Source organism: Bacteroides zhangwenhongii, from assembly GCF_009193325.2.
In the GTDB taxonomy this organism is placed as follows: domain Bacteria; phylum Bacteroidota; class Bacteroidia; order Bacteroidales; family Bacteroidaceae; genus Bacteroides; species Bacteroides zhangwenhongii.
In genome coordinates this window covers 2,823,971-3,285,343 of record NZ_CP059856.1, presented here as the reverse complement: position 1 = coordinate 3,285,343, position 461,373 = coordinate 2,823,971, and the positions used below count along the sequence as shown (strand labels likewise).

355 protein-coding genes, 9 tRNA genes, 6 rRNA genes, 10 pseudogenes and 1 riboswitch (1 of these 381 running past the window's edge) are annotated in these 461,373 nt (G+C 42.8%); of the genes and pseudogenes, 222 read left to right on the top strand and 158 right to left on the bottom strand.

Annotated features, from left to right (window positions below; genetic code table 11):
• From GD630_RS13255 to GD630_RS13205, 11 genes are all read left to right on the top strand, one after another.
• Positions 1-306 carry the 3' portion of a Cof-type HAD-IIB family hydrolase gene (locus GD630_RS13255; protein ID WP_143869199.1) on the top strand. The gene continues 69 nt to the left of window position 1, outside the view, so only the last 306 of its 375 coding nucleotides appear in the window; the start codon falls outside the window, past its left edge; it ends in the stop codon at positions 304-306.
• 4 nt (positions 307-310) lie between these two features.
• Positions 311-544 (top strand): hypothetical protein, encoded by a 234-nt coding sequence (locus tag GD630_RS13250; RefSeq protein ID WP_143869197.1) that lies wholly within the window; start codon positions 311-313, stop codon positions 542-544.
• Complete coding sequence (locus GD630_RS13245) at positions 541-1,071, top strand: hypothetical protein (RefSeq protein WP_143869195.1); 531 nt, start codon at positions 541-543, stop codon at positions 1,069-1,071. Before GD630_RS13250 ends, GD630_RS13245 begins: the two co-directional genes overlap by 4 nt.
• On the top strand, positions 1,049-1,435 hold the full coding sequence (locus GD630_RS13240; RefSeq protein WP_143869193.1) for a hypothetical protein: 387 nt from the start codon (positions 1,049-1,051) through the stop codon (positions 1,433-1,435). Before GD630_RS13245 ends, GD630_RS13240 begins: the two co-directional genes overlap by 23 nt.
• Positions 1,436-1,454: 19 nt before the next feature.
• The gene (locus GD630_RS13235; protein WP_143869191.1) at positions 1,455-1,661 is read left to right on the top strand and encodes a hypothetical protein; all 207 of its coding nucleotides are present in this window, start codon (positions 1,455-1,457) and stop codon (positions 1,659-1,661) included.
• A gap of 17 nt (positions 1,662-1,678) precedes the next feature.
• Positions 1,679-1,879: a hypothetical protein gene (locus GD630_RS13230; RefSeq protein WP_143869189.1), complete on the top strand. Its 201-nt coding sequence runs from the start codon at positions 1,679-1,681 to the stop codon at positions 1,877-1,879.
• A 20-nt stretch (positions 1,880-1,899) separates the two neighbouring features.
• Complete coding sequence (locus GD630_RS13225) at positions 1,900-2,703, top strand: DNA adenine methylase (protein WP_143869187.1); 804 nt, start codon at positions 1,900-1,902, stop codon at positions 2,701-2,703.
• 49 nt (positions 2,704-2,752) lie between these two features.
• Positions 2,753-3,031: a hypothetical protein gene (locus tag GD630_RS13220; RefSeq protein WP_143869185.1), complete on the top strand. Its 279-nt coding sequence runs from the start codon at positions 2,753-2,755 to the stop codon at positions 3,029-3,031.
• A 23-nt stretch (positions 3,032-3,054) separates the two neighbouring features.
• Positions 3,055-3,198 carry a hypothetical protein gene (locus tag GD630_RS13215; RefSeq protein ID WP_153260239.1) on the top strand — a complete coding sequence of 48 codons (144 nt, stop codon included), beginning with the start codon at positions 3,055-3,057 and terminating at the stop codon, positions 3,196-3,198.
• 395 nt (positions 3,199-3,593) lie between these two features.
• Complete coding sequence (locus GD630_RS13210) at positions 3,594-4,001, top strand: hypothetical protein (protein WP_143869183.1); 408 nt, start codon at positions 3,594-3,596, stop codon at positions 3,999-4,001.
• Between the two features lie 3 nt (positions 4,002-4,004).
• The gene (locus GD630_RS13205; RefSeq protein ID WP_143869181.1) at positions 4,005-5,087 is read left to right on the top strand and encodes an ImmA/IrrE family metallo-endopeptidase; all 1,083 of its coding nucleotides are present in this window, start codon (positions 4,005-4,007) and stop codon (positions 5,085-5,087) included.
• A gap of 256 nt (positions 5,088-5,343) precedes the next feature.
• On the opposite strand, the gene GD630_RS13195 is transcribed toward GD630_RS13205, so the two are convergent.
• Entirely contained in the window at positions 5,344-5,553 is a 210-nt protein-coding gene (locus GD630_RS13195) for a DUF4248 domain-containing protein (protein ID WP_143869179.1), read from the bottom strand.
• Between the two features lie 119 nt (positions 5,554-5,672).
• Positions 5,673-6,161 (bottom strand): HU family DNA-binding protein, encoded by a 489-nt coding sequence (locus GD630_RS13190; protein WP_143869177.1) that lies wholly within the window; start codon positions 6,159-6,161, stop codon positions 5,673-5,675.
• A gap of 191 nt (positions 6,162-6,352) precedes the next feature.
• Between GD630_RS13190 and GD630_RS13185 the strand changes: the two genes are divergently transcribed.
• A complete protein-coding gene (locus GD630_RS13185) occupies positions 6,353-6,625 on the top strand; it encodes a transposase (protein WP_143869174.1) in 273 nt (90 codons plus the stop codon).
• Between the two features lie 7 nt (positions 6,626-6,632).
• Here GD630_RS13185 and GD630_RS13180 read toward each other — a convergent pair whose 3' ends face one another.
• The gene (locus GD630_RS13180) at positions 6,633-7,058 is read right to left on the bottom strand and encodes a hypothetical protein (RefSeq protein WP_143869172.1); all 426 of its coding nucleotides are present in this window, start codon (positions 7,056-7,058) and stop codon (positions 6,633-6,635) included.
• A 5-nt stretch (positions 7,059-7,063) separates the two neighbouring features.
• The gene (locus GD630_RS13175; RefSeq protein ID WP_143869170.1) at positions 7,064-7,690 is read right to left on the bottom strand and encodes a phage virion morphogenesis protein; all 627 of its coding nucleotides are present in this window, start codon (positions 7,688-7,690) and stop codon (positions 7,064-7,066) included.
• 49 nt (positions 7,691-7,739) lie between these two features.
• Between GD630_RS13175 and GD630_RS13170 the strand changes: the two genes are divergently transcribed.
• Entirely contained in the window at positions 7,740-7,988 is a 249-nt protein-coding gene (locus GD630_RS13170; RefSeq protein ID WP_143869168.1) for a hypothetical protein, read from the top strand.
• On the opposite strand, the gene GD630_RS13165 is transcribed toward GD630_RS13170, so the two are convergent.
• From GD630_RS13165 to GD630_RS13145, 5 genes are all read right to left on the bottom strand, one after another.
• Positions 7,980-9,386 (bottom strand): toxin glutamine deamidase domain-containing protein, encoded by a 1,407-nt coding sequence (locus tag GD630_RS13165; RefSeq protein ID WP_143869228.1) that lies wholly within the window; start codon positions 9,384-9,386, stop codon positions 7,980-7,982. The two genes, GD630_RS13170 and GD630_RS13165, sit on opposite strands and share 9 nt — an antisense overlap.
• Positions 9,387-9,454: 68 nt before the next feature.
• The gene (locus GD630_RS13160) at positions 9,455-10,765 is read right to left on the bottom strand and encodes a phage portal protein family protein (protein WP_143869166.1); all 1,311 of its coding nucleotides are present in this window, start codon (positions 10,763-10,765) and stop codon (positions 9,455-9,457) included.
• Position 10,766: 1 nt separating this feature from the next.
• The gene (locus GD630_RS13155; protein ID WP_143869164.1) at positions 10,767-11,183 is read right to left on the bottom strand and encodes a phage protein Gp36 family protein; all 417 of its coding nucleotides are present in this window, start codon (positions 11,181-11,183) and stop codon (positions 10,767-10,769) included.
• Positions 11,184-11,200: 17 nt separating this feature from the next.
• Positions 11,201-12,730 carry a hypothetical protein gene (locus GD630_RS13150; protein ID WP_143869162.1) on the bottom strand — a complete coding sequence of 510 codons (1,530 nt, stop codon included), beginning with the start codon at positions 12,728-12,730 and terminating at the stop codon, positions 11,201-11,203.
• A complete protein-coding gene (locus GD630_RS13145) occupies positions 12,727-13,173 on the bottom strand; it encodes a helix-turn-helix domain-containing protein (RefSeq protein WP_143869160.1) in 447 nt (148 codons plus the stop codon). Before GD630_RS13145 ends, GD630_RS13150 begins: the two co-directional genes overlap by 4 nt.
• Positions 13,174-13,345: 172 nt before the next feature.
• Between GD630_RS13145 and GD630_RS13140 the strand changes: the two genes are divergently transcribed.
• From GD630_RS13140 to GD630_RS13045, 20 genes and pseudogenes are all read left to right on the top strand, one after another.
• Positions 13,346-14,362 carry a head maturation protease, ClpP-related gene (locus GD630_RS13140; RefSeq protein WP_143869158.1) on the top strand — a complete coding sequence of 339 codons (1,017 nt, stop codon included), beginning with the start codon at positions 13,346-13,348 and terminating at the stop codon, positions 14,360-14,362.
• Positions 14,363-14,402: 40 nt separating this feature from the next.
• Positions 14,403-15,371: pseudogene (locus tag GD630_RS13135) on the top strand (hypothetical protein); the annotation flags it as partial.
• Positions 15,372-15,409: 38 nt separating this feature from the next.
• The gene (locus tag GD630_RS13130; protein ID WP_143869154.1) at positions 15,410-15,874 is read left to right on the top strand and encodes an N-acetylmuramoyl-L-alanine amidase; all 465 of its coding nucleotides are present in this window, start codon (positions 15,410-15,412) and stop codon (positions 15,872-15,874) included.
• 12 nt (positions 15,875-15,886) lie between these two features.
• A complete protein-coding gene (locus tag GD630_RS13125) occupies positions 15,887-16,249 on the top strand; it encodes a hypothetical protein (protein WP_238482912.1) in 363 nt (120 codons plus the stop codon).
• Positions 16,203-16,616, top strand: a complete 414-nt coding sequence (locus GD630_RS13120; protein ID WP_182505614.1) for a hypothetical protein — start codon at positions 16,203-16,205, stop codon at positions 16,614-16,616. Before GD630_RS13125 ends, GD630_RS13120 begins: the two co-directional genes overlap by 47 nt.
• An 18-nt stretch (positions 16,617-16,634) precedes the next feature.
• A complete protein-coding gene (locus tag GD630_RS13115) occupies positions 16,635-16,838 on the top strand; it encodes a hypothetical protein (protein WP_143869150.1) in 204 nt (67 codons plus the stop codon).
• A 10-nt stretch (positions 16,839-16,848) separates the two neighbouring features.
• Positions 16,849-18,036, top strand: coding sequence for a DUF2586 family protein (locus GD630_RS13110; RefSeq protein ID WP_143869148.1), 1,188 nt, complete (start codon positions 16,849-16,851; stop codon positions 18,034-18,036).
• Positions 18,037-18,038: 2 nt separating this feature from the next.
• Positions 18,039-18,479 carry a hypothetical protein gene (locus GD630_RS13105; protein ID WP_143869146.1) on the top strand — a complete coding sequence of 147 codons (441 nt, stop codon included), beginning with the start codon at positions 18,039-18,041 and terminating at the stop codon, positions 18,477-18,479.
• A gap of 21 nt (positions 18,480-18,500) precedes the next feature.
• On the top strand, positions 18,501-18,806 hold the full coding sequence (locus tag GD630_RS13100; RefSeq protein ID WP_143869144.1) for a hypothetical protein: 306 nt from the start codon (positions 18,501-18,503) through the stop codon (positions 18,804-18,806).
• Between the two features lie 436 nt (positions 18,807-19,242).
• Entirely contained in the window at positions 19,243-21,750 is a 2,508-nt protein-coding gene (locus tag GD630_RS13095) for a phage tail tape measure protein (protein WP_143869141.1), read from the top strand.
• A complete protein-coding gene (locus GD630_RS13090) occupies positions 21,747-22,352 on the top strand; it encodes a DUF6046 domain-containing protein (protein WP_238482911.1) in 606 nt (201 codons plus the stop codon). Before GD630_RS13095 ends, GD630_RS13090 begins: the two co-directional genes overlap by 4 nt.
• 4 nt (positions 22,353-22,356) lie before the next feature.
• Positions 22,357-23,319 carry a hypothetical protein gene (locus GD630_RS13085; RefSeq protein WP_143869139.1) on the top strand — a complete coding sequence of 321 codons (963 nt, stop codon included), beginning with the start codon at positions 22,357-22,359 and terminating at the stop codon, positions 23,317-23,319.
• Positions 23,320-23,322: 3 nt separating this feature from the next.
• Positions 23,323-23,922 carry a hypothetical protein gene (locus tag GD630_RS13080; protein WP_143869137.1) on the top strand — a complete coding sequence of 200 codons (600 nt, stop codon included), beginning with the start codon at positions 23,323-23,325 and terminating at the stop codon, positions 23,920-23,922.
• A gap of 20 nt (positions 23,923-23,942) precedes the next feature.
• A complete protein-coding gene (locus GD630_RS13075) occupies positions 23,943-24,173 on the top strand; it encodes a hypothetical protein (protein WP_238482910.1) in 231 nt (76 codons plus the stop codon).
• Positions 24,170-24,454, top strand: coding sequence for a hypothetical protein (locus GD630_RS13070; protein WP_143869135.1), 285 nt, complete (start codon positions 24,170-24,172; stop codon positions 24,452-24,454). Before GD630_RS13075 ends, GD630_RS13070 begins: the two co-directional genes overlap by 4 nt.
• Positions 24,435-24,719 carry a hypothetical protein gene (locus tag GD630_RS13065; RefSeq protein ID WP_143869133.1) on the top strand — a complete coding sequence of 95 codons (285 nt, stop codon included), beginning with the start codon at positions 24,435-24,437 and terminating at the stop codon, positions 24,717-24,719. The genes GD630_RS13070 and GD630_RS13065 overlap by 20 nt, the downstream gene beginning before the upstream one ends.
• 4 nt (positions 24,720-24,723) lie before the next feature.
• The gene (locus tag GD630_RS13060; RefSeq protein WP_143869131.1) at positions 24,724-25,533 is read left to right on the top strand and encodes a hypothetical protein; all 810 of its coding nucleotides are present in this window, start codon (positions 24,724-24,726) and stop codon (positions 25,531-25,533) included.
• Complete coding sequence (locus GD630_RS13055) at positions 25,530-26,009, top strand: hypothetical protein (RefSeq protein ID WP_143869130.1); 480 nt, start codon at positions 25,530-25,532, stop codon at positions 26,007-26,009. The genes GD630_RS13060 and GD630_RS13055 overlap by 4 nt, the downstream gene beginning before the upstream one ends.
• Positions 26,006-26,938, top strand: a complete 933-nt coding sequence (locus GD630_RS13050) for a gp53-like domain-containing protein (RefSeq protein WP_182505785.1) — start codon at positions 26,006-26,008, stop codon at positions 26,936-26,938. Before GD630_RS13055 ends, GD630_RS13050 begins: the two co-directional genes overlap by 4 nt.
• A 14-nt stretch (positions 26,939-26,952) precedes the next feature.
• Complete coding sequence (locus tag GD630_RS13045; protein ID WP_143869124.1) at positions 26,953-27,492, top strand: DUF4376 domain-containing protein; 540 nt, start codon at positions 26,953-26,955, stop codon at positions 27,490-27,492.
• Here GD630_RS13045 and GD630_RS13040 read toward each other — a convergent pair.
• Positions 27,462-27,992: a DUF4376 domain-containing protein gene (locus tag GD630_RS13040; RefSeq protein ID WP_143869126.1), complete on the bottom strand. Its 531-nt coding sequence runs from the start codon at positions 27,990-27,992 to the stop codon at positions 27,462-27,464. The genes GD630_RS13045 and GD630_RS13040 overlap by 31 nt on opposite strands.
• A gap of 17 nt (positions 27,993-28,009) precedes the next feature.
• Positions 28,010-28,393, bottom strand: a complete 384-nt coding sequence (locus GD630_RS13035; protein WP_182505613.1) for a gp53-like domain-containing protein — start codon at positions 28,391-28,393, stop codon at positions 28,010-28,012.
• A 737-nt stretch (positions 28,394-29,130) separates the two neighbouring features.
• On the opposite strand from GD630_RS13035, the gene GD630_RS13030 reads away from it, so the two are divergent.
• From GD630_RS13030 to rrf (GD630_RS13010), 5 genes are all read left to right on the top strand, one after another.
• Positions 29,131-30,657 (top strand): 16S ribosomal RNA (locus GD630_RS13030).
• Positions 30,658-30,891: 234 nt separating this feature from the next.
• Positions 30,892-30,968, top strand: a tRNA-Ile gene (locus GD630_RS13025).
• A 35-nt stretch (positions 30,969-31,003) separates the two neighbouring features.
• Positions 31,004-31,077 (top strand) — tRNA-Ala (locus GD630_RS13020).
• A gap of 140 nt (positions 31,078-31,217) precedes the next feature.
• Positions 31,218-34,096 (top strand): 23S ribosomal RNA (locus GD630_RS13015).
• Positions 34,097-34,191: 95 nt separating this feature from the next.
• A 5S ribosomal RNA gene (gene rrf / locus GD630_RS13010) occupies positions 34,192-34,302 on the top strand.
• The 16S, 23S and 5S rRNA genes sit together here with 2 tRNA genes alongside, the layout of an rRNA operon.
• Positions 34,303-34,374: 72 nt before the next feature.
• Here rrf (GD630_RS13010) and GD630_RS13005 read toward each other — a convergent pair.
• Both GD630_RS13005 and GD630_RS13000 read right to left on the bottom strand, forming a co-directional pair.
• Positions 34,375-36,165 carry a glycoside hydrolase family 15 protein gene (locus GD630_RS13005; protein WP_117938094.1) on the bottom strand — a complete coding sequence of 597 codons (1,791 nt, stop codon included), beginning with the start codon at positions 36,163-36,165 and terminating at the stop codon, positions 34,375-34,377.
• Between the two features lie 12 nt (positions 36,166-36,177).
• Positions 36,178-38,451, bottom strand: coding sequence for a bifunctional alpha,alpha-trehalose-phosphate synthase (UDP-forming)/trehalose-phosphatase (locus GD630_RS13000; RefSeq protein WP_182505612.1), 2,274 nt, complete (start codon positions 38,449-38,451; stop codon positions 36,178-36,180).
• Between the two features lie 447 nt (positions 38,452-38,898).
• Here GD630_RS13000 and kdpF point away from each other — a divergent pair, with 447 nt between their 5' ends.
• The 8 genes from kdpF (at position 38,899) to guaA (ending at position 48,346) form a co-directional block, all read left to right on the top strand.
• Positions 38,899-38,979, top strand: coding sequence for a K(+)-transporting ATPase subunit F (gene kdpF / locus GD630_RS12995; protein ID WP_032849815.1), 81 nt, complete (start codon positions 38,899-38,901; stop codon positions 38,977-38,979).
• A 31-nt stretch (positions 38,980-39,010) separates the two neighbouring features.
• Positions 39,011-40,717 (top strand): potassium-transporting ATPase subunit KdpA, encoded by a 1,707-nt coding sequence (gene kdpA / locus GD630_RS12990; RefSeq protein ID WP_008777345.1) that lies wholly within the window; start codon positions 39,011-39,013, stop codon positions 40,715-40,717.
• Positions 40,718-40,735: 18 nt separating this feature from the next.
• Complete coding sequence (gene kdpB / locus GD630_RS12985) at positions 40,736-42,769, top strand: potassium-transporting ATPase subunit KdpB (RefSeq protein ID WP_074638340.1); 2,034 nt, start codon at positions 40,736-40,738, stop codon at positions 42,767-42,769.
• A gap of 16 nt (positions 42,770-42,785) precedes the next feature.
• A complete protein-coding gene (locus GD630_RS12980) occupies positions 42,786-43,358 on the top strand; it encodes a K(+)-transporting ATPase subunit C (protein WP_143869067.1) in 573 nt (190 codons plus the stop codon).
• A gap of 118 nt (positions 43,359-43,476) precedes the next feature.
• The gene (locus GD630_RS12975) at positions 43,477-44,241 is read left to right on the top strand and encodes a TorF family putative porin (RefSeq protein WP_007767477.1); all 765 of its coding nucleotides are present in this window, start codon (positions 43,477-43,479) and stop codon (positions 44,239-44,241) included.
• Between the two features lie 84 nt (positions 44,242-44,325).
• Complete coding sequence (locus GD630_RS12970) at positions 44,326-45,456, top strand: sensor protein KdpD (protein ID WP_143869065.1); 1,131 nt, start codon at positions 44,326-44,328, stop codon at positions 45,454-45,456.
• A 19-nt stretch (positions 45,457-45,475) separates the two neighbouring features.
• Positions 45,476-46,915, top strand: coding sequence for a sensor histidine kinase (locus GD630_RS12965; protein ID WP_182505611.1), 1,440 nt, complete (start codon positions 45,476-45,478; stop codon positions 46,913-46,915).
• Between the two features lie 123 nt (positions 46,916-47,038).
• Positions 47,039-48,346, top strand: a complete 1,308-nt coding sequence (gene guaA / locus GD630_RS12960; protein WP_143869061.1) for a glutamine-hydrolyzing GMP synthase — start codon at positions 47,039-47,041, stop codon at positions 48,344-48,346.
• A 22-nt stretch (positions 48,347-48,368) separates the two neighbouring features.
• On the opposite strand, the gene GD630_RS12955 is transcribed toward guaA, so the two are convergent.
• The 11 genes from GD630_RS12955 to GD630_RS12905 all read right to left on the bottom strand — a co-directional run bounded on the left by GD630_RS12955 (position 48,369) and on the right by GD630_RS12905 (position 69,000).
• Positions 48,369-51,074 carry an outer membrane beta-barrel protein gene (locus GD630_RS12955; protein WP_182505610.1) on the bottom strand — a complete coding sequence of 902 codons (2,706 nt, stop codon included), beginning with the start codon at positions 51,072-51,074 and terminating at the stop codon, positions 48,369-48,371.
• A gap of 126 nt (positions 51,075-51,200) precedes the next feature.
• Positions 51,201-53,984: an outer membrane beta-barrel protein gene (locus GD630_RS12950; RefSeq protein ID WP_143869057.1), complete on the bottom strand. Its 2,784-nt coding sequence runs from the start codon at positions 53,982-53,984 to the stop codon at positions 51,201-51,203.
• 37 nt (positions 53,985-54,021) lie between these two features.
• Positions 54,022-54,399, bottom strand: a complete 378-nt coding sequence (locus tag GD630_RS12945) for a carboxypeptidase-like regulatory domain-containing protein (protein ID WP_143869055.1) — start codon at positions 54,397-54,399, stop codon at positions 54,022-54,024.
• A gap of 125 nt (positions 54,400-54,524) precedes the next feature.
• Positions 54,525-57,068 (bottom strand): zinc-dependent metalloprotease, encoded by a 2,544-nt coding sequence (locus GD630_RS12940; protein ID WP_143869053.1) that lies wholly within the window; start codon positions 57,066-57,068, stop codon positions 54,525-54,527.
• A 14-nt stretch (positions 57,069-57,082) separates the two neighbouring features.
• Positions 57,083-59,668, bottom strand: a complete 2,586-nt coding sequence (locus GD630_RS12935; RefSeq protein ID WP_143869051.1) for a zinc-dependent metalloprotease — start codon at positions 59,666-59,668, stop codon at positions 57,083-57,085.
• Between the two features lie 40 nt (positions 59,669-59,708).
• Positions 59,709-61,388: a PKD-like family lipoprotein gene (locus GD630_RS12930; RefSeq protein WP_143869049.1), complete on the bottom strand. Its 1,680-nt coding sequence runs from the start codon at positions 61,386-61,388 to the stop codon at positions 59,709-59,711.
• A gap of 21 nt (positions 61,389-61,409) precedes the next feature.
• On the bottom strand, positions 61,410-62,270 hold the full coding sequence (locus tag GD630_RS12925) for a DUF4843 domain-containing protein (RefSeq protein WP_143869047.1): 861 nt from the start codon (positions 62,268-62,270) through the stop codon (positions 61,410-61,412).
• Positions 62,271-62,281: 11 nt separating this feature from the next.
• Positions 62,282-63,784, bottom strand: coding sequence for a RagB/SusD family nutrient uptake outer membrane protein (locus GD630_RS12920; RefSeq protein WP_143869045.1), 1,503 nt, complete (start codon positions 63,782-63,784; stop codon positions 62,282-62,284).
• Between the two features lie 11 nt (positions 63,785-63,795).
• On the bottom strand, positions 63,796-67,125 hold the full coding sequence (locus GD630_RS12915; RefSeq protein WP_143869042.1) for a SusC/RagA family TonB-linked outer membrane protein: 3,330 nt from the start codon (positions 67,123-67,125) through the stop codon (positions 63,796-63,798).
• A 24-nt stretch (positions 67,126-67,149) separates the two neighbouring features.
• Positions 67,150-68,334 (bottom strand): FecR family protein, encoded by a 1,185-nt coding sequence (locus tag GD630_RS12910; RefSeq protein ID WP_143869040.1) that lies wholly within the window; start codon positions 68,332-68,334, stop codon positions 67,150-67,152.
• An 84-nt stretch (positions 68,335-68,418) separates the two neighbouring features.
• Positions 68,419-69,000 (bottom strand): RNA polymerase sigma-70 factor, encoded by a 582-nt coding sequence (locus GD630_RS12905; RefSeq protein ID WP_143869038.1) that lies wholly within the window; start codon positions 68,998-69,000, stop codon positions 68,419-68,421.
• Between the two features lie 320 nt (positions 69,001-69,320).
• Here GD630_RS12905 and GD630_RS12900 point away from each other — a divergent pair, with 320 nt between their 5' ends.
• On the top strand, positions 69,321-70,550 hold the full coding sequence (locus GD630_RS12900; RefSeq protein ID WP_143869036.1) for a site-specific integrase: 1,230 nt from the start codon (positions 69,321-69,323) through the stop codon (positions 70,548-70,550).
• 31 nt (positions 70,551-70,581) lie between these two features.
• Here the strand turns inward: GD630_RS12900 and GD630_RS12895 are convergent, their stop codons facing one another.
• Complete coding sequence (locus tag GD630_RS12895; RefSeq protein ID WP_143869034.1) at positions 70,582-71,229, bottom strand: MAE_28990/MAE_18760 family HEPN-like nuclease; 648 nt, start codon at positions 71,227-71,229, stop codon at positions 70,582-70,584.
• Entirely contained in the window at positions 71,226-72,320 is a 1,095-nt protein-coding gene (locus tag GD630_RS12890) for a DUF262 domain-containing protein (RefSeq protein WP_143869032.1), read from the bottom strand. The genes GD630_RS12895 and GD630_RS12890 overlap by 4 nt, the downstream gene beginning before the upstream one ends.
• A 154-nt stretch (positions 72,321-72,474) precedes the next feature.
• Between GD630_RS12890 and GD630_RS12885 the strand changes: the two genes are divergently transcribed.
• The 4 genes from GD630_RS12885 to GD630_RS12870 all read left to right on the top strand — a co-directional run bounded on the left by GD630_RS12885 (position 72,475) and on the right by GD630_RS12870 (position 76,911).
• On the top strand, positions 72,475-73,455 hold the full coding sequence (locus GD630_RS12885; protein ID WP_143869030.1) for a hypothetical protein: 981 nt from the start codon (positions 72,475-72,477) through the stop codon (positions 73,453-73,455).
• Positions 73,456-73,614: 159 nt separating this feature from the next.
• Positions 73,615-74,823, top strand: a complete 1,209-nt coding sequence (locus tag GD630_RS12880) for a hypothetical protein (RefSeq protein ID WP_143869028.1) — start codon at positions 73,615-73,617, stop codon at positions 74,821-74,823.
• Positions 74,824-74,901: 78 nt separating this feature from the next.
• A complete protein-coding gene (locus GD630_RS12875) occupies positions 74,902-75,522 on the top strand; it encodes a hypothetical protein (protein ID WP_143869026.1) in 621 nt (206 codons plus the stop codon).
• Positions 75,523-75,852: 330 nt separating this feature from the next.
• Positions 75,853-76,911, top strand: a complete 1,059-nt coding sequence (locus tag GD630_RS12870; RefSeq protein ID WP_143869024.1) for a phospholipase D family protein — start codon at positions 75,853-75,855, stop codon at positions 76,909-76,911.
• Positions 76,912-77,398: 487 nt separating this feature from the next.
• Here GD630_RS12870 and GD630_RS12865 read toward each other — a convergent pair whose 3' ends face one another.
• Positions 77,399-78,025 (bottom strand): uracil-DNA glycosylase family protein, encoded by a 627-nt coding sequence (locus GD630_RS12865; protein ID WP_143869022.1) that lies wholly within the window; start codon positions 78,023-78,025, stop codon positions 77,399-77,401.
• 295 nt (positions 78,026-78,320) lie between these two features.
• Between GD630_RS12865 and GD630_RS12860 the strand changes: the two genes are divergently transcribed.
• From GD630_RS12860 to mobV, 12 genes are all read left to right on the top strand, one after another.
• Positions 78,321-79,346: a DUF3871 family protein gene (locus GD630_RS12860; protein WP_143869020.1), complete on the top strand. Its 1,026-nt coding sequence runs from the start codon at positions 78,321-78,323 to the stop codon at positions 79,344-79,346.
• Between the two features lie 283 nt (positions 79,347-79,629).
• Complete coding sequence (locus GD630_RS12855) at positions 79,630-80,265, top strand: recombinase family protein (protein ID WP_117515556.1); 636 nt, start codon at positions 79,630-79,632, stop codon at positions 80,263-80,265.
• Between the two features lie 577 nt (positions 80,266-80,842).
• Positions 80,843-81,247 (top strand): lipocalin family protein, encoded by a 405-nt coding sequence (locus GD630_RS12850; protein WP_143869017.1) that lies wholly within the window; start codon positions 80,843-80,845, stop codon positions 81,245-81,247.
• A 172-nt stretch (positions 81,248-81,419) separates the two neighbouring features.
• Positions 81,420-82,661 carry an IS110 family RNA-guided transposase gene (locus GD630_RS12845; protein WP_238482909.1) on the top strand — a complete coding sequence of 414 codons (1,242 nt, stop codon included), beginning with the start codon at positions 81,420-81,422 and terminating at the stop codon, positions 82,659-82,661.
• Between the two features lie 303 nt (positions 82,662-82,964).
• Positions 82,965-84,686: a BACON domain-containing protein gene (locus tag GD630_RS12840; RefSeq protein ID WP_143869291.1), complete on the top strand. Its 1,722-nt coding sequence runs from the start codon at positions 82,965-82,967 to the stop codon at positions 84,684-84,686.
• A gap of 348 nt (positions 84,687-85,034) precedes the next feature.
• On the top strand, positions 85,035-85,985 hold the full coding sequence (locus GD630_RS12835) for a helix-turn-helix domain-containing protein (RefSeq protein WP_143869293.1): 951 nt from the start codon (positions 85,035-85,037) through the stop codon (positions 85,983-85,985).
• Between the two features lie 128 nt (positions 85,986-86,113).
• On the top strand, positions 86,114-87,235 hold the full coding sequence (locus tag GD630_RS12830) for a site-specific integrase (RefSeq protein WP_143869295.1): 1,122 nt from the start codon (positions 86,114-86,116) through the stop codon (positions 87,233-87,235).
• 366 nt (positions 87,236-87,601) lie between these two features.
• Positions 87,602-88,369: a hypothetical protein gene (locus tag GD630_RS12825; protein ID WP_143869297.1), complete on the top strand. Its 768-nt coding sequence runs from the start codon at positions 87,602-87,604 to the stop codon at positions 88,367-88,369.
• A 109-nt stretch (positions 88,370-88,478) separates the two neighbouring features.
• Complete coding sequence (locus GD630_RS12820; RefSeq protein ID WP_143869299.1) at positions 88,479-88,850, top strand: helix-turn-helix domain-containing protein; 372 nt, start codon at positions 88,479-88,481, stop codon at positions 88,848-88,850.
• Positions 88,851-88,854: 4 nt separating this feature from the next.
• Positions 88,855-90,228 (top strand): DUF3987 domain-containing protein, encoded by a 1,374-nt coding sequence (locus GD630_RS12815; RefSeq protein ID WP_182505609.1) that lies wholly within the window; start codon positions 88,855-88,857, stop codon positions 90,226-90,228.
• 129 nt (positions 90,229-90,357) lie between these two features.
• A complete protein-coding gene (locus tag GD630_RS12810) occupies positions 90,358-91,383 on the top strand; it encodes a DUF6371 domain-containing protein (protein WP_143869301.1) in 1,026 nt (341 codons plus the stop codon).
• A gap of 189 nt (positions 91,384-91,572) precedes the next feature.
• On the top strand, positions 91,573-93,606 hold the full coding sequence (mobV, locus tag GD630_RS12805) for a MobV family relaxase (RefSeq protein WP_143869303.1): 2,034 nt from the start codon (positions 91,573-91,575) through the stop codon (positions 93,604-93,606).
• A 96-nt stretch (positions 93,607-93,702) separates the two neighbouring features.
• Here mobV and GD630_RS12800 read toward each other — a convergent pair whose 3' ends face one another.
• The 6 genes and pseudogenes from GD630_RS12800 to GD630_RS12775 all read right to left on the bottom strand — a co-directional run bounded on the left by GD630_RS12800 (position 93,703) and on the right by GD630_RS12775 (position 100,460).
• Complete coding sequence (locus GD630_RS12800) at positions 93,703-94,920, bottom strand: IS256 family transposase (protein ID WP_431834204.1); 1,218 nt, start codon at positions 94,918-94,920, stop codon at positions 93,703-93,705.
• A 125-nt stretch (positions 94,921-95,045) separates the two neighbouring features.
• Entirely contained in the window at positions 95,046-95,636 is a 591-nt protein-coding gene (locus GD630_RS12795; protein ID WP_143869305.1) for a hypothetical protein, read from the bottom strand.
• 17 nt (positions 95,637-95,653) lie between these two features.
• A pseudogene (locus GD630_RS12790) lies at positions 95,654-96,325 on the bottom strand (hybrid sensor histidine kinase/response regulator); the annotation flags it as partial.
• The gene (gene tet(Q) / locus GD630_RS12785) at positions 96,325-98,250 is read right to left on the bottom strand and encodes a tetracycline resistance ribosomal protection protein Tet(Q) (protein WP_004291466.1); all 1,926 of its coding nucleotides are present in this window, start codon (positions 98,248-98,250) and stop codon (positions 96,325-96,327) included. The gene tet(Q) and the pseudogene GD630_RS12790, both read right to left, overlap by 1 nt.
• A gap of 319 nt (positions 98,251-98,569) precedes the next feature.
• Entirely contained in the window at positions 98,570-99,178 is a 609-nt protein-coding gene (locus GD630_RS12780; protein ID WP_143869115.1) for an RloB family protein, read from the bottom strand.
• 1 nt (position 99,179) lies between these two features.
• A complete protein-coding gene (locus GD630_RS12775; RefSeq protein ID WP_143869113.1) occupies positions 99,180-100,460 on the bottom strand; it encodes an AAA family ATPase in 1,281 nt (426 codons plus the stop codon).
• Between the two features lie 552 nt (positions 100,461-101,012).
• On the opposite strand from GD630_RS12775, the gene GD630_RS12770 reads away from it, so the two are divergent.
• Both GD630_RS12770 and GD630_RS12765 read left to right on the top strand, forming a co-directional pair.
• Positions 101,013-101,420, top strand: a complete 408-nt coding sequence (locus GD630_RS12770; RefSeq protein ID WP_182505608.1) for a leucine-rich repeat protein — start codon at positions 101,013-101,015, stop codon at positions 101,418-101,420.
• Between the two features lie 187 nt (positions 101,421-101,607).
• On the top strand, positions 101,608-102,306 hold the full coding sequence (locus tag GD630_RS12765) for a DUF4468 domain-containing protein (protein ID WP_182505607.1): 699 nt from the start codon (positions 101,608-101,610) through the stop codon (positions 102,304-102,306).
• 306 nt (positions 102,307-102,612) lie between these two features.
• On the opposite strand, the gene GD630_RS12760 is transcribed toward GD630_RS12765, so the two are convergent.
• Positions 102,613-102,686, bottom strand: a tRNA-Met gene (locus GD630_RS12760).
• A 224-nt stretch (positions 102,687-102,910) separates the two neighbouring features.
• Between GD630_RS12760 and GD630_RS12755 the strand changes: the two genes are divergently transcribed.
• The 4 genes from GD630_RS12755 to GD630_RS12740 all read left to right on the top strand — a co-directional run bounded on the left by GD630_RS12755 (position 102,911) and on the right by GD630_RS12740 (position 107,768).
• Positions 102,911-103,297: an START-like domain-containing protein gene (locus tag GD630_RS12755; RefSeq protein WP_143869108.1), complete on the top strand. Its 387-nt coding sequence runs from the start codon at positions 102,911-102,913 to the stop codon at positions 103,295-103,297.
• A 76-nt stretch (positions 103,298-103,373) separates the two neighbouring features.
• Positions 103,374-105,272, top strand: coding sequence for an LptF/LptG family permease (locus tag GD630_RS12750; RefSeq protein ID WP_007756989.1), 1,899 nt, complete (start codon positions 103,374-103,376; stop codon positions 105,270-105,272).
• A 5-nt stretch (positions 105,273-105,277) separates the two neighbouring features.
• On the top strand, positions 105,278-106,492 hold the full coding sequence (locus tag GD630_RS12745; protein ID WP_007756988.1) for a bifunctional 3,4-dihydroxy-2-butanone-4-phosphate synthase/GTP cyclohydrolase II: 1,215 nt from the start codon (positions 105,278-105,280) through the stop codon (positions 106,490-106,492).
• An 82-nt stretch (positions 106,493-106,574) separates the two neighbouring features.
• Positions 106,575-107,768 (top strand): pyridoxal phosphate-dependent aminotransferase, encoded by a 1,194-nt coding sequence (locus GD630_RS12740; RefSeq protein WP_007767423.1) that lies wholly within the window; start codon positions 106,575-106,577, stop codon positions 107,766-107,768.
• A gap of 243 nt (positions 107,769-108,011) precedes the next feature.
• On the opposite strand, the gene GD630_RS12735 is transcribed toward GD630_RS12740, so the two are convergent.
• Positions 108,012-108,182 (bottom strand): DUF362 domain-containing protein, encoded by a 171-nt coding sequence (locus GD630_RS12735; RefSeq protein ID WP_002559159.1) that lies wholly within the window; start codon positions 108,180-108,182, stop codon positions 108,012-108,014.
• A 181-nt stretch (positions 108,183-108,363) separates the two neighbouring features.
• On the opposite strand from GD630_RS12735, the gene metA reads away from it, so the two are divergent.
• Genes metA through GD630_RS12720 form a run of 3 tightly spaced genes read left to right on the top strand, consistent with a single transcriptional unit; the run spans position 108,364 to position 112,219 of the window.
• Complete coding sequence (gene metA / locus GD630_RS12730; protein ID WP_143869106.1) at positions 108,364-109,281, top strand: homoserine O-acetyltransferase MetA; 918 nt, start codon at positions 108,364-108,366, stop codon at positions 109,279-109,281.
• Entirely contained in the window at positions 109,278-111,107 is a 1,830-nt protein-coding gene (locus tag GD630_RS12725) for a peptidase U32 family protein (protein ID WP_143869104.1), read from the top strand. Before metA ends, GD630_RS12725 begins: the two co-directional genes overlap by 4 nt.
• A complete protein-coding gene (locus tag GD630_RS12720) occupies positions 111,104-112,219 on the top strand; it encodes a zinc ribbon domain-containing protein (protein ID WP_143869102.1) in 1,116 nt (371 codons plus the stop codon). Before GD630_RS12725 ends, GD630_RS12720 begins: the two co-directional genes overlap by 4 nt.
• 480 nt (positions 112,220-112,699) lie before the next feature.
• On the opposite strand, the gene GD630_RS12715 is transcribed toward GD630_RS12720, so the two are convergent.
• The 6 genes from GD630_RS12715 to GD630_RS12690 form a co-directional block, all read right to left on the bottom strand.
• Complete coding sequence (locus tag GD630_RS12715) at positions 112,700-115,135, bottom strand: TonB-dependent receptor (protein WP_182505606.1); 2,436 nt, start codon at positions 115,133-115,135, stop codon at positions 112,700-112,702.
• Positions 115,136-115,297: 162 nt separating this feature from the next.
• The gene (locus GD630_RS12710) at positions 115,298-115,900 is read right to left on the bottom strand and encodes a helix-turn-helix transcriptional regulator (RefSeq protein ID WP_143869100.1); all 603 of its coding nucleotides are present in this window, start codon (positions 115,898-115,900) and stop codon (positions 115,298-115,300) included.
• 18 nt (positions 115,901-115,918) lie between these two features.
• Positions 115,919-117,568 (bottom strand): NAD(P)/FAD-dependent oxidoreductase, encoded by a 1,650-nt coding sequence (locus tag GD630_RS12705; protein ID WP_143869099.1) that lies wholly within the window; start codon positions 117,566-117,568, stop codon positions 115,919-115,921.
• Positions 117,569-117,612: 44 nt separating this feature from the next.
• Positions 117,613-117,987: a GxxExxY protein gene (locus tag GD630_RS12700; protein WP_143869118.1), complete on the bottom strand. Its 375-nt coding sequence runs from the start codon at positions 117,985-117,987 to the stop codon at positions 117,613-117,615.
• A 59-nt stretch (positions 117,988-118,046) separates the two neighbouring features.
• Positions 118,047-119,414 (bottom strand): DNA repair protein RadA, encoded by a 1,368-nt coding sequence (gene radA, locus GD630_RS12695; RefSeq protein WP_007756975.1) that lies wholly within the window; start codon positions 119,412-119,414, stop codon positions 118,047-118,049.
• Between the two features lie 88 nt (positions 119,415-119,502).
• Positions 119,503-120,540 carry an asparaginase gene (locus GD630_RS12690; protein WP_143869097.1) on the bottom strand — a complete coding sequence of 346 codons (1,038 nt, stop codon included), beginning with the start codon at positions 120,538-120,540 and terminating at the stop codon, positions 119,503-119,505.
• A 403-nt stretch (positions 120,541-120,943) separates the two neighbouring features.
• Between GD630_RS12690 and thrA the strand changes: the two genes are divergently transcribed.
• The 3 genes from thrA to thrC all read left to right on the top strand — a co-directional run bounded on the left by thrA (position 120,944) and on the right by thrC (position 126,080).
• On the top strand, positions 120,944-123,379 hold the full coding sequence (thrA, locus tag GD630_RS12685) for a bifunctional aspartate kinase/homoserine dehydrogenase I (protein WP_007756967.1): 2,436 nt from the start codon (positions 120,944-120,946) through the stop codon (positions 123,377-123,379).
• Positions 123,380-123,470: 91 nt separating this feature from the next.
• Positions 123,471-124,706 (top strand): cofactor-independent phosphoglycerate mutase, encoded by a 1,236-nt coding sequence (locus tag GD630_RS12680; RefSeq protein ID WP_143869095.1) that lies wholly within the window; start codon positions 123,471-123,473, stop codon positions 124,704-124,706.
• 72 nt (positions 124,707-124,778) lie between these two features.
• Positions 124,779-126,080: a threonine synthase gene (gene thrC / locus GD630_RS12675; RefSeq protein WP_143869093.1), complete on the top strand. Its 1,302-nt coding sequence runs from the start codon at positions 124,779-124,781 to the stop codon at positions 126,078-126,080.
• Positions 126,081-126,295: 215 nt separating this feature from the next.
• On the opposite strand, the gene GD630_RS12670 is transcribed toward thrC, so the two are convergent.
• The 3 genes from GD630_RS12670 to GD630_RS12660 are packed head-to-tail and all read right to left on the bottom strand — an operon-like array spanning position 126,296 to position 129,833.
• Positions 126,296-126,919 (bottom strand): thiamine diphosphokinase, encoded by a 624-nt coding sequence (locus GD630_RS12670; RefSeq protein ID WP_007767353.1) that lies wholly within the window; start codon positions 126,917-126,919, stop codon positions 126,296-126,298.
• On the bottom strand, positions 126,916-127,524 hold the full coding sequence (gene pnuC / locus GD630_RS12665) for a nicotinamide riboside transporter PnuC (protein ID WP_143869117.1): 609 nt from the start codon (positions 127,522-127,524) through the stop codon (positions 126,916-126,918). The genes GD630_RS12670 and pnuC overlap by 4 nt, the downstream gene beginning before the upstream one ends.
• 20 nt (positions 127,525-127,544) lie before the next feature.
• Complete coding sequence (locus GD630_RS12660) at positions 127,545-129,833, bottom strand: TonB-dependent receptor (protein WP_143869091.1); 2,289 nt, start codon at positions 129,831-129,833, stop codon at positions 127,545-127,547.
• A riboswitch (TPP riboswitch) is annotated at positions 129,834-129,930 on the bottom strand.
• A 127-nt stretch (positions 129,931-130,057) separates the two neighbouring features.
• Here GD630_RS12660 and GD630_RS12655 point away from each other — a divergent pair.
• Positions 130,058-130,960 carry a mechanosensitive ion channel family protein gene (locus GD630_RS12655; protein WP_143869089.1) on the top strand — a complete coding sequence of 301 codons (903 nt, stop codon included), beginning with the start codon at positions 130,058-130,060 and terminating at the stop codon, positions 130,958-130,960.
• Between the two features lie 101 nt (positions 130,961-131,061).
• Here GD630_RS12655 and GD630_RS12650 read toward each other — a convergent pair whose 3' ends face one another.
• Together GD630_RS12650 and GD630_RS12645 are read right to left on the bottom strand one after the other, a co-directional pair.
• Positions 131,062-131,301, bottom strand: a complete 240-nt coding sequence (locus GD630_RS12650; protein ID WP_032839875.1) for a hypothetical protein — start codon at positions 131,299-131,301, stop codon at positions 131,062-131,064.
• 67 nt (positions 131,302-131,368) lie between these two features.
• Entirely contained in the window at positions 131,369-132,655 is a 1,287-nt protein-coding gene (locus tag GD630_RS12645; RefSeq protein WP_143869087.1) for an O-acetylhomoserine aminocarboxypropyltransferase/cysteine synthase family protein, read from the bottom strand.
• A 178-nt stretch (positions 132,656-132,833) separates the two neighbouring features.
• On the opposite strand from GD630_RS12645, the gene GD630_RS12640 reads away from it, so the two are divergent.
• The 3 genes from GD630_RS12640 to GD630_RS12630 all read left to right on the top strand — a co-directional run bounded on the left by GD630_RS12640 (position 132,834) and on the right by GD630_RS12630 (position 135,773).
• Complete coding sequence (locus tag GD630_RS12640; RefSeq protein WP_004299136.1) at positions 132,834-133,304, top strand: Lrp/AsnC family transcriptional regulator; 471 nt, start codon at positions 132,834-132,836, stop codon at positions 133,302-133,304.
• Positions 133,305-133,520: 216 nt separating this feature from the next.
• On the top strand, positions 133,521-134,147 hold the full coding sequence (locus GD630_RS12635) for a CatB-related O-acetyltransferase (RefSeq protein ID WP_143869085.1): 627 nt from the start codon (positions 133,521-133,523) through the stop codon (positions 134,145-134,147).
• A 252-nt stretch (positions 134,148-134,399) separates the two neighbouring features.
• Complete coding sequence (locus tag GD630_RS12630; protein ID WP_143869083.1) at positions 134,400-135,773, top strand: MATE family efflux transporter; 1,374 nt, start codon at positions 134,400-134,402, stop codon at positions 135,771-135,773.
• Positions 135,774-135,934: 161 nt separating this feature from the next.
• Here the strand turns inward: GD630_RS12630 and GD630_RS12625 are convergent, their stop codons facing one another.
• On the bottom strand, positions 135,935-138,067 hold the full coding sequence (locus GD630_RS12625; protein ID WP_143869081.1) for a cation:proton antiporter: 2,133 nt from the start codon (positions 138,065-138,067) through the stop codon (positions 135,935-135,937).
• Between the two features lie 141 nt (positions 138,068-138,208).
• Here GD630_RS12625 and GD630_RS12620 point away from each other — a divergent pair, with 141 nt between their 5' ends.
• Positions 138,209-138,832, top strand: coding sequence for a hypothetical protein (locus GD630_RS12620; RefSeq protein WP_143869079.1), 624 nt, complete (start codon positions 138,209-138,211; stop codon positions 138,830-138,832).
• A 183-nt stretch (positions 138,833-139,015) separates the two neighbouring features.
• Here the strand turns inward: GD630_RS12620 and GD630_RS12615 are convergent, their stop codons facing one another.
• Entirely contained in the window at positions 139,016-139,639 is a 624-nt protein-coding gene (locus GD630_RS12615) for an HU family DNA-binding protein (protein WP_143869077.1), read from the bottom strand.
• 152 nt (positions 139,640-139,791) lie between these two features.
• Between GD630_RS12615 and GD630_RS12610 the strand changes: the two genes are divergently transcribed.
• Genes GD630_RS12610 through GD630_RS12600 form a run of 3 tightly spaced genes read left to right on the top strand, consistent with a single transcriptional unit; the run spans position 139,792 to position 141,175 of the window.
• Positions 139,792-140,187, top strand: coding sequence for a gp53-like domain-containing protein (locus GD630_RS12610; protein WP_182505604.1), 396 nt, complete (start codon positions 139,792-139,794; stop codon positions 140,185-140,187).
• A gap of 26 nt (positions 140,188-140,213) precedes the next feature.
• Positions 140,214-140,621: a gp53-like domain-containing protein gene (locus GD630_RS12605; RefSeq protein ID WP_238482908.1), complete on the top strand. Its 408-nt coding sequence runs from the start codon at positions 140,214-140,216 to the stop codon at positions 140,619-140,621.
• Between the two features lie 14 nt (positions 140,622-140,635).
• Positions 140,636-141,175 carry a DUF4376 domain-containing protein gene (locus tag GD630_RS12600; protein ID WP_143869073.1) on the top strand — a complete coding sequence of 180 codons (540 nt, stop codon included), beginning with the start codon at positions 140,636-140,638 and terminating at the stop codon, positions 141,173-141,175.
• Here GD630_RS12600 and GD630_RS12595 read toward each other — a convergent pair.
• The 3 genes from GD630_RS12595 to GD630_RS12585 all read right to left on the bottom strand — a co-directional run bounded on the left by GD630_RS12595 (position 141,145) and on the right by GD630_RS12585 (position 142,363).
• Complete coding sequence (locus tag GD630_RS12595) at positions 141,145-141,684, bottom strand: DUF4376 domain-containing protein (protein ID WP_143869075.1); 540 nt, start codon at positions 141,682-141,684, stop codon at positions 141,145-141,147. The two genes, GD630_RS12600 and GD630_RS12595, sit on opposite strands and share 31 nt — an antisense overlap.
• 12 nt (positions 141,685-141,696) lie before the next feature.
• Entirely contained in the window at positions 141,697-142,008 is a 312-nt protein-coding gene (locus GD630_RS21660; RefSeq protein WP_455550317.1) for a gp53-like domain-containing protein, read from the bottom strand.
• 202 nt (positions 142,009-142,210) lie between these two features.
• Positions 142,211-142,363 (bottom strand): hypothetical protein, encoded by a 153-nt coding sequence (locus tag GD630_RS12585; RefSeq protein WP_182505603.1) that lies wholly within the window; start codon positions 142,361-142,363, stop codon positions 142,211-142,213.
• A gap of 580 nt (positions 142,364-142,943) precedes the next feature.
• Here GD630_RS12585 and GD630_RS12580 point away from each other — a divergent pair.
• The 10 genes from GD630_RS12580 to der all read left to right on the top strand — a co-directional run bounded on the left by GD630_RS12580 (position 142,944) and on the right by der (position 152,491).
• Positions 142,944-144,469: ribosomal RNA gene (locus GD630_RS12580) — 16S ribosomal RNA — on the top strand.
• A 235-nt stretch (positions 144,470-144,704) separates the two neighbouring features.
• Positions 144,705-144,781 (top strand) — tRNA-Ile (locus tag GD630_RS12575).
• A gap of 35 nt (positions 144,782-144,816) precedes the next feature.
• Positions 144,817-144,890: transfer RNA gene (locus GD630_RS12570), tRNA-Ala, on the top strand.
• A 140-nt stretch (positions 144,891-145,030) separates the two neighbouring features.
• Positions 145,031-147,910: ribosomal RNA gene (locus GD630_RS12565) — 23S ribosomal RNA — on the top strand.
• Between the two features lie 96 nt (positions 147,911-148,006).
• Positions 148,007-148,117, top strand: a 5S ribosomal RNA gene (gene rrf, locus GD630_RS12560).
• Positions 148,118-148,281: 164 nt separating this feature from the next.
• A complete protein-coding gene (locus GD630_RS12555; RefSeq protein ID WP_182505602.1) occupies positions 148,282-148,869 on the top strand; it encodes a YceD family protein in 588 nt (195 codons plus the stop codon).
• Positions 148,870-148,881: 12 nt separating this feature from the next.
• Complete coding sequence (gene rpmF, locus GD630_RS12550) at positions 148,882-149,067, top strand: 50S ribosomal protein L32 (RefSeq protein WP_004296852.1); 186 nt, start codon at positions 148,882-148,884, stop codon at positions 149,065-149,067.
• 86 nt (positions 149,068-149,153) lie between these two features.
• Entirely contained in the window at positions 149,154-150,158 is a 1,005-nt protein-coding gene (locus GD630_RS12545; protein ID WP_007757562.1) for a beta-ketoacyl-ACP synthase III, read from the top strand.
• Positions 150,159-150,248: 90 nt separating this feature from the next.
• The gene (gene era, locus GD630_RS12540) at positions 150,249-151,130 is read left to right on the top strand and encodes a GTPase Era (RefSeq protein ID WP_007757561.1); all 882 of its coding nucleotides are present in this window, start codon (positions 150,249-150,251) and stop codon (positions 151,128-151,130) included.
• Positions 151,131-151,177: 47 nt separating this feature from the next.
• Complete coding sequence (gene der / locus GD630_RS12535; RefSeq protein ID WP_007764253.1) at positions 151,178-152,491, top strand: ribosome biogenesis GTPase Der; 1,314 nt, start codon at positions 151,178-151,180, stop codon at positions 152,489-152,491.
• 169 nt (positions 152,492-152,660) lie between these two features.
• On the opposite strand, the gene lptB is transcribed toward der, so the two are convergent.
• Positions 152,661-153,422, bottom strand: coding sequence for an LPS export ABC transporter ATP-binding protein (gene lptB / locus GD630_RS12530; protein WP_004308626.1), 762 nt, complete (start codon positions 153,420-153,422; stop codon positions 152,661-152,663).
• 75 nt (positions 153,423-153,497) lie between these two features.
• Between lptB and GD630_RS12525 the strand changes: the two genes are divergently transcribed.
• Both GD630_RS12525 and GD630_RS12520 read left to right on the top strand, forming a co-directional pair.
• On the top strand, positions 153,498-154,241 hold the full coding sequence (locus GD630_RS12525; protein WP_007757558.1) for an MlaE family ABC transporter permease: 744 nt from the start codon (positions 153,498-153,500) through the stop codon (positions 154,239-154,241).
• Positions 154,238-155,008, top strand: a complete 771-nt coding sequence (locus GD630_RS12520; protein WP_007757557.1) for an ABC transporter ATP-binding protein — start codon at positions 154,238-154,240, stop codon at positions 155,006-155,008. Before GD630_RS12525 ends, GD630_RS12520 begins: the two co-directional genes overlap by 4 nt.
• A gap of 77 nt (positions 155,009-155,085) precedes the next feature.
• Here GD630_RS12520 and GD630_RS12515 read toward each other — a convergent pair whose 3' ends face one another.
• A complete protein-coding gene (locus GD630_RS12515) occupies positions 155,086-155,331 on the bottom strand; it encodes an RNA recognition motif domain-containing protein (protein ID WP_007757556.1) in 246 nt (81 codons plus the stop codon).
• Positions 155,332-155,728: 397 nt separating this feature from the next.
• Between GD630_RS12515 and tig the strand changes: the two genes are divergently transcribed.
• From tig to GD630_RS12455, 12 genes are all read left to right on the top strand, one after another.
• Entirely contained in the window at positions 155,729-157,084 is a 1,356-nt protein-coding gene (gene tig / locus GD630_RS12510) for a trigger factor (protein ID WP_143868423.1), read from the top strand.
• A gap of 142 nt (positions 157,085-157,226) precedes the next feature.
• The gene (clpP, locus tag GD630_RS12505; protein ID WP_004297164.1) at positions 157,227-157,889 is read left to right on the top strand and encodes an ATP-dependent Clp endopeptidase proteolytic subunit ClpP; all 663 of its coding nucleotides are present in this window, start codon (positions 157,227-157,229) and stop codon (positions 157,887-157,889) included.
• A gap of 2 nt (positions 157,890-157,891) precedes the next feature.
• Positions 157,892-159,136, top strand: a complete 1,245-nt coding sequence (gene clpX / locus GD630_RS12500; RefSeq protein ID WP_007749572.1) for an ATP-dependent Clp protease ATP-binding subunit ClpX — start codon at positions 157,892-157,894, stop codon at positions 159,134-159,136.
• Positions 159,137-159,305: 169 nt separating this feature from the next.
• On the top strand, positions 159,306-161,486 hold the full coding sequence (recQ, locus tag GD630_RS12495) for a DNA helicase RecQ (protein WP_143868421.1): 2,181 nt from the start codon (positions 159,306-159,308) through the stop codon (positions 161,484-161,486).
• An 86-nt stretch (positions 161,487-161,572) separates the two neighbouring features.
• Entirely contained in the window at positions 161,573-163,051 is a 1,479-nt protein-coding gene (gene guaB / locus GD630_RS12490; protein WP_143868419.1) for an IMP dehydrogenase, read from the top strand.
• A 100-nt stretch (positions 163,052-163,151) separates the two neighbouring features.
• Positions 163,152-164,699, top strand: a complete 1,548-nt coding sequence (locus GD630_RS12485; RefSeq protein ID WP_143868417.1) for a peptidylprolyl isomerase — start codon at positions 163,152-163,154, stop codon at positions 164,697-164,699.
• 54 nt (positions 164,700-164,753) lie between these two features.
• On the top strand, positions 164,754-165,596 hold the full coding sequence (locus GD630_RS12480; protein WP_007764261.1) for a hypothetical protein: 843 nt from the start codon (positions 164,754-164,756) through the stop codon (positions 165,594-165,596).
• Between the two features lie 9 nt (positions 165,597-165,605).
• Positions 165,606-166,988: a peptidylprolyl isomerase gene (locus GD630_RS12475; protein WP_007749541.1), complete on the top strand. Its 1,383-nt coding sequence runs from the start codon at positions 165,606-165,608 to the stop codon at positions 166,986-166,988.
• A 21-nt stretch (positions 166,989-167,009) separates the two neighbouring features.
• Entirely contained in the window at positions 167,010-168,713 is a 1,704-nt protein-coding gene (locus GD630_RS12470) for an OstA-like protein (RefSeq protein WP_143868415.1), read from the top strand.
• 4 nt (positions 168,714-168,717) lie between these two features.
• The gene (locus GD630_RS12465; protein WP_007764266.1) at positions 168,718-169,017 is read left to right on the top strand and encodes a hypothetical protein; all 300 of its coding nucleotides are present in this window, start codon (positions 168,718-168,720) and stop codon (positions 169,015-169,017) included.
• Positions 169,018-169,034: 17 nt separating this feature from the next.
• The gene (gene mutL, locus GD630_RS12460) at positions 169,035-170,936 is read left to right on the top strand and encodes a DNA mismatch repair endonuclease MutL (protein ID WP_143868413.1); all 1,902 of its coding nucleotides are present in this window, start codon (positions 169,035-169,037) and stop codon (positions 170,934-170,936) included.
• A gap of 103 nt (positions 170,937-171,039) precedes the next feature.
• Positions 171,040-172,227 carry an OmpA family protein gene (locus GD630_RS12455; protein WP_007764270.1) on the top strand — a complete coding sequence of 396 codons (1,188 nt, stop codon included), beginning with the start codon at positions 171,040-171,042 and terminating at the stop codon, positions 172,225-172,227.
• A gap of 159 nt (positions 172,228-172,386) precedes the next feature.
• On the opposite strand, the gene GD630_RS12450 is transcribed toward GD630_RS12455, so the two are convergent.
• The 3 genes from GD630_RS12450 to trpS form a co-directional block, all read right to left on the bottom strand.
• The gene (locus tag GD630_RS12450) at positions 172,387-173,088 is read right to left on the bottom strand and encodes a hypothetical protein (RefSeq protein ID WP_143868411.1); all 702 of its coding nucleotides are present in this window, start codon (positions 173,086-173,088) and stop codon (positions 172,387-172,389) included.
• Between the two features lie 118 nt (positions 173,089-173,206).
• Positions 173,207-173,815, bottom strand: coding sequence for a TetR/AcrR family transcriptional regulator (locus tag GD630_RS12445; protein ID WP_143868410.1), 609 nt, complete (start codon positions 173,813-173,815; stop codon positions 173,207-173,209).
• Between the two features lie 198 nt (positions 173,816-174,013).
• Positions 174,014-175,108 (bottom strand): tryptophan--tRNA ligase, encoded by a 1,095-nt coding sequence (gene trpS, locus GD630_RS12440; RefSeq protein ID WP_143868408.1) that lies wholly within the window; start codon positions 175,106-175,108, stop codon positions 174,014-174,016.
• Positions 175,109-175,455: 347 nt separating this feature from the next.
• On the opposite strand from trpS, the gene carB reads away from it, so the two are divergent.
• From carB to GD630_RS12380, 12 genes and pseudogenes are all read left to right on the top strand, one after another.
• Complete coding sequence (gene carB / locus GD630_RS12435; RefSeq protein WP_007749503.1) at positions 175,456-178,677, top strand: carbamoyl-phosphate synthase (glutamine-hydrolyzing) large subunit; 3,222 nt, start codon at positions 175,456-175,458, stop codon at positions 178,675-178,677.
• Between the two features lie 91 nt (positions 178,678-178,768).
• The gene (yaaA, locus tag GD630_RS12430; RefSeq protein WP_143868406.1) at positions 178,769-179,542 is read left to right on the top strand and encodes a peroxide stress protein YaaA; all 774 of its coding nucleotides are present in this window, start codon (positions 178,769-178,771) and stop codon (positions 179,540-179,542) included.
• A gap of 3 nt (positions 179,543-179,545) precedes the next feature.
• The gene (locus GD630_RS12425) at positions 179,546-180,097 is read left to right on the top strand and encodes a sugar O-acetyltransferase (RefSeq protein ID WP_143868404.1); all 552 of its coding nucleotides are present in this window, start codon (positions 179,546-179,548) and stop codon (positions 180,095-180,097) included.
• A gap of 160 nt (positions 180,098-180,257) precedes the next feature.
• A tRNA-Val gene (locus GD630_RS12420) sits at positions 180,258-180,332 on the top strand.
• 35 nt (positions 180,333-180,367) lie between these two features.
• A tRNA-Val gene (locus GD630_RS12415) sits at positions 180,368-180,442 on the top strand.
• 141 nt (positions 180,443-180,583) lie between these two features.
• Positions 180,584-181,930 (top strand): adenylosuccinate lyase, encoded by a 1,347-nt coding sequence (purB, locus tag GD630_RS12410; RefSeq protein WP_007749493.1) that lies wholly within the window; start codon positions 180,584-180,586, stop codon positions 181,928-181,930.
• A gap of 73 nt (positions 181,931-182,003) precedes the next feature.
• Positions 182,004-183,467 carry a pseudouridine synthase gene (locus GD630_RS12405; protein ID WP_143868402.1) on the top strand — a complete coding sequence of 488 codons (1,464 nt, stop codon included), beginning with the start codon at positions 182,004-182,006 and terminating at the stop codon, positions 183,465-183,467.
• 25 nt (positions 183,468-183,492) lie between these two features.
• Positions 183,493-184,896 (top strand): asparagine--tRNA ligase, encoded by a 1,404-nt coding sequence (gene asnS, locus GD630_RS12400; RefSeq protein ID WP_007764306.1) that lies wholly within the window; start codon positions 183,493-183,495, stop codon positions 184,894-184,896.
• A 139-nt stretch (positions 184,897-185,035) separates the two neighbouring features.
• Positions 185,036-185,527, top strand: coding sequence for a DUF4488 domain-containing protein (locus tag GD630_RS12395; RefSeq protein WP_143868400.1), 492 nt, complete (start codon positions 185,036-185,038; stop codon positions 185,525-185,527).
• Between the two features lie 78 nt (positions 185,528-185,605).
• Positions 185,606-185,989, top strand: a complete 384-nt coding sequence (locus tag GD630_RS12390; protein WP_007764308.1) for an L-rhamnose mutarotase — start codon at positions 185,606-185,608, stop codon at positions 185,987-185,989.
• 304 nt (positions 185,990-186,293) lie between these two features.
• Positions 186,294-186,467, top strand: a pseudogene (locus GD630_RS12385) (DUF4962 domain-containing protein); the annotation flags it as partial.
• A 164-nt stretch (positions 186,468-186,631) separates the two neighbouring features.
• On the top strand, positions 186,632-187,828 hold the full coding sequence (locus tag GD630_RS12380; RefSeq protein WP_143868427.1) for a glycoside hydrolase family 88 protein: 1,197 nt from the start codon (positions 186,632-186,634) through the stop codon (positions 187,826-187,828).
• Between the two features lie 238 nt (positions 187,829-188,066).
• Here the strand turns inward: GD630_RS12380 and GD630_RS12375 are convergent, their stop codons facing one another.
• The 4 genes from GD630_RS12375 to GD630_RS12360 form a co-directional block, all read right to left on the bottom strand.
• Entirely contained in the window at positions 188,067-192,182 is a 4,116-nt protein-coding gene (locus GD630_RS12375; RefSeq protein ID WP_143868397.1) for a hybrid sensor histidine kinase/response regulator transcription factor, read from the bottom strand.
• A 136-nt stretch (positions 192,183-192,318) separates the two neighbouring features.
• Positions 192,319-193,563, bottom strand: coding sequence for a glycoside hydrolase family 88 protein (locus GD630_RS12370; protein ID WP_143868395.1), 1,245 nt, complete (start codon positions 193,561-193,563; stop codon positions 192,319-192,321).
• Between the two features lie 25 nt (positions 193,564-193,588).
• Positions 193,589-195,004, bottom strand: coding sequence for a sulfatase family protein (locus GD630_RS12365; RefSeq protein WP_143868393.1), 1,416 nt, complete (start codon positions 195,002-195,004; stop codon positions 193,589-193,591).
• Positions 195,005-195,045: 41 nt separating this feature from the next.
• On the bottom strand, positions 195,046-198,045 hold the full coding sequence (locus GD630_RS12360; protein WP_143868391.1) for a polysaccharide lyase family 8 super-sandwich domain-containing protein: 3,000 nt from the start codon (positions 198,043-198,045) through the stop codon (positions 195,046-195,048).
• A gap of 230 nt (positions 198,046-198,275) precedes the next feature.
• Between GD630_RS12360 and GD630_RS21355 the strand changes: the two genes are divergently transcribed.
• A complete protein-coding gene (locus tag GD630_RS21355; protein ID WP_143868389.1) occupies positions 198,276-198,623 on the top strand; it encodes a heparinase II/III family protein in 348 nt (115 codons plus the stop codon).
• Positions 198,620-199,072, top strand: a complete 453-nt coding sequence (locus tag GD630_RS21350; RefSeq protein WP_238482907.1) for a heparinase II/III domain-containing protein — start codon at positions 198,620-198,622, stop codon at positions 199,070-199,072. The genes GD630_RS21355 and GD630_RS21350 overlap by 4 nt, the downstream gene beginning before the upstream one ends.
• A 507-nt stretch (positions 199,073-199,579) precedes the next feature.
• Here the strand turns inward: GD630_RS21350 and GD630_RS12350 are convergent.
• From GD630_RS12350 to GD630_RS12320, 7 genes are all read right to left on the bottom strand, one after another.
• Positions 199,580-202,141: a DUF4962 domain-containing protein gene (locus GD630_RS12350; RefSeq protein WP_143868385.1), complete on the bottom strand. Its 2,562-nt coding sequence runs from the start codon at positions 202,139-202,141 to the stop codon at positions 199,580-199,582.
• Between the two features lie 95 nt (positions 202,142-202,236).
• Positions 202,237-203,892 carry a DUF6562 domain-containing protein gene (locus tag GD630_RS12345; RefSeq protein WP_143868383.1) on the bottom strand — a complete coding sequence of 552 codons (1,656 nt, stop codon included), beginning with the start codon at positions 203,890-203,892 and terminating at the stop codon, positions 202,237-202,239.
• A 39-nt stretch (positions 203,893-203,931) separates the two neighbouring features.
• Positions 203,932-204,948, bottom strand: a complete 1,017-nt coding sequence (locus tag GD630_RS12340) for a DUF6562 domain-containing protein (protein ID WP_143868382.1) — start codon at positions 204,946-204,948, stop codon at positions 203,932-203,934.
• A 12-nt stretch (positions 204,949-204,960) separates the two neighbouring features.
• On the bottom strand, positions 204,961-205,683 hold the full coding sequence (locus GD630_RS12335; RefSeq protein WP_238482994.1) for a DUF3575 domain-containing protein: 723 nt from the start codon (positions 205,681-205,683) through the stop codon (positions 204,961-204,963).
• Positions 205,684-205,774: 91 nt separating this feature from the next.
• The gene (locus tag GD630_RS12330) at positions 205,775-208,372 is read right to left on the bottom strand and encodes a DUF4962 domain-containing protein (RefSeq protein ID WP_143868378.1); all 2,598 of its coding nucleotides are present in this window, start codon (positions 208,370-208,372) and stop codon (positions 205,775-205,777) included.
• A 29-nt stretch (positions 208,373-208,401) separates the two neighbouring features.
• Positions 208,402-210,084 carry a RagB/SusD family nutrient uptake outer membrane protein gene (locus tag GD630_RS12325; RefSeq protein ID WP_143868376.1) on the bottom strand — a complete coding sequence of 561 codons (1,683 nt, stop codon included), beginning with the start codon at positions 210,082-210,084 and terminating at the stop codon, positions 208,402-208,404.
• 25 nt (positions 210,085-210,109) lie between these two features.
• On the bottom strand, positions 210,110-213,286 hold the full coding sequence (locus GD630_RS12320) for a SusC/RagA family TonB-linked outer membrane protein (RefSeq protein ID WP_143868375.1): 3,177 nt from the start codon (positions 213,284-213,286) through the stop codon (positions 210,110-210,112).
• A gap of 498 nt (positions 213,287-213,784) precedes the next feature.
• On the opposite strand from GD630_RS12320, the gene rplM reads away from it, so the two are divergent.
• The 4 genes from rplM (at position 213,785) to tsf (ending at position 216,710) form a co-directional block, all read left to right on the top strand.
• Positions 213,785-214,246 carry a 50S ribosomal protein L13 gene (gene rplM, locus GD630_RS12315; protein ID WP_143868373.1) on the top strand — a complete coding sequence of 154 codons (462 nt, stop codon included), beginning with the start codon at positions 213,785-213,787 and terminating at the stop codon, positions 214,244-214,246.
• 6 nt (positions 214,247-214,252) lie between these two features.
• The gene (rpsI, locus tag GD630_RS12310) at positions 214,253-214,639 is read left to right on the top strand and encodes a 30S ribosomal protein S9 (protein ID WP_005679151.1); all 387 of its coding nucleotides are present in this window, start codon (positions 214,253-214,255) and stop codon (positions 214,637-214,639) included.
• Positions 214,640-214,759: 120 nt separating this feature from the next.
• On the top strand, positions 214,760-215,596 hold the full coding sequence (gene rpsB, locus GD630_RS12305; protein WP_007749457.1) for a 30S ribosomal protein S2: 837 nt from the start codon (positions 214,760-214,762) through the stop codon (positions 215,594-215,596).
• Positions 215,597-215,717: 121 nt separating this feature from the next.
• Positions 215,718-216,710 (top strand): translation elongation factor Ts, encoded by a 993-nt coding sequence (gene tsf / locus GD630_RS12300; protein ID WP_007764310.1) that lies wholly within the window; start codon positions 215,718-215,720, stop codon positions 216,708-216,710.
• A 64-nt stretch (positions 216,711-216,774) separates the two neighbouring features.
• Here tsf and GD630_RS12295 read toward each other — a convergent pair whose 3' ends face one another.
• Complete coding sequence (locus GD630_RS12295) at positions 216,775-217,125, bottom strand: translation initiation factor (protein ID WP_143868371.1); 351 nt, start codon at positions 217,123-217,125, stop codon at positions 216,775-216,777.
• A gap of 165 nt (positions 217,126-217,290) precedes the next feature.
• On the opposite strand from GD630_RS12295, the gene GD630_RS12290 reads away from it, so the two are divergent.
• The 3 genes from GD630_RS12290 to ispF are packed head-to-tail and all read left to right on the top strand — an operon-like array spanning position 217,291 to position 219,051.
• On the top strand, positions 217,291-217,941 hold the full coding sequence (locus GD630_RS12290; protein ID WP_143868369.1) for a redox-sensing transcriptional repressor Rex: 651 nt from the start codon (positions 217,291-217,293) through the stop codon (positions 217,939-217,941).
• Positions 217,941-218,555 (top strand): fumarylacetoacetate hydrolase family protein, encoded by a 615-nt coding sequence (locus GD630_RS12285; protein WP_143868367.1) that lies wholly within the window; start codon positions 217,941-217,943, stop codon positions 218,553-218,555. The genes GD630_RS12290 and GD630_RS12285 overlap by 1 nt, the downstream gene beginning before the upstream one ends.
• Before the next feature lie 16 nt (positions 218,556-218,571).
• A complete protein-coding gene (ispF, locus tag GD630_RS12280; RefSeq protein WP_007764319.1) occupies positions 218,572-219,051 on the top strand; it encodes a 2-C-methyl-D-erythritol 2,4-cyclodiphosphate synthase in 480 nt (159 codons plus the stop codon).
• Here the strand turns inward: ispF and GD630_RS12275 are convergent.
• Positions 219,048-219,914, bottom strand: coding sequence for an exodeoxyribonuclease X C-terminal domain-containing protein (locus GD630_RS12275; RefSeq protein ID WP_143868365.1), 867 nt, complete (start codon positions 219,912-219,914; stop codon positions 219,048-219,050). The genes ispF and GD630_RS12275 overlap by 4 nt on opposite strands.
• A gap of 109 nt (positions 219,915-220,023) precedes the next feature.
• Here GD630_RS12275 and mnmA point away from each other — a divergent pair, with 109 nt between their 5' ends.
• The 7 genes from mnmA (at position 220,024) to GD630_RS12240 (ending at position 227,257) form a co-directional block, all read left to right on the top strand.
• Positions 220,024-221,109 carry a tRNA 2-thiouridine(34) synthase MnmA gene (gene mnmA, locus GD630_RS12270; RefSeq protein WP_143868363.1) on the top strand — a complete coding sequence of 362 codons (1,086 nt, stop codon included), beginning with the start codon at positions 220,024-220,026 and terminating at the stop codon, positions 221,107-221,109.
• A 21-nt stretch (positions 221,110-221,130) separates the two neighbouring features.
• On the top strand, positions 221,131-222,498 hold the full coding sequence (locus tag GD630_RS12265; RefSeq protein ID WP_143868362.1) for a S8 family peptidase: 1,368 nt from the start codon (positions 221,131-221,133) through the stop codon (positions 222,496-222,498).
• Positions 222,499-222,510: 12 nt separating this feature from the next.
• Positions 222,511-223,839, top strand: coding sequence for an exodeoxyribonuclease VII large subunit (gene xseA / locus GD630_RS12260; RefSeq protein ID WP_394368233.1), 1,329 nt, complete (start codon positions 222,511-222,513; stop codon positions 223,837-223,839).
• A gap of 21 nt (positions 223,840-223,860) precedes the next feature.
• Positions 223,861-224,070, top strand: coding sequence for an exodeoxyribonuclease VII small subunit (xseB, locus tag GD630_RS12255; RefSeq protein WP_007749434.1), 210 nt, complete (start codon positions 223,861-223,863; stop codon positions 224,068-224,070).
• Positions 224,071-224,089: 19 nt separating this feature from the next.
• On the top strand, positions 224,090-225,142 hold the full coding sequence (locus GD630_RS12250) for a branched-chain amino acid aminotransferase (protein ID WP_262890835.1): 1,053 nt from the start codon (positions 224,090-224,092) through the stop codon (positions 225,140-225,142).
• Positions 225,143-225,298: 156 nt separating this feature from the next.
• Entirely contained in the window at positions 225,299-226,057 is a 759-nt protein-coding gene (gene trmB / locus GD630_RS12245) for a tRNA (guanosine(46)-N7)-methyltransferase TrmB (protein WP_143868358.1), read from the top strand.
• 99 nt (positions 226,058-226,156) lie between these two features.
• A complete protein-coding gene (locus GD630_RS12240; protein ID WP_022275737.1) occupies positions 226,157-227,257 on the top strand; it encodes an Mrp/NBP35 family ATP-binding protein in 1,101 nt (366 codons plus the stop codon).
• 197 nt (positions 227,258-227,454) lie between these two features.
• Here the strand turns inward: GD630_RS12240 and GD630_RS12235 are convergent, their stop codons facing one another.
• Complete coding sequence (locus tag GD630_RS12235) at positions 227,455-229,368, bottom strand: TlpA family protein disulfide reductase (RefSeq protein ID WP_143868356.1); 1,914 nt, start codon at positions 229,366-229,368, stop codon at positions 227,455-227,457.
• A 388-nt stretch (positions 229,369-229,756) separates the two neighbouring features.
• Between GD630_RS12235 and GD630_RS12230 the strand changes: the two genes are divergently transcribed.
• Entirely contained in the window at positions 229,757-230,362 is a 606-nt protein-coding gene (locus GD630_RS12230) for a porin family protein (protein WP_143868354.1), read from the top strand.
• A gap of 233 nt (positions 230,363-230,595) precedes the next feature.
• Here the strand turns inward: GD630_RS12230 and GD630_RS12225 are convergent, their stop codons facing one another.
• The 5 genes from GD630_RS12225 to mdh all read right to left on the bottom strand — a co-directional run bounded on the left by GD630_RS12225 (position 230,596) and on the right by mdh (position 236,773).
• Positions 230,596-231,837 (bottom strand): ABC transporter permease, encoded by a 1,242-nt coding sequence (locus GD630_RS12225; protein WP_143868352.1) that lies wholly within the window; start codon positions 231,835-231,837, stop codon positions 230,596-230,598.
• Positions 231,838-233,019, bottom strand: coding sequence for an ABC transporter permease (locus tag GD630_RS12220; RefSeq protein WP_143864784.1), 1,182 nt, complete (start codon positions 233,017-233,019; stop codon positions 231,838-231,840).
• Between the two features lie 6 nt (positions 233,020-233,025).
• Positions 233,026-234,018: an HlyD family secretion protein gene (locus GD630_RS12215; RefSeq protein ID WP_143864785.1), complete on the bottom strand. Its 993-nt coding sequence runs from the start codon at positions 234,016-234,018 to the stop codon at positions 233,026-233,028.
• 90 nt (positions 234,019-234,108) lie between these two features.
• A complete protein-coding gene (locus GD630_RS12210) occupies positions 234,109-235,563 on the bottom strand; it encodes a TolC family protein (protein ID WP_143864786.1) in 1,455 nt (484 codons plus the stop codon).
• Positions 235,564-235,831: 268 nt separating this feature from the next.
• Positions 235,832-236,773, bottom strand: a complete 942-nt coding sequence (mdh, locus tag GD630_RS12205) for a malate dehydrogenase (protein ID WP_007749415.1) — start codon at positions 236,771-236,773, stop codon at positions 235,832-235,834.
• Positions 236,774-237,312: 539 nt separating this feature from the next.
• Here mdh and GD630_RS12200 point away from each other — a divergent pair.
• The 9 genes from GD630_RS12200 to GD630_RS12160 all read left to right on the top strand — a co-directional run bounded on the left by GD630_RS12200 (position 237,313) and on the right by GD630_RS12160 (position 253,042).
• Positions 237,313-237,903 (top strand): RNA polymerase sigma factor, encoded by a 591-nt coding sequence (locus GD630_RS12200; RefSeq protein ID WP_004297236.1) that lies wholly within the window; start codon positions 237,313-237,315, stop codon positions 237,901-237,903.
• Positions 237,904-238,046: 143 nt separating this feature from the next.
• Positions 238,047-239,189, top strand: coding sequence for a FecR family protein (locus GD630_RS12195; RefSeq protein ID WP_143864787.1), 1,143 nt, complete (start codon positions 238,047-238,049; stop codon positions 239,187-239,189).
• A gap of 287 nt (positions 239,190-239,476) precedes the next feature.
• Positions 239,477-242,746 (top strand): TonB-dependent receptor, encoded by a 3,270-nt coding sequence (locus GD630_RS12190; RefSeq protein WP_238482906.1) that lies wholly within the window; start codon positions 239,477-239,479, stop codon positions 242,744-242,746.
• A gap of 6 nt (positions 242,747-242,752) precedes the next feature.
• Positions 242,753-244,603: a RagB/SusD family nutrient uptake outer membrane protein gene (locus GD630_RS12185; RefSeq protein ID WP_143864789.1), complete on the top strand. Its 1,851-nt coding sequence runs from the start codon at positions 242,753-242,755 to the stop codon at positions 244,601-244,603.
• 20 nt (positions 244,604-244,623) lie between these two features.
• On the top strand, positions 244,624-246,084 hold the full coding sequence (locus tag GD630_RS12180) for a DUF3823 domain-containing protein (RefSeq protein WP_143864790.1): 1,461 nt from the start codon (positions 244,624-244,626) through the stop codon (positions 246,082-246,084).
• Between the two features lie 103 nt (positions 246,085-246,187).
• A complete protein-coding gene (locus GD630_RS12175; protein ID WP_238482905.1) occupies positions 246,188-248,401 on the top strand; it encodes an alpha-N-acetylglucosaminidase in 2,214 nt (737 codons plus the stop codon).
• Positions 248,388-250,256, top strand: coding sequence for a hypothetical protein (locus GD630_RS12170; protein ID WP_143864791.1), 1,869 nt, complete (start codon positions 248,388-248,390; stop codon positions 250,254-250,256). The genes GD630_RS12175 and GD630_RS12170 overlap by 14 nt, the downstream gene beginning before the upstream one ends.
• Positions 250,257-250,289: 33 nt before the next feature.
• Complete coding sequence (locus GD630_RS12165) at positions 250,290-251,975, top strand: hypothetical protein (protein WP_143864792.1); 1,686 nt, start codon at positions 250,290-250,292, stop codon at positions 251,973-251,975.
• Between the two features lie 194 nt (positions 251,976-252,169).
• Positions 252,170-253,042: a GumC domain-containing protein gene (locus tag GD630_RS12160; protein ID WP_055278679.1), complete on the top strand. Its 873-nt coding sequence runs from the start codon at positions 252,170-252,172 to the stop codon at positions 253,040-253,042.
• 20 nt (positions 253,043-253,062) lie between these two features.
• Here GD630_RS12160 and GD630_RS12155 read toward each other — a convergent pair whose 3' ends face one another.
• Entirely contained in the window at positions 253,063-253,935 is an 873-nt protein-coding gene (locus GD630_RS12155; RefSeq protein ID WP_017143139.1) for an NAD kinase, read from the bottom strand.
• 148 nt (positions 253,936-254,083) lie between these two features.
• Between GD630_RS12155 and GD630_RS12150 the strand changes: the two genes are divergently transcribed.
• From GD630_RS12150 to folE, 13 genes are all read left to right on the top strand, one after another.
• On the top strand, positions 254,084-254,797 hold the full coding sequence (locus tag GD630_RS12150) for a pyridoxine 5'-phosphate synthase (protein ID WP_007764373.1): 714 nt from the start codon (positions 254,084-254,086) through the stop codon (positions 254,795-254,797).
• The gene (locus GD630_RS12145; RefSeq protein ID WP_007749402.1) at positions 254,797-255,516 is read left to right on the top strand and encodes a MotA/TolQ/ExbB proton channel family protein; all 720 of its coding nucleotides are present in this window, start codon (positions 254,797-254,799) and stop codon (positions 255,514-255,516) included. Before GD630_RS12150 ends, GD630_RS12145 begins: the two co-directional genes overlap by 1 nt.
• Before the next feature lie 44 nt (positions 255,517-255,560).
• Positions 255,561-255,977 carry an ExbD/TolR family protein gene (locus tag GD630_RS12140; RefSeq protein WP_029425952.1) on the top strand — a complete coding sequence of 139 codons (417 nt, stop codon included), beginning with the start codon at positions 255,561-255,563 and terminating at the stop codon, positions 255,975-255,977.
• A gap of 5 nt (positions 255,978-255,982) precedes the next feature.
• Complete coding sequence (locus GD630_RS12135) at positions 255,983-256,861, top strand: TonB family protein (protein ID WP_182505769.1); 879 nt, start codon at positions 255,983-255,985, stop codon at positions 256,859-256,861.
• A gap of 70 nt (positions 256,862-256,931) precedes the next feature.
• The gene (locus tag GD630_RS12130) at positions 256,932-257,483 is read left to right on the top strand and encodes a DJ-1 family glyoxalase III (protein WP_007749390.1); all 552 of its coding nucleotides are present in this window, start codon (positions 256,932-256,934) and stop codon (positions 257,481-257,483) included.
• Positions 257,484-257,490: 7 nt separating this feature from the next.
• Entirely contained in the window at positions 257,491-258,150 is a 660-nt protein-coding gene (locus GD630_RS12125; RefSeq protein ID WP_143864794.1) for a 2-C-methyl-D-erythritol 4-phosphate cytidylyltransferase, read from the top strand.
• On the top strand, positions 258,151-260,247 hold the full coding sequence (gene recG, locus GD630_RS12120) for an ATP-dependent DNA helicase RecG (protein ID WP_143864795.1): 2,097 nt from the start codon (positions 258,151-258,153) through the stop codon (positions 260,245-260,247). It abuts the gene before it with no gap.
• Between the two features lie 224 nt (positions 260,248-260,471).
• Positions 260,472-260,936 (top strand): nucleoside-diphosphate kinase, encoded by a 465-nt coding sequence (gene ndk, locus GD630_RS12115; protein ID WP_022275728.1) that lies wholly within the window; start codon positions 260,472-260,474, stop codon positions 260,934-260,936.
• Positions 260,937-260,954: 18 nt separating this feature from the next.
• Positions 260,955-261,827 carry a peptidoglycan DD-metalloendopeptidase family protein gene (locus GD630_RS12110; protein WP_007764387.1) on the top strand — a complete coding sequence of 291 codons (873 nt, stop codon included), beginning with the start codon at positions 260,955-260,957 and terminating at the stop codon, positions 261,825-261,827.
• A gap of 121 nt (positions 261,828-261,948) precedes the next feature.
• On the top strand, positions 261,949-262,491 hold the full coding sequence (locus GD630_RS12105) for a DUF1599 domain-containing protein (protein WP_143864796.1): 543 nt from the start codon (positions 261,949-261,951) through the stop codon (positions 262,489-262,491).
• Positions 262,481-264,550, top strand: coding sequence for a BT_3928 family protein (locus GD630_RS12100; RefSeq protein WP_143864797.1), 2,070 nt, complete (start codon positions 262,481-262,483; stop codon positions 264,548-264,550). Before GD630_RS12105 ends, GD630_RS12100 begins: the two co-directional genes overlap by 11 nt.
• 101 nt (positions 264,551-264,651) lie before the next feature.
• Complete coding sequence (locus GD630_RS12095) at positions 264,652-265,101, top strand: SPOR domain-containing protein (protein ID WP_143864798.1); 450 nt, start codon at positions 264,652-264,654, stop codon at positions 265,099-265,101.
• 7 nt (positions 265,102-265,108) lie between these two features.
• On the top strand, positions 265,109-265,696 hold the full coding sequence (gene folE / locus GD630_RS12090; RefSeq protein ID WP_007749368.1) for a GTP cyclohydrolase I FolE: 588 nt from the start codon (positions 265,109-265,111) through the stop codon (positions 265,694-265,696).
• Here the strand turns inward: folE and dnaG are convergent.
• From dnaG to recJ, 8 genes are all read right to left on the bottom strand, one after another.
• On the bottom strand, positions 265,693-267,774 hold the full coding sequence (gene dnaG, locus GD630_RS12085) for a DNA primase (protein ID WP_143864799.1): 2,082 nt from the start codon (positions 267,772-267,774) through the stop codon (positions 265,693-265,695). The genes folE and dnaG overlap by 4 nt on opposite strands.
• 125 nt (positions 267,775-267,899) lie before the next feature.
• Complete coding sequence (locus GD630_RS12080) at positions 267,900-268,673, bottom strand: prephenate dehydrogenase (protein WP_007749366.1); 774 nt, start codon at positions 268,671-268,673, stop codon at positions 267,900-267,902.
• A 9-nt stretch (positions 268,674-268,682) separates the two neighbouring features.
• On the bottom strand, positions 268,683-269,744 hold the full coding sequence (locus GD630_RS12075) for a bifunctional 3-deoxy-7-phosphoheptulonate synthase/chorismate mutase type II (RefSeq protein WP_143864800.1): 1,062 nt from the start codon (positions 269,742-269,744) through the stop codon (positions 268,683-268,685).
• Between the two features lie 74 nt (positions 269,745-269,818).
• Positions 269,819-271,030 carry a pyridoxal phosphate-dependent aminotransferase gene (locus tag GD630_RS12070; protein ID WP_143864801.1) on the bottom strand — a complete coding sequence of 404 codons (1,212 nt, stop codon included), beginning with the start codon at positions 271,028-271,030 and terminating at the stop codon, positions 269,819-269,821.
• A complete protein-coding gene (locus GD630_RS12065) occupies positions 271,005-271,853 on the bottom strand; it encodes a prephenate dehydratase (protein WP_007749359.1) in 849 nt (282 codons plus the stop codon). Before GD630_RS12065 ends, GD630_RS12070 begins: the two co-directional genes overlap by 26 nt.
• 299 nt (positions 271,854-272,152) lie before the next feature.
• Positions 272,153-273,115 carry a tetratricopeptide repeat protein gene (locus GD630_RS12060; protein ID WP_007764416.1) on the bottom strand — a complete coding sequence of 321 codons (963 nt, stop codon included), beginning with the start codon at positions 273,113-273,115 and terminating at the stop codon, positions 272,153-272,155.
• Positions 273,116-273,154: 39 nt separating this feature from the next.
• Positions 273,155-275,059: a RecQ family ATP-dependent DNA helicase gene (locus GD630_RS12055; protein WP_143864802.1), complete on the bottom strand. Its 1,905-nt coding sequence runs from the start codon at positions 275,057-275,059 to the stop codon at positions 273,155-273,157.
• Positions 275,052-276,770: a single-stranded-DNA-specific exonuclease RecJ gene (gene recJ / locus GD630_RS12050; protein ID WP_143864803.1), complete on the bottom strand. Its 1,719-nt coding sequence runs from the start codon at positions 276,768-276,770 to the stop codon at positions 275,052-275,054. Before recJ ends, GD630_RS12055 begins: the two co-directional genes overlap by 8 nt.
• A 513-nt stretch (positions 276,771-277,283) precedes the next feature.
• Here recJ and GD630_RS12045 point away from each other — a divergent pair.
• The 8 genes from GD630_RS12045 (at position 277,284) to GD630_RS12010 (ending at position 288,493) form a co-directional block, all read left to right on the top strand.
• Positions 277,284-277,847 (top strand): RNA polymerase sigma-70 factor, encoded by a 564-nt coding sequence (locus GD630_RS12045; RefSeq protein WP_143864804.1) that lies wholly within the window; start codon positions 277,284-277,286, stop codon positions 277,845-277,847.
• 90 nt (positions 277,848-277,937) lie between these two features.
• The gene (locus tag GD630_RS12040) at positions 277,938-278,873 is read left to right on the top strand and encodes a FecR domain-containing protein (protein ID WP_152276041.1); all 936 of its coding nucleotides are present in this window, start codon (positions 277,938-277,940) and stop codon (positions 278,871-278,873) included.
• Between the two features lie 325 nt (positions 278,874-279,198).
• On the top strand, positions 279,199-282,411 hold the full coding sequence (locus tag GD630_RS12035) for a TonB-dependent receptor (RefSeq protein ID WP_143864806.1): 3,213 nt from the start codon (positions 279,199-279,201) through the stop codon (positions 282,409-282,411).
• Between the two features lie 15 nt (positions 282,412-282,426).
• Complete coding sequence (locus tag GD630_RS12030; RefSeq protein ID WP_143864807.1) at positions 282,427-283,695, top strand: RagB/SusD family nutrient uptake outer membrane protein; 1,269 nt, start codon at positions 282,427-282,429, stop codon at positions 283,693-283,695.
• Between the two features lie 37 nt (positions 283,696-283,732).
• The gene (locus tag GD630_RS12025) at positions 283,733-284,665 is read left to right on the top strand and encodes a phosphodiester glycosidase family protein (protein WP_229092479.1); all 933 of its coding nucleotides are present in this window, start codon (positions 283,733-283,735) and stop codon (positions 284,663-284,665) included.
• Positions 284,666-284,692: 27 nt separating this feature from the next.
• Complete coding sequence (locus GD630_RS12020; RefSeq protein WP_143864809.1) at positions 284,693-286,120, top strand: BACON domain-containing protein; 1,428 nt, start codon at positions 284,693-284,695, stop codon at positions 286,118-286,120.
• 50 nt (positions 286,121-286,170) lie between these two features.
• On the top strand, positions 286,171-287,028 hold the full coding sequence (locus GD630_RS12015) for a phosphodiester glycosidase family protein (RefSeq protein WP_182505767.1): 858 nt from the start codon (positions 286,171-286,173) through the stop codon (positions 287,026-287,028).
• Positions 287,029-287,077: 49 nt separating this feature from the next.
• Positions 287,078-288,493: an alkaline phosphatase gene (locus tag GD630_RS12010; RefSeq protein WP_143864811.1), complete on the top strand. Its 1,416-nt coding sequence runs from the start codon at positions 287,078-287,080 to the stop codon at positions 288,491-288,493.
• Between the two features lie 249 nt (positions 288,494-288,742).
• On the opposite strand, the gene GD630_RS12005 is transcribed toward GD630_RS12010, so the two are convergent.
• Positions 288,743-289,171 (bottom strand): acyl-CoA thioesterase, encoded by a 429-nt coding sequence (locus GD630_RS12005; RefSeq protein WP_007749297.1) that lies wholly within the window; start codon positions 289,169-289,171, stop codon positions 288,743-288,745.
• Between the two features lie 78 nt (positions 289,172-289,249).
• Between GD630_RS12005 and GD630_RS12000 the strand changes: the two genes are divergently transcribed.
• The 8 genes from GD630_RS12000 (at position 289,250) to glmM (ending at position 298,692) form a co-directional block, all read left to right on the top strand.
• On the top strand, positions 289,250-289,813 hold the full coding sequence (locus tag GD630_RS12000) for an L-threonylcarbamoyladenylate synthase (protein ID WP_143864812.1): 564 nt from the start codon (positions 289,250-289,252) through the stop codon (positions 289,811-289,813).
• Entirely contained in the window at positions 289,814-291,607 is a 1,794-nt protein-coding gene (locus GD630_RS11995; protein ID WP_143864813.1) for a chloride channel protein, read from the top strand.
• A 36-nt stretch (positions 291,608-291,643) separates the two neighbouring features.
• Positions 291,644-292,612 (top strand): methionyl-tRNA formyltransferase, encoded by a 969-nt coding sequence (gene fmt / locus GD630_RS11990; protein WP_143864814.1) that lies wholly within the window; start codon positions 291,644-291,646, stop codon positions 292,610-292,612.
• A gap of 23 nt (positions 292,613-292,635) precedes the next feature.
• A complete protein-coding gene (gene rpe, locus GD630_RS11985) occupies positions 292,636-293,286 on the top strand; it encodes a ribulose-phosphate 3-epimerase (protein WP_143864815.1) in 651 nt (216 codons plus the stop codon).
• A 25-nt stretch (positions 293,287-293,311) separates the two neighbouring features.
• Complete coding sequence (locus GD630_RS11980; RefSeq protein ID WP_143864927.1) at positions 293,312-295,396, top strand: ComEC/Rec2 family competence protein; 2,085 nt, start codon at positions 293,312-293,314, stop codon at positions 295,394-295,396.
• A gap of 46 nt (positions 295,397-295,442) precedes the next feature.
• Positions 295,443-296,480 carry a DHH family phosphoesterase gene (locus tag GD630_RS11975; protein WP_143864816.1) on the top strand — a complete coding sequence of 346 codons (1,038 nt, stop codon included), beginning with the start codon at positions 295,443-295,445 and terminating at the stop codon, positions 296,478-296,480.
• A 118-nt stretch (positions 296,481-296,598) separates the two neighbouring features.
• Positions 296,599-297,261, top strand: a complete 663-nt coding sequence (locus GD630_RS11970) for a DUF4827 domain-containing protein (RefSeq protein ID WP_143864817.1) — start codon at positions 296,599-296,601, stop codon at positions 297,259-297,261.
• Between the two features lie 39 nt (positions 297,262-297,300).
• Positions 297,301-298,692, top strand: a complete 1,392-nt coding sequence (glmM, locus tag GD630_RS11965) for a phosphoglucosamine mutase (RefSeq protein WP_143864818.1) — start codon at positions 297,301-297,303, stop codon at positions 298,690-298,692.
• A gap of 221 nt (positions 298,693-298,913) precedes the next feature.
• Here the strand turns inward: glmM and GD630_RS11960 are convergent, their stop codons facing one another.
• The 3 genes from GD630_RS11960 to GD630_RS11950 all read right to left on the bottom strand — a co-directional run bounded on the left by GD630_RS11960 (position 298,914) and on the right by GD630_RS11950 (position 300,855).
• The gene (locus GD630_RS11960; protein ID WP_143864819.1) at positions 298,914-299,435 is read right to left on the bottom strand and encodes an NUDIX hydrolase; all 522 of its coding nucleotides are present in this window, start codon (positions 299,433-299,435) and stop codon (positions 298,914-298,916) included.
• A 20-nt stretch (positions 299,436-299,455) separates the two neighbouring features.
• Positions 299,456-300,676: an S-adenosylmethionine:tRNA ribosyltransferase-isomerase gene (locus GD630_RS11955; protein ID WP_143864820.1), complete on the bottom strand. Its 1,221-nt coding sequence runs from the start codon at positions 300,674-300,676 to the stop codon at positions 299,456-299,458.
• A 104-nt stretch (positions 300,677-300,780) separates the two neighbouring features.
• Positions 300,781-300,855 (bottom strand) — tRNA-Pro (locus GD630_RS11950).
• 310 nt (positions 300,856-301,165) lie between these two features.
• On the opposite strand from GD630_RS11950, the gene GD630_RS11945 reads away from it, so the two are divergent.
• Positions 301,166-302,032, top strand: a complete 867-nt coding sequence (locus tag GD630_RS11945) for a helix-turn-helix domain-containing protein (protein WP_182505601.1) — start codon at positions 301,166-301,168, stop codon at positions 302,030-302,032.
• Between the two features lie 5 nt (positions 302,033-302,037).
• Here the strand turns inward: GD630_RS11945 and aroB are convergent, their stop codons facing one another.
• On the bottom strand, positions 302,038-303,099 hold the full coding sequence (gene aroB, locus GD630_RS11940; RefSeq protein WP_143864821.1) for a 3-dehydroquinate synthase: 1,062 nt from the start codon (positions 303,097-303,099) through the stop codon (positions 302,038-302,040).
• A gap of 87 nt (positions 303,100-303,186) precedes the next feature.
• On the opposite strand from aroB, the gene GD630_RS11935 reads away from it, so the two are divergent.
• From GD630_RS11935 to cls, 3 genes are all read left to right on the top strand, one after another.
• Positions 303,187-303,591: a hypothetical protein gene (locus GD630_RS11935; protein ID WP_007764558.1), complete on the top strand. Its 405-nt coding sequence runs from the start codon at positions 303,187-303,189 to the stop codon at positions 303,589-303,591.
• A gap of 83 nt (positions 303,592-303,674) precedes the next feature.
• Positions 303,675-306,608 carry a TonB-dependent receptor gene (locus GD630_RS11930; protein ID WP_143864822.1) on the top strand — a complete coding sequence of 978 codons (2,934 nt, stop codon included), beginning with the start codon at positions 303,675-303,677 and terminating at the stop codon, positions 306,606-306,608.
• A gap of 128 nt (positions 306,609-306,736) precedes the next feature.
• A complete protein-coding gene (gene cls, locus GD630_RS11925; RefSeq protein WP_143864823.1) occupies positions 306,737-308,176 on the top strand; it encodes a cardiolipin synthase in 1,440 nt (479 codons plus the stop codon).
• Here cls and GD630_RS11920 read toward each other — a convergent pair.
• Positions 308,145-308,708 carry an RsmD family RNA methyltransferase gene (locus GD630_RS11920; RefSeq protein ID WP_143864824.1) on the bottom strand — a complete coding sequence of 188 codons (564 nt, stop codon included), beginning with the start codon at positions 308,706-308,708 and terminating at the stop codon, positions 308,145-308,147. The genes cls and GD630_RS11920 overlap by 32 nt on opposite strands.
• A gap of 300 nt (positions 308,709-309,008) precedes the next feature.
• Here GD630_RS11920 and GD630_RS11915 point away from each other — a divergent pair, with 300 nt between their 5' ends.
• Positions 309,009-309,488 (top strand): ORF6N domain-containing protein, encoded by a 480-nt coding sequence (locus GD630_RS11915; RefSeq protein WP_143864825.1) that lies wholly within the window; start codon positions 309,009-309,011, stop codon positions 309,486-309,488.
• 363 nt (positions 309,489-309,851) lie between these two features.
• Here the strand turns inward: GD630_RS11915 and GD630_RS11910 are convergent.
• The 8 genes and pseudogenes from GD630_RS11910 to GD630_RS21345 form a co-directional block, all read right to left on the bottom strand.
• Positions 309,852-311,210, bottom strand: a pseudogene (locus GD630_RS11910) (transposase).
• 144 nt (positions 311,211-311,354) lie between these two features.
• Positions 311,355-312,338 carry an IS30 family transposase gene (locus tag GD630_RS11905; RefSeq protein ID WP_143864826.1) on the bottom strand — a complete coding sequence of 328 codons (984 nt, stop codon included), beginning with the start codon at positions 312,336-312,338 and terminating at the stop codon, positions 311,355-311,357.
• Between the two features lie 147 nt (positions 312,339-312,485).
• Positions 312,486-313,199: an abortive infection system antitoxin AbiGi family protein gene (locus GD630_RS11900; protein ID WP_182505600.1), complete on the bottom strand. Its 714-nt coding sequence runs from the start codon at positions 313,197-313,199 to the stop codon at positions 312,486-312,488.
• On the bottom strand, positions 313,192-316,941 hold the full coding sequence (locus GD630_RS11895) for an HD domain-containing protein (protein WP_143864828.1): 3,750 nt from the start codon (positions 316,939-316,941) through the stop codon (positions 313,192-313,194). Before GD630_RS11895 ends, GD630_RS11900 begins: the two co-directional genes overlap by 8 nt.
• Before the next feature lie 11 nt (positions 316,942-316,952).
• On the bottom strand, positions 316,953-317,783 hold the full coding sequence (locus tag GD630_RS11890; protein WP_143864829.1) for a hypothetical protein: 831 nt from the start codon (positions 317,781-317,783) through the stop codon (positions 316,953-316,955).
• A 2-nt stretch (positions 317,784-317,785) separates the two neighbouring features.
• Positions 317,786-318,823: a CHC2 zinc finger domain-containing protein gene (locus GD630_RS11885; protein ID WP_182505599.1), complete on the bottom strand. Its 1,038-nt coding sequence runs from the start codon at positions 318,821-318,823 to the stop codon at positions 317,786-317,788.
• Positions 318,824-319,085: 262 nt separating this feature from the next.
• Entirely contained in the window at positions 319,086-319,820 is a 735-nt protein-coding gene (locus tag GD630_RS11880) for a phage integrase SAM-like domain-containing protein (protein WP_238482904.1), read from the bottom strand.
• Positions 319,730-320,386, bottom strand: coding sequence for a hypothetical protein (locus GD630_RS21345; RefSeq protein WP_238482903.1), 657 nt, complete (start codon positions 320,384-320,386; stop codon positions 319,730-319,732). Before GD630_RS21345 ends, GD630_RS11880 begins: the two co-directional genes overlap by 91 nt.
• 528 nt (positions 320,387-320,914) lie before the next feature.
• Between GD630_RS21345 and GD630_RS11875 the strand changes: the two are divergent.
• Positions 320,915-321,653 (top strand): annotated as a pseudogene (locus GD630_RS11875) (phage integrase SAM-like domain and Arm DNA-binding domain-containing protein); the annotation flags it as partial.
• 182 nt (positions 321,654-321,835) lie between these two features.
• On the opposite strand, the gene GD630_RS11870 reads toward GD630_RS11875, so the two are convergent.
• From GD630_RS11870 to GD630_RS11835, 8 genes are all read right to left on the bottom strand, one after another.
• Positions 321,836-323,158 carry a sigma-54-dependent transcriptional regulator gene (locus GD630_RS11870; RefSeq protein ID WP_143864833.1) on the bottom strand — a complete coding sequence of 441 codons (1,323 nt, stop codon included), beginning with the start codon at positions 323,156-323,158 and terminating at the stop codon, positions 321,836-321,838.
• Entirely contained in the window at positions 323,151-325,463 is a 2,313-nt protein-coding gene (locus tag GD630_RS11865) for a hybrid sensor histidine kinase/response regulator (protein WP_143864834.1), read from the bottom strand. Before GD630_RS11865 ends, GD630_RS11870 begins: the two co-directional genes overlap by 8 nt.
• 5 nt (positions 325,464-325,468) lie before the next feature.
• Positions 325,469-326,086 carry a CatB-related O-acetyltransferase gene (locus tag GD630_RS11860; protein WP_143864835.1) on the bottom strand — a complete coding sequence of 206 codons (618 nt, stop codon included), beginning with the start codon at positions 326,084-326,086 and terminating at the stop codon, positions 325,469-325,471.
• A 12-nt stretch (positions 326,087-326,098) separates the two neighbouring features.
• Positions 326,099-327,388, bottom strand: coding sequence for an MATE family efflux transporter (locus GD630_RS11855; RefSeq protein ID WP_182505598.1), 1,290 nt, complete (start codon positions 327,386-327,388; stop codon positions 326,099-326,101).
• A gap of 249 nt (positions 327,389-327,637) precedes the next feature.
• Positions 327,638-328,258, bottom strand: a complete 621-nt coding sequence (locus GD630_RS11850; protein WP_143864837.1) for a CatA-like O-acetyltransferase, family 2 — start codon at positions 328,256-328,258, stop codon at positions 327,638-327,640.
• Between the two features lie 80 nt (positions 328,259-328,338).
• Entirely contained in the window at positions 328,339-329,160 is an 822-nt protein-coding gene (locus tag GD630_RS11845; protein WP_143864838.1) for a DUF6597 domain-containing transcriptional factor, read from the bottom strand.
• Between the two features lie 252 nt (positions 329,161-329,412).
• The gene (gene mobA / locus GD630_RS11840) at positions 329,413-329,835 is read right to left on the bottom strand and encodes a conjugal transfer protein MobA (RefSeq protein WP_143864839.1); all 423 of its coding nucleotides are present in this window, start codon (positions 329,833-329,835) and stop codon (positions 329,413-329,415) included.
• Between the two features lie 280 nt (positions 329,836-330,115).
• Entirely contained in the window at positions 330,116-330,661 is a 546-nt protein-coding gene (locus tag GD630_RS11835; RefSeq protein WP_143864840.1) for a DUF3408 domain-containing protein, read from the bottom strand.
• Between the two features lie 415 nt (positions 330,662-331,076).
• On the opposite strand from GD630_RS11835, the gene GD630_RS11830 reads away from it, so the two are divergent.
• On the top strand, positions 331,077-331,388 hold the full coding sequence (locus GD630_RS11830) for a helix-turn-helix domain-containing protein (RefSeq protein WP_143864841.1): 312 nt from the start codon (positions 331,077-331,079) through the stop codon (positions 331,386-331,388).
• 46 nt (positions 331,389-331,434) lie between these two features.
• On the top strand, positions 331,435-331,740 hold the full coding sequence (locus GD630_RS11825; RefSeq protein ID WP_143864842.1) for a helix-turn-helix domain-containing protein: 306 nt from the start codon (positions 331,435-331,437) through the stop codon (positions 331,738-331,740).
• Positions 331,741-331,821: 81 nt separating this feature from the next.
• Here GD630_RS11825 and GD630_RS11820 read toward each other — a convergent pair whose 3' ends face one another.
• Both GD630_RS11820 and GD630_RS21340 read right to left on the bottom strand, forming a co-directional pair.
• Positions 331,822-332,088 carry a hypothetical protein gene (locus tag GD630_RS11820; RefSeq protein ID WP_143864843.1) on the bottom strand — a complete coding sequence of 89 codons (267 nt, stop codon included), beginning with the start codon at positions 332,086-332,088 and terminating at the stop codon, positions 331,822-331,824.
• Positions 332,088-332,440, bottom strand: a pseudogene (locus tag GD630_RS21340) (hypothetical protein). Before GD630_RS21340 ends, GD630_RS11820 begins: the two are co-directional and overlap by 1 nt.
• Before the next feature lie 323 nt (positions 332,441-332,763).
• On the opposite strand from GD630_RS21340, the gene GD630_RS11815 reads away from it, so the two are divergent.
• The 3 genes and pseudogenes from GD630_RS11815 to GD630_RS11805 form a co-directional block, all read left to right on the top strand.
• Positions 332,764-332,913 (top strand): hypothetical protein, encoded by a 150-nt coding sequence (locus GD630_RS11815; protein ID WP_153260232.1) that lies wholly within the window; start codon positions 332,764-332,766, stop codon positions 332,911-332,913.
• Positions 332,914-332,982: 69 nt separating this feature from the next.
• On the top strand, positions 332,983-334,668 hold the full coding sequence (locus GD630_RS11810; RefSeq protein WP_143864844.1) for an ATP-dependent nuclease: 1,686 nt from the start codon (positions 332,983-332,985) through the stop codon (positions 334,666-334,668).
• A gap of 182 nt (positions 334,669-334,850) precedes the next feature.
• Positions 334,851-335,036: pseudogene (locus tag GD630_RS11805) on the top strand (helix-turn-helix domain-containing protein); the annotation flags it as partial.
• A 137-nt stretch (positions 335,037-335,173) separates the two neighbouring features.
• Here the strand turns inward: GD630_RS11805 and GD630_RS11800 are convergent.
• The 3 genes from GD630_RS11800 to GD630_RS11790 are packed head-to-tail and all read right to left on the bottom strand — an operon-like array spanning position 335,174 to position 338,029.
• Positions 335,174-335,548 carry a hypothetical protein gene (locus tag GD630_RS11800; RefSeq protein WP_143864846.1) on the bottom strand — a complete coding sequence of 125 codons (375 nt, stop codon included), beginning with the start codon at positions 335,546-335,548 and terminating at the stop codon, positions 335,174-335,176.
• 21 nt (positions 335,549-335,569) lie between these two features.
• Complete coding sequence (locus tag GD630_RS11795; RefSeq protein ID WP_143864847.1) at positions 335,570-336,778, bottom strand: site-specific integrase; 1,209 nt, start codon at positions 336,776-336,778, stop codon at positions 335,570-335,572.
• Positions 336,779-336,799: 21 nt separating this feature from the next.
• The gene (locus GD630_RS11790) at positions 336,800-338,029 is read right to left on the bottom strand and encodes a site-specific integrase (protein WP_143864848.1); all 1,230 of its coding nucleotides are present in this window, start codon (positions 338,027-338,029) and stop codon (positions 336,800-336,802) included.
• Between the two features lie 289 nt (positions 338,030-338,318).
• Here GD630_RS11790 and GD630_RS11785 point away from each other — a divergent pair.
• Positions 338,319-338,444: pseudogene (locus tag GD630_RS11785) on the top strand (ORF6N domain-containing protein); the annotation flags it as partial.
• 40 nt (positions 338,445-338,484) lie between these two features.
• Here GD630_RS11785 and GD630_RS11780 read toward each other — a convergent pair.
• Together GD630_RS11780 and GD630_RS11775 are read right to left on the bottom strand one after the other, a co-directional pair.
• Positions 338,485-339,255, bottom strand: coding sequence for a DUF3822 family protein (locus GD630_RS11780; RefSeq protein WP_143864849.1), 771 nt, complete (start codon positions 339,253-339,255; stop codon positions 338,485-338,487).
• Entirely contained in the window at positions 339,255-339,941 is a 687-nt protein-coding gene (locus tag GD630_RS11775) for a hypothetical protein (RefSeq protein ID WP_143864850.1), read from the bottom strand. Before GD630_RS11775 ends, GD630_RS11780 begins: the two co-directional genes overlap by 1 nt.
• A gap of 95 nt (positions 339,942-340,036) precedes the next feature.
• Between GD630_RS11775 and GD630_RS11770 the strand changes: the two genes are divergently transcribed.
• Together GD630_RS11770 and GD630_RS11765 are read left to right on the top strand one after the other, a co-directional pair.
• Positions 340,037-341,455 carry an ATP-dependent DNA helicase gene (locus tag GD630_RS11770; RefSeq protein WP_143864851.1) on the top strand — a complete coding sequence of 473 codons (1,419 nt, stop codon included), beginning with the start codon at positions 340,037-340,039 and terminating at the stop codon, positions 341,453-341,455.
• A 191-nt stretch (positions 341,456-341,646) separates the two neighbouring features.
• Positions 341,647-342,783 carry an AAA family ATPase gene (locus GD630_RS11765; RefSeq protein WP_143864852.1) on the top strand — a complete coding sequence of 379 codons (1,137 nt, stop codon included), beginning with the start codon at positions 341,647-341,649 and terminating at the stop codon, positions 342,781-342,783.
• 75 nt (positions 342,784-342,858) lie between these two features.
• On the opposite strand, the gene GD630_RS11760 is transcribed toward GD630_RS11765, so the two are convergent.
• From GD630_RS11760 to GD630_RS11750, 3 genes are read right to left on the bottom strand one after another with little or no spacing between them, the layout of a single operon-like run.
• A complete protein-coding gene (locus GD630_RS11760; RefSeq protein WP_143864853.1) occupies positions 342,859-344,799 on the bottom strand; it encodes a BT_3987 domain-containing protein in 1,941 nt (646 codons plus the stop codon).
• A 29-nt stretch (positions 344,800-344,828) separates the two neighbouring features.
• Positions 344,829-345,998 (bottom strand): DUF1735 and LamG domain-containing protein, encoded by a 1,170-nt coding sequence (locus GD630_RS11755; protein WP_143864854.1) that lies wholly within the window; start codon positions 345,996-345,998, stop codon positions 344,829-344,831.
• A gap of 10 nt (positions 345,999-346,008) precedes the next feature.
• Positions 346,009-346,893 (bottom strand): glycoside hydrolase family 18, encoded by an 885-nt coding sequence (locus GD630_RS11750; protein WP_143864855.1) that lies wholly within the window; start codon positions 346,891-346,893, stop codon positions 346,009-346,011.
• Positions 346,894-347,074: 181 nt separating this feature from the next.
• Here GD630_RS11750 and GD630_RS11745 point away from each other — a divergent pair, with 181 nt between their 5' ends.
• Genes GD630_RS11745 through GD630_RS11720 form a run of 6 tightly spaced genes read left to right on the top strand, consistent with a single transcriptional unit; the run spans position 347,075 to position 357,262 of the window.
• Positions 347,075-350,425, top strand: coding sequence for a SusC/RagA family TonB-linked outer membrane protein (locus GD630_RS11745; protein ID WP_143864856.1), 3,351 nt, complete (start codon positions 347,075-347,077; stop codon positions 350,423-350,425).
• A 19-nt stretch (positions 350,426-350,444) separates the two neighbouring features.
• Positions 350,445-352,007: a RagB/SusD family nutrient uptake outer membrane protein gene (locus GD630_RS11740; protein ID WP_143864857.1), complete on the top strand. Its 1,563-nt coding sequence runs from the start codon at positions 350,445-350,447 to the stop codon at positions 352,005-352,007.
• A 12-nt stretch (positions 352,008-352,019) separates the two neighbouring features.
• Positions 352,020-353,105: a glycoside hydrolase family 18 gene (locus tag GD630_RS11735; RefSeq protein WP_143864858.1), complete on the top strand. Its 1,086-nt coding sequence runs from the start codon at positions 352,020-352,022 to the stop codon at positions 353,103-353,105.
• 11 nt (positions 353,106-353,116) lie between these two features.
• Positions 353,117-354,271, top strand: coding sequence for a DUF1735 and LamG domain-containing protein (locus GD630_RS11730; protein WP_143864859.1), 1,155 nt, complete (start codon positions 353,117-353,119; stop codon positions 354,269-354,271).
• A 25-nt stretch (positions 354,272-354,296) separates the two neighbouring features.
• Positions 354,297-355,718 carry a BT_3987 domain-containing protein gene (locus GD630_RS11725; RefSeq protein WP_143864860.1) on the top strand — a complete coding sequence of 474 codons (1,422 nt, stop codon included), beginning with the start codon at positions 354,297-354,299 and terminating at the stop codon, positions 355,716-355,718.
• Positions 355,719-355,756: 38 nt separating this feature from the next.
• Positions 355,757-357,262, top strand: a complete 1,506-nt coding sequence (locus GD630_RS11720) for a BACON domain-containing protein (RefSeq protein ID WP_143864861.1) — start codon at positions 355,757-355,759, stop codon at positions 357,260-357,262.
• A gap of 260 nt (positions 357,263-357,522) precedes the next feature.
• Here the strand turns inward: GD630_RS11720 and GD630_RS11715 are convergent, their stop codons facing one another.
• The 7 genes from GD630_RS11715 to alaS all read right to left on the bottom strand — a co-directional run bounded on the left by GD630_RS11715 (position 357,523) and on the right by alaS (position 369,580).
• Positions 357,523-357,957, bottom strand: coding sequence for a DUF6078 family protein (locus GD630_RS11715; RefSeq protein WP_182505597.1), 435 nt, complete (start codon positions 357,955-357,957; stop codon positions 357,523-357,525).
• Between the two features lie 373 nt (positions 357,958-358,330).
• Positions 358,331-360,598 (bottom strand): GH92 family glycosyl hydrolase, encoded by a 2,268-nt coding sequence (locus tag GD630_RS11710; RefSeq protein WP_143864864.1) that lies wholly within the window; start codon positions 360,596-360,598, stop codon positions 358,331-358,333.
• Positions 360,595-362,874: a GH92 family glycosyl hydrolase gene (locus tag GD630_RS11705; RefSeq protein WP_143864865.1), complete on the bottom strand. Its 2,280-nt coding sequence runs from the start codon at positions 362,872-362,874 to the stop codon at positions 360,595-360,597. The genes GD630_RS11710 and GD630_RS11705 overlap by 4 nt, the downstream gene beginning before the upstream one ends.
• Positions 362,875-362,911: 37 nt before the next feature.
• Positions 362,912-363,919 carry a FecR family protein gene (locus GD630_RS11700; RefSeq protein ID WP_182505596.1) on the bottom strand — a complete coding sequence of 336 codons (1,008 nt, stop codon included), beginning with the start codon at positions 363,917-363,919 and terminating at the stop codon, positions 362,912-362,914.
• Positions 363,920-363,950: 31 nt separating this feature from the next.
• Positions 363,951-364,511 carry an RNA polymerase sigma-70 factor gene (locus tag GD630_RS11695; protein WP_143864866.1) on the bottom strand — a complete coding sequence of 187 codons (561 nt, stop codon included), beginning with the start codon at positions 364,509-364,511 and terminating at the stop codon, positions 363,951-363,953.
• Positions 364,512-364,540: 29 nt separating this feature from the next.
• Positions 364,541-366,778: a GH92 family glycosyl hydrolase gene (locus tag GD630_RS11690; RefSeq protein WP_143864867.1), complete on the bottom strand. Its 2,238-nt coding sequence runs from the start codon at positions 366,776-366,778 to the stop codon at positions 364,541-364,543.
• A gap of 183 nt (positions 366,779-366,961) precedes the next feature.
• Positions 366,962-369,580, bottom strand: a complete 2,619-nt coding sequence (gene alaS / locus GD630_RS11685) for an alanine--tRNA ligase (protein WP_143864868.1) — start codon at positions 369,578-369,580, stop codon at positions 366,962-366,964.
• A 172-nt stretch (positions 369,581-369,752) separates the two neighbouring features.
• On the opposite strand from alaS, the gene GD630_RS11680 reads away from it, so the two are divergent.
• Positions 369,753-370,721, top strand: a complete 969-nt coding sequence (locus GD630_RS11680) for a M23 family metallopeptidase (protein WP_143864869.1) — start codon at positions 369,753-369,755, stop codon at positions 370,719-370,721.
• Positions 370,722-370,744: 23 nt separating this feature from the next.
• Entirely contained in the window at positions 370,745-371,089 is a 345-nt protein-coding gene (locus tag GD630_RS11675) for a MerR family transcriptional regulator (RefSeq protein WP_007749190.1), read from the top strand.
• A 108-nt stretch (positions 371,090-371,197) separates the two neighbouring features.
• Here GD630_RS11675 and GD630_RS11670 read toward each other — a convergent pair whose 3' ends face one another.
• The 6 genes from GD630_RS11670 to GD630_RS11645 form a co-directional block, all read right to left on the bottom strand.
• Positions 371,198-373,444, bottom strand: coding sequence for a RelA/SpoT family protein (locus GD630_RS11670; RefSeq protein ID WP_143864870.1), 2,247 nt, complete (start codon positions 373,442-373,444; stop codon positions 371,198-371,200).
• A 72-nt stretch (positions 373,445-373,516) separates the two neighbouring features.
• Positions 373,517-374,812, bottom strand: coding sequence for a lytic transglycosylase domain-containing protein (locus GD630_RS11665; RefSeq protein WP_143864871.1), 1,296 nt, complete (start codon positions 374,810-374,812; stop codon positions 373,517-373,519).
• A gap of 34 nt (positions 374,813-374,846) precedes the next feature.
• Positions 374,847-375,731 (bottom strand): DUF5683 domain-containing protein, encoded by an 885-nt coding sequence (locus GD630_RS11660; protein WP_143864872.1) that lies wholly within the window; start codon positions 375,729-375,731, stop codon positions 374,847-374,849.
• Positions 375,732-376,622: a ParB/RepB/Spo0J family partition protein gene (locus GD630_RS11655; RefSeq protein ID WP_007749168.1), complete on the bottom strand. Its 891-nt coding sequence runs from the start codon at positions 376,620-376,622 to the stop codon at positions 375,732-375,734.
• Positions 376,623-376,633: 11 nt separating this feature from the next.
• Positions 376,634-377,398 (bottom strand): ParA family protein, encoded by a 765-nt coding sequence (locus GD630_RS11650; RefSeq protein ID WP_007749166.1) that lies wholly within the window; start codon positions 377,396-377,398, stop codon positions 376,634-376,636.
• Between the two features lie 824 nt (positions 377,399-378,222).
• Positions 378,223-378,366 (bottom strand): hypothetical protein, encoded by a 144-nt coding sequence (locus tag GD630_RS11645; RefSeq protein WP_153260231.1) that lies wholly within the window; start codon positions 378,364-378,366, stop codon positions 378,223-378,225.
• 58 nt (positions 378,367-378,424) lie between these two features.
• Between GD630_RS11645 and surE the strand changes: the two genes are divergently transcribed.
• The 3 genes from surE (at position 378,425) to GD630_RS11630 (ending at position 381,319) form a co-directional block, all read left to right on the top strand.
• Positions 378,425-379,192, top strand: coding sequence for a 5'/3'-nucleotidase SurE (gene surE, locus GD630_RS11640; protein ID WP_143864873.1), 768 nt, complete (start codon positions 378,425-378,427; stop codon positions 379,190-379,192).
• Between the two features lie 92 nt (positions 379,193-379,284).
• Positions 379,285-380,421: a lipid-A-disaccharide synthase gene (gene lpxB, locus GD630_RS11635; protein ID WP_143864874.1), complete on the top strand. Its 1,137-nt coding sequence runs from the start codon at positions 379,285-379,287 to the stop codon at positions 380,419-380,421.
• A gap of 91 nt (positions 380,422-380,512) precedes the next feature.
• Positions 380,513-381,319 (top strand): NigD1/NigD2 family lipoprotein, encoded by an 807-nt coding sequence (locus GD630_RS11630; RefSeq protein WP_143864875.1) that lies wholly within the window; start codon positions 380,513-380,515, stop codon positions 381,317-381,319.
• A 113-nt stretch (positions 381,320-381,432) separates the two neighbouring features.
• Here the strand turns inward: GD630_RS11630 and GD630_RS11625 are convergent, their stop codons facing one another.
• From GD630_RS11625 to rsfS, 3 genes are read right to left on the bottom strand one after another with little or no spacing between them, the layout of a single operon-like run.
• The gene (locus tag GD630_RS11625; RefSeq protein WP_143864876.1) at positions 381,433-382,275 is read right to left on the bottom strand and encodes a phosphatidate cytidylyltransferase; all 843 of its coding nucleotides are present in this window, start codon (positions 382,273-382,275) and stop codon (positions 381,433-381,435) included.
• A 31-nt stretch (positions 382,276-382,306) separates the two neighbouring features.
• Entirely contained in the window at positions 382,307-384,439 is a 2,133-nt protein-coding gene (ftsH, locus tag GD630_RS11620) for an ATP-dependent zinc metalloprotease FtsH (RefSeq protein WP_007764645.1), read from the bottom strand.
• A gap of 9 nt (positions 384,440-384,448) precedes the next feature.
• Positions 384,449-384,808 carry a ribosome silencing factor gene (rsfS, locus tag GD630_RS11615; RefSeq protein WP_007764646.1) on the bottom strand — a complete coding sequence of 120 codons (360 nt, stop codon included), beginning with the start codon at positions 384,806-384,808 and terminating at the stop codon, positions 384,449-384,451.
• A gap of 264 nt (positions 384,809-385,072) precedes the next feature.
• Between rsfS and GD630_RS11610 the strand changes: the two genes are divergently transcribed.
• A tRNA-Gln gene (locus GD630_RS11610) sits at positions 385,073-385,143 on the top strand.
• A gap of 323 nt (positions 385,144-385,466) precedes the next feature.
• Here GD630_RS11610 and GD630_RS11605 read toward each other — a convergent pair.
• The 3 genes from GD630_RS11605 to rsmA all read right to left on the bottom strand — a co-directional run bounded on the left by GD630_RS11605 (position 385,467) and on the right by rsmA (position 389,531).
• Entirely contained in the window at positions 385,467-387,320 is a 1,854-nt protein-coding gene (locus GD630_RS11605; protein WP_143864877.1) for a DUF349 domain-containing protein, read from the bottom strand.
• 85 nt (positions 387,321-387,405) lie between these two features.
• A complete protein-coding gene (mgtE, locus tag GD630_RS11600; RefSeq protein ID WP_007764675.1) occupies positions 387,406-388,746 on the bottom strand; it encodes a magnesium transporter in 1,341 nt (446 codons plus the stop codon).
• Positions 388,743-389,531 carry a 16S rRNA (adenine(1518)-N(6)/adenine(1519)-N(6))-dimethyltransferase RsmA gene (gene rsmA, locus GD630_RS11595; RefSeq protein WP_143864878.1) on the bottom strand — a complete coding sequence of 263 codons (789 nt, stop codon included), beginning with the start codon at positions 389,529-389,531 and terminating at the stop codon, positions 388,743-388,745. The genes mgtE and rsmA overlap by 4 nt, the downstream gene beginning before the upstream one ends.
• A gap of 112 nt (positions 389,532-389,643) precedes the next feature.
• Between rsmA and GD630_RS11590 the strand changes: the two genes are divergently transcribed.
• The 5 genes from GD630_RS11590 (at position 389,644) to meaB (ending at position 400,864) form a co-directional block, all read left to right on the top strand.
• Positions 389,644-390,630, top strand: a complete 987-nt coding sequence (locus GD630_RS11590) for a lysylphosphatidylglycerol synthase transmembrane domain-containing protein (RefSeq protein ID WP_007764677.1) — start codon at positions 389,644-389,646, stop codon at positions 390,628-390,630.
• Positions 390,631-390,654: 24 nt separating this feature from the next.
• The gene (locus GD630_RS11585; protein WP_143864879.1) at positions 390,655-392,112 is read left to right on the top strand and encodes an aminoacyl-histidine dipeptidase; all 1,458 of its coding nucleotides are present in this window, start codon (positions 390,655-390,657) and stop codon (positions 392,110-392,112) included.
• Between the two features lie 704 nt (positions 392,113-392,816).
• Positions 392,817-398,540, top strand: a complete 5,724-nt coding sequence (locus tag GD630_RS11580) for an alpha-2-macroglobulin family protein (protein ID WP_182505595.1) — start codon at positions 392,817-392,819, stop codon at positions 398,538-398,540.
• A gap of 150 nt (positions 398,541-398,690) precedes the next feature.
• Positions 398,691-399,758: a DUF1573 domain-containing protein gene (locus GD630_RS11575; protein WP_143864880.1), complete on the top strand. Its 1,068-nt coding sequence runs from the start codon at positions 398,691-398,693 to the stop codon at positions 399,756-399,758.
• Positions 399,759-399,769: 11 nt separating this feature from the next.
• Positions 399,770-400,864 carry a methylmalonyl Co-A mutase-associated GTPase MeaB gene (gene meaB / locus GD630_RS11570; protein WP_143864881.1) on the top strand — a complete coding sequence of 365 codons (1,095 nt, stop codon included), beginning with the start codon at positions 399,770-399,772 and terminating at the stop codon, positions 400,862-400,864.
• A gap of 11 nt (positions 400,865-400,875) precedes the next feature.
• Here meaB and GD630_RS11565 read toward each other — a convergent pair whose 3' ends face one another.
• Entirely contained in the window at positions 400,876-401,793 is a 918-nt protein-coding gene (locus GD630_RS11565; RefSeq protein ID WP_143864882.1) for a DMT family transporter, read from the bottom strand.
• Positions 401,794-401,900: 107 nt separating this feature from the next.
• Between GD630_RS11565 and GD630_RS11560 the strand changes: the two genes are divergently transcribed.
• The 6 genes and pseudogenes from GD630_RS11560 (at position 401,901) to GD630_RS11535 (ending at position 410,897) form a co-directional block, all read left to right on the top strand.
• Positions 401,901-402,749: an AAA family ATPase gene (locus GD630_RS11560; protein WP_007764689.1), complete on the top strand. Its 849-nt coding sequence runs from the start codon at positions 401,901-401,903 to the stop codon at positions 402,747-402,749.
• Positions 402,727-403,728 carry a DUF4435 domain-containing protein gene (locus GD630_RS11555; RefSeq protein WP_143864883.1) on the top strand — a complete coding sequence of 334 codons (1,002 nt, stop codon included), beginning with the start codon at positions 402,727-402,729 and terminating at the stop codon, positions 403,726-403,728. The genes GD630_RS11560 and GD630_RS11555 overlap by 23 nt, the downstream gene beginning before the upstream one ends.
• Positions 403,729-403,761: 33 nt before the next feature.
• Positions 403,762-405,102, top strand: a complete 1,341-nt coding sequence (locus GD630_RS11550) for a mechanosensitive ion channel family protein (protein WP_143864884.1) — start codon at positions 403,762-403,764, stop codon at positions 405,100-405,102.
• A gap of 39 nt (positions 405,103-405,141) precedes the next feature.
• Positions 405,142-406,041, top strand: coding sequence for an AraC family transcriptional regulator (locus GD630_RS11545; RefSeq protein WP_143864885.1), 900 nt, complete (start codon positions 405,142-405,144; stop codon positions 406,039-406,041).
• Positions 406,042-406,212: 171 nt separating this feature from the next.
• Positions 406,213-407,907: pseudogene (locus GD630_RS11540) on the top strand (carboxypeptidase-like regulatory domain-containing protein); the annotation flags it as partial.
• 185 nt (positions 407,908-408,092) lie between these two features.
• Positions 408,093-410,897 (top strand): sensor histidine kinase, encoded by a 2,805-nt coding sequence (locus tag GD630_RS11535; RefSeq protein ID WP_143864886.1) that lies wholly within the window; start codon positions 408,093-408,095, stop codon positions 410,895-410,897.
• 60 nt (positions 410,898-410,957) lie between these two features.
• On the opposite strand, the gene GD630_RS11530 is transcribed toward GD630_RS11535, so the two are convergent.
• The 14 genes from GD630_RS11530 to dxs all read right to left on the bottom strand — a co-directional run bounded on the left by GD630_RS11530 (position 410,958) and on the right by dxs (position 426,232).
• Positions 410,958-412,397, bottom strand: coding sequence for an NADH-quinone oxidoreductase subunit N (locus GD630_RS11530; RefSeq protein WP_007764706.1), 1,440 nt, complete (start codon positions 412,395-412,397; stop codon positions 410,958-410,960).
• Positions 412,398-412,433: 36 nt separating this feature from the next.
• Positions 412,434-413,918: a complex I subunit 4 family protein gene (locus GD630_RS11525; protein WP_143864887.1), complete on the bottom strand. Its 1,485-nt coding sequence runs from the start codon at positions 413,916-413,918 to the stop codon at positions 412,434-412,436.
• Between the two features lie 38 nt (positions 413,919-413,956).
• A complete protein-coding gene (gene nuoL, locus GD630_RS11520; protein ID WP_143864888.1) occupies positions 413,957-415,846 on the bottom strand; it encodes an NADH-quinone oxidoreductase subunit L in 1,890 nt (629 codons plus the stop codon).
• Positions 415,847-415,885: 39 nt separating this feature from the next.
• The gene (gene nuoK, locus GD630_RS11515; protein ID WP_007764713.1) at positions 415,886-416,194 is read right to left on the bottom strand and encodes an NADH-quinone oxidoreductase subunit NuoK; all 309 of its coding nucleotides are present in this window, start codon (positions 416,192-416,194) and stop codon (positions 415,886-415,888) included.
• Between the two features lie 30 nt (positions 416,195-416,224).
• Positions 416,225-416,737: an NADH-quinone oxidoreductase subunit J family protein gene (locus tag GD630_RS11510; protein ID WP_007751193.1), complete on the bottom strand. Its 513-nt coding sequence runs from the start codon at positions 416,735-416,737 to the stop codon at positions 416,225-416,227.
• Between the two features lie 2 nt (positions 416,738-416,739).
• Positions 416,740-417,228 carry a 4Fe-4S binding protein gene (locus tag GD630_RS11505; protein ID WP_007751191.1) on the bottom strand — a complete coding sequence of 163 codons (489 nt, stop codon included), beginning with the start codon at positions 417,226-417,228 and terminating at the stop codon, positions 416,740-416,742.
• A gap of 7 nt (positions 417,229-417,235) precedes the next feature.
• On the bottom strand, positions 417,236-418,312 hold the full coding sequence (nuoH, locus tag GD630_RS11500; RefSeq protein ID WP_007751189.1) for an NADH-quinone oxidoreductase subunit NuoH: 1,077 nt from the start codon (positions 418,310-418,312) through the stop codon (positions 417,236-417,238).
• A gap of 25 nt (positions 418,313-418,337) precedes the next feature.
• The gene (locus GD630_RS11495) at positions 418,338-419,930 is read right to left on the bottom strand and encodes an NADH-quinone oxidoreductase subunit D (protein WP_143864889.1); all 1,593 of its coding nucleotides are present in this window, start codon (positions 419,928-419,930) and stop codon (positions 418,338-418,340) included.
• Positions 419,931-419,947: 17 nt separating this feature from the next.
• Positions 419,948-420,550: an NADH-quinone oxidoreductase subunit B gene (locus GD630_RS11490; RefSeq protein WP_007764716.1), complete on the bottom strand. Its 603-nt coding sequence runs from the start codon at positions 420,548-420,550 to the stop codon at positions 419,948-419,950.
• Positions 420,541-420,891, bottom strand: a complete 351-nt coding sequence (locus GD630_RS11485) for an NADH-quinone oxidoreductase subunit A (RefSeq protein ID WP_007751185.1) — start codon at positions 420,889-420,891, stop codon at positions 420,541-420,543. The genes GD630_RS11490 and GD630_RS11485 overlap by 10 nt, the downstream gene beginning before the upstream one ends.
• A gap of 118 nt (positions 420,892-421,009) precedes the next feature.
• Positions 421,010-421,387, bottom strand: a complete 378-nt coding sequence (locus tag GD630_RS11480) for a hypothetical protein (protein ID WP_143864890.1) — start codon at positions 421,385-421,387, stop codon at positions 421,010-421,012.
• A 110-nt stretch (positions 421,388-421,497) separates the two neighbouring features.
• Positions 421,498-422,949, bottom strand: a complete 1,452-nt coding sequence (locus tag GD630_RS11475) for a TrkH family potassium uptake protein (protein WP_143864891.1) — start codon at positions 422,947-422,949, stop codon at positions 421,498-421,500.
• A gap of 36 nt (positions 422,950-422,985) precedes the next feature.
• Entirely contained in the window at positions 422,986-424,326 is a 1,341-nt protein-coding gene (gene trkA, locus GD630_RS11470; protein ID WP_007764769.1) for a Trk system potassium transporter TrkA, read from the bottom strand.
• A gap of 1 nt (position 424,327) precedes the next feature.
• Entirely contained in the window at positions 424,328-426,232 is a 1,905-nt protein-coding gene (dxs, locus tag GD630_RS11465; protein ID WP_143864892.1) for a 1-deoxy-D-xylulose-5-phosphate synthase, read from the bottom strand.
• An 82-nt stretch (positions 426,233-426,314) separates the two neighbouring features.
• Between dxs and GD630_RS11460 the strand changes: the two genes are divergently transcribed.
• From GD630_RS11460 to GD630_RS11440, 5 genes are all read left to right on the top strand, one after another.
• Complete coding sequence (locus GD630_RS11460) at positions 426,315-427,304, top strand: GSCFA domain-containing protein (protein ID WP_143864931.1); 990 nt, start codon at positions 426,315-426,317, stop codon at positions 427,302-427,304.
• On the top strand, positions 427,280-429,838 hold the full coding sequence (locus tag GD630_RS11455; RefSeq protein WP_143864893.1) for a bifunctional UDP-N-acetylmuramoyl-tripeptide:D-alanyl-D-alanine ligase/alanine racemase: 2,559 nt from the start codon (positions 427,280-427,282) through the stop codon (positions 429,836-429,838). The genes GD630_RS11460 and GD630_RS11455 overlap by 25 nt, the downstream gene beginning before the upstream one ends.
• Positions 429,839-430,044: 206 nt before the next feature.
• Complete coding sequence (locus tag GD630_RS11450) at positions 430,045-430,263, top strand: Sec-independent protein translocase subunit TatA/TatB (RefSeq protein ID WP_007764784.1); 219 nt, start codon at positions 430,045-430,047, stop codon at positions 430,261-430,263.
• Positions 430,264-430,274: 11 nt separating this feature from the next.
• On the top strand, positions 430,275-431,099 hold the full coding sequence (gene tatC / locus GD630_RS11445) for a twin-arginine translocase subunit TatC (RefSeq protein ID WP_182505594.1): 825 nt from the start codon (positions 430,275-430,277) through the stop codon (positions 431,097-431,099).
• A complete protein-coding gene (locus GD630_RS11440; RefSeq protein ID WP_143864894.1) occupies positions 431,074-434,481 on the top strand; it encodes an AAA domain-containing protein in 3,408 nt (1,135 codons plus the stop codon). The genes tatC and GD630_RS11440 overlap by 26 nt, the downstream gene beginning before the upstream one ends.
• 397 nt (positions 434,482-434,878) lie before the next feature.
• On the opposite strand, the gene GD630_RS11435 is transcribed toward GD630_RS11440, so the two are convergent.
• The 3 genes from GD630_RS11435 to GD630_RS11425 all read right to left on the bottom strand — a co-directional run bounded on the left by GD630_RS11435 (position 434,879) and on the right by GD630_RS11425 (position 438,978).
• Positions 434,879-436,327: an MFS transporter gene (locus GD630_RS11435; protein WP_007764791.1), complete on the bottom strand. Its 1,449-nt coding sequence runs from the start codon at positions 436,325-436,327 to the stop codon at positions 434,879-434,881.
• A gap of 292 nt (positions 436,328-436,619) precedes the next feature.
• Positions 436,620-437,540, bottom strand: coding sequence for a 5-dehydro-4-deoxy-D-glucuronate isomerase (kduI, locus tag GD630_RS11430; protein ID WP_007764793.1), 921 nt, complete (start codon positions 437,538-437,540; stop codon positions 436,620-436,622).
• A 37-nt stretch (positions 437,541-437,577) separates the two neighbouring features.
• Entirely contained in the window at positions 437,578-438,978 is a 1,401-nt protein-coding gene (locus GD630_RS11425) for a PTS galactitol transporter subunit IIC (protein WP_007751151.1), read from the bottom strand.
• 299 nt (positions 438,979-439,277) lie between these two features.
• On the opposite strand from GD630_RS11425, the pseudogene GD630_RS21335 reads away from it, so the two are divergent.
• The 4 genes and pseudogenes from GD630_RS21335 to GD630_RS11410 all read left to right on the top strand — a co-directional run.
• A pseudogene (locus GD630_RS21335) lies at positions 439,278-440,471 on the top strand (glycoside hydrolase family 88/105 protein); the annotation flags it as partial.
• Positions 440,445-441,380 (top strand): pectinesterase family protein, encoded by a 936-nt coding sequence (locus GD630_RS21330; protein WP_055278523.1) that lies wholly within the window; start codon positions 440,445-440,447, stop codon positions 441,378-441,380. The pseudogene GD630_RS21335 and the gene GD630_RS21330, both read left to right, overlap by 27 nt.
• Positions 441,381-441,781: 401 nt before the next feature.
• On the top strand, positions 441,782-443,524 hold the full coding sequence (locus GD630_RS11415; protein WP_182505593.1) for a pectinesterase family protein: 1,743 nt from the start codon (positions 441,782-441,784) through the stop codon (positions 443,522-443,524).
• A 90-nt stretch (positions 443,525-443,614) separates the two neighbouring features.
• Positions 443,615-448,186, top strand: a complete 4,572-nt coding sequence (locus GD630_RS11410) for a hybrid sensor histidine kinase/response regulator transcription factor (protein ID WP_143864896.1) — start codon at positions 443,615-443,617, stop codon at positions 448,184-448,186.
• Positions 448,187-448,226: 40 nt separating this feature from the next.
• Here the strand turns inward: GD630_RS11410 and GD630_RS11405 are convergent, their stop codons facing one another.
• The 5 genes from GD630_RS11405 to GD630_RS11385 all read right to left on the bottom strand — a co-directional run bounded on the left by GD630_RS11405 (position 448,227) and on the right by GD630_RS11385 (position 458,613).
• A complete protein-coding gene (locus GD630_RS11405; protein WP_394368258.1) occupies positions 448,227-449,672 on the bottom strand; it encodes a pectate lyase in 1,446 nt (481 codons plus the stop codon).
• 196 nt (positions 449,673-449,868) lie between these two features.
• Positions 449,869-451,485 (bottom strand): pectate lyase, encoded by a 1,617-nt coding sequence (locus GD630_RS11400; RefSeq protein WP_143864897.1) that lies wholly within the window; start codon positions 451,483-451,485, stop codon positions 449,869-449,871.
• A gap of 25 nt (positions 451,486-451,510) precedes the next feature.
• Complete coding sequence (locus GD630_RS11395) at positions 451,511-453,370, bottom strand: DUF5123 domain-containing protein (protein ID WP_143864898.1); 1,860 nt, start codon at positions 453,368-453,370, stop codon at positions 451,511-451,513.
• Positions 453,371-453,391: 21 nt separating this feature from the next.
• Positions 453,392-455,338: a RagB/SusD family nutrient uptake outer membrane protein gene (locus tag GD630_RS11390; RefSeq protein ID WP_143864899.1), complete on the bottom strand. Its 1,947-nt coding sequence runs from the start codon at positions 455,336-455,338 to the stop codon at positions 453,392-453,394.
• Between the two features lie 17 nt (positions 455,339-455,355).
• Positions 455,356-458,613: a SusC/RagA family TonB-linked outer membrane protein gene (locus tag GD630_RS11385; protein WP_143864900.1), complete on the bottom strand. Its 3,258-nt coding sequence runs from the start codon at positions 458,611-458,613 to the stop codon at positions 455,356-455,358.
• A 542-nt stretch (positions 458,614-459,155) separates the two neighbouring features.
• On the opposite strand from GD630_RS11385, the gene GD630_RS11380 reads away from it, so the two are divergent.
• Together GD630_RS11380 and GD630_RS11375 are read left to right on the top strand one after the other, a co-directional pair.
• On the top strand, positions 459,156-460,127 hold the full coding sequence (locus GD630_RS11380) for a TIGR01212 family radical SAM protein (RefSeq protein WP_143864901.1): 972 nt from the start codon (positions 459,156-459,158) through the stop codon (positions 460,125-460,127).
• Between the two features lie 10 nt (positions 460,128-460,137).
• Positions 460,138-461,334 (top strand): FprA family A-type flavoprotein, encoded by a 1,197-nt coding sequence (locus tag GD630_RS11375; RefSeq protein ID WP_143864902.1) that lies wholly within the window; start codon positions 460,138-460,140, stop codon positions 461,332-461,334.
• Positions 461,335-461,373: the final 39 nt, after the last annotated feature.

The following is a 461,373-nucleotide window of genomic DNA, read 5'->3' as shown; positions in this document are numbered from 1 at the left end:
CCTTATGCGGGAGAAGTTCTAAGAAAGCTGCATGAACAGGGACACAAGATTATCATCTGGACGTGCCGCACGGGTGATCGGCTGCTGGAGGCCATCAACTGGCTGTTGGAACACCGTATCCCCTTTTCCCGCATCAACGACCATGATCCTGAGAATGTCGCCAAATATGGCGGCGAAGGGGGAAAGAAGATATACGCTCACTGTTACATCGACGACAAGAATATCGGTGGCTTCCCCGGATGGTTGCGGTGCCTGGAAGAAATCGAGCGCATGGAGGCTGAATACCAATCCTCACAAGTGAAATAATGAAATGAAACGTCCTCCCATCAAATTCATCATCCGGATAGATGAAGACCGCCTTTCGGAATTGATTTATTACTGGAACTGGTACGACAAGCCTTGTGACCTGCTGTTTCGCAAACCGAAAACAGAAGGACTGGCGGCGGTGGTTCTGACGGTAGACAGCGATGAAGCGGCGGACTTCCTTCTGAGGGTGAAGGAGAAGACGGGGGCACGGTTGTATCAAATGGATAAAAAGCTATGAAGACAAGTGCAAAACTCGCGTTGTTCGACTATTGGTTTCGGGACCAATATCAACTTTTGAAACAAAAGGCTTTCATCAGGACGCCGCTGGAGGAAGATTCTTTCCATGACGCCTACCTGAAGCTGCGTCGGTATATCATGTTCAGCGACGAGGATATAGTAGATTATACACCTTACTTCGTCCTGATATACAGGAGCATGTGTAAGCATACTGAATTTCGTGAAAAGCGTTATGTGCATCCTGATGACTTTTTCTTCCGTTCAATGGCAATCATGGATGAATCCGAAAGAATCATTTACCTGAAGGAAATGCAGGAAGAGGTGTATGTGAGAATCCTGCGTTTTGTCAAAGAGATGTTCCCGACGGATTATCGCCTGTTTTGCCTGAAAGTGATAGAGCCTTGTTGCTCGTATCGCGAGTTACAGCTGTATGCCGGGATATCGGCCGGTGTGATCAGAAAAAAGATAGAAACAATCAAAGAAACCATTAAAAAAGAATTTAAGTATGAAACTAGTGATTTACAATAGTGAAAATTGTGTCGTAGTGAAAAACAGGAGTAGTATTTTCAGAGTATCCAAACGGGGCTTTTGTGTGATTACCGAACCCGGTCGGAGGCTCTTGAGAGATCATATTGTGGTCGCCAATGAGGAAGGCACCAAGAACTGGTTTGTCCGGAAGGTTGATACGGAGGACGGATTCCTGATAAAAGTGGTTGCCAATTCCGTAGGATTCAGGAATCGCACGTTTAATGAAGCAATTGTCAGAAATTTGAAGCTGGAAGGTACCGTGGGATTTCTCATAAGTAAAAATCCCGTTACGATTGATAATGAAAAGTATTTTCAGTTGATTACGAGTAGGCCGATCGTGGCGGAACCGAAGAGGAGGAAGTAGATTTAAAATAAAAATAGATATGAAGCAGATGTATAAAGTTATTTTCTCTTATAGACAAGATAGTCCTTCAGGAGGGAATTCGGTATTAACTGGATGGGCTAAAGAAATAAAGCTGTATGACGCCGAAAATGCTGAAGAGCTACAAAAGCAGATAGACATTTTTTTATCTGATAATAAATGTGGATATAGGAGACATATTTCAATTGTCGATATCGTTAAGCTATAATTCTAATCAGAATAATAATGAGCAAAGAAGAAGCTATACAAGCAATGGAAGAGGGTAAGAAGATTACGCACCGTTTCTTTTCCTCTGACGAATGGATGACTATCGAAAACGGATTTCTTCTTTTAGAGGATGGTGTCCATATCTCTTTGGAAGATTTCTTTAATTTTCGCAGTGATAGTCTTTGGGATAATGGATATGAATTGTATAACCCGTCATAATAAATCAAAACTTTAGGCAAATGAGAACCCCAATCACATATTACGGTGGCAAGCAGCAGCTGGCCGATAAAATTATTTCCATGATGCCGGCACACAAAATTTATTGTGAACCGTTTTTCGGTGGCGGTGCTGTTTTTTTTGCTAAACCTAAGAGTTATCTTGAGGTTATAAATGACAAGAACGACCGCCTTATCACTTTTTACCGACAGGTAGCCGAAAACTTTGATGAGTTGCGCTGCCTGGTAGAGAATACCCTTCATTCAGAAACAGAGTATCTGAAAGCAAAAGATTTCTATAACGGTCGAGTTCCGGCCGGAGATTTAGAATTAGCTTGGTCGGTGTGGATGATAACCAACGGTTCCTTTTCTGGAAGTATGCACGGTGGATGGAAATGGTGTAATGGTTCGGCAGGAAGCCATACAGGTATATTTATGAGGAACAAACGCACAGAGTTTAACGATATCCTTCGTTCACGCCTGGCCGAAGTACAGATTTCCTGTCGGGATGCATTGGAGGTCATAAAGCAAAGAGATACACCGGAAACATTCTTCTACCTAGACCCACCATACCCTGGGTGTACTCAAGGTCATTACCGTGGATATACTCACGAAGAATTGTACCAACTGCTCACCGTCCTACAGGGAATAAAAGGAAAGTTCATCTTATCTAACTTCTGGTGCCAAACACTTCGATACTTCGTAGCTGTCAATAAGTGGCATGTAGAAAAGATAGATATGCCCCTCAAAGTCGCCAATCTAACCAAGACGAAACGTAAAACAGAAATTTTAATAAGTAATTACGAGCTAAACCCAACGCTGTTTTAGCGTAAAACAATAATGAAGCCGTGCGGAACAAATAGAATATTGAATAAATATGATTTTAAAACCAGAAACTATAATAGAATGCAACGCTTGCCATATATGTGATGGAGAGTTATATGAAGGATGGAGAGTTGGATGTGCTGATCTCGTTTTTAGGAACGGTGCAGAAGAAGCTTTGAAAGTTAAAGAGGAAGAAGTGAGAAAAAAAGCACTTCAATCTTACTGTCTTGATTCCTGTTTGGTGCATGACGTAAACGATAGAGAGAAAATACTATCATGCTGCAACGAAGAATGTCCTCTTGTAGCTAAATTTATTAAAAATTTGGAGTAAAAAATTCAGAGAGGAATTTTATAATGATAGTACAAGAACTAATAAATAAGTTGATGCAAATTGAAGACAAATCAAAAGAAGTTCGACTATTAAGTGCCGATCACTCAAACGATGCAATAGGTGAAATATCCGTTGATGAGAATATTGTTTATTTGTTAGGAGAATAAAAATAAGTTCGCATGACTTAGTTTTCGATGCGAATAAATTCAAAATAAGAATAAATTTGAGTGAAGATGGGAAAGCAACAGAATCAGTCGATTATATATCTTATTTACTTATGCTTCGTGATGCATTTCTGAAAGTGAAGCCGAAAAGATAAAGTTTGACATCGTTGTATAAGGAGAGTGCCACTACAACCTGATAATTTATCCTGTTTGTAGCGGCACTCTCTTATTTATTCTCTGTTTTCCACAAATACCTCACAATCGCTTATTACCGTAGCGTCGTTAATGCTTTTACCCTAGTTTGAAGTGCCATTTCTCGGATTTTTTATTAAAAATGATGATAAAAATTGTGATTCTCAATTGTTTTCATGAACTTTGCAGTGGAAAACACGAATGTTATGAATATATTATTTAAAAACACCAAAGAAAATAAATGTTATGAAGAGTTTGTAGAAGACCCGTCCGACCGGAAAAAACTAAGGGCGTTCAATAAAATCTATGGACCCTCAATTGCTGGTGAATCCGTTAAATTACATAAAAGACTAAAACAATATGATACTGCGGCTAATTATAATAAAGTCTATGGATTAACAGCTAACAGAATAGAGATAAAAAATGGTGGAAAAGATAAAGACCCCTTTATATTAAAAGTGCGAGTAACAGGGGCTTTTAGAAAATTCTTTTATCATATTGTAACTACTGAAAGTTTGGAATTTTTAAAAAAGAAAGATTGGAAAGGTGCCTTTGAAGAGGTTTCATATATTTATGTAATTGAAATTAATAATCACGATTATAATATCAAATAAACTATGGCAACAAAGAATCAAATATGCAAAGTAGGTGTACAAAACTCTTTGTCTATGTTTAACACCGTTGGCCAAGAGTTACAAAGTATTTTCTTAGCTAATGAAATTAACGATGCTGAGAAGCAAATGGGGATTAAGAATCTTTCCCAAAAGGAGCGGCTGACTGATCGCCAGATAGACAAGGCATGTAGAATAACTGGTATGGGGAATGAACTTAAATCATTTTTGATAAATTTCCAAGAAGAATACCAAAAGGATAAATCTCAATGCATGCTCCGTTATAAAGCAGCTTGTAAAAATTTCACTCAATTGAAGAAAATTCTTCCATTGTTAAGGAATGAATTTAATAATGGGATTGATTTACTTGATGACATTCTTGACTATTTCAATGTTGATTCGGAAGAAGAAATATTTGCCGACTCAGAAAAGGTTGCTGTTTTTTTTAGAGAACAGAATAATACGGAAGTAGATCCTATAAATTTGAAGGCATGGCTAAGGCGTGGAGAATTAGACTTTCAACAAATGGATCTTCCCCGTTATGATGAAGATGCATTTTTTAAATGGATCGAATCTTATGAGTGGAAACAAGAAATCGAAAATGTGAACTATTTTATGGAATTGCCACAAAAATTAGCTCGCTATGGCGTGGCACTTATTTATGTGCCGTTTCTTCCTAAAACAGTCTATGGTTCAGTAAGATGGATAAATGGGCATCCGCTTATAGAAATATCTGATAGAAATAGAGATTTGGCAACATGTTGGTTTACTTTATTTCATGAATTTGGGCACGTTATAAAGCACAAAAATATAGAAGTATTGGAAGGCGAAATAAACGAGTCTAAATCTAAAAAAAATAAAAGAGAAACAGAAGCAAACAAGTTTGCTAATCACTATCTTTTTAATGGAGATGGTCTACGAAAAGAAGTGTTTCTGAATAAAAGAATGGGGAATTGTATGAATGCAAAGTATCTTTCTGATAAATATAATGTTAATAGCATATTGGTGTCTTATTGGTTATTGAAGGCACAATATCAACCTGAATTTCAGAGGAAGATACATATTGATTTTATTTCTGCCTATCAATAGTTATCATTGAATATGCAATAATCCTCGATAGACGAATTGTTTCGGGGATTATTATTCTCTAGCCTGTGTAAATTTTATTCCCCCGGTTCTCCCAAAAACACAACAATTGTCTTATGCTGCAACGGCGTCAACGCCCATTGCCTAGATACGGAATGCAGTTCTTTCAGTTTGGCGGTCAATTCAGGATTCAGTACAGACTAAAAATGAGTCGCTGCAAATCATGCAGCGACTCATTTTTTACATATATGAAGAATCATCAATCCCCCGGTTCTCCCAAAAACATCACTATTGCCTCATGCTGCAACGGTGTCAATGCCCTTTGCCTGGATACGAAGTGCAATTCCTCCAGTTTTGCGGTAAGTTCGGGATTCAGTACTATCCATCGGTGCAACTGTGACGTTGCGCTCCGTGGAGTGGAATTGGGGAAATATTGTTGAGCCAGGTCGCTCATATAAATGGCATTCATTTTCTATTCAATCGTTGTTTGAGATTTATAAAAAAACTACCTGTTAGTAAACGTTGGGCTACTAACAGGTAGTCGTTGTATTACTACGTAGTAACCGCATGGCTACTACGTAGTGGTTTTTACTCAGCCGGATCCGGAGCCTCTCCGTTTCCGCCATCATCCGGATTGACCGGTTCAGACGGTTCGGTAGGGTCATCCGCTACCACTTCTTTTTTACCGGTCACTTTCATGAAGCTCAGCGCTTCACTGCGTGTGGCTACTTTCACCATCTTGCCCGGCCGGAACTGGATATGCGCAGCCGTGATATTATTGGCTGTGAACTCCTTCTTGGTCTCCGTGCCTGTGCTGCACACCTGAATCTGGAAGGTTCCAAAGTTTTCCATCTTCACGATTTTACCGGCTGCCAGCTGCACCTTCATCTGGCGGATCAAGGCACGGAGTACGTTCAACACATCACCGTCGGTCAGGGAGGTGGCATAGGATATTTCTTCCGCCATCTCGTCCATGGTCACTTCCCCGTCGGCCTGCGCCTTGGCATAATACATTTTCTTAGCCGTGTCATCTCCCGGCTTTGTGCTCATCAGAGCAAGCGAATACTTTACACTCATCTTTTTTAATGAAGAATTAAGAATGAATACTGAAGAATCGGCCGCGGCGCCAATTCTTTGTTAACTCTGCCTTTCGCGAAAAGACGGTGCAAAAGTGGCTCAATCAAGCAATATCCTGTCGTTTCCCACGTATTTATAGTGCATTAATGGGGAAAACCGTGTATTTTTGTGTTATTCAAATACCCATTATTATGTCACGCGGAAGAAACAAGGAATTATTGTCACGCAGGGATGAAAAATTGCTCCGGCGTTATTACGAACTGACAGAGGTACAGAACCTCCGTTTCGATCGTGCCCTGACTTTGCTTTCTAAAGACGAGTTTTTCATCAGTGAGGCCCGTATCATGGCTATTATCCGTAAAAATTGTGACCGTTTGGGAGATGTTGTGATAAAACCGGTTCCCAAAGTACGGACGCCAAGACTTACAGCCCGTCAACTGGCATTGTTCAATACCGATGAATAAGGTATGACTATTCCGCCACCGACACTTCATATCTCATCTCATACACTTTGATTCCACCCGGAAGGCTGTAGTTCCTGCTTCTTTTCCGGATAAGAGGTCCGGCCGCCCCTTCAAGTCTTTTACAATGTAACAACTTGTTGAGTTCCGAAGCCATGTGTTGACGCCCAACGGCTTTCTCCTCCGTTCCGCTACCATATTGGGTGTCATCGTAACAGTCGATTCCCAAGCTGATAACGACCGTACATTTGCCACGCTGCATTCCGCCCGATAAACTTTCCCAGTCGGTCTGTTCGGCATTGATCAGTACACAGGGGAAAATAACCGGATAGGTATCTTCATCCGTTTGGAGTTGGCCATAGTCTTCGTCTATAGTGGACAATGCGGGCATATGAGCGGCAATGTACTGCTGGATGCTGTAAAATAGCTGTTCCATGATTCTTATTTATTTAGAATGTTAGTAATATTGGTTTCTATTAATTTTTCTATTTTCTGATTCAGTTCACGGCTTTCACCGATAAACTGGCGTTGGGGAATGGTAGCTTTTACATCGAGTTTTTCTTTTGTTGTCAGTGCAAGCCTTTTCCACTTCAATGCTTCTTCCGGAAGATTCTCTTCCATGGCTTTGCGTTTCTTTCCGCCGGCTTTCATCCTTTTGCTGATTCCGGCAGCCCGGTAGTATTGCGCCCATGCGAACCTCCTCATTTTCGGGGTCACTTGCGGATGCGTGGTTATTTGTCCTCCATTGTTGTGCAAAGCCGCGTATTCCACGTCGTTTGTCACGGTGACGCGGGAGTCTCCCGGAATGTACCTTATGGAGCTAAACAGATGGTTGCGTCCGGAAAGTAACGTACCGTATTTGGCAGAAGCTCTTTTTCCGCCTTTCTTCCGCCTCCAGGCTTCCTGCCAGGGATGGAGACCGCCGTCGACAAAACCACCCTGACGGAAATTTTCTTGAAAATGGTCTTTTGCCGTACAACCTACCAGGACGGGGAGCTTCCGGTGGCGAAAATCATTCAGTTCGGCAGCTTTTTGTTGAAGTCTCCTGCTAAATTCTTGAATATTCATGGTTTATTGAAGTTATAATTGTATTTTTGTATTCAAACATTTAATGATTATGGAAGCAAACAAAGCCGGAAGAATTGCTAGAATGCAACAGGCTGCCAATGATTATGCAAAGAGCAAACAGTATGAGCAAGCACTGTATGAAACAGATTGGAATGGATATTCCGTATATATTGCCGTCCTTCAAATTTCCACTTCGAATATGTGTGGCGGTTACCCCATGTATATTCTGGTTTCCGAGACTTCTGCCGCACGTTGGAGTACGCTCAAAGAGACAAATGAAATCCTTTCATCATTGTGACGATTCCCTGACGATTCCATTAATGATATCCTCATTTATAAGCATATTATCCACCCTATAGAGACGGATGCCATATTCAGTGCGAATCTTCGTCTTTAGAATTTTCCAATCTAGGATTTCTCCAGTTTGTGGATCATATATTCTCAAACCACCATTCTCAAACCGTTCGGCTGTAATGATGTGCCCTTCTATGCTTCTTCCTTTCCAGTTGAATGAAAGGTGATATCGTCCCGTTTCTTTAGTCAATTCGTCGAATTCTTTTTTCATTTCGGTAATGCTTTTTACTTTTTCTCTATGCAGGGTGGAATCCCAGTATTGACCGCCGGCTGTAAGTTTTTTAGGTCTTTCACCGGTTTTAGGGTCAATCCATGCCCACTCCGTCTTTGAAGACAACTGTTGTGGTATATTTCCCGAATCAGCTTTTATTCTTATTTGGGCTTCAACATTATACCCACGCCTGCGTAATTCGTTAGCAACAACACATGACTGGCAATTCTCCCGGTATCCTTCATCTTCTTTATAATGTGGATTGCCTTTCATTCCGTTTGCTTCTTCAAATGTCATCGGCTGGCCTTGTTCGAGTTTTAACTTCTCTTCCGTCCTATGTACATTTTCTATCCACTTCTGTTGTTCATGAACATCCAGTCCTGACGGTACATTACTTCCGATTGATTCATTCAATAATTTTTCTACCGCTTCTTTCGCTCCATCATACGCATGTCTGATATACGGATGCGACTTGTCAAAAAGCTCTCCAGTCTGTCCCGGATTTCCTTTCAGCCCGTCAGCTGGTTTCTCATCATCGGCACCTTCGGGAATACCATCCGTCGGTGTACAAGATTCATCCGTAGACGTCAATACACATTTGCAGTTCCATCTGTCACCCGGACGGTGTGATTTCCAAAACGGATGGTCAACGGGCAATATCGTTTCCCAAAATGTTTTGTGGTCCGCCCCCGGATGAATGCTGGTGGACGGCAGCCATTTCAGATTCGGAAGAATATCCTTTTCCCGTTCGAACCGTCTCCAGTCCGCTGCCTGATGGGCGCGGATGACAGCGGTGTCATATTCGGTTCTCAACCAATGTTCCATCTGGTGCGTGGCGATTGGTTGAACTTCTTCCGACCACTGTTCAAACGACTTTAGCTTGCCTTTGGAATCCAGCAGTTGCGCCGCCATGTCATTCTGTGCACGATGCACTTTGAAGGCGGAAAATACCGCGTTGTTATGTCTCAACTCCTGGTAGAAGTCATAGTCCGGGTCGGCAGGTTTACGTACTCCGAATCCTCTGTCAGTGGCTTCGTTGAGCGCTTTCCATGTTTCATTGAATAGATTTTCCTCAATGTCCGTCATTGGATGGAAGCTTTTGCTGTAGATGTTCTTCAGCGCCAGTTTCATTACTTCGTCATCAAATGAGAAACCGGATGACGCCTCATGCCCCGCCGCGTCCCGGTAAAGCTTGTTTATCACCACTCTAAAGGAGCCCCGTGGTTCTTTTCCTCCGGGGCTTTTACGAAAAAACCGTTCCACCAGTTTTTAAATCCGCCTTTCTTTTTAGCGGGTGATTGCTCGCCGGAAGGTTCATCCATTTGTGGGTAAAAGGGAGATGTCTGCAGGTGCTTTATGGCGTCTTTCTCATTCTCCGGACATTCCAATCCCAGCTCGTCGTACATCTGCTTCTTGCTGATTTCCAGTCCGAGGGCGTTGACCTGGGTGAAAAGATTCATCTTGGTGGTCGGGTCAATCATTTTAGGCTCCGAATAACAGAATTCACCGCCGGATGTGTCAATACCCAAATGCAGGAATATATCCGTCATTTCGTAATTGAGCAGATTCAGGATAAACTTCCGGTCACTTTGTGAAATACGTTCCTCTACTTTGCCATGTACCGTTCCAAGTGCCTGGGAACCTTTTGTCCCGGCCTCGGTGGTCAGTGTATTTCCCAAAAACAGTTTGCTTATTTCACTGTTGCAAGTGTCCACCAGAGTTTTATACAGGTCGGAGCTGCCTGTTTTGTTACCGCTTTCCACCAGCTCCATATTGCAGCCGTCGGGCAAGAACCATGACGATGCGGAACCCTGTGTAGCATCGTTTTCTTTCAACTGCTCCAAAGCGGATTCGTCTTCGGGATCATACGTGTATTTGCGCATCGGCATTCCGAATATTTCAGCGAATTGAGCCCAATCGGCTGTACTGTTACGTTTGTAAATGACCCATGGAGCGGCTTTAGCCAGTTCACCCAGTGAACGGGGTTCACCGATAAACAGCAGGTCATCAAATTCATCCCATGGAATGCCGGTTGTATCATGCTGTCGTTTAAGGATAAGTTTGCGTACCGGATCATAATGTTTGCGCGGAATAAAGATATAGTTCAGCCATCCGGTCCTTTTGTCCCGGTAGAATTGCACAAGCGTGTTGCCTTGCGGTATCGCGTCGAACGCGTCTTCCAGGAAATGCAGGAACCATGGCGAACGCAACTGCTCGTTTATTTTTTCGTCCGGTTTCCCGTTCCTCCGGAACTCGATGACGGAACAGAGTATGGCGCTTTTCCGCTTGTTGATGACACTGGAAAGATGCGGGTCCATCAGAATATCCTCATACAGGTCATATAACTTGGCCCGTTGTGGAAAATCAATGCTTTCAGCCGCCGTCAGCGCGTTTATGTAACTTCCTATATCAATGCCGAAACGTCTTGTCTGAGTCAGGATGATGGTTGAGGGACGCTGTTGTCCCGGCAGGGGAATATTTCCTCCGGCAGTTATGGTATTTCTTTTCATATCAATAGTGGTTTATGCGTTTTTGATTGCTGCGTAACTCATAAGATGATTTGCGTTCCACTTTTTCCAATTCCGGCACTCCGTCAACGGACATACCTTTTTTGACGGCTTTCAGCCATTCCACCGCCCGCTCATACCTGTCTTTGCGCAATTGTGTCAGCTTCTGTGGATTGTGGATGGAGAATATATGGTAGATGGCAATATCCAATGCCATCATCAATACCAGTTGGTTCCGTTCGCCACCGGTTGCGGCGAACAGCTTGTCACAGTCGTAGTGTCCGGAAAGATAGCCGCGCATTTCGGCAATGGCACGGTCCTCACAGATTTCAACGATGGCGTTGTCGTTACGGGTCAGCGCGTCCAGTATGTCACGATGAATACTGGCGTCATAGTCGGATAGTTCTATAAATTTGCTCATAATCTCTATAAATTTGCTTATAATCTGTATTTATTACTGCTTCGCCTGGTTGAGCGTGGTGTGGAATGTCCGGGTCTCAGAACACGCATTTTGCGGTCTATAATCCGGTTTGCCCCTTCTATGCAGTCCGGACCGTCGGCAGGGAACTTCAGGCGGAGAGTGAAGAGTTTGAACTGGTCGGTCAAACGCTGCATATGCGGGTTCTGCTGCTCGTCCTCGTTGAAAATGAGATTACCTTCCCGGTTCAGCGGTTCGAGGTTCGCCTCGATACGGGTTGCCTTATCCGTTTTCTTCTCCGTGTCCGGATTGATATTCAGTTCTACGTGCTTTTCCTTTTTCGCCTTTCGCACGAGCGGTTTGAAGACCTGCTGGAAAAAAGGGTCCTGCAGCTTGTTGTTCTCCATGAAGTTATAGAGAGTGGTCCGCCCGTCCACGTATTCATTGAGTGATATGTACCAGTCAATAAACTCCGCGTTCAGTCCCCGCTCAAGGAATCCCTTGATTACGTAGAGCTTCCCCTCTAGTTTGCCGCATAGCCAGCACGCTTTGGTTGAACTGTTTTTTGTCTTGTTCTCGCCCGGCGCAGGGTCACCGTAGACTACCAAAAATTTGAATTTCCTCAAAGAGGGGATTTTACCGTAGGTGATTTCCCTGAACACTTCCCCTTCGGAAATAGGGTTGTTGAAATATTCCTTCTGCACGGCAACGGTGCTGACTTTGGAAATAACCTGGTCTATCATTTCCTCCGTATTCTTTTGCGGCCATGTGCTTTTCCCGTTCTTATCACGGATGTTCACGATATCCCAATAGTCCGCAAGTTTTCCGGCACGGGTGATGCAGCAGTCCTTGGCAATGATGTTTCCGCAAAATATGATGGTGGTGGGAACGGCGGGGTCGCGTGTGAAGTAGAGCGCGTCTTCCCACCAGCGCCAGTTCTTGTCTACCGTATCCGGATTCCGGCACGCTTCGTCCGTATCGAAGTCATCCACCAGCAGGCAGTCCGGACGTACGGCTTCGTTACGACTACCGCGCGGGGCGTTTCCGGCACCCACCCCGATGAATGAAGCCCCATTCTTCAGAATGAAATTCGACTCCTTCCAATTGCCCGGATTCACCTGATTCCCGTAATAAGCCTTCAGGCGTCCGTTCTTCTCGAAAATCATTTTGTAAGGTTTGAGCAGACGTATGGCGGCTTCCTCCGTAGCGCTGGCCATGATAACGTTTTTCCTGCGTCCCGTCAGAACAAGGAACATTACGATAAACATGGTGACGGTACTCTTCGAAAGGCTTCGCGCCCATGAGAGCACTTCGTACCATTCGTCATTCGCCAGGCATCTCTTAATCGCTTTTTTCTGAAAGTCGGCAAACTCGGATTTTGCGTATGTGGGAAAGAAGAATTTTATCCATTCTATCGGATGCGCCTCCAGCCAGGTGCGGTGCTTCTCCATCTCCGCCCGGTTCAGGTTCTCCTCTACGGGGACATCCTTATAAATGTCCTCCTTGAAGTCTTCCCATTTTTGTAGCAGGTCTCTGTCTATCTGTTTCATAGGGAATCTTTTATAAACAGGTCCCACAATGTTGTAAACTCTTTGGCCTTGTTTATATCAACCGGGCGCAGCCAGTTGATAAAACGCATTCCCACGCTGATAGTATCGCCGATACCTACGTCTGTTTCCATTTTCTTGATGGCGGCCGCCAGTTTGCCTAGCGTGTCGGCTTCGGCGGTGGTGGCAAAGCGTTTGCCAGGTTCCCGCTCCATGATGACCTTATTGATTTCCGCTACCTGGCGGTGAAGGTTTGATATTTGTTCTTCACGTGTCAAGGTGACGCCCACCTTCCGTTCTTCCCACTTTTCCGCTTTAATCCATTTGGACAGTGTCTGGCGGCTGACGCCTACTTTTTCCGCAATCTCCTGCTGTGTCAGGTTGTCTTTCAGATAAAGGACTCCGGCATATTCCTTCTTCTGCGCAATGGTTAGTTCTGTAGCCATAAATCTTCCTTTTTATTGCAAAGTTCGTCAGATAAACACCTCTTTGCAAGGGGGGTAAAATACGAGGATATTATAAACTCATTTCATTGATTTATAAAGTTGTATCATGTTTTTGCCATATTGACACACCCCGTTTCTTCATTTACCTTTGCCAGAAAAAGAACGGAACCTGATGAGACGATTTTTTAATGTAATACCCGGAAAGGATGCCGCCTGCATCCTGCTTTATGGAGAAATAGGTGAATATGACCGTGTACGCAGCGGAGATATCGCCCGTGAGCTGATTGAAGCTGAATCCGTATCCAAGCGGATAGACGTACGTATCAACAGCATAGGCGGTGAGATATTTACCGGTATGGCCATCTTCAACGCTTTCCGTCAGAGTGCGGCGGATATCACCATTTATATTGACGGTGTGGCCGCTTCTATGGGAAGTGTGGTTGCCGCTTGCGGGAAACCCGTGAAAATGAGTCGTTATGCACGCCTGATGGTGCATAGCCCTTCGGGGGGCGCTTACGGAAATGCGGACGAGATGGAGAAAACTGCCGGGATGCTGAAAAGTCTCGAGGATACTCTTTGCGAAATCTATGCCTCCAGATGCAAAAAAACGAAAGATGAGATCCGTTCGGAATGGTTTGACGGAAAGGATCATTGGTTCACCGCGCGACAAGCGGTGGAACTCGGGCTGGTGGATGAGATATATGACGCCGATCCGGTACCGGAAGACAGTACTCCGGAGCAGATATATAAAATATTCAATAACCGGCTGGAGAACCAGTCACAATACAGCAATAAGATGAATTTGGAAGAATTTAAAAAACGTCCGTTGTTCAAAGACTGCGTGACGGAAGAAGATGTGCTCCGTAATGTTGCGCATCTGGAACAGGAAGCGGCCAAGGTTCCGGAACTCCAGGGCAAGGTGACCGCATTTGAGGAGAAAGAACGTACGGCCATTGAGGCGGAAGACAAGGCTCTTCTGGATGCTGCCGTAAAAGATGAACGGATTACTGAGGCGCAACGCCCCAAATATGCGGCTATCCTGAAAGCGGACCGTATCAATGGAATGGCTGTTCTGAAAGACTTGAAACCCAAACGCCTGGTAACCGATGTGCTTGAAGAACCTGACAAGGTGGGGGACGGCCCATGGAGCAATCGTATGCAGGAAATACGGGACTGCGCAAAACGCTAATGAGAATCTGATTACAAACTAATTACTAATACAATTAATTATGGCAATTACAGGATTAAACACCACCAATTATAGTGGTGAAGTGCTTGAAACGGCGTTGACGCTTGCCGCTACCAAAAATGAACTGGTAGGCCGTGGTTTGATTATGGTCATTCCGGGTGTCAGCAAGGCGATGTCAATTCCCCGTTTCAGAGGTAAGAAGATGCTCCAGAAACGAAAGGAAGACCCCCAGAAGTCGGACAGTAAGGGAGATATTGAATATAGTGAGAAAAAGCTGGCTCCAAAGGATATGATGGCGTTCGCCACGTTCAATCCACGTGCATTTGAATATATCTGGAAGCAGTACCAGCCTAAAGGTGACCTTGTATTCACCCAACTTCCACCGAACGTGCAACAGATTTTGCTGGGCGAGATTCTGAAACAGGTAGAACAGGAGTTAGGGTATCAGTATATCTGTGGAACCTATGAAGAGGGTAATGATGACGAAATGCTGATGGACGGTATCCTGACGCAGGCCGCGAAAGATGGTGATGTGGTAAAGGTGGCAACCAAGGGAACTACCATGTTGCAACGTCTGAAAGAATTACGTACCGCTATTCCGAGCACTTTGCGTAACAATACGAACCTGCGTATCCTGATGAGTGTGGAAGACTTTGACGAATACGATGATGAATTGACCAATCTTCCGAATAAAGGCAAAGATGCTACAGAGGTCAACGCACACCGCTACAAAGGTATTCCTATCGAAGATTTAGCACAATGGCCGCAAGGTCTGATAGTCGCTACTCTTTGTTCTTCGGGTACTGATGGTAATCTGTTCGCGGCTGTCAATCTTCAGGATGACGAAAATGTGATACAGATTGACAAGTGGGCGAATGCGAGCGAACTGTATTTCATCAAGATGTTGATGAAAGCCGATACGAATATCGGTTTCGGTGAGGAATTCATAGCGTTGGACTGGAGAGCGGACGGTGCTTTCAAACCAGCGGTTCAACAAGCTAGTGTGGAGCACATTGACGAAACGGACGGCAATTAACGACAACCAATATGGCAAAACTGAAACAACTGGTCATCCACTGCACCGCCACGCCCGAAGGTCGTGAGGTCACAGCCGCCGATATCAGGGCGTGGCACACGAACCCGACCTCCAAGGGTGGGCGCGGTTGGAAGCAGGTGGGATATACGGACCTTTTCCATCTGGACGGAACGGTAGAACGGCTGGTGGATAACAATGAGGACGGGAATGTCGATCCGTGGGAGATCACCAACGGGGCGTCCGGATACAATTCGGTCAGCCGCCACATCGTATATGCCGGAGGGGTGGCATCCGACGGAAGGACCGCCAAGGACACCCGTACTTTTGCGCAATTGAAAGCGATGGAGGCGTATGTGAAGGACTTTCACACCCGTTTTCCGGGAGTGAGGATCATCGGACATAATGAACTGGCCGCCAAAGCCTGTCCGTCGTTCGATGTGCGGGAATGGTTGAAACGGGTAGGTATTAATCAATAAGAATCCTAAAGGATGGTAACAACAGAAATCGTATTAGCTATTATAGCTTTGGTCTCCGCTCCCGTGAGCGGATGGCTTACGGCTAGACTTCTACGAAAAAAGTATGACGCCGAAGTTGAAAAGCTCCGCACCGAAGTGGAATCCGCCAGGACAAACACCCGGAGTAACGAGCTTGAAAACGTGAAAAAGGCAATGTCCATCCTGATGGAGGAAGTGGTGGAACCCCTTAAAAAAGAAATCAATGCGATCCGAAGAGAAATGGCGCGTTTGCGCAAGGCTGTCGAGAAAGTCAGCGTTTGTCCCCATTCTGCTGATTGTCCTGTGCGGCGTGAGCTGCAGGGCTCCGAAGAACGGGACCGGGCTTCTCCTTCCTAAACCGGTAGAGATACCCAAACTGGTGCCGGTGGCTGTTCCGCCTGATTCCGCATGGCTGCGTGCCTACTTGGCTTGCGACAGCAACAACCGGGTAATCATGCGCGCCTTTGAGGAGCGGAAAGGGAAAGGAATAAGCAGTACCTTGAGGATGGATGGCGGGATATTGGACTTTCATGTCGTTTTTCTGCATGATACCCTCTATATTCCCGGCAAAGATTCGTTGGTTTATGTGCCGGTCGATGTTCCCGGTCCACTAACCAACGGGCTTACGTGGTGGCAGGAGTTGTGGATAAGGCTGGGGAAACTGCTCGCTGCCGGAATAGGAACATTCGCAATTGCCCGGCTGGTTTTAAAACGGCTCAAATAACAATTAATCTCCACTCAAATGAAAGAAAAACAAGAGGAACAACCGGCGGTTGAGGAAGCGATCCTGCCGGATCCCGGCTTTCTGAAGCAATACCGGGAATGCTACCCCGGCATAAAACACTTCCATGTGACAGGTGACAACCTGGTATTTTTTGAAAGAGACTATGAACAGGCCGTATCCCATCAGCGATCGATCGGGAAAGGCGAATTAAAAACTTACTAATAAAAAGACTATGAGTTTACCGAATGTAAATATCGTGCTTGGCAACGGCAATATGGGCGCCGTTACCTTGTCGGATGACGGGATTTCCGGATTGATTCTGACAGGTACGGCCGTCGCGGGGAAACTGGAGTTGAACAGGGCGTATGTGCTGGGCTCCACGCTTGACCTGGTGAAGCTGGGCATTGACGAAAAAAACAACCCGTTCCTGTATAAGGAACTGATGGCCTACTATGCCGCCGCCGGAGAAGGTGCCGAACTCCATCTGCTGGTAGTAAGCGAGTCTACCACGCTGACGCAAATCTGCGCGAACGATGCGGCTTCTCCTCTGAAGAAGCTGGTGAATTCGGCGGCCGGGCGTATCCGCCTGGTGGGGATCAACCGCAATACCCCCGCCGAATATACCCCGACCAAAGAAAAAGGGCTGGACAAGGATGTCATTACCGCCATTGCCGCGGCGAACGTTGTAGCGGAGGGCTTTCTTGCCGCTATCGCCCCTTTCCGTATTCTTCTTCCCGCTATCGGGTGGGACGGTTCGACCGACGCTCTTTATCAGCCCCGTGAGGGCAGTTACAACCGTGTGGGCGTCGTGCTGGCTTCTGACGGGAAGTTCGGCGCCAGCAAGCTGTACAGCGCCGCTGTCGGTCAGGTGCTCGGACGTGCCGCGAGGATTTCCGTACACCAGAACATCGGACGTGTCCGGGACGGGGCTATCGCCACGGAGGGGTATCTGACAGATGGAAAGACTCCGGAAGAACACTTCAGCGAATGGAACCTGCTGAATGATGCCGGTTATATCTTCTACCGCACGTTTGTAAGCAAGAACGGGTATTATTTGAACGGTGATCCGGTGGCGGCTCCCACTACGGACGATTATTGTTACCTGTCTTCCGGGCGGGTTGTCGACAAGGCGATGGTAATTGCCTACAAGACCTATATTGATGAGATTCTGGACAATATCGTCATGGATCCGGACAAGGGGACGATTCCGTCCCATATCTGCAAGAGCTATGAAGCGAGTATTGAGCGTGCGGTAGGTATGAACATGTCGGGAGAAATCAGTTCGTTCACGGCGTATATCGATCCGGCTCAAAATATCCTGGGCTCCGGTAACCTGACAGTCAGTTGCGAGGTTGTTCCGATGGGGACATTGAGAAAAATAACGGTTAATTTATCACTTACTAATCCGGCTAATCAATAATTATGGGAACAGTTCTAGGATCGGTGTTCAACTCGAACGAGTACGCGTGGGTTGATATCAATGTTGTATTGCTCGGTCGTGAGGTCGTAGGGCTTCGCGGTATGGAATACAAGGTGAAACGGCAGAAAGAGGCGTTGTACGCGACAGGCAAGAAGGCCCGCGGTATCCAGAAAGGCAAGAAGGAATATGAGGGTACCATCACCCTGCTGCAGAGTGAGCTCATTGCCCTTGACCGTGCGGCGCAGGAAAAGGGATACGAGGACATTACGGACATAGACTTTGACGTAATCGTGTCCTATCTGCCTGAAAACGGGGTAATCACTACCGACAAGGTGGTGAACGTGTCCATCACGGAAATTCCGCGTGGAATGAAGGAAGGTGACTTGCAGATGGAAATCGCGTTGCCGTTCATCGCGTTGGATGTGGTGTCGAATATATTGTAAACTATTCATTCAGAAACAACAATGGAAACAAAAGAAGAAATGACAATCGAACAGAAAATTGCGAAATGGAAAGAGCAGTACGGTGACGTATATGAGGTTTCGGTGGACGGACGTACAGCCTATTTGAAGAAACCGACACGTAAGGCGTTGGGGGCTGCCGCCGTAATCGGCAAGGCTGATCCGATGAGGTATAACGAAATCCTGCTGGCTAACTGCTGGATAGAAGGTGACGAGGAAATCAAGAAGGATGACGCACTGTTTCTGGGCGTATCCGCGCAATTGGCTGAAATCATAGAGGTCAAGGAGGCGGAGATAAAAAAGCTTTAGCGGGCACACGGTTTGCGGATGAAAAGGGGCTGATGTGGCTGTTCAAGCCTGATGCCCTTATCCGGGCCGTGCTACATCTCAATCCGGAAGAATTGTCCGATGAAGAGTGGACGCATCAGGCGAGGATGGCGGAATGGACGATGGCGGTGTTGCGGGAAGGAAGGCTATGACGGCAGTCTACACGGGTGGATCCAGGATCCAAAGTCCTATGAAAACAGTATATACAAATATTGAAAGTACCGCCAAAATCCATCCCGTTCTTCTGTTTCCCCTCTTAAACTGACCGTAAGTATTTAGAATAGGAAAGAAAGGCAGTAACGCTATCAGGAAAAATCCCTGAAAGATAAATCCAAGTATCGCGGGAGTTGTCTTAATGAACTTCATCAACCAATACAGGCAACCTGCAATAGCGTAAAAAGTAAGAATCGATGTAATCATGGCCAATACGATTGAATATATATTTAGTCTTCAGGATAAGATGTCTGCTAAGATAGGCAATATTACCGTAACTTCCGACAGAATGCTGGGAAAATTTGCCGATCTGGAAAAGAAAACCATGTCCGTGAATAAGACTTTCAATGAAACCGGGCGTACATTGGGTTCGTTGCGTGAAAGAATCGCGCTGTTGCAAGCCGAGCGGGAGTGGATACCGGCAGAGAATATCGAAGGTATCCGGGCATACAACCGGGAGATGAAGAAGCTGAACAAAGAGATTACCAAATTGGAATCTCTGAACGGTGGCAGGTTCAAGAAGTGGGGCAAGGAGGCTTTCGCGGCCATGCCGGGCAGTAATCTCATCTCCAATCCTCTGGTTGCGGGTGGTGCCGCCATCGGTTTTGCCGGGAAGTCGGCCATGAACTTCGACGAGGGCATGGCGAAAGTGAATATTACCGCCCAACTGGATGAAAAGGGACTTTCCGACCTGAGCAACCGGTTGAAAAAGCTGGCAAAGGATAACCATACGGAAATCGAGGTCGCTCCGGCAGGACTGGAGAAAATTATTTCACAGGTAGGTGACGCCGACTTGTCCATGCAGATTCTGGATGCTTCATTGAAAGGCAGCAAGGCGGGATTTACCGACCTTGACACCGTGTCCGAAGCGTTGGCGCAATCACTTTCCGTGATTGGCAAGGAAAATACGGACGCCAAAGAAGTACTGGATATGTTCTTTGCCGCCAAGCGTGTGGGAGCCGGTGAGTTTGCCGACTTCGCCAGGTATATGCCGGGATTGATTGCCGGTGCGAGTAACATGGGTATCAATTTCAAGGAGGTGGCCGGGACATTCGCCTACATGACCGGAAAAGGGCAGAGTGCGGAACATGCCGCCGTGCTGATGGAAAACGCCTTCTCCGTATTGGGAAAGGCTGATATCCGCGGCAAGATGGAAAAGGCGGGCATCAAAGTCTTTGATGAGCAAGGCAAGATGCGTGGCATGGTGGATATATTCACCGACCTGAAGGGAGTGCTTGACGGCATGACCGATGAGCAGAAATCTTCTGTTCTGGAAAAATTCGGTTTGGTGGACAAGGAGGCGAAGAACGCTTTCGCTTTGATGACTTCCGATCTGGGTAAGCTTCAGGAAGCGATGGACGCTACCGCGAATTCAACGGGGGAGACGGACAAGGCTTTGGATTTCTCGCGGAACTCTGTCCAGAAAGCTACCCAGTTATGGAATGATTTTAAGAATATGGGTGTAATGGTGGGTACGGTTATTCTTCCGGTAATCAATGCGGGGCTGGATGTCCTTTCGTTAGTGTTGGACGGGGTAAGTTTCATTCTGGATTCGGTAAACGGCCTGTTCTCCTGGTGGACTGTGCAGCTCCAGACGGGAAATCCGCTCATCTGGGGGCTGACTGCCGCTATCACGGCGCTTTCCGCCATTCTGATGGTCAATTATGTACGTACAAAAGCGGCTCTGATGGTGACAAAGGCCAAGATTATCTGGGATGGCATACAAACCGGGGTTACCTGGGCGCTTACAGCTTCGCAATGGGCACTCAATGCCGCTTTTAAAGCCAGCCCGATCGGGTGGATTTGTACCATTATTGGTGTATTGGTGGGAGCTGTCACGTTATGCTGGAACAAGTTTGAAGGTTTCCGAAAGTTCATATTCAGTATGTGGGAAACGATTAAAACTTTCGGGGGGATTCTGCTGGATTCTGTTGTCGAACCCTTCAAACAGATTATAAAAGGTCTTGGCGCTGTCGGATCGGCTTTGCTCCATCTGGTAAAGGGTAACTTCAAAGAGGCCGCGACTGCCGCTAAGGAGGGGTTTAAGGATATTGCCTTCGGTTCGATGAAAGCCACCCCCTTTGGAGTCGGTTTTACCGCCGCTCAAAAAACAACCTCCGCTTTTCAAGACGGCACGTTTTCTCAAGCCTGGGAAAAGGGACAGCAACGGGGAGCGGAGAGCTGGGCGGACTCACAGGCTGAAAAGAACCGGTTTGATCCGGCAAACTTCCGGGTACCCGAAGTACCGGCTGCCGCATCCGGTTCCGGAAAAAGTTATGAAGAGATAGATAAGCTGCTGGGTGGAAATAAAAAAAGCAAGGGTGGAACAGGATCTTCCAAAATTTTAAACCTGAATGATGACTCTACTGTTCGAGACTTGAAATCATCTTCGGATTATACGGCTGCCATCCGGAGGCTTACGCCGACACGGGTCACCTTTTCCGGCGCGAGAAAATTGGCCGCGGCTGTTACCGTTCCTTTGGCTATAGCGGCCTCGGTTCCGTCTACGGGCATGGAGGCGGAACAGAAGGCGGGGATGATGGAGCGGAATTCCCTCTCCGCTTCTTCATCCGCGAAGGGGGAGAGCCGGATTGTACGTATTGACCGTATGTGTGACCGGATAGTCATCAATATTCAGAATACGGACGGCAAGGGACAGGAAACGATTCGTCGGGAGATTATCAAAGTGCTGGGTGAAATCTATGAAGTATGATAGTTATGGCGGGATTCAATATAAAAGATACATTAGTTTCCATACTCGGATATAAAGGACTTCCTTATCCGGGTGTCTGGCTTCCGGAGGTAAACCGCTCCGGTAAACCGGACGGCTATAAGTTTGACGGGGAATACCAGGAAGAGAAGTTGTATACCGATGTGGGCACCATGCTTCGTAAGGTGGATGCGCAGGGAAGGTATTATTTTATGCCGGTTTTCTTCCTTTATAAGGATAAGTCGTACGAGATACCAAATGCCGTAATCTCTTTTACGGGAAAGAAAACCATTGTGGAGACTCCGATGGTGGGAAGGAAGGGAAGCGTCAAGGAACTTATCAATATTGATGATTATGAGATCAGTATCCAGGCAATCGCACAGGCGGAAGACTTCCCGGAAGCCGCGCTCACGGAGTTGAACGAAATCTATAATATTAATGAATCCATAACCTTGAAGTGCGCGTTGACCGATTTGTTCCTGGACCAGGATGACCGGGTCGTGATCAAGAGTATTGACCTGTCCGACATGAAAGGAACGGAGAATTTTACGGTTTTTAAGATGGAGCTGATAACGGACCGCAGTTTTGAACTGATAATAGAATAGGCTTATGTTTGTACTCTGTTCGGAAATAAGGATAGGTAGTGTTACTTTCAGGACTGTACATGATGTACAGATAAAGAGGAGTATCTATAATCTTGGGGCTACCGCCGTAATCAAAGTTCCCGTGACCGCTGTCCTGAAACACGCCGGTGAACCTCCGACGTATATCGAGACGGCTGAAGCCGTGAAAGTGGGTGATCCGGTGGAAATACGTCTGGGATATGACAATCAGTTGAATACGGAGTTCGTCGGATATGTGAAACGCCTTAATTATAAAATTCCCCTTGAAATAGAGTGTGAGGATGAATACTACAAAACCCGTTTTGTCAACTGTGTATTCAGCGGGAAGGAAACAACGCTCAAACAGTGTTTGTCCACTGTTTTACCGGGAGTTAAAATAGCCTCTTGCACAGACCTGACATTGAGGAATCTCGTGATAAAGGCCAAGCCGGGCAACTGGGTGCTGGGCTATTTGAAGAAAGAATACGGACTGACGGTCTTTTTTGATATAAACGGAAACCTGTATGTAGGCAAGGCGCATGACGTACAGGGAGAAACGGTAAAATACCGGCTCCGTTATAATGTCATCAAGGATGATGATTTGAAATTCCAGTTGGCATCGGATACGAAGTTGAAGGTAAAAGCCGTTTGCTATTATAAGGACGGCACGAAGATAGAAGGCGAGCTTGGTGAAGAAGGGGGCGAGAGCAAAACGTTGTATTACTACGACGTGAAGGACGCGAAGGAACTGAAAGTGTTGGCGCAGGAGGAACTCAAACGGTACTCCTTTGACGGATATAGGGGAAAGATCGAGACTTTCCTTTTTCCGTATGCGCTACCCGGAATGGTGGCACAGTTGGAGGATGAGGTATACCGGGAACGGAGCGGAAACTATTATATTGAAAGCGTCGACGTGTCTTTTGGGATGAATGGCGCACGGCGCGGCATAGAAATAGGTATCAAAGTATGAATTATGAATAAGGATATAGATGACCTCAGGCGGAAAGTCTTTTCCAAAGGCGGAGGGGACAGCGGGCAGGTCTTTCACGGGGTAGTCATTGCCGTGGATGAAAAGGAGTTCACTTGCACTGTAAAGTGTGATGGTCTGGTCGATTATTACGACGTCCGCTTGCGTGGGCTTGTCAAACCGGAATTGAAGGGATTCGCGTTCATTCCCGCCGTTGGAAGTACTGTCCTGGTATGCCGGATTGGAGGAAGCAATGAGCTGTTTGTCTGCCAGTACACGGAAGTGGATAAGTTTTTTTTGACCAGTGGGGATATTTCACTGACTTTTGATCAGGAGAAGATTGAGGTTCTCAAAGGGGATAAAGTGTCTGTCCTTATCGATACGGATAGTATGGTTGTCAACGCGGATCAGGCGACAATCAAAGCGGGTTCCGGAGGACTTACGCTGACGAAGGGAAGTTCCGGACTGAAAAAAACATTGGATGACCTGCTGACCGCCATTCAGAAATTGACGGTTACGACCGGGACGGGACCTAGCGGGCCGCCTATCAATATGGCTGACTTTACGAAGATACAACAGGATTTGAGTAATTATCTGGAAGGTTGAACTAACAAAAGTATGGAGGAATGATTATGGTATTGGTAAAATCTACTATTAAATCAGGCATTAAATCGGCGTTTACCGAAGTGATGGACCAGGAAGAGGGACGGGAAGCCGCTTTGGATAAACTGGCGGATAAAATCGCCGATACTGTCATGGAGGCTGTTAAGAGTGCGAAGATTACATATTCTGCCGGGCTGACCGCTCCAACAGGAGGCGGTCCGGTCACAGGAACATTTAACTGTACGATATCATGATGGACATAAGCCATACGGAAAGCGGAGATATTGATTTCTCTAAGGGTGATCTGACCTATTCGGAGAGTACGGGGCAGCATCAGAAAGACATATTGGTAGCCGCCAAAGGGCATTACAAGGGAACTCCGGAACTGGGTGTGGACGTGCTGGGTTATGTCAATGACACCGAGCCGGAAAATTTATATCGTGCCATCCGCAAGGAGTTCACCCGTGATGGCATGAAAGTGACCAAAGTGAGTATGGATAATACAATAGCACAGTATGAAGAAAGTAACGGTTGAACGTAATCAGACAATCTATGACATTGCCGTGACGGAATACGGCACTTGTGAGGCGTTGCCGGAAATAATAGCGGACAATCCCGGTCTGGAAAATGAGGAACAGGCGAAAATCAGTCTGGGGATCGATGCGGCAAAGGATAAGGACTTCTATTTCGACCTGCCTTTAAAACGGGGAAGTGTTGTCTTGATTGATACTGACAGCCGGTCGCTGAAGAAGAATATCATACGGGAGATAGACAAGGAAGTGACAACTTTTGACTTATAGGATTATGGCACGGACGATTAATGAGATACAAAATGAGATGATAACCAGCCTGCAGGCAAAGTCGGGTTTGACCTTGTCAACCTCTAAAGTCGCGGAATGGAAACTGTGGACGTATGTTGTAGCTGCCGCTATTCATACGTTTGAGATTGCTTTGGACGTATTCAAGTCCGAAACGGATTCATTGACCAATAAGATCACTCCGGGAACGGTACGGTGGTATGCCGAAATGTGTTATCGTTATCAGGAAGGACATGAACTGCTTTTTGATGAGAATACCGCCATGCTTTACTATGAACAAAATGATACGGATGCGCAAATCATCAAAGCTGTGGCTATACGGGAAAATGATAATAAGCTGACTGTTAAGGTGGCGACCCGGAATGAGGATAATAAGATTATTCCGCTGAATCAGGAACAACTGTATAATTTTACGGCATACATTGATTCAATCAAATTTGCCGGAATGGGAGTGAATGTCATATCGACCAGTGAAGATCATTTGCGCTACCACCTGGAGGTCTATTTTGAATCATCGGTACCTGCGGCGATTGTTCGTGCCAATATCACGGAAGCGTTGGAACTGTTCAAAGTCTCATTGGGTTTTGATTCCATGATTTATAAACAACGTTTTATAGATGCGGTAATGGGGGCGTCCGGTGTTGTTACCTGTGAATTGAAGGCGTTGGATCGTAAAGGCGCTACTGCTGGGGAATACATCCCGGTCGGCATCTATTCGGAGCTGGAAGCCGGGTATTTTGAATATGACAAAGAGTGTGTGCTGACTTTAAAATCGATAAAGGAAATAGGTGTATGAATCCGAAAATGAATTATAAGAACCTGACTCGGCAATTGCTTCCGCCACATAAACGGCAGCCCAATCGGATGGCTTTTCTACGGGGGCTTATTGCTCCTTTGCAGAGCCTGTTTGACAGTTTCAATGCCTATCGGAATGACTCACGCATGATGTTCAATGTGAACTCACAGGTGAAAGTGCTTGAAGGGTATCTTCGCAAAAAGTATAACGAACCTCTCGGGATAAAGATTGCGACTTTCGATGCCGGATTGTTGAATGTCGGGCTGGAAATCGAGGGGGGGACAATGATGGTGTGGTTCGGGCTCTCAGAAGAGGGAACGTTAAAAGACGTTCCGCTGAAAGATGAGTTGCGCGATAAGTTTGCGGATACGGACTTTGTAGTTTATATTCCGTCAGGGGTAGATAAATTACAGGTGGAGGCCGATATAGAGAAATATAAATTAGCATTAGTAACATACAAAATCATACAACAATGAAAAGACATGTACAAATACCCGGTGTCCGTCAATGGGCAGGTGAGGATTTGGTGGAACTGCAATCGGAACCTTTGAAAGCCATAGATTTATTCTTCTCTCAATATGAGCCTTGTATAATTCAGGGATGCCAGACTACGGATAATGGCAATAACACGTATACCATTGCGCCGGGATTGCTATCATTGGTTGGAGTTGATATCAATGGAAGCAGGACTTTTAAGGTGGTCCCTTTCGCAGGTATTGCGGAAGTTTCTCTTCCTGTATATTTCTCTTTGGGCTATTCTGTCATAGAACGCTCTTATCTGGATGGTCATGTGAAACCGGTTGCCTATAATTATCGTGCGGAAATTTCAACAGTAGAACCGGAAGGCGAGTTTCTTGAGTTATCAGAAAGCAGTAATATTCGTTTTGTGGATGTGATACAATGTGATTCTGTTCATCGTTTTTTCACCGATACTGAACGCCGAAAATTAGAAGGTATCGCGACAGGGGCCAATAATTATACGCATCCGAGTTCGCATCCGGCTTCCATGATATTGGAGGGGACTGACAAACTGTTTATGACGGCAAAAGAGCGGAATGTACTAAGTACTCTCGGGACTACGTATGCTAAAGCCGATTTATCGAATGTTATCACAAAGTCACTAGGCTTAAATGGATATTATAAATTTCCTGATGGATTATTGATGCAGTGGGGATATTCCAATTCTTCAGGTGTAAGTACACGCATCAATTTTCCTATATCATTCTACAATGACAATTATAGTATAACTATGGGAGTTAATGGCGGTATAGGTACTATAACGTCATTATCTATCATAATAACAGAGCGTGCTAGTACGTATATTAAAGTGAAAGGAACAATGGGAGATTCCTCGTCAACACATGATAATTCCTTTTATTGGATAGCAATAGGTAGATGGAAATAATAAAGTAGATAGTTATGAAGCAAAAAATGTATTGGAAAAATGGATTCTATGACACACCGGTAGACGGTGCGGTAGAAATAAGCGTTGAATATTGGAAGAAATTACTCGATGGTCAATCATCCGGTAAACTCATTGTTACCAATGATGAAGGGTATCCTGTATTGGTAGAAAACGAGTACTCCCTTGAAGATATGCAAAAAATAAAAGTATCTGAGATTCAATCGTTTGATAAATCTAAAGAGGTCAATTCTTTTGAATTACGGGCTAAAAGTATGTGGTTGGATAAGTCTACACGTGTTGGATTATTTAACTCAATCAATATCGAAAAAGAGGCGGGTAAAGCGGAGACTGTACTTTGGTATGATGCAGTAAAATATATCATTCCAATATCAGACGCTTTGGCTATGTTAAATGCTCTGGAAATGTATGCACTTGAGTGCTACAATGTGACACAATCACACATTGCAGCAGTCAAGGTATTGGATACAATCGAAGAGATTGAAAGCTACGATTATACTGTTGGTTATCCAAAGAAGCTTAGCTTTCCGGGATAGCCGGTTTTAAAGTTGTAGGCTTCGATTTCTTCTTTCGTTTCCAGCTGATTAATGGCATTAATATGCCCTTGTGTTGTATTGTAGCACGCAAGGGCATATAACTCTATCTGTTGTAGCATATCAATAGCTTTCTCGATTGATAAGACCAACTTTGTATTACCTAGCCAGATAGTCGTTTCAGATCGTCCGGATTCCCTTTCAATACTAATTGAATTCATGAGACCTACACGGGTACTCTTATTAAGCCAGCCGGATACATTACCAATACTAAAGCTATTCACCGATTCGGATGCGTCATACGCCTGTAATTCCGCTATTTTTCGGGCTTTCAACTCTAATAAGGTCGGTTCATATCCCTTCAATATGGGATATCCTTTCTCGTTCTCTACGATTATGAGTCCGGCAGATTGACCGTCTAATAATTCTTTCCAATACTTTTCCGTAATCTCTATTGCACCTTTTTGGTAGGCGGCATAGAATCCTTGTTTCCAATACTTCATAACAATTTGTTTTAGTTTCATTTCCAACGTCCAATAGCTATCCAATTAAACTTAGCACTCGAAACTCCAATGTCAGTAGAAGAGAAATTCCTATCCAACTTAAACGAATTCTTTGTAGGATTGGCAATCGGCAAAGCTGAATATACATTATTATCAGAAGCATCCTTAATGATACTTCCCTGAATGATATAATCTGCATCTAAAAAGGATTCTGTTAAGTAAATCGTTACACTTGGAGAAGTAGAACCGGAATGTTTTCCCCATTGGATTAGCAATCCATTACTACATTTCAGATACCCGTTTTGTCCTAAACTTTGACTTTCTACCAAAATAGACTTAGTTCCGAGAGTACTTAGTAAGATGGCATTTAAATACTCTTTATATAGGTATTCAAATGCCATTTTATAACGTATTATTTTATAGTAAAAGTCACATTTTGTTTTGTGTTAATATAGCTTTAGTTATTACATTTCGTTTTTTACATTATCACATTTTGTTTTGGCGATTGTACGTTGAAAGTCTGAAGGTCTCCTGCCTTTAGCCCTCCTCAGAAAGAGAGTGTCCGATGTTTATTCGTTGGTGCTCTCTTTCTTCTTACTTCTCTTTCTCTCTTTTCTCTTTGCGCGCACACATACGCACGCATGAATATAATAATGTATCCTTTCCCTCGCTTCCTTTGTCCTTTTCTCCTGCTGTTGAAAAAATATGTTCTACAACATCGTTGTGATTCAGCGAGTTAGCGTTTTTCTTTCAAAAAACTTCAAAAAAATAGTGGAATATATTTGGATGTTATGTATAAAGTGTCTACTTTTGCACCCGCTTTGCTAGAGAGACAGAGCCTAATGATTGACATTCTGCTAAAGAGTAAGGGTTCAGAAAATAAAAACAAAAAACTTTCGAAAAAGTTTGGAGGTTATCTGAAAAAGTCCTTATCTTTGCATCCGCTTTCGCAAAGAAAGCAGGCGCGGCGGAAGCCACGTTAGTTCTTTGAAATATTGATAAACAATACAAGTAGTACAAGTTAAAATAGAACCGTCAATGCTTATATAAATATAGGTATAGGAATAGAGTCAATAAATTGTACGGCATCCTGAACAGAGCAAAACGCTATCCTTAGGGATAGATGAACAATACTTTTACAATGAAGAGTTTGATCCTGGCTCAGGATGAACGCTAGCTACAGGCTTAACACATGCAAGTCGAGGGGCAGCATTTCAGTTTGCTTGCAAACTGAAGATGGCGACCGGCGCACGGGTGAGTAACACGTATCCAACCTGCCGATAACTCGGGGATAGCCTTTCGAAAGAAAGATTAATACCGGATGGCATATGATTATCGCATGATAATCCTATTAAAGAATTTCGGTTATCGATGGGGATGCGTTCCATTAGTTTGTTGGCGGGGTAACGGCCCACCAAGACCGCGATGGATAGGGGTTCTGAGAGGAAGGTCCCCCACATTGGAACTGAGACACGGTCCAAACTCCTACGGGAGGCAGCAGTGAGGAATATTGGTCAATGGACGGAGTCTGAACCAGCCAAGTAGCGTGAAGGATGACTGCCCTATGGGTTGTAAACTTCTTTTATACGGGAATAAAGTGGTCCACGTGTGGATTTTTGTATGTACCGTATGAATAAGGATCGGCTAACTCCGTGCCAGCAGCCGCGGTAATACGGAGGATCCGAGCGTTATCCGGATTTATTGGGTTTAAAGGGAGCGTAGGTGGACAGTTAAGTCAGTTGTGAAAGTTTGCGGCTCAACCGTAAAATTGCAGTTGATACTGGCTGTCTTGAGTACAGTAGAGGTGGGCGGAATTCGTGGTGTAGCGGTGAAATGCTTAGATATCACGAAGAACTCCGATTGCGAAGGCAGCTCACTGGACTGCAACTGACACTGATGCTCGAAAGTGTGGGTATCAAACAGGATTAGATACCCTGGTAGTCCACACAGTAAACGATGAATACTCGCTGTTTGCGATATACAGTAAGCGGCCAAGCGAAAGCGTTAAGTATTCCACCTGGGGAGTACGCCGGCAACGGTGAAACTCAAAGGAATTGACGGGGGCCCGCACAAGCGGAGGAACATGTGGTTTAATTCGATGATACGCGAGGAACCTTACCCGGGCTTAAATTGCATTTGAATATCAAGAAATTGGTTAGTCGTAAGACAAATGTGAAGGTGCTGCATGGTTGTCGTCAGCTCGTGCCGTGAGGTGTCGGCTTAAGTGCCATAACGAGCGCAACCCTTATCTTCAGTTACTAACAGGTCATGCTGAGGACTCTGGAGAGACTGCCGTCGTAAGATGTGAGGAAGGTGGGGATGACGTCAAATCAGCACGGCCCTTACGTCCGGGGCTACACACGTGTTACAATGGGGGGTACAGAAGGCAGCTACACGGCGACGTGATGCCAATCCCAAAAACCTCTCTCAGTTCGGATCGAAGTCTGCAACCCGACTTCGTGAAGCTGGATTCGCTAGTAATCGCGCATCAGCCATGGCGCGGTGAATACGTTCCCGGGCCTTGTACACACCGCCCGTCAAGCCATGAAAGCCGGGGGTACCTGAAGTACGTAACCGCGAGGAGCGTCCTAGGGTAAAACTGGTAATTGGGGCTAAGTCGTAACAAGGTAGCCGTACCGGAAGGTGCGGCTGGAACACCTCCTTTCTGGAGCGATGCCGTAATAAGTTGAGAGTTGAGAGTTGAGAGTTGAGAGTTTCTCCCATTATCTGGACTTGCTTTCTCACTGAAAAAAAATGATGACTTTAAAGGTTCTGTTTTTGTACTACTGGTACTTGTTTATTTATAGATATAGATCAACCATCTATAGCAATTATAGATAGAGATAAACAAGAGAAAAAAGAAGCCGAGTCTAACTCAACAGGTAGACAAGGTTGAACTAGTCCTATAGCTCAGTTGGTTAGAGCGCTACACTGATAATGTAGAGGTCGGCAGTTCAACTCTGCCTGGGACTACCAAGCTCAAGAACGACAGTAATTCTTGATAACCTCTTGGGGGATTAGCTCAGCTGGCTAGAGCATCTGCCTTGCACGCAGAGGGTCAACGGTTCGAATCCGTTATTCTCCACGATCTCTGAAAAAGAGAAACGATCTTTGACATGATGATACAAAAAGTAAAATTTTAGTAAGAGCTAAAAGTATATATCGAACCGTACGTTCGCGGTATATAGACTAGCAATAGTTCAATATGCCGGGAAGTCAGTTTGAAAGAAAGTAAGCAAGGGCGCATGGCGGATGCCTTGGCTCTCGGAGGCGATGAAGGACGTGATAAGCTGCGATAAGCTTCGGGTAGGTGCAAATAACCCTTGATCCGAAGATTTCCGAATGGGACAACCCGACATTCTGAAGGAATGTCATCCATCCTAGATGGAGGCTAACACAGGGAACTGAAACATCTTAGTACCTGTAGGAAAAGAAAATAATAATGATTCCCCAAGTAGTGGCGAGCGAACGGGGATCAGCCCAAACCATTGTTGTTACGGCAACAATGGGGTTGTAGGACCACGATGTCGCAAGACATTTCATGAGTAGAACTCTCTGGAAAGTGAGACCATAGACGGTGATAGTCCGGTATACGAAGTGAAACGAAGCGTAGTGGTATCCTGAGTAGCGCGGGACACGAGGAATCTTGCGTGAATCTGCCGGGACCATCCGGTAAGGCTAAATACTCCCGAGAGACCGATAGCGAACCAGTACTGTGAAGGAAAGGTGAAAAGCACTTCGAACAGAAGAGTGAAATAGTCCCTGAAACCATGCGCCTACAAGCGGTCGGAGCTGCGCAAGCAGTGACGGCGTGCCTTTTGCATAATGAACCTACGAGTTACTTTTTCCGGCAAGGTTAAGCATTTCAAAATGTGTAGCCGAAGCGAAAGCGAGTCTGAACAGGGCGATTAGTCGGAAGGAGTAGACGCGAAACCAAGTGATCTACCCTTGGTCAGGTTGAAGGTTAGGTAACACTAACTGGAGGACCGAACCGATAAGCGTTGAAAAGCTTCCGGATGAACTGAGGGTGGGGGTGAAAGGCTAATCAAACTTGGAGATAGCTCGTACTCCCCGAAATGCATTTAGGTGCAGCCTTGTGAGTTACTAATGTGAGGTAGAGCGACTGATAAGATGCGAGGGCTTCACCGCCTATCAAGTCTTGATAAACTCCGAATGCGCATTAGTCCTATCACAGGAGTGAGGGCATGGGTGCTAAGGTCCATGTCCTAAAGGAGAAGAATCCGGACCATCAGCTAAGGTCCCCAAATAGATACTAAGTTGAACTAACGAAGTCAGATTGCTAAGACAGCTAGGATGTTGGCTTGGAAGCAGCCATTCATTTAAAGAGTGCGTAACAGCTCACTAGTCGAGGAGTTTGGCGTGGATAATAATCGGGCATTAAGTATCTTACCGAAGCTATGGGATGTGTAAACATCGGTAGGGGAGCATTCCACTCCGCGTCGAAGGTGAGGCGTGAGCCTTGCTGGAGCGTGTGGAAAAGCAAATGTAGGTATAAGTAACGATAAAGGGGGTGGAAACCCCCTCGCCGAAAGACTAAGGTTTCCTGATCAACGCTAATCGGATCAGGGTTAGTCGGGTCCTAAGGCTCAGCCGAACGGTGAGGCCGATGGCAGAACAGGTTAATATTCCTGTACTACCTTAAGGAGTGACGTGGAGACGGAGGAGTGACAGCGCCGCGGACTGACGGAATAGTCCGTTGAAGGGTGTAGATATTGATCTTTGCAGGCAAATCCACAAAGAGAGTCGAACCTGATAGTATACCGCGTTCTTCGGAACAAGGTAATAGTGCGTGTAAGCATACTCCCGAGAAAATCCGCTAAACTTAATCCTTAAGGTACCCGTACCGCAAACGGACACACGTAGTCGGGTTGAATATACTAAGGCGCTTGAGTGATTCACGGTTAAGGAACTAGGCAAATTGACCCTGTAACTTCGGGATAAAGGGTCCCAACGAGAGTTGGGCGCAGAGAATAGGTCCAGGCAACTGTTTAACAAAAACACAGGGCTGTGCCAAATTGAAAGATCACGTATACAGCCTGACACCTGCCCGGTGCTGGAAGGTTAAGAGGAGATGTCATCGCAAGAGAAGCATTGAATTGAAGCCCCAGTAAACGGCGGCCGTAACTATAACGGTCCTAAGGTAGCGAAATTCCTTGTCGGGTAAGTTCCGACCTGCACGAATGGTGTAATGATCTGGACACTGTCTCAACCGTGAGCTCAGTGAAATTGTAGTATCGGTGAAGATGCCGATTACCCGCGATGGGACGAAAAGACCCCGTGAACCTTTACTATAGCTTAACATTGAATTTGGGTAATTGATGTGTAGGATAGGCCGGAGACTTTGAAGCAGGTACGCCAGTATTTGTGGAGTCGCTGTTGAAATACGGCCCTTTGATTATTTGAGTTCTAACTCCAGGATTGGAGGACACTGTTTGGTGGGTAGTTTGACTGGGGTGGTCGCCTCCAAAACAGTAACGGAGGCTTCTAAAGGTGCCCTCAGGACGATTGGTAACCGTCCGCAGAGTGTAATGGCATAAGGGCGCTTGACTGGGAGACATACAAGTCGATCAGGTAGGAAACTAGAGCATAGTGATCCGGTGTTTCCGCATGGAAGGGACATCGCTCAAAGGATAAAAGGTACTCCGGGGATAACAGGCTGATCCCTCCCAAGAGCTCATATCGACGGAGGGGTTTGGCACCTCGATGTCGGCTCGTCACATCCTGGGGCTGGAGAAGGTCCCAAGGGTTGGGCTGTTCGCCCATTAAAGTGGCACGCGAGCTGGGTTCAGAACGTCGTGAGACAGTTCGGTCTCTATCTATCGTGGGCGTATGAAATTTGCGTGGCTCTGACACTAGTACGAGAGGACCGTGTTGGACTGACCTCTGGTTTACCAGTTGTGCCGCCAGGTGCATTGCTGGGTATCTAAGTCGGGATTGGATAAGTGCTGAAAGCATCTAAGTACGAAGCCAGCCACAAGATTAGATTTCTTAGGGTCGTCAAAGACGATGACGTTGATAGGATGCAGGTGTACAGGTGGTAACATCATAGCCGAGCATTACTAATTGCCCGTCCACTTTCTTTCGGACTTGTACGGATCGCGATATATACGTTTAGCGGATTACCCCCGGAAACGGGTAATACACTGAGATTTTACTTTTCATCATGTCATAACCTTATTCAGGTGGTTATAGCACGAGGGTTCCACCTCTTCCCATTCCGAACAGAGAAGTTAAGCCTCGTCACGCCGATGGTACTGCGTAACAGTGGGAGAGTAGGTAGCCGCCGTTTTTAAGAAGCCCCTTGATTCAAAATGAATCAAGGGGCTTTCTGTGTTTTATCACTTCTGAATCAGGGCGTTCTCTAAGGCCGGATAAAAGATAACCTCTTCTCTTCTTCTGCAAATAAGATAGCTGTATTTACTAATGCCAGATGTGAATATGCCTGCGGGAAGTTGCCCAACTGTTCTTTGGTTTCGAAATCAATATCTTCACTAAACAATCCAAGATGATTGGAGTATTTCAGAACTTCGTCAAACAGGCAGCGTGCTTCTTCTTTATGGCCAGTTACAAACAATGCCCGTATAAGCCAGAATGTACAAATCGTAAAAGCAGAAGTAGGCAACCCGAAATCATCTTTGCTGTTATAGCGATACATAAGTCCTTTATGGAAAAGGGCTTTCTTGACAGCTTCCACTGTTTTATGATAGCGTATATCATCTGCTTCTATAAATCCATAGGGTTCCATCAATAGTAATGAAGAATCCATTGCTTGATTATTATATGTCTGTGTGAAGCTTTGAAGTTCCTTATTCCAGCCATATTTCATCACGTCTTTCTTTATTTTTTCGGCTTCCAGTTGCCAACGTTCGCTATAATTATATTTGTTAAGCATTTGAGCGATTTTAGCTCCGCGATCTAAAGCTACCCAACACATCACTTTGGAAGAAACAAAGTGTTGTCCTTCTCCCCGGATCTCCCAGATTCCCTTATCGGGCTTTCTCCAGTTTTCTACTACTTTTGCTAAAATGGTCTTTACCATTTCCCACATGTCTTCAATTTCATCCAGTGTGCCGGGCATGAGGCGATAATATTGGTAAATCAGGTCCATCAGGTAACCAAAAGAGTCGTTTTGTTTCTGATGGTATGCATCATTTCCTATTCGTACAGGTTTGGAGTTCTTATAACCGGATAGATGGTCGAGTATCACTTCGGTTAGTTGGTGCTCGCCCCGGATGCCATACATAATTTGATAGTCATGTTTGGAAACGAATGTGGATTGGATAAATTTCATAAAGCGTTTGGCTGCACCGGTATGTCCGATTTGAAACATGGTTTCGATGGACATGGAAGCATCCCGAAGCCAGCAAAAGCGGTAATCCCAGTTGCGCACTTCTCCCACAGCTTCCGGTAGGCTTGTAGTTAGTGCTGCCAGCACAGCTCCGTTGTGGTAGGACATTAGTTTCAGAACCAATAAACTCCGTTCGATTACGTCATTATATAGAGTGTATTTTTTGCTTCTGTCTGTCCAGTTCAGCCAATATACCAGCGTACGACAGTATTCTATTTTCTCCCTTTCTATGTCGATTGGGATCACTTTCTCGTTATAGGAGAGCAGGAGAAATTCGTCTTTCTCAAGAATGATTTCTTTTTTCTCTTTGATGTCCTGAAGAGACAGGGAAGCATATAAATATTGTCTGTCCTTGTTGTCAAAGGAGCAGTAGGATTCGATATACTGTGGAGTGATATTAAGGATCACTTGTCCCTGTGCATAGTTCGGAGCCGGGTGGTAGTTGATCTTGAAACGCGGTTTTCCTTTTATCCAATGTATGTAGCGGTATAATTCGGCAGGTAAATAATGCCCTGTTTCGTCTTGGGAACGATAGCAGGGCATATAGTCGAGCACTACGAATTCTCCTTCATCGGAGGAGAATTGAGTAGAAAGAATATTGGTGTGGGGGACATAACTTTGTGTGATGCAATAGTCTTCGGAAACTTCGAATCCGAAAGCTCCTCCTTTCTCCCGGTCGAGCAGACTGGCAAAAATAGAAGGAGAATCGAAATCGGGAAAACAGAGCCATTCGATATTTCCGTTCTGCGAAATGAGAGCTGCGGTTCGGCAGTTACCTATCACTCCATAATTTAAATTATTCATATTGATTGCTTTTTATTGAGTTTTTAATAGATCTTTGAGAAAGTCGAAAGCGAAAGTCAGGCGATTCTTAATGCTTCCTTCTTTTGTGGCAGTTTTTTGTTTGCCTAGTAAAGACCGTAAGAAAGGAAGTACGTCAGATTGGGCAGACAGGTGATAGTTGGCGGCTTCGGATACGCTACCTATTTTAATGGTGATGGCGCTCATCGGTAATGCCTGAAACATATCTTCATCTGTAGTGTCGTCTCCCATCGCTATAACAAAATCATAACGTCTGTTGGCTAGCAGACGCCCCACCTCCGAACCTTTATTGCAATCCGGTGATTTGATTTCGATCACTTTATTTCCTTGCAGAATTTGTAGTTTCTGCCGGGTACAGAGCGAAATCTGCGTGTTGACGAGTTGTTGGGCTCTTAATGTGCCGAGCCATGCGTCACTTTCACGATAATGCCAGGCTAGGGCAGTTTCTTTCACTTCCAGATGGGAACGGGGAGTACGGTCTACAAACATTTGAAGGATAGAGAGAATACCTGCTCCCCATTCTATCTTCTTTATGTTTTTATGCCAGACTCCGTTTTCTTTATAGAAAGCCCCATGTTCGGCAGCCATAGAAATAGGAAGGGTGCCAAGCCATTTTTCTAATGTAAAGTGATCCCGTCCGCTATTGATAACAATATGATTGGCGGGATCGCTAGCCAGTTGTTGTAGAATAGAAATGAGTTCCGGTGTAGGTTGTGCATCCTCGGGACGTGGTTTGAGAGCCGTCAGTGTACCATCATAGTCCAGCAGAATCAGGCGTTGTTTGGCATGGTTATACTTGAGTTTGATTTGTGCAATGCTAGCGGCTACGATACGTTTTTTTCGTAACATATCGTTTTTCATACATGTCGCGTTCAGTTCATTGACAAAGTCGGCTGCCCATTTGTTGACTGTCTGTACGGACAGAATGCTTTGCATACGTTTCAGGCGTTGTTTTTGTTCCTCTTCGGGCATTTCAAGTGCCTGACAAATAGCGTTTTCTATTTGTTCCGTATCGTTCGGGTTGATTTGGATAGCGTCCGTCAATTCTACGGCGGCACCTGCCATTTCGCTAAGGATAAGTACACCGGGATTGTCGCATTTGGTAGCTACGTATTCTTTGGCTACCAGATTCATTCCGTCCCGAAGTGGAGTGACGAGGGCTATGTCGGCCACATAGTACATGGCAGTCAGTTCTTCCAGTGAAAAGCCATGATAGAAATAACATACGGGAGTCCAGTTCATTGTGGAGTAACGTCCGTTGATAGAGCCGATTTCTTCGTCAATTTTTGTTTTTAGTTCCGCATAACTGCCTACATGGTCGCGTGAAGGGACAATGACCATTGCCAATGTAACTTTACCGTGATATTCGGCATGATGTTCGAGGAAGGTGGCAAAGCCACGAAGACGGTGCAATATGCCTTTGCTGTAATCCAGTCTGTCTACTGACAGGATCAGTTTATGCTCGCCGAAAAGTTTCCGGGTTCGTTCAATGGCCTGGTGTACTTCTTTATTTTCTGAAGCCTGATGATAGGATTCATAGTTGATTCCCATCGGTAATGCTTCTACTCTGACCATCCGGTTGTTGATCTGTACTTCATCCAGTTTGAAGTCGAGATGCAGCACACGTTCTACGGCACTGATGAAGTGACGCATATAGTCATGAGTATGGAAAGCTATGAAGTCTGCTCCCAGCAAACCCTTCAGAATCTCGGCACGCTCCGGAAGAATACGGAAGAGTTCGTAAGAAGGGAACGGGATATGATGGAAATAACCGATACTTAGTTCCGGATATATTTTCCTCAACATTCCGGGAAGTAGCATCAGTTGATAATCCTGTATCCATACCTTATCGCCGGGACGTATCAGCCGGCAAATCTCCTCACAGAAGAGTCGGTTGACTTGTTGATAGGATTGCCAGAAACAGTTCTTATATAAGGTATAAGCATAAAAGTAATGACACAAAGGCCAGATAGTACTGTTACTGTATCCTTCGTAATAGTTTTCAATTTGCTTTTCCGACAAGAAGACCGGATGAAAATTCATTTCCTGTAGTTTCTCGTTAATCTCTTGCTGGTCCTTCTCTTCATTTGTACATATTCCGGGCCAACCTATCCAGTGCTTCTCATAAGAAGTCTGGAGAGAATCCAAACCTGTTGCCAGTCCGCCTTCGCTACGCGAAAATACGAATGTGCCGTTTGTGCCGGCTACTTTGACAGGTAATCTGTTTGCAATAATATAAAGTTTCATATCTATTTCTTCGCAAAGCATGTACCAATTGACTTATGTTGATGCTTAACCGTTTATTATCAACAGATTATAAAGATGTAGTATCCTCCTTTTGTCTTTTCAAAATGGAAATCCCCTTTCAAAATGATAATTTGTTTATTTTTTCTCTTCTGAAATCACGAAAAAACGGAAAGCCTTTCAAAATAGAATCCTTTTTTCAAAATGGAAGGGTGTGTCGGATGGTAAGAAAGTAACTGCCTGTCTGTATCTGTTTGAATGTTAGCTTATTATGTATTCTTTGTTTTTTGTGGCACGCATTTGGCATGAAGAATGGCAAGTAAAAATTTATAGTAATCATTTAAAAGGTAAAAACATGGGAATAACACTATCATTTATTTTCTGCCTGTTGAGCGGTTTCGCTTGTTTCTGGCTGTTCTGGAAATGTGTAGACTGGTTTGAGAATATTTAAAGAAAAAAGGAGAATTGATTATGTACACAGCATTATTCGTATTAGGTATTGCAATCTTCGGTTATTTGATGTATGTGCTCATCAAACCCGAGAAGTTTTAAAGTAACACACACAGTTTAAGGTAAAAAGTATATGAATACAGAAATTTTAGGCGTGGTTGTTCAGATAGCCTTGATGGTGATTCTGGCTTATCCACTGGGAAAATACATTGCCAAGGTCTACAGAGGAGAAAAGACCTGGTCTGATTTTATGGCTCCTATCGAAAGAGTCATTTATAAAGTTTGTGGAATCGACCCCAATGAAGAAATGAACTGGAAACAATTCCTGAAAGCATTGTTGATTTTAAATGCTTTCTGGTTTTTCTGGGGAATGGTACTCTTGGTTTCACAAGGATGGTTGCCTTTAAACCCGGACGGCAACGGACCGCAGACTCCGGATCAGGCATTCAATACTTGTATTAGTTTTATGGTGAACTGTAACTTACAGCACTATAGCGGTGAAAGCGGACTGACTTATTTTACTCAATTGTTCGTCATCATGCTTTTCCAGTTTATTACCGCAGCAACAGGTATGGCTGCTATGGCAGGTATTATGAAGAGTATTGCTGCAAAAACAACCAAAACGATTGGTAACTTCTGGCAATTTCTGGTAATAAGTTGTACGCGTATCTTATTACCTCTTTCTCTGATTGTAGGTTTTATCCTGATTCTTCAGGGAACTCCGATGGGATTTGACGGTAAGATGAAAGTCACTACTCTTGAAGGTCAGGAACAGATGGTTTCTCAAGGTCCTACGGCCGCAATTGTTCCTATTAAACAGTTGGGTACGAATGGCGGTGGATATTTTGGCGTGAACTCCTCTCATCCATTGGAAAATCCGACTTATCTTTCTAACATGGTAGAATGTTGGTCTATCTTGATTATCCCGATGGCGATGGTATTTGCACTGGGTTTCTATACCCGTAGAAAGAAGTTGGCTTACAGTATATTCGGAGTAATGCTTTTCGCTTTTCTGGTCGGTGTGTGCATTAATGTCAGTCAGGAAATGGGGGGGAATCCGCGCATCGATGAGCTGGGAATTGCACAGGACAATGGTGCGATGGAAGGTAAGGAAGTGCGTTTGGGAGCCGGAGCAACCGCGTTGTGGAGTATTGTAACGACTGTAACTTCCAATGGTTCTGTGAATGGTATGCATGATTCTACCATGCCTCTGTCCGGTATGATGGAAATGCTGAATATGCAGATTAATACCTGGTTTGGCGGTGTAGGTGTAGGGTGGATGAACTACTATACATTCATTATCATTGCAGTGTTTATCAGCGGTTTGATGGTGGGACGTACACCGGAATTCCTCGGTAAGAAAGTAGAAGCCCGCGAAATGAAAATCGCTACGATTGTAGCTCTGCTTCATCCATTTGTAATCTTGGTGTTTACGGCAATCTCAAGTTATATTTATGTACACCATCCGGATTTTGTGGAAAGTGAAGGTGGGTGGTTGAACAACTTAGGATTCCACGGTTTGAGTGAACAGCTTTACGAGTACACTTCCTGTGCCGCCAATAACGGTTCCGGTTTCGAAGGCTTGGGTGATAATACTTATTTCTGGAACTGGACATGTGGTATCGTTTTAATTCTGAGTCGCTTCCTTCCTATTATCGGACAGGTTGCCATTGCCGGGCTACTGGCGCAGAAGAAATTCATACCGGAAAGTGCCGGTACGTTGAAGACGGATACATTGACTTTCGGAGTAATGACATTTGTAGTTATCTTCATTATTGCCGCTCTGTCATTCTTCCCGGTACATGCATTGAGCACGATTGCTGAACATTTAAGTTTGTAATACTGAATTAGAGAAGATATGAAAGATAATAAATCAGCTTCTTTGTTTCCAAAGGAGCAAGTTATAGAAAGTTTGAAACAATCATTCGTGAAACTGAACCCACGAATGATGATAAAGAATCCGATTATGTTTACGGTAGAGGTGGCTACGGTAGTCATGCTGCTTGTGACGCTCTACTCCATTGTTAATTCTTCACAGGGTTCGTTTGCTTACAACATTGCCGTGTTTATCATTCTGTTTATCACTTTGCTGTTTGCCAATTTTGCCGAAGCTATTGCAGAGGCACGTGGTAAAGCACAGGCCGACAGTTTGCGTAAGACTCGTGAAGAGACACCGGCAAAGAAAGTGGAAGGCAATAAAATCGTTACTGTCAGTTCTTCACAGTTGAAGAAAGGGGATGTGTTTGTCTGCGAGGCAGGAGACGTGATTCCTTCCGACGGTGAGATTATTGAAGGGTTGGCTTCTATTGATGAAAGTGCCATTACCGGTGAGTCTGCTCCGGTCATTCGTGAGGCAGGTGGCGACAAGAGTTCGGTAACAGGAGGTACGAAAGTACTGTCCGATCATATAAAGGTGATGGTGACTACCCAACCGGGAGAAAGTTTTCTTGATAAGATGATAGCATTGGTGGAAGGTGCTTCCCGCCAGAAAACCCCGAATGAGATTGCATTGACTATTTTGCTGGCAGGTTTTACGCTTGTTTTCGTCATTGTGTGTGTGACTTTGAAACCGTTTGCCGATTATAGTAATACGGTCATCACTATTGCTTCGCTTATTTCTTTGTTTGTGTGTCTGATCCCGACAACTATCGGTGGACTTCTCTCTGCCATCGGTATTGCCGGTATGGACCGTGCACTTCGCGCCAACGTGATTACTAAATCCGGTAAAGCGGTTGAAACTGCGGGTGATATTGATACATTACTGCTGGATAAAACGGGTACTATCACCATTGGTAATCGTAAAGCAACTCATTTCCATACAGCTCCGGGTGTCGATCTGCACGATTTTGTGGAAACTTGTCTGTTGTCTTCCTTATCCGATGAAACGCCGGAAGGTAAGTCTATCGTAGAATTGGGACGTGAGTCGGGCATTCGTATGCGTAATCTGAATACAACAGGAGCACGTATGATTAAGTTTACGGCTGAAACCAAATGTTCGGGAGTAGACCTGGCAGATGGAACGCAGATTCGTAAAGGTGCTTTTGATGCCATCCGCAAGATGGTGGAAGGTGACGGGAATGAATTTCCGAAAGAAGTGGAAGAGATTATTTCTTCTATCTCAAGCAATGGTGGTACACCGCTGGTAGTATGTGTAAACAGAAAGGTGACTGGTGTTATTGAACTGCAGGATATTATCAAACCGGGTATTCAGGAACGTTTCGAACGTCTGCGTAAGATGGGAGTGAAGACGGTAATGGTGACAGGTGACAACCCGTTAACTGCAAAATATATTGCTGAAAAAGCCGGTGTGGATGATTTTATCGCCGAAGCGAAACCGGAAGATAAGATGGAATATATCAAGAAGGAACAGCAGGCTGGTAAATTGGTTGCAATGATGGGAGACGGAACGAACGATGCTCCTGCCCTGGCACAGGCCAATGTAGGTGTAGCCATGAATAGCGGTACACAGGCAGCGAAAGAAGCTGGTAATATGGTCGATTTGGATAACGACCCGACGAAGTTGATCGAGATTGTGGAAATCGGTAAACAATTACTGATGACACGTGGTACGCTGACTACTTTCTCTATCGCCAATGACGTAGCGAAGTATTTTGCTATCGTTCCGGCCTTGTTTATGATCGCCATTCCCGAACTGGCTGCTCTGAACATCATGCATCTGCATAGTCCTGAAAGTGCTATTCTTTCGGCAGTCATTTTTAATGCGATTATTATTCCGATTCTGATTCCGTTGGCTTTGCGTGGTGTGCAATACAAGCCGATAGGTGCGAGTGCTTTGCTTCGCCGTAATCTGCTGATCTATGGTGTGGGTGGTGTGATTGCTCCTTTCGTGGGAATCAAATTGATAGATTTAGTAGTAGGTTTATTCTTTTAATTAAAAAACAATAGCAATGAAAACTTTATTGAAGTCATTAAAAATAACACTTGCTTTTTGTGTCTTTTTCTCCGTGTTCTATATCCTTATCCTGTGGGTGTTCGCACAGGTAGCGGGTCCTAATAAAGGAAATGCCGAAGTAGCTACATTGAACGGGAAAGTAGTGGGAGCAGCCAATGTCGGCCAGATGTTTACAGAGGATATTTATTTCTGGGGACGTCCTTCTTCTGCCGGTGACGGGTATGATGCTACGAGTTCCTCTGGTAGTAACAAGGGCCCTACGAATCAGGAGTATCTGGATGAAGTAAAAGCGCGTATCGATACTTTCCTTGTACATCATCCTTATTTGAATCGGGCGGATGTGCCTGTTGAAATGGTTACAGCCAGTGCTTCGGGACTGGATCCTAATATCACTCCTCAATGTGCGTATGTACAAGTGAAGAGAGTAGCACAAGCACGTGGCTTGAGAGAGGAACAGGTGAGAGCGATTGTTGATAAAAGCATAGAAAAACCTCTTTTGGGGTTGTTGGGAACAGAAAAGGTGAATGTATTGAAATTGAATATCGCATTAGAGGAAAGCAATAAGTAGATGAAGATTGAGCAGCGTTCCTGTCCGGACCGTTTGGGTTATGCCGCGGTTCAAATTAACAGGGTTGGATAGGGCGCTGCTTTTTTACGGAAACATAAAATAGAATAAGATAAGAAGTATGAAAAGTTTTTTTAGTAAAAAGAGTTTTTTAGGAACAATGGCTGTAGCAGCCGTTTGTATGTTGGGAACAGTTAATGCACAAGCACAAGAGTTTACTATACAAGGTGATTTGGTAAGTTCGTATGTATGGCGTGGTATTTATCAGGGGGGAGCTGCTTCCTTTCAGCCGACTTTGGGATTTAGCGTAGGTAATTTCTCGCTTACTGCATGGGGCTCAACCAGTTTGAGTGAGAGTAATAAAGAAATTGACCTGACCGCAGCTTATAAGTTCGGTGAAGCAGGACCGACGCTTTCTGTAGCCACTCTTTGGTGGGACGGACAAGCTGATGTGGCCAATGGAGAACTTACCAATAATTATTTTCATTTTAAAAGTGGAGACACCGGACATCATTTTGAAGCAGGGTTAGCTTATACGCTTCCTATTGAAAAGTTCCCCTTATCTATCGCATGGTATACCATGTTTGCCGGTGCTGACAGAAAAACGACTGATGAGGGGGAAGAAAAGCAGGCATACTCTTCTTACGTAGAACTGAATTATCCGTTCAGTGTGAAAGGAGTTGATCTGAATGCTACTTGTGGAGTGGTTCCTTATAAGACTCCGCAGTATAATGTGAATGGGTTTGCAGTGACGAACCTAGCTTTGAAAGCAACGAAAGCAATAAATTTTAATGATAAGTTTTCATTGCCTATATTTGTACAGGCTATATGGAATCCACGTTTGGAGGACGCCCATTTAGTATTTGGCGTAACTTTAAGGCCATAAAATAAACTCATGAATTTTTGTGAAACCCGTGGTGATCGTGATGATTACTACGGGTTAGGATGTTTAAAATAACAGATTGACGTAATGGATGATAGAGAACATAGTGTACAGTATTTTTTGGATCTGATAAAGAAGTCCCACCGGGGCAAATTCAAGGTCTATATCGGTATGATAGCCGGTGTGGGAAAGTCATATCGTATGCTTCAGGAGGCACATGAACTGCTGGAGAATGGTGTGAACGTGCAAATCGGCTATATCGAAACTCATGGACGCGCCGGGACGGAAGCATTGTTGCAAGGGCTCCCTGTCATTCCGCGTCGTAAAATCTTCTATAAGGGGAAAGAATTGGAGGAAATGGATCTGGATACGATTATCCGTGTCCATCCGGAAATTGTAATTGTGGATGAACTGGCTCATACCAATGTAGAAGGTAGTTTGAACGAGAAACGTTGGCAGGATGTGATAACTTTGCTGGATGAGGGAATCAATGTGATTTCGGCAATCAATATCCAGCACATTGAAAGCGTGAATGAAGAAGTGCAGGAGATTACGGGTATTGAAGTGAAAGAACGGGTGCCCGACAGTGTTCTTCAGGAAGCGGATGAGGTGGTGAATATTGACTTGACGGCAGAGGAGCTGATTGCACGTTTGAGAGCGGGTAAGATATATCGTCCGGAAAAGATTCAGACGGCATTGGATAATTTCTTTCGGACAGAGAATATTCTTCAGTTACGTGAGTTGGCTTTGAAGGAAGTAGCGTTGCGGGTAGAAAAAAAGGTGGAGAATGAGGTGGTGATGGGAGTAGCCGTCGGACTCCGGCATGAAAAGTTTATGGCTTGTATCAGTAGTCATGAGAAAACACCCCGGCGGATTATCAGAAAGGCGGCAAAGTTGGCAACCCGGTATAATACCACTTTTATAGCCCTGTATGTTCAGACTCCGAAAGAGAGTATGGATAGAATTGATCTAGCTAGTCAACGGTATCTGTTGAACCATTTTAAGCTCGTGGCGGAACTTGGGGGAGAGGTGGTGCAGGTGCAGTCGAAGGATATTTTGGGTAGCATCGTCAAGGTTTGTAAAGAGAAACAGATATCGACTGTTTGCATGGGAACTCCTAATTTAAGGTTGCCATACGCTATTTGTTCTATACTGGGATATAGAAAGTTTTTAAATAATTTGTCACAAGCTAATGTAGATTTGATTATACTTGCATAATATTAATCGTATGAACGTTATGAATATTAAAACGAAACTGATTCTCGGTATCGGAATGCTGGCCGGAATGATTATTTTGCTGGTAACACTTTCAGTTGTGAATCTTCAAATTCTGACAGCGACAGAACCTGATAGTCCTGCTGCTATGCCCGGATTGGAACGTGCTTTGTTATGGATTTCCGTAACGGGAGGAATCTGTATCTTGACCGGACTGATATTGCTTTATTGGTTGCCCCGTACTATCAGCAAGCCTATTAAAGAGCTGAAAGAGGGAATTCTTGAAATAGCCAATCATAATTATGAGAAGCGTCTGCAGATGAATAATAATGAAGAATTTCGGGATGTGGCGGATAGTTTTAACCGGATGGCGGAACGGTTGACGGAATATCGTGCAAGTACTTTGTCGGATATTCTTTCTGCAAAGAAATTTATTGAAGCAATTGTAAACAGTATAGATGATCCGGTGATCGGCTTGAATATGGAGCGTGAAATTCTGTTTATCAATGAGGAAGCACTCAATGTCTTGAATCTGAAACGGGAGAATGTGATTCGTCAATCGGCGGAGGAACTGGCTTTGAAGAATGACCTGTTGCGGCGGTTGATCCGTGAACTGGTGACGCCAAGCGAGCAGAAGGAACCATTGAAGATATATGCCGACGACAAAGAGAGTTACTTTAAGGCCTCTTATGTCCCTATCATTAATACGGAGGCTGAAAAAGGGGAACCCCGCAAACTGGGTGATGTTATTTTATTGAAGAATATCACGGAATTTAAGGAATTGGATTCTGCCAAGACTACATTTATCTCGACGATATCTCATGAACTGAAGACTCCGATTGCTGCTATTATGATGAGCCTCCAGTTGTTGGAAGATAAGCGTGTCGGTGCATTGAATGATGAACAGGAGCAGTTGTCTAAGAGTATCAAGGAGAACAGCGAGCGTTTGTTGAGTATCACCGGAGAATTACTTAACATGACCCAGGTGGAAGCGGGAAAACTACAGTTTATGCCGAAGATCACCAAACCGATTGAATTGATAGAATATGCAATTAAGGCAAATCAGGTGCAGGCGGATAAGTTCAACATTCAGATAGAAGTGGAATATCCGGAAGAGAAAATCGGCAAACTATTTGTAGATAGCGAGAAAATCGCTTGGGTGCTGACTAATTTATTGAGCAATGCAATCCGTTATTCGAAAGAAAACGGTCATGTTGTGATCGGAGCCAGGCAAGAGGATAATATTATCGAACTATATGTTCAGGATTTTGGTAAAGGTATCGACCCGCGTTATCATAAAAGTATTTTCGACCGCTACTTCCGTGTTCCCGGAACGAAAGTGCAGGGTAGCGGACTCGGATTGTCTATTTCCCGTGATTTTGTGGAAGCGCACGGCGGTACGCTGACCGTAGAGAGTGAATTGGGAAAAGGCAGTCGGTTTGTGATAAGGTTGAAAGCATAAAAATAAATGTCTTTTTGGCGAATCAATATATTGTAGCGTCTTTTAAAATATTTATATTTGCAGGTGAATTGAAACTAAGGTCAAACTATTGGCTATATAAAAACTTAAAAGAACCAGAATCAGATGAAACAGGACATGATTGTTATCCTTGACTTGGGTAGTCATGAGAATACGGTATTGGCTCGCGCCATCCGTGCATTAGGAGTTTATAGTGAGATTTATCCTCACGACATCACCGTAGAAGAACTGAAAGCATTGCCCAACGTAAAGGGTATTATTATCAATGGCGGACCGAATAATGTGATTGATGGCGTTGCCATTGACGTAAATCCGGCTATTTATACAATGGGACTTCCTGTTATGGCTGCCGGTCATGATAAAGCGATTTGCACTGTGAAATTGCCGGAATTTACAGATGATATCGAGGCTATTAAGGAGGCTGTAAAGTCTTTCGTATTTGATACCTGCAAAGCGGAAGCTAACTGGAACATGACAAATTTTGTGAACGACCAGATAGAGCTGATTAAGCGTCAGGTTGGTGATAAAAAGGTATTGTTGGCTTTGTCGGGTGGTGTTGACAGCTCTGTGGTTGCTGCTTTGCTTCTGAAAGCAATTGGTGATAACTTGGTGTGCGTGCATGTCAATCATGGTTTGATGCGTAAAGGGGAATCTGAGGATGTGGTTGAAGTTTTCAGCAATCAGTTAAAGGCAAATCTTATTTATGTGGATGCTACAGACCGTTTCCTGAATAAATTGGCAGGAGTGGCGGACCCTGAACAAAAACGCAAAATCATCGGTGGTGAATTTATTCGTGTGTTCGAGGAAGAAGCACGTAAGTTGGACGGTATCGATTTCTTGGGGCAGGGTACTATTTATCCGGATATTGTGGAAAGTGGAACGAAGACTGCCAAAATGGTGAAGTCGCACCATAATGTAGGTGGTTTGCCGGAGGACCTCAAGTTTGAATTGGTAGAACCGTTGCGTCAATTGTTCAAGGATGAAGTTCGTGCTTGTGGACTGGAGTTGGGCTTACCGTACGAAATGGTTTATCGCCAGCCTTTCCCGGGACCAGGTTTGGGAGTGCGTTGTTTGGGAGCTATTACACGTGACCGTCTGGAGGCTGTGCGTGAATCTGACGCTATTCTGCGTGAAGAATTCCGAATTGCAGGATTGGACAAGAAAGTATGGCAATACTTTACAGTAGTTCCTGATTTCAAATCCGTGGGTGTGCGTGATAATGCTCGCTCTTTTGATTGGCCGGTAATTATTCGTGCAGTCAATACGGTAGATGCTATGACAGCTACTATCGAACCGATAGATTGGCCTATTCTGATGAAAATTACAGACCGAATTCTGAAAGAAGTGAAGAATGTAAATCGTGTCTGCTATGATATGTCACCGAAACCCAATTCAACCATAGAATGGGAATAAAGTAATACTAAAATACCTGATTTTACCAATTAACTCCTCTTGAGATATCAATTCGGTTTGATTTGATCTTTCTGAATTTCCAAGAGAAGTTAATGGTAAAGTATCGTCCGAAGTTCTCTCTATTAATATAGTTGGTATAGTTGTTTTTCAGTTGAATAATACGATTACGATATGAATCCAATAAGTCGAATGCAGTAATGCTTACTTCTGCTTGTCGATTGAATACTTTTGCTCCAGCATAAATGTTTAAGATATTTTCTTTATCAATTTGGTGATAGGTTTTGCTGTTCTGGTGCTGATAGGTATATGATATATTCGCAAAGAAATACTTTAATATGGGAGTACACGTCATATTTACTATTAAGCGATTTGCTAATATTCGGTTTGTTTGGTCATTTGCTTTATTGGAGGCTTGCCGATAGCTGATACTCCAATAAGTTGATGCACGCAATCGAGGAATCAGATTGGTAGCGAATCTAGCTCCTATCCTTGTTGTGCTTATTTTTGTTATATCCCGTATGTTATCATAGTAGTAAGGCAGATGTTCATACTTATTATTAATATTAACATCTAAATTAGATTTGATTTTTACGATAGGATACATCCAGGAAATATCCCAATCTGTATTCCATGCTCCATTTAGATTGTCGTAACTACTGAGTGTACTATTTGCAATAGCCGTGTATTTAAAATCAGGCAAGTAAGTTGCTTTGCTAAAATAAGTGTTCCTATTGGAGATGCTGTTTTTTATGAAAGCTAACGTTAATTCCGAATTTATCAAATGTCCGTAGTTATTAAAGCGATGCTGTTCTTTCCACCAAATTTTATGTATGGTACTGGCTTTCAGGTTTGGATTTCCACCGCTGATAAAATAAGGATTAGAATTGTTGACTTCTGAACGTAACTGTGTTATATTGGGGAGTTGGCTATTCATAGAATATTTGATTGTATGCTCTGCTTTTTCACTCAATCTTCCTCCTAAAGAAATCAGTACTTCTCCTTTTAATGCGTTAAATGATTTTTCAAATTTTGTTTGTGCCGTTTCTTTTCTATCCTTAATAATGGAATGTTTCCACCCTGCTGAAATCTCAATATTGAAAATTCCTAAATCGGGCAGAATAACTGTCGTTCCAGGGGTGTGTTCTATCAGATAATTTCGGTAATTATATGTATTTGTAGGGTCTATTTCTCCTGTTATTTTGTTCCATGCGAGCTGATTGATATGACGATTGTCCGATACAAAATTATATGCTAATTCGATGAATGAATATTTGTCTTTTGATAGCATGCGCTTTAATCCTGTTTTGGCCTCCCATTTATTTCCTCTTCCATTGGCTGGAATTGTTGTAATCTCTTGCAGACTTCCACTAGCCTCATTTTGTGTCTTGTTTTCTCGGCTTTCTTCTCCGCTGGACGAGCTATTCGAATAGTTCGCATGGATGGAGTAGTTCCAATCTCCGACGAATTTTGTCCAATTCACCACACCTTGCATCTCTTGGGCTTTACCACAGCCGTTTTGTTGTAAAATACCGGTACTCTTAATCTCATCTACGCTATTTGTGATTTGCTGTAGTGTATGTTGTTTTGAATGATTAGTTGATAAGGTATAATCAATAATCAAATTGCCCCATTTCTTATCATTCATGCTAAATCCAGTATTCATAGTATGTTTATTATACTGATTTGTATTTTGATATTGGCTTAGATAACTCTTTTGCCAGAAGGCATCTGTAGCAAAGTATTCTTGTTCTGTTTGGGTATTGGCTTCTGTTGCGCTTCGTGCAAACTGATAGCTTCCTTTTATTTCTTTGTAAAATCCGGTTTCTTTTTCCCAACGGCGAGACAGGTTGATAGCTCCAAAGCTATTTTCACTGTAAGTCTGCGATGGATTTCTGGTACTTAGAAATATTTGCGGTTGATTGGTTGTTCTGTTCAAGTTATTGTGCATAGCATTGATTGCTACCAACATTTTCTCGGAGAAAAAGTTAAATGTGCCTCCTACACCATAGCGCGCGTTATGGTCTGCGAGCTGTTGTTTTTCCATATTTCCTCCGATACTTGCTATCAGATTCCCTTCCTTCGAGTTTACTAATTTGCTTTTTGTCTCAATATTCAGAACTCTGCGTTTCTTGCCTTTTCTATTTTTACGTGTTTGCTCTTTATGCTCATCTTCATCATAAGCGGATATGTATACAACATCATTGGCAGGAAGGTGATTCAACGCATTCATTGGATTTTCTCCAAAAATCTTTTTGCCGTCAACGTATGTCTTCTCCACATCTTTTCCAGCGACTTTAACTCCCTGTTCTGATACTTGCACTCCCGGCATTTGCTCCAGGATATTTCGTGCTACGTCGTCTTCCAATATGTTGATTCCTTGTGGATTAAATCGGATAGTATCGTCTCGGTATACCATAGTGGAAATTTTACCTTTTACAGTTACGGCTCGCAATTGTATAATGCGGTCGGTCAGATAAAAGTCTTTTCGTGTCGTTTGTCCCTCTCGCACATATAGTGTATCAGAATCCGCGATAAATCCGTCGGCCCACACGATGGCTCGTGCGATGCCGACGGGAACTTTATTCCAAAAGATAAATCCTGCATTTCTATAATCTTCTTTCAAGGTGTCTTTTCTACATATCAGATTTGCTTTGACTGCATCAAGACTTACTTGCATAATACTTGTGCGTAGCTGTACTTTTCCATATTTGACAACCTTTTGTTGCATGGTAGTGGAATCTGATGGAATTGTTTTTTGAGCACACAGTATGTGTATATTGCAGAGAGACAGTAATATACATGAAATATGGATTATAGATGTAGGATTTTTTATCATATTTCTATATTATGAGATTCATATTTTGCCGGGCATTGATCTGTATTCACGTATGCTTCCGTCATTCGTATTCCCTTCGTAATTCGATTTCACTTTACCAAACCGATACGCAAAGTTTATGGTAAAGAATCGTCCATAATAATTAGTCCATGTATTTTGAATGTAGTTGGAATACATTTGACTACTGAATGTTCGGTGACTATTTAATAAATCGTATGCGGCAATACTAATGTCTCCTTTACGATTTAACACTTTGCATCCGATATTCAAGTTTAGGGTGTGATTGCGGTTAATCTCTTTGTTTATTCCATAATCACGGCTAAAAATGAAAAGATAATGACTGCTTAAATAGAAATGTTTGCATATTTGGCTGATATCTACTGTTGTTCCCGCTGTCTGATAGAATGTTTTCCCTGTATAATTTTCAGTATTGATACTATGTATATATCGAGTATTGGTACTGACCGTTATTTTTAGTTTTTTAGTTAGATTACATAGTAGCGAATGTTCGAGCGATGGATCATAGGTACGCGTTGTAGTCTTATTTTCCCCTATGTAATATGGATTATGTTCATAGTTGAATCCGGTAGATAAGATATATTTAGATTTTATACTACGTATAGGAGCTTGCCATATCAGTTTGCCTTTTATATCCCAATATCCCTCTACGTTTTCAAAACTAATTAGGGAGCTGTGAGCTGGTGTTGTGTATTGTAATTCCGGTAGATAAGTTTCTGTATTATAATAGGTGGTCTTCGCTACAGGAGAGTGTTGGCGGATTGTAGTGTTGATAGCTACACCTAGGGTGTGGTTATGTTTTCCCAGCATACGGCTGTAATTGAAGAGGAATGAATGTAGATATGATTGTTTTAAGTTAGGATTTCCACTGCGCAGCATATAGGGATTACTGTTGTCTATTTGCGGACGCAACTGTACTATGTTTGGCACAAGGTTGTGCAGCATATAAGTGGTATTCCATGAATTTGTTATATCTGAATATACAAGAGAAAGCTTAACGGTTGGAGAAATGAATGTTTTTTGGTAGTTGTCTATGTCTTTTTCTTTTCGGTTAAGTGTACTTTCCTTAAGTCCTGCGGAGATGTCACAACTTGTTTTCTCATAGGGAGAAAAGTGCAATGACACTTCCTGCTTTTGTATCAAGTTGTTCACTTTATAGCTATATGTATTGGCTTCGTCCGTTTGTGGATCTGTCGGGTTTAACATATTCCAGGCGAATTGATGTTTCCATCCGTTTTCGTATTTAACGGAATAGTCTAAAGAGAGTTGGCTTTCTGTTTCTGGATTCAGTATATACATTAGCTGAACATTGCCGTTCCACTCCGTATTACGGAGTTTTGATGGAATAGTCAGATATGTTTGTGTTATCGAACTTTCCAAAGTGTCTACCCGTAATGAATGATCGTTCCCTTTATTTATATCTATAGAGCTTTCTAATGTGTATCCGAATCTGTCAGTAATCCCATTGGTATAACTGATTCTTTCCATCACGTGGAAGCTTTTGTTTAGATTACCGTAATGCATCAGGCTTTTCGATGCTTGAAGATTATTTACTTCATTGTATATGTAAAGCGATTGCCAATCTTTGTTGTTGTTATATGTTATCAGTTGGTTCCAATGGAGTGCTCCCCATTTATCGTTTGAATTAGAGAAAGATAATTCGGAATAGTGATTCTGTTTTCTGTCACTGTTGCTGTTTTGTTCTTCATAAAGGCGCTGCTGATAATTGTTGTCGGGAAAATAAAGTTGTTCAGATCGTGTATCTGTATTATCGCGATCATAACCGAAAGTGTAGAATGCCGTAAACCCACCGTATGTCCCATTTTCAGTATTCCATGAGTGTTCCATAGCTAAATCAGCATAAGTTGTTTCGTTGAAAGTACTTTTAGGATTGGAGATGGAAAGAACATCTTTAATATTGTTTGATTTCCGGTTGATATTATTGTGAAAAGCATTCCCAGTAAGTAAAAAATTCTCAGAGAAGAAATTGGCAGTGAGTCCGAGTCCTTTACGGAACTTCCCTCTGCTATTCTCTGAATCCAGATTACTACCTGCACTGGCCAATAGATGTGCTTTCCACGAGCTGATAAGCTTGCTTTTAGTCTCAATATTAAGCACTCTGGTGAGGTCTCCCCTATACATTAGTTTTTTTGTTTTCGTATTTTCATATTCGTCATAAGCCTTGATTTTTAATACGTCAGTTGCAGAAAGATTCTTAAGTGCTGCCATAGGGTCACTTCCGAATATTAGTTTGCCGTCTATATAAGTTTTGGTCACTTGTTTTCCCATTATCTGGACGGAGTGCTCATCGGTCTCTGCTCCTGGAAGTTGCTCCACAATATTCATGGCGACATCTCCTTCTTGTACGTTGACTGCCTTAGGGTTGAATATTAGCGTGTCACCATTTTGGGTCACAATGGGGATTCTGCCCTTGATGGTGACTTCTTCCAGTTGGATGGATTCATCCAAAATATCTATGTAAAGATTAGGATTCTTTCCTGCTATTATATTTAGTTCTTTTTCAACTTTTCTACATCCCATGGCAGTCACAATAAGTTTCGCTTTCCCTGTTTTTATAGGTTTGAAACGGAATGTTCCATTTACACTTGTTGTTTTCAATGTATCTTTTGCATAGATTAAAAAAATATTGGCACCATCTAATGACGTATTAAATCCACTTTCTTGTTTGTGCATGATAAATCCTGATAATTCATTTGTCTTATCCTGAGCATTCACGAGTAAGGCTATGAATAATAATAAAATATTAATTGTTGTTTTTTTCATGTTTTAATTTGATAAAAGTTTAGTGATAGCTTGATTGTTATTTATTTGAAATTGTCACCTGATCTTCCTCTAAGAAGAAATTTACAACCTTTCGGTTTCCAACTCTTTCTTGCTTTACTACATATCCTAAATAACTTGCTTGGAGAATTTTTTTGTCGGAATTAGATAATTTTATGCTATATTGTCCATCAATATCAGTTATGGTGCCATTAGAACTGCCGACTTCAATAACACTTGCACCTATTAGCACTTCATTTGTCTTTTTATCATAAACAACTCCTCGGATTTCTTGACCAAATATGCTTGTGGGAGAGATGGGGGATTGAAGTTTATTACTTTTGAAAAACTCTAAATTTTTATTGTCTTTTCCCTTAATTATGGGGGAAGAGACGGATTCTTGTGCAAATGTATACATTGTTGCAGTAAGTACAAATATAAAAAAATAATATGTTTCATAATATGAATTTTTAAGATTGTTATATATTTTGCTATCACTAAACTTTTTATTTCAAGTAAATATCATGAATGCAGGGAGAATGGTTAGATTACCCGGTCAATCATCGTTATCAAATAGTCGCACTTTCCACGCTCAATATCATTACTAGCTATAGAACGAGCCTGTATCAAATAGCGGCGTGCACTTTTCAGTTTCTCATAGCAAATAGCTTCGATATCCGTACCAGCATAGAAATTAACAGCAGTCATAGGTTCCATGCCAGATTGTTCTTCTGTTGCAGATATAGTGGTAAAGATCGTTTGCAGTTCTAATGCTTGTAACTTAGGATTAGTTTGCTCATTGAGAGCAATCGAAGCTGCGCCTGTTGATACAGCTTTGTCAATAGCCTTTAATGTCGGACACATTCCTTTTAAAGAACTGATATATACAGACAGTTGTGCAATCATTGGAGCACTTAAAGGTTTCCCATTTAAAGTTTCTTTGAATAATTGTTTCTCTATATCATTCAAATATGCTTCTTGGGTATAAGGTTTAGTTGATTTCTCTACACTCAATCCCATACGCATCAAACGAAACATCAAAGACATCATTGGGTACCCGTTATTGTAAATCCATGTTGACATATCAGGATTGACACCACCTAAACGCAAAAAATCCTTATTGGAGTCCAGCCAGCTTAAATCATAGAAGGTACTGAATATCTTTTGTAAGACTTTCTTTTGCATATCTGCCGATATCGGTTGATATGAAGGTACATTGCTTTTTTCGTTGGCTTCATTGATATAAATACCTCCGATATAAGAAGATACAGGTGACAATGTTTTATTGATTAATTCAATAATCACAAAATCAGGAAATAGTTCCCGATAATCATTGGGGATATTATCGTCGTGAAACCAGGCAGGGCTATTTTTAACTACATATTTCACATGAGCAATTTGTGCATCTAAAGAGGCTATCGGATCATTACCTAAATCATAGTTTTGGCAACGCGGGTCTGTAGCATAAGCTGGTGAACGCTTCCCATAGAAATAGCGTGGATCTCCATCGTGTTCCATGGCCCATTTCTTCAATATGTCTGATTCATTTTCACTGGTGGCGGCATACAGATATTTGAGCGTAAATGCGTCACATACACCCGGTTTGTCGACAATCAATACCACTCCTTTTTCTTTATCACCGGGCTGTGCCAGATAATTGTATAATACGTTGTCCATGACTGAAGCTGTGATACCATATTTTTGAGTAAATTCAGGAGAACGTAGTTCTTCAGGGGAGTATGCTGCAGAACCAGCTAAATTAGTAGCCAATCCTAAACTAAGGCCAAATGCTTTTAGCATACGTGCTGTCAGATTCTCACAGATTACCTCATCAGCAATGTAATAAGTCCGGAAGCGCGGATCGACCTCTGCCATTTGGTATACTCCATTACGGCGTACGCTGACGGCAAGGTCACGTGGTACTCCTATCTTGGTACTTAAAATTTCGCCAGTGCGTAAGTCTGTGACATTGTATGCGGTAACTTCCGAGTTGTTGTTATTCAGAAAAGCAATCGTATTTATCATTGGGTTATTAGCACGAAAAGTTGAATCTTTCTCATACGGTTTTATTATGATTGGTTTTCCTATTCCTAAGTCTTCAAATATTATATTCCATTCATTTGCACTTTTTTGGATGGCTTTTACCCAGCTATCCTGAATCAGAGTATCAATGTAGAAGACAACAGGTTGTTGCGTCGTTATATTACGACGTGTTACATAATATCCTTTCTTGAAACGTTTTTCATTACGATAGTCTGTGTATGAGATATACCCTGTTCCTACGCGTGGGTTGGCTTCGCGGGTGTTCATCTTTTCTTTCGATAGTAGGGCTAATGTTGTTTGTACTGACATTGTTAATTCCGGTTGTTCTTTGGAGACAAAGCCCATGATGCTGATGCTCAACTTTGCAGTACAGTTTTGAGTGATGCTGATGCAATTGTCGAATGCGTCTGCAGAATCCACAAAAGATGTTTTACTTTGGGGAGAAGCACTTACAATTGTGAGCATACCTCCATAACTGCGTCCACTAAGATTTAGCACATCTTTATTGGAACAAGAGAAATAGGAAGTGGCATTAAATACAACAGCTGTTGAATCGCTGGTGTATCCTTCAATTGGAAATGCTTTGTAAATAGCATTACTGCGAGATAAAGCAAAAGCCGCTTCTTGATTATCGTCCTGTTCGTTGAGGCGAACATTGTATTTCGGATCTCGGAATAATATTAATGAATCGGTTTTATCAATAATCAGATACCTACTTTGAGCAGCTTTTGTGCCTGCCATCGAAATATCACTTGCAGTAGTGATGGCAGAGTTTACTAAAAAATCCCGTCCCATTAATTCAACTGGTAGTTCCAGATAAATCTTATCCTCGTACTGGTGAACTGTAATTGTCCCTTTATTGACTGTATGTTTCTTCTTATCTTTGAAAAGCTTGTCGTATACACTCTTTTTCTTTTTTTGTACACTGTCTGCCTGTTGTTCAGTTTTGGCTTTTCCTTTTTTCTTCTTGGAGCGGGCATTGGCTTCATTTGTTGATCCGATAATCAGCAAACCCGCCATTAACCATAAAAATAGTTTTTTCATCTTTTGTCCCTCCCTTATTTTAAGTTGATGTCGAGCATCTTTAATAATAATTCATAGTGAGCTTTCGTCTTCCCTGATGCACTGGCTGCCTTTTGTTTCATCAGTTGTTTGGCTTTAGCTATATATGCGTATACATCTGCTTGTGTAACTTTGGCCGTCATAGAAAAACGATTCAATGGTCTCCATTCAAAACCTGCTACAGGGTTGTGCATTGCATTTTCTTTGAGAGCATGTCCCTGGCAACAAGTATATCCGAACTGGCGGTGATTGATATCAAGTAGTTTTTCTCCGGCTAATGCTTTTCCGGCTCCTTTGATTGTGAACCCGGCAGTCTGCATCATCATGTATATATATTGTTTCTGAAGATTCATCTGGGATTCTGTTAATGTATGTCCGGAAATAGTCGGTTTCCAAACAAAATTGTATATCATGTTGAAAGCCTCGGCAGCAGTAAATGAATCTTTCTCTAATCCTTCGTATTGTGATACCTGAAAAGGTACAGGCAGTATATATCTCAACATGAAGTTTTGAATAGTTTGTTTAGGGGAACCGGAAACCGGAAATTTAGTTAATAAGTTTTTGTTGTCAAGCCAATCCAGATCATTATAAATTTCGAATAGGTAATTCAGGGCTTCTTTTTGTTGTGCCTTCGGAATTTGTGCAAAACGTGGCATTGTGTCCCCTTCTTTAACTTCGTTGACAAAATAGCCACCTACATTGCCTGCTACATGGGTAACGTACATTGCAAGTTGTTCTACGATACCAATAAATAAATCTTCACGGTATTCGTATGTATCGTCACCTTCGGAAATCCAATTTTCCAAATTGTTCATGATATACTTAAGGTTCTTGATGCCATATCGAGTTGCTTTCATAGAGTTGTCACCAATATCTTCTGTTTGTGAACGGGGATCAACAACTCCATATACTTGTTGTTTTCCATATCGGTACACAGGATTTTCTTTAATGGCATCAGTGATCCATTTGCTTGTTATAACTGCTTCTTCGTCTGCAGTATTAACATTGAATACCGGAGTATATGTCCATTTAATTAGGTATTTGTCGTATTCACCAAAGCGGGGAGGAGTCAATTTTACACCACGCTCTTTATCGCCGGGTTGTGCTACATAGTTGAAGCGGGCATAATCCATAATGGAAGGAGTAGTGCCATACTTCTGCGTGAATTCCGGTGAACGTAAAGAATCTACCGGGAAAGTGGAAGAAGCTCCCATATTATGCATAAACCCTAAACAGTGACCGATTTCGTGTGAAAGTACATAGCGTAATGCGTCTCCAACCATCTCATCCGGAATATTGACAGTACGTACATCCTTATCGGCTTGTGCTGTTTGCACGAACAACCAGTTACTGATAAGCTTGATAACATTATGATATAAATATACGGAGGCATTCAAGATTTCTCCGCTTCGTGGGTCTACCCATGATGGTCCCATAGCATTCTCAATGCTTGATGGAGCATAGCGAACACATGAATATTTGATATTGTCCGGATCGAATTCCGGATCATCAGTCGGGAAATCTTTGGCTGCTACAACATCTTTGAATCCAATCTGCTCGAATAATTCATTCCATTGGGTGACTCCTTCCCGCAGATATGGTTTCCATTTTTCCGGAAAAGTGTTATCGATGTAGAAAACAATCTGTTTAGTGGGTTTCACTTTCTCACCACGTAGGTAGGCAGCAGTGTCAGACGGTTGTATATCCCATCGATTGGCATAGTAAACGGGTGCGGTCGTTTTAGCTCCTTCGCCTAGTTGTTCGCGTCCGGTAAAGAATACACCGATACGGTAATCTGCCATACGTGGACGGTAAGGCTTTTCTTTCAACAGCATGATGGAACGTGTCATTTCTGCGGTGAATGGACGGTCTTTTATGAGTGATGCCCCTTGTGAATTGCTGACAGAGAATGTATATGACAGACAGCTTTTAATAGAAACATTATCTTTGAAAGCCTTGATTTGTGAAATGTAAGAGCAGTCGGATTGATAATTCTCTGTACGATTGTACATTCCATAGATTGAATTACGATCGAATGGACTCATTTTTTTGTTGTCGCTTAAGAAAACTCCGGTCATATCGAATACAATGGCGGTAGAGTCATTGTTGTATGCCTGAATTTTCTGATTACTGATAATTGCTCCCAAAGTGCTTTTGCGTAAAGCTTCATCGATTTGTGTGCTGCCTGTAATATAATCAGTATTTACTTGGCGTAATTGTACATGTGTTTTATTACGTGTAAACATAACATGGAGCAGATCGGTCGGTTTGGATCCGACTACGGCATTGCCATTGTCGGATATACTGGTAACTGTAGAACCGATAAGCATATCTTTATTGATTAAATCCACAGGAAGTTCAAAATAGACTTTTCCATCCAGCAAATGTAATGTTATCAGTCCTTTTGCCGTTTCATGTTTCTTTTTGAATAGTTTGTCGTATTCACTTTCTTTCTTCGCCGGAGTAGTTTGTTCCGTTTTTGCTTTCTTCTTTTTCCAGAAGAATGGAAATTTGCGTTGCGCATCGATAGTGGTAGCCGAAGCTACCACTAATACTGCAAGTAAGAGGATTTTTTTTCTCATGTTAGTTCTTTAATGTATTTTTATGAAATTTGAAATTAGATTAATATCCGGTTGTCGTTACGTCCAGAATTTTGCCGAAGCCATCATAGACTAGTGCTTGAGAGACGTCCAAGGTACCTGCACCAGCCTGTTTCATTGGAACAATTGAAACTTTTCCATCAAATTCTGTGGATTGGGTCACAATAATGAGTGCTTTGTTATTCCATGCATTCGGGGTAATAGCTGGTGGATTACCTGTCATAACATTTAATTGATTAGTGTATTGTCCTTGTTGATACAGCTTGGCTTTTGTGATTTTTTCTCCGTTACTAGGGCTAAACTGCGAGGTGGTGGAGACAGATACTTCATTTCCCATACCATATGTAAATGAATATATAGCTGCATCTGTTACTACATATAATACATTATTTGTATGTCCGAAGAAAATAGATACAGCTTTGTCTAATAAGTTTTTGCCTGCTGCTGGAATAATATATTTGTTTTTTGCAGCTGCTGGTTGTTCTGGTGAGGTAACTACCCATCCATCCCAATTATCAGGATCTTCATAGTAGCCTTCTTCTGCTTTATATTGGCTTAAAGTGTAAATAGCATAATCTCCACTATTATCGTCTTTTAGTAAGAAAGTGGTCAATGAACCATCTTGAGAACTTGTTGCGGCAATAGCTGTTTGACTTCCCATGTCATTAGGATCGAAATCTGGATTTGAGATATACGGAGTACATGTGTTATAACTCGTGCCATTTAAGGAATAAAAGGCACCTTTGGGTTTATCTAACCATACTAAATGGTTGTCACCAATACTAAATGAAGAATTTGCTGCATATACATTGTTATTGATTTCAAATCCATTAAAAACAGAATTAGGCATAGAGAATTTGTTACCTGCTGTGTTTAAGAATGAATATAGTCCATTATTTGTATAAGCAATGAAAAGTTGTGAAGAACGAATATAAGATTTTACTTGAAAATCGGTGGGGCAATATAAAAATATTTTTTCATCTTCCCATGTTCCGTTTATTGAATAGTCTTCACAGTTGAAACGAATACTTTTTCCTGTGGAAGAAATAGCCCAAATCTGATTTAAGTGAGAACTACCAAGTATTGCTGTGTTCCCCATCACCTCATAGGTTAATGAAGTCAATAATTCATCATATGCTGCTCCATTAGCAGTTTCTAGTATGTGACGAAATATTCTTTCTTCTTTTGTATATTGATTTGTTATTTGAGAATTGTTAATCAAAGTCAAATCTGTTGTTGTGCCGTTCTCACTATCTGCGATTAACAATCCGTCTAGGAAGCTACTTTGTACATATAATTTCCAAGAATAAATATATTGTAAGTTATCATTTGCTACATCTGTTACAGTCAATTTTAACGTATAGGTTCCATTTGATATAGGACGATTTATGATACCATGAAAGTCTTTTTCTGTACCAATAATTTCATAAACAGGATTGGTAGTTGAGGGTTCCTCGGTTACAGCCCATTCATAGCGCAAATTAGAACCATCAAAACCATCTTGGGTAATAGATGGTACAATATCGACAGGAGATTGATAACCTACGTATATTGAATTTTCTTGATTTTTATCATTTATACTAATTTGTACTTCTGGAATAAGGTTTGTTGCAAATGAACTTTTATCCTCATAGCAAGAAGTAAACCAGAGAATATTAGGCAGCAGTAATATTATTAATTGAGTTATATTATTTTTCTTCATAATTTTATAGAATTATATAAATTAATATGTTCTGGCTTCTATAATTTGTCCTTTCAAACTACCTTCGTTATGAACTAGGGGGACATCGGGATGTTCTTTCTGATATTTTTTTAGATAATCCGCTAATTTTGCAGCATAAGCTTCATATGATTTGTCTGTTACGAATAATCTATAATTGGCGAGATATTTATATGTAAAATATGTTGGTCTCTGTAGTTGGTCAGGATGCGCAGTCATATCGTCCCAATCATCCCAGTCTAAAGCTGTTACAATTGTTTTTAAAGCATTGGAACTATAAGCCGTTGTAGAAAAAGAGGTTGGAGCTAGAGATGATTTTATTAGTGAATTATATGTCATCCATAAATATCGTTCAGTTGCCGGAGGGGCAATGATATTGCTGTTCCAACTTAACGTTGCTGTGATATATTCTTTAGGTCCTAATCCTAGAGTTGATGATTCTTTTAGTTGGATATAAAGTTTATATGATGCTCCATTTTGTATTTCTTCAGTATTGAACAGTCTTATTTTTATTGTTCCTTTTAAACTATTTGCGGGAATCACTGCTGCAGTTATTTCATAACTGTTTTCGGGGGCGGTGGTTTCCTCCACATTGATTACATAATTCACAGTACGGTCTTCTGCCGATACATTTCCGACCAAAACTAAAGGCAATTCATATTCACCATATTCATCAAAGGGATTCTCCAGAAAAGAATAGTTCCCTTTAAATATGTCGGTTTCTGCATCGTACTCATTCGTAGAATTGAATCTGACAGCATTATATTGACTGTCAAAATATGGTATTTCTTCCTTGCCGCAACTAATGAGGCATAAAGAGAAACAGCTTATCGCCAAGACTGATTTTATAACTACTTTTTTCATGTTAATATTGTTTATTGTACACGACCGGATTGTATTTCGAAGGTAGGATAAGGCAATAAATATTGCGTATCTGTCATCTCTTCATTATAATTAGGAATGGATTTACACCCTGTTCGCTTATAGTAATAGAACATGACACCTTCGGAAATGAATTCTTTGTGATATTCTTTTTGTATTTCTTTTATGATTTGATCTGCATTTAGATTTTCAAGAGAGGTGTTGATACCTCTGTTTTCGCGAATTTTATTTAGCCTTTGTAATGCCATGTCAAGATTTGGGGTTGCACTTGTTGCATAGCATTCTGCAGCAATATAGAATATTTCAGGCAAGCGTATTAGAGACAAGCGGTTCTTATTGAATTCGTCTAAACTTGCTTGATGAATTTTCATAGGGACATATCCTCTGGAATCACTTTGGGTTTGATCTAACATTCGTGTGAAACGAACATCTGAATTTATGCCTTCATATATACTTTCAACGTCTGTTGGAGATATATACATAGCTGTATAGTCTGTGTTGACGAAGTTGGGTATTATATATGAGGTAATTTTGGACGTAATGTCTGAAACATTTAGACTAAATAAAGCTTCGGATGCTAGAGAACGGTTAAATTGAGAAATTTCTGGTAACAGGTAGGAGTAAGTGTACATATCGTCCATAACAATTCCATTATCACCGATAGCTGTGATTATCTCTTCAGTAGCATTTAAAGCTTTGTCTATGCTTTCTTTACTGCCTTCCCATAAATATACACGTGCTTCCAGTGCTTTGACTGCATAATAATTGAGTCGTAAAGTTCTATCTTTGAAGAAACCATCTGCATCTATGCTTGTGTAATAAGAAGCCGGATGTTTTTTTGTGATAGGGTCGTATTCCTTTAATAATTTTTCTGCGGCTTCCAAATCGTTGATAATCATTTGAAGTGTCTCCTTTCCTGTGCGTTGAGGAGTTGGGATCGATGATAAAGTTGTTACATATGGAATCGTTTTCTTAGAATTTAGTTCTGTGGAACGGTTTTTCCAATCACCATATCCATATAGGCGCAACAGATCAAAATGCATATATGCACGAATAGCAAGGAGTTCTCCTTTGATAACATGATAATAGACTTCATTCAGACTAGACTCCTGTCCTTCCATATTAATTAATGCTTCATTGGCATTGGCTATTACAGAATATGCTTTAGCCCAGATATTTTCGATGTCCGAGAATATTTGTGTGTGGTCGTAATTGAATTTTTCATATTCTTGCATTTCTTTACTATTACTTGAATTGGAAGTCACAGGATTAAATTGATGACCTAATATTTCAATTGCATACCAAGATAGTTCTTTACCATAAAGGATATTATCTGTCATGCTAATATAACAACCTATTAAGGATTGTTGGAATCCGGCAAGAGTGCTATAATGATCTTTTTCTCGAATTTCAGATCCTGAAGTAACATCGAACCAGTCGCTGCAAGAGGATAATGTTACTACGGACGTTAATAGGATTAATATGTATTTTTTCATCTTTATAAAATTTAGAGAGTGGCTGTTAATGAGAACGACATATTTCTTGCGAAAGGATAATTTAAACCTCGTTCTATTTTTATAGAAGAGAACGTTGCAATATCATTTAAATAGAATGATAAACGCAGGCGTTGCATACTTAATTTCCTATAAATGGAACTTGGAAACTCATAATATGCACTGATGGAAGAGAGTGATAATTCACGTCGATCCTGTACAAAGCGAGTGGTAGCACGTGTGGTTGTTTCGGAATTGAATTTCTTGTATGGTGTTACTTGTCCGGGAGTAGTCCAACGACCAATTAGCAATCGGCGATCTACATTGTAAGTAATATTTGCATTTTCCACCCGACTGACGAGGGTTGAATTATACATTTGACAACCAGCAAGATAACTTATGGTAGCGCTTAATCCGATACCTTTATACTCGGCTGTGAAACCGCCTGTACCACGATACTTAGGATCGGAGTTACCAGCAGCGACCATATCATTGGCTGAATAAGTATAAGTGTAGGTACCATCTTTTTTAATGTATATTTCTTGTCCGGTTTGCGGATCAATACCGGCTGAGGGAACTGCCCATATTGTTTTCATAGATAATCCGTCTTGATACATTAATACAGGTGCAGAGGTATTATTATCTTCTGCTTGTTTCATCATTTTTTCATTGTAAGCCCGCATACTCTCTGACAAACGAATTATTTTATTTCGGTTATAGGCAAATGTTCCATATACATTTACAAAACCTTCTTTTCCTTGCCATATTGTATAATTAGCTTTAGCTTCAACTCCAGAATTACGTACCAATCCTAAATTATCTTTTACTATTGCGAATCCTGTAGAAGTTGGGATTGTTACATCGGTTAACATATTCTTGGTATCTGCTGAGTAATAGTCAACAGAAAGGGATAATCCGGCAACTCTCATATCAATTCCTATATTATGATCCTTTTTCTGTTCCCATTTTAATTTGGAGTTAGGCATGGATGCTAAATAAGCTCCTGTAAATTTGCCAGCTAAGCCTCCATATACGACGCCTGTGTAATAATTATATGTAGCAATTGCTGCGTTGGTATCAAAGTTTTGATTTCCAGTCAAACCAATCGAAGCTCGAAGTTTTAACTGTTTAATCCATCCAACACCTTTCAAGATGGCTTCATTGTGCAGGTTCCATCCAATACCAAAAGACCAGCTATTGGCCCAACGGTTATCTGAACCGTATAAGGAAGATGCGCTTTCCCGAACAGTTGCATCGGCTAAATAACGATTGTCATAATCATACGAAGCGGCTAATAGGAAGCTGGCTTCACGGTTAATTGTGGAATAACCAGTAGGGGTACTGTTTTCTGCATATTGTTTTGCGAATGAAATATCTGCCTTCTGATTATTTGGGAAACCTTCTGCCGTGTGTCGATATGCTGATGATTTTTCTCCGGAGATAAAGGCACCGGCATTTCCAAAGATAGTATGTTTACCAAATTGATTATTATAGTTTATATTCAAGTCTCCGGAAATAGAACTGGATTTACCATTTTCCATAATATACTTACCACGTTTAAGTATATCATTAACATTTGCAAAGATGGAATGTGAGGCGGGATAGAAATCATCCATATCATTTCGTTTTTCAGAGACTCCTATACGTGCTGTTGCTTTCCAGTTTTTATCAACTTGCCATTCTGCATAAAAATTATTGGTGAATTGTAAATAGCTGGAAGTAAAACTAGTTCCGATAATAGAATTATACATAGGATTAGCTACTTTGGTTGATGTTGAGCCAATTTGTTCTACCCATTGAACTATATTCCCATTTTCATCAGTTGCTTGCCAATATGGGTTCATTCTGGAATATTCGCCAAATTCTCCATAAGGGGACTCATTACTTTTGTTAGATATGATTGATAGGATATTCTTTAGTAATAGTTTGTTATGTCTGTATGATAAATTTATATCACCCGATATATTGCGGCGGTCAGATCCCTTCATAACCCCTGTAATCTGATTATAAGTAAGGTCTAAGATTGCACGTAAATTTTGGGAATCGCCTAATTCTATATTTAGGTTATGCTTATGTCCTATGCCAGTGTGAAGTGGTTTGGATAACCAGTATGTATCTAATCCTTCTAATGCAAGTTTTCGTCGGCTATTATATAATTGATCTAATTGAATCTGCGTATTGACACTACTATTTGTATATACTCCGTCTAAACGTTCTGCTTCCAATTTTTCAAATGCATTACAAAGGTCATAACTGGTTAAATCTGGTATTTCCAAAGAAATACTACCGTTATATGTAATACGCTGTTGATTTCCGGTTAAACGTTTTGTTTCAATAACAATTACACCATTGGCTGCTTTAGAACCGTAGAGAGCTTTTGCTGAAGCATCTTTTAAAATTGTAATGCTTTCAATTCGGTTCATGTCCATGTCCATTATTGTTTCAGCAGTTGTTTCAAAACCATCAAGAATGAATAATGGTTGATTGGGTTGGTTTTGATAGTTGCTGCGCAAAGAACTACTTTCTGTGGTTGGAAAACTGGAAGTTCCACGCATTGACATATCCGGAATACTATTAGGATTGGATCCCATATCAAAATTATCTGCAATATATATAGTAGGATCCAGGTTTTTCAAGCTTTGGAACACATTTTGATTTCCTACCCGCATTAAATCCTTGCTCGAAATTGTAGTAGCTGATCCTGTAAAGCTTTCTGCCTTACGGGTGTAAATACCGGTAACAACGACTTCATCCAATTTGGTGTCACTTTTTAAAGTAATATTTCTTCGCACATCATTCCGTCCACTGTTAATCATTATTTGTTGAGTAGACATTCCAATGTAAGAAAAGGTGATAGTACAGGCTGTGTTGAATGGTATCTCTATGTTATATTTACCGTTGTTGTCAGTTATGGCAAAACGTTGCAGATCACTAATAACAACATTAACACCAGGTAGAGGTTGCCCTTCTTCATCCGAAACGATACCTGTTGCTATACGCTTATTACTTTGCTGTTCTGTTTTGGAAATAGTAACAATATCCCTTTCCATACTGTAGGTAAGTCCAGTACCGTTAAGAACTGTACGTAGCACATTATCCACTGTTTCATCTTTTACATGAATAGTGATCGGTTTTAGTGTTTTTGTCTGCTCCGTATTGTAGACAAAGCTCAATCCTGTTTGCTGCCTTAAAGCATCAAAAAATTCTTTGACAGTAACAGACTCCAGATTTAAAGTTACTTTTTTGCCACTTTCCGGGATGGCAAACATCATTGTCGGTAATAGTACTAGGGCTATTACCAGAGAAAGTATTCTAATCCTTTCTCTGCATTTTACTCTTCTCATTCTTTCTTCTTGTTTAATTAGTAATTAATTGTCTGTGATTAATATCTCTCTGTCTTTGATATTTATTTGCAGATTTGTAGTACGTGCAATAGCTTTTAATATGGGAGTGATTGTGGCATAACGATCCATGTTTCCTGTGAATCGAAGTTGTTTTAGTTCAGGGGTACCAAAGGAAATATTAACATTATACCAATGTTCTAGAATCTCAACTATATTTTCCAAAGTGCGATTTTCAAAAATGAGTCGACCTTCATTCCATGCTACATAGGGAGTGAGGTCTACATCGTATATGGAGACATTATTCCCATTTTGTTCAATATGTGCCAGTTGTCCTGGTTTAATAAACTGTTCTTGTGCACTTTCTTTGGAGACAATGCTGATGCTTCCCTTTACTAATGCAACCTCTGTTCGTTCAGGTATAAATGTATTGACATTAAATTCTGTACCATACTGTTTGATTGTTCCTTGATCAGTGATAACATAAAAAGGACGGCTATCTTTGGCTATTTTAAAATAGGCTTCTCCTTTTAGATAAACTATACGTTTGGTTTTACTGAATTTTACAGGATATCGTATTTCTGTATTATAATTGAGATGTACAGTTGTTCCATCCTCAAAGGTTACCCTAAATTCATTTCCTTGTTCGGTTGTTAAAGTATTGTTTTCTATAGTTTCGTTTTGTTTTGTAAGGAGGGTGTCGTTTATATTAGGGGTTGTAGGATAGATAAGTGTACCATTTTGAGCTATGGCAGTTGTAGAATGATTCACTTTGACCGGTATTGGATATGTGGGGGTAAGTGATTGTTTATTGTTTTCCGCTAATATCAGTGTGGCTTTAGGAATTCCCGGTTGTATGGCATCTCCCAAAGTAAAATTATTCAAAGTTTCTACCTGCGGAGAAGTAGAAAAATACCATCCCCCTGTTATTATTAATATAGGTATTACTAAAATAGCAGCATATTTTAGGTAAGTTGAAATGATTGAGGGGCAATATTTCTTTTTGAACCTTTTCCAGGCAAGATGAGAATTGATATGTGAATAAGCTTCGTAACGTTCACGAAAAGCAATATTTGTGCATAGACGATTGAAAAACTCTTTTCGTTCTGGCGAACTCTTGGTCCAATCCTCAAGTTGTTTTCTTTCGGGAGCTGTAATATCGCCAAGGAGATATTTAGCGACTAATTCTTCTACATTTAATTTACCCTTCATATATTTCCGTTGTCTTATTATTTGTTAATAAGACAACTTGGATATTGAAAAGAGGTACAAACTTTATAAAAAAGATTATTTTGATTAAGAAAAAAACTTGGAACTATACAAAATGTCACATAAAGGAAGAAGAAAATAGTATGTACCCATCTGTTCTTTGATAAATTGTATGGCTCTTTTCTTTTGTGTTTTCACTGTTTCGATAGAAATTCCTAGTAGTGTGGCTATCTCTTCGTTCTTTTTTCCATCCATATGTAATAGGAATACTTCCCGGCAACGCGTGGGCAATTTGTCAATTGCCCGAAAGAGTAAACGATAAACTTCTTCTTCATTAGTGTCTTCTTCTTCTATTATTTCCCGGTAGGTATTTGCCAGATGTTCGAGATAAAGAGATTCAACATTCTGATGTTTTAAATAATTTAGAGAGGCGTTTCGTACAGAATTATAAAGATAGGTACGAAATGAAGGCAGGGATAGAAATTTCATCTTCTTTTCCCACATTGTAGCGAAAAGCTCCTGTACGATATCTTCTGCTGCCTGTTGAGAGGAGAGAAAATTTATAGCGTACAATACTAATACTTTATAATATTCATCATAAAGTTGGTGATAAGCACTTGTTTGTTGCTTATTCAAGTTTTCTATAAAAGGAGTTTTCTCTTCGTTCATTGTGGGTGATATTGATACTCACGTGACAAATATAAGAATTATCTATTAAAAGAAAAAGGCACCCAAGAGTGGAAGCCTCTCAAATGCCTTATTCTTATCAAGTAGCGGGACCCGGGATTGAACCGGGGACCTCATGATTATGAACCTGCGTCTTCCAAAGGCTTAGCCTTTGAAAGCTACCAGCAGAGCTACTGAATATAAGTCATTTATGAAGATTTTGGCTTTTGCTAAATCTTATATCTGACTTCTAAAATATCTCCTATTTGCTTATCGGTGTAAACCGTAGCGCAAACCAAAATGTGACAATAATATGTTACGTTATGGATGCTAATATAGGCATTATTTGTTTTAAATCAAAAGTTTTAGCTAATGGAGAACATCCGTTAATGTTGAGAATTAGCCAAGGTAAGTTACGTTACTTTAAATCTTTGGGAATTTCAATCAAAGCTTCTTGTTGGAATTTTGATAAGGAAGAACCTAAAAGAAACTATCCCAATCGTGAACAGTTATTGAATATCATGAATCAAACGAGACAAGAATATGTCAATATGATGTTTGAACTGAAAACACTTGGTAAAGACTTTACTCCACAATCTTTGGCTGAATATGTGGAACGAAGTTGTAATAAACAGAATGTGGGAGATTATATTCAATACATCATACAGTATATGACTGCCGAGAAACGGTTAGGTAATGCCAAAGCTTACATTAGTTGTTATAATTCTGTATTGAGATTCGCAGGTAACTTGGATATACCTTTCACGGATATTGATGTAAATTGGTTAAAGCGTTATGAACTTTATCTTCGTAAACGTGGTAATTCTGATAATACGATTGGAATACGAATGAGAGAATTACGTGCTGTTTATAATAAAGCAATAGAAGATAATGTGGTGAACGAGAAGTATTATCCTTTTGTAAAATTCAAAATATCTCATTATCGCAAGGGTAAATGTAAGAGGGCAATTACTAAGGCTGAAATACATAAAATAATGAATGTTGATTTAATGGAGATAACAACTTATTATAGTCCATTACTTTATTTGACTAAAGACTTATTTTCTTTTAGTTATCTTGGTTGTGGTATGAATATGATTGATATAGCATATTTGAAGTATTCAGATATTGTGAATAATCGAATATGCTTTGTACGACATAAGACAAAGCAGCCTATTACATTTCAACTTTTACCTCAAGCCGTACAAATTGTAGATAAATATAGGAAACCGCACTCACAACTGAATGATTATGTTTTCCCAATATTAGACCGTAATTTTCATATTACTGAACAACAGCAATATGACAGGATTAGAAAAGTGATAAAAGGCATGAATAAAGCTCTTAAAAAGATAGGTGCTCATTTGGATATTAGTATTCCGTTGACAACCTATGTTGCACGTCATTCATTTGCAACGGTATTAAAACGTTCTGGTGTAAATATCGCATTGATAAGTGAATCATTGGGACATACAAGTTTGTCAACGACACAGTATTATCTTGATAGCTTTGAAAATGAGCAGATAGATGAAGCAATGAAAAATTTACTTTGAGACTTGATAAAGAAAGGGCTTCTCCATGGTTTTATGGAGAAGGCTTTTTGTATAACTCTAATACTGCTGAATTGATGATTTCTGTTTTTAGTGTTTCAAGTAAGCTAGTTAAATCATTGCACATTGTTATGCAATCGTTGTATTCTACTCTTAAATAGTTTCCGTGTGCTATGTGATTTCTTGTATCTACTAAATCATCAATAAAACTTTTATATTTACTAAATACAGTTTCCGAAAGACTAAGAGTATAAATAATTTCACGAAATACATCGTATCTTAGATTTGACTTAGTTTGTATAACTTCTTTGGTGGGAATTTTGGCTTTATCGTTTAATCTTGATAAAAGTTCTTTTACAATAATGGTTTTTCCCTCTAGATTTTTAATCTCACTTAGCCCCAATAATTTGGATAGAGACAAAGCAATGAATTGTGGCTTTAAGTCTGTGTGCTTTAGATATTTAAGTGATACAAATTTGAGATATGCTTCCATTGAAGATTTAGCAAACCCCTCCCAATGTGCGTATAATAAGGGAATTGCTAAACGTAAGTAGGCTGATTGTTTTGGGGATTTATCTTTAGGAATTTGAGTTTTTATGAAATATAATTCTTTCTTTCTCCAAGATAAATCCTCATCAATTTTAGTTACTAAGTCTTCTACTGTGAAAATTTTATCGCTCATACTTTGAAAAAGTCTATTGCAGCTGGCACTATTTTATTTATTCTCGATTTAGCATTGGACCCTGACCCTGCATTATTCTTATAGAAATCTTTACTATATAAGCTTCTTATTTTCTCTGTTAATATCCGATGTGAGATATTATTCTGAATATATGAATCTATATTCTCTGCTATTCCTATTGCTATTGCTTCAAAAGATGATTCTAAAAACTTGCCTTTAAAGCTGTGACCATCGAATTTTTTGAAAACTCTATCAGAAAGTGCATTGTCTAGTAGTTCAAATGTGTTAAGAAATTTATTTTTAGTTGGTTCAAAAGGAAAGTTCTCATCATATAAAATGACTTTATTAATGTCGTCTAGAAAATCTCCTAGTTCTTTTTTATTATCATAAGGAAAATTGGTTAATGCTACAAACCTTAGTAATAACTCTAAATGATATTGTTCGTCAAGTAACCGGTCGGTTAAAGATAATGTGTTGAGAAAATGCTCATTATTAGCTAATTGAGAGAACCAGTCATAGACAGATGGTTTTATCATTATTTGTATACTATTTCTTATTTCTTGTTTAGATGCATTTGAGCCACCTGTATTTAAACGTTGAAACACTTCAAACTTAGCTTTGGGGTCTGATTCACTATATATTATCGTAAAATTTAATTTAGTTCTTTTGAAACTTAATTTTAGGGCATTGTCCAATTCAATTTCTGAATCATTTTCTTTGAACCAGCACACATTCTCAAAATGAGTTAAGTATTCAGTGCGACTAAGAACTAGTTTATTTTCTCCTTTCAATTCATTCATGAATTGTAATATCGTAGAAATTCTTTGCAATCCATCCACCAATTCCCAAATACCATTTTCATTCTGAAAAATAAAAATGGTTGGTAAAGGAATCCCCAACATTAAAGACTCTATTAATCTTACTTTTTGTCCATATGTCCATCTGAAAAGTCTTTGATATTCAGGTTTAATAATTAATTCATCTGACCTATACATGTTAACTAGTTCTCCAATTGACATGCTGTAATTGTCAGTCCTAAAATAAGTCTTTTTTGATTCTAATTCAGAATATAAAGTTGATGTTGTTTCCATAATTTCGGGTTCTAAAATTTCTAAATATTACAAAAGTAATAAAGATTTTCTAAATATGAGAGGAATAGCTTATGGATATTTTTATTGTTTAAAGGAATATGGTTATTCTTGTGTTTTTGGTTATCTTTGTTTGAGTATTTGATATTCTATAATAATGGAAATAACGGATAATCTTTTTAGATATGTAAATATATACCAAGATAGATATTTTTGGGTATTCGATGGCGATTGGGGTGACCTTACCAATGAGAATTATATCTTTTGTAGAAAATATAATGGTTTCTTACAACAACTTCCTCCTAAAGTCACGGAAAGTACTTTTTATAAGCATGAGAAATTACAAGAGTATCTAACCAAGCTACATCTTGATAAAGAAGCTTTCTGGGGATTGATTATTTATATTTATACTCTGCACCTTGTAAAATACTGCGGGAAGTATACGGCGAAACTTTCCAATAATAATGAAGCAAAAAGAGTTCAGGATTTTGTGAAAGCGAATATTGATAATTTAGAAGTGATAGTAAGGATAAAAGGAGAAAAAAAACAACGTCCTTTCTCTGTTACAGATAAGATTGACTTAGTCTCGTTATTTCCAATATTTGGAGAAAATTTATCAAACGATAGAGCCAATGAAATACGGATTCTATTAAAAGAATGCATTGATAATGAAAATACCATATTAAATATTACGATTAGAGCTAAAAAGGCTGTGAAATCAGATGTTATTACTTTATCAAATAAAAAAGATATAGAACGAGTGTTTGTATTAGCAGAACCAACTCATAAACTATTTGACGATAATGACTATCTTTATATAAACAAGGATACTCCGAAAGCAGAGAGTGAGAGAGCTTTTAATTTCTTCTTTGTAACGGAGCTGCTAAAAGCTATTCGTTTAATTATTCCCAATGAATCAGAATGTGCTACCACGGATGAAAAATATCTTCTTCTTTATACTTTGGATTTTCTTTGTTTGCATTCTTTTGATGATAATACAATACATTTGAATAAAGATGAAGAACTATATTATCGTAATAGATTGGAATATTACAATAAACTTCTTATAGATTACGAAGGATATGAAGCTAATACAATGGGAAGCTATTTTTATGGTCACGATATAAAAGTAGATTAGTTAATCGTATTTAACATTTTAGGGTTACTTGGGGGAACAGATTAGAATCTGTTCCTTTTTTTTGTATTACCCATATCTTTGCATCGTAATCAAAAACAGTAAGGCGCCAAGTTGATGATTACTTAAAAACTTAGTTATTAATATAAAAATAAAGAGGCAATGGAAACAACTGATGCAATGACAGTAAACGAGAATGTAAATGTTAATGTGGAATCTTTAAAAAATAGTGGTAATATGGAAAAACAACAAGAAACTCAAACAGAAACTTTGTCAAAAAATGAAGTGTTGGAAAACGCTCGCAAAATCCTAATGGAAAAAAGGCAATATCTATCTGATAATGCAGATGCAGATACCAATATTGTAAAAGCTGCTAAAACTAATGTTGCTAAGGCTGAAAAGGATTATATGGTTGCATTGCATGATGTTGAACTTCCTACTATTTCAGTAGAGTTTTGGCAAGTGGAAGAATCTACAGAAGAAAAGGAGGTTATTAGCAAAAGAAAAGAGGATATTATTATTGCAATTTCCGATTATAATATGACTGTAACTAAAGTGAATGTTGAATTGGGAAAAGATTTGATTGGTGATGATAAATTTGAAAAAACGGCTCTGTTTGTAACGGCAGCTCAAACTTTCTATGAAGCGGATATTGAGTTGAAAGACTTGAATGGTAATGTTATTCCTAAAAATACTCCAAATGTTTATGTGCCTGTTGATACGGCAAATGGATATTGGCTATGGAAAACTTATCATGAAGCCAATATTGATAGGGTGGTTAAAGATGAATCAGCTTTAATTGTTGAAAATGTTAGAATCAAGGAATTTGTATCATTGCAAGAGTTTGCAAAGTATAGAGGGATAAATAATGTACTAAGTAGAGGGTTTAATGGCATGGAAAAGGCAGGTAATGCGGCATTGGCTACTCAACATGAGTTTTATCAAAAGATATTCCAAAAAGCTAAAGAGCTGAAAGCTAATATTAGTGTAATTACTAAATATTATAATCAAGGGAAGACCTTAAGTCTAAAAGTTTGGAATGATGCAATGGTTGGTGAGGTTGAAGCTAAATTTGAATATGATTTATCAGTTGGTGATAGAATTATAGACACTTTGAAAATTGTGGGTTTCAAAGATAAGTTTATCAAAGAACGTTATATGATTGATGCTATGACTATGTTAGCAAAGCATAAACCACAAAGCGCAGAAAGTGCAATTGGAATTAATGAAGTCATAGAAACAGTTAAGACTTTGGATAAAGATACCGTTACATTTATATCTAATATATCCATTGATAAATTGAACGAAATATATTCAGCTTTGCATAGCCAATATCTAAGGAACCATGATATTATAGGAAAGGCAGCCTAATTCATATTATATTCTAATAGAAAGTCCATGTGACAGGTGGACTTTCTAAAATTAAGTAACATATTATTATTGTTAAAAATGCTTTTACCTGTTAATTGTAAAAATCAGGCGACTGTAAACTATTCTATTTTAAATAGATTTAAGCCTGCATATATTTATAGATTTTTCTGTTTGTCTCTTTCAAGAGATGATTGGTATAATGTGAGAATTACTTTAGATGAATTGAAAAGAACATGTGGCGATAAACTAGGAAGTTTTAATAAGGTATTTAAAGAATATTTGAATATAAAACTATATTCAGAGGATAACGGTTATAGGACTAAAACTAGGCGCAATATTTACCATATCCCTGCAATGGAAGAACAATGTATCACTATCTCCAAAAAGTTTGTCTTAATCGAACTGGATACAGCGAGTAAGGGTTTCTTTATCCAATTGCTTCTATTATCCCAATATGGCAATATAGAACTGATTAAGAAAAATATAATCAAAGTAATCGGAATAGATAAAAAAACTTATGAAAAGTATATTATAGAGCTTGCTGGTGCTAATCTAGTATCAATTACTACTCCCTTAACTTTACATACTGAAAATATTCTATTAGAAAATGATTTTTCCAAGCAGAAAAAACTATCCACGAAGAAAGTAAATAAAATAGCAGAGATAGACGATAATGGGAATATCATAATTCCCAAGTAAGGAGAAAAAGTGTTCTTTATTAATATATTAATATACAATACTTTTTCCCTTGTACATACCTGTTTTATAGAATAGGATGCAATAAAAGTGATTTTTTCTGTGTACGGCAAAGTGCAGTGTTATTATTAGTATTACAAGCCATTCTTAGCTTTACATAGGTAAGGTAGTGGGGAAAAAGTATCTAATATTAATTATATATTATAACACACATTTTCCCCTACTACTAAAAAATCAGCTTTTATGTATATATAAAATTATATTTTAGAGAATGAATATTCGTTTTTGTCTATTTTATATGTATTTTTGTTGTAAACATCAAATCTAATTAATATGGAAATAATAAACAATGAAAATCACAATGAAAATCATGAACAAAAACTGTTACGCTGTTTTAGAGAAGCTGATGATATATTAATTGTTAGTCCTTTTTTATCTAAAAATTTCTCATTCTTTCCATTTGAGGAATTAACTCATTTAAAAGAAATAACGCTTATAACTACTTTTAAAGACTCAAATGACGACCTGAAAGGTAAAATCTCTTTTTTCAAAAAGTTGAAATCATTTGGAGAGAAAAGACAAGTAAAAGTCAGCATACTAATAGACAATTCATTGCATGGGAAAATTTACATCTGTAAACGGAGTAATATTTATACTAGTGCAATAATTACATCTGCAAATTTTACTCAAAAGGGATTGAAAAAAAACAATGAATGGGGAATTTCCATTTCTAATTCTGATGATATAGAAGATATAGTTAGTACATTATATAAAAGCATAATTTATAAACCAATAACAGAACAAGATATACATTTTTTTGATGAACACATAGCACCTAATATAAAAGACCGTACTGAAAGCAGTTCGAATATTGACTTATCTGATTTTTATAAAGTTAAAGAAATTCCAGTAAACATTCCTACAGGAGCTAATTATTGGCTGAAACCTGTAGGGGTGATTGCTAATCCCATACCATTAGATAAGCAATACAATTCTTTAACAGAAAAATTACATTTTGCACGCCCTCCTAGAAAAGTAAAATTGGGTGATATTCTTATTGTTTATGCTGTGGGACATAAAAATGTTGTATCAATATATCGTGTGAAATCAGAATCATACAAGGTCTTAAAAAACAAAGAGCGTTGGCCATATTATGTAGAAGGAGAAAATTTGACACCTTATTATGGAGAACAATGGCAAAAATATAATATTACTATTTCAGAATTATTAAAAGAGGTAAATGGAATATTCAATGCTACCCCTAGTGGGAAGAACAGTTATGGAAGCTTAATGCGAGGTGCAGATAAACTTCAAATAACTCCAGAATATGCAAATTATATCATTAGAAAAATAGTCAAAATCAACGATGATATATTGACGAAAATAGAGTAAGTTCTGTTATGTCAATAAGAATAAAAATAGCCGCAAGCGAGTACACTTACAAATGTGCTCAACTGCGGCTTTTTTTGTGGAACTTCTAAATTCTTGTCTAATACAAGGGATATAGCAGTTCGCAATTTTAAATATGGGAGTTAATTTTCCCAATGGAAGTGTGGGAAAATGCAAATATGACCTGTTTGATTTACATATAATTCAAGGAGTTGAACCATTGCCAAACAGGTAGTTCTTGATTTTTAAGAATACCCAAAGTTACTCATAATAAACAAGGTAAAAAAATAAACAATACTCAATTTCTGATATTACTACTTAGCATATCTTTATATGACAGTATAATACTCTCCTTTCTATTATAGTGCATAGTAATACATAGGCACGCAATAAAGTATAGGTACTTATATATAATCCCCCCCTACCTATAAAAATAGGAGCCTTAATATGAGTTTAAATTATAATATCTTTGATTTCATGAATAATATTATTAATCACTAAAAACTTGCTTGTACATATTTAAAATGAAATCGAATTCATAATCCTTCATTACTTTAGGAGAAGTTGAATATGGCACAAATATCTTAATGGTTCTTTCTTCATAAATAAAAGTATTTTTAATGAGTTTCGTTGCACTTTGTGGTATTTCAAGGAATTTGTCTTGTTGCATGAAATATATTTTCAACAGTCCTAAAGCTCCAACATATTCCGTTCTGCTAGTTAATATTAATTTATTTATTGAAGGGTATTGTGATAATAAGAAGAAAATGTCTTGCAATTTTACGTGGAGAATATCTTTATCCGATGAAGAGCCTTTTCTGCGATAACATAATAGGTGCATATCAGTGATTCCAATTAAATTATCTTTAAGAAATTCTTTTCTTTCATTTACAGCTTTCATTCCTTCATCGAAATGAAATTGAAAATTGAAGATTTTCCCTAAAATATCCCAAAACACATTCTTTTCATTAGCATAATAAAACTCAAATTTACGATTTTCTTTACGAGTTGGAAATGTGCCTATGATTAAAGTTTTAGCTTTTTCGGGAATATATGCTTCAAAAGGATGTTTTTCAAGTATATATGGTGCTTTGTATTCTTTGTATTTACTATTCATGACTTTTCCTTTTATTATGAATTACGAAGATATGAAGAAAATGTAAGTGTTCCAAATAAATAATATATGAATTAGATGTATGCAATAGAGTACAGATACTTATATATAATACCCCCTACCTGTTAAAATAAGAGCCTAAATATATATCAGCTTTCTTCTCCTATGATTTACTGAATTGAAAGTTACATGAGCGCATGAACAGTACCCTCTAACACCCCCCGAGGGTAGTTGGAGAGAAACGAAATATCTATTCTCCACGTAATCAATTTATAAATCATTTAAAATTTTATTCGTTATGAGAAATCTACAAATTATTGGCAATGTGCCACAGGTAAGAAGAGAAAGTAACTTTGGTGAGTATGCAGAAGAAGCGGTAATAATCGAAGAACAACCAAAAGTTAAAAAAGAGAATCCTCATTTCTTGGAAGCTAATACATTAGAGGTAACAATGCAACATTTGAAAGAAGATTGTATTACACCCGTATTTGCCAAAGATAATGAGCTTACAATTCCTCACCCTGCATTTATTGATACTGTTTATGACGCTGCAAATACGTTCTTCAGTGGTGAAAGTATTGATAAGCCCGATATTCGTGTAAGTCATATTATTAAAGGGAGAGTGCCCGAAGCAATACACAAACCTGCAAATCAACTTCTCGAAAGTGATAAGACTATCTACTACGAAAGATGTGCTTTTATTATTCAGATTCCTACGATTTACGAAACGGTGAACGGGAATAAGTTAATATTAACTATTGGTGGTGTTCGTGCTTATAATCACACTAATCTTTATTCAAAGAAAGGAGCAGAACGCTTTAAAGTGTTTATTGGCTTTATTTGTAAAGTATGCACAAACTTGTGTGTGTCAACAGACGGTTTTCTTAGCTGTTTGGAAGTAACTAATACCAAAGATTTATATCGGGCAGTATTGGAAATGTTTCAGAGTTACCAACCTGCAAAACATCTACACTTACTGCAAACACTTGGTAATTCATACCTTACAGAACATCAATTTTGCCAACTACTTGGGAGGATGAGACTTCATCAATCATTACCACAAGGTTATCAGAAAAATATTCCTAAAATGCTTATCACAGATTCGCAAATAAATACAGTTGCAAAAGCATACATTAATGATAAGAACTTTGGGAGCTTGGGAAATGATATTAGTATGTGGAAATTGTACAATCTATTGACAGGAGCAAATAAGAGCAGTTATATAGATTCATTCTTGGATAGAGCAGTAAATGCAACCGAAATAGCAACGGGAATAAATGCCGCTTTACATGGAGACACTAAATATAAGTGGTTTATTGATTGATTAAACAGGGGAATATTCAGAAATGGGTATTCTCCTATTTTATTAACTACGTAAAACAAAGAATCATGTTCTATTATAAGATACTTGTTTGGCTCTTTTGGGTGGTATTGTCTTTTATAACAGGTTGTGTTCCGTTAATCTTGCTTATTCTTTTAGTTGGCTTATGGGATATTGAAGAAGCGAATAAACCTCGTTAGTGTTCAAAATAGAAATGTGTTCAAATAAATCTGCAAAGGTGGTTTGAACACATTCTTTCATGTTATCAATTTAATCAAAGAATAAAATGAAAACAGCCGTAATATATGCCCGTGTTTCGTCAAGTAATGACAGACAGGACACAAGCAGACAAATAGAGGATTTAAAGAAATATGCTATTTCACAGGGTATAGAAATTGTGAATATATTCCAAGAGCATATTTCAGGTGCAAAGAAAATAGAGGAAAGACAGATTTTAGGAGAATGTTTGGAATACTGTAAACGTGAATCTGTGAATATCCTACTTTTGTCTGAATTGTCAAGACTAGGAAGAAGCACATTACAGGTTCTTCGCTCTTTAGATATATTACATGAATCGAAAGTATCGGTTTACATACAGAACTTGGGCTTATATACTTTGCAACCAAATGGGGAAGTTAATCCAATAGCGTCTATCATGGTGACAGTGCTTGCAGAAATGGCAAATATCGAAAGAAGTAATATCCAATACCGTTTGAATAGTGGTAGGGCAAATTATATTGCCAAAGGTGGTAAACTTGGCAGAAAGACAGGTTCAACTAAAACGGATGATAAGAAAAAAGAAGAATATAAAGAAGTCATTGCTTTACTAAGAAAAGGCTATTCAATCAGAAATATAGCTAAGCTACAAAGTATTGGTATTTCAACCGTTCAACGGATAAAAAATCAGTTTATAAAGCCATAAGCATAAAATATCGGTGGGGTGGAAAAATTCAGAGATTTAGTTTTTATATGGGGAGTCTTGAATTTTTCCACTACCATGGATTTATAAAGAAGGGATAGCCCTCAACTTTTAATAAACAATAGTTCTTGCTATTACAAACGCTTTTCGTAACTTTGTGGCAATTTCAGATACCTAATGTGTTAGGTCTGAAAGGACATATTAGTTAACGAAGAGCGTTTTAAATATTATCCTATCGTGAAATCTCGACAATTTCAAGGAATGGGGATAGTAGGCAAGAACGCTCACGTCAATGTTATATACCTATCTTATTGGGGATAGTTTATATATCGTTTGGCGTGGGCTATTGTTTATTACCCATTCTAGGCAGTCGAGAGCCTCACGATAGTAATATTCAATAGTTTCCACGCCTTTTTCATTGTGTAATACTATCCAAAGGGAACAGGGTAGATAAACGATATATAACTACGAATCAGACATAAAGAAACAACTTTTGCTACTATCTTTTAAGTAGCCAACTCAATTTTTGAGCAGCTTATACTACAAATTAAATTATTAACGAAAAGATTATTTACAGAATATGAAAACATTTAGATTTTTTGCAACTTTATTGGTTATTGCTTTATGTGCAGGTTTTACTTCTTGTAGCGATGACGATGATGAAAATCCATTAGTAGGTACTTGGGTTAGTATAGAGAATAGGAACTCTGTGGAATATAAGGACGTAATGACTATTAATTCAGACGGTACAGGTTCAAGTGCGATTTATGAAAACGGACAAATAGATAAAGAAGGAGTAGAAAACTTCAAATATACTTATGATGAGAAGAGTAAGGTCTTCACTTTCATTTGGGAAGAAGATAGTTACGGAGAAACTGATATTTATTCAATGCGTGTTCAAGAACTGACAAGTTCCAAACTGGTATTAGTTGATGATATTGATGAAGAAGGTGAAGGAGAGGTAATTACATACACAAAACAATAATTGGGATTTAACCGTATAGTGCTAGTCTTATTAGGCTAGCATTAACTCCTTTACTTTACTGTTTTTAAATAAATGAAACCCTCATGACAATTTAGAAGTCGCCAAAGTAAATGAAAATGTTCTGTCGCACGTCTTATTAGTATATCTTAGCATATCACTAATAATGACGATTATGGCAGGGATTCATTTCGATCAGGTTGTATCGCGCGGTTGCGGTATGGACATCCACAAGAAGGTGGTGGTAGCGACGGTCCAAGGCGAAGGGATCTGTAAGGAGACCAAGTCTTTTGACACCTTCACGAGTTCTTTGACACAATTGAGAGAATGGTTGGTATCATTAGGAATCACTCACGTTGCGATGGAGAGCACTGGAGTGTATTGGAAACCGATATACAACGTGTTCGAGGATTACATCCGCAACATCTGGATTGTCAATGCCCGTCACATCAAGAATGTTCCGGGTCACAAGACAGACAAGAACGACAGTGAGTGGATATGCCAGTTGCTAATGGCAGGATTGCTCAAGCCCAGTTTTATTCCCCCTCGTGAGCAGCGCGAGCTTAGGGATCTTACTCGTTACCGCCGCAAGCTGATAGAAACGGTGTCGGCCAACAAGAACCGCATCATCCGTACGCTTGAGGACGGCAATGTCAAGTTGTCCAGCGTTCTGAGCGACACGAGCGGCTCAACTGCGACCAAACTGATAGAAATGCTTTGCGATGGCAGGATTCCGACATTGGCAGACATAGAGTCTGTACGACACAAGCGTTGTCTGCATTCCGCGGAGGAAATGCTTGAGGCATGCACGGGTTATATGAACAGCCACAAGATATACATGCTTCAGAAGATACGTTCATGCAACAGACGGCTCACGGAGGAAATCACGGAGATGGACAGGCATATCAAGGAAATCCTCTCTCCCTACGAAGATGTCATTGCAAGGCTGAGCGAGATACCCGGAGTGCAAAACCGCACCTGCGAGGAACTGATAGCCGAGATTGGTCTTGACATGGGCAACTTTCCTACTGCGGCGCATCTTTGTTCCTGGGCAGGAATGTGTCCAGGCAACAACGAAAGTGCTGGCAAGAAGAAGAGCGGAAGGACGAGCCACGGAGACAAGCATGTAAGGGCTACACTCGTTGAAGCCGCATGGGCTGCCTCACGAACAAAAGGGACGTTCTTCATGGAACGCTTCAACCGACTTGCCCCACGCAAGGGCAACAAAAAGGCGTTGATTGCCGTTGGGCACTCCCTTCTCAAGTGCATACACTATGTGTTGTCAACAGACGGAAGATACAAGGAGCTTGGAGACAGTTATGTGCCTGAGAAGAAAGAGAAGCAACGCAAGGAATACCTGAAAGGTGAGTTAAAGAAACTTGGCTACCATGTAGTCCTGACGAAGAAAAAAGATTAGCCTACACAATATAAAACTGGGGACTGAGTTAATCCAAGGCCGAATTTTACTGGAACATCCCGAGTCCGAAAATGAAACTGGTCCCAACTGCTGAGAGGCAAAGTTTGTGACATTATGAGCACGTGTATGAAAATTCAACATCAACTCAGCAGTATAAATATAAATTGCCGAACATGCCAGCCGCGCACTTGCCCAACAGTGAGTGCTCTCTATTTTTGTGTCATTGGCTCAGAGAATACATAAAAACAAAGTAAAAACAGCCGTTATAAACTAAAACGGCACAAATAATTTTCGTATGAAATAATGAGAAATAATTATATTGTATTTATTAGTAGCATTGTATATGTGCTTCTTGTATTGATAGGTTGTGGAGATGATAATCCTGTCAACAATTCAAGAGAGGAAGAAAGCCATGATGTTGAGACTATATTAAAACCTTTGGGAGAAAGTGAAGGGTATTTTGAAAAAGGAATCTGTTTTACCTCAAATAATGAGGAGAAAACTTTAACTTTCGATACTAACAAGAAATGGAATATTGCTATACCAACTAATATAGAATGGTGTACTGTTTCGTCTAATAATGGAGTAGCAGGTACTGTATCACTGACGATAAAAGTAACAGAGAACACATTTTATGATGAACGTAATGCTGTATTGACGTTGAAAGTCGGAGAAATTGAAAAAAGAATAAGGGTTACTCAAAAACAACAAGATGCACTATTGGTATCATCAAATATTTTTGAACTGGATAAATCTCATCATACAATTGATGTTGAAGTGAAAGCTAATGTTGAATATAAGGTTATCATTCCACCAACATCTCAAAAATGGATTACGCAGGTTACAAAATCTCGCTCGTTGGAAAATATAACTTTGTCATTCAATATTACCTCTAGCGATGAATATGATAAACGTGAAGGTGAAATTATATTTCAAAGCAAAGATATTTCGGAAGTAGTACACATTTATCAAGCAGGTGAAGGAGTATTGATGCTTACTAAAAATGAATATCCTGTTAGTGATAAAGGGACAGTTGTAACCGTTGAAGTGAATAGTAATTTTAGTTTTGATGTCCAAATGCCTAACGTGAGTTGGGTGAAGGAAATGGTGGAAACGCGTGGAGTGTCAAGTTCTACCTTGTATTATACGATTAGTCCCAATGAAACATATGAAAGTAGGGAAGCTGAAATTATTTTCTACGATAAGAATAGTTCAATAAAAGAGACAATGAAAATAATTCAAGCTCAAAAGGATGCAATTATAGTATCTCAAAAAGAATATGATATACCTGTCAACGGGAAAGTCATTGAAATTGAACTTAATGCGAATGTTGAGTATCAAGTTACAGTCTTAGATGAATATGATTGGATAAAACCTGTTGATAATTTTCAGATAAAAGGATTGGCTAATAATAAATTGTATTTTCAGATAGAAGAAAATACGCTTTCAAAAAGAAGAAAAGGGATTATTACAATTGAGTCTGTGAGTAAGGCAATATCAGAAGATATAATTATTAATCAGGGGCGAGTTAAAGATAAAGATGCAATAGAACTGCATGTGGAAACAGCAGGAACATTAAATAAATTGATAGCACCTTCAAAAAAATATCAAATAACCAACTTGATATTAACCGGAAATCTTAACGGTACTGATATTCAATATTTACGTGAAATGGCAGGAGAACGTTCGTCGCAGGGTATGTTGCAAAAATTAGATTTGTCAGAAGTGAATATAATTAGTGGTAGTGGAACTTACGGTGACGGTGAGCATGCGTTCGAAAGTGTAATTGGAGTTCGGATGTTTAGTTATTGTAATGCATTGGTCTCAATAATACTTCCCGATAATACAACTTCTATAGAACAAGGTGCATTTTTTAATGCTAAAAATTTAAAGACTATTGATATTCCTAATAAAGTATCTTATATTGGAGAAGGGGCTTTTTATGAGTGTGTAAGCCTTCAATCAATAACAATTCCGGATAATGTAACGACTATTTTGCGTTGGACTTTTAGAGACTGTATTTAGAGCCTTATAACTAACCATAACTTACTATGACCAACCAAACATAAAGCCTTGATTTTCAATACTCTTTGATTTTTAACACTTTCTGAGTGCTTTTTGGCAGTTCCCGATTTTCCACATATTTTTGCAGCGTATTTCTACCGTGGAGAATTTGCGGAGCTTTTATTTTGTCATATCGTGAACGTAGTAGACAAGGGTTTACGAGTGGTTACGATGAAGGACAAATTTGAAGCTGATAGGCAAAAAGCGTTATATCGTGGACTGGGTTGACAAAGGTTGTCAATGGTTCACTTCCGTTTACTCCATCGATGGAATACTCAAAGTATGTAGAACATAGCAATATCAAAGAGTATGAGACCGACAAGAAAATGTGAATTTTGTGGCAAGACATTCGTGCCAAGGAGCGGTATGCAGAAATACTGTTCCGAGGAATGTCAGGCAGAGGCAAAACGTCTTAGAAAGAAAAGACAGCAGGACTTGATTAACGGTATTGAACCTATCATGAATCTGCAACATCAGGAGTATCTTACATTCTCAAAGGCAGCTGTGCTGATGGGATGCACCCGACAGTATATCTACAAACTTGTGGCTAACGGCAAGTTGAAGGCATCAAGATTGAGCAGCCGAATGGCATTCGTAAGAAAGGCTGATATAGAGAAGATGTTTGAGGGTAATCCCTACAAGCGTGTGGTTCCTGTCAGCAAGAGCAAGCCCAGTAAAAAGGCAAAAACAGAAAAGCCAACACAAAACCAGGAACCAATAAAAGGGAAAGAGGAGAATGAGGTGCTTGACTATTATTCGGGCGAGGAAGTGATGTCCATTTATAAGGTCAAGAAGTCTTGGCTCTATACATCCGCCAAGCGCAACCAGATACCGATGTGCCGTATCGCTGGCAAGAACTATTACAGCAAACGGCATATTGATGAGTTCTTCGGTACTGCCGTTGACCTCAACAGTATCACGGAATGGGTGACGGCTGATGATGTAGAGGATGCTTTCAGTATGAGCAAGTCTGCACTTAGGGCATATACATATCGACATAAGATACCCACTAAACGTGAGTACGGTCGTACCTATTACTCAAAGGAGCATCTTGAAGAACTTCGCAAGACTGACCTCATGAACGATGACAGCTATTATACCACAGAACAAGTGCAGCAGTTGTATGGTCTGACAAGTGCAAACATCTGCCATATAGTGAGAGTTCACCATATCAGTAAGGTTAAAGTTGGAGTGAAAAACCTGCTTTTGAAGACGGATGTGGAGCGAGCAATGGCAGAAAGAGTTGCAAAAGGACTGTGATTTCAAATGATTTCATCATTATCCATCAATGACTGCAAATAATGGGAGTCACGGAAGTATCATTCAGTTATTTTGCAGCCGTGAAGATACACTTCACCACGAATAATCATCAATAATACATATCAGTTATGAGCAACATTTGCAAGACCGTATCATTGCGTACACGCAAAATCAAGGACGGACACATGCTGTCCTATTATCTTGACTATTATCCAGGCTATCGTGACGAGAGCACGATGAAAGTCATCCGCCATGAGTCGCTTGGCATCTACATCTATGCCAAGCCGAAGAACCAGATGGAACATAAGTACAACCTCAACCTTACGGCAAGAGCCGAGGCGATACGCTGCCGTCGCTTCGAGGCTATCGTCAACGAGCGTTACGATTTCTTCGACAAGGAGAAGATGAAAGGAGATTTCCTCGCCTACTTCAAGAAACTGGCAGACAAGAAGAACTCCAAGTGGCAGCACGTCTATATGCACTTTCGTACCTTCACGCAAGGCAAGTGTACCTTCGGGGAGATAAACGTGGACTTGTGCAACAGGTTTCGGGAGTATCTGCTGACAGCACCACAGGGACTGCATAAGAACAGAAAACTGCATATCAACTCCGCAGCTAACTACTGGTCAACTTTCCGTGCTTCAATACATACAGCCTATCGTGACCATAAGATAAAGGAGAATCCAAATGGTTTCTTGGAACGTATCGAGACAATCCCGACAGACAAGGAGCATCTTTCGCAAGACGAGGTTATCCGCTTGGCATCCACGCCTTGCTCTGCCCCTGCATTGAAGCGAGCCTTCCTGTTCTCTTGCCTAACGGCATTGAGAAAGAGCGACATCAAGAAACTCACTTGGGAGGAGATACAGCCATACGGCAGCGATGGTGTGATGTATGTCACCACACGAATGCAGAAGACAAAGGACATTGTGCATAACCCCATCAGTGAGGAAGCCTTGGAACTGATTGGCTATTCACCGGATAAACGAGGCAAGGTGTTCCCCGATTTCAAAGACTCCATGACACAGGCACCATTGAAGAACTGGCTGAAAGATGCAGGGATTACCAAGCATATCTCCTATCATTGCTCACGCCACAGCTTTGCCTGTCTCCAGCTCGATGCAGGAACCAGTATTGCCGTAGTGCAGCGTTATCTTGGTCACAAGAATGTGGCAACGACAGAGGTGTATGCCAAGATTTCCGATGCTCAGAAGCGTGCTTCGGTTGGCTGCATCACCTTGAAGAAGTAACCATTTGACAATAACACGCAGAAAAGGACTGTTGGAATGATAGTGTTCCAATAGTCCTTTTCTCGTTTTGTTGGTTCTATTTGTGGTCGTGGATAGAACCAATTCGACAAATACACTCCAATTTCTATTGATATTGAAGAGGAACTGCAAATTTCCCTTTTCTTCATCCTTATCTTTGTAGTCAGTAATAAGCAGCAACTGGCACTAACGAGCAGTTTAAAGTATGATTCAGAGTCTGATTTCATATTAGAACGCTAATAAAGCGTAAAAGAAAGAGTGCCAGAGAACGTAAATGCGGCTTTTACATGCTTCTGCATCTAACTTTGTGGAAGTTTTTGAACGAATAACAATAAAACGAATACAATAATGACAGTAAACAAGAAAACTTCAGATTGTACCATCTACGCTTTTGTTGGTACAGCAATTCTCGCCATCTCTCTTGTCGTGGCGATGTATGTAGGCAATGACTTCCACCAAAGTCTGTTTGTCGAGTCAATCATCTTTGTAGGAAGCAATATCCTGCTTTGGGCGATATTCATTTCTATGGTGAATTATCCCTATGAACTGATGACCATTGGTAGCAACAGCAAGACAAAGAAAAACGTTGTAGAAGCAGAGCCAGCAACAGAACAAGAACAGCCAAAGCAAATTTCACCACAAACAGAGTCTGTAAAATATAGTCATGAGGACTATGCCAAGTGTGTAGAGGCACAAGAAAAAGAAGCACAGGAGGAAAAGGAAAAACGAACGAGAGCCGTACTTGACTATGTGCACCGTACCATGTCAAGGTTTCTGTATGAGGAAGATTTGTACAAGGTAATTGAGGCTGTCAAGGAATGGAGCAACGACACCAACTATACCCCGACAGCAACAAACCGTTTCAAGAAAAATGTTGAGAATATCCCTTTAAGGCACTTCGTGTGGAATATCGCAGAACGTTTTGGTAAACGTGATTACACAATGGCAATGCGAATAGCCTTTATCAAGGCTTTGTTTCCCAAACCGTTTGACGGCTTGGACTACAGCACATTGAAGAACCTGAAAGCACCATGTTCCAATGATGTCATTCCTATTGATGAGCCAGACAATGGTAGATATGATTTCCATAATGTGACGGAGGTAAATCCCGAATAATCCCCATTGTTAGAGTTATTCCTTCGTGAATGACAAATGACTGTCACGAACCTCAGTAACGAAAGCATCATTCTGTTCCTTTGTCCCAGTTTTTTTAAATTACTTGTATATGACAAAGGAATTAACTTTCAACGACCTTCCAATGGTCGTTGCCCAGCTTCGGGACGAAGTGGTGGGCATGAAGCAGATGATCATCAGTCTGCAATCACAGAACAAGCCACACAAGGCGAACACGCACATACCTATGAGTGTGGAGGAAGCATCTGCATATCTAAAGATGCCGATGGCTACCCTCTACATGAAACTTGGCAACGGTAGCATTCCTGCCACCAAGCCGGGCAAGCGTTATTGCCTTTATCAAGATGAACTTGACAAATGGCTGGAGACAAACCGCAAGAATCCTGTACCTCTCACTGCAGAAGAAGAGAACGCTACCATTCTTGCAGGAAACAAGCGCAAACCGAAACCCTTAAACTGGTAATGTCATGGATACGCTTGAACTCTGTAACAAAATCAACATGGAAGCCGAGTCTTTAGCGGACTCAGGCTTCCCTCTTGAGGTATTTCCACAAAAAATGCAGTCCATCATCATAGACATGGTGGTGCACGGCAATTTCAAGGTGGATTATGTCGCCATGTCCATGCTGTCGGCAGCATCAGCGGCTCTTGGCAATACCTATCGTATTCACGTTAAGCAGGATTGGGACACGAATGCCGCCCTTTATATCATATTGGTTGGCAGACCTGGCATGGGCAAAACTCCACCATTACAGCTTGCATACAAGCCAATTCGGGAGTATGAACGAAAGCTGTTTGACAAGTTTTGCTATGAACTTGACCTATATGAGGCAGCATGTGCAACAAAGGAAAGCGGAAGCAAGGAAATGAAGAAGCCTATTCTGAAAAGGGTCACATTGGATGACTTTACATTGGAGGCTCTGGTATTGGAGCATTACAACAACTTGCGTGGCATAGCCATCAACTATGATGAAATTCTCGGACTGCTTGCCAATACAGACAGGTATGGGAAAAATCCCATGCTTGAACGCCTACTTTCCATCTGGAGCGGATGCCACTTGGAGAACACACGTGTCAAGAATGACCGCCCACAACGTGTAGAAGAGCCATGTGTCAACATCATCGGTACAACACAGACCAAACGAATGAAGGAACTGATGGCTTCCAAATTCATGGATACAGGTTTCCTTGACCGTATTCTGGTTGTATATCCCAAATCCAAGAAAGTTCCACACTGGCAGGATGAGGAAGACGGCCATGTGCGCCAGAGCGAGGCTTCAAGAAAATGGGCTGACATCATCGGGAAAATCTTTGGACTTGACTATGCAAGGTGTAATGACACAAATGAATGTTGTCCAAATATCCTTTATATGGACAAGGACGCACATTCCCTTTTCTTTGGTTGGTGGAACAGAAATGTGGATGCCATCAATGCCATAGAGGACGATGAAGATGTTGAAACGAGGGTGATGAAGCACAATACCCACGTCGCACGCATTGCCTTATTGCTCCAAGCTCTAAGATACGCCTGTGGCGAGAGCCATCTGCAAAGTATTGATGTGGATTCCATAAAAGGAGCATTACAGCTCAATGAATATTGTGAGAATTGTTATCAACGCTGCCGAGCCTTTGTTGCTGAAGACACCTGTGATTCTATGTCCAAGGAGTTGCTGTATCTGTTGGAAGACAGTTTTGACACAAAAACTGCCATTAAAACAGGAATGGAGAATCTGCGTGTTACAGACCGTACTGTGATGAACTATATAAAGGATCTTATGAAGTCTGGACTAATCACAAAGGCAAAGAAAGGATTTTACGAAAAAGTAAAGTTCGAAACATGACAGGCAACTGAAACATAAACCAACCTGTTTTCAGTATTCATTTGTTTCAGTTTTTCAGTTGACAAGTGCGTAACTGAAAACATGAAAGAACTGAAAGCTGAAATTCACCAATAATTCATTTCAGTTACGATGATGAACGAGTATAGATTTCACTTGGAGAAATACAGATTGGGTAATCGTTACACATGCCCGAATTGTGAGCGCAAGCGTTGTTTCACAAGATACATAGATGATGAGGGGGAAGTATCCTTCCCTGACAATGTAGGCAAATGCGACCATGAGCATAGTTGTGGGTATCACTATACTCCTAAAGACTATTTCCGTGAGCATCCAGACTTTATATCTAAGGACAAATTGCCATATCCGACAAGAAGGAATATCCAACCGAAAGTCGTAGAAAAGTCTATTTCCTATATCGCCAACGCTATTATGGAGCGTTCCTTGTCTCATTACGGAATCAATCCGTTATACCAGTACCTTTCCAAGGTCTTTGGTGAACAAGAGACAGAAAGGCTGATGATGATGTATCATGTCGGAACATCCTATAAGTGGGGAGGCTCAACCATTTATTGGCAAGTTGACAAGGATGATAAAGTGAGGACTGGCAAGGTCATGCTGTATAATCTCAAAGACGGACATCGTGTGAAAGAGCCACGTTCTTATGTTGGATGGGCGCATGCTTTTCTTCATCTTCCAGATTTCAACTTGTGCCAATGTTTCTTTGGTGAGCATTTGCTGGCACAGCATCCCACAATGTCGGTCGCTATTGTCGAGAGTGAAAAAACTGCCATAATCGCATCCCATTTCATCCCCAATTTCATCTGGCTGGCAACTGGAGGTATGCATGGCTGTCTCAACCAAATCGCTGTCAAGGTATTGGGAGGTCGGGACATCATTTTGTTCCCTGACCTTGGAGCAACGGACAAATGGAAATCAAAAATTCCATTGCTGCAATCTGTTTGCAAAAGGGTTGTCATAAGCAACATCTTGGAAGACAATGCCACCGATGAACAAAAGACCAAAGGTCTTGACATTGCCGACTTCCTGCTGATGACAGAAACACCGCAGATGGTGCTACAAAGGCTGATAAAGCAACATCCGCCACTCCTGCATCTGATAGACAGTCTTGGGTTGGTGTTGGTGGAAGAGTCATAGCAGAGTGAGTAAGGATCTGCGAGCACGCTTGCGTGACAGACTTTCACAAAAGTCCTAAACATAATAGGGACTTTTAGATTCACATGCTTGCGATGTTCACTTAAAAAGTCCTTCTATTATGCTCAGGCTCTGCCCGAGACCTGTCTCCAATTATACAAGAACTACGTTACAAGCTCAAATGAAATTCTTATGGAAAGAAACATACCACGTGCCGCCATCCATGTAGGCACAGACAAGAAATCGTTCTCGTCCCAAGTGGGCAACGAGGCGGAACGCAGAGGTTGGGACGAGAAGCGTTACCAACTAAAAAACGCAGACATAGACAAGAACAACCATTATAACTACTCACGCAAGAGACTCAACTTTGAGATAGTCAAGGGTGAAAAGATCGTGCCTCTTGGTTCCCAGTCTGTGCCGTTGCATGAACGCTTGCAGCACAGACTTGATGAACTTGGTTTCAAGCCATATATGGATGCCAAGCGTCCCGACCAAGTTTCAAGGAACAGTCCGAACTGCACTGTCGGCATCATCTTCAGTGGTGACCATGATGTGCTTAACAGGCTTGCCTTTGGTGAACAGAAACTCAACACGTCAGATCCAAATGCTGACCACAGCAATGTGACATTACAAAAAGGCATCTATGACTGGGCATTGGACACCTACCGCTTTGCATGTGAAAAATGGGGAGAAGAGAATGTCATCGGCTTTGATGTGCATTGTGATGAGACAAGCATCCATGCCCATGTGCAGACCGTGCCTGTTGAACAAGTAAAGAAACGAGGGCGCATCGGAAGCAAGTACATTCACAAGGATAATCCAGAAAAGGTTCTCTCTACCAAGGAATGGAGAGCACTTCCAAAAGAAGAACGTGACAACTACACAAAATCGGAAGCGGCAAAGGGTGTTGTTGAAAGGGTCTCTTATGCCAAAGTGTGGGGAGAGCGAGCAAAGGACAAATCACAATACCTTTCCCAACTGCATACTGACTATTACAACAAGGTAGGGCATAAGTATGGCTTGGCAAGAGGCTTCTCCTATGATGAACTTTCAGAGGAAGAAAAGCGAGGACGCAAGCATAAGAACAAGGTGGTGCTTGAAGCTGAACGTCAGGCGAAAGTCGCTCTTGACAAAGTGGAGAAGTATGCTGTACTTGCCCTGATCGACAAGAAGGAGCTGACCATTCCTTTTCTCAACATCAAGGCTCCAGTTCAAGAAGCAATGAATGCCGTAAAGAAAGAACTTGCCATCCCGATTCCTACTATTATCGGACAAAAGGCGTGGCGTGAGGAGCGTGTGGCTAATATCTACGCTGCAATCAAGGCTCTTGTAGCAGCCATCAATGCAGAACGTGACAAGCAGAATGAAGGTGTACGCAAGTCTATCAACAAGACATACACTTACTATATGCAGAACCTCAATAAGCAGATAGAGGAGAACAAGTCGCTTCGTGCCGAGAATGATGCGCTAAAGACTGAAAACAACAAAGTCAAACAACGCATCTCTCAACTTGACGAGAAGGCTGTGGAGCGAGTGACTACTCAATTTTTCTGTGCTAAGGAAGAACTCGCCAGTACCAAAAGTTATAATACTACACTTTTGGAAATGTACAATGATTTGAAGGCTCGTTGGAATGCCATTTGGCAAGAGCCTGAAATGACAGACGCATGGAGACGAGTGGAAGCACGTAAGGAGAAAGAAACAAAAGAAAAGGCTCGGCAAGAAGCCGAAGCTAAACGTGAAAGCATGGCTCGGCAAAATAGATACATAGGAGTGCTTGATATGTTTATCAGAGAGGGGCATAAAGCATTGTCTTCCTTTGCAAAAACAGACAGAGTCAACTTCAACGAGAAAGAATCGGCTTCCATATACTATAGCATTATGGCATCTGCTGTAAAGCATAATATTGGATTGGACTCTAAAGCCAGTATAGAATCGGCAGCAAAGAGGTTCTTATCTGATATGTCTTGGCATGGTTTTACAGACTTCAAGCAGGAATGTGTCACCAACTGGACAAAACTCTTCGCCACGAATGAAGTTCAATTCACAGACAACGCCATTGACAACTTTCTCGCTTTTGTTGACCATATGTCATGTAGTGCAGACACTTACGTATCGCTTGGTGGTTCTAATGGGTGCGCTGACCAACTTACGAATTGGGACGGAACACAAAAAGTGGGATTGGGTGCGGTTCTAAGAAAAAAGCCAAGAGGCTTATCGCTATAGATTTGGATAATAAGTATAAGAACTTACTTTGTTTGAAATTTGAGGCAGTGTCCATAATATTGTGTAAATGTAAACGGGATTCAGTTATAAGTTCTCTTATATCTGGATTCTGTTTTCAAAAATAAGCATAAACTGGTTCATAATCAATCCCCAGTTAGTAATCGGCATTGTCCATTTCTTCTCAATCTCCATCAAGGAAAGGTATACCATCTTCTTCACTGCGTCATCCGACGGGAATGAAAGCTTTGATTTAGTGTACTTTCTGATTTTTCCATTCAGATTTTCAATGAGATTTGTGGTATAGATTATTTTTCTGATTTCCAATGGGAACTGAAAGAAAACAGTCAGATCATCCCAGTTGTTCCTCCATGAAAGAATGGCATAAGGGTACTTCCCTCCCCATTTCTTTTCCAGATTATCAAGCTCCGCGGCAGCAACTTCCTTGTTTGGCGCATTATAGATATTCTTCATATCTGCCGTGAACTCTTTTTTGTCCTTGTAAACGACATATTTACATGAGTTTCTTATCTGATGTACAACACAAATCTGAGTTGATGACTGAGGGAATACGGTACGTATAGTGTCCGTAAATCCGTTCAGGTTATCGGTACAGGTTATCAGTATATCTTGTACCCCACGGGCCTTCAAGTCAGTGAGAACACCCATCCAGAAGGCGGAACTCTCTGATTTACCCACCCACATGCCAAGAACTTCCTTCAAGCCGTTTTGTTTCAGGCCGACACAGAGATAGACAGTCTTGTTGATAATCTTCCCGTTGTCACGGACCTTGAAGACAATACCGTCCATCCAAACGATGAGATAGACCGGGTCCAAAGGACGGTTCTGCCATTCTTGAGCAGCCTGGTTTACTTTGTTTGTGATGATGGAGATGGCAGAGGTGGAGAGTTCTATCTCATAGATCTCGCGCATCTCTTCTTCTATATCGGACACACTCATTCCTTTGGCATATAAGGAGATAACAAGCTTTTCTATGGAAAGCCCGCGGCTTTCATGCTTGGGGACTACTATGGGTTCAAACTGACCGTTGCGGTCACGAGGGATGGGTATGACAGCCTCGCCGTGCTCGGTCTGGATTTTCTTGGGGTAACTGCCGTTACGGGAATTACCACTGTTATTGCCGGAAACAGAATGTTTCTCATAACCCAAATGAGCATCCATCTCACCTTCAAGCATCTTCTCCAGCACTTGGGCGTGGAGCTGCTTTAGGAACTTGCTTACGTCTGCCTCAGTTTTGAAATGGCTGAGGAACTCCTTGGTTAAAACCTCATCAGGCACTACATGATTCTCTTTCATAATCTTTTTCATTTTGCAAATCTATTAAATAAAAAAATACGAAACTCGTACTGAATCCCGTATTTTACATTTACACAAAATATTTTATAGTGCCAAATTTGACAAAGCAAGTTCTTATACTCTAATCAAGAAAGTGTAGATATATCTATTTCCATTGGCTTTAATTCGTCAAAAGTATGATTCACAGAGTCTAAAAATACGATTCTTTTGACATCAAACATTTTGCAATTATCAACAAAGGATTTTCTTCTCCATAAACATGGTATAGCTTTGCGAGTATTTGTATCATCAAACCCTTTATGGCATTTAACCAAAACATGGTCAGCCATAGGAGTTACTGTAAACAGACCTTTCCATTCAGAGTATCTTGCTGACATTTGTTCTATTAGAGTATTAAGCGATAATGCTATGACTCTTTCACCAGCACCAGCTTGTTCTGGCTTATTTGTGACAGGTTCTGTTGATGCAAAATTATTATTGTCTTGCTTTATGGCTAAACAGAAAACGATAGATGCAAATTCTGTAAGGTCTTCTTTATCTGCAACAGTAACACCTGTATTGTTGCGCTTCTGTCCTGAGATTTCAACTATCATACACCCACCAAAAGAAGCTTCCAGTGTAAAGTATCTTGTTTGATGATATTTTTTATCAACAACAATTATTCCAGCCTTTGCACTTGATAAGGTAAACGGCTCTGGGAACCGAATTATTATCATATGCTTATCTTGATAGCTTTTGAAATCAGTACCAAAATCAATTCTTGCAGTTGTCTGTTAAGTTCTGCATTACGAGCTGCAAGGCTGTCGGCTTGTTCCGACAATTGGCGATCCTGCACTTTCTGTTCGCTGATTACGTTTCTATTGACCGAATGAAGGATAGTGGTTGATACTGCTGGAGTTACTTCCTTTTTTTTGCCGAATATGCCTAAGAAACCTTTTCGTTTTGGCTTTTTGGACTGTTCCTGCACACTTTTCTGTACAATAACCGGAATTTGATTGGCTATCTTCTTGTTAATAGATTGTTGTTCATCCATTAACCGGACTATCTGGAACATCTGTCGTTCCTTATCCTCTAAAAGACTGCGCACACTATCGATGCGCTCTGCTGGATAGGTGGCCTTGAAACGGCAGAGCATACTGTCCATTGCCATACGCCGTGCATGGTAATGCTCGATATCTTTATCGTTCCATTCCAGTATTGTTTCACCCAATAGAGAAAATTTTATCATTTGAATATTGATATTGTTTATTTCTTTTCGGAGCTCGTCTATTTTTTTATTGCCAAGTTCTAATGCTTCTATCTCCTGCCATTCATAGAGGCTATTATATGCCATACATCCGATAAGAATGGAGATAAGTATATATCCCAACCGTATTGCCTTATAGAAATTTCCTGACCGCTCCATTATTTTAATGACATTGATTTTTGGAACATGAATAAAAGTTTATCTTTTTCGTTCATGCGGATATTATCAGAATAACCGTCTTTTGTTATTTGATACCCACATGGCTTAACCATAAAAATGCCTAAGCCCTTAGTGTACGAACTTACTTCTGAGGCATAGTCTTTACTTGTATTTAATGGAACTTTCCCTTTAATATGACACCACTCATTATTACAACTGATGTCTTCAATCTCAGACATCAGTTTTTGCAAATCTGTAATAGCTTTGGAACTCGCTACTTGGGGTATCTGCAACTCAAAACAGAGCATCGGTTCGAGAATGTCCACACCTGACTGTTGCAAAGCCAGCCTGAAGACATAAGGGGTCAGCTGTCTGAAATCAGCAGGTGTACTTACCGGGCTATAATACTCGGCTTGAGTAAAAGTTACTTTCAGATCTGTCACTTCCCATCCATGTAAACCAGATTGGCAAGACATACGAATCCCTTCAAAAACGGCATTTTGAAAAGAATGGTTCAGATAACCATAGGAGATGTCACTTTCGATTTGCAACCCTGCCCCTAACGGTAAGGGTTCAAGAGTCAGCCCTATTGTGGCCCAGTAAGGGTTGGGTGGTACTTCGATCTGAATAATCTTATTGACCTTTTTTATAGGTCGTTCTTTGTAGATAGTCTTGATCTCATCAAAATGGACCTTTACGGAAAATCGTTCTTCCAGCAATGTCTGTATGATTTCCTTTTGGGTCAAACCATATAACGAGATTTCCAATTCATCACTATATGAGTTTATGGAAAAGGACAAAGACGGGTCTTCAATCCACAATGTATTCAGAGCGGATATCACCTTGCTTCTCTCTTCGGGCTTATTTGGCCGGACGGAGGATTTGAGAGCGGGATGCTGATGAGATAATCCTTGAATCAAACAAGGTTTAGCACCTAAATAATCTCCGATTCGAAAATCTTCTATATCTTCTACAATCGCGATATCATTGGCACCCACTTCATCAACATTTATCTCTCTGCCCTGATAAATAGTCTTTAGATTTTTAATCTTGATGAATTTTTCCGAATCGTTGATTCTTACAACGTCTCGAAGTCTCAGACTTCCGTCAATTATTTTAAGAAAACTTCTTTTATGCCCTTTGGGGTCATGCTCTATCTTATAGAGATAAGCTGAAAGTCTGTTTGAGACTGATGCCGGAGGAAGTATAAAAGAAGAAATGGCGTCCAACAACTCATTGATACCGATATTGAACATTGCTGATCCATGTAGCACCGGATAGACTTTGGCTTTTGCCACAAGAGCGATTATCGTATTCCAATAATCAGCCGGTGAAATTTCGCTATCCGCCAAATATCGTTCTAATATATCGTCGTCATGGTTGCATACAAATTCTTTGTATTCTTCCTTTATATATGTTTGGGAGCAAACCGGATAAACCGATCCATCGACAACAGTTTGCATAAACAGGACATCTTGCGACAGATTTGTTTTTATATCCATATACAAACGCTCCAAATTCACACCGGCACGGTCAATCTTATTGATAAATATAATTGTCGGGATTTGCAGCTTTTGTAAAGTACTGAACAGCAACTTTGTCTGCGCTTGTATGCCTTCCTTTGCGGATAAGATGAGGACTGCTCCATCAAGCATTTTGAATGTCCGCTCCACTTCCGCAATAAAATCCATGTGTCCCGGAGTGTCAATGATATTGCATTTCACTCCATTCCAGATAATAGATGTCGTAGAAGCCCGGACAGTAATTCCTCTACGTTTCTCTATATCCATAGAGTCCGTTATGGTGTCACCATTATCCACACGGCCGCACTTTTCCGTTGCTCCACTGGCAAACAGCAGATTCTCGGTTACGGAAGTTTTTCCTGCATCAATGTGAGCAAGAATTCCTAAATTTATAATATTCATTTGGATTAAGCAATAATATACTACAGTAGATGCATTGTCGAAACGCACCTTTTAATACCTCCTCGTAGCATATGAGAACTACAGGATTACTAACTCGTATTAATATGTATATTATTACTGCCGCATAACGATTACAAAATTACACAAAAAAATATATCTAACAAAAGTGGGAGGATTTTTTTAACTTTTTTTTATTGAACTGTGATTCTGAAACACTATTGATATTTCTCTCCATGTATTATTCTTTTGTTTACTTTGGTTACACATTTACATATATATACCAACACTTGCCAGTAAATTATGTGCTATTATTAACTTTTCATTCCAACTCTTTCAACTCCATCATCAGCCTTCCAAGCTCCGAGTATGTGTAATCCCGACCCGAGGCTTCTTTCTCCTCAATTGATTGATTGGCATTGACCACAGCCTTATCTAGACTGCCGCCATTGCGCTCAAAGTAACCGTGAAGTCCCTTGGTCTTGATGAAGAACTCTATCGTTTTCCGATACTCGACACATTGGTTGAGGTCTTTAAGCAATGGCTCCTGTTCATCGTAGGGGCGTGAGGTGTAGCGGAAGTAATAGAGGAAGAACAGTTCTGTACAGCGGTGAGTCTCGAAAAACTCTACCTCGCAATAGATACCTTTCTTGGGTTTGTCGATAGGCTTAGCGTACTTCGCCTTTAGCTTCTGGTATTGTGAACGCTCTGGTTCCTTATCCTTCGTGTCCATGTCAATGATGCAGAAGATATGGCTGTAACCCATTGCCACCCCCTCTGCAATCTTGGCTTCCAGTTCCTTGATGTTGGTATGTTTCGGATAGTCTGGTTTGATAGTCAGACGCTTAAATACATCGCACAGGGATTTGAAATAGAAGAACTCGGTTGGTCCTTCTCCCAAGATGAGTGCTGTTTGACGTTGCTTTCCCATATCAGTCCTCCAGATTTATAAAGATACTACCCAGTTCTGGTTTTGCACCTAATCGCCCAATGCGATACGAATTGTATATCGACAGGTTCTTATGTAAGCCAAATGAATCACCACGAGCATACTCGGATGATGCGGTCTCTTTGTTCTTCTCCACAAACCACACGACACCTCTGTTCTCATTGATTAAATCCTGAGATAGGAGTGTTGTTTCCTGACTCGTGATAATCAACTGCGATTTATCTGAGTTGAAAATGAAAACATTAAGATAGTAGTATAACAAATCATTGTGCAAATCCTCTCCTAATTCATCAAGATAATACACGTGAGAACTTGTTATCATGTCGTATAATGCATCCAATATACGTATGTATTTTATCGTACCTTTCGACTGCCATTTGAGTGGTATGTCAAAATCTCCATTAATAGAATGATTGACAAACGCTACGGAATCGGCAGTCGGTTTAAGCAAAGCCTCTTTCATTTCTTGAGGAATGTTCTCCTTTTGGATGCGTTCCCGATATTCTGTTGGAACGAAACGGTCTTCTATAATAGGTCTATATTCCAGAATGTTCAAATCAGCCTTTTGTAGCATTGTGTTATAGAATTTACGCTTTGGGGGAGTGTTGTAAGCATCCTTTAGGATTTCAACAATTCCTTTTTCTCCATCACCATCCACATCATGATAATTATCCATAATCCAACTATGGAGCACATTGAATGGTGCAATATCCTCTTTCAACGCAGCCTTGCTGCAAACAGACAAGACACTATGGTTATTCAAAGTGTTCTCTCGGATACTTTCCTGGGTCTTCACCTGTAAATTAAGACTTGGGCCAAACTTGACATCGGCTTGTATGTTTTCGCCAACAAATGAACGCTCATAGAACAATGACTTTGATTTTTTGGGATAATAATACAAGACTTCATTCAAAATGTATTTCTCGTTAAATGCCACATCGTAATCATATCTGATGCCATTAGCATAGAATGACACATGCATCTCAATGGGGGCATTCTTTGTGAGAATGAAAGGAATACTGCCATTTATTCTTTGGGTTGCATCTGACTTAGGCAACACCAGTAAGCGAAATACTTCATTTAAAGCAATCAACATATTTGACTTTCCAGAAGCATTTGCACCATACAAGACACCTAATTTATACAAGAATACCCCATCGGCAACTTCTGTAACAAGTTCCGATGAAGGTCCCTTAGCTAAAAAACTCAATTCTTGCTTGTCGCGAATGGAAAGGTAATTTTTTACCCAAAAATCTCGTATCATATCCTAAATATTTTATTTGTTTTCGTAATTTTGCTACAAAAATATAAATAATATTCGATGAACATACTATATTATCAACTAATTTTTGTAATTATCATACGATTTTATATGTATTTAACTCTATATTGTATGTAGAGATAGCAAATTTGTACAATTTACGTTTCAAAGTTATTGCCCGAAAATCCATTTTTCTAGTGCATCAGCAAAGGGACTGCATTGGATTGTAGTTTGTAATTCCAACTTCTTGACGTAATCACACGCGTATTATTATAATATGGTATTATCATCGTCTGCGAATTTGCACATCAAGAGCCGTATGTCCTCAATGTACAACTGCGACAGCCTGTCGCAGTTTTGAATTACAATCGAAGAAACAATCCACATAAGCCAACAAAAACTGCACATTTTTACGTTTTTTGTGGTTTACGAAAGTTAAATACGTTAAATCTTCGTCTTTTTCATACTCCATTAAATTCGCGCAATCACTTTTCTACCGTTTTAATCAAAACGAATTGGTACACAACAAGTTGCAAATACTGGAGGTGTATTAGCTTGGAAACAATAGTTATACCTGCAAGTTTAGTCTCTTTCAGTATGGAAGTTTCTTTAAATAATAGTTATTCTCTTAAGCAGTTTATTGTTGCAGAAGATAATCCTGTTTTTTCAACTATTAATGGGGTATTGTATAATAAAGATAAATCTAAACTTGTTTTTTATCCAAATGCCAGTGGAACAAGTTTAATTATTCCTAAAGAAGTAAATAGTATAGATGATAAAGCTTTTAGTAGTTGTAATTCATTGAAGGAAATTCATTGTCTTGCAGAGAATCCACCAAAATGTAATTCATATGTTTTCTCTTCATTAGGAGAAAAGTGTGTATTGTATGTTCCTAAGGGTTCGTACTCCAGTTATTGGGTGGCTAATGGTTGGGGTGATTTCTTGAATATAATAGAAGAATAAAGTAAAAAGAACAGCATTTGAAGAAATTCATTTGCTGTTTTTTTTTATTGTTCTATCAATAATTGCAACACATCTTTTACAATAGAACTTGTTGGAGAATATATATAATAAAATCTGATTAATTAATTTGTTTTTTGTACATTTGAACACAAAAATACATCATACTAATAGTAAGCTTCAAGTCAACATGAAAAAGATTATTTTTATAATGTTATTAGGATTAGTCTGTAATACAATTAATGCCCAAATTGTAACTAAACAAGAATTAGAAGAATATACCAATATAGGGGATATGTCTTGGTCAGCTAAGGCTAAGGAGTTATCCAATGAATATAAGCTGAATGAATTGGGTGAACTATCATTATCGGTTATAAAAGAGTATAAAGGTCAGTCCAAATCTCAATTATATCGCAAAATCATAGATTGGGTTATATCTATGTCTTCTGATGCAAAGTCAGCTATACAGGTTTCAAATGAGGAAGAAGGAACAATCATAGCACGTTGTTATCTGCCTAATATTGCAAAACGGACTATGGGAGATAACTCATATAGAGTAAGTATTCGACCACTTATTAAATTTGATTTTAAAGAAGAACGTATTCGAATGACATATACCTTACAGAACTATGAGGTATTGAAGATAAATGACGATAGTGGATATGTCATAATGTTTGGTGGTGGTTTTGGTGTAACAGGTAATGGCGTTACTAAAGATACCCAAATATGGGCACTTTCTGATTGCTTTCCATTTACAGAAAACAGACAACATCCTAAAGTGACCTCATCACGAGCTTTTGTTTATTCACTATCATGTTATAAAATCCTTGTAGACAAAATTGATACAGTTCTAAAGAAGCCATTGCAAACAAGTAATGATGATTGGTAATTATCCTATAAATGTAACTTTGACATTTTGAATTAAATATCTCTTTGGTATGGTGGTAACTAACATGGTTATCGCTATTTGAAGTAATTCATTTGCTGTTTTTTATAGAATAGCAATGTCGTGCAATTGTATTATTAATCTTTTCAATTAAAATTTGAAAGTAAAATAGTATCTTTGTAGAGATAAAATTTGTTGAACCATGTTACATTGAATTTGACGCTGGCGCAAACCATAGCGCAAACCGGAGCTAAAAAAGAAAAAGGCACCCAAGAGTGGAAGCCTCTCAAATGCCTTATTCTTATCAAGTAGCGGGACCCGGGATTGAACCGGGGACCTCATGATTATGAATCATGCGCTCTAACCAGCTGAGCTATCCCGCCATCATTTCTCGATTGCGGGTGCAAAGATAGATGTTTTTTTATAATCTCCAAAACAAATCGGTAATTTTTTTGTTCTTTTCTTCAAGAAAGGTTTTGCTTTTCCCTATAAACAGGGAGTTTCAGGACTGGAAATGAAAGAATAATTAAATAAAGTGCTTGATTTATGCCGCTTATTTAGAAAAAAGTATTTATCTTGGCACACGTAAAAACAATTCGAAATTGCTATGAAAAAGGAAAAGATTCATTTGGAGTATTTGTTGAATGCAACATCAAAAAATATTCTTTGGGGAGCTATTAGTACACCTACCGGTTTGGAGGACTGGTTCGCCGATAAAGTTGTTTCAGATGATAGAATAGTAGAATTCCATTGGGGAAAAACAGAACAGAGAGAAGCTGAAATTATAGCAATCCGCGCTTTCTCTTTCATTCGTTTTCGTTGGTTGGATGATGAAAACGAGCGTGATTACTTTGAAATCAAGATGACATATAATGAGTTGACAAGTGACTATGTATTAGAAATTACTGATTTCGCAGAGCCGGATGAAGTGGATGATATGAAAGAATTATGGGAGTCACAGGTTGCCAAATTAAGAAGAACTTGTGGTTTTTAGTTAACTTTCAACTAAAAATTTTCGGTGCTCCTTTTTTTGTGCTAATTTTGCATCCTAATTGCACGAACCTATTAAGATGCTACGCATAAAGAAATTAGATATATTCATTGTAAAGAGCTTTTTTATGCTCTTTATAGGTACATTCTTCATCTGTCTGTTCATTTTCATGATGCAGTTCTTGTGGAGATATGTAGACGAATTGGTTGGAAAGGGGTTAGAAATGAGTGTAATGGCTCAGTTCTTCTTCTATTCTGCATTAACATTAGTGCCAGTATCGTTGCCGTTGGCAGTGTTACTGGCTTCTTTGATTACTTTTGGTAATTTTGGCGAGCGTTACGAATTGCTTGCAATGAAAGCTGCCGGTATTTCTTTGCTCAAAATTATGCGTCCCCTTGTTTTCTTTGTTTGTGGACTTGTCGGCGTTTCATTCTATTTTCAAAATGTAGTAGGACCCATTGCCCAAGCTAAGTTGGGAACTCTGATTCTTTCAATGAAACAGAAATCTCCGGAATTGGATATTCCGGAAGGCGTTTTCTATTCCGAAATCCCTGATTATAATTTAAAGATAGCCAAGAAAGACCGTAAAACGGGTATGCTGTATGATGTCTTGATCTATAATTTGAAAGACGGATTTGAGAATGCCCATATTATTTATGCGGATTCCGGGCGTCTGGAGATGACAGCGGATAAGCAACATCTTTGGTTACATTTGTATAGTGGAGACTTGTTCGAGAATCTGAAAGCGCAAAGCATGAAGTCCCAGAATGTGCCTTATCGTCGTGAGTCATTCAGAGAGAAACATACGATTATTGAGTTTAACTCTGATTTCAATATGGTTGACGGCGATATTATGGGTAAGCAGTCGAGTGCTAAAGACATGGCGCAGTTGCAAAGCTCTATTGATTCGATGAAAGTAGTAGGTGACAGTATAGGAAGGCAATATTATCGGGAAATAGCTGAGGGAAATTTTCGCGCGTCTTATGGATTGACAAAAGAAGACACTGTCAAGATGGAGAAAGCGGATGTGTATGCGTATAATGTGGACAGTCTTTATAATGTTGCTCCTTTGACGCAAAAGCAGAAAGTTATTTCTGCTGCTCTTAGCCGTGCGGAAAATATGGCAAGCGACCTTACTTTCAAGAGTTATACGATGGAGAGTAATGACTATAGCATTCGGAAACATAAGACGGAATGGCATAAGAAGATTACAATTTCCCTTTCCTGCTTGTTGTTTTTCTTTATCGGTGCTCCTTTAGGAGGTATTATTCGTAAAGGTGGTTTGGGAATGCCGGTAATTGTGTCGGTACTGGTGTTTATTATCTATTATATCATTGATAACACCGGATATAAAATGGCCCGTGACGGTAAGTGGATTGTATGGATGGGTATGTGGACGAGTAGTGCTGTCCTTGCTCCGTTGGGTATCTTCCTTACTTATAAATCGAATAAAGATTCTGTGGTGCTTAATGCCGATGCGTACATTAATTGGTTTAAGAAGGTGGCCGGAATACGTAGTGTACGGCATATATTCAAGAAAGAAGTTATTATAAATGATCCTGACTATGAACGTATTCCGGGCGATTTGGAGCAGCTTACGGAGGATTGTAAAGCTTACATTGCTCAAAATCAGTTGACGAAAGCACCGAACTATTTCAAACTGTGGATGTCGGGTGAAAAGGACGATGAGGTGGTGGCTATCAATGATAAGCTGGAAGCGTTGGTGGAGGAAATGTCAAATACGAAATCAGCTTCTTTGATAGGTTTGTTAAACAATTATCCGATGATTCCCGTTTCTGCTCATGTGCGCCCGTTCCATATATATTGGCTGAATCTGGCAGCCGGAGTGATTTTCCCCATCGGGTTGTTTTTCTATTTCCGTATCTGGGCATTCCGTATTCGTCTGGCTAAGGATATGGAACGGATTATAAAGAACAACGAACAAGTTCAATTCATCATACAGAAAATTAATAAATAATTGTTATGGAAGAGATTAAAATGGATAAAATAGAGGATGCAATTGCCGATTTTAAAGAAGGCAAGTTTGTCATAGTAGTGGATGATGAAGACCGCGAAAATGAGGGAGATTTGATTATTGCTGCTGAAAAAATAACTCCTGAGAAAGTTAATTTCATGTTGAAACACGCACGTGGGGTGCTTTGTGCACCTATTACGGTGTCTCGTTGCAAGGAATTGGATTTACCGCATCAAGTAAGTGATAACACTTCTGTGTTGGGAACTCCTTTTACAATTACGATAGATAAACTGGACGGTTGTTCGACCGGAGTCTCTGCTGCCGACCGTGCTGCCACTATTCAGGCGTTGGCTGATCCGTCTTCTACACCGGCTACGTTCGGTCGTCCCGGTCATATCAACCCGTTGTACGCACAAGAAAAAGGAGTGTTGCGCCGTGCCGGACATACAGAGGCGACTATCGATATGGCACGTCTGGCCGGTCTTTATCCGGCGGGTGCTTTGATGGAAATCATGAGTGAGGATGGTACGATGGCACGCTTGCCCGAACTCCGTAAAATGGCAGATGAATATGATCTGAAACTGATTTCTATTCATGACTTGATTGCTTATCGTTTGAAACAGGAATCCATTGTAGAGCGTGGGGTGGAGGTGAATATGCCTACTGAACATGGAATGTTTCGTCTGATTCCTTTCCGTCAAAAGTCAAATGGATTGGAGCATGTCGCTTTGTTTAAAGGTACGTGGAATGAAGACGAACCTATTTTGGTACGTGTACATTCTTCTTGTGCCACCGGTGATATTTTTGGTTCCAGGCGTTGTGATTGCGGAGAACAGTTGCATAAGGCTATGGAAATGATTGAAGCGGCAGGAAAAGGTGTAGTCGTTTATCTGAATCAGGAAGGACGTGGAATCGGCTTGATGGAAAAGATGAAAGCATATAAACTTCAGGAAGACGGCTTGGATACGGTAGATGCGAATGTATGTTTGGGACATCTTGCCGACGAGCGTGATTATGGGGTAGGAGCGCAGATTCTTCGTGAGTTGGGAGTACACAAAATGAAGCTTTTGACAAATAATCCGGTGAAACGTGTTGGCTTGGAAGCATACGGCTTGGAGATTGTAGAAAATGTACCTGTTGAAACTGTTCCCAATCCATATAATGAACGATATCTAAGAACGAAAAAGGAAAGAATGGGGCATACTTTACATTTTAATAAGTAAATTGCCTATTTGTTTTCATATGTCGAATATTATCGCTTATTTTGCAACGATTTTCACTCAACAACAATAAAATAGATACAAAATGAATCAATTATCAGATCGTTTGAACAGCTTGTCGCCGTCGGCGACACTTGCTATGTCGCAGAAGAGCAACGAGCTCAAGGCACAAGGCGTTGATGTTATTAATTTAAGTGTAGGAGAACCGGACTTCAATACTCCCGACCACATCAAAGAAGCTGCGAAAAAAGCCATAGATGATAACTTTTCCCGTTATTCTCCGGTACCGGGTTATCCGGCTTTGCGCAATGCTATTGTTGAGAAGCTGAAAAAAGAAAATGGCCTTGAATATACAGCCGCTCAGATTTCTTGTGCAAATGGTGCGAAACAATCTGTTTGTAATACAATTCTTGTATTAGTAAATCCGGGTGATGAAGTAATTGTGCCTGCTCCTTACTGGGTGAGCTATCCGGAAATGGTGAAAATGGCGGAAGGTACTCCTGTCATCGTTTCGGCAGGTATCGAACAAGATTTCAAGATTACTCCAGAACAATTGGAAGCTGCTATCACTCCGAAAACAAAAGCATTGATTCTTTGTTCTCCGTCCAATCCGACAGGCTCTGTATATAGCAAGGAAGAATTGGCCGGTTTGGCAGCTGTATTGGCTAAACATCCGCAAGTCATTGTTATTGCTGACGAAATCTACGAACATATTAATTATATCGGTGCACATCAGAGTATTGCCCAGTTCCCGGAAATGAAGGAACGTACGGTGATTGTAAACGGTGTGTCTAAGGCATACGCTATGACCGGATGGAGAATCGGATTTATTGCCGGACCGGAATGGATTGTAAAGGCCTGCAATAAATTGCAAGGTCAGTACACTTCAGGTCCTTGCTCTGTTTCTCAAAAAGCTGCTGAGGCTGCATATACAGGAACACAAGAACCGGTGAAAGAAATGCAGAAAGCATTCGAGCGCCGCCGTGATTTGATTGTGAAGTTGGCGAAAGATGTTCCGGGATTTGAAGTGAATGTTCCGCAAGGCGCTTTCTACTTGTTCCCGAAATGTAGCTATTTCTTTGGAAAGAGCAAAGGGGACCGTAAGATTGAAAACTCGGATGATTTGGCAATGTATCTGCTTGAAGAAGCGCACGTGGCTTGTGTGGGCGGTACTTCATTCGGCGCTCCCGAATGTATCCGCATGAGTTATGCAACAAGTGATGAAAATATTACGGAGGCTATCCGCCGAATCAAGGAAGCGTTGGCTAAATTGAAATAAGAGTTCACCACAGAGGACGCAGAGGACACAGAGTAAAATAGTTTGGGAGATGTGTTGCAACTCTCCTTTTAGTGAAATCCCCCTTGCTACAAATCATTTGTGGCAAGGGGGATTTTTAATTTATAAGGATGGCGGACACATCATTCCTTTCATTTTTTCTTCTCTGTGTCCTCTGCGTCCTCTGTGGTGAAAAAAAGGCTGCCTTCAATAGAAAGCAGCCTATACTTTTTGTTGTAGATTGTATTATTCAGCTGGGTGGATAGCTTCAGACGGGCAAACATCTGCACAAGTTCCACAGTCAGTACATACATCCGGGTTGATAGAATAGATATCACCTTCAGAGATAGCTTCTACCGGACACTCGTCAATACAAGTTCCGCAAGCAATACAATCGTCACTAATTACGTAAGCCATTTTTCTAAGATTTAAATTATTAGTACTAATTTTATTCCGCAAAAGTAAAGCTTTTATTGATTAGTTGTTATGCTTCTATGATTAAATTGACTTAATTTGTACGTCTTCTAAATAAGCAACCTCCCTATAATCTGCTATATTTTTCGTATTTTTGCACTCAAATTACTAATATATAGCGATTATGCCTTTAAATTTACCCGATAAACTACCTGCGATAGAGCTATTGAAGGAAGAAAATATTTTTGTAATTGATACTTCCCGTGCTACGCAGCAGGACATTCGTCCACTACGGATTGTCATTCTGAACCTGATGCCGTTGAAGATTACGACGGAGACGGACTTGGTGCGTTTACTTTCAAATACTCCGCTTCAGGTGGAGATCTCGTTTATGAAGATCAAATGTCATACCTCCAAGAATACACCGATAGAACACATGAAGGCGTTCTATACGGATTTTGACCAGATGCGTCATGAGAAGTATGATGGTATGATTATTACGGGAGCACCTGTGGAACAGATGGATTTCGAGGAAGTGACTTATTGGGATGAGATTACGGAAATTTTTGATTGGGCACGTACGCATGTGACTTCTACTTTGTATATATGTTGGGCGGCGCAGGCCGGGCTCTATCATCATTATGGAATTCCTAAATATCCGTTGGAAAAGAAGATGTTCGGTATCTTCGAACATCGGGTATTGGAACCTTACCATTCTATTTTTCGTGGCTTTGATGATTGTTTCTATGTGCCGCACAGCCGTCATACAGAGGTACGTAGGGAGGATATCTTGAAGGTACCGGAACTGACATTGCTTTCCGAGTCGAAAGATGCGGGAGTGTATATGGTAATGGCACGTGGCGGACGTGAGTTCTTTGTAACCGGACATTCGGAATATTCTCCGTTGACATTGGATACGGAATATCGTCGTGACTTGGGTAAAGGCTTGCCGATAGAAATACCTCGTAATTATTATGTAGATGATGATCCTGATAAGGGACCGTTGGTGCGTTGGCGTGCTCATGCAAACCTTTTGTTCTCCAATTGGTTAAACTACTTTGTTTATCAGGAAACACCTTATAATGTTAATGACATCAAATGATAAAGCAGCGTAAAATAGAACTTCTCGCTCCGGCGAAGAATCTGGAATGTGGTATTGAGGCCATTAATCACGGTGCGGATGCGGTATATATCGGTGCTCCCAAGTTCGGTGCCCGTGCGGCGGCTGTAAATTCTTTGGAGGATATTGAGGCACTGGTGCAATATGCCCATTTGTATAATGCGCGTATTTATGTCACGGTCAACACTATCCTGAAAGAAGAAGAACTGAAAGAGACGGAGGAGATGATTCATGCCCTGTATCGGATTGGAGTGGACGCACTGATTGTTCAGGATATGGGAATCACGAAACTGAATCTCCCCCCGATACCTCTCCATGCCAGTACGCAGATGGACAACCGTACTTCGGAAAAGGTGCGATTTCTTTGGGAGGCAGGTTTCCGACAAGTCGTTTTGGCGCGCGAATTATCATTGCGTGAAATAAAAAATATTCATACCGCTTGTCCGGAGACTCCTTTGGAGGTATTTGTACACGGAGCGCTTTGCGTTAGCTATAGCGGGCAATGCTATGTCAGTCAGTCCTGTTTCGGGCGTAGCGCAAATAGGGGTGAATGTGCACAATTCTGTCGTTTACCTTTTAGCCTTGTAGATTCCGATGGGAAAGTCATTGTGAAGGACAAGCATTTGCTTTCTCTGAAAGATATGAATCAGAGCGACGAGCTGGAGCAGTTGTTGGATGCCGGAGCTTCTTCGTTGAAGATAGAAGGCCGGTTGAAAGATGTATCATACGTGAAGAACGTGACAGCGGCCTATCGTCAGAAATTGGATGCTATTTTTGCCCGTCGTCCGGAATATGTCCGGGCTTCTTCGGGAATGTGCAGATTCGAATTTAAGCCGCAACTGGATAAGAGTTTCAGTCGTGGTTTTACACATTATTTCCTGCACGGTCGTGATAAGGAAATTTTTTCCTTTGATACCCCTAAGTCGCTGGGTGAGGAGATGGGAACAATGAAGGAGGCTCGCGGTAATTATCTGACAGTTGCCGGATTGAAGTCATTTAACAATGGCGATGGAGTTTGCTATCTCGACGAACAAGGACGTTTGCAGGGGTTCCGTATTAATCGTGTAGATGGTAATAAACTGTATCCACAGGAAATGCCCCGTATCAAGCCCCGTACTGTGTTGTACCGTAATTTTGACCAAGAGTTTGAGCGTGTACTTTCACGGAAGTCCGCTGAAAGGAAGATAGAAGTGCGTATCTTGCTTACTGATAACGAATTTGGCTTTTCGTTACGATTGACCGATGAAGATGATAACAGTATCACATTGGCTTTTCCCCATGAAAAGGAATTGGCACGTACACCGCAGACGGAAAATCTGAAAACGCAACTTGCTAAATTAGGAAATACACCTTTCGAAGCAAAAGTGATAGAAGTTGAATTTGCTGATAATTGGTTTCTCCCAGTTTCGGTCTTAGCCGATTACCGTCGTCAGGCAGTTGAAAAATTAATAGCTGCCCGCCGGATAAACTACCGCCAGGAATTGTCAGTATGGAAACAAACGAATCATGCTTTTCCGCAAACAACATTGACGTATTTGGGAAATGTTATGAACACTCATGCAGTTTCTTTCTATGAGGAACATGGGGTACAGCGTATTGCTATGGCGTACGAAAAAGAAGCAGTGGAGAATGCGGTACTGATGTTCTGCAAACACTGTCTACGTTACAGTATGGGATGGTGTCCTATTCACCAACGGGTTCGTTCACCTTTCAAAGAACCCTATTATCTGATGTCCAGTGATGGTAAACGTTTCCGTTTGGAGTTCGACTGCAAAAATTGTCAAATGAAAGTAAAGGCGGCGCAATGAAGACTATTTTCTACCACAGAGGACGCGGAGGACACAGAGGATATAGTGAAGGTAGCATCTTCACTCATGCTTCTGACACCGATCGTTTGAATGTTGGGCAGAAAAAGTGTAGAAAGTTTTTCTCTTTCCTCTTTTTATCCTCTGTGTCCTCTGTGGTAAAAAATGTGATGAACCTGCTATTATGTTTATTTTTGCTATCTTCCTGTTATTATAAGGCTCCGCTACTGGATTCGGAGGAGTTGTTAGAGAAAACAAAAGATTCATTGACCTATCTTTATGAACGTCACTACACGTGGGATACGAATCTGGAAGTAGTGGATGATTCCATAGCTCTGGAACGTCTTCCGATAAAGGACACTTTTATTCAATTGAATAAAGGAGATAAGGTAGTCGTCGCAGAGTTTGCGATTCATCCGGCCGATAGTGTGGATAGCGTTTGGGTTAAATTGGCGCATACGCAGGATGAACAGGGTTGGATACGTGAGGTGGATTTGAAGAGGTCGTTTGTTCCGACCGACAGTATTTCACAGGCCATTCATCTTTTCAGTGACACGCACGCTTCTTATTTTGTTGTTATTTTTGCCCTGTTTGTAGGCGTTTATTTGCTTCGTGCTTTCCGGAAGAAGCAGTTGCAGATGGTTTATTTTAATGATATAGACAGCATTTATCCATTATTTCTCTGCCTGCTGATGGCGTTCAGTGCAACGATTTATGAGTCTATGCAGGTCTTTGTGCCGGAAACGTGGGAACATTTTTATTTCAATCCGACTTTATCTCCATTCAAAGTACCTTTCATACTCTCTGTTTTCCTGTTTAGTATCTGGTTGTTTCTGATAGTCGCTTTGGCGGTGTTGGATGATTTGTTTCGGCAATTGACTCCCGCTGCAGCTATCTTTTATCTGCTGGGACTGATGTCCTGCTGTATTTTCTGTTATTTCTTTTTTATCTTGATGACACATATCTATATCGGTTATTTATTCCTGATCTTTTTTATACTGGTTTTTACGAAGAAGGTTTATCGGAACATCGGGTATAAGTATCGCTGTGGACATTGCGGGGAGAAACTGAAAGAGAAAGGTATATGTCCTTATTGCGGGGCAATTAACGAGTGATGATTGGCGGTTATCATTAAGCAGTAGGTAAACTAATGTCAAAGCATTGATAAAGTTCCGTTAAAGTGCTGGTATAGTTGCGGGAAGGTACCGATACCTTTACCTTTCCACGGCCGTGGTGACTTCTTTCCACAGCCGTGGTGAGATCTCTCCACGGCCATGAAGAGAAGCTACCACGGCTGTGGAGAGTTAAGAATAACGTAAGTCTAATAGAACAATACTGATTGGGTAAATAAAGTATAACGGCTTTATAATGCAAACTTTATAGGGACATACGTCCTTTTATCCCGTATTCCATGCTGTTGATCTACAAAGAGACAGGCTGACAATAAAAGTCCGGAACTTTTATTGTCAGCCTGTTTGGGGTTATTGTCAGCGTTTATTGTCAGCTGTTAATCGGTTGAAAATCATTGTTCTATGTGGGTGAAAACTTTAGCTGACAATAAAAAGACTAAATAATATCCTAATGAGTAAAAATGATTAGAAGCGGCAGCGAAGATCTATCCCAAATTGCATTGGACGTCCTTTCTGCATGAAACCTTTGTTCATTGTTTCGAAATAGAAGGCGGCATAGTCTTTATTCAAGAAGTTGCGTGCCCAAAAACTAATTATTGCATCACCGATTTCCAGATTCGTTCTCCAGTTGAGCGTGCCGTAGAAGGATTGGCTGACGTCGTTCAGTTCAGTCCAGTAGATACGTCCGGCAGCGTTATAGTTCGCCTGGAATACAACCCGGTCGAAGATAGAACGTGGGCTGCAAGTGATGGCATATTCTCCACCGATATTTAATGTATGCTTGGGGACAAAAGGAACATACTTGCCATTGTAATCGGCTCTGACTTTGAGCGTTTCTTCATCTTCTCTCTCATATTCGATATAGTCTGTAAAGGTAGCATAGGTATATCCGTAGCTCGCGTTCAGACTTAATTCATTAGTCAGACTTGCACGAAGAGACATTTCGGCACCATAGCTGCGGCTTTTCCCTGCATTGACGGTGGTACGCCCCAAGCCGCTTCCGGTGAATTGGGAAATTTGTTGGTCGCGCATATCCATGTAGAAAGCGGAAAGATCTGCCCAAAGTTTACCCTCCCAAAGGGTAAGATGGCTTCCTACTTCGTAGTTCCATGAATATTCGGGTTTGTAGCGTGTCGCCTCTTTTACTTCGGGGACATCCGCTTTCTTGGCATATTTGTCAATCATTGCAGCGAATTTGGCGAACTGCTCGCTCTCTTTTATAGCATTTATCATGGAGTTCTGTAAGTCTCCACTAATAAGATCGGAGAACATTTGTACGTTGTAGCCGCCCGACCGATACCCCTTCGACACGGTTGCGTATACATTATTGCCCTTTTTCCATTCATATTGCAGAGCAAACTTAGGTAACAGTTGAACATAATCATCTGATATCTTACCGTCATAACCGGCATTGGCAATCAGGTTCTTAGCTTCTACTGATACAGACGGCATTGGTGGCCGTGACGCCATCTTCATACTGAAGTTGAAGTCTGTAGGGGCACTGATCGATTTATACTTCATGCTCATCTTCTCATAATCCAGACGTACTCCGACAGTAAGAGACAAGCCTTTCACAAAAAGGTCATTCAATGTAGACTGATGGAAAACAGCCGCATTCCAAACAGGAGTATCAAAGTCTCCTCCTACCAACAGAGTAGGATTGTTGATTGCTAAATGTAATTTCGGGGCGTTTGCAGGCATACCGGCAAAGGCTGTATTTGCACTTCCTTCGATAACATCTTTCACCCCGTCTTCCCAAAAAGTCACCGGACCTTTGGTGTTCAAGGACTGATACAGTCCGAAAGCTCCTGTTGCCCATTGCCATCTTTTGTTGGATTTTGATTTAAACACGATCTCTTCGGAAATTGTATTTGACTTTTGCTTTTGTTCCAGTGTATAAACCGCTCGTTCTGTAAAGTCCTGGTCGAGGAACATACGGTCATTCAGATTCTGATAGCCGGTAACTGCACTGAGGATGAAATTTCTTGCTTGATATTCCAGATTGACGCCGGCATTCATTAATCCCCGACGATAACTGCTGCGCTCGTTATATGAAATCTTACCAATGTAGTCTGCACGGTCTTCTGCGAGAGGTTCTTCCCTTTCTTTAGCGCTGGGAGCGATTCCGGTATAGTAATAGGGGTATCCGCCCTGATCGCTATATTCATAGTTCAGGTTTATATCTACTTTCAGATTGGAAGTCGGTATGTAAACTCCACGAAATCGTCCACCTCCGGCGTTGCTTCGGTCAACCTTCTCATTATTTCGTGCTGCGTTCTCAAAGAATCCTCCGGTATGTTCGTAAAATCCTCCGGTAGAAAAGGCGAACCGTTCGGATATACGGTGATAATGGGTAAGCGAAACATTATAATTATTGTATGTCGCCGCTCCCATGCGGATGTCGGTCCCTTGATAGGTGAAAGGAGATTTTGTGTGTACCTTGATAAGTCCGCCCATCGTGTTACGCCCGTAAAGTGTTCCTTGAGGGCCACGAAGTACGTCGATACGTTCGATGTCGCAATAATTGAAATCGAAGGCGGATTTGTCTATATAAGGGATATTATCTACATAAAGTCCTACGGACGGTGTGTTGATACGTGAACCGATTCCACGAATATAGATGGAAGTCGTTAATTTCGAGCCATAATCAGGGATGAACAGGTTGGGAACAATACCTGTAAGGTTCTTCACGGAATGAACCTGATTGGCACGCATATTCTCCTGTGATAAGACGGTGGCGGCTATAGGCAATTCACGTAGTTTGCGATTCTCTTTCGGAGTGGCTATTACTACCACCTCTTCCATATCCACTACTTTCAGTGAGTCTTTTGGGAAATCTTCGGCCCATACGGTTCCTGTCGTCAGGAGGGTGAGGGCAAGCATCATAATCTTTGTCTTCATTTGCAGTTTATTTGTCCGGTGCAAAGTAACGGCAAATATAGTTGGCAGGCAATCCTCATTTATTAGGATTTGATTCACCACAGAGGACGCAGAGGACACAGAGGTATAATAGGATTCTAAAAATTCTGTATTCTCTGTGTCCTCAGTGTCCTCTGTGGTGAATTAGATGCGGTCGGCTTCGATATATCCGTTCATTACAGCATAAATAGTCAGTCCTGAAACGGACTTGATTCCTAATTTCTCCGTAATGTTCTTTCGGTGTGTAATGACGGTAGTTAGGCTGATATTCAGTTTGTCTGCAATTTCTTTATTGATCAGCCCTTTGGTAATCAGTACGAGTACTTCGATTTCGCGGGAAGATAAAAGTTCCTGATGATGCGCTGGCGGAATCATTGGCGGCATATCCTTTACCGGGTATCCTTTTTGATGGGCATGTTGGTGGAGTTTCAGGATATTTTTCACCAGTTCCTCTTCCGGCTCATAAATATTGAGAACCGGTACACCGGAAAGTTGAAACTGCGGACTGTCACTGGCCAGAACAATTGTTTTTCGTTTTCGGGGAAGAAAGAAAGCATTGTGTTCTACATAGATTTGTGCCGATATGAAATAATGGGCATACATATCCGGTGTGTCATCCATTAATTCATTGAAACGGTGGAAAGTACGAATGGTAGCCATCGGGATGATTTCTTCCAATATGGATTTGAGTCCTAAACTACTGAGTGTATTGGGTTCAATGATTGCTATTTCGGGTTGGGTAGTCATCAGTTTGCAGGGTTTTGATTAATGATGTAAATAATTAGCAGCGGCTTCCGCACACCGTTCTCCGTCTATTCCGGCAGAAACAATACCTCCGGCATAACCCGCTCCTTCTCCGCAAGGAAATAGACCGCGGACGGTTATATGCTGTAATGTTTCCTTGTCGCGTACAATGCGTACAGGCGAAGAAGTCCGTGTCTCGACACCAACCATTACCGCTTCACTAGTCAGAAATCCGTGACTGCTACGTCCGAATTGCTGGAAACCGAGAGATAACCTTTTACTGATGAATGGCGGCAACCAAAAATGAAGCGGAGAAGAAATAATTCCCGGACTATAAGAAGATTCGGGTAAATCGTAGCTCAATTTCTTACGGGTAAAATCCATCATACGTTGTGCCGGAGCAGTCTGTCGTCTTCCTCCTTGCAACCAGCATTGACGTTCCAGCTCCTCTTGAAAGTGAAGGGGGAGAAGTTGAGAGTTGAGAGTTGAAAGTTGAGAATGATTGAGAGATGGATTGATAGTGAGCAGCCGCTCATTCTGTTGCGCAGCCAACTCTCCACTCTCAATTCTCAACTCTCCACTTCTTAAATCTTCCGGTTGAATTTCCACTACCATTCCAGAGTTGCTCCAACGTGAGCCACGATTGGATGGAGACATGCCGTTTACTACCACCTGTTCCGGTTCGCTGGCGGCAGGAACGATGAAGCCACCGGGACACATACAGAAACTGTATACTCCTCTGCCTTCTACCTGTGTCACAAAACTGTATTCGGCGGCAGGCAGGTATTTGCCCCGTCCGTTTTTATTATGATATTGTATTTGGTCAATCAACATTGCAGGATGTTCCAGGCGGACACCGACAGCAATCCCTTTCGCTTCAACCGTCACATTATTGGCGGCCAGCCAACGATACACATCTCTTGCTGAATGTCCGGTTGCCAAGATGACCGGTCCGAGAAACGTTTTTCCTGTATTCGTCTCGATACCTTTCACTTCATTGTTGTCGATAATCAGTGCATCCATACGAGTTTGAAAATGCACCTCTCCACCACATTCGATGATGGTATTCCGCATATTCTCAATGACGCGTGGCAACTTGTCTGTTCCAATATGCGGATGCGCATCTACTAATATCGAGGTCGAAGCTCCATGTTGGCAAAATACATTCAGAATCTTATCTACATTTCCTCTTTTTTTGCTCCGGGTATAGAGCTTTCCATCCGAATAAGCTCCTGCACCTCCTTCTCCGAAACTGTAATTTGATTCCGGATCAACAGTGTGTTCTCTGCTGATTTGTGCCAGGTCTTTTTTACGCTCACGCACATCTTTTCCGCGTTCGATGACGATGGGACGTAATCCGAGTTCTATGAGGCGTAAGGCTGCAAACAGTCCGCCGGGACCGGCACCGACAACCACTACTTGCGGTTTTCCCTCTACATTATTATATATAGTATGTTCGTACTCATCTTCCTGAGGCATCTCATTGATGTATGCCCTCACCTTCAAATTGACGAAGATTGTCCGTTGGCGTGCATCAATACTCCGCTTCAAGATTCGGGTAGCAGTGATGTCACGCAGATTCAAACCTTTTTCTTTAGAAAGGTATTCCTTTAATTTCTGTTCGTTTACAGCAATTTCGGGGAGGATGCGGAGTTGGTATTCTTGTATCATATTTTTTCACCACAGAGGACACAGAGGTCACAGAGTTTAAATTTTTAGATAATAAAGCGTTTGATTCCTTGTTTTAAATGAGGAACATTGAAATTTATTAATAGTCCATATTTTAGATGGCTAAGTTTCATATATGTCAATAGTTGGGCAGAATGTACCGGTTGCAGCATTTCCACACTTTTCAATTCTATAATGAGTTGGTTATCTATCAACAAATCTATTCTGTAATCTGTATCTAATTGGGTTCCTTTATAGATTATAGGTAATTTCTTTTGTCTTTCTACATCTATATCGTTTGCTCTCAATTCATAGAATAAGCAGCTCTCGTATGTACTTTCAAGTAAACCCGCTCCCAATTGAGTATGCACCTCAAAAGCTAATCCCAGCACTTTACTCGTTAAATTATTAATATCTTCTATCATTATCTATTTACTTGATTAATCACTCCTCCGTGTCCTCTGCGTCCTCTGTGGTGAACCTAACCGAATAAAGCCCTGAACGCCTCTTCCACTTTCCTCACCGGTACTAGTTCTATCTTCAGTTTTTGGGTGTCGATCCCTTGCAAGTTATATTTAGGCAGCAAGAAACGTTTGAAACCTAACTTTTCAGCTTCACCGATACGTTGTTCAATTCGATTCACGGGACGTATCTCCCCCGACAGGCCGATTTCTCCTGCCATGCAAACTTCCGGTTCGATAGCCGCATCCATATTCGAAGAAAGGATGGCGCTGATAACAGACAAATCAATGGCCGGATCATTAACTTTCAATCCTCCGGCGATATTCAGGAACACATCTTTCTGAGCCAACTTAAATCCTACGCGCTTTTCGAGAACAGCCAGCAGCATATTCATCCTTCTTAAATCAAAACCGGTTGCCGAGCGTTGCGGATTTCCATAGACAGCAGAACTCACCAAAGCCTGCGTCTCAATCAGGAACGGGCGGATTCCCTCAATGGCGGAAGCAATGGCTACCCCGCTCATCCCCTCATGATCCTGACTTAGCAAAAGCTCGGAAGGATTGCTGACTTGGCGTAACCCATCCTGACGCATCTCATAAATACCTAACTCTGCCGTACTACCGAAACGATTCTTGATACTGCGTAGAATACGGTACATATAATGTTGGTCACCTTCAAATTGAAGAACTGTATCTACGATGTGCTCCAGCACTTTAGGTCCTGCAATGCTTCCTTCTTTATTAATATGCCCGATCAGCAACACAGGTGTATGCGTTTCTTTCGCAAAACGAAGAATAGACGCCGAACACTCTCTGACCTGTGCGATACTTCCGGGAGACGATTCGATACTCTCGGTAGAAATAGTCTGTATGGAGTCGATGATCACCAGATCGGGATTCGTATTCTTGATATGTACATAAATCTGTTCGAGGGAAGTCTCGCAAACAATGAGACAGTCACTGGAAATAGAAGAGAGACGGTCGGCACGGAGCTTTAGTTGACGTGCACTCTCTTCGCCCGATACATAAAGAATCTTCTTTTCCGGCATGTGCAATACAGTCTGCATGACGAGCGTAGATTTGCCGATTCCCGGTTCACCGCCTATCAGGACCAGAGAACCCGGTACCAGTCCCCCGCCCAATACACGATTCAATTCGTCATCGTGCATATTGATACGCGGTTCGTCATCCGCCACTATATCGGCAAGCGCAAGCGGTTTGGGCTTTTGCGTTTCAATCCCCGACACCGGACGACGGTTGACCGGCTCTTTTCTCACAATTTCTTCTACATACGTATTCCACTCCCCACAGGACGGACATTTACCCACCCACTTCGGTGAATCCTGTCCGCAATTACTGCATACATATACGGTTTTCTCTTTTGCCATCGAACTTCCTTTCTTCGTTGTAGGGTACAAAAATAGGGATAATTTATTAGAAATAAGTTATCCCTGCCTAATAGAAATAGATGTATGCCTATATAGTTATCTCTCCGGCTATCGAACGGTTCATCCGGTCACGCACTTCATCCGGGGTATATCCGTGTCCTAATAAGAACATTAATTTGGTGACGGCGGACTCCATCGTGCTGTCGTAACCGGAGACAACGCCTGCCTGCAATAGTTGATATCCCGTTTCATAGCGTTCCATCTCCACCATTCCCGCACTACATTGTGTCACATTGACGATTACAATCCCTTGTGCGCTGGCCTGGCAAAGTCTTCGGATAAACCACTCTTTACGGGGAGCATTGCCGGAACCGTATGTTTCGAGTACAATCGCTTTCAGCCCTTCGATTCCTAGAACAGTAGCAATTACATTTTCCTGAATTCCCGGGAATAGTTTCAGTACAGCCACGTTCGTATCCAACAGATAGTGTGGTTTCAACTTATGTTCCTCTCCGTTCGCATGAATCTGTACATTATTATATTTGATATGAATTCCCGCCTCCGCCAGTACCGGATAATTGAATGAACGGAACGCGTTGAAATTCTCCGCATTGATTTTCGTTGTGCGGTTACCTCGCATCAAGTGGTTTTCAAAGAAAATGCAGACTTCCGGTACGAGCGCTTTTCCCTCCTTGTTCCGTGCGATGGCAATCTCGATACTTGTCATCAGATTCTCTTTCCCATCCGTGCGAAGTACCCCTATCGGAAGTTGAGAACCCGTCAGGATGACAGGCTTGTCCAACCCTTCCAGCATAAAACTGAGTGCGGAAGCGGTATATGCCATCGTATCCGTGCCGTGCAAGATTACAAACCCTTGATAGCGTTCATAGTTGTCATGAATAACGTGAACCAGCTTTTGCCACATATCCGGTTCCATATCCGAAGAATCCATCGGCGGATCAAACTGATAGGTGTCTATCGGAAAGTTGAATTTCTGCAATTCGGGGATGTGCTTTTGGAGTTGTTCAAAATTGAAATTCTCCAATGCACCTGTTGCGGCGTTCTCAATCATTCCAATTGTTCCGCCGGTATATATTAGCAATACGGAAGTATTTATAAGGATCATAAGTCGATTTTACGTATTTATATTCGCAAATATACTAATATAAATGATATATTTATAGCAAAATGATATAAAAGTGACTCTCTGCTGCAATAAGGGATTACTATGAAATATTCTTTTTATCAGAAAAAAACCGAAAAAAGTGATAGATTGAACGTTTTTATTATTACTTTTGCGACACTTATCAAAAACAAGAGTAGAAACAAGGACTATGATGAAGTACTATCCACATACAGTCACATCCATGTGTACCATGACCCTTAGGGGTTGATGGATAGTTTTTGTGTATCTACGTGATTCACGCCTGTATAAGCAGGCAAAATTCAAATTCAATTTTATTCGTAAACAACCAATCGTTCTGTTATAGCATATACGCACAGGACATTGCATTTAAATAAGTATCTTCATGAAAGTAATGAAATTCGGCGGAACATCCGTAGGTTCCGTGAACAGCATTTTAAGCGTAAAGAGAATTGTAGAGTCGGCTGCTGAGCCGGTAATTGTAGTTGTTTCCGCATTGGGAGGCATCACTGACAAATTGATAAACACGTCGAAGATGGCGGCAATGGGAGATTCGGCATACGAAGGCGAGTTCCGTGAAATCGTTTATCGTCATGTGGAAATGATTAAAGAAGTGATTCCTGCCGGTGAAAAGCAGACGTCGTTGCAACGTCAGATCGGAGAACTGCTGAATGAGTTGAAAGACATCTTTCAGGGAATCTATCTGATTAAAGACCTTTCTCCGAAGACATCGGATACCATTGTAAGTTATGGAGAACGTCTTTCCTCTATCATAGTTACCGAACTGATTGAGGGAGCGCAATGGTTCGATTCGCGCACTTTTATCAAGACTGAAAAGAAACATAATAAACATATTCTGGATGCGGAGCTGACTAATGAACTGGTGAAAAAGGCTTTCAGCTCAGTGCCGAAGGTTGCATTGGTGCCCGGATTTATCTCTTCTGATAAGACGACAGGAGATGTGACAAACTTGGGACGTGGCGGTTCGGACTATACGGCTGCCATTATCGCTGCCGCGCTGGATGCGAATAGTCTGGAAATCTGGACGGATGTAGACGGTTTCATGACGGCTGATCCGCGTGTCATTTCAACTGCTTACACAATTACCGAACTGAGCTATGTAGAAGCGACAGAACTTTGTAACTTCGGTGCGAAAGTAGTTTATCCGCCTACGATTTATCCGGTATGCCATAAGAATATACCTATTATAATAAAGAATACGTTTAATCCCGATGGCGTGGGAACGGTTATCAAACAAGAGGTTTCCAATCCGCAAAGCAAAGCCATTAAGGGTATTTCCTCCATCAATGATACAAGCCTCATTACTGTTCAAGGACTTGGTATGGTAGGGGTGATCGGTGTTAACTACCGTATCTTTAAGGCATTGGCAAAGAACGGAATCAGCGTGTTCCTTGTATCGCAGGCTTCTTCCGAGAACAGTACTTCTATCGGTGTGCGTAATGCCGATGCGGACTTGGCTTGCGAAGTGCTGAATGAGGAGTTTGCAAAAGAGATCGAGATGGGAGAGATTTCCCCGATTCTTGCAGAAAGAGACTTGGCTACGGTGGCTATCGTAGGTGAAAACATGAAACATACACCGGGTATCGCCGGCAAACTGTTCGGCACATTGGGGCGTAACGGTATCAATGTGATAGCCTGTGCACAGGGGGCTTCGGAAACAAATATCTCTTTTGTGGTGGATGCAAAATCTTTGCGTAAGTCCCTCAACGTTATTCACGACTCTTTCTTCTTGTCCGAATACCAGGTACTGAATCTCTTTATCTGCGGTATCGGTACGGTAGGCGGCAGTCTGGTAGAGCAGATTCGTTGTCAGCAACAGAAGTTGATGATGGAAAACGGACTGAAGCTTCATGTGGTAGGTATCATTGATGCGGCTAAGGCGATGTTCAGCCGTGACGGTTTCGACCTCTCCAATTTCCGCGAGGAACTAAAGCAGAAAGGAAAAGACAGCAACTTGCAAACGATTCGTGAAGAGATAGTAGGCATGAATATTTTCAATTCCGTATTTGTTGACTGTACGGCAAGTGCGGATATTGCATCGTTGTACAAGGATTTGTTGCAGCATAACGTCTCTGTCGTTGCTGCCAATAAGATTGCCGCTTCGTCGGCTTACGAGAATTACCGTGAATTGAAGACAATCGCCCGTCAGCGTGGAGTGAAGTATCTGTTTGAAACCAATGTAGGTGCGGGACTTCCGATTATCAACACAATCAACGACTTGATTCACAGTGGTGACAAGATATTGAAGATTGAGGCGGTGCTTTCGGGTACATTGAATTATATCTTTAATAAGATCAGTGCTGATATACCTTTCAGCCGTACCATCAAGATGGCGCAAGAAGAGCGTTATTCCGAACCGGATCCGCGTATCGACCTCAGTGGAAAAGATGTAATCCGTAAATTGGTGATTCTGGCGCGTGAAGCGGGCTATCGTATCGAACAGGAAGATGTGGAAAAGAATCTTTTTGTGCCGAACGATTTCTTTGAAGGTTCTTTGGATGACTTCTGGAAGAAAGTGCCGAGTCTGGATGCGGACTTTGAAGCCCGTCGTCAAGTCTTGGAGAAGGAGAACAAACATTGGCGTTTTGTGGCAAAACTGGAGAATGGAAAAGCCTCTGTCGGCCTGCAGGAAGTCGGAGCCAACCATCCGTTCTACGGTCTGGAGGGCAGCAACAATATCATTCTGCTGACTACGGAACGTTATAAAGAATATCCGATGATGATTCAGGGATACGGTGCCGGTGCCGGTGTGACTGCCGCCGGAGTTTTTGCCGACATCATGAGTATCGCAAACGTTTAATTAAGTTGAAAGTTGAGACTTGAGAATGGAGAGTGTCCATCCGGTTTCTTTTCATTCTCAACTCTCAACTCTCAACTCTCAACTTATTAAAATGAAACATATTATCATATTGGGAGACGGAATGGCCGATTGGCCGGTGAAGTCATTAGGGAACAAGACGCTCCTGCAATATGCAAAGACGCCTTATATGGATAAGTTAGCCCGCATGGGACGTAACGGACGGTTGATTACCGTAGCTGAAGGTTTCCATCCGGGTAGTGAGGTTGCCAATATGTCCGTATTGGGATATGATCTTCCGAAAGTGTACGAAGGTCGCGGACCGCTGGAAGCTGCCAGTATCGGTGTGGACTTGCAACCGGGTGAGATAGCAATGCGTTGCAACTTAATTTGTGTAGAGGGAGAAATCTTGAAGAATCACTCTTCAGGACATATCTCTACTGAGGAGGCCGACGTGTTGATAAAATACCTGCAAGAAAATTTTGGGGATGACCGCGTACGTTTCCATACGGGAGTTCAGTACCGCCACTTGCTCGTTATTAAAGGCGGTAATAAAGAATTGGACTGCACGCCTCCGCATGATGTGCCTTTGAAGCCTTTCCGTCCGTTGATGGTGAAACCATTGGTGCCGGAAGCACAGGAAACGGCGGATCTGATTAATGACTTGATTCTGAAATCGCAGGAACTGCTCAAGAATCATCCTTTGAACTTGAAACGTATAGCCGAAGGCAAAGATCCGGCAAACAGTATCTGGCCTTGGAGTCCCGGTTACCGTCCTCAGATGCCTACCTTCTCCGAGACTTTCCCGCAAGTCAAGAAAGGGGCTGTGATTTCAGCAGTTGATTTGATTAACGGAATCGGTTACTATGCCGGTTTGCGCCGTATTGCCGTAGAAGGAGCTACCGGACTTTATAATACGAATTATGAAAATAAAGTAGCCGCTGCCCTCGAAGCTCTGAAAACTGACGATTTTGTTTATCTGCATATCGAAGCCAGCGATGAGGCCGGACATGAAGGAGACATCGACTTGAAACTCCTGACGATCGAGAATCTTGATAAACGTGCCGTAGGTCCTATTTACGAAGCTGTGAAAGATTGGGACGAACCCGTAGCAATCGCTGTGTTGCCCGATCATCCTACTCCTTGCGAGCTTCGTACGCATACCTCCGAGCCTGTTCCGTTTTTTATCTGGTATCCGGGCATTGAGCCGGATGAGGTGCAGACGTTCGATGAGGTGGCTGCTTGTAACGGTAGTTACGGTTTGCTGAAAGAAGACGAGTTTATAAAAGCATTCATGAATTTCACACTCACCACAGATTACACGGATTAACACAGATTATTTTCTCGTAATTTCTAATCTGTGTGAATCCGTGTAATCCGTGGTGAACTTAAAATAATAACAATGAAATATTATAGTACCAATAAACAGGCTCCGATCGCTTCTTTGCAAGAAGCAGTCGTTAAAGGCCTTGCCGCAGACAAAGGTTTGTTCATGCCGATGTCCATCAAACCTCTTCCGCAAGAGTTTTACGATACGATTGATACGTTGTCTTTTCAAGAGATAGCGTATCGTGTGGCCGATGCTTTCTTTGGAGAAGACATTCCGGCAGAAACGTTGAAGCAGATTGTATATGATACTTTGAGTTTTGATGTACCGTTGGTAAAGGTATCGGAGAATATTTATTCCCTCGAACTCTTCCACGGTCCCACTTTGGCGTTCAAAGATGTAGGCGGTCGTTTTATGGCACGTCTGCTGGGATATTTTATAAAGAAAGAAGGACAGAAGAACGTAAATGTGCTGGTGGCGACTTCCGGTGATACGGGAAGTGCGGTGGCTAATGGATTCTTAGGAGTGGAAGGTATCCATGTGTATGTGCTTTACCCGAAAGGGAAGGTCAGTGAGATTCAGGAAAAGCAATTTACTACGTTGGGACAGAATATTACCGCGCTCGAAGTAGACGGAACATTCGACGACTGTCAGGCATTGGTAAAATCGGCTTTCATGGATAAGGAGTTGAATGAACATCTTTCTTTGACTTCCGCTAATTCCATTAACGTAGCCCGTTTTCTTCCGCAGGCGTTTTATTATTTCTATGCATACGCCCAGTTGAAACGTGCCGGAAAGGCGGACAATGCAGTGATCTGTGTACCTAGCGGAAACTTCGGAAATATCACAGCCGGATTGTTTGGCAAAAAGATGGGCTTGCCTGTGAAGCGTTTTATTGCCGCCAACAACCGTAATGATATTTTCTATCAATATCTGCAAACCGGTAAATACAGTCCCCGTCCTTCCATTGCTACCATTGCCAACGCCATGGACGTGGGCGATCCGAGTAACTTTGCCCGTGTGCTCGATTTGTACGGAGGTTCTCATGCGGCTATCTCAGCCGAGATTTCGGGAACTACTTATACCGACGAACAAATTCGCGAGACAGTGAAAGAGACTTGGAAAGATCATCATTACCTGCTTGACCCTCACGGTGCTTGCGGTTATCGTGCGTTGATGGACGGCTTGCAACCGGGTGAAACCGGAGTATTCTTGGAAACAGCTCATCCTGCCAAGTTCCTCGAAACAGTAGAAGGTATTATTGGCGAGGCTGTGGAAATCCCTGGCAAATTGCAGGAGTTTATGAAAGGTGAGAAGAAGAGCATGCCTATGTCTAAAGACTTTGCAGACTTTAAAAAGTATCTGCTGGCGCTTTAATCGTATGGAAGTTTTGTCTTACGAGGAAATTTGAAATACGGCTTATTGTCACTTGTTGGTTGTAGGAGATCCCGATGCGCTTCGACCTAAAACCTCTCTGGTGCAGAAAGCGTGTCGCTTGACACAGTCCGACAAATTGAAAAGCGTCAAGTTATTATCCCCCAATCCTGTAATGAAGGTGTGGTTGAAACGGGAATTGGGGGCATAGTCTTGTCTTAATGAGCAAGATAAACAAGATACTCTCCTATGCAATGGATTGTGAATTGATTGGCTGTAGCCTCATTGAGTGTACCTTGCCACCAATTGCTAAAGTCACTGAGGGGATAAACCAATCCTTCTCCTTTCAATCCTTTTGCTCCGAAATTGATAATGGAAACTTGCTGACCGGGATGCGACTCGAATGTCTGTGTACCACTGGCGGGCATAAATACACCGTAATCGGTGATAGTCCTGACTTCCAGATTCTCTTTCATATAGTCTATGAGTAGACTGATATTTCCTAATGTATGATCTTCCCGTTTGCCGGTGGCTCCTACGATGGCAATCTTCCGATAGCCTTTCTTTTGCAGAAACAGGACAGCTTTGGTCTGGTCGTTCGTCTCTTGGTCGGCTATCCGGTGGATGATAGGAGCAAACAATTCCTTATATTCCGGTGAAAGGGAGTCACCGTCGCCGATAATCACATCCGGAGTATGTCCGCGTGAAATATATTCATTGGCTGCCCCGTCACAGCAAACTACGAATTTTGCCTCTTCCAACATTCTCAAAGGAAGAGGATGGGTAGGATATTCGCCATTGGCAAGTATCACAGCCTCAGGAGTATAGTGCTCGTTTATCATTGTACGCTCATTAATCTTTTCCATTTAAAGTAGCCAAAGATAGCGATAATGGAATAAAGTCCGTATAAAGCAGAGGTGAAATAAAGGTCTTTATAAATATAAAGTCCGCAACAGACAATATCGACAAGAATCCAGGCAAACCACTGTTCGATATACTTGCGTGCCAACATCCACATACCCACAATACTTAGTGCCGTAGTGAAACTATCCAACCACGGCACGTTACTGTCGGTGTACTCGATAAGTATCCAGGCAATGCCGAGAAATGAAATGATAAATACAAAGAAAAGAGGGAGATAATATCTACACGGAGTATGGATGATAGAAAGTTGTTGCAATTTACCATTTTTTTCCATGTCGGCAGATTTTCGGCTTTTTCCTTTTCTTCGTCCCCACATCCAGAAAAACCATCCATAGACCGCCGCTATCAGATAATAAATATTGATACCGAAGTCTGCATACAGTCCCGCTTTGTAATAGACGAAGATGTAGATAGCAGGCATGATGATACCCGCTATCCAAAGATAGATGCTTGCCCGGTATTCCAACCAAAGGTAGACCAAACCGACTACTGTACCGAATATTTCAAGGAAATTCATATCCATCATTCAAGTCTGTATTTTATTTAGAAACGGAGCGTGAGGTGTGCCAGAATATTGGTACCTGCCATCGGATAGAAGCGTGGATCATGCTTTATCGCATACGCTTTTGTCTTATCCCCATTCTCATAAAGTGCCACACTTTGGGAGTATCCGTTTGTCTCATATTTCGTATTGAACAAGTTATAGACGGTAGCTCCTATCGTGATTCGCTTTGTGTGGCGGGTTTTAAAGGAGTAAGAGGCACTCAGGTGATTGACGAAATAAGCGTCTAGTGAATTCTCTTTTGTACCGAAGTTGTCGAGATACTGGCGGCTGACATATTGTGACTGGAGAGCAATTTCCAGTCCGTTGCTGCCGAGAGTAATCAGGCTGTTTCCGATGAAAGAAGGAGAGAAGGCGATCGGAGTGTTTCCACCCTCGATAGCTGTCTGCGTATATAGGTCATCGACAATCTCACCATTCACCAAGCTTTCATCATACACGTAACCTACGTAGTTCTTGATACGGTTTTTGCTCCATGTGCCGTTAAGATCCCAACGCAGCCAATCATTGAATTTTGCGCCTAATGACAACTCGATCCCCATGCGATAGCTGTCTTTTACGTTCTCTGCCATCGCTTCGCCTATATCATTGGTCTTTCCGTTCAATACCAATTGGTCTGTGTAATCCATATAATACAGGTTTACACCGGCCGTAAACCATTCACCACGGTAGGTATATCCCAACTCATAATCCAATAACTTTTCCGCTGTGGGATGTTCGTCAAACATTCCATCCGTATAATTGTTGCGGGTAGGTTCTTTCTGAGCTACCGAGAAAGAGGCGTATGTGCTGTGGTTCGGATTGATTTGCCAGAAAAGTCCGGCTTTCGGATTGAAGAAGCTGAAGTGTTCTCTCACATCCAGTCGCTGCAAACGCTCGGGAGTAGCGGTGAAGTCCCATTTATCATTATCCCCATCAATCGTATAACGGATATAACGGTATTGCAGATCTGCGTATGCACTCAGGCTGCCGGTCAGTTGGTAATTGGCTTTCAAATAGATATTCCCGTCCGTCTTTCCGCCGTTATTACGGTAATACTCATGTTCCGGGTCGAGTTGTTCGGTGTAATTCTTTACCCACAAAACTTTTCCATAATGGTCGTTACTGTATCGGTTGAGTCCGCCGCCTAGCGAAGCGTTCAGTCTCTCATTCTGGTAATTCAGAGAGAAGATACCGCCGCCGAAATCACTGTCCACCAACTTCTGGCGTACGAGATTTGTTTTCTTCTGCGGTTCGCTGTTATCCGGCAGGTAGAAAGGCTTCAAACCATATTCCTCCAATGTACGTCCGTTCTTGTATTCCTGATAATAACCGAAGCCATTGGTATAATGGAAAGCGATATTCAGATTCCATGCCGGAGAGAAGATATGATTGAACAGAAGTTGATAATGTGTCTGTCGGTAATTATCCGTTTGATCATCATAAAAGCCGATCGGATAACCTTTTCCTTTATTATCATCCAGAATGACTCCGTTCGGATTATATGTCCGGTCGTTCTCCAGTTGTTCTTTGCTGATACCGTCCCAAGCATGATAAGTCTTCTCCTTTCCACCGAAAGTGATAAACTTGATCGTTGTGCTCTCACCGAAGTAACCGCCTTGCACGAAATATGATTTCAGGTCTGATGAGGCGCGGTCGCGGTATCCGTCACTCTGGATATTAGAGAGCCGCGCATCGAATGCCCAATATTTGTTAATCAGCCCGGTCCCGACTTTGACCGTTTCTTTGTGCGTGTTGAATGAACCGTAAGAACCGGAAACTTCGGCGTATGGTTGGGATGAAATGCTTTGCGTACGCATATTGATACTGGCGCCGAATGCTCCCGAACCGTTGGTCGATGTGCCTGCTCCCCGTTGAATCTGCATATCTTCCAGAGAAGAGGCGAAGTCGGGAGTATTTACCCAGAAGATGGCGTGGCTCTCCGCATCGTTCATCGGAATACCGTTGGCGGTGACGTTAATACGGGTAGCGTCCGTTCCGCGAACGCGAATCGTAGTATATCCTACTCCCGCTCCGGCATCTGAGGTTGTCAGTACGGAAGGAGTGGTAGATAATAGGAATGGGATATCCTGTCCGAAATTCTGTTTACTGATCTGTTCTTTTCTTACATTGGTGAATGCTACCGGAGTTTTCGCCGTAGCACGCGTGGATACTACCTGCACTTCTTGCAGGTTTACAACTTTCAGACTGTCCGCTTTAGCACTCGTCTGTGCATGGACAGCAAAGCCTGCGCCCGATAAGGCGATGGCCATCATAACAATTCTTTTCATCTTGCTTATTTGTTAGTTCTCTACGCCGGCATTACCCGGTTCAGATTCTATGGGTATGTTCTCAGCCCGTCATGTTAAGGCACCCCTACCAGTGAATCGGATGCAAAAATACAGCATTTACAGGAGGAAAGCAAAAAAAACTTTTAGATTTGCTAAAAACAATATAACTTTGCAATTCGTTGAAAAGGACAAACAACCATTTATTCATTTAATACATTTAGATTATGTTACTATTATTTCAAGCAACACAAGCTGCGGATTCCGTGCAAGTGGCCGCAGATGAGCTGATGAAAGAGGCGATTGCCAACGCTGAAGGTTTGGACAAGCTTTCATTGATAACCCAACAACTGATTGATTTTGGTATTCGTGCCGGAGAACGTATCCTGATAGCGGTCATTGTCTTTATCGTAGGGCGTTTCCTTATTTCGATGCTCAATAAATTTGTAGGGCGTTTGATGGATAAGAGAAAGGTTGATATAAGTATCAAAACTTTCGTCCGGAGTTTGGTGAATATCCTATTGACTATTCTGTTGATTATTTCGGTTGTCGGTGCTTTGGGAGTAGAAACAACTTCGTTTGCGGCTTTGCTGGCATCTGCCGGTGTGGCTGTCGGTATGGCGTTATCCGGTAACTTGCAGAACTTTGCCGGAGGACTGATCGTGTTGCTGTTCAAACCTTATAAAGTAGGCGATTGGATTGAAAGTCAGGGCGTTTCGGGCACAGTAAAAGAAATACAGATTTTCCACACTATTCTGACTACTGCGGATAACAAAGTGATTTATGTACCGAACGGAGCGATGAGTAGCGGTGTGGTTACCAATTATAGTAATCAGGTGACTCGTCGTGTAGAGTGGATTGTAGGAATCGATTATGGAGAAGATTATGACAAGGTACAGGAAGTCGTTTATGAGATTCTTGCTGCCGATAAGCGTATCCTGAATGAACCCGCCCCATTTGTAGCTCTTCATGCATTGGACGCAAGCAGTGTGAATGTAGTAGCGCGTGTTTGGGTGAACAGCTCGGATTATTGGGGAGTTTATTTCGACATCAACAAGGCTATTTACGAAACCTTCAATGAAAAGGGTATCAATTTCCCGTTCCCGCAGCTTACAGTGCATCAAGGCTGATTATCATACCGTATATAATAGAAAACGAGAGAGTCTCACTTTTGTGGAACTCTCTCGTTTTATTTAGAACAATAGTCTGGTGTGATTGAATGAATTTACTTTTATTTAATACCGAAATCTTCGGCTAGCTCGTATCTGTCTTCTTTAATCCCCAGTACGTGATTGATTTTCCTTCTTTTTTCAAGATCCTTGAAATAATTTTCTACGACCTGATAGAGATTAAAGTTTGTAGTAGATCCGGCGGCTAAATCGAGTGACTCCACCAGCTTTTCTACGGCTTGATGGATTTTCTCTGCGTCTATCAGATGCAGTTCGTTACTGTGTATTAAATATTTTTCCATAACTGCAATGTTTTAATGTTATATTGGTATAACATCTTGTAGTCATGGAAAGTTCAATGATTGAATGTTAGATTTTGGCAAGCGCCTGATCCAAATCCTCAATCAGGTCATCAATATGTTCCGTTCCAATTGATAAACGTACGGTGCCCGGATAAATCTCCTGTTCGGCGAGTTCCTGTGCATTGAGCTGTGAATGGGTAGTGCTTGCCGGGTGGATCACCAATGATTTCACATCGGCAACATTGGCAAGCAGGGAGAAAATCTCCAGGCTGTCGATGAAGCGGTGTGCTTCTTCTTGTCCGCCTTTTACCTCGAAAGTAAAAATGGAACCGGCACCATTCGGGAAGTAACGTTGATACAGTGCATGGTCAGGATGATTGGATAATGACGGATGGTTCACTTTCTTCACTTTCGGGTGATTGTTTAAGAAATTCACTACCTTCAATGCATTTTCTACATGGCGTTCTACGCGCAAGGAAAGAGTTTCCAAGCCTTGCAACAGGATAAAAGCGTTGAATGGACTGATGGTGGCACCTGTGTCGCGCAGCAGAATAGCCCGGATACGGATGGCATAGGCAGCCGGACCGGCTGCATCAACGAAGCGTACGCCATGATAGCATGGATCAGGTTCGGTTAGTTGTGGAAATTTGCCGGAAGCTACCCAGTCGAATTTTCCCGAATCTACAATAACTCCTCCTAATGAAGAACCGTGTCCGCCAATGAATTTTGTTGCAGAATGTACTACGATATCTGCTCCGTGTTCGATGGGACGGATTAAATACGGAGTACCGAACGTGTTATCAATAATCAAAGGAATTTTGTGGCGGTGAGCTATTTCAGCTACTGCCTCTATATCAATGATATTTGAGTTCGGATTTCCCAGCGTCTCGATAAATACGGCTTTCGTATTTTCCTGAATGGCTTTTTCAAAGTTCGATAAATCACTTGGATCAACGAATGTTGTTGTGATGCCATAGCTGGGTAAGGTATGAGCCAGTAAGTTATAACTTCCTCCATAAATAGTTTTGGCTGCTACAATATGGTCGCCTGCGCGAGTGATGTTCTCGAAAGCATAAGTGATAGCAGCGGCACCCGAAGCAACTGCCAGCCCTGCTACTCCTCCTTCAAGAGCGGCTACGCGTTGTTCAAAAACTCCTTGAGTGGAGTTGGTCAGGCGACCATAGATGTTTCCCGGGTCCTGCAGGCCGAAACGTGCGGCTGCGTGGGCGGAGTTGTGAAATACATAAGAGGTAGTCTGATAAATAGGTACTGCACGGGCATCTGTTGCCGGATCTGCTTGTTCTTGTCCTACATGAACTTGTAAAGTCTCGAAATGTAAATTCTTTGTTGCCATAATCGTATGTTTTTTAAGTTTTATATTCTTTCTTTATTTTCTTGCAAAGTTATGGGATGTAGATATATCGAACAATATATGGCTTAAATATAGAAAATAATGCTATTTTTGTGCCGTTATATGGAATAATGTATCTGCGTTATTCCTAAAAATCACCTTTTAGAAGAATATTTTTCTTATGGATACTTTTGATAAACTGGATAGAGTCGATTTGCAAATACTCCGTACTTTGCAAGAAAACGCCCGATTGACAACTAAAGAGCTGGCTGCACGGGTGAGCCTTTCTTCAACTCCTGTTTTTGAACGTCTTAAACGGTTGGAGAGTGGAGGATATATAAAGAAGTATATTGCTGTGTTGGATGCGGAAAAGCTGAATCAGGGATTTGTCGTATTCTGCAGTGTGAAGCTTAGACGTCTGAACAGGGATATAGCAGCCGAGTTTACACGGATCATACAGGATATTCCTGAAGTAACCGAATGTTATAACATATCAGGAAGTTATGATTATCTGTTGAAGATTCATGCTCCCAATATGAAATACTATCAGGAGTTTATTCTGAATGTGTTGGGGACAATTGATAGTCTCGGCTCACTGGAAAGTACATTTGTGATGGCCGAAGTGAAGCATCAATATGGGATACATATTTAGTTCGTTGTGTGATAGTCTGAAATTTATCTTGTATATTTGCTATGTAATATAAATCCAGTTCTGCTAACACAATGAAATGGCAACTTTGTAAATAGCTTCGCCCATACGGATTGTAACAATAGAAAGTTCTGCTGTTACAACTGTTTGTGATTTAACGTAAATCACAAGTTATTTTATTTATTCTATTCAATAAACCATATAAAAGTAGCTATTACAATGAATTCGAACATATATCCTCGTACCAATGATTTTCAGACTATTTACCTGAATACGGTGATTAAGAATCCTGCTATTATCGTAGGTGATTATACAATATACAATGACTTTGTAAATGATCCGGTTCTTTTTGAGAAGAACAATGTTTTATATCATTATCCGATTAATAAAGATCGCTTGATAATAGGAAAATTCTGCTCCATAGCCTGTGGAGCTAAGTTTCTTTTCAACAGTGCAAATCACACATTGAATTCTTTATCCAATTATACATTTCCTATCTTTTTTGAGGAATGGAATTTAGATAAGGGAGATGTAACTTCTGCCTGGGATAATAAAGGAGATATAGTAATAGGTAATGATGTCTGGATTGGATATGAAGCTGTTATCATGGCAGGAGTACATATTGGAAATGGGGCAGTCATTGCGTCGCGGGCAGTGGTTACTAAAGATGTTCCTCCTTATACGATAGTAGGTGGGACACCGGCCAAAGAAATCCGGAAGCGTTTTGATGAGAATACGATTGCCCAATTGCAGAAATTGCAATGGTGGGATTGGAACATTGAGAAGATATCCGAATGTATACCTTATATTATAGGTGGAAAGATTGAAGAACTGATCAAAAGATAGATGTTACGTTATAAACATGAAGAAGCTAATTATTGTATTCAATGGCGGAGATATGACTATGTTATTTGCTACCCGATATCCGCAGTTGATAAGTAAAGCTTATATCTATAACACAACCTTATCAATCAGTATATCTATGGATTTCTTACACGGAGATAACTGATGTATTATATTTATTTTATCCAATGGTTTTAAATCGGAAGCCTGTTTTTCTTATAACTTTGCAACTGATTTTAGAAAAAGAAGTTTGGGATGATAAATAAATATGAAGAACGACTGGGGACAGAGCGCATGTTACCGCTTGTTTTTAAGATGGCACTTCCGGCTGTGGCAGCGCAATTTGTTAATTTGCTTTATAGCATGGTCGACCGTATTTATATTGGTCATATCCCTGGGATTGGTACGGATGCATTGGCGGGTGTAGGAGTAACGACTTCTCTTGTTATACTGATTTCTTCTTTTTCAGCGATAGTAGGAGGTGGTGGTGCGCCGTTAGCGGCTATCGCACTCGGACAGGGGGATCGTTCACGTGCCGGAAAAATTCTGGGTAATGGTTTTATCCTGCTGATACTATTCACCTTGTTTACTTCTCTCATCGCATATACCTTTATGGAGCCGATTCTACTTTTTACAGGAGCTTCAGAAAATACATTGGAGTATGCAGTCGACTATCTTTCTATCTATTTATTGGGAACTATCTTCGTAGAAATATCCACAGGATTAAACTCCTTTATTAATGCACAAGGGCGTCCTGCTATCGCCATGTACTCGGTATTAATAGGAGCACTGTTGAATATCGTCCTCGACCCGATTTTCATCTTTTGGCTCGATATGGGAGTAAAAGGCGCGGCCCTGGCTACAGTACTTTCACAGGCATGTAGTGCGGTGTGGGTTTTAACTTTCCTTTTCTCCCGGCACGCCTCTCTTCCTTTGGAAAAACGTTATATGGCGTTGAACCGGAAAATAATACTTTCTATATTTGCTTTGGGCGTATCACCGTTTATTATGGCAAGTACTGAAAGCCTAGTTGGCTTTGTTCTGAACAGCAGTCTGAAAGATTTTGGAGATATTTATGTCAGCGCATTGACCATTCTGCAAAGTGCGATGCAATTCGCAAGTGTCCCATTAACCGGATTTGCGCAAGGGTTTGTTCCTATTGTGAGTTATAATTATGGGCACGGCGATAAACAACGTGTCAAAGACTGTTTCCGTGTCGCATTGATAACCATGTTCTCATTCAACTTACTGCTGATGTTGTTTATGATTCTTTTCCCCTCAACAGTAGCTTCCGCCTTTACGAGTGATGAAAGACTGATAGAAACAGTCCGCTGGACAATGCCTGTTTTCTTGGGTGGTATGACTATTTTCGGATTGCAACGAGCCTGCCAAAATATGTTTGTAGCCTTGGGACAAGCAAAAATTTCTATTTTCATAGCCTTGCTGCGCAAAGCAATTCTGCTGATTCCATTGGCATTGATATTGCCACACTTTATGGGAGTAGCCGGTGTATATGCGGCTGAAGCAATATCCGATGCGACAGCGGCAATTTGTTGTACTTTGTTGTTCTTCTGGCAGTTCCCTAAAATTTTGGGAAAAATCCAGGGGAATACTTTGCACATAAGCTAAATTTCCTGATGTTTATCCATAAATAGAACTAGTTATGTAACTGCTTACGTATTTTTGCGAAAAATGTTTGTTCATATTATAAAAGCTAATGTATTTCCAAAGTATCTCTCATGGAAAGTGACCGTCTCATCATTATTTAACAAGAGAAACATTATGAAATATCAGTCTTTCTTAAACCACCTGTAAAACCATTTACCCACCTTTTCATAATGCCGGGTTTCGGTATCAGTGTATAGTTTAGAGAAGAACGACGTATCTAATGGTTCTCCCGATTGGTTAGGATATAATACGATTAAGCTATTGTTGGAGAAGTATTTACTAAGCTGTCTCGGTAGTTTCTCAAAAGAACTGTCGTAAGAGAGAGTTCCCGTTCGTGCGCTGATAATGACTAATAAATGGTCATAGCTTACTTGTCCTGTTAATACCAGCAAGTCATTCCAATCTTCCAAAAGAGAGAAATCGGTCAGCACCTGTTTATGCTTTTTCTTTATCAATGTTTGCAGGCGGGCGGTTGTCTTTTCATTTGCAAAGAAATGTACCCGGCAACCGAGCGTACTTCCCATCCGGCAAAAATGTTCCATCCAACGGGGAAAGCCGGATTCATATTCTGCTTTCGGTGGGACGGCAACGACAATCCGTTTAAGTGTGTGAACCGGTATCAGGAATTTGGAAATAATAAGCTCACAGTTCAATCTTTTCAGCAGGTGTTCGGCAAGTACACCGAAAAATGAATCCGTGATGTTTGCCTTGTGGTGCAACCCGGTGATGATGCTTGTTATCTCATTCTCTTTGGCGGAATGGATAATGCCGGAAGCGATATTCAAGTCATAACGGGTGATTTGTCTCAACGGGACGTTGACCGCTGTCGTCATCATAGCCGCTTTTTCCAGATAACGTTTGCTCCGCATTCTCAGGTTGTCGGAAGTGTTATCATCATTGATTACATTGATTGCCAGTAGATTATCTCTCAATTTCGGGTCACGTATAACTAAAGAAAGATTTACCATATCTTCGATGGTGTTCGGATTGTTAATAGCCACTAAGATCTTTTCCGTTTCTGTTGCCGAAGAGGTTTTCTCCGGTTCAGAGTCGTCTATGGCAACCTTCTTGGCTGCCCGTTCCGTTATCAGCGAACTTACCACACAGGTTACCAGAATCAGTAGTACCGTTCCGTTCAGTACATCGTCATTCAGCAGGCGTTCTCCTCCGGGCAGGATAATGTTATATCCCACCAGCACGGCCGCCAATGTAGCCGCCGCTTGTGCGGTACTCAGCCCGTACATTAGCTTTCGTTCAAGAGCAGACATCTTGTAGATCTTCTGTGTCAGCCAACAAGCGATCCATTTGCCGGTCAGAGCCATTATAATCATTACGGCAGCCACTTTCAGCGCATCTCCGTGCCCGAAGATGACGCGCAGGTTAATCAACATTCCCACTCCGATAAGAAAATAAGGAATGAAAAGCGCATTGCCGACAAATTCCAGATGATTCATTAAGGGGGAGACGTGCGGAATGAGCCGGTTTAATACCAAGCCTGCCAGGAAAGCCCCTAGAATCCCTTCCATACCTACGAACTCCATCAGTCCTGCTCCCAAAAAGACCATAGCCAGGACGAAAATGAATTGCATTACATTATCATTGTACCGATGGAAGAACCAGCGGCCGACACGTGGAAAAACGTAGATAATAAACGCACCTAGAAAGATGACTTTTATTACCAGCCAAATCCAGAACAGACCACCTGTCTCCCCTTTGAATAGTCCGCCTACAACGGCGAGAACCAACAGTGTGAGTGTGTCCGTCACTGCAGTTCCTCCTACCGCAATACTTACGCTGCGATGGCGTGATACGCCAAAGCGTGTGACGATGGGATAGGCTACAAGGGTATGTGACGCGTACATACTGGCCAGCAGTACGGAAGTGATTACACCGTATTTCAGGTACGATACATTTGCCACAAATCCTATTCCTATGGGTACGATAAAAGCCAGTAATCCCAGTACTAACGCTTTGTTTCGTGTCTCCTTGAAATCTCCCATATTCATTTCAAGGCCTGCTAGAAACATGATGTAATAGAGGCCGACTTTCCCGAATAGCTCGAAACTGCTGTCGCGTGCCAGAATATTGAAGCCGTGCTCACCAATTGCCAGTCCTGCCAGGATCATTCCTATAATATGCGGGATACGCAGTTTGTTCAATAGGATAGGGGCAAACAATATAATAAGGAGTACAAGGAGAAATATCCATGTAGGGTCGGTGATAGGGAATGTTAAATCAAGGCCAATCCAATCCATAAGTTGATAAGTTCGTAATATTCTTCGCGCAAAATAACTTAAAAAAAGTCTTTTAAAAAAGCATTCGTTGATAAAATACTCCTTTGTACCATATAATCTGTATCTTTGCTTCCGATTTAAACCAACTAACAATTTAGAAAAATGAAAACAGCGTTATTGGCATTAGGAGTTTTGTGTATTATGGGCAGTTGCTCGTCGGAGATGAAAAGCTCCAAAGGGATTGTTTGCGATGCGTCAATGAATACGGTATCCATTGTTACGGATAAGAATGATACGCTTTCGTTTAGTACGATGGATGCGAACAAGGAACAAGTCGACGGTTTGCTTCTGAATGATACATTGGAAGTATTTTATGCAGGGAAATATACACCGGGAATGCAGGCTTCCAAATTGGTTCAATATCCGCAGGCTCCCCGATTGGGCGGTGACCGTGATGAGCACGGTTGTATCAGTTCTGCCGGATACGTATGGTGTGAAGTACAAAAAGACTGCATCCGTTTATTTGAAAAAGGTATTCGTACAGAGGCAGTTAACGGAGGCGAGACTTCTGCTTTTATCGTTTTCAGCCCCGATTCCACACGTGCTGAACTCTTCTTCTCGGATAAGCAACCCAATGAAATACTGGAAAGACGTAGTTTGCCGTCGGGTGGCTATGCGTGGAATGTAGAAGACGATGATACAAAGAATGTGCGACTGGTGGACGGCTTATGGACAATCAGTCAAAGAGGTGATTTGATTTATACTCAGAAAGCTGAGAACAAATAATCAGCGGAGGAAGAGTATCGGTATGACTACCAATTCTTTTTTTTATTGATTTTGCTGTCATACTCTCATAAATCACTTCAAATCCTTTATTCATAGTACTTCCAACTATGATGGCAGCTAGACCGGAAGTATGAGGGTAAACGGTTGCCCTCATACTTCCGGTCTGGTCGTTTTTTATGTAATCTATTCATTATTACCATAATATCCGTCTCCGGGTACATAAATCGGTTGCATCACACTGCCTTCATTTTTCAGCTTTCCTTCATCGCGTAAGCGTCGGATATGTCGCATGGCTGTACTTCTCGCCATCCCGCAGAGATTCTGGAAGTCGTATCTTCTCATAAATTGATGTGTTTTGAAGTATCCCGTCAATAATCGGTCAATCTGTCCATTGGTCAACTGCTTGAAATTCAGCTCTCCTTTGAGGCTTTTTACTTTCAGTATACCGAATTCGTTTTTTAGCGCTTGGTCGGCACGAAACTGGATAGCTTTCAGTTTTACTTTGGTTGCTTTTCGCTTTGTGGCTATCGTTACCGGTTCCGTGCTGGTCAGGCAAGGGTGGAAATAGCCGATTCCATCCAAATGCACTTGTTTTCCGTCTGCCAGTTCCTCTCCCAGAATATGTGAAAGGGCGTCGAGTACGGCAGTGACATCCGTTTCGGTCAGCGAACAACGCTCTTGGATACGGTGGCGTACCAAGTCGGTTCCTATCGTGCCGTTATATCTTATGCGCGGATGCAGCGTTCTTTTTCCCTGTTGTTTGTCCGAAGGTCTCGGATCTTCATACCAATCAAATAATATTGCCATAGTTTTTGTTTTTAAATACCTGCTGTTGTTATGTTATCTCTTATTACAATCGCCAAAACAAAATGTGACAATGTAAAAAAACGGAATGACAACTAAAGCTATATTAACACAAAACAAAAAGTGATTTTTACTATAAAATAATACGTTATAAAATGGCATTTGAATATCTATATAAAGAGTATTTAAATGTCATCTTACTAAGTACTCTCGGAACCAATTTTGCCAAATCTGACTTCTCAAATGTCATTACAAAAAGCCTTTCTCAGAACGGATATTATAAATTTCCAGATGGGTTCTTAATACAGTGGGGGTATTTTAGCGGAGGTACTGCAAATAATCAGTCTATAAATTTCCCATTATCTTTTAAATCTTGTTTTTCCCTTGCTTTTTCTAGTACGACGGATAACACTAATAATTCTATATGGTCTGTGAATTATGCCGCTATATATGCTTCATATTTTACGGTTTATAGAAGATATGCAGATGCGGGAACTATTGCTAACTCTTCACAGTCATTTAGATGGATAGCGATAGGGACTTGGAAATAGTATAATATCACAACATTATTTACATCATGAAATATTTTAGTAGAAAATTGGTAGCAATTTTAGTGCTCATAATTTGGCTAAGTTCTCTCGGGACTACGTATGCTAAAGCCGATTTATCCAATGCTGTAACAACATTAACTAGTGGAAATAACACATACATTAAATTCAATAATGGGATTCTGATACAATATGGACGTATCACTACTACCGGACAGAAGGAGCGTAGAGTATATATGCCTATATCTTTTAAAAATGACGGATACAAAGTGTTTTATGGTATTGAAGCTGGGGCTGACGTTGTTCAAACATTGTATACATTGAACAAAAGTACATCCTCATTCTATGCCAGTGGTACTTTTTATGATCCCTATAATGGTAATAAAGGGTTTCCTAGTGAATCCTTTGATTGGTTTGCCATTGGAATTTGGAAATAATAAAATAGATAAGTATGAAGCAAAAAATGTATTGGAAGAATGGTTTCCACGACACACCGGTAGACGATGCGGTAGAAATAACCATAGATAATTATAGGGTACTTCTGGATGGGCAGTCATCCGGAAAGCTCATTGTTACCAATGATGAAGGGTATCCTGTATTGGTAGAAAACGAGTACTCCCTTGAAGATATGCAAAAAATAAAAGTATCTGAAATTCAATCGTTTGACAAATCTAAAGAGGTTAATTCTTTTGAATTACGGGCTAAAAGTATGTGGTTGGATAAGTCTACACGTGTTGGATTATTTAACTCAATCAATATCGAAAAAGAGGCTGGCAAAACGGAGACTGTGCTTTGGTATGATGCAGTAAAATATATCATTCCAATATCAGACGCTTTGGCTATGTTAAATGCTTTGGAAATGTATGCGCTTGAGTGCTACAATGTGACACAATCACACATTGCAGCAGTCAAGGCATTGGATACAATCGAAGAGATTGAAAGCTACGATTATACCGTTGGTTATCCCAAAAAGCTTAGCTTTCCGGGATAGCCGGTTTTAAAGTTGTAGGCTTCGATTTCTTCTTTCGTTTCCAGCTGATTAATAGCATTAATATGCCCTTGTGTTGTATTGTAGCACGCAAGGGCGTATAACTCTATCTGTTGTAGCATATCAATGGCTTTCTCGATTGATAAGACCAACTTTGCATCATCTAGCCAGATAGTCGTTTCAGATCGTCCGGATTCCCTTTCAATACTAATTGAGTTCATGAGACCTACACGGGTACTTTTGTTAAGCCAACCGGATACATTACCAATACTAAAGCTATTCACCGATTCGGATGCGTCATACGCCTGTAATTCCGCTATTTTTCGGGCTTTTAACTCTAATAAGGTCGGTTCATATTCCTTCAATATGGGATATCCTTTCTCGTTCTCTACGATTATGAGTCCGGCAGATTGACCGTCTAATAATTCTTTCCAATACTCAGCGCTTATTTCTACACTGCCTTCTATCGATGTATCGTAGAACCCGTTTTTCCAATACATTTTCTGTTTCATGCTTATTTTTTATTATTTCCAACATCCAATAGCGAACCACATGACTGAAGAACTGGCATCTCCTGAAGCTGTCTCTGTTACATATCTTCGTCTCACGGCAAAACTCGACTCCGTTTTGCTGTAAGGCATTGCTGAACGAGTGGCATATTCTGATGCTTCTGTCATAATCACAGGTATAACACTATATGTAGTATCACAGAAAGATAAGGGTAACTTTATACTGGTATTGCCTGTCGTTGCACCGTTGTATGTACCCCACTGTATCAACAATCTATTACTACATTTTAGATACCCATTTTGTCCTAAACTTTGACTTTCTACCAAAATAGACTTAGTCCCGAGAGTACTTAGTAAAATAGCATTTAAATAGTATTTGATATAGGTATTCAAATACTATTTTATAACGTATTATTTTATAGTAAAAAACACATTTTGTTTTGTGCTAATAGAAGTAAAAAACTACACAAGTCGATCTGTAACGAGTTTACAAGTCGTTTTGCCGTTTATAGAACAGGGACGCTTATGATTACAGGTGATAGGTGATAGAGGAAAGTACGAAAAACTTCTGTGTATATCCGTCCTGCCCTCTTCCTTCTTTTTCCCCTTCGCGCACACACATACGCACGCGTGAATATAATAATGTGCCTTTCCTTCCAGCCTTTTTCCCCGCCCCGTCCATTCTTTAAAAAAAATGTCCCGTCACTTGGTTATGTTTCAGCGGTTTATCTTTTCCTTTCCAAAAAACCTCAAAAAAATAGTGGAATATATTTGGAGCGTATCCGAAAAGCGAGTACTTTTGCACCCGCTTTCCGAGAGAGGACAGCCTTGCGGAATTGACATGATGACAAAGCGTAGGACCGCTTAACTATAAGAACAAAAAAGATCCGGAAAAGTTTGGATTATAATAAATAAAGTTCTTATCTTTGCAGTCCGATTCGCAAAGAAACGCGGTTTAGCGTTTTTCGTTTTCGTCCCTTCTTTCCCTTTCGCCAAGAGAGCCTGAGAAACGAACCGAAAAAGAAAAACGAAAAAAAACTCCCGAAAAGTTTGGCGGTTAAAATAAAACCCCTTACCTTTGCACCCGCTTTTGAAAACGAAGCGCAAGTTCTTTGAAATATTGATAAACAATACAAGTAGTACAAGTTAAAATAGAACCGTCAATGCTTATATAAATATAGGTATAGAATAGAGTCAATAAATTGTACGGCATCCTGAACAGAGCAAAACGCTATCCTTAGGGATAGATGAACAATACTTTTACAATGAAGAGTTTGATCCTGGCTCAGGATGAACGCTAGCTACAGGCTTAACACATGCAAGTCGAGGGGCAGCATTTCAGTTTGCTTGCAAACTGAAGATGGCGACCGGCGCACGGGTGAGTAACACGTATCCAACCTGCCGATAACTCCGGGATAGCCTTTCGAAAGAAAGATTAATACCGGATGGCATATTATCGCATGATAATCCTATTAAAGAATTTCGGTTATCGATGGGGATGCGTTCCATTAGTTTGTTGGCGGGGTAACGGCCCACCAAGACCGCGATGGATAGGGGTTCTGAGAGGAAGGTCCCCCACATTGGAACTGAGACACGGTCCAAACTCCTACGGGAGGCAGCAGTGAGGAATATTGGTCAATGGACGGGAGTCTGAACCAGCCAAGTAGCGTGAAGGATGACTGCCCTATGGGTTGTAAACTTCTTTTATACGGGAATAAAGTTGTCCACGTGTGGATTTTTGTATGTACCGTATGAATAAGGATCGGCTAACTCCGTGCCAGCAGCCGCGGTAATACGGAGGATCCGAGCGTTATCCGGATTTATTGGGTTTAAAGGGAGCGTAGGTGGACAGTTAAGTCAGTTGTGAAAGTTTGCGGCTCAACCGTAAAATTGCAGTTGATACTGGCTGTCTTGAGTACAGTAGAGGTGGGCGGAATTCGTGGTGTAGCGGTGAAATGCTTAGATATCACGAAGAACTCCGATTGCGAAGGCAGCTCACTGGACTGCAACTGACACTGATGCTCGAAAGTGTGGGTATCAAACAGGATTAGATACCCTGGTAGTCCACACAGTAAACGATGAATACTCGCTGTTTGCGATATACAGTAAGCGGCCAAGCGAAAGCGTTAAGTATTCCACCTGGGGAGTACGCCGGCAACGGTGAAACTCAAAGGAATTGACGGGGGCCCGCACAAGCGGAGGAACATGTGGTTTAATTCGATGATACGCGAGGAACCTTACCCGGGCTTAAATTGCATTTGAATGATCAAGAAATTGGTTAGTCGTAAGACAAATGTGAAGGTGCTGCATGGTTGTCGTCAGCTCGTGCCGTGAGGTGTCGGCTTAAGTGCCATAACGAGCGCAACCCTTATCTTCAGTTACTAACAGGTCATGCTGAGGACTCTGGAGAGACTGCCGTCGTAAGATGTGAGGAAGGTGGGGATGACGTCAAATCAGCACGGCCCTTACGTCCGGGGCTACACACGTGTTACAATGGGGGGTACAGAAGGCAGCTACACGGCGACGTGATGCCAATCCCAAAAACCTCTCTCAGTTCGGATCGAAGTCTGCAACCCGACTTCGTGAAGCTGGATTCGCTAGTAATCGCGCATCAGCCATGGCGCGGTGAATACGTTCCCGGGCCTTGTACACACCGCCCGTCAAGCCATGAAAGCCGGGGGTACCTGAAGTACGTAACCGCGAGGAGCGTCCTAGGGTAAAACTGGTAATTGGGGCTAAGTCGTAACAAGGTAGCCGTACCGGAAGGTGCGGCTGGAACACCTCCTTTCTGGAGCGATGCCGTAATAAGTTGAGAGTTGAGAGTTGAGAGTTGAGAGTTTACTCCCATTATCTGGACTTGCTTTCTCACTGAAAAAAAATGATGACTTTAAAGGTTCTGTTTTTGTACTACTGGTACTTGTTTATTTATAGATATAGATCAACCATCTATAGCATTATAGATAGAGATAAACAAGAGAAAAAAGAAGCCGAGTCTAACATATACAGGTAGACAAGGTTGAACTAGTCCTATAGCTCAGTTGGTTAGAGCGCTACACTGATAATGTAGAGGTCGGCAGTTCAACTCTGCCTGGGACTACCAAGCTCAAGAACGACAGTAATTCTTGATAACCTCTTGGGGGATTAGCTCAGCTGGCTAGAGCATCTGCCTTGCACGCAGAGGGTCAACGGTTCGAATCCGTTATTCTCCACGATCTCTGAAAAAGAGAAACGATCTTTGACATGATGATACAAAAAGTAAAATTTTAGTAAGAGCTAAAAGTATATATCGAACCGTACGTTCGCGGTATATAGACTAGCAATAGTTCAATATGCCGGGAAGTCAGTTTGAAAGAAAGTAAGCAAGGGCGCATGGCGGATGCCTTGGCTCTCGGAGGCGATGAAGGACGTGATAAGCTGCGATAAGCTTCGGGTAGGTGCAAATAACCCTTGATCCGAAGATTTCCGAATGGGACAACCCGACATTCTGAAGGAATGTCATCCATCCTAGATGGAGGCTAACACAGGGAACTGAAACATCTTAGTACCTGTAGGAAAAGAAAATAATAATGATTCCCCAAGTAGTGGCGAGCGAACGGGGATCAGCCCAAACCATTGTTGTTACGGCAACAATGGGGTTGTAGGACCACGATGTCGCAAGACATTTCATGAGTAGAACTCTCTGGAAAGTGAGACCATAGACGGTGATAGTCCGGTATACGAAGTGAAACGAAGCGTAGTGGTATCCTGAGTAGCGCGGGACACGAGGAATCTTGCGTGAATCTGCCGGGACCATCCGGTAAGGCTAAATACTCCCGAGAGACCGATAGCGAACCAGTACTGTGAAGGAAAGGTGAAAAGCACTTCGAACAGAAGAGTGAAATAGTCCCTGAAACCATGCGCCTACAAGCGGTCGGAGCTGCGCAAGCAGTGACGGCGTGCCTTTTGCATAATGAACCTACGAGTTACTTTTTCCGGCAAGGTTAAGCATTTCAAAATGTGTAGCCGAAGCGAAAGCGAGTCTGAACAGGGCGATTAGTCGGAAGGAGTAGACGCGAAACCAAGTGATCTACCCTTGGTCAGGTTGAAGGTTAGGTAACACTAACTGGAGGACCGAACCGATAAGCGTTGAAAAGCTTCCGGATGAACTGAGGGTGGGGGTGAAAGGCTAATCAAACTTGGAGATAGCTCGTACTCCCCGAAATGCATTTAGGTGCAGCCTTGTGAGTTACTAATGTGAGGTAGAGCGACTGATAAGATGCGAGGGCTTCACCGCCTATCAAGTCTTGATAAACTCCGAATGCGCATTAGTCCTATCACAGGAGTGAGGGCATGGGTGCTAAGGTCCATGTCCTAAAGGAGAAGAATCCGGACCATCAGCTAAGGTCCCCAAATAGATACTAAGTTGAACTAACGAAGTCAGATTGCTAAGACAGCTAGGATGTTGGCTTGGAAGCAGCCATTCATTTAAAGAGTGCGTAACAGCTCACTAGTCGAGGAGTTTGGCGTGGATAATAATCGGGCATTAAGTATCTTACCGAAGCTATGGGATGTGTAAACATCGGTAGGGGAGCATTCCACTCCGCGTCGAAGGTGAGGCGTGAGCCTTGCTGGAGCGTGTGGAAAAGCAAATGTAGGTATAAGTAACGATAAAGGGGGTGGGAAACCCCCTCGCCGAAAGACTAAGGTTTCCTGATCAACGCTAATCGGATCAGGGTTAGTCGGGTCCTAAGGCTCAGCCGAACGGTGAGGCCGATGGCAGAACAGGTTAATATTCCTGTACTACCTTAAGGAGTGACGTGGAGACGGAGGAGTGACAGCGCCGCGGACTGACGGAATAGTCCGTTGAAGGGTGTAGATATTGATCTTTGCAGGCAAATCCACAAAGAGAGTCGAACCTGATAGTATACCGCGTTCTTCGGAACAAGGTAATAGTGCGTGTAAGCATACTCCCGAGAAAATCCGCTAAACTTAATCCTTAAGGTACCCGTACCGCAAACGGACACACGTAGTCGGGTTGAATATACTAAGGCGCTTGAGTGATTCACGGTTAAGGAACTAGGCAAATTGACCCTGTAACTTCGGGATAAAGGGTCCCAACGAGAGTTGGGCGCAGAGAATAGGTCCAGGCAACTGTTTAACAAAAACACAGGGCTGTGCCAAATTGAAAGATCACGTATACAGCCTGACACCTGCCCGGTGCTGGAAGGTTAAGAGGAGATGTCATCGCAAGAGAAGCATTGAATTGAAGCCCCAGTAAACGGCGGCCGTAACTATAACGGTCCTAAGGTAGCGAAATTCCTTGTCGGGTAAGTTCCGACCTGCACGAATGGTGTAATGATCTGGACACTGTCTCAACCGTGAGCTCAGTGAAATTGTAGTATCGGTGAAGATGCCGATTACCCGCGATGGGACGAAAAGACCCCGTGAACCTTTACTATAGCTTAACATTGAATTTGGGTAATTGATGTGTAGGATAGGCCGGAGACTTTGAAGCAGGTACGCCAGTATTTGTGGAGTCGCTGTTGAAATACGGCCCTTTGATTATTTGAGTTCTAACTCCAGGATTGGAGGACACTGTTTGGTGGGTAGTTTGACTGGGGTGGTCGCCTCCAAAACAGTAACGGAGGCTTCTAAAGGTGCCCTCAGGACGATTGGTAACCGTCCGCAGAGTGTAATGGCATAAGGGCGCTTGACTGGGAGACATACAAGTCGATCAGGTAGGAAACTAGAGCATAGTGATCCGGTGTTTCCGCATGGAAGGGACATCGCTCAAAGGATAAAAGGTACTCCGGGGATAACAGGCTGATCCCTCCCAAGAGCTCATATCGACGGAGGGGTTTGGCACCTCGATGTCGGCTCGTCACATCCTGGGGCTGGAGAAGGTCCCAAGGGTTGGGCTGTTCGCCCATTAAAGTGGCACGCGAGCTGGGTTCAGAACGTCGTGAGACAGTTCGGTCTCTATCTATCGTGGGCGTATGAAATTTGCGTGGCTCTGACACTAGTACGAGAGGACCGTGTTGGACTGACCTCTGGTTTACCAGTTGTGCCGCCAGGTGCATTGCTGGGTATCTAAGTCGGGATTGGATAAGTGCTGAAAGCATCTAAGTACGAAGCCAGCCACAAGATTAGATTTCTTAGGGTCGTCAAAGACGATGACGTTGATAGGATGCAGGTGTACAGGTGGTAACATCATAGCCGAGCATTACTAATTGCCCGTCCACTTTCTTTCGGACTTGTACGGATCGCGATATATACGTTTAGCGGATTACCCCCCGGAAACGGGTAATACACTGAGATTTTACTTTTCATCATGTCATAACCTTATTCAGGTGGTTATAGCACGAGGGTTCCACCTCTTCCCATTCCGAACAGAGAAGTTAAGCCTCGTCACGCCGATGGTACTGCGTAACAGTGGGAGAGTAGGTAGCCGCCGTTTTTAAGAAGCCTCGCTTGTCTATTGGACGGGCGAGGCTTTCTGTTTTTCTTCATAATACCTATTAAAAAAGTGAATATTTACTGATAATTTGTATGTTATGAGGATATTTATTTGTATCTTTGTCGCCCGAATTGTAAGCTAACGATTTTAAAAAGAGAGAAGCTTTGGGAAAATTTGATAAATATAAAATTGACTTGAAAGGTATGCAGGCAGACTCTGCTAAGTATGAGTTTGTGTTGGATAACCTTTACTTCGCTCACATTGATGGTCCTGAAGTTCAGAAAGGAAAGGTGAATGTTATATTGACCGTAAAAAGAACCTCTCGTGCTTTCGAGCTGAGTTTTCAGACAGATGGAATGGTATGGGTACCATGCGACCGTTGTCTGGATGATATGGAGTTGCCTATCAGCTCTTCTGATAAGCTGATGGTGAAATTTGGACATGAATATGCGGAAGAGGGAGATAACCTTATCGTGATTCCCGAAGAGGAAGGAGAAATCAACGTAGCATGGTTCATGTATGAGTTTATTGCGCTCGCTATTCCGATGAAGCATATACATGCTCCCGGCAAATGCAATAAAGCAATGACTAGTAAATTGAATAAGCATTTGAAGACAAATGCGAATGAGGATAGCGATGTAGATGACAGCTTCGATGCAGGTGGTGGCGAAGACATCGTAATAGAGGAAGAAGTGGAGGAACAAATCGATCCTCGCTGGAATGAATTAAAAAAAATATTAGATAATAATTAAAGTTTTAAGAAAATGGCACATCCTAAGAGAAGACAATCAAGTACGAGACAAGCGAAGAGAAGAACTCACGATAAGGCGGTAGCTCCTACATTGGCTATCTGTCCGAATTGCGGCGAATGGCATGTTTACCACACTGTATGTGGCGCTTGCGGTTATTACAGAGGCAAGCTCGCTATCGAGAAAGAAGCAGCTGTATAATTAGTACAGTCATACTGAAACAGCCTGAGGGTAAATCTCTCCGGCTGCTTTAAGTATTATAGTATTGCTAATTTAAAATAGGTTTGATGGAAAAAATAAATGCAGTAATCACAGGAGTCGGCGGATACGTTCCGGATTATATCTTGACTAATGACGAGATATCAAAGATGGTGGATACCAACGACGAATGGATTATGACTCGTATTGGAGTAAAAGAAAGACACATTCTGAATGAGGAAGGATTAGGTAGTTCGTATATGGCGCGTAAGGCTGCCAAACAGTTGATGAAAAAAACTGGCGCCAATCCTGATGATATTGATTTGGTTGTTGTTGCTACTAGTACTCCTGACTATCACTTCCCTTCTACAGCTTCTATTCTTTGCGATAAACTCGGACTGAAAAATGCATTCGCTTTCGACTTGCAGGCTGCTTGTAGCGGTTTTCTCTATTTGATGGAGACGGCTGCGAATTTTATTCGTTCGGGAAGATATAAGAAAATTATCATCGTCGGTGCCGATAAGATGTCGTCGATGGTCAACTATACAGATCGTGCTACCTGTCCTATCTTTGGTGACGGTGCTGCCGCTTTTATGGTGGAGCCGACTACGGAAGATGTGGGTATTATGGATTCGATACTGAGAACGGATGGTAAAGGATTGCCTTTCCTACACATGAAAGCCGGCGGGTCGGTTTGTCCTCCGTCTTATTTCACAGTAGACAATAAAATGCACTATCTGCATCAGGAAGGAAGAACAGTGTTCAAATATGCTGTTTCCAGTATGTCGGATGTTTCTGCCGCAATCGCGGAAAAGAATGGACTGACAAAAGATAATATCGACTGGATTGTGCCGCATCAGGCAAATGTCCGTATTATCGAGGCGGTAGCCCATCGCATGGAAGTGCCGATGGATAAAGTGCTGGTAAATATCGAACATTACGGTAACACTAGTGCCGGTACGCTTCCTTTGTGTATTTGGGATTTTGAGGATAAACTCAAGAAAGGCGATAACATCATCTTCACTGCATTCGGTGCCGGATTTACATGGGGTGCGGTATACGTGAAGTGGGGTTATGACGGAAAGAAGGAATAAGTAACAAAAGTTACTGAACTATAACACTCAAAAACGCATCCTATTTCGATTCGATGCGTTTTTTTGTCTCAACCAATAAAATGAAGAGAAATGCATAAAGCTGGTTTTGTGAACATCGTAGGAAATCCGAATGTCGGAAAATCGACATTAATGAATGCTTTGGTGGGTGAACGTATTTCGATCGCTACCTTCAAAGCGCAGACTACTCGTCACCGGATTATGGGAATCTATAATACGGATGAGATGCAGATAGTTTTTTCTGATACTCCGGGAGTATTGAAACCTAATTACAAACTTCAGGAGTCTATGTTGAACTTTTCTACTTCGGCATTGACGGATGCGGATATCTTGCTTTATGTGACGGATGTGGTAGAGACGCCGGATAAGAATAATGAGTTTATGGCAAAGGTGCGTCAGATGACGGTGCCTGTATTGTTGCTCATTAACAAGATTGATCTTACCGACCAGGAGAAGCTGGTCAAGTTGGTGGAGGATTGGAAGGAACTGCTTCCGCAGGCCGAGATTATTCCGATTTCCGCAGCTTCTAAGTTCAACGTGGATTACGTGATGAAACGGATCAAGGAATTGTTGCCGGATTCCCCTCCTTATTTCGGGAAGGACCAGTGGACGGACAAACCGGCCCGTTTCTTTGTGAACGAGATTATCCGGGAAAAGATTTTGTTGTATTACGACAAGGAGATTCCCTATTCGGTAGAGGTGGCTGTGGAAGAATTCAAGGAAGAAGCCAAGAAAATTCATATACGGGCAGTCATCTATGTGGAACGTGAATCGCAGAAGGGAATTATCATCGGCAAACAGGGAAAGGCGTTGAAGAAGGTTGCTACTGAGGCTCGCCGTGAACTGGAGCGTTTCTTCGGAAAGACAATCTTCTTGGAGACGTATGTGAAAGTTGATAAGGATTGGCGCAGTTCGGATAAAGAGTTGCGTAATTTTGGTTATCAGTTAGATTAAGAGTATTCATGCGACTGTGATAGTCGTGAAAAACAAGGTATTGAACTATGGGAAATTTAGTTGCAATTGTAGGACGCCCCAATGTGGGCAAGTCTACCTTATTTAACCGTCTGACGAAGACTCGTCAGGCTATTGTGAATGAAACTGCGGGGACGACCCGCGACAGACAATATGGTAAGTCCGAGTGGCTGGGCCGTGAGTTTTCGGTGGTGGACACCGGAGGATGGGTGGTAAACTCGGATGATATCTTTGAAGAAGAGATTCGTAAACAAGTATTGCTGGCTGTAGAAGAAGCGGATGTTATTCTGTTTGTAGTGGATGTGATGAACGGAGTGACTGATTTGGATATGCAGGTAGCGGCTATCTTGCGCCGTGCGAAAAGTCCGGTGATAATGGTTGCCAACAAGACGGATAATCATGAGTTACAATATAATGCTCCGGAATTCTATAAACTGGGATTGGGGGATCCGTATTGTGTTTCTGCCATAACGGGAAGTGGAACTGGTGATTTGATGGATTTGATTGTCAGCAAATTCAAGAAAGAAACGTCGGAGATTCTGGATGATGATATTCCCCGTTTTGCAGTGGTAGGTCGTCCGAACGCCGGTAAGTCTTCTATTGTGAATGCTTTTATCGGTGAAGACCGTAATATCGTGACAGAGATTGCGGGAACGACCCGCGATTCTATTTATACCCGTTACAATAAGTTCGGCTTTGATTTTTATCTGGTAGATACGGCCGGTATCCGTAAAAAGAGCAAGGTCAATGAGGATTTGGAATATTACTCGGTTATTCGTTCTATTCGTGCCATCGAAGGTTCGGATGTGTGTATCCTAATGCTGGATGCTACAAGAGGTATAGAAAGCCAGGACTTGAATATCTTCTCTTTGATTCAGAAGAACCAGAAAGGGCTGGTAGTTGTAATCAATAAATGGGATTTGGTGGAGGATAAATCAGTGAAAGTACAGAAAACATTTGAGGAAGCTGTCCGTTCGCGTTTTGCCCCGTTTGTCGATTTTCCGATTATTTTTGCTTCGGCGCTGACTAAACAGCGTATCCTGAAAGTGCTTGAAGAAGCCCGTAACGTATACGAGAACCGTACAACAAAGATACCGACCGCCCGTCTGAATGAAGAAATGCTTCCGTTGATCGAGGCATATCCACCTCCTTCAAATAAAGGTAAGTATATCAAGATTAAATATATCACGCAGTTGCCGAATACGCAAGTACCTTCATTTGTCTATTTTGCCAACTTGCCTCAGTATGTGAAGGAGCCTTACAAACGTTTCTTGGAAAACAAAATGCGCGAAAAGTGGAATCTGACAGGTACACCGATTAATATCTATATCCGTCAGAAATAAGACTCACCACAGAGGACACAGAGGTTTAATATAAAAAGCAACCGATTCATGAAGAGTCGGTTGCTTTTTTATGATTGGAGATATTATGAAATACTCACCGAATCATCTTTGATTATTTCGGATAAATTCATTATTTCCCTCTGTGTCCTCTGCGTCCTCTGTGGTGAACCTATTTTTCCAATTGGAAATCTTTGCGGCGTAGTACGAAACTATTACTCAAGTACTTTTCACGCACAATCTGGTTCTCCGATAATTCTTCCGGCGTGCCTTGAAAAAGAATCTTTCCTTCAAACAGTAGATAGGCGCGGTCGGTAATGCTAAGTGTTTCCTGTACGTTATGGTCGGTAATCAGGATACCGATATTTTTATCTTTCAGTTTCCATACAATCTGTTGGATGTCTTCTACGGCAATCGGGTCGACACCGGCAAATGGTTCGTCAAGCATGATGAATTTAGGGTCAATGGCAAGGCAACGTGCGATTTCCGTACGACGGCGTTCGCCACCGGACAGCTGGTTACCCTTGTTCTTGCGCACCTTTTGCAGACGGAATTCCGCTATCAGACTTTCGAGCTTTTCCTTCTGATACTCTTTAGGCTTGTTGGTCATCTCGAGCACAGCAGCAATATTATCTTCCACGCTCATCTGGCGGAAAACGGAAGCTTCCTGTGCAAGGTAGCCGATTCCCGTTTGTGCGCGTTTGTAAACCGGATATTTGGTAATCTCCAAGTCATCGAGGAAGATACGGCCTTCATTAGGGGTAATCAACCCGACGGTCATATAGAATGAAGTCGTCTTACCGGCACCGTTCGGTCCCAGCAAACCTACAATCTCACCTTGCTTCACATTGATGGAAACGTGGCTTACAACGGTCCGTTTACCGTACTTCTTAACCAGGTCTTCCGTGCGGAGCACCATCTTGCTTTCTTCCATATTCTAGTTATTTTGCGGCAAATGTAGTAAAAATAAGCTGAAATAATGTACATTTGCAGACAAATAGTGTGAGTTATGATAAAAGCATTGAGAACCGTCGGAAGATATTTTATGCTGATGGGGCGGACTTTTTCCCGTCCCGAGCGGATGCGTATGTTTTTCCGGCAATACCTAAACGAGTTGGAGCAGCTAGGTGTAAACTCCATCGGTATCGTGCTGCTGATTTCGTTTTTCATCGGCGCGGTGATTACCATTCAGATTAAGTTGAATATCGAAAGTCCGTGGATGCCCCGTTGGACAGTGGGATACGTGACACGTGAGATTATGTTGTTGGAGTTTTCTTCTTCTATCATGTGTCTGATTCTTGCTGGAAAAGTCGGATCGAATATTGCTTCGGAACTGGGAACCATGCGGGTGACACAGCAGATCGACGCGCTTGAAATCATGGGAGTCAACTCGGCCAATTATCTGATATTGCCTAAAATTACGGCAATGGTGACTGTTATTCCTATATTGGTGACGTTCAGTATTTTTGCCGGGATTATCGGCGCTTTTTGTACCTGTTGGTTTGCCGGTGTGATGAATGCCGTCGATCTGGAATATGGTTTGCAATATATGTTTAACGAATGGTTTATCTGGGCGGGTATCATCAAATCTCTCTTCTTCGCCTTTATCATTGCAAGTGTATCCGCTTTCTTCGGATATACGGTGGACGGCGGCTCGATTGCTGTGGGAAAAGCCTCGACGGATTCCGTAGTATCCAGCAGTGTGTTGATTCTGTTTGCGGACTTGGTATTAACTAAACTTTTGATGGGATGATTGATATTAAAGGACTTTATAAATCATTTGATGACAAAACAGTATTGAGTGATATCAATGCAACTTTTGAGAACGGAAAGACGAACTTGATTATCGGTCAGAGTGGTTCCGGAAAGACGGTGTTGATGAAATGTATTGTGGGGTTGCTCACACCGGAGAAAGGGGAGGTCTTGTATGACGGACGTAACCTTGTGCTGATGGGGAAGAAGGAGAAAAAGATGCTTCGCAAGGAGATGGGAATGATCTTCCAGAGTGCGGCTCTTTTCGATTCCATGTCGGTGTTGGATAATGTGATGTTTCCTTTGAATATGTTTAGCAACGATACGTTGCGCGACCGTACCAAACGGGCTATGTTCTGCCTGGATCGTGTCAACTTGTCCGAAGCGAAAGACAAGTATCCCGGAGAAATCAGTGGAGGTATGCAGAAACGTGTAGCTATTGCACGTGCTATTTCTTTGAATCCGCAATATTTGTTCTGCGACGAGCCGAACTCGGGACTAGACCCGAAAACCTCATTGGTGATTGATGACTTGATTCATGACATCACTCAGGAATATAATATGACCACCATTATTAATACGCATGACATGAATTCCGTTTTGGGAATCGGCGAGAAGGTGATTTATATTTATGAAGGTCACAAGGAGTGGGAAGGGACGAAAGACGATATCTTCACTTCTACCAACGAACGTCTGAATAACTTTATTTTCGCCTCCGACTTGCTTCGTAAGGTGAAGGAGCTGGAAGTGCAGAATATGGAAGGCTGATTGTATATAGGCAATAAAAAAACTTCTGTCATCGGGTGGCAGAAGTTTCTTTTTTCTTAGCTATGTAGCGTCGGCATTTAAGCTTTAGGTCTAGCTTCTTTAACTACCATGGTGCGGCCCATGTACTCAGCTCCGTTCAATTCAGCGATAGCTTTAGCAGCTGCAGCATCGTCTTCCATTTCGATGAAAGCGAATCCTTTGGATTTACCGGTTTCACGGTCCATAATAACTTTGACTGATGATACTGCTCCGTAATCTTCCATCACTTGTTGCAGATCTCCTTCCTTAACGCGGTAGTTAAGGTTTCCAACATAAATGTTCATAATGAAAATGATAAAAAATAAATAAATGAATAAAACTCTCTGGATAGATGGTTACTAATAAAAGGATTAAAACGACAGAGAGTTTACAAATGCGTTTTTAGAACGGAAGTAAAAACCTTGTAATCAAATCGAGAAACTAATGGTCCATCAATCCGCAGCAAAGAAAAGCATAATTTTTGGATTGACCATCTTTTTGTAGGTTTAATTTGTGAAAAATGAGAAAAAAAGATACCGGAGGTTTCAAAGAAGCCCTCTGTGTCAGTGAATTGTTGCACGGGTATTCCAAATAGATACGAAATAAATCTGCAATGTCTTTTGAAATTTAAAAGATTAGCACTAATTTTGCACCCTCGTTTAAGCATAGAACAAAGTATAAATCAAATAAATAATTGTCAGAATGAACGTTTCATTACAAAACATTGACAAAGTAAGCGCCGAGCTTACTGTGAAGCTTGAGAAAGCCGACTATCAGGAGAAAGTAGACAAAGAGTTGAGAACGCTCCGCCAAAAGGTAGATATGCCGGGATTCCGTAAAGGTATGGTTCCTGCAAGTCTTGTTAAAAAGATGTATGGCAAGTCTGTAATTGCCGAGGTAGTGAATAAGACACTGCAAGAGGCTGTTTACAATTATATCAAAGAAAATAAGGTGAATATGTTGGGCGAACCGTTGCCTAACGAAGAAAAGCAACAGAATATTGATTTCGATACAATGGATGAATTCGATTTCGTGTTCGACATTGCTTTGGCACCTGAATTCAAGGCAGAAGTAAGTGCTAAGGATAAGGTAGATTATTATACGATTGAAGTATCTGACGAGATGATCGACAACCAGGTGAAGATGTATACTCAACGCACCGGTAAATACGATACAGTAGATACTTATCAGGATAATGATATGCTGAAAGGTCTGTTGGCTCAGTTGGACGAAGAAGGCAATACGAAAGAAGGCGGCATTCAGGTAGAAGGTGCGGTTATGATGCCTTCTTATATGAAGAATGACGAACAGAAAGCTATCTTCGCTAATGCAAAAGTAAACGATGTATTGGTATTCAATCCGAACGTTGCTTTTGACGGAAACGAGACGGAACTGGGTTCTTTGCTGAAAATCGACAAGAATATTGCTAAGGATGTGAAATCCAACTTCAGCTTCCAGGTAGAAGAAATCACTCGCTTTGTTGCTGGTGAATTGAATCAGGAACTGTTCGATCAGGCTTTCGGTGAAGGTGTTGTGAAGACAGAAGAAGAATTCCGTGCTAAGATTAAGGAAGAAATCGCAGCAAGATTCGTTGCTGATAGCGATTATAAGTTCTTGATCGATGTTCGCAAGATGATGATGGAGAAAGTGGGTAAGCTGGAATTCCCGGATGCACTGCTAAAACGCATCATGTTGCTGAACAACGAAGAAAAGGGAGAAGAATATGTTGCTGAGAACTATGATAAGAGCATTGAGGAGTTGACTTGGCATTTGATTAAGGAACAGTTGGTAGAGGCTAACGATATCAAGGTAGAGCAGGAAGATGTTTTGAAAGTGGCAAAAGACACAACGAAGGCACAGTTCGCTCAATATGGCATGTTGTCTGTTCCTGATGATGTACTCGACAACTACGTACAGGAGATGTTGAAGAAGAAAGAAACCGTAAACAACCTGGTGAGCCGCGTTGTGGAAGTGAAGTTGGCTGCTGCCTTGAAAGCACAGGTAACTTTGGAAAACAAGAACGTTTCTATCGAAGAATTCAATAAGATGTTTGAATAATCATTCGGTTGAACCGAACATAAAGTCACAGAAACACAGAGTTTTTATAGAATTATAACTCTGTGTTTTTTTGTGTCTCTGTATTCTTTTTCGTTTCTTTGCGCTTACATTTATTTTAAATTTATAGAAAGGAACAATTAATATGGATGATTTTAGAAAATACGCAACCAAGCATTTAGGAATGAATGGCATGGTATTGGATGATGTGATTAAATCGCAGGCCGGGTATTTGAATCCTTATATTCTGGAAGAAAGACAGTTGAATGTAACTCAACTCGACGTATTCTCCCGTTTGATGATGGACCGCATCATTTTCTTAGGTACACAAGTGGATGATTATACAGCCAATACGCTTCAGGCACAGTTGCTGTATCTGGATTCCGTTGATCCGGGCAAGGATATTTCAATTTATATCAATTCACCGGGTGGAAGTGTATATGCCGGATTAGGTATTTATGATACCATGCAGTTTATTTCAAGCGATGTCGCTACGATTTGTACAGGTATGGCGGCTTCAATGGCAGCTGTATTGCTGGTAGCCGGTGCCGAAGGCAAGCGTTCTGCGTTGCCCCATTCACGCGTGATGATTCATCAACCGATGGGAGGCGCACAGGGACAGGCTTCGGACATTGAAATCACAGCTCGTGAAATTCAGAAATTGAAGAAGGAACTTTATACGATCATCGCCGATCATTCGCATACTGATTTCGATAAAGTATGGGCGGACTCAGACCGTGACTACTGGATGACAGCTCAGGAAGCGAAAGAATACGGTATGATTGATGAGGTATTGATTAAAAAATAGAAATGGCTGATTCAAAGACAAAGAAAAGATGTAGCTTTTGCGGCAGGTCGGAGAATGAAGTCGGATTCCTGATTACCGGGATGAATGGCTACATCTGCGACAGTTGCGCTACTCAGGCTTACGAGATAACTCAGGAGGCTTTGGGAGAGAGTAAAAAAAGTGCCGGAGCTACCAAACTTAATTTAAAAGAACTCCCCAAACCGGTAGAAATCAAGAAATTTCTCGACCAGTATGTGATTGGACAGGATGATGCGAAGCGTTTCCTTTCTGTTTCGGTCTACAACCATTATAAGCGCCTGCTGCAGAAAGATAGCGGCGATGATGTGGAGATTGAAAAATCTAATATCATTATGGTGGGTAGTACAGGAACTGGAAAGACGTTGCTGGCACGTACCATTGCCAAGTTGTTGCACGTGCCGTTTACGATTGTGGATGCTACGGTATTGACGGAAGCCGGTTATGTGGGCGAAGATATTGAAAGTATTTTAACCCGTCTGCTTCAGGTGGCAGATTATAACGTACCCGAAGCGGAACAGGGGATCGTGTTTATCGATGAGATTGACAAGATAGCCCGTAAAGGGGACAACCCTTCTATTACTCGCGATGTGAGTGGTGAAGGTGTACAGCAGGGATTGCTGAAATTGCTTGAGGGTTCGGTGGTGAATGTCCCTCCTCAAGGAGGTCGTAAGCATCCTGACCAGAAGATGATTCCGGTGAATACCAAGAATATCCTCTTTATCTGTGGCGGTGCTTTTGACGGTATCGAGAAGAAAATCGCTCAACGGTTGAATACGCACGTCGTAGGCTATACGGCTTCACAAAAAACAGCGACGGTAGACAGGAACAACATGATGCAATATATCGCTCCTCAGGATTTGAAGTCATTCGGGCTGATTCCCGAAATTATCGGACGTCTTCCGGTGCTGACTTATCTGAATCCGTTAGATCGCGATGCGCTTCGTGCTATCCTTACCGAACCCAAGAACTCAATCATCAAACAGTATATCAAGTTGTTTGAGATGGATGGTATTAAACTTACATTCGAGAAGTCTGTTTTCGAGTATATCGTTGACAAGGCTGTGGAATATAAGTTGGGTGCTCGCGGATTGCGCTCTATTGTGGAAACAATCATGATGGATGTCATGTTTGAAATCCCTTCAGAGAACAAGAAAACGTATGAGGTGACGCTGGAATATGCAAAAAGCCAACTGGAAAAAGCGAATATGGCACGATTGCAAACGGCTTAAAATCAGAACATAAGGTAACTGAAATTGATTGTTTCTGTTTTTTCTTGAAAATATTAGTCACTTTTTGCTTGGTAATTACGAAGTTGTTTATAACTTTGTTTGGCTCTCTTGAAAAAGAGAGGTTTACTTGAAGTTAAACCATGAACTGAATAAAACAACCTAAGTTAAGATGGCAGGGAAGATTAATTTAACAGATGAACTGAAAAAGTATTTCGGATTTAATAAGTTCAAGGGAAACCAGGAAGCAATCATTCAGAATTTGCTTAGTGGCAAAGATACCTTTGTACTGATGCCTACCGGTGGCGGGAAATCTTTATGCTATCAGTTACCTTCGCTCTTGATGGAAGGTACGGCAATCGTAATTTCTCCGCTTATTGCGTTGATGAAAAACCAGGTGGATGCAATGCGTAATTTCAGTGAAGAGGATGGCATCGCTCATTTCATCAATTCTTCATTGAATAAAGGCGCGATAGAACAAGTGAGGTCTGACATCCTTGCCGGAAAAACAAAATTACTATATGTGGCACCTGAGTCGCTGACAAAGGAGGAAAACGTGGAATTTTTGCGTTCGGTGAAGATCTCGTTCTATGCGGTGGACGAAGCCCACTGTATTTCGGAATGGGGACATGACTTCCGACCTGAATACCGACGAATCCGTCCGATTATCAATGAAATAGGAAAGGCACCGCTGATTGCGCTTACAGCAACGGCAACACCGAAGGTACAACATGATATCCAGAAGAATCTGGGGATGGTAGACGCACAAGTCTTTAAATCCTCGTTCAACCGTCCGAACTTGTATTATGAGGTACGTGCGAAGACCGCTAATATCGACAGGGATATAATCAAGTTTATCAAGAACAATCCGGAGAAATCGGGTATCATCTATTGCCTGAGCCGGAAAAGAGTGGAAGAACTTGCTGAAATCCTGCAAGCAAACGGTATCAATGCGCGCCCCTATCATGCAGGGATGGACTCGGTGACGAGAACCAAGAATCAGGATGACTTTCTGATGGAAAAGGTAGACGTTATTGTGGCGACTATCGCATTTGGTATGGGAATAGACAAACCGGATGTAAGGTTTGTGATTCACTACGATATTCCGAAGAGTCTGGAAGGGTATTATCAGGAAACCGGACGTGCCGGTAGAGATGGCGGAGAAGGCCAGTGCATAACCTTTTATACAAACAAAGACTTGCAGAAACTGGAAAAGTTCATGCAAGGCAAACCTGTGGCAGAACAGGAAATTGGTAAGCAGCTTCTGTTGGAAACCGCTGCTTATGCCGAATCTTCCGTATGCCGACGCAAGACATTACTACATTATTTTGGTGAGGAGTACACGGAAGAAAATTGTGGAAATTGTGACAACTGTTTAAACCCTAAAAAACAAGTGGAGGCTCAAGATTTATTGTGTACCGTGATTGAAGCGATTATCGCGGTGAAAGAAAATTTTAAAGCAGATTATATTATAGACATACTACAAGGTAGAGAAACTTCAGAAGTACAGGCTCATTTGCATGAAGACCTGGAGGCGTTCGGTTCCGGTATGGGCGAAGAGGACAAGACGTGGAATGCGGTGATCCGTCAGGCGTTGATTGGAGGTTACTTGAGCAAAGACGTGGAACATTATGGACTTCTGAAGGTAACGGAAGAGGGACACAAATTTCTGAAGAAGCCGAAATCATTCAAGATTACTGAAGATAACGACTTTGAAGAGACTGAAGAGGAAGCACCGGCACGTGGCGGTGGCTCTTGTGCGGTGGATCCGGCTCTTTATTCAATGTTGAAAGATTTGCGAAAGAAGCTCTCGAAAAAACTGGAAGTTCCGCCCTACGTGATATTCCAGGATCCGTCTTTGGAAGCGATGGCTACTATCTATCCGGTAACATTGGATGAGTTGCAGAACATTCCCGGTGTGGGTGCCGGAAAGGCAAAACGTTATGGTGAGGAGTTCTGTAAACTGATCAAGCGTCACTGTGAAGAGAATGAGATAGAACGTCCCGAAGATTTACGTGTACGTACGGTTGCCAATAAATCGAAGATGAAGGTGTCTATCATTCAGGCTATCGACCGTAAAGTGGCGCTGGATGATATCGCTCTTTCTAAAGGAATTGAGTTCGGCGAATTGCTGGATGAAGTGGAAGCGATTGTTTATTCGGGAACGAAACTGAATATCGATTATTTCCTGGAAGAGATCATGGACGAAGACCATATGCTCGATATCTACGATTACTTCAAGGAATCTACTACGGATAAGATTGATGATGCGCTTGATGAACTGGGCGATGACTTCACGGAAGAGGAAGTCCGTTTGGTACGTATTAAGTTCATCTCTGAAATGGCTAATTAAAAAAAGCGAAAAAATAGGCGTGCAGGTATGCGGTTTTGAATAAAAAGCGTATATTTGCACGCAATAAATTTTAAACGCATAGCCCTATGTCATTTATTGCTGATAAGATTGTAATGGACGGGTTGACTTACGATGACGTATTGTTGATCCCCGCTTATTCTGAAGTTTTACCGCGCACTGTCGATCTCTCGACAAAGTTTTCAAAAAACATTGAGTTAAAAATTCCTTTTGTGACGGCTGCCATGGATACGGTTACCGAAGCGAAAATGGCTATTGCCATTGCTCGTGAAGGTGGTATCGGAGTGATTCACAAAAATATGTCTATCGAAGAACAGGCAAGACAAGTTGCCATTGTGAAGCGTGCCGAGAATGGTATGATTTATGACCCTGTAACGATTAAAAGAGGCTCTACCGTTCAAGACGCTCTGGACATTATGGCAGAATACAAGATTGGTGGTATCCCTGTGGTAGATGACGAAGGCTATTTGGTAGGTATTGTTACCAACAGAGACTTACGTTTCGAAAGAGATATGACTAAGCATATCGATCTTGTCATGACTCCGAAAGAAAAATTGGTGACTACTAACCAGTCTACTGACTTGGAGTCTGCTGCCCAGATTCTTCAGAAGCATAAGATTGAGAAACTTCCGATTGTCGGAATGGATGGAAAGTTGATCGGTCTGGTTACTTATAAAGACATTACAAAAGCAAAAGACAAACCGATGGCTTGTAAAGATGCCAAAGGTCGTTTGCGTGTAGCTGCCGGTGTAGGTGTTACTGCCGATACGTTGGACCGTATGCAGGCTTTGGTAGATGCAGGTGCGGACGCTATTGTCATTGATACGGCTCACGGACATTCGATGTACGTGATTGAGAAACTGAAAGAAGCTAAGAAACGCTTCCCGGATATTGATATTGTAGTAGGTAACATTGCTACCGGAGAAGCTGCGAAAGCATTGGTGGAAGCAGGTGCTGATGCGGTGAAGGTCGGTATCGGTCCGGGTTCTATCTGTACTACTCGTGTGGTTGCAGGCGTAGGCGTTCCGCAGTTGTCGGCTGTATATGATGTAGCGAAAGCCTTGAAAGGTACAGGTATTCCTTTGATTGCCGATGGTGGTTTGCGTTATTCGGGTGATGTGGTAAAAGCGTTGGCTGCCGGTGGATATTGTGTGATGATCGGATCATTGGTTGCCGGAACGGAAGAGTCTCCGGGTGATACAATCATCTTCAACGGTCGTAAATTCAAATCCTATCGAGGCATGGGTTCATTGGAAGCAATGGAGAATGGCTCAAAAGACCGTTATTTCCAAAGTGGAACGGCTGACGTGAAGAAATTGGTTCCGGAAGGTATCGCTGCCCGTGTTCCCTATAAGGGTACGCTTTTTGAAGTGATTTATCAATTGACAGGTGGTTTACGTGCAGGTATGGGATACTGTGGCGCTGCTAATATTGAAAAACTTCATGACGCGAAGTTTACCCGTATTACCAATGCAGGTGTCATGGAAAGCCATCCGCACGATGTGACGATTACCAGTGAATCGCCTAATTATAGTCGTCCGGAATAATAAATATAAACGGTGAACTGTTAACGGTGAACGGTGAACAGGCTGTATGAATCAGCAGATGTTCGCTGCTCACCGTTTGTTGTTTGTAAAATGAGAATTGATGATGAAAAGATGTTTGTTGCTGCTATGTGCCTGTCTCTTTGGTATTCTGGCTTTTGCGCAGGAAGATCCTGTGCTGATGCGTGTTAACGGGAGAGAGGTTTCCCGTTCGGAATTTGAATATTCGTATCATCATTATAGGGCGGGTGAGGGGAGGGAGCTTTCCCCTAAAGAATATGCGCTGCTGTTTTCTCAGGCAATACAGAAAGTTGAAGCTGCTAAAGCTATCGGACTTGATACAACTGCTGCCTTTCGCAAACAACAAGAGGAGAACCGGATTGAATTGATGGAGGATTATCTGGTTGATAAACAGACGGTAGATAGCTGTGCTCGTGTTTCCTATCAGAAAATGGCACTGAAAGCACATAATGGGCAAGTGCAAGTAATGCAGATTTTTAAGTATTTGCCACAGACAATAACTTCCCGACATTTGGAAGAAGAAAAAGCTCGGATGGACTCTATTTATCAGGCTATCCGGAATCAGCCCGGATTGGATTTCTCTGCTTTGGTGGAACGTTATTCGGATGATAGGCAAAGCCGTTGGATTGAAGGATTGCAAACTACTGTTGAGTTTGAAAATATTGCTTTTGCTTTGTCGAAGGGAGAAATCTCCGAACCGTTTTTTACTCCTGCGGGAATCCATATTCTGAAGGTCATGGACCGGAAGGAGTTGCCTGTGTATGAGGACGTAGTCGATGGAATTGTACAGCGCATATTGCATAAGGAAATTCGGAATCAGGGGATCGGAAAAGTAATAGAGCGACTGAAAAGGGAGTGGAGGTATACTCCGAATCAGACAGGTATAGAGGAACTGTTGACAAAAGGAGATACGGAACGGACATTGTTTGCTATTGATGGGCAGGAGTATACAGGAGGTCGGTTCAAACAATTTGCCGCTTCCCATCCTATGACTGTGAAACGTCAACTTGAGGAATTTGTTGCAAAGTCTCTATTGGACTATGAAAGTAGAAATTTGGATAAAAAGTATCCGGAGGCTCGGTACGCATTGCAAAAAGCGGATGAAGATTATCTTATAAAGGAAATGACACGGCAGAAAGTAGAGTTGCCTGCAATGAATGATCGGGCCGGATTGGCTACTTACTTTAAATTTCATTCATCTGATTACCGCTGGGATAGCCCTCGCTACAAAGGTGTTGTTCTTCACTGTGCCGATAAAAAGATTGCGAAGCGGGCAAAAAAGATGTTGAAGAAGTTACCCAGCGATGAATGGGTGGATAAGCTCCGGCAAACTTTTAATACATCCGGAGCGAAAAAGATACAGATTGAACAGGGAACCTTTGCCGACGGAGAGAATAAATATGTCGATAAACTGGTTTTTAAGAGCGGAGATTTTGAGCCTTTGTTGTCTTATCCTTTTACTGTAATTGTCGGCAAAAAGCAGAAAGGTCCGGATGATTATCGGGAAGTAATAGACCGGGTACGGAAGGATTATAGAACCTATCTTGACACGTGCTGGACGCGGGAATTGAGGGAGGCAGGTAAGGTTGAAATAAACCAAGAGGTTTTAAAAACAGTTAATAATAACTGATGTAACCGATTATTCACTATCTTCGTACCTTAAATAAGTAGATTTCAGTTGACAATGCGAATATTAGTCCTCTTACTGATTACCCTTCTCGGTTGTGGGGCGTGCAAGGAACAGCGCGACCACAAAGGAAAGACTCCTTTGGTAGAGGTGGACGGTAACTTTTTGTATAAAGAAGATTTGATGTCCGTGCTTCCTGTCGGGTTGTCAAAAGATGATAGTATTCTCTTCGCCGAGCATTATATTCGTAGCTGGGCGGAAGAGATTTTATTGTATGAAAAAGCGGCAAACAATATTCCGGACAATGTCGATGTGGACAAACTGGTGGAAAATTATCGGAAAGCGTTGATTATGCATACTTATCAGCAGGAATTGATAAACCAGAAGTTGACGAATGATATCTCCGAACAAGAAATTACGGATTATTACGGACAGAACAAGGAACTGTTCAAATTGGAGAATCCGTTGATTAAGGGGTTGTTTATCAAAGTGCCGTTGACGGCTCCCCAACTGAATAATGTGCGCAGGTGGTATAAATCTGATAAACAGGATGCTATTGAAAGTCTTGAAAAATATAGTTTGCAGAATGCGGTGAAATATGAGTACTTTTACGACAAATGGGTATCCGTGACGGATGTGCTGGATATGATTCCGTTGAAAGTGGAAGCTCCGGAAGAATATGTGAATAAACACCGTCAGATAGAATTGAAAGATACGGCATTCTGTTATTTCCTGAATGTGAGTGACTATCGTGGAGCGGGAGAGGAAAAACCGTATGAGTTTGCCCGTCCGGAAGTGAAAGACCTGCTGGTCAATCAGAAGCGGGTAGATTTTATGGAACGAGTGAAGAATGATCTCTATCAGCAGGCAGTAAGCAAGAAGATTATATATAATTATTAAATACAAAGAATGAAGAAGTTTGTGAACTTTAGATTTGTTGTTACCCTTGTCTTGGCAGTATTTGCTAATGTGGCAACTTATGCTCAGGATAATGTGGTTGATGAAGTAGTTTGGGTAGTAGGTGACGAAGCTATTTTGAAATCAGATGTAGAAGAGGCTCGTATGGATGCCCTGTATAATGGACGCAGATTCGAAGGCGATCCGTATTGTGTGATTCCTGAAGAGATTGCCGTGCAGAAATTATTTTTGCATCAAGCTAAGTTGGATAGTATTGAGGTTTCCGAAGCGGAGATTATCCAGCGTGTAGATATGATGACCAATATGTATATCCAGCAGATCGGTTCAAAAGAAAAAATGGAGGAATACTTCAATAAGACTTCAACACAGATTCGCGAAACTTTGCGTGATAATGCGCGTGACGGGTTGACAGTGCAGAAGATGCAGCAGAAATTGGTGGGAGAGATCAAGGTGACTCCGGCGGAAGTACGCCGTTACTTCAAAGATCTTCCGCAGGATAGCATTCCTTATATCCCGACACAGGTGGAAGTGCAGATTATCACGTTGCAACCGAAGATTCCTATCTCGGAAATTGAAGATGTGAAGAAGAAATTGCGTGACTACACAGACCGTGTGACAAAAGGGGAAATTGACTTCTCTACATTGGCGCGTTTGTATTCTGAGGATAAAGCTTCTGCCATCAAAGGTGGTGAGTGTGGATTTATGGGACGCGGTATGATGGATCCGGCCTATGCGAATGTAGCATTCAGCTTGCAAGATCCGAAGAAAGTTTCCAAGATCGTGGAGTCGGAATTTGGTTATCACATCATTCAGTTGATTGAAAAGCGCGGTGACCGTGTGAATACCCGCCACATCCTGTTGCGTCCGAAAGTATCGGAGAAAGAACTGACCGAAGCTTGTGCACGTCTGGATTCTATTGCTGACGATATCCGTGCGAACAAATTTTCTTTTGATGAAGCAGCAGCCGTTATCTCACAAGATAAGGATACCCGTAACAACCATGGTATCATGGTGAATGTCAATGAGCACTCGGGTATTACTACTTCTAAGTTCCAGATGCAGGATCTTCCACAGGACGTTGCCAAAGTTGTGGACAAGATGAATGTGGGAGAAATTTCAAAAGCCTTTACAATGATAAACGAGAAGGATGGAAAAGAAGTTTGTGCAATCGTGAAGTTGAAAACAAAGATCAATGGTCATAAGGCTACCATTGCGGAAGACTATCAGGACTTGAAAGAAATTGTAATGGATAAGCGTCGTGAAGAGATGTTACAAAAATGGATTCTGGACAAACAGAAACATACCTATGTACGTATCAACGAAAACTGGCAGAAGTGTGACTTCAAATACCCGGGTTGGGTGAAGAAGGATTGATGTTTAACAGCTTGATTTTATATGCTGAAACGAAATAAGAAAGATAAACAACAAGACAGGCATAGATGGCTCCTTATAGGCTTTCTATGCCTGTTTGGCGTATGTCTTGTGGCGCAAAACCCCAAGAAACCGGCAGACAAGAAACAACAACCGGCGAATAAGCAACAGTCGGAAAGTAAGAAGCAGCCGGAAAATAAAAAGACAAAGGTTTATTTGCTTCATGCGGATGAGGGACAGGCGGATAAACTGTCTCGTCCGGACGTGCAAGTACTGATCGGTAATGTGAAAATGCGCCATGACAGTATGTATATGTATTGTGACAGTGCGCTGATTTTTGAGAAAACCAATTCCGTAGAGGCTTTCAGTAATGTTCGTATGGAGCAGGGAGACACCTTGTTCATTTACGGTGATTATCTATATTATGACGGAATGACGCAGATTGCGCAACTCCGTGAAAACGTGAAAATGATTAACCGTAATACGACTTTGCTGACGGATAGCTTGAATTATGATCGTCTTTATGATCTCGGGTATTACTTCGAGGGAGGGACTTTGATGGATGAAGAGAATGTGCTGACTTCCGACTGGGGGGAGTATAGTCCTGCTACCAAACAGTCGGTGTTTAATCATGACGTGAAATTGGTTAACCCGAAGTTTGTATTGACTTCCGATACATTAAGGTATAATACAGAGAACAAAATCGCGGTTATTCTCGGTCCTTCAAACATCGTTAGTGACAATAACCATATCTACTCCGAGCGTGGATTCTATAATACATTGACCGAGCAAGCCGAACTGTTGGACCGTTCCATTCTGACCAATCAAGGAAAGAAATTGGTGGGCGACAGTCTGTTCTACGACCGTGTTGCCGGTTATGGGGAAGCGTTCGACAATGTGAAGATGACGGATACCATCAATAAGAATATGCTGACAGGCGATTATTGTTTCTACAATGAATTGACTGACTCCGCCTTCGCAACAAAACGGGCTGTGGCTATCGACTACTCACAGGGGGATAGCCTCTTTATGCACGGAGATACTCTGCAGCTGGTGTCTTACAATCTGAATACCGACTCGTTGTATCGTTTAATGAAAGCTTATCATAAAGTACGTATGTATCGTACAGACGTGCAAGGAGTATGCGATTCACTGGTCTATAATTCGAAAGATTCTTGTATGACCATGTATACCGATCCGATTCTGTGGAATGACGGTCAGCAGTTATTAGGTGAGGAAATCAAGATTTATATGAACGACAGTACTATCGACTGGGCACATATCATCAATCAGGCATTAACGGTGGAGATGAAGGACTCCATTCACTATAATCAAGTGTCCGGAAAGGAGATGAAAGCTTATTTCATAAATGGTGATATGCGTCATATCGAGGTGGTCGGTAATGTGCAAACGGCTTTTTATCCGGAAGAGAAAGACAGTACCATGACGGGATTTAACTGTTTGGAGGGCAGCGTGCTCCATCTTTATATGAAGGATAAGAAAATGGAAAAAGGGTTGTTTGTCGGCAAATCTAACGGAACGATGTATCCGATGGACCAAATCCCTCCTGACAAACTGCGTCTCCCTACTTTTGCCTGGTTTGACTATGTCCGTCCGTTGAATAAAGACGATATTTTCAACTGGCGTGGCAAACGTGCGGGAGAAACGTTAAAACCGACTACCGACAGGCGTCCAAAGACAGATAAGCGTAACTTAATTAATATGTAGCAGTATGGGAATGTTTAATTCGATGAGGAAACCCCGTGGCTTTAATCATCAATACATTTATGTAGACGAGCGTAAAGAGAAACTCGCCAAGATGGAAGAGAACGCTAAACGCGACTTGGGGATGTTGCCGGAGAAAGAATTTAATCCGGAAGATATCCGTGGTAAGTTTATCGAAGGAACTACCCACTTGAAAAGAAGAAAAGCAAGTGGCCGCAAGCCGGTCTCTTTCGGAATCATATTGATTATCATTGCCTTTCTTCTCTATCTGTGGCATTATTTAGCAACAGGAAGTTGGAGTTTTTAATTGTTAATTTACGAAGTATGAGCGATATTATTCATTTGTTGCCGGATTCGGTAGCCAATCAGATTGCTGCCGGTGAAGTGATACAACGTCCGGCGTCTGTAGTCAAAGAGCTAGTGGAGAATGCAATTGATGCAGAGGCGCAAAATATACATGTGCTGGTGACTGATGCGGGGAAAACGAGTATTCAGGTTATTGACGATGGAAAGGGAATGTCCGAAACGGATGCCCGTCTTTCTTTCGAACGCCATGCTACATCCAAAATACGTGAGGCTTCCGATTTGTTTGCTTTGCGCACGATGGGATTTCGAGGAGAAGCTTTGGCTTCCATAGCCGCAGTGGCGCAGGTGGAGTTGAAGACACGTCCGGAATCAGAAGAGCTAGGGACAAAGCTGGTGATAGCGGGCTCTACAGTGGAGAGTCAGGAAGCTGTTTCCTGTTCTAAAGGAAGCAATTTCTCTATAAAGAATCTGTTCTTTAATGTGCCGGCCCGGCGTAAGTTTCTGAAAGCTAATTCCACCGAACTGAGTAATATCCTTGCTGAATTTGAACGGATCGCTCTCGTTCATCCGGAAGTTGCCTTCTCACTTTACAGTAATGATTCCGAACTTTTCAATCTTCCCGTATCTCCGTTGCGCCAGCGTATCATGGCTATTTTCGGTAAAAAGCTCAATCAGCAACTGCTGAATATAGAGGTGAATACTACGATGGTGAAAATCTCCGGATACGTAGCTAAGCCGGAGACTGCCCGCAAGAAAGGTGCACATCAGTATTTCTTTGTCAATGGACGTTATATGCGCCATCCTTACTTTCACAAGGCGGTGATGGAAGCTTATGAGCAGTTGATTCCCGCCGGTGAACAGATCTCCTACTTCATTTATTTTGAAGTAGATCCGGCTAATATCGATGTGAATATCCATCCGACAAAAACAGAAATCAAGTTTGAGAATGAACAGGCTATCTGGCAGATTCTTTCGGCTTCTGTCAAAGAGTCATTGGGTAAGTTCAGCGCTATTCCTTCTATTGATTTCGATACGGAAGACATGCCCGATATTCCGGCGTTTGAGCAGAGCACCTCTTCCGAACCTCCTAAAGTTCATTATAATTCAGATTATAATCCGTTCAAGGTTTCGGCCGGAGGCAGTAGTGGCGGTTCATATAGTCGCTCCAAAGTGGAATGGGAAGATTTATACGGGGGATTGACAAAGGCTAGCAAAATGAATAATCCGATGCCCGAGCCTGAGACAGACTGGGAAAATCCTTTTAGTGGTGAACAACAATCGTTTGTTACGGAAAAAGAGGGAGAAACGCTGACATCCATGGCTTCGACCTTGTATGGCGATGAGCCTGTGGTGGAGAAAGGAAACCAACATTTGCAATTTAAAGGGCGCTTCATTCTGACTTCTGTGAAATCCGGTTTGATGCTTATCGATCAGCACCGGGCACATATCCGAGTACTTTTCGACCGTTATATGGAACAGATCCAGCAGAAACAAGGAGTATCTCAAGGCGTTCTCTTCCCGGAGATATTGCAGTTGCCGGCTTCGGAAGCAGCCGTGTTGCAAGGTATCATGGATGATTTGGCAGCGGTAGGTTTTGATTTGAGTAATTTAGGTGGCGGAAGTTATGCTATAAATGGCATTCCATCGGGTATCGAAGGGTTGAATCCGGTTGAATTGGTGCGTAATATGCTGCATACGGCAATGGAAAAAGGAAACGATGTAAAGGAAGAAATCCAAAATATATTGGCTTTAACATTGGCGCGTGCGGCGGCAATCGTTTACGGACAAGTATTGAGCAATGAAGAGATGGTAAGCCTTGTCGATAATCTTTTTGCCTGTCCTTCACCGAATTACACCCCGGATGGGAAAACAGTGCTGACAACGATCAAAGAGGAAGATATCGAACGTTTATTCAAATAAAACAAATTATTTTTTCTATTCATAAAACCTTTTAGTTCGGTTCGTGTTATTTAATTAGTTAAACAAAGAAAAAGATTTAAATAACCACTTAACTATTAGGTATATGAAAAAGATTCTGATGTTGCTGGCTTTTGCCGGCGTTGCGTCTGTCGCTTCTGCGCAGCAGACTATGACGGTAACTGAATACGAAGTGATTCAGGTACAGGATAAATATCAAGTAATAACCAATCCATTTTGGAGTAACTGGTTCTTCTCTGTAGGAGGTGGTGCTCAGGTGCTGTATGGCAACAATGACCATATCGGCAAATTCAGAGACCGTGTCGCTCCTACTTTTAATGTATCTGTCGGCAAATGGGTGACTCCGGGTTTTGGTGTACGTTTGCAATACAGCGGACTGCAAGCTAAGGGATTCACAATGAATGAAACGGCCGATTATGTAGTCGGTGGCCCGAGAGAAGATGGTTCTTACAAACAGAGATGGGATTATATGAACCTTCACGGTGATTTGATGATTAACTTAAATGCATTATTCGGTGGATATAATCCGGATCGTATTTATGAGATCATACCTTATATCGGTGCAGGTTGGGCTCACTCCTATACTCGTCCTCATACCAACTCGGCTACTTTCAATGCAGGTATCATCAACCGTTTCCGCTTGTCGAATGCTGTCGATTTGAATTTGGAATTGAGTGCAACAGGACTGGAAGGTAAGTTTGACGGTGAACACGGAGGTAAACGTGACTATGACGGTATCTTAGGTGCTACTGTAGGTGTAACCTATTATTTCCCGACTCGTGGATTCCAACGTCCTGTACCACAGATTATCTCTGAAATCGAATTAAGTCAGATGCGTGATCAGATGAATGCGATGGCTGCCGCTAATCTGCAGTTGCAACAGCAGTTGGCTAACGCACAACAACCGGTGGAAATAGAAGACACTGAAGAAGTTGTGATTGCAGATACTAACATTGCTCCACGTACCGTATTCTTCAAGATTGGCTCTGATAAGTTGTCTCCGCAAGAAGAAATGAACTTGTCATACCTTGCTAATAAGATAAAAGAATCTCCGAATACTACGTACACAATCAATGGATATGCAGACTCTGCAACCGGTACTCCGGCTTTCAACCAGAAGTTGAGTCTGGAACGTGCACAAGTTGTTAAAGATTTGCTCGTCAAGAAGTATGGCATTTCTGCCGATAGACTGAAAGTTGCTGCCGGTGGTGGTGTCGATAAATTCGGTCAACCGATTCTGAACCGTGTAGTATTGGTAGAATCAGCACAGTAACGAAATGATTTCAGCATTCAACGATTCTTTATAGTCGCTTGCTGAAAAAAGAAAAACGGCTGAAAGCGAAACCTGAAAGTAGGTGTTCTCGCTTTCAGCCGTCTTTTTATTAGTTACCCTGTTGAATACAGTTTTATTTTTCTCTCCTATATTTTTCTTTTAGTCGAATATCGGAAGTGAAACTTTTAGGTTCGGATACAGGTCGCCTAGTTGTTTCAAAAAATCATTTGCTATGATAATGGCTTCTATTGTCTCTTGGGGATTCGTTGGTATTTCTGCAATATTTGTAAAAATCAAGCAAGAGTAGATGATGAGTTCGACAGGTTTGTCATCAGTCTGTAGTGATAACTTATAGGCTTTTATGTTATTTCCACGAGCTTGAGCCTGTGCCTGTACCGAACCGGTCAGTGGAAGTTTGGTAAGTCTGGAATTCTCAAGACGTGCTGCATCGAAGATAAAGTGCCGATCGATCTCACCGTCCGTATCTGTGTCGAATAAATGTAAGTTTTTTCCGCTTAGTACGAGATATTTAGGTGTTTGCACTGTGGTGAAACGTACTGCTCCCAAAGTTGCCATTCCTTTTAATTTATCTTTTACTCCGTCTTTGAGGGCAGAAGCTACCCCATATTCATTGCTGGCATAGTTGAAAGCATCAATCTTTTCCTGTTCCATCGCTTTCTTTAAGAAAGGTAGTTCGGAAGTCAGGAAGTGGTTTTTATACTTCTCGGCATTTGCAAATTCTGCTTTGAAATCAGTGTTGCTGACAATTTGAGCTTGTTGTGAGTTCTTGTTCTTTATATAGAACCAATACCCTAAATATAGGGCGATAAAAACGATGGGAATGAGTGTGTAAATTGGCATAATTTATCTTTTTAAGTTATTGACTTAGGCGCAAATATATAAAAAAGTTAAGCAAAAACCATACAATTGTTTGGTTTTTGCTTAACTTTCTGTCAATGTACACTTTATCAGTGGCTTATCATTTCAGTAATGAGTAAATATAACGGAAATTTTCAGCAAGAAGATCGACATCCAATCCGTTTAAGAATGATTGCTCATAAGACAGACCGAAATACATTTGACGGAACATGGTTGCCGCCTTCTTCACATCTGTATCAGGACGTATTTCTCCACTATCTTTTGCTTGTTGTATAATGGTAGTCCACAAATGATAATCTTGTTCATAAAACTTGGGTATCTGTTTCCGGATATTGGGATAGTACATCCTGACCTGTGTGAAGAAGTGAAAATAGTAAAAGTTGGGACAAGAATCATAAGGATTGTCACCGTCATCTATTAATTCCACCAATCGCTTCATGGTAGCGGTTACACCTTTCAAATACAGTTCGATAAAATCTTTTAAGGTACATTCTTTTACATCGAACTTATTATTCGGATGATGGATTTGAAATACAAATTTGTCCACTACTGCTACAAATAAATCTAATTTGTATGGAAAGTAGTGGATGATGCCTGCTCTTGATAGTCCGCAGGCTTTCGCAATCTCTGTAAAGCTGGCTTTCTCGTAGTTCATTTTGACAAATACCTTAAAGGCCTTTTCCAGCACTTCTTCCCGATTGGTAATCATACTTCTTGCAGGTTTTACGTTTTTATTACGAAGATACAGAATTTTTCAAATTGCTTCTTACTTTTATTGGATAGAGTTTATAAATTAATGGATTTATCTAGCTTTTCATAGAAACAAAAAGTCCGGGCAAGTGGACCCGGACTTTTTTAGTTGTAGGAGAGTTTTATTATTCATTATGACACACTCTCTGATAATCTCTTATTCCTGAGAGAAGCGTTTTACCTGTTCTTCGATCAGTTCTTTATCATCGAAGTAATTGATCTTCATTGCTTTCTTTACATCAGCCAATGTCTCGGCTGCGGTAGCTCTTGCCACTTCACATCCTTTTTGGAGCATTTCGTAGACAGCGGGAATATCTTTGCTGAATTCTTTGCGGCGATTGCGAATCGGTTCAAGTATTTCTTGCATAATAGAGTTCAGGAAACGTTTCACTTTTACGTCGCCCAGTCCGCCGCGTTGATAATGTGCTTTCAATTCTGCCAGATTCGGATAATCCGGTAAGTAGCGTTCGAAATGTTCGGGGAGGCAGAAAGCGTCAAGGTAAGTGAATACGGTGTTACCTTCAATCTTTCCCGGGTCTTGTACACGGAGATGTCCCGGATCGGTATACATACTCATAATCTTCTTCTGGATTTCTTCCGGTTCTTCCGAAAGGTAGATGCAGTTTCCGAGTGATTTACTCATTTTAGCTTTACCGTCAGTTCCCGGAAGACGCAGGCAGGCTGCATTGTCCGGCAACAGGATTTCCGGTTCTACCAATGTCTCACCATATATATAGTTGAAACGGCGAACGATTTCACGAGCCTGTTCGAGCATCGGTTCCTGGTCTTCACCCACAGGGACAGTTGTTGCACGGAATGCTGTGATGTCCGCTGCCTGGCTGATAGGATAAGTGAAGAAACCTACAGGAATACTTGCTTCAAAGTTACGCATCTGGATTTCCGATTTCACAGTCGGGTTACGTTGCAGTCGGGATACGCTTACAAGGTCCATATAATAGAAACTAAGTTCGCACAGTTCCGGTATTTGCGACTGAATAAAGATGGTCGCTTTGGAAGGATCGATTCCGCAAGCCAGATAGTCGAGGGCAACCTCAATAACATTCTGACGTACTTTCTCCGGATTGTCTATATTGTCAGTCAATGCCTGCGAATCGGCAATGAAGATAAACATCTTGCTATAATCACCCGCGTCTTGTAACTCCACTCTGCGTTTCAACGAACCTACATAGTGACCGATATGAAGTCTTCCGGTAGGACGGTCGCCCGTCAATATTATTTTTTCTTTTCCCATTGTTATTACCTTATTAATATCTATTTAGCGACAAAGATACGGATAAAAACTGAAAGATGTATCAAAATGGGAGCACTTCACTGTAAAAAAGTAGACGTTTCTTTTTGCCATTTGCAAAATATGTCGTTACTTTGCAAAAATTTTGGAACCGACAATGAATCAACAGGAAATCAGAAGTAAGTATTATCTACATTCGGATGTTTTGCACCCGGAAACGGCAGGCTTCTTCTTTTTTCTCCAAAAACGATATTTTAGTTCTTTGGTAATGCGTTAATCCTTTTTTGAGGGTAACGCATTTTTTTTATGGACGAACTTAGAAATAACAACTTATTATAACAACAAAAGAAATGGAAAAGGAAATCAAGAAAGTTCTCGTTTTGGGTTCTGGAGCACTCAAAATCGGACAAGCCGGAGAGTTCGACTACTCAGGCTCACAAGCACTGAAAGCTTTGAAAGAAGAAGGTATCAGCTCAGTATTGGTAAACCCGAACATCGCAACCATTCAGACTTCTGAAGGCATTGCCGATAAAGTGTATTTCCTTCCCGTAACTACTTATTTCGTAGAAGAAATTATCAAGAAGGAACGTCCGGACGGTATTCTGTTGGCATTTGGCGGACAGACCGCATTGAACTGCGGGGCAGAACTCTATACACAGGGTATTCTTGATAAATATGGAGTAAAAGTGCTTGGTACGTCTGTTGAGGCTATCATGTATACTGAAGACCGCGATCTGTTCGTGAAGAAGCTCGATGAAATCAGTATGAAAACTCCTGTCAGCCAAGCTGTAGAAAGTATGGAAGACGCGATTGCTGCTGCCCGTAAGATTGGCTATCCGGTTATGGTGCGCTCGGCTTATGCGCTGGGAGGTCTTGGTAGCGGTATTTGCGCTAATGAGGAAGAATTCCTTAAGCTGGCTGAAAGTTCATTTGCGTTCTCTAAACAAATTCTTGTTGAAGAGTCTTTGAAGGGCTGGAAAGAAATAGAGTTTGAGGTAATCCGTGACGCTAATGACCACTGTTTTACAGTAGCGAGCATGGAAAACTTCGACCCTCTGGGCATTCATACCGGTGAGTCTATCGTTGTTGCTCCGACTTGCTCACTGGACGACAAGGAACTGAAAATGTTGCAGGAGCTTTCTACAAAATGTATCCGCCATTTAGGTATCGTAGGTGAATGTAATATTCAATATGCTTTCAACTCTGATACGGATGATTACCGTGTGATTGAAGTAAACGCTCGTTTGAGCCGTTCTTCCGCTTTGGCTTCTAAGGCTACCGGTTATCCGTTGGCATTTGTCGCAGCCAAGATTGCTTTGGGTTACTCGCTCGACCAGATTGGTGAGATGGGAACTCCTAACTCTGCATATGTTGCTCCTCAGCTTGACTATTATATCTGTAAGATCCCTCGTTGGGACTTGACGAAGTTTGCCGGTGTATCTCGTGAAATCGGTTCGAGCATGAAGTCGGTAGGTGAGATCATGTCTATCGGTCGTTCTTTCGAAGAAATCATTCAGAAAGGTCTTCGTATGATTGGACAGGGTATGCATGGTTTCGTAGGTAATGACGAACTCCATTTCGACGATCTCGATAAGGAACTTTCACGTCCGACCGACTTGCGTATCTTCTCCATTGCGCAGGCTATGGAAGAAGGATACACTATCGAACGTATCCATGATCTGACAAAGATTGATCCTTGGTTCCTCGGCAAACTAAAAAATATTGTTGATTATAAAGCTAAGTTATCTACTTATAATAAGGTAGAAGATATTCCGGCTGATGTAATGCGTGAAGCAAAGATTTTAGGTTTCTCTGACTTCCAGATCGCACGTTTTGTTCTGAATCCGACAGGAAATATGGAGAAAGAAAACTTGGCGGTACGTGCTCATCGTAAATCTATGGGTATCCTTCCGGCTGTAAAACGTATCAATACAGTTGCTTCCGAACATCCGGAACTGACCAACTATCTGTATATGACATATGCAGTGGAAGGTTATGATGTAAACTATTATAAGAACGAAAAATCAGTAGTCGTGTTGGGATCGGGTGCTTATCGCATCGGTAGCTCGGTTGAGTTTGACTGGTGTTCGGTGAATGCAGTTCAGACCGCTCGTAAGCTGGGCTATAAATCAATTATGATTAACTACAACCCGGAAACAGTTTCTACAGACTATGATATGTGCGACCGTCTGTACTTCGATGAACTTTCTTTTGAACGTGTGCTCGACGTAATCGATCTTGAACAGCCTCGCGGCGTGATTGTTTCCGTAGGTGGACAGATTCCGAACAACCTGGCCATGAAACTTTACCGTCAGTCGGTTCCTGTATTGGGTACTTCTCCAATCTCGATCGACCGCGCCGAGAATCGTAACAAATTCTCCGCTATGCTTGATCAACTGGGTATCGACCAGCCGGCTTGGCAAGAGCTGACGAGCCTTGAGGATGTCAAAGGATTCGTAGAAAAAGTAGGCTATCCGGTATTGGTTCGTCCTTCTTACGTGCTTTCGGGAGCTGCAATGAATGTTTGCTACGATGACGAGGAACTGGAGAATTTCTTGAAGATGGCTGCCGAAGTTTCTAAAGAATATCCGGTGGTTGTTTCTCAATTCCTTGAAAATACAAAAGAGATTGAGTTTGACGCGGTTGCCCAGAACGGTGAAGTAGTAGAGTACGCAATCTCCGAACATGTGGAATTTGCAGGCGTTCACTCCGGTGACGCTACACTGGTGTTCCCGGCTCAGAAGATTTATTTTGCAACAGCACGTCGTATCAAGAAGATCAGCCGTCAGATTGCCAAAGAACTCAATATCTCCGGCCCGTTCAATATTCAGTTCTTGGCCCGTAACAATGAGGTGAAAGTAATCGAGTGTAACTTGCGTGCTTCTCGTAGCTTCCCGTTTGTTTCTAAGGTACTGAAACGTAACTTCATTGAAACGGCTACCCGCATCATGCTGGATGCTCCGTACTCACGTCCGGATAAATCTGCATTCGATATCGATTGGATTGGTGTAAAAGCATCTCAGTTCTCTTTCTCCCGTTTGCACAAGGCTGACCCGGTATTGGGTGTGGATATGTCTTCTACGGGTGAAGTGGGATGTATCGGTGATGATTTCTCTGAAGCATTGTTGAATGCAATGATTGCTACCGGCTTCAAGATTCCTGAAAAAGCAGTGATGTTCTCTTCCGGTGCTATGAAGTCAAAGGTTGATTTGCTGGATGCCAGCCGTATGTTATTCGCTAAGGGATATCAGATCTACGCTACTGCCGGAACCGCAGCCTTCCTGAATGCTCATGGTGTGGATACTACTCCGGTTTATTGGCCGGATGAAAAACCGGGTGCGGAAAATAACGTGATGAAGATGATTGCCGATCACAAGTTTGATTTGATCGTCAACATTCCGAAGAATCATAGTAAACGTGAATTGACAAATGGTTACCGTATCCGTCGTGGCGCTATTGACCATAACATCCCGTTGATTACAAACGCTCGTCTGGCAAGTGCCTTTATCGAAGCATTCTGTGACTTGAAATTGAATGATATTCAGATTAAGAGCTGGCAAGAATACAAATAAAAACTGCTTGAGCGGTATGGTATATTAAACTAAGTAAGACTCCCTCTTTGGCTTGTTCAAGGAGGGAGTTGTAGATAAAATAGGATTCATCATGTTAGTACTTCTATCCTGCGCCAAGACTATGAGTGAGACTTCAAAGATGAAAGCTCCTTTGAACACAGTTCCGCGTTTTCAAAAAGAAGCGTCCGAGATAGCTTTGCAGATGTCGCAGTTCTCAGTGGACGAGTTGGAACGTCTGTTGCGTGTAAACGCAAAGATAGCTGTGGAGAATTATAGGCGTTATCAGGTTTTTCATGCGGAAGGCACTCCGGAACTTCCGGCCTTGTTGGCTTACACCGGAATTGTGTTCAAGCGTTTGAATGCGAAAGATTTCTCCAAAGAAGAATTTGAATATGCACAGGAACATCTACGGTTGACTTCATTCTGTTACGGCTTGTTGAGGCCGCTGGATATTATCCGTTCTTATCGGTTGGAGGGGGATGTCGTGTTGCCGGAATTGGGGAATCAGACTATGTTCTCTTATTGGCAGTCCCGTCTGACGGATATATTCATAGAAGATATAAAGAACGCGGGTGGTATACTCTGCAATTTGGCAAGTGATGAGATGAAAAGCCTGTTCGACTGGAAGCGGGTAGAAAAAGAAGTACGTGTCATTACTCCGGAGTTTCAGGTGTGGAAAAACGGGAAGTGGGCTTCGGTTGTTATCTATATAAAGATGTCGCGTGGTGAAATGACACGTTTCGTTCTAAAGAATAAAATAGAAAATCCGGAAGAACTGAAACATTTCTCTTGGGAAGGATTCGAGTTTAATGAGTCTCTTTCGGATGAGAAAAAGTTTGTGTTTACTAATGGTAAAGAAATATAATGTATGACAGAAGTAGAAAAAATGCGTAGCAGCCGGTTGGCCGATATGGCTGTGCCGGAAATACAAGAACGTTTTGCGCATGCCAAAGCACTGCTGGCTCGTATGGGAGGAATGAGTACATACGAAGACGGATACAGAAAGCTATTGGAAGAATTAGTGCCCGGGATACCTGAGACATCGATTATCTGTCCGCCTTTCCATTGTGATCATGGAGATGGAATCAAACTGGGCGAGCACGTTTTTGTCAATGCCAATTGTACATTCCTGGATGGCGGATATATCACGATTGGCGCTCATACGTTGATTGGCCCCTGTGTACAGATTTACACTCCGCATCATCCGATGGATTATCTGGAAAGGAGAGGCTCTAAGGAATACGCTTATCCGGTGACGATTGGTGAAGATTGCTGGATTGGCGGTGGAGCTATCATCTGTCCCGGTGTGACGATTGGCAGTCGCTGTGTGATAGGGGCGGGTAGTGTCGTCACAAAAGATATACCCGACGATTGTGTTGCAGTCGGGAATCCGGCACGTATAATTCGGAAACAAGCGTAACCGTCAGGAAAAATTGCATGAAAAAAATCTCCTTTATTATTTGCTGATAATCAGTAGCTTCGTTTGCCGGATAAAAATTTTCTTGAAAAATATTATTAGAAATGTTTGGAGGTTTCAAAAAAAGCCGTACCTTTGCATCGCTTTTGAAACGGAAGTGTACGGGCGTTTAGCTCAGCTGGTTCAGAGCATCTGCCTTACAAGCAGAGGGTCGGCGGTTCGAATCCGTCAACGCCCACACGAAAAAACGAAACACTTCCGGCTCATTAACAAGGGCGTTTAGCTCAGCTGGTTCAGAGCATCTGCCTTACAAGCAGAGGGTCGGCGGTTCGAATCCGTCAACGCCCACACAAAACAGAAGTCTTGCGAAGAAATTCGTGAGACTTTTTTTATTTCTTACCGCTTTTATACAAACTTTCTTTATCCTTTTGCCTTATAACTCAGGAAAAAGAGTTAATTTTGCGCTCTGATAATTATCTAAGAAAACGTATGGAACTTGATGTATTGACGGCCATATCCCCGATTGATGGTCGATATAGAGGCAAAACGAAAGCTTTGGCAGCTTATTTCTCTGAATTTGCACTGATCAAATACCGTGTACAGGTAGAGGTGGAATACTTTATCACCTTGTGCGAACTTCCCTTGCCGCAATTAAAAGGAATCGATAGTAGCGTGTTTGAAACTTTACGGAATATCTACCGTAACTTCTCAGAAGCGGATGCACAGCGCATTAAAGATATCGAGAGTGTGACTAACCACGACGTGAAAGCAGTAGAATACTTCCTGAAAGAAGAATTTGACAAGATGGGTGGGATGGATGACTATAAGGAATTCATCCATTTCGGACTGACTTCTCAGGATATCAACAATACGTCTGTTCCTCTTTCTATCAAAGAAGCATTGGAACAGGTCTACTATCCGTTGATTGAAGAACTGATTGCACAATTGAAAACATACGCAACGGACTGGGCAAATATCCCTATGCTTGCCAAAACTCACGGTCAACCGGCTTCTCCCACCCGCTTGGGTAAAGAAGTGATGGTATTCGTTTACCGTCTGGAACGTCAGTTGGCAACGTTGAAAGCCAGTCCGATTACTGCCAAGTTCGGTGGCGCTACCGGAAATTACAATGCACATCATGTCGCATATCCCCAGTACGACTGGAAACAATTCGGCAACAGATTTGTTGCAGAGAAGTTGGGGTTGGAGCGCGAAGAGTATACAACGCAGATTTCGAACTATGATAACCTTTCTGCTGTTTTTGATGCAATGAAGCGTATCAATACCATTATGGTGGATATGAACCGTGACTTCTGGCAGTATATTTCTATGGAGTACTTCAAGCAGAAGATCAAAGCCGGAGAAGTTGGTTCGAGCGCTATGCCGCATAAGGTCAACCCGATTGACTTCGAAAATGCGGAGGGTAATCTGGGTATTGCGACTTCCATTCTGGAACATTTGGCCGTGAAACTCCCTGTTTCCCGTTTGCAGCGTGACTTGACAGATTCAACGGTGCTGCGTAATGTGGGTGTGCCTTTCGGTCACATTGTGATTGCCATCCAAAGTTCTTTGAAGGGATTGCGCAAACTGTTGCTGAACGAGCCGGCTATCTATCGTGACTTGGATAACTGTTGGAGTGTAGTGGCAGAAGCTATTCAGACAATTCTGCGCCGTGAGGCTTATCCGCATCCGTATGAAGCTTTGAAAGCTTTGACCCGGACCAACCAAGCTATTACAGAAAGTTCTATTAAAGAGTTTATCGAAGAATTGAATGTAAGCGAAGATATTAAAAAAGAGTTAAGAGCAATCACTCCCCATACTTATACGGGGCTTTAATTGTTTACTAATATAATAAACGTGTTTTTAAATAGGCCGTGAGGCCAAAGTCTAATTTTATTCGAATAAAAAAATGAGCACAGAAAACGAAGAATGGCGCGAAAATTCTTTCAATGAAGAGAATGCAGGTGCCGGCCGTGATGGTAACAGGTCTTACAACAGAGAAGGTGGCGACCGTCCGTATCGTCCTTCTTACAATCGTGAAGGAGGGGATCGTCCGTATCGCCCGAGATTTAATGCCAACAATGAAGGAGGCGAACGTCCGCAACGTTCATACGGCGACCGTCCTCAACGTCCTCGCTTCAATAGCGAAGGTGGTTCTTACAGTGACCGTCCTCAGCGTCCCCGCTTCAATAGCGAAGGAGGTTCATACGGTGATCGTCCTCAACGTCCCCGTTTCAATAGTGAAGGTGGTTCATACGGTGACCGTCCTCAACGTCCCCGTTTCAATAGCGAAGGTGGTGACCGTCCTTACCGTCCTCGTTTCAATAACGGTGAAGGTGGCGACCGTCCTCAGCGTCCTTACAATCGTGAAGGTGGTGATCGCCCGTATCGTCCCCGTTTCAATAACGGTGAAGGTGGCGACCGTCCTCAGCGTCCTTACAACCGTGAAGGTGGTGACCGTCCGTATCGTCCCCGTTTCAATGGCGGTGAAGGTGGCGGCTATCGCAGCAACAATGGCGGAGGTTACCGTCCGAGATTCAACAACGACCGTCAAGGAGGATACCGTCCTCGTCCGCGTACCGCTGATTATGATCCGAATGCTAAGTACAGCGTGAAGAAACAGATTGAGTACAAGGAACAGTTTGTTGACCCGAACGAACCGATTCGTCTGAATAAGTTCTTGGCAAATGCCGGTGTTTGTTCACGCCGTGAGGCTGATGAATTTATTACGGCGGGTGTGGTTTCTGTAAACGGTGAGGTAGTAACTGAATTGGGTACAAAGATCAAACGCTCGGATGTGGTTAAGTTCCACGAAGAACCGGTTAGTATTGAACGCAAAGTATACGTGTTGCTGAATAAGCCGAAAGATACGGTTACTACATCAGATGATCCGCAGGAACGCCGTACAGTAATGGATTTGGTAAAAGGCGCTTGCAACGAACGTATCTACCCGGTAGGACGTCTTGACCGTAACACCACCGGGGTACTGTTACTGACGAATGACGGTGATCTGGCTTCCAAGTTGACACACCCGAAATTCCTGAAGAAGAAGATTTATCATGTTCATCTGGACAAGAACCTGACGAAAGCGGATATGGATCAGATTGCAGCCGGTATCCAGTTGGAAGACGGCGAGATTCATGCAGACGCTATCAGCTATACAGATGACTTTAAAAAAGACCAGGTAGGTATCGAAATCCACTCCGGCAAGAACCGTATCGTTCGCCGTATTTTCGAATCACTGGGTTATAAAGTAGTGAAACTCGACCGTGTATTCTTCGCCGGGCTGACTAAAAAAGGTCTGCGACGCGGAGACTGGCGTTACCTGACGGAAGCAGAAGTAAACTACCTCCGTATGGGTTCGTTTGAATAAGAACGTTAATAAAAGAATAAGTTAAATGGAAAAGATTGGTAGAACAAAAATTGTTGATCTGTTGAAGCGCACGGATATTGGCGCTATGGTCAATGTGAAAGGATGGGTTCGCACCCGCAGAGGTAGCAAACAAGTAAACTTTATCGCACTGAATGACGGTTCTACAATAAATAATTTGCAGGTCGTAGTAGACTTGGCTAATTTCGACGAAGAGATGTTGAAGCAGATCACCACCGGTGCTTGTATCAGCGTGAACGGGGAAATGGTAGAATCAGTAGGTTCCGGCCAGAAGGTGGAAGTGCAGGCTCGCGAAATCGAAGTGCTGGGTACTTGCGACAATACATATCCATTGCAGAAGAAAGGTCATTCCATGGAATTCCTGCGTGAGATAGCTCATTTGCGTCCGCGTACCAATACATTTGGTGCTGTGTTCCGCATCCGCCACAATATGGCGATCGCTATTCATAAATTCTTCCATGAAAAAGGATTCTTCTATTTCCATACACCGATCATTACGGCTTCTGACTGCGAAGGTGCCGGACAGATGTTCCAGGTGACCACCATGAACTTGTATGACTTGAAGAAAAACGAAGAAGGCTCTATCATTTATGATGACGATTTCTTTGGCAAACAGGCAAGTCTGACAGTCTCCGGTCAGTTGGAAGGTGAGTTGGCTGCTACGGCTTTGGGATCTATTTACACATTCGGTCCCACGTTCCGTGCCGAAAACTCCAATACTCCCCGTCACTTGGCAGAGTTCTGGATGATTGAACCGGAAGTTGCTTTCAACGACATTACAGATAATATGGACTTGGCTGAAGAGTTCATCAAGTACTGTGTGAAATGGGCGTTGGATAACTGTGCGGATGATGTGAAGTTCCTGAACGATATGTTCGACAAGGGCTTGATTGAGCGTCTGCAAGGTGTATTGAAAGATGATTTTGTTCGTCTGCCCTATACAGACGGTATCAAGATTCTGGAAGATGCCGTAGCGAAAGGTCATAAGTTCGAGTTCCCCGTTTACTGGGGTGTGGACTTGGCTTCCGAGCACGAACGCTACTTGGTGGAAGATCACTTCAAACGTCCGGTCATTCTGACTGACTATCCGAAGGAAATCAAAGCCTTCTATATGAAGCAGAACGAGGATGGCAAGACGGTACGTGCGATGGATGTTCTTTTCCCGAAGATCGGTGAAATTATCGGCGGTTCCGAACGTGAATCGGACTACAACAAGCTGATGACCCGTATCGAAGAACTTCACATTCCGATGAAGGATATGTGGTGGTATCTGGATACGCGTAAGTTCGGTACCTGTCCTCATTCCGGTTTCGGACTAGGTTTTGAACGCCTGTTGCTCTTTGTAACGGGTATGTCCAACATCCGTGACGTGATACCGTTCCCGCGTACACCGCGAAATGCTGATTTCTAATATTTCGGTATATTTATGTAAAACTCGCATAATCTTCTGGTTATGCGAGTTTTTTTATGCGCTTTCTGTTTCTTTTCTCAAAATAAATCTTTATATTTGGACATACGCATTCGAGAGTGTTAACTAAAATAATACTATCATGAAAAAGCTCTATTTCTTTACCATGCTTTCAATAATGTTGTTGGCGGTAACAGGTGCGATGGCCCAGAAGAAAACAAAATTCCAATTGGCCGATTTGAAAGGTATTTGGCAGCTTTGCCATTATGTGTCCGAATCTCCTGATGTTCCAGGAGCCTTAAAGCCTAGTAACACGTTCAAGGTTCTGAGCGATGACGGACGAATCGTGAACTTCACGATTATTCCCGGTTCCGATGCTATCATCACGGGATATGGAACGTGGAAGCAACTGACGGATGATTCTTATAAAGAGAGTATCGAGAAGAATATTCATCTTCCGATGTTGGACAATCAGGATAATATTCTGCAATTCGAAATCAAGGATAAGGATTACTTGCATCTGAAATACTTTATCAAGAACGATTTGAATGGAAACGAACTCAATGCCTGGTATTATGAGACTTGGAAGAGACTGGGAATGCCGGCCAAGTTCCCGGAAGACATCGTGAGATAGATAGTCTAGTCTGTTTAGCTATAAAAAGAACATATATCCAACTAATTAAAATATAATTGAATTAAGGAACACTAGAAAATGAAAGAAAATGGTTATGTAGTACAGGAATATAAAGTTCCGGTGAAAAGGTACTGCCAGACAATGGATTTGAAAGACAACCCCGAATTGATAGCAGAATATGTAAAGCGTCATAGTGAAGCAGAGGCGTGGCCGGAAATCCGGGATGGAATCCGTGAAGTGGGTATTCTGGAAATGGAAATTTATATATTGGGGACCCGTCTGTTCATGATAGTCGAGACACCACTTGATTTTGATTGGGAGACTGCGATGGCGCGTCTCGCCACCCTGCCTCGTCAGGCTGAATGGGAAGCCTATATGTCTATATTCCAACAGGCGGATGCAACAGCGACTTCTGCAGAGAAATGGCAACTGATGGATCGTATGTTCTATTTATATAAATAAAATACATTCCGCTAAAGTGAACTGCGTACATTATCCGTGAAAGGATATATGTACGCAATTTTTATATATAGGCGTTAATGCCAATTTGCAATGGCGATAGCTTCCTGTCTGAGATGAGATTGTAAATAATAGTACAGATACACAAAATCAAAACTTCTTTGGACGATATTAATACCTGTTGATAAGGAATCAATACTGAAAAAATAGATATATAAAGTCCGTCTTTCCGATAATCCCTACTTTTGTCACAAGTAAAGTATCGATTAATTTTAATAGTATGAATCCTGGAAATACGACAGTCGTTTCCAAATCTGTCCCCTGGTGTATGTTCAACCCTCATCAGATATTGAGCAGCGGAGCCTGGTATTGGCGTTTTCGTTCGGTAAGTAAGTCCGGTGAGAATATGGCGTGGAGTCCTACTTATTCTTTCACGATAACGGATGATATCCCCCGGTTTGTAACTCCCTCTTTCGAGGTAGTCTGAAAGAAGATAGTCGAAAGGGATTGGTTGCTGCATAGTCTTGTAACGTTTTCTATTGATGAACAGACCTGTAAGCCCGTTACCCGGAACGAAGAGAAACAGTTTACTTCCGGGAGCAATTGATAAGAATACATTTAATCACTAAAGCTATTAATATGAAAATGAAAAGAAAGTTGTACGTAGCGGTTTGGGGAATGAGTCTGCTGACCGTTTGCAGCACCCCCAAGACGGGGGCGCCGGAATGGTTTGAGAATGCGGTAAAAACATCCGATCATCAGTTGCTCTATATGGCTGAACAATTGAAAGATGTACCGGATACAGCCTGTTTCCCGCGCTCAACCAAAGTGGACGGAAGCTACCGTTTGGAAAATGCGAAAGACTGGACAAGCGGATTCTACCCCGGCTCCATGTGGTTGGCTTACGAATTGTCGGGAGATGAGGCTTTGGCAAAAGAAGCCCGTCGGTACACCGACCGTCTGGAAGGTATTCAGTATTATACAGGTAACCATGACATTGGTTTTATGATGTATTGCAGTTATGGGAATGCTCTTCGTCTGAAACCGGAGCCGAAAGATAAAGAGATCCTGATTAATTCTTCGGAAAGTCTTTGCGCACGTTTCAGCCCCGAAATCGGTCTGATTCGTTCTTGGGATTTCGGTGATTGGAGTTATCCCGTCATCATTGATAATATGATGAATCTTGAAATACTTTTCTGGGCGTCCGAGCAAACCGGCAATTCCAAATATCGCGACATTGCCATTGCTCATGCCGACAAGACTTTAAAGAATCATTTTCGTGAGAATATGACTTCGTATCATGTGGTAAGTTATTCCGTTCCGAGCGGAAAGGTAGAGTCAAAGGGCACATTTCAAGGTTATGCCGATTCTTCCGCTTGGGCTCGCGGGCAGGCATGGGGAGTGTATGGCTATACCATGTGCTATCGCTTTACGAAAAATCCGGTTTATCTGGAGGCGGCACATAAGATTGCCCGCTTCATTATGGAGAACCGTCCTTCGGGAAATGATTATATTCCTTATTGGGATTATGATGCGCCCGATATTTCGAATGCTCCCCGTGACGCTTCTGCAGCGGCGGTTACGGCTTCCGCATTGCTCGAGTTATATGCTTATACGGAAGACCAGAGCCTAAGTGATGCCTATATTGAATATGCGGAGAATATATTGAAACAGTTATCCTCCCCGGATTATCTGGCGAAGGAGAATGAGAATAAGGGATTTATCCTGATGCATTCTGTAGGCAGTTTCCCGCATGACAGTGAGGTGAATGTCCCGTTGAACTATGCCGACTATTATTATTTGGAAGCAATGAAGCGGTATAAAGACTTGAAGAATTTTTAGTTAGACTACCAGTTTTAAGGTTTCCCGGTGCGAAGACCAAGGCCTTTCAGCGCACAAAATGGTGGACTTTTAGGGAGTCGGGAAGTCGTCCCATTAAGAGGCGATTACCTTTTTTAAGAGGGGATATGTATCCGGCTACATAAAAGAATGATGAATAGCTACCATACTGATTATTATAAATACAATTATTGCGAATATAATAATTGTATTTATAATAATACTGCATCCTGTCCAAATCCTATTGCTCCATATTCTTCCCCTGATTCTTGACATACTCCGACGGCAGGCAACCTACATACTTCTTGAAACTCGTTGAAAAATAGGACGGTGAACTGAAACCAATCTTACTGCTGATCTCAGAGATTGAATACCGTCCCTCAAGTAATAATTTGCAAGCTTTGTTGAGACGGATACGGCGGATAAAATTGGCGGGTGGCTCTCCCGATATGGAGTTCATTTTGAGATACAGTGAAGAACGGCTTATAAAGAGCTTTTCCGCCAAATCATCGGTAGTGAAACTCTCATCGTCGATATTCTCTTCTACAATCTGTATCGCTTTGCTCATAAACTCCTCGTCCAACGTATTGGAGGTCATTTTGGCCGTGTCAATATCAATTGTATTTGAATAATAATATCTTAATCGTTGCTTTGATTTCAGAATATTACGGATTTTACCTTTCAGTAGATTCATAGAGAACGGTTTGGGGATATAATCGTCCGCCCCAATTTGGATACCGGCAGTCTGTGCTTCTATACTTCCCTTGGCCGACAATAGGATAACGGGGATATGACAGGTCTGCATATTCTTTTTTATCAGTTCACATAGCTTTATACCATCGATACCCGGCATCATCACATCCGAGAGTACTATATCTACTTTTTGAGTTTTCAAAATAGCTAGTGCTTCTTCACCGTTTCCGGCTGTCAGAGTGATATATTTTGATTTGAAATTACCTTTAAGATAATCTACCATTTCTTTATTGTCATCTACCAAAAGAATGGTTTCCGTCATGCCTTCCAATTCGCTATCATCTTCTTCCAGAGCTACGTCTTCCATTATCTGTGGGTGGAGCTGTTCATTATTCATCAGGGTATCCTTAGCCAGGGAGTTGGTTTGCTGGATGAGTGATTTTTCATCATTCTCATCTACTATTTCTTCGGGAGTGAACACTTTTAATTCTACGGGTAACAGGATACGGAATTCCGTTCCCTGTTGCGGTTCACTGCTGACGGAAATCGTGCCGTGATGTTTCTCAACTAGACATTTCACTAAAGAAAGTCCGATACCGCTACCTTTCTGCTGATCGTCCACCTGGTAGAAGCGCTCAAAAATACGGGATAGCTTTGCAGGGGGGATACCGACACCATTATCCTTAACGCTGATTTGGAAGAATTTCCCGGCTCTGTTTAGAGAGAGGATGATAGTTCCACCGTCCGGCGTAAATTTGAAAGCATTGGAAAGCAGGTTAGTCAGCATCATTTCGAGATATGTCCGGTCTATCGGATACTGGCTACCTTTCAATTCCGACTGTAACTGATAAGTCATATTTCTCTTTTGCGCATTCTCTTTAAACATTGTGAATACGTTGTTCGCCAGTTCGTCCACATTGCTTATTGTCACGTGAATAGGCATAGCTCCTGATTCTGCTTTGCGGAAATCCAGAAGTTGATTAACGAGATGTAATAGTTTACGTCCGTTCTTGTAAACATAGGACAGTTTCTGTTGTACCTGTATCTCGAATTTACTCTTGTCTTCCACTAGTTCTTCCAATGGAGCCAGTATCAAACTCAACGGAGTGCGTAACTCATGCGACATATTGATATAGAAACGCACTTTCTCCTGACTGACTTCTTCAATCTTCTGACGTTCCAGATGCTCTATCTGGAGTTGCATTTTCATTTTCGCACGGGCAATGAAGAAATAAACCACTAATACCAGTATGCTTAGTGTAAATAAGACAAAGATCGTCTTGGCCCACCAAGTCTGATACCACATGGGTGTGATATGTACAAAGAATTCAGCAGGAGTTTCGTTCCATCGGCCATTATTATTGCAGGCTTTTACTTTGAATGTATATTTGCCCGGGGGGAGATTGGAATAATTAGCTCCCCGCATAGAGATCGCCTGTGTCGAATATATCCAGTCGTCATCAAATCCTTCCAGTTTGTAGGCAAATAGGTTTCGCCGCCCGGAAAGATAATTGATTACAGAGAACCGGATACTGAAGAATTTCATACTTGAAGGGAAAGTCATACCTAACAGACGGCCATTTTCTGCCTGAAAAACACTGGCTGCACCATCTTTTATCAGCATGATGGGCTGATTCATGATGGTAGCACCTGTAATGACGGCATTAGGCGAGAATGGGTTATCCACGAATTCGTACGGATTAAAATAAGTGATCCCTTTTAAGCTGCCTAAATAGAACATGCCATCTTTAGTCTTACAGGCTCCATAAGTGTTGAACTGTTCGTGACTCAATCCGTCTTGTTTGGTATAATTAAGAAATGTTTTTTCGGAAGGATTGAAACAGGATAACCCACGGTTAGTTGTTATCCAAAGACGTCCTTTACCATCTTCCAGAATTCCATGAATAAAGTTGTTCGGCAGTCCTTCACTGGTTGTGTAGCGTACCAGATGTTCGGGGTCTCCACCGGGATATTGATATAGCCCGACTGATGAACCGACCCATATATCGTGGTTACTGTCTTCCTGGATATAAAAAGCTTGTATGAGGGATGGTGAATGGGAAGTATAGTCCTTCCGTTCTTCCAGTTTGCCGTTGCTATATACATATAGGCTTTCTTCCGTTCCGATCCAAATACGGTCTTTGGAATCACGATAAAGAACAGATATGAGGATTGTGTTCAGCTGGGGATATTTTTGTGCTAATGGATGGAGGGATAACTGATGTGTTTTCTTATTGAACTGATACAAGCCGATAATAGAACCTACCCAAAGCGTTCCATTTTTTCCATCCAACAAGGAATAACAACTGTTGCTTACAGAAATAGCTTCCGGAAGAACGTAGTTTTCAATCTGCCTGTTGTGTCTGGATAAGTAACTTAGTCCACCGCCGTGGCTTCCGATATAGATGCCTTCCGTGTCGGGGAGTACACATTTTATATTGTTAGATTGCAATGCGTGAGGATTATTCCGGTTTGCGGAATATGCGGTGAAGTAATTCCGTTTCCTGTCGTACTCATTCAATCCGCCATCATTAGTACCTATCCAAAGATTCCCGGTATAAGGGTCTTCTACGATGCAGCTGACAGTGTTGTCGCTGATTGAATTATGATAATCCGAGTGTGACATTGTGTTGAATGACGGAGCCATGGAATGATAGTAGTTAAGTCCGCCGTAGAAAGTCCCTATCCAGATTCCGCCTTGATTATCTTTCAGAATAGAGCGGACGGAATTATGCCCCAGTGAGTTTTCGTCTTCGTAAGAGAATGAATACTTTTCTATACTGTCTGTTTCCGGTTCGAGGATAAACAGCGCATCTATGGTACCAATCCAAATTCTACTTTGATCATCTTGTGTCAGTGTTCGTACTGCATTGGAAGTCAGTCCGGAGTCTTTGTCTTTATTGTGATAGTGTTTCTTAATTTGAAATTTATCATCCGTGCAATATATCCCATTACTTAGAGAACCTAGCCAGCAGACACGCTTGCGTGGGTCATAAATAATGGAAGAGATTATTTCTTTCTTGAGCTCGGGCAATAATTGGGTGACATTTTGATTCTGGATTTGATAAAAGTAAACTCCTGAAGAAGTTCCCAATATCATATCATCATTCATTCTACAGATAGAATAAATAGTTTTGCCTTGCAAATGGGAATGGAAATCCATGTGTCCGGTCTTCTTGTCAAAAATGACGAGCCCGTTGTTAGTGCCCAGCAGTAGCTGATTCTTTTCGTTAAGATCGACAATGGTAAGTATTTGTATTGGTAATCCGCCGGGAAGTGAATAGTTGGTAAAGTTGTTTCCGACGATATTATAACGGGATAATCCGGTTAATGTTCCTACCCATACTGTGCCTTCTTTGTCTGTACATAATGAGTAAACATGGTTGTTTGAAAGGCTTGTACTATCATTTAAGTCTTTATAGAAAGAAGAGAAACGATAACCATCATACCAACATAGGCCGTCAAAAGTTCCTGCCCATATTTTTCCATTATGATCTTGTGTCAGCGCAAGAACCGTATTTTGTGGCAAGCCATTTTCTACGGATAATCGCTTGAAATGAATGTGGCTGTATCTGTCCGCTGCTTGTAGATGACACACGGATATGGTTAAGAAGCAAAGAAAAAGGCAAAAAATAAAGCCTGTTTGCAGATATCGGTTTCTCATGAGTGCTGAATATATAAGTTTTGAATGTATATAGATTGATTAAAGATAGCGTAAAGATAACCATCTTTCTGTCAACCACAAAACGTGCCTTCAATTTTTATCATTCATTGGGAACGTCTGCAAACAGGCTTTCTATTTAGAATCTCATATCCTTATGGAAAGAACGATATGGATATAGATTCTGTCCGTTGAGCACTCGTAAGTATCTCAACATTCCTTCCATGAAATAGTAGTCCGCATAAGAGAGTCCTCCGTCAAGTTCACTGTTTCGCAGGAAATTTCCGGTAGCATGCATCAAGATGAAGTGCTTATGTGTTCCCGGTTTTGCCAGATAAGTGGGCGAAGCCAGGCTTTTCAGTTGTTTTTCTCCGGCAGCAAAATATGCTTTGCCTTGTACGGAATAGGTACTAAGTTCCATTAGTGCCGATGCCATGATTGCCGCCGCCGAAGCATCACGCATGGTTGAACGTTTGGGGTCGGAATAATCCCAGTAAGGAATCATATCTTCCGGCATGTTTGGATGACTTAATAGAAAGTCGGCTATCTGTTCGGCATGGCGCAGGTATTTCTTGTTGCCGGTTTCACGGTACATCATGGTATAACCGTATAGTCCCCACGATTGTCCGCGTGACCAGGTGGAACGGGTTGTATCATCTGATCCGTTGTTCCAGTCATATTTGCGCATAGCCCCTGTTTCCGGTTCATAATCTACTACGTGAGGACAGGACATATCCTTGCGGTAGTGATATTTCATCGTTTTATCTGCATGGGATATGGCAATGTGTCTAAGAGTGGTGTCGCCTGACATCTTATATGCTTCCATTAGCAGTTCCAGGTTAATCATATTGTCGATGATTACCGGAAATAGCCAGTCACGGCTTTCGTCCGGTTCCCATGACATGATGAGTCCCGTTTTGTATGAATAGCGTGAGGCCAGCGTTTTAGCTGAACGGAAGAGGATGTGGCGGTAGGCTTTGTCACCGGTAAGTAAATAACCGTTACCATAGCAGGAGTACATCTTAAAACCTATGTCGTGGTCAAAAGCATTGTTTTGTTCACCTTCCATCAGAGCTGTGGCTGCTTGGGCGCGTTTTTTCCATACCTCTTTATGGTTGTAGGTATAAAGATACCACAGTGTACCGGGAAAGAAGCCTGCCGTCCAGTCCGTTTGGGGCACCATGCCCCGTTGAATGGAACGTGGAAGTAGATTGTCTTTCATCACTTCTTTGTACATAGCTTCCGATTGTTTCTGGGCTACAGTGAAGGCATTGGCTACCCATGCAGGTATTTCTTTTACTTGTAGGGGATGTACCGACTGTGCTTGTATACCGGCCGGGTGACATAGCTGGATGAGGATCAATAATAGTATGATTTTCTTCATGATGCAATTGGTTGATATAGCTTGTCTATTCGATCATTAAATGTTTCATTTCTTCATCCATTTCCTTCTGAAACTCTTTGATTTTAGCCTGCATTTGCGCTGCTATTTCAGGATGTGCAGCAGCCAGGTCATTGCTTTCTCGAGGATCGGTATCCAAGTCAAAAAGGGCGAGACCGGTGTTACCGCCTGCTGCTATCTGTTCGCCGGGAAGTCCGTCTTTACCGGGAGTTTTCACGATACGATAGGTGTGCGGAGCTACACATTTCCATTTGCCGTCGCGCAAGGCTTCCACCACTCCGTTATATACAAAGTAGAAAGGCTGGTGTTCGTTTGCTTTTCCTGAAAGAATATCCCAGGCATCTTGTCCGTCAAACTTATTCATACGTGGCATTTGTGACTGTGTGAGGTTTACTAATGTAGGCGTGATGTCGAGTGCCGACAGGAACTGATCGTTCACTTTGCCTGCGGGTATTGCTCCCGGCATACGTACTATAAAGGGGACGCGCTGACCACCATCAAAGGTGGTACCTTTGCCCTCGCGCAAACCGCCGTTGCTTCCACCATGGTTTCCATAACTCAACCAGGGCCCGTTATCAGAGGTAAACATGACAATCGTGTTATCATCCAGTCCGTTGGCTTTCAGCGCTTTCATAATCTCTCCCACGCTCCAATCTATTTCCATTATTACATCGGCATAGAGGCCTTGTCCTGATTTTCCTTTGAATTTGTCAGACACTCCCAGCGGTACATGGGGCTGGGTATAGGGTAGATAGAGGAAGAAAGGTTCCTGCTTATGTTCGTTGATGAAGCGTACGGCACGGTCAGTCAGCCGAGTAGTCATTTGATTGACAGGGGCATTGTACTCCAATATGCGGTCATTATCATAAAAAGGTAATGCGGGGTAGGCATGGTCGGGTGCCGGATGATACGGCCACATATCGTTGGAGTAGGGGATACCGTAAAATTCGGTGAAACCGTGACGCAGTGGCAGGTATTCGGGTTGGTACCCCAAATGCCATTTGCCCACGATGGCAGTGGCGTAATCGTTTTGTTTCAGGTATTCGGCCAACGTTATTTCACTGCGCTTAAGCCCGTTTTCCGATTGGTCGTCTACTACACCGGGTACTCCTGTACGTTCGGCATAACGTCCGGTGAGTAATGCGGCACGTGAGGGAGTAGAAGCAGCGGCACCAGCGTAAAAATTTGTAAAGCGGGTGCCTTCGGCTGCTAATTGGTCAAGGTTGGGTGTTTGCAATTTTTCATTACCATAGCAGCGCATGTCGCCATAGCCTTGGTCATCTGTTAATAAGATGACTATATTGGGGCGTTGTTTATTAGTGTCACAGTTGGCGGCAGTTGCAGATGCTTCTGCCGACTTATTTCCCCCGGTACATGAAATGAGTCCGAGGGCTGTGATATAAAGAGTTGAGTACTTATTCATAAACAGGATATTTTTTACTTTCATGATATTTCTGTGTTTCACTACTTGGATATTTCTATAACAATCGGTGTAGCGGCATAGAGGTCACTTTGATAATTGTATTTCTTTTCATCGCGGATATCGGGTAGCTCTACTACTATTTTTGAACCGCCTTTGGCAGGACTTATGGTAACAGTTTCTCCTTCGAGTTTCTGCATTCCTTTGGTTTGATAAACGTACGTTCCGGCTTTCAAAGACATATTCGTATAGAAAGTCAGCGTTTGCTTTTTGCCGTCAGGCATCGGGTTGCTGACGGATAATGTCCAACTATTGCCATTGTCACGCAACATAATCAAGGCTACATCTTCAGAAGTAACTTCCATCTTGCCGACGGAAGCAGTTCCGGGTTTGAAGAACGCATACTGCCAGGTTTTGTCGGCGGCAGAGTAAGCTGCGTGGCTGGATGCCGCATTTTGTGTAGTAGCGATGTCTTTCTGTAAGTCTGCTACTTTGGCTTTCATCTCTTCTTTGCTGACGTTCGGTACCAGGTAGTAAACATAGTTATCGTCCAGTTCGCTTCCGGGATTCATTCCATGATTGAGTGCAATGATGAAGTTTGGCTTCTTATTTGCAATCTTCAGGTCGGTAGTGTTCACCTCTTTTCCGGTTTTTATCAACAGTTCAAGCTTATTCTTAGGTAAGATGATGTATCCCTTCTCTCCTTGATGAATCCAACAAAGAGAAGTAATAGCTTCTTGGCGGTTTATTGATTCGCCCGGTTTCACCGTTTGTTCTTTACCGTTGATGCACAAAGTCAGTGGCTGGTTGAAAACAGACTGGTCGATGAAAGTTGCGATTCCCTGTTGTTGTCCCGGACGGAGACGTGCAATACCACTTCCCAATGCGATAATCTTGTCTTCAATGAAATGATAAGATTTGAAAGCCGTCGCCGAACTATACGTTTCTTTAGTCAGGTGGTGATAAATACCCATACCGGCTTTTCCATCAGCCAATACACCGGAAATTTTATTTAGCCCGGGCAAGGATGCTTGTGCTCCACCTTTAGCCGGTAGCGGATCTGTGCGCCATTCTTCTGTCAATCCGGGTACAGCATGCCAGTCATAATTTTTTAGTACCTGGCTGGCGTATTCGTCTCCACGTACTTTGAGTTGTAGAATACCATAACCCAAATGCCATGATTTGCGTACTTTGTCGAAGTCTTCGGCTCCTACTGTACGTTCCGATTTTAGTTTCAGTGAACAATAGAAAGGCTTTTCATTTTCGCCACGGCGATGGACGAGATATTCATTAACCCAATATGCATCCGTGCCGGAATACTCGTATGTATTTGCCTTGATTTTATCAACAGTGGCTTGCAATTCTTCCACTCCTGTCAATTTGGTGTTTTTGCTACATGCTTTCAGCATTTCATTGACAGCTTCCGGATATTTCCGGGTTGCGAACTTTTGTAAGTTATTCAAATAAGAACGTCCTGACACAAGGAAATCCATGTGTTGTTTATAAAATAGTTTAGGGTAAACGTTTAATAAACGGTCTAGTTGGAACTGGTAATATTTATCGTCTACTTTGAACTTCGTGTTTTGGAAATATCTATATCCGGTATTGCAGTCTGTCAACCACTCGAATCCATAAGCTACCATTGCGGCATCGGTCGCATTGGCAATGTGATGAGAGATAGTACCGTCCGGTTGAAATCCCGACTGGATATATTTATGCGCCGGAATATTATATTTAGTCATCCAGCGGCTGACATCGGTAATAATTCCCTGTGGGCTCCATCCCGGTGAAAAACTGAAACCTTTGAAAGGCTTGTCATTATAGAAATCGCTATACCAGTATTGAACATATGTGAGAGGACGGTTATAGTCTGCCCAAATAAGCGGTAACGCCAACATTGTACGTGAACGATGTCCAAGATTGGCATCTGCCCAGGCACCGGATGAATAAAGCGTATCCTGTATTTCTCCCCAACGTTCTTTCGGGTTGTCAATCGCCCTGCGGCTCTTTACAATCGACATAAATAGCTGATTATAGCGAATTAAAGCATCGTGCACTTTCAGGCAAGTTTCATCATTTTCTTGCATTCCTTTCAAAATGTCAGGCATCAGATAGAGTGTAGGTACTACTAAAGGATCTGTCAAAGTCCATTGATGAGTAGGGATCTGATGTCCCGCCAACTTATGAGCCTGGAGCAGACTGAAGCCATCTCCGGTGCAATTGCCGATAGGTTTACCATCTATTTCAACGTCCTTTCCTTCGATAGGGACAGAAAGGGTATAGGCCAATATTGCCTTATATAAAGCTTCGCGTAATTCTTTGCGTTTTTCGGGAGTCCCTTTGGGACCATACACATTTGAGGTGGCATAAGAGTAACCGAGTCCACCGATTTGACAGGCAACTTCAGCCCAGTCATATTCGATTGTATGAGTATTCGTGTATTCATTTTTAGGGTCGAATACTCCTTTATAATCTGCCGGATGGGCAGTATAACATTTGAATCCCTCAAAACGTCCGTCATTATTTTCCAGTTCTATAATCTTTTCGGCAACTTCTTTATCAGAATACGTTTTCCGTCCGTACAGGCGGTTGTTTTTTATAGTACCGGGTGTGTACCGTTTGTACAGTAGTGACCATAAAGTACCTTTTACGATACGTACTGTGATTTTAAATTTCTTGATTTGCTTATTTCCGTCTTTCAGAGCGATAGTGAGGATGCTTGAAGAAGGTTCAGAACCGGTATTCTTCTTTTTGTCTACTACCAATACTCCCATGATTCGGTTGGACAGGTCGTATCGGGTTTCTATTCTGAACAGTTCCTTTTCATCCTGCTCTATGATTTCAAATTTATATCCTTTGGGAATGGGAGAGGTCAGTACATCTTTATTTCTTTCCAAATGAATACGTCCGGTCACTTCCGTACCTGCCGGGCTATTGATAGGAATATCGAAATAAGTGGCAAATATTTTTTCTCCCGCATTTGCCGGGAAATAAGTAATGAAGCATATCAGATATGCAACAAAGAGTAATAACTTCTTTTTCATGGTATATATGTTTTTAATATGTATCTCTTTGATTTCCGGTCGTGGTGTGAACGTGCGGCAAATGTACGTATCTTGCTGGTAAGTCACTTTTGATTTTATCTAAAATACTTTCAATATTCACTTTTGTATGAAAGTAAAAGTGGAATGGAAGGAATTAAAAGCCCTGATAGGAATAATAGGCTACATTTGCTTCATTATTATTTAATACTTGATTTCATTATTAGAAAACCATGAAGAAAATCATTTCATTTCTGTTATTACTTTATTTCGTTTGTCTGTGGGCAGAAGCACAGGAAAAGAAAAACGAACCAGTGCAGGCTATCACTTTTAATGAGGAGATTTTTGCCCTGCTCAATTTGGATTATCCGGGGTTGGAAAAAGTGAAAGATGCCTATAGGCATGGCAATGTGGAAGACGCCTCCCGTTTCTTACTGGAGTATTATCGGATGCGTAAGGAAGTGGTAAATCCTGCCATCAATTTGAAAAAGATATCAGTAAGTAAAACCGACCAACAGTGGGCTGATGACGCCTTAAAACATACTGTATTGGTGACCGACCCCCCGGTTATAAGGGATTGAAACATCGTCGTTCCGTGTTTTTTGTGGATAACAGTTATTTTGTGATTGTAGATGAGGCTATAGGCGAGGCAGAAGGTACGGTGAATCTACACTATCAACTGGCGGAAGGTGAGGTGAAAATAGATAAGAATAGTAGTCGTGTCATTACTGACTATCCCGGAGAGAGTAATGTGTTACTGCAATGCTTTAGCCCCAAAGGAACGGAAATGATTGAAGAAGAAGGCTGGTATTCATTGTTCTATCGCGAACGTGCAAAGCGCCCTGCCATAGCGTTCAACATAGATAAAAAAAGCGGTACGCCTGTGCGTTATGTCACCGTCATTTATCCACAAAAGAAGGTGGATACTTCCATGAAAATTTCCGCACGCATTAAAAAGGCTATGGAAGATAAGCTGGAAGTAGAGGTGAAGATAGACGGTAAGAAGTGTACGCTGAAGTATCAACTTTGATTTTCTAAAGAATAAATGTGTTTATTCACTGTATAAGGTAATGAGATAGTGGTTGTGTAAAGATTGTTTGGACGGGTAATTGTTCTATTGTTTTACTATTTAGAAGGGGGCTGAGAAGATGTTTACATTTCTATGCTCCCTTTTCCTTACAATAAACTCCTCTTTTTGAATAAACGCTGTTTGGATTTATAATAAACTTTCGAATAGTTTATTAAAAACGGTATTCGAGTTTATTAAAAACGTTTTTTTAACCTATTGAGGAAACGTAATTGAATAATTGATACAAAAATGGTCGGGAATCTACAGTGATTCCCGACCGTTCTCTGTCTTAGGACACCTTGTGATGCCCTGCACTATAGTCTATATGTCTTTATTTATGTACTATTTATCTTCATTTCTCTGTTTATTGCTACCACAAATATACGAAATAAAAATGCGAAAGTCAAGACTTCCGCATTCCTTATGATTAATATTATATTTATATTGTGGAGTACGCAGCATCCCGCGTCATCGTGCAACTCGTGTTGAAACCGGAATATAATCCATTTGTTCCGTAACCCGGTATCTACCGTCTGAAGTATCATATAGCAGGGAAGAATATAGATATTTCCGCAAATAAGTTCCGTTGTTGATGGTCGGATTATCAGAAGAATAGCTGAATATAGCGTCACTTGCCTGATGGGTGACATTCAATTCGGCAGGACGTGAACTATCCAGGATGGCTTTTATTTCGTATTCTCCACATTGGAAAGTATCCCCTTTCCGTATGACATTGGAACTTTCTCCTGAATTTGAATTGTCCTTGATTTGTATAATCGTCAATATCCGGTTCTTGGAACTGGGTGCAAAAGTAGCTGTCAAATGCCATTGGTTAGGATATAGTGGCGAAGGTTCCGGCAAAGGGGGCACTACAAACTGGTCTGTTTGCGTGATTTGACTTGCTTGGTCACTGAATTGTTGAGTGATGGTGGTAAATCCTTTGGTCGGGTGGGTAGTAGACAGGATATGCTGCTCCTGTTGGATGGAAAATTGGGTAGGGCTATGCAATAACCAATCCCAACGAACAGGCTCGGATGCTTCCAATTCATCGTAAATAACTACGATATCCGGATGCAGCATTAAAAGGTGGCGGCGATAAAGGGTAAGGGGAGTCGTCCCGAATCCGTTGTCTGGTGTTTGGGTGATACCTGCTGCCTTGAAAGCGGCTATCCACATTGGATCATCACTGATGCCGCTGTATGCATGGGATGCATCACCGAGACAATAAGAGATGTGGTCACCACCCATAGCACGAGTGATATTTCCATACCCTTTTGTGGAGTAAGGTTGTCCGATACCATTGACTAATATCGTGTTGTGCGCACGCGTATGTCGATAAGACATTAAGTTGTGTGCATCAGAAAAATTGAGATAGTATCCACTGCTCCGGTAAATGTCCGCACCTTGATAAAGTAAATTGAAACTATTTTGATTGGATACCGTATGGCTGCCAGAACCGAAAGTGCTGGAACGGAAACAGAGGGAGAGATTCTGGTCGGTGTGTGCAAGGTCGGAATGGATAACTACTTCACCGGCATCTTTGTACCAAATTAATTTCGGATTGTTGGATGGGAAGTCAGTAGCATACGTTTGGTTGCGTACCATGCGATAGAGACGTAATTCGTAATCTTTCCGCAAAAGACTTGCCGATTGGGCGGCATACCATCCGGCGTATGGATCTCCGGTTTCCCGTGCGATGAAATCCGCAAAGGAGATACGTTGCCGATTGGGCTCATCTCCTTTTTCGCTGCCGTCACCGAAGCCCGCACTTTTGGAAGCGGGCGGCCAGGTGTAGGCCATTGCCTTGCCTGCATTCTGATACCAGGGATGTTGCAGGAAGTCTTTTTGTGTAATGGAGGAAAAGAGAGAGGGCATATAATAGAGAGTTTTGACGTTGGCATTGAAATATCCCGCTCCATTGTGCCATACACCATCCCGGTTGAAACCTGATGCGGGAGCACGGGCAGTCCATAACTCATAGTAGTATTCCAGCATGGGGAGTATTTCTTCTGTATAGCTGCTTTTGTCGTAGAGTACAAAGGCGGCTTGAAATAGTATGCGCATATTGTGCTGCCAAAAATGGTTGTCGAAAATATGGTTCTCTTGCATTCCGCAATACAGTTTGAAGTAGTATCTGGAAACACGCATCAAAAGATTCTCTATTTCTTGTTTCTCGTTGGGAGTAAGGGTATCATAGAGTAAATCATAAATCTCTATGAAGCTGATAGCGATGTCGGTAGCTCCGAAGTTGGAAGCAAATAGCTGTGCGTCGGATGCCGGATTCTTTAAAAGGACGTTCAGGATTTCATGCATTTTATCTGCATATATCGTTTGTTGTGTTAAGTAGTAGGCTTGATAGAGATGCTGGATAGATACTTTGATGGCCTCTGCCTGGTCGTAGGGGTTGGGCAGGCTGGGGTAATCTGTCGTCATTGCGGCCTTGGCGCGACTGATAAGTTCGGGATATTCCGGATGGGAGGTCACGTTGCGGCGTGCCTGTTCGATGCCATCGTCCAGGAAACAAAAAAGTCGTGGATGGGTGCGGGGAGCATTGTTCAGGAATACGTCGAATGCAGGAGTCACGAACTTGGGAGTTTCGTCTTTGACTTCAAAAGAGTATGTTTCACTCCAGGGCTGTTCGCTGCCGTCAGAAAGGACGGAGCGGAAACGCCAGTACCAAATACCGCTTTTCAGGGTTTTGTGTATATTATACATACACCAGCTTTTAGGGGTGGAAAGAATCGTTTCTGTTCCTGAGAAGTCTGCTTGGTTGGAGAGGGAAAATTGAAGTTTGTCTCCGGTTTTCATAGCTTGGGGAACAATGAAGGGAGCCGGATTGATATAGATTTCATTATCCGCCTTCGGATATGGCTTTTCACGGAGCTTGTCGTGCAAAGCATCGGGAGCTTCGGCAGGAGTTTCTGTATCTTGCCCGGTTGTATAGGGAAGAGAATCATCGCTACAGGCAATTGCCAGGCATAGACAAGCTAAAAGGCTGAAAAGAGTTTGGAAGCGGAAGATTGTTTTCATAGGAATAATTTCATTAAGGATTGACTAAGAAAAAAGGAGAAAATATGATAAGCAAGGCTTATTGTGTGGAGCCTTGCTTATCATATTTTGGTTGTTTATTCTAAGACGGTAAGGATAGGACGAATCTGGCCTCTAATACCATCAGCACCAGTAGGATCAGCAGTATTAAATATGGTTTGAGCTTTGGCGAAAGTGCTGTTCCATATATGATTTTTAAATAAAATAGGAATTATAGCCTTATTTTCTATATTACTGGGAATCAGATAGCGGTCTGCTGTTGCATGAACAAATTTATTTGCTCCTATGCCATCTACTGCTGTAACAAACAGATTGTTCAGAGCTATTTCATCACTGCCAAAATAAACGCCCATTATTCCTTTTAGTTGCTGAATGGAAGGAATATACCATCCGCTTGATTTTCCAGGAGTTGTAGTTGCATCTTTGAAAGTTTTGAACGCTTCGAGCAAAGGATAACTTTCTGAATAATTTGTATAACGGCTATCCGCAAATAGCGCCTTCGTATTTTGATAACCTATTGAACTTGTTAATTCTAAGCCTGTGAAATCAATAGTTTTACCCATTGTTTTGTTACAGAAAGCCAAACGGTCGTTATTGGGAGCACTTTCCAATGCCATAACATATCCTTTGATGCGTGCATAATCCCCAGCGTAGTCACTCGCTTTTTCTCCATTTTGAGCGTCTACTGCATATACGACACCGATACAAGTCTTTTCACTGTTCAATGTAGTCGACCATGTTCCGTCAGAATAATAGTAATCACCTACTTCCATGGCTAGAGTCGGGTCTGTAGGCTCTATATTTTCTTCGTTGCTTGTCCAATCGTCATCGAAGCCGACATCTACTTTTCCATTATTGGTTGCTTCTGCTACCAAATGCCCTTTAGCTTGTGTACAACGGTTGCGAATTACCGAAACCCCTGCCGGAATAGCTGTAGAACGTAATTCTATATCTGATGCATCTTTGAATGTCAGTTTGATTTCACCCAAAGCATCATCTGCCGGTGCTGCGAACACATAATAAGAGAACAATTTCAAATCAGTATCTCCTTTGCCAAGAGCAGCGGCTTCTGATAAAGTTGCCGGTATTAAAGTAGTGGAGACACTTCCATCTTCTACATTGAATCCTTGTGGTACTTTATGGCTTACAGAAACTTTGGCACATTTCTCAAAATTGGTCTTATTTTTCTCAGATACGATAATTTTAGCAAACGGACGTTTCAAGGTTGCGTCGAAAGATTCTATGTCTTCAGTCTTTGTGAACTCCTGTGCAGCAAAGAATGCGTCACAGGCATCAGTGTTATAAAGCAACGAAGCATCTTTCAACGTAATGTTCTTGAGGTCGTTAGTATCATAGAATTTATCGGCATAGTGTCCGTTTACCTGTCCGGTTCCTGTGGCAACGAAATCCGCCCACATCAGGAATTTATAGTTGCCCGGTTCAAGAGCGAATTCGAAAGAAATCTTGCCATCTACCGCGTCAAGGTCTAGTTTTTCATCCCGATACATTAATTCAGGATTGTTTCCTGTGCTCCAAATTTCAAGGATACAACGCAGGTCATGGTCGTTTGCTGTCGGTAAGGCACGTGTTTTCACTCCTTCAGTAGGAAGCTGTGCTGAAATACTGACGAGTTTACTTTTGCTGCCCGGAGTACTTGGAGCTTCTTCTTGACTACATGAGGCAAATAATGCCATAAACAGAGTCACTGCTAAATAAAAAAAGTTCTTTTTCATAATGTAATGATTAAAGTGTATATTAATTGTTTCTGTTTCTTATAATCTGTCCAGATCCACGATGATGTCATCGTCAAAATCCGTGTCGATGTCTATCCCCGGATTGGCACTTAGGAATTTGCCGCGAACCGTTGTCAGATGGTTTTGCTTATAAGGTACTTTCAGATTCCGGTAGCGGGCTACTACGTTACTCTTTTCATTGGTTATTTCGATAGTCAGTGAGACGAAAGAACCTTCTCCGTTCACGAATACATAATCGAAGCCGATTGGCAACTCTTCCGTACCTTCTGTAGGAAGAGGGATGGATTTACTGTAAGACACATATTGCAGCGGATGTTTCACTTGTCCGGTCAGAGCGTTGAAACCCGTAGTCAGATAATAGCCATATTTGATACTGATAGTAAATTGGTTTCCGGTGATTTCCTTATCCTTTATCTTTTTCAGGAATTTGTCTACATCCGTGGCTATCAACTCATAGCGGGCCAACGGGCGGACCATTTGGATGTCGATGGGAACAATGGCATTCCACTGGTCCCGATACGGAGTGAGATTCAGTGCGGCAGTTCCATAAAAAGCATCATAATAGTTGGAATTGCCTTTGTAAGACCCTGCACGCAAGATACGTTCCATATTGCCGGTATCATAGAAGAGCGTGTAATTTCCTTCCTGATTGCGAATATAATCTGCCCATACCACCAGTTGGTATTTGCGGGCGTGCAGTTTCATGGAGATAGGCAGGCTGACACTGGATTGTTCGGGACGGACAGCTTCATAAATCTCCTGGCGTGCCACTTCTTCCTTTCCCTCGTAAGCAATGACAGTGAAACGATAATTGTAGCCACTGGTAGTGGCGGCACGTGTATTATTAATTTCCAGTGGCGCAAGATTCATATCCAAAGTTACTTCGGACATGATATTCACTTGTGTAGGGTCTACTCCTTTGGTTCCGTCGGCAGTCAGTTCGGGTTCTTCATAAAGACAACTGCTGACGATAGCTGGTAAAAGCATCAGTAGTGCTCCTAAGTGGATGAATGTAGTATATATCTTATTTTTCATGATTTCCAAGGTTTAAAAACGATAAGACAAGGATAGACCGATACGGGTGATTCCCCAATAATTCCGGGTTTCTGTTCCAATCTGCGCCCCATTATCTATGTTATAATAAGTATTGTATTTTATATGGGCATAGCCGGCTCCCAAAGAGAACTCCGCTCCCCAATGCTTGGACAGGGGAAGTAAGTAGCCGTAACTTACACCTGCTCCTAATAACGGACGGTCTGTATTTTGGTAACGGTCTTTCTGCCATTTCACGTTGAACCAGGCAACGTGGGCATGCAGCCCGAAGAAGTGTCCGTCACCGGGGTGCTTCAACCACCAGCGCCCTTCCGGCTGAATGGCTACCGTTCGTACCGCATGTTTCTGACTGATATCCCAAAAGCTGCAAATTACAGGTAGCTCTACGGAGATATGCTTGCAGAACTGCATTTCAAATGCCAAATTAGGAAGCCCTGCCGCATCGTAGGCGATATTGCTCTTTAGAGCTATATAACGTTCGGAATGATTTCCTTTTTCCTTTTTAGTAGTAACCACTGCTTTTTTGGTCGTCACTACTTTCTTAGTTGCGACTTCTTCTTTAGAAGCCGTTCCCTTTCTGGAAGCCGCTTCCGGCTTTTTCCCAGTTTCCGTCAACGGCTTGAAGACGATTTCGTTTTCGTCGGCCGAGGTTTGTATTCGGGGCTTCTTCTGCTGAACTTTTTGTGGGTTCTGTGGTTGTTGAGGCTCTTGCTGCATGGCGGGAGAACCGGCTGCCGGACTCATAGAGCACAGCAACAGAAGGAAGCCTTGTACTAAATATCTTTTCAGTTTCATAGCATTATTGTTTTTAGATTTCCAGTTCCGGAAGTTTATCTGTCAATGTTGTCTCATAACCATCTTCCCGCACGATAGTAGCACCACCTTTATAAGTAATATTCACATCTTCCCCTACTTTCGTACTGCGTATAAAAAACATCGGCATGCCTTCCGCGGAAGTATTTACCTTGATAATCCAGCTTCCTACTTTGATTCTTCCGTCCTTCAGTATCACTGGTTCGGCTGCCGGTCTGGCAAGAGCGTGCGTATTGATAACCGTTGCAAAGCGGTATACCTTTTGTTTGGATGAAGTCGCTGTGAAATGCCAGTGATTGGCATAAGGGGCGAAGTTGCCTTTGCTATCTGCACGCAACCAGTTTACGGCAGGAATAAAGAACTTATCCGTAGTTTCGGTAGCCAACTTGCCACTGGAGAACAGATAAGCGTCAGAAGCTCCGTTTTTGTTGGTTGCCTGTATGTGCACATAGTCCTGATTCTCCTTCACAGTCATCGGATTGATAACAGTATGCAGCAGATAACTCCACGTCACGGGCTCGTCAGCTTCCAGTTCATCGTAAATGAATACTAGTCCGGAAGTTCCCAATTCGACAATGTGGCGACGGAAAGTCTTTAGATGGTTCTCATCCCAACCGTTGGCAGGCGAGTAATCCAGTTTTGACTGTTTTCCGCGTTCCAGCCATAAAGGAGAAATCACTTTGCCGTATGCGTTGGAAGCGTCGCCTACTACATAACCAATCTTCTCACCTACATAATAGCGGGGAATCCATCCATAACCTTCTGTTCCGATACGCTGCCCCATGCCGTTCACTAATATAGTATTGTGGGCGCGGGTAGCACGGTGGCAATACAAGCTGTGCTCATCGATAAAACTGATATGATGTCCGCTGCTGTAAAACAAGGAACTGCCACCGTAGAAGGTATTGAATGCATTTTGATTGGCCAGCGCATGGGAAGTGGAACCATAAGGACTTGAACGGAAGCTAATCATAGCATTGCGTCCTACACTGTTCCAATTTGTCATGAAAGAAGCCAGTCCGGTTGCCGGGAATACGTAGCCCATAGGCAAATCCGCTAATCCTGCGCCTTGCGGCAGAGGCTTGTTGCATTGCAGGCGGAACCATGCCAAATCACCCGGTTTGGCCAAAAGTGCCTTTTTGAGGTAGTTTGGTTCTTTTTCGAGGGTGCGGCGGGTATAGTCTGCTGCATATGTATTTCCGGTAAGGCGGGCTAATGCATCCGTATAGCTTACCCGAATGCTATTGGGTCTTACTACATTTTGATGACTGCTACCATTGCCTCCTGATTTAGAGAAAGGCGGCTGCTGGAAAATTGTATACATGATGGAACCTTGATACCACGGGTCGCTGAAGAAATCGAAACCGCTTAATTTGCTATAATAATAAGGTACTTCTATCAAGGTACGAGTGTTGACAGTAAAATAAGAATCACCGTTGTGCCATCCGCCATCTTTGTTCAGACCGGGAAAACGCGCCAACCATACATTATAACAATAATCCACCCAGGTATCTGCTTCCGGCATCTCACCGTAGACACTGAAGGCAGCCATAGTGAAGATACGGAGGGTCATTTGCCATACGTGGTTATCGGCTATATGATTTTCCAGGCGATTGTTGAAGTTCGCGTAAAATTCTCCACCTCTGTGTTTGATTTCTTTCAATAATTGAGCCTTCAAATCATCCGATAGCAAATCGTAGAATGAATCGTATGCCATGGAACAGAGAGAAAGCATCGTTGCCGCATTGAAGTCACCGGCCACGTTTTGGTGGTCACTCCAACTAATCATTTCAAGTACACGGGCTATGGCTGCTTCATAATACCGTTTGTCCTGTGTCAGCAGATAAGCACGTATCAAGGCTTCCGTATTGGTTTCTTCTTTGTCTATGACACGGCGGCTTTCACGAGTAATTAACGCTTGCCGTTTCACTTCATTATCCAGCTTTTCCGCACCTCTTGTGTCAATTTTGTCCACAGAAGGCATGGGAGAATTTACCGCTTTGTCCGCCACTTCGATATACCATTGATATTCCGTTGCAGACTTGCTCCTTTTCATAAAGTCCTTCCATTCATCCTTCATTACCCATACACGGGGATGGCTCTTCGGCAATCCTGACAGTACGGTTTTCAATGCGGGCGGACAGAACTTCTGCGGATTATCTTCCACGGTAAACTGAAGTACTTTAGACCAGATGGTCTTTCCTTTTTCTACATATCCATATTGCCAATACCACTTTCCAGCGACCAATGCCTTTTCCGGATTGAAAAACGGCCAGCGGGTATCGACCAATGTTACATTATTCTTTAATGCCGCATCTTGCGAGTAACGAACTTGATAGCATAACTTGGATTTATCCGTTTTTGGGGTAGCGGATTTAACTCCGTCTAGTAATTCTTCCGCCACGTTGACATCAGCGCGAAGCGGCCATAAAAAAGACACGGCACGGTCTTTTACCACTGCCTTATCCAGCGGGGACGGTGTGGTGCGCATCTCATGCATCAGTGTAGTATCCGTCAAGCGGATCGTCGGTTGGGCGTATGAATGAAGGAAAGCGATGCTCCCTATGATTGCGATATAAATGCTCTTTTTCATAATCTGTTATATTTCGGTCATTCCGGTGATTAATAATTAGGGTTGTTCTTATTTTCTAGCAGGTAATTTAATTGCAACTCGTCTGTCGGAATCGGGAATAACTCATGTTTACCTTTACGGAAGTTTTTCCCTGCCGGGTATCCGGTTGAAGTACTGGTATTGGCTGCACTGTTCTCAAAGAATAATGCCAATGCTTCCTGAATAATTCCCCAACGGATCAGGTCATATTTACGCTGTCCTTCAAAAGCCAGTTCGAATCCCCGTTCCCAATAGAGAGCCGTGCGGAATCGGCCTGCTTCATCTCCATCGTTGATGAAGTTGAGATTGTATACTTTGGGAGCTTTCAACAGACTTGCATAGTTCTCGGAAGTGATTTCGGTTGCTCCGGCACGTTTTCGGACACTGTTCAATAACTTCCAGGCTTCAGGCGTATTGTCCGTTTCATTAAAGGCTTCGGCCGCCATCAATACTACGTCCGCATAACGGATATAGCAGAAATTTACGTCAGTAACATTCGGATTCTTGTATCCGATAGGCATCCATTCGCGACGCCACTTACCGGGATACCAGTCTCTTCCACTTTTGTTTTCCACCTTTTTATGGCTGTAACTCGTTTTGTCCCAGTTGAATTTGTAGGTACAGACCATTACATCGCGACGTGCATCTCCGGCTTCAAAGAACTCTTTCCATTCGGGTACAACACGGAATAGCGCATTGGCACGTCCCATAAACTGATTGGCTTCCGTACTGGCAATGCCGGGTGCTGCTACCGCCGGGCCGATATACGTGCCCCAGTAACCTTTCGTTCCAGTATTGCCGTCGGGGCTGTAGAAGGCTACTTCAAACAAGCTCTCCTGTGAATCGAGCGTTCCTGCGGAGAATCCTTTGAATAATTCAAGATAGCCGGTAGTATAGAAATTGTGATAACCGTTTGTTTTGAATTCTTCCCACTCCCGGATGACAGCGTTAAAATATTCTCGGCGTTTGCTTTCATCCGGCTGGGTGATGGTTCCGTCCATTTGCAAGCTGTATCCGGCACGTTGCAATAATACGCGCATCAGTAGCGCTCTTGCTGAACCTTGGCTTGCCTTCTCGGGAGAAGAAGAAGCGTCTGCCCATGCAAGATGACCTTTAGCGAAGTTCAAATCATTGATAATTTGGTCATATATCGTTTCCCGGCTGCTGCGTGGCTGGTAAGTATGTTCGTAAGAATCGGAATAAGTCGTTTTGAAAGGAACATCCCCCCAGTAGCGTACCAGGCTGAAAGCATACAATGCCCGTAGGAATTTAGCTTCCGCTACCATTGCCTGCAAGTCCGTATCTCCTTCGTAATTTTCCATACCCTCGATACCTTGAATCGCATAATTGGCATAATTGATTCCTTGATAAAGGCCTTTCCAGGCATTATAGACATATTGATTGGCAGGGTTTAAGGTGTAGTGGGCGATATCCCGGCGGGTATTATCTGAATTTGTTCCTGAAGCATAGTAAGTGTCGTCGGAACAGGGAAGAGCCATCTCATAATCTCCGTAGAGAGTGGGTAACACACTGTAAACGCCAACGACTGCCATCTGTGCCTTGGCCTTGTCGGTGAAGAAATCCTTCTTCTCATAATAGGAATTAGGGTCTTCGGTCAGAGTGTCCAGGCAGGCACTATTTGTCAAACCGCAGAGAAGCAGGCAGAGTATATAGTATAAATTATTCTTTTTCATTTTCCTGTTGTTTTAAGAAGGTGGTCTAAAAGGTTATGTTAAGGCCGAATACGTAAGAACGGCTACGGGGATAAGCTCCGAAATCTACGCCGGGCGTCAGGTTGTTTCCTTTTGTTGATACTTCCGGGTCGAAACCGGAGTAGGGGGTCCATACAAACAAGTTACTTCCTGTCGCATAAAGGCGGAGATTTTGGATGGAAGCTTTCCGTATCCATTTCTTTGGAAAGTTGTATCCGATGGTTAAGTTACTTAATCGCAGGTAAGAGGCATCTTCCACAGCCCAAGAATGGATATATTTGTCCCCTTGTTCCATATCGTGTATGGAAGCTACGGTTTTACCGGCATTCAGGGCGGCGAGTTCCTGCGGGTCTGTGACGGTTGCACCTTCTTTGTTGATAGTCATCCAACGTTTGCTGCTGTTTGCCAGGTTCAGTACATTATATACAGTTTTTCCGGCTTGTGTATTGGTCAATTTGGTGGCGTTCAGCACTTCTGCACCATAAGAGAAGGTGAAGAAGGCAGTCAGGTCAAAGTTCTTGTACTTGAATGTGTTGCTTAAACCACCGTAAAAGACAGGGTTGGCATTACCGATGACTGTCATGTCATTCTCATCAATCACATCATTACCGTCTGTATTGGCGAATTTCCACATACCCGGCTGCACGGAACTACGGTCGCCCATACAGGGAATTCCATCTTTAAGGGTATAAGCCTGTGTGCGTACATCATAGTTGAAGTCCGAGACTTGATACAAACCTAATGTTTTGTATCCGTAGAATTGCCCGATGGGCTTTCCTACTTCAATCTTATGTGTCTTTTGAGCGTATCCGAATTTGGCTTCTTCCAGGAAATAGCTTTCGCCGGACAGCGCCTTGATGGTGTTTTTGTTATGAGACAGGTTCAGGTTTGTTGTCCATGTGAAGTTACGGCTTTGAATATTGGTAGAGCTGATGGTCAGGTCGACGCCGATATTCTGTGTCTTTCCGATATTCCGCATCATATTGGTGAATCCCGAAGAGCTGGGAACTCTCGAGTTTAAGAGCAAGTGTGTACTTTCATTTACGTAGAATTCCGGAGAAATGGTCAATCTTTGTCCGAAGAATCCCATATCAAGTCCGATGTTGAGGGTATTGTTCGATTCCCATTGTAAATTCCGGCTGACTATGGAAGACTGGACGTAACCGGGAGTCATGGTGCTGCCATTCGGATATACGGTGGAGTCCAATAATTCCAGGGAAGTATAGCTTGCGATGCGGTTGTTGCCTGCCATACCGTAACCTACTCTCAATTTTAAGTCGGAAAAAATATTCAGGTCTTTAATGAATTTTTCTTCTCCGATGCGCCATGCTGCCGAGATGGAAGGGAAGATTCCCCATTTGTTGTCTTTGCTGAACTTGGATGAACCATCGGCACGTAAAGTGGCAGTCAGTAAATATTTGTCGGCGAAGCTATAATTCAACCGGGTGAAGAAAGACAATAGTTTGTCGTCATAATTCACTCCGGACGTGATGGCTCCGGGAATCCCCAAGCTCATATCATCCAAACCTATATCATTATTCGGGAAGTTCGTTGCATTGGCCCTTATCGTGCGTGTCCATCGCGATACCCACTCCTGACCGAGCATCGCTATCATTTTATGTTTCTTTCTCTTATATTCGTAGTTCAATACGTTGGAAGTCTGGAAACTGCTATTTTCAGCATATTGGATATATCCGTTGATACTGGAGCGTTTCCCGATGCTGGACAGTTCTCCGTAAAAGACATCATTTCGGGTAGTCTGATAGCGTATGCCGGTGCTATTGCGGAAACTAAAGTTCTTTGTGAAGTTAAAGGTAAATCCGCCGTTTGCCTGGAAAGTTCGGAGTTGTCTGTTGTTGGTTTCCTGCGAGGCTGAGAGCAGCGGGTTTTGTACTGGGTTGGATTCATCGTCAATTATCTTATCCTCATTTTCCAGTAAGTCTTGATCGTTTCCATAGATACCGATAGTGGGGCGGTATTGCAGGATATGCTCCATTTTGTTGAAGCGGGTATTTCCGTCCGAAGTTCCCATACCGTATATTTTGCTTTGGTCAAAGCTGATCCGTGCATTCACCTGAATACGTTTAGAAGGCTTATGGGTGATATTGAACGAGATATTATGTTTGTCGTTCCCGCTAAACACCATGGCACCCATATCTTTGAAGTAGCTGTATCCGAGTGAATATTTCAATTCCTTGTTTCCTCCTGATATACGTACACGGTAGTTTTGGCTGGTTGCTGTTCTACCAAGCGTCTCTTCCTGCCAATCAATGCCCGGACGATTGCCATAGTTCTCATCGATTTCCAGGAAAGAACCGTATGTGGACTGGAAACTGGTGACTCCTTTCTCGCCCTGAAAAGCAAGACTGCGTTCATAATCCAGCAGTACGTATTCTTTGGTAGAGAGCACAGGAAGTTTGCGTACCAATGTCTTGAAGCCGATATAGCTTTCAAGACTGACAGACATTTTGCTCTCATTTGTACTTCCTTTCTTGGTCGTGATTACTACGACACCGTTGGCACCTCTGGCACCATAGATTGCCGTGGCGGAAGCATCTTTTAATATATCAATCGTTTCTACTTCGGCCGGGTCAAGGCTCGCCATACCGTCTTCACTAGGGAAACCGTCAATAATATAAAGAGGTTCGTTACTTTGGGTAATGGAAATACCACCGCGTACGCGTATGGATATGCTCGATCCCGGTGCTCCTTCACTTTGAGTAACTTGTACACCGGCTACCCGTCCTGCTAATGCTTGGCTGAGGTCGGAAGTAGGGACTTTCATCAGGTCTTCACTCTTTACGGAAACGACGGAGCCTGTCAGGTCACTGCGCTTGCTTGTTCCATAACCTACTACTACCACTTCATCCAATGCTTTCGCATCACTTTGCAGCGTCACGTTGATGACCGCTTTCCCTTTTACGGGGACTTCTTGTGTTTTCATTCCTATATAAGAAAATACAAGGATAGCCTTGGCGGCATTATCGACCTTCAGCCTGTAATTTCCGCTTAAATCACTGATTGAGCCGACACCGGAAGCACCTTTGAGGGTAATGTTGGCTCCGATGACTTCCAAGCCTTCCGCATCAATCACCTTTCCGGTGACCGTCAGGCTTTGGGCTTGAACTGTAAATGCGGTGCAAAGGCAAACCGCAAAAAGGAGAATTCTTTGAATGTTTTTCATATCAATTCTATTCGTTGTTTTCTGAGCTAAGAATCTATGGCAAAGGTATGGGCTTTTCGTATAAATGTTGTTTCCCTATTGTCTTTCCTTTATTTGAAAACTGATAATGGGCTTTTGAATTCGTCTAAAAGCTTTTTGATTTTATCCCGATACTCGCCAGAGGGCTTGTGGAAGGGGTGGAAATCTGTACTTTTTTCCTCGGTGCCGAAGCCTGTGTTCCTCGGTGGCGAACCATGCCTTCCCCGGTGCCGGACGGTGTCTTCCCCGGTGCCGGACTTTTGTATACCTTATTATCTACTCCTTGTCATTCAACCGAATAAATCCAAAAAAAGGAAGAATTTGTTTGCCAATTCAAAGAAAAGCCGTACTTTTGCAAGCCGATTATTATCACAAAATGATAAGAGATTAATTCATAGCGAGTTAGTCGTCCTTTGTCCGGGGAGGACTAATAAGTGGTGAAGAAATTTTAGTAGTAACATTTAAAAAACAAATTTAAGAGTGGATACTTTAAGTTACAAGACCATTTCTGCAAACAAGGCAACCGTAACCAAAGAATGGGTTATTGTTGACGCTACAGACCAGACTTTAGGTCGTCTGGGAGCAAAAGTTGCAAAATTGCTGAGAGGAAAGTACAAACCGAACTTTACTCCTCACGTAGACTGCGGTGATAACGTTATCATCATCAATGCAGACAAAGTAAAACTGACTGGTAACAAATGGAATGACAGAGTATATTTGTCATATACTGGTTATCCCGGTGGTCAGAGAGAAATGACTCCTGCCCGTTTGATTACAAAACCGAACGGTGAAGAGAGATTACTGAAAAAAGTAGTGAAGGGTATGCTTCCTAAGAACATTCTGGGAGCTAAATTGCTGAACAACTTGTATGTTTACGCTGGTAGCGAACACAAGCACGAAGCTCAAAGCCCGAAAATGATTGATATTAATTCATATAAATAAGATATAATGGAAGTAGTAAATGCATTAGGCAGACGTAAACGTGCTATCGCACGCATATTCGTAAGCGAAGGTACAGGAAAGATTACTATTAACAAGAGAGACCTTGCAGAGTACTTTCCATCAACTATTCTTCAGTATGTTGTAAAACAACCATTGAACAAGATTGGTGCTGCTGAGAAGTATGACATCAAGGTTAACTTGTGTGGTGGTGGTTTCACAGGTCAGTCTCAGGCTTTGCGTCTGGCAATCGCCCGTGCACTGGTGAAAATCAACGCTGAAGACAAAGCTGCTCTTCGTGCTGAAGGCTTCATGACTCGCGACCCGCGTTCTGTTGAACGTAAGAAACCGGGACAGCCGAAAGCTCGTAGAAGATTCCAGTTCAGCAAGCGTTAATGGGCTGCCTGACAGAGGAATATGTTTAGTATCTAAACTACTGGGACTCTGCTTGCGGACTACCCGGCGGTTGGTTTAGAAAAAACAAAAAAGAAAGTAAACGATTTAAAGAAAAACAAGATGTCAAGAACAAATTTTGATACATTATTGGAAGCTGGTTGCCACTTCGGACACCTTAAGAGAAAGTGGAATCCTGCAATGGCTCCTTATATTTTCATGGAACGCAATGGTATTCATATCATTGACCTCCACAAAACAGTTGCAAAAGTAGACGAAGCTGCTGAAGCTTTGAAACAGATTGCCAAATCCGGCAAGAAAGTTCTTTTTGTTGCTACTAAAAAACAAGCGAAACAAGTTGTAGCTGAGAAAGCTCAATCTGTTAATATGCCTTATGTAATCGAACGCTGGCCGGGTGGTATGTTGACCAACTTCCCGACTATCCGTAAGGCTGTGAAGAAAATGGCTACTATCGATAAATTGACTAACGATGGTACTTATGCTAACCTTTCTAAGAGAGAAATCCTTCAGATCTCTCGTCAACGTGCAAAATTGGACAAGACTTTGGGCTCTATCGCTGACCTGACTCGTCTGCCGTCTGCTTTGTTCGTTATCGACGTGATGAAAGAAAACATCGCAGTTCGCGAAGCTAACCGTTTGGGTATTCCTGTGTTCGGTATCGTTGATACTAACTCTGATCCTACAAACATCGACTTCGTAATTCCTGCTAACGATGACGCTACTAAATCTGTAGAAGTTATCTTGGATGCTTGCTGCGCTGCAATGATCGAAGGTTTGGAAGAAAGAAAAGCTGAAAAGATCGACATGGAAGCTGCTGGTGAAGCTCCTGCCAACAAAGGCAAGAAGAAATCAGTGAAAGCTAGACTCGACAAGTCTGACGAAGAAGCTATCAACGCAGCTAAAGCTGCTGCTTTCATCAAGGAAGACGAAGAGGCTTAATATATAAAATGTGCCAATTTGCTAATGTGCAAGGGTATACTTATACACTTGTATCTTGATTGGCAGATTGGCACATTTTTTGTTTAGGAAATTATTATTCATTTAAATAAAGGAAATTATTATGGCTGTAAGTATGGCTGATATTACCAAGCTGCGTAAAATGACCGGAGCTGGTATGATGGATTGCAAAAACGCGTTGACTGAAGCTGAGGGCGATTTCGACAAGGCAATGGAGATTATCCGTAAGAAAGGACAAGCTGTTGCTGCTAAACGTTCGGAACGTGAGGCTTCTGAAGGTTGTGTTCTTGCTAAGACTACCGGTGACCGTGCTGTTATCGTTGCTTTGAAGTGTGAAACTGACTTTGTGGCTCAGAACGCTGATTTCGTGAAATTGACTCAGGATATTCTTGATCTTGCTGTGGCTAACAAATGCAAGACTTTGGACGAAGTAAAGGCATTGCCTATGGGTAACGGTACTGTACAGGATGCAGTGACTGACCGTAGCGGTATCACAGGTGAGAAAATGGAACTGGATGGCTACATGACTGTAGAAGGTGTAAGCACTGCTGTTTACAACCACATGAACAGAAATGGCCTTTGCACGATTGTTGCTTTCAACAAGCCTGTTGACGAGCAACTGGCTAAGCAGGTAGCTATGCAGATTGCTGCTATGAACCCGATTGCTATTGATGAGGACGGTGTTTCAGAAGAAATCAAACAGAAAGAAATCGAAGTTGCTATTGAGAAGACAAAAGCTGAACAGGTACAGAAAGCAGTTGAGGCTGCTTTGAAGAAAGCTAATATCAACCCGGCTCACGTAGACAGCGAAGAGCACATGGAAAGCAACATGGCTAAGGGCTGGATTACAGCTGAAGATGTAGCGAAAGCAAAAGAAATCATCGCTACTGTTTCTGCTGAGAAAGCTGCACACTTGCCTGAACAGATGATTCAGAATATCGCTAAGGGTCGTTTGGCTAAGTTCTTGAAAGAAGTTTGCTTGCTGAATCAGGAAGATATCATGGACGGTAAGAAGACTGTAAGAGAAGTATTGACTGCTGCTGATCCTGAATTGAAGATTGTTGACTTCAAACGTTTCACTTTGAAAGCTGAATAATTTTCTTCGGAAATAAGATATGGAGGGGAGGTTCAAAGCTCCCCTTTTATTTTTATTGTATGGATTAACCGCCTGCCCCTTTGGTTCTGGTATAGCCTTCCTTGATGAGCAGTTCTATAATTTTGACCTTGAAGTCTCCCTGTACCATTATCTCTCCGTCTTTGGCCGAACCGCCTACTCCACATTTGCTTTTAAGCAGCTTGCCTAATTCTTTCAAGTCGTTCTCCGTACCCACGAATCCGGTAATTAATGTTACCACTTTCCCGCCGCGATTCTTCTTGTCAATGGAAACCCGGAGGTTTTGTTTGTCTTTGTCAAGGGTGGACTGTTCTTCATCATCGTCCATCTCATAGCCGAAGTCGGGATTAGTAGAATACACGATGTTCAATCGATCTTTCCAATCATTCTTTTTCATACTCGTCATATTTATTTCTTCTCAAAAGTATCAAACTTATGGAAAAGGGCAAAATTTGAGCCTGTTTTCCTTGTTTTGTTTAATCTCTATTAAGGTTTTCCGTTATTGGGTTGTCAGTCTCAAAAAATAATGTACTTTTGCAAAATACCAAATTTTGTAAGAAGTATGAGCACTTATATACGAAAAGAGGCGGATAAAGTGCCGGAGCCTACCTTGCGCAGACTTCCCTGGTATCTGTCCAATATAAAACTAATGAAAGAAAAAGGAGAGCAATATGTCTCCTCGACACAAATCTCTAAGGAAATAAATATTGACGCTTCTCAAATCGCCAAAGACTTGTCGTATGTGAACATATCGGGACGTACGAGAGTGGGCTATAATATTGATGCACTGATTGAGGTTTTGGAAAGCTTTCTTGGATTTACTAATATGCACAAAGCCTTTTTGTTTGGTGTAGGTAGTTTGGGAGGTGCGTTACTCCGCGACTCGGGTTTGCGTCATTTCGGCCTGGAAATTGTGGCGGCTTTTGATGTCAATCCGGAATTGGTAGGGAAGGACTTAGGTGGAATTCCAATTTTCCATTCTGATGACTTTGAAGCAAAGATGAAGGAATATGATGTGAATATCGGTGTGCTGACAGTACCTATTAATATCGCTCAGGAAATTACAAATAAGATGGTAGACGGAGGAATAAAGGCAGTGTGGAACTTTACTCCTTTCCGTATTCGCGTGCCGGAAAATATTGTCGTACAGAACACTTCTCTTTATGCGCATCTGGCCGTTATGTTTAACCGATTGAATTTTAACGAGAAATAATGAAGATTATAGCAGTAGGAATGAACTACGCTCAGCATAATCAGGAGCTGGGACATACACAGATAAATACGGAACCGGTCATTTTTATGAAGCCGGACTCTGCCATTTTAAAGGACGGCAAGCCGTTTTTCATTCCTGACTTTTCTAACGAGATACATTATGAGACGGAATTGGTAGTCCGTATCAACCGTTTGGGGAAGAACATCGCTCCTCGTTTTGCTAACCGCTATTATGATGCCGTGACTGTGGGTATCGATTTTACTGCCCGTGATCTTCAGCGAAAGTTCCGTGAGCAGGGAAATCCTTGGGAACTTTGCAAAGGCTTCGATTCTTCGGCGGCTATCGGAGATTTTGTTCCGGTAGACCGTTACAAGGATATCCGGCATTTGAACTTCAATCTGTTGATTGACGGTAAAGAAGTGCAAAAAGGGTGTACGGCGGATATGCTTTTCAAAGTGGATGACATCATAGCGTATGTCAGTCAATTCGTGACACTGAAAATAGGTGATTTGCTATTTACCGGTACACCTGCCGGTGTAGGTCCGGTCGGTATCGGACAACATTTGCAAGGATATCTGGAGGGGGAAAAACTATTGGACTTCTATGTCCGCTGATGGAGGAAGGTAAATTATGAAGATAAGAGTAGGCTTTGGTTTTGATGTGCACCAATTGGTTGAAGGACGTGAGCTGTGGCTTGGAGGCGTTCTTCTGGAACACACAAAAGGATTGCTGGGGCATTCGGACGCTGATGTGCTATTGCACGCCGTCTGTGATGCATTGCTGGGAGCTGCGAATATGCGTGACATTGGCTATCACTTTCCGGATACAGCGGGAGAATTTAAGAATATCGACAGCAAAATCCTTCTGAAAAAGACCGTAGAACTGATTGCTTCCAAAGGATATAAGGTCGGTAATATTGACGCGACTATCTGCGCCGAACGCCCGAAGCTGAAAGCGCATATTCCTTTGATGCAGGAAACAATGGCAAACGTGATGGGTATCGATGTTGATGATATTTCCATTAAAGCGACCACTACCGAGAAACTCGGATTTACTGGTCGGGAAGAAGGTATCTCGGCTTATGCCACAGTACTGATAGAAAAGGATTAAACTGTTGTGGCCATAGCAAGTTTGACGTGACTGATACGGGTATACTTTGACCCGTAACTTTCGTATCGGCGTGACACCCGCGCAGATGCGACATAAATGATTTCTCCCGGTCGGTATTCATGTTCTATCCCGGATAGTGTGCATGAAACCGCACTGGGATTTTTTGACGGTATACTCATGATAACCAGGTTGCCGCTTGCATCGGCCAATGTCAGTACCTGCTTTACAAAGAATTGTGGTACAGTACCATTTATTCTTGTCTTATACGGATCATCTTCCAACCGCACCCGTATGACTTTTAATCTGAGGTCTGCGAGTTTCTCCCCCAGCTCACCCAAATACCGGCTTGCTGAATGTTTCTCTTTCGACTTCCTTTGCATGAGGTCTAAATGTACGGAGTGATAAGCTTGCGCTATCTTGACGAAACGTTCCTGTTTGGGGATTCTCGGTGTAAACTTATAGGCTATCCAACTCAAATAAGCCGGATCCACTTTCAATATCTCATGTAGGAAATGCCCCCGATACTTCCCGAAAAAGATAAGGTCGTCGCCATTGCTTTGCATTCTCTTTTCGTTGTAATCTACAAGAATCAGGCAGCGCCTTGAATAATAGAACATAGTACTTGCCATACGGAGGGATTCATTGATGTCCGGTGACAAATCATGTATGTAAAGGATGGATTGTTTTTCCGGTAGAGGAGAATAAAGCCATAACGAATAGTTGGGTTTACCCGGTCGGGGTAATACCACCAAGTAAACTCCCGCCTCTTTGAAAGAGGCCCTGCCTCGGTTGTATTCATTCAGTTTGGCATACAATAAGGCTTGCTCATTTTCGGAAATGCCCGGTAATCTTGGGTTAGCCATAATTGTTCTTGCTTTTGTATATCTCAAATATAAGGATTTTCTTCCGGAAAAGCAAGAATTCTCTTTGAAATCTCGTACATTTGTATCCATGTAACTTTTCAAGGATCAGATGAAAGAACGAAATAAGAGAGTGCTGGTGGGTATGAGTGGCGGTATAGACAGTACCGCTGCCTGTCTTATGCTGCAAGAACAAGGATACGAAATAGTGGGAGTCACTATGCGTGTGTGGGGAGATGAGCCGCAGGATGCCAGAGAGTTGGCTGCCAGGATGGGCATTGAACATTATGTGGCGGATGAACGTATACCTTTTAAAGAGACTATTGTAAAAAACTTCATAGACGAATATAAGCAGGGACGTACACCGAATCCTTGTGTGATGTGCAATCCGTTGTTTAAGTTCCGTGTGTTGACGGAATGGGCGGACAAGTTGGATTGTGATTGGATTGCTACCGGACATTATTCACGGCTGGAAGAGAAAAACGGGCATATTTATATCATAGCCGGAGACGATGATAAAAAAGACCAGTCTTATTTTCTTTGGAGGTTGGGACAGGAAGTGCTGAAGCGTTGTATCTTTCCGTTGGGAGATTATACGAAAGTGAAAGTGCGTGAATACTTGGCTGAGAAAGGCTATGAGGCTAAATCGAAGGAGGGGGAGAGCATGGAAGTCTGTTTCATTAAAGGAGATTACCGCGACTTTCTCCGTGAACAGTGTCCGGAATTGGATAGCGAGATCGGTCCGGGATGGTTTGTCAACTCCGAAGGTGTAAAGCTGGGGCAGCACAAAGGGGCGCCTTATTATACTATAGGTCAGAGGAAAGGACTGGAAATCGCGCTTGGAAAGCCTGCTTATGTATTGAAAATCAACCCTCAGAAGAATACGGTGATGCTTGGCGATGCGGAGCAGTTGAAGACGGATTATATGTTGGCGGAGCAGGATAAGATTGTGGACGAACAAGAACTGTTTCAGTGTGAGAACCTGACAGTACGGATTCGCTATCGCAGTCGTCCGTTGGCCTGTCGGGTGAGACGTCTTGAAGACGGGCGTTTGCTTGTCCGTTTTCTTGAAACGGCTTCGGCTATAGCTCCCGGACAATCGGCTGTATTCTATGATGGAAAGCGAGTGTTGGGAGGAGCTTTCATAGCTTCACAGCGTGGAATAGGTCTGGTGATTCTGGAAAACGAAGGATTTTAATTGATAAAATAAAGATAACTGATGAAGAAGTTTATACTATTGATTCTTACTTTAACTGTGTGCTTGGGTGGATTCGCCCAATTTACTCCCGGAGATACCTTGAAGTATCGTATCAGTCTGAAAGACAAGGCTGCTACCGATTATTCTTTGCAAAAGCCGGAAAAGTACTTATCCAAAAAGTCTATTGAACGGAGAAAGAAACAGGGTTTGAAGATTGATTCCACCGATTTGCCGGTATGTAAGAAATATGTAGACGCTATCCGTCGGAAAGGAGTTCACATACTTGTGACCGGAAAATGGGAGAATTTCGTTACTGTCTCTTGTAATGACAGTGTGTTGATAGATGAGATTGCCCGGTTGCCTTTTGTGCGTTCTGCGGAAAAAGTATGGAAAGGAAAGATGGAAAAAGCTACCCGAAGAGATTCGTTGATTAATAAGCCGCTACGTACAGATAGCCTTTACGGTCCTGCGTGTACCCAGATTGAGATAAGCAAGGCGAACCTCCTTCATGATGCGGGTTTCAAGGGAAAAGGAATGACGATTGCGGTTATTGATGCGGGATTCCATAATGTAGATAAGATTGAAGCGATGAAGAATATCGATATTCAGGGTGTGCGTGACTTTGTAAACCCGGAGGCGGATATTTATGCGGAAAGCAGTCACGGTATGTCCGTCCTTTCCTGTATGGCGATGAATCAGCCGAATGTCATGATCGGTACGGCTCCCGAAGCTTCTTATTGGTTATTGCGCAGTGAGGATGAGTATTCGGAGAACTTAGTGGAACAGGACTATTGGGCGGCAGCTATTGAGTTTGCCGATAGCGTAGGTGTGGATTTGGTGAATACATCACTCGGATATTATTCCTTTGATGATCCGACAAAGAATTATAGGTACCGTGATCTGAACGGGCATTATGCGTTGATGTCACGTGAGGCTTCCCATGCAGCCGATAAAGGAATGGTCGTTGTTTGCAGTGCCGGAAACTCCGGGGCGGGTTCGTGGAAGAAGATTACCCCTCCGGGAGATGCGGAAAATGTGATCACTGTAGGCGCCATTAATAAAAGAGGTGAGTTGGCTCCGTTTTCTTCCGTAGGAAATACGGCGGACGGACGGGTGAAACCTGATGTGGTGGCTGTCGGTCTGGGATCGGATGTGATGGGAACGAATGGCAATCTTAGCCGTGCCAACGGTACGTCGTTCTCTTCTCCGATTATGTGTGGGATGGTGGCTTGTCTGTGGCAGGCTTGTCCAAAGCTGACGGCAAAAGAGATAATCGAAATTGTTCGCCGTTCGGGTGACAGAGCCGGTTTCCCCGACAATATTTATGGCTATGGCATACCCGACTTATGGAGGGCTTATCTAGACTCCTCCTCTAAGGAAAAGAAATAAGATGGCTGCTGTATGATAAACACTATGAATCAGTCGAAGCGGTCAGACCCCTTCTCTTCGGGGGAGGGTGGAGAAAGACTTTCTCTTTTGGAGCTGAATGCGCTTGTCCGCCGTAGTCTGGAGCAATGCCTGCCTGATGAATATTGGATACAGGCTGAACTGAGCGATGTCCGTTCCAATACGACAGGCCATTGCTATCTGGAATTTGTGCAGAAAGATCCTCGCAGCAATAGTCTTATCGCTAAAGCACGCGGTATGATTTGGAATACCATTTATCGTTTGCTGAAACCCTATTTCGAGGAAACGACCGGGCAACCGTTTACATCCGGCATTAAAGTGCTGGTGAAAGTGACCGTCCAGTTTCACGAACTTTACGGTTACAGTCTGACCGTGCTCGATATTGATCCTGCCTATACATTGGGAGATATGGCCCGTCGTCGCCGGGAAATACTGTTGCAGTTGGAGGAAGAAGGAGTACTGACCTTGAATAAGGAATTGGAAATGCCTCAGCTTCCTCAACGTATTGCGGTCATCTCTTCCGCTACTGCAGCCGGATACGGCGATTTTTGTCATCAGTTGCAGCACAATCCCGGAGGGTTCTTCTTTTACACAGAACTGTTTCCTGCATTGATGCAGGGGAATCAGGTGGAAGAATCTGTGTTGGCTGCATTAGACCGCGTCAATGCCCGTATTGATGATTTTGATGTGGTGGTCATCATTCGTGGCGGAGGGGCTACTTCCGATTTGTCCGGCTTCGACACTTACCTATTAGCTGCTGCGTGTGCGCAGTTCCCGCTTCCTATCATTACCGGAATTGGTCATGAACGTGACGATACAGTGCTTGATTCGGTGGCTCATACCCGGGTGAAAACTCCTACGGCTGCGGCGGAACTTTTGATTCATCGGGTTGCGGAAGTGGCGGACCGTCTGGAAGATTTGTCTGTTCGCATTCGGCAAGGAGCATATATGTTGTTGGAGCGGGAGCGGAGAAGATTGGATACACTGCAGGCTCGTATCCCGAACCTTGTACAGCGGAAACTGACAGAGGCGCGTTTTGCCTTGCTGACAGCCCGAAAGGATCTGTCGCAAGTCACAATGGCGTTATTGTCCCGCCAGCGTCACCGATTGGAACTTTTGCAACAACGCATTGCCGATGCCTCTCCCGATAAATTGTTAAGTCGTGGATACAGCATCACGCTAAGAGGTGGGAAGGTGGTAACGGACGCATCCTCATTGAAGTCGGGAGACAGATTGGTCACCCGGTTCTCGAAAGGGGAGGCGCAATCTGTGGTAGAGCAAAGCCGTCTTATCGGAACTGATAAAAGAAACAAATCTCATTAACTCTTAATAAATATAACGATCGTGGCAGCAAAAAAAGAAACCTATCTTCAAGCAATGGAACGTCTCGAGAAGATTGTTCGCCAGATAGACAATAATGAATTGGATATTGACATCTTGGGTGAGAAAATCAAAGAAGCCAATGAAATAATAGCTTTCTGCACCGAAAAACTGACGAAAGCAGATAAGGAAGTCGAAAAATTATTGCAAGAAAAGCGGCAATCTGAAGAATAAAAGCTATTTTTGCGAATCAATACATAAGAAAAATAAACTAATACGTTACAATATGAAAGAAATAGACTGGGCGAATCTGTCGTTTGGCTACATGAAGACAGACTACAATGTGAGAATTAATTTCCGCAATGGAGCATGGGGAGAACTGGAAGTAAGCAGTGACGAACATCTGAATCTGCACATGGCAGCTACGTGCTTGCATTATGGTCAGGAAGCGTTTGAAGGCTTGAAAGCTTTTCGTGGAAAAGACGGTAAAGTGCGTATTTTCCGTTTGGAAGAGAATGCAGCCCGTCTGCAATCTACTTGTCAGGGAATCCTGATGGCTGAACTTCCGACTGAACGTTTCAAGGAAGCTATTCTGAAAGTGGTGAAACTGAACGAACGTTTCATTCCTCCATACGAGACAGGTGCTTCTCTTTACATTCGTCCGTTGCTGATCGGAACAAGTGCTCAAGTGGGGGTGCATCCGGCAGATGAATATATGTTTGTCGTATTTGTGACTCCGGTAGGTCCGTACTTCAAGGGTGGTTTCTCTACCAATCCGTACGTTATCATTCGCGAATATGACCGTGCTGCTCCTCACGGAACTGGTATCTATAAAGTGGGTGGTAACTATGCCGCCAGTCTTCGTGCCAACAAAAAAGCGCATGACTTGGGTTATTCTTGCGAGTTCTATCTTGATGCGAAAGAAAAGAAGTATATCGATGAGTGTGGAGCTGCCAACTTCTTCGGTATCAAAAATAACACTTATATCACTCCGAAGTCAACTTCCATCCTCCCGTCTATCACGAACAAGAGCTTAATGCAGTTGGCGGAAGATATGGGTATCAAGGTTGAACGCCGCCCGATACCGGAAGAAGAACTGGAGACTTTTGAAGAAGCCGGCGCTTGCGGAACTGCGGCAGTAATCAGCCCGATTCAGCGTATCGACGATTTGGAGAATGGAAAATCATACGTTATCTCTAAAGACGGAAAGCCGGGACCGATTTGTACGAAGCTGTATAATAAGTTGCGTGGTATCCAATATGGTGACGAACCGGATACACACGGATGGGTGACAATCGTAGAATAATACAGATTTCACCACAGATTACACGGATTAACACGGATTAGAAAGAAGAAATAATCTGTGTTAATCCGTGTAATCTGTGGTGAAAATAATCCTCTTCTTTTTTCTTTTTGCCGATTACGTCAAAATCAGTACCTTTGCAGTCTAATCAGGATTGATATGGGTAAGAACAAATTAGAAAAGTTTGCCGATATGGCAAGTTATCCGCACGTCTTCGAGTATCCTTATTCGGCGATAGATAACGTGCCTTTCGATATGAAGGGAAAATGGCATGAGGAGTTTTTCAAAAACGATCATCCTATTGTACTCGAACTGGGCTGTGGACGTGGTGAGTACACGGTCGGTCTGGGAAAGATGTTTCCCGAGAAGAATTTTATAGCGGTCGATATCAAAGGAGCCCGTATGTGGACCGGAGCTACGGAGTCATTGCAGGCGGGAATGAAGAATGTGGCTTTCCTGCGTACCAATATTGAGATTATCGAACGCTTCTTTGCTGAGGGTGAGGTGAGTGAAATATGGCTTACTTTCTCTGATCCGCAGATGAAGAAAGCGACGAAACGGCTGACCTCCACTTATTTTATGGAAAGATACCGCAAGTTCTTGCGACCGGACGGCATTATCCACCTGAAGACGGACAGCAATTTCATGTTTACTTATACAAAATACATGATAGAGGCGAACCGGCTTCCGGTAGATTTTATGACCGAAGATTTATATCACTCGGAATTGGTGGATGATATTCTCGGTATCAAGACCTATTATGAACAACAATGGCTCGATCGTGGTTTAAACATCAAGTATATCAAATTCCGTCTTCCACAGGAAGGGAAGTTGCAAGAGCCGGATGTGGAAATAGAACTTGATTCTTATCGCAGTTATAACCGCAGCAAGCGTAGCGGACTAAATACAAGTAAATAAAACTGCATAAATATGGACCGGACCTACGCATCTCCTCCTATCACTCAAGGAGCCTGCGCATCTCCCTCTTTAATTTTTAATATTTAATTTTTAATTGACATGACTCTTTATCCTAAATTGATATTGGATGCATTGGCAACGGTGCGCTATCCCGGTACGGGAAAGAATTTGGTAGAAGCGGAGATGGTTGCCGATAATCTCCGTATTGACGGTATGTCTGTCAGTTTTTCATTGATCTTTGAGAAACCGACCGATCCGTTTATGAAATCAATGGTGAAAGCTGCCGAGACGGCTATTCATACCTATGTGTCTCCGGATGTGCAGGTGACGATTGCGACAGAAAGTAAACAAGCTCCCCGTCCGGAGGTGGGCAAGATGCTTCCTCAGGTAAAGAATATTATTGGTATCTCTTCCGGTAAAGGCGGGGTAGGCAAGTCTACCGTGTCAGCAAATCTGGCGGTTGCTTTGGCGAAATTGGGTTATAAGGTAGGTTTGCTCGATGCGGATATCTTCGGTCCTTCCATGCCGAAAATGTTCCAGGTGGAAGATGCGCGCCCGTATGCCGAGCGTATAGACGGTCGTGATCTGATTATTCCGGTAGAGAAATATGGAGTGAAATTATTGTCTATCGGTTTCTTTGTTGATCCGGATCAAGCTACTTTATGGCGTGGCGGGATGGCAAGCAATGCGTTGAAACAGTTGATAGGTGATGCGGCTTGGGGAGATTTGGATTATTTCCTGATAGACCTTCCTCCCGGAACCAGTGATATTCATCTGACCGTTGTTCAGACATTGGCTATGACAGGGGCGATTGTTGTCAGCACTCCGCAGGCGGTTGCTTTGGCGGATGCCCGTAAGGGAATCAATATGTTCACCAATGATAAGGTAAATGTGCCCATTCTCGGTCTGGTTGAGAATATGGCATGGTTTACTCCTGCCGAACTTCCTGAAAATAAATACTATATCTTCGGCAAAGAAGGTGCCAAGAAACTGGCTGAAGAGATGAATGTTCCTTTGCTGGGACAGATTCCTATCGTACAAAGCATCTGTGAAGGAGGAGATAATGGTACTCCTGTCGCATTGGATGAAGATTCCGTGACCGGACGTGCGTTCCTTTCCTTGGCAGCCAGTGTCGTCCGTCAGGTAGATCGTCGGAATGTGGAAATGGCTCCTACCAAGATTGTAGAGATGCATAAATAAGAGTTTGTAAAAGAACTGCATCGTAATGAATAATAAAACGCAGATTAACGCAATTTATCGTAGGGTATTTCAATTATATATTTATCAATAATTTGTAAAACTGTTTCTACTATGTTTGCGTTAATCCGCGTTTCGTTTATTCATTATGTCAACACTCTTCTGGATACTCCAAAGCCCCTTTTATACCATATTCAGAACTATTTACTCAAAGTTTTCAGTAACTGCTCTTTCATCGTTTCCACTCCCGGAAATCCTGTCTTCTTATAAGTGATATTACCCTCAGGATCAATGATAAAATAGGTAGGAACTCCCTCTATGTTGAGGTTGGACATCAGAAAATTCCATTGTTCGTTGGTTACGCGGAAATGCTCACCGTGAATATCGGAAATCATATTTTCCCATGTTCCTTTGGGAGACGTTTCGCCTGTGATGTAAAGGTAGATAATGTCTTTCTCTTTCAATTCTTCTTTTATCGGGGCGATTGCTTTATTGGCCATGCGGCAAGGACCGCACCAGGTTGCCCAAATATCAACTAGTAAAGTGTGTCCGCGAAACTTGGAAAGGATGGATGGGAACAAATCTTCATTGGAGACTTCTCCCGCTTCATTGATAGTAAATCCACTCTTCCTTTTGTTCAATTCTATTTTCTTTATTGTTTCTTTGTTCGTTTGAGTAAGCATTTCGGTATACGCCGGAGAAGACAACTTCTTTATTTCTATCTCCTGATCTGCTGTCAATGGAATGAAATCTTTGATAGAATGGTACAGTTCGTTGAATCTTATATAATCAAATAATGGCCCTTGATTCGTTCCTAACGTTTCTTTAAGTATTTTCCGATAGTTCGGCATAAAACTGATCAGATAGATTGTTGATGCATACTGCCTGCTGTATAACGCTTTGAGGGTATTGATGGAAGTAAATTCCTTTAATATGTCATAGTATCCTTCGGGAATATCAATATGCGTATTGGAAAAATATTCGTTTGCTTTTTCTCTGTTCAACTTATTTACAGCAATATAAGCAGATTTTAGCTCTCTGTCTGTCATCGCGATTTTCCCGGTTGCTGCCAGATCTACCTGTATGTTTAATAGTTCTTTGCATGCATTGCTATAGGAAGACTGTTCTATTGCTTTCCGGATGGATGGAAGACGTTCCAGTACGTAGGCTTTATATTCATCTGCGCTTTTCCCTGCAATGGCGTTGTACATATCCATGTAGAAAATACTTTTTAATGTGATATCAATATCTACCGAAGCCAGTTCTTGTTGCAAGCTGGCCAGATATCCGTTGAAGTATACAGGTTCTCCGAATGTTTTATCCTTCTTTTGCAGATGTGTCTGCCTACGGCAAAGTTCTTTTGTGTTGATAATGAGAGATGTTTCTTCATTGGGGGCTATCAGGCATTCCACCCAGCCGAAAGGAAGCTCCAATGCAACGCTTGTGACGGACGTTACTTTTACTTCTGCTTGAAAGCTGCCATCCTCCTCGATTTTTATAATATTCTGTTCGTTGTGGATATTCGATGCGGGACTTTCTATATGCATCCGCATCTGTTTCATCATATCTTTCTGATAATCGAGGATTTTCCCTTTCAAAGTAGCGGTAGCATAAGCTAACTTAGGGGTGGGTAATGCCGCTTTTTTGTTTATTTTGTGCTTAACCGCTTCTTTAGGAAGTTTTTGCTTGTAAAATGCGTTTCTGTCCAGTTGTATTCCCCATATCTTGTACGCTCCGTCAAAATCTCCTTCCGAGAAATCAAGACTAGTCACATTTTGAGGAATGGGAGGAAACAATAATTGGAATTCGGCTTCTCCTGATTCCGGCATCCAGAATTCTTTGTCCAATGTGATTCCAACTCCCTTGCGGATAGGGTAAAGCATTCCGTTATTGTCTCTCAGAAAACTGCCTGTCGCAATTTTTATCCAATATTTAGGGCGATAATAAGCTTTAATGTATAGGGTGGTAACTGTATCTCCCATAACAATTTTATCAATCTCAATGCTATTGGAACTCCAGGCTAGAAAAGGAGGACGTTCAATCACTCTGTCTTGGGCTTGTACACCGTAAACGGTGCAAAGTAGCAAGCCGATAATCCATGCGAAACTTCTCATATCTATATAATGTTTCTTATATAACGAACAAATATAAGAATATTCTTGTGACTACCCGTTGGTTTATAATAAAATATGTGTGTTTGTTGCAAGAATGTTTCAATGATATTATTTTACCAAAATTATTAAGCACGAAAAATGACAGGATAAACACTATTTTCGCCTAAATAGTCACACTTTAATAACATTTATGCAAAAAATAGTTGTTCTAGGATTTTTTTATATAAAATAAATGAAATATATTTGCGGGTACGAAATAGACGTTAAATATGAAACGGTGTGTCTTGATACTCTAACAAAGTTCAGGAAATTCCCCGCACTAGAGATACAAAACTATTAATAATGCTGACCAAAGGGAAAGAGGGAGGCGAATTAAAAAATAAATGATATGAAAAAAGGTTTGATTTTTGTGCTATTTGCACTTGTTTCTATCGTTTCTTATTCTCAGGTTTCTTGGAATGCCAAAGTTGGTATGAACATGAGTAATTTTACAGGTGATGCTGAAACTGATATGAAAATAGGTTTCAATGTTGGGGTTGGTATGGAATATCAGTTTACAGAAATGTGGTCTATTCAACCATCTTTGATGTTTACGACTAAAGGTGCAAAGGCTAAAATTGAAGAAAGTGGCTATGAGTTGAAAATCACAGACAATCCGATGTATCTTGAGATTCCAGTTTTGGCTGCTGCAAGATTTGCCGTTGCTGATAATCAGAATATTGTGGTAAAAGCAGGTCCTTATTTTGCATTTGGTATTGCTGGTAAAGAAAAATATGAAGCAGGTGGCGAAAGTGAAAAAATAGATATCTTTGGAGATGGTGATGATCAAGCTGGCATGAAGAGATTTGATGCGGGAATTGGCGTAGGTGTTGCTTACGAAATCAATAAATTCTTTATAGACTTAACTGGAGAATTTGGTTTAACTAAGTTGTACGATGGTGATGGTTCTGGAAAGAACATGAACTTCTCTATCGGTGTAGGTTATAAATTCTAATAAGGATTATACTCTCTTTATAATATCTCTTTAAAATCCCTCGTTCTATACTCTCTGGAACGAGGGATTTTTATATTATAATGTTTGATATATTTCTTCTTATTATATGATATTGGGACGAGTTATACATTCTGTCTCTCATTTATCTGCAAGAACTACTTGTCTGACACCCGGATCTCAGGTTGCATGACACCCGGGTGTCATACAACTTAATATCCTATATCAAAAATGAATTAATGTAGGGCCTTCTCTTTTAATTCTTTATATCTCTCTATCGCATGTTTACGGCTCATAAGGATTTGCCAGCGATATACCCAACAGGTGGTAAGGAAGTAAATGCCTGCCTGTAACCATAAAGCTTTATATTCAAAGGCTACTTCGCTTAGAGTAGCTCCCATATTATTGATTTTCACGAAACCATTGATACCGAAAGTAGACGGGAAGATGTAAGATACATACTTCCAAAAGGGAGGTATGGCGGCTCCCGGCCATGAAATTCCGGAGATAAATAATAAAGGGACAGATGTAAATACAAAAATCAGCATACACGTTTCCCGGTTGCGGATAGCGATAGAGGCAGTCATTGCAAAGAATATGCAGGCGGCTAAATAGGGGACAACAAATAACACTAATGAGTCCGGTTGTCCTATTTGGTTGAGGCTGAATATTCTTGGGACAATATACAGTACATAAAAAGCTACCAATATATAAATCAAGAAGTAGCTCAGACCTTTTCCGAGTACAATCCGTAAAGTACCGTTGTAATGCCGGTTGATGGGAACAAGGTCTTTGAAACGGTTGTTTTCTCGGGCAGTACCGGCAGCCAAGCCAATGCCGAGCAATAAGGTTTGCTGAATGATTAACACCAGTACGGCAGGAATCAGAAAAGCTGCGAATCCGGCAGTAGGATTGAATATGGAAATTTCCTCATACTCTATCGGATAAGCGGTGATTTCATCTTGACGGTCAGTAGTATTGCCACTACGTGCAATTTTGATATCCTGATTCATATCCAATGAAACGGCTGTATTGGCTATGAGCATGGATTTATAATAAAGTAATCCGCTCATATCACAATAAATGCTGACTTGCGTCTGTTTTCCTTTAGCTATATTATCACTAAAGTCAGAGGGTATATAGATAATACCATACGCAAGTCGGTTTTTCAACATCTGCTTGGCTTCCTCCATATCGGCACAGTATGAAACAATCTGGATATCGGGCGTAGCGTCTACTTTGCGCAGGTATTCACGGCTGAGAGATGAATGAGAGTCATCCACAACGACAGCGGGGACCTCACGCACAACTTCATTATCGTAAATGAAACTGTATAATAGCGGATAACCCAATGGAACGAGTATAAAGAATATCAGTACCCCCTGGTCGCGGAAAGTTGTCTGAAACTCCCGTTTCCAGATATAAAACAGGTCATTGATACCTTGTACTATCTTCTCTTTTAATTTTATATCTTTCATTTAGGGAATATATTTATAATAAACAAGTGCTTCTTTTAAGCGGTGAACTACCAGAAAAGGAAGCAGCATGAATATCAGTAATGCCATATAGTTACTCCAAGAATAAGCCATGCTGTACCCATTGAGCGCTTGATCTACATAAATAAGGAAGTAGTGACGCAACGGAAACAGATTGCTCAAAGCTTGTAAAACGGGATGCATCGCCATTACCGGAAATGAAAAGCCGGAGATGGAGAATGATATAACTCCCCATAAGGAAGCGAAACTCAGTCCAAGCCGCAAGGTCGGTAAGGTTCCTATCATGACAACGCCGCAACATTGCGAGGCGAGAACGAGACAGAGTGTTGCGAATATCATCGGAAAAATACCGCTATTGCAAGGAAAATGCAGGAAACCATACAGGTATACATTATAGAATATGCCCATAATAAAAAAGATAACCGTATGGGGCAGTAGTTTTCCTGCCAATGCAATATAAATCGAGTTATTGCTCATACGTAACCATTCACGTGCGGTACGGTCCTTGATTTCCACACCGATTGAATAGACGGTAACCATGAATATAAGTAACATAAGTACTCCCGGTATCAATGTGTTGCACAGATATACCGAATAGTTCAGCCACGGGTTATTCAGAGGATGCGTATCAATCACAATAGGTTGCAGAAATCCCATCGCCTGGCCTTCCGTTGCCCCTTTGGCATATAAAGCGGTTCGTGCGGCGGCACCGGAGGTGAGTTCCCCCATCATTTTCATGTCTCTGAAAAGCAAGGAGCCGGCAATCAGATAAGAATAGTTGGTGTAGAAAGAAATCTTAGGTTGCCGCTGGCTTTGCGCTTCTGCGGATAAACCCTTCGGGATGTAGAAAAATCCATAGATTTTCCCTTCCTGTACAGCAATTCGCGCATCCGTCACATTACTGTAATGCGCTATGACACCCGTCTGCGAGAAGGCATCCAGATTGCGCACGATGTTGCGGGAAGTCGATGAGTCGTCCATATCCACTACACCGGCCGGAAGATTCTGCGGAAGTCCCGAATCCATTAATGTCGTGAAGAAGATATAGCAGAATAGTGGAGCGATAACCATGCAGAAAAGGTAAAGCGGACGTGAAACCAACCGTCGGCATTCCCTTTGCATGACTTGCCACAAAGCTATATATTTCTTTTCTCTTTCTTTCATGACTTCTTATTTGTCAATGACAACCGACATTCCCGGACGGAGGTTTTCCACTTCTTCCATAGGGGAAGCTTTCACCTCAAATGTTTTCAAGTCAAACTGTCCGGTTGTTTTAGTTGCTTTCCAAGCGGCATAACTTCCTAGATCTTTCAGATAATATACTTTGAGTTTGATTGTTTTATTATCCAGAGCGGGTACGATTGCCTCAAACTCGGCTCCCATAGTCAAATCTTTGAGGAGGTCTTCGCGCACATTAAATGTTACCCACATATCGTTCAGTTCGGCTATGTTCATGATTGGCGCTCCTGTACCCACTAATTCACCGACTTTCGGGAAAATTTCAGAAACCTCTCCGGCGGCAGGCGCTATAAGATAGGTTTCCTTGATATACGATTCCACTTCGGCAACAGCACCTTTTGCCCGGTTCACCAAAGCCTCCGCAGCCATTTTGTCCTCACGTTCGGCTCCGTTCTTAGCCATTGTATATTGAGCTTTGGCGGCTTTCTCGGTTGCGATGGCGGCGTCACGCTGTGCGGTTACCTCATCCAACTTTTGTGCGGGCATAACTCCTTGCTCATGCAGGTTTTTGATTCTTTGGTATGATTTCTCGGCAATAGTAACACCTGCCTGTGCTTTTTGCCACATCTCGTAAGCAGCTTGGATTTGTTCCTTGCGGGCTCCTTTGATTGCTTTCTCATTCTGTGCTTGCGCAGCGGCTTCGGCTGCACGTGCCTGTTCCATTTTTGCCATGACGTCAGGAGCTTCTAAAATAGCCAGTGTATCACCGACATTTACGCTTTGACCTTCTTTCACGCGAAATTCCAGAATACGCCCTGGAACTTTGCTTGAAACGCGGTATTCGGTAACCTCTGCCTGCCCTTGTATGATCTCAGGGCCTTTGCGAAGCATGAAAAAGCCAACTACTGCAACGATTGCAATAACTCCGAGTAAAGTAAGAAAAGCCAGCAGCATATTGCTGTTTTGTGATTTTGTAGTTACCATATTATAATGAATTACTAAATTACTATTTATAAATTACCAGATAATGAGTTTTACTCCCAACTCTCCATTCTCCACTTTTTCACTCTCCACTTATTGAAGAGTTCCTAATGATTTCTTCAGATAAATCTCAGTCAGTTTTACGTCTATTTGTGCATCGATCTTTTCAGATTGGGCGGATAGCCAGGCGGTTTGCGCTTCGAGAACGTTGCTGGTGGCAATTACGCCTTCTCTGAATCCAAGCGTTGCATAACGGAGGTTTTCTTCTGCTTTTTCCATATTTTTGGAAGCCATAACCAACTTCTTGCCTGCTTCATTCACCTTGAATGCTGCTTGATTGACTTGCAACTCTATTTTTTCTCGTGCATCTTGAAGCTGATACTGGGCGATGCGTGCTTCGGCCTTTGCAGCTTTTGTTTTATAGATACCTTCTCCCCAATGCCATATAGGAAGCTGCACCATGACACCTACGTTCCACATACCTTTGAATTTATTCTCAAAACTGTTGAAGACGGAAGGGTTGGTGACCATGTAGTTTCCCATCAATGCGATAGACGGAAGATGTTCGGCGCGGGTTACGTTGACTTTCTGCTTGTAGATTTGTGTCGCCAGTTCAAGACTGCGTATCTCCGGACGGTTTTCGTATGCAGTGGACAGATCGAAATGAGTGTCTGTCGGAATTAATGGAATATTCTCCATATTTTCATCCGCCAGCGTGATGGGTGAACTCAGATCGAGACCGCATAGTTGACACAACAACATTCGGGAAAGGCTCAATCCGTCTTCCACTTTAGTTAGTGTCATTTCCGCTTCATTGACTTTGACGCGTACGGAAAGACCGTCCGCTTTGGTCGCTACTCCTTCGGCGATCATCTTCTCAACATCGCTATCCAGTTGTTGCAGAAGTTTTAAGTAACCTTCTGCCAATTTTTTCTTATTGACCAGTGAGATTACCTGCCAATAGGCTTGGTCGGTGCTCATGATAACTTCCTGCATACCACCATTATGTTGTTGGCGTGCCAACTCTTCGGCGTACTTCGTTATTTTATTATAAGCACGGATTTTACCGCCCATATATAAAGGCTGGGTTAATGTGATGGCTCCGGCATATACATTTCTGGTGTCTGTACGAAGCGCATCCACCAAAGAATTGCCTGCTTGGTCGAGGGCTGCCGGTAAACTTCCGCTTAATGAGGATATGAGTGGAGCCAGTTCGGGATAAGTTGCTATAATTCCGGCTGCGGCTTGCCCGATGGGACCTGCCAGATTACTTCCCAATCCGGAGAGTGCCGCTTTCTGATCGTTGTTCAATAGAGAGAATTCTTTTTGATTTCTCATGTAAGCTCCGGTTGCCGAAAAGTTGGGTAAGTAGTTGGTAAATGCCGCCTTTCGTTGGTAATGGGCTGCATTTATTTTTTCATGGCTTATCAACAAATCTTTGTTGTTGGTAAGCGCTAATGCCCGGCAACTATCCAAGCTTAGTGAAGTTTGCGCTTTTACTATAAAAGTCAGGTGCAATAGGATTGTCAGGAGAAATAGTTTTTTCATCGCATCTTGCATATTAATAAGGTGATACTTCTATTTAAATAACCCTGTTCTTATGTAATTTGTTTATGGAAATAGTCTGTTTATTTGTACTTGTTAGCTTAAACAATAATTGCATAAACAACGATGCAAATGTATGTGCTTTCTATGAGAAAGCAAAAAGAATTAGCTTTTTTTAGAAATATAGCAAAATTAGTGATTCCGGTGAAAAGAAAAAGGCCGTTCTTCTGAAATGAAGAACAGCCTTTTAATATATAAATGTAAAAGGGGATTAAAGAGCACCTACTTCTTTCAAAGCAGCGTTTGTTTTGTGAACAGCAGCAGCACTGGCAGCAAATTTAGCTTTCTCGTCAGCGTTCAGGTCTAGTTCAACAATCTTTTCGATACCGTTTTTGCCAAGAATAACAGGAACACCGATACAGATATCTGACTCGCCATATTCGCCTTCCAGGAATACAGAGCAAGGAATCATCTTCTTCTGGTTGTGGATGATGGATTCAACTACAAATGCTCCAGCTGCACCCGGTGCATACCATGCGGAGGTACCCAGCAATTTAGTCAGTGTAGCACCACCTACCATAGTAGCGGCAGCTACTTCGTTCAGTTTTTCTTCTGACAGGAAGTTGGTTACAGGCATACCTTTGTAAGTAGCGAAACGAGTCAACGGAATCATAGTAGTATCACCGTGACCACCGATAACCATACCTTCTACTTCGTTAGCATTGCATCCCAAAGCCTGAGCCAGGAAATATTTGAAGCGAGAGCTATCCAGAGCACCACCCATACCGATAATACGGTTTTTCGGCAAGCCTAAAGATTTCAATGACAAATAAGTCATTGTGTCCATCGGGTTAGAAATTACAACAAGGATAGCGTTTGGAGAATATTTCAAGATGTTCTGTGCTACCGATTTAACGATGCCAGCGTTCACACCGATCAGTTCTTCACGAGTCATACCCGGTTTACGAGGAATACCTGAAGTAATCACAACAACGTCAGAATCAGCAGTCTGAGCATAGTCATTAGTGCAGCCTACTATTGTAGTGTCGAAGCCCAGCAATTGAGCTGTCTGCATCATATCCATTGCTTTACCTTCTGAAACGCCTTCTTTAACGTCCAGCATTACTACTTCGTCTGCTACTTCATTAAAAGCAAGTACATTTGCACATGTAGCACCTACGTTACCTGCGCCTACTACGGTTACTTTTGACATAATACTATATATTTAAAAAGTTGATAATTTGTTTTATCTTTTAGCGCGACAAAATTACAACGATAATCCTAATTAAAGAAATTTTTCCGTAATAATTTTAGTTAAAGGTCTGAGTTCCCAATAATATAATAGGTATGATAATTTAATAATTGCTTGCCTATCCGGATTTACTTCGTCCGCTACTATTACTTCGTTGCACTATAGTGTTCCGCAAGAATAACTATAGTCTTCTTTGCGCATAACTATAGTCATACGTAAGGGAGACTATAGTTAAACGAAATAAGTATAGGCAGTGAAATTAATGATAGTAGGCAGAGAAAGAAATAAAGTTCGTATCTTGATGGATAATTTTTGGTGATGCGTTACATCAATGTTCCTAATTCATTTTTGTATGGAAATGGAAGATTCCCAGTTAAAGTGACGGGGAACCTGGCAAGTTTTTTAAATAATGAACGAATAAAGTCCGAAAGCTTATTATCTTTGTGCCAATCTGTTAATTGAAAGTTTAATGAACTGCTGAAAATATCGAAAATATCAAAATGAAGTTCTGGGAATCAAATCATCAATCTGTTCAGGAAGGGGATATGCAATTTATTGCACTTTACAAATTCTACTATCAAGATTTGTATGCTTATGGAGTGAGTTTGGGGTTCAATACCGAAGATGTGAAAGATGCAATTCAAGAAGTATATCTAAAATTGTATTTCAATGAGCGCCTGTGTATTGATGAGAAGAAAATAAAATTTTATTTGTTGCGTTCGGTTAGGAATCAGCTGATTGATTGGGAGCGTACAAAGAAAGATACATCTTCTATAGAAGAAGAGGAAAGGAGTTTTAAATTATCCGTATCCGTTGAAGAAAGCTTTATTTCTGATGAAGAAGACTTATTACTGAAAAAAAGGGTGAATAGAATTCTTGATTTGCTGACAGATCATCAGCGGGAAATAGTCTATTTACATTTTATAGAGGAAATGCCTTATGAAGAGATTGCGGTAATGCTGGATATGAAAATTCAAACGGTGCGCGGACAAGTCTTTAAAGCGATGGAGAAATTAAGAAAACTGGATTCAAAAGATTATTTTCTGTTTTTTCTTATCTTATACCTGCATGGCGTTTCTGTTTTTAAATAGTTGAAAATGAATATTGTACACAGAGGCAGGGAACGTAAATTTATAACTCCCTGCTTTTTTATTTATTTTTTTGAGGAAAAAAGGAGATGAAAGGCATACGAAGCTCGTATATATAGTAAACAGGTCTTTAATTGAAATAAATAATGAAAGAATATTCATCATATACTACAGCTGATTTTTTGAACGATGATTTATTTCTTTTCTGGTATTATTCCGGAGAAGGAGATTATTATCGAAAAATCATTGCCGATTGTCCCGATCGTGAGCCGTATTTAAAAGAAGCGATGGAGAGACTGGCGGCGTTAAAGTGGGAAAAGCCGGTTTTACCCCCAAAAGAAGTGGATAATGCTTGTTTGAAACTGGAACAAGCCATTCAAAATCGGAAAATGTCTCAACGTAAACATCGATTGTATAAGATGAGATGGTGGAGCGCTTCAGTTGCGGCAGCTATTCTTATCCTGTTTGTTTCGGTAGAGGTTATTTGGAAGACTGCTCCGGCAATTGATTATCTAACTTTATTGCAAGTGAACGACTCTGTGTTAATGAGTGGCAAAACACAGCTTTTTGTTAACGATCAGCTGAAAAAAACTTTTGAAAGTAACCCGGATTTGAACTATGACCAAATGGCGACAGATGTTACTGAAGGGGAGCTTAATAAATTAGTTGTTTCGTATGGCAAACGTGCCCGTATCACTCTTTGCGATGGTACGAAAATATGGGCGAATGCAGGAACAGTGCTTTTGTATCCAACACATTTTGAAGATAAGAAACGTGAAATATATGTAGATGGAGAAATATATATTGATGTGACTCCTAATCCGGAGAAACCTTTTATTATTAAAACATCGGATATGGGAATAAAAGTGTTGGGAACGTCTTTCAATGTTTCGGCTTATCGGGATGACGCAGAGAAAAGTATTGTGCTGGTTACAGGTAAAGTGGAGGTAGCAGCGTCTAATGGAGAAACTGTGCGTATTTTACCCAATGACCGGTTCAGGCAATCAACTGATAAATATGTTGTAGACAAAGTGAATGTGGAAGATTATGTGTCGTGGAAAGAGGGACGATTATCGTTTAAAAACACAGAACTTAGTGGAATACTCAAACAGCTGTCCAGATACTATAATGTAAGAATTGATTATGATAAACAACAACAAATCACTTGTAGCGGAAAACTGAATTTGGACGATACGATCGAACAGATATTGAATACTATCACAGAAACGGCTCCTGTGATAATAAGTAAGGAAAACAATGTTTATAAAGTAACAATAAAGAAAAAATAGCCTATGATTAATATGTGAAAAACCATACTCTAATTTATCCTTTTGAGAGAGAAAGGATACCAGCCAGTTTTATTCGTAATAGAATAGCCTTAAAATATTGAAGTATAATTTTAATTCTTAAACAGATGAATGAAAAACATCAAAAAAAGAATCACACTTGCCTAAGTGTGAGAAGGCCCTTTATATGCTTTTTTCTAGCATTGGGTGTGTTTCTGCTATCCGCTTTTCCTACTGAATTGTATGCCCAGAAGAAAACAATTACTTTGGACTATAAAGAGTTGGGACTAATGGAACTTTTTAAGAAGATAGAAGAAAAGAGTGATTATGTCTTTTTCTACTATGACGTATTGATAGATAAGGATGTGAAGGTTCCTGCACGTTTCAAAAACATGACAGTAGAGCAAATTCTGGATAAAGTTTTTGCTAACATGGAGCTTGCCTATAGCATTAATAAAAAACAGATAACTATTAAAAAGAAAGTATTGCAGGAAAAAACGAAGAAAGAAGGTCAAAGTTCTATTGTAAAAGGAGTGGTATTCGACCAGTCTCGTGAACCGTTGCCCGGAGTTAGTATTGTAGTGCAAGGTACTAATATCGGGACCGTCAGTGATCTTAATGGAGCTTATTCCATTCATGTGCCTTCGGATGATTCGAAGATTATTTTCTCCTATATAGGTTTCGCTTCTGTGACTTATTCGGCAAAAGAAATGAATAAGCTGTCAGAAGTGGTGTTGGTTGAAGATACAAAAACAATTGATGAAGTGGTTGTGGTAGGATATACGACCCGTACACGTGAGAAATTAATCAGTTCCGTCTCGACTATAAACAATCAGGAATTAGTCAAGTCCACAGTCCCCAATCTGGAGAATGCGTTGACAGGGCGTGTGTCCGGAGTCTTTTCCCGTCAGACTAGTGCTGAACCGGGTTCAGATGGTGCCGATTTGAAAATTCGCGGTTTTGGTTCTGCTTTGGTGGTAGTAGATGGTATTCCGGGAAGAAATTACAGTGATATCGATCCTTCCGAAATTGAGTCCGTTTCCGTATTGAAAGATGCATCGGCTGCCGCTGTTTATGGGATGCAGGGAGCAAATGGAGTTATTCTTGTAACGACTAAAAGAGGAGGAAAAAACAAACCGACGACATTGGATATCAATACGCGCTTCGGATTACAAATGCCTCATAACTATCCACAGCCTGCATCAACCCCGCTGTGGCAGACATTAGTCGGTGAATATTATGCTAATATGAAATTGATTAATGATAAGAACGCGGTAATTACTCCCGCTGATATGGCTACACGTGACTATGCTTATAATACCAATTGGTATGAGGAAATGATAAAGAACGCTCCCATCACCCAGTCCAATATCAATATTTCGGGAGGCACAGATAAAGTCAGTTATTTTATTTCAGCCGGCTATTTATATCAGGGAGGTATTTGGTCAACAAATTCTACTGATAAGAATCGTTTCAATTTCCGTAGTAATTTGGATGCGGATATACTGAAAAACTTGAAGTTATCTGTCGGAGTGGGAGCTGTCATTAACAGTCTGAATTATCCGAGATCCGCTTCGTATGAGATAGCCCGCAAAATGAAAGATATGGCTCCGAATATTCCGGTAAAGTGGCCGGGGCATGACGACTATTATGCCTTTGGTGGGGAAGGTACGGTGAATCCGATGGCATTGGCGGATAAAGAGGCATCCGGATATTCCAAGAAAATAGCCAAGAATCTGAATGTGGATTTTTCTTTAGAGTATAAGGTTCCCTTTGTAGAGGGGCTTTCTTTGAAGGCTACGATGGGATATACGCAATCTGATTCGTGGAATAAGAACTGGAATATGAATATCGTTTATATGGGCTATCGGGAGGATGCGCAGGAATATTATGAGAGTGCTTCCGCCTCTAATGCCAATAAAGCAAGTTTGAGTTTGGAAGATGGTTTTTCCTATAATATAACCGGACAAGGTTTTATCAATTATATCCGTTCGTTCGGGAATCATAATATAAACAGCGGACTGGTCTTTGAATTTTCGGATGCGGAAAACCGTTCTACTGTTACGTCTCGTGGAGAATTTCCTTCTACTGTGTTGGATATGATGGCGGGTGGAATTGCCAATAAACAAGTGACAAATAGTGAAGTTTTCCGTAAATACAGGACGGCTTCTTTCATCGGTCGTTTCTCTTATGATTACCGTTCCAAGTATTTTGTCGATTTCAACTTCCGATATGATGGTGCCCAGTATTTTGCCGATAAGTGGGGTTTCTTTCCCTCTGCCTCTGTAGGATGGATGCTGACAAACGAAGAGTTTATGAACCCGTTGAAGAAAGTCTTGAATGAGTTTAAAATTCGTGCCTCCTGGGGAGAATTGGGTGACTTGTCGGCTGCCAGTCAATATTATGCTAATAATGAGCAATACTATTTTCAAAGCGGCTATCAATATCCGGGTACTCCGATGAATTTTGGTGACCGCACCATTTATGGATTAAATCCCACCTTGAATCCTAATCCTGATTTTACATGGGCTACCTCGTCAATGATAAATGCGGGTGTTGATTTTAAGTTGTGGAATGGTTTGCTTAGCGGATCGGCAGATGTGTTCTATCGTCAGCGTAAGGGACTTCCGGCACAAAAGGCCAATGATAATGCAGGAGCATTGGCTACTTGGTATAACTTAGACCATGACAACACCCGCGGTTTTGAGTTCTCATTGAATCATCAATATAAAATAGGAGAAGTCAACTATTTTGTCGGAGGAAACATGTCGTGGTCCAGAACCCGGAAAGGGAACATTGAGCACGGAAGATTTACAAGCGGTTATGACGAATGGAAATGGAACACTGAAGGACATTGGAATAACGTACGTTGGGGATATAACTGTATTGGACGTTATCAGTCGTATGGAGAAATAGCCAATGCACCCATGCATAATAATTCGAATAATAACAGTGCCATATTGCCGGGTGACTTAAAGTATGAAGACTGGAATGGCGATGGCTATATTGACAATTATGATCAACGTCCTATCGGAAGAAATGCTTATCCGGAGTTGGTATATGGTATTAATCTGGGACTTTCCTGGAAGGGAGTTGATTTCTCCATGTTCTGGCAGGGAGGGGCATTGTCGGACTTCCAGATCGGTGCTTTCGATATGGATGCTTTCCAGGAAGGAGCTACTAACTTGAACACTTGGGAATATTTTGGCGATCGTTGGCATCGTGCCGATTATACTGATCCGAATTCTGAATGGATACCCGGGTATTTTCCGGCAGTCCGAGATTTTACATCAGTAACGATCAATCGTCTAAGTTCTAACTTTTGGATGTGGAATGGAAGTTACATTCGTCTGAAAAACGTGGAGTTGGGATATACTTTGCCACAACGAATTACCCAGAAAGCTAATATCAAACAGTTGAGGATTTATGCGAATCTTTATAACTGCCTGACCTTTTCCTCACAGAAATTCTTTGATCCGGAACAGCTTGAAAGTCAGTATTCGTTTGCCAGCTATCCGCAAATCATGTCATTTAATGTAGGTATAAATCTTAAATTCTAACAGGTTATGAAAGTAAAATCTATCATATATATGGTATTGGCATTGAGCTTGTGCTGTGGATGTAGCGATTGGCTTACTGTCGATTCGAAAACCATTCTTAGTGAAGAGGACATTGCCAAATATCCCGAACTGGCAGAAGCACAGTTCTTATCCAATTATGCGGAATTACGTAAATCAATCCATTGTATTGGTGACGGAGCAATGTCGTACAGGCAACATCATTTGGATGCTTTTACCGATGATGGAGCGAGCAATATTACGTACGAGAATGGGGTTATGAGAAATAACACTCCGGGTACTGTTTTTGGAGGAGTCTTTTCTCAAAGCAAAGGTGAAATATTTGAGGCGGTATGGAATTATAAGACAATCAATGTTGTAAATAAGTTTATCGCCACTTATAAGAATTCGGATAATGAAGGGGTGTTGAGTACAGTCGGTGAGGCTTATTTTATTCGTGCTTATCTGTATTTTGAGATGGTGAAACGATATGGGGGTGTGCCTTTGTATTCAAGTCCGTTGGATGATGTAAGCTCCATCAACAATCGTTCTACAGAGGAAAAATCCTGGGATTATATAAAAGATAACTTGGACTCGGCTCTTGTATTGCTTCCGAAAGTACAGCGTATTGCATCAGAAGATCGTGACCGTGCCAATCGGTATACAGCTTTGGCGTTGAAGTCGAGGGCTATGTTGTATGCGGGGACTATTGCTAAGTATGGAAAAGTTTCAAATAATAGTTTCCAGGGAATCCGCAAAGAAATGGCGAAAACATATTTATTGGAAGCGGCAAAAGCAGCAAAGGAAATCGTTGATGATGGTAAGTATGCGCTCTCTACTGAATTTGGCGATTTGTTTAATGGAAAAGATGAAAATAATAATGAGATAATTTTCCGTTTTGCTAACGTTGCCAAGACAGGAGTGGCTGTATATGAGGATTACTGGTATCAGTCTTATCGTATCAAACGGGCCGGTTACTGTGCCTTTATGGTTCCTCCTTTAGATGTTGTCGAACAATTTGAAACATTAGACGGTAAGATTCAGCCATTGGATTATGCCGCTTCAAAGAATAATCCCGAAGATTTTTTTGCAAACCGTGATAAGCGTCTGGATGCCACTGTTATTTATCCGGGAGGAGAGTTTTTGGGAGAACGTTTCTCTATTTACCGGAAAACACTCGTAAAAAGGACAGATGGAACTACTGAAGAATATTCTTATGAAAAATCTGAAGATTGGATGGGAGCGGGGAAAGTGCCCGGTCACGAAAAATACATGAAAAGTGGGGCAGATGGTATCTTCTTGAACCTTTCTGCCGCAGGAACTACTAACTGGGGATTTTTTCTGAAAAAAACACTTTATGGAGTGAAGAGGCTGGATGATTATCTTATACAAGAAAACGATCAGGATGCAGTCGTTATTCGGTATGGCGAGGTTATTTTAAATTTGGCTGAAGCTGCCGTCGAGCTTTCAACCTATGGAGTGAATGATTATTTAACGGTTGCTCAAGTCGCTTTTGATCAGTTGCGCAGCATACATGGAGGATTGCCTGCAAAAACGATGGATTTGGAGGTTGTACGGCATGAACGTCGGATAGACTTGATGTATGAAGGATTCCGTTATTGGGACTTGAAGCGTTGGCGCATTGGGGAAGAAAAGATGCACAATAAAACGTTGAAGGCTCTCTATCCCATTCTTCATATCGATGAAACAACTTCTCCTGCCTCCGTTTATTATACGTTGGAGAAAGTAGAAGCACCGGATTTGGCTACGAGAGTGAAATGGTTCGAGGAAAGAGACTATTATTGTCCGCTTCCTTTAAGCAAAAGCCCGGGTATCGTGCAGAATGACGGTTGGAATTGATAACCCTAAAAGAAAAGAATATGAATAGAGCTAGATTATATATAAATATCAAACTGTTACTTTTAGCAGTGTTAACACTGAATCTGTCAGGGTGTGAACTTGACGAACGTGTGGACGATTTGACCGGTGGCTACGAAGGCGCTTTTATTGACAGGCTGACCGGCGAAAAGGTGGCTACCGAATATTATGGAGCTAAATTAAAGTTACTTGATCTGGAGTATGGAAATGTAGCGGTTCCCTTGGAGTATAACACACTTCCTGAAGGAACATATCGCAATACCAAAGTATATCCTTCCCGCTATAAAGTATGGGCGAACGGACCGTTCTTTGAGTTGGATACCATTTATGGTGATATTCGTAGTTTTAAGAAAATGGACTTGATTGTTACCCCCAACGTAACATTGAAAATCAAGAAGGTGGAAGTGTTGTACGGCATTACAGCGAACGTCACTTTTACTTATCAGGTAAATGACGAACGCTCCAAGAATCAGGAAATAGGATTGGTATATGGCAAAGAGCAATATCCCGGACAACGTACGGCTATGAATGAAAGCGAAAGCGGTTCACATACTTACAAACGAATAAAGAAGAATTTGACAGAATTGTCGGGAGAATTTACGGAGACTCTGTTCTTAAACCCTAACAGCACATATTATCTAAGAGCTTTGGGACGTACGGAATCAGCAGGAGATTACTGGAATTATTCAGAACAGACTGTGATTAATACGACAGATATTGATTTGTCTTCCTTACCGATTGAAGCCGCTGTCGGAGTAAGTAGTGCCACTTCCGCTGTTTTGCAGTGGGCATTTCCTCCCGTTGTTGACGAGATAAAGGTTTCTTATACGGATCGGGATGGTGAAGAGGTGATGGATAAATTTAAACCTACGGATTATTCATACGTTGCCAATTTACCTCATAATCAAAAGAGTACAATCAAAGTACAACTTCTGGCGAAAGGAGTTGCCGGTCCGGAACAAACGATTGAAGTACAGACTAAATCTTTGACGGATAAATATGTACCTGCCTCAAACACTCGTCCGGAAAATGTTCCTTTCTACAATGATTCGGAATTTAAAAAATCATTATCCGGTGAATGGGCATTGATATATGGTCCTACAATCGGCGAAGACTGGTCCACTACCGATTTACGTTTTGAATATTTCGATTGGTGGAACACATGGTTGATAGGATTTGCTGACCGTATGCCTGCTTGCCAGGATATAGAGAACTTTAAATCACTGACTATTCAGGGAGAAATACAAACGTTGGTTGATATTTTACCTTTTGTTAATCTGGAAACACTTTCTATCATAAAGGGTAAAGGCTTCTCGGTGGACAAAACGATTAATCCGAAAGTGGACCTGACAGTTCTGAAGAAACTGAAGAAACTTAACACAGTTATTATAGGACCGGATGTGCCGCTTACTAAAAAGAATTTTGATGATGCGGGACTTACACATCTGACGATTACCAACTAGGTCGGTAATCACACTACTCCCTTTGACAAGCGAATGTGTCTAGTGGGTAACATCGGATACATTCGTTTTTTTAAAGAAATATATAAATGAAAATATAAATAGTATGTGTAAGATTAAATGTTTATTTCTACTGATGTTGATCGTATTGTGTTCTTCCTGCAAAGAAAGTACAGAAGATGAAAAAGCGATGCAACAGATGGTGGAACGTTTATTTCCGGAGTATGCTTCCCAATTTAGTTTTGAACAATCGGAAAAGATTGATAAAGATTGGTATGAAATAGAAGCGCAAGGAGGAATAGTACGAATACGGGGAAATAACGCAAATTCGATGGCTGTAGGGCTGAACTATTATCTGAATCATTACTGCCTTACCTCTGTTTCCTGGTATGTGAACGATACGGTGGAGATGCCGGAAGTATTACCCATGCCACCGGCAAAAATAACTTCGACTGCCCGTTGCAAGAACCGATTCTTTCTTAATTACTGTACCTTCGGTTATACAATGCCATGGTGGACATGGAAGGATTGGGAACGGTTGATAGACTGGATGGCTTTAAATGGAATCAATATGCCTTTGGCAATCACCGGACAAGAATCTGTCTGGTATCGCGTATGGACGAAATTAGGATTGACGGATGAGGAAATACGGAACTATTTCACAGGGCCTGCTCACTTGCCTTGGCATCGTATGTCTAACCTGGATTATTGGCAGGGGCCTCTGCCTAAAGAATGGCTGGATACACAAGAAGCATTGCAGAAACAAATCGTAGCCCGTGAACGTCAATTTAATATGCGCCCCATACTTCCTGCATTTGCCGGACATGTACCGTCGGAACTTAAAAGAATCTATCCGGAAGCTAAGATTAGCCGGATGAGTTCTTGGGGAGGTTTCGAGGATAAATACAGAAGCCACTTTCTGGATCCGCTTGATCCATTGTTTGCAACCATACAGAAAGAGTTTTTGGAAGAGCAAACTAAGTTGTTCGGAACAGACCATATTTATGGGGCAGATCCTTTTAATGAAGTAGCCCCTCCAAGTTGGGAACCGGAATTTTTAGCCAATTGCTCGAAGCATATTTATCAATCGATGACGCATGTCGATCCGGATGCTACTTGGTTACAAATGACATGGTTATTCTATATTGACCGACATTTATGGACAAACGAACGGGTAGAAGCTTTCTTGAAAGCAGTCCCTCAAGATAAACTGTTGCTACTGGACTATTATTGTGAGAATACTGAAGTCTGGAAGCAGACAGATCGGTATTTCGGGCAACCATATTTATGGTGCTATTTAGGAAATTTCGGAGGAAATACAATGCTTGCCGGAAACACCAAAGAAGTGGGGAAACGAATCGAAAATGTATATACCAATGGTGGAGAAAACTTTTCGGGACTGGGTTCTACTTTGGAGGGGTTTGATGTAAATCCTTTCATGTATGAATATGTTTTCAGTAAAGCATGGGATTGTAATCTGCCGGACTCTGTATGGATAGAACAACTGGCAGACAGGCGAATTGGCTTGAAAAACCAACAAATGCGTCGGGCATGGAAATTGCTTTATGACAGTATTTATACAGTACCAGCTGCTTTGGGACAGGGGACATTGATGAATGCGCGTCCTTGTTTAAAAGGAAATGGCAATTGGACGACTACGCCTACGGTAGCGTATTCCAATGAAACTTTGTTTGAGGTATGGGAGATGTTGTTGAAAGCCGGAGAACATCGACATTCTACTTATGAATATGATGTTGTTAATATAGGAAGGCAAGTGCTGGGGAATTATTTCGGGAAGCTTCGCGATGAATTTGCGGAAGCTTATTCCCGGAAGCAATTACCGCTATTAAAACAAAAAGGAGCTGAAATGAAACAACTACTGCGTGATGTTGATACTTTATTAAGTACACAATCTTCTTTTTTACTGGGAAAATGGATTGAAGATGCCCGTTCATTAGGTACAGACGAAGCCTCTAAAAATTATTACGAAGAAAATGCCCGTACTATCGTTTCAACCTGGGGAGATAAAGATCAAAGTTTAAACGATTATGCAAATCGTACTTGGGGAGGTTTAGTATCGGGATATTATGCGCCTCGTTGGGAAATGTTTATAGATGAAGTTATTCGCTCTGTTTCTAACAAGCAGCCGTTTAATGCTGATGCTTTTCATCAAAGAGTGACGCAGTTTGAAATTGACTGGGTCAAGTCACATGAACGTTATCCTTCCGAACCGGTTGGTAATGTTGTTGAGATTGCTACTTTATTGATGAATAAATACAAGGATTCAATTTTAAAAGAAAAACACAATGAGAATAATTAGTTATATTTCAAGTATAATCATCACTTTTTCTGCATTGGCTATCATAAGCGGATGCAAAGATTCGGAAGTTGTTGATGACGGCTTTCGTACAACAATGGCTAAAGCCTCTGATGTGAAATTAAATAAAGTTGCCTATTGGCCGGGAGATCCTGTAAATTGCTCTTTTACCTTGAAAAATGAAACGAACTATCCGATGGATATTCGTGAAGTAAAAGTGGTGATTCAGAACTTGGATGATGGAGGGTGTGTATTGACAGAAAAGTCTGTTGCTTCCCATATTCAAATAGAACCGGGACAATCTGTTCCTGTGGATGCCGGGACACTGTATACCCTTCCAGCTGCATTAAAGCCTTCTTCTTTCTGTGCTGTCAAGTTCCTGTTAAATTTTGAAGATGGGATAACCACTACAATTGACGGAACATATTTCAGAGCTGTCAACGAGCAGTCGCTGTTGACTTACGATATTCAAAAGTTAGATTATCAGGGACTTCCTGTTTATCGTCAGATAGGAGATATGAGTGCCGGGTTCGGTGTATTAAAAACGATAATTGCTTTCGATCAGGGAATAGCTGCCACCATGGAGGAGGCTCCGCAGGGTGGTACTTATCCGGTTGCGCCTACTCCGGAGTTTTTGCAACGTTCCGTTCGCAAAACTGTTGAGCTTTACAATTCGGAGATCGGAGCTGCTACAAAGATAAAGAGAGTGGTGATTGGAACAGGGATCGCATCTGTTTCTTACTTTGCAACAATGATGGGGGCAGCCTATTTACCTATTCATTATCTGGTATCGGCTAATTCTGCTTCCGAAGTACAAGCTATACTCGATTATTCCAATCAAAATGGATATGCGTCTTATGCTACATTGGGTTATGACGGTTCTATGCCCGGAGTGGGAGTTGCCTGGATAAAATTATTGGATTTGCCGGAAGAATATAAGCAATTTATAAAAGACCATCAGGTGGAAGAAGTTTATATTTATGGAGTAGGTCAGGAAGGACATGGAGAGTCTTATTCCCGAAGGGTTTTGACGCAGAATACAATTACCGATGAATATGCACCTGGCTCTTTATATATATTGTATACTAACTTTGGTTCGGATGCCGATATTGACGCATTGAAACATCGGTTGTATGACTATAATCAGTTAAAATTGGGTGAAGGACAGTATATATCTGATTGGGAAAGCGGAATTGTTGATGATCAGATAACCAATATATCCGGCTCTGCGCAAGCGATGGCAAATGTGAAAGCTTATACGATTGAGACTGATGATATGATGGCTTTGTACAATATATCTTCTTTCCTGACGCTTCAATATATAAAAAAGAATCAAAGCAAGTTGCAGGCACCTTTTGTGAATGGAGTTATTTTTAACGAGTATCTTACGAATCACCCTCAATATGAAGCGTTTGTTGGATATGTACCTTTATTATATTGGCAATTTAATTCGGCGGCTTCTACAGTAGAACGTATTGATGGTTATCTGAAGCCAGCTATTGCCGGGTATTTTCCTGATGTTGTCGATCATCTGTATGAGGGATCTTTCTATCTGAATTCTAATATGAGACGCTATGAGTTTTATGACGAGCTGATAGCAAGAGGTGTCACTTCGGAGAATATTAGAATTAGGCAGAGTGTAGATAAATGGAATCCGGAAGATGATGGAGAAACGGAAGAGTATTTGGGACGCATTAATCATAAAATAGGTTCGGCTGAAGAATTTGCTTATGATATAATTGAACGTATTGGAGTGCAGAAGTATCGGAATACGGTTAAGTCGATGGAGTACCTGACATTGGAGGAGCTTCGTACTATTTGTGCACAGGTTGGAAATATGAGATTAGTAGAACATTGATATAACATCGGATTTAAGATTTAAACTAACGAAATGAATATAAAACAATTGATGGTAACTTTCTTCATTGCATTATTGGCAGGAGGAGAGATTGGAGCTCGTGTGCTGACGGATAAATTCGTTTATTCACAAGGGGAGAAGGTTGTGTTTACTTTTGATGGGAAGTCAGAAGGTAAAACGATTATACTGAAATATCTCTCCAAGAAAGGAGAACCGGTTCTTGCGGAGATTGGTGGAGAACCATTTGTTTGGGAAGTTCCTTCAGAATTTACGCCTACAGCCGTAGGTGTTTATCAAAAAGAGGAGGGACAGTTGACATATTCTTCTTATTTTAGGGTGGTAACTCCCGGAATGTTGACTACCTATCAGATCGCTAAAGAGGAATATAAAGGTTTGAATGTGTTTATGCTCGATGGTGGGATGAGTGCGGAATATGCTGTCCAAAAATCTTTAGCTAATCTGACGGCAGGTGTGAGCCATACATGGCAGATTGGCCCGGGAGGAGGTCCCAAACCGGTATGGGGGACACCTGATTTCCTTCAACAATCCGTTCAGCATACAGTAGATTTATATAATGAGTATTTGGGTAAGTCGAAGAAACTTAAAACTGTGATAATAGCTACGGGAGTACCGACGGTACCTTATCTTTCTGCAGCTATGGAGGCTCCCGTATTGCCATTACATTTTTTGGTTTCTGTCAATTCTACCAAAGAAGTTTCTTCCATATTAGAATATTCCTCGCAAGCTGGAGTACCTTGTTATGCGACATTGGGATATGATGCTTCTATGGATGATGTCGGAGTTGCCTGGATAAAATTGTTGGCTTTGCCTGATGAATACCGGAAGTTTATAATAGAGCATGAAGTAGAAAACGTAATTATCGCAGGCATAGGGGAGGACGTGAAAAGTGAATCTTATTGCCGGAAAATAAGTAAAACAGGAGTGGATAGTCAGGAATATGCAAACGGTTCTCTTTATATTTTATATACTCAATCTGGTTCAGAGCATGATATCCATACAATATCAAGAAATATTGTGGACTATAATATGTTATCTCTTGAAAAAGGTAAGGACTTGGCCGATTGGGAGAGCGGTGTTGTTAACAGACAAATTGATAATATATCAAAAGGTATTCGTGAACATACTCCGGCACAAGTCTATTCTTTGATTGCTACTCACGATATGATGGATATGTATAATCTCGGTGCAAACATGGGTATGTACTTTATGTATAAGAATCGGAATCAAACAAAGGTTTCCGTACAAGGGACTTATTTAAATGAGTATTTAATATCACAACCTTTGTATGAATTGACTCAAGGATATATTCCATTATTGTTTTGGCAGTTTGTCCCTCCTGTATCAACGATCGACAGGATAAAACGTGATCTACAGAAAGTGGTGGATGCTTATGAGAAAGGTGTTCTTTTGGAGAATAAAACCGTACATGTGAATGCACGCGTCGGGAAAGAAGAATTGCTGCAGGAACTGAAGAAAAGGGGATTTCGGTTTGTTACTAAGCGCAAAGATAATGTGGAAGAATTGTGGGATTTATCAGATGGGATAAATTCTCCTTGTGAAGAAGTCGTACAGAATATAGTAAAGCGGATTGGAGTAAAGAAGTACCAAAGTCTGTGTCAAAATGCCCGATATTTGGATTTGGATGACCTTAAACAGATAATAGGGAATATTCCTGGATTGGCTTTCTATCCTCTTTAAGGAAAAAGTAAGAACTATGAACGAATATCTTTGGCTATAATGTTGCTTGTCGGTTTAGGTTGTTAGTTGACAAATCAATAAGTTAAAATTGTATGGATTAGCAGAGGGGATATAAAAAACTCTCTGCTTTTCTGCTTGACTTCTATTACGAAATGATTACTTTTGCGGCGGTTATCAATTAACGTACTGGAACTATGAACAAAAAAGGCATTCTTATTGCGGCTGTTGCCGTATTAGTGATAGCGATTATCGGTGTTACCTATCTGTTATTTACTGAAAAACAGGCTAACCGGGAGTTGGTACAGGAATTCCAATTAGATAAGGAGGATCTGGAAAACGAATATACTCGTTTTGCACAACAATATGATGAGTTAAAGATGACAATTTCCAATGACTCTTTATCTCAGTTGCTGGAGCAAGAGCAGTTGAAGACTCAGCGATTATTGGAAGAACTCCGTACGGTGAAAAGTTCGAATGCGACGGAGATTCGTCGTCTGAAGAAGGAATTGGCTACCTTGCGCAAGGTAATGATTGGCTATATCAACCAGATAGATTCACTGAATAAACTGACGGCACAACAGAAACAAGTCATCGCGGAAGTCACCCAGAAATACAATCAGGCTTCACGACAGATTGATAACCTTTCCGAAGAAAAGAAGAATCTGGATAAGAAAGTGACGTTGGCAGCCCAGCTTGATGCGACCAATATTCGTGTCGAACCACGCAATAAACGCGGTAAAGTGGCGAAAAAAGTGAAAGATGTCGTGAAATTGGCTATCAGCTTTACTATTGTGAAGAATATAACGGCTGAGAACGGAGAGCGTACTGTCTATATACGTATTACCAAACCGGATAATGATGTGTTGACCAAGAGCGCATCCAATACTTTCCCTTATGAAAACCGAACATTGACCTATTCCATTAAGAAGTATATCGAGTACAATGGCGAAGAGCAGAATGTGAATGTGTTTTGGGATGTGGAAGAATTCTTGTACGCCGGAAACTATCGGGTGGATATTTTCGAAGGCGGCAACTTGATCGGTTCCCAGGCGTTCACATTAAATTAAGCCGGTGGGCACAAAATGAGTTATTGCGCTCTGCCATCCGCTCCCCACATCATCTTGGTACGGAGTGTATCGAAAAAAACATGATTGAACCTTTTTACCACTTTTACGCTGTAGTCAGCCCGACGGATAGTAAGTTGCGTAGTCTCTTTGCAGGTTTCGCTCCGACCGTCGATGGCGACGAGGAAGTTGTGGCTACGGCTTTCCACATCTAGTGTGATTTCCCAATCGTCGCGGATAACGATGGGACGGACATTGAGGCTATGTGGAGCTACGGGAGTGATGGCGATAGTGTTGGAGTGGGGCACAATGATAGGCCCGCCCACGCTCAATGAGTATGCGGTCGATCCGGTCGGAGTGGCAATCACCAGTCCGTCAGCCTGATATGTATTTAGAAAAGCGCCATTAATAGCCGTGCGGATACTGATCATGGAGGAACTGTCCCGCTTTAATACTGCTATCTCGTTCAAGGCATAGGGGCATTCCTGTAAATGTGTGTCGTTACAAATCAATTGCAGCACGCTTCTTTCCTCCACACTGTACCGTCCGGCATGAATTTCATTGAATGTCTCTTCCATTTCTTCGGGAGAGATGTCGGCAAGGAATCCTAAACGTCCCGTATTAATGCCAAGAATCGGAATTCCTTTCCTGCCTACACGGCGGGCGGCTTTCAGAAAAGTTCCGTCACCTCCGATACTGATCACCATATCGGCTGTAAAATCATCGCCATCCAGTAATTGATCGGCTTCGATTTCCATTTGTTCTGAAATCAAGAACTGGTAGAACTCTCTGCATACACATATTTCAGCTCCCTGCCTCTTCAATAATTGAAACAGGTTGGCGGCGTGAAAAGACTTTTTGGGCTGATAAGTATTTCCGAAGATGGCAAATTTCATAAGCTGTATCATTGGTTTCGGTTGCAAATTTGGCACTTTTTCTTGGATTTCTACTTTAAATAACCAAAAAAGAACGGAGAATGCGTTTCGTATTATTAGGCAACTAATAATAATATTTGTATTTTTGCGGCAAATATTACGTAGAACTATGACTAAATTAAGTGTGAACATAAACAAGATAGCTACGCTGAGAAACGCACGGGGAGGAAATGTTCCCGATGTGGTGAAGGTAGCCCTTGATTGTGAGTCTTTTGGAGCAGACGGCATAACGGTTCATCCCCGTCCCGATGAACGCCACATTCGCCATTCGGATGTATACGCCTTGCGCCCTTTGTTGCGGACTGAATTTAATATCGAAGGTTATCCGTCACCTGAGTTTATAGACCTGGTGCTGAAGGTAAAGCCGCATCAAGTAACTTTGGTTCCCGATGACCCTTCACAATTGACTTCCAATTCAGGCTGGGATACAAAAGCAAATCTGGAATTTCTGACGGAAGTTCTCGACCAATTCAACAGTGCGGGTATTCGTACATCCGTTTTTGTTGCCGCCGATTCGGAAATGGTGGAATATGCGGCAAAGGCTGGTGCCGATCGTGTGGAGCTTTATACGGAACCGTATGCTACGAATTATCCGAAGAACCCGGAAACGGCTATCGCCCCTTTTATTGAAGCTGCGAAAACCGCTCGTAAATTGGGCATCGGTCTCAATGCCGGTCATGATTTGAGTCTTGTTAATTTAAACTATTTCTATAAAAACATTCCTTGGGTGGATGAGGTTTCTATCGGGCACGCTTTGATTAGTGACGCACTGTATTTAGGATTGGAACGTACCATTCAGGAATATAAAAACTGTTTACGCTGATGAATGCAATGATATTGTTGGCTCAAGGGGCTATGAATATGGCTGACTCGCTGGCTACCGCCAACCCTGTACTGACGGAGGTTGGCACTCCTGAAATGAATATGCTTGATATGGCTATCAAGGGGGGATGGATTATGGTTGTGCTGGGCGTACTGTCTGTGGTCTGTTTCTATATCCTGTTTGAACGTAACTATATGATCCGTAAGGCCGGGAAAGAGGATCCTATGTTTATGGAGCGGATTAAAGATTATATTCATAGCGGAGAAATCAAAGCGGCTATCAACTATTGCCGTACGATGAATACCCCTTCGGCGCGTATGATTGAAAAAGGTATCAGTCGTTTGGGACGTCCGATAAATGATGTACAGGTAGCTATCGAGAATGTAGGTAACATTGAGGTTGCAAAGCTGGAAAAAGGGCTTACCGTGATGGCGACTATCTCCGGCGGTGCTCCAATGCTGGGATTTCTCGGAACGGTGACCGGTATGGTGCGCGCATTCTACGAGATGGCGAATGCGGGTAGCGGGAATATAGATATTACGCTGCTTTCCGGTGGTATCTATGAAGCGATGATTACTACAGTCGGAGGTCTGATTGTCGGTATCATTGCCATGTTTGCTTATAACTATCTGGTGATGTTGGTAGACCGTGTCGTAAACAAAATGGAATCCCGCACAATGGAATTCATGGATTTGTTGAACGAGCCTGCCCAAAAGTAACTTTATAGCTGACAGCTAATCACTAACCATTAATCACTAATAAAGTGGGATTAAAAAGAAGAAATAGAGTATCGCCCAATTTCAGTATGGCTTCCATGACGGATGTCATATTTCTGTTGCTGATATTCTTTATGATAACCTCTACTGTGGTGTCGCCCAATGCTATTAAAGTGCTGTTACCGCAAGGCAAGCAGCAAACTTCGGCCAAACCGCTGACCAGAGTCATTATCGATAAGGACTTGAATTTCTATGCGGCTTTCGGCAATGAGAAGGAGCAACCCGTAGCGTTGAATGATTTGACATCATTTTTGCAGAGCTGTGCGGAGAAGGAACCTGAAATGTATGTGGCATTATATGCCGATGAATCAGTGCCTTACCGTGAAATAGTACGGGTGCTGAACATCGCGAACGAGAATCATTTTAAGATGGTGCTGGCTACACGCCCGCCCGAAAACAGATAAGAATGATGGACAGAAGAAAAAAGGGTGAATACATAGGAGCGCTGGGTGCATTGCTGGTGCACGTGGCAGTGATTGCTCTTTTGATTCTGGTGAGCTTCACTGTTCCGCAGCCGGATGAAGATGCGGGTGGAATACCCGTGATGATGGGCAATGTGGAATCGGCGCGTGGCTTTGACGACCCTTCGCTGGTAGATGCGGACGTGCTGGATGAGGATGCGGCAGCTCCTGCGGAAACACAGCCGGAACTACCTTCAGAACAAGACCTGTTGACGCAAACTGAGGAGGAAACGGTCGCTGTGAAACCGAAAACAGAAGAAGTTAAAAAGGAGACGGTGAAACCTAAGGAGACGGTTAAGCCGAAAGAACCTGTGAAGAAACCGGAAAAGACCGAAGCTGAGAAAGCTGCGGAAGCCAAACGGCTTGCAGAGGAAAAGGCGGAACGTGAACGTAAGGCTGCCGAAGAAGCCGCAAGGAAGAAAGTTGCCGGTGCTTTTGGTAAGGGAGCGCAAATGACCGGCAATAAAGGGACGGCAACCGGTGGCACAGGTACGGAAGGCAGCAAAGAAGGCAATTCTTCTACCGGTGCGAAAATAGGAATAGGAGGCGAGGGAACATTTGACCTCGGCGGACGTTCTTTAGGTGCAGGCACCAGTCTGCCGAAACCTGTTTATAATGTACAGGAAGAGGGACGGGTTGTTGTGAATATCACGGTAAATCCTGCCGGACAGGTGATTGCAACCAGTATCAATCTTTCGCATACGAATACTCCGAACCGTTTCTTACGGAAAGCAGCCGAAGATGCGGCAAAGAAAGCCCGTTTTGAGGCGGTGGAAAGAATGACGAATCAGATTGGAACGATTACGTATAACTTTAAGTTGAGATAGAGAATAGTTAACGATCAGTGCGCAGCCAATTGGCACATTAGCATATTGGCACATTAATACATTATTATATATGGGAACTGTATACGCATTTTTTGCAGATGGCTTTGAAGAAATCGAAGCATTAACTGCTGTTGACACGTTGAGACGTGCCGGACTGAATGTAGAAATCGTATCCGTTACACCGGATGAAATCGTAGTCGGAGCACATGATGTGTCCCTTCTTTGCGACGTCAACTTTGAAAATTGCGATTTCTTTGACGCTGAGCTTTTGTTGTTGCCGGGAGGAATGCCGGGAGCAGCTACGCTTGATAAGCACGAAGGATTGCGCAAACTGATTCTTAGCTTTGCGGAAAAAGGCAAGCCTATCGCTGCCATTTGCGCGGCTCCGATGGTATTGGGCAAATTGGGATTGCTGAAAGGTAAGAAAGCTACTTGTTATCCCGGATTCGAACAGTATCTGGAAGGTGCGGAATGTGTCGGTGAACACGTTGTCCGTGACGGAAATATTATAACGGGTATGGGACCGGGCGCTGCTATGGAATTTGCTTTAGCTATCGTAGAGCTGTTGGCTGGTAAAGAGAAAGTAGACGAATTGGCGGAAGCGATGTGTGTTAAGCGCTAAGCCGTTTATGAAGAAATATGTCATTATTGTCGCCGGTGGGAAGGGGTTGCGAATGGGGAGTGAGCTTCCGAAACAATTTCTTCCTATCGGTGGTAGACCTGTACTGATGCATACGTTGGAAGCATTCCGGAAGTATGAGGCTACGCTTCAGATTATATTAGTGCTTCCCAAAGAACAACAGGATTTCTGGAAACAGCTTTGTGAAGAATATCATTTTGGCGTAGGGCACCTCATTGCCGATGGGGGAGAGACACGCTTCCATTCGGTAAAGAATGGTTTGGCGTTGGTGCGGGAATCCGGATTGGTGGGAGTTCATGACGGGGTTCGTCCGTTTGTCTCGGTCAACGTAATCCGTAACTGTTACGATTTGGCGGAGACAAGGAAGGCTGTAATTCCTGTTATCGATGTAGTGGAAACCGTACGCCATTTGACCGGCAATAGTAGCGAGACAGTCAGTCGCAATGATTATAAACTGGTGCAGACACCGCAAGTATTCGATACTGAACTCTTGAAGCGGGCATATACGCAGGAGTTTACCCCGTTCTTTACAGATGACGCTTCTGTGGTAGAAGCAATGGGAGTGCCTGTATATCTTGCCGAGGGCAATCGTGAGAATATAAAAATAACGACCCCTTTCGATTTAAAAATAGGGAGTGCACTTTTGTAAATGTTCGATTTAGTCACACGAGACATAAAGTTTATCTCCGGTGTAGGCCCTCAGAGGGCCGCTATATTAAATAAGGAGCTTGGAATCTACTCTTTACACGATTTAATTTACTACTTTCCTTATAAATACGTTGACCGGAGCCGCATCTATTACATTCACGAAATAGATGGCAATATGCCGTATATCCAATTGAAGGGAGAGATTCTCGGCTTTGAGGCTATCGGTGAAGGACGGCAGCGTCGCCTGACTGCTCATTTTTCGGATGGGACGGGTGTAGTGGATCTGGTGTGGTTTCAAGGAATAAAGTACATCTTAGGCAAATATAAACTTCACGAAGAGTATATCATTTTCGGTAAACCGACCGTGTTCAACGGACGTATCAACGTAGCGCATCCCGATATAGACAAATCGGATGAACTGAAACTTTCGTCCGTAGGTTTGCAGCCTTATTACAATACGACGGAGAAAATGAAGCGCAGCTTCCTCAACTCCCATGCAATAGAGAAAATGATGGCTACTGTCATTCAGCAGATACAGGAGCCTTTGCCCGAGACTCTTTCGCCCAAACTGCTGGCGGAACATCATCTGATGCCCTTGACGGAAGCGCTTCGGAATATTCATTTCCCTGCCAACCCCGATTTGCTCCGCAGAGCGCAATACCGTCTCAAATTCGAGGAACTGTTTTATGTGCAATTGAATATTCTTCGGTATGCCAAAGACAGGCAGAGAAGATATCGGGGCTATGTTTTTGAGAAGGTAGGGGATGTGTTTAACACATTCTATGCCAAGAATCTTCCTTTTCAGCTGACGGGTGCTCAGAAACGGGTATTGAAGGAAATACGTAACGACGTAGGCAGCGGGCGGCAGATGAACCGCCTTTTGCAAGGGGATGTCGGAAGCGGAAAAACATTGGTTGCTTTGATGAGTATGTTGCTGGCTTTGGATAATGGTTATCAGGCATGTATGATGGCCCCTACGGAGATACTCGCCAATCAGCATTATGAAACCATAAAAGAACTGCTTTTCGGCATGGATATCCGTGTTGAGTTGTTGACCGGATCCATTAAAGGAAAAAAACGGGAGGCTATTCTTTCCGGACTGCTGACCGGAGATGTACATATCCTGATAGGAACGCATGCCGTTATCGAAGATACTGTAAATTTCTCATCTTTGGGATTCGTGGTTATTGACGAACAACATCGTTTCGGGGTGGCGCAACGTGCCCGCCTGTGGAGTAAGAATAATCAACCTCCACATGTGCTTGTCATGACAGCGACCCCCATTCCGCGAACATTGGCCATGACTTTATACGGTGATCTGGATGTGTCTGTTATTGACGAGTTGCCTCCCGGACGAAAGCCGATAACCACTGTGCATCAGTTCGACAATCGTCGGGAGAGCATGTACCGTTCGGTGCAGAAGCAGATTGATGAGGGACGTCAGGTTTATATCGTTTATCCTTTGATAAAGGAAAGTGAGAAGATCGATTTGAAGAACCTTGAAGAGGGGTATCAACATATCCTTGAAAAATTTCCCAAGTGCAAGGTTTGCAAGGTACATGGCAAAATGAAACCGGCTGAGAAAGACGAGCAGATGCAGCTTTTCGTTTCGGGAGAGGCACAGATAATGGTGGCTACTACGGTGATAGAAGTCGGAGTAAACGTACCGAATGCTTCGGTAATGATTATTGAAAATGCCGAACGTTTCGGACTTTCTCAATTGCACCAGTTGAGGGGACGGGTAGGACGTGGAGCGGAACAGTCTTATTGTATTTTAGTCACTAATTATAAGTTGACGGAAGATACTCGTAAACGACTGGAAATAATGGTGCGTACCAACGATGGTTTTGAAATAGCGGAGGCCGATTTAAAACTTCGTGGTCCGGGCGATCTGGAAGGTACTCAGCAGAGTGGTGTCGCTTTTGACCTGAAGATTGCCGATATAGCCCGCGACGGACAACTTCTGCAATATGTCCGTACCATTGCCGAAGAAATAGTAGAGCATGACTTTGCAGCGCAAAATCCGGAGAACGAGATTTTGTGGCGACAACTGAAAGCATTGCGGAAAACGAATGTTAACTGGGCTGCCATTAGCTGAAAAACGGTTAAACATACAGTTTATTTACGTAAATGTGTTGCAAAACATATTTAGTCCTTATTCTCCCTATTTATAGGAGTTTAGGGGACAATTATTAGCCCGCTTACCGGCTAACCATCTGAAAAATAGTTAATGACTTCCTTGTGGTTTCATCGAAAAATGCTACCTTTGGGAGAATTTTTTAGTAAATGTATCGTTGTAACCAATTTATAAAGTCGAGTATTATGCTTGAAAAAACGCTGGTCATTTTAAAACCATGTACCCTTCAACGGGGATTGATAGGTGAGATTACCCATCGCTTTGAACGTAAAGGATTGCGGTTGGCCGGTATGAAGATGATGCAACTGACAGATGAATTGTTAAGCGAACATTATGCCCACCTTAGCGGCAAGCCATTCTTTCAACGTGTGAAAGATTCCATGATGACAGCGCCTGTCATCGTTTGTTGTTTTGAGGGTGTGGATGCTATTCAAACAGTCCGTACATTGGCGGGACCAACTAACGGACGTCTGGCTGCTCCGGGAACCATTCGTGGAGATTACAGTATGAGCTTTCAAGAGAATATAGTTCATGCTTCCGATTCGCCGGAAACCGCAGCTGTTGAATTAACGAGATTTTTTAAACCGGAAGAAATATTCGATTACAAGCAGGCTACTTTTGATTACCTGTATGCAAACGACGAATATTAAATGATTTGACAAGAACGAATGAATTTTAACTGCATTATTAAAACCGGATTGGTGGCTGTAGCGGCTATGGTTAGTTTGAGCTCTTTCTCTCAAGACCTGATTGCCCGCCAAGCACCGATAGACAAGAAATTGAAAACTGTTGACTCTTTGGCATTGCAGAAGCAAATCCGTGCCGAACAGTCCGAATATCCTGCCCTTAGTCTTTATCCTAACTGGAATAACCAGTATGTACATGCTTACGGAAACGCTATTATTCCCGAAACTTATACAATCGACCTGACCGGATTCCATATGCCGACTCCGAGTACGAAGATAACTTCGCCTTTCGGTCCCCGTTGGAGAAGAATGCACAACGGTCTTGACTTGAAGGTTAATATCGGCGATACTATCGTGGCGGCCTTTGATGGTAAGGTGCGTATCGTGAAATATGAGCGTAGAGGTTATGGCAAGTATGTCGTTATTCGTCACGACAATGGTTTGGAGACTGTTTACGGACACTTGTCCAAGCAGTTGGTAGAAGAAAATCAATTGGTGAAAGCCGGTGAAGTGATAGGTCTGGGTGGTAATACGGGACGTTCTACCGGTTCGCATCTTCATTTTGAGACTCGTTTCTTAGGAATTGCAATCAACCCGGTTTATATGTTCGACTTCCCGAAACAGGATATCGTAGCCGATACCTATACGTTCCGGAAGACGAAAGGTGTGAAACGCGCCGGTTCTCATGATACACAAGTGGCAGATGGCACTATCCGCTATCATAAAGTGAAAAGTGGGGATACCCTGTCCCGCATCGCTAAGTTGCGTGGCGTATCGGTCAGTACGCTTTGTAAGTTAAACCGTATTAAGCCGACAACGACTTTGCGCATCGGACAAGTTTTGCGTTGTTCATAAATATCTTGCTTATAAAACAGTAATACAATATCTTTAGAAGAGGGCACTTTAATATAATTTAGAGTGCCCTCTTTCTGTTTTTACTTAATTATTGTTACCTTTGCGAACTATTTGGAAGAAAATGAAAGATACCAAGCAACAATTTGAACATGTCATAGCTTTATGCCGTGACTTATTCTCCAAGAAGCTGCACGATTACGGTCCTGCGTGGCGTATCCTGCGTCCGGCTTCGGTGACCGATCAGATTTTTATCAAAGCCAACCGGATACGTAGTATTGAAACTAAAGGAGTGACTTTGGTAGACGAAGGAATCCGTTCCGAATTCATTGCGATTGTCAATTACGGTATTGTCGGACTGATTCAGTTGGAATTGGGATATGCCGAATCTGCCGACATCAGTAATGAAGAAGCGATGACGCTTTATGATAAGTATGCCCAAGCGGCATTGGAACTGATGCTTGCCAAGAACCATGATTATGATGAGGCTTGGCGGAGTATGCGCATCAGCTCGTATACAGACTTGATCTTGATGAAAATTTACCGCACCAAGCAGATTGAAAGTCTGTCCGGTAACACATTGGTGTCCGAAGGAATTGACGCCAATTACATGGACATGATTAATTATTCGGTTTTTGGATTGATAAAGATAGAATTTGAAGGATAAGAACTTACATATCATTCAGGAAGTGGTGGCGAACACCGGTCGCTTTATTCTGGCGGCTTCGTTCATATTTTCCGGATTTGTAAAGGCAGTTGATCCACTGGGATTCCAGTATAAGATACAGGATTATCTGGCTGCATTCGGAATGGCTTCTTGGTTCCCTTCATTTTTCCCGCTATTGGGAGGTATCGTGTTATCTTCCGTCGAGTTCTTTATTGGTATCTCTTTGTTTTTCGGAACGCGAAGGACAATTGCTTCTTCATTGGCGTTAATACTGATGATTTTTATGACGCCACTGACACTGTACCTTGCCCTCTTTGATCCGGTTTCGGACTGTGGTTGTTTTGGCGATGCTTGGGTTTTGACGAATTGGGAGACATTTGGCAAAAATGTAGTGCTCCTGCTTGCGGCTGTCGGAACGTTCCGATATAGGAAGATGGTGTTCCGGTTCATTAGCGTGAAGATGGAATGGCTGGTTTCATTATATACACTGTTTTTTGTGTTTACTTTGTCATTCTATTGCTTGGACCGTTTGCCTGTCTTAGACTTCCGGCCGTATAAGATTGGAAAGAATATATCGGAAGGGATGACGATTCCCGATGGAGCGAAACCGAGTGTATATGAAAGTATCTTTGTGCTGGAAAAGAATAGCGAAAAGAAAGAATTTACGCTGGATAACTATCCGGACAGTACTTGGACATTTGTCGATACGCGTACTGTACTTAAGGAAAAAGGCTATGAACCGCCCATCCATGATTTTTCCATAATGGATTTGAATACAGGAGATGATATTACGGAAGATGTCCTGACCGATATGGGATATACATTCCTGTTGGTTGCCCACCGGATTGAGGAAGCGGATGACAGTAATATTGATTTGATTAATGAAATATATGATTATTCGGTGGAACATGGTTACAGATTTTATTGCCTGACTTCCTCACCCGAAGAACAAATCGAATTATGGAAAGACAAGACCGGTGCAGAGTATCCTTTCTGTCAGATGGATGATATAACTCTGAAGACGATGGTGCGTTCCAATCCGGGATTAATGCTGATTAAGAACGGGACTATTCTGAATAAGTGGAGTGACGAGGATATTCCGGACGAATACGTGTTGACCGATAAACTGGAGAATTTGCCATTGGGACAACAAAAGTTGGAAAGTGATTTTCACACAGTGGGATATGTTTTCTTATGGTTTGTTATCCCGTTGTTGCTTGTGCTGGGCGTGGATGTGCTGGTTATTCGCCGTAGAGAACGAAAAAAAAGTTTTATTAACCCTTTAAATAAAGAAAACAAAATGAGAAAGAACATTGTTGCAGGAAACTGGAAAATGAACAAAACCCTTCAAGAGGGTATCGCTTTGGCTAAAGAATTGAACGAAGCATTGGCTAACGAAAAGCCTAACTGTGATGTGATCATCTGTACTCCGTTTATCCACTTGGCTTCTGTCACTCCGTTGGTAGACGCTGCTAAGATTGGTGTAGGTGCTGAAAACTGTGCAGACAAGGCTTCCGGTGCATATACAGGTGAAGTATCGGCTGAGATGGTTGCTTCTACAGGAGCCAAATATGTAATTTTGGGACACTCTGAACGTCGTGCTTACTACGGTGAAACAGTTGCTATCCTTGAAGAAAAAGTGAAATTGGCTTTGGCTAACGGTCTGACTCCGATTTTCTGTATCGGTGAGGTTCTGGAAGAACGCGAAGCTAACAAGCAGAATGAAGTGGTAGCTGCACAGATGGCTTCTGTATTCTCTCTGTCTGCTGAAGATTTCTCAAAGATTATCTTGGCTTACGAACCGGTTTGGGCTATCGGTACAGGTAAAACTGCTACTCCGGAACAAGCTCAGGAAATCCACGCTTTCATCCGTTCAATCGTTGCTGACAAGTATGGCAAGGAGATCGCTGACAATACCTCTATCCTTTATGGTGGTAGCTGCAAGCCTTCTAATGCAAAAGAACTGTTCGCTAATCCGGACGTTGATGGTGGTTTGATCGGTGGCGCTGCTCTGAAGGTTGCTGATTTCAAAGGTATCATTGATGCGTTCAATGCATAATTAACTTTCACCACGGATTACACAGACTCGCACAGATTAACTTCATTCAATGAAAATCTGTGTTAATCCGTGTAATCTGTGGTGAACTATTTCATTATCAAATGAGAAAACTTGTTTTATTTGTCCTATTGCTTCTCTTGGTGGGTGCCGGTGCACAGGCGCAGGGCATTATCAGGAGTTTGGAGCGTACGGTGCCGGGGCAGGGAAAGGTGACCATTCACCAGGATCCCCGTATTGAAGCTCTGATTGGCATGGAGCGTCCTGCAACAGGCGAACAGAAGGTGATAAAGACTTCCGGTTTCCGGATACAGGCGTATGCAGGCAATAATACACGACAGGCAAAAAACGATGCTGATCGTGTAGCTTCAAGAGTCAAAGAGTATTTTCCGGAGTTGTCGGTATATACTTCGTTTATTTCGCCCCGTTGGCTTTGTCGTGTGGGTGATTTCCGGAGCATTGAAGAGGCGGATGCAATGATGCGTCGGTTGAAAGCTACCGGTATGTTTAAAGAGGTTTCTATTGTAAGAGACCAGGTCAATATTCCTTTATAAATCTGTCATGTTGGAAAAAGAAGAAATTGTCTCTCCGAATTTGGAGGAATTGAAGAATCATTATCGTAGTATTATAACTTTGTTGGGCGAAGATGCTGAACGGGAAGGGCTGTTGAAAACTCCCGAACGGGTAGCTAAGGCGATGCTGAGTTTAACAAAAGGGTATCACATCGATCCGCACGAAGTACTTCGTTCCGCTAAATTCAAAGAGGAATACAGTCAGATGGTGATTGTGAAAGACATTGATTTCTTCTCTCTCTGCGAACATCATATGCTACCGTTTTATGGAAAGGCACACGTGGCCTATATTCCTAACGGCTATATCACGGGACTTAGTAAGATTGCCCGTGTGGTCGATATATTCTCTCATCGCCTGCAAGTGCAGGAACGCATGACGCTGCAAATCAAAGAGTGTATTCAGGAAACGCTGAATCCGTTAGGTGTAATGGTTGTAGTGGAAGCCAAACATATGTGTATGCAAATGCGTGGCGTTGAAAAACAGAACTCTATTACTACTACTTCCGACTTTACGGGGGCTTTCAATCAGGCAAAGACTCGCGAAGAGTTTATGAATCTCATCCAGCACGGGAGTTAGCGTAGAACAACCCTATCCCCTAAGCGTTTTGCCATAATGCTTTGTACGGTTCTCAGCTCATTATAACGTTGCATTAGTGAGTCGCACTTTTCATTGTCATGAGCGAGCGCCGGGTCCTGCAGTGCATAAAGCATATGCTTCAGTTCTTCCGTAACGATTGCGTATTTAAAGTTAATCATCAACATGGGAACCAGTTCGTAGAGCCGTTCTTCATCTGTTACAATCTTCTGTGATTTGGAGTGGTATTTGCTGAGTTGATAACGCACATTAATCAGGTCTACGCTCAATTTACTGATAATCGGGTCGGGATGTGCCAGAAAGTAACGTTCCGCGATAAAAGCCGAATCATGCATGTGTGCGGCAGCTTCCGACAGCATTTGGCGATGCAACGGATTATGGAAAGCCAAATCATCCTCTTTCAAGTCATTGACAACATATTCTATGACAGTGACTGGGATTTCATTTCCTTCTTCGTCAGTCAGATTACACATGACTTTCTCACCGTAACGGACTACAGCCTGTAATATCAACCGCTCGAATTTATAAAACTCCTGCCCTTCTTTTCCTTCCTGTGGAATAAAAGAAGCATAGTTGTCTTCTTGTGGCGGGAAAGGGGATTCTGTATATCCTGCCTCAGTAATTTCAGGAGGCAATGGAACATCCCCATTGGGAGCGGGCATATTTCCAGCCTGTTCACCTTGTGGCATAGAGGCTGCCCTTTCGGCAATCCGTCGGTCCCGTTCTGTCTGTTCCGCCCGTTTCTCCGCTTGCGTTTCCCGTCTTTTGGCAACTTCCGAAACCAACAGTTTATCTTCTATATGTAATAGTTGGGCACATTCTTTGATATAAACATCCCGTACAATCGCTTCCGGTATGACCGAAATGCTTTGTACCAGATTGCCGATCAGTTCCGCACGTTTGATGGGATCTTTTCCGGCGTCCTCTAACAGCAAGTTAGTCTTGAAGCGGATAAAGTCCGTTTCGTGTTCCGAGATGAAAGCCTGGAATTCCGTAGAGTTATGTTTGCGGGCGAAAGAGTCCGGGTCGTCACCGTCGGGAAGCAGGCAGACTTTGACGTTCATACCCTCTTCGAGCAGCATATCAATACCACGGATAGAAGCTTTGATACCTGCGGCGTCACCGTCATAAAGCACCGTCATATTGTTTGTGAAGCGGTGAATCATACGGATTTGTCCCGGTGTAAGCGCTGTTCCCGAAGAGGCCACTACATTCTCGATGCCGGATTGATGCATAGAGATTACGTCTGTGTACCCTTCAACCAAAAAGCAACGGTCTTGTTTTACAATCGCCTGTTTGGCAAAATAGATACCGTATAGTTCGTTGCTCTTGTGGTAAATATCCGATTCGGGGGAATTGACATATTTGACCTTAACCCCTTTGGTCGCACTGGCAAGCACACGTCCGCCGAAGGCTACTACCTTTCCCGAAAGAGTGTGTACCGGGAATATGACACGTCCCCAAAAGCGGTCCCGCAGACGGTGGTCATCCGTTTCATAACAAAGTCCCGTTTTCACAAGATACTCTTTCTTATATCCTTTCTGTATTGCTTCTTGGGCGAAAGCATCGTGGCTGTCGGTACAATATCCTAACTGAAACTTCTCGATGATATCATCCCGAAAGCCGCGATTGCGGAAATAAGCCATCCCGATACTACGACCGTCTACATGGTTCTTCAGTATATTCTGAAAGTAATCGCGTGCGAAGTTATTGACGATAAACAGACTTTCCCGTTCGCTTTGCACAAACTTTTCTTCATCACTCAGTTCCCGTTCTTTGATTTCGATATTGTACTTCTTGGCGAGGTATCTTAGTGCTTCCGGATAGGACATCTGCTCGTGCTCCATGATGAAGTGTACGGCATTTCCCCCTTTTCCACATGCGAAACATTTGCAAAGCCCTTTGGCGGGAGAGACATAAAAAGAAGGAGTCTTGTCGTTATGAAAAGGACACAAACCGACATAATTCACTCCACGCTTGCGTAGTGTGACAAAATCTGAAACGACATCCATGATCTGTGCCGCATCCAATATCCGGTCTATGGTAGCTTGATCTATCATTCTTTCTATCTCCTGTAAATCTGTTTTTGCGGATACAAAGGTACACATAAAAAAATCCCCTGCAAAGAACTTTTTTGCAGGGGACCGTTAAATCTTATGTGTAATCAGTGATTGCCGATTACGGGTTATTTGATCTTTTCCCGAATCTTTGTCAGGTACTTCTTCATTCCTTCCGCATCCTTGTTCTCAATGATTTCGAGAAGATTTTTCAGCTCGGTGCGGATGTTGGCCACCTGTCCCGGAGTGCGCGGGTTGAACAGAATTTCCTGAAGCAGGTAGTCATCTTCGCTCAGCAAACCTTTGGCAATAGCCATATGCTTCTTGAATGTGGTTCCCGGTGCTTCCTGGTGTTTCATTACAGCTGCGAATACGAACGTCGAAACGAACGGGATGGATAGCGAGTAAGCCACCGTTTCATCATGTTCGTCAAAGGTATATTCGAAGATGTTCAACCGCAAGGTCTGGTAGAGGTCTTTAAAAAAGATCTTACCCAAGTGATCTCCTTCACTGATGATAATGGCGTTCTCGCTGCTTAGATTGCTAAGGCTGGCGAAAGTCGGACCGAACATAGGGTGACTGGAAACATAACGGAAGCCGCTTTCTTCGTAGAACTTCTTCAGTCCCGTTTTAACAGAAGCGATATCACTGATGATGCAATCTTTGGGCAGCACAGGCAACACTTTGCGGAAAGCGTCCAGTGTGTACTTTACTGTTGCGGCGTTGATAACCAGTTCCGGTTCAAAATCCTTGATTTCTTCCAATGTCGTGAAACGATAAGTGTTGTAGACAAAACGCAATTGGTGCGGGTTGACGTCGAACACGGCCGTTTCGTGTTGGAAGCTCAATATATCAGTAAAGAAAGAGCCCATTTTCCCGGCTCCGAGTATTAATATTCTCATGTCTATTGTTTATTTGTTGATAATCTCCATCTGTTGGCGGACAGACTCTTCGTGGATAGCCTCGAAAATTTTCTTCATGAATTCCGCATCCATACCGCATTGTTCCCCTTGTGAACCGCGCTTTTCCAGAATTTCATTGTAACGTCCGGTCTGGAGTACGGTGATATTATGTTCTTTCTTGTATGTACCGATTTCGCGGGCAACGCGCATTCTTTTTGCCAACTCTTGAATGATGTTGTCATCACATTCGTCAATCTGTTTGCGTAGCAGCCCCAGACTTTCGGTCGATTGGGTTTCGGTACGGATAACCAATAGATTGAGGATATAGTCGAGTACATCCGGAGTCACTTGTTGGGAAGCGTCACTCCATGCACAATCCGGATTGCAGTGGCTTTCTACGATCAGACCGTCGAAGTTAAGGTCCATAGCCTGCTGGCAAAGCGGAGCTACCAGTTCGCGTTTTCCACCGATATGACTGGGATCGCAGAAGATGGGAAGATTAGGGATGCGGCGGCGCAGTTCGATAGGAATGTGCCATTGGGGCAGATTGCGGTAAATCTTCTTATCGTAGCTGCTGAAACCACGATGAATAGCACCCAGACGTTTCAGACCTGCATTGTTGATACGTTCCAAGGCTCCGATCCACAACTCAAGATCCGGATTTACAGGGTTCTTGACCAATACGGGGATATCAACGCCTTTCAGAGCGTCCGCGATTTCCTGTACGGCGAAAGGGTTGGCAGTGGTACGTGCACCTACCCAAAGAATATCGATTCCGGCTTTCAGACATTCGTAAACGTGCTTGGCCGTTGCAACTTCGGTTGCGACATACATACCGGTTTCTCTTTTCACCTCTTTCAACCAGGCAAGACCTTCGACGCCTATACCTTCGAAGCCTCCCGGTTTGGTACGTGGTTTCCAGATTCCTGCACGGAATATCTTCTGACCTTTCGCTGCCAATTGCTTGGCTGTATCCATTACCTGTTCTTCTGTTTCTGCGCTACACGGGCCGGCAATGACGATCGGTCTTTTAGCCTCAATACCCGGTAATAAAATTGATTCGAGTTCCATAATAATAATGTATCAATATGCCAATGTGCTAGTAATTCTATTGGCAGTTGGGTTATCTAAACTATTTAATTGTTCTATTTATCGGCACATTGGCTGTCAGCACATTGTGTCATTGTTTTTATCCTTTCGAGTGCTTCCTCCAACTTGGCGTCTTTGCAGCAAAGAGAGATGCGGATATATCTCGCTCCGTTGCTGCCAAAGATAAATCCCGGTGTGATAAACACTCTGGCTTCATGCAATACCTTTTCCGTCAACTCTTCCACATCTTTGCAGGAAGCGGGGATCTTTCCCCAAAGGAACATACCTACCTGTTTCTCATCGTATGTGCACCCTAGTGTTTTCATAATCTCACCGGCTAGGTGGCGACGGTTACGGTAGTTCTTGTTATTGCCCTCGTACCAGTCGGCTTCAGCTTCCAGAGCAGTGGCTGCCGCCAGTTGCATGGCACGGAACATTCCGCTGTCGATATTGCTTTTCACCTTCAGAATCCATTGTACAAACTCCGCATTTGAGGCCAGCATACCGATACGCCATCCCGGCATATTGTGGCTTTTGCTCATGGAGTTGAATTCGATACAACAGTCTTTGGCCCCCGGTACGCTCAGAATACTGATCGGTTTCTCGTTTAGGATAAAGCTGTATGGGTTATCATTCACGATTACAATATTCTTGCGGCGGGCAAAGTCAACGAGACGCCCGTATAATTCCGGAGTTGCATTGGCGCCTGTCGGCATATTCGGATAATTGGTCCACATCAGTTTTACACGGCTGAGGTCCATTCTCTCCAGGGCTTCAAAATCAGGCATCCAGTTCTCGTCTTCTTTGAGGTCGTAGTTGATGACTTCCGCACCGAGTATCTTGCTCAGCGAAGTATAAGTGGGATATCCCGGATTGGGAACCAGCACTTGTTCTCCCGGATTGACAAATGCCAGAGTGACATGGAGTATTCCCTCTTTCGAGCCGATCAAAGGCTGTATCTCCGTGTTCGGATTCAGTTCTACTCCATACCAGCGTTGATACCAGGCGGCAAAACCCTTGCGAAGTTCGGGGATACCCACGTACGGTTGGTAGCCGTGTCCGTTGGGATCATGCGCATTGCTGCACAATGTTTCGATGGTTTTCTCGGAGGGGGGCATATCGGGACTTCCGATACCCAGACTGATGACGTCCTTACCTTCTGCATTCATCTGTGCTACCTCTTTCAGTTTCTTGGAGAAGTAGTATTCACTTACGCTTGCCAGTCTGTCGGCAGGAGCGATCTTATACATTTGACTTTCCTTCTGCATATTCGCCTAATGTTTTGAGTTCTTTGGTTAATGGAGTGATTGCTGCAATGGACTGCTTATATCTCAGATAATCGTTGAAAGCCACATCTACATAAAACTGGTATTCCCATTCACGTCCGATGATCGGTAACGATTGTATCTTGGTCAGGTTAATATTATAAAAAGACAGGATGGACAACACTTGTGACAAACTGCCCTCCGTATGCGGCAAGGTGAATACCATGCTTGCCTTGTTGGTAGCATTCGCATGATGTTGGCGGAGCTCATCCGCCTGCCAGGGATCGGCAACTACCAGAAAACGGGTGAAGTTGTGTTTGTTTGTCTCGATTCCTTCTTGAAGCACCTTCATACCGTAACGCTCGGCTGCCGCTTTGGAACAGATGGCGGCGTGTCCTTTCAAGTTCTCGTTCTTGATGATTTCCGCGCTGCGTGCCGTATCCTCACCCTCTACTACTTTCAGTTGCGGATGTTGGTTCAGGAATTCGCGACATTGCATCAGGGCGATAGGGTGGGAATTTACTTCCGTCAGGTCTTCCCAGCTTTCGTCGGGAAGGCAGACAAAACTGTGTGAGATACGCAATTTGTATTCGCCGATAATTTGTGTGCCGCTTTGTCTCAACAACTCATTGTTGTGCAACAAGCTTCCCGCAATTGTATTTTCGATGGCGAGCATTCCGATTACCTGGCTGTCTTTTCGTATCGAAGTAAACACGTCCTCGAAGTTGGCGCAGCAGATTAGCTCTATTTCTTCCCCTTCGAAGTACTTGTGTGCGGCGATATCATGGTAGGAACCTAATGTTCCCTGAATTGCTATCTTTTTCATTGTTCTAAATGGTTTATATAAAAAAATCCCGCGTCCATATTGGAGCGGGATTCATATGATTAACTTCTCTATTCAGTCCTTAAGCATCACTGTCACTTGATACATACAAACTCCCGCTCTACTTTGTTGCTAAAGTAAAAGTAAAAAAAGAAGTAATATGCATAAGTAAACGATTTCATTCGATCCTTTGTTTTTGCTTTGGTTTCTAATTCTGGGGCAAAAGTAATAATTTTCTGTTAGATGCAAACAAAAAGCGATACTTTTTTTCTATTCTTGCCTAAAAAATATAAAAAGGACACTTAGAAGATACCCGGAAGAGTTTCCGGCTTTGCTCCCAGATTCTTGAATTCACCGTTCAAACCGGCTTCATCTTTCGGGTTCAGCTCCAATGATTTCTTCATGTCCTCGATAGAACCGTCCTTGTCGCCATTTAACAATTTGGCACGTCCGCGTTCCTTATAAGCTTCTGCGAAGTTCGGATTCAACTCAATGGCTTCGTCAAAGAGTCCGATAGCTTCCGTCAGTTTCTTCTGACTGATGTAAAGTAGTCCCAGATAGAGGTACGCCTGCTCGTTGAAAGGATTTATTTCCGTGACAAGTCGATAATCCTTTTCCGCTTCTTCGGACTCTCCGTTGTCTTCCTTCACCTTTCCACGCAGGAGTATCGCCGTTTCTTCTTCCGGATTCTGAGCCAATATGGCATCTACATCCTCCATTACCTCTTTGTATTGTTTCATTTTCAATAAGGCTTCTGCGCGTAACAGGCGGGCTTCGATGAAATCATCCTTCAAGGTGATAGCTTTGGTGAGGTGGGCGATAGTCATCAGGTCGTCGTCCTGGCCTTTGCGGGCTTTTCCCAGCAGATAATGCGCTACGGCATTTCCTTCTTCGATGGCGATGGCTTTGTTGGCTGCCTCTTCCATAGCCTGATAATCTTCCTGAATGAAGCATACATTCGCCAATGTCAGGAAAGTATTGGTAACATGAGGTTCCATTACAGCCATTTTCTCCAAAAGTTCGCGGGCCTTTGCCGTTTCTCCCAATTGGACGTAGAGTTGGCTGAGATATCCCAATGTCTCGAAATCCTCCTCAATGGCAAGGGCTTCCGTGAAACATTTTACGGCATAATCCGGGCGTCCCATGCGTTGCGCGCGCAAACCGTCATATTTGAAGATCTCGAATCTTTTCCGGTCGTTTTTCTGCTTTTCACTTTCCGGTGTCTCCGATTTCCCGGAGAAGAAAGATTTAAAAAAGTTCGGCATGATATGTTGTTTTTGAGTTACACTTGCAAATGTAATAACTTATTTTGATATATGTATCATTCCATCCTGCATCTTCCATTCGCCTTCCTCCAATAAATAGCGGATAACCTCTCCAACCTTTTCTTTCTCCGCTTCCATGTTATTGGCTATTTCTGCCGGAGTAAGCGGTTTTTGAATGAGCAGTCCGGTCATTCGCCTCTTTAATTCTTCAAAGGAGTCATCGGACAGACTGTCTGTGGCGCGGTGGCTGAGGCAGATATCGCATTGGCCGCAATTATGTTCGTTTTTCTCTCCGAAGTAGCGGAGCAGCATCCGGCTCCGACATACGTTTTCTGAAGTGACATAATCCTCCATCGCCTTGATGCGCGTTTCGTACCTTGCTTTCCGTTCTTCGTAGACAGAGGGAGGAATATGTACAAAACGCAGTTCCTGCCGTTCGCGCGTATATATAATATAAGGTGTCTTTTTGTGTGGAATATAATCCACGATGCGGCGTTTGGTCAATGTCACCAGGATGTTATAGATCTGTTCGCGTGTCAGCCCTGTGCGTATCGACAGTGAAGCCTCGCTGATATAGGCATAATCCGTGAATACCCCTGTGTAGGAACGAAGGATTGTCTGTATCAGCGCTTCGGTTTCTTTTCCCATCTCCCGTAGTTTGTACAGCTCGTCCCGGCGAATCGTAAAAAGGATGCGGGAAGCATTATCCTGTTCGTCCGTATATTCCAGATAACCGGCTTGCGTCAGTATCTTCAGTGCACTGTCTACCGGGACCGGAAAGTATTTGAATTTCCGGCAGAATTCTTCCAGATTAAATTCGCGGACACATTGGAAACCGTCGCCCATCGCCATCTGATAGTAATATTGCAAATGCTCGTAAACATCGAGAATATACTCTTTGTCGGGGAAGGTGTCTGCCACCCGTTTGTGCAGGGTAGTCTTATCGGATTTGGCATATAGAATGACAGCGTATGCCTTTTCCCCGTCTCTGCCCGCCCGCCCGGCCTCTTGAAAATACGCTTCCGGAGAATCGGGGAGATCAAGATGAAGGACAATGCGGACATCCGGCTTGTCAATACCCATTCCGAAAGCATTGGTGGCTACCATTACGCGGACTTCCCCGTTTTGCCAGCGTTTCTGGCGGAGGTCTTTCACTGCATTATCCAGTCCGGCATGATAGAAATCAGCGGTAATATCTTCGTTCACCAGCAGTTCGGTGATTTCTTTTGTCCGTCGCCTGTTGCGGACATAAATGATGGCGCTACCCGGTATTTTCCGTAAGATATGCAATAACTCGTTCGTCTTGTTGTCTGTCTTGCGGACGATGTACGCCAGGTTCTTCCGTTCAAAACTCATGCGGAAGACATTGCCTTCATGGAAGTTCAGACGATTCTGAATATCCTTTACTACTTCCGGTGTAGCGGTTGCGGTCAGTGCCAGCACCGGAACTCCAGGCAGGAGTTCCCGTATTTCCGCAATTTTCAGATAGGCAGGCCGGAAGTCATATCCCCATTGGGAGATACAGTGACTTTCGTCTACTGTGATCATGGAGACTTTCATCGCCTTCAGTTTGGTGCGGAAAATCTCCGTATCCAGACGTTCCGGAGAAATATAGAGGAATTTGTAATCACCGAAGATACAATTCTCCAGTGCGGTGAGAATCTCCTGGCGCGTCATGCCGGAATATACGGCAAGCGCCATGATTCCCCGTTTGCGCAGGTTCTGCACTTGATCTTTCATCAAGGCAATGAGGGGGGTAATGACGATGCAAATACCTTCTTGAGCGAGAGCAGGCACTTGGAAGGTGATGGACTTTCCACCGCCTGTCGGCATAAGCCCCAATGTATCTTTGCCTTCGCCGATACTGGTAATGATCTCCTCCTGCAAGTCGCGGAAGGAGTCATACCCCCAGTATTGTTTCAATATCTCCTGATACTTATTCAATCGGCTTTATATCTTCAATTTGAAGTTGGACTTCGCCACGCTTATGCGTGTTTTCTTCGATGGTGTAGCAGATGTCGAACGAGCGTTTCGTCTTGATATAACGTACGTGCGAACTTTGCCCGAAAGCAATGCCGTTCATTACATTGTTCGATTTATTATCCACCAGTTCCAGTTTGATGTGCTCCTGATCACGTCCCACCACCTTGCTTGTTCCGTAGTCGTAGACATGGTGCGTACAGAAAATAGGTTTCATGTTGTCAGGACCGAAAGGATTGAATCTTTTCAGATCATTGAAGAACTTGGATGAAATGTCTCTGAAATCTATCTCCGCATCAATGTCGATTACGGCACTGGTCTGCTCCGGTAAAATATGCTGCGAGACGTATTCTTCAAATCGTCTGGTGAACTCTTCCACGTTTTCTACTTTCATGGATAGTCCGGCAGCATACGTATGTCCTCCAAAGTTCTCCAGCAGGTCGCGGCAATGTTCGATTGCTTTATATACATCGAAGCCGGAAACGGAACGTGCGGAACCTGTCGCCATGTCGTCCGTCCGGGTTAGCACTACAGCCGGGCGATAGTAGACTTCTGTCAGTCGGGAAGCCACAATACCGATCACTCCCTTGTGCCACTCTTCGTTGTAGATCACGATAGAGCGGCGGTCGGCAAGCCCGTCCAGATTGGCGACGATATTGTTCGCCTCTTCCGTCATACTCTTGTCGAGGTCTTTACGAGTCTCGTTGTATTGATTAATTTGTCCGGCTTTCTCCAGCGCTACCGAGAAATCTTTTTCGGTGAGTAAGTCTACCGCTTCTTTCCCGTTCTGAATGCGTCCCGATGCGTTGATGCGCGGTCCTATTTTGAATACGATATCGCTGACGGTAATCTCTTTTTCGGATAGTCCGCATACATCGATGATCGCTTTCATTCCGGTACTCGGGTTGCTGTTCAGCTGCTTCAACCCATGAAAGGCGAGAATACGGTTTTCACCCATGATGGGCACGATATCCGATGCGATACTTACCGCCACGATGTCGAGCAGCGGAATCAGATGATGAAACTCGATGCCGTTGCTGATGGCGAACGCCTGCATAAATTTGAAACCGACCCCGCAACCGGAAAGGTGTGTGTACGGATACGTATTGTCCAAGCGCTTGGCATTCAGAATGGCTACGGCAGGTGGAAGCACCTCATCCGGCACATGATGGTCGCAGATGATAAAGTCGATTCCTTTCTCTTTGGCATAAGTGATTTCCTCCACAGCCTTTATGCCGCAATCGAGTACAATAATAAGGCCTACACCGGTTTCGGCGGCATAGTCCACTCCTTTTTTAGAAATGCCATACCCTTCATTGTAACGGTCGGGTATATAATAGTCAAGGTTCGAATAGAACTGTTGAATAAACTTGTAGACCAATGCTACCGCAGTAGTGCCGTCTACGTCATAATCTCCATAAATTAGAATACGTTCTTTCTTTCCCATCGCCTTGTTCAGACGTTCTACTGCAACGTCCATATCCTTCATCAGGAATGGGTCGTGCAGGTCGGGCAATTGCGGACGGAAGAATTTCTTAGCGTCTGCCGCTTTCGTAATTCCCCGTTGCACCAAAAGTTGTCCAAGTATCGGGCTAATCCCTAATTCTTGGGCCAATATCTGGCTTGTCTCTGCCTGTTCGGGTGTAATGGGTCGATAATTCCATTTGTGATTCATTTTATATATTGCTTTTTTCTTTTTCTGTTCTCAAGGGTCAGAAAGGCACTTCTTTCCAACAAGGGGTAAAAGTACGAAAAAAAGCGGAAGTGTAGGATAAGATATGACGAAAATATTTCATGATGGTGTGCTGAAACGCAAATTAACGCAGATTATCGCAAGAATGATTTTATGAGTCATTGATTATTCTATAATTGAAATAATCTGCGATAATTTTTAAACACATACTTCTTTGAGAGAAAAGTTTGGTAAAAATAAACTTGTTCATGTTCAAAGTCTGTTATGAGTTAAATTAATAAATACTGTCGTAGTCTTTCTTATTTTATACAGACGAAAAGGGGGGGAAGTAGAGAAACATCCCGATTTTGATTGGAGAGGAGAAACACGTTTGCAATATTTCTAATAATATTTGAGGTAAACAAGTTAAGCGAGGGAAAGATTTTTTGGAAGCTAACTTCTTTTATCTATCTTTGTTTCGCTAACGAAAAGCTGAATAGATGAGAAACTGCTAAAATGAGAAGACCGGATAATACAATAAACACTAGTATGCCATTTGATGATATCTATCTAGAGTATTATCAACGCTGCTTTTTGTTTGCCAAATCTTATCTTCAAGATGAAATGCTATCCAAAGACATAGCCTCCGAGGCAATGATCACCTTATGGACCACGATGAAGACGGAAGAGGTGAAAAATGTTCGTTCTTTCCTGATGACCGTAGTTAAAAACCAGGCCTTGAACCATCTGCGCAATGAACACTTACGTATGGAAGCTCGTGAAAGCATATTGGCGGATGAACTTTATGAGCTTGATTTCCGTATTGCATCGTTGGACTCTTCCGATCCGAACCGGCTCTTCTCGGAAGAAATCGTTGAGATTGTAAACCGTACTTTGGGAGAACTGCCGGAGAAGACAAGAAAGGCATTTGTGATGAGCAGGTATCAGAATAAATCGGTGAAGGAGATTGCCGGATTATTGAATGTTACGGTGAAAGGAGCGGATTACCATATTGGGAAAGCGCTCCAAGCCTTGAGGAAAAGTCTCAAGGATTACCTTTCCTCTTTCCTCTTTTTCTAACTTTTTTCATTTTTCCACTAGTGAACTTCGCGAGTGGCGTGTCTTATATATGTAAGGCGGAAAACCGCTGATATTTTAATTCAAAACCGTATGGAGACGAAACTATTAAATAAATATATTGCCGGTGATGTCCTTCCAGAAGAAAAGAAGGAAGTGGCACGTTGGCTGAAAGAGAGCGAAGAACACCGTGAGCAGTTGATGCAACTACGCCATATCTATGATGCGACTGTCTGGAATGCTAATCTGAAGGAAGAAAAACCGGAAAAGAAAAAGACCGTGACTCATTATCTTCGGACCTCCATAAAGATAGCCGCTGTTGTTGCTATGCTTGCCTTTATTCTTCATAAAGAATATCAGGAATACCGGTTGGAACACTCTACGGAAATGCAGGTGATGACCGTTCCCGCTGGGCAAAGAGCCAGTCTGGTTCTGGCTGACGGAACAACCGTTTGGCTGAACTCGAATTCCATTTTGAAATATCCTGCTGCCGGATTCCACTCCAAAGAGAGGAAAGTGCTGTTGGAAGGCGAAGGATATTTTGAGGTAGCGCATGATGAGAAACATCCTTTCATTGTTGAGACGGAGAAATATAACGTCAGAGTGTTGGGAACCACGTTCAATGTTTCCGCCTATCCGGATTCCGATCTGTTTGAAACCTCTTTGATAGAAGGTAAGGTTACCGTGTATCAGCCCGATACACAGAATGAAGTCACACTGCAACCTAATGAGAAAGTAGAAACGAGAGATGGAAAACTTAGTAAGGAGACCTTTACGTCGGATCATGCTTTCTTGTGGAGGATAGGTGTGTATTCTTTCAAGAATGAGCCGCTGGAAGCTGTATTCAAGAAACTGGAGCAATATTATGAAGTGCGTATTATCAACAAGAACATTGAAATTGCTTCTCGTCCGTGTACGGGTAAATTCCGTCAGAAAGAGGGGATAGAGCACGTGGTAAAGGTATTGCAGAAGTATGTCGGCTTCGACTATACTTTGGATGAAGAGAACAATCAGATAATTATCTATTAACCCTAGTATTTAATCTAAAAAAACACCGAAAATGAGAGCTAGAGAACCGGCCCGTCCAGAACAGAAATATCGGTAAGTGCTGCAACACTTACCGATATGTGAGAAGTCAACAAGAAAGACTCGCACCTGTTACAAATCTTTATGTATTAACTTAATAACTCGAAGCAAAGATATGAAAAATAATCTTTGGTGTGGGCGTATTGCCCATAGAAAAACACACTGTACTCAAATTTTAAGAATTATGAGGTTGACTGTCTTTTTCCTGTTATTCATCATTTTTGAGGCGTATTCCGTGAATAGTTATTCGCAGAATCAGAAGGTTAGAATGAATAAAGGAACCGCAACACTGGCTGAGATTATCAGACAGATTGAAAAGCAAACGGACTATTTGTTTATTTACAACGAACGTGAGGTTAGCCTGAAACGCAAAGTGGCTATTTCCACTCCGAACGGGACGGTGGCAAGTCTGTTGATGGATGCGTTGAAAGGTACGGAGTTCTCCTACACGATGGAAGGAAAGCACATCATTCTTACCAAGAAGCAAGCGGAGGGACTGACTCCCACGCAACACAAGAAAAGAGTAACCGGGCTTGTGAAGGAAACTTCCGGGGAGGTGGTTGTGGGATGTAATGTGACCGTGAAGGGTACTACGATAGGTACTATTACCGATATAAACGGTAAATATAGCCTTGAAGTGCCCGAGCATGCTACATTGGTCTTTTCTTTTTTGGGATACAAGAGTATGGAATATCCGGTGAAAGCGCAGCAGAACATCAATGTCACGTTGAGTGAAGATTCAAAGGCATTGAATGAAGTAGTTGTGGTTGGTTACGGAACGCAACGCAAAGCATTGGTTACCAATGCTATCAGTTCCTTCAAACCGACAGAGTCGAATATGCGTCCGGTGCTCAGTCCGAGCGAACTGTTGCAAGGACGCGTAGCGGGTGTCACGGTATCGACAGGTTCCGGCAACTTGGGAAGTTCCGAACGGATGAGTATTCGTGGAGCCGCTTCATTGAGCGCCAGCAATGAGCCGCTTTACGTAGTGGACGGAATACCTATTCTCAACAGCAACGCTTCTCTATTTAACATGGGAGAGAATCTAAGTTCGATGGCAGTGTTGAATCTGACGGATATCGAATCCATCGAAGTTCTGAAAGATGCGGCTTCTGCTGCTATCTACGGATCGCGGGCTACCAACGGTGTAGTTGTGATAACGACCAAATCCGGCAAGGAAGGCCGTTCGGACATCCGCTTGAATGTCAGTACGGGCATCTCTAAATTTGCCAATAAAGGACGGATCAAATATGCGGATTCCGATTTATACGTAGAGACCTATAATGACGGAGTGGAGCGTTACAATCGTCAGAACGGATATACCGTAGGGACTTCCGGTTATGTCGTTCCTATCTCAAATCCTTTTCAGGGAATGCCGGATACGGACTGGCTGGATCTGATTACTCAGGTAGGACATTCTTATAATGTAGACTTGTCTTTCTCCGGTGGCAGCAAGAAAACGAAGTTTTATGTCGGGGCGAACTACAATTATCAGGAAGGTATCATCAAAACAAACGATATAACCAAAATCAACTTGAAGGCGAAAATCAGTCATGAAATGACTTCATGGTTGGAGGTCGGCGCCAACGTTAGTGGCAATTATCTGAAAAACAACCGGGTGCCGGGTGCCAATATCGGTTCTACTATCGTGGCCCGTGCTGTGGAACAGCGTCCTTTCGACCGTCCGTACAAGCCGAATGGTGACTATTATTTGGGAGGAACCGATGAGTTGACGCGTCACAATCCGCTTCAGATATTGAACGAGGAAGTGTCCTATATTGACACATACCGTTATCTGGGCACATTCAACGCTGACCTGAAATATAAGAAGTTCAGCTTGAAAAACTCCGTCAGCACCGATATCGGATATACGTATGACTATGTTTATTATAATGAGAACCACCCGTATGGAGCCGGTGGCGGACGTATCGTCGAGTACAATCGGCTGGTGAAGAACATATTGATAGAGAATATCTTCAATTATAATGATAAGTTCGGTGATTTTGAAGCCGGCTTGATGTTGGGACATTCGTTTCAGAAGATGTCCACGCGTACTTCCTCCATCGATGGTCGCGGATTCCCTTCTCCGGTGTTTGATACGGTGGGCACCGCTTCCGAGATTTATGACGCTTCGGGCGGTTTGTCGGAGTTTGCTATGGAATCCTACTTCGGACGTGTCAATCTCTCTTATTTGGACCGTTACATCCTGAATATGACGATGCGTACGGATGGTTCTTCCCGTTTTGCTCCTTCGGACCGTTATGGATACTTCCCTTCCGTTTCCTTAGGATGGAATGTTTCAAAAGAACCTTTCTGGAAGTTTGACCGGACAGACTTGAAGTTCCGTTTGAGTTACGGTAAGACAGGTAATCAGGATGGTATCGGCAATTATGCATGGCAGCCGCTGATGTCCGGAGGTATCAACTACGGAAATAATAGCGGTATGGCTGTCACCAGTATGGGAAATAATACACTGACATGGGAGACTGCCGACCAATACGACTTTGGTTTCGATCTTGGTTTTTGGAACGGAAAGTTGAATATGATTGCGGACGTTTATCTGAAGAATACGAACAATCTGCTGTATTCGATGCCTCTGCACGGAACAAGTGGTTTCACTAGTGTCACGAGTAATATCGGCTCGATGCGCAATTATGGCGTGGAATTTTCTATCAACGGGCACATGAATCTGGGAAAAGTGAATTGGACTTCTTCTTTCAATATTTCCCACAATAAGAACAAACTGACTAAGTTGTTGGGAGACGACCTGCTCCCGATTGGCTCTAACCGTGCCTTGAAGGTGGGTGAGGAACTCGGAGCGTTCTATCTGTTTAAGATGGACGGCATTTACCAGTATGACGGCGAAGTGCCGCAGCCGTTGTACGACTTGGGAGTACGTGCCGGTGACGTGAAATACCATGATGTGGATAATAACGGTATTATCAATGACTCGGACCGCCAGTTGGTGGGTTCTTCCAATCCGGATTTCTTTGGCGGATGGAACAATACTTTCAAATATAAAGGCTTCCAACTGGACGTGTTCTTCACCTACATGTATGGCAACGATGTATATGCCGAATGGGCGGTGACGGCCACCCGTCCGGGATATCGTATGGCCATTACGGAGGATGCGGCAAAGAACCGCTGGACTGCTCCGGGAAGCTCGAACAAATATCCCCGTGCGGTTAATACGCTTTGTGGACATAATAGCAAGAACTCCACCCGTTTTCTGGAGGACGGCTCTTTTATCCGCTTGCGTTCGTTGACATTCAGTTACACCTTCCCGCAAGTGATGTTGCAGAAGATCCGGATGAAGGGACTTCGCCTGTATGTTCAGGGAGATAACCTGCTGTTGTTTTCCAAATACTCCGGTTGGGATCCTGAAGTGAGTAAGAATATGGACCCGCAGTACTTCGGAGTCGATCTCTATGGAGTGCCGCCTTCCCGTTCGGTCAATTTCGGAATAAACCTTAGTTTCTAATCATAAATGCTCACAATGATGAAAAAGATTATATATATATTTATCGGTTGCCTGTTGCTGACTTCGTGTAGCGGTATGTTGGATATTGAGTCTCATTCCGCAGTATCGCCGGGAAGCGTGACTCCCCAAGATCTCTCCGCTTTGCGTATGGGAATGTACAATAAGGTACAGAACTCTCCGACGAGAGAATCTTACATCACTTTTGATATATTGGGTGGTGACTTGACGCAAAGCACCGGAAATGCGAAGGACTTGATCAATTCAGTACTTTCTTCATTGAATTCAATCGTCTCCAGTAGTTGGAACGGGTATTATAATGCCCTTTATCAAGTGAATAATGTACTTTCTATCGTCGAATCTCTCCCAGAATCGGAACTGCGGAATCTGATTATCGGTGAAGCGCATTATTTCAGGGCATACATCTATCACGCACTGGTGACTCGTTGGGGCGGTGTCCCTATTCAGAAAGTGAATACAATGGAAAAACCTTTCCGCGATTCGGAAGAGGTGGTATGGAGCTTTATCGAAGAAGAACTGCAGACGGCACTTGCTTTTCTCGGCACATCGTCCAGCTATTATTATGTGTCCCGTGATGCAGCTTTGGCATTGAAAGCCCGTGTGATGTTGGAACGTGGAAACTTGACGGAGGCGGCTACTCTGGCGGAGGGGCTGATAACAGACGGCAAATACAAGCTGGACAGTTTTGATAAGATATTTCGTGGAAAGTCCAATACGGAGGTCATCTTCTCTTTCCAGTGTTTGGCGGAAGAATCGAATATCACTATCTCTACCTTGTTCTATACCTATGCGCATCCCAATCACGGCAGTTATGTCTATCGGCCTACCAATGAGGTGATGAATATGTATGATGATAAGGACAAACGTAAGGAAGTTTCCATTATCAATGTGGGATCCGAACCTTGTATCAACAAGTATCCGAGCGGGCAGACCGGGACTGATCCGGTAGTGATGAGCCGTTTGGCGGAAATGTACCTCATCAGTGCGGAAGCGCAAGGATTCCCGAAAGGACTGGGACGCTTGAATGACTTGCGGAAAGAACGCGGGCTGGAAAGTGTGGATCCGAAAGACAAGGACGAATTCCTGCAATGTGTGCTGGACGAACGTCGGAAGGAACTGTTGGCGGAGGGTTTTAGGTACTATGACCTCATACGTACGAATACGGCGAAAACGACACTCGGACTGAAAGATTATCAGCACGTGTTGCCTATTCCGGGAAAAGAAATGATTTCCAATCCGAATCTGGAACCGAATCCCGGATATTGATACCTATTGTTTATACTTACTTTAAAGAGATAAAATGATGAAAAAACTGATATATGATTCCGCTCTTCTGCTTTTGGGTTGTCTCTTGTGGACGGCTTGCAACAATGATGAAGATCTGACCGTATTCTCAACGGAGGGTGCGAAGACGGAACTGGGACAGAAAATAATTGCCGGAAGTGATGGATACGTCGGACAGTATTTCTCGGACTCCACTTACACGCTGGCTCCCGGCGTACAGGCGCTCGAGATGAAAATCCTTTCTGCCACAGGGCTGGCAGTGAAAATGTTTGTATTGGAGGTAGACCTGAAAGAGGCACATCTGACGATGAAGGCGTCTTCTCCCAATGAGGAGGGCAAATTGAAGACCAAGCAGCAGATGACATTGCAGGCTTTGGCATACGATAAGCCCGGCAGCAGGGTACTGGCTGCCGTGAACGGTGATTTCTTTGCAAAGGATGGAACACCGCAAGGAATCTACTACCGGAATGGTACTTGTCTGAAAGGTACGATGACTGATAACGTTTGTACTTTCTTCGCCATTACGAAAAACAAGAAAGCAATCATCGGTTCGTATGATGAATATGATTCGTACAAAGAGGATATTCAGGAAGCTGTGGGAGGACGTGTGCGTTTGATGACAAACGGGAATGTGCTTCCTCAGACGGTAACCGCATTGGAACCGAGAACCGCTATCGGAGTGACGGATGATAATGTGGTCTATATCCTCGTTGCCGACGGGCGTAACTTCTGGTACTCCAACGGAATGAGATATGCAGAGATGGGTGCGGTGATGAAAGCGTTAGGAGCAAAGAACGCTATCAATCTCGACGGAGGAGGTTCTTCTACTTTTATCATCCGTAAGATTGCCGGATTTGAGGACGGGCGTTTTGCCATACGAAACTGGCCTTATGATAATGGCGGAGTAGAAAGGGAAGTGGCAAACGGGCTGCTGGTTGTGACTGATAATTGATTGTCTGATTATTAAATAGCTGAATATATGATACTAAATAGAATACTATCTCTGTGCGGACAAAGCTGTATCGGAAGAATCGGGCTTTTGTCTTTGCTGATAGGTTTGTCGGGTTGTCAGGATTTTACGGATGATACGGGTGTGACTCTGCCGGAACCGGACTTGAAATTTGTGGATGAGGCATTGAATTTGCCTTTGGATGAAAAGGAATATACAGTGGATATCGAATCGAATCTCCCTTGGAGGGTGAAGACTTCTGCTGCATGGATTGACTTGCTGACCTCTAATGGACTGAAATCCGGAAGCTTCAAAATGTCGGTGACCAAGAATACGGATGTGGCCTCTCGTGAAGCCGAAATATCCGCTTGGATCGTGGAAGGCGCTGAAACAAAGTTGAAGGTGGTGCAGGAAGGTATTGGCATTGCCTTGAAGAAGCGTACGTTGAAAGTGGGAGCTAAGGGGAGCGAAGAAGAAGTGATTCCTTTTGCTACGATGGTTGCTTATACATATGAATTGTCGGAAGGCTGCGACTGGATACACGTAACCGATGGTGAGCCGATCACTCCCGGTGTTGTGAACGACTCGGAACTGAAACTTAAAATCGATCCTTATAAAGATGTGGAAGACGGCCGCACCGCTTATCTGTATTTGAAAGGCTCGAACGGGGTAACCGATATGCTGACCATTACTCAGGACAAGAAACCGTTGGAAGATATTGATTATTTGAGGATGTTCTATGAGGGGGCGAACGGAGATAATTGGGTGAAGAAGTGGAACTTTGACGCTCCTTTGGAAACGAATGCGACTCATTGGCCGGGTGTGAAATTTGAGAATGGGAGAGTGGTACAGATTGATATTCAAGAACCGAATAACATTGTGGGAGATATCACTCCGTTATGTGAATTGTCGGAACTGAAAGTGCTGAAGTTCAAGCATCAAAAGATAACAGGTATTCCGGAAGAGATAGGACATTTGTCTCAATTGACAAATTTGTGGATTATCGAATCAGCGGCAGGTGGTAGTTTACCGGAGTCTTTAGGGGAATGTCAATTATTGACCAGTTTTAATATATCCAATAATCCGACAGCAACTCCCGCCGGATTTGAAAATTCTTTTAGCGGAAATCTGGATCCGTTGATTAAGATTCCGGGCATTGTCACGATTAAAGCATATTGTAATGATCTGAGTGGCTCTCTTCCGGTGATTCCGTTGGATGGAAGTAATAAACCGACTACTTGGAAAAACCTGATGGAATTTATGGTCTATGACAATGAATTCGATGGAAGTATCCCTTATGGATATGGTGCTGTGATTGAGAAGAGTGCTTCTAAAGGGATATTCAGAGTAAATGATAACCAATTGAGCGGACAAATACCTTCGGATCTTAAAGCATGGTCACAGTATGGGAAACGTAAAGAAGTATGGATATTGAAAGGTAATAACCTCACTGAATAAAATAACTTAATTGATTTATTATACTTAACATATTTATTAATCTGTTTATGATGAAAAGAAGCTTGTTACTCGGCATTATCTTGGCTGTATGCTCTTTGGGAATAGTGAAAGGGCAAACTGTATCGGATTCGCTGGCAATCGTATCTGCGCAATGGAAGATAGAAAGTCCCCAAAAAGGGATTATCCATAAGTATGTTTCCATTCCTCAATTATATCAGGTCCCCCAATCTATCAGCCTGATAGAAATTGATCCCGGTGCAGGATTGAAAGTCGGTGTAACCGTCTCGGATAAGATGAGAGAAACAAGTAGAATGGCTTCGGAACAGGGCGCTATCGCAGCTATAAACGGTTCTTACTTTGATATGAAGCGAGGAAACTCGGTCTGTTTCCTTAAAGTAGACCGCCAGGTGGTGGATACCACTACTTTGGGTGAGTTTGCGAGACGTGTCACCGGAGCCGTTAGTATCCGCAAGGGAAAAATGAAGATAATCTCTTGGAATAGACAGATAGAAAAGCAATATAAAGGGAAAAAAGGTATCGTATTGGCTTCCGGGCCGTTGATGTTGAAAGACGGTCGCTATTACGATTGGAGTTTATGCGAGAAAGACTTTATCCGGACTAAACATCCCCGCAGTGCGGTAGCCCTTACCAAAGACGGAAAGATACTATTCATAACCGTGGACGGACGTTTTCCGAAATATGCCGGAGGGGTAAGTATCCCGGAATTGGCGCATCTGATCCGAATCCTGGGAGGCAAAGATGCGATCAATCTTGATGGAGGAGGTTCTACTACTCTTTGGCTGTCCGGTGCACCGGACAATGGGATTGTTAACTACCCCTGCGACAATAAGCGTTTCGACCATCGTGGAGAACGTACGGTACCTAATATCCTTTATATTCATGACTAACATATTTATGACTAACCTTTTTTAATATAGATATAAAATGAAAGATAGAATGACAAGACCTATGAGGTCTGTTTTGTTCGGACTACTGCTAGTCTGCGCTACATTGGCACACGGAACGCAGGCTCCGAAATACATATTTTTATTTATCGGTGACGGGATGGGGTTCAATCATGTGGAAGCTTCGCAGATATATGCGGAGAAAGTCGGTACAGATACCGGTGAGCGTTCGCTACTGTTCCCTACTTTTCCCGTGATGACACAAGTGTGCACACGGTCGGCCTCTCACTTGATAACTTGCTCTTCGGCAGCTGCCACAGCTTTGGCGACGGGAGAAAAGACGACTAACTATGTAATAGGAATGGATGCAAAGAAACAACATGGCTTGAAGTCTCTTGCACGTCAACTGAAAGGTAAAGGCTATAAAATAGGGATCATCACTTCCGCATCCATTGATCATGCTACTCCCGGTGGCTTTTATGCTTCTCAACCGGATCGTTCGATGTATTACGAAATAGGAGTGGATGCGGCAAACTCCGGTTTCGACTTCTTCGGAGGGGCAGGGTTGCTTCAACCTCGAAGCAAGCGTAATGCGTCAGCTCCTTGTCTTTATGATTTGTTTCATCAGAAAGGATACACTATGTATCGGGGGATGGACGCTTATAATCGTAGTCATGTGAAAGACAAAGTGCTCCTGTTTCCTACAGATACGGTTAGCGGAAGCTTGAAATATGCATTGGATCGGTCTGAAAAAGACTTGGGTCTGCCGGATTTGACAAAAGCCTGTTTGGACAACTTTGCGGAAACCGCGAAGAAAGGTTTCTTTATGATGGTAGAGGGTGGTAAGATAGATTGGGCGGCTCATGCCCATGATGCGGCTACGGTTGTTACGGAAACTGTCGACTTTGACCAATGTATCCGTCTGGCTTATGAATTCTACAAGAAACATCCCGATGAAACCTTGATTCTTGTAACTGCCGACCACGAAACCGGAGGTTTGGGATTGGGTAATTCTGATACAAACCTGAATATCGAATTGCTGAAATACCAGCAGTGTTCGCAAGAAGCTTTGACCAATGCTATGCGGAAAATGAAAACAGCCAAAGCCGTTCCTTCCTGGGGAGAGATGAAATCTTTTCTGAAGAAGAAGCTGGGCTTTTGGGAACAGATTACGATTACCCCGCATGAAGAGTTGGAGCTGTTGATATGCTATGAGCAGTCTTTCTTGAAGAAGAAATCAAAAGATATAGTGAGCCTCTATGCTAAAGATGAGCCTTTGGCGGTGGCTGCGGTCGCCTTGCTAGATAAAAAAGCCTCTATTGGGTGGACTACCAAATCTCATACAGGTGCTCCGGTGCCTCTGTATGTTGTAGGGAAACAGGCTCATTTGTATTCGGGCAGAAGAGATAACACGGATATGGCGAATATCTTGAGGCAGCTGTTTAACCTCAAGCAGTGGGAAGAATAAGGCCTTGCTGTGCGAAAAAGAGTGGGGTTTTATGTAGCTGGGTAGTCGTCACTTTACAAGGGGACAATGGTCACTTTGTAGAATGACAATAGTCACCTTATAAAGTGACAAATATCATTCTATAAGGTGACTACCTATTTTCAAACGGACGTGAGTCCTAAAGATACAAAATTAATTGGTGAAAAGCAATAGGGGGGCAGTAATTTTGATAGTATTATCAACAGATGTTTGCCTTTGTAATGCTTGGGCTCATTTTCGCAAATCCCGTCCCTCATACTTGCATATCGCCTCTATCCACTCTTTTGTCAAGGGGATGGATTCATGCTTTTCGAGGTCGAAAGTCACCATGACGGACTTGCAGATACATTTTATTTCATTCGTTGTGGTGTCAATGACCCGTTGGATGAGATGAAAGCTTTTCGTACCTATTTGGGAGACAGCCGTTTGCACAGCGATGTGGTCTGAGGCGAAGATTTGTTTGACGAAGTCCGCTTCGATGTGAACGACGACAATTCCCATCTTTTCCCAATCGACTCCCGGACATACTGAAGCGAAGTATTCAGTCTTTCCCAAATCATAAAAAGAGAAATAAACAGTATTGTTGACGTGCCCGAATTTGTCTACGTCATTGAAGCGCAACTGGATAGGCAGAGTGTGGTGAAATACGATTTCTTCCATTGTTTTCACTTAATCTTTTTGAATTCGGCGCAAAAGTACTACTTTTGCGTGTTATTCTCAACAGAAATTAATCAAGAAATGATAGAAGATATTAAAAAAGCCTGTCAGGTGATGAATGAAGGAGGAGTTATTCTCTATCCTACCGATACCGTATGGGGAATAGGCTGCGACGCTACTAATGAAGAGGCTGTACGCCGTGTGTATGAGATTAAGAAACGTGCTGATAGCAAGGCTATGCTGGTGTTGGTGGACAGTCCTGTGAAGGTGGATTTTTATGTACAGGATGTACCGGCTGTAGCGTGGGACTTGATTGAAGTTGCCGACAAGCCGTTGACGATTATATATTCCGGTGCGCGCAATTTAGCGACGAACCTGTTGGCGGAAGACGGCAGTGTGGGAATCCGTGTTACAAACGAAGAATTTTCCCGAAGGCTCTGCCAGCAATTCCGCAAAGCGATTGTCTCCACATCGGCCAATGTGAGCGGTCAGCCCGGAGCTGCGAATTTTAGTGAGATCAGCGATGAAATCAAGTCAGCGGTGGACTATATCGTCGGTTTCCGTCAAGGGGATATGAGTCGGCCGAAACCCTCAAGCATTATTAAGTTGGACAAAGGTGGAGTGATTAAGATAATTCGCGAATAAATGAAAGAAGAAAAACTGAGTTTATTACAGCGTTGTATCAAGTGGCGGGAAGCGAATATAAAGGAAAAGCAGTTTATCCTTATATTAAGTTTTCTGGTCGGTATCTTTACAGCCTTTGCCGCTTTGATCTTGAAGTTCCTGATTCATCAGATACAGAATTTTCTGACCGATAATTTCAATGTGACCGGAGCTAACTATTTGTATCTGGTATATCCGGTAGTCGGAATTTTCCTGGCTGGCTGGTTTGTACGCAACATTGTTAAAGACGATATCAGCCATGGAGTCACAAAGATTCTGTATGCCATTTCCCGCCGACAGGGACGCATCAAACGACATAATATCTGGTCGTCTACTATTGCCAGTGCGATAACCATCGGTTTTGGTGGATCGGTCGGGGCGGAGGCGCCTATCGTCTTGACAGGTTCCGCCATCGGCTCCAATCTGGGAAGTGTGTTCAAGATGGAGCACCGTACGTTGATGTTGCTCGTAGGTTGTGGTGCGGCGGGTGCGGTTGCCGGTATCTTTAAAGCACCGATTGCGGGATTGGTATTTACATTGGAAGTTCTGATGATTGACCTTACCATGTCGTCCCTGCTTCCGTTGCTGATTTCTGCGGTCACGGCAGCTACCGTTTCCTATATTACTACCGGTACGGAGGCTATGTTTAAATTCCACCTCGATCAGGCGTTCGAATTGGAACGTATTCCTTATGTCATTCTGCTGGGTATCTTTTGTGGTTTGGTTTCGCTTTATTTCACACGTGCCATGAATTCGGTGGAGGGCGTTTTCGGCAAGCTCAATAATCCCTATAAGAAACTAGCTTTCGGCGGTGTGATGTTGAGTGTGTTGATTTTCCTTTTCCCGCCTCTCTACGGTGAAGGATACGATACGATTGAGCTGTTGCTGAACGGAACTTCCACAGCCGAATGGGATACGGTGATGAACAACTCCATGTTTTATGGTTATGGCAATCTGCTGTTGGTCTATCTGATGTTGATCATTCTGTTGAAAGTATTTGCCTCTAGCGCGACGAATGGTGGCGGCGGTTGCGGTGGTATCTTTGCCCCTTCGCTTTATTTGGGGTGCATCGCCGGATTCGTCTTTTCCCATTTCAGTAATGACTTTACTTTCTCCGCCTATCTGCCCGAAAAGAATTTTGCTTTGATGGGAATGGCGGGAGTCATGAGCGGTGTTATGCATGCTCCTCTGACGGGAGTATTTCTGATAGCCGAGCTGACGGGGGGATACGATTTGTTCCTTCCGCTGATGATTGTATCCGTTAGCTCATACCTGACGATTATCGCGTTTGAGCCTCATAGTATATACTCCATGCGTCTGGCAAAGAAGGGACAGCTGATTACGCATCACAAAGACAAGGCTGTGTTGACATTGATGAAGATGGAGAATGTGGTGGAGAAGGATTTTGTAGTTGTACATCCGGAGATGGATTTGGGTGAGCTGGTGAAAGCGATTGCCGCTTCCCATCGGAATGTGTTCCCGGTGACGGATAAAAAAACGGGCGAACTGTTGGGTATTGTCCTGCTCGATGACATCCGTAACATCATGTTCCGGCAAGAACTTTATCATCGTTTCACTGTTAACAAATTGATGACATCCGCTCCTGCCAAAATATTCGATACGGACGGAATGGAACAGGTAATGCAGACGTTTGACGATACGAAAGCCTGGAATCTTCCGGTGGTGGACGAGGAGGGACGCTATGAGGGCTTTGTCTCTAAATCGAAGATTTTTAACTCATATCGGCAGGTGCTGGTACATTTTTCGGAAGACTAGACTTTGCGTTTAAGTTAATGATAACATAGTTGGATTATGAAGAAAGAAGACTTAAGAATAGTATATATGGGTACTCCCGATTTTGCGGTGGAGGCCTTGCGTCAGTTGGTGGAAGGCGGTTATAATGTAGTGGGTGTGATCACAATGCCCGACAAGCCTGCCGGACGCGGACATAAAATACAGTATTCTCCGGTCAAGCAATATGCGTTGGAGCGGAACTTACCGTTGCTTCAGCCCGAGAAGTTGAAAGATGAGGCTTTTGTGGAGGCCTTGCGCGAATGGAAAGCCGACTTGCAGATTGTGGTTGCTTTCCGGATGTTGCCGGAGGTGGTCTGGAATATGCCGCGACTGGGTACGTTTAACCTTCATGCTTCTCTGCTTCCTCAATATCGTGGAGCTGCTCCTATTAATTGGGCGGTGATCAATGGTGACACGGAGACAGGAATCACTACGTTTTTCCTGAAACATGAGATTGATACGGGAGAGGTTATTCAGCAGGTACGTGTGCCTATTGCGGATACAGACAATGTGGAAGTGGTACATGACAAATTGATGATGTTGGGAGGGAAACTGGTTCCTGAAACGGTAGACGCTATATTGAATGGAACGGTAAAACCGATTCCTCAAGAAGAAATGGCGGTTGTCGGTGAACTCCGTCCAGCTCCGAAGATATTCAAAGATACTTGCCGGATTGATTGGAATCAACCGGTGAAGAAGGTGTACGACTTTATTCGTGGATTATCGCCTTATCCCGCTGCCTGGAGTGAACTGGTCACTTCTGAAAATGAAACGGTAGTGGTGAAAATCTTCGAGACTGAAAAGATATACGAATCACATCAGCTCTCTGCGGGAACGGTTGTGACGGATGGCAAGAAATATATAAAGGTTGCCGTGCCGGATGGGTTTGTATCCATTCTTTCCTTGCAGCTTCCCGGCAAGAAACGTTTGAAAACAGATGAGTTGCTTCGTGGATACCGTTTGGCGGACGGCTGTAAGATGAAGTGATAAACCTTAAATATAGAAGAATTATGAAACCGATTATTGCTCCTTCCATTCTTTCTGCCGATTTCGGACATTTGGCGAAAGATATTGAAATGATAAACCGCAGTGAAGCGGAGTGGGTACATATTGATATAATGGACGGGGTTTTTGTCCCGAACATTTCATTCGGCTTTCCGGTATTGAAGTATGTAGCGAAGTTGAGTAAGAAGCCGTTGGACGTGCATCTGATGATTGTTAATCCGGAAAAATTCATCCCTGAAGTAAAGGCGTTGGGCGCTCATACGATGAATGTGCATTATGAGGCTTGTCCGCATTTGCATCGGGTGATACAGCAAATCAGGGAAGCGGGGATGCAGCCTGCCGTAACCATTAATCCTGCTACTCCGGTAGCTCTGCTGCAAGATATTATCCGAGATGTGTATATGGTGCTTGTCATGAGCGTGAATCCGGGATTCGGCGGACAGAAGTTTATCGAACATTCGGTTGAGAAAGTCCGTGAGCTGCGTGCCCTGATTGAACGGACAGGATCGAAAGCGCTGATTGAAGTAGACGGTGGTGTGAATTTGGAAACAGGAGCCCGACTGGTTGAGGCGGGAGCTGATGCGTTGGTGGCCGGTAATGCCGTCTTTGCAGCACCGGATCCGGAGGCGATGATTCATCAATTACATGACTTGTAATTATTGCATCCATCAATATCCTTATATGCGCCTGGTTATCCCTTGGATAGCAGGCGTTTTTTGTGGAGAACGCTTTTTCGACTGTTCGATGGATGTTCTTTGGGGAGTATCGGCTTCCATCTTCCTGTTAATCTTGGCTTTTCTCTTTCATTTCTGTGAGCATTATTCGCAGCGTTGGTGTTTCGGAGCAGTCCTGACAGTCCTGTGTTTCGCGGGCGGATGGACGGGAATAACTTGGCAGCTGCGGCAAACACAATATACCTTTCCTGACGATGACGTAATTTATCGGGCTCTGATAACGGATACTCCACAACCAAGGGAGCGTACATCGCTCTGCAGGGTACTTGTGAAAGAATATTATGATTCTATCGGTAGTCATCCGGTAGAGCGAAAAGCGATACTCTATCTGAAACAGGATTCAGCTGCCGCCTGCTTGAAGAACGGGGATGAATTGTTGGTTTCTACACGCATTTCCCCACCTGCTAATCAGAAGAACTTCGATGAATTTGATTATGCCCGCTACTTGATGCGAAGAGGTATTAGTGGGACGGGCTATGTCGCTGCCGGAAAATGGATAACACTGCGTTCTGTGCAGACAAACGGAGTGATTCATTTGCGTCTTCGGTGTCTGGCCGATTCTTACCGTGAGAAAGTAATAGCTCTTTACCGTCAATTAGGCTTTACCGGAGATGAACTGGCCGTGCTGTCTGCCTTGACCATTGGTGATAAGACTGAATTAAGCGAATCTGTTCGCGAAAGCTATTCGATAGCCGGCGCGAGTCATATTCTAGCTCTATCCGGGTTACACATCGGGCTTCTGTATGCTTTTCTTTTCTTTATTCTACGACCTGTTGCCCGAAAAGGACGGACCGGCAGATGTGTTCGTTCCGTGTCTCTTTTAGTCTTATTATGGGCTTTCGCCTTTTTTACGGGACTTTCTCCCTCAGTAGTCCGTTCGGTCACCATGTTCTCCATCCTGGCATTGGCAGATATATTCGGCCGTCAACCATTTTCCTTGAATACATTAGCTGCGACGGCATGGTTTATGCTGCTTTGTGATCCGGCAGGACTGTTTGATGTCGGCTTTCAGCTTTCCTTCCTTGCGGTTGCCTCCATTTTATTGATCCAAAGGCCGGTTTATCGCCTGTTTACTGTAAGAAACAGAGTGGGGAAGTCCGTCTGGGGATTGATGAGCGTATCTATTGCTGCACAGATAGGGACTGCTCCGCTTGTCATGTTTTACTTCTCCCAATTCTCCGTACACTTTCTTTTGACGAATCTGCTGGTTATTCCTTTGATTACTATTATCCTGTATGCCGCTATTTTCATGCTTCTTTTGACTCCTTTTCCTTGGCTTCAGATATGGGCAGCGGTAGGTGTCAGAAAACTGTTGGAGGGATTGAACCTCTTTGTGAGATGGGTGGAGCAACTTCCTTGCTCGTCCGTCGATGGAATCTGGCTTTATCAATTGGAAGTTTGCGGTATCTATGTTTTCCTGTTTGGAGTAGCCTGTTACTGTTTGCATAGGCGGCTTAGAAACCTGTTATTCTGTCTTCTTTCCGTTCTTTTATTAAGTATTTATCATGTTACGATGGTTTGGATAGACCGTCCGCAGACAGGTTTGGTCTTTTATAATGTACCGGGTTGTCCGGCGGTTCATTGCATAGAAAGTAGTGGACATTCCTGGATAAGTTATGCGGATACGTTACCGAACAAAAAAGCATTGGAACGTGTGACAGCCAACTATTGGAAACGCCGGCATCTTTTACCACCGGCGGAAATCACCTCCGACTGTCGGACTGACGTATTCTCCCGACAACGGCAACTTGTATCATTTCATGGATGTAATATCTGTATTGTAAACGATAATCATTGGCAGACGTTGCGGAACAAATCGACAACTCCCACGTTATATATTGATTATCTTTACTTATGCAAAGGCTATGACGGCCGATTGAAAGAACTTACCAAATTCTTTCTTCCCGATTGTATTATCTTCGATGCCTCCCTCTCAGAGTATCGTAGAGGCCGTTTTAAGGAGGAATGCAAGGAATACGGTTTACATTTTATCTCCTTATCGGAAGAAGGTTCTGTCCGCTTTTTGCTCTAAGTACAAAGAATTATCGTACATTTGCACCTTGATAAAGAAAAAGAGTATGTTGACGAAAGTAATAGAACAAGCTAAAATAGACCATTTCACTAAATGGTTTGAGCGAGCTGACAAAATAGTAATAGTATCTCATGTATCTCCTGACGGTGATGCAATCGGTTCATCACTGGGATTATATCATTTCTTGGATTCTCAGGAAAAGACAGTGAACGTAATTGTGCCTAATGCATTTCCCGATTTCCTCAAGTGGATGCCGGACAGTAAGGACATTCTTTTGTATGACCGCTATAAAGAGTTTGCGGATAAACTGCTTGCTGAGGCCGATGTCATCTGTTGCTTGGACTTCAACGCACTGAAACGCATCGAAGATATGGCGGATGCCGTAGCTGCTTCTCCTGCACGTAAGATACTGATAGACCATCATTTGTATCCCGAAGACTTCTGTAAGATAACGATGTCCTACCCGAAGATTTCTTCTACTTCCGAACTGGTGTTCCGCCTTATTTGCCGGATGGGCTATTTCGACGAGATTTCTAAAGAAGGTGCCGAGTGTATCTATACGGGCATGATGACCGATACGGGTGGTTTTACCTATAATTCCAACAATCGGGAGATCTACTTCATTATCAGCGAACTCCTTTCCAAAGGCATTGATAAAGACGATATCTATCGTAAGGTGTACAACACCTATTCCGAGAGCCGTTTGCGGCTGATGGGATATGTCTTGTCGAACATGACTGTCTATTCGGATTGCAACTCGGCATTAATTACACTGACAAAAGCCGAACAAAGTAAGTTCCACTATATAAAAGGGGATAGTGAAGGCTTTGTCAATATCCCTCTCAGCATTAAGAACGTTCGCTTTTCCTGCTTTTTGCGGGAAGATACAGAGAAACCGATGATTAAAATTTCCCTCCGTTCGGTCGGGACTTTTCCGTGCAATCAGTTGGCTGCCGAATTCTTTAACGGTGGCGGCCACTTGAACGCGTCCGGAGGTGAATTTTTCGGAACGATGGAAGAGGCAAAAGCTGTTTTCGAGAAAGCGCTTGAGAAATATAAGCCTCTATTAACAGCCAAAAGCTAAAGGCGGAAGGTTAAAAGTGAATATGGAAAGGTTAAAAGATACGAACTTTCAACATTGCTCTTTCAACTTTTAATGATTTTGAGATACATTTGTGCGGAATATAGCTAAATAACAGATAATGAAGAAACTTGTATTTTTATTTCTCTCTTTGCTGACTGCCGGAAGTCTGTTCCAGGCGTGCGATGATTCGAAGACATACGCGGAAATGCTGGAAGATGAGAAGAATGCGGTAAGCCAGTTCATCAAAGATAGTGCGATTCATGTGATTTCGGAAGAGCAGTTTAAAGCAAACGGTTATAAGACCGACTTGAATAAGAACGAATATGTCTCTTTCTCATCTAATGGTGTGTATATGCAGATTGTGGATAAAGGAACTTTGGTAGTGCCGGACAAACCGGCAGCTATAGATTCGTTTGCTAACAATAATAACATTTGTACCCGTTATGCGGAGACCAACATCGCTACACGCGAACTTGCGGCTTTTAATATACCTATGGAAGAGTATATGGACGCTTCACAGCTGTATGCCTATCCTGCCGTATTCCGTTATGTGAAGACAGACACTTATTCAGCCGGTACATTCATCGAAATGGACTATGTCTGGTCGTCCTATTACGCCAGTACGGCCGTACCTCAAGGATGGCTTTTGGCATTGCCCTACCTGCGTGACAATGCCCACGTGCGTCTGATCGTTCCTTCAAAGATGGGACATACTTCCGCTCAACAGTACGTAACTCCTTACTTCTATGATATCACCGAGTTCCGTAAAGCACGAAGCTAGAAACACTAACATTTAAATAAATCTTTAAGTAAAGAACCTATGACTCTAATCAAATCTATCTCTGGAATCCGCGGAACTATCGGCGGAGGAGCGGGCGAAGGATTGAATCCGCTCGACATCGTGAAATTCACCTCGGCTTATGCTACTTTAATCCGTAAGACTTGTACGGTAAAGAGTAACAAGATTGTTGTGGGACGTGACGCCCGCATCTCCGGTGAAATGGTAAAAAACGTAGTAGTCGGTACCTTGATGGGAATGGGCTGGGATGTAGTAGACATTGACTTGGCTTCTACTCCGACTACAGAACTCGCTGTAACGATGGAAGGCGCCTGTGGCGGTATCATCCTGACAGCTTCTCATAATCCGAAACAGTGGAATGCACTGAAGTTACTGAATGAACATGGTGAGTTTCTGAATGCGGCGGAAGGCAATGAAGTACTTCGTATCGCCGAAGCTGAAGAGTTCGACTATGCCGATGTTGATCACTTGGGCTCTTATCGCAAGGATCTTACCTACAATCAAAAACATATCGACAGCGTATTGGCTCTTGATCTGGTAGACGTTGAAGCTATCAAGAAAGCTGATTTCCGTGTGGCTATTGACTGTGTAAACTCAGTAGGCGGTATCATTCTTCCCGAACTTCTCGAACGTTTGGGTGTGAAACACGTAGAGAAACTATATTGTGAACCTACCGGAAACTTCCAGCACAACCCGGAGCCGCTTGAAAAGAATCTCGGAGACATCATGAACTTGATGAAAGGGGGAAAAGCGGATGTGGCATTTGTGGTAGACCCTGACGTTGACCGTCTGGCGATGATTTGCGAAAACGGTGTGATGTACGGTGAAGAATATACATTGGTTACTGTTGCCGACTATGTGTTGAAGCATACTCCGGGCAATACGGTATCCAACTTGAGCTCTACTCGTGCCCTGCGTGATGTAACCCGTAAATACGGTATGGAATACAATGCTTCTGCCGTTGGCGAAGTAAACGTTGTAACGAAGATGAAAGCGACCAATGCCGTTATCGGTGGTGAAGGAAATGGTGGAGTGATCTATCCTGCCAGCCATTACGGCCGTGACGCTTTGGTAGGTATCGCTTTATTCCTTAGCCATCTGGCTCACGAAGGAAAGAAGGTTAGCGAACTTCGCGCCACTTATCCTCCTTACTTCATTGCGAAGAACCGTGTCGACCTGACTCCGGAAATTGACGTGGACGCTATCCTCGCTAAAGTGAAGGAAATCTATAAAGACGAGGAAATCAACGACATCGACGGTGTGAAGATTGACTTCGCAGACAAATGGGTACATTTGCGCAAGAGTAACACAGAACCGATTATCCGCGTATATAGCGAAGCTTCTACTATGGAGGCTGCCGAAGAAATCGGACAGAAGATAATGGATGTAATCAATGAATTGGCGAAGAAATAATTAATCGCCTGTCTTATAGTAGAAACGCGGATTAACGCAGATTGTCGCAAAGAAGAGTTACGATTTGCGATGATTGCGTTGGTCCGCGTTTTAATGTTTGGTTGTCAAACCATAAATCGATGCCTTGAGTAGGGTAATCATAACTTTCGAACAGACATAGTAAGTGTTCGTTGCTGCTTTTCAATGTAGCTTCCGCCTGTGTTTTTTATCCGAAGAAACAATTACTTGGATAGAGAAGGTATAAGGGAGACTTTCTGCAATTCTCCTTCGAAGTTGGGAGTGAAAGTCCCTTTGCCCAGATTCTCTTTTATTTCTTCGACTGTCCAGAACCGTCCGCCATCCAGTTCGTCACTGGGATGAATTTCTCCGTCATAAACGGTCTTGTGGACAAAGACAAGCTCCTTTTCACGTTCGGACTCGAATACATAGCTGGCAAGCCGCTCGGGAGTGAAATCTGTGATACCTAATTCTTCATTTGCTTCCCGTCTGAGGGCGATATCTACGCTTTCACCCAAATCAATATGTCCGCCTACGGCTGTATCCCATTTCCCCGGCTGGATATCTTTCCATTCGGGACGCTTCTGCAGATACAAGTCTCCGTTGGCGTTGAATATATGAAGGTGGACGACCGGGTGGAGCAGTTTGCTGCCGCTATGACATTCTCCGCGTGTAGCGGTTCCGGTGATATTTCCCTGCTCATCTACGATAGGGAACATTTCTTGGTTATTATCGCTCTGTGCCATTGTTTTTATATTCGGGGGGATTATGGTATTAATAAAGAAGAGTCTCCATAACTGAGGAAACGGAAATCGTGGCTTAAGGCATAGTCGTAGATCGTCCGCCAATTGCCTTTTACAAAAGCGGAAACCAAAAGCAGCAGGGTGCTTTGAGGCTGGTGGAAATTGGTGACCATCGCCTTTACGATTTTATAATCATATCCCGGTGCTATGATAATCTGAGTACTGGTGTGAAGTGTTTCCATACCGTGGCGGTCGAGATACCCCAATATTTTCTGCAAGGCAACTACCGGAGGTATCTGGTCGTACTTCTCGTAAGGTTGCCATTGTCTGACGTGTAGTTCCTCTTCCGTTGCGTCCGGATTCTCTGCGAGAGTAACTCCGATATGGTAAAGGCTTTCAAGTGTTCTCACAGAAGTTGTTCCTACGGCGACAGCACAACCGTCATGGTCGATCAGTTTCTTGATGGTACTCCGGTTGACTGATATATATTCCGTATGCATCTCGTGACCTTCAATCTCTTCACTCTTTACAGGTTTGAAGGTTCCCGCACCTACGTGCAGGGTCAGTTCTTCAAGTTCGATTCCCTTCTCTTGCAGTGCATCCAATACCTGTGGAGTGAAATGTAGTCCGGCGGTGGGGGCGGCGACTGATCCTTTTATCTTCGAATAAACCGTCTGATAAGTTTCTTTATCACTCTCTTCCGTATCCCGGTTCAAATAGGGTGGAATAGGAAGTTCTCCGAATACTTCAAGAATATCGGCAAAAGTAACTTCCGCATTATTCCAGGTGAAGTCTACCCAATGGCTGGTCCCTCTGCATTCTCCTCTCGTTGCGGTCAGAGTGATGGGAAATCCTTTCACTGTCATTTCCCGTTTCAGTTCCCCGTCTTTCCATTTCTTCAGATTGCCGATCATGCACAGCCATGCGGCGTGTTCCGTCTGCTGGAAGTTCAGTACATAATCATTTGGTTGAATCGGCTCAAGGCAGAACACTTCAATCAACGCACCTGTTTCTTTCCGAAAATGAAGACGGGCCTGGATGACTTTCGTGTTATTGAATATCATCAGGCTTCCTTTAGGCAAGTAGTCAGGTAAAGAAGTAAAAATGGTTTCGTTCACTTCACCGTGGCGGTAGATCAGTAATTTGGACTGGTCGCGAACGGGCAACGGAAACTTGGCGATACGTTCATCCGGCAACGGATAGTTGTATTCACTGATTCGGATATGTTTCGGATCTTCTTTCATTGCTATAGGGCTATTCTTGATAAATACGGGTTTATTGTTCCAAATGTGTTCCACTAAAAAAACAAATCAGCCACTTACTGTTTGTAAATGGCTGATTCCCAATGTCGGGGTGACTGGATTCGAACCAGCGACCACACGCCCCCCAGACGCGTACTCTAACCGGGCTGAGCTACACCCCGAATTGCGGATGCAAAAGTAGTGCTTTATTTTTAATTAGCAAATAAATCCTTTGAATTTTATTGTGCGGTGATTCTTTTTTGTACGGTTTTAAATCTGTTCTTATGTTTGGTGGAGGATAAATGAGGCATGGCAGGTTTAAAGTGAAGAGGTGCGGATAAACAATTTATCAGTGGTTTTGTTTATGAATTAATGTAAATAACAGATGTATTATTTCCGTAGAATAATACCATAATTCCACTGGCGGTGCTTTGGTATGAGGGGATGTTATACATTTGTAGAAAAGACTAGTTTAGATTAGAAAGGCGTTAAATGTTAGACATTAATAATACAGAGACATTAGAGATATATGTTTTGGGTGATGACTTTAAGTTTTACCAGAATCTAAAATACCTTCCTCTGACTTCCTATCCTTCCAATATCCAATCTGCCTTGATTGTATATAGTTTGAGGGGAAAAGCGAAACTCACTGTACATGAGGACGTACATTGGATACAGCCGAAGGAACTGATAATACTGTTGCCCGGACAGTTTGTCTCATTTAGTGATCCTAGCGAAGATTTCTTGACTGTAACAATGGTCATATCATCTTCTTTGTTCAGCGATGCGTTAAGTGGAGCTCCCCGATTTTCTCCACATTTTTTCTTTTATATGCGAAACCATTATTGGTATCCGCAGACGGAACGTGATGTTCTTCGGACCTATAATTTTCTGGGGATGATAAAAGGGAAAGTTACATCTCAGGATATATATAGACGGGAACTGATAGTTCATCTGCTGCGATATCTGTATCTCGAGCTGTTCAACGCTTATCAGAAGGAGGCTACTTTGACGACTGATAGGAAAGATATACGTAAGGAAGAGCTGGCTAATAAATTCTTCGGGCTTATCATGAAGCATTTTAAAGAGAACAAGGATGTGGCTTTTTATGCGGATAAACTCTGTATCACTTCCAAATATCTGACTATGGTTATCAAGGAGACGAGCGGAAAGTCTGCGAAAGACTGGATTGTTGAATACGTCATACTGGAAATAAAAACACTGTTGAAGAATACAAATATGAATATTCAGGAGATAGCCATTAGGACAAATTTCGCCAACCAGTCTTCGCTAGGACGTTTCTTCAGAAAACATACGGGAATGTCACTCTCTCAGTATCGAATGTCTCACTTGGGCTAAGGGAATTAAATTCCCATACATTCACGGTAAAAGTCCAACATCTCAAAGATGGTATCCTTATCGGCAGTCTGGTTGATGCAGATGTCTCCGATGTCTTTCAATAATGTGAAATTAATTGTTCCCGAAGTATTCTTTTTGTCATGTGTCATGAATGCGTATAGTTGTTCATATTTCTTGCAGTCGAAAGTGAATACCCCATAATTGTCTTTGATAAACCGGATTGTCTGTCTCATTTTCTCTTTCGGAAAACCGACTTTAGTATGGGACAGGTACAATTCACATACAATTCCCCAGGCGACTGCATAACCATGCAATACCGGACGGTTTTCCGCCAACGCCATGCTTTCGAATGCGTGTCCTACCGTATGCCCCAGGTTTAATGCTTTACGAATGTTACGTTCGAAGGGATCCTGCTCCACTATTTCTTCTTTCACTTGTACCGACTCGCCAACCAGCCTTTTGAGAGCGGCATAGTCGATATTGACGGTATCGAAACTGAGTAACTCTGCCCAATGTTCTACGTTGCTGATCAAACCGTGTTTCAGCATTTCTGCATATCCGGAAAAGAAGTTATGCGCATCCAGTGTGCGCAGGAATTCTGTTTCGAGTAGCACGCTGTTGGCCGGAAAGAATGAGCCGATCTCGTTCTTCAGTCCGTTGAAGTTGATTCCTGTTTTACCGCCGACAGACGCGTCTACCATAGCCAATAGGGTAGTGGGTATATTGATATAAGCAATACCACGTTTGAAAGTGGCTGCGGCAAAACCACCCAAATCCGTAACCATCCCCCCTCCGAGATTGATAAGCAGAGAGTGGCGGGTAGCTCCTTGCGTGCTTAATGCCATCCAGACGGAGGCGAGTGTATCCAACGTCTTATGTACGTCTTCGGCTCCGATACATATTTCAACAGCCTCTTTCAGCAATGAGGTTTCCTTTAGGGAAGGAAGACAGAGAGAGCGGGTATGCTCGTCTGTAAGAATGAATAATTTGTCGTGCGGACACTGTTCGATGGCACGGCGCAGGCTTGTTTCCAAGCTTTCACAGAGAATAACTTCTTGTTTACTCATGATTCTTTTGCTTTTCTGTCTGCAAATGTATATAAAATTATCTTTTTTGCTTACTTTTGTCTCGTTAAAACGTTCAATCATTCAATTATGAAAGCATTATTACCTGTCTATTGTCGTCCTTTGGGATATGTTGTCTTGTTGGTAGCTCTGTTCATTCCTTTTATTCTGGTGATGCAAGGGATGGTGACCGACAGCAATCTGTTGTTTTATAAAGAATGTACAAAGTTGCTGATGATGGCAGGATGTTTGTTGATAATCTTTGCTTTTAGTAAGCATGAAAGTCGTGAAACGGAGCAGATTCGTAATGCGGCTGTTCGGAATGCAATCTTTCTGACGTTCCTGTTTGTCTTTGGAGGGATGTTATGGCGCGTTATGCAAGGAGATGTCATCAATGTTGATACTTCTTCTTTTCTTACTTTCCTAGTCTTTAATGTGCTTTGTCTGGAGTTTGGTCTGAAAAAAGCGCTCGTTGATCGATTCTTTAAAAGATAATTATCTTCCCGATTAAACCTTTTACGATCTTATTTGTCAAAAGAACATTGCTATTGCTACTAATATAATCGTAAATAAGGTAAATGAAAAGATTTTCAGTCGGGTTGGTGTTGCTATTGCTGAGCACCTTCTCTATTTTTGCACAAAATAAGGTGATTACTGTTTCGGGACGTGTTGTAGAGTCCGACTCGAAAGAGCCGGCGGCACAGGCTACAGTTCAATTGTTGTCATTGCCCGATAGCGCTTATGCTGCCGGTATTGCCAGTAATAATCAAGGTTGGTTTACTCTTCCCAAAGTGAAGGCCGGGAAATATCTTTTGAAGGTATCCTATATCGGTTTCCTCACAAAGTATGTACCTCTTCATCTTTATGCGAACATGACGGAAAAGCGTGTGGGGACGATAGCGCTGGAGTCTGACGCTGTTATGTTGAAGGAGGCTGTGATTACTGCCGAAGCTCCCCAAGTGACTGTGAAAGAAGATACATTGGAATATAATTCCTCCGCTTACCGTACTCCTGAAGGAGCTATGCTCGAAGAACTAGTGAAAAAACTTCCCGGTGCGGAAATTGATGATGAGGGGAATGTCAAGATCAATGGTAAGGAAGTGAAGAAGATCATGGTGGATGGTAAGGAGTTCTTTGGCGGTGATGTGAAAACCGGACTGAAAAACTTGCCGGTTAACATGATTGATAAACTGAAGACATATGATAAGAAATCTGACTTGGCCCGTGTTACGGGAATTGATGATGGAGAAGAAGAAACGGTTCTCGACTTGAAGGTGAAGAAGGGAATGAACCAAGGCTGGTTTGGAAATGCGAGTGCGGCTGTCGGTACGAAAGACCGTTATGGGAGTAACTTGATGTTGAATCGTTTTGTTGATAACAGTCAGTTTACTTTGATTGGCTCGGCTAATAATGTAAACGATCAGGGATTTTCCGGAGGTGGTGGACCCCGTTTCCGAAACAGTAATGGACTGACTGCAACCAAAATGTTAGGAGCTAACTTTGCTACCCAGTCGGAGAAATTGGAACTAGGAGGTAGTGCCCGTTATAACTTTAGCGATCGAGATGCGCTTTCTACCAACTATTCGGAACGTTTCTTGCAGAATGGAAATTCCTATTCGAACTCAAATAGCAGAAACCGGAACAAGAATACGAATTTTAATGCTGACTTCCGTTTGGAATGGAGACCCGATACACTGACTAATATAATTTTTCGTCCAAATTTTTCGTATGGAAAGTCTGAAAGTCATTCTAAATCCGAATCGGGAACTTTTGACAGTGATCCATTCAATTTAGTATCTAATCCTAATGACTTTTTGGATAAAAGTTTGTGGGGGGCAACCGATGATCCATTAGAGGCAATTCGAGTGAATGGGAGTAATAGCAACTCACTGTCTGAAAGCAACAGTTTGTCTGCGAATGCGAGTTTGCAGTTAAATAGGAGATTGAACAGTCGGGGGCGAAATATCACTTTTCGCGGTACATTTAATTATGGTGATAATGACAGTGAGCAGTTCAGTGAGTCGTTGACTCGTTATTTTGACAAGGAAGAACCGAAAGAAGATGATGATAACAGGCGGTATACAACTTCTCCTACTCAAAATTATGACTATACGGCAGAATTGACATATAATGAACCGATTGCAAAGTCTACATTCTTGCAGTTGCGTTATAAGTTCCAATATAAATATAGTGAGAGTGACAGAAGTACTTATGATTTGATGCCTGGCGATGACGGTAAGGGACAGGAATGGGATTGGCATTTAGGAAATGACTTGCCGGACGGATACTGGGAATATAAAGATAGGGACTTAAGTAAATATGCGAAATATAAATATTACAACCATGATGTTAATGCGGGATTGAATATCATCCGTGAGAAGTATCGTTTTAACTTGGGAGTCTCTTTGCAGCCACAAAATACGACATTGACTTATAAAAAATCTGAGATAGATACAGTTGTAAAGAGAAATGTATTCAATTTTGCTCCTAATATTGATTTCCGCTACCGTTTCTCTAAGGTGAGCCAGTTGCGGTTTACTTATCGGGGGCGTGCTAGTCAACCGGGTATGGAGAATCTGTTGGATGTGACCGATGATTCCAATCCGTTGAGAATCACCAAGGGAAACCCGGGATTGAAACCTTCTTTCAATCATTCCATGCGCTTATTCTACAATACTTATAATGCGGATAAACAGAGGGGGATGATGGCGCATGCATTTTTTAATATGACCCAGAACAAAATTTCCAATGTTACTCGTTATAATCAGACAACGGGTGGAACAATTTCCCAACCGGAAAATATTAATGGTTATTGGAATGCAATGGGGATGTTCGGCTTTAATACAGCTTTGAGAGACAAGCGTTTCACTATCCATTCTTTCTCACGTGCTAACTATACTAACGATGTTTCTTTCCTTTATAATAATGATACTAAGGTGAATGATAAGAACACGAGTACAACGTTGACTTTGGGTGAGAATCTGAATGGAACTTTCCGTAATGATTGGTTTGAGTTTACTATTAACGGTTCGATCAACTATAATTTCGAGCGTAATGAGTTGCGCCCGGAGAACAATCAGGAACCATATACGTTCGGATATGGAGCAAGCACCAATATTTCTTTGCCTTGGAGTATGACATTGTCGACAAACATAACCAACAATGCACGTCGTGGCTATCGTGACGCCAGCATGAATAAGAATGAGCTTATCTGGAATGCGCAGATTGCCCAGAACTTCCTGAAAGGTAATGCCGCGACAATCAGTTTAGAGATATACGATATTCTGAGACAGCAGTCCAATATCAGTCGTTCGTTGACGGCCGATATGCGTTCCGTTTCCGAGTATAATGGAATAAACAGCTACTGTATGCTTCGTTTTTCTTATCGTCTGAATGTCTTTGGAAATAAAGAAGCTCGTGGCAATATGCGTCAAGGCGGATTTGATGGAGGTGGTCATCGTGGACCGCGTGGACCACACGGCGGTGGCTCGGGACGGATGATGCGTTTTTGAGGATAAGTGAATACAGATAAAAAGGGAGTCCCGGTGTAACGAACGAGAGTTGTTGCCGGGACTTTTTTGTTTATCCGATAAATTACTCTATATTTGTTGCTTAGTATCCGCTTTAAGAAGAGATTCCTATGATAGACTGGAATTACATACTTGCTCAGATTGCAACGGTGGCTTTTGATATTCTCTATTTCGGAGCCATCATCGGTACGATTGTTATCATTATCCTTGACAACCGGAATCCGGTTAAGACTATGGCTTGGATACTGATCTTGCTTTTTCTGCCCATTGTAGGTCTTGTCTTTTATTTTTTCTTTGGGCGCAGCCAGCGTCGCGAACGGATTATCGGGAGGAAGAGTTATGACCGTCTCCTCAAGAAACCGATGGCGGAATACTTGGCGCAAGATTGCTCGGAAGTCCAATACGAATATTCCCGTCTTATCCAACTATTCCAGCATACCAACCAAGCTTTCCCGTTCGAAGGAAACCGGGTGGCTGTCTATACGGAAGGTTATACCAAACTTCAGTCTTTACTGTGTGAATTGCAAAAAGCGAAGCAGCATATCCACATGGAATATTATATCTTTGAGGATGACGCTATCGGGCGTATGGTCAGAGATGTATTGATAGAGAAAGCCATGCAGGGAGTTGAGGTACGGGTGATTTATGATGACGTAGGTTGCTGGCATGTTCCTAACCGCTTTTTTGAGGAAATGCGTAATGCGGGTATTGAAGTGAGGAGCTTCTTGAAAGTCCGCTTCCCCTTATTCACAAGTAGGGTGAATTATCGGAATCATAGGAAAATTGTTGTTATCGACGGGCAGGTAGGCTTTGTAGGAGGAATGAATCTGGCGGAACGTTATATGCGTGGTTTCTCTTGGGGAATCTGGCGAGACACGCACATCATGATAGAAGGTAAGGCGGTACACGGTTTGCAGACGGCTTTTCTGCTCGATTGGTATTTCGTAGACCGTACTCTGATAACCGCTTCCCGTTATTTCCCGAAAATAGACTCTTATGGAAATTCACTGGTACAGATCGTTACCAGCGAACCTATCGGTCCTTGGAAAGAAATCATGCAGGGACTGACCGTAGCCATAACTGGTGCAAGGAGATATTTCTATATGCAAACACCTTATTTCTTGCCGACCGAACAAATATTGGCTGCTATGCAGACGGCGGCATTATCCGGAGTAGACGTACGTTTGATGTTGCCGGAACATGCCGATAATAGAATCACCCATCTTGGTTCTTGCTCCTACCTGGCTGATGTGATGCAAGCTGGTGTGAAGGTTTATTTCTATAAAAAAGGCTTCCTGCATTCCAAACTTATGGTTTCGGATGATATGCTTTCTACGGTAGGCTCCACCAATGTGGACTTCCGCAGCTTTGAGCATAATTTTGAGGTGAACGCCTTTATATACGATGTGAACACTGCACTTGAGATGAAGGAGATATTCCTGCAAGACCAACGGGAAAGCACGCAGATATTCTTAAAGAATTGGGTGAAGCGTTCGTGGAGACAAAAAGCGGTAGAGTCTATTGTCCGTTTGTTGGCTCCATTGCTGTAAAACGAAAGATAGAGAAGTTCACGCTTCCATATACTCTCCTTTCTACAAAATACGGATTTTCCTCAAAGTTATTGTCCTTTCCGTGCTCCAATACTAATAAGCCTCCCTCTTTGAGTAAATTGTTTTGGAAGATAAGTTCGGGGATTGTTTCCAGTTCCTTTAAAGCGTAAGGGGGATCGGCAAAGATGAAATCGAACTGCTCGCGGCTGCCCTTGATGAATTTGAATACATCCCCGCGTATCGGCAGGCATTTGTCTGTCTTCACCTCTTTCATTATTTTGGAGATGAACGCATGATGAGCAGGTTCTTTCTCAATGCTGATTACACGGTCGCAGCCTCTTGATACAAGTTCGATACTTATGCTTCCGGTTCCGGCAAACAAGTCCAATGCGCTGACTCCCTCTTCGAAGTCGATATAATTATTGAGTACATTAAACAGATTCTCTTTGGCAAAATCTGTTGTGGGACGTGCTTTGAATGTTCGTGGCACATCGAATCTTCTTCGTTTGTAAATACCGCTGATTACTCGCATAAGATCATAACCTTTTATAATGTATTGAATATCACTAATGAAAAGCCTGCCTCCCCTGCTTGGAAATAACAGTATAGTAACGACATTGATGAATCAGACTGTTTTGGTAGACTTTTCATGGTCAAAGATACAGATTCTTTTTGATATAGCAATATATATTGATTGGCGCTTACTTGTTACATAACACATTTGCTTACTTTTGCAGAAAAGATATTCCTCAATAGAATACAGCCCAAGTCTGACAGTATATCAATCGCCTGCCTTAATTGTGCTAAAAGAATAATACCAAAGTAGAATAAGATGGAACAACTCGAAGTAATACAGAGTAAGATTTATGACATACGTGGGCAAAAGGTTATGCTGGATTTTGATTTGGCAGAAATGTATGGGACGGAGACGAAGTATTTAAAACGTTCGGTGAAAAGTAACCTTAAACGCTTTCCAAGTGACTTCATGTTTGAACTTACTGATTCTGAATGGGAATCTTTGAGGTGCAAAAACTGCACCTCAAAAAGGGGTGGTATTCGTTATATGCCCTACGCTTTCACTGAGTTGGGAGTTGCAATGCTTAGTAGTGTTCTTAACTCCGATTTGGCGATAGAAGTTAATATAAATATAATGCGTGCTTTTGTTGCCGTGCGCCGGTTGTTGACATTGCCACCATCAAATCCGGTACATGAACTACAGCGTGAAGTCAAGGAACTGAAAGAGTATATCGAAGAAGTGTTCGCAGACTACAACGACATTCAGCGAGACATTACAAATTGTCTTTACCATTGAAATTTAATGACTTGCATAAATCTGTCTCGTGATAGGTAACGACTTAGAAACGAGCAAAGTTCTGTATTCTATCTTGTTTTGCATTACATCAAAAGAACGCCTTTCTGTGAACAAAGATGATTTATTTCCCAAAAAAAACAAATTAAGTGCATACAGAAACCAATGTAAAATGACAGTATAATTATTTTGTGAAAAATTCGCTGTTACAGAATGAAGATAGCACATGAAGTTGCCCCCCTAATCCCTTCATGTGCTATTTTTATTGTAATTTTTCTGTGTTTTATCGCCTGAACTTATCCGGCAGGACATGATACTCCAGAAGAAGTCCGATGGCCCTCTTCTGATTCAGTCCGTAAAGTCATGTCATGCCACTTTATTCTTCCTTTTTTTGATTTTGTCTATCATCAGTACAGCATTTGCCGTATGTATTCCAAAGAAAATCCACAGGATCTCAGTCCCCCTCTTCCTTGCCTTTATTCTTGAGAGTGAGTAATGTTGCTTTTGAGTGCCGAAGCTGCCTTCCAGCCGGGTGGCTCTCTCCCTTGAGAGTTCACTTCTGAGCACCTTTCTCAACCGCTCGTCCTTTGCCGCCCTTCCCTTGCACACAAAGGAAGTGGATATTCCATATTTCGTACAGAACTTCCTGTTGGCGTTGTTGGCATATATGGAATCGGCAGCCACGCATCTTACTCTCGCCTTCATAAGTCTCTGCTGCAGTCGGATACAATCCTTCAGGCGTATACCCTCGTTGAAGGCCTTGAAGGAGAGATGTTCGATGAAGGATATGCCGTCTATCTGTATGTTGTTGACCTTTGCACCGAACTCAACCGGTTTTGCCTCCTTGCCTCTTACGATGGGGCGTACATAATGGCGGTCGATGCTGACAATACGGCCGCTGACCTTCCCGCCTTCAAACAGTTCCTTCCCCTGCACAAGGACCTTTCTGATTACGGAAAGCCGTTTCAGGTAATCCTGCGTATAGCGGAGTGAGGCACCGTACTCCTTATCAATCCCGTCCCTCTGCATGATGAGCTTCTCCAGAAGCTTGAGCATGCGCCGTTTGAGCATGCGCGTCCTTGAAGCCTTCCTCTTTCTTTTCTTGCTGTAGGACAGGTAGGCGGTCGAGACATCCGCATATTTGTTGCGCGGACGCCTAATGTCTAGATCGCTGCAATGACAGCAGATATGCCTGTGAAGCCACACGATACTTTCCCAAAGGAGCTTCATGTCAGTGGGAAAACGCATGTGGCTCTCATAACAGGTGGCATTGGTCATACACACGTGGAGGTTCTCAAGATAAGGTTTCCAGTGTGAGGCAAGCATCTCCTGAAGAGCGTCAATGTCAAGACGGGAGGCTGTCTCATTACGGATAGCGCTGATTATCTTGAAGTTCGTTATTGGAAAGGATGGGTCTATCATAACTCCGCAGAACATCTGATAGTGTATGTTACCGTTAATGTGTTCCACCAACTACCTGTCGGAGAAACCGGTATAGGCCTTCAGTACCATAAGGGCAATCTTGGCACAAGGACTGAAAATGTTCCTACGTCCCAGACGCTGCTCCGACAGGCCTGCTTCTTTGGCTATACGCTCAAACGGGAACACGGAATGAAGCCTGCCAAGTTCACTCTCATGAAAACTCTTGCGATATTTTTTCAGAATATCGAATTCTGTAAAGCCGAATGTTGGCTGAATCTCGGAAATATTTCATATTTTTGCCACATCTTAGTTGGGGTATTTCCCCCGTTTTGGCTGCCAAACCGTATTTACGGGGAAATACCTAAAGATACAAAAAAGCCAACTAATCCGCAATATTTTAGGTATGAATTAGTTGGCTAATTAGGGATATTCAGTAAATGTGCAGGTTCAACTGGCAAGTGCAAAATTATCGATTTGTTTGAAGAACTCAGTTTTTGGATTAGAGAATCTGAGTTTTTTTCTCGGTCTGAGGTTAATTTTCTTTGCGACATCCATAATAAATCTGTCAGAGAAGCTGTTGAAATTAGATTTCTTAGGTATGTACTGACGAATGAGCTTGTTCACATTCTCGACTGCTCCTTTCTGCCATGAACAGTAAGCATCGGCAAAATAGACAATGACATCATCACGCCCTTTCATGCGAAGTCCGGCGGTAATGTCGGAATGTGCCGTGAACTCGCTTCCGTTGTCGGTCGTGATGGTTCTGACGCATTTGCGATAAGCGAAAAGCAATCTTACGACAGCCTCGGACAATGGCTTGGCTCTCTTGCCGTAAGGCAGTCTCTCCATCATTACAAATCCTGTAAGACGTTCCAGAAGGACAAGTATAGCGTGTCCGTAGGAGTCCACGGTCAGATCCATCTCAAAATCTCCGAAGCGGTGCCCGTCGGCCTCTGACGGACGCTCATGTATGCTTGTGCGGTCGGGGATGTTGGTTGCTTTCGTCGGTTTGCGCTCCGCTTTGGGGCGCCGCCTGAAGTTCGGGTGACGTCTGTGCTTGCGCAACTCGCCGCTGACGTCGGCATTGATGATATTGTAGATGCTCTGTATCGAGACACTTATGCCCTCTTTCCCCAATACTCCACGGATCTGTTCCGGCGACCACAGATGATCGGTGATCATCTGTTTTATCCGCCATACAAGAATACTGTCAAGCTTTCGGTTGGATGTAGTGCGTTTGCGGCGATCCATCGCTTTGGCGTGAGCTTTCTCCCAAAGGTAGTGTCCCTTGGCCGTGGAATTTCGACGAAGTTCGCGGCTAAGCGTTGACTGACTGCACCCTACGATGAGGGCGATCTCTTTTCTCTGAGTTTTTCTTTGCAGCAACGCAAAAATTTGCGATCTTTGCTGCGAGGTTAATTGATTATACATAAGAGCAATACAAAATCAGTTAATCTCCAGGAGACTTCGGTCTCCTTTTTTCTTTTTTGTATTGCCAGTAATTTATACCTGCTTTACGCTCTTGGGGACGGACGCGCCCGTCCCCGCTTTTAACAAGCCATTGTACCAACCGTATTTTTACTCAGTTACTATCACTAAATCTAATAATTTATTTATTTCAGGTGAAGATAGAGTTCTTCTTGTTCCTGAGAAAAGCTCTGTTGTATGAAGGAATGTGGTTATCTCTTCTCGGGCTTTTTTATCAGATACGACAATTCCCTCTATGTCCTCAATATCGAACTTTAAGGTATGTTTTTTGAGTTCTTCTGTCGGGGCTGGTCTCTTTTTCAGAACTGGGTATCTGCGCCATGTATCGTAAGCCTCTTTGGTTAAAATCCATTTAACTTCTGTTATCGGTACTGTATATCTCCATTCTCGTTCTGCGTAATTATTATATGGACTTCCTTTCCACTCGGATATATATTTTTTACAGTATCCGGCTATCCCGTCTTCCAACCAAGCTTTCCAATTTCTAGTTAGTCGATTTAACATTTCATCCGTAAGATACCATACGGGACTCATCCATTTCTGCCGTAATGCCCATTCCTTTTTCATCATGATAGCATACTCGCCGTAATCAGGATTTGCATTCTTCATAAATTCGGAAATATCATTATCTTCAATATCTCCAAATGAAACCATTGGTATGCCCATATACCTCACATCAGTAGGGGCCTTTGAGAGTCTGAGATCCTCTTCATGATAATTAGGCACAAAACCTTCGGTCAGAACTTCAGTTATCCGAGAAAACTCTTCAAACCGATGTATTATAAAGCTATGTTTACTACTCATTATGCTCATTTTTTAAGAAACGTCTTACATCATCGAACAGAGAAGGCTTGAGATTTATGTCTGAAAAGTCCTTAAATAATATATTGACTTCAATCTCCGTCCTAAACGGCTCATAGTTTACTGTGTTTAGATAACTTTGGAGTTTTGCTAGCTCAGGGAAAAACCAATTATGTTTCTTATTCATCCATCGGCATACCATCGGACATGCTATCTCTTTACACGGACTTTCCTTGAATCGTAAAGATATCCCTTCGAAATCCTTATACCGAACCGGAGTTATGTCTGTGTTATAGTCTGTTTTGCGCCAATACTGACATCCCTCATCATCCCTTTTCTCTATTGGTTCCAAGCTCTTCATGTTAAGAATGAGATAGAATCTGAGTGTCTCTCGGATAAAATATATCCTTTTATCCTTATTTTTCTTATCCGTAATAGAATCATAGCCTACTTCATAGTTGGGAATCAGGGCTATCTCGTCAGTAATGAGATGTGAAATCCAATGGAATTTTGATGTTGTAGATAAATGATTTACATTTTCATTAAGGAGATGGTAATTTATCCGGTCGTTGGACACATCCATCAAATCAGCAAGACGTAAAAGGATGGAAATGTATTTGGAGCTAACTACATCATCCTTAGCCGAGGAACGCATGTCATAAACATTATGAATATCTTTACCATGGTCTTCTCCAGCCTTCGCTACTGCTTCAACTATTGTTTCTTCAAGATATTGAAAAAGGTCGTGCCGTTTATTCTTTATAAACAGGGCACTTTCTTTGGGATGTTTATCCCTGACATCGGATTCAAAGTAATCAAACACTTCATTGAATATTGCTGTCATTTTCACGCCAAAAGATTTCCAGAAATTAACGAACCATTCAGGATCACCTGTCATGGATACATTCTTCTCCCATTCATTGGCTTTATTTTTCATTTCAGTCAGATACCTATCCATCAATTCTATGTTCTGCTCTTCAGCATGACAAAAACGCTGCAAATCAGGATGAATAACCATACTGATGTCATGTAGATAACATGCCAAAAAAAGAATATAATAATCAAGCTGCTTTAACTGAAAATAATCAATACGTCTTATTATTTCCATAGAAAGGATAATCAGTTTCACGGCATGCTCCTCATTGTGTAGGGTATATGAATTTAAGAACTTCGATCCATTCTGCCACAATCCTTTTACAATCCTGTGAGTTAATATGAGGTGGTCCACTTTCTCTGGATCCGATATTTGTAGGATAAATATTTTGACCACTTCGGGAAGACCGTTGTCTACAATCATTCTTTCTGGAAGTGCATGGTATTCAATCTTTGACAGAAAGTGCCAGAAATCTTTAAAGTCGAAATGAGGATTCCTAAGCCAGACAAGGATCCGAAATGCCGCATAATCTATATTACCGCCTCTTGTCTTTACAAATGGAACTTCCTCTGACGGATTAACACCTACTAATACTGAAAAATAAGCGTTGAGTATTCTGCGTTTGAATTCCTCGGATATATGCTCCATGAAATATATACCCTCTTTTGCTCCAGCCATGGGCGAAGTCGCGTCACTCTTTTGTTGGGTTTCTTTATTGGCATTCTTATCCGGAGAAAAGATAAAATAGAATTCCCGATGAATAAACTCTCTTAATCGATCGATAGCTTTAGCGGTATCAATATTGGCTGCAGCTGGAAAATTATTACGAAAACTTTTGCGCAGACTTTCATACTTATCTCCACTTATAGTTCGCGCGGAGATGACACCTTCAATATATTTATGAAAATATAGATGAGAAGAAGAGCTATTATGCACCGTAGAAAATGACTCTTCAAATTTTGTTATCTGATCTTTAAGTTCTCTTGCGTACTCTAAAGAGCTGCATTTTAATAGCTGTAGTGCTTCTGCTCGGAAAGATTCCTTATCGGTAAGTTCGAACCATAACTCTTTTTTACCCTTGCTGAATACCATATCAGACGAATATACGGATACTACTTTGGGCACGTTTGAATCTTCAGCCATTTCAACTGGGGAAGAGTATTTATTGCGAATTTCTAATCCCTCGGGGGTCAACAATCTCAGGAACCAGTCCTTAAGTCCTTCCTCTATATTTCCAGAATCCATAGTATCGAGCCACATATTTCTGGATAAGAAAATTTTTCGGAATCTTTTAAAGACTTTAAGTTGAAGGGTATTATCATTATTGACGGTCTTCCCTACATGAGCACCATTCTCCTGTTCTTTCTGTTTGATAATATTCCATGCATAATCATTTAGGGCATTCATTTTCTCCTTTGAGATGCGTCGGTCATCTCCCTCTGTAAAGATTGAGGACGTCCCAGAAGCATTACGTCCCAGACCTCCCATTGACTTTATGACTCGATCTGCGACATCAATAGTTTGAATGCTGCTTTTTCCATCTTCATGAAACACAATTTTGTATTTATCCTCCAGTTTCTTGTGGAAGTCTATGGCCTTTCCGCAATATTTTTTTAGGTCTTCAAACAGAGATGAGCAATCACTAGAGTCTTTCAAGGATGTTTCCCAACGTAGTTCCAGCTCTTCAATAGAAGCCAGCTCTTCTAGGGCTTTATTCAGTTTTTTTATCTTATCATTAAATTGATTTTTTAAATCTTCATCATATCCTTTGACATAGATCACGGAATCATCCACATAGAAATAATCCTTGCCCTTGAACATATCATCACCCATAATCTTCCTGCGTACATCCGTCATACACAGATTACCGAAGAAATAAGATTGTGGGAGCCCTTGCGCAACTCCTTTGGCGAATAGATCGGTATGGTCTTTAAATCTTGGTTCGGCACCTTCATCTCCATAATAATCAAATGCGGGATCTATGATTTTATCACCATCCTTAACTTTTAGAAATAAGAGCTTTGCAGTTGCTCTTTTAAGAATAGTTAGGTTTTGGTGATAGATTTTCTCCTCACTGTTAATTGGATCTGATTCGGTAAATTTATTTACCTTATTACGATATCTTTCTTTGAGGATATCGCAAATCTTTACAAATAAGTAAAATGGAGAAATAGATGGGAAAAACTCCTTGATGTCAAGCGACACTTCGTATTCATACTTATGGCTTCTGCTATACTTGGTGCATGATTCCACAATCTTCTGGTTATATGCCTGATAGTTCGGAGCCCATTTTTCATAGATGCGTTCTAATTTCAAGGAGCCGCGATTCCCATAGAAATTATCCGGAATTGACTTAAGCAAATCTGACGGAAAACGCCGAGGCATCGCACTTGGTATGTCATCTATTTCATCGTTATCCTCAAACATTAATACTTGTAGCATAGCAACCATGCATATCTGATCCACAAGAGATGCTGTATGCAGGGGTCTGAATCTTAATTTTTCTTTTTCAGTATCATACTTCTTTAAAGAGAAGAAAACAGAAGTTTCAAAGTATTCATCGCTCTTGAGAATGACATCTTCAATCCTGGCCTGACATGCCGTTATCACCTCATTAATCACATTCCAATTGTATTTGTCATGAAGGATGTAATATAACTCCAAATCGCTCTTATTATGCAGTTGACTATCTGATTCTGTGGAATTTTTCTTTGCATTAGACCTATCTGCCTTGGTGCCTAAAAGATAAAGTTCGTCAATATATGATTCAAGAGCATATATAGCTCGATATATATTTCTATAGGAAGTGATAAACTTAAATAGTGGAGCACCTTTCAGTTCATCAATATTATTAGAGACCATATCACTCATTGTGCTTACGTTTAATTTTTGTTCTTAAAATTATTCGATGTAAATCCGATCATATTCATCCACTCAGATATATCCTTATAGAGTGGACTGTCAACTTCCGGATCAGGTAGAAGTACACTCCATTTAAATTTTTTGTTCTCGCTGATTTCTCCTCTAAAAATCGCCTCTCGGACGTCTTGATTGAAATTCGGTACAGAGACCTTGCGGCAATACAATAAATCTTCTTCCGAGTAAAGTCCCAAATTAAGTTTGCCTGTATTATATACATCAAAATCTCTTAGTCCATTTTCATTTATTATTAAGTGAAGCTTTCCGGCTTTATGCTCTACCATAAGGATATTATTAAATCCTATTCTAAGAGGTCTTGTATTGGGTCGTGTTTTTTGTTCAAGTTGGTTCCAATTGAATATCATATCCATTACTTTGCAGAGAATATAGGTATCCAAGAAAAAGATATTCAAATCCACTAATATTTTTATCATTAAACGGAGTTTTTCTGTAAAATAACCAATATTATACTTCCGCTCCTGATCCTTGAGGAGAATATAGCGGTAAAACATCAATTGAGGATTTTGCCATATGAATCTTTTGACATCAATTTTTTCAATCGGAAATTTTCCTTTTCTGATTGATTCAATAACGTCTATATTATGGAGATCAAAGATATATGTCAGTAAATAATACTTATCTTCAAGACTGAATAAGCTATTTTCCTTTGAACCATGTAATCTTCGAGTTGATTCCATAGTTTCCTTACTCCTTAAATCTTTTTCAAACTCGTTAATAAGTTCTCCTTTAAATTTGGAGTAACTCAAAAATATGTCAGTCGGTTTTATCCTCATAATTAAAAATCTCTATTAGAAAAATACCATTCGCCATAATCCTTGTATTCTGCCGGAATATCTTCTTTAAATATGGATATTCCTTTTTTCGCTAAGGCCAGTCGTAGTTTCATAAATCCATCCCAACCAGCCTCATCATTGTCGGGCATCATTTTCAATTTATATCCTTCCAATAGGGATAAATCATCTTCAGGTATAATTGTGGCACTTGGAATAGCTATTGCGGCTTTTCCGCTCGATAACACAGCCAGGCAATCCGTTACTCCTTCCGTGAGATAAAGATCTTTATCAACCATAAATTCATTCAGCAATGGCATATTGAAGAGATGTGTCTTTTGACAAGATAGAAATTGAAACCGAGGCACTTTTTTGTCATCCCCAATATACCGTGATTGCAGCCCCAATAATTTACCATTTCTATCTCTGTATGGAAAAATTATACAGGGGACCCAAAAAGATAGATAACCTTTTTCTCCAAACAACCCACTTGCGCGACATCGTTCTTCACCAAATTTCCTCCATGCCGTTCGGCTTATTGTCCGGCTGTCATCTAGTGCCTTAATCCCTATTTTGTATATAATTTCTTCGTTTAGTTTTCTCTTTTCGAATAAAAAATGTTGAGCATTATGAGTCAAAATCAAATTATCAAGTAACCATTCAGCTATCTCAGCATCAAACGGTTTATCAAAGTCCAAATTATTCCGCCTCGAAACAGATTGGGAGGTCAACCTTCTTTTAGGCACATATGTTGGCTTCCCGCTTGGGAGTACCATGCCATAAATTGCACATAACTTTTCGCATGCCTCAGTAAATCCACATCTCTCATACTCCATCATAAAACTGATAGCATCGCCGCCCTTACCACATGAAAAGCAATGCCATACATTTTTCTTTGAGGGATGGAATGATAGACTGGGAACAGATTCGGAGTGCAAAAAACAATAGGCTTTATGCCTACTGATTTCAATTCCGAGTCTATCTGCCAGCTCTTCACAATCTCTCTGCCGAAGATCATCTACAATATTCTGAGGTATGAACATAAGATTTATACGAAAATACATCAATCATATAGCAATGCAAAGTTACGAATTTATTTTGAATTAACAGCTATTAATGAAAAGATTAGAGGTGCCACTCCCCAAATATGGTCATTTGACCATATTTGGGGAGTAAGGATATATTTTACCACAGATCACTCTCTTTCTTCGACATGGCGGCGATTTCATCGGCTATCTCTTCGGAGGATAGTTTGATGTAATCCATGAAGGTCTTTTGCGTCTTATGTCCACTGACGTGCATCATCTAGAGGATAGTGTATTTATGGCTGAGATACATATTAGTAATGCCAGTGCGTCGAGCTGTGTGACTTGTCACGCAGTCATAGCGTGGCACGATCACGTTGCCGTTAAGGTCGGTTTCCGGCTCTTTCTTCTCCTTTCTCAATGCCTCCTTCTGCTTCATGGTGAGCTTGGTCGGCACTTTCTCTTTCAGTGACGGCAACTGCTCCGACAGGTCTTTCAGAATATCCTTGATGTAACGGTTCAGCACCTGCTCGTTGGCTTTCGGTATGTTGTAGCCGTATTTCTCGCAGATGGTGATAAGGTTCTCATTGAGAATAGGGATTGTCACCTCAGTCTTGGTTTTCTGCTGGACAAGACGGATTATGCGCGTTCCTTTTCGGGTGGTCTCAAAGTTGTTGGCATTAAGGTTGTTGTAATCGTTCACGCGCTGACAGGTATAGCAGCCAATGAGAAAAACATCACGGAAATGTTCTTTCTTACCGGTCAGCGGCATTTCGTAGAGGGCTTGCAGTTCCTCCTCGGTGAGATAGATTTCGACAGCCTTGTCACGGTCTTTAATCTTTTTTGACGCCCTTTGGTTGTCGTGTACGCCGTCAATAAAGGCGGCATTGATAAGAGTCTTCAAGTTTGTCAGATGCTTGTTGATCACTTTCGCCATGTAGCCGTGCTTCTGCAAATAGTTGATGTATCGAGACACAAACGCGCGGTCAATATCCGTCCATCCGAATTTGTGCAATGGGTCGAAACCCTCATAAACCCCGATAAAACTTTTCCACGCCTTGCAGGTACCGGGCGCATAGTCGTCACTGCCAATCTTGCGCGCCCCGCTTTTATGCCATCGACAAACTGAACGAGAAACGGCCAGATAAGGCGGTTCTTCTCATCCTCGATACGTTTCTTTTCCTCGGCTTTCTTGCGGGCATTTTCTTTCGCCGCCTCCCGTTTTGCGATAGCCTTTCGCTCGGCTTCGGCGGCTTCCTCCATCGCCCGGCGTTCAGCGTCCACCTTCTCCGGCTCGGAAATATAACGCACATCCATGTCAAGTGCCTCACGGTCAAAGTTCACCTTTGCAAGATGAGCCTTGACGATGCCCTCTATCTGTATCAGTTTGGCGTGAAGCTGATAGTTCTTCTTTTGATGCGCCAGCCATGCGCGAGGGGATGCCGTCGCTTTCTGCCAGTCGGCAACCTCGACTTGAAGCATGGTCGATACCAGCACATCAATCTTACGGGTATGTATGCGGATAAAGAGTGTCGCGGACTCTTTACCTATGTCCTTGTTTCGGATGTGAAATGGGGTCAATTTCTTTGGAGAGGGTGTTGTTGCCATATTTTTTTTCGGAGTAAAAATTTTGAAAAGAGGCGTTCACTGTTATTCACAGTCAGCCACTTTGGTTCTGCAAATATAACAATCCAAACCGCAATTTGTCAAGTTGGGTCACCACGCAGGTCACCACGTTTTTTGAATAAATCTGAAAATCGGCAAAATTCACTACAATTCATATTGCACTATTATTCAGCGTTTTGTCTGAATCGCACATTCAAAACTGTTCGTATTCATTCAGAAACTCAGGTTCTGGTGGCACCACTTAGAAGAAAGGCAAAAGACAGTAAAATCCTGATTTCCAAACGAAATCGGGATTTTTTGTTTTCCGAGAGGACGCAAAAAACGGCAGAATATTACCGTTATTGGTGTTCCAAAAGGTGGAGCAAAAGAGGTGGAGCGCAAATCTCCACCGAATAAGATTACTTCTCTCTGATTTGCAACATTTTGCGTATCAAAAAAGCGTACATGGTTTCCTACTTTTGTACAACGAAAAACTGTAAGAACATGAAAAGAGACTCATTCAATGTGCTTTTCTTTATCAAGAAAGCCAAACTGCTGAAAAACGGGGAAGCCTTCGTATGTATGCGTATCACCGTGAACGGTGTGCGAGTGGAAAACAATATCCGTAAGAGCATCGAACCAGCCTTGTGGAATCAGGCGAAGGAGTGCGCCAAAGGCAAGAGCCGCAAATCCTGCGACTTGAATGCTTATATCGAGGATGCAAGAATCAAACTCCACCAGACTTTCAATGAACTGGAAGAACAAGGGCAGTTCATCACTGCCCGCCTGTTGCAAGAAAAGTTCTTCGGACAAGACAAAGCCTCTGAAGTTATCCGTACACTTATCGGAACCATGCAGGAGCATAACGACCAATGCCGTGAACTTGTAGGAAAAGATTATGCCTTGATTACCGTCCGCCGTTATGAAAGCTGTAAGCGTTACCTTGCAGAACTTATCAAACTAAAATACGGTAAGGAGGATTTGCCATTGTCGGAAGTCAATGGCGAACTGGTGCGTGCTTTTGAGTTCTATCTCAAAACGGAAAAGGAGTGCCAGCAGAATACGGTTATCCGCTACATGAAGTGCTTGAAGAAGATAACCAATGAAAGAAGTTATCCGTGAGTTCTTGACAATGGATGAACTACTCACTATCTATCACAAGGAATTTCCGTTAGAGCGTATCACCATTATCCGTGATGTCTTTATCTTTGCAGGTTTCACATTTGTTGCACTAACTAATGTATGATTGATATCAATAAATTACAAGCTAATAATAGAGATATAGGTAATGGTTTAGAAACCACCTGTCTTCATCATTTTGCATGATTCCCAATCATTTCAAACAGCTCAATACGAAGATAATATTATTTTGAGAATTAACCAAATTCTGATAATCAAAATCATACAAATCCAGTGAATTACTGGCTATAGTTGCTCAAATTTATACTTCAATCCATATTCTTCCAGTTTGTTGTACAGCGTCGTACGGCCTATCCCGAGCAGTTCGGCGGCAACCTTACGGTTACCGTTCGCCTGCTTCAATGCGCGTAAAACACGTTCCTTGTCTTCCGAATCGCTGCGCAGGGCGAAGCTGACGGGTGAGTTAGGTTTTGTCACGGCAAGTTCCAAATGCTCTTTCGTGACAAGACCCGTCTGTGCCTGCAACACCGCGCCCATGATTTTCTGACGAAGCTCGCGGACATTGCCCGGCCACGCATGGATTAGCAATGTCTTGCGGGCTTCCCCGTCAAAGCCGATGACATCGCATTCCAGTTCCCGGTTCGCAATTTCGCGGAAGAACTCAGCCAAAGGCATGATGTCCTCCTGACAGTCGCGCAACGGCGGGACGGTTATCTCGAAATCGTGCAGGCGGTATAATAGGTCCTGCCGGAAACGCTTTTCATTGACCGCCTTCTCCAGATCCTCGTTGGTAGCGGCGATGATACGGACATTGAAATTTTTGTCCGTTCTGTCACCTATCGGGCGGTATCTCCGTTCCTGTATGGCACGCAGAAGCATCTGCTGGGTTTCCGGTGCGAGGTTGCCCACCTCGTCCAAGAACAGCGTGCCGCCTTCGGCTTCATGGAAATAACCTTTCTTGGCACTGTCCGCACCCGTGAATGCGCCTCTGACGTGTCCGAAGAAAGCCGACGGCGCAAGTTCTTTGGTGAGCGAACCGCAGTCCACAGCCACAAACGGCTTTCCTGCCCGCTTGCCCTTGTCGTGCAGCAGGTGGACTATATGCTCCTTGCCCGTGCCGTTCTCCCCGAATATCAGCACGCTCATGTCGGTTGGGGCTACCAGCCTTATCCGCTTCATGATGGCTTGGAACGCCGAGCCGTCACGCGAGAACAGGGGCATACGGCTTCGTCCTGCGTGCCGTTCTTTTAATATGGTACGGAGCAGAGGGACGAGCTTGTCTTCTACAAGCTGCTTGGGTATGTAGTCCAGCGAGCCGAGTTTCATGCTTTCCACCGCCGTATGCACTTCGGCATAGTCGGTCATGATGACAAAGAGCTGCATCCTGCCCTCCTTGCGCATCCAGCGCAGCAGGTCGATACCGTTGCCGTCGGGCAGGCGCAGGTCGGAAACCACGATGTCCCCGTCTGCGGCTTGTTGCAGATATTTCTTCGCGGTCGAGAGATGGAAAGCCTGCACGGTGTGGAATCCCTCGCGTGCCAGCAGGTTACAGACGAACTCGCAATACACGATGTTGTCCTCCACTACGATGATTTTTGTCTTATCCATTATTATATTTTCTCCTTTCTTCTTTTGCCAGCCGGATGATTTCCGAACCCTTATCCAGCACAGCTTTTACAGCATTGCCAATTGTTTTATCGTCAGGTGTGCCATCGCTATGAAGCAGTCTATAAAGTTCCCTTAACGGTTGGTCGGCACGGAGTATCTCCCATGAACTTCGCAGGTGGTGTGTCAGGGCGTCCAGTTCTTGAAGATCTTTCTTTAAACCCGCTTCCCTGATTGCCTGCATTTCCTTTTCGGTTTCCGTTATCAGTTTATCCAGCATGACGGCTTCATTGCCGTAGGACAGCAGGGAGGTGAAGTCCGGCTTTTCATTCCGGTTGCCTTTCATGGCGCATTTGTCTGAAACCTCCATCAGTTCCGATATGGAGAACGGTTTGAGCAGGCATCCGGCGAATCCACGTTCCATAAGTTCCTCCTTGCTGCAACTGCCAGAAGCGGTTGTCACGACTACCGGGATAGTCTTTGAATTGCCAACATTAGAGGTGCGCAGCAGTTTCAACAGCTCGAAGCCGTTGATCTCCGGCATATTCAGATCCGTCAGAAGCAGGCTGTATTCTTTCCGGCGTATCATTTCCATCAGTTCCGCTGCATCGGTACAGATTTCGCAGTGTACACCTTCCTGTACATACATTTCTTTCAGCATCAATAGTAACACCTCGTCATTGTCGATGGCAATGACATCATGGTATCTCTCATTGTTGCAGGTATAATTCCGGGCTGCCTGTTGTGGTTGTTGTTCTTGGGCAACCTGTGCGGGTATTTCCACCGTAAAACGGCTGCCTCTGCCTTTCTCGCTTTCCAATTTGATTGTTCCGCCGAGCATCGCCACGATACTTTGCACGATGGACAAACCCAATCCGAAGCCGTCTTTCGCAGCGGCATTTGAAAGGCGTTCAAACGCATTGAACACCCGTTGCTGTTCCTCTTCGGTCATGCCCGTACCCGTATCTTCGACGATAAGTTTCAGGACACCGTTATCGTAGTCCGTTGTCAGAGAAACGCCACCGTTCTCCGTGAACTTGATGGCGTTTGACAGCAGGTTGTTGCCGATTTGCAGGATACGCTCCTTATCGGTCAAGACAATAGTATCCTTTTGATTCGTTATGGTAAGAGCCAGCCCCTTGTTCATGGCGATGGGCGTAAACTCCGTTTCAAAAATGTGCGTGATTGCCGAAATCCGGCAAGGAGAAATGTTCGGCTGTTCCTTGCCATTGTCCAAACGGAAGAAACTTAGCAACGTGTTGAGCATTTCGCATATACGGTCGGAAGATTGCCGGATGTTACAGATATAACGCCCGATTCGTTCTATGTCATTCTCTTTTTCCACCAGTCCGGCATAACCCGTTATCGCTGTCAGCGGCGTGCGCAGTTCATGCGTGATAGTATGCACGGCTTTCTTGCGAGAGGCTATCAGAGCCTCGTTTTGCTCTACCGACTGTTGCAACTGTCCTATTAAATCAGTCGTTTTCTGTTTGTACCGTTTGATTCGGTTGGCATTACGGTGTATGATGATATATGAGATTACCAGCAGAAGGAGGACGAATCCAGTCAGGCTACCTATCTGCATAAACGACTGTTCCCTCATGGCGGTTATCTCGGCTTCCCGTTTTTGTAGATCGGCTTGCACCTTTTTATCCATCTGGCGTATAAATCCGTGCCATTGCCGATTAAGTTCCGCGTTTCGTGCCGCAAGGCTGTCGGTGTGTTCCGACAGACGGCGGCTTTGCGCCCGTTGCTCGGCTATCATGTCCCAGTCAAGGGAACGGAGCATTGTTGTGGTCACGGTTAGCTTTGGCTTTTCTTTCTTGCCGAATATGCCGAGAAATCCTTTCCGCTTCGGTTTTTGCGGCTGTTCCTGCACACTTTTCTGTACGATTACGGGTACTTGACGAGTGATCTTATCGTTGATGGCTTGTTGCTGTTCAAGTACTTGCACGATTTGACGCATTTGTCGTTCCTTATCTTCGAGAAGATGGCGTACACTGTCTATACGCTCTGCCGGATAGGTAACTTTGAAACGACAGAGCATACTGTCGATTGCTATACGCCGGGTATGGTAATGTTCCAAATCTGCATCTTTCCACTCCAATACTGTCTCGCCCGATAAAGATAGCTCAATAAGAAAAACAAATATTTTGTGCGATTCTTGGCGAAAAGTATCTATATGACGATTTTGAACTTCCAATTTCTCTAAATCGCACCATTCTTTATACCAAATATACATTATGCCGATAACCAATAATGCCATCAGCAAATAGCCGAGTGAAATTAGATTCTTGATTGATTTCATACTGCCTATAATTTATCCCAACGTCCATCTTTCAGATAAGGCAAAAACTCCCGTATCTTATCTACCGACCAGTCCCACCATTTCAAATCCTGCATCTGTTCTATTATATTAAGACTGAACCGCTTTCGTATCTCTTTGGCAGGGACACCACCCACAATGGTATAGGGCGGCACATCTTTCGTCACAACCGCCCTTGTTCCAATAATAGCCCCGTCACCGATATGGACACCGGCCATAATTACAGCTTCATAGCCTATCCATACATCATTGCCTATTACGATGTCGCCTTTGTTGTCCCAAGCAGAAGCTACATTTGCCTTATCCAATTCCCAATCTTCATAGAACAGCGGAAACGTGTAAGTCGATAGTGATTTCAGGGTATGGTTGGCGCAGTTGAACAGAAATTTTGCTCCGCAAGCAATAGAACAGAACTTTCCAATTATCAGCCGTTCATGGTTAATGGGATAATGATACAATACGTTGTTTTGCTCAAACAGACACGGGTCTGAAACAAAGTCATTGTAAATGGTATAGTCGCCTATTTCGATAGACGGGTCTTTTACGACAGCATTCAAATAAACGGTTTGCGTGTCACCTTTACGGGGATATATCTTGTTCATCATAACTTTCAGTTCTTAGTATTGTTTATATTTAAGATAAATGACGGATTGTGTACCAAGCAGCATTACGTATAAGTATTCCACTGCCCAATATGCCGCTAATGGAGCATCACAAAAATCTAATCCCCATAAGCATAACAGATAAGCAATAGTAGTTATCACCTGAAAAATGAATACCGTCCGAGTCGCTCCCGTTCCTGTTGTAGCATTCAGATAGACGTAACCGGGTAGTGCAAAGAAGTAATTCAATAGCATGACAAGAAAAGGCGGCCATGCAAGCTGTATGATAGCGGGATTTTCCGTATAAGCCCCTATAATGTGCTGGTGAAAGAACAACGCAAAAGCAATCAATGGAATGCCTGTCGCATATCCTAAACGGATAATCTTATGGCAAAGCGGAAAAACTTGTTTCTTTTCACCTGCTCCAATCAGGTTACTCACCAAAGAACCGGTGACACCTGCCAATGCATTGACGATAACGGAAAACAGTGCGGAAACACTTCTTACAATGTTCGATACAGCCAATTCCGTTTCTCCCAAACGTTCGATAGCCACGAAGAACAGAAACCAAATGGCTACACTTGTAAAGAACTGGAGCATACTCCATACCGAGATAGAAAATACCTCTTTCAATATAGTTATATCAATATGCCAATATAAGCCATATGCTTTTTTATCAATGTGCCGAAACATATATGCAGCCAATACAGCCAGCGAACACATTTCGGCAAATGAAGATGCGATAGCCGCTCCCGATATACCCATGTCTAAGCCGAATATCAGGAGATAGTTCATCGGAATGTTTACCAGTACGGCAGTGAAAGCTGCCATGTTCAGAGCTTTTGTCTGTGTAATGCCTACCAAAAACGAGCGTAAGGCAAGGAACGAGAAAGAGAACAATAATCCCCAAATACGCCAATCCAAATAGCGGATAACCGCATTATAAACATCATCCGAAGTTATCAGATGCTTCAACAGAACGGGAGAAAATATCTTGGATAGCAGACAGAGGAGTACCGCCAGTATTAGCAAGAAAAACAATCCTTGAAAGAACGTTTTTCCCGTTTCCGCATACTGCTGTTCTCCGTTACGGCGGGCAATTACCACTTGCAACCCCAAACTGAAACCGAAGCCGAGCATATAAATTGCCAAGAACCATATTCCGGCAATGGCAGATGCGCCCAGTTCCACATCACCCACATGCCCTAAAAACAAAGCATCGGTAATATTTATCAGTTGTTCGATAAGGATGCTCATCATTACAGGAAAAGCGATGAGCCAGATTTTTTTATAGGTATAATTCATTTGTTCAAACCAATATGATACGATACATCCTGCCGCTTTAAGCAGCACGACAATCTTATAGATTTATAATAAGGGATAATGACAAAACAATGACAGGCAAACTTAAAACATAAGCCTGTCTATTGCTGAATAGCAATAATTGGATGTACTATTCGTTGAGCGTAGCTATATGCACAACTGCCATTTCATATTGTTGAACAACTATTTCTTTTTCTGTTAGTTCTGCAAAGATAGCGTTTTTCCCTGAACTTATATTCTCAATTTATCAATTTCTTTCTGAACTCCATCTAAAAATCGGGAAGCGTGCGCCCCGTCCATTTGCGTGTGGTGGAACTGGAAAGAAATGGTGAGCGGCGTTTTCAGCAGGCGGCGTTTGTATTTGCCCCAAATAAGAAACGGATTATTAAAAATGCCGCTATACATCCCGACAGCACCGTCTATTTCATATTGTGCCAATGCGGAAGTTCCGATAACCATGCTTTCCGTCAAGTCGTGATTGACGCAACTTTCAGCCACTTGTTTGGTAAGTTGCAGATAGTGTTGGTTAAACAAAGATAAATCATCACAGAAAGGAATATCACACGAACTTACCTCGCCCTTTCTGTTGGCGACAATGGTGTTTACTGCAATGGTATCGTACTGCATCAGTTTACCGCCAACGGGCAGCATATAAAATTCTTTCACGTCCCTTGCGGCTTTGCCGATACACCAGCACATCAACATATTAAACTTCATGCCCGATTTCCGGCTGATTTTCACAAGGCGTGACACGTTGAGTGTCTTAAAGAACGTCACCATTGGCATAGGTGCGTTCATCCACATTTCAAAGGCGTATGCCCGGCTGGTTTCTTGGGGATTTACTTCTTTCATACTTAATGCTATTTTCATTTAATGAATCAGGTAGCAAAGGTAGGAGAAGCGTTTGACCCCGGATAGAACAAACGGGACATTTATACGGGATTGGTGAACAAATCGGAATATGGATTTGATACTTTCAGCAAAGACACGGGCGTATATCCGCAGAATTTCTTGAACTCCCGGATAAAGTGCGACTGGTCGGCATAACCGCTGGCGTATGCTATTTGTGCCTGATTGATTTCTTTGCCCGCTTGATGCTGCATCTGCGCCAAAGCTTTTTGGAAGCGGACGATACGGGTATATTCCTTGGGATTGATGCCTACAAATGAATGAAACAACCGCTCAAACTGTTTTTTACTTAGGCAGGCAATAGAAGATAATTCGTTTACAGAGATTTGCGGAGTGATATATATTTGCTGTATGGCGGCATCTATTCTTTTAATTCTGTATGCGGTATCAGCTAAATTATCGGCAATTTGTGACACCAGCCATTTTTCTATATAGCTTATGCAAATAGAATTATTTTCACAGTCGAATATTCGTGTAGCCAGTTCATTCAAACTTTTGTTTTCAAGGCTGTAACCGGACACTTCTTGATTGTAAAAGGGCGATGTCGGCATGTTCAGAAACATACTCATAGCGTGAGGGTGGAATACAACCACTATCATTTCTGTATTGCCGTCAGCATATAGGTGTGACGAGAAATTAACTTGTCCACTGATGGTGATTTTTTCTTGTGTAACATTCAGTTCAGGGATATATAACGGTACTTGTTTATGGAAGATGATCTGAGGGCAACCGATAGGAAAAGTCAGGGTATTCAAAAACTGGTTACTTTTGAATACCCAATAATATCTCACGTAAGGTTGCAATAGCTTACATGGCTTGTAAAATTTGAACTCCTCTTGAATCATTTTACAAAAGTAGTAATTTTGTGCTGGTTACGAAGTAAAAAGAGGTAAATGAAACATAGAAACGACTGCGCATAATGACAAAGTCGTTTCTATGATAAGAATTATATTTTCAATCCTTTCGGTCGGTTCCCATCTTTCGCATATAGTTCCGAACGCCCGATGATGACATGCCTGACCCTATGAAATTCTCGGTGTTTCGCGTTATTTCACAGGGTTGTGTATCTACCGTATTTCTTAGGTGTACGATGGAATTTATCCTTTCTGTTGTTCCCATTTAGCATACATTTCCCTTGAAAGTTCCACAATCTCCCGGCTCAGTTTCACAAGGTCGATGGTATGTTTCTCCAACTTGTAGAGCAATGCCATTGCTTTCTTTTCCGAAAAATGGATGCGCAATTCCTTCACAATTTGGTTGTAATTGGTTCCTATGTTGCGGAACTGGGCGTGAAAGTCAGACAGTCTGGTACAGTATTCCAACATTGCTTTGTCCACCTTCAGCACCTTGAACTTCTGTCCGAAGAAATGCGCCTTGAGAAAGACGGCTTTCGCATACACGTTCGATTCCTCGTACATCGTCAGGAACCTGTTCCATTCCACATCGTCGAAGCGCACCATCACGCAGTGCATCTTCGGATTCAACTTGGGATTTCTCCCGTACTTGCTCTTCTTTTTCATTCTTCTTATTCTTTTAATTTTATGGCTTGTCCATTGTTTAATCTTTGATTAAGGAACCCCGAAATTATCCGACTGCGGAGGATAATTCTGCCCACGGCGGTGAAGGTGTTTTCAGTTACTTAGAATTATTCGGGTAACTGAAAATATATCTTGCTGTGTCTTTGAGGACACAAAAATCCTCCGCCTGTCGGATTGGTCTCTGGGTGCAGTCATTCACTTGGAGAATCGGATGAACCGATGAAATGCATCCACTGGTTCATCCAGGTTCTCCGAAATCCCGTCAAAGCTTGCGCCACTGCCCGAAGTCCTCACGGTAGGTGTCGAGGTGCAGACGGACGAGGTTTTCAATCAATCCTGATGCGCTCATGCCGCGCTTCCCGAAGTTGCCGACAATTCTGTCCAGCTCGTCTCGCACCTCCTCGCTGACGAACACGGGCTTGCGGTTGACAAGTTTCGGGACTTTCAGGTAGGTGGCGCGGTACTCCTCCAACGAGAGCCTGCGCTGTTTGCCGCTGATGCGTCTGGCGACAGTCTGCCCCGCAGGAGTATTGACATCCTCAACAGAGGTTTTATCTGACGTTTCTACGTCCGCTACATCCCGTATCTCCGGCTTGTCCAGTCGGTCTGCATCAGATACCGTATCCTGCATTGCAGATGTGTCAGTCCCATCCAGCGGAGGGAAGAGAGTAGCCTCTGCCGTGGTTACTTCCTGTTTCTGTGCGGAAGCCTTTGCCTCCTGCTCACGCCATTTCATTTCAGGCAGGTAGTCCTCTATCCTGAAATTCTTGAATGCTTCGTCATTCTCGTAGTTTCTTTTCTTTGCCATCTTGTTAAATTTTGAAAGTTAATACTTGGTGCTCTCATGCGCATGGGTGACCGTTTGTCGGGAGCAAAGTAAGGTGTTTTAATACAGTCGGTCAAGCACTTGGATTCTCTTAGGCAATTTTGTATGGTTTTGCTTTATGGCGGTTGACAAAGCGGTGCGGACTTCACCGTTTTGCCGGATGTGGATGTCTGAAAGGGCAAAAACTCGGTCAGGAGTAATTTTGAATTAAGCCCTTATTTGTGTTTCGTCTTCTCCTCTAAAAACCGAAATTAAGGTGATGGCGATAATCTGTACCCCAGACAACCACTGCCACACCGACGCAACATGCTGCCAGTTTTGAAAAATCCATTGCAGGATAACAGATTATATATTCCTTTGTGACAGAAAAAACAGTAACAACTAAAAGAAAGACAATATGGAAATCGTATCAATCGAGAGAAAGACCTTTGAGGAACTGGTCGCCAAGTTCGACCGCTTCGTCAGCCGTATGGATGCCATCTGCCATCGTCACGGCGAAAAGAAAATGAGTAAGTGGATGGACAATCAGGACGTGTGCCGGATGCTCAACATCAGCCCACGCACGTTGCAGACACTTCGGGACAACGGCACATTGGCCTATTCGCAGATAAACCACAAGACCTACTACCGCCCCGAAGACGTGCAGCGCATCGTCCCCATTGTGGAGGACAGAAGAAAGGAAGCGAAATTCAAAGGCAGAACTATCTGATAACTGAATATAGCAGCAACAATAATTCCACTAAATCCAGAGTAATATGAACGAACTGATTAACAAAGAAAACGAGTGGATAATCCACTTTATGGGCAGCCTCGACCGTCTGCTGGACAACGTAGAGCGTCTGACCGCCAACTACCGCCCGACACTGAACGGGGAGCGTTTCTTCACCGACAAGGAAGTGTCGGCACGGTTGAAGGTAAGCCGCCGGACACTTCAGGACTATCGCAACGAGGGACGGATAGCCTACATCCAGTTAGGTGGCAAAATCCTCTATCGTGAATCCGACATCGAAAGGATGCTGGCTGACAGCTACCGTTCCGCTTACCGACTGACGGCAACCTGATTTTCTTGAAAGAGCGCCGTTTGCCGTCTGCCCTAAGTTTGCGGCAGCAATAGTACCCCCTAAAAAAGAAAAGAAAACGGCTTACGGATGAAGCATCAATATTCTGCTTTGTCTGTAAGTCGTTCTTTCTTTTTCTTCTGATTTCCCATCAGTCGCTTGTTTCCGTTGCCGGATGCCTTTCAAGCGTGTGGCTGGCAGTGGCAAGGTTTTGGGGCTGAATACGCTCGAACTTGTTTGAGGAAGATTCTGCCCGAAACGGCTCTGCCGCCTGACCTTGCCAATGCCGTCAAAGCCACACGCAACCTTTGCATCCGAGCATCGGGAACGGGTGGCTGACGGGATGAACATTAGCTATACCATAGGTTGCAGCCCTTGCCGCAAGAGAAGAACAATGTTATCGGGGTACCTTTCTTGGTGGCGCAGATTTCATTTATTACAAACTGCCTGAGCAGAATATTTTTTTACTGCATATCCTGAATGCAGTGGTTACAACCATTTCAAGGCTATAAACGTCATAACTGATGCCGTCTGACTGTTTGATATATCTCCTCGTTTCAACTTCGTCCAGTTTCTTATGCTTGTGAATGGAATGAACCACCTTACATATATCACGAGAGAGCACCCCGAATAAATAAGCTATCTCAAACTTTGTTATCCATATAAGTACAGACTGTAGTACAAAACATCCGACATCGAACAGCTATCAACAGCCTTCTAAGAAATAACAACTATGAAAAAGGAACTTTTTGATTTAGATATTTGGTTGCTGACTAGAGAGTATTAGCCTAAACCCAACCATGATGATTCACCGAAACGATAAGAAATACCAGCTATGTATCATCTAATATGAATGAAACCACCCAATAGGCAAGCCCTATCAACATATGATATTAAGTAGAATAAACAGGGCTATTTTGTATATCTCAATGGAAGGTGAGCTTCAATGAACTATTGTCAAAGATTTGATATGTCAACTATTACTATGATGGTTGATTATTATGAGAAACTAACAATTAATGAATCATGGATATACTCAATGACGAATCTCTGAAAATCAGCTCATTTCCAACGACATTGGATGAACTTACGAATACCATTCCCTACAAAACAGAAGGGATACGAGGAAAATACCGCAAATCTGACAGAAAGGGAAGATTCAATATCGAGAATTAAAAATTTCTACGCTCACTTAAATATGAAAGTGAATTATAAATACTATCTTTGTCGCAAAGAGCATATTGTATGAAACTAAAATCATTTACAACAAAACAAGGGAAGAATGTTCCGCTAACTAAGATTGCAATTTTTGTTGGTCCAAATAATACAGGGAAATCACAAACGTTACGTGATATTCGAGAAAGATTAGAGAATGGACAAAAGAGTAAGCCTGTTATCATCGATTCTTTTGAATTTGATGCACCATCTTCTATTGAAGACTTCTATTCAGGTCTAGAAATTAAAGATAGTATACATAACATTGGATATAAGACTGTATTTGGAATAAAAAGTGATCTTTTATCAAAAGACTCAATGGAGTTACATATACCAAGTTTGGAATCTGATTTTCAAATAAATAAATCATATAATTATATTCTAGGAAATATAACGAAATATAGAGTTGCTAATTTAGATTCATCTACCCGTCTAAATCTTGTTTTATCGACACCTTCATTTAATCCGAACTTGGATATGCCATCAAATTTAATTCAGTCACTATTCTTAGATGAAAATAATGAATTATTGCTTATAAAAGCATTCAAATCAGCTTTCGACATGGATATAAAACTGGATTATAGCGAACTCATTTCTTTATGTTTACGTGTTGGTAAAGAACTGCCCAAAATTCCTGATGACCCTCAGCAAGCATGTAAAATCACACAGTTTTTGCAAAAAATAGACACTCAAGGAGATGGATTTAAAAGTTTTGTAGGAATAATATTAGGGCTATTATTTTCGAAAGATCGTATTATTCTTCTTGATGAACCAGAAGCTTTTCTTCATCCAGCACAAGCACGCTTTCTTGGCAAATGGATTATTGATAATTCTGATTTGTTTCAAGGGCAACTTCTAATATGTACTCATAATTCTAATTTCTTATCGGGTGTTTTGTCGAGCGATAAAAAAGTGGATATTTTTAGATTAAATAGGCATGACAATATAACAGAATATAATTTACTTCCACCAAATGCCACTGATAATCTATCTAAAAGCCCGATACTGTCTAGTCAGCGAGTAATTGAGGGGATTTTCCATAAAGGGGTGGTTGTGTGCGAGGCTGACGCAGATAGAGCTGTTTATCAAAGTGTAGCATCTGTCGAACACATGTCTAATCAAGAAATTCTTTTTATACATTCTCATAACAAACAAACTCATAAAGATGTTGCAAAATTACTTGTTGAAGCCAAAATACCTGTTGCCCTGATTGTTGATATTGATATCTTCAATGGTGACACTGATTTGAAAAATATACTTGAAATACTTGGAGATAATTTAGAAAATGTAGACTTACTAGAGAAAAGAAAAGTAATAGCAGCGTCTGTTAATAAAATCAGTGAAAATGAGATTCTTGAACACGTAAAAAATGAGATTAGATTATTTTTGGAACAATTAGAAAGAGGAGAACATACTTTGAATGGAGCTAAAAGCGCATATAAAAGGATAGAAAAAGAATTCACGTCATGGAAGGATGTTAAGGATAAAGGAATCATTGGCTTGTCTTCTGATATTCAACCAACGGCTATCGCTTTGATTAATGATTTGAAAGCAAAAGGGATTTTTGTTGTTCCTGTTGGTGAGTTAGAGGGATGGATGGATTTAGGAACTAAGAAAAAAAACAAGTGGATAATTCCTGCCTTAAATAAGATACATTCACGAGGTTGCTCTCCAGAATTAAGGGATTTCATTAAAGAAGTCTTAGCTTTTTTCTGATTATTTTTTTTACATTATTGTCTTTGGTATAATAACTGCTTTGATACTGATTTCTACTAAAATATACTAGTACACCATATTTCAGTAATTCATAGCGGTTTTCAATACGACTAGATAGAATTTTCATATCATTATTCACCTTTTGATTGGTGATTTTGGCGTAAATCGGAATCATCTGAGTCTTCACCGACAAGGAGATGTCGGCACGGTTGAAGGTAAGCCGCCAGACACTTCAAGATTACCGTAACGAGGGGCGGATAGCCTACATCCAGTTGGGCGGCAAAATCCTCTACCGTGAATCCGACATCGAAAGGATGCTGGCTGACGGTTATCGCACTGCCTACCGACTGGGGGCAACAGTAACCTGATTTTCTTGAAGGAGCGCAGTTTACCGTCTGCCTATGCTTGCGACAGCAATGGTACAGCCCCAAAAAACGGAACGGCTTACGGATGAAGCATCAATGTTTCGCTTCGTCTGTAAGCAGTTCCCTTTTTCTCATCTGACTCAACTATACCATAGGTTGCCTCCCTTGCCACAAGAGAAGAACAATGTGACCGGACTTCCTTTCTTGGTGGCGCAGAGTTCATTTATTACGAACCGCCTGAACAAAAGGGTCCCTTTGCTACATATTTTGAAAGCGATGGCTATAATCATTTCAAGGTTATACACATCATAACTGATGCCATCGGGTTGCCTGACATATTGCATTGTATCGACTTCATTCAGTTCCTTGTTCTTATAGATTGCTCGTATCGCCTTGCGAATGTCATAGGAGAATACCCCGAACAGGTCGGCTATCTCGAACTTGGTCATCCATACGGTAGTAGTAGGTATTGTAATTGTTCCCATTTCACTGATTGTTATTATTCCTCTGTTCATAATACATTTATTATTTGATGATTATTTACTCTTTTCGCCAGCCGACATTTTCTTTCTTCGTTCCATCAGCTTGTCCATATCTTCCGAGATTTTATCGTCAGTAACTTTGGCATAGCCTTGTGTCGTTCGGATATTCGTATGCCCCATCATCTTGCTGATACTCTCTATCGGCACACCTGCCGATAATGTCAAAGTTCCGAATGAATGGCGGCTCGCATGGTAGCTGAGATTTTCTTTGACGCCTGCCACAATGCCAATCTCGTGGATGCAGTACCACAGCATATCACGTTTAGGCAAAGGGAATATCGGACTGTTATCATCAGTAGTATTATACAGTGATAAAATTTGCTCTGCCACTGGGTGGAGTGGTATAAAGGACTCTACGTCTGTCTTTTTCCTGTTGATACGGATGAAACGTCTTCCGTCCGCTGTCATTCCGATATGTGAGGGATAAAGCCTTTTCACATCGACATACGATAACCCGGTGAAACAGGAAAAGATGAACGCCCTTCGTGTAAGTTCCTGCAACCTTTCCGGCATGGGCTGTTCCATAATCCGTTGCAGTTCGGCTCTGCTTATGTGTCTTAGCTTGTAGTCTGGCTTCTTTTCATAAGGTACATCCGAAAGCGGATTGAAACGGATAACTTCTCTGTCAACGGCAATATAGATAAGCCTGTTCAGCCATGTAAGGCAGTGGTTGATATGTCCGGCTCCGCAACCTTTGGCTTTCAGGTATAGTTTATAGTCCCAGCCGAAATCTTCGGTGATATCCTCGAAAGCGATGTCACGCCTGTTCAATGACAGGAGGTATTCGTGAAGGTATGCCTGTGAGGATCTGGACTGGCGATAGGAAGAAGTGGAGTTTATCACTTCGGAGCGTATTCTGAGCCTTTCCTGTTCTTCCTCTCCGGTTTTAAGCAGTGTGACCGGTATGTCTGCTACACGGGTGATTTCATTCTTCAGTATCTCCGCTGTAACCATTCCGGTTTCCTTCAGCAGATTGGCATAGAATGTTTCTATCTTGGTGCGCAATTCTCCAAGAAGGTTGTTTGTCCTTATATTTTTCACCTCTCCTGTCTTGGCTTTCCAATCTTCGGGGGTGCAATAATAGCCTGTTGAAAACACGCTGTTCTTGCCGTCAACCGTGATACGGCATATGATGGCGGTGGTTCCGTCAGCTTTGACCTTGCTGCGGTTAATGTAATATAGTCTTGAAAATGTACTTCGCATAATTGTTTTGTTTTAATGGTATTAGAGTATGAGTTTCAGATCCTTTGTCGCCTCGATGTATTTGTCCATATCCTCAAAGAGTTTCTTCGGGGTCACACGGGCATATACTTGGGTAGTCCTTATATCTGCGTGTCCCAGCATCTTGCTGACTGTTTCTATAGGAACACCGTTTTCGAGTGTCATCAGGGTCGAGAACGAGTGCCGTCCCATATGGTAGGATAACCGCCCTTTGATTCCAACTTTCATCTTGATGCTTGTCAGACACCATTTCAGGGCTTGATAAGGAATGACGGGGAACAGAGTGGCTCGCGTATCGTCACGGTATTTCTCTATGAGGGCTATTGCCTCAGGCAACAATTTAACCCGGCTTAACTGCCCGTTCTTGCCCCTGCGGTATTTCAGCCATAAAGCCCCGTTATCATCCTTTGAGAGGTTGTCGGGAGTAATGGCGACCACATCCACATACGAGGTTCCGGCATAACAGGCGAAAAGGAACATATCCCTAACGATGGAATGTTCCGGGCGGCATCCGGTAAGTTCGATGTCCCGTATCTTCTCGAAGTCTTCCCTGCTCAACGCTCTCGGCGGTGTCTCTTTCTGTTTGGGCAACTTGTAATGTTCAAAATACAACTTGTCCGAGTAACCTTCCTTGAATGCGATACGGCAAATCTTTTTCAGAATAGCCAGATAGTGGCGTACCGTCTGGACTCCCAAACCTCTTTCAATGACGATATACTCCTGAAATTCCCGTATGAACAGTTCGTTGAGCTGGCAGAAGGCAAGGTCGGACACCTTGAACTTGTTTTTGACGAAATCTGCAAGACGGCTACGGGTATAAAGATAGTTCGGGAGTGTGCGGTGGGACACGTCTATTCCCACACGCGCCCTGATTCCCTCGATATGCCTGTCAAAGAGTTTGAACAAGGTCATCTGTGTGTCCATACTGCCTTGAAACATATCCTTGACCGCCATAGCATCAAACTCCTGCTTACGTTCCAGCAAAGCATCAAATGCCGAATTGACGGCAAGCAACAGTTTATCAATCTTGGCATTGGTTTCCACCGCCTCCTTGCTCTTGCCGGTCAGACGGCTTTCACGGGGATTCCACAGTTCGGGAGGGCATGACAGCTTGCAACTGAACTGCGCCATCGTGCGGTTCACGGTGATACGTCCCATGATGGGAGCCTTGCCCGACTTGTCCAGTTCGCTCTTTTTGAGGTAGAGCAGCACCTTGAATTTTTCTACTTTCATACGCTTATATTTTTAAGTGCAAATTTACTTGCCATATAAGCGTCTCTTGATACGCAAAACACTGTGTATTAACGCAAACAAAACGGTGAGGATTTCTTTTCATCGCTTGCCGTTACCTGTTCCCGTTTAGGTAACTGCCCGGCTAACGGTTTGGTAACTGAACAACCTCAATATTCTGTTGTAGTTTGCATTTTCTCAACTTCGCAAAATACCGAAATGTCGCTTATTCCTAACGGTTTACGTTTAATCTATGCCTATCCACAGTCGCTTGCTTTGGCTATTCTGTTGCATTCAGCACGACACTCGTATGCAATTGGAGTTGATAAATCAGACGTTAGCCGAATTGCAGGCGCAAAAAGCATTGGCAGACAAGCCGCGTAATCCTATTGGCTTCATTACCCCTAAAAAGAAATAAAAAAAACAGACTGCCTTATCGTCTCTCCGTTAACCACCGGTTATTCGCATGTCAATAAGGCCTGCATATCAATATTAGTGGCAGGATTCATGATAAATACCTGTAATATAAACTTTTTCAGTTCACTCATCAGAGTTTCTTTATCCGGAAGCGTCCCAGTCAGATGCAGTTCGTCCCTTTCCTGATTGAACTCCAATTGTTTCCAGACATACAACAGATAATAAATGCGGTCCTCCGTATGCGTGCATTCAAAAGAATTGGCTAAAAGCAGATGTCCCCGTTCAAAACAATAAATGTCAATTGCTTCCCGACGTATGGAAACGTACATCTTTTTACTGTTTCCCAACCTGCTCTTGACGGAGAAATAATCGATGAGCGGGGTAGATTGAGAATAGAAATGAGCTTCGGGGTATTGTTCGCTCAGAAAGGTATGTGCACTCTTGTCCATACCGAAAATGATAGCTACATTATTCTTTTTGAGAATATTGCAGATCACCGTCTCGTTTTCCCGTTTCTGATGATTATGGTAAAATAGAAGTTCCGCCTGTTCCTCTTCAAACAAGTCCAACGGCACGATAGTAAAACGCTTATCAGCCATCATGATGTTAACTCGTTTGTAGGAGTGGTTTAGAAAGTCCGATTCACGGAAAGTGGCTTTCAGATTAGCAGTAAGAGACAGGGAAGCATCCGTCTCTTTCTCTATCATCGACAGCGAATCGTCGTGAATCGGGTTATAGATAGAAAAAGAAAATCCATCCGTACTAAGACGGATGGATAAAGTATATTGTTGTGATTTAGTAAAATCAATCATTATTCCCAGTTACCGGCACCATTGTTCGGAGTATCGATAGAACCTACCATCAAACCGCAGTATCTACCCAATTTGCTCTGAACATCTTTTAAGTTAATGATTTCCTGTTTGTCAAGACCACCCAGATAAGTTTCGTACGGAGCTTTCACTTCGAACAAGAATACAGGAGCACCGGATTTAGCGGTATCATTCTTAACATTCATTTCGAACTGAGCACCGTTTCCGTAAGGAATATATCTCATAGAGTCAGGATTGAATCCTTTAGGGAAGATAGTATCCATAACGGCTACCCACATAGTATCACGTTTGAAACCTTCGAGTCCCCATTTCTTGACTTCGTCATATTTGCCTGTCTTCTTGGCTTTGTTGATGATAGCCATTGCCTTCTTTTCAGTCAGTCCGTCTTCCAACTGCTTGTCTGTCAACATACCCATTTTCATTACGAACGGTAGTTTTTGATTTTTAACGAAGTCAATCAGCGTATCAAATTTGTCTGTATACATTCCGTGATTAAGCGTGCGGTATTCCTGCTGTGCTTTACGGATGTCAATCAAACGGGCAATGACTGCTTTTTCTCTGTCTTTTTTTGCGTTTTCAAAATTGATAGGACCCATGATACTGGCGTAGCAGATGTAAACCAATGCGGCAGCACAGAGCACCAATACAATATTAAATACTGTTTTCATGATAAATTATGTTTTTAGTTGTTATATTCGCATCGCAAAAATAGAATAAATATATTTAAATACGATAGTTCCTCGAACTTTTTTCTCGTACAAAAATGATAAATAACTATTTAGAAAGGCAAATTAAGGAAAATTTTCCTTACCAACCAACTTTAGAGCAAGAAATTGCTGTAAAATCTCTTTCAGAGTTCCTGTTGTCTACTCTGGCGGATGAAGTTTTTATCTTGAGAGGTTACGCCGGTACCGGTAAGACATCTCTGGTCGGAGCATTGGTGAAAACGATGGATCAGTTGCAGCAGAAGTCTGTATTGTTGGCTCCTACGGGACGTGCCGCAAAAGTTTTTTCGGCGTATGCAGGCCATCCCGCTTTCACCATTCATAAGAAGATATACCGGCAACGGGCCTATTCCAACGAGCTTACTAATTTCTCCATAAATGACAATCTTGCTACAAACACCTTGTTTATTGTGGACGAAGCCTCCATGATTTCCAACGAAGGTCTGTCCGGCAGCGTGTTCGGTACGGGACGTTTGCTGGATGACTTGATACAATTTGTCTATTCGGGGCAAGGGTGTCGTCTTTTGTTGATGGGGGATACGGCGCAGCTTCCTCCGGTGGGGGAGGAATTGAGTCCGGCGCTTTTTGCCGATGCGTTGAAAGGATACGGGCTTGAAGTCCGTGAGATTAGCCTGACTCAGGTAGTCCGCCAGGTGCAAGAGTCTGGTATCTTGTGGAATGCCACGCAGTTGAGGCAGTTGATAGCGGAAGACGAATGTTACTCTTTGCCTAAGATAAAGATAGCGGGCTTTCCTGATATCAAGCAAGTGCCGGGCACGGAACTGATAGAAGAATTGACAAGCTGCTATGACCACGACGGGATGGATGAGACAATCGTGATTTGCCGTTCCAATAAACGCGCGAACCTATATAATAATGGGATACGTGCGCAAATCCTATGGCGTGAAGACGAATTGAATACAGGCGATATGCTGATGGTGGCCAAGAATAACTATTATTGGACAGAGAAGTATAAGGAAATGGATTTCATAGCCAATGGTGAAATAGCCGTTGTCCGTCGTGTCCGTCGCACCCGTGAGATGTATGGATTCCGTTTTGCGGAGGTCACCTTGAGATTTCCCGACCAGAATGATTTTGAACTCGATGCGAACTTATTGTTGGATACTCTGCATTCGGATTCGCCCGCGCTGCCGAAAGCGGATAATGACCGTTTGTTCTATGCCGTGCTTGAGGACTATGCCGATATTCCCAATAAGCGCGACCGGATGAAAAAGATGAAAGCCGATCCGCACTATAATGCCTTGCAGGTGAAGTATGCATACGCCGTGACTTGTCATAAAGCGCAAGGCGGGCAGTGGCAGAATGTTTTCCTGGATCAGGGATATATGACGGACGAGTATCTGACACCCGATTATTTCCGATGGTTGTACACGGCTTTTACTCGGGCAACGAAGACGTTGTATCTGGTGAATTATCCGAAAGAACAAGTGGAGTGATTCGGACTTCCGTACCTTGTTGAAGTTCGGCACCGAGGAACGATGCCTTCCCCGGTGCCGGACTTTTTGTGGCTTTTGGATGAAGTCATTCTTCTTGATTATTGAAATGGAATCAGTTGATTTGAAATCAATCGATTTCAAATTTGTTGGTTTCATGCTTTCTTTCTATATTTGTCACAAAACAGTTTGTTATGGATACACCTTTTTTATACGGACGAATTGCTGAAAACGAGAATTTTACCAATCGTAAGAGTGAAACAGAATTCTTGGAAAAGAATTTTAGGGGACTCATTAATACCATTATTATATCTCCTCGTCGTTGGGGAAAGACGTCATTGGTTCATAAGGTTGCCAAATTGGTATCTAAAGAGAACAAGGACATTATTGTCTGTCAGGTTGATATTTTTAATTGCCGTACAGAGGAAGAGTTTTACACTGTATTTGCTAATTCTTTGTTGAAGTCGACGACCACAATCTGGGAGGAGTTTGTGAGTGGAGTGAAAAAATACTTAGGGCGATTGGCTCCGGTAGTTTCAATATCCGATGCTACCCAAACTTATGAACTTTCATTCGGTATTGATTTTAAAGATAGCCGTCTTTCTTATGATGAGATATTGGATTTGCCGCAAGTGATAGCGAATGATACTAAAAAGAAAATAGTGGTTTGTATTGATGAATTTCAGAATATCAATGAGTACGAAGAACCATTGGCTTTTCAACGTAAATTACGTTCTCATTGGCAAAAACATACCTCTGTTTGCTATTGTTTGTATGGAAGCAAACGCCATATGTTGCTGAATATTTTCAATAATTATGGAATGCCTTTCTATAAATTCGGGGATATTCTTTTCCTTTCAAAGATAGAGCGTGGAGAGTGGGTATCTTTTATCTCACGGCGTTTTTCTTCTACAGGAAAGAAAATTTCGGACGAATTGTCCGGACTTATCGCTGATAAGATGAAAAATCATCCTTACTATACCCAGCAACTTAGCCAGCAAGTGTGGTTCCGTACACCGGACAGCGGCTGTACGCAGAAAAATGTTGAAGAGGCTTTCAATAGCCTGATTGATCAGTTAAGCCTATTGTTTGCCAATATTATTGATACGTTGACTCCTAAACAGATAAATTTCCTGCTTGCTGTTGCTGATGGAGTTTCTAATTTCTCTTCTAAGGAAGTTTTGACTAAATATAAATTGGGAACTTCCGCTAATATAAAAAACTTGCGGAAGGCGACTTTGGAAAAAGATTTAATTGATGTATTGCCCGGAAACGTGATTGAAATTCAGGATCCTGCATTCGAGTACTGGTTGAAGTATGTGTATAAGTAAGTGGTTGGAGACCAAAGAGAATCCAAAGCATTAAAAAGGCAACTGACTTGCAATGAAGTAGTTGCCTTGTATTTTTTAATTTCTAGTTAATGTGAAACTTGCTTTAGGATGTTTATCTGTAAAGTTTGTATGCAAATATAACCAAGTGTTTCCTTTATCGTTGGAGCAGAATGGTATTAATGTCTGCATTCTTGCTGGCCCATTGGCTTCTAAATACAGCCTACCATTATAAAACGCTCCATTAACATTGCTAGTAGTTTCAACTTTTTTCCACGTATTAGCAGTCTTAGAATCGCCAATTGTAGCATAACTCATTTGCCATAAAAGAGGATTTTCTTCATCAGGTTCATGAATCGTTTGCGGAATTGGAATACTTATTTGAGTAGTTTCTTGATTATAGTTCATAATTAGTGGATACTTTTTAAGAATTTGATCATAAGGTTGTATTCCATATACATAATAGGATTCATTTTCGACTTTCTCTTCTATTTTTATTGTGAATTTCATGTTTCCTGCCCATTGATTCCAAGAATTATTTACCCATGAAATACAACTTGCTGTGACATTCCATTCTCCAAGATAGTATTTGTAATTAATACGGGTTGTTGTTTCTGAAGATGTAAAATCTGTTCTTCCGTATATTTGTCCAGTCCAATTAACTTTCTCTCCGTATAATGTTTCTCCAACTTGATTAATGATTGTTTCAGAATTCTTAGATATCTGTAAATTATAAAGAGCAAAATATCCCCAGCTGTCTTTTATTTGATTTAGATATATAGAGTTGGGACTTCCTCCTTCTGTTAGATTTATAGCATAAGGACATTGTTTTCCCTCGTCAATATGACCTAGTTTATCCCATAAATTATAGTTTCCATAAACAGTGTAGTCTAATAAATCATTTACGTCTTTACCTTCGACCTCTCCTAAGGGATAATTGATAGAAGCACCACCATTTTCCTGCTTACACCAATATACTCCAAATTGTTTATCAGGCATTATTTGTCGGCACTCATAAATTAGGCGGCTATATTGTTCTTGTGAAGGTGTCACTAAACCGGGATATCCTGCTACCAAGTCGTAGTTTGACCATTCATCATCAAAACTGATGCCGTCAAATCCATAGATATCCACATAGGATTTTAGTTCTTTGGCAAAATCTTTAGCGGCTTCATCTCCCAAACTTCTCATCCCAGCCAGTGTATGATCACCTAAAATGGTTAAATGTACTTTTATTCCTTTTTGTTGCAATGGGCGGATGAGCTTATCGGCATTTTCCAAAACAAAGGTTACTTGTGGGTTGCAATATACATATGGTTTTCCTTCCTCATTTAAACGAATATTGGCTGCAAAAACATTGACAATATCGAAAAAGGGCTTCCCGCTGTTTTCCATAGTATATTCGCCTGTATTCAATATATTCTCGTTATTCACCTCTATGTAACAAATTGTTTTGACTGTTCCTTTCTCCGTATTGGGCAGGGCAGCTTGTGGAGTTACAAGATAGATATAGGACTGGTTATTGCTTGAGGTCTCAATTCCGTCTGAAGCAGTTGCAGATACTGCAACTGCATACGTAGTACCTATTGTTCCTCCGGATTGAATATCTAACTCGATAGATGAGGATTTTTGTTTCCCTGCCGAGATTGTTGTGACTCCTTCATTTTCTAATGAAAGCTTATCCGTCGGATACATTGGATAGTTGGTTCCATTGGCTTGATTGTAAACTTTTAGAACTGACTCGTCGATTTTGAATGTAACCGTAATATCTTTATTGGCAGCTTTATTCAGTTCAAAATATAAGTGTCCAGTACCGTGTTTATCTCCATTAATTGTTATGGAGGTTAGGGCTTTTGCTCCGGCTGCAGATTTGACATAGCCAAAGTTACCTTCTATATTGCCAAATGATTTGTTTTCAGATGATATAGTAATATCATCTTCGCAGGCAATAAATAGATTACTCGTACAGGCTAATATCGCAATCCAAAAAGATGATTTGATAAATCTCGTATATTTCATAACTTAATTCTAATTAAAATTGTTGATAATTAATCCTCTTTAGCGGGAAGAGAAACGTCTACCCAGGTTAATTTTGAAGAGGGAGTTGCATTATTACCATTTACGGAATAATCTTTTATCTCGTCAATACCATCATTTAGTTTCCAGTAGGCCACTAATCCTTTAGAATTAGGATCTACATCATATGCATGATCCTGTGCATTAATTTCCTCTTCACTTAATACGCGGTTCCAAATTCGTACTTCAGCAATATCTGCGTCTAACCATCGTTCATTATTATATGAATAGCCTATCCAGAAACAGCGTGGTTTACCGTTAGATTCGTCGGAGTGAGGAATGCCCCAATCAATAGCACCAATATCCATTCGGCTATCGGTTACTAATTCTCCATTGTAGTAAGCTTTTAAATTTTTTGCACTTGCGTCATAGGTAATAGCGATATGTAACCACTCTTCTAATGGCACATCTCTTTCGATATGAATATTGGTCTGCGACGAAGTTCCTGCAATCTGCAAATGGTTTTTAGGTACATCATTATCACCGAAGCGGAATAAGAATTTCCCTTCAATACCCATCAACGTACTAATCGCATTGTTGAAACTGTGAGGACGGATCAGAGCTTCTGCTGTTAATGTATTGAGGTTATTAACAACTTCTGGATTTTTCCAGTCTACATAGATGTTATTCTCTTTGATATTTGCCACCTTGTTGATAAGTGAAGCCCCTTTAAATACATAATAGAATGTACGTGATGATGCGAGAATATTGATACTAGCACTATTTACTGTGATAGGAAGTATGTATACTTTATCAATATTCAGTTGATTGATTTCTGTAAAAGATACGGTAATTGGAGCTGAAATAACGCTACCGGCCTGAATCTTTCCCGTTGTAGTAGAAAGAGAGTAATGTTTCTCCGGTAGTTCTTCTACATCATTTGTATAGTAAATCGCTTTGTACGTAGAGATTAATGAAGGATCCACTTTAATAGTGAATTCTACATCCGTAGCTTCCGGCTTTGCTATTTCTACCTGAAAAGTCCGTTCATCGGACTCTATATTGGATTTTACCAAGATATTCTCGGGAGTAGTGGAACTCATGAAGATATTGTTGGAAAAATTCTCTGTGTCATCGTTACATCCTGTGAATACACTGATCAGTAGTCCCAATATAATACTGTATGATTTTTGTAGTTTCATGATAGTTGAGTTATTTGATGGGGGCTGGGTTCATAATATTAATAACCTCTTTTACATTACGGTAAGTACCGTTTGTTTGATAATAATCATTCTGAACATTATCAATTGCGATACCGGATTTATTATATTCCGAAGAAATAGATGTAATCCAGTAAGCCGTTTCAATGGTAGCTAGCTCTTTTCCCAGATAACCGGTTGTTGTATCAGAGGAATCTAAAGAAGGGGTGGAAACTGCCATTATAAAACGGTCAGTAGGTACTCCCGGCTCTAGGCAATCCTGAATAGTAAGAGAGAATTTATTCACATCGGTTACTTGATAGAATTCTATTATAATGTGGAGAAAACGACTCAACTGCCCTTTCTTTATTATATTCTGTGGCTTTCCTTGAAAAGAAAGAAATTTGTTTTTGTTTTCTTTTTCCCATTCAGATATTGTATTAAAGAATACTTCTTGAGTTGCTTCGTAGGATACTCTATCCTCATCTGTCATGTATTTTGGGTTTTTCCCATTGAATTTGATGATGACTCCATCGAAAGCTTCCGAATATGCCAGTTGCTTTTTTACTTCTTCTCTTAGAAAGCCGTCAAATGTATTTTCTGAGTTTTCTTTCATTTGTATTTGGGAAGCCGTTATCTGTTCTTCGTCATATTTAGCTTTGATATCATCATAACTAACCGCATAAGCTACTTTTGTCCCTTTATCTTTTAAAATCTTTATTTCTTCTCTTTCGAAAGGTACTAACTCTTCCGAATGAGTTAATATAACAATGTCAATACTGTCGGGTAAGTCGCTCATGTGTTGCCCACGATTATAAGGAGCCTTTTCACTATTGTCAAACCAAGCGTATACTAGCTTGTGTTCCTGGTTCTTTTTATATTCGCATAAGTTCTCCAAGTACTTGGTAAGAAAAGCCTCTAAAGCCCTAGAAGATTTCTGATATTTTTCATTTTTCTAAAAAAAATGAGAAATAAGACTAAGTGTTTATTATATTAGCATTGTTTTATTAACAGAAGGAGAGACAGTCGACACTCTTCTTTGTAGAGTTTAATAAAAGTATAACCATTAAATTAAATGTATGGAAAGCAAACATCCGCTTCGAAAGCTAAAGCTATTTCGGACTTTATTGATTCTCCTGTTTATGGCAGTTCCTTTACAATGGGCTACTGCACAGCTGACCTTATCAACTCCCCGTACCACCCTAGGAGCTGTAATCAAACAAATTCAGTCTCAGTCCAAGTATCAGTTTTTCTACAATGACAAACTATCAACTATCACTGTTGATCCTCTCAAGGTAAAAGACGCTTCATTAGAACAAGTTCTGAGCAAGCTTTTAAATAATAAGGATGTCACTTATAAGATAGATGATAATATAATTTATTTATCAGAAAAAGGAGATCTCAATTCTAATCAACAACAAGTAGGAAAAGAACGCACCATAACAGGGCAGGTTTTAGATTCAAAAGGAGAGCCGTTGATTGGTGTCAGCATTTTGGTAAAAGGTACAACTGACGGTGCAATCACCGACTTGGACGGTAATTACAAAGTTACTACAAAGAGCAACAATCCTATTATTGTATATTCCTATATCGGGTACAAAACTCAAGAAGTTCCATTACACGGTCAGACTTCATTGAATATAACATTAATGGATGACACACAAGTAATCGATGAAGTTGTTGTCACCGCTTTAGGTATTAAACGAGCAACTAAAGCTTTGAGTTATAATGTACAAGAAGTAAAAAGTGATGAACTTCTCACCAATAAAGATGCCAACTTTATTAATGCTTTATCTGGTAAAGTAGCAGGTGTCACTATCAATAGTTCATCTTCTGGTGTTGGTGGTGCAAGTAAGGTTGTGATGCGTGGAACAAAAGCCATCAATCAATCCAGTAATGCATTATATGTCATTGATGGTGTTCCCATGTTTAACTTAGGAAGTGAAGGTGGTCAAGAAAATGACTCTAAAGGAACAACAGAAGCTATTGCTGATATTAATCCGGAAGATATCGAATCAATGTCAGTATTAACAGGTGCTGCTGCAGCTGCACTATATGGAAGCCATGCTGCCAATGGAGCTATTGTTATCACGACTAAAAAAGGAAAAGAAGGACGTTTGCAATTAACTGTAAGTCAAAATACAGAATTTCTTCGTCCTTTCAGAATGCCGGAGTTTCAGAACCGCTACGGCACGGGAGATTTACTGTCCAATACTTCTTCGGTAGAAAAAAGTTGGGGACATAAATTGAATTCTGCGAATTATATGGGATATTCTCCCGTAGATGATTTCTTACAAACAGGGGTTGTTACAACCGAAACTGTTGCTCTTTCTACAGGAACTGAGCGCAATCAAACTTACTTTTCTGCAAGTGCGATAAACTCAGACGGCATGGTACCCAACAACGATTACAATCGTTATAATTTTACATTCCGCAATACAACTTCTTTCCTGAAAGATAAAATGACTTTGGATGTAAGCGCTAATTACGTCAAGCAGAACGATCGTAATATGGTTAATCAGGGAACCTACTCCAATCCTCTTGTCACTGCCTACTTATTCCCTCGTGGTGATGATTGGAATGATATTAAGATGTACGAACGTTATGATACCACACGTAAAATCTATACTCAATATTGGCCACAAGATTTTTCCGGCTTAACCGGGCAAAACCCTTATTGGATTGCTTATCGTAACTTACGCGAAACGGATAAAGATCGTTACATGCTAAGTGCAGCGTTAAATTACAAGATATTGGATTGGTTAAGCGTTTCAGGACGTGTACGTGTTGACAATTCAGATTCCAAATATACTCGTAAATTATATGCAACCAGTAACGAGATTTTGGTAGAAAATTCAAAGAACGGTCTTTATGGTATTAACCAAACTAATGATAAGCAAACTTATGCAGACTTTATGGTCAACATTAACAAAACATTTAAAGAGGTATTAAGTTTGCAAGCTAATCTTGGTGCATCTTATTCGGATATGCAACAAGACGTATTTAGTAATGAAGGCCCTATCAGTGATACAAAAGGTATTGCTAATGTATTCAATGTTTTCCACCTGGATAATGATAAAACTAAACGCTCACAGTCCGGCTATCGCGAACAGACACAATCTATTTTCGCCAGTGTAGAATTAGGATATAAAAGTATCTATTATTTAACATTGACAGGGCGTACAGATTGGCCTTCACAATTGGCAGGACCGAATTCTGTAAAAAGCGCTTTCTTCTATCCTTCTATTGGTGGTTCGGTGATACTATCAGAACTGTTGCCTATGCCTAAACAGATTTCATTCTTGAAACTAAGAGCCTCCTATGCCTCTGTAGGTCTTCCTTTCCCACGTTTCTTGGCAAATCCAACATACGAATGGGATCAGAAAGCACAAAAATGGGCAGTTAAGACTCATTACCCGATGTATGAATTGAAACCGGAAAAGACTAATTCATGGGAAATTGGTATTACCGCACGTTTCCTTGACCATTTCAACTTCGACTTAGGATTGTACACAACTAAGACATATAACCAAACATTCGAACCAAACATCTCAGTGTCTTCTCAATATTCTACAATTTATGTACAAACAGGTAGTGTGCGTAATAAAGGTATCGAATTATCTTTAGGATACGATAACGACTGGAATGGAAAATTCAGATGGGGTTCTACCGTTACTTTCAGCGCAAATAAAAACGAGATACTTGAGTTGATGGAAAATTACAAGCATCCGGAAACTGGAGCCATAATCACATTGGACCGCTTGGAAGTCGGCGGTTTGGCAGATGCAAAATTCGTTTTGAAAAAAGGTGGTAGTTTAGGAGACCTTTACTCCATTAAAGATTTGCAACGTGATAGTAATGGTAACATATACGTGAATGAGAAAGGAGAAGTTGCCAGTGTAGCATCAGAAGATATTAAGCTAGGCAGTGTATTCCCTAAATGTAATCTATCATGGCGTAACGATTTCAAATGGAAGAATCTAAATTTCGGCTTTATGCTTTCAGCACGTTTTGGAGGTATTGTTTATTCAGCAACTCAATCTTATCTTGATTATTACGGAGTATCTGAGGCATCGGCAGTTGCGCGTGATCTCGGTGGAGTTGTCGTGAATGGCGGTGATGTAGTTAATGCACAAAAATGGTACTCAGTTGTCGGGGCACAGAACGGTATTCCTCAATATTATACATACAGTGCCACTAATGTACGTTTGCAGGAAGCTTCTATCGGATACACTATTCCCAAGAATAAATTATGGGGAATTGCTGATATCACAGTATCATTGGTGGGACGTAATCTTTGGATGCTATATTGTAAAGCACCATTTGATCCGGAGGCTGTTGCAACTACCGGTAACTATTACCAAGGGATTGATAACTTCATGACTCCCAGTGCACGTAGTTTAGGATTCAATGTTCGATTCAAGTTTTAACCTCTTTTACTAAAATACAATGAATAAATCAATTATAAAATTATTTCTGTTAGGGGGATTGGCTATAACCTCAATCACTTCCTGTACGGACAATTATATGGATTACAACAAAAACCCATATGAAGTGACCGATGATGAAATGGAGCGGGATGCACACAAATTGGGAGCAGCACTTGTAGGTATGCAAAGTGTGATTGTGCCTGTAGGAGAACATCTTGCGCAATTCTCCGAATGTTTGCTGGGTGGTGTCTTTAGCGGCTATATGGCAGACTCAAAAACATGGGGAAATTCGTTCTCGTATTTTAATCAATCAGAAGATTGGAATGGGAAAGTATATCTGGATATCATGCCTGAGATTTACTCTAACCTTGCTGAAGTTAAAAAGGCGACTACTGATCCTATTCCGTTGGCAGTAGCAGAGATTCTAAAAGTGACTGCCATTGTACGTGTTACTGATGTATATGGTCCCATCCCTTATTCACAAGTAGGACAGGATGGTAAACTGACAGCTCCCTTTGACACACAAAAGGATGTTTATACCAAAATGTTTCAGGAATTATCTGATGCCATCACTACTTTGACCGCCAACCGTACAAATGACTTTTCTCCGAATGCAGATCAAGTCTTTGGTGGTAAGGTTGAAAAGTGGATAAAGTTTGCCAATTCACTAAAACTGCGTATGGCTATACGTATTCGCTATGCGGATGCTACATTGGCAGAACAAATGGTAAAAGAAGCTATCAGTACGGAAAATGGGCAGGTCGGTGTAATGGAAAATAATGATGACAATGCATTTATGAAAGTTTCTCTTAATCCATTTTATACAATATTCGGCTGGGGAGATTCCAGGATAGGTGCTGACTTACTTACATACATGAATGCCTATGAAGATCCGCGTCGTTCAGTTTACGCATTAGAAAGTACATTTACCGACTCATCAATAACTAATGGTTATCACGGGCTGCGTATTGGCAATACACATACTGCTGTTGACGCAAAAATGTATTCAAGTATGAATGTTACAGCTACAGCCCCATTAATGTGGATGAATGCTGCCGAAGTTATGTTCCTAAGAGCAGAAGCTGCTTTGTTGGGATGGGATACAAAAGATACACCGGAAAACTATTATAAAACAGGTATTCGTCTGTCATTCGGCCAATATGGAGCAAGTAACGTAGAAAGCTATCTGGAAGGAACGACAGCACCTAGCAGTTATAAAGATCCTAAAGGTACATACACTGCTACATTGCCAGGAAGCGCAGTTTCTGTGCAATGGTCTGGAACTGACAATGAAGTTAATTTAGAACGTATCATTACTCAAAAGTGGATTGCCAATTTCCCATTAAGTTTGGAAGGATGGGCGGACTTCCGCAGAACCGGTTATCCTAGATTATTATCTACCCCAAATAACAGGAGCAATGAAATTATTGAAGGCAAATTTGCCCGTCGATTGAAATATCCGCAACAAGAGTATAATACGAATAAAGTAAATGTAGAGCAAATCGTCAGTACGTTATCAGGAGGAGATAAAATGTCGACTCATATGTGGTGGGACTGCAATCCTAGATTGTCAAATGAATAAAATCTAAATATTATGAAGAATAAATTTAAAATAGCAACCTTATTGTTCTTTGCGACAAGCTTCACATTAGGAGCATGTAGTGATTGGACAGATATTGAAGGTATAGATATCAAACAACCCAATATTCAGGAACAGAATCCTGAGTTATATACCAAGTACTTGGAGAACTTAGTATTATATAAACAATCCGTTCATAAGATAACGATTGCTTCGATAGATAATAAGGGCACTGCTCCAGCTTGTCGCAACGAGCATCTCACCGATTTACCGGACAGTATTGATTACATTTGTTTGAACAATATCTTGGAAGTGAATGCCATGAATGCGGCTGAAGTAGCTGAAGTTCACAAAAAAGGTACGAAAGTAGTAGGCTTGATTGATTTCGATGCGATAGAGGCTCGTTGGAAAGCGATTCTTGATGAAGAAGCCAACACCCCCGCTCCGGAAGAATCTGAAGAAGGGGGCGACGGCGAGGAAGGAGACGAAGAGGTTGTGGTAGATCCTGCTGCCCGTTTCATCGATTTTTGCAAAACGGAGACGGCTAAGCAATTAGCGGCTTGTGATGCGCTTGGATTGGATGGAGTCGAATTGAACTTTACGGGGACCGATCTTAATAGTATCATAGGCGAGGAAGCTGTTGTGGCGGAAACCATGCGACAAGGAGCTTTCTTCGATTTAGTGAACGAATGGAAGGCTTCCTGCGGGAAAGCGATTCTTTTCAAGGGATGTCCGCAGAATGTGATTGATAAGCAAATATTATCCGATTGCGAGTTTATTATCATTAACGCCCACAGTGCTAAAAACTATGACGAGATGTCTTATCTTGTTATGATGTCGTATATGGATGGTATTCCCACCGACCGTTATGTGATGGGGGTAAGTACTCCGTACGTAAATGCTGCCGGAATAGCTACCGGTGAATTTGGCGATGGCACACTCTCCGTTATCGGTGCGGCTCGTTGGGCTATTCTTCCCGTATCGGGCTATGTGAAAGCGGGAATTTCAATTGACGCCATTCAACAGGACTACTTTAACGTCACGTTCGTATATCCTAATGCGCGTGAGGCTATAAACATAATGAATCCAACCGTAAATTAATCTACTATCATATGAAACTAAATATATTATTATTTGGGGTTCTCAGTCTTGCCTTTTCCTTGGTCGGATGCACAGAAAATGATGAGAACTTCGACAACAAACTTTTCATTTCCACCTCTGTCTTTACGGAAGATGTGCTTTTCAAAGCGGGAATGCCTAACCAAGTCTCTGATATCTCGGTGGCTATCGCAAAGCCGGAAGATCACGAAATTAAAGTGACTATCGCTCCCGATCCGGCACTTTTGGAAACTTATAAGCTCACTTATTATGAAGAAGACGTGGAACTTCTTCCTGAAGAGTTTTATTCGATGGAAGAAACCACGACGGTCATCAATGCGGGGTCGATAGCCAGTACGTCACTTCCTGTTACATTTGTGAATATCGGTAATCTTGACATCAACAAGGTGTATGTGCTTCCTGTTACTATTCGCTCGGTGGAAGGGGTAGATGTGTTGCAGAGTGCGAAAACCTATTATTATGTGTTCCGTGCGGCATCGCTTGTCAATGTGGTGGCCAACATGAATCGCAACAGAGCTTATCCAGACTTTAATAATGACCCTAAATTCAATAATTTGAGTCAGAATACGATGGAAATTCTGTTTAAGGCCAATTCTTTCTCCAATGGCATCAGCACGCTGATGGGTATCGAAAGCCACTATTTGTTGCGTCTCGGCGATTCTGAACCTTCCAACCAGTTACAGATTGCTTCTACTACGAATGTATCCAGTTCAGAGCTGCAATTTGAAAGTGGAGTGTGGTATCATTTGGCAGTAGTGTTCGATGGTGGCTATGTCACGGTTTATGTCAATGGAGTCGAAAAATTGTCGAGAGCTTACGTAGGTCGAACTTCTGTTAATTTAGGTGCCAAGCATCATAATGAAGAAGACGGTAGCCGTGTGTTCTGGATAGGTTATTCTTACGAGGCTCAACGCTATTTCGATGGAGTCGTTGCTGAAGCCCGTATTTGGAACCGTGCGCTCACCGCTGAAGAGATTAAGGCTCCGAACCACTTCTACTTTGTCGATCCAGCATCCGACGGCCTGATTGCTTACTGGAAGTTCGACGAAGGCGCAGGTACTAAGGTGATAGACTATGCCAGCGGATACGATTTGACATTCGACAATGAGCCTGTATGGGTGCCAGTGTCATTACCTGAGAAGAAATAACAATTAACCAAACAAAATTCTGATTATGAATAGAATGAATACTATTAAATATGGCTTCTTGTCGTTGGCGGTATGTTCCGTTCTTTTCCTTACTTCTTGTGAGGAAGACATCAATGTGGGAAGCAATGTAGACGAAACCCCCTATCTGGGTGCTACTCAACTGAACGGTTTGTTGCTCGACGAGAGCACGAACAAGAACAATTCGGTAGTGGAATTGCGCGATGCGGAATATAGCACGAACGTGATATTCAGCCTTTCCAAGCTTCCGCAAAAAGGGGTGGATGTGAAAATCGCGGTGGATGAGGCCTATAAAGACACTTACAACGCTATCCATAACACCGACTTTGAACTCTTTCCTGCCGAGAACGTGAAGATTGCTCACGATGGAATTTTCTTGCTTGCGCCGGATGATAAAAGTACTCCGAGCGTAAAGGTGACGCTTACCGCTTTCGATGGAATGGAAGAAGGGAAAACCTATATCGTACCCTTGACAGCCTCTTCGCCTACCGAAGGGGTAACGTTTACCGAAACGTCCGCTCACATGGTACTTCTCGTAAAAGATTGCCGAAATATGCCGAACACTTTCAAAGGTGAAGGTGCTGTGACCAATGTGCTTTATTTTGAGGTAAATGATACTAATCCGCTGAATGCGCTTGAATTCTTGACAGCAAGCGGTAAGTATTTCTTCGACCACGTTGTGCTGTTTGCCGCCAACATCAACTGGAATTCCGTGACCAATCGCGTTTATCTCAAGAACAACGAAAATGTGCAGTTCTTGCTCGACAATAACGAACAATACCTGCAACCGCTCCGCAAGGCGGGCATGAAAGTTATCATCAGTGTATTGGGTAACCATGACCAGGCAGGTTGTGCTCAACTGTCGGATATGGGAGCCAAAGAGTTTGCCCGCGAATTGGCGGCCTATTGTCGTGCTTACAATCTGGACGGTGTAGGTTTTGACGATGAGTATTCCGATTATCCTGATTTGAACAATCCGTGGTTGGCGCAACCGTCAACGTATGCAGGTTCACGGTTGATGTACGAATGTAAATTGGCAATGCCCGAAAAGATAGTTTCGCTTTATAATTTGGGAGCCATGTATTCCAATAGCCTCCAGGTGATTGACGGTGTGACTCCCGGTCAGTATTGTGATTATGCGGTAGCCGATTATGGTGGTGCTGCTTCTCCAGGTACGGGGATGACTGTGAAGCAATGTGGCGGTATGTCGATAGAGCTTAATCGGGGAAGTGGAGATTCCAGCGAATCAACGGCACGCAGTCGGCGTGCTGCGGGTTACGGATATTATATGTTCTTCGCACTCGATCCGAATAAGTATAGTTATCAAGTGTCCCGTTGCCAAACTGTATGCCGCGGGTTGTATGATGAAGAGCTTATCTATCCGAAGTTCAAGTATGGGAAGAACAGCACCGAGCGTGTGCCGCTCTAATGAGAAGTTTTGTTTTACCTTAAAAATGAATGATAAAGATGAAATTGATAAATAGATTTATGATGGTATTGTCGGCAACCTTTTTATTGTGGGGGTGTTCCGACGATGATGAAGCGACAAGCGGTGGCGATGCTATCTCGTTGTCGACCAATATTATCCAAATGGATAAAAAGGGGGGGGATGTAGCGATCACGGTCAGCAGTTCCGGTGACTGGCGTTTGTCCGGTATGTGCGACTGGGTGTTTCCGTCCGTCACTTCCGGACGAGACGGTGACGAGGTGACTTTTACAGTTGATCCGAACGATCTGGACGAGCTGCGTACGGCTACTTTCAAGTTCTTTACCGGTGCGCAAGTTGCTCCTTTGCAGATAGAGGTTGCACCTGCTTATCTGATGAGTCTGCTTTCTGAAGAAAATGTGTCCGTATCGAATGCGGAAAATACAGTTTCCATTCAGCTTACCACCAATGTGGCAGAACCTACCATCTCTTTCAGCGATGGAGGAGAGGAGTGGATTTCGTTCAATAAGCGAAGTGAATTTGGAGGAAAGGTCACTTATTCTTTCAAGACATTGGCGAATGAGACGTATAAAGATCGTACTACGGCAATCACACTCTCAAGTCCGCTGGTAGAAAAATCGGTAGTGGTGAACGTCACTCAAGCACAAACTAATGCGATCATTCCGAGCGAAAATGTCTTGATGTACGACGATCTTGCCGCACGTGAAGTTTCATTTACTGTGCGATATAACGTCGACTACAAAGTTGACATTCTGAAAGGATACGATTGGATAACCGACGAAAAGGTATCTGTACCGGTAGAAGGTGAAGATGGCTTGAAGACAGTTACTCTGAGCTATCAGTTATCTGAGGCGCCGGATACGCGCGGCGGTACAATCCGCATTAGCAATGCTACCAATTCTTCTATGTTCAGCGAAATATCTGTGGTACAGAAAACACCCGGTGTAGAGGTGGTTGAAATACCTGACGCTAATCTAATGAAGGTTGTGAGTGCGAAGCAATGGGTGCTTCAGCTTACCGCTTCTCAATGTATTGTGCTTGATGCGGGTCGTGAGGCAACTGTGTTCTCTAACAGTTCGTATTACGACGATTTGAAAGACCTTACCGGTATTGAAAACTTCCCGAACCTGAAGACTTTGACTTTGGGTTATTGCACCAATATGGAGAAACTTGATATTTCAGGTTTGCATCAGGTGGAAAAGGTGTCTGGAAATAGCCTCAACAATTGTGAGGAATATAATTTGGGTGACAATCCGATAACCGAATTTGACGGTGCGGGTTATTATGGATATTCTGAGCGTAACAGTTTAAAGATTATTTCTACTAAGTTGGAAACGTCTAACCTAAGCCTTTATTCCTGGTATGCAAGTTATGACGAAGTAACTTCTATCGATGTTTCAGAATGTCCGGCATTGACAACATTGAATGTCAAGCGTAGTGATAAGCTCAAGACTCTTTATCTGAAGAAAGGACAGGAGATTCCAAACTTGACTAAAGATGCGGCTACGGAAATAGTCTATAAATAATAGAGCTTTTCGGTAGATATAGCCTTTATAAGAAAAAAGAAGAGGGTAATCCTTTTATGTAAATTACCCCTGTTACAGATAATTGTGGCAGGGGTAATCTTCTTTCTTTTCATTTGTCGGCAAGTACGTGACGAATACTTTAGATTGAATGGCTTGTGTCACTACGGTGTCACAGTTGTGCCATTCCTTTGTCACAATCGTGCCAATTCGATGGCACAACTGTGACAAAGGAACGGCATTATCATGGCACTTACGGCTTGCTACCAATCATAAGCTTCGATATACTTATCGAACTTTAGTGGCTGGGAAACACCGCAGTACTTAAGGATGTTTATAAATTGTTGTTGTTCGGCAGGAGAGAGTAAACGTTCACCTTTGCGGACACGGTAATAGGTCCTTCGGTTGAAGAAACTTATTAAGTGGGAAATTACGTTTTCCATCTGCTTATGAGGCAGACTCTCTAAGATCCCGATAAATCCTTTTGCATAGCGTGCCTTGATATTGGAACGATAGTAGGGGCAATCGCCTTTTATTGAGTTTAAACGTTTGGGACTGATAATTGACCAATATTCAACTTCCTCCGGTACACTTTGTTCGGCAAGTTGTCTGAGACAGGTGTCGGCCTTCGGGCATTGTTGATTAAGGCACATCGCATATTGGTAGGGGACTTCTGAGAAGTCAAGTTTCTCTTTCATTTTCATAAGGTGTTGTTTGTAGGAGCAAAAGTAGTGAAAAGATACTTCCCGGCTATTTCTTTTAGTAGGAATCTTGATAAAAAGAGGGGGATTGTGTGATTTGCTGTTTGTGGACAGCAATTTATGGCGTTTTTTGCTGTTTGCAAACAGCAAATGCTTATATTTATCTTTCGCTTGGATAATTCTAACTTATTATATGCTCTCACTTCCCATCCTGGGAAAATTGGTACTGTACGTGAGACTTTTGCAGTCAACCTTGCCTCTGTGGATAGTTGGGTTCTTATATTAAGAGCTCCGTCACAGATAAATGTAAAAATATTGTAGATTTAAATGCGGATTAACGCTAATTTGCGTTAATCCGCGTCTGATAGATTTACTCTTTAGAGAAAGAATAAGGCATATCCTCTTCTTTTGTTCCTCTGTCTTGATTGGGCTTGTTGCTCATATCTACTTTGATAGTTCCTCCATTGAATAAATCTCCGTGACGAAGATAATTCTTGGTATAATCGGTTCCGTTGAAGCTCATGGAGTTGATATAGAAATTCTTCTTGCTGTTATTTGGAGCGTCAATCACCAGACTATTGCCGTTTTCGAAGTGAAGGGTGGCTTTCTTGAATAATGGAGCGCCTACAATATATTCATCCGTACCCGGACATACAGGATAGAAGCCGAGGGCAGAGAATACATACCAGGCGGAAGTCTGTCCGTTGTCTTCATCACCGCAATACCCGTCCGGTCCGGGAGTGTACATCCGGTCCATAACCTGTCGTAACCAATATTGGGCTTTCCAGGGTTGACCTGCATAGTCGTACAGATAAATCATGTGCTGGATGGGCTGGTTGCCATGTGCGTAGTTACCCATATTCATAACGGTCATTTCACGGATTTCGTGAATCACCTGTCCGTAGTAGCTTTCATCGAAAACGGGAGGTACGGCGAATACGGAATCCATCATAGTGATAAACTCTTTTTTTCCGCCCATCAGGTCGATAAGTCCTTGAGGATCATGGAATACAGACCAGGTGTAGTGCCAACTGTTGCCTTCCGTAAAGGCGTCACCCCATTTCAGCGGAGAGAACGGAGATTGGAATGTACCGTCCGCATTGCGTCCGCGCATCAGTTTAGACTCCTTGTCGAAAAGATTCTTATAGTTCATGGCACGTTTGGCGAAGAGACTGATTTCTTTTTTCGGACGTTTCAGTTCTTTGGCCAGTTTATAAATGCACCAGTCATCGTAAGCGTATTCCAAAGTGCGGGCGGCGTTCTCATTGATTTTTACGTCATACGGAACATAACCCAGTTTGTTGTAGTATTCGTGTCCTAGGCGTCCTGTTGAAGAAACCTGAGGATGAACATTCTCTGTCCCGTGAAGCAAACCCTCATACAAGGTCTTGATATCGTCTACTTTGACGCCTTTCATATAGGCATCTACCAAGACAGAGGCAGAGTTATTTCCCACCATACACCCTCTGTGTCCGGGACTTGCCCATTCGGGGAAGAATCCGCTTTCTTTGTACGTATTGATAAGTCCTTCCTGCATTTCCTTGTTGATGGAAGGATACATCAGGTTCAATAATGGGAACAGGCAACGGAATGTATCCCAAAAACCTGTGTCGGTATACATATAACCCGACAATACTTGTCCGTTGTACGGGCTGTAGTGAATGGGCTTTCCTGCTGCGTCCAGTTCGTAGAATTTACGCGGAAAGAGTAAGGAGCGGTACAGACATGAGTAGAATGTACGATATTGGTCAAGATTTCCACCTTCCACTTCTATCTTGCCCAAAACCTGATTCCAAGCTTCTTTTCCTTGCTTGGCTAGCTGCTCAATATTGTCTTTGCCCAACTCTTTCATATTGGTGGCAGCCTGCTCGAAGCTGATAAAGGAAGAGGCGATGCGGGCGTGTACCTGCTCACCTTTATGTGTCCGGAATCCGATGATGACTCCGGCATGATCAGTCGTTTGTTCTGTAACGTTTTCGTGCAGATTGCCGTTGGCTACCGTTGCTTTATAAGTAAAGGGCTTGTCGAACTCGATGATAAAGTAATTCTTGAAGTTCTCGGGAACTCCTCCGCTATTGCGGGTAGTATAGCCGATGATCTTGTTTTCTTCGGGAATCACCTTGATATACGAACCTTTGTCGAAAGCGTCTACCACAATATATGAATGATCGTTTTCCGGGAAAGTAAAACGGAAAAGAACGGCACGTTCCGTCGGCGTCATTTCCGCCACTATATCATGTTCGGCAAGGTATACCTTATAATAATAAGGAGTAGCTGTTTCTCCTTTGTGAGCAAACCAACTGGCGCGTTTTTCTTCATCAAACACGGGTTTTCCGACTATCGGCATGATGGAGAATTGCCCGTAGTCATTAATCCACGGGCTGGGCTGGTGCGTTTGTTTGAAACCGCGAATCTTATTGGCAGTATAGGTGTATTGCCATCCGTCTCCCATTTTTCCTGTTTGGGGAGTCCAGAAGTTCATTCCCCAAGGACGGGCGATGGCGGGATAAGTGTTACCTGTTGATAACTCAAAGGAGGACTGCGAACCCATTAGCGTATTGACATACTGTGTCCAGTCTTTCGCTTTGGCAAAGAGTGTACAACCAAGCACACAAGCAATTAATAATATTCTTTTCATGGTATATGTGTTTTGTAATTAGGTTTGTCGGTCATACTGATTTCCATTGTTCCACCATTTGCCATATCCTGATGATTGAAGAATGGAGTGTCCAAAGATTTGCCGTTCAGTGATATGCTTTCAATGTATTTATTCTCTTTGGAGTTGTTTTTAACTATTATACTGAATGTCTTATCTTCGGGCAGATTGATCACTGCTTTGTCGAAAGCCGGACGTCCGATAGAATATACCGGTTTTCCGGGACATACCTGATAGAATCCCATGGAGTTGAGAACGTACCAGGCAGACATCTGACCACAATCCTCATTACCGGATAATCCATTTACACTGTTGGCATACTGACTACGATAAACACTATCCACCAATTCTTGAGTTCTCCATGGGCGGTTCACGTAATTGTATAAATGAATCACATGATGGCTGGGTTCGTTGCCATGTGCATATTGACCGATAAGTCCGCTAATGTCTGACGATGTTGTTTCGCCTTCGAGTGATGAATCGGCCGTGAATAACGAATCGAGTTTCTGAACGAATGCGTCTTCTCCACCCATCAGATTGACCAGTCCATCTATATCGTGAGGTACAAACCAAGTCCATTGCCAGGCTGTTCCTTCACAATAATCATCGTTGCGATGGGTTGATGCACGCGGATTGAATGGTGTGCGCCATTCACCTTTCGAATCAAGTCCGCGCATGAAACGAGTTGATTTGTCGAAATAGAATTCGTATGCTTTGGCAAAACGTTCGTATTTGGCTTTGGATTCAAAATCGTTCATTGCTTCTGCGAAGATAGAGATACACCAGTCGTCATACGCATACTCCAAGGCTTTGGCTACGGATTCGTTTTCGCGGTCGCAGGGAATATACCCAATCGCATTTTTATAATATTTCGCTTTCGGCATGAGATGAGGCAGTACCAAGTCCGGGCATTTGATACCGGTGGTATCATATTCGGCTGCACGCAGACAGGCTTTATAGGCTTCTTTTGCATCGAAGTTACGGTATCCTTTCATGTAAGCGTCCACTATGACGGGAACAGCATGATAGCCAATCATGGTGCCTGTATAGTTGGAAGCCAAATCCCACATCGGGTATATTCCGCCTTCCTGGTGCTTCTTTATCAGTGAATTGATAAACTGGTTATTCAGATCGGGGTCGATAATCGTCATTAACGGGTGCAATGCACGGAAGGTGTCCCATAAGGAAAATATTGTATATACGGGATTGGCGGTATCTCCCTGATGTACTTCGAGATCCATACCTAAATAACGTCCGTCTGCATCGCTGAACAGATTCGGGCTGATTCCTGTGTGATAGAGAGCGGAGTAGAAGATGGTCTTGTCTTCCTTGTCGGAAGTTGTAATATCAATTTTCGACAGATATTGATTCCATGCCTGTCGTGCGTCTTTGCGTACTTTATCAAAATCCCATCCGGGAATCTCTGATTCGACATTCTTGCGTGCACCTGCTATGTCGACGGCAGAGACGCCTACTTTCGCAAGTATTTGTTCATTCTTCTTTGTATTGAAATGCAACAGGGCTTTGCAGACAGGAAGACGTTTGCCGTCGTCCATGGTGATAGAGTCTGTTATCAATGTGTAAGAGAACGGTTGGGAGAATTTGGCATAGAAATTAATATATTGGTCGAAAGCCCAATAGGTCGTTTTCTTATGTCCGCATATTTCCGTGTCACTGATTACTTCTATTTCCATCTCCGAGTTTGTCTGTCGTTGCAGGCTGTAATCTAAATCGATGATTAAGCCGGATTCCGAACTTTCGGGGAAAGTATAACGGTGGATAGCGCCACGTTTAGTGGCTGATATTTCAGCTTTTACCTGATAAGTATCTAGAAAAACAGCATAATATCCCGGTTCGGCTACCTCATTTTCGTGAGAAAAAGAAGAGGCATAGGCTAGTACTTGACTTTGAGGATCGGTAGTCAGGTATTGTTGTTTGCCTACAGTTGGCATGAACAGTACGTCCCCATAATCACAGCACCCTGTGCCGCTGACGTGTGTGTGGGAGAAACCATTGATTGTAGAGTCGGCATAATAATAACCGGAACAGGCGTCCCAACCGTCAATCCGGGTGTCCGGACTAGGCTGAATCATGCCGTGGGGAACTACTGCGCCGGGAAAAGTATGTCCATGTCCACCGGTACCGATGAAAGGGTTGACGTATGCACTATAGTCTTTTACGTTAGTGGGGGCTGTGCAGGAGCTAAGTGTAAATAAACCTCCTAAACATCCTACTAGAAGGAATGTTTTTAATTTCATGGTATTAATAGCTTTTTAGTTTCACACCTTATATTTCTTATTTAGGAGAAATAAAGATATTGTTTCCGACAATCTTATAATCAATAGGTATGGAGTTCTGCAATGATTTCAGTACGGATTCGATGTCGGACTTCCGTTTCAGTACACCGGAGTAAGTTTTGTCCGGTTTCATATCGGGAGACAGAATAATCTTCACATCATAGAAACGCTCCAATGTTCTGGTTATTGTGAATATATCGGCTTTTTGGAATGGAATCAGGTTGTCATGCCATACTGCATCCAACTTGGCGTCTACTTGTTTTACAGTCAGTCGGCCATTGCTTTTGTTCAGTTCCGCACGCTGTCCGGGGGCAAGGATGATTTGTCCCTCTTCCTTGTTCCCTTTCACTTCTATTTCGCCTTCAATCAATGTTGCTTCGGCTACCCGGCAACGCTTGTCGCATTTGAAGTTGAATGTTGTACCCAATACGCGTACACGCATGGCGTCACTTTGTACGGTGAATGGCTTATGACGATTTTTGGTAACTTCGAAGTAAGCTTCTCCTTCCAAATGTACATTACGTTCTTTTTCGGAAAACTCGCGCGGGTACTTTAAGGTAGCCGAGTTGTTTAACCAGACTTTGGTTCCGTCCGGCAGAACGACTTCCTTCACAATACCTTCATTGGCAACTGCAACCATCATTTGCTGGTCGGTTCCATTGTGATAAAACCAATATCCGATTCCACCGCTGATGGAAAATATGATAGCAATGACTGCTGCATATTTCATCCAACGATGCATACGCAGTATTTTATTCTGTTTTCCTTTCTCCTCGTCCAGTTTCTTATAAAGTCGTTTTTCTGCACGAAGCATCCGTTGTCCGTCGGCATATTGGTCGAATTTACCTAAATGATAAATTTCTTCCATACGAAATAACTGACGGGCATTCTCTTCCGATTCCTTCATCCAAGCATTCACTTTGATAAGCTCTTCTTCGGAACATTGTCCTGTCAGATATCTATTGATTATATCTTCACTCAGATTACTCATTTTCTTTTCCTTCATATTAATAATACAATTCAAAACATAAAAACACTTACCAATCTCTCCATAAAAATAAGAAAAGAATTATCCAAAGCGGATCGAGGCGGCTGCGCAAGTACTTCAAGGCCTTGTACATATGAGCCTCTACCGTGCGGAGTGAAATGCCGAGAACATCGGCTATCTCTTTGTTTTTCATTTCGTGCAGATAGCTTAGCTTGAAAACTTCCTTGCACTTGTCCGGCAATTCATTAATGGCGTTGTAGATCTCTTTACGGAGTTCTCTGTCTTCAATTCGCCGGATTACTTCATTGTTGTCCGGCTGATAGAATTCTGCACGTTTCTGGTTGATTTCTTCCATAGCAGCACAGTAGCCGTCTTCCACATTGCGATGTTTCAATACGTTGAGGGCACGGGTATAGACGGCACGGTAGAGAAAAGCCTGTATCTGGTCGCCTATCTCTATGCTGTCTTTCCGTCTCCATAGCTCCACAAAGACATCCTGTACCACGTCTTCCGCCTCCTCTTCCCCTACCAGGCGGGTGGCGTAGAAGATGAGGCTGGGGTAGTACTTGCGGAATAATGCTTTGTAGGTTACATCGAAGTTTTCATTCATTCTCTCAATAGATATTAGTTCAGATATACTTAAGGTCGTTTTTCTTCGAATATGACTCCGATTGTTTTTGGGGTACTGCCCATCTCGAATTCTACGGTGGCTCCACTCATGATTTGTTCATGGGTGATATACGTTTTGTCGTAGGGGTGTCCGTTTACTTTGGTTGACTGTATATAGATATTCTTCTTGTTTACATTAGGAGCCAGCACGGTAAATGTTTTACTGTTTGCCAGATGCAACTGCATTTCCGGGAAGAGCGGGGTTCCTATTTCGTACTTGCCGCTGACCGGATTTACCGGATAGAAGCCCATTGCGCTGAATACGTACCATGCCGACATTTGCCCGCAATCTTCGTTGCCGCAAAGACCGGCAGGCTCGTTCTTATAAAGTTCGTTCATTACTTTTGCTACGTAATATTGAGTCCGTTCGTTGAAGCCTATTGAGTTGAAAAGGTAGATGACATGATGGCTCGGTTCGTTTCCATGTGCGTATTGACCGATCATTCCCGTACTGAACAGTGGAAGTTCGGCGTCTGCTGCCGGATGATAGGTGAACATACTGTCCAGTTTCTCGGCAAATCTGTTTTTGCCGCCTGCAAGGTCTATCAATCCGTCAATATCGTGCTGTACCGACCAGAAATACTGCCATCCGTTGCTTTCGCAGATGTGTGGAGTATAGTCGTCGGCTTTGAAACCTTTGATAAAGTGCCCCTTGTCATCACGCGGCTGCATGAAAGAGGTTTCCGGGTTATAAAGATTTCTATAGTTCCGGGAACGTTTGTAGAATGTGTCCGCAATGTCTTGTTTGCCCATCTTCTTAGCCATTTCGGCAATGCAGTAATCGTCGAAGGCATATTCCAAGGTTTTAGATAATGACCAGTTCTCAGCGTTGTAATGGTCTGTCACGTTGTAGGGAATATATCCTAATTCTTTGTAAAGCCCGATACCGCGATAACTGTCCAGATTAGCGGTTGCAACACAAGCGTTCAATGCTTTCTCCGCATCAAAATCACCGATACCTTTCAGATAGGCGTCTGCGATGACAGGAACGGCATGATAGCCGATCATCATATCTGTTTCACTTCCGTAGAAGTTCCATACCGGCAACCGGTCATTTTGCTCGTAGAAGGCAATGAAGGATTTTATCATGTCGTTGACACGCTCCGGCTCTGTGTAAGTGAAGAGAGGATGGGCTGCACGATAGGTATCCCACAGGGAGAAAGTGCTGTAGTTCACCCAGCCGTCTGCCTGGTGCACTTTCTTATCAGGGCCGTAGTAAGTGCCGTCCACATCATTGTAGATAGTCGGGGCAATCATCGAATGATAGAGAGCGGTGTAGAAGTTTACTTTGTCGTCTTCGTTATCGCCTTTCACTTCGATTTTACCAAGTTGGCGGTTCCAATTCGCTTTTGTTTCAGCCAGGTATTTGTCGAAGTCGTTTTCGGGGACTTCCGCTTGCAGGTTTTTGGCTGCACCGTCCATGCTTGTGCCGGAAATGGCAGTATTGACGAGAATTTGCTCACCTTCTTTGGTATTGAAGTCGAAGCGGGCGATGACGGCTGTACCGATACGTTTGTTGTCTTTGATAATAGCCGTAGTGTCCAGTTCCATTTTCTCGAAAGGTCTGGAGAAACGGGTGCGGAAATAGATGTGCTGGTCGCGTGCCCAACCATCGGAGAAGCGGTAGCCTTGAATGGTAACAGAGTCTATCTTTTCGATATAAGAATCATTAGTGAAGTCCCAGTTCATGGCCTTTTTCAAATTTAGGAAGATGGCGGATTGGGCTTCGGGAAAGGTGTAACGTTGGATACCGCAACGTTCGGTTGCAGTCAGTTCGACGTTGATATTGTAGTCTTTCAATCGTACTTGATAATAACCTGCGCAAGCGCTTTCATCTTCATGAGAGAATTTGGAATGAATGCCTAGAGGCGCTTCCGCTTCTTTATAAGGAAGGGTGACAGGCATAAAAGAGATGTCGTACAGATCTCCTGCTCCTGTACCGGAAAGGTGGGTATGGCTGAATCCGGCAATGGTACTGTCCGGATAGAAATAACCGGAGATGCGGTCCCAACCGGGAAGTCCGTTGTCAGGGCTGAGCTGCACCATGCCGAAAGGAGCTTGAGCACCGGGATACGTGTTTCCGGTGAAGTCGGTTCCGATGAACGGATTTACGTACAATGTGTAATCTGTTTCGTGTTTTTCTTGCGTAGGGGTACAGGAAACCAGCATGCAGGTTAACAGCAAGCATAGATAAATAGGCGTTCTCATTGCTCTTTAGGTATTAGTGATTACTTATTTTATTTATTTGAAGGATAAGAGAATAACTAATCTGTTGGCAAAGATAGGAAAAAACCGTAACAACTGGAATAAGGGGCTTGAATTTATATATAAAAAAGCGTGTCTTAAAGTAATTCCTACCTTAAGACACGCTATCCTTTTATCTGTTTACTTTTAGATTCCTGCCAGCTCTATCACTTTTTCAACTGCTGCCGGTAGTCCGTCGGCATTCTTACCTCCGGCGGTAGCAAAGTGCGGTTGACCACCGCCGCCACCTTGAATCAGTTTGGCAGCCTCTTTTACCAAGTTGCCTGCCTTCAGACCGGTTGCTACGAGGTTGTCGCTCAACATGACTGTCAACATCGGTTTGCCATTGTCCGTGCTTCCGGCTACGAAGAACAAGTTTTCCGTAATTTCACCGCGAAGTTGGAAAGCAATGTTCTTCACCACTTCTGCAGGCAGTGGAGCGCAAAGCTTAATAACCTTGACACCGTTTACTTCCTGTATATTCTTCAATAGTTTTTCTTTCAAGGCTGCTTCTTTTTCTTTCATGAAGTCTTCCACTTGCTTCTTCAAGCCTGCGTTTTCGTCAATGTATTTACGGATAGCGATACCCAGATCCGGAGTATTGTTGAAGAGAGCTTTCAAGTCATTGAGGGTGTCTTGAATAGTGTCCAGCATTTCTTCTACCCGTGCTCCTGTGTAAGCCTCGATACGGCGGACACCGGCAGCAACGGAACTTTCGGAGATGATTTTCACCATACCGATGTTTCCTGTAGCAGCTACGTGTGTACCTCCACAGAATTCGATGGAAGATCCGAACTGTATCACACGCACTCTGTCACCGTACTTCTCGCCGAAGAGAGCGATAGCACCCAGCTCTTTCGCTTCTTCGATAGGAATATTGCGGTACTCCTTCAAAGGAATGTTGGCACGTATCTTGGCGTTGACAATGTGCTCTACCTTGCGGATTTCTTCATCGGTCACTTTCTGGAAGTGAGAGAAGTCGAAACGTAAGGAATCCGGTGTAACCAACGAACCTTTCTGTTCTACGTGTTCACCCAAAACTTCACGGAGAGCAGCGTCCAGCAAGTGAGTGGCTGAGTGATTGGCTGCGCAGGCAGCACGTTTGTCGGTGTCTACACAAGCCATCATCGGAGCTTCCGGATGTTCGGGTAACTTTTTGGTAATATGTATCGGAAGGTTGTTTTCTTTCTTGGTGTCGATCACTTCAATCGTTTCGAACTCGCTTACCAACACACCGGTATCACCTACCTGACCACCGCTTTCCGCATAGAACGGAGTATAGTCTAGTACAATCTGATACAAGGTCTGGTTTTTCTGCTTGATCTGGCGATAGCGAAGAATTGAAGCTTCGTATTCCGTATAGTCGTAACCGACGAATTCGGTCGTCCCTTCTTTCAGCGTGATCCAGTCACCGGTTTCGATAGCGGCAGCGTTACGGGCACGTTGCTTCTGCTGCTGCATCTCTTCGTTGAACTCTTCGATGTTGACGGTCATACCGTTTTCACGGAGAATCAGTTCTGTCAAGTCGAGCGGGAACCCGAAAGTATCATATAAGGTAAAGGCGTCTTTACCGCTGATTTCTGTTTTTCCGGCAGTTTTGGTATCTTCCATTGTCTTATCCAACAGACGGATACCTGTCTCCAATGTGCGGAGGAATGATTCTTCTTCTTCTTTGATTACCTTTTCAATCAATGTCTTTTGTGCAATCAGTTCCGGATAAGCCTCACCCATATTCTCAATCAGCACAGGAAGCAACTTGTACATGAATGCTTGCTTCTGTCCGAGGAATGTATAGCCATAACGGACGGCACGGCGGAGGATACGACGGATCACATAACCTGCTTTAGCGTTGGAAGGCAACTGACCGTCCGTGATAGAGAACGCAATGGTACGGATGTGGTCGGCAATCACACGCATGGCAATATCTTGCTGCTTGTCTTTTCCGTATTCTGTGTCCGACATGGCTGCAATCGCTTTCAGCATTGGCTGGAATACGTCCGTATCATAATTGGACGTTTTGCCTTGAAGTGCCATACAAAGACGTTCGAATCCCATACCGGTGTCGATCACTTTTGCGGGAAGCGGCTCAAGACTGCTGTCTGCCTTGCGGTTGTACTGCATGAATACAAGATTCCAGATTTCAATCACCTGCGGATGATCATGGTTCACGAGATCGCGACCGGAAATCTTGGCGCGTTCTTCTGCCGGACGAAGGTCGATATGAATTTCGGAACAAGGTCCGCAAGGTCCTGTATCACCCATTTCCCAGAAATTATCGTGCTTGTTGCCGTTGATGATATGATCTTTCGGCAGGAATTGTTCCCAATAGGAAGCGGCTTCGTCGTCACGGCTCAATCCTTCTTCGGGACTTCCTTCGAATACGGTTGCGTAGAGATGTTCCGGATTCAGTTTCAAGACATCTACCAGATATTCCCATGCCCAACTGATGGCTTCTTTCTTGAAGTAATCGCCGAACGACCAGTTACCGAGCATTTCGAACATGGTATGATGGTAAGTATCGTGTCCTACCTCCTCCAAGTCATTGTGCTTTCCGCTTACGCGCAAACATTTCTGAGAGTCCGCGACTCTTTTGTATTTCGCCGGGTGGTTGCCCAAAATAATATCTTTAAACTGGTTCATACCCGCATTGGTAAACATCAGGGTAGGGTCGTCTTTAATCACCATTGGAGCCGACGGAACGATGTGGTGTCCTTTCGACTCAAAGAAATTCTTGAATGAATCTCTGATCTCTTTTGCAGTCAACATATAATGAAGAATTATGAGTTATGAATTATGAACTATGGGGCTGTGGGATATGAGAGAAGGGAGGAATCTCCAATAAATCATAAATCACAGCTCATAAATTCGTAAAAACTGTGCAAAGATAGCTCGTTTTTATTACTTTTGCCGTATTAACAAGCGAAATATTTTCAAAAAGATGCGCAAAGTTTACTATATCTATAATCCACAGACGCAGACATACGATCGAATTTACCCCACCGTACGGCAGCGTGCGCTTAGTATTTTGCGTCGGCTTTTCTATGGTATGGGGTTGGGAGCGGGCTGTTTTATCGTGTTGCTTCTTATCTTCGGCTCTCCATCGGAGAAGGAATTAAGAATTGAAAACAGCCGTCTTTTGGCACAATATAATGTACTTTCCCGTCGTTTGGACGACGCTATGGGGGTGCTTCAGGATATTCAGCAGCGTGATGATAACCTCTATCGGGTAATCCTGCAGGCCGATCCCGTTTCTCCCGCTATCCGTCAGGCCGGTTACGGAGGTACGAACCGTTATGAGGAACTGATGGACTTAGCGAATGCGAAACTGGTGGTGAATACTACTCAGAAGTTGGACGTTCTATCCAAACGGCTCTATATCCAATCGAAATCTTTTGATGATGTGGTGGATATGTGCAAGAATCATGATGAAATGTTGAAATGTATTCCCGCCATTCAGCCTATTTCCAATAAGGACCTTCGTCAGACGGCTTCCGGTTATGGTACACGTATTGATCCTATTTACGGTACGACGAAGTTTCATGCGGGAATGGACTTTTCCGCTCATCCGGGAACGGATGTATATGCTACCGGAGACGGAACTGTGGTAAAGGTAGGGTGGGAAACCGGATATGGCAATACCATTGAGATTGATCATGGCTTCGGATATCTCACTCGATATGCTCACTTGCAGGGGTTTAATACGAAAGTCGGAAAGAAGGTGGTGCGTGGAGAGGTGATTGGAAAAGTGGGTAGTACGGGAAAGAGTACCGGGCCGCATCTCCATTATGAAGTGCACGTGAAGGGACAGGTGGTGAATCCGGTGAACTATTATTTCATGGATTTAAGTGCTGAGGATTACGAGAAGATGATTCAGTTGGCTGCCAACCACGGTAAGGTATTCGATTAATTCTAAAAAAAGACAGGAGTGTTATGCTTAATACGGATAAAGAACTGAAACTATATTATTCCATAGGAGAAGTTGCCGATATGTTCGGAGTCAATACTTCTCTGCTCCGTTTTTGGGAAAAGGAGTTTCCGCAGATCTCTCCCAAGACTGCCGGTAGAGGAATACGCCAATATCGTAAAGAAGATGTGGAAACAATCGGGCTCATCTATCATCTGGTGAAAGAGAAAGGCATGACGCTTCCGGGCGCCCGCCAACGTTTGAAAGATAATAAAGAAGCTACTGTCCGGAATTATGAAATCATGAATCGGTTGAAGGCGATTAAAGAAGAGCTGTTAGCAATAAAAGGAGAATTGGATGGTCGCAAGTAAATACGGCATGATATAAGAATAATAAGAATTAAACGCAGATTTGCGCGGATAGTTCATATTCTATTTGCGTTGCGTTAATCTGCGATAATTCTCGTTTTAAAATAGAATTTACTCTTCTACACGGCTCACCTGTTTGATATTCTGAATCTTTTTCAGATTGTTGCAGATAGTCTTTACATCCTCCACATCATGAACCCATAGCTGTATTTTACCCTCAAATATACCGTCTTCGGTTTCGATGGTCAGCTTGCGGATATTCACATTAAGCTGCCGGGAGATAACTTGTGTCACTTCATTCAACAGTCCCATGCTGTCTATACCTTTTATATATATATATACGAGGAATGACAGTTCTTTGTGGGTATCCCATTCTGTGGCTAATATGCGGTTGCCGTAACTGCTCTTTAGCTTGGCGGCAACGGGGCATTGGCGTTTATGAATGATAATCCGGTCGTTCTCATCCACATATCCCAAAACGTCATCACCGGGAATAGGGTGGCAGCATTCTGCCATGATATATTTTTTCTGCAAACTTTCTTCTGTCAGTTTGAGCACTTCTTTCGGGTTGATCTTCTCTTTTTCCTGAGGTTCTTTCTCCTCTTGCTGCTTGTCTTTGTTGCCGTTGACAAAAGAGAAAGTAAGGTATTTCTTCCAGTTGCTGGTCTGCTTTTCTTTCAGTTCATTCTTGTCAGCTTCCCCCAGAATGATTGCTTTGCTGCCAATCGCTGCCAACAGTTCTTCCTCATTCTTGGCGTTATGGAACTTGCGCAACTTTTCGATGACAGCTTCTCCCGGTCGTATTTCCTCTTTTTTCAAGAACTCATTCAGTAGCTCTTCACCTATCTTTTGATTGGCTTTGCGCTCTTTGCGGAGAATTGCCGCTATCTTAGTGCGGGCGCGGGCGGTGGTCGCGAAAACTTCCCATTGCGGTTGCACACGTTGCGATTTAGAAGTTAATACCTCAACCTGGTCTCCACTTTGCAGCTTGTGACTAAGCGGCACTAATTTGTGATTGACTTTAGCGCCGATACAATGGCTACCGATGTCGGTATGCAGGGAGAATGCGAAGTCGAGTGCCGTTGAATTCTGCGGCATAGTCTTTAGTTCCCCTTTGGGTGTGAACACAAATATTTCGGAAGCAAATAAGTTCAGTTTGATAGTGTCCAAGAAGTCGATGGCGTCCGGTTGCGGATCATCCAATATTTCCTTAATGGTCTTCAACCATTTTTCCAGTTCTCCTTCATCCTCGCTGCCTCCTCCTTCTTTGTATTTCCAATGTGCTGCAAAGCCTTGTTCGGCAACGTCGTTCATCCGTTCGCTACGGATCTGGACTTCGATCCATTGCCCGTTGTTACCCATAAGAGTCACGTGCAATGCCTGGTAACCGTTTGCTTTGGGGTGGCTTACCCAATCGCGCAGGCGATCCGGGTGCGGCTTATATATTTTGGAGATAGATACATAGATGTCAAAACAATCATTGAGCTCTTCTTCCATATTGCGGGGCTCGAAAATAATCCGGACCGCCAGCAAGTCATAGATCTCTTCGAAAGGAACATGCTTGGTCTGCATCTTGTTCCAGATGGAATAGATTGATTTTACACGGGCGAGAATCCGGTATTTCAATCCCATCTTATCGAGTTGTGTACGGATAGGGGCTGTGAAATCATTAAAGACCTTATCGCGTTCGGCGGCTGTGGCGTTCAGCTTTTCCTCTATCTCCGCATATTCTTCGGGATGTTCGTATTTGAAGCTCAGGTTTTCCAGCTCGGTCTTTATCTTATAGAGCCCCAGGCGGTTGGCCAGCGGAGCGTAGATATAGAGCGTTTCACCCGCAATCTTATATTGCTTGTTGGGCAACATCGAACCGAGTGTACGCATATTATGCAAACGGTCGGCTATCTTGATAAGGATAACCCGGATATCATTCGACATGGTAAGCAGTAACTTTTTGAAGTTCTCTGCTTGTGCTGAGGCGCGGTCGCCAAATATTCCACCGGATATCTTAGTCAGTCCGTCTACGATCTGGGCAATCTTCGGCCCGAAGATGTTTTCAATATCCTCAACGGTGTAGTCGGTATCTTCTACCACATCGTGCAATAAGGCTGCGCAGATGGAGGTCGAGCCCAAACCGATTTCGTTGCATACAATACTTGCAACGGCAATCGGGTGCATAATGTAAGGTTCACCCGAACGGCGTTTGATACCTTTATGCGCTTGATTGGCGAAGTTGAAAGCTTTCGTGATGATTTCAACTTTCTTGCGATGTTTTGTGCTGAGATAATCATTCAGTAGTTGCTGGAACGCCTGATTGATCATATCTTCATCAGCTATTTCTTTTGGGGGCAGATTATCCATAATTGTTATCCTCTCATTTGCTTAGTTTTGCAAAAATAAGCAAATTTCCGAACGGTGCAAGCGGGAAACTGTTTATTTGTATATTTTCAATCGTTTTCCTGCTGCAATCTTCGTGTTAGACATTCCGTTCCATCGCTGTATATCCTTCACTCTGACTCCGTATTTCTCGGCAATGGACGATAAAGTGTCACCACTTTTTATCTTGTAATAGGTTGGTTTCCCTTTACCTGCAACTGCTGTCGCAGCCCTGCGTGTAGAAGGACTGATCTCTTTCACGGCAACGGTCTTACGGTTGCGGAACAATTCATCCGCACGATGTGCGAAAATTGTATCCTGTCTGTCGATAAAAGTGCTGATGGCTTCGATCGGTAGGCGGAGGGTATACGGTTTGTTATCACCCGGAATGATTTGTTTCTTATATTGCGGGTTCAGACTTTTGATTTGGTCCAACGGAACGTTGCACAAGTCGGCTATTTGCTCGAAATGCAGATTCTTGTTGACTTGTACGGTATCCGTGCTTGCCGGAATGTTGGTTTCCATCGGGCAGATGTTATGATCGCAATAATAAGTCATCACATAGTTGGCTGCGATAAAGGCCGGTACATATCCGCGTGTTTCTTTGGGCAGGTAATTGTAAATCTTCCAATAGTCGGTTTCACCATTGGCGCGGCGGATTGCCTTATTGATAGTGCCGGGACCGCAATTGTAGGCTGCAATCACGAGATTCCAGTCACCGTAAATATTATACATCTCTTTGAGGTAGCGTGCGGCAGCCCAAGTCGCCTTGATTGGGTCGCGACGTTCGTCCACAAGACTATTCGACTCCAGTCCGTAAATCTTTCCCGTACCGATCATGAATTGCCACAAACCGGAAGCTCCGGCACGCGATACGGCTGAAGGATTCAACGCGGATTCGATAATCGGAAGGTATCTCAGCTCCAATGGAAGTCCGTATGCATCTAATGCTTCCTCGAAAATAGGCATATAGAAGTTGCAAGCGCTTAACATGAAAGAAACCTGGTTGCGCAAACGTCCTGCATACATATCGATAAATTTGCGTATGATATCGTTGTAGGGCATTTCCATGACAGCCGGAATGCGCGACAAACGGTCGATGTAAACCGAATCGCTGAACAGAGGGTTGATTTCCGCTGTGCTGCAATCTTTACCCAAGTCAATATAGTTTTTGGCTTTCCAGTCATTCAACAGGCTGTCGAGCGGGTATGTCATACTTTTAGGCAAGTCAATGCTCTCTTTGCGCTCAGTTCCATTTTCACGAATCACTACATCTACACTTTGCGCTTTTACTTGCGATGTTGCCACTAGTAAAAGGAACATAATCGAACAATAGTTAACTAATTTCTTCATGCTTCAATAATAAGATCAATCTAAATTGTGTTTTTTAAAATCGTAATACACATTGCAATCCCACCGATTTATTCTTCAAACTGGTAGAGCGGAATTGGTTGTTATTGTCAATAACAGCCGGTTCTACTTTCATACTCAAGTCGGGGGTGATATCGAAGTTGGACAACTCCGCATCTACGTATGCGTCGATGATAGAGATCAAGTAAACTCCGATAAATGCAAATATGCTGAGGTCCCGATAACGACGGAACATATCTTTTCTTCGTTTTATTGTATTTTTCAGCTGCTCTTCGTTGTAGGTGGCGTTGGGCGGCAACAAGTCTTCGTAACTTTTTGTATTCGGATTGCTGTCCATAATGTCCAGATAGGCTTGTGAGTAGTCTTTATACATCTTGCCATTCCAACTCAACGCGTATGCACATCCGGCAAATCCTCCATATATAATAGGTAGTTTCCAGTATTTGCGGTTGTAAATCTGTCCGCCGCCGGGAAATACGACTGCCAGCCAAGTTGCTTTGGTAGGATTCGGGATGAATATCTTTTTGTTGATATCCTTTGCGGGCGGCACGCTGTCTGCCTTAACCATGATGGATGCCGGCTGCTCAATTTTTTTCAATTCTTTCTTGTTGGCTGCATCCAGACTATCGGCTATTTGTATGCTGGCGGCCGACAGACTGTCGAGGGGTACAAGCTCTTTGGAGGGAACAATCCGGACCGAGTCTTTCTTCAAAGAATCTTGTACAGCCGGTTCACGATGTCTGCGGGCACGGGCTTTCGGGGCTTCCCGTTGCGTGATAGTCGTGTCCCTTTTCATCGGGGTGACAGTGGACTGTGCATACACATCAATCCCTGCCACCTGTAAAATACAGAGAAGCAGGGTGATGACGAGTAACTGATATTTCTTACTTTTTCTTGTCATTTACTTCTTTAGCGTGTCGAAGATTTCCATGATACGTTCCAGTTCTTCCTCGTTGCCGAAAGGAATGCTGATTTTCCCTTTCCCTTTTTCGGAACAGGTGAGTTGTACCTTGGTGTTGAAAAAGCCTGAGAGTTGTTTCTTCAGTAAGTTGAACTCTTCCGGAAGTTTGGCACGCTTCGGAGTTATTTTCCGCGTACCGCTTTTCACAGCTTCTCCTTCGCTTAATGATTTAACAATTTCTTCTACTTTGCGGACTGAATATCCGTGTTCTTGTATTTCCTCAAATATTTTAACTTGCAGTTTCGGATCACCCAGTGAAATCAACGCACGCGCATGTCCCATGTCCAACTGCTTGTTCTGCAAAGCCATCTGTATGGGAGCGGGCAGTTTCAACAAACGCAGATAGTTGGCGATGGTTGTCCGGTTCTTGCCGATACGTTCGCTCAAGCGTTCCTGGGTCAGTTCGTACTGGTCAAGCAGGTGCTGGTAGGCAAGTGCGATTTCTACGGCATTCAAGTCTTCACGCTGGATGTTTTCAATCAGCGCCATTTCCATCATGTTCTCGTCGTCAGCAGTGCGGATATAAGCGGGAATTGTTTTCAGTCCGGCCTTTTGTGAAGCGCGGTAACGACGCTCTCCGGCAATGATCTGATATTCATCGTCCGATATTTTGCGTAAGGTGATCGGTTGGATAATACCGATTTCGGCAATCGAATCAGCCAGTTCCTGTAAAGCTGTTTCGTCAAACTCACGACGGGGCTGGTTGGGATTGACAGCAATCTTTGCCAGTTCTATCTCATTAATGGAAGAAGAACCTTCGGTTTTCACATCATCCATCGAGAGCAAGGCGTCAAGTCCGCGTCCTAATGCATTTCTTCTCTGTGTTGCCATATCTTCTTCTTTTATTTATTTCGGTTGATAATCTCTTTAGCAAGAGCCAGGTGGTTCTTGGCGCCGGTGGAATCCGCATCATAAAGAATGGTCGGAACACCGTAGCTGGGAGCCTCGCTCAGTTTGACATTTCGTTGGATAACGGTGTTGAACACCAATTCCTGAAAGTGGCGTTTCACCTCATCGTAGATCTGATTGGCCTGACGCAGACGTGAGTCGTACATCGTAAGGAGGAATCCTTCGATTTCCAGAGCCGGATTCAGTTTTGATTTGATGATTTTGATCGTGTTCAGCAGCTTGCTGATACCCTCAAGAGCGAAATATTCGGCTTGTACGGGGATAATCACAGAATCTGCCGCTGTCAGGGCATTAATGGTGATAAGTCCCAATGAAGGCGAGCAGTCTATCAGGATATAGTCATATTCTTCCTTCAAAGGAGTGAGCACTTCTTTCAGAATCTTTTCGCGGTTTGGGAGGTTCAGCATTTCAATCTCTGCTCCTACAAGATTGATGTGCGAAGAGATTACTTTTAAAGAATCGATTTCCGTGTCGAGGATAGCGTCCTGTACGTTGGCTCTGTCAATAATACATTCATAGATAGTGCATTCCGACTGCTTAATGTCTACTCCCAGTCCGGAAGAGGCATTAGCCTGCGGGTCGGCATCTATCACGAGTACCTTTTTTTCCAGTGTGGCAAGTGAGGCTGCGAGGTTAATCGTAGTCGTTGTCTTTCCTACACCACCTTTTTGATTGGCCAAAGCAATAATTTTTCCCATATTCTCTAAATTTATTGGCAGCGAAATAAGTGATAAATCCTTAGAGCGCCTACGAAAAAAGAGAAACTTTGCAATTTCTGTTGATAAGTCACCTGTTTTGTTAATAACTGTCGGACGAAACAGTTACAAAATCTTGCAGGTTCGTCATCTGTTTTTCTCTTTATGAGTTTGCAAATATACATATTTATATTGGATATCTATTCCTTTTTTTGCTCGCTTGCAGAAGATTAAGATTTGTAAACGGGTGGGAGAGGAGGAGATTCCGTTGCTTTCATAGAGTTTTAAAACTCTCTTTTTATTGTCACTTGTCACTTCTTAGGCTTAACATGTTGATAATCAAGTGTGATTTGGTGATAATAGTGAGTGATAATAAGGTGATAATAGGAAAAATAAGGCCTTTTATTATCACCTTAATCCATTACTGTTTGGGCATTCGCGTGTATAATATGATTGACTATTAGTGTTTTGATGCGTATTCTGACTTTTGTATTCCTATGTATTAAGAAAGTCCTTTTTGACTGGAAGATTGAGCTTTTGCTGTGTTTTCTTCTGAATGAAGTAGTTGTTTAGTGGTTATGTTCTCTGTATATGATGCGGTATTTAAAGCCAAAGCCGGTAGATGTAACGTACAGACAGGGCACTGCTAATGTATTTGGTAGGCACTGCGTTCCCGTTTCACGTACGTGATTCGTTCGGATGATGTACGTGGACTTTCAGGTTTTCGTACGTGAACCGAATGGCTCATATACGTAAAACGAGTTGTTATTACCGTCTAAATACATTAAATCTACCGTATAAATGTATTAAGCAAGCTGTATAATGTATTAAACAAGCCGCATGAATAACTCAATGTCCGGCTTGTATCCGGCTGAGAAAGTCGTTCTGACCGGAAAATGACTGCAGGCGGATTGAGTTTGTCGGTTGAACTTACGAAACTTCAAAGGATTATATTTGACCAATGTTGGCATTCCGGCTTCTTTTTGCTACTTTTGTGCGAATAATTAAAAAAAGGAAAGGATTGAATATATGGAAAATAAGAGGCCGTTGATACTCGTTTCAAATGATGACGGGATTATGGCTAAAGGTATTAGCGAGCTGGTTAAGTTTCTCCGTCCATTAGGAGAAATCGTGGTAATGGCACCGGATTCACCGCGTTCCGGTAGCGGATGCGCGCTTACGGTGACACAACCTGTTCATTATCAATTGGTCAAAAAAGAAGTTGGACTGACTGTATACAAATGTTCGGGAACCCCGACCGATTGCATTAAACTGGCTCGGAATACAGTACTCGACCGGACACCGGATTTGGTAGTAGGTGGTATTAATCATGGGGATAATTCGGCTACCAATGTACATTATTCAGGTACGATGGGAGTTGTGTTTGAAGGTTGTCTGAATGGGATTCCTTCCATTGGATTCTCTTTGTGCAATCATGCTCCCGATGCGGATTTTGAGGCTGCGGGACCTTATATACGCAAGATTGCCGCGATGGTACTGGAAAAAGGACTTCCTCCTTTGACTTGCTTGAATGTGAATTTCCCGGATACGGCTGATATAAAAGGAGTAAAGATTTGCGAACAGGCCAAAGGGTGTTGGACGAACGAGTGGGCTGCTTGCCCTCGTCTGAGCGATCCGAATTACTTTTGGCTGACAGGTGAATTTACCGATCACGAACCTGAAAATGAAAGGAACGATCATTGGGCATTAGCAAACGGCTACGTGGCCATCACTCCGACGACTGTCGATGTGACGGCATATCACTTTATTGATGAACTTAATAAATGGTTTAATTAGTTGAAAATTGAAAGTTGAAAAAGAAAGCATGACACTCTATTGGTCATCTATCCCTACCAACTCTCAACTCTCAACTCTCAACTCTCAACTCTATGAAGTATTATCTGATTGTGGGCGAAGCCTCCGGTGACTTGCACGCTTCTCATCTGATGGCAGCTTTGAAGGTGGAAGATCCTCAAGCTGAATTTCGTTTTTTCGGCGGTGATCTGATGGCTGCCGTAGGCGGTACGATGGTGAAACATTATAAGGAGTTGGCTTATATGGGATTTGTTCCGGTGTTGCTCCATCTGCGTACTATCTTTGCCAATATGAGACGTTGCAAGGAAGATATCGTTTCCTGGAATCCGGATGTTGTCATTTTGGTAGATTATCCGGGATTCAATCTGGATATCGCCAAGTTTGTCCACGCAAAGACGCAGATTCCCGTATATTATTATATTTCTCCGAAGATATGGGCTTGGAAAGAATACCGCATCAAGAATATAAAGCGTGATGTGGACGAGCTTTTCTCCATTCTTCCTTTTGAAGTGGAGTTCTTTGAAGGAAAGCATCACTATCCTATCCATTATGTGGGGAATCCTACGGTGGATGAAGTGACGGCCTATCAGGAAGCGCATCCGAAAAATACGGCTGGGTTTATTGCGGATAATCAGTTGGAGAATAAACCGATTATTGCACTTTTGGCAGGAAGCAGAAAGCAGGAGATAAAAGATAACTTGCCGGATATGTTGAAGGCGGCTTCTGCTTTCCCCGACTACCAACTTGTTCTGGCTGGCGCTCCTTCCATTGCTCCTGAATATTACGAACAGTATATAGGAGAGTCGAAGGTGAAAATTATTTTTGGTCAGACTTATCGTCTGCTGCAACACGCGGATGCGGCATTGGTTACTTCGGGAACGGCTACCCTTGAAACGGCGTTGTTCCGCGTTCCGCAGGTAGTTTGTTATCACACTCCGATTGGAAAGGTGATTTCGTTTTTGAGGCGTCATATTCTGACGGTGAAGTTCATTTCTTTGGTCAATCTGATTGCGGACCGTGAGGTTGTGAAGGAGTTGGTGGCTGATACGATGACTGTGAAGAATATGCAGAGTGAACTGGAAAAGATTCTTGAAGATGACAAGTACAGGCGTGAAATGCTGGCGGAATATGAGCGTATGGCTGAACGGCTAGGTCCGGCAGGCGCTCCTCGTCATGCGGCGTGCAAGATGTTGGAGCTGTTGAAAAAATAACTTTCTTTTTCTGAATAAACGTAAAGCCGATGCAATATTTGCACGGCTTTTTTATTTATAAGACAGAAGGTTAAAAAAGAAAGGATCTAACATGAAAAAATTTAAATGGCTTTTAGGAATTCTATTGTTGGCATTGGTGCCAATGTTGCAGTCATGTGACGATGACGACGATTATTATTCTATCGGAGATTTCAGTTGGGACTGGGCGACCGTACGTACAACCGGTGGCGGCGGTTATTTCCTGGAGGGTGACCGTTGGGGAATCATTGATCCGGTCAGCTCTTCCATTCCTTGGTACAGACCGGTAGATGGTGAACGGGTGGTTGCATTCTTTAATCCTTTGGCTGATATGAAAGACGAAAAGGGCGTTCAGGTAAAAATGGAAGGCATTCAGGATGTCTTGACTAAAGGGGTGGAAGAAATGAAAACTACGGAAGAAGAGGAGGAATTTGGAAATGATCCGATTGTGATTTATCAAGGTGATATGTGGCTAGGGGGGAAATACCTGAATGTTATTTTCCATCAGAACCTACCTCGTTCGACGAAACATCGTATCAGCCTTGTTCAGAATCTGATGGATACGACTGAACCCGGTGAACTTGGCGATCCATCGGCACCGGAGACGGTAAATGTTGCTGAAGACGGTTATGTTCATCTGGAGTTGCGTTATAATACGTATGATGATGTGACCGGTTATTGGGGATGGGGACGGGTTTCCTATAATCTGGAAGATTTTTATCCGACGGAAGAGGATGGTGAAACTACGATGAAAGGTTTTAAAGTTACTATAAATTCAAAAGAAAATGGAGAAGGAAGAGTGATCGTTCTTGATTTCGACCATCCGGTAGGAGTGCCGGAAAAGGCGAAGGATGTGCATTCCACTTCTTCAATCCGATAACCTCTAACTATGATTCGCTGTGTGTGAAAAAGGTCGGGCTCACTTCCTGTGAAGTTCCCGACCTTTTCTTTTTATGATGTTGGTTTGTTTGATAATCCGATAAAGCGATTGGATTAGAACCAGGTTAGTGCATACAGATAAACGACTGCTGCCGGAATAGCCATTAAAGAACTGTCAAAACGGTCGAGCATTCCTCCGTGTCCAGGAAGAATAGTTCCCGAATCTTTAACGTGCAACTGACGTTTCAGCAGTGATTCTGTCAAATCCCCCCATGTGCCGAATATAACTACGACTAAAGCCAGCCCTGCCCATTCCGGCATGGACATCACCGGGAAATAATGAGCGAGTATGAAGGCTACTCCGATCGCTACTACTCCGCCGCCGATAGAACCTTCCCATGATTTCTTAGGAGAGATACGCTCGAATAATCTATGCTTTCCGATAAGCGAACCGATGCAATAAGCACCTGTGTCATTCAGCCAAAGGAAAATAAAGATAGATAGTGGTAGAATAGGGTTATAACTTATGCTGCTGTATTCCGGATCGTTGTGGAAAGCTAATACATTCAGTAAAGCGAACGGAAGCCCGATGTAGAGTTGGCTGAACATGGAATAAGCCCAGTTAAGCACGGGATTCTCTTTCTTCAGATACAGCTCGCTGATCATCATATACAGCAATAGCAGTACGTAGGGGATAAAGATTTTGGAATCAGCCGCGTCAATGCAGAATCCCATGATGGCAAGAAACAGATAAGCGCCGCCCAACATATTGATGGTCTTGTTTATCTGAACCCCTTCCGCACGCATATTAACCAGCTGTCCGAACTCATAAATGGTGAGTGCGCTAATGGCGGTAAATAAGATGCCGAAGCTAAATGCGCCATAGAGGATGCATCCTACCAAAATAGCAACAAAGAGTACACCTGTGATGGCTCGTTTTATAAAATTGTTCACAATCAGCTCGTTTTTTAATTGATTAAACAGTGGCTTATTTTTCTTTATCGGTAGTCGGTTCCGTAGATGTGTTTTTCTCTACAGTGACTTTGGAACCTTCTACGGTAACTTTTCCTTCCGCAGCTTTTTCTTCCGCAGAATTCTTGGCTTCCTCTTCTTTTATCTCTTTTTCTTCCCCTTTCAGCTTTTCAGCAAGTTGCTTTTCTGCTTTAGCCGCATCCTGGCTTTCTTTGGCTGCCATGATTTCTTCTGAACGGGAAGCCCAAGGACGCTTTCCGAAGATACGCTCAACGTCTTCCGCGAAGATCACTTCTTTGTCAATCAGTAATTGTGCCAATTGATTGTGACCTTCCTGATGTTCAGACAGGATTTTTTTGGCACGTTCATACTGTTCGTTGACCATCCTTTTTACTTCTTCGTCGATAAGTTCGGCTGTTTTCTCGCTATATGGACGGTTGAAGGAGTATTCTTCGTTGTTGTAATAACATAAGTTAGGCAGCTTATCACTCATTCCTAAATAAGCAATCATGCCGTATGCCTGTTTCGTAACCCTTTCCAGATCGTTCATGGCACCGGTAGAGATACGGCCGATAAATAAGTCTTCGGCTGCACGTCCTCCCAGCGTAGCACACATTTCATCGAGCATTTGTTCTTTTGTTGTGATCTGACGCTCTTCCGGCAAATACCAGGCTGCTCCCAATGCACGTCCACGAGGAACAATTGTCACTTTGATTAGAGGGTTGGCGTATTCCAGCAACCAGGAGATGGATGCGTGTCCTGCTTCGTGCAAGGCGATAGAACGTCTTTCGGCTTCTGTAGTAATCTTGGTTTTCTTTTCCAGACCACCGATGATACGGTCTACTGCATCCAAGAAGTCTTGTTTGCCAACGAATTTCTTTCCGTGACGGGCAGCGATCAATGCCGCTTCGTTGCAGACATTGGCAATGTCGGCGCCGGAGAATCCCGGAGTCTGGCGAGCCAGCAAGTCTACATCTACCGTGTCATCTATCTTGATCGGGCGCAAGTGTACGCCGAATACTTCTTTACGTTCATTCAGGTCGGGCAGATCTACGTGTATCTGACGGTCGAAACGCCCTGCACGGAGCAAGGCTTTGTCCAATACGTCTACCCGGTTGGTAGCGGCAAGAATAATCACACCACTGTTGGAACCGAAGCCATCCATTTCCGTAAGCAACTGGTTCAAGGTGTTTTCGCGCTCGTCGTTTCCTCCCATTGCGGGATTTTTACCACGTGCGCGTCCCACTGCGTCGATTTCGTCAATAAAGACAATACAAGGAGCTTTCTCTTTTGCCTGCTTGAACAAGTCGCGGACGCGGGATGCGCCTACACCTACGAACATTTCCACAAAATCCGATCCGGCAAGGGAGAAGAAGGGTACGTTCGCTTCACCGGCAACCGCTTTGGCAAGCAATGTCTTACCTGTTCCCGGAGGGCCTACTAACAAAGCTCCTTTAGGTATTTTACCTCCCAGATCCGTGTATTTCTGCGGCTCTTTCAGGAACTCGACAATCTCTTCCACTTCCTGTTTGGCTTCCGCCAGACCGGCTACATCCTTGAAGGTGACTTTGATGGCTCCTCCTTTTTCAAAAAGTTGGGCTTTTGATTTCCCTACGTTGAATACGCCACCGGGACCTCCACTTCCACCACCGCTCATACGGCGCATGAAAAATATCCATAGTGCTACTAGCAGAACGAGTGGAAGGATCTGAATCAAGATAGCGGGAAATATGTCCGACTTAGGAGGGTAATCCGATGTTCCGTCGAAATGACCGGCTTCTTTTTCCGTTTGCAGGAATTCTTCCAACTTATCGGTAGACGGCGTCCGGCTGGTAATGACGGGGTTACGTCCCACCTTTGTGGAGTCTGCTCCGAATACAGCGCCAACAGCAGTGGGTTTCAGATAAGCTTCGATTGACTTGTCTTCATAACCCAGTACTTTGCTGACATATCCATTTCTTACGTAGTCCTGAAACTCGCTGTAAGTAACGTTTTTACTTCCGACACCCTTTGAATCACTGCCCCACCAGAGGCCGAGAAGCATCAGGGCAATAATCATATACATCCAGTTCAAATTGAACTTTGGCAAGTTAACCTTATTGTTAGGTTTGTTGCTGTTATTATTGTTATTGCTATTCTTATTGTCCATAATCGTAATTTAGTCTAAATCGGGGATTTGAGTAAGTTTGGCATCAGCCCAAAGGTGTTCAAGATTATAAAAGGCTCTTGTTTCCGGTAAAAATACATGTACCAATACATCTGCATAATCCATAGCTACCCATTCGGCATTCCGGAGTCCGTCTACTGCAAAAGGCTTGCTGTCAGCACCCTTTCGTGCGGATTCTTTGATTGAGTCTACAATAGCACTTACTTGGCTGGGAGAGTTTCCCTGACAGATAACGAAATATTTACAGATGGTATCTTCTATTTTGGTTAGATCGGCAATAACGATATTCTTACCTTTTTTTTCTTGAATTCCCTCTTTTATTTTCTCGATTAATACTTTAGTATCGTTCATTCTTACATTTGATATTAATAATTCATGTTCTCTTTTGGTTTATAACAAAAAAGGCTCACCCTTTGTTTCTGATTATAAACGTGATATTTTTGACAAATATACGCTGATTTATTGGATACAAGAAAGTTATACTTCAATTTTTGTGTTTTTTAGTGGAGATAGTTGCTTAGGGAAAACTAATTTGAGGATTTTTGCAAAAAAAATAGCTGAAATGTTTTGATTTCCCAATTTATTTGTATCTTTGCACCCGCAAACGAAAATCATTGGGCTATGGTGTAATGGTAACACTACAGATTCTGGTCCTGTCATTCCTGGTTCGAATCCAGGTAGCCCAACAAATCACTAGCTTTTTACTGACAAAAACCCGCTAAAATGCAATTTTAGCGGGTTTTTTGTGCTTTGACAAATGCCATCCGAAAAAAAGTTGACGCTAATTCGGTGGTTAATTAGGTGATACGGATGCTCTTTTTTGATATTTGAGATTCGGTTCGGCTGAAAATAAGAGGGTGTCATAATGAATGATAAAATGCAGATTAACGGTAAATTATCACAGAAGATTCTATGCGTTGATAATATTCTATAGAATTCTTTTGCGATAATTTACCGTTAATCTGCATTCTGATACACTTTCCTGTATCTTCTCAAATCAGCGAGCGGATCACTCTTCAGCTTTTATTGATTCGTCAATTACCTTGATTTTCTGTAAAACCAAGTCCAGATCTGCTTTTAATTTGTCTACCTTGCGATTCAATTCAGTTAACAGGCTACTACCTTTCTTTGAAGTGGAAGTCAGGAAGCCCAGATTGTTTTCATATGTCTGTAGTTCGTTCTTCATATTCTCATAAGCACGTACCAGCTTTTCTCGTTCTCTGTATAAAGATTGCGGGCCACTTCCTTGAATATTGCTGATGTTAGAACGGAAGTTACTTAGTTTCTTATTGGAAGCATTGATGTTGAAACGGTCAAACAATTGGTCAATCAAGTTGTGGTATTGCTTGTAAAGTTTATCTTTCTCTTTGAATGGCACATGACCGATAGAGTTCCATTCTTTCATTAACTCCCGAACAAGTGTACTGGCTTCTTCCATATCCATGTTTTCGTCGATGGCAGACAGCTTTTCGATCAATGCTTTCTTTTTCTCCATGTTCTCTGCTTCCACAGAACGTTGTGAAGAAGTAGCTTTGTTTTTCTGGTCGAAGAAATAGTCACAAGCGGAAATGAAACGTTTCCATACTGCATCCGAATGTTTCTTGGCTACCGGTCCGATAGTCTTCCACTCTTTTTGAAGTTTGGTGAGAGCGTCGGCAGTAGCTTTCCAGTCAGTGCTGTCTTTCAAGGCTTCCGCTTTCTCGCACAGTGCTTTTTTCTTTTCCAGATTTTCGTTCATTCCTTCTTTCAAGCTCTTGAAGAACTCTCCTTTTTTCTTGAAGAAGTCATCACACGCATGACGGAAACGTTCGAATATCTTCACATTCATCTTTTGAGGCGCAAAACCGATTGTTTTCCATTTGTTTTGCAATGCAATTACTTCCTGAGTCTTGTTTTCCCAAGCAGAGAATGTTTTCAGTTCATTATATTCTATCGCTTCTACGATTTCGCAGATAACGGTTTTTTGGTCTAGATTGTGCTGTTCTGTTTCCTTCAGTGCCTCAAAATGTTGCTGATGGCGACGGTTGACAGCGGTAGAAGCCGCTTTGAAGCGGTTCCATATTTCATCACGCAACTCTTTGGCTACCGGACCCGTATCACGGAATTCCTGATGCAATTTTTGGAGTTGGTGGAAAGCGGAAACAACATCTTCCTCGTCAGCCAACTTTTCGGCAGCTTCGCAAAGGTGAGTCTTGATTTCCAAGTTCTTCTTGAAGTCATATTCGCGGAATTCGTTGTTCAGCTTCAATAAGTCGTAGAACTTCTCTACATATAATTGATAATTCTTCCACAGTTCATTTACTTTGCCTTGCGGAACCAGCTTCGTCTCATTCCACTGCTGTTGCAACTTTTTAAATTCGGTATAAGACTTATTGGCATCATCTCCGGATTCTACTAATTCCTTCAGTTCTTCGATGATGGAAAGTTTGACTTGTAGGTTTTCTTCTTTTTGTCGTTCTAACTCAGCAGCCATTTTGCTTCGCTTTTCTTTGATAACTCCCATCAGACGTTTGAATTCTTCTTCTTCCGGGTCTTCTTGCGGAACAAAATCCTCAATGGCTCCACCGTTATCTGTGAACTCCTTTTTAGCAGCTTCCAGTTCGGCGTTATGTAACTTGTAGAATGATTGTTTCAGATTGTCGATATCCTGCTTGTTCGCATTTTCTGCATTCTGCGCAAGCTCCTTTAATTGGTTCAATACATCTTCCTTTGTAGCAGGTTTAGGAGCTGCTTCAGTTTGAACTTCGGCAGTAACTTCTTCAGTTGGAGTCTCTGTTATAGCTTCAGAAACCTCGACTGTTTTTTTTTCTTCTTCTAATTCCCCTTGGTTCAAGGGTTGATTAGTGTCATGAGCGTCCATCATTGTATATTAGTTTTGGGTCACAAATTAATGAAATAAAACGATTACTTCATACTATTTTGCTTATTTTTTTTTGTTTAGCCTGTTTTTATGATAATAAAACCGTAATTCCCATGTACAACATCATGCCGATAATGTCATTTGTGATGGCAATAAAGGGCCCCGTTGCAATGGCGGGATCTATTTTTAGCTTTTCGAGCGTCATTGGCACGAGTGTTCCAAAAATAGAAGCGAACATCACTACGGCAAACAGACTGATGGATACGGAATACGTAACCGTAGCCGTTGCGCCGAAGCGGATGAAATTATATGTATATACCAATAGAGAGATGATTGTAGCATTGATTAACGCCACTACTGCTTCTTTGGTCACTTGCTTGAATGTGTTTTTAGCATCCAGCGAGCTGTTTGCCAGCCCTTGCACGATGATAGCCGAAGATTGTGTTCCGACATTTCCACCTGTACCACCGATAAGCGGGATATAGAGCGCCATTTCAGGATGGGCGGCAAAGGTTGAATCGAAGTTACCCAGAATCATGGAGTTTCCGATACCGCCGAGCATACCGATCAATAACCAGGGGAGACGGGCAGTAGTCTGCTTGAGTACGTTGTCGTCGGTTTCTACGTCTTGCGAAAGACCGGAAGCCAATTGGTAATCACGTTCCGACTGTTCACGAACCTCATCCATGACGTCGTCGACAGTGATTTGTCCTACGAGCCGCCCGATGCTGTCGATAACGGGAATAGCCACCAAGTCATACTTCTCAATCGCTTGTACCACTTCATCGATAGGAGTGTCTACGTGCACGGAAATCGGATCTTTCTGCATCACATGCTTTACTTTGGACACGGATGGAGAAGTAATCATTTTCTTGAGCGGGAAGATACCACGCAAACGTTCGTCGTCGTCGATGACATATACATAATAGATCTCATCCAGCTCCTCCGCTTGTTGCCGCATCTCTTTCAGACACTCGGGCATACTCCAGTTCTCGTTGACAAGTACCATTTCCGTACCCATCAAACCGCCGGCGGTATTTTCGTCGTATTTCAACAAGTCGACAATATCTCCTGCCTGTTCGATGTCTTCGATATGCGAAAGAACTTCTTCCTGTTTGTCCTCGTCAAGTTCACGCATCAGGTCTACGGCGTCATCCGTATCCATATAGTCGACAAAGCGTTTGGCGATAGTCTCCGAAGGAAGCATTTCGAGAAGCTCTTTACGTGCGTCCTCATCCATTTCGACCAACACGTCGGCGGCCGTTTCATTGTCGAGCAAGCGATAAATGAATCTGGCTCCTTCCGCATTCAAGTCATTGCATAACTCAGCGATGTCGGCCGGATGAAGGTCGACGAGGAGTTCTTTTACCTTATCAGCGTCTTTCTGCTCTATAAGGTGTTTTACGGTATCAATGTATTCCTCGTTCATTGTTGTTTCAGTGCTTCTTCCACTTTATTGGTCAAGTCGATAAATTCTTCTACCGATAGTTGTTCCGGACGTTTATTGAATAATGAATCCTCTGTCAGCGGACAATCTTTGCCTAAGATCGGTTTGATGGAATTGCGCAAAGTCTTGCGCCGTTGGTTGAAGGTGGTTTTCACCACCTGCTTGAATAACTTCTCGTCGCATCCCAGCTCTTGGACTTCGTTGCGCGTCATACGGATAACGGCACTTTTGACTTTTGGGGGTGGGTTGAATACGTGTTCGCTGACGGTAAACAGATATTCCACCTTGTACCACGCTTGAATCAATACGCTGAGAATACCGTATGTTTTGCTGCCCGGTCCGGCGGCAATACGTTCGGCAACCTCTTTCTGGATCATACCTGTGCAACAAGGAATGATATCCTTATTATCCAACATCTTGAAAAAGATCTGGCTGGAGATATTATACGGGTAATTACCGGTCAGAACGAAAGGTTTCCCATTAAACAACCGGTGAAGATTCATCTTCAGGAAATCGTCTTCAATAATATGGTCTTCCAGTGACGGATAGGCTTCGCGGAGATAAGCAACCGATTCATAGTCAACTTCTACGACTTTTACCAGCCGGTCTTTCTTCACCAGAAATTGAGTCAGTACGCCCATACCCGGTCCTACCTCTAAAATGGGCAGTTCGGGAAAGGTGTCGACCGTATCGGCAATATCCTGAGCTACTTTCAAATCTTTCAGAAAGTGCTGTCCGAGAAACTTTTTAGGCTTTACTAATTTCATTTACCAACTAAATAATTACTTTTGCAGTCGACAAAGGTAATTCTTTTAAATGAAGAACGTGCCACTAATTAAAAATAAATGATATGCCAGCGTAGCTAATGAAGAATTAAGGATGAAGAAACTGTTAAAAAAGACGCTGAAACTGATATTACCGATTGTTTTGGGCGGCTTTATTTTATTCTGGGTGTATCGCGACTTTGATTTTGCAGAGGCGGGCGATGTGTTGAAGCATGGTACAAATTGGTGGTGGATGCTTTTCTCGCTGTTGTTCGGAATATTTGCGCAAGTGTTTCGTGGCTGGCGGTGGCGGCAGACGTTGGAGCCTTTGGATGCGTTTCCTAAAAGAAGGGATTGTGTGAATGCCATTTTTGTTTCTTATGCTGCCAGTTTGGTCGTTCCCCGTATCGGAGAAGTGAGCCGTTGCGGAATATTGGCAAAATACGATGATGTGTCGTTTGCCAAATCATTGGGAACAGTCGTGACGGAACGGTTGGTCGATACGTTGACCATTCTCCTGATAACAGGAATTACCGTCTTGCTGCAGATGCCGATATTTGTCACTTTTCTTCAACAGACCGGAACGAAGATACCTTCCATGATGCATCTGTTGACGTCCGTATGGTTTTATATTGTCCTGTTCTGTTTCATCGGAGTGGCGATGTTACTTTATTATTTACGAAAGACATTATTCTTTTATGAACGGGTAAAAGGTTTTGTCTTGAATATCTGGGAGGGAATTATGTCCTTGCGTGGAGTACGCAATATTCCTTTATTTATATTTTATACATTAGCTATTTGGGCTTGTTACTTTTTCCACTTTTACTTCACGTTCTATTGCTTTGCTTTCACTGCGCATTTAGGCATGATGGCGGCTTTGGTCATGTTTGTTGGCGGCACATTCGCAGTGATCGTGCCGACCCCCAACGGAGCGGGTCCATGGCACTTTGCCGTTATCTCTATGATGATGCTTTATGGAGTAAATGTGACAAATGCCGGAATATTTGCCTTGATTGTGCACGGTATTCAAACCTTTTTAGTAGTTTTGTTGGGCATATATGGTTTGGCGGCATTGCCGTTCACCAACAGACAGCGAAAGTAATCACTTAATAAAAATAGATTTGTTATGAGTACTATTCTTTCTTTAGCTCCACAAAACGTATGGAAGCATTTTTATTCGTTGACTCAGATTCCTCGTCCGTCAGGGCATATGGAAAAAGTGACTGAATTTCTGATTAACTTCGGAAAAGGCTTAGGACTGGAATCTTTTGTAGACGAAGCAGGCAACGTGATTATACGTAAGCCGGCAACTCCGGGTATGGAAAACCGCAAAGGCGTGATTCTTCAGGCACACATGGATATGGTTCCCCAAAAGAACAACGATACTGTACACGATTTTGAAAAAGATCCGATTGAAACTTATATAGACGGTGACTGGGTAAAAGCGAAAGGTACAACTTTGGGTGCGGACAACGGACTGGGGGTAGCTGCCATCATGGCCGTGCTGGAAGCAAAAGATTTGAAACACGGTCCTTTGGAAGCTCTGATCACTAAGGATGAAGAGACCGGGATGTATGGTGCGTTCGGTCTGAAACCGGGTACGGTGAATGGGGAAATCCTGTTGAATCTGGATTCGGAAGATGAAGGTGAATTGTATATCGGTTGTGCCGGAGGTATGGATGTCACTGCTACTCTGGAATATAAAGAGGTGGCTCCGGAAGAAGGAGATATCGCAGTGAAAGTAACATTGAAAGGATTGCGCGGCGGACATTCGGGACTGGAAATCAATGAAGGACGTGCCAATGCGAATAAATTGCTGGTTCGTTTTATTCGTGAAGCCGTTGCCAGCTATGAAGCTCGCTTGGCAAGTTGGGAAGGCGGTAATATGCGTAATGCTATCCCGCGTGAAGCGCATGCGGTAATTACAATTCCTGCCGAAAATGAAAAAGAGCTGTTGGGCTTGGTGAAATATTGCGAAGACCTGTTCAATGAAGAATATTCGGCTATCGAGACTCCGATCAGTTTCACGGCGGAACGTGTGGAACTTCCGGCTGGTGAAGTTCCGGAAGAGATTCAGGACAACCTGATTGATGCGATTTTTGCTTGTCAGAATGGGGTGACACGTATGATTCCTACTGTTCCGGACACGGTAGAGACATCCTCCAATCTTGCCATAATAACGATTGGCGAAGGCAAAGCGGCTATTAAGATTTTGGCTCGCAGTTCAAGCGACAGCATGAAGGAATATTTGACTACCAGTCTCGAATCTTGTTTCTCTATGGCAGGGATGAAGGTGGAGATGACAGGCGGTTACTCCGGTTGGCAACCGAATGTCGATTCTCCGATTCTGAAAGCGATGAAAGCGTCCTATAAGCAGCAGTTTGGAGTAGAACCGGCAGTGAAAGTAATCCATGCAGGTTTGGAATGTGGCATTATCGGTGCTATTATTCCGGGATTGGATATGATTTCTTTCGGCCCGACCTTGCGTTCACCGCATTCACCGGATGAAAGAGCGCTGATTCCCACTGTGCAGAAGTTCTATGACTTCCTGGTGGCCACCTTAGAGCAGACTCCGATTAAATAAGAGCGTACCTATACCTATTATATATAGGTAGATATAATGTAGATATAATTTAGCAAAAGGCACGGATGACATTTCATCTGTGCCTTTTTGTCTTATTAACTGCCACTCTGTTACAATTGCCTTTTATAACAAATAAATTAATTGACGCAAGTCAAGAAATATGCTATAAAACATAAATTTGTCTCTTTTTGGGGTACAACGTATAAACAAAGGCCGTATTTTTGTGTTGTAAAACATGTAATTAGGAGGATAACAAAATGAAAAGGTTAAAAAGATTGTTTAGAAAGATCGGCGAAGCCGATGTACATGTTTGGGGATATTCGACAATTAATGCAACCCCTAACAAGTAAGTTTTAGTTTTCAGGAATTAGTAATTTAAAAGATTTAAGATTATGGCAAAGAAAATGAGTTCTTTAGTAAGAAAAATCCTCAGTGAAGTAGGTCGTAACGAAATGCTGTCATGGGGGTATAGAATTGAGAAATGAGAACGAGTATATTAACTAAGTTTAGAGTGGGGATACGTTATTGAAAACGATATCCCCACTTTGTTTATATACTGTAAGGCCGGTTATCCGTTCTGTATATCTTTGAATTACAGTAAGGATGAAAGCAAAATTTAAGCTAAAAAGTACAAATCTTTAAACTTTATTTCTTTACTTTGTTGTTTAAGCAAAGATATCTATCAAACTTAAACTGGAGAGATTATGAAAGTAAGGCAGATTTGTATGATGGTGCTGTTTGGACTGGGAGTGATTCCGGCAATGCAAGCACAGACTTTCGACAAATTATGGAAAGAAGTGGAGCAGGCGGAGAAAAAGAGCTTGCCTAAGACAGTGATAAAACTGACTGATGAAATTTATCAGAAAGGAGAGAAAGAAAGGAATTCCGCACAAATGTTGAAAGCGTATATGTGGCGGATGAAAACTCAGGATATATTGACACCGGATAGCTTTTATGTCGGTTTAAGAGACTTGGAGCAATGGGCGAAGCAGACAGAACAGCCGATGGATCGCGCCATATTACACTCTTTGATAGCGGAATTCTATGCCAATTATGCTGCCGACAACCAGTGGCAACTCCGGCAAAGAACCGAGATTGTAGGTGAGACTCCGTCCGCAGATATACGCGAATGGACGGCGAATATGTTTGTAGAGAAAGTGCGGACTAATGTAAAGGAAGCTTTGGCGGACTCTCTCTTATTGCTCAAAACTTCTTCACGCAATTACATTCCTTTTGTGGAGCTGGGCGAAACCAGCGAATATTATCATCACGATATGTACCATCTGCTGGCTTCCCGTGCCGTCAGGGCTCTGAATCAGATTGAAAGACTCGAACGCGGCAGCTTCAATGGTATCACAGTTTCTCCTGTGAAACAGGATATTATCAATATATATGAGCGTATGGCTGACGCTTATGAGACGGCCGGGCTTAAAGAGGGGTATGTATTGACCATGCTTCAATATCTGGAATGGGAACGTGGCAATGATAACAAATTGCAGCCTGTCCAACTAAAAAAAGGATTGGGCGAATGGACGGCAGACACATATAATGCCGCTTTGGACGAGCTTAAAAGGCAGTTCAAATCAGAGCCGATATGTGCGGAAGTCTATTTGGCACAAGCCCGCTATGCTGTTGAGAAGATGCAGCAAGTCAACGCTTTGCAACTTTGTGATGAGGCGATCCGTCTTTATCCGGGCTATCGCAGGATAAATGCGCTGAAGAATCTCCGTGAAGAGATTTTAGCGCCTTTCTTGAATGTCAGTGCAGTGAGCCAGGCCTTTCCGAATGAAGAAATCAAGTTGAATGTGGGACATAAAAATCTGGATGGCTTTACTGTGCGGCTGTATCAGGCGAAGAAACTGGTTAAAGAACAACATTATTCCGTTCTTCGTCCGAAAGATTATCGGGCAAAGGATACTGTATTTACATTCAAAGCTCCGGATTTGGGAACTTACGTGATGCGTATTATTCCGGATATCCGTGCCAAGAGGGATAGCGAAAGCAAGTTTAACGTGACACGTTTTAAAGTATTGACCTGCCGTCTGCCCGAAAACCAATACGAGGTGGTGACTCTGGACGGACAGACCGGACATCCCATTCCCAATGCGAAAGTTACACTATACAGTAGTGACGAGAAGGTGTTGCAAGAGTTTACGACCGATAAAGAGGGAAAAGTGGTATTCCTCAGGAATGCCAAGTATCGGTATCTGAAAGCCTCGAAAGGCACGGATACGGCTATGCCGAAACAAGGAATTTATGGCGGAAGTTATGGATACTACGGCAATAAAGATAAAGCTGTTGAGGAAATGACGTTGTTGACCGACCGTTCTCTGTATCGTCCGGGACAGACTGTGTATGTGAAAGGTATTGCATTTGCCCAGAAATCGGACACAGCCGATGTGATTCCGAACAAACCCTATACAGTGACTTTGTACGATGCGAACTATCAGGAAGTGGGACGGAAATCTGTACGTACCAATGAATTCGGTTCGTTTGCGACTGATTTTGCTTTGCCTTCCGCTTGTCTGAACGGAGTCTTTTCTTTAACGGCGGGAGAGGGTGGAACGACTGTTCGTGTAGAAGATTATAAACGTCCGACATTTGATATAACTTTTGAAAAGCAGACGGAAAGCTACAAGCTCGGAGATGAAGTGCAGGTGAAAGGTAAGATTCAATCTTATAGCGGTGTGTCGCTTCAGGATCTTCCGGTGAAATATACGGTAAAACGTTCTGCATATAACCTCTGGAGAATTTCGGGGGCTGTGCAGATTGCTTCCGGAGAGGTGACTGCCAATGAGAATGGAGAATTTACGATACCCGTCCGTCTGGAGGAAAGTGACGAGTATAAGAATAATGATAGAGTATATTACCGTTATTCCATCGAAGCTACTGTTACCAATGTGGCAGGTGAAACGCAATCTTCTACGGATGTGATTTCGGCAGGTAACCGTTCGTTGGTTCTACAGATGGAGTTGGACAAGAAGACGTGCAAAGACCGGCCGTTTGATATTGTGTTTAAAGCTCAGAACCTGAACGAACAGCCTGTGGAGGTGAATGGCAATTACTATCTGTATCCCCTCGAAGAGACAAACGTGAAAGAGAGTAGGCTGAAAGAAACCGGCTTTAAGAAGGTAAGTGAGAATCCCGTTGCAACAGGAACATTTACTTCTAATAAGGAAATGACGCTTGACTGGAAGAATCTTCCATCGGGAGCTTATATGCTGAAAGCGGTAGCGAAAGACAGTCAGGGAAAAGAAGTGGAGACGGAGGCTCAGACGATCCTATTCTCTATCGGCGACAAGCGTCCGCCGGTGAAATCACCTACTTGGTTCTATGCGGAAAATACGGAGTTTGATGCAACCCGCCCGGCAGTATTCTGTTTCGGTACTTCAGAAAAAGACACTTATGTGATGATGAACGTCTTCTGTGGTGACAAACAACTGGAAAGTAAGGCGTTGAACTTGTCCGATACGATTGTGCGTTTTACCTATCCGTATCTGGAGAGCTATGGAGACGGTATTTTTGTGAACTTCTGTATGGTAAGAGACGGGCAGCTTTATCAGGAACAGGTCTCGGTAGAGAAACGCTTGGCGGATAAGAATTTGACGATGAAGTGGGAGGTGTTCCGTGACAAATTGCGTCCCGGACAGAAAGAAGAGTGGAAATTGACGATTAAGACACCGCAGGGGCAGGCCGCTGATGCGGAAATGCTGGCTACGATGTATGACGCGTCATTAGATAAAATTTGGAATCGCCGACAGGATTTCCGGCTTTACTATAATCGGATACTTCCTAATTTCCGTTGGATGAATGGCTATTTTGGAAACAACTCATTCAATTACTGGTGGAACAATAAGACGCTGAAAGTGCCGGTGCTGGCGTATGACTATTTCGTAATGCCGTCAAGGATCGGAAATGTGTTCTTTGAATCCGAAATATTGGCCGATGGAGTGGTGGTTAGAGGGCTTGAAGTGCAGAAGAAAGCAGCGATGACGGGTAGTGTTGCAAGCCGGAGCAATGCGGTGGAAGTGAAATATGTGCCTGCCTTAGTCTCTGAGGCTACTGATGCGGAATTTGAAGAAGAAACCCTTCCTGATGCACCCGCCGACTTGCGTACGAACCTTGCCGAAACAGCTTTCTTCTATCCGCAGCTTCGTACGAATGAACGGGGAGAAATATCCTTCTCTTTCACTATGCCCGAAAGTCTGACACGTTGGAACTTTCGTGGATATTCCCATACCAAGGGAATGCTGACGGGAACGTTGGATGGTGAAGCTACCACGAGCAAGGAATTTATGTTGACTCCTAATCTCCCTCGCTTCGTCCGTGTAGGCGACAAGACGTCTATTGCCGCTTCTATCTCCAATATGACAGGCAAGCCGCAGGCAGGTACAGTCAGTATGATTCTTTTCGATCCGATGACGGAAAAAGTTGTCAGCACGCAGAAACAAAAATTCTCGGTAGCTGCCGGAAAGACAATCGGAGTGAATTTCAGATTTACCGTGAATGATAAATACGAGATACTGGGTTGCCGGATGATAGCCGATAGCGGTACGTTCAGTGACGGTGAGCAACAACTTCTTCCGGTGCTGAGCAATAAGGAACATTTGGTAGAGACGCTTCCGATGCCTGTGCGTGGAGAAGAAACCCGTACATTCTCACTCGACAGCTTGTTCAATCAGCATAGTAAAACGGCGACCGACCGCAAACTGACCATTGAGTTTACGGGAAATCCGGCTTGGTATGCCATTCAGGCACTGCCTTCGCTAAGCCTCCCAGTGAATAACAATGCTATTTCGTGGGCTACAGCCTACTATGCAAATACATTGGCTTCTTACATTATGAACAGCCAGCCGCGCATTAAGGCGGTTTTCGATAGCTGGAAACTTCAAGGCGGTACGAAAGAAACCTTCTTGAGTAATTTGCAAAAGAACCAGGAAGTGAAGAACATTCTGTTGTCCGAATCGCCGTGGGTACTCGAAGCCAAGACGGAAGAACAGCAGAAAGAACGTATCGCTACGCTGTTCGACCTGAATAATATCCGCAGCAATAACATTGCGGCTTTGACCAGATTGCAGGAATTGCAGAATTCCGACGGTGCTTGGTCATGGTTTAAGGGAATGAACGGCAGTCGTTATGTAACGGCTTATATTGCCGACCTGAATGCCCGCCTTGCGCTACTGACAGGTGCGCCATTGAGTGGAACCGCTCTTGACTTGCAGGCTAAGGCATTAACTTATCTTCATCAGTCGGCTTTAGAAGAATACAAGAATATACTGAAAGCGCAGAAAAAGGGAGTGAAACAGACAGGAGTTTCAAGCGGTATTCTGCAATATCTGTATATTGTCGCGATTTCCGGTGAACAGGTTCCTGCGGCAAGTAAGATTGCTTATGCTTATTATCTGTCTAAAGTGGGAGAGTTGCTAACCTCTTCTTCGATGGAAACGAAAGCGATTGCAGCCATTGTACTTGATAAAGCCGGGCGTAAGAAAGAAGCCCAAGAGTTTGTCGCTTCCTTGAAGGAACATCTGACGAAAACGGATGAGCAAGGAATGTTCTTTGCCTTCAACGAGAATCCGTATGCTTGGGGAGGTATGAAGTTGCAAGCCCATGTAGACGTGATGGAAGCATTGGAACTGATTGGCGGAAACGGAAACCGGGAAACAGTCGAAGAAATGAAACTCTGGCTGTTAAAGCAAAAACAGACGCAGCAGTGGAGTTCTCCGGTAGCTACGGCGGACGCTGTGTATGCCCTGTTGATGAAAGGCGCCAATCTGCTCGATAATCAAGGGGACGTACGTATTGTGATTGCCAACGAGGTACTGGAAACGGTATCTCCGACTAAGACAACCGTTCCGGGATTGGGTTATATCAAACGTTCGTTCACACAGAAAAATGTGGTAGACGCCCGTAAGATTGAAGTGGAAAAGAGGAATCCGGGTATCGCTTGGGGAGCTGTTTACGCCGAATACGATTCTCCTATCAGTGATGTGAAACAACAGGGTGGTGCATTGAATGTAGAGAAGCAATTGTACGTAGAACGCATAGAGAACAACGTTGCACAATTGCAGCCTATTACTTCTAAGACCGTTCTCACAGTAGGTGATAAAGTTGTTTCCCGTCTGACCATTAGTGTAGACCGTACGATGGACTTTGTGCAGTTGAAAGACCAGCGTGGCGCCTGCTTCGAGCCTGTCGGCAGTATTTCCGGTTATCGCTGGAACAATGGATTCGGTTATTATGTAGATATTAAAGACGCCTCTACCAACTTCTTCTTCGACCATTTGGGCAAAGGCGTCTACGTACTGGAATACAGCTACCGTGTGAGCCGTGAAGGAACTTACGAAACAGGACTGGCCACTATTCAGTGCGCATACGCTCCCGAATACGCTTCACATTCCGTATCAATGACAATTATTATTGAATAACCAAAAGCGAAGATTTTAGTTTGCAGACAAGGCATAACAGGCCTTGTCTGCAAGTAAAGTCTTTTCCCAATCTGTGTTAATCTGTGTAATCTGTGGTGAGAAACTCATCTAAAAGTCCTACATTTGTGCACCAAAATAAAAAAGTATCGCATGAAACGTAGTTTGCTATTTATATTTTCTCTACTCACTGTCGCTTTGGCAGCCGTTGCCCAACCTCGCATCTCTTCCAATAAAGAGACACATAATTTCGGACAAATAGAATGGAAACGCCCGGTGACGGTGGAATATACAATTACCAATACCGGTAACCAGCCATTGGTGCTTACCAATGTCACTACCTCTTGCGCCTGTTCCGTAGCCGACTGGACCAAAGAACCGATTGCTCCCGGAGGAAAAGGAATTGTCAAAGCCTCCTTTGACGCCAAAGCTTTGGGACACTTTGAAAAAACAGTAGGAATATACAGCAATGCCACGCCCAACCTGATTTATCTGAAATTTATCGGTGAAGTGGTGCAAGAGATAAAAGACTATACCAAGACTCATCCTTATGCAATAGGCAATATCCGTATCGATCGTGACGAATTAGCCTTCCCCGATGTGTATCATGGTCAGAAGCCCACGATGACTTTTAGCATTGCGAACCTATCCGACCGTCCGTACGAACCGGTGTTGATGCATCTGCCTCCTTATCTTAAAATGGAAGCGGAGCCTAAGGTTCTGCTGAAAGGTAAAAAAGGCACTGTGAAACTGACGTTGGATGCCAGCCAGTTGAAAGACTACGGATTGACGCAGACATCCGTTTACCTTTCCCGTTTTTCCGGTGATAAGGTGAGCGAAGATAATGAAATACCGGTTTCGGCTATTCTTCTTCCCGACTTCTCGCGTATGACAGCGAATGACTCTTTGAATGCGCCTGCTATACGAATCTCGGAAACGGACATCGATCTTAGCGTGCCGTTGATAAAGAAGAAGAAAGCCAGTCATGATATCCTGATCGCTAATGCCGGAAAGACTCCATTGGTAATTAGTAAGTTGCAGGTATTCAACTCGTCGGTCGGAGTAAGCTTGAAAAAAACGGTACTTCCTCCGGATGGAATGACGAAGTTGAAAGTGACTATTCGTAAGCGTGATGTGGGTAATAAGAAACACCACTTGCGTATCTTGATGATAACAAACGACCCGTTGCGCCCGAAAGTTGAAATCAATATCAAACGTTAAATCCTATCGCTATGGAACATCCTGAAAATAGTGAAGAATATAAGGGGCTTGTTGTCAATAAAGGTATTGAACAGCCCTCGTCGGTGAACCCTTATCTGAAACGGAAGCCTAAGAAACGCCAGCTCTCGGTGGCTGAGTTTGTGGACGGCATTACAAAAGGTGATGTCACTATACTAAGTCAGGCTGTGACGTTAGTTGAAAGTGTGAAACCCGAACATCAGTCCGTTGCCCAAGAGGTGATAGAGAAGTGTCTTCCCTATTCCGGCAATTCGATCCGGGTAGGTATCAGCGGTGTTCCCGGTGCAGGAAAGAGTACTTCGATTGATGTCTTCGGCCTGCACGTGCTCGAAAAAGGCGGTAAGTTGGCCGTATTGGCAATCGACCCGAGTAGTGAGCGTAGCAAAGGAAGCATTTTGGGAGATAAAACCCGTATGGAACAGCTTTCCGTACATCCTAAATCATTTATCCGGCCCAGCCCGTCGGCCGGTTCATTGGGAGGAGTAGCACGTAAGACGCGTGAAACGATTATTCTTTGCGAGGCGGCCGGATTCGATAAAATCTTTGTGGAGACCGTGGGAGTGGGACAGAGCGAGACAGCTGTCCATTCGATGGTCGATTTCTTCCTGTTGATTCAGTTGGCAGGAACAGGAGATGAATTGCAAGGTATCAAGCGTGGCATTATGGAGATGGCGGACGGTATTGTGATTAATAAAGCCGACGGAGATAATCTGGAACGTGCCAAGCTGGCTGCCACTCAGTTCCGTAATGCGCTGCATCTGTTTCCTGCGCCCGAATCCGGATGGACACCAAAGGTTCTGACTTATTCCGGTTTTTACAATATAGGCGTTAAGGAAGTGTGGGATATGGTTTATGAGTACATTGCCTTTGTAAAAGAAAATGGCTATTTTGAATATCGCCGTAACGAGCAGAGCAAATACTGGATGTATGAAAGCATTAATGAACAGCTTCGCGACAGTTTCTACCATAATCCGAAGATTGAATCCATGCTTCAAGAGAAGGAACAACAAGTATTAAGTGGTAATCTTACTTCATTCATAGCCGCCAAAAGTTTGCTGGACACTTATTTTGAGGACTTAAAGATGTAGTTCACCACAGATTACAGTTCTTTCCCTATCTTTTCGAAGTCGGCTCTTGATTTGCTCTGTGTCACGATATATACTCCCAAGAACACGAGTGCGATAGCCAGTCCTTTCTGCCAGCCGAAGCTTCCTATCCCCATGATGATGGCAGCGATTGTAGCTACAATCGGCTGCATATAGTTATACATACTGACAACGGTGGGACGGAGTAGTTTCTGTGCGGTCATGATGCAGAGATAGGCAAGGAAACTGCCTCCCAATACTACGTAAAGAACCTCTATGATGGCGATTGTGGAGACTGCCTCCCATTGAATGATGGAAATGTCGTGATAAGAGAACGGTATGTAACACATCGAAGCGTAAACGAACATCCACTTATTGATAGTGACTGCCGAATATTGCTGGGATAATCCCTTGAATACGGTTAAGTAGATGGAGAAACTGATCTGTGCCACCAGACAAAGCAGGTCGCCGATTAAGCTTCCGTTCCCGTTGTTTCCCGCTTGGCTGCTCATAATGAGGATAAGCGCTCCCATAGCGCCGACGAAAATACCCAGTACCTTTTTATTGGTAATCGGTTCTTTCAGATAAATAGCCGCTACGATCATAGTGACAATCGGTAAAGTAGTGGTTACGATGGAAGCGTCGATGGGTGAAGTCATTGAAAGGCCGAAAATGAATACTCCCTGATTGAACACCAAAGCAAACAGTGAAGCGAAGAATATCTTCAGCATATCCTGATGATTCACGTGTTCCTGTTTGCAGAAAATGGAAAGTATCCAGAAAGCCGCCGCCGCTCCCACCATCCGAAAAGTGGTGACGGATATTGCGGAGAATTCCTGAAGCGCTGATTTACCGATAGGAGACATCAGCCCCCACATGACGTTTGCCGTAAGTGCAAACAGATGACCTTGCAGATTCTTGTTATTCTTCATAAGTGCGTATACGCCTTTTTAATTGTTACCTTTATTGAAAACTGCTGCAAAGGTAGCTAATTTGTCGTATGATTTGTTTATATTTGCCTTGAATAAAATTGAATATTATGGAACAACAGGCCAACTATATCCGTCGTATCGAAATTCATGGGCTTTGGGAGCGTTTTAATATAGGATGGGATTTGCGTCCCGATGTGAATATCCTTTCCGGTATTAACGGAGTAGGAAAAACTACCATCTTGAACCGTTCGGTAGGATATCTTGAAGAACTCTCCGGCGAAATGAAAAGTGACGAGAAGAACGGTGTCCGTCTTTTCTTCGACAATCCTCAGGCGACCTATATCCCATACGATGTGATCCGGAGTTACGACCGTCCTCTGATTATGGGTGACTTTACTGCCCGCATGGCCGATAAGAATGTGAAGTCCGAATTGGATTGGCAGCTTTATCTGTTGCAACGTCGCTATCTTGATTATCAGGTCAATATAGGTAACAAGATGATTGAAATGCTCTCCGATAATGACGAGAAAGTACGGGCCAAAGCAGCTACTTTGTCCATAGCCAAGCGTCGTTTTCAGGATATGATTGACGAGCTGTTCAGTTATACACGCAAGAAAATAGACCGCAAACGGAATGATATTGCTTTCTATCAGGATGGAGAACTGTTGTTTCCCTACAAACTTTCTTCCGGTGAGAAGCAAATGCTGGTCATTCTGTTGACCGTGCTTGTGCAGGACAACAGCCATTGCGTACTGTTTATGGATGAGCCGGAAGCCTCTCTCCACATTGAATGGCAACAGAAGTTGATTGCCATGATACGTGAGTTGAATCCGAATGTACAGATCATCCTGACTACCCATTCGCCGGCCGTCATTATGGAGGGCTGGCTGGATGCAGTGACGGAAGTAAGTGATATTTCAACATTATATAATAATGGCAACTTCACTACGAGATAACCTGACATCTTCTTATTTCAATGCCGCTCATAAGCTTTATTCAAAGAAGGCCCGTCAGCGTATCATAGCTTATGTGGAAAGCTATGATGACATTGCTTTCTGGCGTACGTTGCTCGAAGAATTTGAAGATGACGAACACTATTTCCAGGTAATGCTTCCTTCTACTACCTCATTGGCTAAAGGGAAAAAGATGGTCTTGATGAATACGTTGAATACCGCGGAACTGGGAAGAAGCCTGATTGCCTGTGTGGACAGCGATTATGATTTCCTGTTGCAGGGCGCAACCAATACTTCCCGTAAAATCAACCGCAACAAATATATCTTCCAGACCTATACATACGCCATTGAGAACTATCATTGCTTTGCCGAAAGCCTCCATGAGGTATGTGTGCAGGCTACGTTGAACGACCGTTTTGTGATGGACTTCAATGCTTACCTGAAAAGATACTCTGAAATCGTATATCCGCTTTTCTTATGGAACGTGTGGTTCTACCGCCAACGGGATACTTACACCTTTCCGATGTATGATTTTCATGCCTATACTTCTCTGCGTGAGATAAATCTCAGACACCCGGAAAAGAGTCTTGAATCATTGCAGCAACGGGTAAATCAGAAATTGTCGGAACTGAAGAAACGTTTTTCCCGCAGCATGAATCAAGTAAATGCCTTAGGGACAGATCTGAGAGAGTTGGGGCTATTTCCGGAAAATACCTATCTGTATATGCAGGGACACCACGTGATGGATAATGTGGTGATGAAACTTCTGATACCGGTCTGTACGGTATTGCGCCGGGAACGGGAACAGGAAATCAAGCGACTTGCCGAACATAATGAACAATTTAAGAACGAATTGACTTGTTATCAGAACAGTCAGGTAAATGTGGAAATCATGTTGAAGAAGAATGTGGCTTATAAGCGGCTTTTCCACTACGACTGGCTGCGACAGGATATTCGTGAATACCTGGAACAAGGGAAATAAGAACAAGAAAGAAGAATAGAGAGAAGATTACTTATGGAAGAAGTAAAAGAAATAGTTGATACCGTGACAGTTGAGTTGGCCAATGGCGGAACGCAGGAGGTGACTGATGTAGTGATTCAGGAAGTGAACCATGCATTGCTTTCGGCAGGAATGGATGAGGCTTTGGCGGATAAGGTGGACAACTTTGTCATTTTGTTGCTGATTATTGGTGTGGCTTTGTTGGCTAATCTGATTTGCCGTAAGATCATTTTGCGTACGGTAGCGAAATTGGTAAAACGGACCAAAGCTACTTGGGACGACATAGTGTTCGACCATAAGGTGATGGTTCACGTCAGCCGGATGGTAGCCCCGATATTGATTTACCTTGCTATTCCCATCGCTTTCCCGGAACATGCCGACTCCAACTTGCTCGATTTCCTGCGACGGCTTTGCCTTATTTATATCTTGGCGGTTTTCCTCCGTTTCATCAGTGTCTTTCTGTCGGCGGTATATCATGTTTACAGTGAAAAGGAGCAATATAAGGACAAGCCTCTGAAGGGGTTGTTGCAGACCGCCCAAGTCGTTCTTTTCTTTGTCGGGGCTATTATTATCGTAAGTATTCTGATTAAGCAGAGTCCGATGGTGTTGCTTACCGGATTGGGAGCTTCGGCCGCTATCCTGATGCTGGTGTTCAAGGATAGTATTATGGGTTTTGTCTCCGGTATTCAGCTTTCTGCCAATAATATGCTGAAAGTAGGCGACTGGATTGCTATGCCGAAATATGGTGCTGACGGAACCGTGATAGAAGTGACTTTGAATACGGTAAAAGTGCGTAACTGGGATAATACGATTACGACCATACCGCCTTATCTGCTGGTCAGTGATTCTTTCCAGAACTGGCAGGGGATGCGGGAATCCGGTGGACGGCGTGTGAAGCGTTCCATTAATATCGACATGACCAGCGTTCGTTTCTGTACACCGGAGATGTTGGCGAAATATCGTAAAATCCAATTGCTGAAGGAGTATGTGGAGACAACGGAGAAGGTCGTGAAGGAGTATAATAAAGAGCATCATATTGACAACTCCGTATTGGTGAACGGTCGTCGCCAGACTAACTTGGGCGTCTTTCGTGCCTATCTTACGAATTATCTGAAAAGCCTGCCTACCGTCAATCAAGACTTGACGTGCATGGTACGCCAGCTCCAACCTACCGAAACAGGTATTCCGATGGAACTTTATTTCTTTTCCGCTTCTAAGGACTGGATTCCGTATGAAGGCATACAGGCGGATGTTTTCGATCATGTGCTTGCCATTATTCCGGAATTTGACTTGCGTGTCTTCCAGAATCCGTCGGGTGCGGACTTGCGCCGGATAGGAGTAAAGATAGAAAACTGATAGAGTGAATAATTACAGTACCTTAAAATGTTATATATTATGAATGTCCCTTTACCTAATAGCCAGATTATCCGCGAGATTACTCCTTTGTCAGATAAGGATTGTTTTTACATTGCAGAACGCTATAAGACGGAATTTACATATCCCATTCATAATCATCCCGAATTTGAATTGAATTTCATAGAGCAAGCGGCAGGTGTAAGAAGAATTGTTGGTGATTCTTCGGAAGTGATAGGCGATTATGATTTAGTATTGATAACGGGAAAAGATCTGGAACACGTTTGGGAGCAGAATGATTGTCATTCCAGGCAGATACGGGAGATAACGATTCAATTTTCATCCGACCTTTTTTTCAAGAGTTTTATCAATAAGAATCAGTTTGATTCTATCCGCCGGATGTTGGAAAAGGCGCAGAAAGGGTTATACTTTCCGATGTCTGCCATACTTAAGGTCTATCCGTTGCTGGATACTTTAGCTTCCGAAAAGGAGGGATTCTATGCCGTGATTAAGTTCCTGTCGATATTGTATGAACTTTCTCTTTTTGAAGAAGAGGCACGGACATTGTCCAGCTCGTCTTTTGCCAAAATAGATATTCACTCGGACAGTCGGCGGGTACAGAAAGTACAGGAATACATCAACACCCATTACAAGGAAGAGATACGCCTGGGGCAGTTAGCCGGTATGGTAGGAATGACGGATGTGTCGTTCAGCCGTTTTTTTAAGTTGCGGACGGGCAAGAACCTTTCCGATTATATCATTGATATCCGTTTGGGTTTTGCCGCTCGTCTGTTGGTGGACTCTACGATGTCTATTGCCGAGATCTGCTATGAATGTGGATTCAATAACCTTTCCAATTTCAACCGTATCTTTAAAAAGAAGAAGTGCTGTTCTCCTAAAGAGTTCCGTGAGAATTATCGAAAGAAGAAGAAACTGATTTAAGTCGCTCTTATTAAATATTTATAGGTCTAAAATGCAAAAGCTTAGACTTTTTGCGCAGTGTAATAACATTGCAACGACTCTTTCAATTGATTGTATTTTCTTTGTCTCAATCTTGTAACACAGGCCATCTACCTTTGCCGACGTAATCAAAAAAACGTAGAGTAAAGGTAGATGAAAAAGCTATTTCTTATCCGATTTTCAGTGGCGGCCTTCTTTTGTCTGTTGTGTGTACTTCCCGCATTGGCTGCCAATATCAAGATTAAAGGAGCTGTAAAGGACAAGTTATCCAAAGAGCCTTTGATAGGTGCGACGATACGCTTGCTTGGAACCCAGACCGGAGCGGTTACCGATATGAACGGTAATTTTGAGCTAAACGGTGTGGGAGTGTTGGAGGGTATGTATGATATCGAGATTAAATACGTAGGATATAAGACTGAAGTACGTCGGAAGGTCCGCGTAGAGAATGGGAATCTGGTCATTCTGAATATGGAGATGGAGACGGATGCGCAAGAACTGTTGGATGTGGTTGTTGTGGCGAAAAAGAACCGGAAAAATGAGAATATGGCTTTGCTGGAACAGCAAAAGGCGGTCATTGCCGTGCAATCGGTCAGTGTGAAGGAGCTTTCACGCAAAGGAGTTTCGGATGCGGAAGGAGCTGTGACGAAAGTCGCCGGAATTTCCAAGCAGGACGGTGTGAAGAACGTATTCGTACGTGGATTGGGTGACCGCTATAATACTACTACGTTCAATGGTTTCCCTGTGCTGTCGGAAGACCCGGAATACAAGAATATCTCTCTTGATTTTTTCGGAACCGACCTTATACAGTCCGTAGGAGTCAACAAAGCATTTACTGCCGGGAACGGAGGCGATGTAGGGGGCGCAAATATTGATATCTCGTCCAAAGAACTGGTAGGTGACGGTTACATTAGCGCCAGTGTATCGGCCGGTGTGAATACACAGACCCTTTCCTCCGATTTCTTCCAACCAGAGGGAGTGAATCTGCTGGGATTTGCCAATCGGACGGAACCGGGCACGGATGTGTGGGGATTTAAGAACAAACTCGACCCGTCGGCGCAAAACTTCCAGATGGACCGCAGTTATAATATCGCAGGCGGAAAGAAGTTTTATGTAGGTCGGCAACGGGATGCTCTTTCGTTCTTTGCCACTGTGGGACATTCCGTTGATTATCGATATACGGATGAAATCATACGTAATACAAATACGGGTGGTACTATATACAAAGATCTGAACGGACATAAGTCAACAACGAATATCAGTCAGTTGGCATTGGCTAATGTAGATTATGATATGCACAATCGTCATCATTTGTCTTACAACTTCATGATGGTACATAGCAATGTGCAGTCGGTGGGAAACAACGAAGGGAAAGACGCTACTTTCAGTGACGATTACGGTAATCTGGGAATGCCCCGTCGTCAGCAGGTGAACGACAATCTGTTATTAGTCAACCAGATCATGACGAACTGGGGATTGACAGACCGGCTGAGCGTTGCCGCGGGAGCCTCTTATAATATGGTGCGCGGATATGAGCCGGATCGCCGTATCAACCAGATAACCCGGAATGAAACCGGATACGGATTGGTAGGAGGTAATACACAGTTCCGTACTTTCTCTTCTCTGACGAAGAATGATCTGAATCTCCGTGCCGGAGTGGTTTATCGCTTGAAAGACGATTGGGAAGAAATCTCCAGACTTCGGTTCGGATACACCGGACGTATCATTAACGATGATTTCAAACAGACGGAATACAATATGATTACCTTGAATGGTCCTTCATTTACTTCGGTGGACGATATTTCATTGGATGACTTTTATTCTGCGGCTCATTTCAACGACCGTTTCTTTTCCGACTTTGAATTAATAAAAGATTAAAGAGGCTTTTCAATTGTTTGATGCGTGCGTCGATACCGGCGTACGCATTTATTGTTCCGTTTGTCAACTATTCTATCTGTATGGCCTTGAAATTTAAGCTGTAAACAGCTGCTTGTAATGTATTTTGCTTATATTTGTATCTTTAAAAATCAATGTGTATGCATACAGACTACGAACGGTATCGTAAAATGGCTTCTTTGGCTCAACTGGGATGGTGGGAAGCTGATTTGGCGGGGGGATATTATCTTTGTTCCGACTTTCTTTGTGATCTTCTGGATTTGGATGGAGATACTATCTCATTCTCTGATTTTCTGAACTTGGTGCGTGAAGATTATCGCTGTCAGATTGCACACGAATTCCGGGCAAATAGCTCTATCCATAAGGATTTTTACGAACAAACCTTTCCCATCCACTCGAAACATGGTGAAGTCTGGTTGCATACTCGTTTAGCTTTACGTGAGAAAGGAACGGGAACTAATGGAGGAGACAAATCTTTTGGTGTGATTCAGCGTGTGGAGGCTCCTGAACAAATAGAACAGAAGAAAGCCCTGAAGCGTGTGAATGATTTGCTTCTCCGTCAGAATTACATCTCGCAGTCTTTATACCGTTTTCTTCGGGATGAAAGAGTTGAAGAATGTGTAACAGAGATTTTAAAGGATATCCTGAATCTTTATAATGGGAAAGGACGTGTCTATATTTTCGAGTACAATAAAGAACACACTCATCGCAGTTGCACGTATGAAGTCGTTTCCGAAGGGATGTCGACGGAAAAACAATGTTGGCAAGACATACCGGTCGATCGGTCGGAATGGTGGAATCAGCAGATTCTGTCTGGCAAAGCTATCGTTTTGAATTCGTTGAAACAACTACCGGAAGAAGCATTGGAAATGAGACGAGAATTTGCTGAGCGGGGAGTCTATTCATTCATGGTAACTCCTTTGATGGCTGGGGATCATGTATGGGGAGGAATGGGTATTGAATTGATAGATAGTTATCGTAACTGGAGCAACGAGGATTTTCAATGGTTCTCTTCGTTGGGAAATATTATAAGCATTTGTATTGAACTACGCGTAGCAAAAGATAAAGTAACTTATGAACAGTCTTTCTTACGTAATCTCTTCCATTTTATGCCAATGGGGTATATACGTATGTCTGTTCTTCGTGACGAGAACAACAAGCCTTATGATTATCGGATAACGGATGCTAATCAGATCAGTTCCCATTTCTTTGGCAAACCTTTGGAACAATATGTAGGTGTGTTGGCTTCGGATTTGTTTTCCGATTATTCAGAGAAAATGGATTTTATCTTTGGAGTGCTTGATAGTAAGTCTTATAAAGAGAAGGATGAGTATTTCCCTCAAACAGGATTATACACTCATTGGATTGTGTATTCACCGGAGAAAGATGAGGTGGTAGGATTGTTCACGGATTCAACCGAGGCTGTAGAAGCAAATCGTGCGTTAGACCGTAGTGAGAAACTTTTCAAAAATATTTTTGCTAATATTCCGGCAGGAGTGGAAATTTATGATAAGGATGGATATCTGCTTGATCTGAACAATAAGAATTTGGAAATATTCGGAATTGCCAATAAGGAGGATGTAATAGGCATTAATATATTTGAGAACCCGAACCTCCCGCAGAATATTCGTGACCGTATACGAAATGAGGATTTAGTGGACTTCCGGCTTAATTACTCTTTCGAGCAAATCGATGGATATTATAGTACCATGCGTTCTGATGGGATAGAGTTATATTCGAAAGTAACCAAACTGTATGATAGAGAGGGTGAGTTTATCGGGTATATTCTGATTAGTATTGACAATACGGAACGTATTGATGCAATGAACCGTATTCGTGACTTTGAGAATTTCTTCTTGATGATATCTGATTATGCAAAGGTTGGTTATGCAAAATTAAATATTCTGAACCGAAAGGGATATGCCATCAAGCAATGGTATAAGAATATGGGAGAAGAGGAAGATATTGCATTAAGTGATGTAGTGGGAGTTTATCGTAAAATGCATCCGGAAGACCGTGAACGTCTGCTTGATTTTTATAAAGAGGTCAAAGTCGGGAAAAGAAAACATTTTCAAGGAGAAATGCGTATTCTTCGTCCCGGAACGGACAATGAGTGGAACTGGGTAAATACGAATGTGATGGTAACCCAATATAAACCGGAAGAGGGTGAAATTGAAATCATTGGCATCAATTACGATATAACGAAACTGAAAGAGACGGAGGCTGAGCTGATTCATGCACGTGATAAGGCGGAGATGATGGATCGTCTGAAAAGTGCTTTCCTTGCCAATATGAGCCATGAAATCCGCACGCCTCTGAATGCTATCGTAGGCTTCTCCGATTTATTGGTGGAAACTGCGGATATAGAAGAACGGAGAGAGTATATGAAGATCGTGCGGGAAAATAATGATTTGCTGTTACAGTTGATATCGGATATTCTCGACCTTTCCAAAATTGAGGCAGGGACATTTGAATTCTCGCATGGAGATGTGGATGTGAATCTGCTGTGTGAAGATCTGGTCCGTTCTATGCAGATGAAAACGAAAGAGAATGTTAAGTTAGTATTCGAACCGAATTTTTCTATTTGCCATATTACTAGTGACCGTAACCGTATATATCAGGTGATATCCAATTTTGTGAACAACGCGATTAAGTTTACTTCAGAGGGCAGTATCCGTGTGGGATATGTGCTGAAAGATGAAGGATTGGAATTCTATGTTCAGGATACGGGGATAGGAATAGAGAAGGAACAATTGCCGCATATCTTTGAGCGTTTTGTAAAGCTTAATTCTTTTGTGCATGGCACTGGATTAGGACTTTCTATTTGCCAAAGTATTGTGGAACAATTAGGTGGACGTATTGGCGTTGACTCCGAAAAAGGTAAGGGATCGCGTTTTTGGTTTACGATACCTGGAATGGTCATGACGGAAGAAAGTCTTCAGTAAAAGACAACAAAGATAAACAAAAGAGCGTATGTCACTTCAAGGTGACATACGCTCTTTTGTTTAGATTCCAAATGCCAGTTTGTCGATAGACTGGTATACAACGCTTGCGATACCTAGTCCGATGATGCCCAGCGTGCAGAGTGCCAGTCCCCACTTTGTGCATCGGTCACTGCGGAAAGTCGGAATCGGGTTTTCGGACGGGGTGATATACATCGCTTTCACGATCAGCAGGTAGTAATACAGTGAAATTACTGTATTGACCAATGCTATAAACACCAACAAATGAAAACCTGCATCGAAGGCTGCCATGAAGATAAAGAACTTGGAGAAGAATCCGGCAAATGGAGGAATGCCTGCTAATGAGAACAAAGAAAGGGTCATCAGGAGGGCGATCTTCGGATTCGTTTTATAAAGTCCCGCATAATCTTCGAGGGTGAACTTCTGGCTGCGCAATGCCACAATAGTGATTACGGCAAATACACCGAGATTGGCGGCTGCATACACAAGTACATAATATACTAGGGCTGTCATTCCCTGTGCCGTGCCACCGATTACACCAAGCATGATATATCCTGCCTGCGAGATACTGGAGAATGCCATCAGACGTTTCAGGTTCTGTTGGCGGATAGCGAATATATTAGCGATAGTGATGGAAGCTATCGTTACCCAATAGAGCACTTCCTGCCAATCATTTATCATAGGAGCAAATACCTTGATGAGGATAGTCAGCAATACAAATGCTGCCGATCCTTTGGATACAACACTCAGGTAAGCGGTGACCGTACTCGGGGCTCCTTCGTAAACGTCTGCCGTCCAAAGATGGAACGGAACGAGTGATAACTTGAATGCCATACCCGTAAAGAAGAATACAAAAGCCATAATCTGTAACGGGTTTCCGTCAATATGGGCGGGAAGGTCATCGAAATACAAGGTTCCGGCAGAACCGTAAATCATAGACAAACCGAACAACAGCAATGCGCTGGAGAAGAGTGCGGTAAGAATATACTTGGCTCCTGCTTCGGCGGAGTTGTGACGGTATTTATCGAAGGCAATCAAAGCCGCCATGGGAACGGAAGCAGTCTCCAGTCCGATGAAGAACATCAGGAAGTGTCCGGCGGAAATCATGAGATACATACCGAACAGAGTAGAGAGAGTGAGTACATAGAACTCTCCTTGCTTGAATGAAGTGTCTTCACGCTTCATCCATTCGTGCGCCATCAGAAAGACGATTAATGTACCTACGTTCAGGATTGACTTAATGACTGTATGCATGGGCACATAGTGGTACATACCTCCGAAAATGTCGGCTGCGGTACCCGGTATCAGGTTGATAGCCGTATGGATAGCCATCAGAATGACGGGAAACATTGTATTCAGTCGTGCCTTTCCATCGTTCTTGTGCGCATCCGGGCTCATGAAGAGGTCGGCTAGAAACAGTAGCAACAGAACTACTACGAGCGACAGCTCTTCTCGCATATGTAGAAATTGTGAATAATCCATCTTTATCAATTAAATTAGAGATTAAAAATTAAAGAGCTAGGGTATCAGTTGTGAGACAACGGGCAATACACTTTCACCAATCATGTGGCTTACCCAGAAAGGAGCCATACCCAGTCCGGCTACACAAACGATGAGGCAGATAACGGCTACACGCTCGTCCCAAGTTGCATCGGTCAGTTCGAGGTGATGCTTGTTGGTACAGGTCCCGTACAGAATCTTACCTACCAGACGCAAGATATAGACTGCTGTAATCACGATGGAGGAGCAGGCTATAATGGTCAGTGTGCGGTGGAATACATCATTGTCTTGGAAAGATCCGACAAAGATGGTCATCTCGGCAATAAAACCGCTCAATCCCGGCAGACCGAGATTGGCAAGGCCGGCAATGACATAACATACACTCAGGAAAGGCATGATCTTCATTAAACCGGCAAGCTCGCGTACGTCACGGGTGTGGGTACGTCCGTAAATCATACCGATAAGTGCAAAGAACAATGCTGTCATCAGTCCGTGCGACAACATTTGGAGGATAGCGCCTGTGGCTGCTGTCTGGTTCAGCATGAGAATTGCGAAAAGAACTAATCCGCAATGGGATACGGAAGAGTATGCGTTGATATATTTCAAGTCAGTCTGTACACAAGCGGAGAAAGCTCCGTAAACGACAGAGATACCGGTCAGTATCAGGAATATCCAGGAAAGTTCGTTAGCGGCTTCCGGCATTAGATACATGGCGATACGGAAGCAACCATAACCTCCTAATTTCATCAGCACTCCGGCATGAAGCATGGAAACTGCTGTCGGAGCGGAGGCATGACCGTCGGGACTCCATGTGTGGAAGGGGAAAAGAGCGCCCAGCACACCGAAACCGAGAAATGTCAGCGGGAACCAGATACATTGTTGTGCAAAAGGTATGTTGTGCAACTGTGCGATTTCGAGAAGGTTCATGGTAGTGGCTCCTGCACCGAAATAGATTCCGAGAATACCGATCAGCAGGAAAGCGGAACCGCCCATCAGCATAAGTGTCAGCTTCATCGCTGCATATTCCTTACGTCCCGAGCCCCATACGCCAATCAGCAGATACATAGGTATCAAGGCTATTTCGTAGAACATAAACATGGTGAACAGGTCTACGGATATAAAGAATCCGAACACTCCCATTGACAACAGCGTGAACCAAAGGAAATATTCTTTGGTCAACGGTTGCAAACGCCAGGAAGCGAATGTGCCGGTAAATACGATGATGGCGGACAGTAACAGCATAGCTACCGAGATGCCGTCTACGCCTACCGAGTAGGAGATATGAAGCGGTGCGTACCATAGTGTGTCTGCACGGAAAAGCATTTCCGCCGTGTTTCCGGTGCTACGCTCTCCCAAATACATGAATGTAAGTACGACAGAGGCTATCAGAAGCGCTGATGCGCCCGTAACCATAACCCCCCGGATAGCTTTAATTCCTCGTGCCGCCCAAAGTCCGGCCAACATCAAGAGGGGGATAAGTACGAATATTGATAAGAAATTCATCTTTATGATTTACTGTTTAAAGATTTACTATTACTTGTTTAGAGAACCAGCAGCAGAATAAGTGCCAGTGCACCGCAAAGGAACACATACGCATATTGTTGTACCTGACCGCTCTGTAAGCCGCGAATCTCGTCGCTTGTCGCATTCGTCGCCCATGCCAGGAAGTCAAAGAATCCGTCTACGACATGACGGTCCCACCATGCGATAGGAGTAGAGATGCAACGGAAAATAATCTTATGCGTAATGAACTGGTATATCTCGTCAATATAGAAACGGTGATAGGCAGCCTTATGCAATCCCTTGAACTGTTTAGCCAGCGAATCGGCGACAGGCTGTTTGGCGTTCTTATACATCCAGGTCGCGATGGCAATGGAAATAATCGCGATAACAACACTTGTGATAGCCACTGATGGGTCAAGATGAATGGAGTAGGACTCACCGTTGGAACTGATAAAGTGTCCGAAAGGAATAAATCCGGCTCCACAAGTCACTGCTGCCAAAAACATCAATGGGAAAGTCATAGCCAACGGACTTTCATGGGGAGTGTGATGCGCATGAAGTTCTTTGTTCTCTTTTCCCCAGAAGATACCGTAATAAAGGCGGAACATATAAAAAGCGGTCATAGCGGCGATTACCGTCATCACCCAACCCATTACAGGGCTGTATTGGAAGCAAGCTGCCAGAATCTCATCTTTCGAGAAGAAACCCGAGAATGGGGGGATACCCGCGATGGCGAGACAAGCAATCAGGAATGTCCAATGGGTAATCGGCATATATTTGCGTAATCCGCCCATAGCCGACATCTCATTGGAGTGTACCGCATGGATAATGCTACCGGCACCGAGGAAGAGCAGCGCCTTGAACATGGCGTGCGTGAAAAGGTGGAACATGGATGCCATGTATCCCAAACCGCCTTCATGAGGATTCATTGATGTACAAACTCCTAAGGCCACCATCATAAAACCAATTTGCGAGATGGTAGAGAATGCGAGTACACGTTTGATATCCGATTGTACACAGGCTACACTTGCTGCATAAAAGGCAGTGATTGCACCTACCCAGGCAACCATGTGCAACGTATTCGGAGCATATTCGATGAAGAGCGGAAACATACGTGCCACCAGATAGACTCCGGCAACTACCATCGTAGCCGCATGAATCAAGGCGCTGACAGGAGTAGGACCTTCCATTGCATCCGGCAACCAGATATGTAGCGGGAACATCGCACTCTTTCCGGCACCACCTACGAACATTAATCCGAGAGCTAATGGAAGCATGGCCGCTCCGCCGCTAACCAGCGATACCGTATCCGGAGTAAAACCGAACGTTCCTCCGTAATATCCGTAAATCAGGATACCGATGAGGAACCCTAAGTCTGCAAAACGAGTGACAATAAACGCTTTCTTGGAGGCGGAGATTGCAGCAGGTTTTGTATAGTAGAATCCGATTAATAGATAAGAGCTTACGCCCACTAACTCCCAGAAAAGATACATCTGGAAAATGTTTGTAGCTACTACCAATCCCAGCATTGACATGGTGAACAGGGAAAGGAAAGCGTAATAACGTTGAAAACCGATCTCGCCTTTCATGTAACCGAAGGAGTAGATGTGTACCATCAGTGACACGGTGGAGATGACAATCAGCATCATTACGGATATAGGATCGAGCAGAATGCCCAAATCGAAATGTAACGTCTCTGTAAAAGGTAGCCACGTGAAATTATAAGGTATCAATGTGGCAAATGTTCCGTCTTCCAGTCGTGGGGCTGAGAAATATTGGAAAGCAGTCACGTAAGACAGTACTGCTACCGCTCCCAGTACCGACGTACCGATGGCGCCTGCCGTCCGGTGTGACATCCATTTTCCCCCGATTCCCAATAGGAGAAAGGAGAAAAAAGGAAGAAGGAGTATTAGAATTGTTAGTTCCATACAGTTTATTTTAATTACTTGAGTTATTATTACTTATACTTACCATTTCAAGTCGTCCAGATTGCGTACCTGGATGCTTCGGAGGTTACGGTAAATGTTAATCATAATCGCGATGGCTATTGCGGTTTCCGCAGCCGAGATGGCGATGGAAAACAATGCAAAGAAATAGCCCTCCATTCCTCCCGGAAAGAGAAAACGGTTGAACACGGCGAAGTTGATATCTGTAGCGTTTAGCATCAACTCTACGGAAATCAGGATAGCCAGCGTGTTGCGGCGGGTAAAGAATCCATAGATTCCTGCAAACATCATGATGGTAGAGACCACCAGATAATATTCCATGTGTATCATATCAGTGATTCGTTTTTTAGTGATTAATGATTAACGTTTGCGGGCGATCATGATTCCACCGATGATACAGGCCAGCAATAAGATACTGACTGCTTCGAAAGGCAGTACATAACCGTACTTGTCGCTACTCAGCAAAGCGTGTCCGATCGTATGGATGTTTATCTCCTGCGGGGCAAGATTGGCTGTCTGCATGAAGTTGTGCTTCAGCGTGATGAACAGGATTATCGCCAGACCGGCAATCATTGTAAAGAGTCCTGCCAGGAATCTGCTTCGTTTCAGCCTTTCGGCACGGTCACCCTCTCCACTGGTCAGCAGGATGGAGAATACATAAAGCACAACGATACCACCGGCGTAAACCATAATCTGGACAGAGCCCAGAAAGGTGTAGCCCAGCAAGAAGTAGATACCCGCCGTGCCGAAAAGCACGAAGAGCAGGTAAGTAGCCGAGCGGACAATGCGTTGGGTAGTCACCGTCATGATGGACATAGCAATAATAAATGCTGCCAAAAAGTAGAATACTACTGTTTCAAGTGTTGATCCCATATCTATACTTCTTTTTTCTTTTCTATTACTTTACTGCCGGGACGGTTCAGTTGCAAGACGAGCTTCGTCCGGTCGAATACTGCGTGTTCGAAGTTCTGGTCGAACGTGATGGCATCATGCGGACACGCATTCACACAAAGTTGGCAGAAGATGCAAGATCCTAAGTCATATTCGTATTTAGCCAGGATTTTCTTCTTTTTGCCGTCTTCCGTTTCGATTGTTTCGCCGGTCACTTTGATAGTGTCATTCGGACAAGCCATCTGGCACAATCCACAAGCTACGCAGCGATGTTCATTATTCTCATTGTGGGGCATATTCAGTGTTCCGCGGAACCGGTCAAACATTTTCAGTTCCTTACGGTTCTCGGGATATTGCTCGGTCACTTTCTTGCGGAAGTACACCTTGATACTGGTTTTCATACCCGTTGCCAGTGTACTGATGCCATGCACCAGACCACCTAAGTACGTATATTTTTTATCTTTATATTCCATAATCTAATCAAAAGTGGAGGCCGAAGGCTACGCAACATGCCATTAATAATAGGTTTACCATAGAGATAGGAACCAGATATTTCCATTCCAGATTCAGAATCTGGTCGATACGCAAACGTGGGAAAGTCCATTTGATCCACATCAGCAGGAATACTACAAAGAATGCCTTACCGAAGAACCAGATGAAACCGGGAATGTAATCCATCACGGCATTGAATCCATCCAGCCCGACAATGTGCAACGGCATCCATCCTCCTAAAAAGATAGTGGCGGCAACGCTGGCTACGATAAACAGATTCAGGTATTCCGCCAAGTAGAAGAAACCGAAACCCATACCGGAATATTCGGTGTGGTATCCGGCTGTCAGCTCACTTTCCGCTTCGGGAAGGTCGAACGGACCACGGTTACATTCAGCGTTTCCGGCAATCAGGTAGATGATAAAGGCAATCACGGCAGGAATATGTCCTTTGAAGATAAACCATCCGTTGGCTTGTCCTTCCACAATCTCAGAGAATTGCATGGTTCCCATCAGTACTACCATCGTCATGATACTCATGCCGACGGAAAGTTCATAACTGATAATTTGCGCTCCGCTTCGCATGGCGCCAATCAGAGAGAACTTATTGTTACTACCCCATCCGGCGAGCAAAATACCGACCACACCGATACTGGAAGCAGCCAGCAGGAAGAATACACCTACATTGAAATTCAGAATCGCCGCTCCCTTGTTGAAAGGAATGCAGGCGAAAGTGAGGAATGAAGCGATAATTACCATAAATGGAGCAAGGTTGTAGAGGAAATGATCGGCGCCTTTCGGCATGAAGATTTCCTTTGTCAGCATTTTCAGCACGTCGCATACCACTTGGATAGAACCCCATTTACCGACACGGTTCGGACCGAGACGGCATTGGAAGAAACCGCAAACCTTACGTTCCATGTAGATTAGGATGATGGCGAGGATGGCGTACAATGCAACAAGGCACACACCGACAGCCACACATTCTATAAAGATGGCCAATCCTTCCGGCATGACGGAGAGGAGTAGCTCATGTATCCAGTTTGTTACTATACTAAAGTCGAACATTTTTTAGTGTTTTAGTGGTTAGTGATTACCGGTCTATATCCGGAACTACGTAGTCTATTGTTCCGCCAATAGCGATCAAATCGGCTATCTTGGCTCCCCGACAGATCGTGTCTATCGCTGCAACAAGCGGCAAACCGGTAGAACGGTAGTGGAGACGATAAGGGGTTTTGTCACCTTGGCTTTCGAGGAATACGCCGAACTCACCGCGACTTCCTTCCACAGCGGCATAATAACTTCCTTCAGGAACGCGGATGATGGGTTTCATCTTTTCCTGATAAGGCCCTTCGGGAATATTGTCTATCAATTGCTCGATGATATTCAGGCTTTCCATGATTTCGTCCATACGTACCAGATAACGGGCAAAACAGTCGCCTTCCGTATAAATGATTTCCTTGAAATCCACTTTGTCATATACACCGTATGGCATTCGTTTGCGTACATCGCAGGCCCATCCTGAAGCGCGGCCCGTACCTCCCGTACAACCAAAAGAAATCGCATCTTCACGACTCAATACACCGACACCTTTCATACGGCTTTGTGCAATGATATTGCCTGTAAATATATCGTGGTATTCGTGGATAACTCCTCTTAAATAAGGAATGAACTCTTTTACTCGTTTGACGAAGTTAGGATGAAGGTCAGCCTGTACACCGCCAATCGTGTTGTAGTTCATAATCAAACGTCCGCCACAAGTCTCTTCAAAGATATCAAGGATCTTTTCGCGGTCGCGGAATCCATAGAAGAAAGCTGTCAAGGCTCCTAAGTCCATAGCCAGACAGGAGTAGAATAACAAGTGAGAATCAATACGTTGCAATTCGTCCATGATCGTGCGGATATATTGCACACGTTCACTTACTTCGATACCCATCGCTTTCTCAATACACATACATAATGCGTGACGATTCTGATGCGCACCCAGATAGTCAAGACGGTCTGTCAAGGCCAGTGTTTGCGGATAAGTGAGGCTTTCATTCATCTTTTCGATACCCCGATGGATATAACCGCAGTTGGCGTCAATCTTACGGATGATCTCACCTTCTAGTGAAACACGGAAACGCATAACACCATGTGTAGCAGGGTGCTGCGGACCGATGTTGACCACATATTCTTCTTCCCCGAAAAGTCTGGTTTCTTTGTTTTTAATTGTTCCGTCAGGGTTCAGCTCGATTTCTTGAGTTGTATCGAACGTCTCCTCATTGGTCATGCAGAGCGGGTTGTCTTTTTCTGGATCATTGTCTTTGCGCATCGGATGACCTACCCAGTCATTGCGCAGGTAAAGACGGCGCATATCAGGATGACCTATAAAGGTGATACCATAGTAATCGAAAACTTCCCGTTCATAGAAGTCGGCTATTTTCCATATATCGCTGACAGACGGGATTTCCGGTTGTTCGCGGTTTGTTGTCGCAGTTTTCAGTGCTATTCGTTCGCCCGTAACGGTAGATTCCAAATGATAGACTACGCCTAATCCACGGAGCTTCTCCGGAGCGTCTTTCTCATCTGCCACTCCCCAGTCCATACCGGTAAGGCTTTCGAGAAAGTCCATCTGCTTCTCATTTCGCAAGCGCAACATCTCGTCGTGTAATGCTGCAGGGGCTATAAATTGTATTTCTTGCATAAATCCTTTTTAATACCTTATTCTTCATTATTTAAATAGTCCGGCTTCTTCTCTTTTCTGTTCACTCCACCAAAGAATCGTTCTATTTTCACTTTGCGTTGCAATTGCATCATGCCATAATAGAAAGCTTCGGGACGTGGCGGGCATCCGGGAATGTATACATCGACCGGGAGAATCTTGTCTACTCCATTCACCACATGATAGGATTTCTTGAAAGGACCTCCGCTAACAGCGCATCCGCCTACAGCAATTACATACTTCGGATCGGGCATTTGATCGTACAGTCGTTTCAATACCGGAGCCATCTTATTAGTGATTGTTCCACATACCATAATCATATCAGCCTGGCGCGGACTGGCACGGGCTACTTCAAACCCGAAGCGGGCCATGTCATAACGGGCGGCACCCAGTGCCATAAATTCGATACCGCAACAACTGGTTGCAAAAGTAAGCGGCCACAGTGAATTGCTGCGTCCCCAGTTGATGAAGTCGTCAAGAACTCCGAGAGCGACGTTTGCCCCTCCGGCATTGAGCTCTTTGACCAACTTTTCCAATGATTCATTGTCAATGAACTCCTCATAAGGAATTGATTTTATTTTTGGCTTTTTGGTTATTTCCATTCCAAAGCTCCTTTCCTCCAGGCATACGCAAGGCCCAGAACTAAGATAATAAAGAAGAAGAGAATACTAACAAGTCCCTGCGGGCCTAAATCTTGCATGACCACTGCCCATGGAAACAGAAAAGCTGTTTCAACGTCGAACATCAGGAACAGGATGGCAAACAGGTAATAGCCCACACGGAACTGCATCCATGATTTACCACGTGTCGGGATACCGCATTCGTAAGCCTCGAATTTTTGTGCGTTGTACGAACGGGGAGAGATAGCGCGTGAAAGAGCTATCACCACACCGACAAAAGCAAGCGCTGTCAGTAAAACAACAACTAAAAATGTAAAATTCATAATTCAATAGCTGTTTAGATTGAATATTATATAGAAATAAACAATTAGTTTGTCCACCCTCTGGGGGATAAAACCAACTGTAAGAGATGACGAATGAAAGTGTCGACTGTACTGTCGGCTAAACCACAATCTTTCTTAACCCGTATATATAATAGGAGATAGGATCGTAGAAATATTCGGAAGAGTGAAGCGAAGATGAGGGAGGCGGACTTTGGAATTTGTAATGCTCGCAGAAGTAAGTGATCAGTAACAGTATACTTTTATCTGCCGGAACATGTGCGACGTCCGTATGACTCATATCGCAAGATTGGGTGGAATAAAGATGGTAAAGACGTTCCAAAGCATTATGTACCGGACGGTCCTGAGACACATAGCACTTCTCCTGCCGATAAGTCGGGGAGGAAGCTTTGCAATTGTTTTCCATTGCCCCGTCTGTAGCGCAATGAATGAGCAAAGCCAGTACCAAAAGTAGTCCGAATTTTAAGCTTTGTTTCATCTTTCTCTTTTAATGGCTGCAAATATAGAACTAATATTTATACTTTTTGCAAAGTCGGGGTAGCAAAAAAGGTTTTTTTAGCACTCCGATTGATTTATATCAATCTTTGTTTAGTTCTTCTTCCAAAAGTCGGAAGTGAAAAGCAATAATACCGTAAATAATTCCAGACGCCCCAACAGCATTAGGAAGGAAAGCAGCCATTTGGCTGCATCGGGCAATTCACTCCATGAGAAAGCCGGACCACACGTGCCAAGTCCCGGTCCCATATTGCCCATACTTGAGATAACTGTTCCCACTGACTCCAGAAAACCGACTCCAAAGCCCATCATAATGAGTATGCTGATAATAGAAATTACCGCGTACAAAAAGGTGAAGGCCAATACTGTGGATTGGATGGAAGGGGAGATAACCTGTTTGTTCACCCGTACCGGAAGTACGGCATTGGGATGCAGGATATGTTTGAATTCATTTTTTACTACCTTGAAGAGGATCACCATGCGGATACATTTGATACCTCCGGTTGTACTGCCTGCACAGGCTCCGATGATCATTACGATAAGGAGACACCCCCAAAGAATAGAAGGCCAGAGCATATAGTCGGCTGTGGCGAATCCTGTCGAAGTCTGTAGTGAAATAACTTGGAAGAGGGATTTGCGGAATGCTTCTTCCACGCTCATCGGAGAAGTCTGATAGAGCCAGACTGCAATGAATATGGTGAAGAAAGATACGCATAGGAAATAGAATTTCAGTTCCGCATCATGGATAAATTTCTTTATTTTACCATTGAACATGAGCAGTAGCAACGTAAAGTTGATACCTGAAAGGAACATGAAAATAGAGATTACATAATCTATATAAGGCGAATGGTAATACTCGATACTGGCCTGTTTGGTGGAAAAGCCACCTGTACTGGTTGTTGTGAAAGCATGACATACACTGTCAAATATGCTCATGCCTCCCACTGTCAGTAATATAATCAGAGTTCCCGTCATTCCGGCATAGATTCCCCATATCCATTTGGCGGTGACACCAATACGGGGATGCACTTTGTCGTGCGTCGGTCCGCTGGCTTCCGCTGCAAATACCTGGATACCTCCCACACCGAAAATCGGTAGGACGGCAATGGTGAAGAATACAATTCCCAAACCACCTATCCATTGCGTCATTGCACGCCAGAATAGGATTCCGTGAGGCATTGATTCGATATTGTTCAAGATAGTGGCACCGGTACTGCTGAATCCGGACATTGTCTCGAAGAATGCGTCGGCGACATTGGGAATATATCCTCCTATATAATAAGGTAACATCCCGAAAAGGGAAAATGTAACCCACGCCACACTGACAATGACATATCCGTCACGTCGGTTGAGTGATTTTTCCGCCCCTTTGCCGATGGCGAGCAATACAATGCCTATACCGGCAGAAAGAGCTGATGAGATTAGGAAACTTTTTAAATCCCCTTCTTCATAGAAGAGCGAGACACCTCCGCAGCATAGTAACATGGCTGTTTCTATCAGAAGCAGAAAGCCCAGAATCCGGAATATCATCTTCGAGTTAATCATAACAATTACCTGATACTTACTATCTAATTAAAGAACTTAATGAAAGAACTTCTCAATTTTCTTAATCATCATACTCAGGCAGAATACCACTACGTGGTCACCCGGTTGGACCAACGTATCGCCGGTTACCAGTATTCCCTCTCCATTACGGATCATACCTCCGATGGTAGTTCCTTTCGGGAGCCCTAAGTCTTTGATTAAATGCTTGGTTATCTTAGCTCCGGCGGGAACGGTAAACTCTGCAACATCCGCATTGGCGAATGTCAGGCATTTTACATTAGACACATCAGCATCCAGCATCATCTGGTAGATGTGGCTGGCGGCGATCATTTTTTTATTGATAACCGTGCCGATGTCGAGACTTTCCGCCATGCCGATATAGTCGATATTCTCCACCTCCGCAACTGTCTTTTCCACTCCCATGCGTTTGGCGGCGAGACAGGCAAGGATGTTGGTTTCGGAATTCCCGGTCAGGGCAACGAAGGCTTCTGTGTTTTTCAGCCCTTCTTCAATAAGAAGATCCATGTCACGGCCGTCCCCGTTGATAATCATCGTCTTGTCATCCAATAACTCGGTCAGTCGGTTGCAACGGTTGATATCATTATCGACGATTTTTACCTGCATATAGTCCGGCACATATTGGGCGGTACGGACAGCGATGCGGCTTCCACCCATAATCATTACATTACGCACGTCGGCATAATCCTCTTTCCCGGCTATCTTACGTATATAAGGAATATATTTGCGAGTAGTGGTGAAGTAAACAATATCATTTAGTTTGATTACGTCGTCTCCGCGCGGGATAATGGTTTCCGTTCCACGTTTGATGGCTACTACGTGATATGGAATGGTGGGACCGCCTAATTGATGTAGGGGAATATTTAGAATTTCCGCTTTCTTACGCATCTTTGTACCGATCAGCACGAGTGCTCCTCCGCAAAACTCCCACCATTGACGTACCCAGCTCATACGCATGGAAGATACGATCTCTTTAGCAGCCAACATTTCCGGATAGATCAATGAATCTACTCCCAGTTTCTGGAAGAACTCTTTGTTTTTAGGCAGAAGATATTCGTAGTTGTCGATACGCGCTACTGTCTTCTTTGCTCCCAAGTTGGTAGCCAGCATACAGGCAGTCATATTGCGGCTCTCATCCGGAGTGACTGCGATAAACAGATCGGCCTCTTTGACACCCACCTCTTTTAGTCCGGAAATGGAAGAAGGAGAGGCGGCAACTGTCAGCAAGTCGAAGTTAGAGCTGAGAGCGCTTAGCTTCTCTTCGTCATCATCCATCAAGATAATATCTTGCTTTTCGCGCGATAACAATTTGGCCAGATGGGTGCCTACGTTGCCGGCACCGGCAATAATGATCTTCATGTCAGTTGATAAATTCTTTTATTTTAGTCAGAATACCTTCCTCGTCCATACCGCATAAATGATACAGCTCTGCAACTGAACCATGTTCCACAAATATATTAGGAATACCGATACGTTTTACGGTCGGCTTATATTCATTGTCGGCCATAAATTCAAGAATCGCACTACCCATGCCACCTTTGACGATACCATCCTCGATGGTGAGGATACGTTGATGTTTCCGTCCGATTTCATGTAATAGCTCTTCATCCAAAGGCTTCAGGAAACGTAAGTCGTAATGGGCGATAGACTTGCCCGGTTCCGATTCAGCACGGGAAATGGCGCGGGCGGCAGTGTTGCCTATCGGGCCGATTGTTATAACCGCAAGGTCGTCACCATCTTTCAGTTTCCGGCCTTTTCCTACCGGGATTTCTTCCAACGGACATTTCCAGTCAACCACTACCCCGCGTCCTCGCGGATAACGGATCACAAACGGACCTTTATCCGGCAGTTGTGCTGTGTACATCAATCGGCGCAATTCATGTTCATCCATTGGGGAGGAGATGGTCAGGTTGGGTATCGGACGCAAATAAGCCATATCGAAAGCTCCGTGATGAGTCGGACCGTCTTCGCCGACAAGTCCGGCACGGTCGAGACACAATATAACGGGAAGATTTTGTATGGCTACATCATGAATCATATTATCATACGCCCGTTGCATAAACGAGGAATAGATATTGCAGAATGGCAACATCCCGTCTTTAGCCATTCCTCCGGAGAAGGTAACGGCGTGTCCTTCGGCGATACCGACATCGAACGCGCGTTCGGGCATTTTCTCCATAAGAATATTCATCGAACAACCGCTGGGCATGGCGGGGGTCACACCGACAATCTTTGGATTAGCTTCTGCAAGCTCCACTAGGGTATGACCGAATACCTCCTGAAAGAGAGGAGGCATTCCCTCCGTGTTGGCTATGAAACGTTCACCGGTGACAGGATCGAACTTGCCCGGAGCATGCCATTCGGTAGCGTGTTCTTCCGCCGGTGCAAATCCTTTTCCTTTGATTGTGTGCAGATGAAGGATTTTGGGACCTTGCAAATCTTTAATATCATGCAACACCCGGGCTAGGTTCTTCACGTCGTGCCCGTCTATCGGACCGAAGTAACGGATATTCATCCCTTCGAAAATATTCTGTTGCTGGGCAGCCATCGATTTCAAGCTATTGCCGAAACGTATCAGCGCTTTGCGGCGTTCTTCATTCAGAATACCGAGCTTGAACAACATCCGTGAAAGTTTGAAACGCAATTGGTTGTAACGGTTGGAGGTTGTCAGATTGAAAAGATATTGTTTCATTCCTCCCACGCTACGGTCAATTGCCATATCGTTGTCATTCAGGATAATGAGCAGGTTATTAGGCGTAGTGGATGCGTTGTTAAGTCCTTCAAAAGCCAGTCCGCCGCTCATCGAACCATCTCCGATGATGGCTACGACATGACGTTGGGTTTCTCCTTTCCGGGCAGCGGCTACAGCCATACCGAGAGCTGCGGAGATGGAATTGGAAGCATGTCCGCAAGTGAAAGTATCATATTCACTTTCTTCCGGTGACGGGAAAGGGCGGATTCCCCCAAATTTGCGGTTCGTGGAAAAAGCCTCGCGACGCCCTGTCAGAATTTTGTGCCCGTACGCCTGATGTCCCACATCCCATACAATACGGTCGTATGGCGTATTGTAGACATAGTGTAAGGCTACAGTCAATTCCACCGTCCCCAGACTGGCAGCAAAATGTCCCGGGTTGCAGCAGAGCTCTTTAATAATGTCTTGCCTTAGTTCATCGCATACTTCCGGCAGTTGGTCTACGTCTAGTTCTCGTAGGTCTTCGGGGTAATTAATAGCATTTAGCAAGTTATATATCGGTTCATTCTTCATGATTCGAGGAAATTTAGCGCAAAAATACGAAAAGAAAGTATACTTTTGCCCACGAAACGTAATAAAATGTAGGAAAATCATGATGAACTTTCAAACATCAGTGGAATTGCCGGTCGGACTACCGTCTATCAGCCATATATCTCCTATTCTTTTGATGGGATCTTGTTTTGCTGAGAATATGGGAACTTTCTTGACAGAGGCCAAGTTTCAACTGGATTTGAATCCTTTCGGAATTCTGTATAATCCTTTGTCCATATCCTCAGCTTTGAAAGAGATTATTACAAAAAAAGAATATACGGAGAAAGATTTGTTTGCTTATAGAGGGCTGTGGCATAGTACTATGCATCATGGCTCTTTTTCGGCTACTACTCCGGAGGCTACGTTGCAGAATATCAATGCCCGTTTGCTGCAAGCCCATCAGACTGTGCTGAAGCTTGATTGGCTGATGTTGACTTTCGGAACAGCCTATGTTTATGAAGCAAAAGAGACAGGAAAGGTAGTCTCCAATTGTCACAAATTACCGGAGAATGATTTTAATCGCCGACTTTTGTCTGTGGATGAAATAGTAGATGAATACACTTCATTGATTACCGATATGGCTGCTTGCAATGCAACCTTGAAGTTCTTGTTTACAGTCAGTCCCATCCGTCATATCCGGGATGGAATGCATGCCAACCAATTGAGTAAATCTACTTTGTTACTGGCCATCGACCGGTTGCAGCAATTGTTCCCGGAACAAGTTTTCTACTTCCCCTCTTATGAAATCGTATTGGATGAATTACGTGATTATCGCTTCTATGCGGATGATATGTTGCATCCGTCTCCGTTGGCGGTCCGTTACCTTTGGGAACGCTTTTCCGAAACCTTCTTTTCCGCTGAAACAAAGCAGGTTATCCGCGAAGTAGAAGACATCCGCCGGGACTTGGCGCACAAGCCCTTTCATCCCGAGTCCGAAGCGTATCAACGCTTTTTAGGACAAATAGTGTTAAAAATAGAACGACTTATCAGAAAATACCCGTACTTAGATTTTCAAAAAGAAACAGAACTATGTCATACGCGATTGAATCCATAGCCCAAAGTATCGGCGCCCGCCGTGTAGGTGAATATGAAGCGACTATCGATTGGCTCTTAACAGATAGCCGTTCCCTGAGTTTTCCGGAAGAAACTCTTTTCTTTGCATTAACCACCAAACGCAATAGTGGAGTCCGCTACATCCCCGAACTATACGCCCGGGGTGTCCGAAACTTTGTGGTCTCGGAGGAAGAGTTTAAACAAGTTGAGAATGGAGAGTTGAGAATTGAGAGTGCTATGCAGGATGATGATGCGCAGCCAATTCTCAATTCTCAACTCTCAACTTTCAATTTCTCCTCGACTCTCAATTTCCTCATCGTTCCGAACCCTCTGAAAGCATTGCAGAAACTGGCTGAGGTACATCGGGAGAGGTTTAATATTCCTGTAATCGGTATCACCGGAAGCAATGGAAAAACCATTGTGAAAGAGTGGTTGCACCAATTGCTGAGTCCGGACCGTTGTATCGTCCGTTCTCCGCGTAGTTATAATTCGCAGATTGGTGTTCCATTGTCTGTGTGGCAACTTTCCGAAGAAGCGGAATTGGGAATTTTCGAGGCGGGTATTTCTGAGATGGGGGAGATGGGTGCATTGAAACGGATGATAAAGCCTTCTATCGGTATTCTGACGAATATCGGTGGTGCTCATCAGGAAAACTTCTTCTCATTGCAGGAGAAGTGCATGGAAAAGCTAACCCTTTTCAAAGATTGTGATGTCGTGATTTATGATGGTGATAATGAGTTGATTAGCAATTGTGTGGCGAAATCAATGCTGACCGCACGTGAGATTGCCTGGAGCCGTACGGATATTGAACGTCCGTTGTACATCAGTCGTGTGACAAAGAAAGAAGACCATACCGTTATCGCTTACCGTTATCTGAATATGGATAACACTTTCTGCATTCCTTTCATCGACGACGCTTCCATCGAAAACGTACTAAACTGCTTGGCTGCCTGTCTTTACTTGATGACTCCCGCCGATCAGATAACGGAACGCATGGCACGCCTCGAACCGATTGCCATGCGCCTTGAAGTGAAAGAGGGAAAGAATAACTGCCTATTGATTAATGATAGCTATAATTCGGATCTGGCTTCTCTGGATATAGCTCTTGACTTCCTGGTGCGCCGTTCTGAAAAGAAAGGACTGAAACGTACGCTGATTCTGTCGGATATTCTGGAAACGGGACAGAGTACTGCCACGCTTTATCGGCGTGTAGCCCAACTGGTGCAGAGTCGGGGTATTGATAAATTGATAGGAGTAGGACCGGAAATTTCTTCGTGTGCCGCTCGTTTTGACGACGGGATAGAACGTTATTTCTTCCCTAATACCGAAGCGCTTCTTAAATCGGAACTGCTCAAATCCCTTCATTCGGAAGTGATTCTGATAAAGGGTTCTCGTGTGTTCAACTTCGATCTGGTGTCCGAAGCACTCGAACTGAAAGTGCATGAAACGATACTGGAGGTAAATCTGGGTGCGATGGTGGAGAACTTGAATCATTATCGCTCCATGTTGCGCCATCCTGAGACGAAAATGATCTGTATGGTGAAGGCGTCGGCATACGGAGCCGGTTCATACGAGATAGCCAAGACTTTGCAGGAACATCATGTCGATTACTTGGCTGTGGCGGTAGCCGATGAAGGTTCCGAACTGCGCAAAGCGGGTATCACGTCCTCTATCATCATCATGGATCCGGAGCTTACAGCGTTCAAAACGATGTTTGACTATAAACTGGAGCCGGAAGTTTATAATTTCCATTTGCTTGATGCGCTGATTAAAGCCGCAGAAAAGGAAGGAATCACCAATTTCCCTATTCATGTGAAACTGGATACGGGAATGCATCGGCTGGGTTTTGAAGCGGAAGATATCCCCTTGCTTATCCGTCGCTTGAAGAATCAGAATGCGGTAATTCCCCGTTCGGTATTCTCTCATTTCGTGGGCAGTGATTCTCCTCAATTTGACGCTTTCACCCGGCAGCAAATCGAGTTGTTTGAAAAAGGCTCGCAAGAATTGCAGGCGGCTTTCTCGCATAAGATTTTACGCCATATCTGCAATACGGCAGGAATCGAGCGTTTTCCCGGAGCACAGTTTGACATGGTACGGCTAGGTATCGGACTTTACGGAGTGAGTCCGATAGATAATTCGATTATACATAATGTCAGCACGCTCAAGACAACCATACTTCAGATTCGGGATGTCCCCGAAGAAGATACGGTGGGATATAGCCGGATGGGACACTTGATACGTCCGTCCCGTATAGCCGCTATTCCTATCGGTTATGCCGATGGCCTGAACCGACACTTGGGGCGTGGAAATGCTTACTGTCTGGTGAACGGCAAGAAAGCCCCTTATGTGGGCAATATCTGCATGGATGTCTGTATGATAGATGTTACGGACATCGACTGCCGTGAAGGCGACCCAGCTATAATCTTTGGTGACGACCTGCCGATCACAGTATTGTCCGACAAGCTGGATACGATTCCGTACGAAGTGCTGACTAGCATATCGACGCGGGTGAAACGGGTATATTATCAGGATTAGTTCACCACAGAGGACACAGAGGACACGGAGTTTTTTTCAAAGATGCAAATCAGATACTGAGGATACTGACAGCGTATTATGAAAAAAGGACTCTGTGCCCTCTGTGTCCTCTGTGGTGAATAAAAATCTGTGTTAATCCGTGTAATCTGTGGTGAAAATAATTATCTTTGTACCGACTAATAAAAACCTCTTTATCAAATAAACTTATGACACACTTATTATTGTTAGGCTTTTTGCCTAGTGGGTCCGAATGGATTATCATTGCTCTAGTTATTCTTTTGCTCTTTGGTGGAAAGAAAATTCCTGAATTGATGCGTGGCTTGGGAAAAGGAGTGAAGAGCTTCAAAGACGGAGTGAATGATGCGAAAGAGGAAATAAATAAGGCAAAAGAAGACCTGGACAAACCGGCGGACTCAAGTAAGTAAAGCAAGTACGGATGGCAGAAATGACCTTTTGGGATCATTTGGATGAACTGCGCAAGGTACTTTTCCGGGTGATCGGAGTTTGGTTTGTATTGGCGATAGGTTATTTTATTGCCATGCCTTATCTTTTTGATCATGTGATATTGGCGCCTTGCCACAATGATTTCATATTCTACGATTTATTACGGTATATCGGTCGGGCGCTTGATTTGACCGATGATTTCTTCACACAAGAATTTCAAGTGAAGCTGGTCAATATTAACTTGGCGGCTCCTTTCTTTATACATATGTCGACAGCCTTTTGGATGTCGGTAGTCACTGCCATGCCTTATCTTTTCTTTGAAGTATGGCGCTTTATCGGTCCTGCCCTTTATCCCAATGAAAAGAAAGGAGTGCGTAAAGCTCTGACAGTTGGAACGGTGATGTTCTTTGTCGGTGTTTTGCTGGGTTACTTTATGGTTTATCCGTTGACGCTCCGTTTTCTTTCCACCTATCAGTTGAGTGCGGAAGTGGAGAACATTCTGTCGCTCAATTCCTATATCGACAATTTTATGATGTTGGTACTCTGTATGGGGCTGGCTTTTGAGTTGCCGTTAGTGACCTGGTTGCTATCCCTGCTGGGAATAGTCAATAAGTCTTTCTTGCGGAAATACCGTCGCCATGCGATTGTCATCATTGTGATAGCTGCTGCCATTATTACTCCAACAGGCGATCCGTTTACATTGAGTGTTGTCGCTATTCCGCTTTATCTGCTATACGAAATGAGTATCCTGATGATAAAGGATAAGAAGAAAACCGAAGAGGAAATAGAAGATGAAATTGCCCTGTCAGAAGAGTGAAGCGATAGAATCTTATGAATTACTTTTAGCAGTCTGCAAGGCGGGAGAGGATGAACTGACCGTTGGTTACAAGCAGATGCGCGACTTGCTCGAACGTATTTGCCGGGCGCAAATGCAGAGCGGCAGTTTGCAAATGACCGACCTCTCGGCACGAATCAGTTTTATTGCTGCCAAGACCGGACTTTCGGTAGGAGAGCAGAACCGGCTTCATACTTTCCGCCTGACTTCCAATCAAATCCTGAACCGCTGTCTCGAACCGAACAGGGAAAACCTCTTGCGGGATGTTAAAACACTGGCCTTTCTGATCCGCAAACTTTCGGAAGAGAATATTCCGGATGAGTTATACCGTTTGCTTCCCCGTGCGGACGCTACCTATCTGGTTGCCCCTCCTGCCCGTGAACGAGTCCGGCGAATGCGTGTCTGTTTTCAATATGCGGACGAACAATATCTGTATGTGACTCCTTTGGACGAAGTCTCGGAAAAGCCCTATCTTGTCCGCTATAATATACCTCAAATAAACGAAGAGTTTGCAGAAACCTGTAAGCTGCTTTGGCAACATGCCCAGGTGAATCTGCTTGACGTTGCGATAGATGAGGCGGGAATCCTTACCCCTTCTTTCATCGTTCTCGAACCGGATTATTTGATTGATATCAGTTCGCTTGCAGAGTGTTTCCGCGATTACGGACACCATCCGGGAAACTACTTCCTTTCCCGAATGCAACCGATTGAGAATGCCCGTCCCCTGTTACTGGGAAATATTGCCAATCTCTTTCTGGATGAATGGATTCATGCGCCGAACGAGGATATTGATTATCGGACTTGTATGCAAAAGGCTTTCCGCCGCTATCCCATCGAATTGGCGGCTTGCCCCGATTTGCGGGACAGAGAGAAGGAGCGGCAATTCTTTGATGATTGCAAATTACATTTCGAGCATATCCGCGAAACGGTGAATGATACTTTTCATGCTGCCGGATACGAATTGGACAAGACGGATGCGGTGCTTGAACCTTCTTATATCTGCGAAGCGCTCGGACTGCAAGGCCGCCTTGATTATATGCAACGGGATATGTCCTCCTTCATCGAAATGAAATCGGGTAAAGCTGACGAGTACGCTATCCGCGGCAAGGTGGAACCGAAAGAGAACAACAAGGTGCAGATGTTGCTTTATCAGGCAGTATTGCAATACTCTATGGGGATGGATCACCGGAAAGTAAAAGCCTATTTGCTTTATACCCGTTATCCGCTTCTTTACCCTTCACGGCCTTCTTGGGCAATGGTGCGCCGTGTGATTGACTTGCGCAACCGGATTGTAGCCGATGAATATGGTATCCAGTTGCATAACAATCCGGAATATACCGCACGGAAGTTAGATGAGATCAATGCTTCCACACTGAATGAACGTGGCTTGCGAGGACGTTTCTGGGAAACCTATTTGCGGCCGCCCATTGATCGCTTTCAGGAGAAGTTGCAGAGGCTTTCCGCCATAGAAAAGAGCTATTTTTATGCGGTCTATAATTTTCTGACGAAAGAACTTTATACTTCTAAGTCCGGTGATGTGGATTATGAAGGGCGTACGGGTGCGGCTTCCTTGTGGCTTTCCACATTGGCCGAGAAATGCGAAGCCGGTGAGATTATCTATAATTTGCGGATTCGTGAAAATCATGCCGCCGACGAGCATAAAGCTTATTTATTATTGGTACGTTCCGATCTAGAAGAAAAGGAACTGCCGGAGGCAGTAGCGGACAATGATATACAAAACGTACTTCCTAATTTCCGTCAAGGTGACGCCATTATCCTCTATGAACGAAACTGCGGGATGGATAACGTAACCAATAAAATGGTATTCAAGGGCAATATCGAACATCTGACCGATCATGAAATAGGTATCCGCCTTCGGGCTACACAGCAGAATCCTTCGGTGCTCCCTGCCGATAGCCTTTATGCGATAGAACATGACACGATGGATACGACATTTCGCTCCATGTATCAAGGATTGTACGCTTATCTCTCTGCGACACAGGAACGTCGCGACTTATTGCTGGCCCAGCGTCCGCCGAAGTTCGACGAATCATTGGATTTTCTTGTTTCACAGGCGAAAGACGACTTCACCCGTGTCGCATTGAAAGCGAAAGCCGCGCAAGATTATTTTCTTCTTATCGGTCCTCCGGGAACCGGAAAGACCTCTTGTGCCTTAAAGAAGATGGTTGAAACATTCCATGCGGATAAAGGCGCTCAAATCCTCCTGCTTTCGTATACGAACCGGGCTGTCGACGAGATATGCAAATCGCTTGCTTCCATTCGTCCTGCCGTTGATTTTATCCGTGTGGGAAGTGAATTGTCGTGCGACGAGACTTACCGCACTCATCTGATAGAAAACGAATTGGCCTCCTGCAACCGCCGTTCGGAAGTTTACGAGCGTATTCGGAGTTGCCGCATCATTGTAGGAACCGTAGCGGCCATTTCCGGCAAACCGGAATTGTTCCGTCTGAAACATTTTAATGTTGCCATTATAGATGAAGCTACTCAGATATTGGAACCTCAGCTATTAGGTATTCTTTGTGCACGTGGCGAAGAGGGTGGGAATGCCATTGATAAATTTATCCTGATTGGCGACCATAAGCAACTTCCTGCCGTTGTGCTGCAAAGTTCTGAACAGTCCGCTATCTACGAGGAGTCCTTGCTGTCTATCGGACTGACCAACTTGAAAGATTCCCTGTTTGAACGTCTCTACCGCAACTGCACCGCTCGTCAGTCATCCCTGACCTCTCATCCTTCCTACGATATGCTTTGCCGTCAAGGTCGTATGCATCCCGAAGTGGCTCTATTTGCCAACCGTGCTTTTTATGGAGGGCGTCTGATTCCCGTCGGATTGCCTCACCAACTGGAAGACTCCGATACTGTTTGTCGTCTGGCTTTTTATCCTTCCGTACCGGAGAAGACAGGAACATCTACGAAAATAAACCATTCGGAAGCCCGTATTGTAGCGGATCTGGTTGCCCGTATCTATGAGGATTGCCGGACAGATTTCGATGAGGCGCGTACGTTGGGAATCATTACCCCTTACAGAAGTCAGATAGCACTGATTAAAAAAGAAATAGCCGCATTGGGCATTCCGGCTCTGAACCGGATTATGGTTGATACTGTCGAGCGTTTTCAAGGGAGCGAACGGGATGTAATCATCTATTCCTGTTGCATCAACAGTTATTTTCAATTAAAGTTTGTATCGAATTTAACAGAAGAAGACGGTACGCTGATTGATCGTAAACTGAATGTAGCTCTTACCCGTGCGCGAAAACAGATGTTTGTGACAGGAGTCCCTAAGTATCTGAAGTCCAATCCACTCTACGAAAGTTTATTAAATTTAATGGAGTATAAGGAGTGATTTGCTAATTTTTGCAAATGTTAGTTTTTATTCTCTCTTTATGCGATTCATTAACACCTCTATGTTGAACAAACGCCTATATTTGCAGCACGTTTTTTTCATAGAGATTTAGATTTAAGGTTAGAAGAATTGTGGAAGTCGTGAGACTTCCCTTTTTTTCATCTTAACGTTTACTATTCTTCATTATGAGAATGCAATGACACTTCATCTCAAGTGTTGCAATTGAAAATATTGCAGGAAGATGGTGCAGAATAAGTAAACCTAAAAAGCCTTCTTCGTGAGAAGAGGCTTTTTTATTTTTTCCTTTTTCAAAGAAATTTATTGTTAATACACAAGAGAGAGGGGGAACTCGTGATGAGTTCCCCCTCTTGTTTGTTATCTAACGTAAGTGGATGAATTAATCCAATACGATAGGTTTGTATTTCGGAACTAATGCTTTCATAATCACCCATCCGAGCAAGTAAGATACTGCACAGATACAGAACATGATGAAATATCCGGCAGGTTTGCCTTCAAATCCCATGAATGTCATGTGGGTTTCGTCAGCATGCACAAATAATACGCCCGCACCGTATTGCATAAGCATAGAACCTACGCCACCGGCCATACCGCCGATACCTGTAATACTTGCAATTGCGGTTTTGGGGAACATATCGCCCACCGTAGAGAAGATATTGGCCGACCATGATTGGTGAGCCGCTCCACCGATACCGATTAAAATAACCGGGAACCACGGAGAAAGTGTTCCTAACGGCTGTGCCAACAATACTACCAATGGGAAGAATGCGAAAATCAACATCGCTTTCATACGGGCAGCATACGGGTTCATACCTGTCTTATTAATAAAGATAGTCGGAAGTTTACCACCGTAGATAGACAACATGGTCACCGCATACAACGTGAAAATCAATGCCATCCCCAATCCATCGGATGTCTTAATATCAAATTGGGTGTTCAGATAAGACGGAGTCCAGAACAGGAAGAACCACCACACACCGTCGGTCATAAACTTACCGGCGGCAAAAGCCCATGTCTGCTTGTATGTGAAGCATTGGAGGAAGCTCATTTTCTTTTCTTCCTTCACTTCTGCATTTGCAGGGATCTCACCTTCCTCAAACTTATCTTGTTCGATATAGTCCAATTCGGCTTTATTGACGTGCTTGCTCTTGTCGGGAGAAGTATACATGAATACCCACATTCCCATCCAGATAAAGCCGAGAGCACCGATAACGATAAAAGCCATTTCCCATCCCCAAGCCTTAGCGAGCAATGGGATAGATACGGGAGCGATCAGAGCACCGATAGAAGCACCGGCATTAAAAATGGAAGTTGCATAAGCGCGGTCTTTCTTCGGGAAATATTCGGCTGTTACTTTGATAGCTGCAGGGAAGTTACCGGCCTCACCAAGTGCAAGGATACAGCGTGCAGCCAGGAAACAGTACATACTTACGGTAGCCAGCACGACAACAACGTCTCCGGTAGCGGCCATCAGTTCGGCGGCGCTGTGCATACCTACGTATTGCTCGGTTACGATTCCGCAAAGTGCGTGCATACAAGCACCTGCCGACCATACGCCGATTGCCCAGAGATATCCTTTCTTGGTTCCCATCCAGTCGACAAAGCGTCCGGCAAACAACATGCAAATGGCATAGACAATAGAAAATACGGAAGTGATCGTACCATAGTGTACCTCATTCCAATGAAATTCCGGTTTGATAAATTCGTCCCAGGTCAATGAAAGAACCTGTCGGTCGAGATAATTGACTGTAGTAGCAAAGAATAGCATAGCACAGATAGTCCATCTGTAGTTTGTCATCTTTTCGCCTGTTTTTTGAAATGCATTCATGATAATGGATTTAAATAGATTTTGATTCGCTGACAAAGGTCGGTATTTCGACTGGATTTCATTTGTAAAAATTGGTCGAATTCATGTATTATCCGTTACATTATATATGTAATTTGTTTCAAAGGGGGCATCATAACGAATAATAAAACGCAAATTAACGCAGATTATCACAGAAGTAATTTTATAGGCCGTTGGTTAACCTATATATAATTAAAACAATCTGCGATAATTTGCGTTAATCTGCGTATTAACACATTCTCTTACTGATATGTGATTCAGAGCTGCGCAACGATTAGCGCATTTCTGTATATTTAATCTTGTCCATGTCTCCATAGTCCAGGTTCTCACCCGCCATACCCCAGATAAACATATAGTTGCTGGTTCCGGCAGCGGCGTGGATAGACCATTCCGGTGACATGATAGCCTGTTCGTTCTGCATCCAGACGATACGTTCTTCTTGCGGTTCGCCCATGAAGTGGCAGATTGCATTGCCTGCCGGTACGTTGAAGTAGAAATATGCTTCGATACGACGGCTGTGAGTATGTGCAGGCATTGTGTTCCATACGCTACCCGGTTTCAACTCTGTCAGTCCCATCTGCAATTGGCAAGGGCCTTCTTCAAGCACGTTGTTGACAATCAGCTGGTTGATAACGCGGTCGTTGCTTTCTTCCATTTTTCCGGCAGGGAAAGAGTTCGCTTTCAGAGAACCTTTGCGTCCGTCGATTGTAATCAACTGAGTCTTGTATTCCTTGTGAGCAGTAGCCGAGTTGATGTAGAACTTAGCGGGATTGCTTGAATCTTTGCTCTTGAAAGTCACTTTCTGTTTGCCTCTACCTACGTACAAAGCATCTTTGAATTTCAATGTGTATTCTTTACCGTCTACGGTTACGATACCTTCACCGCCAATGTTGATAACACCCAGTTCGCGGCGTTCCAAAAAGAATTTAGCTTTCAGCGGGTCGATAGTTTCCAATACCAGCTCTTTAGTTGCAGGAACTGCTCCACCGAAGATAAAACGGTCATACATGGAATAAGTAACGTTGATTTCGTTCGGAACCATTACTTTTTCCATCAGGAAGCTACTACGCAGGCGGTTTGTATCATACGTTTTCACGTCTTGCGGATTGCAAGCCACTTGCATCTTGTAATTTACTTGGGCTGAAGCAGACATGGCTGCGATACCCAACATCATTGCAATTGCTAATCTTTTCATATTTCGAATTTTTATTGGATTATTATTATGTCATTGATTATTTGTTCTCTAATGCTTCTTTCGCATCTTTTCTAGTCATGCGGATACGGTTGTAAACAGCCATTCCGAGCGCAAGTATCACAAGGATAGCCGGGCCGACAATCTTCAGGCTGTAAGTCAGGTGGAAGATACCCCAGCAGAAGAGACTGGAAGCGAAGTCGAGCGCACCGCCTTCAAAGCCTGCGGGAATATTTACTGTCGGGTCACCCGTAGCTGCATATACGTCTTTGGCAGCCAGTGTGAAGAATCCTGCCAGTTCTGTAACGAAGTACAGACCTACTATCAAGGCTACCAGACCGATGATGAATGATTTCACCACATTGCCTTTTGTGATAGGCAGAATCATCGGGAACAAGTAGAACATACCTGCCAGAGAAGCCAGCGGTAAGAAACGGTTGCCCGGAAGGATAACAGCCAGGAAGATAGTGACAGGAATCAAAAGCAGAGATACCACCAGTGTAGTAGGATGTCCGATCACCAAAGCGGGACTCATACCAATGCTTAAACCGGTGCTGTTCTTATATTTCTTGGCAATCAACTCGCGGGTAGCGTCGGAGATTGGTTTCAAACCTTCGATAAAGAGGCTGGTGATACGCGGAATCAATTCCATTACGGCTCCCATCTTGATACCCAATCCTAAAATGCCGGGAATGCTGTCCACTACTTCTTGCCAGCTTGCGCAACCCAGCGCTCCGATACCGCAACCGATTACGATACCCAGGAACAACGGTTCGCCCATCAGTCCGAATTTCTTTTTCATACCTTCCGAATCGATATTCAACTTATCGAATCCCGGAATCATATCAAGTAATTTATTGATAACAATAGCGAATGGAACAAAACTTTGGCAGAACGGCTGAGGGATAGAGATACCGTCCATCTTGTCATAAAACTTCTGGAAAGCGGGAGCAGTCATATCCGCCATTACAAGCGTGATGATGTAGCAGATGATAGCGGCGAAGAATCCCCAAAGAATACTGTCGGAAGCAAAATAAACGATCGCTCCGATAAAAGCGAAATGCCAGTAGTTCCAAAGGTCGATGTTGACAGTGCGTGTCGTTTTGGTAAGCAACATCAGCAAGTTGACTCCCAAACAAACCGGAATAATAAAAGCACCGACAGAGGTATTATAGGCTACTGCTGCCGCAGAAGGCCAACCCATGTCGAAAATACCCAATTCCAATCCGTAGATTTCTACCATTTTACTCAGTGCAGGACCCAGACTGCTGGTAAGCAACGCTGTGACTACCGACAAACCGACGAAACCGACACCTACTAATAAACCGCTTTTCAGCGCTTTCGGTAGTTTAATACCGATACATACTCCTAAGACTGTGAAAATGACCGGCATCATTACTGCCGCTCCAAGACCGATAATGTACTTGAATACTTCTTCCATTCTGTTCTTTTTTCTCTGTTTTAATGATATATTACTGTGTTTCCCCAGAGGGTATTAGTTGTAAACCGTGCCAAAAGTACGACCTTTTCCGCTTTCTTCCAAAACGAAACTCTTAATTTATCAGATATTGCATCAAAAATGGACATTTTTGACGTTTACGTGCACAAAATTAGTCGTTTCCGTGCACGAAAAACAAAAAATACACCTAGTTGACTAAAAAATCCCATAGGCTTTGGAGGAAAAGTGCTACTTTCGTACCGTGAAAAGACCTGAATGTTTAATCCTTAAAATAGCAATCCATGAGACGGACTCTCTTTTCTGATTTTTTTATATTGTTTTTATTCATAACAACCGTTCCTTTAGTATTGTCGGCTCAGCAGGTAGACAGCAAATTGCCCTGGTCGGTGAGGATGACTGAATCGGAAATGATCCGTTGCCCCGAATCCTGGCAGCTTGATTTCCAGCCGAAGTTGAAGTGGGACTATTGTCACGGACTTGAATTGGGGGCTATGCTCGATGTATATGATGCGTATGGCGATAAGAAGATTCGTGATTACGCCATCGCTTACGCAGACACAATGGTACATGAAGACGGGACGATTACCGCTTATAAGCTGACCGATTACAGTCTCGACCGTATCAACTCCGGTAAAATCCTTTTCCGTATTTATGAGCAGACGAAGAATCCCAAGTATAAGAAAGCGCTCGACTTGCTTTACAGCCAGTTCGAAGGGCAGCCTCGCAATGCGGATGGCGGCTTCTGGCACAAAAAGATTTACCCGCATCAGATGTGGCTGGACGGCATTTATATGGGAGCTCCTTTCTACGCGGAATATGCGTTCCGTAATAATCTTCCGCAGGCTTATACGGATGTAATCAATCAGTTTGTGACCTGTGCCCGCCACACATACGATCCAAAGAACGGGCTTTATCGCCATGCGGCGGACGTGAGCCGCACCGAACGTTGGGCGGATCCCGTCACGGGACAGTCCAAGCACACTTGGGGACGTGCGATGGGGTGGTATGCGATGGCTTTGGTTGATGCGCTGGAGTTTATTCCGCAGCATGAAGTCGGAAGAGATTCTCTGCTGGATATTTTGAATAATGTTGCCGTACAAGTGAAGAAACTTCAAGACCCGAAGACCGGAGGATGGTATCAGGTGATGGACAGAAGCGGGGATAAGGGGAATTATGTGGAATCTTCCTGCTCTGCTATGTTTATTTATTCCTTGTTCAAGGCGGTACGGCTGGGATATATTGATAAATCATATTTGAATGTGGCGCTGAAAGGCTATAAAGGTTTCCTGAATAATTTTATCGAAGTGGACAAGAATGGAGTGGTAACTGTCACGAAGGCTTGCGCGGTGGCAGGATTGGGAGGAAAAGTATACCGTTCAGGCGATTATGATTATTATATCAATGAAACGATTCGCAATAATGACCCGAAGGCGGTAGGACCGTTCATAATGGCGAGTCTGGAATATGAACGTCTTTTGCCCTATGAGCAACAGCAAAAGCAAGACACGTTGGTTGTGTCACGTGATGGAACGGGTAAGTATCGTAATATCCAGGACGCTGTGGAGGCGGTACGCGCTTTTATGGATTATACGGTGACTATCTATATAAAGAAAGGGGTATATAAAGAAAAGCTAGTGATTCCTTCGTGGGTGAAGAACGTGCAACTGGTAGGTGAAGATCCCGAAAAGACGATTATTACGTACGATGATCATGCCAATATCAATAAGATGGGGACATTCCGTACCTACACTGTGAAAGTGGAGGGTAGTGATATCACTTTCAAGGATTTGACGATTGAGAATAATGCCGCTCCTTTGGGGCAGGCCGTTGCCCTCCATACCGAAGGAGACCGGCTGATGTTTGTCGGCTGCCGCTTTCTTGGAAATCAAGATACCATTTATACAGGCTCGGAGGGTAGCCGTTTGCTGTTTACCAACTGCTATATAGAAGGTACTACTGATTTTATCTTCGGTCCTTCCACTGCGCTTTTTGAGTATTGCGAGCTGCATAGCAAACGTGATTCGTATATCACTGCCGCTTCGACTCCTCAAAATGAAGAATTCGGCTATGTCTTTAAAAACTGCAAGCTGACGGCTGCCCCTGGAGTGAAAAAGGTCTATTTAGGCCGTCCTTGGCGTCCGTATGCCGCTACGGCTTTTATTAATTGTGAGTTTGGCGGACATATCCGTCCCGAAGGTTGGCATAATTGGAAGAATCCGGAGAATGAGAGAACAGCCCGTTATGCGGAATTTGGAAACACAGGAGACGGTGCGGATACATCGGGACGCGTGGCATGGAGCAAACAGCTTACAAAGAAGGAAGCCTTGAGGTATACACCGGAGAATATTTTCAAAGAAAATAGCAATTGGTACCCTTACAAGTAAGAGAAATGGGGTAAACGGTCCTTTGCCGGCTTGTTTCCACTTGTTTCACCACAGCGAACTTTTTGTTTCACGGCATGAAACTTCGGTTTCATCGGCGTGAAACTGTAGTTTCACCGGTGAGAAACTCTAGTTTCATCAGTGGGAAACTTTAGTTTCAAGCGCTTGAAACTTTCTGTTCGGCTGCTTGAAACTCTTTGCTTTGTACCGGCAAACACTTAGCTTTACGGTGATAAGCACTTGGCTTCACGGTGATAGGTGACAGATGGGTGATAGGTTGGTTATGGGGATCTGTCACCACCTTACTGGTTGATAATAAGCAGTTTGACTATCGGAGGTGATAGGTGATAGAGGAAAACGTTTTTTTGTATGTAGGAGAGTAGTACAATTAAAGTAAGATAAGTATGAAAATACAAGGAAATAAAATGATATGGCTGCTGGCGGCGGCTTTTATTCTTTTGTCTGCATTCCGTGCGGATAAACCTGTTGTCACTATCTTTATGATCGGTGATTCGACGATGGCAAATAAAAAGATGGATGGGGGAAATCCCGAAAGGGGATGGGGAATGGTGCTTCCCGGTTTCTTTTCCGAAGATGTACGGATAGACAATCATGCCGCCAACGGGCGCAGTTCCAAAAGCTTTATTTCTGAAGGACGTTGGGAAAAAGTGATTTCTAAAGTGAAGAAAGGAGATTATGTCTTTATTCAGTTCGGGCATAATGATGAAAAAGCGGATTCTACCCGTCATACCGATCCGGGAACTACTTTCGACGATAATCTCCGTCGGTTTGTCAACGAAACCCGTGCGAAAGGCGGTATCCCCGTACTATTCAATTCCATCGTCCGCCGTAACTTTGTTCAGCCGAAAGACGCTTCTATTGCGAAAGACATCCGACGGATACCCGGTACATCCAAAGAGCAGACCAAAGAAGGAACCGTTCTGTTCGATACTCATGGGGCATATCTGGACTCTCCCCGCAATGTTGCCAAAGAGTTGGGAGTGACCTTCATCGACTTGAATAAAATCACGCACGACTTGGTGCAGGGACTTGGTCCCGTAGAGTCGAAAAAGCTGTTCATGTTTGTAGAACCCAATCGGGTTCCGGCCTTTCCGAAAGGACGTGAGGACAATACTCATTTGAATATCTATGGGGCAAGAACCGTAGCGGGATTGGCGGTGGAAGCCATCGGCAAAGAGATTCCGGAATTGGCGAAATGTATCCGTCATTATGATTATGTGGTGGCGCAAGACGGCAGCGGTGATTTCTTCACTGTGCAGGAAGCCGTTAATGCTGTCCCCGACTTCCGCAAAAATGTACGTACCACAATCCTTGTTCGCAAAGGCACTTACAAAGAAAAGATAATCATCCCCGAAAGTAAGATTAATATCTCCCTGATTGGCGAAGATGGTACGATACTGACCAATGACGATTTCGCAAACAAGAAGAACGTATTCGGTGAGAACATGGGAACTTCCGGTTCGTCCGGCTGTTACATCTATGCTCCTGATTTTTATGCCGAGAATATCACCTTCGAGAACTCTGCGGGTCCCGTGGGACAAGCAGTTGCCTGTTTTGTTTCTGCCGACCGTGCCTATTTTAAGAACTGTCGTTTTCTCGGCTTCCAGGATACACTCTACACGTACGGCAAGCAAAGCCGCCAATATTATGAGGACTGCTACATCGAAGGAACGGTCGATTTTATTTTCGGCTGGTCTACGGCTGTCTTCAATCGTTGCCGCATTCACAGCAAGGGGGATGGCTACGTCACTGCCCCTTCTACCGATAAAGGAAAGAAGTACGGCTACGTTTTCTACGACTGCCGGCTGACATCCGATAAAGAGGTGGCGAAAGTTTACCTCTCCCGTCCTTGGCGACCGTATGCGCAAGCCGTGTTTGTCCGTTGCGAATTGGGAAAACATATACTTCCCGAAGGTTGGCACAACTGGGGCAAACGGGAAAATGAAAAGACCGTCTTTTATGCCGAATATGAAAGTAAGGGCGCAGGGGCCAATCCGCAAGCACGTGCGGCATTCTCCCGTCAGTTGAAAAATCTGAAAGGTTATGAGCCGGTAACAGTGCTGGCAGGAGACGATGGTTGGAATCCGGTGAGGGACGGAAACCGGTTGTTGGATGTGAAACGTTGATTATATCTCCCGATTCTGCAAAATAGCTGTTGAAGATAGCGCCAGAATGCAAGTATTTTTCTATCTTTACGGCACAGAATCGAGTGATATATGATAAAGAAAACCTTAATTTCCGTAATTCTATTGTTGGCTGTCGTATTCACGGCACATACACAGCAACATTGCTTCTTTACCCACTATTCTACAGAGGACGGATTGTCGCAGAACACGGTCATGAACATCCTTCAGGACCATAAAGACAATTTGTGGTTTGCTACTTGGGATGGTATCAACCGTTTTGACGGATACACTTTCAAGACCTATAAGGCACGCCAGGGAGATTACATCAGTCTGACCAATAACAGGGTGGACCGTATGTATGAGGATTGTTACGGTTTCCTCTGGCTGCTGACATACGATAACCGTGTCCATCGCTTCGATCCCAGAACGGAGACTTTCGAGCAAGTGCCCGCTGCGGGAGAAGAGGGGAGTACGTTCAATGTACATACCATTGAAGTAATGCCGAACGGGACTGTCTGGTTGCTGACCGACAATGACGGAGCGATCCGTATCCTGACCCATCCCGAAGAAAATAACCGCCTGACATGGGATATTTACTCCGGCAAGTCGGAATTGTTCCCTTCTTTCCATGTTTTTAAAGTCTATCAGGATAAAGCGGGAAACGATTGGCTGTTGACGGATAACGGATTGGGCTTGATTCGTCCCGGCACGCGGGAACCTGTTTCCTACTTTACGGAGACAAAAGGAAAGAACGGTGGCATGAACCAGGCTTTTTATGCGGCGCAGGAGAATGACGGACACATCCGTTTCGCTTCCGATCATGGACGCATCTGGTCTTATCGGAAAGAAGGTGGCGACTTTACATTGTTTGAACTGCCTACGAAGAGCCGCATCACCTCCATTCACGAAGTCGCTCCGGATCAGACGGTGGTCACAACGGACTCGGATGGTTTCTTTACCTATCATCTGAAGACGAAAGCTGCCGTACATTATTCTTCTCTGACTTGCAAAGCGTTGCCCGACCGTCCGATTCTTTCGGCCTACGTAGACCGTTCTTCTGAAGTCTGGTTTGAACAGGAAGAACCGGGTGTCGTGGCTCATTTCAACCCGGCAACAGGAGTAGTCACCCGCGAACAGATTCTGATTGAATACAGTAATCCCGAACGTTCGCGTCCGGCTTTCCACATTTTTGAGGACGTGAACGGTTTCCTCTGGGTACATCCGTACGGTGGCGGTTTCTCTTTCTTCGACCGGCAAAAAGGGCGTCTGGTTCCTTTCTATAATGAGTTGGGCAGTCACGACTGGCGTTTCTCCAATAAGATTCATTCGGCTTTTTCTGATAAACAAGGCAACCTATGGCTTTGTACCCACTCCAAAGGATTGGAAAAGGTGACATATCGCAATGTTCCCTTTTCGATGATGATTCCCGTATTGCACGAGCATGAATCGCTGCATAACGAGGTGCGTGCTTTGTGCGAAGATAAGTTGGGTAACCTGTGGGTGGGGTTGAAAGACGGTATGCTCCGTCTGTATGATGTCCGCAGAACGTACAAAGGTTATCTGACGGAGAACGGTACTGTCTCTACCACCGGTACTCCGATGAGGGGAACCGCTTATTTCGTCATTCAGGATTCAAAAGGTATCATCTGGATTGCGACGAAAGGTGACGGACTGATCCGTGCCGAGTCCACCTCTCCAGACGGTATGTCCTACAAGCTGACCCGCTATCTTCATCAGGAGGATGATATGTACAGTTTGAGTGATAATAACGTGTATTGTGTGTACGAAGACCATCACGGGCGTATTTGGGTAGCTACTTTTGGCGGAGGTGTCAATTATATCACGGAGGACAAGGACCGGAAGACTTTGTTTATCAATCATCGTAATAATCTGAAAGGTTATCCTATCGACCCTTGCTATAAGGCTCGCTTTATTACTTCCGACAATAACGGCCGCCTGTGGGTGGGGACTACTACGGGGGCTATCGCTTTCGACGAGAACTTTGAAAAACCGGAAGAGGTGGAGTTCCATCATTTCTCCCGTGTGCCGAACGACACGCAAAGTTTGAGCAACAATGACGTGCATTGGATTATCCCCACTCAAAATAAGGAACTTTATCTGGGAACATTCGGCGGCGGTCTCAACAAGCTGGTATCTATCGACAAAGACGGTCATGCTAAATTCGAGTCCTATTCGGTGCAGGATGGGCTTTCTTCGGATATTTTGCTTTCCATCCGTGAGGACCATAAACGGAATCTATGGATCAGTACGGAGAACGGGCTTTGCAAGTTCAGTCCGTCGGAAGAACGCTTCGAGAGTTTTGATGAACGCAGCATTACTTTTCCGGTGCGTTTCAGTGAGGCGGCCTCTACGCTGACTGCCAAAGGGAGTATGCTTTTCGGTGCCAGTGGCGGTGTCTTTATTTTCAATCCGGATTCTATCCACAAAAGCAGCTATGTTCCGTCTATCGTATTCTCCAAGTTGACGGTAGCCAATGAAGACGTCGTACCCGGAGACGGCTCGTTGCTGAAAGTGGATATTGATGATACAGACCGGTTAGTGCTTTCGCATGACGAGAACATCTTTTCCATTCATTTTGCGGCATTGGACTACACCAATCCGCAGAATGTGCAGTATTCATATATACTGGACGGTTTTGAAAAGCAGTGGACGTTTGCCGACAAGCAGCGGAGTGTGACTTATACGAATCTTCCGAAAGGGAAATATGTGCTCCGTGTCCGTTCTACCAACAGCGACGGGGTGTGGGTGGAGAACGAACGTGCGTTGGATATAGTGATTCTTCCTTCATTTTGGGAGACTCCTGTGGCGTATGTGATGTATGTACTCTTTGTTTTGATTATTATCCTCGTGGCTGTTTATATTCTGTTCACGATCTATCGGTTGAAGCATGAGGTATCGGTAGAGCAGCAGATCTCGGATATTAAGTTGCGCTTCTTTACGAATATTTCCCACGAACTGCGTACGCCGCTTACGTTGATAGCCGGACCGGTGGAGCAGGTGCTGAAGAATGATAAGTTGTCGGCCGACGCACGGGAGCAGTTGGTGGTGGTAGAAAGGAATACCAGTCGGATGCTTCGTCTCGTCAACCAGATATTGGACTTCCGCAAGATTCAGAACAAGAAGATGAAGATGCAGGTGCAGCGTGTGGATGTCGTGCTGTTCGTCCGTAAGGTGATGGATAACTTCGAGGCTGTCGCCGAAGAGCACCGGATTGATTTCTTGTTTGAGACGGAAAAGGAACATCTTTATCTTTGGGTGGATGCGGATAAGCTGGAGAAGATTGTGTTTAACTTGCTTTCCAATGCTTTTAAATATACGCCGAACGGGAAGATGATTACGATTTTTATCCGTGAGGATGAAGAAATCGTTTCCATCGGTGTACAGGATCAAGGTATCGGTATAGCCGAGAACAAGAAGAAATCGCTGTTTGTCCGTTTTGAGAATCTGGTGGATAAGAATCTTTTCAATCAGGCGAGCACGGGTATCGGGCTCTCGCTGGTGAAGGAACTCGTAGAGATGCATCAGGCTACTATCAGTGTTGATAGCCGTTTGGGAGAGGGCAGTTGTTTCAAAGTGGATTTCCTGAAAGGGAAAGAACATTACGATAAAGAGGTTGAGTTTATCCTCGAAGATACCGACGCTCCGATGGAAATGGGGCAGGTGGTGGATTTGGCAAATTCCTCCATTCAGTCCGAAAGGTTGGTTGCGGACGCGGAGGAGGTGGGGACCGCTTCTTCTGTGGTAGAAGAACAGGAAACGGAAGAGGGAAACGCTAAGGAACTGATGTTATTAGTGGAGGATAATCAAGAGTTGCGGGTATTTTTGCGTAGCATATTCGCTTCGAATTATCGGGTGGTGGAGGCTGCCGATGGTATGGAAGGATGGAGCAAGGCGTTGAAGTACGTACCGGATATTATTATCAGCGATGTCATGATGCCGGAGAAGAATGGTATCGAGATGACACGTGAACTCCGGGCGGATATGACGACCAGCCATATACCTATTATCTTGTTGACGGCCAAGACTACGATCGAGAGTAAACTGGAGGGGTTGGAATATGGCGCGGATGATTACATAACGAAGCCTTTCAGTGCGACTTATTTGCAGGCGCGTGTGGAGAACTTGCTGTCGCAGCGAAAGAAGTTGCAGAGTTTCTATCGGGAGAATTTGCTGAATATACCGGTTGCGGACTCGAACGGTAGTTTGTCCGGTGTATCCACAACGTCCGAAACGGCTGTCGGGAGTACCTCCGAAACACAAAAGAACGATGTGGACGGACAGGTGCCGGAGGTTCCGGTGATGTCTCCCAATGATCGTAAGTTTATGGATAAGTTGGTCGAACTGATGGAAAAGAATATGGATAACGGAGAGTTGGTTGTCGACGATCTGGTCAGTGAACTGGCAGTCAGCCGTTCGGTATTCTTTAAGAAACTGAAGACCTTGACGGGACTGGCGCCTATTGAGTTTATAAAGGAGATGCGTATGAAGCGTGCCGTGCAGTTGATAGAGACGGGTGAGTTTAATATGACGCAGATTTCGTATATGGTGGGTATTAATGATCCGCGATATTTCAGCAAGTGTTTCAAAGCGCAAGTGGGGATGACACCGACTGAATATAGAGATAAGAAACTGGGAAAATAGGATTTGTTTAAATGCGGATTAACGTGAGTTAATGCGCATTTTACTTTTGAGGAAACAAGTGATTGACCAGGCTGTTCATGTAGACTTCCAGATTGGTGTATTCTTTGCTAAGTCCATAAACCGCCCCGTCAGCAGGATCATTCGGATTCAATCCGTTCTTTTTCTCCCATTCGTCAGGCATACCGTCACCGTCTGTGTCGGCAGGTGCGGCGGTTGTTTTATATTCTGGCCATCCGCCTACATCTTTCGGTTGGTCGATCATTCCGTTGGTGCTGCCGTGAGAACCTTCGTAAGTATACTTCCCTTTCTTTGTTTCTTCCACGATGCGTTGGTCTACCGCGTCACGGCGATAAGAAGCTCCGGCGAATTCGAGAACATCCTTGTACGCTTTCTTGGCAGGTTGCAATGAGGTGCGTTCGGCTATATCGAATATTTTGGAAGAGAGAACCTCGTCTTCGGGCGCGAATTCCTTTTTGATAACCAGTCCGTAAGCATTGTCCCGGTTCACTTTGTAGAGAGCTTCCTTTTGTTTGTCTGTCAGGTTGGAGCAGGTAGGATCCATATAGTTGCCGTCAAAATAGAACACTCCGTGAACTCCGGCTTTATTATTGTTCTTTCCGTCATCGGCGTATGCGGTGAACAGGCGTTTGTAAGAACCTTTGGTGGCGCTGAAAGGCCCCGGCTTGTAGTAGTTGTTGATGAAGTTGTACGAACCGCCTTCTCCCGCGTATGCTCCGTCACTGCCGTAATTGTATATCACGTTATTGAACAGGTCTACCTTTTCTTCTTCCGGCTTGCCGGTATAGCGGCTTCCGCAGAGACGCGGTGTGCGGTTGGTGTGGTGTGCCAGCAGATTGTGGTGGAAAGAAGCTCCTTGACCGCCCCATATACCTCCGTAGCCGTGTGCTCCTTTTTCATGTATGGAGTTGGCAAGGCTTTCGCTGATGATACACCATTGGAGGGTGAAGTTGCGGTTGTCATAGAATGTGGCGCATTCGTCCGTGCTCCAACTCATGGAGCAGTGGTCGATAATGATATTCTGATGCGCTTTCGTTCCGTTCATGGCATCGTCGCCTTTTTGCTTGATGTCAACTCCCATACGTGAACGGATAAAACGGATAATCACGTTGTCCGCTTGAATGGAGAATGTGTAGTTCTTCAGACATATACCATCGCCCGGCGCTGTCTGACCGGCAATAGTCAGGTCTCCGTTATTCACTTTCAATGATTTCTGGAGTTCAATGATCCCGCTGACCGCGAAAACAATGGTACGCGGACCTTTTTGATTGATAGCCCAGCGGAGTGTTCCCTTCGAACCGTCATCGGCTAAGGAGGTGACGGTGTAGACTGCGCCACCGGCACCGCCTGTGGTGTATTTACCGGCTCCATCGGCTCCGGGAAAGGCGGGGACTTTGGAGCGGTCGGGAATTGGATAGCCCTTTAATTGTGCATTGAGAGAGCAAGGCAGCATCAACAGAGCGCACATAACTCCAAAAAAAACATTTTTCATTTTATGGTAATGTTAGTTGTTTGTAGGTGTATTTACCTTCTTTTACTTCACTTATGATACGTGTATCTATTTTATCACGAACGTTACGTTATCTTTCACATAACAAAAAAACGGTGGAGGAAGTGCTGGCATTGTAGGCATTCACAGTGTATACCTCCACCCTCTTTAATTGTTATTCTATTACAGTTCCGCCTTCTTGGCATTGATCCATAATTTCCTTAACCAGGCTATTCATATACATTTCAAGATTAGAATATTTTCCGTGTACATCGATAGTACGCATATTGCCGTCTAATGCATAATCCGGGTTTAATCCGTGAGCAATTTCCCAATTATCGGGAATCCCGTCACCATCCGAATCTGTGATATCTCTTTTGAGGTCTTTGGGCAGCTCCGGATAGGGGTTGCCATCCCAGAACTGAGTGGGATCGTTAATATAACCGGGCTTATTATAGGTCGGTTTTCCATCGCTGCCGGTTTCGGAAGTCTGGGTTGCTTTGCCTTCTTTGACATCATTGATGATCAGTAAGTCTACTGCATCACGATAATTGCAGGCCCCTACATACTCCAACACTTTTTGATACGCTTCTTCCGCGGAATGGGTAGTGACTCCATTGGACTTGGTGACAGGAGTATCTTTTTTGATATCTTCCATAACTTTCTCATTCCACAGATAATCATTTTCCTGACTGGATGTTTGTTGTGCATATACACCATCTGTCCAATTGTCAGTGGTGACTTTCTCATTTCCATCCATGTAATTGCCTTCAATAAAGAAAGTGCCCCAAGTCTGTTTGTAAGGTTCGAATCCTGCTCCATTGTCGTAGGCTTGGTTGTATATACCTACCTTGGCAATACGGTATTGCACTTTTTCTGAGGCTTGACGGGTAGCAGGTCCCGGTTTGTAATAGTTGTTTACGATGTTTACATTTTGAGCTTCACCTCCATAGCAGCCTTCACCGGCCCAATTATAAAATACGTTATTGCGTATATCTACTTTTTCACCTAAGTCTAGAGTGGTAGGACGCGGGCCGAGACGGGGTACACGACTTTCACAATGAGCAATCATATTGTGATGGTAAGAAGCAAAATGGCCACCCCAGTTACCTCCGAAGCCATGTGTTTTCGTTTCACTTTCTGATGTTTGTTTGCCGGGAGTTACACGTAATGCTTGCGCAGCCAGACACCATTGTACGGTAGAGTTTTCCATACCATAGACAGAGAGGCATTCGTCGGTACACCAGCTGGTAGAACAGTGGTCTACAATGACATTTGCTTTGTCTGAACCTCCCAGACCATCACTCTCGATATTTACATTTCCCGGACGGAAACGTAAAAAGCGAATAATTACTTGATTAGAGTTGATAGTAAACGGATAACCTGCTATACAAATACCACCCGGAGAAGTTTGTCCGGCAATTGTCAAGTAATCATTAGTCGTTTTTAATTCGGAACTCAAATAAATCGTACCTGCCACATCGAATACAATTGTTCTTTTCTCCTTTTGAGTAACTGCCCAACGAAAAGAACCTTCTGTATTGTTGTCCTCTAAAGTTGTCACATGATAAACTTTTCCATCACGGCCTCCTACTGTATTCTTTCCGTGTCCTTCTGCGCCGGGAAATGCCAGTAGTTCTCCATAATCTAATTGTGTAATCTGATCTTGTTCTACTTCTCCCGGTAATAATGGGAGAGTATCATTTGTCATTTGAGGATCTATATCAGCACAAGCTGCAGTCGTGGTTATCCCGATAGCCAAACTGTAAACTAAAAATAAACTATGTTTCATAATAATCTTTGGTTATAATATTATTTTATTTATTCCAGCGTGGATCTCCATAAGCTTTATATTCTGAAGACTGGATAGTGAAATCTCCTTCTGCCGCATTGACAAAGAGGTCTGTAGAACTAATAGGTATGGAGGTTCCCCATGTGTTTTTGGAGCCGAATTTACAATCGCTGGTAGTGTATGTATCATTGGATGTCAGTGTCGGACCCTCATAGCCTTTGGTTGCATCTGTTTTTCCTACAATTGTATTACTGATGGTGATAGTGCCTTCTTTTATTTTATTAGAATCAATAACTGTTTTATCTGCAAGTCCATGGAAAGTACATTGGTTAATAACAATATTTGGTGTGACCATAATACGTATAAAGGAACTGTTGACAGTATTGACGGTTGTTTTTTCAATTTTAATTTGTCCTAAGGTAAGGGTGTGATACAGGCTAGTGGGTGCATCTTTATCATAGGTATTTATTACACTATAATCATTGACGTTTTGTATAATACAATTTCTTATATTGATATTGTCCACTGTGGAGGCAAGTCCTGCATCTTCTCCTAGTTTTTGAAAACGTATCACACCACGTACATCATGGATATTACACTTTTCCAACGTAATGTTTTGTATCGTACATTTTTCTCCAGCATTTAAAATATAACCGGTTTTAGGGCTACTTTCAGTACATTCTATATTATAAAATTCTAATTTTGATAACACAGTACCTGCTTCTATACTAAGGCCTTTAGAAATCAATTTTCCGGGATTATTGGCATCTCTACTGAAAACAGTGAGTGAGGTTATGTTTTTGGAAATTTTACCTTTATCTGAGACATCAATGGATGTTCCAGTAGGCAGTTCCAAAGCAACTTCTCCACTAGCTTCTGTGAGTTGGGAGATAAATTTTTGTGCATCATTGATTATAATGGCATTTTCCGGGTAATTATAAGGTTCTTCTTCTGTTGTGAAGTTTACGTATCCGATAACAGTTCTATTTTTAATAATAGAGAAGGTGTAGAGGGTACTTCCTTTCAAATTATTCGCGGTAAAAGTGGTCGATAGTCCTTCTGTGAAAGGAATAGCACCATCTTTAGTTGGTTCACTACCGGGAATAATAGTATATGAATCTGCTGCTTCATCCCATGTGAATTTTGCGGAATTAGAAGTTATCTTACTTACCGCTACTTCTATCATATCTCCCATGGCGGTAGTTACTTTTATTGTTCCTCTTTTGATTTCACCGTTCAATAATTCAATGGTATAATCTGTCAGACTCGTTAAATCGGTGAAAGTATAAGCAGCCGCTTTTTGTGCAGTAGCATCTAATTGGATCGTTTCATCATATAACTTATCTGTTGTATAGATGCGTAATGCCGTAACCTTGCATCCTTCCATCCAGGAGATATGAATCGAATTTTTTGTAATGTCACCATTTTCTTCAGAGGGTTCATACAACAATTGTTCTTTGACCGTTTTATATGTCTTTTCAGCATATACCCAATTAGACTCTATACCTTGACCTATTGCTTTAATACGAGCATAATAACTAGTTTCCGGAAGTAATTCTTTGATAATGTAAGGGCTGGATGTGATTTTGTCATTTCCATTTCCAAATACCAGACTACCTTCTGCTGTTCCCATTTCTATGTCATCCGATAAAGGAGAAATGCTGATTTCCAAAATATAAGATTTTGCGTCTTTTACACCCTTCCAGGTTACTTCAAACTGAGCAATATTCTCATCCGGAGTTATGCTGAAATTTTTATCTTTAGGACCAAACAGACGATTGGCTGTGACGGTGTCCCAATCATTACCGTCCACGCAGGAGGTAATGCCTAAAATTGAGAAGGACAAGAAAGTCCCTAAGGTAATTATATATTTAAAGTTCTTCATAATTTCTTTCCTTTTTCATGTTTAATTAGAATAACCATAAGAGTTGTGCAGCTTACCATTGGAGGTGGAAATTGTAGTGGAAGCAATGGGTAATAAATAACGGTTACATACAGGTGTGTTCAGACCACTGGAGATAGATTTTAAATTAGTCTCTGTTTGAGTGGTATTCACTTTACCGAAAGCATCTTTATTACCTTCATATGCTTTTTGCTCATCTTTACTGAGTGTACGATCCCATGTGATGGAGGTCATATCGATTTCCTTATATTGCTTCGTACTGTTTTTCTTATAATTGAAATAAACCTTTTCAGGCCACCCGCCTTCGGCAGCTGTTCCTACTTTAGCTAAGTATTCTTTTTTGAATTCATCTATTTTTTTGCTAAGCAGATTCCAACGGATTAATTCGAATTTGCGTACTCCTTCTCCGGCTAGTTCCCAAGCATTTTCTTGTACAATGGCTTCAAAGAATCCCTTATCAGCTATTAATTGATCCAATTGTTGTTTAGCCTGAGCTTGGTTGGTGAAAGCTCTTTGATGTACTTGCAATAAAGCGTCATAAGCTGATATAGTGCATGCTTTACCTGATAAATCAGTTCCGTAACTATTTTGGGTATGTAGGTCCGAAACTACTTCAGCATACATCAGGAGCACTTGTGGGTAACGCATCTTTACTACGTTGATGCCTGAACATATTTTAGCCTTCTCATCACCAGCCAGTACTGCTGCCAGCCATGTAGCATTTCCTGCCATCTTACGATAGTCCCATTTGCCACAGTATATTTCGAAAGGTTTGTTTCCTAATAATTCTTCTGCATATCCGTTCTTTGTTTGTAACTGTGTATTGGCACAAGTCAGATCACGACGGGTATCCTGTGGATCAAATGAATAAAAGAAAGGGGCTGTGAGTTTTAATGTACCGGTAGAATTACCTTTCTTTCCATAATCGGGAGTAGGACCGCTGACACGGAATCCTACAGTGTAACCTAATTCACCGCTTTTGTTTATTCCCATCGGTATCTCGAACAGGTTTTCGGGGGTATTGGTTTGTAACTCTCCGATATTCATTGCTAGCCAATACTCGGCCGGAGTGGCTGTTAACGCATGCTTATTACTATTGATAATGGTAGATAAATGTTTCTCTGCCAATTCGTACATTTTTACACGAGTTTCTTCGTCACAACGTTGGGTAGGATAATTTTCATCAGAGTTTTCTTCGGCTGTCTTATATCCCTCTTTAGCTGTTTCGCGTATGAACCAACCGGCACGTGTAAGAGCTATATTGGCGAGTAAAGCATGGGCGTAGCCGCGTGTGATATGCTCTGTTGTCTGTTCAGAGCCGGCCCATGGAAGGTTAGGTATCGATTCTTCCAAATCGTTGATCAGGTTATCCATGATCTCATCACGGTCTGTTTTCTCCAGATAAGCGTTGCTTAAGTCGGATTGTGAGGTTTCCACTTTGAATGGAACATCACCAAATAAACGTATCAGATCTAGATAAAGCATTGCTCTGAGAGTTTTAGCTTCAGCCTTATAGCGTAACATGTTTTCTCTGTATTCATTTCCTTCTGCCAACAAGGAACTGTTATCTATACCGGCAACAACCAAGTTTGCATCTTCTATAACACCATACATTGCATCCCATATTGTAGCTAAATCTCCCCAACCAGGTGCGGCGTTATAATTCATACACCCCCTTTGGTGACCTGAGTTTGTAGCATTGCTGCCTAGACCGTCAATAAGTTCACAATCTGTATTCAATCCGGCAACAATAGGCATAAATTGAGAGTATGTCTTGTCTTGTGTCAGACCTCCATACACTTTGTTTAAAGCTAATTGTGTGTAATATTCATTGTCGAATACTACTTTATCGCTCATCTCAGAAGGAGAGTCCTGATCTAAAAAATCGGAGCATGCGGTTGATGAAATTAAACCGATAGTCAGAAATAAAGTTCTATATATAAATTTCATAAGTTCAAGCGTTTTTATTAGAAAGTTACGTTAATACCACCTACGAATGTACGGCTTTTAGGATATGCGGCATAATCAATACCTGGATTCATGGCATTCTTCTTACTCATTGTATCGACTTCCGGGTCGGAACCGCTATAGTTGGTCCAGCAGTACAGGTTATATCCTGTCAAGTAAACTCTTACGTTTTCTAAGAACACTTTCTTTACCCAGGATTTAGGAAGGGTATAGCCGATTGTTATGTTGTTGACACGTAAGAACGAGGCATCTTCTACAGCGTAATCATATAAGCGAATCGTAGTAACTGATCCCGGATGGTAGATTTGGGCATTCCGGTTTAACTCATTCAATCGTAAACCTGCGGTCATCATATCACCATAAGCTTCTTTGACCGCAGTGGTTTCAGAAGACAGATTCAGACCTGTGGCAGGGTCGATCCATGTATAACGATTGACTAATGCGAAATCATTATTCAGGTTATAGCCGTTCTTTGAGCCTGTACGGAAAGAGGAAAGCAATTTTGTTCCGTTGACGATAACGTTACCCACTGAGTAATTGAAGAATAAATTGAAATCAAAGTTGCCGACATGACCGTTCAAACCAAAACCACCGGTGACAGGAGCAATTGTATTGCCCAAACGCTCTTTGATAGGATCACCATTCTCATCACATTTTAATTTGAGTCCTCCCGGATAATAGGCACCTCCTGTGACGGTAGCACTGTTGTCTTTGAGTCCTTCACGTGTGGTCCACCCACCGCTTTGCCACACCAATTCTCCGCTTGGATTTGTTTTGGGGTCATATACGGTGTAGAAACCATTGGCTCTATATCCCCAAATCTCACCTAAACGTCCTCCTTCTTCTACCCGGAAGTTTTCATATTGGGAAATATTGCTGCCTACCCATTTGTAGTCTTGCCATGGGCTGTCTGTATTTAACTCATCAATATGACTGCGATTATATGCTAGATTCAAATTAAAATTCAGACCGAATTTTTTTGTGTCGATCAATACTGTGTTAATAGTGAATTCGACACCTTTATTAGATGTTTTACCGAAGTTCTGGTATTGATATTTGTAACCTGTGCTAGACGGTATTTCCGTTTGCATAAGCAAATCTTTGGTTGTATTCCAATAGAGGTCGATAGTACCTGAAATACGGTTGTTCCAAAATCCATAATCGATACCGAAGTTACGCGTCAGGGTTGTTTCCCATTTTAAGTCGGGGTTATATAGGTTAGTACCGCGTTCCAGCATGGTAGCAATTGTTTCATTGAAAAATGGTGCACGTGCTGTATTGTCAGATAAGGAGAATGTAGTAGCCAGTAAGCCGGATTTGATACGGTTATTACCGGCAGAACCAAAGCTTAGACGTAATTTCAGAGAAGACAACCATTCTTTTGTGTTGTTCATGAAAGCTTCGTCAGAAACTCGCCATGCGAATGCTGCGGAAGGGAATATGCCCCATTGGTTACCTTTTCCGAATTTGCTGGAACCATCACTACGCATTGTAACAGTTAACAAATATTTGTCCATCATAGTGTAGTTGACACGTCCGAAGAAAGATAGCATATTTTCTTTGGCGCCAATAGTAGATTGGTTGGCTAGTGCTGTTCCGGCTCCCATATTGGCTCTCATATCGTCGAATCCCATTGAAGTAGGAAAAGCAACGGATACATTTTCGATAGATTTTTTTTGGCTGCTGCTTACTTCATGACCAATGAGAATATTTAATCTGTCACGACCGTTAAACAGTTTTTTGTTTTCATAAGTCAGTGTGTTGGCATTACGCCAATTTTTGGTTGTTTCTCTTAATAAATAAGCCTGTGGGCGTCCGTTATAACCATATTTAGAGTTGGATACGGCATCTGTACTCCAATATTGTTCGGTATCGTCGTATTTCCATCCGTAACCGAATTCAGAACGGAAAGTGAAATTTTTAAAAGGCTTCCAATTTAATCCGATATTGTAGTTTTGGTTGAAAGTGGAGCGGACTTTATCTGTTGCTACCAAACGTTCCAATGGGGTAGCGCCGGAAGAATTATTTTCTTCATCTTCTAATTCACTGCTCAGCGGATCGACAGGCTTGTATGTGATAGCATTGGCTACTGTTGAGTTGGCAGCATTGGTATCATTTGTGTCTGCACCACCACTCAGACCGTTGATTGAAGAATAAGTCAGACGGGCGTTGAAGTCTAAAGTCATCCATTTATTCAATTCTGCATTGATTTTGGCATTTACATTATCTTTATTGAATCCGGAACCGAGCATGATACTTTTTTCTTCATTATGAGCATAACTGACGCTATATTTAATCTGTTTGCTGCCACCACTTACGTTTATATTGTATTGTTGCTGGTTACCTGTACGTCCGAACATCTCGTCTTGATAATCTGTTCCTTCTGCGGATTTCCAGAGATCCATATCCGAATAATTACCAAAATCATCCGATGTGTTGAATTCTGTCTGGTAAGCAACGTAATCATAAGGACTTAATACTTTGGTTAATTTTGCAACCTTTTTTATACCAAAAGATGCATTGAAGTCCACCTGTGTTTTACCTTCTTTGCCGCTTTTAGTTGTGACAATAATTACACCATTTGCACCACGTGCACCATAAATAGCCGTAGAGGATGCATCTTTTAATACATCAATACTTTGGATCTCTGATGGTGCAATATCGCTTATACTTGAAACCGGAAATCCATCGACTATATAAAGAGGTGAATTGTCCTGTGATAGAGAACCACCTCCACGTACCCGGATTTTTATGTCTGCATCGGGAGAACCTTCTGTAGTCGTAATATTAACACCGGCAAGCTTTCCTGTAAGGGCTTCGGTTGCGCTTGATACAGGAACTACAGTTAAATCTTTGGAGTTGACAGAAGCTACGGACCCTGTTAAGTCTCTTTTATTTACCGTTCCATAACCGATAACTACAACTTCATCCAAAGCTTGTGAGTCATCTTTCATTGTTACATTGATGGATTTTCTGCCTTGAAGGGCGATTTCTTGTGTTTTCATACCTATGTATGAAATCACTAGTGTCTTTTTACCATCCACTTTAATCGAAAAGTTACCATCCAAATCTGTAATCGTACCGTTGGTCGTATTACCTTTTTCTACAACGGATGCTCCGATAATTGGTTCTCCGTTTGTGTCTTTCACATTACCTTTTACGGTAATCGTTTGCGCAGATACGCTGAGCGATATTGCTGAAAATAGTATTAGCAATAAGGAGCGCATGTTTTTCACTTTGTTAGACATTCTTCGCATATTTATTAATTAATGGTTATTTGTTTAAATCTATGTCAACTGTTTTTTAGTTAATTCATCGCTACAAAAGTATATGAATGTAAACATAGATATGTGCAATAATTGTTTTTCACCTTGTATTTTTTGTTATTTAGCTATTGTCTGGTGGATTATTTGTTATTGGAAGGTATAATATCAATCGATTTATCATCAAATGTTGGGAGAAGAGTAATAAAACTGTTATTGATGAATTAAAAAATCCTCTCCATATTCTTATTTGGAATATAGAGAGGATAATTTTATTGACGAGAGTTGCATGGGGTATGGTGAGATGAAATCATAATTGGGGAATAAATTGCACAAGACTTTCACAAGTATCCTCCCGTCAATGCCTAAAATCATGGCAAAACTAATTAAATACTTTTTTGAATCGCAATATTTATTAATTTATCTTATGGTAATTATGAAATATTTAATATATTGAAGATATTTTGCACTAACTTTCTGTAACTCACTGATTTTTCTTATGTTTGCCGATTAAATACTAAAAGAAGGGAATAAATATGTCCACACCTATATTATATAATGACTTTCCAACGTTTTTAAGGAAATACTTTTCTTATAAAGTACAGAAGATATCATTGAATGCCGGGTTCACGTGTCCTAACCGGGATGGAACGAAAGGGTGGGGAGGCTGTACATATTGTAACAATCAAACTTTTAATCCCGATTACTGTCGGACGGAGAAGTCCATTACTACTCAGTTGCAGGAAGGAAAATACTTTTTTGCACACAAATATCCGGAGATGAAGTATTTAGCCTATTTTCAAGCATACACAAATACGTATGCGGAGTTGGAGGGGCTAAAACGCAAATATGAAGAAGCTCTAAAGGTTGACGGTGTTGTAGGGCTAGTGATTGGAACCCGACCGGATTGTATGCCGGAAGGACTGTTGCATTATCTGGAAGAACTGAATAAACATACTTTCCTCATGGTAGAATATGGTATAGAAAGTACTTGTGATAAAACTTTGCAACGTATCAACCGTGGGCATACGTATGCGGAAACAGTGGAGGCTGTAGAACGAACGGCTGCCTGTGGTATTCTGACAGGTGGGCATATTATTCTTGGACTTCCGGGAGAAACGCGTGAAACGATGGTGGAGCAAGCCGGAATCCTTTCCCAATTGCCTCTATCTACCCTTAAAATTCATCAGTTACAGTTAATTCGGGGTACTCGAATGGCGCATGAGTACGCTGAAGCTCCGAACGATTTCCATCTGTTTACGGAAGTGGACGAATACATTGATCTGGTAATCGATTATATAGAACACCTCCGACCTGATATGGTGGTGGAACGTTTTGTTTCTCAATCTCCTAAAGAATTATTAATAGCACCGGATTGGGGATTGAAAAATTATGAATTTGTGGCACGTTTACAAAAAAGAATGAAAGAAAGAGGTGCTTATCAAGGCAAGAAGTATAAGGATTCGGAAAAAAGGATTATTTTTGCAGATGATAAGTTTACCACTTAATAACTGAAGAATGGAACATAAAACAAGAATTAAAGGAAATGTCCACTATGTGGGAGTAAATGACCGTAACAAACACCGGTTTGAAGCGATGTGGCCATTGCCCTATGGAGTTTCATATAACTCTTATCTGATTGATGATGAAATGGTGGCATTGGTGGATACGGTAGATATCTGTTATTTTGAAGTCTACTTGCGTAAAATAAAGCAGGTGATTGGCGAACGTCCCATCAATTATTTGATTATAAATCACATGGAACCGGATCATTCCGGCTCTATCCGATTGATAAAGCAACATTACCCGGAAATTATTATTGTGGGTAATAAGCAGACCTTTGGTATGATTGAAGGCTTCTACGGAGTGACTGGCGAACAGTATCTGGTGAAGGATGGGGATTTCTTAGCTTTAGGACATCACAAACTGCGATTTTATATGACTCCGATGGTGCATTGGCCTGAAACGATGATGACCTTTGATGAAACGGAAGGAATTCTTTTCTCCGGTGACGGATTCGGCTGCTTTGGTACATTGGATGGCGGTTTTCTGGATACTGGCATGAATGTAGACAGATATTGGGGAGAAATGGTACGTTATTATTCAAATATTGTCGGTAAGTATGGAAGCCCTGTACAAAAGGCTTTGCAAAAACTGGGCGGACTTCCTATTTCTGCTATCTGCTCTACTCACGGACCCGTATGGACCGAGAATATTGCCAAAGTGATTGGTGTCTATGACAGACTGAGCCGTTATGATGCGGATGAAGGTGTGGTGATTGTGTACGGAAGTATGTATGGAAATACGGAACAAATGGCTGAGGCTATCGCTGCAGAGCTTTCGGCACAAGGAATCAAAAATATAGTCATGCACAATGTGACGAAGAGCCATCCTTCTTATATCATAGCAGATATTTTCCGTTATAAAGGATTAATCATCGGTTCGCCTACTTACAGCAATCAGCTATTCCCCGAAGTAGATGCGTTGCTTTCAAAGATTCTGTTGCGTGAGGTGAAAGGTCGCTATTTAGGTTACTTCGGTTCCTTTACATGGGCAGGTGCTGCTGTGAAACGCCTGGCTGAATTTGCTGAAAAGAGCAAATTCGAGTTAGTGGGCGATCCTGTGGAGATGAAGCAGGCGATGAGGGATATCACTTATACTCAGTGCGAAAATCTGGCACGAGCAATGGCGGACCGCTTGAAGAAAGACCGATAAAACAGTGAATGAGATATTAATTTATTAACTAACCTATAA

What these genes read in the sequence shown, in the direction of transcription:
- GD630_RS13250 (WP_143869197.1), top strand. Translation starts at nt 311, where the DNA reads ATGAAACGTCCTCCCATCAAATTCATCATCCGGATAGATGAAGACCGC.
- GD630_RS13245 (WP_143869195.1), top strand. Translation starts at nt 541, where the DNA reads ATGAAGACAAGTGCAAAACTCGCGTTGTTCGACTATTGGTTTCGGGAC.
- GD630_RS13240 (WP_143869193.1), top strand. Translation starts at nt 1,049, where the DNA reads ATGAAACTAGTGATTTACAATAGTGAAAATTGTGTCGTAGTGAAAAAC.
- GD630_RS13235 (WP_143869191.1), top strand. Translation starts at nt 1,455, where the DNA reads ATGAAGCAGATGTATAAAGTTATTTTCTCTTATAGACAAGATAGTCCT.
- GD630_RS13230 (WP_143869189.1), top strand. Translation starts at nt 1,679, where the DNA reads ATGAGCAAAGAAGAAGCTATACAAGCAATGGAAGAGGGTAAGAAGATT.
- GD630_RS13225 (WP_143869187.1), top strand. Translation starts at nt 1,900, where the DNA reads ATGAGAACCCCAATCACATATTACGGTGGCAAGCAGCAGCTGGCCGAT.
- GD630_RS13220 (WP_143869185.1), top strand. Translation starts at nt 2,753, where the DNA reads ATGATTTTAAAACCAGAAACTATAATAGAATGCAACGCTTGCCATATA.
- GD630_RS13215 (WP_153260239.1), top strand. Translation starts at nt 3,055, where the DNA reads ATGATAGTACAAGAACTAATAAATAAGTTGATGCAAATTGAAGACAAA.
- GD630_RS13210 (WP_143869183.1), top strand. Translation starts at nt 3,594, where the DNA reads ATGAATATATTATTTAAAAACACCAAAGAAAATAAATGTTATGAAGAG.
- GD630_RS13205 (WP_143869181.1), top strand. Translation starts at nt 4,005, where the DNA reads ATGGCAACAAAGAATCAAATATGCAAAGTAGGTGTACAAAACTCTTTG.
- GD630_RS13195 (WP_143869179.1), bottom strand. Translation starts at nt 5,553, where the DNA reads ATGAATGCCATTTATATGAGCGACCTGGCTCAACAATATTTCCCCAAT.
- GD630_RS13190 (WP_143869177.1), bottom strand. Translation starts at nt 6,161, where the DNA reads ATGAGTGTAAAGTATTCGCTTGCTCTGATGAGCACAAAGCCGGGAGAT.
- GD630_RS13185 (WP_143869174.1), top strand. Translation starts at nt 6,353, where the DNA reads ATGTCACGCGGAAGAAACAAGGAATTATTGTCACGCAGGGATGAAAAA.
- GD630_RS13180 (WP_143869172.1), bottom strand. Translation starts at nt 7,058, where the DNA reads ATGGAACAGCTATTTTACAGCATCCAGCAGTACATTGCCGCTCATATG.
- GD630_RS13175 (WP_143869170.1), bottom strand. Translation starts at nt 7,690, where the DNA reads ATGAATATTCAAGAATTTAGCAGGAGACTTCAACAAAAAGCTGCCGAA.
- GD630_RS13170 (WP_143869168.1), top strand. Translation starts at nt 7,740, where the DNA reads ATGGAAGCAAACAAAGCCGGAAGAATTGCTAGAATGCAACAGGCTGCC.
- GD630_RS13165 (WP_143869228.1), bottom strand. Translation starts at nt 9,386, where the DNA reads ATGAAACTGGCGCTGAAGAACATCTACAGCAAAAGCTTCCATCCAATG.
- GD630_RS13160 (WP_143869166.1), bottom strand. Translation starts at nt 10,765, where the DNA reads ATGAAAAGAAATACCATAACTGCCGGAGGAAATATTCCCCTGCCGGGA.
- GD630_RS13155 (WP_143869164.1), bottom strand. Translation starts at nt 11,183, where the DNA reads ATGAGCAAATTTATAGAACTATCCGACTATGACGCCAGTATTCATCGT.
- GD630_RS13150 (WP_143869162.1), bottom strand. Translation starts at nt 12,730, where the DNA reads ATGAAACAGATAGACAGAGACCTGCTACAAAAATGGGAAGACTTCAAG.
- GD630_RS13145 (WP_143869160.1), bottom strand. Translation starts at nt 13,173, where the DNA reads ATGGCTACAGAACTAACCATTGCGCAGAAGAAGGAATATGCCGGAGTC.
- GD630_RS13140 (WP_143869158.1), top strand. Translation starts at nt 13,346, where the DNA reads ATGAGACGATTTTTTAATGTAATACCCGGAAAGGATGCCGCCTGCATC.
- GD630_RS13130 (WP_143869154.1), top strand. Translation starts at nt 15,410, where the DNA reads ATGGCAAAACTGAAACAACTGGTCATCCACTGCACCGCCACGCCCGAA.
- GD630_RS13125 (WP_238482912.1), top strand. Translation starts at nt 15,887, where the DNA reads ATGGTAACAACAGAAATCGTATTAGCTATTATAGCTTTGGTCTCCGCT.
- GD630_RS13115 (WP_143869150.1), top strand. Translation starts at nt 16,635, where the DNA reads ATGAAAGAAAAACAAGAGGAACAACCGGCGGTTGAGGAAGCGATCCTG.
- GD630_RS13110 (WP_143869148.1), top strand. Translation starts at nt 16,849, where the DNA reads ATGAGTTTACCGAATGTAAATATCGTGCTTGGCAACGGCAATATGGGC.
- GD630_RS13105 (WP_143869146.1), top strand. Translation starts at nt 18,039, where the DNA reads ATGGGAACAGTTCTAGGATCGGTGTTCAACTCGAACGAGTACGCGTGG.
- GD630_RS13100 (WP_143869144.1), top strand. Translation starts at nt 18,501, where the DNA reads ATGGAAACAAAAGAAGAAATGACAATCGAACAGAAAATTGCGAAATGG.
- GD630_RS13095 (WP_143869141.1), top strand. Translation starts at nt 19,243, where the DNA reads ATGGCCAATACGATTGAATATATATTTAGTCTTCAGGATAAGATGTCT.
- GD630_RS13090 (WP_238482911.1), top strand. Translation starts at nt 21,747, where the DNA reads ATGATAGTTATGGCGGGATTCAATATAAAAGATACATTAGTTTCCATA.
- GD630_RS13085 (WP_143869139.1), top strand. Translation starts at nt 22,357, where the DNA reads ATGTTTGTACTCTGTTCGGAAATAAGGATAGGTAGTGTTACTTTCAGG.
- GD630_RS13080 (WP_143869137.1), top strand. Translation starts at nt 23,323, where the DNA reads ATGAATAAGGATATAGATGACCTCAGGCGGAAAGTCTTTTCCAAAGGC.
- GD630_RS13075 (WP_238482910.1), top strand. Translation starts at nt 23,943, where the DNA reads ATGATTATGGTATTGGTAAAATCTACTATTAAATCAGGCATTAAATCG.
- GD630_RS13070 (WP_143869135.1), top strand. Translation starts at nt 24,170, where the DNA reads ATGATGGACATAAGCCATACGGAAAGCGGAGATATTGATTTCTCTAAG.
- GD630_RS13065 (WP_143869133.1), top strand. Translation starts at nt 24,435, where the DNA reads ATGAAGAAAGTAACGGTTGAACGTAATCAGACAATCTATGACATTGCC.
- GD630_RS13060 (WP_143869131.1), top strand. Translation starts at nt 24,724, where the DNA reads ATGGCACGGACGATTAATGAGATACAAAATGAGATGATAACCAGCCTG.
- GD630_RS13055 (WP_143869130.1), top strand. Translation starts at nt 25,530, where the DNA reads ATGAATCCGAAAATGAATTATAAGAACCTGACTCGGCAATTGCTTCCG.
- GD630_RS13050 (WP_182505785.1), top strand. Translation starts at nt 26,006, where the DNA reads ATGAAAAGACATGTACAAATACCCGGTGTCCGTCAATGGGCAGGTGAG.
- GD630_RS13045 (WP_143869124.1), top strand. Translation starts at nt 26,953, where the DNA reads ATGAAGCAAAAAATGTATTGGAAAAATGGATTCTATGACACACCGGTA.
- GD630_RS13040 (WP_143869126.1), bottom strand. Translation starts at nt 27,992, where the DNA reads ATGAAGTATTGGAAACAAGGATTCTATGCCGCCTACCAAAAAGGTGCA.
- GD630_RS13035 (WP_182505613.1), bottom strand. Translation starts at nt 28,393, where the DNA reads ATGGCATTTGAATACCTATATAAAGAGTATTTAAATGCCATCTTACTA.
- GD630_RS13005 (WP_117938094.1), bottom strand. Translation starts at nt 36,165, where the DNA reads ATGAATAATTTAAATTATGGAGTGATAGGTAACTGCCGAACCGCAGCT.
- GD630_RS13000 (WP_182505612.1), bottom strand. Translation starts at nt 38,451, where the DNA reads ATGCTTTGCGAAGAAATAGATATGAAACTTTATATTATTGCAAACAGA.
- kdpF (WP_032849815.1), top strand. Translation starts at nt 38,899, where the DNA reads ATGTACACAGCATTATTCGTATTAGGTATTGCAATCTTCGGTTATTTG.
- kdpA (WP_008777345.1), top strand. Translation starts at nt 39,011, where the DNA reads ATGAATACAGAAATTTTAGGCGTGGTTGTTCAGATAGCCTTGATGGTG.
- kdpB (WP_074638340.1), top strand. Translation starts at nt 40,736, where the DNA reads ATGAAAGATAATAAATCAGCTTCTTTGTTTCCAAAGGAGCAAGTTATA.
- GD630_RS12980 (WP_143869067.1), top strand. Translation starts at nt 42,786, where the DNA reads ATGAAAACTTTATTGAAGTCATTAAAAATAACACTTGCTTTTTGTGTC.
- GD630_RS12975 (WP_007767477.1), top strand. Translation starts at nt 43,477, where the DNA reads ATGAAAAGTTTTTTTAGTAAAAAGAGTTTTTTAGGAACAATGGCTGTA.
- GD630_RS12970 (WP_143869065.1), top strand. Translation starts at nt 44,326, where the DNA reads ATGGATGATAGAGAACATAGTGTACAGTATTTTTTGGATCTGATAAAG.
- GD630_RS12965 (WP_182505611.1), top strand. Translation starts at nt 45,476, where the DNA reads ATGAATATTAAAACGAAACTGATTCTCGGTATCGGAATGCTGGCCGGA.
- guaA (WP_143869061.1), top strand. Translation starts at nt 47,039, where the DNA reads ATGAAACAGGACATGATTGTTATCCTTGACTTGGGTAGTCATGAGAAT.
- GD630_RS12955 (WP_182505610.1), bottom strand. Translation starts at nt 51,074, where the DNA reads ATGCAACAAAAGGTTGTCAAATATGGAAAAGTACAGCTACGCACAAGT.
- GD630_RS12950 (WP_143869057.1), bottom strand. Translation starts at nt 53,984, where the DNA reads ATGAAAAAAACAACAATTAATATTTTATTATTATTCATAGCCTTACTC.
- GD630_RS12945 (WP_143869055.1), bottom strand. Translation starts at nt 54,399, where the DNA reads ATGTATACATTTGCACAAGAATCCGTCTCTTCCCCCATAATTAAGGGA.
- GD630_RS12940 (WP_143869053.1), bottom strand. Translation starts at nt 57,068, where the DNA reads ATGAAAAAACTATTTTTATGGTTAATGGCGGGTTTGCTGATTATCGGA.
- GD630_RS12935 (WP_143869051.1), bottom strand. Translation starts at nt 59,668, where the DNA reads ATGAGAAAAAAAATCCTCTTACTTGCAGTATTAGTGGTAGCTTCGGCT.
- GD630_RS12930 (WP_143869049.1), bottom strand. Translation starts at nt 61,388, where the DNA reads ATGAAGAAAAATAATATAACTCAATTAATAATATTACTGCTGCCTAAT.
- GD630_RS12925 (WP_143869047.1), bottom strand. Translation starts at nt 62,270, where the DNA reads ATGAAAAAAGTAGTTATAAAATCAGTCTTGGCGATAAGCTGTTTCTCT.
- GD630_RS12920 (WP_143869045.1), bottom strand. Translation starts at nt 63,784, where the DNA reads ATGAAAAAATACATATTAATCCTATTAACGTCCGTAGTAACATTATCC.
- GD630_RS12915 (WP_143869042.1), bottom strand. Translation starts at nt 67,125, where the DNA reads ATGAGAAGAGTAAAATGCAGAGAAAGGATTAGAATACTTTCTCTGGTA.
- GD630_RS12910 (WP_143869040.1), bottom strand. Translation starts at nt 68,334, where the DNA reads ATGAAGGGTAAATTAAATGTAGAAGAATTAGTCGCTAAATATCTCCTT.
- GD630_RS12905 (WP_143869038.1), bottom strand. Translation starts at nt 69,000, where the DNA reads ATGAACGAAGAGAAAACTCCTTTTATAGAAAACTTGAATAAGCAACAA.
- GD630_RS12900 (WP_143869036.1), top strand. Translation starts at nt 69,321, where the DNA reads ATGGATGCTAATATAGGCATTATTTGTTTTAAATCAAAAGTTTTAGCT.
- GD630_RS12895 (WP_143869034.1), bottom strand. Translation starts at nt 71,229, where the DNA reads ATGAGCGATAAAATTTTCACAGTAGAAGACTTAGTAACTAAAATTGAT.
- GD630_RS12890 (WP_143869032.1), bottom strand. Translation starts at nt 72,320, where the DNA reads ATGGAAACAACATCAACTTTATATTCTGAATTAGAATCAAAAAAGACT.
- GD630_RS12885 (WP_143869030.1), top strand. Translation starts at nt 72,475, where the DNA reads ATGGAAATAACGGATAATCTTTTTAGATATGTAAATATATACCAAGAT.
- GD630_RS12880 (WP_143869028.1), top strand. Translation starts at nt 73,615, where the DNA reads ATGGAAACAACTGATGCAATGACAGTAAACGAGAATGTAAATGTTAAT.
- GD630_RS12875 (WP_143869026.1), top strand. Translation starts at nt 74,902, where the DNA reads ATGCTTTTACCTGTTAATTGTAAAAATCAGGCGACTGTAAACTATTCT.
- GD630_RS12870 (WP_143869024.1), top strand. Translation starts at nt 75,853, where the DNA reads ATGGAAATAATAAACAATGAAAATCACAATGAAAATCATGAACAAAAA.
- GD630_RS12865 (WP_143869022.1), bottom strand. Translation starts at nt 78,025, where the DNA reads ATGAATAGTAAATACAAAGAATACAAAGCACCATATATACTTGAAAAA.
- GD630_RS12860 (WP_143869020.1), top strand. Translation starts at nt 78,321, where the DNA reads ATGAGAAATCTACAAATTATTGGCAATGTGCCACAGGTAAGAAGAGAA.
- GD630_RS12855 (WP_117515556.1), top strand. Translation starts at nt 79,630, where the DNA reads ATGAAAACAGCCGTAATATATGCCCGTGTTTCGTCAAGTAATGACAGA.
- GD630_RS12850 (WP_143869017.1), top strand. Translation starts at nt 80,843, where the DNA reads ATGAAAACATTTAGATTTTTTGCAACTTTATTGGTTATTGCTTTATGT.
- GD630_RS12845 (WP_238482909.1), top strand. Translation starts at nt 81,420, where the DNA reads ATGGCAGGGATTCATTTCGATCAGGTTGTATCGCGCGGTTGCGGTATG.
- GD630_RS12840 (WP_143869291.1), top strand. Translation starts at nt 82,965, where the DNA reads ATGAGAAATAATTATATTGTATTTATTAGTAGCATTGTATATGTGCTT.
- GD630_RS12835 (WP_143869293.1), top strand. Translation starts at nt 85,035, where the DNA reads ATGAGACCGACAAGAAAATGTGAATTTTGTGGCAAGACATTCGTGCCA.
- GD630_RS12830 (WP_143869295.1), top strand. Translation starts at nt 86,114, where the DNA reads ATGAGCAACATTTGCAAGACCGTATCATTGCGTACACGCAAAATCAAG.
- GD630_RS12825 (WP_143869297.1), top strand. Translation starts at nt 87,602, where the DNA reads ATGACAGTAAACAAGAAAACTTCAGATTGTACCATCTACGCTTTTGTT.
- GD630_RS12820 (WP_143869299.1), top strand. Translation starts at nt 88,479, where the DNA reads ATGACAAAGGAATTAACTTTCAACGACCTTCCAATGGTCGTTGCCCAG.
- GD630_RS12815 (WP_182505609.1), top strand. Translation starts at nt 88,855, where the DNA reads ATGGATACGCTTGAACTCTGTAACAAAATCAACATGGAAGCCGAGTCT.
- GD630_RS12810 (WP_143869301.1), top strand. Translation starts at nt 90,358, where the DNA reads ATGATGAACGAGTATAGATTTCACTTGGAGAAATACAGATTGGGTAAT.
- mobV (WP_143869303.1), top strand. Translation starts at nt 91,573, where the DNA reads ATGGAAAGAAACATACCACGTGCCGCCATCCATGTAGGCACAGACAAG.
- GD630_RS12800 (WP_431834204.1), bottom strand. Translation starts at nt 94,920, where the DNA reads ATGAAAGAGAATCATGTAGTGCCTGATGAGGTTTTAACCAAGGAGTTC.
- GD630_RS12795 (WP_143869305.1), bottom strand. Translation starts at nt 95,636, where the DNA reads ATGATAATAATTCGGTTCCCAGAGCCGTTTACCTTATCAAGTGCAAAG.
- GD630_RS12780 (WP_143869115.1), bottom strand. Translation starts at nt 99,178, where the DNA reads ATGGGAAAGCAACGTCAAACAGCACTCATCTTGGGAGAAGGACCAACC.
- GD630_RS12775 (WP_143869113.1), bottom strand. Translation starts at nt 100,460, where the DNA reads ATGATACGAGATTTTTGGGTAAAAAATTACCTTTCCATTCGCGACAAG.
- GD630_RS12765 (WP_182505607.1), top strand. Translation starts at nt 101,608, where the DNA reads ATGAAAAAGATTATTTTTATAATGTTATTAGGATTAGTCTGTAATACA.
- GD630_RS12755 (WP_143869108.1), top strand. Translation starts at nt 102,911, where the DNA reads ATGAAAAAGGAAAAGATTCATTTGGAGTATTTGTTGAATGCAACATCA.
- GD630_RS12750 (WP_007756989.1), top strand. Translation starts at nt 103,374, where the DNA reads ATGCTACGCATAAAGAAATTAGATATATTCATTGTAAAGAGCTTTTTT.
- GD630_RS12745 (WP_007756988.1), top strand. Translation starts at nt 105,278, where the DNA reads ATGGAAGAGATTAAAATGGATAAAATAGAGGATGCAATTGCCGATTTT.
- GD630_RS12740 (WP_007767423.1), top strand. Translation starts at nt 106,575, where the DNA reads ATGAATCAATTATCAGATCGTTTGAACAGCTTGTCGCCGTCGGCGACA.
- GD630_RS12735 (WP_002559159.1), bottom strand. Translation starts at nt 108,182, where the DNA reads ATGGCTTACGTAATTAGTGACGATTGTATTGCTTGCGGAACTTGTATT.
- metA (WP_143869106.1), top strand. Translation starts at nt 108,364, where the DNA reads ATGCCTTTAAATTTACCCGATAAACTACCTGCGATAGAGCTATTGAAG.
- GD630_RS12725 (WP_143869104.1), top strand. Translation starts at nt 109,278, where the DNA reads ATGATAAAGCAGCGTAAAATAGAACTTCTCGCTCCGGCGAAGAATCTG.
- GD630_RS12720 (WP_143869102.1), top strand. Translation starts at nt 111,104, where the DNA reads ATGAAGACTATTTTCTACCACAGAGGACGCGGAGGACACAGAGGATAT.
- GD630_RS12715 (WP_182505606.1), bottom strand. Translation starts at nt 115,135, where the DNA reads ATGAAGACAAAGATTATGATGCTTGCCCTCACCCTCCTGACGACAGGA.
- GD630_RS12710 (WP_143869100.1), bottom strand. Translation starts at nt 115,900, where the DNA reads ATGACTACCCAACCCGAAATAGCAATCATTGAACCCAATACACTCAGT.
- GD630_RS12705 (WP_143869099.1), bottom strand. Translation starts at nt 117,568, where the DNA reads ATGATACAAGAATACCAACTCCGCATCCTCCCCGAAATTGCTGTAAAC.
- radA (WP_007756975.1), bottom strand. Translation starts at nt 119,414, where the DNA reads ATGGCAAAAGAGAAAACCGTATATGTATGCAGTAATTGCGGACAGGAT.
- GD630_RS12690 (WP_143869097.1), bottom strand. Translation starts at nt 120,540, where the DNA reads ATGATCCTTATAAATACTTCCGTATTGCTAATATATACCGGCGGAACA.
- thrA (WP_007756967.1), top strand. Translation starts at nt 120,944, where the DNA reads ATGAAAGTAATGAAATTCGGCGGAACATCCGTAGGTTCCGTGAACAGC.
- GD630_RS12680 (WP_143869095.1), top strand. Translation starts at nt 123,471, where the DNA reads ATGAAACATATTATCATATTGGGAGACGGAATGGCCGATTGGCCGGTG.
- thrC (WP_143869093.1), top strand. Translation starts at nt 124,779, where the DNA reads ATGAAATATTATAGTACCAATAAACAGGCTCCGATCGCTTCTTTGCAA.
- GD630_RS12670 (WP_007767353.1), bottom strand. Translation starts at nt 126,919, where the DNA reads ATGATAAACGAGCACTATACTCCTGAGGCTGTGATACTTGCCAATGGC.
- pnuC (WP_143869117.1), bottom strand. Translation starts at nt 127,524, where the DNA reads ATGGATATGAATTTCCTTGAAATATTCGGTACAGTAGTCGGTTTGGTC.
- GD630_RS12660 (WP_143869091.1), bottom strand. Translation starts at nt 129,833, where the DNA reads ATGAAAAGAATTGTTATGATGGCCATCGCCTTATCGGGCGCAGGCTTT.
- GD630_RS12655 (WP_143869089.1), top strand. Translation starts at nt 130,058, where the DNA reads ATGTTACTATTATTTCAAGCAACACAAGCTGCGGATTCCGTGCAAGTG.
- GD630_RS12650 (WP_032839875.1), bottom strand. Translation starts at nt 131,301, where the DNA reads ATGGAAAAATATTTAATACACAGTAACGAACTGCATCTGATAGACGCA.
- GD630_RS12645 (WP_143869087.1), bottom strand. Translation starts at nt 132,655, where the DNA reads ATGGCAACAAAGAATTTACATTTCGAGACTTTACAAGTTCATGTAGGA.
- GD630_RS12640 (WP_004299136.1), top strand. Translation starts at nt 132,834, where the DNA reads ATGGATACTTTTGATAAACTGGATAGAGTCGATTTGCAAATACTCCGT.
- GD630_RS12635 (WP_143869085.1), top strand. Translation starts at nt 133,521, where the DNA reads ATGAATTCGAACATATATCCTCGTACCAATGATTTTCAGACTATTTAC.
- GD630_RS12630 (WP_143869083.1), top strand. Translation starts at nt 134,400, where the DNA reads ATGATAAATAAATATGAAGAACGACTGGGGACAGAGCGCATGTTACCG.
- GD630_RS12625 (WP_143869081.1), bottom strand. Translation starts at nt 138,067, where the DNA reads ATGGATTGGATTGGCCTTGATTTAACATTCCCTATCACCGACCCTACA.
- GD630_RS12620 (WP_143869079.1), top strand. Translation starts at nt 138,209, where the DNA reads ATGAAAACAGCGTTATTGGCATTAGGAGTTTTGTGTATTATGGGCAGT.
- GD630_RS12615 (WP_143869077.1), bottom strand. Translation starts at nt 139,639, where the DNA reads ATGGCAATATTATTTGATTGGTATGAAGATCCGAGACCTTCGGACAAA.
- GD630_RS12610 (WP_182505604.1), top strand. Translation starts at nt 139,792, where the DNA reads ATGGCATTTGAATATCTATATAAAGAGTATTTAAATGTCATCTTACTA.
- GD630_RS12605 (WP_238482908.1), top strand. Translation starts at nt 140,214, where the DNA reads ATGAAATATTTTAGTAGAAAATTGGTAGCAATTTTAGTGCTCATAATT.
- GD630_RS12600 (WP_143869073.1), top strand. Translation starts at nt 140,636, where the DNA reads ATGAAGCAAAAAATGTATTGGAAGAATGGTTTCCACGACACACCGGTA.
- GD630_RS12595 (WP_143869075.1), bottom strand. Translation starts at nt 141,684, where the DNA reads ATGAAACAGAAAATGTATTGGAAAAACGGGTTCTACGATACATCGATA.
- GD630_RS12585 (WP_182505603.1), bottom strand. Translation starts at nt 142,363, where the DNA reads ATGGACGGGGCGGGGAAAAAGGCTGGAAGGAAAGGCACATTATTATAT.
- rpmF (WP_004296852.1), top strand. Translation starts at nt 148,882, where the DNA reads ATGGCACATCCTAAGAGAAGACAATCAAGTACGAGACAAGCGAAGAGA.
- GD630_RS12545 (WP_007757562.1), top strand. Translation starts at nt 149,154, where the DNA reads ATGGAAAAAATAAATGCAGTAATCACAGGAGTCGGCGGATACGTTCCG.
- era (WP_007757561.1), top strand. Translation starts at nt 150,249, where the DNA reads ATGCATAAAGCTGGTTTTGTGAACATCGTAGGAAATCCGAATGTCGGA.
- der (WP_007764253.1), top strand. Translation starts at nt 151,178, where the DNA reads ATGGGAAATTTAGTTGCAATTGTAGGACGCCCCAATGTGGGCAAGTCT.
- lptB (WP_004308626.1), bottom strand. Translation starts at nt 153,422, where the DNA reads ATGGAAGAAAGCAAGATGGTGCTCCGCACGGAAGACCTGGTTAAGAAG.
- GD630_RS12525 (WP_007757558.1), top strand. Translation starts at nt 153,498, where the DNA reads ATGATAAAAGCATTGAGAACCGTCGGAAGATATTTTATGCTGATGGGG.
- GD630_RS12520 (WP_007757557.1), top strand. Translation starts at nt 154,238, where the DNA reads ATGATTGATATTAAAGGACTTTATAAATCATTTGATGACAAAACAGTA.
- GD630_RS12515 (WP_007757556.1), bottom strand. Translation starts at nt 155,331, where the DNA reads ATGAACATTTATGTTGGAAACCTTAACTACCGCGTTAAGGAAGGAGAT.
- tig (WP_143868423.1), top strand. Translation starts at nt 155,729, where the DNA reads ATGAACGTTTCATTACAAAACATTGACAAAGTAAGCGCCGAGCTTACT.
- clpP (WP_004297164.1), top strand. Translation starts at nt 157,227, where the DNA reads ATGGATGATTTTAGAAAATACGCAACCAAGCATTTAGGAATGAATGGC.
- clpX (WP_007749572.1), top strand. Translation starts at nt 157,892, where the DNA reads ATGGCTGATTCAAAGACAAAGAAAAGATGTAGCTTTTGCGGCAGGTCG.
- recQ (WP_143868421.1), top strand. Translation starts at nt 159,306, where the DNA reads ATGGCAGGGAAGATTAATTTAACAGATGAACTGAAAAAGTATTTCGGA.
- guaB (WP_143868419.1), top strand. Translation starts at nt 161,573, where the DNA reads ATGTCATTTATTGCTGATAAGATTGTAATGGACGGGTTGACTTACGAT.
- GD630_RS12485 (WP_143868417.1), top strand. Translation starts at nt 163,152, where the DNA reads ATGATGAAAAGATGTTTGTTGCTGCTATGTGCCTGTCTCTTTGGTATT.
- GD630_RS12480 (WP_007764261.1), top strand. Translation starts at nt 164,754, where the DNA reads ATGCGAATATTAGTCCTCTTACTGATTACCCTTCTCGGTTGTGGGGCG.
- GD630_RS12475 (WP_007749541.1), top strand. Translation starts at nt 165,606, where the DNA reads ATGAAGAAGTTTGTGAACTTTAGATTTGTTGTTACCCTTGTCTTGGCA.
- GD630_RS12470 (WP_143868415.1), top strand. Translation starts at nt 167,010, where the DNA reads ATGCTGAAACGAAATAAGAAAGATAAACAACAAGACAGGCATAGATGG.
- GD630_RS12465 (WP_007764266.1), top strand. Translation starts at nt 168,718, where the DNA reads ATGGGAATGTTTAATTCGATGAGGAAACCCCGTGGCTTTAATCATCAA.
- mutL (WP_143868413.1), top strand. Translation starts at nt 169,035, where the DNA reads ATGAGCGATATTATTCATTTGTTGCCGGATTCGGTAGCCAATCAGATT.
- GD630_RS12455 (WP_007764270.1), top strand. Translation starts at nt 171,040, where the DNA reads ATGAAAAAGATTCTGATGTTGCTGGCTTTTGCCGGCGTTGCGTCTGTC.
- GD630_RS12450 (WP_143868411.1), bottom strand. Translation starts at nt 173,088, where the DNA reads ATGCCAATTTACACACTCATTCCCATCGTTTTTATCGCCCTATATTTA.
- GD630_RS12445 (WP_143868410.1), bottom strand. Translation starts at nt 173,815, where the DNA reads ATGATTACCAATCGGGAAGAAGTGCTGGAAAAGGCCTTTAAGGTATTT.
- trpS (WP_143868408.1), bottom strand. Translation starts at nt 175,108, where the DNA reads ATGGGAAAAGAAAAAATAATATTGACGGGCGACCGTCCTACCGGAAGA.
- carB (WP_007749503.1), top strand. Translation starts at nt 175,456, where the DNA reads ATGGAAAAGGAAATCAAGAAAGTTCTCGTTTTGGGTTCTGGAGCACTC.
- yaaA (WP_143868406.1), top strand. Translation starts at nt 178,769, where the DNA reads ATGTTAGTACTTCTATCCTGCGCCAAGACTATGAGTGAGACTTCAAAG.
- GD630_RS12425 (WP_143868404.1), top strand. Translation starts at nt 179,546, where the DNA reads ATGACAGAAGTAGAAAAAATGCGTAGCAGCCGGTTGGCCGATATGGCT.
- purB (WP_007749493.1), top strand. Translation starts at nt 180,584, where the DNA reads ATGGAACTTGATGTATTGACGGCCATATCCCCGATTGATGGTCGATAT.
- GD630_RS12405 (WP_143868402.1), top strand. Translation starts at nt 182,004, where the DNA reads ATGAGCACAGAAAACGAAGAATGGCGCGAAAATTCTTTCAATGAAGAG.
- asnS (WP_007764306.1), top strand. Translation starts at nt 183,493, where the DNA reads ATGGAAAAGATTGGTAGAACAAAAATTGTTGATCTGTTGAAGCGCACG.
- GD630_RS12395 (WP_143868400.1), top strand. Translation starts at nt 185,036, where the DNA reads ATGAAAAAGCTCTATTTCTTTACCATGCTTTCAATAATGTTGTTGGCG.
- GD630_RS12390 (WP_007764308.1), top strand. Translation starts at nt 185,606, where the DNA reads ATGAAAGAAAATGGTTATGTAGTACAGGAATATAAAGTTCCGGTGAAA.
- GD630_RS12380 (WP_143868427.1), top strand. Translation starts at nt 186,632, where the DNA reads ATGAAAAGAAAGTTGTACGTAGCGGTTTGGGGAATGAGTCTGCTGACC.
- GD630_RS12375 (WP_143868397.1), bottom strand. Translation starts at nt 192,182, where the DNA reads ATGAGAAACCGATATCTGCAAACAGGCTTTATTTTTTGCCTTTTTCTT.
- GD630_RS12370 (WP_143868395.1), bottom strand. Translation starts at nt 193,563, where the DNA reads ATGAAGAAAATCATACTATTATTGATCCTCATCCAGCTATGTCACCCG.
- GD630_RS12365 (WP_143868393.1), bottom strand. Translation starts at nt 195,004, where the DNA reads ATGAATAAGTACTCAACTCTTTATATCACAGCCCTCGGACTCATTTCA.
- GD630_RS12360 (WP_143868391.1), bottom strand. Translation starts at nt 198,045, where the DNA reads ATGAAAAAGAAGTTATTACTCTTTGTTGCATATCTGATATGCTTCATT.
- GD630_RS21355 (WP_143868389.1), top strand. Translation starts at nt 198,276, where the DNA reads ATGAAGAAAATCATTTCATTTCTGTTATTACTTTATTTCGTTTGTCTG.
- GD630_RS12350 (WP_143868385.1), bottom strand. Translation starts at nt 202,141, where the DNA reads ATGAAAACAATCTTCCGCTTCCAAACTCTTTTCAGCCTTTTAGCTTGT.
- GD630_RS12345 (WP_143868383.1), bottom strand. Translation starts at nt 203,892, where the DNA reads ATGAAAAAGAACTTTTTTTATTTAGCAGTGACTCTGTTTATGGCATTA.
- GD630_RS12340 (WP_143868382.1), bottom strand. Translation starts at nt 204,948, where the DNA reads ATGAAAAATAAGATATATACTACATTCATCCACTTAGGAGCACTACTG.
- GD630_RS12335 (WP_238482994.1), bottom strand. Translation starts at nt 205,683, where the DNA reads ATGCAGCAAGAGCCTCAACAACCACAGAACCCACAAAAAGTTCAGCAG.
- GD630_RS12330 (WP_143868378.1), bottom strand. Translation starts at nt 208,372, where the DNA reads ATGAAAAAGAGCATTTATATCGCAATCATAGGGAGCATCGCTTTCCTT.
- GD630_RS12325 (WP_143868376.1), bottom strand. Translation starts at nt 210,084, where the DNA reads ATGAAAAAGAATAATTTATACTATATACTCTGCCTGCTTCTCTGCGGT.
- GD630_RS12320 (WP_143868375.1), bottom strand. Translation starts at nt 213,286, where the DNA reads ATGAAAAACATTCAAAGAATTCTCCTTTTTGCGGTTTGCCTTTGCACC.
- rpsI (WP_005679151.1), top strand. Translation starts at nt 214,253, where the DNA reads ATGGAAGTAGTAAATGCATTAGGCAGACGTAAACGTGCTATCGCACGC.
- rpsB (WP_007749457.1), top strand. Translation starts at nt 214,760, where the DNA reads ATGTCAAGAACAAATTTTGATACATTATTGGAAGCTGGTTGCCACTTC.
- tsf (WP_007764310.1), top strand. Translation starts at nt 215,718, where the DNA reads ATGGCTGTAAGTATGGCTGATATTACCAAGCTGCGTAAAATGACCGGA.
- GD630_RS12295 (WP_143868371.1), bottom strand. Translation starts at nt 217,125, where the DNA reads ATGAAAAAGAATGATTGGAAAGATCGATTGAACATCGTGTATTCTACT.
- GD630_RS12290 (WP_143868369.1), top strand. Translation starts at nt 217,291, where the DNA reads ATGAGCACTTATATACGAAAAGAGGCGGATAAAGTGCCGGAGCCTACC.
- GD630_RS12285 (WP_143868367.1), top strand. Translation starts at nt 217,941, where the DNA reads ATGAAGATTATAGCAGTAGGAATGAACTACGCTCAGCATAATCAGGAG.
- ispF (WP_007764319.1), top strand. Translation starts at nt 218,572, where the DNA reads ATGAAGATAAGAGTAGGCTTTGGTTTTGATGTGCACCAATTGGTTGAA.
- GD630_RS12275 (WP_143868365.1), bottom strand. Translation starts at nt 219,914, where the DNA reads ATGGCTAACCCAAGATTACCGGGCATTTCCGAAAATGAGCAAGCCTTA.
- mnmA (WP_143868363.1), top strand. Translation starts at nt 220,024, where the DNA reads ATGAAAGAACGAAATAAGAGAGTGCTGGTGGGTATGAGTGGCGGTATA.
- GD630_RS12265 (WP_143868362.1), top strand. Translation starts at nt 221,131, where the DNA reads ATGAAGAAGTTTATACTATTGATTCTTACTTTAACTGTGTGCTTGGGT.
- xseA (WP_394368233.1), top strand. Translation starts at nt 222,511, where the DNA reads ATGATAAACACTATGAATCAGTCGAAGCGGTCAGACCCCTTCTCTTCG.
- trmB (WP_143868358.1), top strand. Translation starts at nt 225,299, where the DNA reads ATGGGTAAGAACAAATTAGAAAAGTTTGCCGATATGGCAAGTTATCCG.
- GD630_RS12240 (WP_022275737.1), top strand. Translation starts at nt 226,157, where the DNA reads ATGACTCTTTATCCTAAATTGATATTGGATGCATTGGCAACGGTGCGC.
- GD630_RS12235 (WP_143868356.1), bottom strand. Translation starts at nt 229,368, where the DNA reads ATGAGAAGTTTCGCATGGATTATCGGCTTGCTACTTTGCACCGTTTAC.
- GD630_RS12230 (WP_143868354.1), top strand. Translation starts at nt 229,757, where the DNA reads ATGAAAAAAGGTTTGATTTTTGTGCTATTTGCACTTGTTTCTATCGTT.
- GD630_RS12225 (WP_143868352.1), bottom strand. Translation starts at nt 231,837, where the DNA reads ATGAAAGATATAAAATTAAAAGAGAAGATAGTACAAGGTATCAATGAC.
- GD630_RS12220 (WP_143864784.1), bottom strand. Translation starts at nt 233,019, where the DNA reads ATGAAAGAAAGAGAAAAGAAATATATAGCTTTGTGGCAAGTCATGCAA.
- GD630_RS12215 (WP_143864785.1), bottom strand. Translation starts at nt 234,018, where the DNA reads ATGGTAACTACAAAATCACAAAACAGCAATATGCTGCTGGCTTTTCTT.
- GD630_RS12210 (WP_143864786.1), bottom strand. Translation starts at nt 235,563, where the DNA reads ATGAAAAAACTATTTCTCCTGACAATCCTATTGCACCTGACTTTTATA.
- mdh (WP_007749415.1), bottom strand. Translation starts at nt 236,773, where the DNA reads ATGTCAAAAGTAACCGTAGTAGGCGCAGGTAACGTAGGTGCTACATGT.
- GD630_RS12200 (WP_004297236.1), top strand. Translation starts at nt 237,313, where the DNA reads ATGAAGTTCTGGGAATCAAATCATCAATCTGTTCAGGAAGGGGATATG.
- GD630_RS12195 (WP_143864787.1), top strand. Translation starts at nt 238,047, where the DNA reads ATGAAAGAATATTCATCATATACTACAGCTGATTTTTTGAACGATGAT.
- GD630_RS12190 (WP_238482906.1), top strand. Translation starts at nt 239,477, where the DNA reads ATGGAACTTTTTAAGAAGATAGAAGAAAAGAGTGATTATGTCTTTTTC.
- GD630_RS12185 (WP_143864789.1), top strand. Translation starts at nt 242,753, where the DNA reads ATGAAAGTAAAATCTATCATATATATGGTATTGGCATTGAGCTTGTGC.
- GD630_RS12180 (WP_143864790.1), top strand. Translation starts at nt 244,624, where the DNA reads ATGAATAGAGCTAGATTATATATAAATATCAAACTGTTACTTTTAGCA.
- GD630_RS12175 (WP_238482905.1), top strand. Translation starts at nt 246,188, where the DNA reads ATGTGTAAGATTAAATGTTTATTTCTACTGATGTTGATCGTATTGTGT.
- GD630_RS12170 (WP_143864791.1), top strand. Translation starts at nt 248,388, where the DNA reads ATGAGAATAATTAGTTATATTTCAAGTATAATCATCACTTTTTCTGCA.
- GD630_RS12165 (WP_143864792.1), top strand. Translation starts at nt 250,290, where the DNA reads ATGAATATAAAACAATTGATGGTAACTTTCTTCATTGCATTATTGGCA.
- GD630_RS12160 (WP_055278679.1), top strand. Translation starts at nt 252,170, where the DNA reads ATGAACAAAAAAGGCATTCTTATTGCGGCTGTTGCCGTATTAGTGATA.
- GD630_RS12155 (WP_017143139.1), bottom strand. Translation starts at nt 253,935, where the DNA reads ATGAAATTTGCCATCTTCGGAAATACTTATCAGCCCAAAAAGTCTTTT.
- GD630_RS12150 (WP_007764373.1), top strand. Translation starts at nt 254,084, where the DNA reads ATGACTAAATTAAGTGTGAACATAAACAAGATAGCTACGCTGAGAAAC.
- GD630_RS12145 (WP_007749402.1), top strand. Translation starts at nt 254,797, where the DNA reads ATGAATGCAATGATATTGTTGGCTCAAGGGGCTATGAATATGGCTGAC.
- GD630_RS12135 (WP_182505769.1), top strand. Translation starts at nt 255,983, where the DNA reads ATGGACAGAAGAAAAAAGGGTGAATACATAGGAGCGCTGGGTGCATTG.
- GD630_RS12130 (WP_007749390.1), top strand. Translation starts at nt 256,932, where the DNA reads ATGGGAACTGTATACGCATTTTTTGCAGATGGCTTTGAAGAAATCGAA.
- GD630_RS12125 (WP_143864794.1), top strand. Translation starts at nt 257,491, where the DNA reads ATGAAGAAATATGTCATTATTGTCGCCGGTGGGAAGGGGTTGCGAATG.
- recG (WP_143864795.1), top strand. Translation starts at nt 258,151, where the DNA reads ATGTTCGATTTAGTCACACGAGACATAAAGTTTATCTCCGGTGTAGGC.
- ndk (WP_022275728.1), top strand. Translation starts at nt 260,472, where the DNA reads ATGCTTGAAAAAACGCTGGTCATTTTAAAACCATGTACCCTTCAACGG.
- GD630_RS12110 (WP_007764387.1), top strand. Translation starts at nt 260,955, where the DNA reads ATGAATTTTAACTGCATTATTAAAACCGGATTGGTGGCTGTAGCGGCT.
- GD630_RS12105 (WP_143864796.1), top strand. Translation starts at nt 261,949, where the DNA reads ATGAAAGATACCAAGCAACAATTTGAACATGTCATAGCTTTATGCCGT.
- GD630_RS12095 (WP_143864798.1), top strand. Translation starts at nt 264,652, where the DNA reads ATGAGAAAACTTGTTTTATTTGTCCTATTGCTTCTCTTGGTGGGTGCC.
- folE (WP_007749368.1), top strand. Translation starts at nt 265,109, where the DNA reads ATGTTGGAAAAAGAAGAAATTGTCTCTCCGAATTTGGAGGAATTGAAG.
- dnaG (WP_143864799.1), bottom strand. Translation starts at nt 267,774, where the DNA reads ATGATAGATCAAGCTACCATAGACCGGATATTGGATGCGGCACAGATC.
- GD630_RS12080 (WP_007749366.1), bottom strand. Translation starts at nt 268,673, where the DNA reads ATGAGAATATTAATACTCGGAGCCGGGAAAATGGGCTCTTTCTTTACT.
- GD630_RS12075 (WP_143864800.1), bottom strand. Translation starts at nt 269,744, where the DNA reads ATGGAACTCGAATCAATTTTATTACCGGGTATTGAGGCTAAAAGACCG.
- GD630_RS12070 (WP_143864801.1), bottom strand. Translation starts at nt 271,030, where the DNA reads ATGCAGAAGGAAAGTCAAATGTATAAGATCGCTCCTGCCGACAGACTG.
- GD630_RS12065 (WP_007749359.1), bottom strand. Translation starts at nt 271,853, where the DNA reads ATGAAAAAGATAGCAATTCAGGGAACATTAGGTTCCTACCATGATATC.
- GD630_RS12060 (WP_007764416.1), bottom strand. Translation starts at nt 273,115, where the DNA reads ATGCCGAACTTTTTTAAATCTTTCTTCTCCGGGAAATCGGAGACACCG.
- recJ (WP_143864803.1), bottom strand. Translation starts at nt 276,770, where the DNA reads ATGAATCACAAATGGAATTATCGACCCATTACACCCGAACAGGCAGAG.
- GD630_RS12045 (WP_143864804.1), top strand. Translation starts at nt 277,284, where the DNA reads ATGAGAAGACCGGATAATACAATAAACACTAGTATGCCATTTGATGAT.
- GD630_RS12040 (WP_152276041.1), top strand. Translation starts at nt 277,938, where the DNA reads ATGGAGACGAAACTATTAAATAAATATATTGCCGGTGATGTCCTTCCA.
- GD630_RS12035 (WP_143864806.1), top strand. Translation starts at nt 279,199, where the DNA reads ATGAATAAAGGAACCGCAACACTGGCTGAGATTATCAGACAGATTGAA.
- GD630_RS12030 (WP_143864807.1), top strand. Translation starts at nt 282,427, where the DNA reads ATGATGAAAAAGATTATATATATATTTATCGGTTGCCTGTTGCTGACT.
- GD630_RS12025 (WP_229092479.1), top strand. Translation starts at nt 283,733, where the DNA reads ATGAAAAAACTGATATATGATTCCGCTCTTCTGCTTTTGGGTTGTCTC.
- GD630_RS12020 (WP_143864809.1), top strand. Translation starts at nt 284,693, where the DNA reads ATGATACTAAATAGAATACTATCTCTGTGCGGACAAAGCTGTATCGGA.
- GD630_RS12015 (WP_182505767.1), top strand. Translation starts at nt 286,171, where the DNA reads ATGAAAAGAAGCTTGTTACTCGGCATTATCTTGGCTGTATGCTCTTTG.
- GD630_RS12010 (WP_143864811.1), top strand. Translation starts at nt 287,078, where the DNA reads ATGACAAGACCTATGAGGTCTGTTTTGTTCGGACTACTGCTAGTCTGC.
- GD630_RS12005 (WP_007749297.1), bottom strand. Translation starts at nt 289,171, where the DNA reads ATGGAAGAAATCGTATTTCACCACACTCTGCCTATCCAGTTGCGCTTC.
- GD630_RS12000 (WP_143864812.1), top strand. Translation starts at nt 289,250, where the DNA reads ATGATAGAAGATATTAAAAAAGCCTGTCAGGTGATGAATGAAGGAGGA.
- GD630_RS11995 (WP_143864813.1), top strand. Translation starts at nt 289,814, where the DNA reads ATGAAAGAAGAAAAACTGAGTTTATTACAGCGTTGTATCAAGTGGCGG.
- fmt (WP_143864814.1), top strand. Translation starts at nt 291,644, where the DNA reads ATGAAGAAAGAAGACTTAAGAATAGTATATATGGGTACTCCCGATTTT.
- rpe (WP_143864815.1), top strand. Translation starts at nt 292,636, where the DNA reads ATGAAACCGATTATTGCTCCTTCCATTCTTTCTGCCGATTTCGGACAT.
- GD630_RS11980 (WP_143864927.1), top strand. Translation starts at nt 293,312, where the DNA reads ATGCGCCTGGTTATCCCTTGGATAGCAGGCGTTTTTTGTGGAGAACGC.
- GD630_RS11975 (WP_143864816.1), top strand. Translation starts at nt 295,443, where the DNA reads ATGTTGACGAAAGTAATAGAACAAGCTAAAATAGACCATTTCACTAAA.
- GD630_RS11970 (WP_143864817.1), top strand. Translation starts at nt 296,599, where the DNA reads ATGAAGAAACTTGTATTTTTATTTCTCTCTTTGCTGACTGCCGGAAGT.
- glmM (WP_143864818.1), top strand. Translation starts at nt 297,301, where the DNA reads ATGACTCTAATCAAATCTATCTCTGGAATCCGCGGAACTATCGGCGGA.
- GD630_RS11960 (WP_143864819.1), bottom strand. Translation starts at nt 299,435, where the DNA reads ATGGCACAGAGCGATAATAACCAAGAAATGTTCCCTATCGTAGATGAG.
- GD630_RS11955 (WP_143864820.1), bottom strand. Translation starts at nt 300,676, where the DNA reads ATGAAAGAAGATCCGAAACATATCCGAATCAGTGAATACAACTATCCG.
- GD630_RS11945 (WP_182505601.1), top strand. Translation starts at nt 301,166, where the DNA reads ATGTTAGACATTAATAATACAGAGACATTAGAGATATATGTTTTGGGT.
- aroB (WP_143864821.1), bottom strand. Translation starts at nt 303,099, where the DNA reads ATGAGTAAACAAGAAGTTATTCTCTGTGAAAGCTTGGAAACAAGCCTG.
- GD630_RS11935 (WP_007764558.1), top strand. Translation starts at nt 303,187, where the DNA reads ATGAAAGCATTATTACCTGTCTATTGTCGTCCTTTGGGATATGTTGTC.
- GD630_RS11930 (WP_143864822.1), top strand. Translation starts at nt 303,675, where the DNA reads ATGAAAAGATTTTCAGTCGGGTTGGTGTTGCTATTGCTGAGCACCTTC.
- cls (WP_143864823.1), top strand. Translation starts at nt 306,737, where the DNA reads ATGATAGACTGGAATTACATACTTGCTCAGATTGCAACGGTGGCTTTT.
- GD630_RS11920 (WP_143864824.1), bottom strand. Translation starts at nt 308,708, where the DNA reads ATGCGAGTAATCAGCGGTATTTACAAACGAAGAAGATTCGATGTGCCA.
- GD630_RS11915 (WP_143864825.1), top strand. Translation starts at nt 309,009, where the DNA reads ATGGAACAACTCGAAGTAATACAGAGTAAGATTTATGACATACGTGGG.
- GD630_RS11905 (WP_143864826.1), bottom strand. Translation starts at nt 312,338, where the DNA reads ATGTATAATCAATTAACCTCGCAGCAAAGATCGCAAATTTTTGCGTTG.
- GD630_RS11900 (WP_182505600.1), bottom strand. Translation starts at nt 313,199, where the DNA reads ATGAGTAGTAAACATAGCTTTATAATACATCGGTTTGAAGAGTTTTCT.
- GD630_RS11895 (WP_143864828.1), bottom strand. Translation starts at nt 316,941, where the DNA reads ATGAGTGATATGGTCTCTAATAATATTGATGAACTGAAAGGTGCTCCA.
- GD630_RS11890 (WP_143864829.1), bottom strand. Translation starts at nt 317,783, where the DNA reads ATGAGGATAAAACCGACTGACATATTTTTGAGTTACTCCAAATTTAAA.
- GD630_RS11885 (WP_182505599.1), bottom strand. Translation starts at nt 318,823, where the DNA reads ATGTTCATACCTCAGAATATTGTAGATGATCTTCGGCAGAGAGATTGT.
- GD630_RS11870 (WP_143864833.1), bottom strand. Translation starts at nt 323,158, where the DNA reads ATGGATAAGACAAAAATCATCGTAGTGGAGGACAACATCGTGTATTGC.
- GD630_RS11865 (WP_143864834.1), bottom strand. Translation starts at nt 325,463, where the DNA reads ATGAAATCAATCAAGAATCTAATTTCACTCGGCTATTTGCTGATGGCA.
- GD630_RS11860 (WP_143864835.1), bottom strand. Translation starts at nt 326,086, where the DNA reads ATGATGAACAAGATATATCCCCGTAAAGGTGACACGCAAACCGTTTAT.
- GD630_RS11855 (WP_182505598.1), bottom strand. Translation starts at nt 327,388, where the DNA reads ATGAATTATACCTATAAAAAAATCTGGCTCATCGCTTTTCCTGTAATG.
- GD630_RS11850 (WP_143864837.1), bottom strand. Translation starts at nt 328,258, where the DNA reads ATGAAAGAAGTAAATCCCCAAGAAACCAGCCGGGCATACGCCTTTGAA.
- GD630_RS11845 (WP_143864838.1), bottom strand. Translation starts at nt 329,160, where the DNA reads ATGATTCAAGAGGAGTTCAAATTTTACAAGCCATGTAAGCTATTGCAA.
- mobA (WP_143864839.1), bottom strand. Translation starts at nt 329,835, where the DNA reads ATGAAAAAGAAGAGCAAGTACGGGAGAAATCCCAAGTTGAATCCGAAG.
- GD630_RS11835 (WP_143864840.1), bottom strand. Translation starts at nt 330,661, where the DNA reads ATGGCAAAGAAAAGAAACTACGAGAATGACGAAGCATTCAAGAATTTC.
- GD630_RS11830 (WP_143864841.1), top strand. Translation starts at nt 331,077, where the DNA reads ATGGAAATCGTATCAATCGAGAGAAAGACCTTTGAGGAACTGGTCGCC.
- GD630_RS11825 (WP_143864842.1), top strand. Translation starts at nt 331,435, where the DNA reads ATGAACGAACTGATTAACAAAGAAAACGAGTGGATAATCCACTTTATG.
- GD630_RS11820 (WP_143864843.1), bottom strand. Translation starts at nt 332,088, where the DNA reads ATGTTCATCCCGTCAGCCACCCGTTCCCGATGCTCGGATGCAAAGGTT.
- GD630_RS11815 (WP_153260232.1), top strand. Translation starts at nt 332,764, where the DNA reads ATGGATATACTCAATGACGAATCTCTGAAAATCAGCTCATTTCCAACG.
- GD630_RS11810 (WP_143864844.1), top strand. Translation starts at nt 332,983, where the DNA reads ATGAAACTAAAATCATTTACAACAAAACAAGGGAAGAATGTTCCGCTA.
- GD630_RS11800 (WP_143864846.1), bottom strand. Translation starts at nt 335,548, where the DNA reads ATGAACAGAGGAATAATAACAATCAGTGAAATGGGAACAATTACAATA.
- GD630_RS11795 (WP_143864847.1), bottom strand. Translation starts at nt 336,778, where the DNA reads ATGCGAAGTACATTTTCAAGACTATATTACATTAACCGCAGCAAGGTC.
- GD630_RS11790 (WP_143864848.1), bottom strand. Translation starts at nt 338,029, where the DNA reads ATGAAAGTAGAAAAATTCAAGGTGCTGCTCTACCTCAAAAAGAGCGAA.
- GD630_RS11780 (WP_143864849.1), bottom strand. Translation starts at nt 339,255, where the DNA reads ATGATTGATTTTACTAAATCACAACAATATACTTTATCCATCCGTCTT.
- GD630_RS11775 (WP_143864850.1), bottom strand. Translation starts at nt 339,941, where the DNA reads ATGAAAACAGTATTTAATATTGTATTGGTGCTCTGTGCTGCCGCATTG.
- GD630_RS11770 (WP_143864851.1), top strand. Translation starts at nt 340,037, where the DNA reads ATGATAAATAACTATTTAGAAAGGCAAATTAAGGAAAATTTTCCTTAC.
- GD630_RS11765 (WP_143864852.1), top strand. Translation starts at nt 341,647, where the DNA reads ATGGATACACCTTTTTTATACGGACGAATTGCTGAAAACGAGAATTTT.
- GD630_RS11760 (WP_143864853.1), bottom strand. Translation starts at nt 344,799, where the DNA reads ATGAAATATACGAGATTTATCAAATCATCTTTTTGGATTGCGATATTA.
- GD630_RS11755 (WP_143864854.1), bottom strand. Translation starts at nt 345,998, where the DNA reads ATGAAACTACAAAAATCATACAGTATTATATTGGGACTACTGATCAGT.
- GD630_RS11745 (WP_143864856.1), top strand. Translation starts at nt 347,075, where the DNA reads ATGGAAAGCAAACATCCGCTTCGAAAGCTAAAGCTATTTCGGACTTTA.
- GD630_RS11740 (WP_143864857.1), top strand. Translation starts at nt 350,445, where the DNA reads ATGAATAAATCAATTATAAAATTATTTCTGTTAGGGGGATTGGCTATA.
- GD630_RS11735 (WP_143864858.1), top strand. Translation starts at nt 352,020, where the DNA reads ATGAAGAATAAATTTAAAATAGCAACCTTATTGTTCTTTGCGACAAGC.
- GD630_RS11730 (WP_143864859.1), top strand. Translation starts at nt 353,117, where the DNA reads ATGAAACTAAATATATTATTATTTGGGGTTCTCAGTCTTGCCTTTTCC.
- GD630_RS11725 (WP_143864860.1), top strand. Translation starts at nt 354,297, where the DNA reads ATGAATAGAATGAATACTATTAAATATGGCTTCTTGTCGTTGGCGGTA.
- GD630_RS11720 (WP_143864861.1), top strand. Translation starts at nt 355,757, where the DNA reads ATGAAATTGATAAATAGATTTATGATGGTATTGTCGGCAACCTTTTTA.
- GD630_RS11715 (WP_182505597.1), bottom strand. Translation starts at nt 357,957, where the DNA reads ATGAAAGAGAAACTTGACTTCTCAGAAGTCCCCTACCAATATGCGATG.
- GD630_RS11710 (WP_143864864.1), bottom strand. Translation starts at nt 360,598, where the DNA reads ATGAAAAGAATATTATTAATTGCTTGTGTGCTTGGTTGTACACTCTTT.
- GD630_RS11705 (WP_143864865.1), bottom strand. Translation starts at nt 362,874, where the DNA reads ATGAAATTAAAAACATTCCTTCTAGTAGGATGTTTAGGAGGTTTATTT.
- GD630_RS11700 (WP_182505596.1), bottom strand. Translation starts at nt 363,919, where the DNA reads ATGAAGGAAAAGAAAATGAGTAATCTGAGTGAAGATATAATCAATAGA.
- GD630_RS11695 (WP_143864866.1), bottom strand. Translation starts at nt 364,511, where the DNA reads ATGAATGAAAACTTCGATGTAACCTACAAAGCATTATTCCGCAAGTAC.
- GD630_RS11690 (WP_143864867.1), bottom strand. Translation starts at nt 366,778, where the DNA reads ATGAGAACGCCTATTTATCTATGCTTGCTGTTAACCTGCATGCTGGTT.
- alaS (WP_143864868.1), bottom strand. Translation starts at nt 369,580, where the DNA reads ATGTTGACTGCAAAAGAGATCAGAGATTCATTCAAGAATTTCTTTGAG.
- GD630_RS11680 (WP_143864869.1), top strand. Translation starts at nt 369,753, where the DNA reads ATGCGCAAAGTTTACTATATCTATAATCCACAGACGCAGACATACGAT.
- GD630_RS11675 (WP_007749190.1), top strand. Translation starts at nt 370,745, where the DNA reads ATGCTTAATACGGATAAAGAACTGAAACTATATTATTCCATAGGAGAA.
- GD630_RS11670 (WP_143864870.1), bottom strand. Translation starts at nt 373,444, where the DNA reads ATGGATAATCTGCCCCCAAAAGAAATAGCTGATGAAGATATGATCAAT.
- GD630_RS11665 (WP_143864871.1), bottom strand. Translation starts at nt 374,812, where the DNA reads ATGAAGAAATTAGTTAACTATTGTTCGATTATGTTCCTTTTACTAGTG.
- GD630_RS11660 (WP_143864872.1), bottom strand. Translation starts at nt 375,731, where the DNA reads ATGACAAGAAAAAGTAAGAAATATCAGTTACTCGTCATCACCCTGCTT.
- GD630_RS11655 (WP_007749168.1), bottom strand. Translation starts at nt 376,622, where the DNA reads ATGGCAACACAGAGAAGAAATGCATTAGGACGCGGACTTGACGCCTTG.
- GD630_RS11650 (WP_007749166.1), bottom strand. Translation starts at nt 377,398, where the DNA reads ATGGGAAAAATTATTGCTTTGGCCAATCAAAAAGGTGGTGTAGGAAAG.
- GD630_RS11645 (WP_153260231.1), bottom strand. Translation starts at nt 378,366, where the DNA reads ATGCCAACATTGGTCAAATATAATCCTTTGAAGTTTCGTAAGTTCAAC.
- surE (WP_143864873.1), top strand. Translation starts at nt 378,425, where the DNA reads ATGGAAAATAAGAGGCCGTTGATACTCGTTTCAAATGATGACGGGATT.
- lpxB (WP_143864874.1), top strand. Translation starts at nt 379,285, where the DNA reads ATGAAGTATTATCTGATTGTGGGCGAAGCCTCCGGTGACTTGCACGCT.
- GD630_RS11630 (WP_143864875.1), top strand. Translation starts at nt 380,513, where the DNA reads ATGAAAAAATTTAAATGGCTTTTAGGAATTCTATTGTTGGCATTGGTG.
- ftsH (WP_007764645.1), bottom strand. Translation starts at nt 384,439, where the DNA reads ATGGACAATAAGAATAGCAATAACAATAATAACAGCAACAAACCTAAC.
- rsfS (WP_007764646.1), bottom strand. Translation starts at nt 384,808, where the DNA reads ATGAACGATACTAAAGTATTAATCGAGAAAATAAAAGAGGGAATTCAA.
- GD630_RS11605 (WP_143864877.1), bottom strand. Translation starts at nt 387,320, where the DNA reads ATGATGGACGCTCATGACACTAATCAACCCTTGAACCAAGGGGAATTA.
- mgtE (WP_007764675.1), bottom strand. Translation starts at nt 388,746, where the DNA reads ATGAACGAGGAATACATTGATACCGTAAAACACCTTATAGAGCAGAAA.
- rsmA (WP_143864878.1), bottom strand. Translation starts at nt 389,531, where the DNA reads ATGAAATTAGTAAAGCCTAAAAAGTTTCTCGGACAGCACTTTCTGAAA.
- GD630_RS11590 (WP_007764677.1), top strand. Translation starts at nt 389,644, where the DNA reads ATGAAGAAACTGTTAAAAAAGACGCTGAAACTGATATTACCGATTGTT.
- GD630_RS11585 (WP_143864879.1), top strand. Translation starts at nt 390,655, where the DNA reads ATGAGTACTATTCTTTCTTTAGCTCCACAAAACGTATGGAAGCATTTT.
- GD630_RS11580 (WP_182505595.1), top strand. Translation starts at nt 392,817, where the DNA reads ATGAAAGTAAGGCAGATTTGTATGATGGTGCTGTTTGGACTGGGAGTG.
- GD630_RS11575 (WP_143864880.1), top strand. Translation starts at nt 398,691, where the DNA reads ATGAAACGTAGTTTGCTATTTATATTTTCTCTACTCACTGTCGCTTTG.
- meaB (WP_143864881.1), top strand. Translation starts at nt 399,770, where the DNA reads ATGGAACATCCTGAAAATAGTGAAGAATATAAGGGGCTTGTTGTCAAT.
- GD630_RS11565 (WP_143864882.1), bottom strand. Translation starts at nt 401,793, where the DNA reads ATGAAGAATAACAAGAATCTGCAAGGTCATCTGTTTGCACTTACGGCA.
- GD630_RS11560 (WP_007764689.1), top strand. Translation starts at nt 401,901, where the DNA reads ATGGAACAACAGGCCAACTATATCCGTCGTATCGAAATTCATGGGCTT.
- GD630_RS11555 (WP_143864883.1), top strand. Translation starts at nt 402,727, where the DNA reads ATGGCAACTTCACTACGAGATAACCTGACATCTTCTTATTTCAATGCC.
- GD630_RS11550 (WP_143864884.1), top strand. Translation starts at nt 403,762, where the DNA reads ATGGAAGAAGTAAAAGAAATAGTTGATACCGTGACAGTTGAGTTGGCC.
- GD630_RS11545 (WP_143864885.1), top strand. Translation starts at nt 405,142, where the DNA reads ATGAATGTCCCTTTACCTAATAGCCAGATTATCCGCGAGATTACTCCT.
- GD630_RS11535 (WP_143864886.1), top strand. Translation starts at nt 408,093, where the DNA reads ATGCATACAGACTACGAACGGTATCGTAAAATGGCTTCTTTGGCTCAA.
- GD630_RS11530 (WP_007764706.1), bottom strand. Translation starts at nt 412,397, where the DNA reads ATGGATTATTCACAATTTCTACATATGCGAGAAGAGCTGTCGCTCGTA.
- GD630_RS11525 (WP_143864887.1), bottom strand. Translation starts at nt 413,918, where the DNA reads ATGAATTTCTTATCAATATTCGTACTTATCCCCCTCTTGATGTTGGCC.
- nuoL (WP_143864888.1), bottom strand. Translation starts at nt 415,846, where the DNA reads ATGGAACTAACAATTCTAATACTCCTTCTTCCTTTTTTCTCCTTTCTC.
- nuoK (WP_007764713.1), bottom strand. Translation starts at nt 416,194, where the DNA reads ATGATACACATGGAATATTATCTGGTGGTCTCTACCATCATGATGTTT.
- GD630_RS11510 (WP_007751193.1), bottom strand. Translation starts at nt 416,737, where the DNA reads ATGGGATCAACACTTGAAACAGTAGTATTCTACTTTTTGGCAGCATTT.
- GD630_RS11505 (WP_007751191.1), bottom strand. Translation starts at nt 417,228, where the DNA reads ATGGAATATAAAGATAAAAAATATACGTACTTAGGTGGTCTGGTGCAT.
- nuoH (WP_007751189.1), bottom strand. Translation starts at nt 418,312, where the DNA reads ATGTTCGACTTTAGTATAGTAACAAACTGGATACATGAGCTACTCCTC.
- GD630_RS11495 (WP_143864889.1), bottom strand. Translation starts at nt 419,930, where the DNA reads ATGCAAGAAATACAATTTATAGCCCCTGCAGCATTACACGACGAGATG.
- GD630_RS11490 (WP_007764716.1), bottom strand. Translation starts at nt 420,550, where the DNA reads ATGGAAATAACCAAAAAGCCAAAAATAAAATCAATTCCTTATGAGGAG.
- GD630_RS11485 (WP_007751185.1), bottom strand. Translation starts at nt 420,891, where the DNA reads ATGAATTTTACATTTTTAGTTGTTGTTTTACTGACAGCGCTTGCTTTT.
- GD630_RS11480 (WP_143864890.1), bottom strand. Translation starts at nt 421,387, where the DNA reads ATGAAACAAAGCTTAAAATTCGGACTACTTTTGGTACTGGCTTTGCTC.
- GD630_RS11475 (WP_143864891.1), bottom strand. Translation starts at nt 422,949, where the DNA reads ATGATTAACTCGAAGATGATATTCCGGATTCTGGGCTTTCTGCTTCTG.
- trkA (WP_007764769.1), bottom strand. Translation starts at nt 424,326, where the DNA reads ATGAAGATCATTATTGCCGGTGCCGGCAACGTAGGCACCCATCTGGCC.
- dxs (WP_143864892.1), bottom strand. Translation starts at nt 426,232, where the DNA reads ATGAAGAATGAACCGATATATAACTTGCTAAATGCTATTAATTACCCC.
- GD630_RS11460 (WP_143864931.1), top strand. Translation starts at nt 426,315, where the DNA reads ATGAACTTTCAAACATCAGTGGAATTGCCGGTCGGACTACCGTCTATC.
- GD630_RS11455 (WP_143864893.1), top strand. Translation starts at nt 427,280, where the DNA reads ATGTCATACGCGATTGAATCCATAGCCCAAAGTATCGGCGCCCGCCGT.
- GD630_RS11450 (WP_007764784.1), top strand. Translation starts at nt 430,045, where the DNA reads ATGACACACTTATTATTGTTAGGCTTTTTGCCTAGTGGGTCCGAATGG.
- tatC (WP_182505594.1), top strand. Translation starts at nt 430,275, where the DNA reads ATGGCAGAAATGACCTTTTGGGATCATTTGGATGAACTGCGCAAGGTA.
- GD630_RS11440 (WP_143864894.1), top strand. Translation starts at nt 431,074, where the DNA reads ATGAAATTGCCCTGTCAGAAGAGTGAAGCGATAGAATCTTATGAATTA.
- GD630_RS11435 (WP_007764791.1), bottom strand. Translation starts at nt 436,327, where the DNA reads ATGAATGCATTTCAAAAAACAGGCGAAAAGATGACAAACTACAGATGG.
- kduI (WP_007764793.1), bottom strand. Translation starts at nt 437,540, where the DNA reads ATGAAAAGATTAGCAATTGCAATGATGTTGGGTATCGCAGCCATGTCT.
- GD630_RS11425 (WP_007751151.1), bottom strand. Translation starts at nt 438,978, where the DNA reads ATGGAAGAAGTATTCAAGTACATTATCGGTCTTGGAGCGGCAGTAATG.
- GD630_RS21330 (WP_055278523.1), top strand. Translation starts at nt 440,445, where the DNA reads ATGGCGAGTCTGGAATATGAACGTCTTTTGCCCTATGAGCAACAGCAA.
- GD630_RS11415 (WP_182505593.1), top strand. Translation starts at nt 441,782, where the DNA reads ATGAAAATACAAGGAAATAAAATGATATGGCTGCTGGCGGCGGCTTTT.
- GD630_RS11410 (WP_143864896.1), top strand. Translation starts at nt 443,615, where the DNA reads ATGATAAAGAAAACCTTAATTTCCGTAATTCTATTGTTGGCTGTCGTA.
- GD630_RS11405 (WP_394368258.1), bottom strand. Translation starts at nt 449,672, where the DNA reads ATGTGCGCTCTGTTGATGCTGCCTTGCTCTCTCAATGCACAATTAAAG.
- GD630_RS11400 (WP_143864897.1), bottom strand. Translation starts at nt 451,485, where the DNA reads ATGAAACATAGTTTATTTTTAGTTTACAGTTTGGCTATCGGGATAACC.
- GD630_RS11395 (WP_143864898.1), bottom strand. Translation starts at nt 453,370, where the DNA reads ATGAAGAACTTTAAATATATAATTACCTTAGGGACTTTCTTGTCCTTC.
- GD630_RS11390 (WP_143864899.1), bottom strand. Translation starts at nt 455,338, where the DNA reads ATGAAATTTATATATAGAACTTTATTTCTGACTATCGGTTTAATTTCA.
- GD630_RS11385 (WP_143864900.1), bottom strand. Translation starts at nt 458,613, where the DNA reads ATGCGAAGAATGTCTAACAAAGTGAAAAACATGCGCTCCTTATTGCTA.
- GD630_RS11380 (WP_143864901.1), top strand. Translation starts at nt 459,156, where the DNA reads ATGTCCACACCTATATTATATAATGACTTTCCAACGTTTTTAAGGAAA.
- GD630_RS11375 (WP_143864902.1), top strand. Translation starts at nt 460,138, where the DNA reads ATGGAACATAAAACAAGAATTAAAGGAAATGTCCACTATGTGGGAGTA.